Annotated in this window: 389 protein-coding genes, 1 tRNA gene, 11 pseudogenes, 2 CRISPR repeat arrays, 5 riboswitches and 3 other annotated features (2 of these 411 only partly in view); of the genes and pseudogenes, 285 read left to right on the top strand and 116 right to left on the bottom strand. The window is 35.6% G+C overall.

Annotated elements, in window-relative coordinates; all coding sequences use genetic code 11:
- The 3 genes from BN1066_RS10120 to BN1066_RS10125 all read right to left on the bottom strand — a co-directional run.
- Positions 1 to 1,976 carry the 5' portion of a glycoside hydrolase family 2 TIM barrel-domain containing protein gene (locus BN1066_RS10120; protein WP_245799760.1) on the bottom strand. 241 nt of this gene lie to the left of the window's left edge, so 1,976 of the gene's 2,217 nt are visible here — the first part of the coding sequence; its start codon is at positions 1,974 to 1,976; the stop codon falls past the left edge of the window.
- Positions 1,973 to 2,659, bottom strand: coding sequence for a sugar-binding domain-containing protein (locus BN1066_RS20785; protein WP_245799761.1), 687 nt, complete (start codon positions 2,657 to 2,659; stop codon positions 1,973 to 1,975). The genes BN1066_RS10120 and BN1066_RS20785 overlap by 4 nt, the downstream gene beginning before the upstream one ends.
- A 120-nt stretch (positions 2,660 to 2,779) precedes the next feature.
- Positions 2,780 to 4,252 (bottom strand): amino acid permease, encoded by a 1,473-nt coding sequence (locus BN1066_RS10125; RefSeq protein WP_077319323.1) that lies wholly within the window; start codon positions 4,250 to 4,252, stop codon positions 2,780 to 2,782.
- A 179-nt stretch (positions 4,253 to 4,431) separates the two neighbouring features.
- Here BN1066_RS10125 and BN1066_RS10130 point away from each other — a divergent pair, with 179 nt between their 5' ends.
- From BN1066_RS10130 to argF (BN1066_RS10155), 6 genes are all read left to right on the top strand, one after another.
- Positions 4,432 to 5,319 carry a helix-turn-helix domain-containing protein gene (locus tag BN1066_RS10130; protein WP_245799762.1) on the top strand — a complete coding sequence of 296 codons (888 nt, stop codon included), beginning with the start codon at positions 4,432 to 4,434 and terminating at the stop codon, positions 5,317 to 5,319.
- A gap of 322 nt (positions 5,320 to 5,641) precedes the next feature.
- Positions 5,642 to 6,061, top strand: coding sequence for a DUF5082 family protein (locus tag BN1066_RS10135; RefSeq protein ID WP_083953822.1), 420 nt, complete (start codon positions 5,642 to 5,644; stop codon positions 6,059 to 6,061).
- Positions 6,061 to 6,345: a YwqI/YxiC family protein gene (locus tag BN1066_RS10140; RefSeq protein ID WP_077319325.1), complete on the top strand. Its 285-nt coding sequence runs from the start codon at positions 6,061 to 6,063 to the stop codon at positions 6,343 to 6,345. The genes BN1066_RS10135 and BN1066_RS10140 overlap by 1 nt, the downstream gene beginning before the upstream one ends.
- A gap of 43 nt (positions 6,346 to 6,388) precedes the next feature.
- Positions 6,389 to 7,072 carry an LXG domain-containing protein gene (locus BN1066_RS10145; protein ID WP_077319326.1) on the top strand — a complete coding sequence of 228 codons (684 nt, stop codon included), beginning with the start codon at positions 6,389 to 6,391 and terminating at the stop codon, positions 7,070 to 7,072.
- Positions 7,073 to 7,523: 451 nt separating this feature from the next.
- Positions 7,524 to 8,726: a class I SAM-dependent rRNA methyltransferase gene (locus BN1066_RS10150; protein ID WP_077319327.1), complete on the top strand. Its 1,203-nt coding sequence runs from the start codon at positions 7,524 to 7,526 to the stop codon at positions 8,724 to 8,726.
- Between the two features lie 903 nt (positions 8,727 to 9,629).
- Positions 9,630 to 10,601, top strand: a complete 972-nt coding sequence (gene argF, locus BN1066_RS10155) for an ornithine carbamoyltransferase (RefSeq protein ID WP_245799763.1) — start codon at positions 9,630 to 9,632, stop codon at positions 10,599 to 10,601.
- A gap of 334 nt (positions 10,602 to 10,935) precedes the next feature.
- Here the strand turns inward: argF (BN1066_RS10155) and thrB are convergent, their stop codons facing one another.
- From thrB to BN1066_RS10170, 3 genes are read right to left on the bottom strand one after another with little or no spacing between them, the layout of a single operon-like run.
- Complete coding sequence (thrB, locus tag BN1066_RS10160; RefSeq protein WP_077319329.1) at positions 10,936 to 11,829, bottom strand: homoserine kinase; 894 nt, start codon at positions 11,827 to 11,829, stop codon at positions 10,936 to 10,938.
- A complete protein-coding gene (thrC, locus tag BN1066_RS10165; protein WP_077319330.1) occupies positions 11,826 to 12,887 on the bottom strand; it encodes a threonine synthase in 1,062 nt (353 codons plus the stop codon). Before thrC ends, thrB begins: the two co-directional genes overlap by 4 nt.
- Positions 12,853 to 14,184 carry a homoserine dehydrogenase gene (locus tag BN1066_RS10170; protein ID WP_077319331.1) on the bottom strand — a complete coding sequence of 444 codons (1,332 nt, stop codon included), beginning with the start codon at positions 14,182 to 14,184 and terminating at the stop codon, positions 12,853 to 12,855. Before BN1066_RS10170 ends, thrC begins: the two co-directional genes overlap by 35 nt.
- Before the next feature lie 602 nt (positions 14,185 to 14,786).
- Between BN1066_RS10170 and BN1066_RS20225 the strand changes: the two genes are divergently transcribed.
- The 8 genes from BN1066_RS20225 (at position 14,787) to BN1066_RS10205 (ending at position 24,436) form a co-directional block, all read left to right on the top strand.
- Positions 14,787 to 14,936 (top strand): hypothetical protein, encoded by a 150-nt coding sequence (locus BN1066_RS20225; RefSeq protein ID WP_179104352.1) that lies wholly within the window; start codon positions 14,787 to 14,789, stop codon positions 14,934 to 14,936.
- 500 nt (positions 14,937 to 15,436) lie between these two features.
- Positions 15,437 to 16,258: a squalene/phytoene synthase family protein gene (locus tag BN1066_RS10175; protein WP_077319332.1), complete on the top strand. Its 822-nt coding sequence runs from the start codon at positions 15,437 to 15,439 to the stop codon at positions 16,256 to 16,258.
- 731 nt (positions 16,259 to 16,989) lie between these two features.
- A complete protein-coding gene (locus BN1066_RS10180; protein WP_245799764.1) occupies positions 16,990 to 18,570 on the top strand; it encodes a BCCT family transporter in 1,581 nt (526 codons plus the stop codon).
- Between the two features lie 359 nt (positions 18,571 to 18,929).
- Positions 18,930 to 20,507, top strand: coding sequence for an L-lactate permease (locus BN1066_RS10185; RefSeq protein WP_077319334.1), 1,578 nt, complete (start codon positions 18,930 to 18,932; stop codon positions 20,505 to 20,507).
- Between the two features lie 183 nt (positions 20,508 to 20,690).
- Positions 20,691 to 21,404, top strand: coding sequence for a FadR/GntR family transcriptional regulator (locus BN1066_RS10190; protein WP_077319335.1), 714 nt, complete (start codon positions 20,691 to 20,693; stop codon positions 21,402 to 21,404).
- 172 nt (positions 21,405 to 21,576) lie between these two features.
- On the top strand, positions 21,577 to 22,314 hold the full coding sequence (locus BN1066_RS10195; protein ID WP_077319336.1) for a (Fe-S)-binding protein: 738 nt from the start codon (positions 21,577 to 21,579) through the stop codon (positions 22,312 to 22,314).
- Entirely contained in the window at positions 22,311 to 23,735 is a 1,425-nt protein-coding gene (locus BN1066_RS10200) for a LutB/LldF family L-lactate oxidation iron-sulfur protein (protein WP_077319337.1), read from the top strand. Before BN1066_RS10195 ends, BN1066_RS10200 begins: the two co-directional genes overlap by 4 nt.
- Entirely contained in the window at positions 23,735 to 24,436 is a 702-nt protein-coding gene (locus BN1066_RS10205; RefSeq protein ID WP_077319338.1) for a LutC/YkgG family protein, read from the top strand. The genes BN1066_RS10200 and BN1066_RS10205 overlap by 1 nt, the downstream gene beginning before the upstream one ends.
- Positions 24,437 to 24,512: 76 nt before the next feature.
- Here BN1066_RS10205 and BN1066_RS10210 read toward each other — a convergent pair whose 3' ends face one another.
- A complete protein-coding gene (locus BN1066_RS10210) occupies positions 24,513 to 24,920 on the bottom strand; it encodes a hypothetical protein (protein ID WP_077319339.1) in 408 nt (135 codons plus the stop codon).
- Between the two features lie 345 nt (positions 24,921 to 25,265).
- On the opposite strand from BN1066_RS10210, the gene BN1066_RS10215 reads away from it, so the two are divergent.
- The 3 genes from BN1066_RS10215 (at position 25,266) to BN1066_RS10225 (ending at position 29,467) form a co-directional block, all read left to right on the top strand.
- A complete protein-coding gene (locus BN1066_RS10215; RefSeq protein WP_077319340.1) occupies positions 25,266 to 26,738 on the top strand; it encodes an MDR family MFS transporter in 1,473 nt (490 codons plus the stop codon).
- 748 nt (positions 26,739 to 27,486) lie between these two features.
- Positions 27,487 to 27,897: an effector binding domain-containing protein gene (locus BN1066_RS10220; RefSeq protein ID WP_077319341.1), complete on the top strand. Its 411-nt coding sequence runs from the start codon at positions 27,487 to 27,489 to the stop codon at positions 27,895 to 27,897.
- An 823-nt stretch (positions 27,898 to 28,720) separates the two neighbouring features.
- A complete protein-coding gene (locus BN1066_RS10225; protein WP_077319342.1) occupies positions 28,721 to 29,467 on the top strand; it encodes a MerR family transcriptional regulator in 747 nt (248 codons plus the stop codon).
- Between the two features lie 32 nt (positions 29,468 to 29,499).
- On the opposite strand, the gene thiE is transcribed toward BN1066_RS10225, so the two are convergent.
- From thiE to thiW, 5 genes are all read right to left on the bottom strand, one after another.
- Positions 29,500 to 30,126 carry a thiamine phosphate synthase gene (gene thiE / locus BN1066_RS10230; RefSeq protein ID WP_077319343.1) on the bottom strand — a complete coding sequence of 209 codons (627 nt, stop codon included), beginning with the start codon at positions 30,124 to 30,126 and terminating at the stop codon, positions 29,500 to 29,502.
- Between the two features lie 286 nt (positions 30,127 to 30,412).
- Positions 30,413 to 31,183, bottom strand: coding sequence for a hydroxyethylthiazole kinase (gene thiM, locus BN1066_RS10235; protein ID WP_077319344.1), 771 nt, complete (start codon positions 31,181 to 31,183; stop codon positions 30,413 to 30,415).
- Positions 31,180 to 31,986 (bottom strand): bifunctional hydroxymethylpyrimidine kinase/phosphomethylpyrimidine kinase, encoded by an 807-nt coding sequence (gene thiD, locus BN1066_RS10240; protein WP_077319345.1) that lies wholly within the window; start codon positions 31,984 to 31,986, stop codon positions 31,180 to 31,182. The genes thiM and thiD overlap by 4 nt, the downstream gene beginning before the upstream one ends.
- 139 nt (positions 31,987 to 32,125) lie before the next feature.
- On the bottom strand, positions 32,126 to 32,797 hold the full coding sequence (gene tenA / locus BN1066_RS10245; protein ID WP_077319346.1) for a thiaminase II: 672 nt from the start codon (positions 32,795 to 32,797) through the stop codon (positions 32,126 to 32,128).
- Positions 32,798 to 32,855: 58 nt separating this feature from the next.
- Positions 32,856 to 32,959: riboswitch (TPP riboswitch) on the bottom strand.
- Positions 32,948 to 33,445 carry an energy coupling factor transporter S component ThiW gene (thiW, locus tag BN1066_RS10250; RefSeq protein WP_077319347.1) on the bottom strand — a complete coding sequence of 166 codons (498 nt, stop codon included), beginning with the start codon at positions 33,443 to 33,445 and terminating at the stop codon, positions 32,948 to 32,950. Its footprint overlaps the riboswitch before it by 12 nt.
- 220 nt (positions 33,446 to 33,665) lie before the next feature.
- Positions 33,666 to 33,773: riboswitch (TPP riboswitch) on the bottom strand.
- Between the two features lie 2,566 nt (positions 33,774 to 36,339).
- Between thiW and BN1066_RS10260 the strand changes: the two genes are divergently transcribed.
- Together BN1066_RS10260 and BN1066_RS10265 are read left to right on the top strand one after the other, a co-directional pair.
- On the top strand, positions 36,340 to 36,969 hold the full coding sequence (locus BN1066_RS10260; protein ID WP_077319348.1) for an ATP-binding cassette domain-containing protein: 630 nt from the start codon (positions 36,340 to 36,342) through the stop codon (positions 36,967 to 36,969).
- A gap of 77 nt (positions 36,970 to 37,046) precedes the next feature.
- Positions 37,047 to 37,711, top strand: a pseudogene (locus BN1066_RS10265) (peptide ABC transporter permease).
- 24 nt (positions 37,712 to 37,735) lie between these two features.
- On the opposite strand, the gene BN1066_RS21245 reads toward BN1066_RS10265, so the two are convergent.
- Positions 37,736 to 37,975, bottom strand: a complete 240-nt coding sequence (locus tag BN1066_RS21245; protein WP_077319349.1) for a helix-turn-helix domain-containing protein — start codon at positions 37,973 to 37,975, stop codon at positions 37,736 to 37,738.
- 14 nt (positions 37,976 to 37,989) lie between these two features.
- Positions 37,990 to 38,433, bottom strand: coding sequence for a Crp/Fnr family transcriptional regulator (locus BN1066_RS10275; protein ID WP_077319350.1), 444 nt, complete (start codon positions 38,431 to 38,433; stop codon positions 37,990 to 37,992).
- Positions 38,434 to 38,890: 457 nt separating this feature from the next.
- Here BN1066_RS10275 and BN1066_RS10280 point away from each other — a divergent pair, with 457 nt between their 5' ends.
- From BN1066_RS10280 to BN1066_RS10295, 4 genes are all read left to right on the top strand, one after another.
- Positions 38,891 to 39,586, top strand: a complete 696-nt coding sequence (locus tag BN1066_RS10280) for a response regulator transcription factor (RefSeq protein WP_077319351.1) — start codon at positions 38,891 to 38,893, stop codon at positions 39,584 to 39,586.
- Positions 39,579 to 40,673: a sensor histidine kinase gene (locus BN1066_RS10285; protein ID WP_077319352.1), complete on the top strand. Its 1,095-nt coding sequence runs from the start codon at positions 39,579 to 39,581 to the stop codon at positions 40,671 to 40,673. The genes BN1066_RS10280 and BN1066_RS10285 overlap by 8 nt, the downstream gene beginning before the upstream one ends.
- 478 nt (positions 40,674 to 41,151) lie before the next feature.
- Positions 41,152 to 42,000 (top strand): M15 family metallopeptidase, encoded by an 849-nt coding sequence (locus tag BN1066_RS10290; protein WP_077319353.1) that lies wholly within the window; start codon positions 41,152 to 41,154, stop codon positions 41,998 to 42,000.
- Between the two features lie 246 nt (positions 42,001 to 42,246).
- Complete coding sequence (locus BN1066_RS10295) at positions 42,247 to 44,115, top strand: thermonuclease family protein (protein WP_077319354.1); 1,869 nt, start codon at positions 42,247 to 42,249, stop codon at positions 44,113 to 44,115.
- Positions 44,116 to 44,462: 347 nt separating this feature from the next.
- On the opposite strand, the gene nadA is transcribed toward BN1066_RS10295, so the two are convergent.
- The 3 genes from nadA to nadB form a co-directional block, all read right to left on the bottom strand.
- Positions 44,463 to 45,569 (bottom strand): quinolinate synthase NadA, encoded by a 1,107-nt coding sequence (gene nadA, locus BN1066_RS10300; RefSeq protein WP_077319355.1) that lies wholly within the window; start codon positions 45,567 to 45,569, stop codon positions 44,463 to 44,465.
- Positions 45,570 to 45,735: 166 nt separating this feature from the next.
- On the bottom strand, positions 45,736 to 46,569 hold the full coding sequence (nadC, locus tag BN1066_RS10305; protein WP_077321440.1) for a carboxylating nicotinate-nucleotide diphosphorylase: 834 nt from the start codon (positions 46,567 to 46,569) through the stop codon (positions 45,736 to 45,738).
- On the bottom strand, positions 46,538 to 48,124 hold the full coding sequence (gene nadB, locus BN1066_RS10310; protein WP_245799765.1) for an L-aspartate oxidase: 1,587 nt from the start codon (positions 48,122 to 48,124) through the stop codon (positions 46,538 to 46,540). The genes nadC and nadB overlap by 32 nt, the downstream gene beginning before the upstream one ends.
- 259 nt (positions 48,125 to 48,383) lie before the next feature.
- On the opposite strand from nadB, the gene BN1066_RS10315 reads away from it, so the two are divergent.
- Together BN1066_RS10315 and BN1066_RS10320 are read left to right on the top strand one after the other, a co-directional pair.
- Positions 48,384 to 49,517, top strand: a complete 1,134-nt coding sequence (locus tag BN1066_RS10315) for an IscS subfamily cysteine desulfurase (protein ID WP_077319356.1) — start codon at positions 48,384 to 48,386, stop codon at positions 49,515 to 49,517.
- Between the two features lie 6 nt (positions 49,518 to 49,523).
- On the top strand, positions 49,524 to 50,066 hold the full coding sequence (locus tag BN1066_RS10320) for a transcription repressor NadR (RefSeq protein ID WP_077319357.1): 543 nt from the start codon (positions 49,524 to 49,526) through the stop codon (positions 50,064 to 50,066).
- Between the two features lie 203 nt (positions 50,067 to 50,269).
- On the opposite strand, the gene BN1066_RS10325 is transcribed toward BN1066_RS10320, so the two are convergent.
- Positions 50,270 to 50,341 (bottom strand) — tRNA-Ala (locus BN1066_RS10325).
- Positions 50,342 to 50,877: 536 nt separating this feature from the next.
- Here BN1066_RS10325 and BN1066_RS10330 point away from each other — a divergent pair.
- From BN1066_RS10330 to panF, 3 genes are all read left to right on the top strand, one after another.
- Positions 50,878 to 52,371 carry a peptide MFS transporter gene (locus tag BN1066_RS10330; protein WP_077319358.1) on the top strand — a complete coding sequence of 498 codons (1,494 nt, stop codon included), beginning with the start codon at positions 50,878 to 50,880 and terminating at the stop codon, positions 52,369 to 52,371.
- A 545-nt stretch (positions 52,372 to 52,916) separates the two neighbouring features.
- Positions 52,917 to 53,180, top strand: a complete 264-nt coding sequence (locus BN1066_RS10335; protein WP_077319359.1) for a YhdT family protein — start codon at positions 52,917 to 52,919, stop codon at positions 53,178 to 53,180.
- Positions 53,177 to 54,616 (top strand): sodium/pantothenate symporter, encoded by a 1,440-nt coding sequence (gene panF, locus BN1066_RS10340; RefSeq protein WP_077319360.1) that lies wholly within the window; start codon positions 53,177 to 53,179, stop codon positions 54,614 to 54,616. Before BN1066_RS10335 ends, panF begins: the two co-directional genes overlap by 4 nt.
- A 152-nt stretch (positions 54,617 to 54,768) precedes the next feature.
- Here panF and BN1066_RS10345 read toward each other — a convergent pair whose 3' ends face one another.
- The 4 genes from BN1066_RS10345 to BN1066_RS10360 form a co-directional block, all read right to left on the bottom strand.
- Positions 54,769 to 56,751, bottom strand: coding sequence for an acetoacetate--CoA ligase (locus BN1066_RS10345; protein ID WP_077319361.1), 1,983 nt, complete (start codon positions 56,749 to 56,751; stop codon positions 54,769 to 54,771).
- A gap of 274 nt (positions 56,752 to 57,025) precedes the next feature.
- Positions 57,026 to 58,018 (bottom strand): adenosine deaminase, encoded by a 993-nt coding sequence (gene add, locus BN1066_RS10350; RefSeq protein WP_077319362.1) that lies wholly within the window; start codon positions 58,016 to 58,018, stop codon positions 57,026 to 57,028.
- Positions 58,019 to 58,085: 67 nt separating this feature from the next.
- Positions 58,086 to 58,183, bottom strand: a riboswitch (purine riboswitch).
- Between the two features lie 340 nt (positions 58,184 to 58,523).
- Positions 58,524 to 58,976: a YueI family protein gene (locus tag BN1066_RS10355; RefSeq protein ID WP_077319363.1), complete on the bottom strand. Its 453-nt coding sequence runs from the start codon at positions 58,974 to 58,976 to the stop codon at positions 58,524 to 58,526.
- Between the two features lie 800 nt (positions 58,977 to 59,776).
- A complete protein-coding gene (locus BN1066_RS10360) occupies positions 59,777 to 59,944 on the bottom strand; it encodes a YfhD family protein (RefSeq protein ID WP_077319364.1) in 168 nt (55 codons plus the stop codon).
- A 606-nt stretch (positions 59,945 to 60,550) separates the two neighbouring features.
- Here BN1066_RS10360 and BN1066_RS10365 point away from each other — a divergent pair.
- The 3 genes from BN1066_RS10365 (at position 60,551) to BN1066_RS10375 (ending at position 64,511) form a co-directional block, all read left to right on the top strand.
- The gene (locus tag BN1066_RS10365; protein ID WP_077319365.1) at positions 60,551 to 60,805 is read left to right on the top strand and encodes a hypothetical protein; all 255 of its coding nucleotides are present in this window, start codon (positions 60,551 to 60,553) and stop codon (positions 60,803 to 60,805) included.
- Positions 60,806 to 60,808: 3 nt separating this feature from the next.
- Positions 60,809 to 62,161 carry a tripartite tricarboxylate transporter permease gene (locus BN1066_RS10370; RefSeq protein ID WP_077319366.1) on the top strand — a complete coding sequence of 451 codons (1,353 nt, stop codon included), beginning with the start codon at positions 60,809 to 60,811 and terminating at the stop codon, positions 62,159 to 62,161.
- 1,051 nt (positions 62,162 to 63,212) lie between these two features.
- The gene (locus tag BN1066_RS10375) at positions 63,213 to 64,511 is read left to right on the top strand and encodes a helix-turn-helix domain-containing protein (protein WP_077319367.1); all 1,299 of its coding nucleotides are present in this window, start codon (positions 63,213 to 63,215) and stop codon (positions 64,509 to 64,511) included.
- A 712-nt stretch (positions 64,512 to 65,223) separates the two neighbouring features.
- Here BN1066_RS10375 and BN1066_RS20230 read toward each other — a convergent pair.
- A complete protein-coding gene (locus BN1066_RS20230; protein ID WP_179104354.1) occupies positions 65,224 to 65,379 on the bottom strand; it encodes a P-loop NTPase family protein in 156 nt (51 codons plus the stop codon).
- Positions 65,380 to 65,635: 256 nt separating this feature from the next.
- A complete protein-coding gene (locus tag BN1066_RS10385; RefSeq protein WP_077319369.1) occupies positions 65,636 to 66,385 on the bottom strand; it encodes an exodeoxyribonuclease III in 750 nt (249 codons plus the stop codon).
- A 326-nt stretch (positions 66,386 to 66,711) separates the two neighbouring features.
- Between BN1066_RS10385 and BN1066_RS10390 the strand changes: the two genes are divergently transcribed.
- From BN1066_RS10390 to BN1066_RS10405, 4 genes are read left to right on the top strand one after another with little or no spacing between them, the layout of a single operon-like run.
- On the top strand, positions 66,712 to 67,098 hold the full coding sequence (locus BN1066_RS10390) for a GntR family transcriptional regulator (protein WP_077319370.1): 387 nt from the start codon (positions 66,712 to 66,714) through the stop codon (positions 67,096 to 67,098).
- The gene (locus BN1066_RS10395) at positions 67,095 to 67,784 is read left to right on the top strand and encodes an ABC transporter ATP-binding protein (protein WP_077319371.1); all 690 of its coding nucleotides are present in this window, start codon (positions 67,095 to 67,097) and stop codon (positions 67,782 to 67,784) included. Before BN1066_RS10390 ends, BN1066_RS10395 begins: the two co-directional genes overlap by 4 nt.
- Complete coding sequence (locus tag BN1066_RS10400) at positions 67,781 to 68,614, top strand: hypothetical protein (RefSeq protein ID WP_077319372.1); 834 nt, start codon at positions 67,781 to 67,783, stop codon at positions 68,612 to 68,614. The genes BN1066_RS10395 and BN1066_RS10400 overlap by 4 nt, the downstream gene beginning before the upstream one ends.
- A gap of 11 nt (positions 68,615 to 68,625) precedes the next feature.
- Positions 68,626 to 69,876 (top strand): hypothetical protein, encoded by a 1,251-nt coding sequence (locus BN1066_RS10405; RefSeq protein ID WP_077319373.1) that lies wholly within the window; start codon positions 68,626 to 68,628, stop codon positions 69,874 to 69,876.
- 22 nt (positions 69,877 to 69,898) lie between these two features.
- Here the strand turns inward: BN1066_RS10405 and BN1066_RS10410 are convergent, their stop codons facing one another.
- Positions 69,899 to 70,246 (bottom strand): thioredoxin family protein, encoded by a 348-nt coding sequence (locus tag BN1066_RS10410; protein ID WP_077319374.1) that lies wholly within the window; start codon positions 70,244 to 70,246, stop codon positions 69,899 to 69,901.
- Between the two features lie 603 nt (positions 70,247 to 70,849).
- Between BN1066_RS10410 and BN1066_RS10415 the strand changes: the two genes are divergently transcribed.
- From BN1066_RS10415 to BN1066_RS10440, 6 genes are all read left to right on the top strand, one after another.
- Positions 70,850 to 71,179, top strand: coding sequence for a hypothetical protein (locus BN1066_RS10415; protein WP_077319375.1), 330 nt, complete (start codon positions 70,850 to 70,852; stop codon positions 71,177 to 71,179).
- A 109-nt stretch (positions 71,180 to 71,288) separates the two neighbouring features.
- On the top strand, positions 71,289 to 71,513 hold the full coding sequence (locus BN1066_RS10420) for a hypothetical protein (protein ID WP_077319376.1): 225 nt from the start codon (positions 71,289 to 71,291) through the stop codon (positions 71,511 to 71,513).
- A gap of 488 nt (positions 71,514 to 72,001) precedes the next feature.
- On the top strand, positions 72,002 to 72,337 hold the full coding sequence (locus BN1066_RS10425) for a hypothetical protein (protein WP_077319377.1): 336 nt from the start codon (positions 72,002 to 72,004) through the stop codon (positions 72,335 to 72,337).
- A gap of 139 nt (positions 72,338 to 72,476) precedes the next feature.
- Complete coding sequence (locus BN1066_RS10430; protein WP_077319378.1) at positions 72,477 to 72,785, top strand: hypothetical protein; 309 nt, start codon at positions 72,477 to 72,479, stop codon at positions 72,783 to 72,785.
- Positions 72,786 to 73,266: 481 nt separating this feature from the next.
- Positions 73,267 to 73,602, top strand: coding sequence for a hypothetical protein (locus tag BN1066_RS10435; RefSeq protein ID WP_077319379.1), 336 nt, complete (start codon positions 73,267 to 73,269; stop codon positions 73,600 to 73,602).
- Between the two features lie 98 nt (positions 73,603 to 73,700).
- On the top strand, positions 73,701 to 74,012 hold the full coding sequence (locus BN1066_RS10440; RefSeq protein WP_077319380.1) for a hypothetical protein: 312 nt from the start codon (positions 73,701 to 73,703) through the stop codon (positions 74,010 to 74,012).
- Positions 74,013 to 74,729: 717 nt separating this feature from the next.
- On the opposite strand, the gene trpA is transcribed toward BN1066_RS10440, so the two are convergent.
- From trpA to trpE, 7 genes are all read right to left on the bottom strand, one after another.
- On the bottom strand, positions 74,730 to 75,503 hold the full coding sequence (gene trpA, locus BN1066_RS10445; RefSeq protein WP_077319381.1) for a tryptophan synthase subunit alpha: 774 nt from the start codon (positions 75,501 to 75,503) through the stop codon (positions 74,730 to 74,732).
- Entirely contained in the window at positions 75,481 to 76,701 is a 1,221-nt protein-coding gene (gene trpB, locus BN1066_RS10450) for a tryptophan synthase subunit beta (RefSeq protein WP_077319382.1), read from the bottom strand. The genes trpA and trpB overlap by 23 nt, the downstream gene beginning before the upstream one ends.
- Positions 76,679 to 77,320 carry a phosphoribosylanthranilate isomerase gene (locus BN1066_RS10455; RefSeq protein ID WP_077319383.1) on the bottom strand — a complete coding sequence of 214 codons (642 nt, stop codon included), beginning with the start codon at positions 77,318 to 77,320 and terminating at the stop codon, positions 76,679 to 76,681. Before BN1066_RS10455 ends, trpB begins: the two co-directional genes overlap by 23 nt.
- Complete coding sequence (gene trpC / locus BN1066_RS10460) at positions 77,310 to 78,104, bottom strand: indole-3-glycerol phosphate synthase TrpC (protein WP_077319384.1); 795 nt, start codon at positions 78,102 to 78,104, stop codon at positions 77,310 to 77,312. The genes BN1066_RS10455 and trpC overlap by 11 nt, the downstream gene beginning before the upstream one ends.
- Positions 78,105 to 79,130, bottom strand: a complete 1,026-nt coding sequence (trpD, locus tag BN1066_RS10465; RefSeq protein ID WP_077319385.1) for an anthranilate phosphoribosyltransferase — start codon at positions 79,128 to 79,130, stop codon at positions 78,105 to 78,107.
- Between the two features lie 71 nt (positions 79,131 to 79,201).
- Positions 79,202 to 79,810 carry an anthranilate synthase component II gene (locus BN1066_RS10470; protein ID WP_077319386.1) on the bottom strand — a complete coding sequence of 203 codons (609 nt, stop codon included), beginning with the start codon at positions 79,808 to 79,810 and terminating at the stop codon, positions 79,202 to 79,204.
- Positions 79,794 to 81,200: an anthranilate synthase component I gene (trpE, locus tag BN1066_RS10475; RefSeq protein WP_281250269.1), complete on the bottom strand. Its 1,407-nt coding sequence runs from the start codon at positions 81,198 to 81,200 to the stop codon at positions 79,794 to 79,796. The genes BN1066_RS10470 and trpE overlap by 17 nt, the downstream gene beginning before the upstream one ends.
- Positions 81,201 to 81,333: 133 nt before the next feature.
- Positions 81,334 to 81,612, bottom strand: a binding site (T-box leader).
- A 249-nt stretch (positions 81,613 to 81,861) separates the two neighbouring features.
- Positions 81,862 to 82,109 (bottom strand) — a binding site (T-box leader).
- A 444-nt stretch (positions 82,110 to 82,553) separates the two neighbouring features.
- Here trpE and BN1066_RS10485 point away from each other — a divergent pair.
- The gene (locus tag BN1066_RS10485) at positions 82,554 to 83,378 is read left to right on the top strand and encodes a methyl-accepting chemotaxis protein (RefSeq protein WP_077319388.1); all 825 of its coding nucleotides are present in this window, start codon (positions 82,554 to 82,556) and stop codon (positions 83,376 to 83,378) included.
- A 1,978-nt stretch (positions 83,379 to 85,356) separates the two neighbouring features.
- Here BN1066_RS10485 and BN1066_RS10490 read toward each other — a convergent pair.
- The 4 genes from BN1066_RS10490 to BN1066_RS10500 form a co-directional block, all read right to left on the bottom strand.
- Positions 85,357 to 86,079: a hypothetical protein gene (locus BN1066_RS10490; RefSeq protein WP_077319389.1), complete on the bottom strand. Its 723-nt coding sequence runs from the start codon at positions 86,077 to 86,079 to the stop codon at positions 85,357 to 85,359.
- 648 nt (positions 86,080 to 86,727) lie between these two features.
- Positions 86,728 to 86,871 carry a hypothetical protein gene (locus tag BN1066_RS20235; RefSeq protein WP_179104355.1) on the bottom strand — a complete coding sequence of 48 codons (144 nt, stop codon included), beginning with the start codon at positions 86,869 to 86,871 and terminating at the stop codon, positions 86,728 to 86,730.
- 58 nt (positions 86,872 to 86,929) lie between these two features.
- Entirely contained in the window at positions 86,930 to 87,346 is a 417-nt protein-coding gene (locus BN1066_RS10495; protein ID WP_077319390.1) for a M67 family metallopeptidase, read from the bottom strand.
- A 1-nt stretch (position 87,347) separates the two neighbouring features.
- Positions 87,348 to 88,364 carry a hypothetical protein gene (locus tag BN1066_RS10500; RefSeq protein ID WP_143695785.1) on the bottom strand — a complete coding sequence of 339 codons (1,017 nt, stop codon included), beginning with the start codon at positions 88,362 to 88,364 and terminating at the stop codon, positions 87,348 to 87,350.
- A gap of 297 nt (positions 88,365 to 88,661) precedes the next feature.
- Between BN1066_RS10500 and BN1066_RS10505 the strand changes: the two genes are divergently transcribed.
- The 5 genes from BN1066_RS10505 to ddlA all read left to right on the top strand — a co-directional run bounded on the left by BN1066_RS10505 (position 88,662) and on the right by ddlA (position 92,983).
- A complete protein-coding gene (locus BN1066_RS10505; protein WP_077319392.1) occupies positions 88,662 to 89,330 on the top strand; it encodes a BMQ_0737 family morphogenetic spore coat protein in 669 nt (222 codons plus the stop codon).
- A 70-nt stretch (positions 89,331 to 89,400) separates the two neighbouring features.
- On the top strand, positions 89,401 to 89,970 hold the full coding sequence (locus BN1066_RS10510; RefSeq protein ID WP_143695787.1) for a hypothetical protein: 570 nt from the start codon (positions 89,401 to 89,403) through the stop codon (positions 89,968 to 89,970).
- A complete protein-coding gene (locus BN1066_RS10515) occupies positions 89,960 to 90,256 on the top strand; it encodes a hypothetical protein (protein WP_077319394.1) in 297 nt (98 codons plus the stop codon). The genes BN1066_RS10510 and BN1066_RS10515 overlap by 11 nt, the downstream gene beginning before the upstream one ends.
- 177 nt (positions 90,257 to 90,433) lie before the next feature.
- Complete coding sequence (locus tag BN1066_RS10520; RefSeq protein ID WP_077319395.1) at positions 90,434 to 90,736, top strand: hypothetical protein; 303 nt, start codon at positions 90,434 to 90,436, stop codon at positions 90,734 to 90,736.
- Positions 90,737 to 91,882: 1,146 nt separating this feature from the next.
- Positions 91,883 to 92,983: a D-alanine--D-alanine ligase gene (gene ddlA / locus BN1066_RS10525; RefSeq protein ID WP_077319396.1), complete on the top strand. Its 1,101-nt coding sequence runs from the start codon at positions 91,883 to 91,885 to the stop codon at positions 92,981 to 92,983.
- Between the two features lie 753 nt (positions 92,984 to 93,736).
- On the opposite strand, the gene BN1066_RS10530 is transcribed toward ddlA, so the two are convergent.
- Positions 93,737 to 94,297: a nitroreductase family protein gene (locus BN1066_RS10530; protein WP_077319397.1), complete on the bottom strand. Its 561-nt coding sequence runs from the start codon at positions 94,295 to 94,297 to the stop codon at positions 93,737 to 93,739.
- Positions 94,298 to 94,876: 579 nt separating this feature from the next.
- Here BN1066_RS10530 and BN1066_RS10535 point away from each other — a divergent pair.
- The 3 genes from BN1066_RS10535 to BN1066_RS10545 all read left to right on the top strand — a co-directional run bounded on the left by BN1066_RS10535 (position 94,877) and on the right by BN1066_RS10545 (position 97,797).
- Positions 94,877 to 95,911 carry a PTS sugar transporter subunit IIC gene (locus tag BN1066_RS10535; protein WP_077319398.1) on the top strand — a complete coding sequence of 345 codons (1,035 nt, stop codon included), beginning with the start codon at positions 94,877 to 94,879 and terminating at the stop codon, positions 95,909 to 95,911.
- A 552-nt stretch (positions 95,912 to 96,463) separates the two neighbouring features.
- A complete protein-coding gene (locus BN1066_RS10540) occupies positions 96,464 to 97,330 on the top strand; it encodes a fructosamine kinase family protein (RefSeq protein WP_077319399.1) in 867 nt (288 codons plus the stop codon).
- A gap of 14 nt (positions 97,331 to 97,344) precedes the next feature.
- Positions 97,345 to 97,797 carry a DUF2269 family protein gene (locus BN1066_RS10545; RefSeq protein WP_077319400.1) on the top strand — a complete coding sequence of 151 codons (453 nt, stop codon included), beginning with the start codon at positions 97,345 to 97,347 and terminating at the stop codon, positions 97,795 to 97,797.
- A gap of 254 nt (positions 97,798 to 98,051) precedes the next feature.
- Here BN1066_RS10545 and BN1066_RS10550 read toward each other — a convergent pair whose 3' ends face one another.
- From BN1066_RS10550 to BN1066_RS10560, 3 genes are read right to left on the bottom strand one after another with little or no spacing between them, the layout of a single operon-like run.
- Entirely contained in the window at positions 98,052 to 99,941 is a 1,890-nt protein-coding gene (locus BN1066_RS10550) for a PTS fructose transporter subunit IIABC (protein ID WP_077319401.1), read from the bottom strand.
- 13 nt (positions 99,942 to 99,954) lie between these two features.
- A complete protein-coding gene (gene pfkB, locus BN1066_RS10555; protein WP_077319402.1) occupies positions 99,955 to 100,872 on the bottom strand; it encodes a 1-phosphofructokinase in 918 nt (305 codons plus the stop codon).
- Positions 100,869 to 101,621, bottom strand: a complete 753-nt coding sequence (locus BN1066_RS10560; protein ID WP_077319403.1) for a DeoR/GlpR family DNA-binding transcription regulator — start codon at positions 101,619 to 101,621, stop codon at positions 100,869 to 100,871. The genes pfkB and BN1066_RS10560 overlap by 4 nt, the downstream gene beginning before the upstream one ends.
- A 499-nt stretch (positions 101,622 to 102,120) precedes the next feature.
- On the opposite strand from BN1066_RS10560, the gene BN1066_RS10565 reads away from it, so the two are divergent.
- Positions 102,121 to 102,657 (top strand): HD domain-containing protein, encoded by a 537-nt coding sequence (locus BN1066_RS10565; protein WP_077319404.1) that lies wholly within the window; start codon positions 102,121 to 102,123, stop codon positions 102,655 to 102,657.
- Between the two features lie 994 nt (positions 102,658 to 103,651).
- Complete coding sequence (locus BN1066_RS10570; RefSeq protein WP_245799766.1) at positions 103,652 to 105,337, top strand: ABC transporter ATP-binding protein; 1,686 nt, start codon at positions 103,652 to 103,654, stop codon at positions 105,335 to 105,337.
- 91 nt (positions 105,338 to 105,428) lie between these two features.
- Here BN1066_RS10570 and pepT read toward each other — a convergent pair whose 3' ends face one another.
- Positions 105,429 to 106,661, bottom strand: a complete 1,233-nt coding sequence (gene pepT, locus BN1066_RS10575) for a peptidase T (RefSeq protein ID WP_077319406.1) — start codon at positions 106,659 to 106,661, stop codon at positions 105,429 to 105,431.
- 505 nt (positions 106,662 to 107,166) lie between these two features.
- Here pepT and BN1066_RS10580 point away from each other — a divergent pair.
- Both BN1066_RS10580 and BN1066_RS10585 read left to right on the top strand, forming a co-directional pair.
- Entirely contained in the window at positions 107,167 to 108,012 is an 846-nt protein-coding gene (locus BN1066_RS10580) for a sulfurtransferase (protein WP_077319407.1), read from the top strand.
- Positions 108,012 to 108,578 (top strand): DNA-3-methyladenine glycosylase I, encoded by a 567-nt coding sequence (locus BN1066_RS10585; RefSeq protein ID WP_077319408.1) that lies wholly within the window; start codon positions 108,012 to 108,014, stop codon positions 108,576 to 108,578. The genes BN1066_RS10580 and BN1066_RS10585 overlap by 1 nt, the downstream gene beginning before the upstream one ends.
- Before the next feature lie 312 nt (positions 108,579 to 108,890).
- On the opposite strand, the gene BN1066_RS10590 is transcribed toward BN1066_RS10585, so the two are convergent.
- Positions 108,891 to 110,660: a methyl-accepting chemotaxis protein gene (locus tag BN1066_RS10590; RefSeq protein WP_077319409.1), complete on the bottom strand. Its 1,770-nt coding sequence runs from the start codon at positions 110,658 to 110,660 to the stop codon at positions 108,891 to 108,893.
- 305 nt (positions 110,661 to 110,965) lie between these two features.
- On the opposite strand from BN1066_RS10590, the gene BN1066_RS10595 reads away from it, so the two are divergent.
- The 7 genes from BN1066_RS10595 (at position 110,966) to BN1066_RS10620 (ending at position 117,898) form a co-directional block, all read left to right on the top strand.
- Positions 110,966 to 111,481: a hypothetical protein gene (locus tag BN1066_RS10595; protein ID WP_077319410.1), complete on the top strand. Its 516-nt coding sequence runs from the start codon at positions 110,966 to 110,968 to the stop codon at positions 111,479 to 111,481.
- Positions 111,482 to 111,839: 358 nt separating this feature from the next.
- On the top strand, positions 111,840 to 112,472 hold the full coding sequence (locus tag BN1066_RS10600; protein WP_077321442.1) for a pentapeptide repeat-containing protein: 633 nt from the start codon (positions 111,840 to 111,842) through the stop codon (positions 112,470 to 112,472).
- Between the two features lie 542 nt (positions 112,473 to 113,014).
- Complete coding sequence (locus BN1066_RS10605; protein WP_077319411.1) at positions 113,015 to 113,587, top strand: TetR/AcrR family transcriptional regulator; 573 nt, start codon at positions 113,015 to 113,017, stop codon at positions 113,585 to 113,587.
- Positions 113,588 to 113,689: 102 nt separating this feature from the next.
- Positions 113,690 to 114,634, top strand: a complete 945-nt coding sequence (locus BN1066_RS10610) for an SDR family NAD(P)-dependent oxidoreductase (protein WP_077319412.1) — start codon at positions 113,690 to 113,692, stop codon at positions 114,632 to 114,634.
- A gap of 375 nt (positions 114,635 to 115,009) precedes the next feature.
- Positions 115,010 to 115,123 (top strand): RAxF-45 family protein, encoded by a 114-nt coding sequence (locus BN1066_RS21250; protein ID WP_425445276.1) that lies wholly within the window; start codon positions 115,010 to 115,012, stop codon positions 115,121 to 115,123.
- A gap of 245 nt (positions 115,124 to 115,368) precedes the next feature.
- Positions 115,369 to 116,994, top strand: coding sequence for a ribosomal protection-like ABC-F family protein (gene abc-f / locus BN1066_RS10615; RefSeq protein ID WP_077319413.1), 1,626 nt, complete (start codon positions 115,369 to 115,371; stop codon positions 116,992 to 116,994).
- Between the two features lie 79 nt (positions 116,995 to 117,073).
- A complete protein-coding gene (locus BN1066_RS10620) occupies positions 117,074 to 117,898 on the top strand; it encodes an aldo/keto reductase (RefSeq protein WP_077319414.1) in 825 nt (274 codons plus the stop codon).
- Positions 117,899 to 118,217: 319 nt separating this feature from the next.
- Here BN1066_RS10620 and BN1066_RS10625 read toward each other — a convergent pair whose 3' ends face one another.
- Complete coding sequence (locus tag BN1066_RS10625) at positions 118,218 to 118,766, bottom strand: HD domain-containing protein (protein WP_077319415.1); 549 nt, start codon at positions 118,764 to 118,766, stop codon at positions 118,218 to 118,220.
- Between the two features lie 366 nt (positions 118,767 to 119,132).
- Here BN1066_RS10625 and fni point away from each other — a divergent pair, with 366 nt between their 5' ends.
- From fni to BN1066_RS10685, 12 genes are all read left to right on the top strand, one after another.
- Positions 119,133 to 120,188, top strand: a complete 1,056-nt coding sequence (gene fni, locus BN1066_RS10630; RefSeq protein WP_077319416.1) for a type 2 isopentenyl-diphosphate Delta-isomerase — start codon at positions 119,133 to 119,135, stop codon at positions 120,186 to 120,188.
- A 394-nt stretch (positions 120,189 to 120,582) separates the two neighbouring features.
- Positions 120,583 to 121,047: a DUF2188 domain-containing protein gene (locus BN1066_RS10635; protein WP_077319417.1), complete on the top strand. Its 465-nt coding sequence runs from the start codon at positions 120,583 to 120,585 to the stop codon at positions 121,045 to 121,047.
- Positions 121,048 to 121,139: 92 nt separating this feature from the next.
- Positions 121,140 to 122,006, top strand: coding sequence for an MBL fold metallo-hydrolase (locus BN1066_RS10640; RefSeq protein ID WP_245799767.1), 867 nt, complete (start codon positions 121,140 to 121,142; stop codon positions 122,004 to 122,006).
- A 420-nt stretch (positions 122,007 to 122,426) separates the two neighbouring features.
- Positions 122,427 to 123,146 (top strand): DsbA family oxidoreductase, encoded by a 720-nt coding sequence (locus tag BN1066_RS10645; protein ID WP_077319418.1) that lies wholly within the window; start codon positions 122,427 to 122,429, stop codon positions 123,144 to 123,146.
- 536 nt (positions 123,147 to 123,682) lie between these two features.
- On the top strand, positions 123,683 to 125,746 hold the full coding sequence (locus BN1066_RS10650) for a BglG family transcription antiterminator (protein WP_077319419.1): 2,064 nt from the start codon (positions 123,683 to 123,685) through the stop codon (positions 125,744 to 125,746).
- On the top strand, positions 125,743 to 126,021 hold the full coding sequence (locus BN1066_RS10655; RefSeq protein ID WP_077319420.1) for a PTS sugar transporter subunit IIB: 279 nt from the start codon (positions 125,743 to 125,745) through the stop codon (positions 126,019 to 126,021). The genes BN1066_RS10650 and BN1066_RS10655 overlap by 4 nt, the downstream gene beginning before the upstream one ends.
- Before the next feature lie 28 nt (positions 126,022 to 126,049).
- Positions 126,050 to 127,324 (top strand): PTS ascorbate transporter subunit IIC, encoded by a 1,275-nt coding sequence (locus BN1066_RS10660; RefSeq protein ID WP_077319421.1) that lies wholly within the window; start codon positions 126,050 to 126,052, stop codon positions 127,322 to 127,324.
- A gap of 23 nt (positions 127,325 to 127,347) precedes the next feature.
- Positions 127,348 to 129,360 (top strand): transketolase, encoded by a 2,013-nt coding sequence (gene tkt, locus BN1066_RS10665; protein ID WP_077319422.1) that lies wholly within the window; start codon positions 127,348 to 127,350, stop codon positions 129,358 to 129,360.
- Positions 129,361 to 130,219: 859 nt separating this feature from the next.
- A complete protein-coding gene (locus BN1066_RS10670) occupies positions 130,220 to 131,173 on the top strand; it encodes an ABC transporter permease (RefSeq protein WP_077319423.1) in 954 nt (317 codons plus the stop codon).
- On the top strand, positions 131,163 to 132,113 hold the full coding sequence (locus BN1066_RS10675; protein WP_077319424.1) for an iron chelate uptake ABC transporter family permease subunit: 951 nt from the start codon (positions 131,163 to 131,165) through the stop codon (positions 132,111 to 132,113). The genes BN1066_RS10670 and BN1066_RS10675 overlap by 11 nt, the downstream gene beginning before the upstream one ends.
- Positions 132,107 to 132,862, top strand: a complete 756-nt coding sequence (locus BN1066_RS10680) for an iron ABC transporter ATP-binding protein (protein WP_077319425.1) — start codon at positions 132,107 to 132,109, stop codon at positions 132,860 to 132,862. Before BN1066_RS10675 ends, BN1066_RS10680 begins: the two co-directional genes overlap by 7 nt.
- Before the next feature lie 281 nt (positions 132,863 to 133,143).
- On the top strand, positions 133,144 to 134,103 hold the full coding sequence (locus tag BN1066_RS10685) for a siderophore ABC transporter substrate-binding protein (protein WP_077319426.1): 960 nt from the start codon (positions 133,144 to 133,146) through the stop codon (positions 134,101 to 134,103).
- A gap of 144 nt (positions 134,104 to 134,247) precedes the next feature.
- Here BN1066_RS10685 and BN1066_RS10690 read toward each other — a convergent pair whose 3' ends face one another.
- Complete coding sequence (locus tag BN1066_RS10690; protein ID WP_143695707.1) at positions 134,248 to 135,198, bottom strand: IS3 family transposase; 951 nt, start codon at positions 135,196 to 135,198, stop codon at positions 134,248 to 134,250.
- A complete protein-coding gene (locus BN1066_RS10695; protein WP_077318425.1) occupies positions 135,111 to 135,635 on the bottom strand; it encodes a helix-turn-helix domain-containing protein in 525 nt (174 codons plus the stop codon). The genes BN1066_RS10690 and BN1066_RS10695 overlap by 88 nt, the downstream gene beginning before the upstream one ends.
- A 548-nt stretch (positions 135,636 to 136,183) precedes the next feature.
- On the opposite strand from BN1066_RS10695, the gene BN1066_RS10700 reads away from it, so the two are divergent.
- Entirely contained in the window at positions 136,184 to 136,918 is a 735-nt protein-coding gene (locus BN1066_RS10700; protein ID WP_077319427.1) for a SurA N-terminal domain-containing protein, read from the top strand.
- Between the two features lie 178 nt (positions 136,919 to 137,096).
- On the opposite strand, the gene hisC is transcribed toward BN1066_RS10700, so the two are convergent.
- From hisC to hisZ, 10 genes are all read right to left on the bottom strand, one after another.
- Positions 137,097 to 138,155 (bottom strand): histidinol-phosphate transaminase, encoded by a 1,059-nt coding sequence (gene hisC, locus BN1066_RS10705; protein ID WP_077319428.1) that lies wholly within the window; start codon positions 138,153 to 138,155, stop codon positions 137,097 to 137,099.
- Complete coding sequence (gene hisIE, locus BN1066_RS10710; protein ID WP_077319429.1) at positions 138,136 to 138,780, bottom strand: bifunctional phosphoribosyl-AMP cyclohydrolase/phosphoribosyl-ATP diphosphatase HisIE; 645 nt, start codon at positions 138,778 to 138,780, stop codon at positions 138,136 to 138,138. Before hisIE ends, hisC begins: the two co-directional genes overlap by 20 nt.
- The gene (gene hisF / locus BN1066_RS10715; RefSeq protein ID WP_077319430.1) at positions 138,773 to 139,543 is read right to left on the bottom strand and encodes an imidazole glycerol phosphate synthase subunit HisF; all 771 of its coding nucleotides are present in this window, start codon (positions 139,541 to 139,543) and stop codon (positions 138,773 to 138,775) included. Before hisF ends, hisIE begins: the two co-directional genes overlap by 8 nt.
- Positions 139,533 to 140,255 (bottom strand): 1-(5-phosphoribosyl)-5-[(5-phosphoribosylamino)methylideneamino]imidazole-4-carboxamide isomerase, encoded by a 723-nt coding sequence (gene hisA / locus BN1066_RS10720; protein ID WP_077319431.1) that lies wholly within the window; start codon positions 140,253 to 140,255, stop codon positions 139,533 to 139,535. The genes hisF and hisA overlap by 11 nt, the downstream gene beginning before the upstream one ends.
- Positions 140,252 to 140,857, bottom strand: a complete 606-nt coding sequence (hisH, locus tag BN1066_RS10725) for an imidazole glycerol phosphate synthase subunit HisH (protein WP_077319432.1) — start codon at positions 140,855 to 140,857, stop codon at positions 140,252 to 140,254. The genes hisA and hisH overlap by 4 nt, the downstream gene beginning before the upstream one ends.
- 84 nt (positions 140,858 to 140,941) lie before the next feature.
- Positions 140,942 to 141,148, bottom strand: a complete 207-nt coding sequence (locus BN1066_RS10730; protein ID WP_077319433.1) for a hypothetical protein — start codon at positions 141,146 to 141,148, stop codon at positions 140,942 to 140,944.
- Positions 141,149 to 141,549: 401 nt separating this feature from the next.
- The gene (gene hisB, locus BN1066_RS10735; protein WP_077319434.1) at positions 141,550 to 142,134 is read right to left on the bottom strand and encodes an imidazoleglycerol-phosphate dehydratase HisB; all 585 of its coding nucleotides are present in this window, start codon (positions 142,132 to 142,134) and stop codon (positions 141,550 to 141,552) included.
- Positions 142,135 to 142,137: 3 nt separating this feature from the next.
- On the bottom strand, positions 142,138 to 143,415 hold the full coding sequence (hisD, locus tag BN1066_RS10740; protein WP_077319435.1) for a histidinol dehydrogenase: 1,278 nt from the start codon (positions 143,413 to 143,415) through the stop codon (positions 142,138 to 142,140).
- Positions 143,403 to 144,047, bottom strand: a complete 645-nt coding sequence (hisG, locus tag BN1066_RS10745) for an ATP phosphoribosyltransferase (RefSeq protein WP_077319436.1) — start codon at positions 144,045 to 144,047, stop codon at positions 143,403 to 143,405. The genes hisD and hisG overlap by 13 nt, the downstream gene beginning before the upstream one ends.
- 16 nt (positions 144,048 to 144,063) lie before the next feature.
- The gene (gene hisZ / locus BN1066_RS10750; protein ID WP_077319437.1) at positions 144,064 to 145,296 is read right to left on the bottom strand and encodes an ATP phosphoribosyltransferase regulatory subunit; all 1,233 of its coding nucleotides are present in this window, start codon (positions 145,294 to 145,296) and stop codon (positions 144,064 to 144,066) included.
- Positions 145,297 to 145,448: 152 nt separating this feature from the next.
- On the opposite strand from hisZ, the gene BN1066_RS10755 reads away from it, so the two are divergent.
- From BN1066_RS10755 to murB, 3 genes are all read left to right on the top strand, one after another.
- Positions 145,449 to 146,237 (top strand): histidinol-phosphatase HisJ family protein, encoded by a 789-nt coding sequence (locus tag BN1066_RS10755; RefSeq protein ID WP_077319438.1) that lies wholly within the window; start codon positions 145,449 to 145,451, stop codon positions 146,235 to 146,237.
- A 960-nt stretch (positions 146,238 to 147,197) separates the two neighbouring features.
- Positions 147,198 to 148,025 (top strand): alpha/beta fold hydrolase, encoded by an 828-nt coding sequence (locus BN1066_RS10760; RefSeq protein WP_143695788.1) that lies wholly within the window; start codon positions 147,198 to 147,200, stop codon positions 148,023 to 148,025.
- 183 nt (positions 148,026 to 148,208) lie between these two features.
- Positions 148,209 to 149,138, top strand: coding sequence for a UDP-N-acetylmuramate dehydrogenase (gene murB, locus BN1066_RS10765; protein ID WP_179104356.1), 930 nt, complete (start codon positions 148,209 to 148,211; stop codon positions 149,136 to 149,138).
- 386 nt (positions 149,139 to 149,524) lie between these two features.
- On the opposite strand, the gene ehuA is transcribed toward murB, so the two are convergent.
- The gene (gene ehuA / locus BN1066_RS10770) at positions 149,525 to 150,295 is read right to left on the bottom strand and encodes an ectoine/hydroxyectoine ABC transporter ATP-binding protein EhuA (RefSeq protein ID WP_077319441.1); all 771 of its coding nucleotides are present in this window, start codon (positions 150,293 to 150,295) and stop codon (positions 149,525 to 149,527) included.
- A 712-nt stretch (positions 150,296 to 151,007) separates the two neighbouring features.
- Between ehuA and BN1066_RS10775 the strand changes: the two genes are divergently transcribed.
- Together BN1066_RS10775 and BN1066_RS10780 are read left to right on the top strand one after the other, a co-directional pair.
- On the top strand, positions 151,008 to 151,283 hold the full coding sequence (locus BN1066_RS10775; RefSeq protein WP_077319442.1) for a phage holin: 276 nt from the start codon (positions 151,008 to 151,010) through the stop codon (positions 151,281 to 151,283).
- 1,176 nt (positions 151,284 to 152,459) lie between these two features.
- Positions 152,460 to 152,672, top strand: coding sequence for a hypothetical protein (locus BN1066_RS10780; RefSeq protein ID WP_077319443.1), 213 nt, complete (start codon positions 152,460 to 152,462; stop codon positions 152,670 to 152,672).
- A 449-nt stretch (positions 152,673 to 153,121) separates the two neighbouring features.
- Here the strand turns inward: BN1066_RS10780 and BN1066_RS10785 are convergent, their stop codons facing one another.
- Positions 153,122 to 153,910: a hypothetical protein gene (locus tag BN1066_RS10785; protein WP_077319444.1), complete on the bottom strand. Its 789-nt coding sequence runs from the start codon at positions 153,908 to 153,910 to the stop codon at positions 153,122 to 153,124.
- Positions 153,911 to 154,788: 878 nt separating this feature from the next.
- Here BN1066_RS10785 and BN1066_RS20240 point away from each other — a divergent pair.
- The 3 genes from BN1066_RS20240 to BN1066_RS10800 all read left to right on the top strand — a co-directional run bounded on the left by BN1066_RS20240 (position 154,789) and on the right by BN1066_RS10800 (position 157,659).
- Entirely contained in the window at positions 154,789 to 154,953 is a 165-nt protein-coding gene (locus BN1066_RS20240; RefSeq protein ID WP_179104357.1) for a hypothetical protein, read from the top strand.
- A gap of 505 nt (positions 154,954 to 155,458) precedes the next feature.
- Positions 155,459 to 157,171, top strand: coding sequence for a glycoside hydrolase domain-containing protein (locus BN1066_RS10795; protein ID WP_077319446.1), 1,713 nt, complete (start codon positions 155,459 to 155,461; stop codon positions 157,169 to 157,171).
- The gene (locus BN1066_RS10800; protein ID WP_342745622.1) at positions 157,144 to 157,659 is read left to right on the top strand and encodes a hypothetical protein; all 516 of its coding nucleotides are present in this window, start codon (positions 157,144 to 157,146) and stop codon (positions 157,657 to 157,659) included. Before BN1066_RS10795 ends, BN1066_RS10800 begins: the two co-directional genes overlap by 28 nt.
- Before the next feature lie 49 nt (positions 157,660 to 157,708).
- Here BN1066_RS10800 and BN1066_RS10805 read toward each other — a convergent pair whose 3' ends face one another.
- The 3 genes from BN1066_RS10805 to BN1066_RS10815 are packed head-to-tail and all read right to left on the bottom strand — an operon-like array spanning position 157,709 to position 159,827.
- Complete coding sequence (locus BN1066_RS10805) at positions 157,709 to 158,203, bottom strand: YcxB family protein (protein ID WP_077319448.1); 495 nt, start codon at positions 158,201 to 158,203, stop codon at positions 157,709 to 157,711.
- Positions 158,204 to 158,247: 44 nt separating this feature from the next.
- Positions 158,248 to 158,553, bottom strand: a complete 306-nt coding sequence (locus BN1066_RS10810; RefSeq protein WP_077319449.1) for a hypothetical protein — start codon at positions 158,551 to 158,553, stop codon at positions 158,248 to 158,250.
- A gap of 14 nt (positions 158,554 to 158,567) precedes the next feature.
- Entirely contained in the window at positions 158,568 to 159,827 is a 1,260-nt protein-coding gene (locus BN1066_RS10815) for a Tle-like phospholipase domain-containing protein (protein ID WP_179104358.1), read from the bottom strand.
- A gap of 100 nt (positions 159,828 to 159,927) precedes the next feature.
- Between BN1066_RS10815 and BN1066_RS10820 the strand changes: the two genes are divergently transcribed.
- Positions 159,928 to 160,209: a DUF1433 domain-containing protein gene (locus tag BN1066_RS10820; protein WP_179104359.1), complete on the top strand. Its 282-nt coding sequence runs from the start codon at positions 159,928 to 159,930 to the stop codon at positions 160,207 to 160,209.
- A 356-nt stretch (positions 160,210 to 160,565) separates the two neighbouring features.
- On the opposite strand, the gene BN1066_RS20245 is transcribed toward BN1066_RS10820, so the two are convergent.
- A complete protein-coding gene (locus BN1066_RS20245; RefSeq protein ID WP_179104360.1) occupies positions 160,566 to 160,733 on the bottom strand; it encodes a hypothetical protein in 168 nt (55 codons plus the stop codon).
- 1,783 nt (positions 160,734 to 162,516) lie between these two features.
- On the opposite strand from BN1066_RS20245, the gene BN1066_RS10835 reads away from it, so the two are divergent.
- The 3 genes from BN1066_RS10835 (at position 162,517) to BN1066_RS10845 (ending at position 164,691) form a co-directional block, all read left to right on the top strand.
- Entirely contained in the window at positions 162,517 to 163,458 is a 942-nt protein-coding gene (locus BN1066_RS10835) for a ketopantoate reductase family protein (protein ID WP_077319454.1), read from the top strand.
- A gap of 72 nt (positions 163,459 to 163,530) precedes the next feature.
- Positions 163,531 to 163,695, top strand: a complete 165-nt coding sequence (ytzI, locus tag BN1066_RS10840) for a YtzI protein (RefSeq protein ID WP_077319455.1) — start codon at positions 163,531 to 163,533, stop codon at positions 163,693 to 163,695.
- Between the two features lie 15 nt (positions 163,696 to 163,710).
- Complete coding sequence (locus BN1066_RS10845) at positions 163,711 to 164,691, top strand: Gfo/Idh/MocA family protein (RefSeq protein ID WP_077319456.1); 981 nt, start codon at positions 163,711 to 163,713, stop codon at positions 164,689 to 164,691.
- Between the two features lie 219 nt (positions 164,692 to 164,910).
- On the opposite strand, the gene BN1066_RS10850 is transcribed toward BN1066_RS10845, so the two are convergent.
- The gene (locus tag BN1066_RS10850) at positions 164,911 to 165,474 is read right to left on the bottom strand and encodes a M15 family metallopeptidase (protein WP_077319457.1); all 564 of its coding nucleotides are present in this window, start codon (positions 165,472 to 165,474) and stop codon (positions 164,911 to 164,913) included.
- Positions 165,475 to 166,042: 568 nt separating this feature from the next.
- Between BN1066_RS10850 and BN1066_RS21030 the strand changes: the two genes are divergently transcribed.
- From BN1066_RS21030 to BN1066_RS10895, 10 genes are all read left to right on the top strand, one after another.
- A complete protein-coding gene (locus tag BN1066_RS21030; RefSeq protein WP_281250270.1) occupies positions 166,043 to 166,279 on the top strand; it encodes a glycerol-3-phosphate acyltransferase in 237 nt (78 codons plus the stop codon).
- Positions 166,280 to 166,304: 25 nt separating this feature from the next.
- Positions 166,305 to 166,415 carry a hypothetical protein gene (locus tag BN1066_RS21035; RefSeq protein ID WP_281250271.1) on the top strand — a complete coding sequence of 37 codons (111 nt, stop codon included), beginning with the start codon at positions 166,305 to 166,307 and terminating at the stop codon, positions 166,413 to 166,415.
- A gap of 373 nt (positions 166,416 to 166,788) precedes the next feature.
- Complete coding sequence (locus BN1066_RS10860; RefSeq protein ID WP_077319458.1) at positions 166,789 to 167,274, top strand: DUF456 domain-containing protein; 486 nt, start codon at positions 166,789 to 166,791, stop codon at positions 167,272 to 167,274.
- 439 nt (positions 167,275 to 167,713) lie between these two features.
- Positions 167,714 to 168,259, top strand: a complete 546-nt coding sequence (locus tag BN1066_RS10865) for a cysteine hydrolase family protein (RefSeq protein WP_077319459.1) — start codon at positions 167,714 to 167,716, stop codon at positions 168,257 to 168,259.
- Position 168,260: 1 nt separating this feature from the next.
- Positions 168,261 to 168,725 (top strand): GNAT family N-acetyltransferase, encoded by a 465-nt coding sequence (locus BN1066_RS10870; RefSeq protein ID WP_077319460.1) that lies wholly within the window; start codon positions 168,261 to 168,263, stop codon positions 168,723 to 168,725.
- 174 nt (positions 168,726 to 168,899) lie between these two features.
- Positions 168,900 to 169,116, top strand: a binding site (T-box leader).
- 148 nt (positions 169,117 to 169,264) lie between these two features.
- Positions 169,265 to 170,704 (top strand): proline--tRNA ligase, encoded by a 1,440-nt coding sequence (gene proS, locus BN1066_RS10875; RefSeq protein ID WP_077319461.1) that lies wholly within the window; start codon positions 169,265 to 169,267, stop codon positions 170,702 to 170,704.
- Positions 170,705 to 171,702: 998 nt separating this feature from the next.
- Complete coding sequence (locus BN1066_RS10880; RefSeq protein WP_077319462.1) at positions 171,703 to 172,866, top strand: M20 family metallopeptidase; 1,164 nt, start codon at positions 171,703 to 171,705, stop codon at positions 172,864 to 172,866.
- A gap of 27 nt (positions 172,867 to 172,893) precedes the next feature.
- Positions 172,894 to 173,670, top strand: coding sequence for a transporter substrate-binding domain-containing protein (locus BN1066_RS10885; RefSeq protein WP_077319463.1), 777 nt, complete (start codon positions 172,894 to 172,896; stop codon positions 173,668 to 173,670).
- Between the two features lie 236 nt (positions 173,671 to 173,906).
- Positions 173,907 to 174,566, top strand: a complete 660-nt coding sequence (locus tag BN1066_RS10890) for an amino acid ABC transporter permease (RefSeq protein ID WP_077319464.1) — start codon at positions 173,907 to 173,909, stop codon at positions 174,564 to 174,566.
- Positions 174,559 to 175,281, top strand: coding sequence for an amino acid ABC transporter ATP-binding protein (locus BN1066_RS10895; RefSeq protein WP_077319465.1), 723 nt, complete (start codon positions 174,559 to 174,561; stop codon positions 175,279 to 175,281). The genes BN1066_RS10890 and BN1066_RS10895 overlap by 8 nt, the downstream gene beginning before the upstream one ends.
- A gap of 330 nt (positions 175,282 to 175,611) precedes the next feature.
- On the opposite strand, the gene BN1066_RS10900 is transcribed toward BN1066_RS10895, so the two are convergent.
- Positions 175,612 to 176,091: a glutathione peroxidase gene (locus BN1066_RS10900; RefSeq protein ID WP_077319466.1), complete on the bottom strand. Its 480-nt coding sequence runs from the start codon at positions 176,089 to 176,091 to the stop codon at positions 175,612 to 175,614.
- Between the two features lie 738 nt (positions 176,092 to 176,829).
- On the opposite strand from BN1066_RS10900, the gene BN1066_RS10905 reads away from it, so the two are divergent.
- Positions 176,830 to 178,524 carry a methyl-accepting chemotaxis protein gene (locus BN1066_RS10905; protein ID WP_077319467.1) on the top strand — a complete coding sequence of 565 codons (1,695 nt, stop codon included), beginning with the start codon at positions 176,830 to 176,832 and terminating at the stop codon, positions 178,522 to 178,524.
- Between the two features lie 153 nt (positions 178,525 to 178,677).
- Here the strand turns inward: BN1066_RS10905 and trhO are convergent, their stop codons facing one another.
- On the bottom strand, positions 178,678 to 179,649 hold the full coding sequence (gene trhO, locus BN1066_RS10910) for an oxygen-dependent tRNA uridine(34) hydroxylase TrhO (RefSeq protein ID WP_077319468.1): 972 nt from the start codon (positions 179,647 to 179,649) through the stop codon (positions 178,678 to 178,680).
- Between the two features lie 1,311 nt (positions 179,650 to 180,960).
- Here trhO and BN1066_RS20795 point away from each other — a divergent pair.
- From BN1066_RS20795 to BN1066_RS10965, 11 genes and pseudogenes are all read left to right on the top strand, one after another.
- Positions 180,961 to 181,566: pseudogene (locus tag BN1066_RS20795) on the top strand (ABC transporter ATP-binding protein).
- Between the two features lie 15 nt (positions 181,567 to 181,581).
- Positions 181,582 to 181,872, top strand: a complete 291-nt coding sequence (locus BN1066_RS20800; protein WP_245799768.1) for an ATP-binding protein DrrA1-3 family domain-containing protein — start codon at positions 181,582 to 181,584, stop codon at positions 181,870 to 181,872.
- A gap of 15 nt (positions 181,873 to 181,887) precedes the next feature.
- On the top strand, positions 181,888 to 183,138 hold the full coding sequence (locus BN1066_RS10920; RefSeq protein ID WP_077319469.1) for an ABC transporter permease: 1,251 nt from the start codon (positions 181,888 to 181,890) through the stop codon (positions 183,136 to 183,138).
- Positions 183,139 to 183,459: 321 nt separating this feature from the next.
- Positions 183,460 to 184,274, top strand: a pseudogene (locus tag BN1066_RS10930) (dTDP-glucose 4,6-dehydratase).
- A 293-nt stretch (positions 184,275 to 184,567) separates the two neighbouring features.
- Positions 184,568 to 184,669: riboswitch (TPP riboswitch) on the top strand.
- A 164-nt stretch (positions 184,670 to 184,833) separates the two neighbouring features.
- The gene (gene thiT / locus BN1066_RS10935) at positions 184,834 to 185,430 is read left to right on the top strand and encodes an energy-coupled thiamine transporter ThiT (RefSeq protein ID WP_077319470.1); all 597 of its coding nucleotides are present in this window, start codon (positions 184,834 to 184,836) and stop codon (positions 185,428 to 185,430) included.
- A gap of 992 nt (positions 185,431 to 186,422) precedes the next feature.
- Positions 186,423 to 186,737: an L-rhamnose mutarotase gene (gene rhaM / locus BN1066_RS10940; RefSeq protein ID WP_077319471.1), complete on the top strand. Its 315-nt coding sequence runs from the start codon at positions 186,423 to 186,425 to the stop codon at positions 186,735 to 186,737.
- Positions 186,738 to 186,766: 29 nt separating this feature from the next.
- Positions 186,767 to 188,083 carry an MFS transporter gene (locus BN1066_RS10945; protein ID WP_077319472.1) on the top strand — a complete coding sequence of 439 codons (1,317 nt, stop codon included), beginning with the start codon at positions 186,767 to 186,769 and terminating at the stop codon, positions 188,081 to 188,083.
- Between the two features lie 162 nt (positions 188,084 to 188,245).
- The gene (rhaB, locus tag BN1066_RS10950) at positions 188,246 to 189,661 is read left to right on the top strand and encodes a rhamnulokinase (protein WP_077319473.1); all 1,416 of its coding nucleotides are present in this window, start codon (positions 188,246 to 188,248) and stop codon (positions 189,659 to 189,661) included.
- Positions 189,661 to 190,917, top strand: coding sequence for an L-rhamnose isomerase (gene rhaA / locus BN1066_RS10955; RefSeq protein WP_077319474.1), 1,257 nt, complete (start codon positions 189,661 to 189,663; stop codon positions 190,915 to 190,917). Before rhaB ends, rhaA begins: the two co-directional genes overlap by 1 nt.
- A gap of 95 nt (positions 190,918 to 191,012) precedes the next feature.
- Positions 191,013 to 191,849: a rhamnulose-1-phosphate aldolase gene (gene rhaD, locus BN1066_RS10960; protein WP_077319475.1), complete on the top strand. Its 837-nt coding sequence runs from the start codon at positions 191,013 to 191,015 to the stop codon at positions 191,847 to 191,849.
- Between the two features lie 585 nt (positions 191,850 to 192,434).
- Positions 192,435 to 193,214: a DeoR/GlpR family DNA-binding transcription regulator gene (locus BN1066_RS10965; protein WP_077319476.1), complete on the top strand. Its 780-nt coding sequence runs from the start codon at positions 192,435 to 192,437 to the stop codon at positions 193,212 to 193,214.
- A gap of 247 nt (positions 193,215 to 193,461) precedes the next feature.
- Here the strand turns inward: BN1066_RS10965 and BN1066_RS10970 are convergent, their stop codons facing one another.
- Together BN1066_RS10970 and BN1066_RS10975 are read right to left on the bottom strand one after the other, a co-directional pair.
- Positions 193,462 to 194,184 carry a 3-ketoacyl-ACP reductase gene (locus BN1066_RS10970; protein ID WP_077319477.1) on the bottom strand — a complete coding sequence of 241 codons (723 nt, stop codon included), beginning with the start codon at positions 194,182 to 194,184 and terminating at the stop codon, positions 193,462 to 193,464.
- A gap of 423 nt (positions 194,185 to 194,607) precedes the next feature.
- On the bottom strand, positions 194,608 to 195,150 hold the full coding sequence (locus BN1066_RS10975; RefSeq protein ID WP_077319478.1) for a CueP family metal-binding protein: 543 nt from the start codon (positions 195,148 to 195,150) through the stop codon (positions 194,608 to 194,610).
- Between the two features lie 596 nt (positions 195,151 to 195,746).
- Between BN1066_RS10975 and BN1066_RS10980 the strand changes: the two genes are divergently transcribed.
- The 6 genes and pseudogenes from BN1066_RS10980 to BN1066_RS11005 all read left to right on the top strand — a co-directional run bounded on the left by BN1066_RS10980 (position 195,747) and on the right by BN1066_RS11005 (position 200,659).
- Complete coding sequence (locus tag BN1066_RS10980) at positions 195,747 to 196,316, top strand: biotin transporter BioY (RefSeq protein ID WP_077319479.1); 570 nt, start codon at positions 195,747 to 195,749, stop codon at positions 196,314 to 196,316.
- 329 nt (positions 196,317 to 196,645) lie between these two features.
- Positions 196,646 to 196,897 carry a hypothetical protein gene (locus BN1066_RS10985; protein ID WP_077319480.1) on the top strand — a complete coding sequence of 84 codons (252 nt, stop codon included), beginning with the start codon at positions 196,646 to 196,648 and terminating at the stop codon, positions 196,895 to 196,897.
- Between the two features lie 253 nt (positions 196,898 to 197,150).
- Entirely contained in the window at positions 197,151 to 197,453 is a 303-nt protein-coding gene (locus BN1066_RS10990) for a metal-sensing transcriptional repressor (RefSeq protein WP_077319481.1), read from the top strand.
- Between the two features lie 51 nt (positions 197,454 to 197,504).
- Positions 197,505 to 199,655 (top strand): annotated as a pseudogene (locus BN1066_RS10995) (heavy metal translocating P-type ATPase); the annotation flags it as partial.
- 111 nt (positions 199,656 to 199,766) lie between these two features.
- The gene (gene copZ / locus BN1066_RS11000) at positions 199,767 to 199,973 is read left to right on the top strand and encodes a copper chaperone CopZ (protein WP_077319483.1); all 207 of its coding nucleotides are present in this window, start codon (positions 199,767 to 199,769) and stop codon (positions 199,971 to 199,973) included.
- Positions 199,974 to 200,461: 488 nt separating this feature from the next.
- Positions 200,462 to 200,659 (top strand): cold shock domain-containing protein, encoded by a 198-nt coding sequence (locus BN1066_RS11005; protein ID WP_050351294.1) that lies wholly within the window; start codon positions 200,462 to 200,464, stop codon positions 200,657 to 200,659.
- A 376-nt stretch (positions 200,660 to 201,035) separates the two neighbouring features.
- Here the strand turns inward: BN1066_RS11005 and BN1066_RS11010 are convergent, their stop codons facing one another.
- Positions 201,036 to 201,818 carry a (S)-acetoin forming diacetyl reductase gene (locus BN1066_RS11010; protein ID WP_077319484.1) on the bottom strand — a complete coding sequence of 261 codons (783 nt, stop codon included), beginning with the start codon at positions 201,816 to 201,818 and terminating at the stop codon, positions 201,036 to 201,038.
- Between the two features lie 228 nt (positions 201,819 to 202,046).
- Here BN1066_RS11010 and BN1066_RS11015 point away from each other — a divergent pair, with 228 nt between their 5' ends.
- Entirely contained in the window at positions 202,047 to 202,247 is a 201-nt protein-coding gene (locus BN1066_RS11015) for an alpha/beta-type small acid-soluble spore protein (protein ID WP_077319485.1), read from the top strand.
- 430 nt (positions 202,248 to 202,677) lie between these two features.
- Positions 202,678 to 202,878: a transposase gene (locus tag BN1066_RS21255; protein WP_425445292.1), complete on the top strand. Its 201-nt coding sequence runs from the start codon at positions 202,678 to 202,680 to the stop codon at positions 202,876 to 202,878.
- Positions 202,879 to 203,093: 215 nt separating this feature from the next.
- On the opposite strand, the gene BN1066_RS11025 is transcribed toward BN1066_RS21255, so the two are convergent.
- Positions 203,094 to 203,510, bottom strand: coding sequence for a secondary thiamine-phosphate synthase enzyme YjbQ (locus BN1066_RS11025; protein ID WP_077319487.1), 417 nt, complete (start codon positions 203,508 to 203,510; stop codon positions 203,094 to 203,096).
- A 254-nt stretch (positions 203,511 to 203,764) separates the two neighbouring features.
- Here BN1066_RS11025 and BN1066_RS11030 point away from each other — a divergent pair, with 254 nt between their 5' ends.
- Entirely contained in the window at positions 203,765 to 203,998 is a 234-nt protein-coding gene (locus tag BN1066_RS11030; protein WP_077319488.1) for a hypothetical protein, read from the top strand.
- Between the two features lie 436 nt (positions 203,999 to 204,434).
- On the top strand, positions 204,435 to 205,277 hold the full coding sequence (locus BN1066_RS11035) for a sulfite exporter TauE/SafE family protein (protein ID WP_245799770.1): 843 nt from the start codon (positions 204,435 to 204,437) through the stop codon (positions 205,275 to 205,277).
- 658 nt (positions 205,278 to 205,935) lie between these two features.
- Here BN1066_RS11035 and BN1066_RS11040 read toward each other — a convergent pair.
- Entirely contained in the window at positions 205,936 to 207,183 is a 1,248-nt protein-coding gene (locus BN1066_RS11040; protein WP_245799771.1) for a C40 family peptidase, read from the bottom strand.
- Between the two features lie 1,026 nt (positions 207,184 to 208,209).
- Between BN1066_RS11040 and BN1066_RS11045 the strand changes: the two genes are divergently transcribed.
- The 19 genes and pseudogenes from BN1066_RS11045 to BN1066_RS11135 all read left to right on the top strand — a co-directional run bounded on the left by BN1066_RS11045 (position 208,210) and on the right by BN1066_RS11135 (position 233,515).
- Positions 208,210 to 208,968, top strand: coding sequence for a YveK family protein (locus tag BN1066_RS11045; protein ID WP_077319489.1), 759 nt, complete (start codon positions 208,210 to 208,212; stop codon positions 208,966 to 208,968).
- Positions 208,943 to 209,641: a CpsD/CapB family tyrosine-protein kinase gene (locus tag BN1066_RS11050; RefSeq protein ID WP_077319490.1), complete on the top strand. Its 699-nt coding sequence runs from the start codon at positions 208,943 to 208,945 to the stop codon at positions 209,639 to 209,641. The genes BN1066_RS11045 and BN1066_RS11050 overlap by 26 nt, the downstream gene beginning before the upstream one ends.
- 252 nt (positions 209,642 to 209,893) lie before the next feature.
- The gene (locus tag BN1066_RS11055; RefSeq protein WP_077319491.1) at positions 209,894 to 210,661 is read left to right on the top strand and encodes a tyrosine-protein phosphatase; all 768 of its coding nucleotides are present in this window, start codon (positions 209,894 to 209,896) and stop codon (positions 210,659 to 210,661) included.
- 324 nt (positions 210,662 to 210,985) lie between these two features.
- Entirely contained in the window at positions 210,986 to 211,657 is a 672-nt protein-coding gene (locus BN1066_RS11060; RefSeq protein WP_077319492.1) for a response regulator transcription factor, read from the top strand.
- Positions 211,658 to 212,166: 509 nt separating this feature from the next.
- Positions 212,167 to 213,996 carry a polysaccharide biosynthesis protein gene (locus tag BN1066_RS11065; protein ID WP_077319493.1) on the top strand — a complete coding sequence of 610 codons (1,830 nt, stop codon included), beginning with the start codon at positions 212,167 to 212,169 and terminating at the stop codon, positions 213,994 to 213,996.
- Between the two features lie 15 nt (positions 213,997 to 214,011).
- On the top strand, positions 214,012 to 214,890 hold the full coding sequence (gene galU / locus BN1066_RS11070) for a UTP--glucose-1-phosphate uridylyltransferase GalU (RefSeq protein WP_077319494.1): 879 nt from the start codon (positions 214,012 to 214,014) through the stop codon (positions 214,888 to 214,890).
- 42 nt (positions 214,891 to 214,932) lie between these two features.
- A complete protein-coding gene (locus BN1066_RS11075) occupies positions 214,933 to 216,156 on the top strand; it encodes a DegT/DnrJ/EryC1/StrS family aminotransferase (RefSeq protein ID WP_077319495.1) in 1,224 nt (407 codons plus the stop codon).
- Positions 216,157 to 216,162: 6 nt separating this feature from the next.
- Entirely contained in the window at positions 216,163 to 217,278 is a 1,116-nt protein-coding gene (locus tag BN1066_RS11080) for an ATP-grasp domain-containing protein (protein ID WP_077319496.1), read from the top strand.
- A gap of 38 nt (positions 217,279 to 217,316) precedes the next feature.
- Complete coding sequence (locus tag BN1066_RS11085) at positions 217,317 to 218,216, top strand: NAD-dependent epimerase/dehydratase family protein (protein ID WP_077319497.1); 900 nt, start codon at positions 217,317 to 217,319, stop codon at positions 218,214 to 218,216.
- The gene (locus BN1066_RS11090; protein ID WP_077319498.1) at positions 218,197 to 218,808 is read left to right on the top strand and encodes a sugar transferase; all 612 of its coding nucleotides are present in this window, start codon (positions 218,197 to 218,199) and stop codon (positions 218,806 to 218,808) included. The genes BN1066_RS11085 and BN1066_RS11090 overlap by 20 nt, the downstream gene beginning before the upstream one ends.
- Positions 218,808 to 220,064, top strand: coding sequence for a glycosyltransferase (locus tag BN1066_RS11095; RefSeq protein WP_077319499.1), 1,257 nt, complete (start codon positions 218,808 to 218,810; stop codon positions 220,062 to 220,064). Before BN1066_RS11090 ends, BN1066_RS11095 begins: the two co-directional genes overlap by 1 nt.
- 1,211 nt (positions 220,065 to 221,275) lie before the next feature.
- A complete protein-coding gene (locus tag BN1066_RS11100) occupies positions 221,276 to 222,238 on the top strand; it encodes a glycosyltransferase (protein WP_077319500.1) in 963 nt (320 codons plus the stop codon).
- 45 nt (positions 222,239 to 222,283) lie between these two features.
- Positions 222,284 to 223,705 carry a lipopolysaccharide biosynthesis protein gene (locus BN1066_RS11105; RefSeq protein WP_077319501.1) on the top strand — a complete coding sequence of 474 codons (1,422 nt, stop codon included), beginning with the start codon at positions 222,284 to 222,286 and terminating at the stop codon, positions 223,703 to 223,705.
- Positions 223,706 to 224,269: 564 nt separating this feature from the next.
- A complete protein-coding gene (locus BN1066_RS11110) occupies positions 224,270 to 225,739 on the top strand; it encodes an O-antigen polysaccharide polymerase Wzy family protein (RefSeq protein ID WP_077319502.1) in 1,470 nt (489 codons plus the stop codon).
- A gap of 554 nt (positions 225,740 to 226,293) precedes the next feature.
- A pseudogene (locus BN1066_RS11115) lies at positions 226,294 to 226,965 on the top strand (nucleotide sugar dehydrogenase); the annotation flags it as partial.
- 518 nt (positions 226,966 to 227,483) lie between these two features.
- Positions 227,484 to 228,401, top strand: a complete 918-nt coding sequence (locus tag BN1066_RS11120) for an LCP family glycopolymer transferase (protein WP_077319503.1) — start codon at positions 227,484 to 227,486, stop codon at positions 228,399 to 228,401.
- Positions 228,402 to 229,027: 626 nt separating this feature from the next.
- Positions 229,028 to 230,707 carry an ATP-binding protein gene (locus tag BN1066_RS11125; protein WP_077319504.1) on the top strand — a complete coding sequence of 560 codons (1,680 nt, stop codon included), beginning with the start codon at positions 229,028 to 229,030 and terminating at the stop codon, positions 230,705 to 230,707.
- Positions 230,676 to 231,407: a response regulator gene (locus BN1066_RS11130; RefSeq protein ID WP_077319505.1), complete on the top strand. Its 732-nt coding sequence runs from the start codon at positions 230,676 to 230,678 to the stop codon at positions 231,405 to 231,407. The genes BN1066_RS11125 and BN1066_RS11130 overlap by 32 nt, the downstream gene beginning before the upstream one ends.
- A gap of 770 nt (positions 231,408 to 232,177) precedes the next feature.
- Positions 232,178 to 233,515 (top strand): CitMHS family transporter, encoded by a 1,338-nt coding sequence (locus BN1066_RS11135; protein ID WP_077319506.1) that lies wholly within the window; start codon positions 232,178 to 232,180, stop codon positions 233,513 to 233,515.
- A gap of 534 nt (positions 233,516 to 234,049) precedes the next feature.
- Here BN1066_RS11135 and BN1066_RS11140 read toward each other — a convergent pair.
- Complete coding sequence (locus tag BN1066_RS11140) at positions 234,050 to 234,283, bottom strand: DUF3953 domain-containing protein (protein ID WP_245799772.1); 234 nt, start codon at positions 234,281 to 234,283, stop codon at positions 234,050 to 234,052.
- A gap of 319 nt (positions 234,284 to 234,602) precedes the next feature.
- Positions 234,603 to 235,035: a CRISPR direct-repeat array (repeat unit 32 nt; unit sequence ATTTCAATCCACGCACCTATATAAGGTGCGAC).
- 627 nt (positions 235,036 to 235,662) lie between these two features.
- Here BN1066_RS11140 and rpsN point away from each other — a divergent pair.
- Entirely contained in the window at positions 235,663 to 235,932 is a 270-nt protein-coding gene (gene rpsN, locus BN1066_RS11145; protein ID WP_077302463.1) for a 30S ribosomal protein S14, read from the top strand.
- Between the two features lie 121 nt (positions 235,933 to 236,053).
- Positions 236,054 to 237,232 (top strand): annotated as a pseudogene (locus BN1066_RS11150) (GTP-binding protein).
- A gap of 186 nt (positions 237,233 to 237,418) precedes the next feature.
- A CRISPR array of direct repeats spans positions 237,419 to 237,919; the repeat unit is 32 nt; unit sequence ATTTCAATCCACGCACCTATATAAGGTGCGAC.
- A 969-nt stretch (positions 237,920 to 238,888) separates the two neighbouring features.
- Here BN1066_RS11150 and BN1066_RS11155 read toward each other — a convergent pair.
- Entirely contained in the window at positions 238,889 to 240,589 is a 1,701-nt protein-coding gene (locus tag BN1066_RS11155; RefSeq protein ID WP_077319507.1) for a DUF2207 domain-containing protein, read from the bottom strand.
- Between the two features lie 543 nt (positions 240,590 to 241,132).
- Here BN1066_RS11155 and BN1066_RS11160 point away from each other — a divergent pair.
- The 11 genes from BN1066_RS11160 (at position 241,133) to BN1066_RS11215 (ending at position 255,766) form a co-directional block, all read left to right on the top strand.
- Positions 241,133 to 241,600: a nucleoside 2-deoxyribosyltransferase gene (locus BN1066_RS11160; protein ID WP_077319508.1), complete on the top strand. Its 468-nt coding sequence runs from the start codon at positions 241,133 to 241,135 to the stop codon at positions 241,598 to 241,600.
- Positions 241,601 to 242,593 (top strand): thymidylate synthase, encoded by a 993-nt coding sequence (locus BN1066_RS11165; protein ID WP_077319509.1) that lies wholly within the window; start codon positions 241,601 to 241,603, stop codon positions 242,591 to 242,593. It abuts the gene before it with no gap.
- Between the two features lie 29 nt (positions 242,594 to 242,622).
- Positions 242,623 to 243,387, top strand: coding sequence for a class I SAM-dependent methyltransferase (locus BN1066_RS11170; protein WP_077319510.1), 765 nt, complete (start codon positions 242,623 to 242,625; stop codon positions 243,385 to 243,387).
- 75 nt (positions 243,388 to 243,462) lie between these two features.
- Entirely contained in the window at positions 243,463 to 244,707 is a 1,245-nt protein-coding gene (locus BN1066_RS11175) for an HAD-IIA family hydrolase (RefSeq protein ID WP_077319511.1), read from the top strand.
- 861 nt (positions 244,708 to 245,568) lie between these two features.
- A complete protein-coding gene (locus BN1066_RS11180) occupies positions 245,569 to 246,660 on the top strand; it encodes an NAD/NADP octopine/nopaline dehydrogenase family protein (RefSeq protein ID WP_245799773.1) in 1,092 nt (363 codons plus the stop codon).
- 1,564 nt (positions 246,661 to 248,224) lie between these two features.
- Positions 248,225 to 249,892, top strand: a complete 1,668-nt coding sequence (gene argS / locus BN1066_RS11190; RefSeq protein ID WP_077319513.1) for an arginine--tRNA ligase — start codon at positions 248,225 to 248,227, stop codon at positions 249,890 to 249,892.
- Positions 249,893 to 250,292: 400 nt separating this feature from the next.
- Positions 250,293 to 251,534: an arginine deiminase gene (gene arcA / locus BN1066_RS11195; protein WP_077319514.1), complete on the top strand. Its 1,242-nt coding sequence runs from the start codon at positions 250,293 to 250,295 to the stop codon at positions 251,532 to 251,534.
- Positions 251,535 to 251,764: 230 nt separating this feature from the next.
- Positions 251,765 to 252,781 carry an ornithine carbamoyltransferase gene (gene argF, locus BN1066_RS11200; RefSeq protein ID WP_077319515.1) on the top strand — a complete coding sequence of 339 codons (1,017 nt, stop codon included), beginning with the start codon at positions 251,765 to 251,767 and terminating at the stop codon, positions 252,779 to 252,781.
- A gap of 36 nt (positions 252,782 to 252,817) precedes the next feature.
- A complete protein-coding gene (arcD, locus tag BN1066_RS11205; protein WP_077319516.1) occupies positions 252,818 to 254,245 on the top strand; it encodes an arginine-ornithine antiporter in 1,428 nt (475 codons plus the stop codon).
- Positions 254,246 to 254,264: 19 nt separating this feature from the next.
- Positions 254,265 to 255,209 carry a carbamate kinase gene (arcC, locus tag BN1066_RS11210; protein ID WP_077319517.1) on the top strand — a complete coding sequence of 315 codons (945 nt, stop codon included), beginning with the start codon at positions 254,265 to 254,267 and terminating at the stop codon, positions 255,207 to 255,209.
- Positions 255,210 to 255,292: 83 nt separating this feature from the next.
- Positions 255,293 to 255,766: an arginine repressor gene (locus BN1066_RS11215; RefSeq protein WP_077319518.1), complete on the top strand. Its 474-nt coding sequence runs from the start codon at positions 255,293 to 255,295 to the stop codon at positions 255,764 to 255,766.
- 751 nt (positions 255,767 to 256,517) lie between these two features.
- On the opposite strand, the gene BN1066_RS11220 is transcribed toward BN1066_RS11215, so the two are convergent.
- On the bottom strand, positions 256,518 to 256,907 hold the full coding sequence (locus BN1066_RS11220; protein WP_179104361.1) for a helix-turn-helix domain-containing protein: 390 nt from the start codon (positions 256,905 to 256,907) through the stop codon (positions 256,518 to 256,520).
- A 1,035-nt stretch (positions 256,908 to 257,942) separates the two neighbouring features.
- Between BN1066_RS11220 and BN1066_RS11225 the strand changes: the two genes are divergently transcribed.
- The 5 genes from BN1066_RS11225 (at position 257,943) to deoC (ending at position 262,106) form a co-directional block, all read left to right on the top strand.
- The gene (locus BN1066_RS11225) at positions 257,943 to 258,410 is read left to right on the top strand and encodes a PTS sugar transporter subunit IIA (RefSeq protein ID WP_077319520.1); all 468 of its coding nucleotides are present in this window, start codon (positions 257,943 to 257,945) and stop codon (positions 258,408 to 258,410) included.
- Between the two features lie 14 nt (positions 258,411 to 258,424).
- The gene (locus tag BN1066_RS11230; RefSeq protein ID WP_077319521.1) at positions 258,425 to 258,709 is read left to right on the top strand and encodes a PTS sugar transporter subunit IIB; all 285 of its coding nucleotides are present in this window, start codon (positions 258,425 to 258,427) and stop codon (positions 258,707 to 258,709) included.
- Positions 258,710 to 258,966: 257 nt separating this feature from the next.
- The gene (locus tag BN1066_RS11235; RefSeq protein WP_077319522.1) at positions 258,967 to 260,226 is read left to right on the top strand and encodes a galactitol-specific PTS transporter subunit IIC; all 1,260 of its coding nucleotides are present in this window, start codon (positions 258,967 to 258,969) and stop codon (positions 260,224 to 260,226) included.
- 165 nt (positions 260,227 to 260,391) lie between these two features.
- Positions 260,392 to 261,423 (top strand): zinc-binding dehydrogenase, encoded by a 1,032-nt coding sequence (locus BN1066_RS11240; protein WP_077319523.1) that lies wholly within the window; start codon positions 260,392 to 260,394, stop codon positions 261,421 to 261,423.
- Positions 261,424 to 261,446: 23 nt separating this feature from the next.
- Positions 261,447 to 262,106, top strand: coding sequence for a deoxyribose-phosphate aldolase (deoC, locus tag BN1066_RS11245; protein ID WP_077302356.1), 660 nt, complete (start codon positions 261,447 to 261,449; stop codon positions 262,104 to 262,106).
- 113 nt (positions 262,107 to 262,219) lie between these two features.
- Here deoC and BN1066_RS20250 read toward each other — a convergent pair whose 3' ends face one another.
- Positions 262,220 to 262,357: a hypothetical protein gene (locus BN1066_RS20250; RefSeq protein ID WP_156875359.1), complete on the bottom strand. Its 138-nt coding sequence runs from the start codon at positions 262,355 to 262,357 to the stop codon at positions 262,220 to 262,222.
- Between the two features lie 101 nt (positions 262,358 to 262,458).
- On the opposite strand from BN1066_RS20250, the gene BN1066_RS20255 reads away from it, so the two are divergent.
- The gene (locus tag BN1066_RS20255) at positions 262,459 to 262,620 is read left to right on the top strand and encodes a hypothetical protein (protein ID WP_179104362.1); all 162 of its coding nucleotides are present in this window, start codon (positions 262,459 to 262,461) and stop codon (positions 262,618 to 262,620) included.
- A gap of 35 nt (positions 262,621 to 262,655) precedes the next feature.
- Positions 262,656 to 263,750, top strand: coding sequence for a galactitol-1-phosphate 5-dehydrogenase (locus tag BN1066_RS11250; RefSeq protein WP_077319524.1), 1,095 nt, complete (start codon positions 262,656 to 262,658; stop codon positions 263,748 to 263,750).
- Between the two features lie 725 nt (positions 263,751 to 264,475).
- Here BN1066_RS11250 and srtB read toward each other — a convergent pair.
- The 7 genes and pseudogenes from srtB to BN1066_RS11285 form a co-directional block, all read right to left on the bottom strand.
- Positions 264,476 to 265,237 (bottom strand): annotated as a pseudogene (srtB, locus tag BN1066_RS11255) (class B sortase).
- 21 nt (positions 265,238 to 265,258) lie between these two features.
- On the bottom strand, positions 265,259 to 266,029 hold the full coding sequence (locus BN1066_RS11260) for an ABC transporter ATP-binding protein (RefSeq protein ID WP_077319526.1): 771 nt from the start codon (positions 266,027 to 266,029) through the stop codon (positions 265,259 to 265,261).
- Positions 266,019 to 267,002 carry a FecCD family ABC transporter permease gene (locus BN1066_RS11265; protein WP_077319528.1) on the bottom strand — a complete coding sequence of 328 codons (984 nt, stop codon included), beginning with the start codon at positions 267,000 to 267,002 and terminating at the stop codon, positions 266,019 to 266,021. Before BN1066_RS11265 ends, BN1066_RS11260 begins: the two co-directional genes overlap by 11 nt.
- Complete coding sequence (gene isdE / locus BN1066_RS11270) at positions 266,995 to 267,918, bottom strand: heme ABC transporter substrate-binding protein IsdE (protein WP_077319530.1); 924 nt, start codon at positions 267,916 to 267,918, stop codon at positions 266,995 to 266,997. Before isdE ends, BN1066_RS11265 begins: the two co-directional genes overlap by 8 nt.
- An 84-nt stretch (positions 267,919 to 268,002) precedes the next feature.
- Positions 268,003 to 269,682, bottom strand: coding sequence for an NEAT domain-containing protein (locus BN1066_RS11275; protein WP_077319532.1), 1,680 nt, complete (start codon positions 269,680 to 269,682; stop codon positions 268,003 to 268,005).
- 26 nt (positions 269,683 to 269,708) lie between these two features.
- A complete protein-coding gene (isdC, locus tag BN1066_RS11280; protein ID WP_077319533.1) occupies positions 269,709 to 270,344 on the bottom strand; it encodes a heme uptake protein IsdC in 636 nt (211 codons plus the stop codon).
- Positions 270,341 to 271,033: an NEAT domain-containing protein gene (locus BN1066_RS11285; RefSeq protein ID WP_179104363.1), complete on the bottom strand. Its 693-nt coding sequence runs from the start codon at positions 271,031 to 271,033 to the stop codon at positions 270,341 to 270,343. The genes isdC and BN1066_RS11285 overlap by 4 nt, the downstream gene beginning before the upstream one ends.
- A gap of 320 nt (positions 271,034 to 271,353) precedes the next feature.
- On the opposite strand from BN1066_RS11285, the gene BN1066_RS11290 reads away from it, so the two are divergent.
- Genes BN1066_RS11290 through isdG form a run of 4 tightly spaced genes read left to right on the top strand, consistent with a single transcriptional unit; the run spans position 271,354 to position 274,404 of the window.
- Positions 271,354 to 272,304 carry an ABC transporter substrate-binding protein gene (locus tag BN1066_RS11290; protein ID WP_077319537.1) on the top strand — a complete coding sequence of 317 codons (951 nt, stop codon included), beginning with the start codon at positions 271,354 to 271,356 and terminating at the stop codon, positions 272,302 to 272,304.
- 3 nt (positions 272,305 to 272,307) lie between these two features.
- Entirely contained in the window at positions 272,308 to 273,306 is a 999-nt protein-coding gene (locus BN1066_RS11295) for a FecCD family ABC transporter permease (RefSeq protein WP_077319539.1), read from the top strand.
- Positions 273,303 to 274,103: an ABC transporter ATP-binding protein gene (locus tag BN1066_RS11300; protein WP_077319541.1), complete on the top strand. Its 801-nt coding sequence runs from the start codon at positions 273,303 to 273,305 to the stop codon at positions 274,101 to 274,103. Before BN1066_RS11295 ends, BN1066_RS11300 begins: the two co-directional genes overlap by 4 nt.
- Positions 274,084 to 274,404: a heme oxygenase gene (gene isdG / locus BN1066_RS11305; RefSeq protein ID WP_077302306.1), complete on the top strand. Its 321-nt coding sequence runs from the start codon at positions 274,084 to 274,086 to the stop codon at positions 274,402 to 274,404. The genes BN1066_RS11300 and isdG overlap by 20 nt, the downstream gene beginning before the upstream one ends.
- A 768-nt stretch (positions 274,405 to 275,172) precedes the next feature.
- Here isdG and BN1066_RS11310 read toward each other — a convergent pair.
- Positions 275,173 to 275,556, bottom strand: a complete 384-nt coding sequence (locus BN1066_RS11310) for a helix-turn-helix domain-containing protein (protein ID WP_077319543.1) — start codon at positions 275,554 to 275,556, stop codon at positions 275,173 to 275,175.
- 1,975 nt (positions 275,557 to 277,531) lie between these two features.
- Between BN1066_RS11310 and BN1066_RS11315 the strand changes: the two genes are divergently transcribed.
- The 8 genes from BN1066_RS11315 (at position 277,532) to BN1066_RS11350 (ending at position 287,594) form a co-directional block, all read left to right on the top strand.
- Positions 277,532 to 278,527: a tripartite tricarboxylate transporter substrate binding protein gene (locus BN1066_RS11315; protein ID WP_077319545.1), complete on the top strand. Its 996-nt coding sequence runs from the start codon at positions 277,532 to 277,534 to the stop codon at positions 278,525 to 278,527.
- A 518-nt stretch (positions 278,528 to 279,045) separates the two neighbouring features.
- Positions 279,046 to 279,501, top strand: a complete 456-nt coding sequence (locus tag BN1066_RS11320; RefSeq protein ID WP_077319547.1) for a tripartite tricarboxylate transporter TctB family protein — start codon at positions 279,046 to 279,048, stop codon at positions 279,499 to 279,501.
- Between the two features lie 12 nt (positions 279,502 to 279,513).
- Positions 279,514 to 280,998 (top strand): tripartite tricarboxylate transporter permease, encoded by a 1,485-nt coding sequence (locus BN1066_RS11325; protein ID WP_077319549.1) that lies wholly within the window; start codon positions 279,514 to 279,516, stop codon positions 280,996 to 280,998.
- A gap of 14 nt (positions 280,999 to 281,012) precedes the next feature.
- Positions 281,013 to 282,002, top strand: a complete 990-nt coding sequence (locus BN1066_RS11330; protein ID WP_077319551.1) for an asparaginase — start codon at positions 281,013 to 281,015, stop codon at positions 282,000 to 282,002.
- A gap of 739 nt (positions 282,003 to 282,741) precedes the next feature.
- Positions 282,742 to 284,796 carry a BglG family transcription antiterminator gene (locus tag BN1066_RS20455; protein ID WP_281250287.1) on the top strand — a complete coding sequence of 685 codons (2,055 nt, stop codon included), beginning with the start codon at positions 282,742 to 282,744 and terminating at the stop codon, positions 284,794 to 284,796.
- A gap of 340 nt (positions 284,797 to 285,136) precedes the next feature.
- Positions 285,137 to 285,871, top strand: coding sequence for a sugar isomerase domain-containing protein (locus tag BN1066_RS11340; protein ID WP_077319555.1), 735 nt, complete (start codon positions 285,137 to 285,139; stop codon positions 285,869 to 285,871).
- A gap of 13 nt (positions 285,872 to 285,884) precedes the next feature.
- Entirely contained in the window at positions 285,885 to 286,163 is a 279-nt protein-coding gene (locus BN1066_RS11345) for a PTS sugar transporter subunit IIB (protein WP_077319557.1), read from the top strand.
- A 72-nt stretch (positions 286,164 to 286,235) separates the two neighbouring features.
- Complete coding sequence (locus tag BN1066_RS11350; protein ID WP_077319559.1) at positions 286,236 to 287,594, top strand: PTS ascorbate transporter subunit IIC; 1,359 nt, start codon at positions 286,236 to 286,238, stop codon at positions 287,592 to 287,594.
- 231 nt (positions 287,595 to 287,825) lie between these two features.
- Here BN1066_RS11350 and BN1066_RS11355 read toward each other — a convergent pair whose 3' ends face one another.
- Positions 287,826 to 288,776, bottom strand: a complete 951-nt coding sequence (locus tag BN1066_RS11355; protein ID WP_143695707.1) for an IS3 family transposase — start codon at positions 288,774 to 288,776, stop codon at positions 287,826 to 287,828.
- Complete coding sequence (locus tag BN1066_RS11360; RefSeq protein WP_077319561.1) at positions 288,689 to 289,213, bottom strand: helix-turn-helix domain-containing protein; 525 nt, start codon at positions 289,211 to 289,213, stop codon at positions 288,689 to 288,691. The genes BN1066_RS11355 and BN1066_RS11360 overlap by 88 nt, the downstream gene beginning before the upstream one ends.
- 163 nt (positions 289,214 to 289,376) lie before the next feature.
- On the opposite strand from BN1066_RS11360, the gene BN1066_RS11365 reads away from it, so the two are divergent.
- The 26 genes from BN1066_RS11365 (at position 289,377) to BN1066_RS11490 (ending at position 322,413) form a co-directional block, all read left to right on the top strand.
- Positions 289,377 to 291,290, top strand: a complete 1,914-nt coding sequence (locus tag BN1066_RS11365; protein WP_179104364.1) for a BglG family transcription antiterminator — start codon at positions 289,377 to 289,379, stop codon at positions 291,288 to 291,290.
- 244 nt (positions 291,291 to 291,534) lie between these two features.
- On the top strand, positions 291,535 to 292,842 hold the full coding sequence (locus tag BN1066_RS11370) for a 6-phospho-beta-glucosidase (protein ID WP_077319565.1): 1,308 nt from the start codon (positions 291,535 to 291,537) through the stop codon (positions 292,840 to 292,842).
- Between the two features lie 14 nt (positions 292,843 to 292,856).
- Positions 292,857 to 293,159: a PTS sugar transporter subunit IIB gene (locus BN1066_RS11375; RefSeq protein ID WP_077319568.1), complete on the top strand. Its 303-nt coding sequence runs from the start codon at positions 292,857 to 292,859 to the stop codon at positions 293,157 to 293,159.
- A complete protein-coding gene (gene celB, locus BN1066_RS11380) occupies positions 293,156 to 294,454 on the top strand; it encodes a PTS cellobiose transporter subunit IIC (protein WP_077319570.1) in 1,299 nt (432 codons plus the stop codon). The genes BN1066_RS11375 and celB overlap by 4 nt, the downstream gene beginning before the upstream one ends.
- A 379-nt stretch (positions 294,455 to 294,833) precedes the next feature.
- Positions 294,834 to 295,202, top strand: a complete 369-nt coding sequence (locus BN1066_RS11385; protein WP_077319572.1) for a PTS lactose/cellobiose transporter subunit IIA — start codon at positions 294,834 to 294,836, stop codon at positions 295,200 to 295,202.
- 31 nt (positions 295,203 to 295,233) lie between these two features.
- Complete coding sequence (locus tag BN1066_RS11390; protein ID WP_245799774.1) at positions 295,234 to 297,096, top strand: exo-beta-N-acetylmuramidase NamZ family protein; 1,863 nt, start codon at positions 295,234 to 295,236, stop codon at positions 297,094 to 297,096.
- Positions 297,097 to 297,555: 459 nt separating this feature from the next.
- Positions 297,556 to 298,059: a hypothetical protein gene (locus BN1066_RS11395; protein WP_077319574.1), complete on the top strand. Its 504-nt coding sequence runs from the start codon at positions 297,556 to 297,558 to the stop codon at positions 298,057 to 298,059.
- 931 nt (positions 298,060 to 298,990) lie between these two features.
- Complete coding sequence (locus tag BN1066_RS11400; RefSeq protein WP_077302479.1) at positions 298,991 to 299,740, top strand: GntR family transcriptional regulator; 750 nt, start codon at positions 298,991 to 298,993, stop codon at positions 299,738 to 299,740.
- A gap of 14 nt (positions 299,741 to 299,754) precedes the next feature.
- Positions 299,755 to 300,189, top strand: a complete 435-nt coding sequence (locus BN1066_RS11405; RefSeq protein ID WP_077319576.1) for a PTS sugar transporter subunit IIA — start codon at positions 299,755 to 299,757, stop codon at positions 300,187 to 300,189.
- Between the two features lie 27 nt (positions 300,190 to 300,216).
- Positions 300,217 to 300,501 carry a PTS sugar transporter subunit IIB gene (locus BN1066_RS11410; protein ID WP_077302475.1) on the top strand — a complete coding sequence of 95 codons (285 nt, stop codon included), beginning with the start codon at positions 300,217 to 300,219 and terminating at the stop codon, positions 300,499 to 300,501.
- 2 nt (positions 300,502 to 300,503) lie between these two features.
- Complete coding sequence (locus tag BN1066_RS11415; RefSeq protein WP_077319578.1) at positions 300,504 to 301,772, top strand: PTS ascorbate transporter subunit IIC; 1,269 nt, start codon at positions 300,504 to 300,506, stop codon at positions 301,770 to 301,772.
- A gap of 199 nt (positions 301,773 to 301,971) precedes the next feature.
- Positions 301,972 to 302,889: a phosphotriesterase family protein gene (locus BN1066_RS11420; RefSeq protein ID WP_077319581.1), complete on the top strand. Its 918-nt coding sequence runs from the start codon at positions 301,972 to 301,974 to the stop codon at positions 302,887 to 302,889.
- Between the two features lie 10 nt (positions 302,890 to 302,899).
- A complete protein-coding gene (locus tag BN1066_RS11425; protein WP_077319584.1) occupies positions 302,900 to 303,511 on the top strand; it encodes a bifunctional 4-hydroxy-2-oxoglutarate aldolase/2-dehydro-3-deoxy-phosphogluconate aldolase in 612 nt (203 codons plus the stop codon).
- Between the two features lie 5 nt (positions 303,512 to 303,516).
- Positions 303,517 to 304,251 carry a creatininase family protein gene (locus BN1066_RS11430; RefSeq protein ID WP_077319585.1) on the top strand — a complete coding sequence of 245 codons (735 nt, stop codon included), beginning with the start codon at positions 303,517 to 303,519 and terminating at the stop codon, positions 304,249 to 304,251.
- A 1,046-nt stretch (positions 304,252 to 305,297) separates the two neighbouring features.
- A complete protein-coding gene (locus BN1066_RS11435) occupies positions 305,298 to 307,064 on the top strand; it encodes a solute:sodium symporter family transporter (RefSeq protein ID WP_077319587.1) in 1,767 nt (588 codons plus the stop codon).
- A gap of 389 nt (positions 307,065 to 307,453) precedes the next feature.
- The gene (locus BN1066_RS11440) at positions 307,454 to 308,461 is read left to right on the top strand and encodes a LacI family DNA-binding transcriptional regulator (protein WP_077319589.1); all 1,008 of its coding nucleotides are present in this window, start codon (positions 307,454 to 307,456) and stop codon (positions 308,459 to 308,461) included.
- Between the two features lie 528 nt (positions 308,462 to 308,989).
- The gene (locus BN1066_RS11445) at positions 308,990 to 310,192 is read left to right on the top strand and encodes a diphosphate--fructose-6-phosphate 1-phosphotransferase (RefSeq protein WP_077319591.1); all 1,203 of its coding nucleotides are present in this window, start codon (positions 308,990 to 308,992) and stop codon (positions 310,190 to 310,192) included.
- A 63-nt stretch (positions 310,193 to 310,255) separates the two neighbouring features.
- Positions 310,256 to 311,263, top strand: a complete 1,008-nt coding sequence (iolG, locus tag BN1066_RS11450) for an inositol 2-dehydrogenase (RefSeq protein ID WP_077319593.1) — start codon at positions 310,256 to 310,258, stop codon at positions 311,261 to 311,263.
- A gap of 116 nt (positions 311,264 to 311,379) precedes the next feature.
- Positions 311,380 to 313,284, top strand: a complete 1,905-nt coding sequence (gene iolD / locus BN1066_RS11455; protein WP_077319594.1) for a 3D-(3,5/4)-trihydroxycyclohexane-1,2-dione acylhydrolase (decyclizing) — start codon at positions 311,380 to 311,382, stop codon at positions 313,282 to 313,284.
- Between the two features lie 29 nt (positions 313,285 to 313,313).
- A complete protein-coding gene (gene iolB / locus BN1066_RS11460) occupies positions 313,314 to 314,126 on the top strand; it encodes a 5-deoxy-glucuronate isomerase (RefSeq protein WP_077319595.1) in 813 nt (270 codons plus the stop codon).
- A 62-nt stretch (positions 314,127 to 314,188) separates the two neighbouring features.
- A complete protein-coding gene (iolE, locus tag BN1066_RS11465) occupies positions 314,189 to 315,130 on the top strand; it encodes a myo-inosose-2 dehydratase (RefSeq protein ID WP_077319597.1) in 942 nt (313 codons plus the stop codon).
- 403 nt (positions 315,131 to 315,533) lie between these two features.
- Entirely contained in the window at positions 315,534 to 316,577 is a 1,044-nt protein-coding gene (locus BN1066_RS11470; RefSeq protein ID WP_077319599.1) for a Gfo/Idh/MocA family oxidoreductase, read from the top strand.
- Positions 316,578 to 317,177: 600 nt separating this feature from the next.
- Positions 317,178 to 318,191, top strand: a complete 1,014-nt coding sequence (locus BN1066_RS11475; RefSeq protein ID WP_077319601.1) for a zinc-dependent alcohol dehydrogenase — start codon at positions 317,178 to 317,180, stop codon at positions 318,189 to 318,191.
- A gap of 958 nt (positions 318,192 to 319,149) precedes the next feature.
- The gene (locus tag BN1066_RS11480; RefSeq protein WP_077319603.1) at positions 319,150 to 320,010 is read left to right on the top strand and encodes a transketolase; all 861 of its coding nucleotides are present in this window, start codon (positions 319,150 to 319,152) and stop codon (positions 320,008 to 320,010) included.
- On the top strand, positions 320,007 to 320,957 hold the full coding sequence (locus BN1066_RS11485) for a transketolase family protein (RefSeq protein WP_077319605.1): 951 nt from the start codon (positions 320,007 to 320,009) through the stop codon (positions 320,955 to 320,957). Before BN1066_RS11480 ends, BN1066_RS11485 begins: the two co-directional genes overlap by 4 nt.
- Before the next feature lie 34 nt (positions 320,958 to 320,991).
- Complete coding sequence (locus BN1066_RS11490; protein WP_077319607.1) at positions 320,992 to 322,413, top strand: aldehyde dehydrogenase family protein; 1,422 nt, start codon at positions 320,992 to 320,994, stop codon at positions 322,411 to 322,413.
- 637 nt (positions 322,414 to 323,050) lie between these two features.
- Here the strand turns inward: BN1066_RS11490 and tenA (BN1066_RS11495) are convergent.
- Both tenA (BN1066_RS11495) and BN1066_RS11500 read right to left on the bottom strand, forming a co-directional pair.
- Positions 323,051 to 323,755 carry a thiaminase II gene (gene tenA, locus BN1066_RS11495; protein WP_077319608.1) on the bottom strand — a complete coding sequence of 235 codons (705 nt, stop codon included), beginning with the start codon at positions 323,753 to 323,755 and terminating at the stop codon, positions 323,051 to 323,053.
- A gap of 127 nt (positions 323,756 to 323,882) precedes the next feature.
- Positions 323,883 to 323,975: riboswitch (TPP riboswitch) on the bottom strand.
- A 429-nt stretch (positions 323,976 to 324,404) separates the two neighbouring features.
- Entirely contained in the window at positions 324,405 to 325,445 is a 1,041-nt protein-coding gene (locus tag BN1066_RS11500) for a zinc-dependent alcohol dehydrogenase family protein (RefSeq protein WP_077319609.1), read from the bottom strand.
- A gap of 259 nt (positions 325,446 to 325,704) precedes the next feature.
- Here BN1066_RS11500 and BN1066_RS11505 point away from each other — a divergent pair, with 259 nt between their 5' ends.
- From BN1066_RS11505 to BN1066_RS11515, 3 genes are all read left to right on the top strand, one after another.
- Complete coding sequence (locus BN1066_RS11505; protein WP_077319610.1) at positions 325,705 to 325,914, top strand: helix-turn-helix transcriptional regulator; 210 nt, start codon at positions 325,705 to 325,707, stop codon at positions 325,912 to 325,914.
- Positions 325,911 to 326,333, top strand: a complete 423-nt coding sequence (locus tag BN1066_RS11510) for a hypothetical protein (RefSeq protein ID WP_077319612.1) — start codon at positions 325,911 to 325,913, stop codon at positions 326,331 to 326,333. The genes BN1066_RS11505 and BN1066_RS11510 overlap by 4 nt, the downstream gene beginning before the upstream one ends.
- A 650-nt stretch (positions 326,334 to 326,983) precedes the next feature.
- Positions 326,984 to 327,304 (top strand): hypothetical protein, encoded by a 321-nt coding sequence (locus BN1066_RS11515; protein WP_077319614.1) that lies wholly within the window; start codon positions 326,984 to 326,986, stop codon positions 327,302 to 327,304.
- Positions 327,305 to 327,327: 23 nt separating this feature from the next.
- Here BN1066_RS11515 and BN1066_RS21260 read toward each other — a convergent pair whose 3' ends face one another.
- Positions 327,328 to 327,426: an HNH endonuclease gene (locus BN1066_RS21260; RefSeq protein ID WP_425445293.1), complete on the bottom strand. Its 99-nt coding sequence runs from the start codon at positions 327,424 to 327,426 to the stop codon at positions 327,328 to 327,330.
- On the opposite strand from BN1066_RS21260, the gene BN1066_RS21265 reads away from it, so the two are divergent.
- From BN1066_RS21265 to BN1066_RS11565, 10 genes are all read left to right on the top strand, one after another.
- Positions 327,420 to 327,494: a hypothetical protein gene (locus BN1066_RS21265; protein ID WP_425445294.1), complete on the top strand. Its 75-nt coding sequence runs from the start codon at positions 327,420 to 327,422 to the stop codon at positions 327,492 to 327,494. The genes BN1066_RS21260 and BN1066_RS21265 overlap by 7 nt on opposite strands.
- Positions 327,495 to 327,563: 69 nt before the next feature.
- A complete protein-coding gene (locus BN1066_RS21270; protein ID WP_425445295.1) occupies positions 327,564 to 327,746 on the top strand; it encodes an SMI1/KNR4 family protein in 183 nt (60 codons plus the stop codon).
- On the top strand, positions 327,734 to 328,036 hold the full coding sequence (locus tag BN1066_RS11530) for an SMI1/KNR4 family protein (protein ID WP_077319618.1): 303 nt from the start codon (positions 327,734 to 327,736) through the stop codon (positions 328,034 to 328,036). Before BN1066_RS21270 ends, BN1066_RS11530 begins: the two co-directional genes overlap by 13 nt.
- Before the next feature lie 395 nt (positions 328,037 to 328,431).
- Positions 328,432 to 328,989, top strand: coding sequence for a GNAT family N-acetyltransferase (locus BN1066_RS11535; protein WP_077319620.1), 558 nt, complete (start codon positions 328,432 to 328,434; stop codon positions 328,987 to 328,989).
- A gap of 949 nt (positions 328,990 to 329,938) precedes the next feature.
- Positions 329,939 to 330,328 (top strand): tautomerase family protein, encoded by a 390-nt coding sequence (locus BN1066_RS11540; protein WP_077319622.1) that lies wholly within the window; start codon positions 329,939 to 329,941, stop codon positions 330,326 to 330,328.
- A gap of 854 nt (positions 330,329 to 331,182) precedes the next feature.
- The gene (locus BN1066_RS11545; protein ID WP_077319624.1) at positions 331,183 to 332,337 is read left to right on the top strand and encodes an MFS transporter; all 1,155 of its coding nucleotides are present in this window, start codon (positions 331,183 to 331,185) and stop codon (positions 332,335 to 332,337) included.
- A gap of 1,092 nt (positions 332,338 to 333,429) precedes the next feature.
- Entirely contained in the window at positions 333,430 to 334,611 is a 1,182-nt protein-coding gene (locus BN1066_RS11550) for a glycerate kinase family protein (protein ID WP_077319626.1), read from the top strand.
- Positions 334,611 to 336,062 carry an SLC13 family permease gene (locus tag BN1066_RS11555; protein ID WP_077319627.1) on the top strand — a complete coding sequence of 484 codons (1,452 nt, stop codon included), beginning with the start codon at positions 334,611 to 334,613 and terminating at the stop codon, positions 336,060 to 336,062. The genes BN1066_RS11550 and BN1066_RS11555 overlap by 1 nt, the downstream gene beginning before the upstream one ends.
- Positions 336,063 to 336,765: 703 nt before the next feature.
- Positions 336,766 to 338,028 (top strand): MFS transporter, encoded by a 1,263-nt coding sequence (locus BN1066_RS11560; protein ID WP_077319628.1) that lies wholly within the window; start codon positions 336,766 to 336,768, stop codon positions 338,026 to 338,028.
- Between the two features lie 33 nt (positions 338,029 to 338,061).
- Positions 338,062 to 338,307 carry a hypothetical protein gene (locus tag BN1066_RS11565; protein WP_077319630.1) on the top strand — a complete coding sequence of 82 codons (246 nt, stop codon included), beginning with the start codon at positions 338,062 to 338,064 and terminating at the stop codon, positions 338,305 to 338,307.
- Between the two features lie 617 nt (positions 338,308 to 338,924).
- Here BN1066_RS11565 and BN1066_RS11570 read toward each other — a convergent pair.
- Positions 338,925 to 339,701 carry a DeoR/GlpR family DNA-binding transcription regulator gene (locus BN1066_RS11570; protein ID WP_077319632.1) on the bottom strand — a complete coding sequence of 259 codons (777 nt, stop codon included), beginning with the start codon at positions 339,699 to 339,701 and terminating at the stop codon, positions 338,925 to 338,927.
- Between the two features lie 216 nt (positions 339,702 to 339,917).
- On the opposite strand from BN1066_RS11570, the gene BN1066_RS11575 reads away from it, so the two are divergent.
- The 5 genes from BN1066_RS11575 (at position 339,918) to fba (ending at position 346,288) form a co-directional block, all read left to right on the top strand.
- Positions 339,918 to 341,378, top strand: a complete 1,461-nt coding sequence (locus BN1066_RS11575) for a CoA-acylating methylmalonate-semialdehyde dehydrogenase (protein ID WP_077319634.1) — start codon at positions 339,918 to 339,920, stop codon at positions 341,376 to 341,378.
- A gap of 230 nt (positions 341,379 to 341,608) precedes the next feature.
- Entirely contained in the window at positions 341,609 to 342,424 is an 816-nt protein-coding gene (iolB, locus tag BN1066_RS11580; RefSeq protein ID WP_077319636.1) for a 5-deoxy-glucuronate isomerase, read from the top strand.
- Positions 342,425 to 342,441: 17 nt separating this feature from the next.
- Positions 342,442 to 343,419, top strand: coding sequence for a 5-dehydro-2-deoxygluconokinase (iolC, locus tag BN1066_RS11585; protein ID WP_077319638.1), 978 nt, complete (start codon positions 342,442 to 342,444; stop codon positions 343,417 to 343,419).
- Between the two features lie 21 nt (positions 343,420 to 343,440).
- On the top strand, positions 343,441 to 345,357 hold the full coding sequence (iolD, locus tag BN1066_RS11590) for a 3D-(3,5/4)-trihydroxycyclohexane-1,2-dione acylhydrolase (decyclizing) (protein WP_077319639.1): 1,917 nt from the start codon (positions 343,441 to 343,443) through the stop codon (positions 345,355 to 345,357).
- A gap of 73 nt (positions 345,358 to 345,430) precedes the next feature.
- On the top strand, positions 345,431 to 346,288 hold the full coding sequence (fba, locus tag BN1066_RS11595) for a class II fructose-1,6-bisphosphate aldolase (RefSeq protein ID WP_077321450.1): 858 nt from the start codon (positions 345,431 to 345,433) through the stop codon (positions 346,286 to 346,288).
- Between the two features lie 527 nt (positions 346,289 to 346,815).
- On the opposite strand, the gene BN1066_RS11600 is transcribed toward fba, so the two are convergent.
- Both BN1066_RS11600 and BN1066_RS11605 read right to left on the bottom strand, forming a co-directional pair.
- Positions 346,816 to 347,055 carry a hypothetical protein gene (locus BN1066_RS11600; protein WP_077319640.1) on the bottom strand — a complete coding sequence of 80 codons (240 nt, stop codon included), beginning with the start codon at positions 347,053 to 347,055 and terminating at the stop codon, positions 346,816 to 346,818.
- 13 nt (positions 347,056 to 347,068) lie between these two features.
- The gene (locus BN1066_RS11605) at positions 347,069 to 347,503 is read right to left on the bottom strand and encodes a hypothetical protein (protein WP_143695794.1); all 435 of its coding nucleotides are present in this window, start codon (positions 347,501 to 347,503) and stop codon (positions 347,069 to 347,071) included.
- A gap of 14 nt (positions 347,504 to 347,517) precedes the next feature.
- Between BN1066_RS11605 and BN1066_RS11610 the strand changes: the two are divergent.
- The 7 genes and pseudogenes from BN1066_RS11610 to BN1066_RS11635 all read left to right on the top strand — a co-directional run.
- Positions 347,518 to 347,871, top strand: a pseudogene (locus tag BN1066_RS11610) (aldehyde dehydrogenase family protein); the annotation flags it as partial.
- Between the two features lie 713 nt (positions 347,872 to 348,584).
- Positions 348,585 to 349,481 carry a myo-inosose-2 dehydratase gene (iolE, locus tag BN1066_RS11615; protein WP_143695796.1) on the top strand — a complete coding sequence of 299 codons (897 nt, stop codon included), beginning with the start codon at positions 348,585 to 348,587 and terminating at the stop codon, positions 349,479 to 349,481.
- 23 nt (positions 349,482 to 349,504) lie between these two features.
- Entirely contained in the window at positions 349,505 to 350,527 is a 1,023-nt protein-coding gene (locus BN1066_RS11620) for a Gfo/Idh/MocA family protein (RefSeq protein ID WP_077319646.1), read from the top strand.
- A 657-nt stretch (positions 350,528 to 351,184) separates the two neighbouring features.
- Complete coding sequence (locus tag BN1066_RS11625; RefSeq protein ID WP_077319648.1) at positions 351,185 to 352,513, top strand: glycoside hydrolase family 30 protein; 1,329 nt, start codon at positions 351,185 to 351,187, stop codon at positions 352,511 to 352,513.
- Between the two features lie 15 nt (positions 352,514 to 352,528).
- A complete protein-coding gene (locus BN1066_RS20805; RefSeq protein ID WP_245799775.1) occupies positions 352,529 to 352,762 on the top strand; it encodes a sugar phosphate isomerase/epimerase in 234 nt (77 codons plus the stop codon).
- Between the two features lie 18 nt (positions 352,763 to 352,780).
- Complete coding sequence (locus tag BN1066_RS11630) at positions 352,781 to 353,353, top strand: sugar phosphate isomerase/epimerase family protein (RefSeq protein ID WP_281250288.1); 573 nt, start codon at positions 352,781 to 352,783, stop codon at positions 353,351 to 353,353.
- Between the two features lie 207 nt (positions 353,354 to 353,560).
- The gene (locus tag BN1066_RS11635; RefSeq protein ID WP_179104366.1) at positions 353,561 to 354,418 is read left to right on the top strand and encodes an AraC family transcriptional regulator; all 858 of its coding nucleotides are present in this window, start codon (positions 353,561 to 353,563) and stop codon (positions 354,416 to 354,418) included.
- A gap of 771 nt (positions 354,419 to 355,189) precedes the next feature.
- On the opposite strand, the gene BN1066_RS11645 is transcribed toward BN1066_RS11635, so the two are convergent.
- Together BN1066_RS11645 and BN1066_RS11650 are read right to left on the bottom strand one after the other, a co-directional pair.
- On the bottom strand, positions 355,190 to 355,783 hold the full coding sequence (locus BN1066_RS11645; RefSeq protein WP_077319654.1) for a hypothetical protein: 594 nt from the start codon (positions 355,781 to 355,783) through the stop codon (positions 355,190 to 355,192).
- A gap of 126 nt (positions 355,784 to 355,909) precedes the next feature.
- Entirely contained in the window at positions 355,910 to 356,506 is a 597-nt protein-coding gene (locus BN1066_RS11650) for a hypothetical protein (RefSeq protein ID WP_077319656.1), read from the bottom strand.
- A 546-nt stretch (positions 356,507 to 357,052) separates the two neighbouring features.
- Between BN1066_RS11650 and BN1066_RS11655 the strand changes: the two genes are divergently transcribed.
- The 18 genes from BN1066_RS11655 to BN1066_RS20265 all read left to right on the top strand — a co-directional run bounded on the left by BN1066_RS11655 (position 357,053) and on the right by BN1066_RS20265 (position 374,682).
- On the top strand, positions 357,053 to 358,048 hold the full coding sequence (locus BN1066_RS11655; RefSeq protein ID WP_077321451.1) for an NAD(P)/FAD-dependent oxidoreductase: 996 nt from the start codon (positions 357,053 to 357,055) through the stop codon (positions 358,046 to 358,048).
- 15 nt (positions 358,049 to 358,063) lie between these two features.
- Complete coding sequence (locus BN1066_RS11660; protein ID WP_077319658.1) at positions 358,064 to 358,282, top strand: ferredoxin family protein; 219 nt, start codon at positions 358,064 to 358,066, stop codon at positions 358,280 to 358,282.
- 177 nt (positions 358,283 to 358,459) lie between these two features.
- The gene (locus BN1066_RS11665; RefSeq protein WP_077319659.1) at positions 358,460 to 359,782 is read left to right on the top strand and encodes a phenylacetate--CoA ligase family protein; all 1,323 of its coding nucleotides are present in this window, start codon (positions 358,460 to 358,462) and stop codon (positions 359,780 to 359,782) included.
- 43 nt (positions 359,783 to 359,825) lie between these two features.
- Positions 359,826 to 360,803 carry a 1,2-phenylacetyl-CoA epoxidase subunit PaaA gene (paaA, locus tag BN1066_RS11670; protein ID WP_077319660.1) on the top strand — a complete coding sequence of 326 codons (978 nt, stop codon included), beginning with the start codon at positions 359,826 to 359,828 and terminating at the stop codon, positions 360,801 to 360,803.
- Between the two features lie 220 nt (positions 360,804 to 361,023).
- Positions 361,024 to 361,467: a 1,2-phenylacetyl-CoA epoxidase subunit PaaB gene (gene paaB / locus BN1066_RS11675; RefSeq protein WP_342745607.1), complete on the top strand. Its 444-nt coding sequence runs from the start codon at positions 361,024 to 361,026 to the stop codon at positions 361,465 to 361,467.
- A gap of 3 nt (positions 361,468 to 361,470) precedes the next feature.
- Positions 361,471 to 362,265: a 1,2-phenylacetyl-CoA epoxidase subunit PaaC gene (gene paaC, locus BN1066_RS11680; RefSeq protein ID WP_077319661.1), complete on the top strand. Its 795-nt coding sequence runs from the start codon at positions 361,471 to 361,473 to the stop codon at positions 362,263 to 362,265.
- A gap of 17 nt (positions 362,266 to 362,282) precedes the next feature.
- Complete coding sequence (paaD, locus tag BN1066_RS11685; RefSeq protein WP_077319662.1) at positions 362,283 to 362,807, top strand: 1,2-phenylacetyl-CoA epoxidase subunit PaaD; 525 nt, start codon at positions 362,283 to 362,285, stop codon at positions 362,805 to 362,807.
- A gap of 165 nt (positions 362,808 to 362,972) precedes the next feature.
- Positions 362,973 to 363,275, top strand: a complete 303-nt coding sequence (locus BN1066_RS11690) for an EthD family reductase (RefSeq protein ID WP_077321453.1) — start codon at positions 362,973 to 362,975, stop codon at positions 363,273 to 363,275.
- A complete protein-coding gene (locus BN1066_RS11695; protein ID WP_077319674.1) occupies positions 363,268 to 364,044 on the top strand; it encodes an enoyl-CoA hydratase/isomerase family protein in 777 nt (258 codons plus the stop codon). The genes BN1066_RS11690 and BN1066_RS11695 overlap by 8 nt, the downstream gene beginning before the upstream one ends.
- A gap of 13 nt (positions 364,045 to 364,057) precedes the next feature.
- Positions 364,058 to 364,831: an enoyl-CoA hydratase-related protein gene (locus tag BN1066_RS11700; protein ID WP_077319675.1), complete on the top strand. Its 774-nt coding sequence runs from the start codon at positions 364,058 to 364,060 to the stop codon at positions 364,829 to 364,831.
- A gap of 18 nt (positions 364,832 to 364,849) precedes the next feature.
- A complete protein-coding gene (locus tag BN1066_RS11705) occupies positions 364,850 to 366,367 on the top strand; it encodes an aldehyde dehydrogenase family protein (RefSeq protein WP_077319676.1) in 1,518 nt (505 codons plus the stop codon).
- A 466-nt stretch (positions 366,368 to 366,833) separates the two neighbouring features.
- Positions 366,834 to 367,697, top strand: a complete 864-nt coding sequence (locus BN1066_RS11710; RefSeq protein WP_077319677.1) for a 3-hydroxyacyl-CoA dehydrogenase — start codon at positions 366,834 to 366,836, stop codon at positions 367,695 to 367,697.
- Positions 367,694 to 368,890 carry a thiolase family protein gene (locus BN1066_RS11715; RefSeq protein ID WP_077319678.1) on the top strand — a complete coding sequence of 399 codons (1,197 nt, stop codon included), beginning with the start codon at positions 367,694 to 367,696 and terminating at the stop codon, positions 368,888 to 368,890. Before BN1066_RS11710 ends, BN1066_RS11715 begins: the two co-directional genes overlap by 4 nt.
- Before the next feature lie 18 nt (positions 368,891 to 368,908).
- Entirely contained in the window at positions 368,909 to 369,685 is a 777-nt protein-coding gene (locus tag BN1066_RS11720) for an enoyl-CoA hydratase-related protein (protein ID WP_077319679.1), read from the top strand.
- A gap of 564 nt (positions 369,686 to 370,249) precedes the next feature.
- Positions 370,250 to 371,161, top strand: a complete 912-nt coding sequence (gene paaX, locus BN1066_RS11725) for a phenylacetic acid degradation operon negative regulatory protein PaaX (protein WP_077319680.1) — start codon at positions 370,250 to 370,252, stop codon at positions 371,159 to 371,161.
- 6 nt (positions 371,162 to 371,167) lie between these two features.
- The gene (locus tag BN1066_RS11730) at positions 371,168 to 372,127 is read left to right on the top strand and encodes an NAD(P)H-dependent flavin oxidoreductase (RefSeq protein ID WP_077319681.1); all 960 of its coding nucleotides are present in this window, start codon (positions 371,168 to 371,170) and stop codon (positions 372,125 to 372,127) included.
- 1,122 nt (positions 372,128 to 373,249) lie between these two features.
- Positions 373,250 to 374,527: a helix-turn-helix domain-containing protein gene (locus BN1066_RS11735; RefSeq protein WP_179104367.1), complete on the top strand. Its 1,278-nt coding sequence runs from the start codon at positions 373,250 to 373,252 to the stop codon at positions 374,525 to 374,527.
- 14 nt (positions 374,528 to 374,541) lie between these two features.
- Positions 374,542 to 374,682, top strand: a complete 141-nt coding sequence (locus tag BN1066_RS20265; RefSeq protein ID WP_179104368.1) for a hypothetical protein — start codon at positions 374,542 to 374,544, stop codon at positions 374,680 to 374,682.
- Positions 374,683 to 375,154: 472 nt separating this feature from the next.
- On the opposite strand, the gene BN1066_RS11740 is transcribed toward BN1066_RS20265, so the two are convergent.
- From BN1066_RS11740 to BN1066_RS20810, 7 genes and pseudogenes are all read right to left on the bottom strand, one after another.
- Positions 375,155 to 375,670 (bottom strand): gamma carbonic anhydrase family protein, encoded by a 516-nt coding sequence (locus BN1066_RS11740; RefSeq protein WP_143695799.1) that lies wholly within the window; start codon positions 375,668 to 375,670, stop codon positions 375,155 to 375,157.
- A 298-nt stretch (positions 375,671 to 375,968) separates the two neighbouring features.
- Positions 375,969 to 377,228: an MFS transporter gene (locus BN1066_RS11745; RefSeq protein WP_077319684.1), complete on the bottom strand. Its 1,260-nt coding sequence runs from the start codon at positions 377,226 to 377,228 to the stop codon at positions 375,969 to 375,971.
- A gap of 247 nt (positions 377,229 to 377,475) precedes the next feature.
- Positions 377,476 to 378,366, bottom strand: coding sequence for an LpxL/LpxP family acyltransferase (locus tag BN1066_RS11750; protein ID WP_077319685.1), 891 nt, complete (start codon positions 378,364 to 378,366; stop codon positions 377,476 to 377,478).
- A 649-nt stretch (positions 378,367 to 379,015) separates the two neighbouring features.
- Positions 379,016 to 380,104, bottom strand: coding sequence for a ThiF family adenylyltransferase (locus BN1066_RS11755; protein ID WP_179104369.1), 1,089 nt, complete (start codon positions 380,102 to 380,104; stop codon positions 379,016 to 379,018).
- Positions 380,105 to 380,679: 575 nt separating this feature from the next.
- A complete protein-coding gene (locus tag BN1066_RS19860) occupies positions 380,680 to 380,886 on the bottom strand; it encodes a hypothetical protein (RefSeq protein ID WP_143695800.1) in 207 nt (68 codons plus the stop codon).
- A gap of 428 nt (positions 380,887 to 381,314) precedes the next feature.
- Positions 381,315 to 381,653 (bottom strand): YcxB family protein, encoded by a 339-nt coding sequence (locus tag BN1066_RS11760; RefSeq protein WP_077319687.1) that lies wholly within the window; start codon positions 381,651 to 381,653, stop codon positions 381,315 to 381,317.
- Positions 381,654 to 382,314: 661 nt separating this feature from the next.
- Positions 382,315 to 382,604, bottom strand: a pseudogene (locus BN1066_RS20810) (transposase); the annotation flags it as partial.
- Positions 382,605 to 383,278: 674 nt separating this feature from the next.
- Here BN1066_RS20810 and BN1066_RS11765 point away from each other — a divergent pair.
- The 7 genes from BN1066_RS11765 (at position 383,279) to BN1066_RS11800 (ending at position 390,451) form a co-directional block, all read left to right on the top strand.
- Complete coding sequence (locus BN1066_RS11765; protein WP_077319688.1) at positions 383,279 to 385,336, top strand: BglG family transcription antiterminator; 2,058 nt, start codon at positions 383,279 to 383,281, stop codon at positions 385,334 to 385,336.
- The gene (locus BN1066_RS11770) at positions 385,299 to 385,775 is read left to right on the top strand and encodes a PTS sugar transporter subunit IIA (RefSeq protein ID WP_077319689.1); all 477 of its coding nucleotides are present in this window, start codon (positions 385,299 to 385,301) and stop codon (positions 385,773 to 385,775) included. Before BN1066_RS11765 ends, BN1066_RS11770 begins: the two co-directional genes overlap by 38 nt.
- Positions 385,772 to 386,047, top strand: a complete 276-nt coding sequence (locus tag BN1066_RS11775; protein WP_077302264.1) for a PTS sugar transporter subunit IIB — start codon at positions 385,772 to 385,774, stop codon at positions 386,045 to 386,047. The genes BN1066_RS11770 and BN1066_RS11775 overlap by 4 nt, the downstream gene beginning before the upstream one ends.
- A gap of 101 nt (positions 386,048 to 386,148) precedes the next feature.
- Complete coding sequence (locus tag BN1066_RS11780; protein ID WP_077319690.1) at positions 386,149 to 387,495, top strand: PTS galactitol transporter subunit IIC; 1,347 nt, start codon at positions 386,149 to 386,151, stop codon at positions 387,493 to 387,495.
- 152 nt (positions 387,496 to 387,647) lie between these two features.
- Positions 387,648 to 388,586 carry a 1-phosphofructokinase family hexose kinase gene (locus BN1066_RS11785; protein ID WP_077319691.1) on the top strand — a complete coding sequence of 313 codons (939 nt, stop codon included), beginning with the start codon at positions 387,648 to 387,650 and terminating at the stop codon, positions 388,584 to 388,586.
- Positions 388,587 to 388,599: 13 nt separating this feature from the next.
- Positions 388,600 to 389,247 (top strand): class II aldolase/adducin family protein, encoded by a 648-nt coding sequence (locus tag BN1066_RS11790; RefSeq protein ID WP_050351987.1) that lies wholly within the window; start codon positions 388,600 to 388,602, stop codon positions 389,245 to 389,247.
- 544 nt (positions 389,248 to 389,791) lie between these two features.
- A complete protein-coding gene (locus tag BN1066_RS11800; RefSeq protein ID WP_077319693.1) occupies positions 389,792 to 390,451 on the top strand; it encodes an L-fuculose-phosphate aldolase in 660 nt (219 codons plus the stop codon).
- Positions 390,452 to 391,114: 663 nt separating this feature from the next.
- On the opposite strand, the gene BN1066_RS11810 is transcribed toward BN1066_RS11800, so the two are convergent.
- Positions 391,115 to 391,894, bottom strand: a complete 780-nt coding sequence (locus tag BN1066_RS11810; RefSeq protein ID WP_179104370.1) for a helix-turn-helix domain-containing protein — start codon at positions 391,892 to 391,894, stop codon at positions 391,115 to 391,117.
- A gap of 528 nt (positions 391,895 to 392,422) precedes the next feature.
- Between BN1066_RS11810 and BN1066_RS11815 the strand changes: the two genes are divergently transcribed.
- Positions 392,423 to 393,778 (top strand): acetaldehyde dehydrogenase (acetylating), encoded by a 1,356-nt coding sequence (locus tag BN1066_RS11815; RefSeq protein ID WP_077319696.1) that lies wholly within the window; start codon positions 392,423 to 392,425, stop codon positions 393,776 to 393,778.
- A 1,071-nt stretch (positions 393,779 to 394,849) separates the two neighbouring features.
- Here BN1066_RS11815 and BN1066_RS20815 read toward each other — a convergent pair.
- Positions 394,850 to 395,425: pseudogene (locus BN1066_RS20815) on the bottom strand (aldose epimerase family protein).
- A gap of 761 nt (positions 395,426 to 396,186) precedes the next feature.
- Here BN1066_RS20815 and BN1066_RS11830 point away from each other — a divergent pair.
- The 5 genes from BN1066_RS11830 to BN1066_RS11850 all read left to right on the top strand — a co-directional run bounded on the left by BN1066_RS11830 (position 396,187) and on the right by BN1066_RS11850 (position 404,612).
- Positions 396,187 to 397,323, top strand: a complete 1,137-nt coding sequence (locus BN1066_RS11830; RefSeq protein ID WP_179104371.1) for a response regulator — start codon at positions 396,187 to 396,189, stop codon at positions 397,321 to 397,323.
- Between the two features lie 774 nt (positions 397,324 to 398,097).
- Positions 398,098 to 400,797, top strand: a complete 2,700-nt coding sequence (locus BN1066_RS11835; RefSeq protein ID WP_077319700.1) for an adhesive domain-containing protein — start codon at positions 398,098 to 398,100, stop codon at positions 400,795 to 400,797.
- Between the two features lie 95 nt (positions 400,798 to 400,892).
- Complete coding sequence (locus tag BN1066_RS11840; protein ID WP_179104372.1) at positions 400,893 to 402,680, top strand: SpaH/EbpB family LPXTG-anchored major pilin; 1,788 nt, start codon at positions 400,893 to 400,895, stop codon at positions 402,678 to 402,680.
- Between the two features lie 400 nt (positions 402,681 to 403,080).
- Positions 403,081 to 403,908 carry a class C sortase gene (locus BN1066_RS11845; RefSeq protein WP_077319702.1) on the top strand — a complete coding sequence of 276 codons (828 nt, stop codon included), beginning with the start codon at positions 403,081 to 403,083 and terminating at the stop codon, positions 403,906 to 403,908.
- Positions 403,905 to 404,612, top strand: a complete 708-nt coding sequence (locus BN1066_RS11850) for a class C sortase (RefSeq protein ID WP_179104373.1) — start codon at positions 403,905 to 403,907, stop codon at positions 404,610 to 404,612. The genes BN1066_RS11845 and BN1066_RS11850 overlap by 4 nt, the downstream gene beginning before the upstream one ends.
- Before the next feature lie 200 nt (positions 404,613 to 404,812).
- Here BN1066_RS11850 and nheC read toward each other — a convergent pair whose 3' ends face one another.
- The 6 genes from nheC to BN1066_RS11880 all read right to left on the bottom strand — a co-directional run bounded on the left by nheC (position 404,813) and on the right by BN1066_RS11880 (position 411,171).
- The gene (gene nheC / locus BN1066_RS11855; RefSeq protein ID WP_179104374.1) at positions 404,813 to 405,889 is read right to left on the bottom strand and encodes a non-hemolytic enterotoxin subunit C; all 1,077 of its coding nucleotides are present in this window, start codon (positions 405,887 to 405,889) and stop codon (positions 404,813 to 404,815) included.
- 223 nt (positions 405,890 to 406,112) lie between these two features.
- Positions 406,113 to 407,300 (bottom strand): non-hemolytic enterotoxin subunit B, encoded by a 1,188-nt coding sequence (nheB, locus tag BN1066_RS11860; RefSeq protein ID WP_179104375.1) that lies wholly within the window; start codon positions 407,298 to 407,300, stop codon positions 406,113 to 406,115.
- A 31-nt stretch (positions 407,301 to 407,331) separates the two neighbouring features.
- The gene (gene nheA, locus BN1066_RS11865; RefSeq protein WP_077319705.1) at positions 407,332 to 408,453 is read right to left on the bottom strand and encodes a non-hemolytic enterotoxin subunit A; all 1,122 of its coding nucleotides are present in this window, start codon (positions 408,451 to 408,453) and stop codon (positions 407,332 to 407,334) included.
- Positions 408,454 to 409,525: 1,072 nt separating this feature from the next.
- The gene (locus tag BN1066_RS11870) at positions 409,526 to 410,035 is read right to left on the bottom strand and encodes a QueT transporter family protein (protein WP_077319706.1); all 510 of its coding nucleotides are present in this window, start codon (positions 410,033 to 410,035) and stop codon (positions 409,526 to 409,528) included.
- Between the two features lie 135 nt (positions 410,036 to 410,170).
- Positions 410,171 to 410,926: a 3-oxoacyl-ACP reductase gene (locus BN1066_RS11875; RefSeq protein WP_077319707.1), complete on the bottom strand. Its 756-nt coding sequence runs from the start codon at positions 410,924 to 410,926 to the stop codon at positions 410,171 to 410,173.
- Positions 410,927 to 410,949: 23 nt separating this feature from the next.
- Positions 410,950 to 411,171 carry a DUF2829 domain-containing protein gene (locus BN1066_RS11880; protein WP_077319708.1) on the bottom strand — a complete coding sequence of 74 codons (222 nt, stop codon included), beginning with the start codon at positions 411,169 to 411,171 and terminating at the stop codon, positions 410,950 to 410,952.
- 650 nt (positions 411,172 to 411,821) lie between these two features.
- Between BN1066_RS11880 and BN1066_RS11885 the strand changes: the two genes are divergently transcribed.
- From BN1066_RS11885 to BN1066_RS11900, 4 genes are all read left to right on the top strand, one after another.
- On the top strand, positions 411,822 to 412,430 hold the full coding sequence (locus BN1066_RS11885; RefSeq protein WP_077319709.1) for a hypothetical protein: 609 nt from the start codon (positions 411,822 to 411,824) through the stop codon (positions 412,428 to 412,430).
- A 142-nt stretch (positions 412,431 to 412,572) separates the two neighbouring features.
- Positions 412,573 to 414,282 (top strand): DUF6792 domain-containing protein, encoded by a 1,710-nt coding sequence (locus tag BN1066_RS11890; RefSeq protein ID WP_342745623.1) that lies wholly within the window; start codon positions 412,573 to 412,575, stop codon positions 414,280 to 414,282.
- 1 nt (position 414,283) lies between these two features.
- Complete coding sequence (locus BN1066_RS11895; RefSeq protein WP_077319710.1) at positions 414,284 to 414,619, top strand: hypothetical protein; 336 nt, start codon at positions 414,284 to 414,286, stop codon at positions 414,617 to 414,619.
- A gap of 612 nt (positions 414,620 to 415,231) precedes the next feature.
- Positions 415,232 to 416,257: an NAD-dependent formate dehydrogenase gene (locus BN1066_RS11900; RefSeq protein WP_077319711.1), complete on the top strand. Its 1,026-nt coding sequence runs from the start codon at positions 415,232 to 415,234 to the stop codon at positions 416,255 to 416,257.
- A 224-nt stretch (positions 416,258 to 416,481) separates the two neighbouring features.
- Here the strand turns inward: BN1066_RS11900 and BN1066_RS11905 are convergent, their stop codons facing one another.
- Positions 416,482 to 416,799 carry a TM2 domain-containing protein gene (locus BN1066_RS11905; protein ID WP_077319712.1) on the bottom strand — a complete coding sequence of 106 codons (318 nt, stop codon included), beginning with the start codon at positions 416,797 to 416,799 and terminating at the stop codon, positions 416,482 to 416,484.
- Between the two features lie 448 nt (positions 416,800 to 417,247).
- Between BN1066_RS11905 and BN1066_RS11910 the strand changes: the two genes are divergently transcribed.
- Positions 417,248 to 417,625: a winged helix-turn-helix transcriptional regulator gene (locus tag BN1066_RS11910; RefSeq protein WP_077319713.1), complete on the top strand. Its 378-nt coding sequence runs from the start codon at positions 417,248 to 417,250 to the stop codon at positions 417,623 to 417,625.
- A 122-nt stretch (positions 417,626 to 417,747) separates the two neighbouring features.
- Here the strand turns inward: BN1066_RS11910 and BN1066_RS11915 are convergent, their stop codons facing one another.
- Positions 417,748 to 418,266 carry a type 1 glutamine amidotransferase domain-containing protein gene (locus BN1066_RS11915; RefSeq protein WP_077319714.1) on the bottom strand — a complete coding sequence of 173 codons (519 nt, stop codon included), beginning with the start codon at positions 418,264 to 418,266 and terminating at the stop codon, positions 417,748 to 417,750.
- Between the two features lie 670 nt (positions 418,267 to 418,936).
- Between BN1066_RS11915 and BN1066_RS11920 the strand changes: the two genes are divergently transcribed.
- The 17 genes from BN1066_RS11920 to BN1066_RS12000 all read left to right on the top strand — a co-directional run bounded on the left by BN1066_RS11920 (position 418,937) and on the right by BN1066_RS12000 (position 440,799).
- A complete protein-coding gene (locus BN1066_RS11920; protein WP_077319715.1) occupies positions 418,937 to 419,689 on the top strand; it encodes an AraC family transcriptional regulator in 753 nt (250 codons plus the stop codon).
- A 299-nt stretch (positions 419,690 to 419,988) separates the two neighbouring features.
- A complete protein-coding gene (locus BN1066_RS11925; RefSeq protein WP_077319716.1) occupies positions 419,989 to 420,972 on the top strand; it encodes a LacI family DNA-binding transcriptional regulator in 984 nt (327 codons plus the stop codon).
- Positions 420,973 to 421,237: 265 nt separating this feature from the next.
- The gene (locus tag BN1066_RS11930) at positions 421,238 to 422,632 is read left to right on the top strand and encodes a sucrose-specific PTS transporter subunit IIBC (protein ID WP_077319717.1); all 1,395 of its coding nucleotides are present in this window, start codon (positions 421,238 to 421,240) and stop codon (positions 422,630 to 422,632) included.
- Positions 422,633 to 422,687: 55 nt separating this feature from the next.
- On the top strand, positions 422,688 to 424,145 hold the full coding sequence (locus BN1066_RS11935; RefSeq protein WP_077319718.1) for a glycoside hydrolase family 32 protein: 1,458 nt from the start codon (positions 422,688 to 422,690) through the stop codon (positions 424,143 to 424,145).
- A gap of 65 nt (positions 424,146 to 424,210) precedes the next feature.
- Positions 424,211 to 425,062, top strand: a complete 852-nt coding sequence (locus tag BN1066_RS11940; RefSeq protein WP_077319719.1) for an ROK family protein — start codon at positions 424,211 to 424,213, stop codon at positions 425,060 to 425,062.
- Positions 425,063 to 425,583: 521 nt separating this feature from the next.
- Positions 425,584 to 427,176: a PucR family transcriptional regulator gene (locus BN1066_RS11945; protein WP_077319720.1), complete on the top strand. Its 1,593-nt coding sequence runs from the start codon at positions 425,584 to 425,586 to the stop codon at positions 427,174 to 427,176.
- A gap of 784 nt (positions 427,177 to 427,960) precedes the next feature.
- On the top strand, positions 427,961 to 429,043 hold the full coding sequence (locus tag BN1066_RS11950; protein ID WP_143695805.1) for an S-methyl thiohydantoin desulfurase family protein: 1,083 nt from the start codon (positions 427,961 to 427,963) through the stop codon (positions 429,041 to 429,043).
- Between the two features lies 1 nt (position 429,044).
- Complete coding sequence (locus BN1066_RS11955; protein ID WP_077319721.1) at positions 429,045 to 430,604, top strand: hydantoinase/oxoprolinase N-terminal domain-containing protein; 1,560 nt, start codon at positions 429,045 to 429,047, stop codon at positions 430,602 to 430,604.
- 400 nt (positions 430,605 to 431,004) lie between these two features.
- Positions 431,005 to 432,246: a cytosine permease gene (locus tag BN1066_RS11960; protein ID WP_077319722.1), complete on the top strand. Its 1,242-nt coding sequence runs from the start codon at positions 431,005 to 431,007 to the stop codon at positions 432,244 to 432,246.
- Between the two features lie 23 nt (positions 432,247 to 432,269).
- Positions 432,270 to 433,088, top strand: coding sequence for a nitrilase-related carbon-nitrogen hydrolase (locus BN1066_RS11965; RefSeq protein WP_077319723.1), 819 nt, complete (start codon positions 432,270 to 432,272; stop codon positions 433,086 to 433,088).
- Positions 433,089 to 434,056: 968 nt separating this feature from the next.
- Complete coding sequence (locus BN1066_RS11970) at positions 434,057 to 434,704, top strand: aspartate/glutamate racemase family protein (RefSeq protein ID WP_077319724.1); 648 nt, start codon at positions 434,057 to 434,059, stop codon at positions 434,702 to 434,704.
- On the top strand, positions 434,701 to 436,269 hold the full coding sequence (locus tag BN1066_RS11975) for an OPT/YSL family transporter (protein ID WP_077319725.1): 1,569 nt from the start codon (positions 434,701 to 434,703) through the stop codon (positions 436,267 to 436,269). Before BN1066_RS11970 ends, BN1066_RS11975 begins: the two co-directional genes overlap by 4 nt.
- Positions 436,270 to 436,285: 16 nt before the next feature.
- Complete coding sequence (locus BN1066_RS11980) at positions 436,286 to 437,341, top strand: S-methyl thiohydantoin desulfurase domain-containing protein (RefSeq protein ID WP_077319726.1); 1,056 nt, start codon at positions 436,286 to 436,288, stop codon at positions 437,339 to 437,341.
- A gap of 15 nt (positions 437,342 to 437,356) precedes the next feature.
- The gene (locus tag BN1066_RS11985; RefSeq protein WP_077319727.1) at positions 437,357 to 438,292 is read left to right on the top strand and encodes a DUF1177 domain-containing protein; all 936 of its coding nucleotides are present in this window, start codon (positions 437,357 to 437,359) and stop codon (positions 438,290 to 438,292) included.
- Between the two features lie 2 nt (positions 438,293 to 438,294).
- On the top strand, positions 438,295 to 438,966 hold the full coding sequence (locus BN1066_RS11990; protein WP_077319728.1) for an AroM family protein: 672 nt from the start codon (positions 438,295 to 438,297) through the stop codon (positions 438,964 to 438,966).
- Positions 438,967 to 439,024: 58 nt separating this feature from the next.
- Entirely contained in the window at positions 439,025 to 439,885 is an 861-nt protein-coding gene (locus BN1066_RS11995) for a DMT family transporter (protein WP_077319729.1), read from the top strand.
- 2 nt (positions 439,886 to 439,887) lie between these two features.
- Positions 439,888 to 440,799, top strand: coding sequence for an aminopeptidase (locus tag BN1066_RS12000; protein WP_077319730.1), 912 nt, complete (start codon positions 439,888 to 439,890; stop codon positions 440,797 to 440,799).
- A 444-nt stretch (positions 440,800 to 441,243) separates the two neighbouring features.
- Here BN1066_RS12000 and BN1066_RS12005 read toward each other — a convergent pair whose 3' ends face one another.
- The 4 genes and pseudogenes from BN1066_RS12005 to BN1066_RS21040 all read right to left on the bottom strand — a co-directional run bounded on the left by BN1066_RS12005 (position 441,244) and on the right by BN1066_RS21040 (position 444,065).
- Entirely contained in the window at positions 441,244 to 442,071 is an 828-nt protein-coding gene (locus tag BN1066_RS12005; RefSeq protein ID WP_179104376.1) for a carbohydrate kinase family protein, read from the bottom strand.
- Positions 442,072 to 442,106: 35 nt separating this feature from the next.
- Positions 442,107 to 443,006: pseudogene (locus BN1066_RS12010) on the bottom strand (pseudouridine-5'-phosphate glycosidase).
- A 77-nt stretch (positions 443,007 to 443,083) separates the two neighbouring features.
- A complete protein-coding gene (locus BN1066_RS12015) occupies positions 443,084 to 443,704 on the bottom strand; it encodes a LacI family DNA-binding transcriptional regulator (protein WP_342745624.1) in 621 nt (206 codons plus the stop codon).
- A gap of 16 nt (positions 443,705 to 443,720) precedes the next feature.
- Positions 443,721 to 444,065 carry a LacI family DNA-binding transcriptional regulator gene (locus BN1066_RS21040; RefSeq protein ID WP_077319733.1) on the bottom strand — a complete coding sequence of 115 codons (345 nt, stop codon included), beginning with the start codon at positions 444,063 to 444,065 and terminating at the stop codon, positions 443,721 to 443,723.
- A 401-nt stretch (positions 444,066 to 444,466) separates the two neighbouring features.
- On the opposite strand from BN1066_RS21040, the gene BN1066_RS12025 reads away from it, so the two are divergent.
- Entirely contained in the window at positions 444,467 to 444,880 is a 414-nt protein-coding gene (locus BN1066_RS12025; RefSeq protein WP_077319734.1) for a hypothetical protein, read from the top strand.
- A gap of 463 nt (positions 444,881 to 445,343) precedes the next feature.
- Here the strand turns inward: BN1066_RS12025 and BN1066_RS12030 are convergent, their stop codons facing one another.
- The 3 genes from BN1066_RS12030 to BN1066_RS12040 all read right to left on the bottom strand — a co-directional run bounded on the left by BN1066_RS12030 (position 445,344) and on the right by BN1066_RS12040 (position 449,359).
- Positions 445,344 to 446,750 (bottom strand): PTS transporter subunit EIIC, encoded by a 1,407-nt coding sequence (locus BN1066_RS12030; RefSeq protein WP_077319735.1) that lies wholly within the window; start codon positions 446,748 to 446,750, stop codon positions 445,344 to 445,346.
- A gap of 3 nt (positions 446,751 to 446,753) precedes the next feature.
- Complete coding sequence (gene chbG, locus BN1066_RS12035; protein WP_077319736.1) at positions 446,754 to 447,497, bottom strand: chitin disaccharide deacetylase; 744 nt, start codon at positions 447,495 to 447,497, stop codon at positions 446,754 to 446,756.
- Positions 447,498 to 448,033: 536 nt separating this feature from the next.
- A complete protein-coding gene (locus BN1066_RS12040; protein ID WP_077319737.1) occupies positions 448,034 to 449,359 on the bottom strand; it encodes a 6-phospho-alpha-glucosidase in 1,326 nt (441 codons plus the stop codon).
- A 160-nt stretch (positions 449,360 to 449,519) separates the two neighbouring features.
- Between BN1066_RS12040 and BN1066_RS12045 the strand changes: the two genes are divergently transcribed.
- The 9 genes from BN1066_RS12045 to BN1066_RS12085 all read left to right on the top strand — a co-directional run bounded on the left by BN1066_RS12045 (position 449,520) and on the right by BN1066_RS12085 (position 457,526).
- Positions 449,520 to 450,236 carry a GntR family transcriptional regulator gene (locus BN1066_RS12045; RefSeq protein WP_077319738.1) on the top strand — a complete coding sequence of 239 codons (717 nt, stop codon included), beginning with the start codon at positions 449,520 to 449,522 and terminating at the stop codon, positions 450,234 to 450,236.
- Between the two features lie 390 nt (positions 450,237 to 450,626).
- The gene (codB, locus tag BN1066_RS12050) at positions 450,627 to 451,895 is read left to right on the top strand and encodes a cytosine permease (protein ID WP_077319739.1); all 1,269 of its coding nucleotides are present in this window, start codon (positions 450,627 to 450,629) and stop codon (positions 451,893 to 451,895) included.
- A complete protein-coding gene (locus BN1066_RS12055) occupies positions 451,895 to 453,163 on the top strand; it encodes a cytosine deaminase (protein WP_077319740.1) in 1,269 nt (422 codons plus the stop codon). The genes codB and BN1066_RS12055 overlap by 1 nt, the downstream gene beginning before the upstream one ends.
- Before the next feature lie 331 nt (positions 453,164 to 453,494).
- Positions 453,495 to 454,244, top strand: coding sequence for a DeoR/GlpR family DNA-binding transcription regulator (locus BN1066_RS12060; protein ID WP_245799777.1), 750 nt, complete (start codon positions 453,495 to 453,497; stop codon positions 454,242 to 454,244).
- Between the two features lie 19 nt (positions 454,245 to 454,263).
- Positions 454,264 to 454,692 carry a galactose-6-phosphate isomerase subunit LacA gene (gene lacA, locus BN1066_RS12065; protein ID WP_077319742.1) on the top strand — a complete coding sequence of 143 codons (429 nt, stop codon included), beginning with the start codon at positions 454,264 to 454,266 and terminating at the stop codon, positions 454,690 to 454,692.
- A gap of 15 nt (positions 454,693 to 454,707) precedes the next feature.
- Entirely contained in the window at positions 454,708 to 455,223 is a 516-nt protein-coding gene (lacB, locus tag BN1066_RS12070) for a galactose-6-phosphate isomerase subunit LacB (protein WP_077319743.1), read from the top strand.
- A gap of 38 nt (positions 455,224 to 455,261) precedes the next feature.
- A complete protein-coding gene (locus tag BN1066_RS12075; RefSeq protein ID WP_218668077.1) occupies positions 455,262 to 455,759 on the top strand; it encodes a PTS sugar transporter subunit IIA in 498 nt (165 codons plus the stop codon).
- Position 455,760: 1 nt separating this feature from the next.
- Entirely contained in the window at positions 455,761 to 456,063 is a 303-nt protein-coding gene (locus BN1066_RS12080) for a PTS sugar transporter subunit IIB (protein WP_077319745.1), read from the top strand.
- A 44-nt stretch (positions 456,064 to 456,107) separates the two neighbouring features.
- Positions 456,108 to 457,526, top strand: coding sequence for a PTS galactitol transporter subunit IIC (locus tag BN1066_RS12085; protein ID WP_077319746.1), 1,419 nt, complete (start codon positions 456,108 to 456,110; stop codon positions 457,524 to 457,526).
- A gap of 397 nt (positions 457,527 to 457,923) precedes the next feature.
- On the opposite strand, the gene BN1066_RS12090 is transcribed toward BN1066_RS12085, so the two are convergent.
- Positions 457,924 to 459,012, bottom strand: a complete 1,089-nt coding sequence (locus tag BN1066_RS12090; protein ID WP_179104377.1) for an acyl-CoA dehydrogenase family protein — start codon at positions 459,010 to 459,012, stop codon at positions 457,924 to 457,926.
- A 488-nt stretch (positions 459,013 to 459,500) separates the two neighbouring features.
- Here BN1066_RS12090 and zupT point away from each other — a divergent pair, with 488 nt between their 5' ends.
- Positions 459,501 to 460,310 (top strand): zinc transporter ZupT, encoded by an 810-nt coding sequence (gene zupT / locus BN1066_RS12095; protein ID WP_077319748.1) that lies wholly within the window; start codon positions 459,501 to 459,503, stop codon positions 460,308 to 460,310.
- An 866-nt stretch (positions 460,311 to 461,176) separates the two neighbouring features.
- On the top strand, positions 461,177 to 461,373 hold the 5' end (the start) of the coding sequence (locus BN1066_RS12100; protein WP_077319749.1) for a PucR family transcriptional regulator. The gene runs 1,444 nt beyond the window's last position; 197 of the gene's 1,641 nt are visible here — the first part of the coding sequence; its start codon is at positions 461,177 to 461,179; the stop codon falls past the right edge of the window.

Raw genomic sequence — 461,373 nt, forward strand, 5'->3', positions numbered from 1 at the left:
TTTAATGGATGGTTACCTTTAAATAATAGTGCATGGTTTTTATTAGAAAGCCCTATCCAATCACAATCCATGTGGTTGCCGTTTTCCTGTGGTTTCACATAATTTACAAACAGTTTATCGACGTTTGCGTGAAATACACCAGGATAAACGGATTGACAAGAGTCAACATAGTTTTCGTGAGGTCCTAACCCGCGCCAAGAGACAGACTGTAGTTGTTTATTCAAATGCATGGTTACCCCTATTCTTGGAAGCATTGGTGGAGCATTTTCTTTTCGTCCTGAAGCAATTCCGTTAACTTCAACACGCATTTTTCCAGCTGGAGAAATAACATATTTATAGGTCAAATCGTAGTACCATGAGCTGTTAGTAGTTCCATAGAAAGCGTGAACTGTCCAATCGAAACTTCCATTATTTATGTCATAGGTTATATCACGAATTATTTCATGGCCTAAGTGCATAAAGTATTTGTTTTTATAGTCTTTCAGATAGTACATATCATTGTCGATCGGAGCTCTCCACCATGTGAAGTTAGGACCCTTTTTAATGAATGTATGACCTTGGAATCTAGCCTCTATTAAATTACCTCTTACTTTATCGAATGTATAAGCAAAATTTTCACCCGATACAATTACTGTAAAGTCCTTCTCAGTAAAGCTTAAATCAAGACCCTCTGTAGAAGGAGCAACAATTTGCTTTGGTTCTTTATGGTAGATAAATACAGATTTAGTAACTTCGAAATTTGCTTTAGCCCAACTGGTATCTTCTTTAAGCCGATAAATCAAGTGTACTGTATATTGAGCTCCAGGCTTAAAATTATTCAGCTTTGGATATGCAATAGTGATTTGTTTAGAATCTCTTGTTGCTATTTCAGGCAATGTTTGTTCTTTTTCCTCGAGGAGTTGATCATCCTCGTAGAAACAGCAAATTAGTTTATAATCATTTAAACTCTTAAATTCTTGACGGTTTGTAAGTTGATATAAACCGGATTTGATATCAATAGGTTCTGTTTGAACAGGTTCGATTACTTTTTTATATTCCGTTAAAGCAGTTGAAGGTGTCCGATCTGGCATTAATAAACCATCTATACAGAAGTTGCCGTTAGTTGGTTCATCACCAAAATCCCCACCGTATCGGTAATATACTTTCCCGTCTTCTGTAACTGTTTCTATTCCATGATCAAACCATTCCCAAATAAAGCCACCTTGAAGATGATCATATTTGTAAAACAGATCTTGATATTCTTTCAGATTTCCCGGTCCATTACCCATAGCATGGGCATATTCACATAGGATATGTGGTTTTTGAGTAGTATGAATCACTTTATCCATTGTTAATTTTTCGTCGTGCTCCAGCCATGTGTACATCGTTGTGTATACATCACTGATTTCTGCTTCAAAATCTCCTTCATAATGTACAAGGCGAGTTGGATCTGTCTTTTTTACGTATTCGCTCATTTTTCTGAAATTATAGCCAAATGCTGATTCGTTTCCTAATGACCACATAATGATACATGGGTTATTTTTATCTCTCATTAGTGTTCGTTTTATTCGGTTAACGTAAGCTTCTTCCCATTCAGGATTATCAGAGATCCATTTATAGTCACCTGTTAATTCAAATCCATGACATTCTAAATCTGCTTCGGAAATAACATACATACCGTATCGGTTGCATAATTCATAGAAATAAGGAGAGTTTGGATAATGAGCAGTTCGAATAGCATTTATATTATGCTGCTTCATTAAAATAATATCTTGTTCCACACTCTCATAAGTTGTCACGCGTCCTTTAGTTGGACTATAATCATGGCGGTTGACTCCTTTTAATTTAATAGCTACCCCATTTACTAGAAATTGCTTGCCTCTTAATTCGATTTGAACAAATCCAACATCTTGTTGAACAACCTCAATTGCTTCATTGTCATTGTATACAGTCATGATCAGTTTATATAAATATGGGTTTTCCGCTGACCATTTCACGGCTTTTTAACTTTCTTCGTCAGGCTGTCTCTGCCATCTTGTTCGTGAGTGAAAATTGTTTCACCCCTGGCATTTAACAATTGATAGTGTGTTTTCTGATTTAATGGTTTATCAAATACAGGATTTACGATCAATGTAGCTTCTTGATAAGAAGAATCAAATATCGTTTTTATCGTGAAATCCCATAGACCTCGTGTTGGTCTGGCAAACAGTTCAACATCGCGGAATATTCCACTTAACCACCACATATCTTGGTCTTCCAAATATGTTCCGTCCGACCATTGAAATACACGAACAGTTAAATAGTTCGTACCCTCAATTAAAGAATTGGTTAAATCAAATTCACTTTGAATTCTGGCACCTTTACTATAACCGATAAATCGATTATTTAAATATACCTCATATGCTGAATCGACGCCTTGAAATCGGATTATATATTGATAGTTCTTATCGATGTTATCTATTTCAAATGTTCTTCGGTAAATACCAGTTGGATTTTCTGTCGGTACATATGGTGGAATGATTGGGAAATTGTACCAAAGATCAGCATAATGCATATTGCCAAACCCTTGAGTTTGCCAGTTTCCAGGTACTTCAATCTCAACCCATGTAGAATAATCGTAATCTGTTTTGTAAAAATCTTCTGGACTATATTCAGGTGCACTAAATATAAGAATGACCATTCACCATTTAAATTCTGGTAAAAATGTTGTTTGTTTTCTTCAATGGTTGATAGACTCGTAAAATGTGACCTTGCTTCCATTCTATTAATATCATCAACCTTGTGATTTTCCCATCTTTTTTTAACTACTACCATTTTCTTCACCTTTCTTCCTTTCTTTTTTCTCGTATCTTCTATAGCAAATACCTGCAAATCCAAGGAATATAATAATTCCCAGTACATTGTAAATAAGACTAAATAATGGATTCATAGAACCTTCAGCAACTACTCCAGTCTGTAAATATGCCATTAATGCAGCCGGTGAAGGGAAAGTGGAGACAAAGAAAGCGAATAAAAAGAATGTTAATAACATGATTCCCATCACAATACCAGTTTTTTGCTTCCCAACTTTAAATGATCTAGGCAAATGCTCTTTTTTAGCGCGAAACACGATATAAGCAATTAGCAAAAACAAGACAGGTATTAATGATGTTGCTGCTGTCATATTAATTAATGTTTTTAACAAAGAATTAACCGTGCCAATTCCTAATGCGGGAATTAGTAATAAAATGGTTACAATAATTGCTTGTAGTGTTAAGGCGTTAGTTGGATTTCCTTCATTATTCGTTTTTGCGACCCATTTACCAAATATGCCTTCAGGGATTTCTGAAAACAATATTTTAACTGGTGCAGCTGTCCATATTACTAATGAACCTATGGCACTTAACATCATGATTAAACCAACGAATCTGTTAATTCCATCGCCAATTCCAAAGTGACTTCCTAAAATAGCGAATGCTTCAAATAGGGCATCTGAATAGTTATCCTGCAGTGCTTCAGCTGGCATGATTAAACCAACTGCAACAGATCCTAGAGCATACATAATACCAATAGAAAAAGCAGCAATTATAATTGTTCTAATAAAGGTTTTATTCCCCCCATGAATATCTTTTACATATACTCCTATTGCTTCTGCTCCCCCTACTGCCTGTAAAATCCATGCTAGTGTGGCAAAGTAATTCCAGTTCATAGAAGGAGCAAGAGTTTCCCCAGTAAATTCTTGTGCTGTAGGTTTACCCAACATAAACACTACGGCCAAAGCAAAAACAATAAAACCAATTCCCATTAAAAGTCTCGCTACACCAGATACATCTGTAACTTTTGAAATCCAAGTCACTCTTTTTATAGAAACAAACGTTGCAAGCCAGAAAAGGAAGATAGATAAGAGTGACATAGAAACAGTTGCATTAGCCCCAAACCCATTTCTTCCTACGAAGGTGTAGGAAGCATAGATTAAAATTTGCGGTAATAGGGCTGTAAAGTAAACTAAGTTTACAAAAAAGTAAGACCATGAGCCTAAAAAGGCCCATTTTTCACCTAATGATGTACGGATCCAGCTGTAAACACCGGATTCTGACTCCAAGTTGGCTGACGAAAACTCGCCTATCATTAAGGCGAACGGGATGAAATAAAAAACAGTGGCAAATAAAAATGTAAAAACTGCAGATAAGCCGATACTGGCAGTTGCATTTATGATGTTATTAAATGCGAAAACTGCGGTAAAAGCCATTAACAAAAATGAAGTAGCGGTTATTTTTTTTCTGCTTTCCGTCATAATTTGAGCTCCTTTCTTGTTTGTGAGCTTCTTACAAAATGTACATGTACAAGGATTCTTGTTAATATAAATGTAATCAACTTGCTAATGACTGCGCTTTCATGGTAACGGAATTAGACATGTAAGTTAATACTTTATTGTTGTTTGTTCTTGACATTATGTTGCAAGGAGGAATTACTTTGTTTCATTCCATTGGCACGTTTCAGACAGATCAGAAGCTTAATAATGAATTTTACATTTATGAGTGTGGATATGAAGATGTGAAACCCAGAGATCCTTATCAGTATCAACCCATTGATTATTACTTGGTTCACTATATTTTAGAGGGAGAGGGGTTGTTTTTTATTGAAGATGAGGTACACCATCTAGGTGCCAAAGAAGGATTTATCATTCCACCGGGAACAAAAAATAATTATTATCCGCTTGCGGGGAATCCTTGGAGCTATCGATGGATTGGCTTTAAAGGCTCTTTATGTGAAGAACTGTTTATAAAGTGTGGACTATTAAATGATGTGCATCAAGGTATGAAAAATTATGTGTTCAGATTTAAAGATAAAAGTAAACTAAACCAATTATTTGCTAATGCATATTTTTATTCACAGAGAAGAAAGTCGTATGCAGCACTTGCAGAAGCGTACCATATTATAAATTTACTAATCGAGCAGTATGAGGAAGAAGTACGATGCAGTATTACCGAAGGGGAAAAATATGTACGAGAAGCAATTAAAATCATCGAAAACAAATATGATGATCAACTGTTTTCGGTTAAAGAGCTTGCACGAAAAGTGCAAATTGAGCGATCTTATTTATATCGGTTGTTTAAAAAATATTTAAATATTAATCCAAAACAGTATATTTTGCAGTATAGAATTAATAAATCTACGGAGTTACTGCAAAAAAGCAGTTATAGTATTGAGGAGATTGCTTATTTAGTAGGTTTTAATAGCCCATCCCATTTTTCTAGACAATTTTCAAACTGTAAAAGTTTATCTCCATCGAAATATCGTTCCAAATTTAAAGTTATTACTACTAATTATAATGGGAGTGAAAATAAACTGGAGAGATAATTTATAATATTATGTGAATATTTTCACTTTGATTAGATATACAACCGCATTTTTAGACAATGCGGTTTTTTCTGCAACCATCTTCATTTTGTCAAAATTTTAATAGTGTTCCAAGATCTATTATGATATTTTTTATGATCCAGTTTTTAGAGATTAAATGAAAGAAAATATCGAAAATAAAAACTGAAAAATCAAACGGATTGCTTGATTTATCGGTTTGTTACTTCTTACCTATTAAAACAAGTAATTCAATACTATATAATGGAAGTATAGATATTAATCACATGATGATGGAATGGTCAATTGCGTTGAGGTGAGAAAATTGGAATCGTTGCACTGGATTAACGGGCAAATTAGTCGAACGCAGAATTCGCTTTATGTGTTGAATGTACAGTTGGAAGAAAAACGTAGAGAATTAGAACGACTGGCTTTAGCATATTCAAATTTACATGATTTCCAAAATGAATTTAGACGAAATGAACAATGGTGTTTAGCACCAGAATTATCTGAAGATACGTGGACAGGAACATTGGCCAATCAGTTTCAACAATGGAAAGAAAATGAGATTCTCCAAAGTTATGTGGCTTTATATAACAAGCAATTAGCACTAACGATGGATCAATTAAATGATAAGTTAAGAGAAACGAAGCAATCAATTATCGATATTCGTATGGATGTAACCGCTCAAAACAATGCTTTGGATGATTTATATGACAGGCAGCGAAGGGAGTTAATGAATTAATGAGTGAGGAAGTAAAAATTAATTATACTCCAATTGAAAAAGCATTGGTCAATCTAAAAACGTCCGCCCAAGCAATGGATTATGATATAGTAGACGATTGTCAAGGTGACAATATGTTGGATATGATCACGAAAATAAATGAGATTAATCATTTATTAGAGGAAGTTTTGTCCACATATCAATCGCTACTTCTCGACCATGGTCAATCAACAGTCGAAGCGATTAATCAATTTGTTGAGTCAGAGCAAGCTATCGCTTCATCTATTCAATTTCTGGAAAAATAATAAGCTATCTTTTCATTGACATTCCTCAGCAGGAGGGTTATCCATGAAAGTTTTAGATAAAGAAGCCTTGTTTGATTACATAAATAAAGTTCAAAAGAAAATTCATTTATTGCAAACGCAGCTTATTGATATTCAGAAGGCTATTAAAGGAGTTGTTGAGCTGGATGATGTATTAAAAGGAAAAGCCGGAAGTGCGATTCGATCTTTTTACGCTGATGTGCATGAGCCAATTTTAGTATTGCTGAAAAATTTTCTTGCAACTTACTATCATATGTTAAATCAATTAAAAGAATCACTTCATTCCTTCGAGCCAGCTAACTATGGCTTTATTCGACAATCTTTTTTAGAACAAGATATAGAGCAGGGGTTAAAAAGACTGGAACAGATCACTCAAGGACTTACGGATGAAGTCAATCATGAGATTACTAAAATCCAAGATATTATTCAACTTTCACCCTTAGATGATAGTTATTTGCTTCATCGTATACAACAAGCGAAAGTGAAGAAAAATCATGTGTTAGAACAACTATACGTCTTAGATAGCTCAAAGGTAAAAATGTTAGAGCCAATGATGGAAGATTTGCTGACGATGAAAAACTATCTATCAGAAATGAGAAAAATTTTCTTTGTAGATAGTACTTTAATTACGCAATATAAGCACACTTCTTTAAAAGATAGCGATATTTATCAAGAGGTAATAGAAAAAAATGATATTCCATTAGATTAAGCATGGAATTCATATATGGTTGCCCTTACATAAGGGGTTTCCAGTGTATGTTATAATGATATTCCATAAAGCAATTCTAAATAAAAGGCTCTTTGTTCTTTTAGAGAGTTCTACTAATATAAATAACGTGTACTTATCGAGATAGTATAGACTTAATTAATATTTAAAATTCAGAATATAATTAATATTTGTGGTGAGAAAGCCTAATTCAAGAATTAAAGGAGCACGGAGAAGAAGAAGTGATAGAAAACGGCACCTAAATGCCCGATTCGTTTAAGGGCCTTTAGGTCATACCCTTGCGGTACTAACATTCCGTGTAAAAAGCGTTCTACGGAATGAAGTTTCACTTTATCCTGTTAGAGGTTCACCAGTTTATACGTTGATCAATGGTGCTTGCACTTTTGTTTATCAGCATGTAATAATAAAGAAAAATGTAGTTAGGAATGAAAAAATGAGGAAAGAAATAACGTTACAAGTGAACGATAATTATATCAAACAATTACGTCAAGGGTATCCGCTCATACATAAAGAAGCAGTAAAGCCGATACGTGCACTTCCCGAAGAGGGGGCTGTTGTTCGATTGGTTGACTCTAATAATCGCTTTCTAGCTAGAGGCTACTATGGTGAACAAAATAAAGGGATAGGATGGGTACTAACCTATCATGAGAGTGAACAGATTGACTCTAAGCTGTTTCAGACTAAAATATTTACAGCTATTAATAAGCGACAAGGCTTTTTTCAATCAGAAGATACGAATGCGTTTCGGGTTTTTAATGGAGAAGGAGATGGAGTAGGCGGGTTAACAATTGATTATTTCGCTGGTTATTACTTAATTAACTGGTATAGCCAAGGAATATACTCGTTTAAAAATGATGTTTTACAAGCTTTAGACGTATTAGGTAATTATCATGCGATCTATGAGAAAAAAAGATTTCATACGAAAGGAAAGTATCTGGAAGATGACGATTTTGTTAAAGGAGAGCGCGGCGAATTTCCGATTATTGTAAAAGAAAATGGAATACACTTCGCTGTTTACTTAAACGATGGTGCAATGACTGGTATTTTTCTGGACCAGCGAGATGTTAGAAAAGTAATTCGTGATACGTACGCTAAAGGAAAGGATGTGTTAAATACATTTTCCTATACAGGTGCATTTTCTGTAGCAGCCGCTTTGGGTGGAGCAGAGCAGACGACGAGTGTGGACTTAGCAAAACGGAGCAAGCCGAGAACAATCGAACAGTTTAGCGTGAATGGCATTGATTTTGATCAACATAAAATCGTCATTATGGATGTGTTTGATTACTTTAAATATGCAAGGAGAAAACAGTTGCAATATGATCTAGTGATAGTTGATCCTCCTAGTTTTGCGAGGTCTAAAAAACGAACGTTTAGCGCAGCAAAAGATTATCCTGCCTTGCTTACAGATGTAATTTCGATTACAAGAAATCATGGGATCATTGTTGCTTCAACAAATAATGCCAGCTTTGGGATGAAAAAGTTTAAAGGATTTATTAAGCAAGCTTGTCAAAAAATGCATGTGACTTATAAAATTTTGCAACAATTTCAGTTGCCGTCTGACTTTCAAACGAATGAACAGTTTATCCAAAGTGATTATCTTAAGGTGTGCATTATACAAATACAGCAAAATAAATAATGAACCAAAGCACTAAAAAATAAACATGTATATAGGAAATAATCTCGTGTGGTTATTAGGTGATACGGGGTTTTTTCCCCGCATCTAAAGTAGTGGAAGGGGAGTTCCACTTCAAAGGGATACGGAGTACCGAGAAGTCTAAATGGGACGTAATGGTACTTAAATGCCCGATTGTTGGGTATTCGAGTCGATGGACAGGGAAAGCTACGTCAGCGACACATCGCGGTTTTTCAAGGACAGAGAAGCTTCAGTAGGAGTAAAGCCTCACAAAATATTGGCTCGCAGGGATAACTAATGGCTGGAATGAGAGCACAAAATTCACCAAGAAGTATAGAGAGTGGTACTATAAGGATGGTTACAGCTTTATTATTCTCTTGGATATTTTGGAATTGGCGTCTATAAACTAAATACTCTTTCTAAGTTTTATCTCATAGAAATGAAAACATGGTAGTTTTCTATATAGTAGATAAATATTCGAGCGTCATTTAACCAGCCAAGCAGATTAGTTAAAACTAGCCTGCTTGGCTCCTTTTATTATCAAGGAAAACTATCTTCATTTTTATGTGTCCTTTTTTAAAAGTTAAGTGCTCGTATTTCTAGCAAACCTCGTCCTTCATCCTACGGTAAATTCAACTCGGATTCCACTGTCATTCATGTTTCTTTTATCTTCGAATGTAAGGAAGTTTATTTCTCATATTTTCAAGGAAAATAACACGCCAGGATGAAGTTTTCTTTTTTTCATCAGAGGTTTTTTCTTTGTATGTCACTAACCGAATATCTTCTAGCTTTTTTCCGCTGGTCTAATATTTAAAAATAAATTAATTTTTCAATAAATGGTATTGTATATTTATTCCTTTTGTTGCATAATAATTCGTATATAGTTTTGAAAAGGTGGAGATGGTGTTGGTAGTAGAATTAAAGCAGTCTGTATTTAAATTGAAGGAATTGGAAGGACGGGATTTTTTAACTCTGGCGGATTATACGTATAAAGAAATTACGTATTTGCTAGATCTAGCTAAACAGCTGAAAATACAACGTAAACGAGGAAAGACAGTTCATTTATTGAAAGGAAAGACACTGGGAATGATTTTTGAAAAGTCATCCACGAGAACACGAGTGTCATTTGAAGCAGGGATTTATCAGCTCGGCGGAAATGGAATTTTCCTTAGCTCAAAGGATATTCAGTTAGGGAGAGGGGAAACCATTGCTGATACAGCGAAAGTATTATCAGGCTATCTTGATGGAATTATGATTCGGACTTATTCTCAATCCGTCGTGGAAGAGTTAGCAGAAGAGGCACTCATTCCAGTTATCAATGGGCTTACCGACCGCTTTCATCCCTGTCAGGTGTTAGCTGACTTACTAACGATAAAAGAACGAAAGGGAGCTTTTCAAGGATTAAAATTAGCTTACATTGGTGATGGAAATAACATGGCTCATTCTTTAATGCTTGGCTCAGCAATTGTGGGAATGGATATAGCTGTTGCAGCACCAGAAGGTTATCAGCCGGAGGAAGAAGTCGTATTAAAGGCTAAGGCTATAGCAGCCAATTCAGGTGCGAACGTGCAAATTACTGAAGACCCAAAAGGCGCTGTTCAACAGGCAGATATTGTATATACGGATGTTTGGGCAAGTATGGGGCAGGAAGAAGAGCAAGCAAAAAGAGAACTAGATTTTGCTGGATTTCAGGTTAATGGAGCGCTTATGAATTTTGCGAAAGAGGATGCCAGCTTTTTGCATTGTTTGCCGGCGCATCGGGGGGAAGAGGTCACAACGGATGTAATTGACGGCAAAGCTTCCGTCGTTTTTCAACAGGCAGAAAATCGCTTGCATGCACAAAAAGCCTTAATGGTAGCCTTGATGGGCGTAGAATGAAAAAGTTGCAGGATAATACCTGCAACTTTTTCTACATGGTGAAAATCTTTTTTGAAAGCAGCTTGGTCCAGCTTCAGCGCTTGAGCTACTCGCAAACTTTGATTTCCTTCTCCGGTAAATCAAAAGTTTTTCCAGTTGTATATAATTAAATGAGCATTTACACATTTGTTCGTTATAAATGATCACAACCATCGAAAAAATTGGAAGCAATAGAAGGCAATCAACCGTCTGCCGAGTAACTGATTGCCTTCTACTAGTATCTAAAAAGGGGACTCAAGGATTTTAATTCTGTCTTCAAACGTAATCTCAGCATTATTTAGTGAGACCTGACTAACTATGAAGTGACTTCTAATCCTTTCATGTCAATCTTTCTGTTTTGAATCAAATAATCAGGGAATATAGCTTGTAATTTTGCAGCAATTGTTTTACCTTGTCCTTTTGGTGCAAAGGATAGCATTGTAGGACCTGCACCGCTAATTACAGTCCCGTATACCCCTAGTTCTTTTCCCTTCTGTTTAATGTCCGAATAGTTTGCGATTAGCTTGGCACGATATGGTTCATGGAACAAATCTTTTTCCATCATTTTTCCTGCTAAATCATAATCTTTGCTGATAAGTGCGGCGAGAAAGACATTCGCTATGCTACTAGCATTTGCTGCTTGGCTTCTCAAGTATTCTTCAGGAAGCGCTTTTCTGGATGCCTCCGTTTTTAATTCTTCGTTAGGAATAAAAATAATCATATCGGCATTTATATTATTAATTTTGTAATAATCAATTGTTTTGTTTTCAGTGTAAGCAGTAATTACAAGCCCACCTATAAGAGCGGCAGCAACATTGTCAGGATGTCCCTCTTTAATAGTAGCTAGTTGTAGCTTTTCAGCTGTAGTTAGATGAAGCTGACAACACTGATTCGCCAGTTCGATCCCAGCAATAATTGCGGAAGCGCTGCTACCAAGCCCGCGTGCCAATGGAATAGAACTGTCAACTGTGAGATGACAGCTAGGTAACTGACAACCATAACGATTCGCTGTTTCTTGAGCTATTTGATAGATAAAATGATCTTCGTAGCTGGTGAAGCTTGGGAGTAAATCAGACTGCTGTTCGATTTTCCAAGCTTCACTTGCTGTAACAGTCAATGTCAGGTATAAATCCAAGGCTAATCCTAATGAATCAAATCCTGGTCCGATATTAGCGGAGCTTGCAGGTACAGAAATAATAACTGAATTCATATTTGAACCTTTTTCGCTAAGTAATCGATAACCGCAGCTTCATCATTAGGTAAAGATACAGGATCAATTGTCAATTGATCGATTGCTGTTTGTGGATCCTTTAACCCATTTCCTGTTAAGATTGCAACGACCTTGCTGCCTTGTTTAATTGTACCTTTTTTCGTCTCGCGAATGACACCAGCTATCGAAGCACATGAGCCTGGTTCTGCGAATATCCCTTCATACCTAGCTAATTTTTTAAATGCGTGAAGGATTTCTTCATCCGTAACAGCTTTAATTACTCCACTTGATTCATCTCTTGCTTTTTCTGCTAATTCCCAACTAGCCGGGTTTCCGATTCGAATTGCTGTTGCTATTGTTTCTGGCTGGTGAATAACTTTGTTATAAACAATAGCTGCTGCTCCTTCTGCTTCAAAACCGAACATTTTAGGAAGACCTGTTTGTTTAAATGCATCATACTCCTTGAACCCTTTCCAATATGCGCTAATATTTCCGGCATTACCAACCGGGATAGCAAGAACATCGGGAGCAGAACCCAATTGATCGCAGACTTCAAAAGCAGCTGTCTTTTGACCTTCAAGTCGATAAGGGTTCACAGAATTCACTAATGTAATTGGAAAATTCTCACTTAAATGACGTACCATTGTTAATGCTTCATCGAAGTTTCCATCAATTTCAACAATTTCAGCACCATACATGATGGCTTGCGCTAATTTACCTAGCGCTACTTTTCCTTTGGGAATAACAATCATTGCTTTTATTCCAGCCTTTGCTGCATAGGCAGCAGCAGAGGCTGATGTGTTTCCGGTAGATGCGCAGATAATTGATGTGCTTCCTTCTTCTACAGCTTTTGCTACCGCCATTACCATTCCCCGGTCTTTAAATGAACCAGTTGGGTTAGCCCCTTCTACCTTTCCGTATAACTCAATACCGAGTTTATCAGAGAGATTGTTTAACGCGATAAGTGGCGTATTTCCCTCATGCAACGTAAGCGAAGGCGTTGCATTCGTTGTTGGTAGAAAACTATTGTAATGTTTTAGCAGTCCCGGCCAATTCATCTGCTGCATCTCCTTCCACTTTATAGTAGCTTTTTATTTCTAAAACGGCATCTAACTGCTTCAGCTGGTTTAATGCTTCTTGGAAAGTAACTAAAGATGTTTCGTGAGTTACTAGTATAATTTCAGCTACATCAAGCTTTTTAATTGGTGTTTGTAAAATTCGTTTAAAGCTGATTAATAAATCATTAAACACTGTAGATAATTCCGAGAATACACCAACTCGGTCTTTTGCATGAATCCGTAAATAATATTGTCCAGAACGATCTTCTATTCCGCGTAATTTTTTTTGAAATTTTGGTTTTGGAGAATGGTAGCCACTGATGCCAAGGCGCATATTTTTAATAACTGTAATTAAATCTGAAACGATCGCAGTTGCTGTAGGCAGACTTCCTGCACCTGGACCATAGAACATGGTCTCACCTACTGCTTCCCCATATACATAAACAGCATTGTATTCATTTTTTACATCTGCTAACGGATGATCTTTAGCAAGCAAAGTAGGTTGTACACTAATTTCTACCTGTTGATCTTCACATTCTGCTGTACCAATTAATTTCATGGTATAGCCAAATTTATCACCGTACTGCAAATCCTCAAGCTCTAAATCCGTAATTCCACTGACTTCTACGTCATCTAAAGCAATATCTGTAGAAAAGGCTAGTCTTCCTAAGATAGCCATTTTTCTAGCAGCATCCAGTCCCTCTACATCTGCTGTAGGATCTGCTTCAGCAAATCCCAGCTCTTGTGCTTCTTTTAAAGCAGCTTTGTAAGTCATGCCTTCATTGGACATCTTCGTTAAAATATAATTGGTTGTACCATTAACAATTCCCATGACCTTTTGAATGCGATCAGACGCTAAGCCATCCGTAATTCCACGTAAAATAGGAATTCCTCCAGCTACGCTTGCCTCATAAAAAAAATCACATTTATTTTGTCGAGCTGCTTCTTCTAAAGCAGTGCCATGTAAAGCAACTAAATCTTTATTGGCAGTTACAACATGTTTTTTGGCAGCAAATGCATCAAGTATATATTGGTATGTTTCTTCAATACCGCCCATTACTTCTACAATAATATCGATCTCTGGATCGTTTAATATGTCAGCAGGGTCTGTGGTGAGAAACGTTCGATCTACCTCAACATCACGTTCTTTATCTAAGTTGCGAACTAATACGCTTTTGACTTGAACCTCACAACCCAATTGATGAACGAGCTCTTCTTGATGATTTTCAATCAGTTTAATGACACCAGAACCGACTACTCCTAATCCTAATAGACCGATAGAAACTTTGTTTCCCACTTCATCACCTCATCGTTTTTGTTTAATAGCTATTTAATCATGAATACTGAAGTATAGCAATAGTGAATTTTTCGAAATAGTTAAAAAAGCGCTTTCAATTAGAGGTATTAATAAAATCGTTAGAAATACTAATATAAGAATGTAATAAATGAAGAGACGAATTCAATGGAGCAAAGCTTATCAATTAACCCTATTTCAATATTATCATATATCAAAGAGATAAGGGTGATCAGGTTACACATGCTTTAGTCCTGAAAAATACGTTTTACTTCGTTAATTGCCGATATGTTTTTATAGTGAAGTAATTTTGGATTTCTGTTAGTTCATGAATGATGAACATTCTGTAGATAATATTTAGTTTGTTTAACAAAAAATTAGTGCGGTAAAATTACTCTTTTCTTAGTTGAATATAAAAAGGAGTTCAATGTAGTATCTCGGCTTTATCGTTTATGGTAGTTATATGAATGAAGAAAGGAATATTTTTAAGGATCGTACATATTTGTTGTAACAAAAATGCCTACATGTTTTTGTGATTGCCCACGCACTTTTTAATAAAAATGAGAATAAACTAGGACTAAATAGAAGACAACGGAGGGAGCACCATGTCTGCAGTAAAATCTGGAGTGCTTTTTGCTTCTAGTCTATTCATCTGTACAGGTATAGGTTTTTTATTTGATGAAATCGAGATAGGCGGTACGATAGGATTTGGAATGGGTATCATTAGCATTATCGTTTATCGTAAAAACAATTAATTCACGGATTATTTCCACTTTCCTATCCTCAAGTAGAAAGACTTAAAGGAGATAGTGATTACTGACTTTTTCCATAAAATAGTTATCCTTCTACTTGATTCAGATAATAAGAAGATAAACGCTTTAAAATATGTTCAAACCCTTGATAAAGAAAGCTATGAAAAAGGTTCGTTAAAAGATTTTTTAGATGGTGAATAAGCAAAACGATAAGTAGAGTATGCAAAATCAGAGATTGCACCAACAAAGTTAGGAGATTTATTGTCGAGTCAGGTCATTGCGCTGACAGCCAATCCAAATTATCCATTGTTTCAAAAGGTACGAGGAGCGATTAATCCAGAGTCATGTCAGCTGCTATAGATCAGGTAGTTCAAATATATGTAGATCCAGGGCAGTCAGTTGAGGAGGCGCTTTGTTGATAGTTTTAGATGATGCTAAATGAAGTTTAACTTTATTTCTGATATACTTGAGTTACCTCATAAGATTATAAGGAGGAAACATTGTTGGGTATTAATGCAAAATTAGAAAAGGATGCGAGGCGCGTTTTAAAAGAGACGAGTCGAACTTTTTACATTCCGATTACATTATTAAAATCAGTGTTAAAAAACACAGTAGGCTCTGCATATTTATGTATGAGAGCGATTGACGAAATTGAAGATCATGAACAATTACCTTCCGAAACAAAACAGCATTTACTGAGAGCAACCAGCAAATTACTCAAAGAGCCTTCCTTTGATGAAGCTGCGTATCAGCAATTAATCAATCCATATATTTCCTTATTTCCAGAAGTAACACGAAGACTTGCAGATTGGTTAAAAATATGCCCAACAGATATTGTTGGCAAAATTAAACAGTCTACGAGCATTATGGCTGATGGAATGGCAAAATGGACTGAAAAAAATTGGCTTCTTAAAACGAAGGGAGACCTTGACGAGTACACGTACTATGTGGCTGGTTTAGTAGGAGTAATGCTATCTGATATATGGAAATGGTACGATAATACAAATACGGATTATGAATTAGCAATTGGCTATGGCAGAGGACTACAGGCAGTAAATATGCTAAGAAATGAAGAAGAAGATGCAGAACGTGGCGTACAATTTATCCCAGATGGTTGGACAAGAGATGACATGTTCACATATGCAAAACAAAATTTAAAGCAGGCCGAGATTTACATAGAAGATATTAAAACTCGAAATATCCTGTTGTTTTGTAAAATACCGTTAGCATTAGCAAAAAAGACACTGACGGCTTTAGAAAACGGTGAAGAAAAAATGACTCGAAATGAAGTCGAAGCTACAGTGGATAATATTTTAAAGCAATAGATTTGTCAAAGTAATCTATTGCTTTTGTTTTTGCTTAGAAAATTATAAAAATTTTTCATTCTGGATAAGAAAAGTAGTTTTGTCTAGCTTAAGCGATCGAGTAACCAGCAAACTTCGATCTCCTTCCTACGATAAGTCAATTAACATTTCTTGGGGAAAGCATTCCAAGAAATGAAGTTTCACTTTATCCCGCATGTAAGGTGCCGTAATCCTCCCGCTTCAAGAGCTTGAGTTGATTTAACAAGGTGTAAGTGGGAGAAACGGCACCTAAATGCCCGATTCGTTCAACGAACATTTCTTGGGGAAAGCATTCCAAGAAATGAAGTTTCACTTTATCCCGTCAGGAATTCTGCTGTTTGTACGTCGCTAACCGAGCATGTTTAGCTTTTGGTCAGATGTTGCGACTTTATCCGCTCCTGCCATTTTTGAACACGGATTACATTATCCGGGTAACTTGATATGATAATTGACAAAGAAATACTAACATCCTATAATCAAAAAATACGTTTAAAAATGGGCAAGCTGATGGGTTTTTGTCATGGTTATTTCATATTGGTTATGGTATCAGTATAGGTACGACGAAGGCCTGTGCTATGGGAGAGCTTATCTTCATCTAATATTTGGGTTATTTAAAGTAGCACGCTATAATCAGATCCATCCAATGGTCTTTAATGGCAAGTAGAAAGATAAAATATTATAGACACTTGCTCCTAAAAATTAGGAGGAAAAACGTGGACTTAAAAAAAGGCACGAAGTTGGATTGGCCAGTATTTATTGTTAGTGGAGGCATACTGATTCTATTTATTATACTGTCTCTCTGGAATAAAGCGGCAGTAGGAAATGCAGTAAATACGTTATTTACGTATTCAGCTGATCTCTTCGGTGCATATTGGCAACTTTTATTGCTAGGTAATTTTTTTATTGGTTTAGTGTTAGCTTTTTCAAAGTATGGAAAGGTAAAATTGGGCAATCAGGACCAGCCAAAATATAGTTACTTTAAATGGGTGGCTATGATTTTAGTAACACTTTTGGCAAGTGGAGGTGTATTTTGGGCTGCTTCAGAGCCGATGTATCATTATATGTCAAATCCACCGTTATTTGGTGGAGGTGAATTTCAAAACATACATGCTGCTTTTGCACAATCCTTTATGCATTGGGGATTTTTAGCATGGGCGATCTTGGGAACGCTGGCTGTCATTGTTATGATGTATGTTCATTACAACAAAGGATTACCTCTAAAACCTCGCGGACTTCTTTATCCATTATTCGGAGAAAAAATTTATTATAAAAGTGTAATTGGTACAACTGCTGATGTTTTCTCCATCTTTGCTACCGTGGCAGGTACGCTCGGCCCTTTAGGGTTTCTGGGGCTGCAAATAGCGTATGGAATGAGCCATTTATTTGGTACACCAGATACTATAACTATCAGTATTGTAGTAATAGTCGGCCTCGTACTTGTTGCAGCAATTTCTGCAGCTACGGGGGTAGATAGAGGAATTGTAACTTTAAGTCGCTATAATGTAATCTTTGCGATATTTTTAGCTGTAATTATTTTGATCATTGGTCCGACGGCATTTATTATGGATGCATTCGTTGGAGGAACTGGGATTCATTTGCAAAATTTCTTTACGATGGCGATGTTTCGTGGAGATGAAAGCTGGCTTGCATCGTGGACCATATTTTTCTGGGGTTGGTTCCTCGGCTATGCACCAATGCTTATCATTTTTATTAGCCGAATATCTCGTGGAAGAACGATTCGTGAATTAATTGTTGCTGTTTCCATCGTAGCACCCATTGTAAATAATTTTTGGTTTTCCATCGTTGGAGGAACGGGAGTTTTCTTTGAAAGCAAAAACCCTGGATCGATCTCTTCTTCACTTAATGAAGGGGGCATGCCTGCTGCTGTCATGGCAATTACAGATCAATTACCATTAAGTATATTTTTTGGAATTGGATTTTTAATTGTCTCCATTATATTTGTAGCTACGACAGCAGATACGATGTCGTACACGGTTGCAGCAACGATTACAGGAAATGATCATCCGAAGCGTTGGTTACGTGTATTTTGGGCTTTCATTTTTGGTGGAACTTCGATCGCAATTTTAACAATTGGGGAAGATAGTATTACTACGATTCAAAACTCCATTGTTATTACCGCAGTCCCTGTCTCCATTTTGCTGTTGCCAACATTATGGTGTGCACCTCAAATTGCTAGAGTAATGGCTGTAAAGCAAGGTTTAGTCTGGCAAGGAGAAAGAAGAAGAAAGCCAAAAACGACTAAGTTAGGTCAAGAACGTTTAAATCTAAAATAAGGTAAAACTTATTTATTAGGAGACGTGTTAGCTAGATCTTTAACTTAATAATGTATGATATTACAAAGATGAGTTCATTAACAAAATGAGCTCATCTTTTTTTGATTGGAAAGATTTGTTTGTACATTGTGAATATCCTTTTTCATTGTGCTCGCTTTTATTTATCTTGTAGGGGACGTTGACTTTATAAATATAAATCCTTTTCTATCAATCTTCATTAAAGAAAAAACTACTTAATAAATCTTATTATCTTGAATTAAATCTAAAAAATTAGTAAACTGAAAATAAGGTCATCAGATGACCTTATTTTCAGGGGAGATGGGTGAAAACGCTTTATTTCATAGAGAAAGAGGGGTTCCATGTATCTATTAGTTGCAATGAGTGCAATTATTGCACCATTTATTTTTCTTGTCGTTTTACGTTATCCCGCGACAAAAGGGATGACATGGAGTGCTTTAATTGTTATTGGGCTTGCGCTCACGGTGTGGGGAATGGAAGGAAAGCTCATTGTTTCCTCAGTCTTTCAGGGGATACATAAAACGTTAACGATTCTGTGGATTTTATTCGGAGCGCTTGTCTTATTAAACACATTGCGAAAGACAGGCGCAGTAGACAGAATTAATCAAGGATTTCAGAATATCTCAACAGATATGCGAGTACAAGTAATTATTGTCGCTTTCTTATTTGGCTCTTTAATTGAAGGGGCGGCGGGTTTTGGTACACCTGCAATGGTAACGGGTCCTTTAATGATTGCGCTTGGATTTCAGCCTTTAGCTGCTGCAACACTAGCATTAATTGCTGATAGTACAGCAGTTGCATTTGGTGCTGTAGGTACACCTGTAGCAGTAGGTTTAAGTAATATTTCAGTTACCGATTTGAATTTTTTTAAAGAAATTGGTGTGACGATCACCATGTTAGACTTATTTGCAGGTACCTTTATTCCTTTTATTTTGATTGTGATTATGACCGTGTTTTTTGGGAAAGGAAAAGGACTAAAAGATGCTTGGCCAATGTTGCCGTGGGCGCTTCTCATTGGAATTGTATATACTTCTTCTGCGCTGTTGTATGCTGTTATATTCGGTCAGGAATTTATTGCCATCTTGGCATCGTTGACTGCATTAGTAGTTGCAACATTTACTGCAAGACAGGGTTGGCTATTACCAAAGACGTCATGGCAAGAGGCATTAAAAGAAGGATTTCAATCGAATTCAAATCAGTCTGATATGGGAATAGTTTCGGCATGGATGCCCTATATAATTGTTGTCGCTTTGCTGTTAATGACACGAATTATCCCATCTTTAGCTGATTTTACAAAAACTGCGATTGACCTTTCATGGACGAACATTTTAGGAGCGGATGGAGTTACATCCAATTGGGAGTTTCTCTATTCTCCTGGAACAATATTAGCTCTAGCAGCAATTATATCTGTGTTTCTGCATCGCAAATCCATTACTGTCTTTCGTGATGCAGCAAAGCAATCATTAACAACAATGAAAACGACATCTATCTCGCTAATTTCTACATTAGCTATGGTTCATGTTTTTACAAATTCTGGTGTAAATGTGAATGAATTGGTAAGCATGCCGCAATTTATTGCGGAATCATTTGCCAGTTCACTTGGTTCCATTTGGTTTTTAGTCGCTCCTTTTGTTGGGCAATTAGGCGCGTTTATTACCGGAAGCGCGACTGTGTCAACCTTAACCTTTGCACCAATTCAATATAATGTTGCCATGCAGGTTGGTTTAGACGTAAAAACGGTACTTGCTTCACAAATTGTCGGTGCAGGAGCCGGAAATATGATTTGTGTTCATAATGTGGTTGCTGCCAGTGCAGTTGTTGGTTTATCCGGTAAAGAAGGAGATATTATTAGAAAAACATTACCACCTGCTATTCTTTATGGTTTATTAATTGGATTAGCTAGTTTTCTATTATTTTAAGCTGTATAGCAAGTTAGCATTAAGGTATTCACCCGCTCCTATATATTTCAACATGAAATAAAGGCATAAAACGAGAATAAGAATAGATAAGAAGGATATTCACCCGTTCGCTGTTCCATCCTTCAACTTTCCAAATGCAATCCTATCAAGTAAAATGGTTTCAAATGGTGAGGGGTGGAAAGTATGGAATACAAACGGATAAAACCAAAAAAAATCTATGAACAAGTGGCAGATTCGCTAATAGAAATGATAAAAGCCGGGCAGTTAAGGCCAGGAGATAAATTGGATTCGGTTGAACAATTAGCACAAAATTTTGATGTAGGCAGATCGGCTGTACGAGAGGCACTTAGTGGGTTACGTTCAATGGGATTAGTAGAAATGCGTCAAGGGGAAGGGACTTATATTAAAGAGTTTGATCCAAAGAGATTTACGCTTCCAGTAAGTACGGCATTTCTAATGAAACAAAACGACGTTAAAGAGCTTTATCAGGTTCGGAAAATATTAGAGGTTGGGACTGCAGGACTGGCAGCAAAGCATTATCAGGAGAATGATTTATTGGAGATGGAAAGAGCATTAGTAGTAATGGAGCATGCAAAAGGAAATGAGAAACTTGCAGAACGTGCAGATACAGAATTTCATTTAGCGATTGCCCAAGCTACACATATTGACCTGTTAATTAATTTAATGGGAAGTGTAGCAGAGCTTATGTCTGAGACCATTCGGGAAGCAAGGCAGATTCTATTGTATACCGAGTTTCGGGCAGATCTTCTACTGGAAGAGCATAAGCGTATTTTTGCAGCAATCAAAAGCAGACAGTCGGATAAAGCAAGGGCTGCTATGTACGACCATTTAGAAAAAGTAGAAAAACTGGTGTTTAAAAACTTAACATCACATTAATTTTGGACGTTATTAGTAGTCAGGGAAATACAGTATCATTCTTTTATTCTTGAAAGCTTGTAAGTACTATAACTACAGTCGTCCTGCTTGTTTAAAAGTGTCCCCTTTTCTGAACCTTTTTTAACTTCCATTTTGCACATACACTATAAAGCATAATTTTGGGGTGAAGTTGATGAAAGTTTCATTATTTATTACATGTGTGAGCGATATGATTTTTGCAAATGTAGGGAAAAACACGGTAGAAATACTTGAACGTTTGGGATGTGAAGTTGATTTTCCGACAGCGCAAACTTGTTGCGGACAGCCAGCGTATAACAGTGGTTATTTACAGGAAGCAAAACAAGCGATGAAACAAATAATGATGGCGTTCCAGGATTCTGAATATGTCGTAGGTCCATCGGGTTCTTGTGTAGGTATGTTAAAAGAGTACCCAGCCATTTTTAAAGGTGACCCTGAATGGGAACAAATGGCAGTTGAATTAGCAAATAAAAGCTATGAAATTACCCAATTTTTAGTTGAGGTTCTGGGTGTAATCGATGTTGGCTCGACGTTTAAAGGAAGAGTAACCTATCATCCGTCTTGCCATATGACTAGAATTCTTGGAGTAAAGGATGCACCGCAAATATTACTGAAGAATGTTAAAGGTGTCGAGTTAATTGAACTGCCTGTTAAGGAAGACTGCTGTGGTTTTGGGGGGACGTTTTCCGTCAAAAACTCGGAAATTTCTCAGGAAATGGTCAAAGAAAAATCACGTCATGTGTTAGAAACAAATGCAGACTACTTAGTTGGTGCAGATATGGGCTGTTTAATGAATATTGGCGGCAGAATGCGCAGAGAAGGAAAAAATGTAAAAGTTATTCACATCACCGAGATTTTAAATACACATGAACAAAGTGGGGATAAAGCATGAGTATAAAGCTTGGAGATATTTCGTATAAAGAGCGAATTGATCAGGGGATTAACAATGATTTTATGAGGCAAGCTGTTTCTTCAGCACAAGGGCGATTTCGAAAGGGACGGCTTACGCAAGCAGAGGAACTTGGAAATTGGGAAGACTGGCGCCAATTAGGCTCTGAAATACGAGCACACACATTGGAAAACCTTGATTATTACTTACAGCAGCTTAGCGAACAAGTATCTGCACGAGGAGGAAACGTATTTTTCGCTGCTACTGCTGAAGAAGCGAATGAATATATTGCATCTGTTATTAAAAAGAAACAGGCAAAAAAAGTTGTCAAATCAAAATCAATGGTGACGGAAGAAATTGGTTTAAATCAACAATTAGAAGAAATTGGGGCAGAAGTCGTAGAATCAGACTTAGGAGAGTGGATTCTACAGTTGGATGAAGACCCGCCATCACATATCGTCACTCCGGCATTGCATAAAAATAAGGAACAAATTCGTGAGACGTTTGCTGCAAAACGCGGCTATGATAAGTCGAGCTCGCCAGAAGAATTAGCTGCTTTTGCCCGCAAGCAGCTGCGGAGGGATTTTCTAGCTGCTGATGTTGGAATTACTGGCTGTAATTTTGCAGTAGCAGAATCTGGAGCCATCACATTAGTAACGAATGAAGGAAATGCCCGGATGGTTACTACGCTTCCAGATACACAAATTACAGTTATGGGTATGGAGCGAATTGTACCGACATGGGAGGAAATGGAAGTCCTAGTAAGCTTGCTGACACGTGCAGCTGTCGGTCAAAAACTAACAAGCTATGTTACTGCATATACAGGTACTAGATTAGAAGGAGAGATTGATGGGCCAGAAGAATATCATCTAGTCATCGTGGATAACGGTCGTTCCAAAATTTTAGGAACTGAATTTCAGTCTGCTCTTCATTGCATCCGCTGTGCAGCATGTATCAATGTATGTCCAGTTTATCGTCATGTGGGTGGGCATGCTTATAACTCGATTTATCCTGGGCCGATTGGTGCGGTTTTGACTCCATTGTTAGATGGCTATGAAGATCATAAGGAATTGCCATATGCTTCATCGCTTTGTGCAGCTTGTACAGAGGCATGTCCTGTGAAAATTCCGCTCCATGAACAACTGATTCGTCATCGGCAAATCATTGTAGAAAGGGAAAAAAAATCCCCTGTGACAGAAAAACTAATGATGAAAGGATTTGCTAAATGGGCCTCTAGTCCAGCAGCATATAAGTTAAGTACGAAGGTAGCGCGTTCGGCATTGAAGCCTTGGACAAAAGATGAATTTATTGATAATGGACCAGGTCCTTTAAAAGGTTGGACAGATGTGAGGGATTTTCCTGCTCCAGCAAAACAATCCTTTCGTGCTTGGTGGTCAAAACGGGATAAGGAAGGTGATCAGTAATGGCAATTCATAATCGTGATAATTTTTTAAGTAATATTGCGGCACATTTGGGCCGGCCGCGGCGAATGTCCGGAGTTGAACGTCCAAACTGGAGTGTTCGTCCACAGGATGATGTCTATCGTAATTATTCGCAGGATGAGCTGATTCAGGTATTAAAGAAGCAATGCAAGCTGATTCATACGGATTTTATCCATGTTAACCAAGCGCAGTTATCTAACGTATTGGAAGAAACTATTTACAGATATGATGGGAAAACAGTTATCGCTGCAAGTGATAAACGTAATAAAGTCTATGGTTTAGATAAAGTATACCAAACTTTAAATCAACATATAGATGTGCATGTTTGGGATTATAAGTTGAAAGATGAGAATCAAAAAATTGCTGAACGAGCAGATATAGGTATTTCGTTTAGTGATATAACATTAGCAGAATCTGCTACAGTTACATTACTTAACGATAAACATAGAGGTCGTTCTATTAGTTTATTGCCTAAAAGTTTTATTGCGATTATTCCTAAAGATACCATCGTTCCACGAATGACACAAGCTGCTAAGCAGTTACATGAAACTACTGAAAGTGGAAAGCTTGTACCGTCTTGTGTAAGCTTTGTATCAGGTCCAAGTAATAGTGCGGATATTGAGATGAATTTAATTGTAGGCGTGCATGGACCGGTGCAAGCTACATATATCGTTGTCGAGTAAGAATAGCTTATTAATATGTAAAACAGGGGACTTTCATTATAGCCCCTGTTTTTTATTTTCGGTAGCTCTTGTTTAATTAGAAGCACTGAAATGACACAATTCTATTTAGATCAATTCCAAAGAACACCCAGCGAAAACCAGTCCAGCGAAAACCAGCAATGGAATTTCTTCCAACAAACGTTGGGAAGAACCAGAAAGCATCCCTTCTCAACCAAATATACGTAAATCGAAATAAGCAGAAGCGAATTGCACCGGGATCAACTGCCAGAGTTTGCGCCGTTGGCTGAGCTGGTATAAAGGAAGGTGGTGGTCCACTTGGAGGCTGGTTCATACCGCCGCCACTAGGTATGTTAGGAAACCAAGGAATTTGTTCACCTGGGATGCCGGGAAATCCAGGTGGTAGACCAGGAATTTGACGGGATGGAAAAACGCTTTGCTCACTTATCGTTGGATCGAAATGATAATTATACTCATATGGATACATTAATTTTCCTCCTATAAAGAATTGTCTTCTTCTTTACTATATGGGACAGTAGTCTATGATGTTATTATTTTGAGCAATAATGGGCGCATCCCATATGTATTAAAAAAAATTAAAAATTTGCTGCTTGCTAATGAGAAACTGTCATGTTAGTATTATCTTACTCATAAAGCGCTAAGCTTGTCTGGCAGTGTTATTTTAAAATTTAATTTTCATTTTCACAGTAAGAAAGATGGAGAGAAGATCACTCTCTTTTTTTTGTTGATTGTAACGGTCTTCTATATGAAATAGGGCTTTGGGTTGTCAGCATTTTGTAAAAAACTAACAAGAAGGAAAGGACTTACATTTATGAGTAAAAATAACTCTAATTATGAATATTTAGCGGAAAATCCGGAATTTAAAGTAATGCCTATTATGCTGTCGTTAATTATCGGGGCATTTTTTGCTATTCTTAATGAAACATTGTTAAATATTGCTTTAACGACACTGATGAAAGAATTCCATATATCATTGACCACTGTTCAATGGATGGCGACGGGGTTTCTTTTAGTAATGGGGATTGTTATTCCAGCCTCTGCTGTCCTATTACAGTGGTTCACAACGAGGCAGTTATTTTTAGGTACCATGATCGTTTTTACGATGGGTACGACAATTGCTGCAATAGCTCCAACTTTTCCAGTGCTGCTTGTAGGTAGACTTATTCAGGCGGCAGGGACAGGTCTGTTAATGCCTGTAATTTTTAATGTGTTTCTTCTCGTGTTCCCACCGCATAGAAGAGGAAAAGTGATGGGACTTGTTGGTCTAGTTATTATGTTTGCCCCAGCTATTGGGCCAACCCTGTCTGGGATTATTGTTGAATATTTAGGTTGGCGTTTCTTATTTATTACAGTAATTCCATTTGCTGTCTTCTCTATTATATTCGCCTATAAATATTTAGTGAATGTTTCTGAGGTGACTAAACCAAAAGTAGACATCCTTTCTCTTGTTTTTTCAACAATCGGTTTTGGTTCACTTGTTTACGGGTTTAGCTCAGCAGGAGAAAAAGGGTTTCTTAGTGCGGATGTATATAGTTTCATTATTGTAGGAGTAATCGGTATTTCTATTTTCTCTATTAGACAATTCAAATTAGAAGAACCTGTTTTGGATCTTCGGGTTTTTAAATATCCAATGTTCACACATGGTATGCTGATGTTTTTAATTATTATCATGACAATGTTTGCGTCCGAAATTATTTTGCCAATTTTTATGCAAGGGGCTTTAGCCTACTCAGCGGCTAAAGCGGGGATGCTATTATTACCTGGCAGCATTATAAATGGATTAATGTCTCCGTTAATGGGGCATTTATTTGATAAATTTGGTCCAAGAGTAATGATGATTCCAGCAACGCTAATTTTAAGTAGTACGATGTATATGATGAGCAGACTAAATGCAAATACCGAGGCCTGGATGATCATTGTCGGATACATCATATTAATGCTGACTGTTTCTGCAATTATGATGCCAGCAGAAACAAATGGTTTAAATCAGTTGCCAAAAAGGCTATATCCACATGGTACTTCTGTCATGTCAACATTGCAGCCGGTAGCAGGTTCGATAGGTGTGTCTGTTTTCATTAGTATTTTAAATGCAAGACAAAGCCATTATCTTAGTCAATCACCTACGCCAAATGATCCTCAGGCGGTGAACGAGGCGATGATTTTGGGAGTAGAATTAGTTTATTTTATAGCATTTGCAATTTCCGTCATTGCAGTAATTTTAGCATTTTTAGTATACCGGGCAGTGCCGAGGGAGCAGCCTCAAGAAGTGAAACAACAACTATAATATAGCTCGACGAGGCAACGCTTTGAAGGATGTTTAGAACAACTTGGCTTGTCGCCAAGTCTTAGCGAAAGCTATAGTTTTTCTTATACTATAAAGCCTAAAGTTTTATACTTTCCTATAGTGTAAAATATCGTAAAATGACAAAGTGAACTTCAATGTATGTTAGAATAGGCAAAAGTTCTGCACTGAAGTCAAGACAGAACAGTGGAATTTATAATCCCGCATGTAAGTGCCGTAATCTCTATCACTTGAGTGCTTGAAATCCAAAAAAAGTAATGAGATAACGGCATCTAAATGACCGATTGTCCGGATCGACATGGCAAGGAAGTCTGATGCATCGTATGCAGAAAAAGTGTCCTTCTTTTAAGGGACAAGGAAAGCTACGACAGGAATACATTTCGATTTTTTCAGGGATAAGGCAAACGTCGAAGTGGTACACTGCGTTATCTAGGACGTTGCGATCATTAGCCAACCAGTTCTATTATCTTTCTTTAGAACACATTCTTATAGGATAAGATAATAGCAGCTAATTTTCTGAAAGCAAATAGTAGTTTGTTAAAAACAGCGGGGGACAAAGGAGACGGCAGACCTGTTTCGCATTATTTATACGTTAGGAAATTATGCTGACGCTAACATTTAAGCTGATACAGCAAAACGTTAATGTCCAACGTGTATAAGTCCAACTAAGCAGTAGCGACATGTTCCAGATTGTGAATTACGGTTTCTAAAAAGAGAGGGAGATGAAAAAATGAAGTTAAACTTACTCCAGAGTATTAGAACCAATAATTTTAATGATAATCAATTAATCAAAAAAATGGAACATATGTGGAAAGAAGCTTCTAGTAAACTGAAACATCATAAAGGTAATGTGTATGGTGTTTATTATGATTATGAGAGCAATTATAAAGGAGACTATTCTCTAGGTGTTGCCATTAATGACAGAGATTCAAATGTTGATAATCGAATGATTATGGAAATACCAGATGTAAAATATAAAATATTTGATGTAGACACAACCGATGAGCTAGGTATCATGAAAGCTTGGAGTAAGATTTGGGAATTAGAGGAGTCAGGTTCTTTAAAACGAGCGTACACGTATGATTATGAAAAGTATGACCCAAATGGAAATATTGAAATATATATTGCTGTAAGAAAATAGGTTAAACCGGTCGTTTGTGTTAGTAAATAGTTTTTTGATTTTCGTTATCTCTAACTGTTCACTATCATTGCTTTTTTAAAGAATTATTTGCCTCCGCTATGTGAGAAGATGTGTTGAGAATCACTGGAAAATTTACCTATTTACAAAGGATAATAAAATTATTCGAGATGAATTCTTGAATTTCCCTTAACATGTAGCTAGACAATCAGCGTTATTGTCTAGCTTTTTAGTGTATCACTAAATGTATATCTGCTTTCTGCATAGTGGATAAATTTTGTAGCGACGTCCAGTTCATGCGTTCAAGCTGTAGAAAATTTCGCTCTTTTTCTAAGAATAAGTCAACATTGGCTTGAATCTAAAGGAAAGCCGACTAAAAGCGGGATTGCCGCTCAGGCTCGGCATACCCTTTTTGCAGGGGGATGTTTCCTTTATCCTGAATGTAAGGAGTCGTATTTCCCTCATTAGAAAAATCCGCTTTTTACGTAAGATGTGCGAGAAATAGCTTCATAAATTCCCGATTCGTTTGGTTTGGCAGGACAACTACGACAGCGATACATCGTGATTTTTGCAAGGACAAAAGCCCACTTTGAATGAAGTATCAATTTACCCCTTCATCATTTCTGACGTTTGCATGTCACTAAACGAACGCTTGCGCTTTGGTGTCCTGCAATAGAAGGCAATGAGCGTGGGTACAGCTATCGTCATTCTGTGTAGGGTTTTTTAGAGAATAAGTTACACTTAGCAGAATGTAAAAAAATAAATTTAATCTTGACTATAACGTAACGTTATCGTTTATGATGGAACAGGTAGGGAGGTACTTAACATGAAAGTGAAAGAGGTAGCTGCTTTAGTTGGGATTAGCGTGCGCACACTTCATCATTATGATGCTATTGGATTGTTAAAACCTGGGCATAAGACGGAAACGGGTTATCGCATATATACAGATAAAGAGTTGGAACGGCTGCAGCAAATATTGTTTTTTAAAGAACTTGGTTTCTCGTTAAAGAAGATTAAAGAGATAATGGATAGTCCTTCCTATAATCAAATAGAAGCATTGAAAGTTCAACAAAAAATGCTGCTTGCCAAACAAAAGCAAATTAACACAATGCTTGAGACGATTGAAAAAACGATTAAACATTCGAAAGGAGAGATAGCGATGAGTAATCAAGAGCGTTTTAAAGGGTTTGATTTTCGCAGTAATCCTTATGAACAAGAAGCCCGTGAACGATGGGGGAATGAAGTGGAAGAAGCGAACAAAAAAATAAATAATCTGTCATCGTACGAACGAAAAGACCTTGAAAATTCGATGATAGAGATTTATTGTAATTTATCAACGATCCGTCATCAAGATCCTGCCTCCGAAGAAGCGCAACAGTGGATTGGGATGTGGTTTGATTTACTTAACCGCATAGGGACATATTCGTTAACAGCTTTTAAAGGATTGGGAAAAATGTATGTAGAGGATGAACGGTTTACGAAGAACATTGACAAATTTGGTGATGGCTTAGCTAAGTTTATGCAGGAAGCAATGGCGATTTATGCAGCAAAACATAGTGCAGGGCAAGAATAGATGTTTTCTGCCCTGCTTTGGTGCTAATCTAATTAAAGTTGGACTACTGCTTCTTGAATATCGTTTGCCCTGGTAATTGCGGAGATAACTGCGACTCCATCTGCTCCAGCCTCAATTACAGAGTTCGCATTTTGAGTAGAGATTCCACCGATCCCAACGATGGGCATATTTGGATAACGTTGCTTTACCTCACTGATCCAAGTTGTGCCAACTGGGGGTTTAGCGTCTTCTTTTGTCGTTGTTGCAAAAATTGGACCAACGCCTAGGTAGTCTACACAGTCTATTGGACTTGCTGATAATTCTTGATTATTTGATATGGAAAGTCCAATCCATTTATTTGGAAATTTCCTTCGCAGATCGGTTGGAGACAAATCATCTTGACCAACATGAATGCCGTCAGCTTCCAACACTTGAGCCAGTTCGACCTCATCATTCACAAAAAAGGGAACATGATAGTAACGACAAATATCGCGCAGTTGCTTGCCTAAGATATATTTTTGAAAGCCTGTTAAAGAGCCGGTGCCTTTTTCACGATATTGAAAAGCGGTAATACCAGCAGCAATAGCTTCTTTAAGGATTTGTTTGGGGTCACGATCACAGTTTTGACTGCCCATAATAAAGTATTTTCTTAATGATTTACGCAAATCTAATGGTGACATAGATAACCTCCTTTTCTGATAAAATTTAACTTTTATCCCGCATGTAAGGTGCCGTAAGACTTCCACTTCAAGAGCCTTTAGTTGATACAAAAGGTCTAAGTAGGAGAAAACGGCACCTAAATGCCCGATTCGTTCAAGGGCCTTTAGGTCATACCCCCTGAGGTACTAACATTCAGTAGGAGATGGAAGAAAACTCCTACTGAATGAAGTTTCACTTTATTACAGATAGGATTCTTAATGAAGATCGACATAGTTTTTTAAAAAAGACATAAATGAAACGTAAAAATTAGTTCATCCCTAATTGTTCTAAATCTAATGATAGTGCATCAATAAATGCTGGAAGGAAACTTCCCGGACCAGATATATGATTTTGTTTTACTGCATACTCTGCTGCTAAACCATAAAATTGAACCGCAGCATAAGCCTTTTCTTCCGCAGCCTCCTCCGCTGTTAAACAGGCTGTTAAGATAGAACCTAATAAGCAACCAGCACCAGTGATTTTTTCTAACCATGGATGACCTGATGTATTTTTTAGCACATTTCCATCCTTGCCAATAAAATCGATTTCTCCAGTAACGACGGCAGTAGTTCTGTAAGTTTCTGCTACTTTTACAGCAATTTCTTCCGCATTACCAGCGCCTACAGATTCAACACCTTTTACTTTCCATGGAATATCAACAAGTTGAGCCATTTCGCCGGCATTTCCTTTAATGGCTGTAAATTGGATCTCCTTTAATAACTCCTTTACAACATCCTTTCGAAAGGATGTTGCACCGACACCTACAGGATCAAGTACCACAGGTATTCCAGTTTTATTTGCTGCTCTTCCTGCGAGCTTCATGGCTGGCAGTTCCTGTAACGTAGTCGTTCCAATATTAATGAGCACACCATCTGAAATAGACGCCATTTGCTCGGCTTCTTCTTTTGCTTTTGCCATAATTGGTGAACCGCCAAAAGCTAATAAACCATTTGCGGTGAAGTTCATAACGACTTCGTTTGTAATATTGTGTATCAGAGGATTATTTACTCTGACGTGCTGAATAACAGATTCTCTCATTGTTCAACCCTTTCCTTGCGAATTCCCCAATGATTGGTCGGACCATTTCCAGCACCAAGCGGGAATGAATACTTAATAGCTGCTGTTACAAACTGTTTGGCTTGTTTAACGGCTTCATAAAGCGGCAGTCCTTTACTTAAATAGGCAGTAATGGCGGCTGAGTATGTGCATCCTGTGCCATGGGTATTTTTGGTATGAATCCGTTCTGAATGGAATGTATGAATAGTATTTCCATCATATAAATAGTCGATAGCATCTCCTTGCATATGTCCGCCTTTAACAAGTGCAGCTTGGGCTCCATGTTTTTCAACGATTTCTCTGGCAGCTTCTTTTAAATCATCAATGTCATGTATTTTCTGACCTGTAATAAATTCAGCTTCAGGGATATTTGGAGTAACTACCTTAGCTAAAGGTAAAAGCTGTTCCTTTAAAAAGTCACGCGCTTCTTCTGCAATTAAAGCATCGCCACTTGTAGCTACCATTACAGGATCCATTACATAACTGGCATTTGTTTTAGGCAGTTGTTCAGCAATAATTTTCATCATTGACTCATTGGCAATCATTCCTGTTTTGACACTGTGAACAGGCATATCTGAAAAAACAGACTCCAATTGATCTTTTAGCATTTCAATTGGTATATGATGAACATTTTGGACACCAGTAGTGTTTTGCGCTACTATAGATGTAATCACGGACATTCCATATACAGCTAATTCCTGGAATGTTTTCAAATCTGCTTGTATTCCTGCTCCACCACTCGGATCAGTTCCTGCTATTGTTAACGCACATGGGGGTTGTTTCATTGGAATCCCGCCTTTCTTTATTTAGGAAAGTAATTAATTTACCTCAAGTATGCAAAACTCACACGTAACAACGAGGTCTCCATAACGACACTTCAGCTTCGAATTGTAGCAAAAAGTGAGAATTCCTGCATAGGTTCCCTTATTTACCTGGCCATTCTTCACATCTATAAGCCATTTCCCAAAACTTGAATTCTAATTGGCAGCTTTTGCGAAATGCCTCGCTAATTTTATTTAGTTCCTCATTAGAGGCTTTTTCAGCCAGTTGATCCAGTCGATTTCGCATGTTAGCTGTCATTGTTTCAGATGATGGGCTTGCGTAAAACGTAATCCACTCATAAAATGGATGATTACTCGTAGGCTTATACTGCTTCATAAGCTCTTGTCCTATTTCAAAATAGGTCCATGGACAAGGAAGCAGCACACCGAGTAATTCACCAGAAGTCCCTAACTGAGCATGGTACAACATATGTTTTACATAATGATCAGCAGTAGGTGGAAGGGAATAGCCTTGCAAATCTACATATTTCAAACCAAGATAATTACAAAAGTTATGGTGAGGATGTGCTTCATCATTTAATATGAAGTAAATACGATTAAAAAAATAGCTGATATCCTCACGTCTTTTTGATTTAGCTATAGCAATCCCATAGATTCTCATAAATGCATTCAAGTATTCAAAGTCACCTTTAACATAATGAGCAAGTGATTGATGAGAAATTTCACCAATGCCAATGCCTTGAACAAATGGATGGTGAAAGATCATTTGAAAGATATCATCATTTTCTTCGCGTAACTTATTTGTAAACATGATTATATATAGCCCCCTTAATTAATTTGGAAGCTACTAAAGGGGTGATGGAATAGAGAAAAACTCATCTTCACTACTTTCCTTCGCTGGAATTACCCAGATCAGGTTCAAAGGGACAAAGGATACGACCTTATCTCAGCAACGATTGCGCCCCTAGTAGTTTCCTTGTAATCGAATCATGTTCTCTGGTTTGACGCGTAAAAGAACAAGCCAGCCAATAAAGGCACCGGTGACACTACTTACTAAAAACGACGGTATAAAGAATAGCGCGCCGGCACTACTATCCATAAACAGGTTGGCAAGTGGTACTGCGGTCAAAGCGCCGATTATTCCTGTACCAAAGCTTTCACCGACTATAGCCCATATTTTCTTCCCAAACCAGTGATACAGCATTCCTGCTAACCAAGCGCCAATCACAGCACCGGGAAATGCAAGAATCGTTCCCAGTCCAAGCATATTACGTAATAACCCAATCATAAAAGCTATTACTACAGCAGGTCCTGGGCCTAATGTAATTGCTGCCATTACATTAACGGCATGCTGAACAGGATATGCTTTTGCAATTCCAGCTGGAAACCAGAAAAACTGCGCTCCCAGTGTGCCAATTGCTACAAAAACAGCCATTAATGTTAGTAGGTAGATCTTTTTCATAGTAGCCTCCCTTCCGTCATAGATTTGGGTTAGAGGAAAGGTGGATGATTTGGAGGGTAAATTAAATGAAAGCTAACCTAAAAAATAGTTGTAGGTAATAGCTTGGCTAATCTTATACCTGCTAAAAAACCTCAAAATCAATCCTGTAGTAAAAATACTTCCTGAAGACAAAAAAGCCAGGTCTAGCAAGGACCTGACTTTGGATTTATGAAAATAGAAAGACGTATGTCTACTACTTCCCTCCGCTGGTGCTAACCAGATCAGGTCGATAAGAGTCAGAAGCTAGTTGCTTCTTCTCAGCCCCTATAGGGCCCCCCTAGTAGTTCTAAAAGCATGTTCAAAAAGTTCGGTAATAAGAACGCATTCAATTTCTTCGCACATTAGAACGTATAACATTTTAGCGTTGAAGTTCATTCAACGTAGTCAAAAATTTTTAAGTTCTAAGTTACGTGCAACTAGGCTATCGTCTACGCTCTCTTTATCGCTAGCCAAGTTTTCTTTATTAACTGTGCTCCTTGGAAAAGAAAACACTTTTCCTGCGCAGGAGTGACACTCGAGGAAGCATACTAGTAATCATGTATCTAATAAAAGATCTTCTACTAAAAGCGATCACGTCGATAACGTAGAAGTGTACTTCCTGTACAAGCTCCACTATCCAAACTACATCGCCTCGAACTTCGGCTAGATAGGATGTGCTAGTGTCAGCGTGCAACAAGGATGTTGCCAAATGAGCTAACCTTGATCCTACTTATCCTCCTTTTTAAACACGCACTAAAACAGCTATTCAATTGAAACTAGCATAAGCTAGTAATCTAAGGATAACAAAACCAGTCACATTTGTCATTTGAAATGATAGATATCGATAATTAGTAAACGATAACTGAGTGTCTAAAGAAGGGATTGTAAAATTCGAAGAGACCATGCTTAAGGTGCGTATAGATGCCGTTGAATCTAGATGAGCACAAGAAATGACCATTTGGAATTTTACGTAGTCGAATCCCTCCCTTTTGAACGTCACTGTAGATGAGAAAAATAAGTAAGGGGAAAGTAGATAATATAGTTATTCAAGCCTCATATTTTAAAAAACAAACGTAGGATTCGATTGTATTTCCAGCTTTTAATCTTGAAGTTAGATTTGAGACTGTAATAGCTATTTATTCGTCTTTGAGTAAGAAAAAGCTCTTAGCTATTTTAATGGGAGGTGCTTACCATCAAATAGAGAAGTAAAAACAAACAATGCAACTATATATGAGAATAAGAAATTATTTACATCTACCATATACAATTGATCAATCATTTAATTACAAATGATTCTAATCAATTCTTGTTCCAGTTCCGCAAAAATAACTTCCGATTTAATTTAATGATTAATAAACGATTCCTTATCTTTTCATCTCATCGAATCCTCCTTTTTTATTATTATTATCTTCATACCGCTCGCTTAAACGTAAAGTCAGCATATAAGGAGGTATTTAAATTAGTAAAACTTGGCTTGTCGCCAATTCTTTAGCAAAAGCGTAGTTTTTCTTATACTATAAACCCTAAAAATTTTATATTTTCCCATAGTATAAAAAAGTTAGTGTACAACTCAAGCAGCTAATGCTGTACCATAATTATGACTAATTTAACTCCATGCTTAAACTGCTATTCGTCTAGCTGCATGCTAGCAAACAGGAAAAGACAACGAATCCAATTTGAAGAATTGTTAGGGAATTTATCAATTTTTTTATGAACACATAAAGGAGAAAATTTTGGAGAATAATAAATCTTTGTACCATTTTTAATAGAAAATTTTACAAGAATATTATATTTCGTGACTAAAGTCACGGAAAAAACATATCCTATGACATAATATTTGTAATGTATGGAGAAAAATGAGGAAAAATACGGCTAAGGAAAACACAAATAGTGAGGGTACAAAAACTTAGAATTTAAGAGTTTAGTAGATGAATCTAAAGTTAATATCCTTGTATTTTTTGAAAATCAAAAGCAAATCGGATGATACTTAGAAGTGGTCATTAATCAAGAACATAAAGGAGAGTTTATCCCTCCTTTATCATTTTTTGGGCGAATATTCATAGTTAGATTCAAAGTGTAAAACATCCTGTAACCATTGCCGTTTTTCTAGCTCACTAACTTCTACAGTAAAAATGGAAAAAGATTATATAAGGGATTAAGTAATTGAATTTGCAGAAATAAGACCATCCAAGTTATTTCTTTTACGGGTGGAGAAATCTTTTAGATTATTATTTTTTAAAAGAACTAATGGAAATCATTAAACCGTATAAAAAACAAATAACGTTGATTTCAAATGGATTTGGGGGTTGTAGCAGGAAAAAGGTTGAAAAGTACTTTAGTGATTAGAACTCATTAGATGTGGTAGCATGAATTATAAGATGAATACCATTCATCCTTTGTTAAAATGTCCAGTATAAAAAGAATATTTGTACATAGTAGAAAGTGCCCAGATCTCGATCTCTTAATATGGCAGTTACGAAAGATAAAATGTCAAATCATATTTTGGAGGAATTAGGTGAATCAATCTTAGGAGTTAAGATTAAAAACTTCCCAATGATATCAGTTGGAGCATTAAAAAGTAGTATGAATCAGGAAAATATACATAAGTTAATCTATTTTGCAAAATAGAAAGAAAATTATAACGTAGATTAGCACCGGTCGTGTTTGTACCTATTTCTATTCTAGTAAAGGGTTCTGTTTTTCTAATAGGTTTATTTAAAGTAAGCAAAATGTCCAAAATTATTACTTGATACGTTCATTTCCTATAGTTTTGAATTGGTAAGGTAATAGGTGGCTCAGGAACGATAAGATTAGTGACTCGATTTTAAATCAGAGGTTTCATTTTCAAGGTATTATTTATTAGAAGGAGTATGCATATGAACATAGCCAAATATACTTTAAAAGTGAAAGGTAAAACGTTACTTCAGGACACGGACTTGCATTTTTCAAAAGGAAAAATCAGTCATATCATCGGAAAAAATGGGGTTGGGAAATCACAACTTGCCAAAGACTTTCTATTAAATAATAGTAAGCGAATCAGTAACGATATCAGTCAAAACGTTTCTTTAATATCCAGTTCGTCGAATATACCTAATGATGTTTCTAAAGATTTTTTATTATCCTTTTTAAGTAGAAAATTCGGTTCAAAAATGATAGATACGATTACCCCTTTACTTAATCTTGAGAATATTGACGGTAAAGTTCTGATCAAAAATTTAAGCAATGGGCAAAAACAAAAATTAAAATTGCTTAGCTTCTTACTCGCAGACAAAAATATCATTGTTTTAGATGAAATAACAAATGCATTAGACAAGAAAACGGTTATAGAAATACATCGCTTTCTAAACGAATATATTCATGAAAATTCAGAGAAGATAATCATAAACATTACCCACAACTTGTCTGATCTAAAGGCTGTCGCAGGGGATTATTATTTATTTCATAACCTAGGGATTCAAAAATATGATTTAGTGGAAAAATTAATTGAAGTGTATATAAATGAGTAAATGTAATAATGGAGGCATATGATGAAATTTGAGTTAAAAAAAGCGTTAGCAACAAAGTTTTAATTATAGTGGGAGCTATGTTCTTATTATTATTTTTACTTGGGTATTTTTTGCCGGTTGGAATAGATAAGGTCAGCGATGTGACATACGATATGTTTTTCTTTAGCTCCTATACCGTTGCTACAGAGTTTGGGTTCATGTTATTTTCATTTGTTGTAGCTTTCTTTATTAATAGAGAATATTCAAACAAAAACATTCTCTTTTACAAATTAATAGGGGAAAACATCTACTCCTTCTTTTATAAAAAGATAGCTGTTTTATTTATAGAATGTTTTGCATTTATAGCACTTGGTATATTGATTATATCATTGATTTATCATAATTTTTCTCATTTTACATTACTATTATTTTTATTTTCTGCGGTTATATTACAATATATTTTAATTATTGGGACGATTAGTATGTTATGTCCGAGTATATTGATTAGTATAGGTGTAAGTATCATTTATTGGATCACTTCTGTTATTTTAGTAGCTGTAAGCACGAAAGTATTTGGCTTTATAGCTCCTTTTGAAGCGGGTAACACCATGTACTCACGAATAGATAGAGTGCTGCAATCGGATATATGATACTTGACAGTAGTGATGTTTTATCTATTATTTTCTATTTAATCTCCATCATTATCATCAATGTAATCATTCTTAGCTTTTCTAAAAAGCGATGGATCAAAATGGCGATTTAAGCCTGCTTCTCGTTGAAGCAGCTTTTATGTAAGTTCACAAAAATGGAGAGGACAATGTTCGCAATGAATAAATTTTCTTAGAAAGGCTATATTTTTGACTATAATATATTGATCTGCTTTATCATATGAAATAACATTCTCTTTTTTTAACTGGTTTATACTTCGAGAAATAAACTCACGTGTTGTCCCACAAATTTGACTTAATTCTTCGTGAGAAAGTTTTATCAAAATTTTATAACCCATATCTACTTGACGACTATACATGTTTACTAAGCGAATTAATGTTGAATATAGTGCTCCTTTTTTTCCGAATAAAGTAAATCTCTTATGATTAGATTCTTTTTATTCACTTGGTTGTAAACATATGTCAGCCAATTGGCTTTTAAGTTCGTATTTTTATCTAATGCATTAGTGAAAACGCTTTCCCTAAGTTTCACTAACTGGCAATCTGTTTTAGCCAATGCATAGTATTGATAATTGATATATTCGTAATCGGATATATCTAGTAAAAAGAAATTACCGGGTTTTATGATTTTAATGATCAATTCCTTTCCGTTCAAGGCTGACTGTTTAACAAACATAAAGCCATCTATGACTGCATAGATGTAGGATTGTTTTTCCGTGTCCATATTGATTATCTGACCTTTTTTACAAGAACAAAAGCAGCCTTTCTTAGAAACAAAATTAAATATTTCGTCATTTGTAATTTTGCTTATGCCCATTTTATAAATCCCCCTATATAATAGTATATTATACTCTTTTTGGTAAAAAAGTCATTATATGGTATTTGGATCTATAGGTTTAATGGCATATACACCAAGTTAAATAAAAATTAAGTTTAGCCAATATAAGATTGATTTTTTTAAAACAAAACAGGCATTACTTTGAAACATTTCGATATTCAAAGCTTATTCGAGTTTGCCATTTTTATCTGCTATTGTACTACTTGTAGTAAATTTGCTTGCTAGATAAATGAGTTTAGTCTATTTTTAAGTATGCTTCAGTCTATGGTCTTTGAGCATTAGCCTGGAAAACTGCTTTTGTGCCGTCGACATTATGTCCAAATTCACCTACTTTTAGCAAGTGCGTTTAAAAACAAGTTGGATAAAGCATTGTAAACTTCAGGCTGACTATTGTATGATCATAAATAAGATAGCTAACTAATATGGAGTGGAAAAAATGAGAAAAATGACAATTTTAGTAACGGATGATGATCAAGAGATTGCCGATCTTATTTCGATTCATTTAGAAAAAGAAGGCTATGATGTATTTAAGGCAGCAGATGGAGAAGAAGCGTGGCAGCTCATTCAAACAAAACCAGTTCATTTGGTGATTTTAGATATTATGATGCCTAAGCTAGATGGTTATGAAGTAACAAAACGGATTAGAGAAAAGTATCAAATGCCGATTATCTTTTTAAGTGCGAAAACTTCGGATTTTGATAAGGTGAAAGGATTAGTAATCGGTGCAGATGATTATATGACAAAGCCATTTACGCCAATTGAATTAATTGCTCGTGTTAATGCACAATTGAGGCGGTTTATGGTGTTAAATGGAGCGAAAGAGGAACAAGAGCATGTTTTAGAATTTGGCGGACTTCGTATCCATCCAGAACAGCGCAGTGTAACATTGTATGAAGAACCAGTAGATTTAACACCGAAGGAATTCGACATATTGTATCTATTGGCTAGCAACCCAAAAAAGGTGTTTAATGTGGAGACAATTTTTCGCCACGTATGGGGTGATTTGTATTATGAAGGTGCAAATACAGTGATGGTACATATCCGGACGTTAAGAAAAAAATTAAAAGAGGATCAAAGAAAAGATAAGTGGATTAAAACGATATGGGGAGTGGGGTATAGCTTTTATGGATAAAATGATAAAAAGCTTTCGGTTTAAAATGGTCATGCTGTTTGGCTTAAGTATGTTGTATGCGGGTATGATTACGTATATTAGCTTTTTAGGTCTCCGCTTCTATTATCAAAACTATGTGAAATTTGATGATCCGCTTGCCTGGATTCGTGGCAGGATAGCCTCTATAGGTGATTTTAATTTTTTCATGCTTTTGTTCATCCCACTATCGATTCTTTTTTTCTTTCTATTAACGAAGCGTTACTCTGTGTACTTTAAGGAAATTTCCAATGGCATTCATCAACTAGCTAATGGGAATTTTAAACATTATGTACAAATTGATACAAAGGACGAATTCCATAGTATTGCAGAGGATATTAATATAGCCATGCAAAAACTACAAACAGCGATTCAACGTGGGGACTTTGCGGAGAGCAGTAAAGACCAGTTAGTCGTTAATTTAGCTCATGATTTAAGAACTCCGTTAACTTCGGTACTTGGTTATTTGGATTTGGTATTGAAAAATGATGATTTGACGGAGGAAGAGAAGCATCATTACTTGTCCATATCCTATAAGAAATCGGAGCGCTTAGAGTTATTAATTAATGAATTATTTGATATTACCAAAATGAATTATGGAATGCTCCAATTAAATAAAACTGAAATTAACCTTGGTGATTTACTTCAGCAATTAAATGAAGAATTTTACCCTGTTTTGAAAAAGAACCATCTACAAACTCGTTTGGATGTACAATCAGAATTAATTGTATATGCAGATGGGGAACAGCTCGCTCGAGTATTTGAGAACCTTTTTACCAATGCTATCCGTTATGGTTACGATGGTCAATTTATTGATATCAAGGCTTATGTTGATTCAAAAACGATTGTAGTGCAAATTGTAAATTATGGTGATTGTATACCGAAGGAAGTTATACCGCATATTTTTGATATGTTTTATAAAACCGATTCGTCAAGAAAATATCAAGCAGGAAGTACGGGTTTAGGCTTATTTATAGCCAAAAATATTGTTGAACAGCATGGAGGAACGATTACTGTTGATAGCACAGTGATACGTACCATATTTGAAGTACGGTTACCAAAAAATGAATAGAAGAGGATGCTCAAAGTGACACATTGAATGTCATTGTACGTTAGAATGGAAAAAATTCCAACACTGATGGTAAGACGATGTAGTGGAAATTTTCACCTCCCATGTAAGAGGCCTTATGATCTCTACTTTTCAACATCTTCTATTTTCTTGATGACGTTGCAAGAAGAAAAGGCTTCCAAATACCCGATTCGTTTGGGTAGACAGGGCTAGAGAAAAGACTGCTTGAATAGGCATCGCGGTTTTTCAAGGACAGACAAGCTACGGCAGCAATACAACGCGGTTTTTTAAGAGCGCCCAAGATTTTAGCGTTTGTTCTACTTCTATTAGTAGTGAATTAATTAAAACCTTTCACTAAATGAAGTTTCATTCTATCCGGTCTGGCTCTTTTGAATATGCAGTTTAAGAAAAATTTAAAGTTTAATCTAGCAAATTTTTAAGTTTTTTTCTTTATCATTATAGATGAAAGGAGAAAAACGATATGAAAATAAGTAGATTTATATGTTTAACAATAATTATTATAGTTATCGCAATCCTATGGTTTGATGAATCAAACGCACCAACTACTTTAAATCAAGAACAATGGGATAATGGTGAAGAAACTATTAAATTAACTATTCATCCAGAAGATGTACATAAAGGAAACTTAGTGTTAGTAAATCAAGAATACGGTATTAAAGAAAATAATGTAAAAAACGATTTAATTAATTTATTTGAAAATCAGGATTTAATAGCTGATTATGGATTATTAGATAAAAATATTCAGTTATCTAAGGAAGTGATGGTTCACTTTAATGCCATGGTAGAAGCTGCTAAGAAAGATGGAGCAACCGACTTTTTAATTAGCAGTGGGTATCGTGGTTTTAAGCAACAAAAAAAGCTATATCAAGAGATGGGAAAAGAATTTGCACTACCAGCAGGCTTTAGTGAACATCAATTAGGTATATCACTTGATGTAGGTTCATCAGAGGGGAAAATGGAAAAAACAGATGAAGGAAAATGGATTGCCGAAAATGCTTGGAACTACGGTTTTATCTTACGCTATCCAAAAGATAAAACAGCAATTACTGGTATTGAATACGAACCGTGGCATATTCGTTATGTAGGTAAACCGCATAGTAAGATTATGCATGATAAAGATTATGTATTAGAGGAGTATTTAGCATTTTTAAAAGATAAAAAGAATGTTGAGGTTCTAGTGGATGGAATAAAATATAACATAAGTTATTATCCGATTATGAAGCCAAAGTCAGTGATCGTACCTACTGATTATGGATATGAAATTTCCGGTGATAACTTTAATGGTGTAATCGTTACTATTCATAAGTAGATCTTATCTAATCCATCTGTATTTTTCTGAAAATTACAATAAAAATTAAGTGGTTATTCAGGAACATTATCAAGTCAACAAATAATCATGCAGCTTAACTCGACTTCATCTTTTTTATCATACAAACGAAGTAATAAAAGTTTACAATAATTTAATAAAGGATTTGTAGATAGATATCCTCTGATATGCCATAGTAATAGTATAGTAATTTCATTTGATTTAAATCATATGGGATGGAGGGTATTCATGCGGAAACATGTAAGGAGTAAAGTAGTTTTTATATGGTTCATTGTTGCTTTGATTTTTTTACATTTTACCATGGTACTAAATGAAACTGCTGCTAAAAACAAACAAAGAGACGAACTATTTATCTCGGAATATATTGAGGGAAGTTCCTTTAACAAGGCCATTGAAATATATAATGGTACGGGGGCAAGCGTTAACTTGGATAAGTACCAATTAGCACTATACAGTAACGGGAAACCAGAGCCCTCGCAATCAGAACGTCTTTCAGGTATTTTACATGATGGTGAAGTCCTTGTAATTAGTCACAGCCAGGCTAGTAATGCGATACAGCAAGTGGCAGACATTACTTCGAACATTGTAAATTTTAATGGGAATGATGCGATCGTTTTAGAAAAAGACGGACAAGTAATGGATGCAGTTGGCACTATTGGCGATGATAGTGATTTTACTAAGGATATCACACTCGTCAGGAATGCAAACATTATGGTGCCTTCTCAAAACTTTGAAATAACGGAATGGACAACGTATGGAAAGGATACGTTTATTTATTTAGGCAGCCATACGATAGGCGGAGAGGAACCGACTGACCCTGAGCCTAATCCAAAACTAGAAAGTTATTCTATTGGAGAAGCAAGGCAATTAAGTGATGGTAAAGAAGTTGTTGTTGAAGGAATAGTGACGGTAAATTCAGAAGCAATTAGTAATGGCAACCAGTTTTCTACATATATTCAGGATGAGACGGGCGGAATGAATCTGTTTCTGTTTGCCCAAGGTGAAATACCAGAGCTTGAAAAAGGCGATTATGTCAAGGTAACTGGTAAGCTAGCTTCTTATAAAGGATTAAAAAAGATGGTTCCGACATCCATTGATATTTTAGCTAAAGACAAATCAATGCCAGAAGTACAGCAAATTACTTTAAAGGATTTGCAAAATAAAGAGATCGCTGAATCGTATGAAGGAGAGCTGATAAGGGTAAACGGCTTCATTGCTTCGATTCCTGACTCACCTGTGGGTGGTGGTTACAATATTCCTTTTATGGATAAGGATTATCATTCAACTTTATTGCGCATTATGGAAAATTCGTTAACTATTACTCGGGTAAAAGAAAAGCAATGGTATGATGTAACCGCAATTGTTAGTCAATACGATGATTATCAGCTTATTCCTACTGAACAGGAAGATATACAAGTTGCCGAGGAGCAGCCGGAGCCTCCCTCCGCTGCAGGCGAATATAAAACAACGGTTAATAAAATCACAGATGGAGATACAATTCGTATTTCAGATCCAGTGCTTGGCAGTGATCGGGTTCGTTTTGTAAATATGGATACGCCAGAAACATACCCGGCAAAAAATAAAGATCTAAATCGAGAGGAAATCAACGGAAACCAGAAGTTACATGGTGATGCAGCTACAGATCATATTCAAACGCTCATCCAACCAGGAGATGAAGTAATTATAAAAGTTGGTGATCAACCAATGGACGATTATGGACGTTTACTTGCAGAGGTTATTACGACAGATGGAAAAAATGTTAATTTGGAAATGGTACGTGACGGCTATGCAGTTTCTTATTTTATTGCGCCCATAGATGAAGAAGCCTATCCAAAATATCAGCAAGCAGTGAAAGAAGCGAAAGATAAAGGACTTGGCATTTGGAATGCAGATAATCTATTAATGGAATTGCCCTTTGCTTTCCGGGCAAATGATGATCAAAAAGGCTTTTTACGATATGTTGGTAACTCCGATACAAAAGAATATGTGATTCCAGATAACTGGGCTGAAGTACCAGTGGAAAAGCGTGTGTTTTTCTCCAGTCCGAAAGAAGCAGAATCATATGGCTACACACCAGTGTGTGTGCAGGACGAGTGATATTGTTAAAACAGATGCGGAGGTCGTATTTGCAAAAGAAGCCAGTGTTACTTTATTAAGTATTGATGCGATACTCTCTATATTAGAAAAAATAGTACAAAATAAAAAGAGCTCCTTTTTATGAAGGAGCTCTTTTCTACAGCAAATGTCGTACTCGAAGTTGGGAGAGATTGCACCAAAGTCGAGACAGAGCGCCCTAAACTCGAGAGAGAATGGACCAAGGTCGAAATAGAACGACGCATGTTCGGGAGAGCATAAAACAGAACAGCATAAAGTGAGAAATTGAACCAAAGTTGTATCAGCTCAGGAAAAGTCCGAATAAGCTTATTCTATTGCTAAAAATAATTTCATGCCCTTTCTAGCATGCGATCAAGTGCAATACGAGCGTTAGCAGCAATGTCCTCCGGAACAATAATCTGATTATTCGGTGTTCCCTCCATAATGGATTCCAAAGACCAGAGGAGATGTGGCAAATCAATACGATTCATTGTTAAGCATGGGCACATATAGGGATTTAACGAGATAATTTCCTTATCCGGATGGTTGTTGATTAAACGTTGGACCAGATTCATTTCCGTTCCGATTGCCCAAGCTGTCCCCGGTTCTGTCTGTTCAATCGTTTCAATAATATATTTGGTACTACCATTATAATCTGAAGCATCAACGACTTCTTTTTTACATTCCGGATGCACAATAATTTTCATATTTGGATACTGTTTTCGAACATACTCAATATTGTTTAACGTAAAATTTTCATGTACGGAGCAATGACCTTTCCATAAAATTACTTTTATTTTATCCGGGTTACCGGAAAAAAGAAGTTCATCGTGAATCGGATCCCAAACAGCCATTTCCGTTAAATGAATGCCAATATCTGCTGCAGTATTTCTTCCTAAATGTTGATCAGGTAAAAATAGAATTCGTTCTTTTTGAGTAAATGCCCATTTAATCATGGTGTGTGCATTGGAAGATGTTACAGTTGCACCGCCATTTTTCCCGACAAATGACTTAATTGCAGCTGTAGAATTAACATACGTCAATGGTAAGATAGTATCGCCAAATTGCTGGGTTAGCTTTTCCCACGCTCGTTTCGTTTGATAAATATCTGCCATATCAGCCATCGAACAACCTGCTCTCATATCGGGCAATAAAACAATTTGTTCGTCGGTCGTTAAGATATCAGCAGTTTCTGCCATGAAATGGACACCACAAAAAACGATATAGGTTGCAGCTGAATTTTTTTCAGATACTTGTGCCAACTGAAGTGAATCTCCAACTGCATCAGCAAATTGAATAACCTCATCTTTTTGATAATGGTGACCGGGAATAAACAAGCTAGTTCCTAACTGATTTTTAATTTGCCTTATGTTATATTCCATTTCCTGTTTAGATAAATGAAGGTATTTTTTCGGAATAGTAGTAGAGCTTTGAGTCAACTGCTTTAGTAAATGCATTTTGATAGAACTCCTTTCTAATTTAGATCATGCCCAGCCCTTTTAACCTATGAAGAAGGTATAAAATTTTCGTTACGTATTTATAAGGGACAACAAGAGATGATTTAAGACAGAATAAAAATTTACTGTTCTTATCTGTCTTATGCAAAAAAACTCACAAGGAATACTATATGTGGACTGTTGCACTTATATCTAAAGACGGTGCCGAATGGGTTAAATAGCCTAATGAAATATAATCTACACCACTAGCAGCATAAGCTGGTATTTGACTTAGCTCAATTCCTCCTGATGCTTCCGTAATAATCGAGGAAGGTACTTGATTAATCCAAGACGTAATTGTTGTTGGTGAACAATTATCGAACATAATAATATCTACTTTATTCGCTATCGCCTCTCTTAATTGTTCTTCTGTTTCCACTTCTATTTCTATTTTAACGGTGTGTCCAAGTTGAGCTCTTAAAGTTTCTACGGCATTCGTTATCGATTTGGCAAACAAAATATGATTATCCTTTAACATTACTGTGTCATAAAGTCCATATCGATGATTGTAGCCGCCGCCACAGCGAACAGCGTGTTTTTCTAACATTCGTAAGCCTGGAGTAGTTTTTCGGGTATCGCAAATCTTAGTATTTGTACCTTGGACTAATTTCACTGCTTGAGAAGTTACTGTAGCGATCCCGCTCATTCGTTGAATTAGATTTAAAATAACTCTTTCTGCCTGTAGTAAATCCACCATAGGTCCAGTTATCACAGCGATTTCGTCACCTGTCACTAACCGATCTCCATTGTTATGTTGTATGTTTATTTGCATCATTGAGTTTAATAAAGTAAAACCATGTTGAATGATTTCTTCTCCGCAAAAAACTCCTGGGGCTTTAGCTGTTAGCTGCATGTTTCCTTGTTTGTTTCTAGCAAATAGATGTTGGGCGGTAATATCACCGTTTCCTATATCTTCTAAAAAGAATTGCTCAAGCAGGGCTCTTAGTTTTAGAGTATTGATCATAGGTAATCTCCATCCTATCATTTGTTTGAAAATGAATAATTCTTTTTTGCAGCCAGTGTTCATCTTTATCGAGAAAATCGGAACGAATATGGCCTCCTCTGCTTTCTGTACGTAATAAAGCAGATTCTGTTATCAAGCGTGCGACAATCCACATATAATAGGTTTGAATCAAAGGCTGATCACAGCTTTCTATTTGTCTAAAGGGGTCGATCCCCCAAGACTCTAACCATGATAATTGAGTAGCTAATTCGTTATGATTGCGAATAATCCCAACTGACCGCAACATAGATGTTTGTAGTTCTTGAATTGTAAAAGGAAGTTGAATAAGTGCTTGTCTCTTTGGGAGAACAGGGGTAAAGTCCATCCCGCTTCGGTTCATACCATTTACTAGCAGATAAGTTCCCAAGCGTTTACCATATACGAGTCCTTCCAGCAATGAATTACTCGCTAAACGATTTGCACCGTGAACTCCACTAGCAGCTACTTCGCCAATTGCATAAAGTCCTTGTACAGATGAAGCTCCCCATTTATCAATAACAATACCTCCCATCATAAAATGAGCTCCTGGTGAGACAGGGAGTTTTCCAGCATTTAAATCGATATAATGATCTAAACACATCGTGCTGATCGTTGGGAATCTAATTGTGAAATCTTTAACATTAGTAATATCTAAATACACTCTATTACCAGCTGTTAATTGGTTTAACAGTTCATATGCGACGATATGCCTTGGTGCTAAATCTTTTAATGGATGTACATGTTGCATAATTCTTTCATTATGTTCATTAACTAGTACCGCACCTGCACCTCTAACTGCTTCAGATACAAGACCAATTGCTTTTCCATTTATCGTTAGCAGAGTAGGGTGAAATTGAAAAAATTCTAAATCGGTAATTTTTGCACCTGCGCGGTAAGCTAAAGCTATCCCATCTCCTGCAATCGTTGAATCATTTGATGTGTTTGGATAGAGCCCACCAGCTCCACCTGTTGCTAACACAGTATGTGGTGCTAGATAAGTTATACAGTTACCAGCTTGGTTTTTTGTTTTTACTCCAATACAGCAGCCTGCTTTATTTAGCACAAGGTCGATAACCATCTCCTCTTGAATCCAAGTAATATTAGGGGATAACATTAATTTTTTCATGAAAAATTCAATCAAATATTTTCCTGTTTGATCCCCGCCGCAATGCAATATTCGGGCTTCACTATGGGCGCCTTCAAGGCCTAACGCCAGTTCTCCGTCTGCTTGAAAATCAAATGGTGCCCCAGCCTCGATTAGTTCCTTGATGACTTGTTTTCCTTCATTTACTAATTCAAGTACAGCTGATGCTTCACCATGCCCTTCACCAGCCATTATTGTATCGTGGAAATGGAGGTAAGGATCATCCTTTATGGATACAGCTGCTGCAATCCCTCCTTGTGCCCGATAAGAATTGCTATTCGTTATTCGGCTTTTTGTAATAATGAATACCTTTAATTGTTTGCTAAGTTCATAGGCTAACTGTAATCCGGCTATGCCACTGCCAACAATGATAACATCTACTTTATTCAATTTAATTCCTCCTGTTAAATTACAGGTGTCTTGACACATATCATTACATATTATTAAGATAAATACAAGTGTTAAATGACGTTTTATAAAGATGCTCAAAAATTTCATCATACGTTAAAAAGTGCAACATTTTAGCATAAAGATGCGAATGGAATTTTTAATGACCAATGTACAAGTACACTAGGCAAGCTTTGTTTTACTTCAAAGAAAAACGCACGGATGAAGTTCACTTTATAGAAAACGAAAGGGAGAGGTTGCGTTGAAATATTTTGATTATGCTGCGACGACGCCTATAGATCCAGAAGTATTGGAAGTTTATCAAACGGTAGCTTCCACTTATTGGGGAAACCCAAGCAGTTTGCATCATATCGGCAGTCAAGCTAAGGAATTGTTAGAAAATAGTCGTATGGCATTAGCTAAATTGTTACATGTTCCAGCTAGAGGAATTTATTTTACATCCGGAGGGACAGAAGCTAACCAGCTTGCGATTACATCACTTGCTTTTAGCCAATCTCACCGTGGGAAGCATATTATTACGTCAATGGCTGAACATTCTTCTGTGTTTTCTGCGTTAGGGTATTTAAAAGGATTTGGTTTTGAAATAACCCATATACCTTACCTAGCAAATGGGCAATTAGATTTTTTAGCATTAGAGAGGGCGATACGCAGTGATACCATCTTGGTTACAATTAGTCATGTTAATGGAGAAATTGGCTCTATTCAACCATTAGCGAAGATTAGTGCACGTCTTAAACAACGGCAAATCATGTTTCATACGGATTGTGTACAGTCATTTGGCAAAATTGATTTAAAGCCACTATTTTCGCTAGTGGATAGCTTTTCTATATCTGCTCATAAGATTTATGGACCAAAGGGAGTAGGGGCCATATTTATTAATCCGAATTACGCGGTTAAAGGAATATTTCCTTTCGAAACGCATGAACATGGATTAAGGGGTGGAACCGTTAATACTCCAGGTATTGCAGCTTTTGCAGGAGCAGCGTTAAAAAACACAGAAACTGACTGGGGTCATGTCAACGCTTTAAGGAAATTGTTTTTAGATAACTTAGAAAAAGAATTGAAAAGTAAATACAGAATATTGGAATCGCCACAACAGCAAATTCCACATATTATTGGTCTTGCGTTTCACGGATATGAGGGACAATTAATTATGCTAGAATGTAATAGAAAAGGGTTCTGTATTTCAACAGGAAGTGCTTGTGGTCAAGCATTGTCGATTTCAGGTAGAACGATGATAGCGATGGGGTATTCAGAAGATGAGCAAAAAGAATTTGTACGCATTTCTTTTGGGAAAGATACAAAGAAAGAAGATGTTATTCAACTTGTTCAAGTGTTAAAAAATAGTATACAGGATAGAAGTAATGGATGGTGAGCAGAATTGAGTGAAACGAGAAAGGTTCTTGGTGAGGAGCGAAGAACACTAATCTTAAACATGCTGAAAAAATCGGATAAACCTATAACAGGCAGTGAGCTTGCCGGAACAACAAATGTGAGTCGACAAGTTATTGTTAATGATGTAACGCTTTTAAAAGCACGAGGGGAATCCATCATTGCTACTAGTCAAGGCTATATGTATTTAGTAGAATCTGGTAATGGATCAATTGAAAGGACGATTGCCTGTCAACATAGCCCTGAACAAGTAGAGGAAGAATTAAATCTTCTGGTTGACCATGGTATCACAGTGAAAGATGTTAAAATAGAACATAGTGTTTATGGAGATTTAACTGCATCTATTATGGTATCTAACCGTAAAGAGGTAGAACAATTTGTTAACAAAATTATGACTACCGGAGCATCCTATCTTTCAGAACTTACTGGGGGTGTCCACTTACACACGCTTATTGCTAAAGATGAAGAGCAGATAGAAGAAGCTGAACAAGCTTTAAGCAAAGCGGGGTTTTTAATCGAAACAAATGATTAAGGCTGAAATGAATTATCTGATAGGCGTAATTTAAAAAGTCGTTTTTGTTAAACTGCTTTTCGTTATGCATTTCAAAACGACGTAATTTTTTGCTGTAGCTACTAATAAACAAGAAACCTTCTTAGGAAACGTATACGGTGTTTCCCAAAAAGGTTTCTTTGGCCCACATGGTGAGCGGTACTTGTGCAGATTGTTATTATGAGTGGAGGTGATGGGGATTGAACCCACGACCCCTTGCATGCCATGCAAGTGCTCTCCCGCTGAGCTACACCCCCATAACAGACTTACTAACGAAAAAATCCAAGCGTGAGTGATCTCTTTCGTTAGAGTGTGTTTTACACACAAATTGTATTATAAATAACTCTATAACTTTTTTCAAGTGTTTTGATAGAATAAAACAAAACTTTGTAAATTAAAGCAGAAAAATTATAAAAATATTTATTAATTGATCCCGGATGTAAGGCTCCGTATTTTTCTCATTTTAAAACTGTGCTAATGATTTTGCGAACAAGATGAGAAAAACGGTTCCTAAATCCCCGATTCGTTCAACTAACATTTCTTGGGAAAGGCATTTCAAGAAATGAAGTTTCACTTATGTAATAAATGGATTGGAAAGAATATGTATATTTTTATGAATGAAGCTTCAAAACTCTAGTATTTAATAACTTTAATGGTGTCTGATTTCTAATCTTGTCATATGAATGTAAAAAAAATCTATTTTATGACTCTTGACGTATGACCTCTGGAGGAGTAATATTAATTTGTCGAAAAATATAATTATCAGTAAATTCTGAAGGAGTTTTCACTCATTATGTCAAGTATTAGTAAAGAAGAAATCGTGCAAAGTGTCCCGCAAAAGGGCTTTGTGGGTCATCCTAAAGGACTCTTTACCTTATTCTTCACGGAATTTTGGGAACGTTTTTCGTATTATGGCATGCGTGCGATCTTACTTTATTACATGTATACGGAGTTGTCCAGCGGCGGTTTAGGTATCGCAGATAGTACTGCCAATTCAATTATGGCAATTTATGGATCACTAGTATATATGTCGGGAATTATTGGTGGTTGGATCGCTGACCGTTTACTAGGAACGCAAAAGACCGTTTTTTATGGCGGTTTGTTAATCATGGTCGGTCATATAGTTTTAGCATTACCAGCAGGTATATCTGGCTTATTTGTTTCCATGTTTTTAATTGTTATGGGTACAGGACTCTTGAAGCCAAATGTATCTAGTGTAGTCGGTGATCTATACAGACTATCTGATGCAAGACGTGACTCTGGTTTTAGTATTTTTTATATGGGGATTAATATGGGAGCGTTCATTGCGCCTTTCATTGTAGGTACCTTAGGGCAAAAATACAATTATCATTTAGGCTTTGGTGTCGCAGCAGTAGGGATGTTAGTAGGCTTGATTGTGTTTATGGTAACTAAAAAACAATATCTTGGACTTGCGGGTACTTATGTGCCAAATCCGCTCGGGAAAGAGGAAAAGAAAAAAGTTTTTGCACGAATTGTAATAGGTATTGTGGCTATTATTGTTCTAGGAGCTATAACTATTAATAACGGAATCTTAACAATTAATCGTTTTACTTATCTGGTAAGTATTTTGGGAATTCTAATACCAACCATTTATTTTATTGTCATGTACCGCAGTCCGAAAACGAATGCAGATGAAAAATCAAGACTTATAGCGTATATTCCCCTATTTATCGCAGCTATTATGTTTTGGGCTATACAAGAACAAGGCTCCATCATATTAGCGAGGTATGCAGATAAACGGACGGACCTTGATTTTCTTGGTATTGAATTGCAATCATCATGGTTTCAATCATTAAATCCAATCTTTATTGTGGCATTAGCCCCAGTTTTTGCAGGATTGTGGATAAAATTAGGTGAGAGACAACCATCCACGTCAAAGAAATTTTCTCTTGGATTATTTTTTGCAGGGCTATCCTTTCTTGTTATGATTTTTCCTGCTGTACTAAATGGAACAGAAAGTTTGGTAAGTCCGATCTGGCTAGTGCTCAGCTTTTTCCTAGTGGTAATTGGTGAACTTTGTTTATCTCCTGTTGGCTTATCGGCAACTACAAAGCTTGCTCCAACAGCATTTTCAGCTCAAACGATGAGTCTTTGGTTTTTAACAAATGCTTCTGCTCAAGCAATTAATGCACAAATTGTAAAGCTGTATAAACCTACCACCGAAATTATTTATTTTGGAGTTATTGGTAGCTTATCGATTCTTTTGGGAGTTATTTTATTTTTAGTCTCACCAAAGATCCAGCGATATATGAAGGGAATACGTTAGAATAACGATAAAAACCGACGATGCTTTTACAGGTTGTCGGTTTTTATTCTTATTTAGGAAATTATATCCGTTTTCACATGATGAATATCTTTTTTATAAGTAGCTTTGTCTAACTAAATGCGCGCTAGAATTCATTAGCAAACTTTGCTCTACTTCCTGCGATAAGTCAACATCGGTTCGAATCTAAAGGAAGGGCGATTATGCCGCTCAGCCGTCGGCATACCCCTGTTTCAGTGGTATGTTTCTTTTATCCCGATCTAAGGTGTTGTATTTTTCTCATTTCAAGTGTAATAACTTGATGATATTGTAAGAGAAACGGCTCCTAATGCCCGATTGGTTTAAAGCCTTTAGGTCATACCCTTGCGATACTAACATGCAAGGAAAAAACACACCTTCCAATGGACGCTCACTTTATCTCGTTAGAAGTTCTGCGGTTTGCAGGTAGCTAACTGATTGCTTCTAGCTTTTGTTCTTTTCAAATAGATTGAATTACGGTATAGTTTTGTTAAAACTTAAATAAATATTTACAAAAACGAGGTGAGTATGTGAAGCAGCAACATTTAAAAATTGCAAATCGTGAAGCGCTGATTGGTGTTGGCTTAGTCATTTTTAATTTTATCTGGTGGTTTGCATTTGCTTATGGTCTAGGAAGTAAAGATCCCGATGAATATACATATATTTTAGGCTTGCCCGATTGGTTTTTCTATAGCTGTGTGCTAGGGTTTATTGTTATGGCAGTGCTCGTTACTATAATTGTGAAAAAGTTTTTTGTCGCTATTCCATTTGATGAGGAGAAGAAAAAAGAATGAACTGGGAGTCACTAGTACCATTAATTATTATTCTAGTTATTATCTTTGGGGTCGGAATCTGGGCAGGTGGTTATTTAAGGACATCCACTGATTTTGTCGAGGATTATTTTTTAGGTGGCAGAAGCCTTGGGGGATTTGTACTGGCAATGACAATGACTGCTACGTATGGAAGTGCTAGTAGTTTTATTGGCGGACCTGGTACAGCATATAATGAAGGGCTTGGCTGGGTACTGCTTGCCATGTCGCAAGTTGCTACGGGCTATTTTGTATTAATGGTTCTAGGAAAGAAATTTGCCGTTGTTACACGAAAATATAAAGCTTTAACGATGGTTGATTTTTTAAAGGAACGGTATCAATCGAAATGGGTAGTCATTTTTTCAGCAGTAAGTATTATTATTTTTTTATTTTCTGCGATGGCAGCTCAATGGATTGGCGGCGCAAGATTAATTGAGTCATTAATGGGAATTAACTATACTTCTGCCTTATTTGTGTTCGCTATTTCTGTGTTAATTTATGTTACCGTCGGTGGTTTCCGTGCTGTAGCTTTAACCGATGCAATTCAAGGAAGTATTATGTTTATCGGCACACTCATTCTGTTAGTAGCGGTTATTATTGCTGGTGGTGGAGTGCCAACGATTATTGCGGATTTAAAAGCAATGAATCCCAATTTAATTACTCCCTATGGATCTAATGGTCAGTTAACCCCTGCTTATGTTTCTTCATTTTGGATACTGGTAGGTGTAGGAGTTGTAGCACTTCCGCAAATCGCTGTTAGAGCCATGTCTTATAAAAATTCACAATCCATGCATCGAGCCATTATTATCGGTACGATTGTCGTTGGATTTATTATGTTAAATATGCATTTAATTGGTGTTTTTGCAAAGCCAATTTTACCAGATATTGAGGTCGGTGATAGGGTAATGCCGCTTATCGCATTAGAAGTAATGCCAAATTGGCTGGCTGGAATTGTATTAGCCGCCCCAATGGCGGCAATTATGTCAACGGTAGATTCTCTATTACTATTGGTTAGTTCCACCATCGTCAAAGATGTATTTTTAAATTATGTGAAGCCTCATGCGTCGCATCAATTTATTAAACGATTAAGTTTTGGCATAACGGCATTATTAGGAGTTATTGTATTTCTTATGGCTCTAAACCCGCCAGATCTAATTATTTGGCTTAATTTGTTTGCTTTCGGTGGTTTGGAAGCGGCGTTTATTTGGCCGATTGTTCTGGGATTATATTGGAAAAAAGGGAATAAGTACGGAGCGCTTGCATCTATGTTTGTTGGAGTCGGATTATATATCCTATCAGATAGCTTTTTTCCACAACCATTTGGGCTTCATTCCGTTGTCCTGCCAGTAGTCGTTTCGTTTATTGTTTATGTATTCGTTAGCATAATTACCGATAAACAGGTTGCAAGGCTAGAAGGATAAAAATAGTATTGAAATGGAAAAACATGAAAAAAGCGATCCATAGAGGCATCGCTTTTTTCATGTTTTTCTATATAAAATAGTTATCGGATTGTTTATGTGGACATATTCCAAACAGTGCAACTCCGTCTCAATAATACGCATGTTTGTGAGCTTTAAACTTTCATTTTTTCTGCAAATTGGTAGAACGCATCTAACGCTTCAGCATTATGCAGTGATCCTTTATTTACGACTTGTTCCATCGGTTTTCCCATTAAAATTTTTTTTACAGGTATCTCTAATTTTTTCCCGTTTAATGTCTTTGGAAGATCAGGCACTTGATAAATGCCTGTAGGAACATGCCGTGGTGAGCAATGGTTACGGATTTTCTGTTTAATGTTCTGTTTAATAGCTTCTGTTAAATGGTATCCTTCCTTCATAACGACGAATAGTGGAACAAATGACTCACCGTCAGCCCTTGGAATATCAACAATTAAGCTGTCAGCAACTTCAGCCACATGGTCGACTGCGCGATAAATTTCACTTGTGCCAATCCGTATCCCTCCACGATTAATGGTTGCATCTGAACGCCCATAAATAACACATGTATTGCGTTTCGTAATTTTTAGGTAATCGCCATGACGCCATATTCCAGGGAACATATCAAAATAACTGTTGTTTAATTGAGAGCCATCTGGATCGTTCCAAAAATAAATCGGCATGGAAGGAAACGGCTCTGTCAATACAAGCTCGCCTACCTCATCAATGACGGAATCACCATCATCATTAAAGCTTTCAATTTTTGCTCCAAGACCACGACATTGTAATTCTCCCGCAAAAACGGGTAAAATAGGTACTCCAAGAATAAAAGCAGTACATACATCCGTACCGCCACTGGCTGAGGCGATCCATAAATCACGTTTGACGTTTTCATAGCACCATTGAAACCCCTCTGGAGGAAGCGGTGAACCTGTAGAGCTAATGTTTTTTAAATAATGAAGATCATATTGTTGATAAGGCTTTAAAGTATCTTTCATACAAGACGTGATATAACTTGCACTTGTGCCAAACAATGTCATCTTTGTTTTTTCAGCTAATTTCCATAGAATATCTTTCGTCGGATAGGCGGGATTTCCGTCATATAATATAATCGTACTGCCTGTTAATAATCCTCCTACAAGGAAATTCCACATCATCCATCCTGTTGTCGTATACCAAAAAAAGCGATCTCCCTCACCTAAATCAGCATGAAAGGTTAATGCTTTTAAATGTTCCAGTAAAATTCCGCCTTGGCTTTGTACGATTGGTTTCGGCTTTCCTGTAGTACCGGAAGAAAATAATACCCATAGTGGATCATTAAATAAAACGTATTCAACATTCAATGAGAGATTTCCCGATGCCTGAAGAGCTTGATCCCAAAAAATAACAGGTTGTAAGGATGAAAAGGTTGCTTTTTGGTTTAAATATGGAATGGCAATGGTTGCTTCTAATGTTGGCAGGCTTGACTGAATCTGTGCCGCTACTGTTGTGCGATCAAATTCCTTTCCACCATACAGATAGCCATCTATAGTAAAGAATAATTTAGGCTCAATTTGCTGAAAACGGTCTATGACACTTTGCGTTCCGAAATCAGGAGAAGCACTTGACCAAATTGCTCCTAGACTAGCTGTTGCTAAAAAGGCAACAACTGCTTCGTAAATATTAGGGAGATAGGCAACGACCCGATCTCCTTTTTGGATGCCAAGTTTCTTCATCGTCTGTTGCATCGCAGCTGTATCCTGATACAGTTTCTGCCAAGAGATTTCCGAAATAGGGCGGTTTTCTGAACTGTGAATAATTGCAGGTTCATTTGACGTTCTGTTACGAAAAACATGTTCCGTGTAGTTAATCGTTGCTTCTGAAAACCACTTTGCACCTGGCATCTTATGAGAGGATAAAATCGTTTTATAGTGGTTCATTGCTTGAATATCAAAATAATCCCATATACTTTCCCAAAATCCTTCAATATCTTGAACAGACCACTCCCATAGAGAATGATAATTCTGGAAATTCATCTGTCTATGTGCAGCTAACCATTTCATGTAATGATTAATTTTCGCGGCTTGTTTGCGTTTCTCACTAGGCTCCCATAGCAATGTGCCTTCTTTAACTTGCTTCATATTCCTCCCCCTTGTTCGTAGATTTCTTCCTCCATTATATGTAACCGCTTTCGTTATGTAAAGTAAGCTTTATACTTTATAAAGACAAGGCGTGTGCTATATCTATTGTTGAAACCTCTTGCATTCTTGGATCTAGCGGATAAAATGCAATCCTCGTATAAGTTGTGAAACACTTTTCTACTCTCATTTATTTCATCTTTTTCAAATATTAAAATAAAAAAAGACTAACTTCTAAGTAATGAAAAAACTTTGTTGCTAAAACTAATTTTTTCTTTTAGTATTGTGCCAAGCACCACTCTTTAGTTTTTTGGTCGGCAAAGGATGCTTTCACACTATTTGAATATATTTCTCGGTAATCCTCTTCGCTTAGATTAAATTCTTTGTTAATTAAATGAATTTCTTTTGACAAGGTAGTATCCGATACTGTTCTGTTATCCGTACTAATGGTCACTTTTATTCCATCTTTATAAAACTTATATATCGGATGTTCAGAATAATGCTGAACAGCTTTTGTTTGGACATTACTTGTTGGACACATTTCAAGCACAACTTGTCTTTCTTTCACTATCCTATAAGCCTCAGCACATTCTTTAATAAATACTCCGTGTCCAATTCTTTCAGCGCCCAATATTTCAACAGCTTCTAAGACGTTTTTACCTATACCCGTTTCACCTGCATGAATAGTGACTCTGTAGCCATATTCTTTGGCTAATCGGATTGGTTCTGCAAATCTTTCACAAAAACCTTCTTCTTCTGATGCACATAGGTCAATTGCTACTACACCTTTACCTAGAAATTTTTTTCCCATTTCAACCACCTCAAATGCACTTTCTACAGACATTGACCTCAAGCAAGAAAGGATAATATTACCCTTTATTTCGTAACAGTTTTCTGCTTCCCTCATCCCCTCTATAACGCTTTGAATAACTTCTTCAACATCTAGTCCTTTTAATGTGTGAAGTAACGGTCCAAATCTGACCTCCAAATATTTCACATTTTCCCTTGTTGCATCCTCAAAAAGCTCAAAAGTAATTCTTTTTAAGCTCTCCTTGGTCTGCATAACCAAATTTGGAAGAGAAAATTTTTTTAAATATTCCTCAAGGGAGTCACATTCCAAAGGAGCAATCAGCTCCTTTTGCAACTCTTCCTTCTCAAAAGAGGGTAGCTGTATTCCTTCCTTTTGAGCAATATCAATAATGGTTTGAATCCTAACGCTCCCATCCAAATGGCAGTGAAGTTCAATTTTTGGAAACATAAAAAAGTTCATTTTGACCTCCAAATAAAGTTTTGATTTTTAAATAAAGAATAAAAAATTCCTGATTACAAAGAAAATACAAAACTTGTACTTTCTTCGTAATCAGGAATTTCGGTTCCTAGTAGAGACCTCCAAACCATATTTTGGAGTTATACGAAGTTTTATTGAATTCATAATCGCTTTTTTTAAGGATAATAAAAAAAGTTTAGATTGTCAATATAGTTGCCTGACACCAAGAGTCATTTTATCTATTATTAAAGTATATTGCAATAAAAATTTTATGTACCTTTTTCGTTGGATTATTTTTATGATCTGTTCTGGCATTTGCTGTCATGGCGGTGTACTTTCTCAAGTTCACTGCCATGACAGCAAATCCTAATTCGTTTTCTACTCTTTCTTTGCCACTTACAGGACATACGAGTGAAACTGGATCGTTGTTGTAAAGTTTTTATGTTTTAAGATTAAGTGAACGACAGTAACTATATTTTCTTTACTATTCAATGGATGCCACGCTTCATTAATTGAACCATTTTTTTATTTTTGAAATAAATGATGGTTGCGACTTTTCTTCAACAGGTTCTTGCTTCGTTTGTTCAGGCTCTTCTTTTATGAAAATATCCTCTTTGTCAATTGCATAATCATACGTTAACACTGCTCCAATGTCGGTGTCTTTTGCATCTTCATCCGTAATTGTAGAATGGGGAATATTATATTTGTCAGCTATTTTCTTTTCTTCTGTTAAAAATCGATAAGATACATGTCCGTTAATAATAAGTTTGGCATCAGGGTTTTCTTTCATTGCTTTTTCTAATTGTTCTAGGCCCTTGTTTGACATGACTTGACCTTTTGTTAATGCAAGTACAATTCGTTCACGAAGCGTTCCTAAAAATTGTTTTCGCTCATGATCTTTGGGAAGTCTAGTCCCATACATTCCTTCTGTGAGATAATCGTCAACATTCTTCTTGCTCATGATTTATTTCCTCACTTTGTCTTATGATAATTCTATTGTACAAAGGACTGGCATAGGAAGCAAAGAAAGTTCATTGTTTAACAAATGGTTAGATTGTTCTAAAAATATCAATAATATATAGGTATATCATCCTATAGGTGTTTGTAGTGCTGTGTTTTATATTATTAAAAGTTTTACATGTGGTCTAACCTTGACGAGATAGCAAATTTTTGTAAAAAGCACTACTTACTATAAAAAGATGTTCAAAAAGCCTGGTGATATAACCATACGCTAGATTGAATGCAATTTCGCTGATGTAAAAACAATGCACGAGTTTTTTATCCACATGGAGGTGCTGTAACCTCTATCGCTTTAATTGCTTCAATTAGATGTGAAGTTAAAACACCTAACTTCCCAGTTCGTTCAGACTGGACAGAGAAGCTCCGTTAGCAATACATCGTGATTTTTCAAGGATAAGAAAAAACTTCGACAGGTTGTGAACTTAGCCTTTGATCTCTGCTTCAAAGAAGAGCAATCCTTGAATGAAATTGCTCTTTATCCCGCATGTAAGGTGCCGTAATACTACCACATTCAAAATTATGGAGAATAAGGAGAAGTCTCAGTGGTAGAAAACGACACCTAAAGCCCGATTGGTACAAGGGCCTTTAGGTCATACCCTTGTGGTACTAACATTCCGTGTAAAAAGCGTTCCACGGAATGAAGTTTCACTTTATCACTTTAGAAGATCTGACGTTTGGGCGTTGTTACCGAGCGCTTCCAGCTTTTGTTCTTTTTAAACACGTATCACAATCATAACGTTTTTATTGTTTTCGTTTTGTACGTTTATCTGCCTGTTGGCTGCGTTTTAATGCTTCTAAATCGTCATGATCAGCAGCTTCCATTGCAAATTCAACGTCTTTACCATCTGTTTTATTTGGTGTTTGGGAAAGGAAGTTATTCTTTTTCTTTCGATGCTCATCGCGTCCCATTAGTGAATCACCTCCTTCTAGGAAGTATAAGTTAGTATGCTTCAAATTGGGTATGATTATTTATAAGAAGTTGTTCAAAAATCATTCACGCATCGAAATTCATGCTTGGCTTGGCATACGTATTTCTAACTGTATACCCTACACTATTCAAAACGATACTCCTTCGAATTTGTGTAACTTTTTTAAATGTACATTATAAAAATGGGATTTATTTAAAAGAAAATACAGGTTAGGAGGGAGAGAGTGAAGAAAATACAGCGAGGATTTATATTTGTACTATAAACAAGCATTAGAAGCTATTTTCCCTATGTTTACATAACGTAATCATAAAACTTGCTATCGTATATTACTTTAAGGAATAGGTTTGTACATTGTATAATAAGATATTATACTCCATTATTTTCATGAATAGGCTGGTTCAAAAGTTAGATAAAAAACCATATGGATTTCTTTACCTGACCAAAGGATCTTCAGTTTGTCCGTCGCTACCCGAGCGCTTCTAGCTTGTTGTTAAAGCCAGCATGCATCTAAGCGCATACACATCAGCACATCAAATGGCTTTAAACCGTTTTTGAACTCTCACACGTAAAGGGGGAAGACAAGATTATGGATAATATAAATGATGAAAAACAGCAGGGAGAGTATATTGAGGTCTGGGAGGATCTTGTACATATTAAAGACTTAGTTTTATCTATCGTTATTTGTACGGTTATAACGATGGGGGCATATTTTATCGCTCCAAATGAACCGCCAAAACCACTAGTTTTTGGTTTAATCGGTGCTGTTATTGGATTTATTATCAGCAGCATCATTATTAAGCCGAAACGAAGATTTCGTTATGTTGATGATAAGGGGGAATAACCAATGGATGTTGGTTTGATTTTCGAAATGATTATAGCTTCTGTTGCTGCTGCTGTTCTTTATACAATTATAGGCATTGCACCGGGGACGGATGAAACAGCTGTGTTAGCACCAGTAACCCTTGTATTAGTATTATCAGGGTTTGAACCGATTGTTATATTAGCATTTTTTATTTCGGCGATTGTTGCTAAAAAGCTTACGGACTCTATTCCTGTTGCGATAGCAGGGATTCCAGGGGGAGTCATGTCTGCGCCAATGGTCGAGCATGCTATGGTTCTAAAAAAGCACGGTATGCCAGAGGTGAGCATTCGGAAAATGGCATCTGGTTCTGTAGTTGGTACGATAATTGCTGTCCCAATGAGTTTATTATTGGCACATATCATCGCCCCTTTATCAGATGAAATAACAAAATATGCAAGTCAAATCTTTTTAGGTGGAGCGATTTTTCTAGCATTGATGACGAAAAATCGTTGGGTTGCTCTCTTGTCTATCTTACCGTTTGCTTTTTTAATTCAAGGATTACGGATATTTTACTGGGAGACAGGAATTGTTCCTGAGGATAAAACGGTATTCACTTCTTTCTTTTTAGGAATTACGATTGGACCGGTTATCTTAAAGTTAGTCGAGTTGCTTAATAGTAAAGTAAGACGTCAATTGCCTCGATACGGCGAAAAAGAAATTATGATGAGAAAAGCTCCAAAAATGAAAGGATTTCCAAATCCATTTAAGATTTTAGATCGTAAAGAAATTGGTACGACATCGCTATCTTCCTTTTTAGGTGTGCTCACTTTCTTCATGAGCCCGGTAGGAATGACGATTTTCCTTGGTGAGACATTAACGAGCCGCATAAAGGATCCAATTAAAAAATCTGCTCGTGCAGTGTCTAGTATGGATGGATTAACTAACGCAGCTTATATTTCGGGTACGCTCATTCCGTTAATTGCTATTGGTCTGCCATTATCGCCAACTGCAATTGGGCCAGCTGGTGCATTATTTAACGCCCCACCTGTTTTTACTGAGAATAATAATTTACACCATATACTGTCGATACCAGACTTTATTATTGCAACGGTCATTGGTTCAATAGTAGCGATTAGTATTACCTTTTACATAACGATAAAATATGCACAGCAAATTTGTGCGTTTGTTTTTCGCTTTATTCCACACGAAGCTATGCTTGGCGTGTTCTTTGGTCTTGTGATGATGTTAGCTTATATGGACGCTGGAATTGTTAATATTGCCGGCGTCATTTTGGTAGCTGTTGTAGCAGGATTTCTGCATCGTAAGGGAGTCAATTACGGTGTGCAATTTATGACCTTGTATGCTGCACCATGGCTTGTATCGTTATTTTTATAACTATCTACTACCTTTTAGAAAATAGAAACGCATATAAATTGCTCTCTGCCAGTAAACAGTGGGAATAATAAAAAATAATTAAGCGGCTTAAGCTCTATATTTCATAGGGTGAGGCCGTTTAGTTGTTATTAAAAATAAATATATTTATTTTTAATATTAAAACCAGAGGTATTGGCGCAGAGGCTAACTGGGTGTTCCTAGGTAGTTACAATCTAATTAAAAAGTTTAGGCATTTATTAACAATTATCTTATATTTATTTTAGACTTTCCTGTATATTTTTTGCGAATCTATACTATATAAGATATTTATCATGGGTTCTTCAATCGATTTGGGATCGACTGCCTACTTGTTTCTGTTAGCACTTTTTGTAATTTTTCAACTTCTTGCTATTTAGTGTTGATCCATTAACGAAAAGGTAGGATCATAGTCGATTTAGCAGATTTGGCACGATCTGCGGGAGTGATACGCAAACAGGACCAAAAAGGATATAGTCTTCCATTTTAATGCTATCTTGGCAGCGACTCCGTTAAACTATCTTCTGTCCGATACCTAATAGCGGATGGGGACTTTTCTTACAGTTGATTATAATAACATTTTTTTGAAATATTATATTTAAGGAAATGTACAAATAAATATGACATACACTTTGTTTTTCATAAAAGTAGTTCCATATTTTAGGGGCTTTTAGTATAATAAAAATAAAATGTAGGTAAATTATACTAATTTAGTAAGAATCTAAAAACAACATAGATAAATAAGTTCAGTACAGTAGAGAGATTAAATGTTGAAATTGAATTCAGAATCATTATTGGGTAGCCGTGGCTATTAGTATTTGGTTAATTGTTTTATAGACTTTTGAGTTCTGTTTCTTGGAGATTGATTTAATCATCTCCTTATGGAATTTTTTTATCGGTTTTTTTATAGCATATACGCAATAAGAAAAAAAGTAAAAAGGTGAAAAAGCTTGAAATAGGGGGGAAACTGTGGTTGGTGATGGAATACAAAGCCTGTTCGAATGCGTCGATGCTTACAATTAAGGAAGGGTTATAAATGATACAACACATTGGGAATACAATAAAATATTATAGGCTAAAATTAAACATGACTCAATCTGAATTAGCCAAAGGTATTATTTCTGTATCCTACCTATCGAAAATAGAAAATGGTTATGTGGAACCTTCACGTGAAATCGTTGAACTTTTATGCAAAAAGTTAAATATAATTTGGTCCGACAAAGAGGACAAACAGATATTTGAATGGTGTAATAAGTGGTTTAAGGCATTGTTTCATAAAAATATTCAAGAGACTTGTACACATTTTAAACAAATTGAAGATAATATGAGTCTAATAGCAAATAATGGATTACTAAATCTTATCGAAATACATAAACTTAGATATCTCTTATTAAAAGACAAGAATAAAGCAAAGGAACAATATAATAAATTAAAGGAAATTTTGAATCTCTTTAATGAGAGAGAAATGTATTATTGGTTAAAATTTTCAGGTTATTACTATTTAACTAACTTTTTTTATCTCAAATCTCTAAATAACTTTCTAGCAGCTGAAAATTATCTTGAGCATAGCTTTTATATGGAGTTTGAAGAAAAATATCATTTACACTATATGATTGGATTGTCGGCAAGTTTTGCAAAAAAAAGCCATCTAGCCTTTGAATATACCCGTAAAGCATTAGATCATTACCAAAAAGATTATAAATTAAAAGAAGCAGCAAAATGCCATATTTTGTTAGGCTATACATTTTTGCAAATGAATGGGTTTAAACAAGCCCTTAAAAATTATCAAACCGCTAAGAAAATTGCTAACCATATAAATAATAAAAAGTTGCTTATGAAATCGGTTCAGCGTATTGGAGATTTATATTCTAAATTAAATAAACCACAAGAAGCTTTAGAATATTATCTTAAAAGCTATGAATTACAAGCTAGTAGTAATACAAAAACACTAGTTCCAATTTTGAGTCTAATAAAAGAGCATTATAAAAAACATGATATAGCAAAAGCAAAGAAATGGTTAGAAAAAGGAATAGAATTGTTAGCAGAAGCTCAGGTTGAAACCATTTATCTATATGAATTAAAAGTATACGAGCAATTAATTAAAGGGATTAAACTTTCATTTGATAAGTTAATACTTCATGAGATTATTCCATTTTTAGATGAAAGGAAACTTTACGATAAAAAAATAATTATGTTACAACTTTTGGCTGACTATTATTTTGATAATAGGAAGTACAAATTAGCTGCAAGTTATTATAATTATGCACTGCAAATAAAAAATAAATTAGAAATGGATAGAGATAATATTTATGAAATAGTTTCTCATATGGAATGATGCGTCTGAAAAAAGAATGAATTCTAATGCTAATATCAAGATACACAATAATTTTGAAATAAATTGAGATTAATTAGAAGTAATACCATTTTGTTTCAACTGGTTTTTGGAAACATTTTACTATCCGTATAGAGAGTTATAAAAATATTTAAAAGGATTACAGTTTCCTTCAGCAGGTTAGCAATAATGGTAAATATCCATTTGATCTGACAGCAATGGAAGATGAAAAAACTGTTTTTCCGCAGTAGGCTATGGATGAGCTAAAAAAAGAAGCAGGCGGAGAAACGTTTTAATATCATACAGATGTTGAAAATAAAATCCATACAGATAGAAAGATAGTTAACAAGAAATTAAAAATGCATCAAATAAGTTCAATCCGAAGTTGGTTTACGAGCTGTATTTTTGCCCGAAGGAATAAGCAGAGCTGTCCCAAATAGATAATAACTTGGGACAGTCTCTTTTTAAATTGCAATATTTAAACGTGGTAAGAAATCCATCCTAAGAAGAATCATTTTGTGGAATCTTACTTATTTTTACAAGAATATCTGGACAATTCACTCCTTTTGGTATAAAAGAGCAAACTTTTAAGCTTATACAGAGTCCAAGAGAGAATTCTGATCGGCGTTGTTTCAAATTTTTAGGTGGTTTTGGGATTCATTCCAAACAAGATAAACTAAACTGTATAGTTTATTTAGTAGTTCTCCACAAATTATTAACAGACAACATTCGTTTGAATTTCAATCCGATAATTAGCAAAATCAGCTACAATTTCATCATGAGTAGCAATAAAAATAGTCTTACCTGCTTCATTGAATTGTTGTAAATGTTGTAACACAAGATCTCTATTGTCGGAATCCAATGCACTCATAGGCTCATCCGCTAAGATGATGAAGCAGGGTTTTAACATTAATCTGGCTAAGGCTACTCTTTTTTGTCACCACTTCGTTGAGACACTTTAAAGTTTTTCAACTAGACCAACTTTGGATAATACTTCTTTTTTTAATTCTCGTTTGTTCTTTTCTGGAGTATTAAACTTTAAAGCGATTTCCAAGTTTTTATCTACACTTTCTCGATCAATTAAAGCATAGTTTTGGAATAAAAACCCAACTTTATATATCGTACTATTAAAGTTCCAGCCAAATTGGACAATGGTCACTGCCTAATGCGTGTGAGTCAATCCCAACATCCAATAAGTGTTCTTTTAACCGGTTGGAAACAAGAAAATAGTCAATCCGCCAACCGATATTTCGTTCGCGTACTGTTTTCATATATGACCACCATGTGTACATTCCTTCCGTATCAGGGTAGAAATAGCGTAGCGTATCTATAAATCCATTGTCTAACAATCTAGTCATTTTCTCTCGTTCTTCTATTGTAAATCCGGAATTACCATAGTTGGATTTATAGTTACGAATATCTATTTCCTGATGGGCAACATTTAAATCCCCACAGTAAATGATTGGCTTCTGTTCATCCAGCGCCATTAAATACGCATATAATTCATTTTCCCATTGTAATCGGTAATCAAGGCGCGAAAGGTCTCGCTTTGCATTGGGAGTATAAACATTAACAAGATAAAAGTCCTCATACTCTAATGTAATAATTCGCCCTTCTTCTTCCATATCTGATTCTCCAATACCATAGGAGACAGCTAATGGCTTATGCTTCGTGAAAACAGCTGTACCAGCATAACCTTTTTTCACTGCATAATTCCAATATTGGTAATAGCCTTCTAGTTCTAAGTCGAGTTGTCCTAGCTGTAATTTTATTTCCTGAATGCAAAAAATATCAGCGTTTACCTCGTGGAAATAATCAAGAAATCCCTTACGAATACAAGCGCGAAGGCCATTTACATTCCAAGATACGAGTTTCATCGATTTTATGTTCCCTTCTTATTTACATGCCTACTATTTTACCATATTTCAATAAAGGATTCTGTTTCAAGCTACATAAGTTTTACTAAAGTGTTGACTTCTAAGTGTATGAACTATATAATACACTCATAGGTGTATTAAGTGATTAATACATCTATTTTTTACACTATAGGAAAATATAAAGTTTTTAGGTTTATAGTATAAGAAAAACTACAGCTTTCGCTAAAGACTTGGCGATAAGCCAAGTTTTTCTAACAATTAGTGTACTAAGAGGTTAATACACAGTGTATAGATAAAATGGAACAAAATAGGGGCTGATACTAGCAATGGAGATAAAATTTAACAATCGAGATCCTGTTTATGTTCAAGTCGTCCGTCATTTTAAACAGCAAATTGCTACAAATATGCTTGAGCCAGGACAGGAAATGCCGTCACGTCGGGAAATGGCAAGAGAGCTTAAGATTAATCCAAATACTGTACAACGTGCTTATAAAGAAATGGAGGAACAGGGCTTGATTTATACAGAAGGAAATTTACCAAGTAAAGTAACGAAAAATGAGAAAATGCTGCAATCTGTACGAGAAGAGCTTATTTTGGAGGCAGTGGATAAGTTTATTACAGCCATTCATTCGATACAAGTTCCGTTTGATGAAGTTGTGAGCATCCTTCGCAGTAAATACAATCAGGTGACAGATAGGGAGGGGACACAATGATTGAGGTTAAAAATATTAACAAACACTTTGGACGTAAACAGGTGTTAAAAGATGTCAGTTTTACAGCGAATAAGGGAGAAATCACTTGTCTAATTGGCATAAATGGGGCGGGAAAAACAACCATTCTAAATATGATTATGGCTTTAACACCGATGAATAAAGGGCAGATTTTAATTGATGGAGAAACGTTAAAGAAGGAAACATTTAATAAAATCACCTTTATTCCAGATGCGATAACCGTACTACCGCAAATGACGATAGAGGAATCCATGCAGTTTATGAAAGATTATTATGCTACTTGGAATGAGGAACGGGCAAGGGAATTAATAACGTTTTTTAAGCTAAATCCGGAGGAAAAAATTGCTAGCCTTTCAAAAGGAAATACCGCTAAAGCAAACTTATTGCTTGGATTAGCCCTAGATGTAGATTATGTACTTATGGATGAACCCTTTTCCGGTATTGATATGTTTAGCAGAGAGCAGATCGCCGATGTGTTTGCGAGTCATTTAGTCGAAAATCGTGGGGTTATTATTACGACTCATGAAATACATGATATTGAGCATTTAATTGATAAAGCAGTGTTACTGGATAATGGAACTGTTATCAAAGAGTTTCAGACTGAAGAGATTCGTGAGACAGAAGGTAAATCAGTTGTCGACGTGATGAGAGAGGTGTATCAATCATGAAAAGCTATTTGAGATTAACCGAGTTTGAACTGGGCAGATTTTTCAAACTGTATCTTACGTTAATGGGGCTCACCATAATCAGCCAAATTATCGGTATTGTCGTTGTTGCTAACAACTATATGGGCGAGGCAAATAGATCGATATACGAAGAGTCTATGTCTAAGCAGGAATTCCTTGAAGAATTTGGGGATATCAGTTTATTGAATTTTGCTCAAACGATTTGGTTTTTAGCTCCAATTGCAATTTGTATTACTGCTTTATTATTTTATATATTTATGATTTGGTACCGGGATTGGTTTGGTAAGAATACGTTTATTTATCGATTATTAATGTTGCCAACTGCTAGAATTAACCTATTTTTTGCTAAAGCAACCGCGATTTTACTAATGGTATTTGGTCTAGTAGCATTGCAAATTATTTTGTTATATATAGAAGGAATTATTTTGGACTGGATCGTTCCGAATGAATTTTTGAAAGAGATGACCATTCATCAGATCAGTCATTCATTTCCAGAATTAGGAATATTGTATCCCCCTACGTTTACAGAATTTATCCTTTATTATGGTACTGGTTTAATGGCTGTATTTATTTTATTTACTGCCATCTTATTAGAACGGAGTTTTCGCTGGAAAGGGTTGTTATTGGGTATAGGTTATATAGGTTTGACCACTGCTTTCTTTTTGTTACCAGTAATTTTGACAGTAATGTTCGATAAGACCTACTTGTATCCAACGGAGTGGCTGATTATACAAAGTATCTTCGGGATCATTCTTATCGTTATTTCGATTGGCTTAAGTCGATATTTATTAAAGAAACGGATTACGGTTTAAGGAGGAGTACAATGCAACGATATTGGAAAATGATTTTTATTACCAGCCTGTTTATTGTTATTATTGGCACGTTTTACATACAAAGTGCGCTGGCGATTAACAAGCTTCCAGAATTTAATTGGGAAAAACAAGCTGGTGATGATAACGTATTAGAAGGAATAATCCTATCTGGAGGAATTACGGATGAGGATCATAGTGTAGACGAACCATTCACCATTAAGAATAATAGCACTATATATACTAGTGAATTATCCCTTGTTGACCGTTTGAATAATTACACATATGACCCTGAAATTAAAAAATTACAAAAAAAATATCGCAGTTTTATGCGCGGAAAATATGAGAGTATTTCCAATTATTATGAAGACGAAAAGGTACTTGTTTATGCTGATATTAACTCGAAATGGGATAGTAATCGATTTAAAGAATCCGATTTCCAATTAAATGTAGAGGTGCTTTATAAGGATAAAGATGAAAAAGCAGCATTCACAATTGATATACCAAATCAAGATAATTATCAGTATATGACGATAGAAGCTGTAAATGTAACTGATGGTAAGCTTCATATTATTACAAGTAACGATTTAATGGTACATGGATCGGATGAAGCAACAACAGAAGTGCGATTGTATCTTCTTAACCTTGCTGGAGGAAAACTGATCAATGAAGAGAGTATTTTTAGCCATTCTCAAGAGGGAGATTATACAGAGGTAGGTATACTTAACGATAATCGTGATCTGCAAAAAAATAATTATATTGTAATCGAAGGTACTGATTGGGAAAACATGGAGCGTTCAGAAGATGAAGGCGAAGATATATATGAGGAAGTTGTTAAAGACAGAAAGATAATTGTTTTAAATCTAAAAACAAAAGAGCAAATACCGTTAGAAGTACCAGAAGAACTGCTTAATCAGGAAATTATTCCAGCAACAAATGAAGGGAAAATTTATTTCTTTAAACAAAATAAGAAAGGACTGGAAATAATACCATATGATTTTGTTAAGCAGAAATTAGAAAAGCCGTTTGAAATCGAACTTTTTGAACAGAGAATACTGGATCCATCTGAGGAATTTAAGCAAATCAAAGATGGAAAATTATATTATGCAATGAATTTTCCTCCTATGGAGGGAGAAAAAAGGAATCCGATTATGTATATCATTGATTTAAACAGTCAAGAGCTGATTTATCATGGAACGTTAAAGTCGGATGCTATGTTGCCAGAAGACTATTATTTCTATATGTATGATTTTTTTATACAATAATTAATCATGTGGTTGGAGTTTGCTAGTTAGCTCCAACCACATTGTCATATATTTTTCTTAGCTTTTCTGAAAATAAATCCATATGAACTATCCTCGCCTCACGCAAATTTTCTTTTCCATCTATGAAAAGGAGCAGCACAGGAACGGTAAACACAGAAAAACGTCCAGCAATCGCTTCTACCTGCTCTGCTTTAATATGCGCCGTAGCAATTTTTGGGTAGTTTGCCATCAGAACTTCTACCTGTGGTAATAAACCATGGCAAACACTGCAACCTTCTCGGGAAATATATAGAAAAGCAAGCTGATTTGCTTCGATAAATGCATCAATGTCCTCTAAATTCGTCAATACTGCAAATTTATTTTTTTCCAATGATAATTCCCTCCTACGAGTAGCATATCACAGGAAAGAATAGACTTCCTGTTTTACGTCTAGCTAATAAACAAAGTCGGTTATAAAAGGGAGATTACATGAATAAATTATAGTATGTCGCTAACCGAGCGCTACTAGCTTTTGTTCCTTCCCGATTAATTTCAGATCGGCAAAAAAGAAAAGCGCTTGATCAGCCGGGGTGAAAGAATACTCCTACAAAGTAAGTTTCACTTTAGTAAAAATGTATGAATACCGTGAGTAAGATGCTGATGCTAATTAATTTTGCAAGCATACGATAATATAAATCAAACAAGCTTGTTATGATTTACCCATGAATTGTTCTCCTCAAAAAAAGGGCCGATACGTCGTCGGCTCTTTTTTATTTGTTAAAAATGTAGGTAAAGAAAATGAGATATGAAGTCGTTAGTGCGACAAGGGTGCTTGGATCAGAGGCTTTGTCGCTAGCTAAGTTTTTTATCTATGATGGTGATGAGACTACTTATTTAGTTACTTTATATCAATTTTGTTGCAAAAAGACAGATACCCTACCACAACTAATTATTATTCATATATTACAAGTGTAAACAGAAAGGAGTGTTAAACGTGAGTTACTATTCAAGGCATTGTGATTTTGATAAGAAACATGATTTTAGACGTATAGAGGTGATGCTAGAAGATATTCTAGTTCAACTTCAACAGCAAAAACAGCGTCAATATCAAAACCAAGCACAATCTCAAGCACAAAGTGATCGAACCAAATTTGAAAACAACGGAAATCCAGACATCACTATTAAAAATGAAGCAAATGCCATAGCCGTTGCAGCTATTGTTATTTTAGTAAGCTTGTTCAGTGATCATTCAGGCAAGAAGGTAAATAAAAAGTCCGTAGAAGAATTTGCTGAAATGTTTAAAGAACTTAACGTTTCTGAGTAATAATCGGTCGGGGGCTGAGTGCCCCTTATCCTATTATATACGGCAGATGCTGTATTGTGTTTGTTAAAAAAATTTAGGTAAACAAGAAAAAACAAAGAGGGTGTTTATTATGGGATACTATCACGATGATGTTCGTAGTATAGAAGTGAAGCTCAGAGATATTTTAGTTCAACTTCAGCAGGAAAAGCAGTGGCAATATCAAAATGAAGCACAGTCTCAGACACAAAGTGATCGAACTATATTTAAAAACAACGGAAATCCAGACATCACTATTAAAAACGAAGCAAATGCTATAGCTATTGCTGCTATTATTTTAGCTATATTCATTGGATAAATAGCCAATAATTTTTAGTTATATGAGTAAATATAAAATCTCAGCAAGGAAGATTCTTAAGAAGCTATCTATTTATTAGGGATAGCTTCTTTTTTTAATTTAATAAAGCGTAAAAATTTTAGTTAAGGCGAGGAAATGGACACGACGTCAAAAATTTTTAGATTTTAATATTAACATGCTTATGAAATACAGAATATTTGACATATTTGAATTTGATCATTGGCTTGTTTTTGCTCTGCTTCTATATCTAGATCCATTTGCCGAAACTACGTTATCTTGAACCTCTCAGTCTATTTCTCCTCTTTGATCGAGCTATTTTTAGTGTAAGCATAACCAGCAGATCCCTGCGCCAGAGACTCTGGTTTCCCAAATGAAAAGTTGACTTTCTTCTAGTTTCTTTTATCAATTTAGTTGTAAAAAGACAGATACCCTACCACAACTAATAATCATTCATATATTACAAGTGTAAACAGAAAGGAGTGTTAAAGATGACTCGCTATTCAAGGCATAAAGATTTCGATAAGAAACATGATTTTAGACGTATAGAGGTGATGCTAGAAGATATTTTAGTTCAACTTCAGCAGCAAAAACAGTGGCAATATGAAAACCAAGCACAATCTCAAGCACAAAGTGATCGAACTAAATTTGAAAACAATGGGAATCCAAACATTACCATTAAAAATGAAGCAAATGCTTTAGCTGTTGCAGTCATTGTTATTATAGTACGTTTGTTTAGTGGTCATTCCGGCAAATTAAAGGTAAATAAAAAATCTGTAGAAGAATTTGTTGACTTGTGTAAAGAAATCAGCAGTTCTTTTGAGTAAGGTTGTTAATCAGGGGCTCTAGATCCCCCTGGCACTATTAATGGTTTACCGTATTATATACGGCAAATGCTGAATTGGTGCTTGTTTTTTTAAAAAAAGTTATGAACACAAGAAAAAAGACTGAAGGAGTGAAGTTATTATGGGATGCTATCATGATGATTTACGTAATTTAGAGGTGATGCTAGAAGATATTTTAGTTCAACTTCAGCAACAAAAACAGCGTCAATATCAAAACCAAGCACAATCTCAAGCACAAAGTGATCGAACTAAATTTGAAAACAATGGAAATCCAGACATCACCATTAAAAATGAAGCAAATGCTATAGCCGTTGCAGCTATTGTTATTTTAGTAAGCTTGTTCAGTGATCATTCAGGCAAGAAGGTAAATAAAAAGTCCGTAGAAGAATTTGCTGAAATGTTTAAAGAACTTAACAATTATGTTGAGTAAAGTTGCTTAATTGGGGGGCTAAAACGCCCCTATAGCAATTAACAATTTATCATATTAATACGAAAGATGCAGAATTTGTGCCAAAGTGACCGAATAAAAATTTGAAAACAAGTAAATTAGGAATTTTTATAGATAATGAAACAAATGCCTTATCTATTCCTTCTATTATTTTTACTTTGTCGGTTATAATAATCAAAAAAATGCGTTCATATTTTTAAGAGGGTATCTTTTCAGGTTGATAGCCTCTTTTTTTTTTGCACGTAAAAAAGTGACGTCATGCTTTTGTTCATAAGAATGTTACAAGAAACATTTGCTACACGAAAATATCCTTTTTCCACGAAAGCTTGTTTTTTATTTGTTAAGAGCGATATCTATTATCAATTTAGTTTTTTTTATCAATTTAGTTGTAAAAAGACAGATACCCTACCATAACTAATAATTATTCATATATTACAAGTATAAACAGAAAGGAGTGTTAAATATGAGTTATTGTTCAAGGCATTGCGATTGTGACAAGAGATGTGATTTTAAACATTTAGAGGTGATGCTAGAAGATATTCTAGTTCAACTTCAGCAACAGAAACAACGTCAATATCAAAACCAAACACAGGCACAAACTCAAAGCGATCGAACTAAATTTGAAAACAATGGAAATCCAAACATCACCATTAAAAATGAAGCAAATGCTTTATCCATTGCAGCTATTATTATCATAGTACGTTTGTTTGGTGGTCATGGCGGCAAATTAAAAGTAAATAAAAAGTCCGTAGAAGAATTTGTTGACTTGTGTAAAGAAATTAGCAGTTCTTTTGAGTAAAGTTGTTGATCAGGGGCTCTAGAGGCCCCTGTCACTATTAATGATTTACCATACTGTATGCGACAGGTGCTGAATCAACAATAAAGGGTGAACGTATGATGGGATGTTATCATGATGATTTACGTAGTATAGAAGTAAAGTTGAAAGATATTCTAGTTCAACTTCAGCAACAGAAACAGAACCAATATCAAAATCAAGCACAGGCACAAACTCAAAGCGATCGAACTAAATTTGAAAACAATGGAAATCCAAACATCACTATTAAAAATGAAGCAAATGCTTTATCCATTGCAGTCATTGTTATTATAATACGTTTGTTTAGTGGCCATTCCGGCAAATTAAAAGTAAATAAAAAGTCCGTAGAAGAATTTGTTGACTTGTGTAAAGAAATTAGCAGTTCTTTTGAGTAAGGTTGTTGATCAGGGGCTCTAGATGCCCCTATCATTAATAATGATTTACCATACTATATGCGACAGGTGCTGAATCTGTGCTTGCTTTTAGAAAATTTTATGAGTACAACATTAAAGAGTGAATGTATGGTGGGATGTAAGTCAACATCGGTTCGAATCTAAAGGAAGGTCGACTAAAAGCGGGCTTGCCGCTCAGGTGTTGGCATAATCCTGTTTTAGAGGCATATTTCTTTTATCTAATCAGAAGATCTCCGGTGTACGTCGCTAACCGAGCACTACTAGCTTTTATTCCAAATAGGAAAGCATTTGTAAAAAATGAAATTCAATAAAAAGTGCCTCTTTAAGATGGTATGAAATGTGCAACTACTATAATATAAAAGTCAATCACGACAAATGAAGTATTAAAAAATTGCAACTTTAAACCCGTGTATCTTAGGGTTTAGGAATTGCTAGTTTTCTTTATCGATTAGATGTGAGACTTCTTGCGCCTCATACGAAGTTGGGATGCCCAAGAGATTGGTCAGCTTTTGGTACGAGCATTTTACATAGGGACAGATGTAGGACATTGTTAGCTAAGCTTGGCATACTAGCATTAACCAACTCTAACGCTAAATCGGTGCTTGCACTTAATCGACAAACTGATGCGACCTTATTGAAGCAAGTATTCTACAATTTTTTGCTTTGAGAGCTAAACTTCTTAGCAAGTGTTCAATCTTATTACAAACTTTCCAAAATAAATTGTTTTATCTCCGCTGTTTTTTCTTCGTGGAATAGATCCACCATTTTACTTCCAACAACAACGCCATCACAGCAGGAGGCTAACGCTTGTGCCTGTTCACTTGTGGAGACGCCAAAGCCAGCTAGTACAGGGATATCACTTTGCTGTTTTAGCTTTTGTAAATAGGTGTTTACCTCGTTTTCATAAGATGTTCTTGTGCCTGTTGTTCCTTTGACGGTAACTGCATACAGAAAGCCTTCCGATCTACTAATCAATGCATCGACTCTTTCTTTAGGGCTGGTTAAGGCAACTAGACGAATACATGCAATATCATATTTTGTTAGCATATCTGTCAGTAAATCTTCTTCTTCTAGAGGTAAATCGGGAACAATTACCCCATCAACACCAGCTTGAGAACAAGTTCTGGCAAATTGCTCCATGCCACAGGCGTAAATAGGGTTTAAGTAAGTCATTACTATAATTGGTACTTGCCGCTCATCCTTAAATGAACCAAGTGTGTCTAAAACAGCAGCCAATGTTGTATTTCGTTTAAGTGAGCGTTTTCCTGCATTTTGAATCGTTGGCCCGTCAGCCACTGGATCGGAAAATGGAATGCCAACTTCGATTGCGGCAACTCCACAATCCTGTAAAAAGAGAATACGTTCCTTTAGTTTATCCAGTCCACCATCACCAGCCATGATATAGGGGACAAATAAATTTTTATCCTTTGCTTGTAGTTGCTGTAAATAATCAGTGAGTTTTGCTTTTCCCATTTGCTTTCTCCTCCAGTATTTGCTTGATTTGTTCAACATCTTTATCACCGCGACCAGATAGACAGACAACGATGGATTGATGTTTATCCATTTCTCGCGCCAGCTTTTTCACATAGGCTATTGCATGCGCACTTTCAAGCGCTGGAATAATCCCTTCTGTTTGTGATAATTGCTGAAAAGCATGGATTGCTTCTATATCCGTTACAGCCGTATAATTTACGCGCTTGGTAGCATGTAAATGACTGTGCTCAGGTCCCACGCCGGGATAATCTAAACCGGCAGAAATAGAATATGCTTCTTGGATTTGTCCATGCTCATCTTGGAGCAGGTTTGTTAATGTCCCATGTAAAACACCAGGTTTCGGCTGATGAAATACAGATGCGTGCTGATTTGTATTTAATCCAGCACCACCCGCTTCAATGCCATAAAGTTTTACTTGGGCTTCCTCAATAAAAGGATAGAATATTCCCATGGCATTGCTGCCGCCCCCAACACAAGCAACTACAGCATCTGGTAAATATCCATATTGTTTCAGCATTTGTTGTTTCGTTTCATTACCAATGACAGCTTGAAAATCACGAACTATTTTTGGAAACGGATGTGGGCCTACAACAGAACCAAGGATGTAATGCGTATCCTCAACATGAGTAACCCAATATCTTAACGCTTCATTGACCGCATCCTTTAATGTTGCACTTCCATTCGATACGCTGCGAACTTCAGTTCCTAATAACTCCATGCGGAAGACGTTGAGCTTTTGTCTGCGTATATCTTCTGCACCCATAAAGACAACGCATTTTAAACCGAGCAGAGCACAAACGGTAGCTGTAGCTACACCATGCTGGCCAGCACCAGTTTCTGCTACAATTTTTCTTTTTCCCATTCTAAGTGCAAGTAATGCCTGCCCGATGGTATTGTTAATCTTATGGGCGCCTGTATGGTTTAAATCTTCACGTTTTAAATAAATTTTCGGCCCTCCGAAAGCTTGTGTTAAGTTTTTGGCAAAATAGAGCGGAGTTTCTCTGCCAACATAGTGATGTAAATAGCTGTTTATGTTTTTGATAAATTCAGGATCTTTGATCGCCTGCTCATAGGCAGTTTCTAATTCTAATAGAGCAGGCATTAATGTTTCTGGTACAAATCTTCCTCCGAAGTTTCCGAATTTTCCGTTATAATCAGGCATCGTATATGTTGTCATCGCTTTTATCCATTCCTTTCGCTTGTGTAATAAACTGGATTATTTTTTTCGGATCTTTTTCACCGTTTGTTTCCACACCGCTTGATACATCCACTCCGAAAGGCTTTAACGTTTCAATCGCCAGTTTTACATTTGTCGGTGTCAGCCCTCCGGCAATGATTAACTTTTCTTGAGGAAGGAGATTCGTTTTTAACCGGCTCCAATCAAAGGGAAGCCCACTTCCACCAGCATATTGTTTTGCCGGACTATCAATTAATACATAATCGCAAGGATATGCCTCAAGGCTTATTTGCTCCAGCTTTTCTAGTTTATCAATGGAGTAAGCCTTAATGATCGGAACATTTAATTGAAAAGCTACACTAGCTGGCTCTTCCCCATGTAATTGGATGTAATCAAGTGGTACTTGTGCTTTGACCGCATTCATTGTTTCTATTTTTTCATTTACAAATATGCCAACTACTTTTACAGAACTTGGAATTGTTTTAGCAATCAACGTCGCTTGTTCAGGGGTTACTGTCCGTTTGCTAGGTGCAAAGACAAAGCCAATTAGATCTGCTCCAGCTAACACAGCAGCTTTTGCGGCTTCTACAGACTGAATTCCACATATTTTAACGAACATGCAGTGGCCTCCTCTTTTGTTTGTTTACTTGTAATTGCTGGAATGTTTCGGAAATGTTTTTTGAACACATGAGCGTTTCTCCGACAAGTAAAGCCTCTGCCCCAGCGTTGCTCGCTATTATTGCATCCTCCATAGAGCGAATTCCGCTCTCGCTAATGATTAAAATATCTTTATTTTTCACATGTTTTGCGAGCTTTTCAGTTGTTTGCATCGTAACCGTAAACGTTTTTAAATTACGGTTATTGATCCCGATGATTTCCGGATTTAATTCAAGTGCTGCCTCAAGTTCATGCTGATTATGCACCTCACAAATAACTTCCAAATTATTTTCAATCGCATCATCATATAAATTCTGTAGCTGCTGCTTTGATAAAGCAGCTACAATTAATAGAATAATGGAAGCGCCAGCTGCTCTGGCTTGATCAATTTGAATTGGATGGATAATAAAGTCCTTACATAGCACAGGTAGATGTACCGCGTTTGCTACATCAGATAAATCTTGCATGGAACCTTTAAAGAAGGTCTTATCTGTGAGCACGGAAATAGCAGCAGCTCCGCAAGCTTCGTATTGTTTAGCTTGTTCTACAGGATTAACTTCTGTACAGATATCCCCTTTGGAAGGAGAAGCCCGTTTGATTTCTGCAATAATCTGCAGGTTTTTAGCTGCGGTTACACGTCTTTTAAAGGGAACTGGCTGATGAGTCGTAGTAAATGCCGGTTTTTCTTGTAAAAGAGATGCTACTTCCAGCTTCTTTTTAGCGATAATATTGGTTAATATTGTCATTTAAACAACCTCACTTGTATACTTTTTGCTCATTGAGATTAAACCGTTTAGCGTTGTTAATGCCTTTCCTGATAGAATACTTTCTCTTGCCATTTCAATTCCTGATTGAATCGTTGTAGCAGTACCGTGAGCATAAAGACCTATCCCCGCGTTTAACAGAACCGTATCCATATAAGCGCCAGGTTCTCCTTCGAGTACGGTTCGAGTAATCGAGGCATTTTCTTTGGCATTTCCCCCCTTAATGGCTTCCAGCGGATAAACAGGTAAGCCTACTTCTTCGGGGTGGATTGTAAATGGAGTTAATTTTTCATTCTCCAGTAAAATAAAATGATTTTCCCCTACAAGTGATGCTTCATCCATTCCGCCGGCTCCGGTAACAACAATTGCCCGTTGTCTTCCCATATTTTTTAAGGCTTGTGCGACGACTTCCAGTTTTTCTTTTTGATACACTCCAATAATTTGCGAGTCTAACTCCACAGGATTTGTTAAGGGACCGATAATATTAAAGATAGTTGGTAAGCCAAGATCTTTTCGCACCTTGACAAATGGTTTTAAGGCATGGTGTACATGTGGTGCAAATAGAAAAGCAATATTATTTTCAGCTAACGCTTCTTCGATTTGTTCTTTGGTAAAAAACAAAGAAATCCCTAAGCGTTCTAAAACATCGGCACTACCTGTTTTACTTGAAACACTGCGATTTCCAATTTTCGCAACTGCTACTCCGGAACCAGCGATAACAAAAGCGGATGTAGTACTAATATTAAAACTTCCTGACATATCGCCTCCAGTTCCACAGTTATCAAGAACGGATTTTTCTAGTTTGATTTGAAAGGATGATTGAGAACGGATCATTTCGGCAAATCCGCTGACTTCATTAGCAGTTTCCCCTTTTGCTTGTAAAGCAGTTAATAGTGCAGCAATTTGTGATTCCGTAACGGTTTTATTAAAGCAGGAAAGGGCAGCATTTTTCATTTCATCAGCAGTTAAATTTTTCCCTTGGATTAACTTCTTCAAATAAACTTTCATTGTTAATCTCCTCTCTTTTTGAAATGTAGCTTTTTATTTTAGGGGGCAATTCCCCGTCGTTTTGAGTGAAGCTAGCTTTCACTCCAGTTGGTAGGGACCATTTTCCTAGTAGTTACATCATCCACAAAATTACGGGTAATTTTCTTTCCAACGGTTGTACCTACCGATTCTGGATGAAATTGCACACCATACACCGGATAAATTTGGTGTTGAATAGCCATTATTTCATGATCATCCATAGATGTTGCCATAATCTCCAACTGTGGCGGGCAAGAGGCTGGTTCGATAGTGTAGGAGTGATAACGCATGACTTCAAGCGGTTGTGATAAATATTGAAAAATCCCAAGCCCTTTGTGAGTTACGAGCGATGTTTTACCATGCATGATTTGCTTTGCCTGTCGTAATTTTCCACCTAGTGCTGCACCAATAATTTGATGGCCCAAACAAATACCAAGGATGGGAAACGTTGTATAAAAGGTTTTAACGATATCAAGGCAAGCGCCGGATTGCTGTGGCAGCCCTGGTCCTGGAGAAATAATAATTGCTTCTGGACAGAGCTCGTTGACTTCGTTAACAGAAATGCGATTATTGCGGACTACATGTACATCGTAGCCAGTTTCAGCAACATATTGATAAATGTTAAAGGTAAAAGAATCGAAATTATCAATTAATAAAATCATTGGTTCGCACCTCCGTAAGTGACTTTGCTTTGAATAATGTTTCTTCATATTCCTTTTCCGGATCGGAATCAAAGACAACTCCAGCCCCTGTTTGTAAATATGCATGGTCTCCTTTAATGACGAGTGATCGAATCGCAAGGGCGATACTAATGTCATGATTATAATTTATAAAACCTATCCCTCCTCCATATACCCCCCGTTCAAAGTCTTCCAAATCATTAATAATTTGCATCGCTCTTATTTTGGGTGCCCCGGAAACCGTTCCTGCTGGAAGACATGAACGGAGTGCGTCAAATGGGGTTCTGTCATTTCTTAACCTGCCTTGCACTTCAGATACAATGTGCATAACATGTTCGTATTTTTCGATTGCCATGTATGTGGGGATAGTGATACTGCCAATTTCGCAAACTCGCCCAAGATCATTTCTGCTTAAGTCAACTAACATTCGATGTTCAGCAATTTCCTTTGGATCATTTAACAGCTCCTTCATCCTCTCTTCATCTTCATCTCTTGTTTTACCGCGTGGTCTAGTACCGGCAATGGGATTCGTTATAACCGACTTTCCGTTTGTCTGAATTAAGCTTTCTGGTGAAGTACCAAGTAAGCAATAATCGAAAAAATCGATATAAAACATATAAGGGGATGGATTTACTTTTCGCAATTGGCGATAAAACGAGAATGGATCGGTATTTAATTGTGCTTTCATCCGCTGTGAAAGAACGACTTGAAATATTTCTCCTTGTTCAATATATTTTTTCGCCAGCTTTACTTTTTCGATGAATCTATCTTTTTCTATTTCCGGTTGAAAGCGTAAATTCATTGCTGTTGATTCTTTCAAGGGACGTTGCTTTAATAATTGCTGTTTGAGATCGCTTAATTGCTTATCCAAATCGCTGTCTTGATTATCAGGCAAACGAATTGCTATAAGATAGACCGTCTCAGTAGCATGATCAAAAACAATGAGATTTTGGACTAACATAAAGTGAATGTCGGGCATAGCTAAATCATTCGGTAATCTGTCCCCGATGTATTCAATAGAACGAATAGCGTCATAGCTCATATAGCCGACCGCACCACCGTAAAAAGGAACCGGTAGACTTAGTTTGATTTGTGGCAGCTCTTGCTCCAGATAAGACAGTGCATGCTGCTTAATGGCGGTCGTTTTATTTGTTCGATAATTAAATACTTTTGTCTGTTCTCCAATGCCGATTACCTCCTCATAAGGGTCACAGCCAATAAAGGAATACTTTCCTTTCGTTTCATGTTCGAACGTGCTTTCCAATAAAAATTTCTTCTTTCCGGTTAAACGCATATAAATTTCAATTGGTGTTAACGTATCAGCGTTTAACTTTAATAGTCGATATGGAGCTTCTTTTAATAGGTGTTTCACTTTTTCCACTCCTTTTTTTGGGTTGGTGTAGAGTATTGAATAGGGTCTTATTTTAACGTTGGTTGATAACGTAACGTGGGTGGAACTAGCCCTAGACAAAAAAAAACCTCTATAAACACATAATTCAGTGTTAATAGAGGACGATAGATGACCGCGGTGCCACCTCTTTTAAAAAGCATATAGCTTTTTATCTTATTCAGATACGGGAATTTAGAAAAGTAACAAGAATTATATCACATGCTCATTCCGATATCCTATCCGTATAACGGCGGAACTCCGTGCTTCCCTACTATATAGTTCAGGAAGCCTCTTGTAAGTCCATTCAGCTTGATTCCACGTACTAGCATCCCACCATCACTAGTTCTCTAAAAACGCTTCATTCAAGCTTACTCCTCTTACGCATCGATTTTTTCTGATTCAAGTACAAAAAACTAGAAGTAACTGCTTTTTCAAAAAATGATCCACCATGTAAAAATCTATTCTAGAATAAAAACTAAAAGCGCCTTGATCATCCCCGGCAAGCACTCCCACAAGGAGGCTGATTGCTTGGCGGAAGGAGTGAATCGGCCTCAAGGGGTAAGGCGTGTAGCTGTATGGATAAATAAAAAAATGATTATCATATCCAACAGTTTCCTAGACAATTAAAAAAGTCCCTCGTCACAAAAAGGACGGGGGACCGTGGTACCACCTTTATTAACTGCAATGCAGTTCACTCTGGCAATAGCAAAGAAGTAAAATTTGCTATTTGTCTCAGGTAACGATGAGACGAATTCGCCAAAGCCTACTACATAAACGGTTCGGTTTGGAAGCTCGGAAGTCCATTCATCTAATGCTATCACACTGATTTTCACCTGCCATCAGCTCTCTAAAGTGTAACGCTAGATTACTACTCTTCGTCATTACTTAAATATTTTGATTTATTGAAAACAATGTTAAAAGAGATTTATGAAAAAGTCAACCCTTTTTTTCTTTTTTTTAATGCTGTCAACAATCTTCATCAAATTAATGGTCTAAGCATTAAAAAAGGGGAGCACCGGATGGCGTTTTTTACTAATCTTCATAATAGGCAGTGATTTATGTCGCTTTAGGGTGAAAAACCCACTGAACGAGTTTTACTTGAAAAATATCTATTTTAACATGCAATCATTTCAATAAATAAAGTCAAATAAAGATTATTTGTTTGTAAGTTCTTTTTTAGAAAGCGATTTATCTGTTTTATATTTAGAAGGTTTTTTTCATTTATCTATTATCTATTAAAATATACATAAACTTTATATTTTAGTATACTAGATCATTGTATAATAATTGAGTTAGTACTTGTTCTTTATTTTCAATCAAAAGGAGATTAGTATGATGAACATCTTAGAAGCTCTAGCCATAGCGACCCCTTATATTCACAGAGCATTTAAAGAAGAGGCGATCGTTACGGTTGTAGAAAAAGAAAACAAAACATTAGTCAGTTATATGCCTGGTAAACGTGTTCATACGGGAAATGTTGTAGGGGATGTTTATAATGCGGCTGACGAGAACATCACAGGCGCTTTACAAGGAAAAGAAACAAATGTTTATATACCAAAAGATGTGTACGGTGTCCCGCTCCGTGCTTTTGCTTTTCCCATTTATGAGAATCACCAAGTCGCTGGTGCACTAGCTTTTGGGTTGCCGGTTGATAATCAAGAGAAGCTTGAAGAATACATGGGAACTATCAATTCGATTACGAATAACTTGCAAGATAAAGTGCATACAATTGCATCTCATTCAGAAGAGTTGGCAGCTACTAGTGATGAGATCAATGAACAAACAGCTCATGCTTTAGAAGACTCTGATCGAACGAATATGATTACTGAGTTGATCAGAGACATTTCACGTCAAACAAACTTACTCGGTCTTAATGCTTCCATTGAAGCAGCGCGTGCAGCACAGCATGGTGCTGGTTTTAACATCGTTGCTCAGGAAGTACGCAAATTATCTATGGAAACGTCAAAGGCAACAGAAGAAATTGAAGGGTCTCTCCATAGTGTCAAAAATAACTTGGAAAGCTTAAAAGAAAGCATGCTACAGATTAAAGGTGCTTCCAATGAACAAGCAAATCTTGTGCAGGAGTTTAGTGAAATCATTGAACAATTGAACACCTTAGGGGGAGAAATGGAAACATTCATGAAAGCTGTATTACGTTAGTAGCTTCTGATATCTGTAAGTAGGGTGATGTAATTTTAAAACATCACCTCTATTTTGTATAATTGACTCCCCCATGTTACGCCACAAGAATGAACGCCGGCAGCTTTTGCCATTTGCAAATCAAAAAAGTCACAAAATTAGCCATTATTCTCGTTAATTCTTTTTCACCTGATGTCCAACATCACGTGAAAGAGCACTCACCAAGAATAAATTTTACTTATTTCTACATCGCCTATTCTTTTGGTGAAACTTGTTACGTGATAAATAATTTTTGAATGCAGAAATCTATCTGTTACTCTATTATTAAACGAAATTAATTGAATTCTATTCTTTGAGAATTAGTTATTTTCTAAGCTGCTTCAATTTCTTTAATTTACTCTTGTTTTATTTGTATAGTGCTAAAAGATCATTAAAATACTTTATCGAAAAACAGTCATTTATTGGTGTTTTATTTTTTCCAATTAAGCATATATGTATTTAATTAGCGTTTCTCTTTCTCGTTTACTGCTGACGAATAGAATATTATGTCCTTTATATTCTCATAAGTTCATTTTCTGATAGAATAGGGACATTTAATTCCTCTTTTAATTTGCCTAATACGACTAGCTCAAAAGGTTTTATCTAGTTGATTGAATTTATCAAATTCTTCTGTTAAATTTTCCAGTTCATTTAACTTAAAAAACAAATTCTCTTTAGATTATTGTTAATTGATGTGTACCTTATGCAATACAACCAAAATTTTGTAATTATTTAATGAGAAGTATTAATAGGAATAATCTAATATCATCTATTAAAAATAAATATATGTAAATATTTCAATTTTAAGTAAAAATAGGGAAAAAACAGGTGCTTTTACCTATCAATTAAGGATTCAGAATATCTTGGTTTTTAAATCATTATGTGTCGGCTTATTAGGTGGATTGAAAAGCTCGGTCCAGATTCTTATAATGGACGAGCTGGAAAAGGCTCTATGTACCTTGACTTAGAAGTGAATGGAGCAAGATTCAAGAAAAGTGTCGACTAACTAATGATGAAATGTTTGAATACTTTAATGTTCCAGCGTTGGATGAGGCAGTGAAGGACGGAAAAGAGATTAGATTTTCGAATGACCCTAGATTAACTCAATATGTGGGCTCATACTTGGCATCCGAACGGGTCCATTAAAAAACAACGACATGGATATAAAACTCTGAAAAAGATAGGAGATGTTTCGGTTGCAAAATAAAAACAGGATAACTTATCAGATGAGCTAATCGAATTTCTTGGGGTATTTAATAAGATACACCATATATAATATTTTCCATAAGGTTTAGAGCATATAATTATTTTAATGTACAGTTGATTATGATAGAGGGACTAGCCTGGAGCTGGTGTGTATAAATACCATACAAAAATGATTATCAATTATCCGATTTTTTAGACAATTAAAAGCCCCTCGTCCTTTTTGTGACGAAGGGACCGTATACCACCTTTATTAACTGCCATGTAGCTTACTCCGACAATAGCAAAGAATTAATTTTTCTATTCGTCTCAGGTAACGATGAGGACAAATTTTCCAAATTCTACTACATACATAGTTTGGTTTGGAAATTGCGGAAGCCCAATCTTCTAATGCTATCACACTGATTACCACGGCCATTAGATCTCTAAGGTGTAATATTAGATTACTATTCTTTCTCATTACTTAAATATTTTGGTTTGTTGTTGTGATAATAACAAAAAAGATAAATCAAAAAATCAAGCCTTTTCTGTAAATATTTTTTTGTAAACTTGCAGATGCTTTTTAAATGTTCGACTACTATAAGGATATATCTAGGAGAATAGAGAAGATCATCATACGGTTGAAATACTGCTTCTTCTTTTTAAAATAACGGAGCCAAATTGAACCTAATAAATGCAGGAGATAGCATATTCAGCTTCTGTAAAGGTTGAATCGGTACCACTTTTCGAAGTGGTACCGATTCGTTGAATTTTCGTATTATGGCGTACCTCCGTTACCATTAGGTGGTGCTGGAAAATTGAATGATGGTGGAGTGCCTAGCGTTTCACAGCGATTAGGATCTACATCACAAAAATGCCCTTCGGCATCCTTAATAACTGGACGAGTGACGGTAATAGTTGTACGTAATACAACTTTAACTAAAATACCTGCTAATGTTACTACGCCGCCAATCTCGATGCCCGGAACCTCCTGAGTGAAGATTCCCTCAACTTCAAGCGGTGATTCCTGTAGCAGATCTTGTGGACATGCTCCTGGAAAATCCGTATGCGCTTGGAAAGGGATACTGGTTGTTAACGTAATAGGAAGAGCTACCCCCACTACCGATATTGTAATGGTGGCCGGAACAAGTCCAATGTTTACGACTTTATCCTTAATGATTCTAGCATTTTGAGTAATTCCAGCTAGATTAGGTGTAACGGTTATAGAAATGATATCATCAAGGTCTGCTATACCTAAATCTGCAAGTTCAAAAAATCTTTCGGCCACCTTTTGAACGGATTTGGCACCTACCAAGGAATTAACTACAAAACAATCACTATTTAATTTAGTTTCTTTGAGTTCTTGCTTTTTAAAGTTGCATTTGCAAGTTCCGCGTTTACAGCAATCATCTTTACAGCAATCATGTTTTTTGCGGGGTCTGTGCTTTTTAACTTGCTTCCCAGTCATTACAACACTACTGAAACATTTTTTAGAGGACATTACATCCTCCCTCCTTTCGTAAACTCTTTTTTCGAAAATAAAATGTTATCTTCAAGATTATAGTATTAGCCAAAGCCACTTTGTGATTGGACTTTTTGATTATTAAGTCATTCCCCTATCTACATATAATTAGAAGTTTTAAATAAATAAGTAGCTGAATGATAGGCTTTATTTTCTAGTATGCTTGCAAGTTAAAACAAGGGCTGTCCAAAAGCCTTGTAGTTTAAAGTAATTGTAATTTGCTAAAAAGGAGGTTTGGAATAATTTTTGCAAAAAGAGGAGATATTTCACTTAATGTGGGAAGGAACCAACTTTATCAGCAGGCCATCTTATTGAACGGGGTGTTTTTGGGGGGATATATATAAGTAGGCATCTGTTATATGTCTTTATTTTTAAAAATGCAGTGCATGAAAATGAGGAAAAGTTATGAAATGATAAAGAAAGAGGCTATTTATTAGAAATTGGATTATCGCTTAATTGCGTATATAGATATAAATTATAAATAGCGATATCTATATTCTACAATTTGCTATAATTCTAAATTCCAATAAGATAACCTCTATGGAATAAGTTTATTTAAATAAGAGTAAGACCTTTATTCTAGACCGTTCATAGAACCTATTCGGAGGATGTAACTGGTCTTTTGTGTTATTTTACCTTACCACAACAGCCGCCTCTTCGGAACATTCCTCTTTTAATCGACGGTGATGAATCCAATACAATTGGCTTCAAGGACGTCTTTATCTTAGTATAGGTACCCTCTGCTTTCTTTATTTTTTTCGTCTTCAACATTCCTCAACTCCTTAGGTGTTATAATGTATTATAGTATTATTTTTCGGTAATGGTTGGGCTATCGTGAGGGATCTATCCAAAAAAGGCATTTTTCATAGTTTGCATCACGTATTCGGTACCATTTAACTAAGGGAGATCCCCCTTTAAAGGATATGATGACCATTTTCACGTTGTCAGCAGGGTGATTAGCAATGTCTAATGTGGAAGGTATTGGTGCTGTATAAGGGTGAGAATGATAGATAGCAAGAACATTCTGGTTTACTTGTTTAATTCTCTTCATCGTACGCTCAACTTCATGCTTACTTACATAAAAACGTCTATCAGACTTCCACTCGTTCTCTAAGTGCCAAATAGATTGTACATTCCCCTGATTTCCTGCTAATACACCACACGCTTCGTAGGGTAATGCTGAATTTCCATGCTCAACCATTTGATTGTGTATAGATAGTGGGATAATTATCTGCTCATGGTTCATCTTATCCTCTTTTAAATAGGGAAAGGAATGAAGTAAAGTCTGGTTTTTTATTTGATTCTTCTAAGTGCTCTGAGTTACTATTTGTTGCATCTAACTGGTTATCAATAGACTCGGTATTATTTTCTAACGTTTCTTCTATTTCAAGGTTTGGCGCTTTTTCTTCCTCTACATTATTTTCAAAGGATGAACTGTCATTTTCAGTAGGAGTATGATCTTCATAAGAAATTAAAGTGTTGTCTGTATCGAGGCTTTCCATTTTGCTTTCATCTTGTGATTTATTGTTGGGAGTTGCTGTACGAGTTATAATATTTTTATTTATTTCATATTGAGCATTTCGGAACGTCTTCTTTGCCTTACTCATGGAAATGGTTTCAGAATCCTGTGAATCATAATGGTGGACACAATAGGAGTTTTCATTGTTTGGCTTTGTAAAACTATATTTCTGTCTGTTTACTTGGTTATTTTTTTTTTTGTTTAATGATTGTTCAACATTGTTGGGAAATTGTAGGATGCTTTGTAATTGTTTATATTCTGACCTTTTAACGGAACGACTATTTTTGGCTGTAGTATCCTCTTCCTTCGTTTTCATTAATCTTTTTATTTGTGAGATTTCTTCTATTACATTTTTAAGCTCTTTTTTCTGCTCCTCAGATTTTGTATTTTGAGTATTTATTAATTGGTTTATCTTTTCAGAAAGATCATTAAATGGCAATTGTTCAAATTGATTTTTAATCATTTGAACTTTTTGATTTAATTGTTGTAAGGAACTCGTAATAGATGTAAGTTGTTTAGTGAGATATTGTTCTTCCATTTGATGATTATAAATCTTTTCTTGATAATTATTTTCCATAGCTTTCATTTCTCCTTTTAGTTTAAAAATTTCCATCTTTAAATCATAAAAGTCCTCTTTGGTCTTAAGATAATCTTTAATTAATTTTCCCTCTGTCACTGTTCTAACAGTTTGCTTGTAGGAATCGAGCTCTTTTTTTAACCTATCAATATCATCAACATTATACAACTCATATCGATACATTTTCATTCACCCTTTTACAGCACATTAATATACTATTTATGAAACAGCAATATGTGACAAAAGTGCATTTTAAAAAAATTCAGAACATGATTGCTTTGATATCCCCATTTTATGCACAGATTTCTTGATTTAAACGTTAAATTGTAAAGATGCTTATGATTATGACGATTACCTAATTCCAATGATTTTTATAACAATTCCGCTATATTACTATACCGTTTGCGGGCTTTATTCATAGGCTACCAATGAAAGAAATTAATCTTATTCGGAGGTGTTTGCTATATGCAGGCAAATAATTTATCTGGAGGTCAGGAACTCCTATGTATTAACACAGAGAAAGTATATGACTGGATTCTTAATGAATCAACTTTTGATTTAAACTTGATGGATTTGGAATTGCCATTAAATCCTAATACCGGTGAACAGTTAACATGTGAAGATATCGATATAGATACAGTTACATGTACAGTTACGCCTAGTGCTACGAATCCGATTGTTATTTTGGATCGAGTAGATCAGGATTTTATCATTGATGGTACGGAGGTAACGTTACAGCTGGTAAACATCCGTAAAAACTTTGTAGTAACAGTTTTTGTTGATTTATTACCAGAACTTGGGGGAGGAACAGTAGAGGTGTGTGAAGCAGATTTCACACGCTGTGAACAAGTGGTTCTTTGTGCGCCTGATGGAACAGAGATTGATGTATGTTACACAGATTTAGATTGTTTTGTATGTACCGCTGCTTGTGACGATACAATTGAGCCAAATCAACTTGATGTAACGCTTACTGTTCGTCTATGTCAAAGCATTCAATCAACATTTGAAGTAACTCTTGAAATTGTAGCAGAATTCTGTGAACCAAGAGATGTTCTGCCAATTACTCCGTGTCCTACGCCAACTATGCCACCGCAATGTCCAGTTATTTTCCCAACGAATGGTGATAATGGGTAAGCTGTCGGCATAAGTTATTAAGAGAGGAGCATATCCTCTCTTTTATTTTTTATTTAGGAGGGTTATGGAATTGGAAAAACTTAAAAACATACAAAAAAAGCTGCTGCACTTACAAAAAATAAATGATACGTATTTAAAGGACTTAAAATCATTAGCAAAGGAAATGCAGACAAAGCAATTAAAAATTATCAGTTATTTTACATATTCGCTTAATCTGAATCATGAACAAGAGGGCGAAAATTTTATTGTTGGTTCTTATCATATAAAAAATTTAGGTTGTAAGCCGCTGCATAATCCATTTATTTGTATAAAGTTAGGCTCTGAAGTTGTATTTGACTTCTCCGGTAAATATTTTTATCAAGATACCCAACAAAAGATGAAGCTCGCCAATGCATGGTTAAGAATAAATGATGCAGATAATCAAGAAGAATTTTGGTTAAAACCAAGCAATCAACAAATATTGAATCCGCAAGAAACATTAACCTTTCAAAACTTCCAATTAAAGTGGATTCCTACTATGTCCTATGTGGGCAATGTTACAGGGTTTACGTATGGAGATGAGATGGAGGAAGGAATGGCTGCACTAAATCAAATCAGTATTAGTGGAAATGTAAAGGAGGAAGATGACCATGAAGAATGAGGAAATGGAAACGTTATTTAAGCAATCTGTCCATTTATTTATAAAGAATCACTTGGAAACGATAAGTCAAGATTTGCAAGCTAACAATAGAAGTTTCGTCTATTTAGAAAATAATATGCTACAAATGATGATGACCTATTTGTTTATGAATATGGATAGTAAATATGATCATCGCATTGATCCATTAGATACAGATATACTAGAGCAAATAGAAGCTAACCTCGACTCCATGATCGATGAAAATAAGAATGAATTTGAAGAGATTTTTAATATGCTAGATAGATAATGCAGACATGAAGGTGTTCCGTTGTTTCTGAAAATCGTGATAAGGAAGGTAGAGAAGGATGAACACAAAAGGCAATGCTTACCTGTGAAAGTAAAAGTAAGAGATTTGGATGTAAAGTCGTTACTAGCATATATGCAGCAATAAAAGGTTAGACCATTGTAAATAGGCAAACATAAAATGGTCGAATTAGTTGCAAAACATTATCTACCAAGTGCTTTTTTCTCAAAAGGATATCCAAGGCATATTGGCAAGCAAGTGATTACAAACGCAAGAGAGAATAGATATAAAATAGTTGAATTAGATGAGGAATTATTCAAGATAACAAAACTATTTACAGGATCGAGCAAGAACAGAGATACAAACAAAGCTCGAACATATTTATTGTTGGGGAAGGTTTCAAAAGCAAATTGTTTGGCTCATCCCCCAACAGTAGCAAATAAATGCCATGTAACAGGAAATCAGCGGATGGAGCTGTTATAACTTAAGTACAGGCAACTATATAGTGGAAGATACACAACGTATAAGCGATCGATTTGCTCCATTTATTTTAGTAAATACAAGATTTTCCCAATATAACGCGGTCAGTGGAATCAAGGAAACGCATCCTCAACGTATGTACACCAAAAGCCAATATGAACATTTTGTAAAATGATTAAAGATGTGAGTAAGAAATTTCCTGAGGTGTATGTAGTAATTAAACCACATCCAGGGGGGATTTCGTTGTGTATAAACTGATTTTTTCATCGTATCCGAATGTGCATGTTATTCCGTTACTGGCTGCTGATGTGGTCATTCATAACGGCTGCACATCAAGTATTGAAGCATTTTTCCTAAAGAAGTAAATTATCTCTTCTATACCTATTACTTCCTTGGAATATGATTTACAATTGCCAAATCAATTAGGGGTAAGAGCAACTAGCAGTAGGGAAGTTGAGGAATTATTAATTAAAATGCTGCACAATCGGATAAATCATTGTCTATGAATAGCCCCGAACATCTAAAGAAGTTTTAGATCATTATTGTTCTAATTTAAGTGAACAATCTAGCTCGTTATCCTTCTACATTCAAGCCATTATAGTTAAAAGAAATATGTCAAATATTTTTCCCTTCATTAAGCAATGCAGAAATTCAAAACTTCTTTGCAAACCTAAATAATCTGGAGGGCAGGAATGTGTTTCAAATAAATGCTGGATAATGACAAAGCATAATTATACGATTCGTATTATAATAGTAACAGTCGACTAAAAAATAATTGTCGTCTGTTATTTTTTACTTTATTGCTTAAGCTGTTTTATGCTATTTTATAATCATGTAAAGAATTGATGTTAGTTGTTCAAACAGTCTGGGAAAATAACGGAATTAGAAATCGGTAGCCTTACGTATCCTCCAGCAGTGTAAGCTCATTAGCATAAGCAATAAAATGATTCTCCACATATTGTACTTTTAAGTTGCGGGAGGTTACAAATGTTAGTGGCTCTATACGTTTTTCATACATGGCAGTATGGATATGTTTTTTGATAGTGATTTATATTTACGTGTTTTGTTTTTTAATATAGTCACTAAACGTTGTGAAATTTAACCAGTCTGCCCTTTTTGAACAAGTATGATAAGGGAAGGACGAATACTATGAAAAAGAAAAAAGTCGGGATCATATTTGGGGGGAAATCTGCAGAACATGAAGTATCCCTTCAGTCTGCTAAGAATATTGTCGATGCAATTGATCGTGATAAATATGATGTTGTTTTAATCGGAATTGATAAAGAAGGAAAATGGCATTTGAATAATCCGTCTACTTATCTGCTTCATGCAGATAACCCAAAGCTCATTGAATTAAACAAGTCAAACGAAACGATTGCAATCGTTCCCGGTGAACAGGAAAAACAATTCATTCATGCTTCTAATGCCGGGCATTTAGATGAACTGGATGTAGTGTTTCCCATTGTTCATGGGACATTAGGAGAGGATGGCAGCCTGCAGGGAATGCTGCGTATTGCAAATGTTCCTTTTGTAGGACCAAATGTATTATCCTCATCTATCTGTATGGATAAGGATATTGCAAAACGTTTATTGCAAGCTGCAGGGATTAAAGTAGCAAAAGGAATCGTTTATCGAAAGAAGGAAAAGCAAAAAATTAATTACGAACAGGCGGCGGAAGAATTAGGAACACCGATGTTTATTAAGCCTGCCAATCAAGGTTCTTCTGTAGGAATAAGTAAAGTAACTACAGAGGAAGAATTCTACCAAGGTATCGAGGCAGCTTTCCATTACGATCATAAAATAGTCGTCGAAGAGTGTATTATCGGGAGAGAAATTGAATGCTCCGTACTCGGAAATGAGAATCCAAAAGCATCTTTGTTAGGCGAAATTTTGCCAAAAACAGAGTTTTACTCCTACGAATCAAAATATATTGATGAAAAGGGAGCAGAGCTTGCTATCCCTGCGGATGTTTCTGAAGAAGTAACCAAGCGTGTACAGGATATTGCTGTCAAAGCATTTGAAACCTTAGAATGCGAAGGTCTGGCAAGAGTGGACTTCTTTTTAACCGAGGATGAAGAAATATACTTAAATGAAGTGAATACATTACCGGGATTTACGAAGATAAGTATGTATCCAAAACTTTGGGACGTAAGTGGACTTTCTTATCAAGAATTAATTAGTACCTTAATTGAATTAGCGATTGAGCGTCATGAGCGAAATAATCAACTAAAAAGCTCACTCTGGGACTAAGAAAACGTATTCCATAAAAGTGAAACTTCTATCCGTGGGGATTTATCCCATACTGATAGAAATTGAACAAAGGCTAGAATCTTGGGCGTCCTTGAAAAAGAAGGACGCTTTTTCTGCGTGAGGTGCATTGCTGTTGTCAACTATGTCTTGAAAAACCAAGATGTATCGAAGTTTTTTCTCATTTTTGAAAAAGAAAAATTCTTTTTCGTCGTGCGATGCATCCTGCTACGTAGCTTTTCTTGTCATTGACGACTCAAGCGAATCGGATATTTAGCGGTGCCGTTTATCCCACTTAGACTTTGAAGCTAAGTCTTACGGCACCTTACATGCGGGATAAAGTGAAGCTTCATTTAAGGAATGCTTTTCTCCTTGAATGTTAGCCTAAAGAATCGGGCATTTAGGTGCCGTTTATCCCACTTAGATTTTGAAGCGAGGTCTTACGGCACCTTACATGCGGGATAAAGTGAAGCTTCATTCAAGGAATGCTTTTCTCCTTGAATGTTAGTCTGAACGAATCGGGCATTTAGGTGCCGTTTATCCCACTTAGACTTTGAAGCTAAGTCTTACGGCACCTTACATGCGGGATAAAGTGAAGCTTCATTTAAGGAATGCTTTTCTCCTTGAATGTTAGCCTGAAGAATCGGGCATTTAGGTGCCGTTTATCCCACTTAGATTTTGAAGCGAGGTCTTACGGCACCTTACATGCGGGATAAAAAGAGGCTTGATGTAGTAGCTGACATCAAGCCTTATCTGTTATCCTTCAAAAGTTGTAAATTTTTCTTTAACACCAATTCGTTCCTTAACAGGTGGTATGTCATCAAAATAGCCTAAGTGAAGAAAGCTGATAATTTTCTCTTTCGGTTTGACATTTAATATTTCTTTTACTTTTGGATCATAAATATGAGGATTTGTTTTCCAGACAACCCCGAGCTGTTTTTCCCATGCTAATAACCAAAAATTTTGAATCATACAAGCGACAGCACCATAATTTTCTTCCCATTGTTTCTGTTCTTCGGGTTCTTCCATAATAACTACTAAAATAGCATTAGGCTCGTTTAAATAGTCTTCTCGATTTTGTTGTCTTTCTTTCGGATACGTAGCTGCTACTTTTTTTGCGAATTGCGGTAATTTGTCAGCTCCGACAAAGATAAATCGCCATGGCTGACGCATGCCGTGTGTCGGAGCCCAAATAGCATCCTCCAGTAAAGATAATACGGTTTCTTTTGTTACCTCTTTATCTGTGTATCCTTTTTTTATAGCACGGCGTTCACGAATGATTTTAGCTAGTTGTGAGTTATTCTTTTTATTCTCCATTACTCCATCTCCCCTGTTTACAGTTACAATTGATAATTATTTTCAATTAAATTGTAGCTCAAGAAGACTAGAAAAGCAATTTTTCTTCCTTGAGTAAAAATGCACCTGTGTAAGTATATGCAGGAAACTGCTAGGTAAGAAGCTCAAATCGTTGATACATTACTAGACAAGCATAAACCACATCAAAAGTTAAAATGGCGCAATGAAAGTATTACATATTCAGCAAGTGGCAGCTTAAAAGTTTCATGCATATCTATTAGGATGCCTGCTTTAGAAATATGATGCTATTCTAATTTTCTAATGAAATAATAGGGGCACTATTTGAAATAAATGAAACTGCTTTTTGCTAAAAACTCCTCACAAATGGGAAAAAACTAAAAAATATGTTATCCTGTTGAGAATTAATCGATGTACTATGTTATAAAGATAGTTCCCTCCAACTCTCTTTGGTAAGTAATTGATCATTTGTTATGCTTGCAGTAAGAAGAGTTTAACGTAATAATGGAGATTGAATCTGCAATAATCGATCTATTTCATTTTAAATGTGACGTTCTTCACGAATAGTAAGGGGGAAAAAGGTTGCGTTTTTTGGAGCGAAAAGGGGTTCGTTTATCTGGGAGAACCTATTTTATTACTGCACTCAGTTATATGGCTTTAGGTTTATTCTCTTCATTAATTATTGGACTAATCATCAAAACATTTGGGGAACAAGTTATTGCTCTATTTTCTCCATCGTTAGCAAATGCCCTTGTAGAAATGGGCAGTTTTGCAATGGATACAAAAATCATGGGAGGAGCAATTGGTGTTGCAATCGCTTATGGATTAAAAGCTCCGCCGCTAGTCTTATTTTCGGCATTATTTGCAGGAGCATTTGGAGCCGAACTAGGTGGACCGGCAGGAAGCTATGTGACAGCAGTGTTTGCGACAGAATTTGGTAAATTAGTATATCAGGAAACGCGAGTTGATATTATTGTTACCCCATTAGTAACGATTATAGTTGGATTTATGACGGGTAAATTTATAGGTCCAGCGATTAATTCGATGATGCAGGGATTTGGACAATTAATCAATTGGTCTACGGAGCAGCAGCCCTTCATGATGGGGATTTTAGTTGCAATACTAATGGGTGTAGCATTGACTGCGCCGATTTCATCCGCTGCAATTGCTATTATGCTGTCCTTAGATGGGTTAGCTGCAGGTGCAGCAACAGTAGGCTGTTCTGCCCAAATGATTGGATTTGCCATTGCAAGTTTTCGAGATAATGGACTTGGTGGATTTATTGCCCAGGCAATAGGTACATCGATGCTGCAAGTTGCTAACATTATTAGAAATCCAGTTATTTTATTACCGCCAACTATAGCAGGAGCAATTATTGCACCATTCGCTACCGTATGGTTGAATTTAACGAATAATGCGTCTGGAGCTGGAATGGGAACAAGCGGGTTTGTTGGACAGATTATGACAATAGAGTCAATGGGATTTTCTCTACCTGTGCTATGGAGTATACTTGTTTTACATATCCTAGCACCAGCAATTATAAGTCTGATTCTTGCCGAATGGTTTCGAAGGGTAGGATGGATTAAAGCTGGTGATATGAAAATTACGTATGCTTAAAGCTGGTTTTTCGGCTAGAAGATTTTGTCTCTAAAAAAGGTATATGTTTGTTAAAATTTGTGTTTAAAAAAGAGGATAAAAAGGAATGAAGCGTTTATAGTGGTGCTGGTTATGAATTTATCCCGCATTATAAGGTGCTGTAAGGGTTCAACTACAAGAGGGGTAGAGAATGCATAGAAGTTAAGTGGGAGGTAGTAGTACCTAAATGTCCAATTCGTTCTGGACGACAGGACAAGAAAAGACCACGACAGCGATACTTCGCACGCGGAAAAGTGTTTTTCTTTTCAAGGACAGAGTTGCTACGGAAGCTACACACCGCACGTAGAAAAAGTGCTTTTCTTTTTCAAGGACAGAGCAGCTACAACAGTAATACATCATGGCTTTTCAAGGACGCTCGAGATGTTATCTGTGATTCTACTTCTTCAAGTAGTGGACGAGGGAAAACCCTACACTTACTGGTACAGAAACAAAAATGAAAATTTGCTTTCTATGTATTGATTTTTTAAAATGACTGCTTAGCATGATATTTTTTAGCAAAGGAGTAGCTTTATAATGAAGCAGCTTTTTCGGCACGCTTTACAACAAGCTGGCATCTCAAGTCGGTTATTAAATGTGAGACGAATATCAGGCGGGTCAATCAATGAAGCGTATGTTGCCCAGACAGAGCAGGGAAGCTATTTTATCAAGTATCATCGAAATGCACCTGAGCGTTTCTTTACACTTGAAGCAAAAGGACTGCAATTAATCAAATCGAAGAATACGATTGATGTTCCGGAAGTAATTAACTATTCAGATGAAAAAGGGAAAGCCTTTCTTGTACTGGAATGGATCAGTGGTAGCAAGCATTCACAAACAGATAAACGATTAGGTGAACGTTTGGCAGCACTGCATCAAACAAGGGGAAAAAAACATGGTTTTCATGAATCGACATTTATTGGAACATTACAGCAGCCAAATGGCTACTATACAAACTGGCTGGAATATTATCGAGATCGTCGCTTGAGCTCCCAATTAAGGCTAGGAATAGAAAACAATCATATCAACGGAAAACGGAGAAGCAAGCTGGAAAAATTACTTTCTGAATTAGAATGTTGGATACCCAATAATATTCCTCCGTCTTATCTGCACGGAGACTTATGGGGAGGCAATTGGATAGTTGGACAGAACGGAGTCCCCTTTCTGATTGATCCGTCATTTCTATATGGAGATAGACATTTTGATCTAGCATTTACCGAAGTATTTGGCGGTTTTTCAGAGGCCTTTTATCAAGCATATGAAGCATGCTATCCAACCGATCGCTATTATGAGGATTGTAAGCCACTTTATCAACTTTATTACTTACTTGTCCATTTAAATTTATTTGGTGAAATTTATGGATCGGACGTAGATAAAATAGTAAATTATTATATTGGGGATTGATGGGAGAAACGAGTATGTCTGTTTATGATGTTTTAGTATTTGTCCATATTTTTTCTGCCATAGTTGGCATGGGACCTGGATTTTTCATGGTTTTACCTGTTAAAAGAGCTCAAACGATGACCGAATTGCGATATGGATACGTTATCAGAGATAGACTTCATTGGTTTGTGATGATAGGAGGGACCTTGCTATTACTAACAGGGCTATTGATGGGTTTTCTGAGGACATATCTATTTTCGCAAGTGTGGTTTGTGTTGAGCTTGTTGTTATTTTTGGTTGCCTTAGCATTTGGCCCCCTTGTTTTATCGCCACGTTCAAAGCCAATTAAAAAAATGTTAAATGAGTATAAAAAAGAGGAGATACCGGATGAATACGATCAATTGGCAGCTAAATTATTTTTCTATGAACGTATCATCAATAGTTTATTTCTACTTATCATTGTCCTTATGATTACGAAACCTTTTTAAAGGTGGATTCAAAAAATTCTGGTTAAAACGGTAAAGCATATATCTTCTATTATCTGTACATATAAGGAGCGTAACTACTGTGTTAAGATATACAACTTCAGTAACTTATGCTTAAAGGCTTACATAGATTTAGCCCGGTTGGAGCATTTCTGATTTATGTAGAAGATGATGAAAACGGAACAGCTTAGCTGACACTGTTCCGTCTTGTTTCGTGGTGATTTTGATTATGAATTGTATTATCTGCTATCCAGTGTTTACACCAGCTTTTTCTTCCATACTCCAGCTAGAAGTGCAGTAACAAATGCTCCGACAATAATCGATGCTAAATAGAGAAAGATAGAGGTAATGCCGCCTTCAACTAGACCAATAACGAATAAACCGCCATGAGGAGCGCGCAGTCCAATATCAAATAACATACTTAGTCCGCCGGTAACTGCTGCACCAGCCATTACGGAAGGAATAACGCGGGTTGGGTCAGCTGCTGCAAATGGGATGACACCCTCTGTGATAAAACAAGCACCTAATACATAGGAAGTTTTTCCTGCTTCCCGTTCTGTTTTCGTAAACTTATTTTTAAAAAGAGTCGTTGCTAGTGCCATACCGAGTGGTGGTACCATTCCGGCTGCCATAATAGCCGCAATAAATGTGTAATTACCGGCATCGAGCATGGCGATACCAAACGTATAGGCCGCCTTATTAACTGGACCTCCGAGATCAAATGCCATCATGGCACCTAAAATTACTCCAACAAGTACTTGGTTCGTACCGCTCATACCTTCTAAGAAAGAAGAAATAGCTGTATAAATTTGCGTTAGCGGCGGATTGATGGTCATCATAATTAGACCAGTTACTCCGATACTGATTAATGGATAGAATAGTACAGGTTTTAGTCCGTTTAATGCTTCCGGCAGTCCTGTTAATAATTTTTTCACGAATAATGTAATATAACCAGCAAGAAAACCAGCAATTAATCCACCTAAAAACCCTGATCCGCCAGCTCCTTCTACACCGGAAACGGTAACAGCGATTAAACCACCAACCATACCAGGTGCAAATCCCGGACGATCAGCGATACTTGAAGCGATGAAACCTGCTAGTACAGGAACCATGAGGAAGAACGCTTTTCCTCCACCTATTTCGTTTAACATAGCAGCAAAGGCATTATATTGCTCACTATCTGGATTACTGGACTCAATTCCCCAGAAAAAGGATAGAGCAATTAAAATTCCCCCACCAACGACAAATGGTAACATATTGGAAACACCATTCATGAGGTGTTTATAAAAACCATTTTTTATTCCGCTATCTTTTGCAATGTCTTTTGTTTGTTCTGCACGGTAGAGTGGAGCATCCTTTTGAATAGCTCGTTGTAATAAATCCTTTGCTTCATGAATGGCTTTTCCCACAGGAACTTGGATAACTGGCTTTCCATTAAAGCGGTCCATCTCAACTTTTGTGTCAGCAGCAACAATAATTGTATCTGCCTTTTCGATTTCTTCTTTGGTTAATCGGTTTTTAACACCATCAGAGCCATTTGTTTCTACTTTAATAGAGATACCCATATCTTTTGCGGTTTCTGACAGTTTTTCTGCAGCCATATACGTATGGGCGATACCAGTTGGACATCCAGTTACAGCTAATATATTACTGGCTGCTTGTCTCGTTTTTTCACTGTTTCTTTTATCTAATTCTGCTTCCTTTTGATTCACAGCTTCCAGTATTTGCGCTACATTGCTGGCATTAACTAGTTTAGAACGAAACTGTTCATCCATAAGTAATGTAGATAGCCGTGATAATGCTTGTAAATGTTCATTATTGGCTCCTTCACTTGCTGCAATCATAAAAAACAAATAAGCAGGTTTCCCATCTAAGGAGTCATAGGCAATTCCTGAAGCTGATCGACCAAACGCAATACTTGGTGTTTTAACAGCGTGTGATTTCGCATGAGGGATAGCAATACCTTCGCCAATTCCTGTCGTGCTTTGTTCTTCTCGTTGTAAGATTGCTTCACGAAAGACTGCTTTATCCGTTAATCGTCCGGCTTGATCCAGCTGGTTAATTAATTCATCGATTACTTCCTGCTTAGAAGAAGCTTTTAGATCAAGTAAAATGGTTTCTTCTTTTAGTAATTCCGTTATTTTCATTCTGATTCACTTCCTAATTAGAATATGGACTAATTGTTACATGTTGAACTAATGATTCAACTAATGATTTTTCACATAAATCATTGCTGAAAGCTGTTGCACTACCAGCAGCCACCGCATAGCGAAAAGCGTCTATTTTATTTTTTTGTGACGAATCTGCGGCGATAAAACCAGCGACCATGGAATCGCCAGCTCCGACTGTATTAATAACCTCACCTTGTAATGGATCAGCAATTGCAATAATATCATTGGAAATGTAAATAGCCCCTTTACTTCCTAAAGAGATAATGACATGCTGAATGCCTTCTGATATTAATTTTTTACCATAATGGATAGCTTGTTCTGTTGTTGTGATTGTTGTATGGAACAATTCACCAAGTTCGTGTTCATTTGGTTTAATCAAATATGGTTTTAATTTAATCAGCTGTTGTAATGCCTTTCCCGAAGTATCGGCAACAAAACGGACTCCAGCTTGCTTGCATGTTCGAGCAATCACTTCTAAAAAATCAGGAGTGATGGAGTTAGGAATACTACCTGCTAAGACAAACCAATCATTTTCTTCAAAGCTATTTATTTTGGCTAGTAGCTCACGCTGTAGTTTTTTCGAAATAATTGGTGCTGGTCCGTTTAATTCTGTTGCTGACGATGCTTTGATTTTTACATTAATTCGTGTTGTTTCATTTGTTTGAATAAACTCCGTAAGAATCCCTTCTTCTTCGAGTTTTTGGGCAATATAGTCTCCGGTAAATCCTCCGATAAACCCAAGTGCAGTAGAGGTAATCCTGAAACGTTTAAGCACTCTGGATACATTTATTCCTTTTCCTCCAGGGTAATAGTTCACCTGATTTGCCCGATTAAGTGTCCCTGCTTGAAAGTAGGGAAGATAAGTTGTGTAATCAACGGATGGTGTCATTGTGCATGTGTAAATCATTTATCTGCCACCTTTAAGGTTGTTTGTTTTTCAAATTGTTCTATTTCTTCTAAAGAAAGCTTGTCGGTTAGTAAAGCCGCTTCCTGTAAGCTAATAATTTTGGCAAAACTGACTTTATTTTTCTTTGAATGGTCAGCTAGGACAAATGTTTGTAAGGCATGTCGGTGGGCGGTTTTTTTCACCATTGCCTCTTCAGGGTCAGGTGTCGTATATCCCAACTCTATATGAAAACCATTAACGCCTAAAAAGCATTTATCAAAGCGGTAATTGCTGATGGATTGGACGGTTTGTGCGCCAATTAATGCTCCTGTTTTTGCCTTTATATGTCCACCGGTAATGTAAGTGGGTATTCCATGTTTGATCAATGCTTCTACATGAGAAAGCCCATTTGTTACAACAACAATATCTTTATCTTTTAAGTAAGGAATTAGTTGGAGTGTTGTTGTTCCGGCATCAATAAACAAACAATCCCCTTCATCAACGAGACAGGCTGCCAGTTGTGCAATTTTTGTTTTTTCCTGAAGGTTTTTGGTTGATTTTTCTTTTAGGCTGAACTCCTGTAGTTTTCGTTCAGGTAAGATAGCGCCTCCGTGAATTCTCACTAGTTTTCCTTGAGCTTCCAGGTCTGTTAAATCCCGCCGAATCGTTGACTCAGAAGCTGCAGTTGCTTTAATAATATCTTGGATTTTAATAGAATGTTTCTCGTTTAATAATTGTATAATTATAGAATGTCTCTCTGCTGTTAACATAAAAAATATCACTCCAAGCTTGGTTTCGTCTTTATCATATACGAACCGCTTACATAAATCAATCAAAATCGTTAAAAAACATTCAAAAACAATCAATACTTAGATTGAATATGACGATTTTGTGAAAGTATGTAACGAGTGAAAGTTAGAAACCGATTTTTACGGAGAGTAGGAGGGAGAGCAAAAAGTCGCTAGAAACTAATTTACTTGGAAACCTATGCCACCTTTACGTTTTAAGGTGTTTCCTTGAAAAGCTTCTCTTGTTATTCCTAAATACCGTATGTATGGTTCCTGACAAAATGGGCTCTTTATTTATAGTTCACCTAGTAAATATTTAATTTTAACCATATGGAAAATTTCTATTGCAACTTATTTAGCATGTATGCTATAGTTTTATAAATTTATCTAAATATATACTACACATGTATGAACGATAACGAAGAAATGATCGAACGTTTTGATAACTAGATAAATATGGAAGGAAAGGAGAGAAGAAAAAATGAGAAAAGTAACCTTAGAAACAGTATTTTTACACCCAATTACACAGCGCTATTTAAAACGATCAGGCATGGCTCATGCTATTGCTGTTGCAGAGAATGCTTTCAAGTTGGCGAAAGAGTATAATGTGAACCCCGATCACGCTGCAAAAGCTGCACTATTACACGATGTCGGTCATTACACATGGTATCGGGACGGCAAATGGGATTATGACTTATACAAGAAAAATGATATACATGCGATTAAAGGAGCAAGTCGTGCGCACAAATTATTAATTCGGATGGGGGAGGATCCTGAGGCAGCTAAAGAAATAGCGATAGCGATATTGCTTCATACAGATTCCTATTTACCAAAAGGTGATCTGAAATTACTACCGTTGCAGCAGGTTGTTCATCTGGCAGATGAAACCGATGAGGAAGTTGGGGGTAAGCATCATTATAAGGTCATTCGTGATGATGAAGCTTTAGATCGGATTCGTTTCTTGGATCAGCAAATTGATGATTGGTTAAATAAAAATCAGACAAAGAAGATTGTCTGATTTTTTTGGTCTATTGGATAGGAAAAAGCTTCATATCTAGTTTATTGTATGTATGTACAATATATTGCTTTGGAACGCTTTAAGTTTTTGTTGGGGAATAGGAAGGTAAAACTTTTCCCCATTCATTATCCTTTTTATTCTTTGTTTTATTTTTGTAAAATACATACCTTTTTTAGCTTTAAATTTAATATAAACCAACTAACGAGGTATTATGAGCTTCAAATTTTTGGTTATTGATTGAATAAATAGCTTAATTTTTAATTTTTTATACAATTAAATAAAAGTGGCCAGTAGCCTTTTTGTTAAAGATTGAAGTCCCTTGACGCCTAGAGCGATATGGAATAGAGGCAAAAAACTCTTGCACTTTTTTCCCTAGTAATCTATGATTTTTTAGTAGCGACTCAACAAATCTATAGGCAAGGGGGAACATGAATTAAAAGTGACATACAACAGGAAAGGGATGACTATCATCCGTCTTTTCGTGAGCTGATTGCAGTAAATAAGAGTTAATTTGATAAACAAGAACAATACATAAATCGTGATCGCTGGTTAAGGTAACGTAATGGTTAATCCAGATAGTACTAAAGGGGCGTGCGAAAAGTTTGTCATAATAACCATAAAGAGGTCTCTAAAGTAGCGAATTATTGGGTTAAAGATAGTAAGTGTTTAATAAGTTAAACAGTGCTTGAGACATTCTATAAATTGCCAAAAGGGAAGCGGCTAATTATAGTTTAAAGAGTCTATGAAATTGTTAAAAGATGTGTGCTAGATACAAATAAAGCTGTTGTTTTAACAGAGTAAGTTTACGCATTAATCTATAATTCGGGCAAAGAAAAATACATAGAGCATAGGGACGAACGTAATCAATGGAGAGGTCTTCTGGAAAAAGCAGAAATACAAAATAATTTGTTTATTTAACTAAAGGGGGGGGGAGATTAGAATTAACAAAAAAAATAATTCATACTCGATTTTGTATGTTTGGCAAATTATAAATATGTCTAAAAGATCATTATTAATTCCTTTTATTATTACAGCGATAAGTAGTGTATTAAGTTTAATTATACCTTTGTTTGTAATGATAATCATGGATAACTTAGAAAAATATATTGATTATAGATTGATTACTATTGGGATTGTACTATTAACTGTTAGCACTATACTTTCTGCTGTTTCCACTTTTTTATTATCGCGGGTAGCTGAAAAAATAATTTTAAAACTACGGGAAAAAATATGGGACAAAATTCTTAAATTACCATTAAAATTTCATCAAAAAAATCGTTCTGGTGAATTAGTAAGCAGATTAACAAATGATACGATAGCAATAGTGGATGTTATGACTCATAGCTTAGTTGACTTATTTGAATCAATAATAACTCTTATTGTTTCTCTAATTATTTTATTTTATTTAGATAGCTATTTAACTTTAATCCTTGTTGTGCTTGTTCCGTTTTCAATATTTATCATTTATCCTTTAGGAGAAAAAATTTTTAGCATTTCATACAAGGAGCAGGAAAGGATAGCAGACTTAACATCATTTTCTTCTGGAATCTTAAAAGATATAAAAATGGTGAAGGCTTTTAACGCGGAGGATATTGAAAAGAATAAAGGTGAAAATAAATTCCAACATTTGTATAAACTAGGGATAAAGTCATCTATATTAAATTCAGTTATAACACCATTATTGGGTTTATTCTCCTTTACTGTATTGATTGTAATCGTGGGACTTGGAGCATGGAGAGTTAGCAATGGAACAATTTCTATGGGAGAATTAGTAGCTTTTATTATTTACTTGGTTCAAGTGGTAACCCCTTTTTTTGCGATGAATTTATTTATAACAGATTATCAGGAAGCTAAAGGTTCAATGAAGAGAATTTTAGAAGTTTTAAGAGAAAAAGATGAAATAGACAATCAAATAAATAAACACTCTTTATTACCTATTCATAGTGAACCTTCAAGATTAGATTTTAAAAATGTTTCTTTTGCTTATGATGAAAACCAAAAGATTTTACATAATATATCATTTTCACTAGAAACAGGGGAAATAGTGGCATTAGTAGGACCTAGTGGATCAGGAAAGTCAACGATTTTTAGTCTGATCGAGCGATTCTATCCTCCTTCACATGGAGATATGATGTTAAATAATAAGTCTTATCAAGATATTGATATAAGTTCTTGGCGAAAAGTATTTAGTTATGTGCCGCAAGATTTTCCTTTGTTTTACGGTACTATTAAAGATAATTTACTTTATGGATTGCAAGAGAAGGTATCGATGGAAGAGTTAATAGAAGCAACAAAGAAAGCAAATGCCCATGAATTTATTATGAAGTTTCCACATGGCTATAATACGCATGTAGGTGAATTTGGTAATTTTTTATCCGGTGGGCAAAAGCAAAGAATTGCAATTGCTAGAGCTTTATTACGTAAATCAAAATTTATTTTATTAGATGAAGTTACAGCAAATTTAGATAGTGAATCAGAATATCTGTTACAACATACATTGATTTCTCTAGCTCAAAATAAAATAGGCGTATTTATGATTGCGCATCGATTATCCACGGTAAAGCGTGCTGATAAGATATTAGTTTTGGAGAATGGAAATATAACAGGATATGGAACCCATGATTATTTGTATCGTACGAATCATCACTATAAAGATTCTGTAGATAAACAAAAAGCATAAATGTACAGATATTTTATGTGATTGATATGAGACTAACTATATAAATTCATTACAGCTATTTACTTTATACAGTTAGTCTCTTTATAAAATATTAACTTCGCTCGGCAAATAGCTTACAAATTTCGATGATTGTTCTTGTAGCTTTTTCCATATTATCTACAGAAACGTATTCATATTTTCCGTGGAAGTTTTCTCCGCCTGTAAAAATATTTGGAGTAGGAAGTCCCATGTACGACAGCTGTGAACCATCTGTACCTCCCCGTATTGGTTCAACAATCGGTTCGATATCAAGATTTTTCATCGCCTGATAAGCAATAGCTACAATCTCTTTTACAGGTTCAATTTTCTCCCGCATATTATAATATTGGTCTTTCATTTCAAGTTTAACTGCTTCATCACCGTATTTTTCTTTTAATTCGTTAACAAATTGTTTAACCGTGTCTTTTCTATTTTGAAAAGCAGTCTTATCAAAATCACGGATAATGTAGCTTACATTAGCATTTTCCACATCACCATTTACAGAAGTGAGATGATAAAATCCTTCATAGCCTTCTGTATGCTCTGGTGCTTCCTGCTCTGGAAATTTGCTGATAAATTCTGCTGCCATTTTCCCGGCGTTAACCATTTTATCTTTTGCTGTTCCAGGGTGTACACTATTTCCTGTAAATGTTACTTTAGCGGCGGCTGCATTAAAGCTTTCATATTGCAATTCTCCAAGCGGTCCACCATCAATGGTATATGCATAGCTAGCACCAAATCGTTTTACATCGAATTTATGTGGACCTCTACCAATTTCTTCATCTGGTGTAAAGCCGACTCGAATTTTTCCGTGCTTTATTTCCGGATGCTTGATCAGAAAGTCCATTGCTGTTACAATTTCAGCTACTCCAGCTTTATCATCAGCGCCAAGTAATGTAGTGCCATCGGTAGTAATCAATGTATGACCTTTGTATGTAGCAAGCTCTGGGAAATTTTTCGCAGACAATACAATATTTAGATCTTTATTCAAAACAATATCGTTACCATCAAAACTTTCGATGATTTTTGGATTGGCATTTTTTCCTGTAAAATCGGTAGCTGTATCGACATGAGCTAAAAAGCCAATTGTCGGAATATCTGCATTTGTATTTGCAGGAAGCGTTGCCATCACATAACCATAATCATCCATGGTAACATCCACCATACCAATTTCTCTAAGTTCTTTTACTAATAGATTTAACAGTTCAAGCTGTCCTGGTGTTGAAGGGGTAGCTTGATTGCTTTCATCAGATTGTGTATCGATTTTCACATAAGTTGTGAACCTTTCAATCAATGCTTCTTTCATTTTACTTTCATCTCCTAATCGTTTTAATTGATCGTATATTACAGGTGAAGCAGTTCTGTAATCGATTATCCCGCATGTAAGGTGCCGTAAGATACCCCCCTTCAAGATCCTGAGTTGGTACAAAAGGTTCTGAGTGATAGAAAACGGCACCTAAAAGCCCGATTGGGTCAAGGGCCTTTAGGTCATACTCTTGCCGTACTAACATTCCGTGTAAAAAGCATTCCACGGAATGAAGTCTCCCTTTATTATAACTTAATTTCAAACGTTTTCTAAGTGAACTTAAGTTTAAAATAAATCTGTTCCGAGTTCTGTAGTTTAGTTTCTACTTCGTACCATTCTGTTCCGACTTTATGAATTTTTGTTTTAAGTATGTACCGATATGTTCTGTTTACTTTCTTTTAAAGAAAGGGTGGGAATTAAGCTTTACTTCATTTAAAATAAATAATATACGTGTTCAAGAGAGTAGTGCAGTAGGTAATCAGTAAATTATATTGGAGGGAAACAATTGTCTTATATCATTTCAATTAATCGCTTAAAAAATTATTTGCATAATGAGCGAGGTAATACGGTCATTATGGATGTGCGTTTTGATTTAATGGATCCAGACGCAGGGAGAAAGGCTTATCAGCAAGATCATATTCCCGGTGCGATTTTTTTAGATATAGAGAAGGATTTGTCTGGAAAGAAAGAAATACATGGGGGGAACCATCCTTTACCAGATGTAAACGCGCTTTCATTAAAATTAGGAAGAATGGGAATTGATCATAACACAACAGTTGTTATTTATGATGAGAATAATGATATGTTTGCTGCAAGAGCATGGTGGTTACTTCATTATTTAGGTCATGATAAAGTCTATGTCTTAGACGGGGGATATGCTCGTTGGAAAGAGGAAGGGAATGAAACTACGGATTATATACCGGAGTTAAGTGCGAAAGAGTTTCACCCAAAGATTAGAAACAATCAAACAGTTAATATGGAAGAAGTGAAGCAGAAACTGAAAAATAAAACAGCGGTATTGGTTGATTCACGTGCCAAAGAACGTTATTTAGGAGAATCGGAGCCATTATATGCCCGAGCCGGTCATATACCAGGAGCAAAAAATTTCTTTTGGAAAGGTATACTGGGATCAGACGGGAGCTGGAAATCGGAAGAAGAGTTACAAAAGCATTTTGCTGACTTATCAAAAGATGATGAAATTATTGTTTCCTGTGGTTCAGGTATTTCAGCTTGTCCTAATATTTTAGCTTTAAAAATGCTTGGCTATAGAAATGTAAAACTTTATCCCGGAAGTTTTAGTGATTGGATTTCCTATGAGGATAATGAGGTTGCAGTTGGTGAAGAGGAATAATGAATAAAAAGAGATGTAAATGGGTAACGGATGATCCGATTTATATACAGTACCATGACTGTGAATGGGGAAGACCAGAGTATGATGATCAAAAACTGTTTGAAATGCTATGTTTAGAAGGAGCACAGGCAGGGTTAAGCTGGATAACCATCTTAAAACGAAGAGAAAACTATGTAAAGGCATTTGATCAATTTGATCCAACTATTATAAGCAAGTATAGTGAGAAAAAAATAACGGAGCTTATGCAAAATAAAGGAATTATTCGAAATCGCAGAAAGATAAATGCATTTGTTAAAAATGCTCAATCCTTTTTAGAAGTTCAAAAGGAATTTGGTAACTTTCATACGTATATTTGGTCGTTTGTTGGCGGAAAGCCGATGATTAACCATTGGGAAGCTCATGAAGATGTACCTGCATTCACAAAAGAATCGGAACAAATGAGTAAAAATTTAAAGCAACGTGGCTTTCAATTTGTTGGTCCGACTATTTGTTATGCATTTATGCAAGCTACAGGAATGGTCAATGACCATACAAAGGATTGTTTTTTATACGGTAAGAAGTTATAAATTTTTAACGTAGAAGTTGCTCACATTTAGAAAAACATATGGTGTTTTTCATGAAAGCCGATGTTCAAACGAAGAGAGAAATAACTGAGTTTTACTAAGATGGCAACGTCCTTGAAAAAAACGTGATACACCAGACTTAGAAAAAACGGTCTTTTTTCCAAGGACGTTCTGATTATAGCCTTTGTCCTTCTTCCAGTAGGAGATAAAGAAAAAGAGTTTCGCGGAATGAAGTTTTACTGAATCTCCGGTTTGTATGTCGGTAACCGGTGCTTGCACTTGTGTCCATTAGATATCAAAAAGGTAGATTTTTTGCTATAGTTTAAAGACATTTACTTGCTTGTTCAGTTTTTCTGCTAAATCCGCTAATTCATGTGTATTGTAGGAAACCTGCTCCATGGTGCTTGATGTTTGCTGAGTTGATGCAGCTACTTGCTCAACGCCTGCAGCAGATTCCTGAGATATGGAAGCAATTTCTTTAATTAGCTTGTCCATTACTGCACTGCTGTCTGTATTTTCTTTGAGCTTAATGGCAATTTCCTTCATTTTACTCGTCATATCCGTTATCGCTTTATTCATATTTTGGAAGTTATCACCAGTCTCTTCAATTTGCTCCTTCCCTGTTTTCACTTCATCATAGCCACGATGAAGTGAGGTAACCACTTCACTCGTCTCAGATTGAATCCGATCTACAATGGATGTTATTTCACCAACAGAATTAGCAACTTGTTCGGATAAACTTCTTACTTCATCAGCTACAACTGCAAAGCCTCTGCCATACTCACCTGCGCGGGCCGCTTCAATGGTAGCATTAAGTGATAATAAATTAGTTTGGTCTGATATATCTTTAATAACTTTTACTAGTTTAGAAATTTGTGCGGATTGTCTATCTAGTCCTTGTACTTGATTTACAGCATTTTCTACGATAATGTCAATCTGATTCATTTGCGTTACAGATCGCTCCATTAATCGTGTGCTTTCTGTTGTTAAATGTTGTACGTTATTAGCGTTTTTCATTACTTCTATCCCTTTACTTTCGGAGATCCGAATGTTTTCGACAAATTCATTCATATTCTCCGACAATTGATTGGCACTTGTTGCCTGTGATTCGATACCACCTGCTAGCTGCTCCATTGTTGCAGCTATTTGCACATTGCTTTCTTTTACTTCGTTAGCTGATTTATTTAATTGATCACTTTGTGATGCCACAGAGGTCGCTGCAATTTGGACGTTTTGAATAATCTCTCTGATTCGCTCCTTCATTTGCTGAACCGATTGAGCAAGCTGTCCAATTTCATCTTTTCCTTCTACTTCAATATCTGTTGTGTTTAAATTTCCGTCTGCTACGTCTGAGGTTAATTGAACAATCTGCTGCAGCCTAGACGTAATACCACGACTAATAAGAATCATAATGGGAATACCGATAGCTAAGGCTAATAAGTTTGTAATTGCTAATATGTATACACTAATATTTGAGCTCGTTTGTGCTTCACCTAGAGCGCTTGCCTGTTCTTCCTGCGTTTTTTCTAATAGTCTATTAACAAGATCTAGCGTATCATTTCGCAGTCTCGTTGAATAATGCCTTAAAGTATTTGCTAATTCCACATTACCTTCTTCAATGGATGGCACCATTCGATTTAAAAACGCCTCATCAATAGATTCATTTTTTACTTTAATTTCGTCAAAAATAAGGCGCTGATCCTTTGTCTTAATTGTTTTATCTAATTTAGCTGCTAATTCATCGAAGTCTTTTTGATATTCTTGAAAGGCGGTAAAATATTTCTCGTTTTTTGTTACTAAATAATCTGCAGATTGTACATCCTTTGCTTGAATAAGGATAGCTAATTGCGACATTTGGTTGGATTGATTGCTTAATTCATTAACGGTATTAATGTCCCGCTGACCATCTTTTAATTGTATATATACAATAAGGGCTGATGTAATTAGTAAAGCAATAGTAAAAAAGAATATAGATAAATACTTTTTATTAATCCGGACATTTCTCCATTTGAAAAGAATTTTCTGCAAATTAATTCTCGCCTCCTTTCTCTTAAAAACAAGCTTTTTTTCGTTTGTTTTATTCATGGTATCCCCCCAAAAATAGATAAATTTTCTATCTAAAGCAATCGCAAAAAGTAGGCTGTATTGCCTTTACCTAAAAACAGGGCTTTTTTTACATATCGGTCTAAATTACTAAAAGTTAAAGTGATTATTGCTAATTTTTTTACATTTGCAGCATATACCATCAATCATGTAGAATGGGAAACTGTGTGTTTAAGTATGTGTTCAAGGAGAAAAAAGTGTATTGGATGAGTCACATAGACAACGGGGAACGAGCTAACATAAGCATTTGAACAACCTTTTTAAAATAAAAATTGCAGGTGATAAATATGTATAAATCTGCTTTCATCGCAGAAAAGGATGGAGAGCCAGAACTGGAACAAAAACTCGATGCGTTAGAGATTCAATTGTATCGTATGCAGGAAAATGTAAAGGCTATAGCTAAAAAGTCCTCCATTATAAGTATTAATCAAACAAAAGATGAGAATTGGGTAATTGTGTATGCAAACTGGCAAGCTGATTCTTTTCAAATAATGCTTCATGAATGTACAAAACCCTATCGCGGAAAGTGGGACTCAGCAATTGAAGCAGAATATAAATCAGAGACGACCATTCATATTAACAATATCAAAGGAATAGAAAATAAGGGCTTCGGCTCCGTTTTAATGGAGCATTTAAAAGAAATAGCTCGTGATGAAAATAAACAGTATATTACTGGCGATATTGTCGAGCGCGATTTTGATCACGTCCGTCGATTAGAGTATTTCTATACCAAGCATTATTTTGATGTAAAAATAGATCATTGGGAGCAGTGTGGAGAAATTATTTGGCAACAAAGCCAATAGTTTACTAATGAGTGAGTATAGGTTGGTAGAGGCTATTCAGCAAACTACAAGGTAAACCAATCAAGAAAAGATTCAGTAAAAGCAATCTCCTACTATGTAACAAATTTAAAACAATTCATGGAATTTTATAGGGATTATTACTTTGATGGCGAAGAATAGAAAAAGGACATATAGGATCGACGACAATAGTGAATCTTCCGTCCGATAAGGTGAAAATCCTACTCAATATGAGTGTCTTGTCTCCATGTATCATAAAATGCATAAAAATCAAGTCTTGAAAGAGAACATAGGTTCCTTTATATTTGTATCTAGAGACTTTATAAATGAATTAAATTCTTTGAAAGTAGGTAGGTATACAGTGAGAATTGACACTCCCAAGATCCCTGAAAATCTAACAGAGAGGAAATTTACAGATATATATTATGAAGAAGATCCAGAATTTGAAGTGTGCCTTGTTACAGATTCCCAATTCAATAACGAATCCATAGATCGATTACGACTTTATCAAACAGTTATCAAAAACTGCAACTTTGTTAATACCGACTTTAGCCGAATTGATCTTACCGATGTGCGCTTTGAGAATTGTGATTTATCCAATGCTAATTTGGGTAATGCCTCCATGAATCGAGTTGAGTTTCTTAATTGTAAGTTGCTAGGCAGCAACCTAACAGAGTCTTATATCGGTAATACAAGATTTGGGGAATCAATTCTTAATATGGTTATGTTTGGTAACTCAAAACTTGAAAAGGTGATTTTTGATGAGGCTGCGTTAGAAAGCGCTGATCTTTTTGACTGTAAGCTCAAAAAAGTAGAATTTCTTTCATGTAATCTTAATGGCGCAAGCTTTGAAGAGACATCATTAAAAGGAATTGATATAAGCTCATGCGATTTTGATTCTTTAACTGTTTCCATAGAGAATTTAAAAGGATGTAAAGTATCAACGTCTCAAGCGATACAATTTGCTTCGTTATTAGGTCTAAAAATTAAGTAATCCGAAGTACGTAACATTTTCTGTTATAAGCTCTAAAGCGTGAAATACAGAGGATTCAAAAATAATCCTAACTTCGGGGAACACATCATCAAAACTGATAGTGAGGAATTTATAAGGTGACAAAGATTCGTAACGTAACCTGTAGGGAAAAAAAGTCATTGCAGTGGTAATAGGGGAATTATTAGTTTCCTATTACAAGATGAACAAATAAACAATGGAATAGTTAAGAATTTAGAAGATTTTTTCTCTATGGCTTCATCTTCAACCATACGAATGAAATTGTGTTCGATTAGTTTCCCTTGGTAAGCTGGCATGACAGAAAGCATACTATATAGTCCTTGAGGTGCCCATTTCTTCTTTTTTATCTTCTTTATATTTTACAAACATTTTCGCTATGGGTCCCATTAATGGAATCATATTCACCGGGATAAAAGGAAACCGCCGGCTACTATCGATAGATTTTACTTGTAAAAATTAATTGACAGTTATTAAAAAGCATTGTAATATTAATTGAACAATGGTTAATTAAATGGAGGTTTACTATGTCTGCTAGAAAAGCAGTGGCTAAAGAACTTACTCGTGAGATGATAATGGATGCGGCTAATGAGCTCTTCGTTGAGAAAGGATATAAACTTGTTACAATGAGGCAAATTGCAGCGAAATTAAATTATAGTCATGGCTCTTTGTATTACCACTTCAAAAATAAAGCTGAGCTTTTTTATGCATTAGTTGAAAAGCATTTCCAACTGCTTCAAGAGAGAATGTGTGCAATACAATATCTTGAGCTATCTCAAGAAGAAAAGCTTCGCATGCTGATGAAGGATTACATTAAGTTTGGATTGACTCATCAAAGTCACTATGAAATTATGTTTCTTATAAAAGATGACGAGGTACGAGCATTTTCAACTGAAGGGCCGATAAAAACCTATCAGAAATTTGCTAATTTAGTTGCCCAATGGAGTGAAAAAAGGTTATCGATTAATACAATATGGTCGATGTTTTTATCATTACATGGATTTGTAACACATTATTTAAGACATGTTAATGAGTATATAGATGTGGAAAAAATGGCAGCTCATCATGTCGAGCTGCTTTTACAGTGGATAAAACAATAACTATGATCGTTCTTAACTAATTAGGCTAACGCTTTTTGGATGCGGGCCTAAATTTTTTCAGGGATTTAATTGACCGTTGGTGAATAAAAAGGAGGTTATTTGATGAAAAATGCGTTAGTTCTTGGAGCTTCAGGAGGAATGGGTTTCGCCATAGTAATGGAGTTAATAAAAAGAGGAATAAAAGTAACAGCCTTTGCTAGATCTAACAGTAAACTAGAAAAACTGTTTGCTGCGTATCCAGAAGTTACAATTTATTCGGGAGATGTTTTTAATAAAAGGGATTTAGAAGAAGCAGTAAAACATAAGAATATTATTTTTCATGCTATTAATTTACCTTACCCAGAATGGGAGAGCAAATTAGTTCCGCTTACAGAAAACATCATTCGAGCTGCAAAGTTTGCTAAGGCTAAATTGGCTGTAGTAGATAATATCTACGCTTATGGTAAAAGTGAAAGTCTAGTAGTAGAAACCCAGGTAAAGCAACCACATACTAAAAAGGGTAAGCTGCGGTTGCAAGTAGAAAAATGTATTAAAAACTCTGGAGTTTCTTATGTTATTACGCATTTCCCTGATTTTTACGGACCTCATGCAGAAAATACCCAATTAAATTATACGCTACGTTCTGTCGTACAAAATAGGCGAGCTCAGTTTATAGGTAATCCGGCTATTGCTAGAGAGCATCTTTTTACCTTAGATGGAGCAAAGGCATTAGTAGAATTATCACTAAGAGATGATGCCTATGGTCAAAATTGGAATATACCAGCATCACACCCGATTTCAGGTAACGAACTGATAACCCAAATTCGTGAATTAACTGAGTTTAAGAAGAAGGTATCGATAGTAACTACAAATTTGCTAAGGTTTTTAGGAATATACGATAGACAGATGAGAGAATTTGTAGAAATGCAGTATTTAAATGAACAACCTGTTATTTTAAGTGGAGAAAAGTATACAAAATGGATTGGACCTTTACCAAAGACCCCTTATAAAGAAGGATTGAAGATTACGATAGAAGCCTATAAAAACCAATTTTATTCCGAGATGTAAGGTAACGTAAGAGTCCCGCTTCAAGAGTTGAAAGCAATACAAAAGAAATCTTAGTGGGAGATGAAGCATCTAAATTCACAATTTGTTCGGGGCAACAAGACAAGAAAAGATTCCAAAGCAATACACTGCGGTTTTTTTCAGGCGTCCAAGATCTAGCCTTTGTTCAACTTCATTCGGTAGGAGATGGAGGAAAACTCCTATTGAATGAAGCTTCACTTCAATGAATTGGGAGTGAGGATTATAAATTCTGTAAGATAGAGGATCATTATTTCATTTGCAGAACCTTTTTTGACTTCTAGATAAAACAGATCAGTTCTTGACGGTTGATCTGTTTTTGGTTAAACTGTTTATAATTATAAAAAGGAGGTGGGTTAGATGAATCAAACTGGTGGCATAACGAAGTTCGAAACATATCTTTGGATTTGTTATGCAATTTTTTCCGGAAAATTATTCCTAGGGATACGTATGCCCTTAGCGATTTCAAAATAATGGAAAAAATACCAGTAAGAGACATCTGCCTACAATCGGATAAGCATATAATATGTTATTGGTTCTTTAAAATGCTAATACTTTGTTATGCTAATTTGAAAGACGTAAGGGGAATCTCCTCTTACGTCTTTTTCTATGTACATTAGAAAAATATAAGATTTTAATGTTCTAAATTATAAGTGCAACTAGGCGGTTGCCTGAGCCAAAGGCATGCGAATGTCTCTTCTGATTTGGAGGAAGAGAAAATGATAGTTTCTAGTATACAACAGGTTACACAAATAATCGGAGCAAATAGTATATTTGAAAATATAACAATCGAAATAACTCAAGGTGAGCGAATTGGAGTTATCGGAAGAAACGGAGAAGGTAAGACGACATTATTGCAATTGCTTGCCAATAAAACAAAACCAGCTAAAGGAGTGATTACATGGAAAAAGAATTTAACGATCGGACTCTTGGAACAAACCCCCATTGTAGAGCCTGAAATAACGGTGGAGACATTATTATTACAAGCTTTTACTAAACTCAATCAATTAAAATCCGAGATAGAGCGATTGGAAAAAAGATTAGCAGAGGAAACAGATTCCCAAAAGCTGATGAAGTTGGTTGATACGTATGCCATTATTCAACAAGAATTTCAAGATCAAGGCGGTTATGAAATGGATGCACGTGTACGTCGGGTAATGGATGGTCTACAAATAAACAGCCTAAGAGCAAAAGTGTGGAAAAACCTCAGCGGCGGTGAAAGAACAAAGGTAGGGCTTGCTCAATTACTATTAACTGCTCCTGATCTGCTTTTATTAGATGAGCCTACCAATCACCTTGATTTTAGAGCAATTGAATGGCTAACAGATTTTATTCAACAATACAACGGTACAGTTGTAATTGTTTCGCATGACCGATATTTTCTCGATGATACAGTTTCTGCCATCTTGGAACTCGATCAAGGGAGTTTACAAAAATATAATACAAATTATACAAACTTTGTTCACGAACGAGAGGAATGTTTGCTTCAGGAATTCCAACAATACCAGGATCAACAGAAGAAAATAAAAAAGATGAAGGAAACCATTAAACGATTAAAAGAATGGGCCAATCAAGCCAATCCACCGAATGATGGGTTACATCGACGAGCGAAAAGTATGGAAAAAGCATTAGCTAGAATAACGGTATTAAAACGGCCAATTTTAGAAAGTAAGCGTATCGATGTTGATTTTCGAATCCATTCGCGTAGTGGAAAAGATGTCGTCAAGCTTGAGAATGTATCAAAAAGGATGCAAGATAAAATATTATTTGACAACATAAATTTGCATGTTCGCTTTCAAGAGCGAATTGCTATATTTGGAGAAAACGGTACTGGAAAGTCTACACTTCTAAAACTGATTTTAGGTACCCTCAAGCCGGATAAAGGAAGTATACAATTAGGAAGTAATTTGTCCATTGGCTTTCTAACACAGCATTTACAGGAAATGGATGGGAAACGAACAGTTTTAGCTGAGTTTCGTGAGCATGTCCAAGTTACAGAAGGAGAAGCAAGAGGAATACTTGCTAAATTTTTGTTTTTTGGTGTAAGTGTGTTTCGGAAGGTTGAACAATTAAGTGGTGGTGAAAAGATGCGCCTGCGATTAGCTGAATTAGTTTATCAAAATCACAACTTACTTATTTTAGATGAACCGACTAATCATCTCGATATTGAATCTAAGGAAGTACTTGAGGAAGCTCTAGAACAGTTTGCAGGAACAATCATTTGTGTATCTCATGACCGCTATTTTCTAGATCGATTATTTCCAGTAACGTATTTGCTTTATAATAAACAGCTGACGCGCTTTGAAGGGAACTATACGTATGCCAGACAGCAATGGGGTAAATGAGTAGCTATCTCATGTTTATTTTTTCAACCAGGAAGAGCTGTGATAATATAAAAGTATTCTGATGGAAAGGGGCTAAATGATGGATTATATTACACTGAATAATGGGTTAAAAATGCCGCAACTGGGTTTTGGGGTTTGGCAAGTGCCAAATGAAGAGGCTACAACAGCAGTAGAAAAAGCAATTGAAGTAGGCTATCGTTCAATTGATACAGCAAAAATTTATGAAAATGAGCAAGGTGTAGGTAAAGCAATTGCAAATAGTAATGTTCCACGAGAAGAGTTGTTCATTACAACAAAAGTGTGGAACACGGATCAAGGTTATGAGAATACGCTTCAAGCATATGAAGAAAGCTTAGAGAAGCTCGGATTGACATATGTAGATCTTTATCTTATCCACTGGCCAACTCCTGAATATGATCAATATGTAGAAACGTATCAAGCCTTGGAAAAGCTCTATAAGGATGGTCGGGTAAGAGCAATAGGCGTGTGCAATTTTAATGTTGAGCATCTAGAGCGGATTATTGCAGAATGTGAAATTGTTCCTGTAGTAAATCAAGTAGAGTGTCACCCGTATTTGCAGCAAAACGAGTTAAAAGATTTTTGTGATCAGCACCATATTTACTTGGAGGCTTGGAGTCCACTAATGCAAGGTGGCAAAGTACTTCAAGATCCAGTCATTACCAAAATTGCAGAAAAATATCAACGAACCCCAGCTCAAGTAGTGTTACGTTGGCATTTGCAATCAAATCATATCGTGATTCCAAAATCCGTTACTCCATCAAGAATGGAACAAAATTTTGCTGTGTTTGATTTTGAGCTAACTCCAGAGGATATGAAAGCAATTAAAGCGTTAGATCGCTATGAACGAACTGGTCCAGAGCCAAGTGAAATGAATATAAGATAATAGTATAAAAAGTCTGTCTCTAGTGTGGATAGCATATAGAGGCAGATTTTTTAATTGTCTTGGAAATACACTAGCGTTGTATAAACTTTTTAAGCAAAAGTTAACTAAAAACTATAAGAATACTATGAATAATGTGAAATTCAATTTATAAAAACGTATAAAAAAACTTATAATTAGGGGTATGGTAGTCCTTGCTCAAATCCCTAATTATAAGGAGAGTTTATGAGTAATAATACCATAAATACGTATAAGAAAATACATTTATTCATTGGGATGCAAAAGTTATTCAAAAAATGAATGAGCTTTTAGTACAGGCGTTTTAGTTAGTATTTCCAAAAACACGGGCTACTGCTTTTTCATACGTCTTAAAATACGCTGGGATTTGATTTGCTGGAAGACCATGATACATATTATCTGCAATAGAGTGGTAATACCATTTTTGTTTTTCATAGGGAGCACTGAAGTTACTCCATACCATGTCCCCATAGGTGTTTAAATCTTCTTCAATACTTAATAAGTTATCTAGCTTATCTGCAACAATTAATTGCTTTATTTCTTTATTAGCAGATTTCACAAGAGATATCGTATGTTGTTTACGTTCTTGCCACGTTAGCGATTTATCTTCGGTATGTGCTTGAACAATGGAAGCAATTTGTTCACCGAAATGGGCTTCTATATCCTTTATCGTATAGCAGGTATCTTCCACGACATCATGTAAATAGCCTGCACAAATTACTTCATCACTGCATCCCGCTTCTTCAAGTATTTTGGCAACACGTATCGGATGGGTAATATAGGGAAGGTTAGAAGTTTTTCGCCTCTGACCACGATGAGCAATCGTTGCAAATTCCTTCGCTTTTTGTAACATATAAAATCCCTCCTGATTTTGACGAGATCGTGTTAATTAGCTTTTTTCTAAATGAATGGTTATCAAAAAATCCTTATATCGTAACGTAAGTGGTGAGATATATGAAAAAATAAACAACGAAGCCTAAGCCGCAAACAATAAAATTAAAAACAGCACATCGATTAAAGAAAGTGATTTTTTCCAATACCTTATGGATTCTACTTCGTTTTCCCGTGATAAAAAAGCCCATTACATAAAGGTATACCAATTATTATACACATAAAACTAGCTGAAGCACATGCTGTTATTCAACTAAAATCGAATCAGTAAGAATTAAGAATAAGTTGTGTTATGATAAGACTTAAGATCTAAATGGGAGGTTAGAGCATGGAAGAGGGAATCAACCGTAGAAAAACGGAGCATATACAGCTTTGTTTAACTGAAAATGTAGAAGGTGTTAACAAATCAACAGGCTTAGAAGGCATTTCTTTTATACATAATGCACTTCCTGAATTAGATTTCAATGAGATTCAGATAAATACAAGCTTTTTAAATAAATCACTTCAAGCTCCGTTTTTAGTCAGCTCTATGACTGGTGGATCTGAGCTCGCCACGAAAATTAATCAGAATTTAGCACTTGCCGCTGAAGAAAAAGGGTGGGCTGTTGCATTAGGATCAACTCGGGCATTACTAGAGAGCGATGCGCATAAAGATTCTTTTTTAATTCGTAAGCAAGCTCCAACTGTGCCATTAATAGCAAACCTTGGAGCAGTACAATTAAATTATGGTTATGGTGTTGAAGAGGCTAAGCGTATCGTGGATATGACGGGAGCAGATTCGTTAGTCTTACACTTAAACAGCTTGCAAGAAGCAGTTCAAGACGGTGGAGATTTGAATTTTTCTGATCTGTTACCTAAAATTGAACAAATTTGCCGTGATTTAAGTGTTCCGGTTGGTGCAAAGGAGGTTGGCTTTGGGATTGATGGAGTTGTAGCGAAGCAGTTGTATGATGCAGGTGTTACTTATATCGATGTTGCAGGTGCCGGTGGAACTTCTTGGAGCCAAGTTGAAAAGCTGCGGTCACAAGACCCCCTTCGAAAAGCTGCTGCAGAAGCGTTTAATAATTGGGGATTGCCAACGAAGGATTGTATTGTATCTGTAAGAAATAAGCTGCCTCATGTTCCGCTTGTAGCAAGTGGGGGAATGAAAACCGGAGTGGATGCTGCAAAAGCTATAACCATTGGTGCAAATATAATTGGATTTGCCCGGCAGTTACTTCAGGCGGCTACCGAATCGGCTGAAGCCGTTATTCACAATATGGATCAAATAGAACTCGAACTGAAAATGGCGATGTTTGGAATCGGAGCAGCTTCATTAAAAGATTTGCAAAACACAAGACGTGTATCTATCATGGGACGTTCCTTATTAGAAGAAAACAGCTAGTGCTTTTACAGCATTAGCTGTTTTTTACTATTTTGGGTAACTATTACATGATGGATACGTTTTTGAAAGTGGCTTCGTTTAGCTCATGGGCTCAATGTGAGCAAACTTCGAACCCCTTTCTACGAGAAGTCAAGATTGATGAGAAGCTAAAGGAAGGCTGACTAAAAGCGGGCTTGCTGTCCAACGTTGGCATACCCCCTATTTTAGAGATGTGTTTTCTTTGTCCTGCATGTAAGGATCTGTATTTCTATCAGCCTAAAGTGCCATTAAAAAATAGTCTTTCACAAGACAATATCCAATTTTTTATCTTTTTACTATAAATTGTCTAAAAAGTGTGTTTGAAGATTAGTTGAACGGGTAACTACTAAACAAATCTACTTTTGGGAGGAATTGCATGATTTGGACATTACAGGATTATCCATCATCCATGAAAAATCTAAATGAAGAAACGAGAAAAAAAGCAATTGATATTGCTAATTCAATGGTTGATGAAGGTTATGCTGAAAGTAGAGCAATCCCAATTGCAATTGAGCAGGCCAAGGAATGGAGAAAAAATGCAAGTAATCAAGAAGTGAATGAATATAAGAAACATGGAAAACCAACCCAGCGTTCAAAGGAAGTAAAACAGTATGAAAATAATCCAGAGCGCCTAGAAGAAGGAGAGCATGTTATTTCCCATGAGGACGGATGGGCCGTACGCTCAAGTAAAGCCAAAAAGCCTAGTCATGTTTTTCAAGCAAAGGAAGAAGCAATTAAACGAGGACGTGAAATAGCAAAAAATAAAGGTACCTATTTAATCATTCATCGAGAAGACGGAACGATTCAAGACCAATACTTTTATAAAGAAGCTAATGAATAAGAGGTATTAAAAATTAGCCACTCTGTATAGAGAGTGGTTAATTTTTGGAACTCGGTAAATACTAAAATCAATATTATAAAGGAGGTTTTCTTGTGGAGCAGGATTTTCATCAAAAAGAGCATGATACATTTATTCCGATGACATCGATTACGAGTGGCGGCGGGGTAGAGGTTAAAGCAGATGTATATTATTATACTGATCAAATGGTGAATATCGGTTTTGTTGGCCACTCAGATGCGGGAGACTGGGTACTTATTGATGCAGGATTACCGAATGCAGCTCCTGAAATTAAGTCAGTAGTTGTTGACCGCTTTGGTAAAGGCAGTAAACCTGCTGCTATTTTATTAACACATGCACATTTTGATCATGTAGGCGGTTTAGCTGATTTACTAGCAGAGTGGGAAGTTCCAATCTATGCACATCCCGACGAGTTGCCCTATTTACGTGGTGAAAAAAGTTATCCAAAGCCAGATTCTGATGTAGAAGGGGGATTATTAGCGAAAATAGCAGGCATGTATCCAAATGAACCAATTAATTTAGGAGATGCTGTCCAGCCACTGCCAGAAGATCAGCAAGTTCCGTATTTAAACGGTTGGAAATGGATTCATACTCCCGGACATACCCCAGGTCATGTTTCATTTTACCGAGAAAGTGACCGTTTACTATTTTCAGGAGATGCATTTATCACAGTTCGTCAAGACTCTTTCTATCGTGTACTCATGCAAACAGCCGAGGTAAATGGACCACCAAGGTATTTTACTACTGATTGGGATGAAGCACGTAAATCCGTTGAAAAACTAGCTAAATTGAAACCAAAAATCGTTGTTCCTGGACATGGGATCTCGATGAAAGGGGAAAAGCTGGAAAAAGGATTGCAAAGACTAGTCGATCATTTTTCCGATTTTGCCGTACCAGACTATGGAAGATATGTCGATCAAGATAAGCCTTTCTACCACTAATCAAAAAGACGATAAACCGATCAAGGACGACTGATTGACGTCCTTGAAAAAACGCAGTGTAGTGATGTCGCATACTCTGTCCTTGAAAAAATGCGATGTATTGCTATGTAGCTTTCCCTTGATTCTGTTGCAACACTGAACCTACATATTTTATGTGCCGTTCACCAAGTATACAATACGAAACATGGACCTTGAGACAAGCTAATAAAGAAGAACTTGGCTGGTGGGAATATTCACTTAAACTTCGAACATTAACATTTTCACTGCGTCGCTAACTTCTAAGCCGAAATTTTGCCATTCAACGTACGATGAAGTTTGGTGTGGCGTTTTTACTAACTTTTTAAACCTCCTCTATAAGCACGTTACTTCTTAACACTTGATTAGCTATGCTAAAATAGGGTGAAGAAACGAGGTGTAGCAATGAAAATTGAAATATGGTCTGATTTTGTATGTCCGTTTTGTTACATTGGTAAAAGAAGACTAGAACAATCTTTGGAAACATTTAAACATCAAGATGAAGTAACTTTGGAATTTAAAAGCTATCAATTAGATCCGAATGCAGAAACAAAACCAAATCAAAATATGCAAGAATATCTTTCAAAAACCAAAGGAATGCCGATAGAACAAGTAAGACAAATGACTAAAAATATAGAAATGCAAGCAAAAGAAGTAGGACTAACCTATCACTTTGATTCGATGCAGCATACAAACACGTTTGCAGCACATCGTGTAGCCAAATATGCTGAACGACAAGGAAAAGGAAATGAAATGACTGAAAAGCTAATGCACGCCTTCTTTACCGACTCTCAATTGATAAGTGATTATGAAGTGTTGCAGGGATTAGCTGCTGAAGTAGGGCTTGATCAAGTTGAGGTTGCATCTATCTTAAAGAATGAGGCTTATGCAAAAGAGGTAAGAGATGATCAGGAACAAGCGCGACAACTTGGTATACAAGGTGTTCCTTTCTTTGTATTCAATGAAAAATATGCTCTTTCTGGAGCACAACCAACAGAAGTGTTTGTAGGTGCGCTTGAACAAGTATGGCAGGAAGAACAGCAAAATCATCAGTTGAAATCATTAAATCCAAAAGCTTCTAAAACAACTTATTGTACCGATGAAGGTTGTGAGATGGATAACTGAATAATCTATATATCATATAGTTACTAGATTCGGGGACTCTTGTTATAAAAAAGAGTCCCCGCTTTTTTTGTACTATAGGAAAGTAAAAAATTTAATCTTTATCCCGCATGTAAGGTGCCGTAAGACTCCTGCTTCAAGACCTGAGTTGATAGGGAGAAAACGGCACCTAAATGCCCGATTGGTTCAAGGGCCTTTAGGTCATACCCTTGTGGTACTAACATTCAGTAGGAGAGGGAAGCAAATTCCTACTGAATGAAGTTTCACTTTATCGTAAAAGAAAAACGATAGCTTTCGCTAAAGACTTGGCAACAAGCCGAGTTTTTCTAAAGCAGATAAACTGGCAGCGTAAAAGTCGGATTTTCAGCCGCTTTTTCCCCATATCCATCGCACAGGAAAGGTTCAAGATTTTTGCTTAAATATACCAGCTTATTACATCCATTCAGTTATTGTGTGGGCTAGTGACAAAAGTTATACTTAATTTACATTGAAGGGTGATAGCGCTTCATTTATATTAGAAATATAGGAGGGATAAGTCAATGCTCGAGCAAAGATCACTCACTATCTTGGAATTCATAATGGGTAATCCAAGTTGTACCATCAACGATTTACAATTAAAAACCTCCTTGTCGAGAAGACAAATCATGTATGATTTGGAAAAGATAAATTACTGGTTGAAGAAAAACAACTTTGAAGAAATTAAGTACTGTAGAAAAAGTGGATTGAAAATGACAGAAACCCCAAACAATGTTGTAAGTAAGTTAGCGCAAGAAAAAAGTATATCTAATTATAATGAAAAAGATAGACGTCTAATTCTATTTTTTTACTTGCTCATTAGTAAAGAAGAAGTTTCCTTATATCATTTAACCGACTTACTCCGTGTGAGCAGAGGCACCGTTCATGAGGATTTAAAAAAACTTGTAAAGGAGTTACAGTTATATGATTTACAAATAACGTATAAAAGAATACAAGGTTATTTTATAGACGGAAAAGAAGCCAATATTCGTTATGCTGCTATGTATTTAATTGGCAATATTATAATCCATCATAAGCAGCGTACCATTAGCTTAGATTATGTTTTAGAGCAGAGTGGTATTCCCTATAAGCAGATATTTCATGTTATAAGGAAACATTTTGACAGACAAGAGATTATTTGTTCTGATAACGGTCTATTAGAAGTAATGTATATCATCATCTTCTTTATGATAAGGGAACAAGACGTGGACAACAGAACGGATCATGTTAAACTAACGAGTATGCCAGAATATCAGGTTGCAAGATTAATTACGGAGGATTTATTAAACTTGGGTTACCCAATATCAAGCTGTTACGTTAATTTTATCGCTTCACTAATACTGTCTTACTCCTTTGGACAAGCTGACATGAAGAATGAAAGTTTCTATATGTTAAAGGAGTTTGTGTATAAAATCTTTTATAAATTAGAAGTAACTTATGGAATTGCTTTACCCAATAAGAAGGAAGCATTTCAACAGATATATACGCATTTTAAGCCTGCTTATTATCGGATTATTTTTAATTATCCAATAGTAAACCCGTTAAAAGATAAGATAAAAGCTAAGTATAATAGCTTATTTAAAATTCTAAAAGAAATATTTTATCCCATAAGTTTGCCGGGAGGATCTCGTTTTTCCGATAATGAAATTGCCTATCTAACGATCCACTTTGCTACATTAATTAAACATACAAATGTACAGTCAACCAGTAAAGTAAAAGCAGGGATTGTCTGTCCAAACGGGACTGGAATTTCACTGATTATTTATAAAGAGCTGACAGGTATTTTTCCAGAAGTAGAGTTTTTAAAACCGACATCGATTGATCAGCTCTCTATAAATGACGAAGTAGATGTTGTGTTCTCTACAAAACTGATACAAACCTCTAAGCCTTTGTTCATTGTAAGTCCAATGATGACTAATTTAGAGAAAGCCAATTTAATTAAAAGTTTTTATAAAAGGATAGGGAATTCTGTGTATACGCAGCCAAATTCCAATATTAGCGAAAAAGATTTACTTCATGTTGTGAATAAATACACAAATAATCAAAATGCAAAAAAATTAGTAAATGAATTAAAGAAAGTATTGGCCGAGGTTATTTATATTCATGGGGAAAGGAGGCAACCGATGTTAAGTGAAATAATAAACAAAGATTTAATTCAATTAAAAGTACAGGTTAAAGATTGGAAAGATGCTATTAAAAAAAGCAGTCGGCCATTAGTGGAGCAACATATAGTAACTACGAATTATGTTAATGCTATGGTAGCTAGTGCCGAAGAGAATGGACCTTATATTGTTATTACAAAACATGTCGCACTTCCACATGCAAGGCCAGAAGCAGGAGCTAATAAAATCGGGATCAGCTTAACTACTCTCAAAACACCTGTTAGCTTTGGTAATAAGGATAATGACCCCGTTAAATATGTATTTTGTTTAAGTGCGGTAGACAGTATAACACATTTGAAAGCGATTACTGAATTGGTAGAACTTCTCGAATCAAAAGATTTTTACGACTTACTGGAATCCTCTAGCAGCAAAGAAGAAATTATCGATTATATAAAAAAATCAGAAGTGGAGATGAGTAACGAATGAAGGTAGCATTAGTAGCTTGTCGTACAGGTATGGGGAGTAGTATGATGCTGAAAATTAGAGTCCAACAAGTAATAAGAGAAAATAACTTTCCAATTAAAGTGCAACATGACACATTAAGTGCAGTTAATCAATTTAATGGAGATTTGCTTATTACACTTGATGATTTAGTTCCTGATGTGAAAGACAAAGTGAAATATGCAATAGGAATAAAAAATTTAATGGATAAAAATGAAATTAAAACGAAGTTAAGCAAGTATTTGGAGGAAAATCTATAGGTTATTATTTTGTGAAGGAGGAACAAGAGTGGACTTAATAAAAGCGTTTGCAATTGACTTATTGGGATCCGCAGCTATTTTAGTTGGTTTAATGGCTTTGTTAGGGTTGCTTCTTCAAAAGAAAGCTTTTGATGAAGTTCTAACCGGTACGCTAAAAACAATTGTCGGTTTTCTCATCTTTACCGTTGGTTCCGGAGCAGCTGTTTTAGCTTTAAATAATTTTCAAGAATTGTTCAGTAAAGGGTTTGATTTAGATGGCGTATTGCCTCTTGCTGAAGCAGTAACAGCACTTGCGCAAGAAAAGTTTGGCACAGTTGTATCTTTAGTAATGCTGCTCGGATTTGTTTTTAACTTGTTATTTGCGCGAATTACACCTTTTAAATATATCTTCTTGACGGGTCAGCATAATTTGTACTTTGCAGCATTACTTACAGTTATGATGAAAGCATTAGATGTTGGAAACACGATGACAGTTATTGTAGGTGGAATTATTTTAGGTATATGTGCATGTATTTTCCCTGCCATTGCCCAACCGTTTATGCGCAAAGTAACAGGTGACGATGATATTGCACTTGGCCATTATGTGAGTGCTGGTTATGCATTTGCGGGTTGGATCGGTTCTAAGGTTGGAAAACCGGAAGACACCACGGAAAACTTAAACTTGCCAGGTTGGCTTTCTATGTTTAAAGACTATGTTGTAGGTGTTAGTTTGACAATTGTTATTTTCTTCTATATCGCTACATTTGCCGCTGGATCCTCTTTTGTTGAAGAAATATCAGACGGAATGCATTGGTTAGTCTTCCCGTTATTACAAGGGTTAACATTTGCTGCTTCCCTCTATGTAATTATTACAGGTGTCCGAATGCTATTAGGTGAAATCGTGAATGCTTTTGTAGGTATTTCAGAAAAACTAATACCAAATGCGAAACCAGCTTTAGACTGCCCGGTTGTATTTCCATATGCACCTACTGCTACAGTTATTGGTTTTCTTTCTGCATATGCTGGTGGATTACTCTGTATGTTCTTTTTCGGAATGATAGATGTTTCTGTCATTATTCCCGTTGCTGTCCCTTACTTTTTTATCGGTGCAACAGCAGGTGTATTCGGGAATGCTACAGGAGGTTGGAAAGGTGCCGTTGTTGGTAGCTTCAGTGTCGGTATCTTAATTGCAATCGGGCCAGCACTTATTTATCCGATAATGGATAACATCGGATTATCCGGGACGGCATTCCCAGAAACAGACTTTTCAATTATCGGTATATTAGTCTATTACATTGGAAAGTGGCTAATTGGAATTTTTTAAATTACATGTAAAGGATGTTAAACATGGAAAAATGGATTAAAAATAAGATGGACGATTTATCTGTTGCAACTATAAGAACATTAGCTTTAGATAGTGTAGAAAATGCTCAGCATGGTCATTTGGGCATGCCATTAGGATCTGCGCCTATGGCATATGCGTTATTTAGATATATTATGAAGCATAATCCAAAAAATTCAACATGGTATGATCGAGATCGATTTATCCTAACTTCGGGTCACGGGTCCATTTTATTGTATACACTTCTTCATTTAAGTGGATATGAAGTATCTGTAGAAGATTTAAAGAAATTTCGCAAGTTAGGGAGTATTACGCCAGGTCACCCAGAAGTCGGTGTTACTCCAGGTGTGGAGGCAACTACAGGACCATTAGGACAAGGAATTTCTACTTCTGTCGGTTTTGCAATTGCAGAAAGAAATTTAGCACAAACATATAACAAAGATGACTTGAATATTGTGGATCATTACACGTTTACAATATGTGGCGATGGAGATCTCATGGAAGGCGTCGCACAAGAAGCAATGTCCTTGGCAGGTCATTTAGGGTTAGGAAAACTAATTGTTTTATATGATTCTAATGATGTTTGCTCGGATGGTTTTGTTCAAGAAGCGAATAGTGAAGACGTCCAGAAAAAATATGCAGCTATGGGATGGCAGACATTGTATGTGGAAAATGGTAATGATATAGAATCAGTGTATAGAGCAATTCAGTCAGCGAAACAGAATACGGATCAACCTTCCTTAATTGAAGTAAAAAATATTATCGGATTTGGTTCACCAAATCTTCAGGGAACTGCTGCTATTCATAGTAATCCTGTTGGGGAAGATGAAGTTAGTTTAATTAAAAAAGCCTATCAATGGCCATATGATGAAAAGTTTTTTATTCCGACAGAAGTTCGGGAAAACTTTAACGAGATTGCTATAAAAGGAGATCAAGCGGAGAAGGATTGGAATAAACAGTTTGAAAAGTATAAAGAAACATATCCTGAATTGGCGGAACAGTTTGTAAAATGTATGGAAAATGACTTCATAATGGAAGATGTAGAGATTGAATTTACAGAAGAAAAAATAGCTACTAGAGCTGCTTCTGGTAAGGTGTTAAACGTTATTTCCAAAAGGTTTCCATCTTTTATAGGTGGGTCAGCAGATTTAGCTTCGTCAAATAAAACTACCATCATAGATCAGCCATTTATGGAGAAAGGAACGTATAATTGCTCAAATATTCACTTTGGAGTACGTGAATTTGCAATGGCTTCTATTATCAATGGGATATCATTACACGGCGGAATCAAAGGATATTCTGGAACTTTTCTAGTTTTCTCAGATTATATGAAAGCGGCAATTCGATTATCAGCAATTACGAATCAACCAGTAATCTATCTATTTACACATGATAGTTTCATGTTAGGTCAAGATGGTCCAACACACCAACCAATAGAGCAACTTGCTACTTTACGAGCAACTCCTAATTTGAATGTGATTAGACCTGCAGATGCTAATGAAACAAAAGCAGCTTGGTTAATAGCTGTAAACTCAAAAGATACTCCTACTGCAATTGTACTTGGAAGACATGATGTACCGGTACTAGAGAAAGCCAGCAAAGAAGGGGTAGAGCGCGGTGCGTATATTATATCAAAGGGAAGCAGTGATTCTTCGGACGGAATCCTTATTGCAACTGGTTCAGAAGTAGAACTGGCTTTAAAAGCACAAAAAATATTAGAGGATCAAGGAATTTCCGTCTCCGTAGTTAGTATGCCGAGCTGGGAACTTTTTAACAAACAAGATGCTCCATATAAAGAAAAAGTCCTTCCGAAAAGTGTATCTAATAAACTGGCAATTGAAATGGGGACTTCTCTTGGGTGGAGGGACTATGTTGGTGACAATGGCGACATGATAACGATTAACCATTATGGGGAATCAGGTAATGGAACTGATTTAGCCAAAAAATATGGATTTACCCCAGAACATATAGCAGAAAAATTTAACACAATGGTAGAACGAAACAATACTGCTCAATAAGGTGTCACTCAGAGAACGAAAACAAGTCTGTAATACTACAAAGTATTACAGACTTGTTTATTTATGTGTGAAGAAAGTAATAATTGATTTAGCGGAACGTTAATTATACTTTAGCTTTACATACAAATTGAACTGGCAGTGGCGTTTGCGCCAAAGGTTTAGCGTTAACGATAGAATTGAAAGATAATCGACAACTTCTTGTCTAAAAAATTTAATCAGCTATTTTTAAAAACTAGAAAGGGGGATCATTTTTCAATTTTTTACTATAGGAGAGTATATAATTTAGGCTTTACCCCGCATGTAAGGTGCCGTACTTTCCTAAATTCTAAAATCTATTATGGCATTGTGAACATAAAAGAAAAACGGCATCTAAATGCCCGATTGGTTCAAGGGCCTTTAGGTCATACCCTTGTGGTACTAACATTCCGTGTAAAAAGCATTCCACGGAATGAAGCTTCACTTTATCGTATAAGAAAAACGATAGCTTTCGTCATAAAGACTTGGTGATAAGCCAAGTCTTTCTAATCTATAGTTGTCAAAGGTTAACAGATTCGCAATGATAAATGAGTCTAAAGAATAGCAGAGGTATATAAAAGAAAAAACCAGCATCTAAGTCTGGTTTCACTTATATTGAAGGCGCTTTATTCTATCTTAATCAGAAACAGCTGATTATTTTTTAATTAATTGAAACGAATGTGTATATTAATAAATATTTTTATAAACTTTTTTATTGACGTTAGTAGTAAATCTGTTATACTGGTAGATGTAACTAATTGATAATGAATATCATTATTAATTATAACTATTAAAAGGTAATAATTATTATAATGTAGGGGAAGTTGAAAGTGAAGGTCAGTCTATGAAAATACGCTATTTAGTTTTCACAGTTATTATACTTTCCTTTATATCTATATTTGTAGGTGTATCAAACGTATCTCCTTTAGATCTATTTAAGTTAACAGAGGAGCAAACGCAGATACTGATGGTTTCAAGAGTTCCAAGACTTATCAGTATTTTAATTGCAGGTATGAGCATGAGTATTTGCGGATTGATTATGCAGCAACTAAGTAGAAATAAATTTGTTTCACCTACAACTGCTGGAACACTGGATTCAGCAAGGTTAGGCATTTTAGTTTCTATGGTACTATTCACTTCGGCAAGTCCGTTTCAAAAAATGCTTGTTTCTTTTGCATTTGCATTGTTAGGTACATTTGCATTTATGAAGATATTGGAAAAGATAAAATTTAAAGACGCGATATTCATTCCATTGATTGGACTGATGTTTGGGAATATTGTTAGCTCGATGTCCACTTTTATTGCGTACCGCTATGATTTGGTCCAAAATATTTCATCATGGATGCAAGGTGATTTTTCTATGATTATGAGTGGAAATTATGAGCTAATGTATGTAAGTATCCCAATTCTGTTACTTGCATTTTTTTATGCAAATAAATTTACCATCGCTGGAATGGGAGAGGACTTTTCCAAAAATCTTGGATTAAATTATCGGCAGGTTGTGAATTTAGGATTAGTTATTGTAGCACTTGTGACGGCATCTGTAGTCTTGGCAGTAGGTGTTATTCCCTTTTTAGGCTTAATCATTCCAAACATTGTTTCCATTTACCGTGGCGACCACTTGAAGAAAAGCCTATTACATACAGCATTGTTAGGAGCGGTTTTCGTTCTTGCATGTGACATTATCGGCAGAGTAATTATATATCCATATGAAATACCGATTAGTTTAACAGTTGGGGTCATAGGTAGTGGATTATTTATATATCTACTGTTTAGGAGAAAAAGATATGGGATATAAAAAGAAAACGCTTATTCTAGCCGTTATCGCAATTATATTAACAATGCTATATATCTTTTATGACCTGACAGGGAATATTGGCTATGTTTTACCGAGGCGAATAATTAAAGTTATTGCTATCTTGCTAACAGGTGGAGCAATTGCGTTTGCTACAACCATCTTTATGACGATTACAAATAATCGTATTTTAACTCCAAGTGTAATGGGACTAGACTCACTCTATTTACTCCTTCAAACAGTTATTATCTTTATTAGTGGAGCTAATTCATTAGTTATGATGAATAGCCAAATTAATTACCTAGTATCTATTGGAGGAATGGTCGTATTCTCGTTGCTACTTTACCAAGTATTATTTAAAAATGAGCAGAATAGTATTTATTTCCTCTTGCTTGTAGGAATGATATTAGGGACATTTTTTAGCAGTATAACTTCATTTATGCAGGTGCTTATTGATCCTAATGAATTTATGATTGCCCAAGATCGCATGTTTGCAAGTATTAATAATGTGAACACAGATCTTGTATATATATCCATTATTCTTTTTGTTCTTCTCCTTATCTATATGATAAGATACTACAAATATTTGGATGTACTCGGTTTAGGGAAGGATATGGCAATCAATTTAGGGGTACCTTATAACAGAGTCGTGAAACACTTGTTAATCATAGTTGCTGTCTTTATTTCGATGGCAACAGCATTAGTAGGTCCAATGACATTTCTAGGATTACTAGTTGTAAATCTGGCGTATGAATTTCTTAAAACGTTTCGTCATTCCTATATTTTAATCGGCTCGATGCTGATTAGTATTATTGCTATTATCGGCGGGCAGTTTATCGTTGAGAAAGTATTTACCTTCGAAACCACAATTAGTGTCATCATTAACTTTATCGGTGGTATTTACTTCATCTATCTTTTGTTAAAGGAGAATAAATCATGGTAGATATTAAAAATGTATTTAAGTCATTTAACCAGAAGAAAGTGATTGATGATGTGTCTTTGTCAATTGAAAAGGGTAAAATAACTTCATTCATTGGTCCGAATGGTGCTGGAAAGAGTACGTTAATCTCCATGGTTAGTCGCCTGATTGCAAAAGACGATGGGGATATAACGATTGATGGAAAAGATATTATGCATACAAAAAACAATGAACTTGCTAAAAAGATTTCGATTTTAAAGCAATCCAATTCCATCAATCTTAAATTAACGGTACGTGAACTAGTTTCCTTTGGTCGGTTCCCTTATTCGCAAGGTAAGCTAAACACGTATGATTGGGAAAAGGTAGATCAGGCAATCGACTATATGGAACTGCGCGAAATGCAACATAAATATTTAGATGAACTTAGTGGTGGACAACGTCAGCGAGCCCATATTGCAATGGTTATTGCTCAAGATACAGAATATATTTTGCTTGATGAACCGTTAAATAACTTAGACATGCGTCATTCTGTTCAGATCATGAAAACATTACGTAATTTAGTGGATGAATTGGGAAAAACAGTATTAATTGTTATCCATGATATCAACTTTGCTTCTTGTTATTCTGATAATATTGTTGCTTTAAAAGATGGAAAAGTGATTAAACAAGGCAGGGCTTGTGACGTTATTGATGAATGTGTGTTAAAAGATATTTATGATATGGATATCGATATTAAACATATTGATGACAAACGTATATGTGTTTATTTCTAATAACTAGCGAGGGCAGCTAGCTATTTATTCCAAATTTTTAAATCAAACAGGGGTTTTTTATCCAATAGAAACCCCCCATCATGATGTTGACCCCTAAGCCAATACATGATGAAGGGATGACTTACAGTTTAATTGTAACTGATGAAATTATAAAGGTAAATAAAAATGATTTAAATATATACTTAAGTGTTTTATAAATATTTTAATATAGTATGGGATAAATAGATGCTTGCATCGCTGGTTATTATAAAAATATAAACTTTAAAGAGGAGAATAGCATTATGAAGAAGATAGCATTATTATTATTTGCAGCTTTGCTTGTCATTACGTTAGCTGCTTGTGGCTCAAATAATGAAAAAAAGGATACTAGCAGTAGTGATAGTAAAGAGGACAAAGCTCCTGAAACCGTTGAAATTAAACAGGATTTAGGCGACACTGAAGTTCCAAAGAACCCAGAAAAAGTAGTTGTATTTGACTATGGAGTGCTGGATTCACTAGATAAATTAGGTGTCGAAGTTGCTGGTGTTGCAAAAGCAGGTAATATTCCTTCTTATTTAGAGAAATATGAAGGGGATGAATATGAAAATATTGGTAGCTTGAAAGAGCCTGATTTTGATAAAATATCGGAAATCAAACCAGATGTTATCTTTATCTCTGGTCGTCAGTCTCAAGTTTACGATCAATTAGCTGAAATAGCGCCAACGGTTTACTTAGGAGTTGATCCGGCCAACTATATGGAATCTTTTAAAGATAATATGAAAACGTTAGGAGAAATTTTTGATAAACAATCTGAAGTAGAGAAAGAACTGAAAAATATTGATTCATCAGTTGCAGCAGTTCAAGATAAAGCAAAAGAATTAGATAAAAAAGCGCTTATTATTTTAGCAAATGATGATAAGATTAGTGCATATGGAACTAACTCTCGTTTTGGGCTTATTCATGATGTCTTCGGTGTGCCGGCAGTAGATGAAAATATTGAAGCATCTACTCATGGGATGAACGTTTCATTTGAATATGTAAGAGAGCAAAATCCTGATTTGCTGTATGTGATTGATCGAAGCGCAGCTATTGGTGAAGAGTCAGCTGCAAAACAAATTGTTGAAAATGAATTAGTTAAAGCTACAAATGCATATAAAAACGATAATATTACGTACCTTGATCCTGAGTTCTGGTACTTGTCCGGAGGCGGACTTGTTTCTGTTCAGGAAATGATTAAAGAAATTGAAGCAAGCTTTAAATAAGAACAATAAAAAAGAGGCTGGGATAAAACGAAAACAGCTGATTAAAAAACGAACAAAAAATCGTCCTTGTGTATACGCAAGTTTTTCTAAACGCAAACAAACCGAACAATTATAATGTGATTACCCCCAAAAGTTAGAGTTTTATTATACAGTTGATTGGCTGGATTGCGTTCGATACTCGACTGGGCTCAGCCCGGCCAATTTTTCTTTTATTCGTTCATGATTATACCAATAGATATATTCTTCAATCCGACTTTTTAATTCTTCATAGCTTACTAATTTTTCTCCATAATACATTTCTTGTTTTAAAATGCCAAAAAAATTCTCCATGGAAGCATTATCCGCACAGGTTGCTTTTCTAGACATGCTTTGGAATACTTTATTCTCTTTTAATGTTCTCACCCATTGGTTGTGCTGGTAATGAAAGCCTTGGTCAGAATGGATGGTGGTGCGATAGGTTGCATGATTCTTTATTATCTCTATCGTTTCTTTTAAAGGTTCTATGACAAGATCTAACGTTGGACGTTCCTTGATTTTATACGCAATAATTTCTCCGTTATAAAGGTCAAGAATCGGATTTAAATATAACTTCTCTTCACTTAGACATTTGAATTCTGTAATATCGGTTACTAATTTTTGAAGAGGAATTGGCGTGTTAAAACGGCGAGACAATCGGTTTTTCGCCACTTTTCCAACGTTTCCCTTATAGGAATTGTATTTACGGGATTTTCGCATAAATTTCACACATTTCAATCCCAATTCGCACATAATGCGATATACTTTTTTATGGTTGATAACGTATCCTAATTTATTTAGTTCTCTAGTAATACGTTTATAGCCATAACGTTCATGGAACTTTTTAAATAAATCTATAATGATTTTTTTTAGTACTTTGTCTGAATCTTCTCTGCCAAAATTTTTCACATGATAGTGATAGGTTGCTTCAGGTATGCCCACAGCAAGGAGAATATCTTTTAATCGGAATCCTTCTTCTTTAAGTCCAAATGCTACCTTTGCCTGTGCTTTTCGTGGAAGGCATTTGGATTCTCCCGAAAAGCTCGTAGCTTTTTTAGGTACGCATTTTCTAGCCTTAATAGTTCATTCTCTCGTTCTAATATTTCTTCACGTGTTAACTTTTTTTCTTCCTTTTTCTTCCGTTTATTGGGTTTCTTAGACATAGAAGACTCCCCCTTTGGTTTCAGGCCTTCTACTCCTTGTTCCTTAAATTCTTTCATCCAGCGTCTAATTAAGGAAGGGTTGTTCAATTTAAATTGAACAGCAGTTTCTAAAAAAGTAGCACCTGTCTTTAACACAAATTGTATCGTATTTAATTTAAATTGAACAGGATAAAACTTCCTAGCTTTTTTTCTTTTTAACCCATCCATTCCCTGAGACTTATAGACTTTCACCCATTCAAATATTGGTGTTGCGCTACCCATATTATATTTTTTTGCTAATAATTTATATCCTAGGTTGCCATATAAATACTCGGTGACAAGATTTATTTTAAATTCTTCACTATATTTAGCCATAAAAACACCCCCGAAAATTAGATTTCTACTCTAACTTTGGGGGGTCGGTACCTAAATGAATTGTTCGGTTTTTGCTATTTAGTATTTGCTTATGTCCCAGCCCCTTTTTGTGCATTATTAAAAACATATAAAATGGTAACATAGAGGGCAGTTATGAATAAGTGGAACAAGCTTGGTACGAGCCATATATAGCTGATTGAACAAAGATATAGTTCGTAACACACTTGTAAAAAATAATCTAAATAAGCGTACATATTAGAACGGAATTTTTAGAATTTTGCCCCGTTAAAAGGAGGGAAATTTGAATCATCTAGAACAGGTAGTGTAAAATAAGAGATAGGCGAAATAGGTTGGTTTCAGTAAATCTTTGTCGATTGTGGCATAAATTAGGAAAATGTTTATTTTTTGTAGTAAAAATGTAAATAAAGTGCTTAACCTTTGTCATAATAGCCATTTTAAATAAATCAGGAGCTTGTTACTACTTGAAAGGTTTGTATAAAATATGTTTGAATGGAAGGACATTCAAATAAAAAGGGATGGTATAAAACATGAAAAAATGGATCGTACTCATAATGACATTGTTGTTAGCAACTGTTGTAGTGGCATGTGGAGATGACAACAATGCTGAAGGGAATAAAGACTCTAATCAAGAGGAGCAGCAGGAGCAAGGAAATACAGGTAAAGAAGGAGAAAAACCGAAAAAGGTAGAGATAACAGATAAGGAGAAAGTATCTGAGGATGAAGTGGTCGCCTCCGTAAATGGGGAAGAAATTAAAGGAGATCGTTACAATCCTACTTATTCTCAGTTAAAAATTACGATGGGACAGTATAACCAAGATGTCAGTGATCTGGATAAACTAAAGAAACAAACGATAGAGATGCTTATAACTCAGCACTTAATTAATACCGATGCGGCCAAGAAAGGCATAGAAGTGACCGAGAAGGAAGTACAAAAAGAGTTCGATAAAATAAAAAAAGAAAACGAAGATCGTTTAAAGACAGCATTAGAGCAGTTTCAAATGGATGAAGAACAGTTTAAGACGATGTTAAAAGATAACATCATTACAACAGAATATACCGATAAAGAATTTGACGTTAAAGTGAGCGACAAGGAAGTAAAAGAGTACTATAATAAAATTAAAGAACAAAGTGAAGAAGTAGCAAAGCTAGATGACTTAGAGGAACAAATTAAAACAAGATTAGAACAAGAAAAGGCTTCAGCGCAGCTGCAAAAACGTATCGACGACCTTAAGAAAGATGCAGAGATTAAAACACTATTGTAATAAAAAGGGAACTCATTTTTTTGCGAGATGAGTTCCTCTTTATTATCTTTGAAAAATTATAAGATAAATGTTTTTTATCAAAGCGACTTTGTCGCCTGGCTGAAGCGCTCGCACTACAGCAAACTTCGATATCTGCGTTAGTGGATAAAAGGAAAAACCCATCTCGCTTTATACAAAATTAACCAATGATTTCATCAACTTGCTGGAAAAACTTCTTCATCATATTATCTGTACCAATCGAAATCCTTACATACTGGTCAATAGTCGGCTTTTTAAAGTAGCGAATTAATATATTCTTTGCTTTTAATTGCTGATAAAGCATTTCAGCATCATAATCAGGGGAATGAGCAAAGATAAAGTTGGTTGCACTTGGCAAAACAAAAAAACCTCGCTTTTCCATTTCAGTAACTACCCAGTTTCTCGTTTGGATGATTTTAGCAGTAGTTTCCGCAAAATAGCTTGTATCTTCCATTGCAGCTTTGGCACCAACAATCGCTAAACGGTCAACCGTGTATGAATTAAAGGAATCTTTAATACGTATTAGTGCCTCCATGAGATGTTTATGACCAATCGCATAACCTACACGTAATCCAGCCAGTGAACGAGATTTAGATAATGTTTTTACTATTAGTAAATTGTCATACCTATTGATAAGAGACACCGCTGTACCTGGTGCAAAGTCAACATATGCCTCATCAATAATTACGACATGATCGGGATTATTTTTTATGATCGCTTCGATACATTCTAAACTAGTATAAATGCTTGTCGGTGCATTTGGGTTAGGCAAAATAACACCACCAACCGATCGGAAAAAATCATGTTCATTAATGGTAAAATCTCTTTTCAGCGGAATTTCTTCAAACGGGATTTGAAATAAATTGGCATACACTGGGTAGAAACTATACGTAATCGCAGGGAACCGAATCGCTTTATCTGGTGAAAAAAATGCCATAAATGCAAATGCTAATACTTCATCAGAACCATTCCCAACGAAAACATTCTCTTTTTGGACTTTTTCTTGTCTAGCAATTACTTTCCTTAAAGAATCCAAGGTAGACGATGGGTAACGATGTAATGAATTTTCCATCTCTTGTTGGATTGCTTCTTTCACTCTAGGTGAAGGGGGATACGGATTTTCATTCGTATTGAGTTTAATAATCGCTGGATCATTTATTTGTTCGCCGGGGATATACGGTGTACATCGTTTTGTGCGTTCACTCCAATACTTCATCATTTTCTTCACCCTTTTCTTTCATGATATGTCTCTTTTGTAGCTCATTATGAATATCGCTAATTGATACATTTAACAGTTCCATAAGAACTAGTGTATGATAGGTTAAATCAGCTATTTCCCATGTTACTTCAGCTTTATCATTATTTTTGGCACCAATAATAACCTCACTTGTTTCTTCACCAACCTTTTTTAAAATTTTATCCATGCCTTCGTTAAATAAATATGTTGTATATGCACCTTCTACAGGGTTCTTCCTGCGGTGCTTAATTTTTTTAATTAATTGGGGAAGCATCGTAAACGTAGCTTCATCATTTTGATAGATGGGGTTGTGAAAGCAAGTTTTTTTACCTTTATGGCATGCTGGACCGAGCGGTTTCACTTGAAGAAGTAGGGCGTCATGGTCGCAATCCATAGATACTTGCTGAACCATTTGTCTGTTCCCGGAAGTAGCCCCTTTATTCCAAAGTTCCTGTCTCTTTCTACTGAAAAACCACGCTTCCTTTGTGTCCAGGGTTTTTGCCAAAGCTTCTTGATTCATATAAGCAAGTGTTAATACTTCTCCTGTATCTGCATCTTGAACAATTGCGGGGATTAGCCCATCTTGATTAAATGAAATGTTATCCATTGATATCTCTCCTCACATGAATCCCATGCTCAACTAAGTAGTTTTTTAACTCAGAAATTGGAATTTCTTCATAATGAAAAACCGATGCGGCTAGTGCTGCGTCAGCATAACTTGCTTGTAAAACAGCTGCAAAATGCTGCATCTTCCCAGCGCCACCGCTAGCTATTATTGGTATATTTACACTATGAGCAATTGTTTTGACTAGATCTAAGTCATAGCCGTTTTTCTCACCATCGGTATGAATGGCGTTAAGGACCAGTTCTCCTGCCCCTAGTGATTCTCCTTGCAATGCCCAGTCAATGACATCAAGATTAGCTTGTTTTCTTCCACCGTTAATGTAAACATCCCATTGTTTTTTGCTTGTTTGTTTAGCATCAATGGATAAAACAATACATTGGGAGCCGAATTTTAATGCAGCATCTTTAATTAAATTAGGATTTTTTACAGCAGCACTATTAACGGAAACTTTATCAGCACCAGCGCGTAATACACGATGAATATCGTCAACTGTTCTAATCCCACCGCCCACTGTAAAGGGGATAGTAATTTCTTTTGCAACATTTTCAACAACATCGAGAAAGATATCACGCCCCTCATTAGAGGCCGTTATATCATAAAAGACAAGCTCATCAGCACCTGCCTCGTTATACTTTTTAGCTAGTTCTACAGGATGTGCAATGTCTTGAATATCTTTAAATCTTTTTCCTTTTACAACCCGACCTTTATCGACATCTAAACAAGGGATAATTCGTTTAGCCAGCATGTGTCACAGCCTCCAAGCATGCTTTTAATGTAAGAGAGCCATCATATAATGCTTTTCCGATAATTGCTCCATATACATTCATCTTTTTTAACGTAACTATATCGTCAATCGTAGTTACTCCACCAGAAGCGATGATATTGATTGAAGTAGCCAGTTGTATATGTGTAAGCTCTTTTATATTTGGACCTTTTAGCATGCCATCCTTTAAAATATCAGTATAAATGATGGTTTCTAAGCCTTTTTGTTCCATTTTTTTAACTAATTGGAAAGCAGTGATCGTACTCGTTTCTGTCCATCCATCTGTAGCGACTAACCCATTTCGCGCATCGATAGATACAGCTGTTTGGCTTGGATAATTCGCGATTGCAACGTGTAAGAAATCCGGATCTTTGATTGCTGCTGTTCCAAGAATGACTCTATCGATACCTGCATTTAAATAAGTTTCCATTGTTGTTAAACTGCGTATTCCACCGCCAACTTGAACAGGAATATTGGTTTTTTTGGCAATGTCTTTAATGATCGCTGCATTTTGGGATACACCTGATTTAGCCGCATCTAAATCAACAATATGCAAATAGTGAGCGCCTTGGTTTTCCCATTCTTTAGCCACTTTTACTGGTGAATCGCTATAAACGTTGACCTTATTATAATTTCCTTGGGTAAGTCGGACACATTTTCCGTCTTTAATATCAATTGCCGGAAAAATAATCATAACATCATCTCCTTGACGTTTTCTAACAGTTTTAAACCGATATCTCCGCTTTTTTCTGGATGAAATTGCATACCGATTATGTTCCCTCGCTGAACAATAGCAGGTATCGTTCCAGCATAATCACAAGTTGCGATTAACGTCTTTTTCGCATATTCCTTAACTGCATAAGAGTGGACAAAATAGACGAAGGAATGATCAGGAATTTGGTTTACTAAAGGGCTGCTTTGATGTTTAGAGAGTGTATTCCATCCCATATGTGGCACTTTTACTTTACCGGTAATTTTGCTAACGCGTCCCTTTAATAATCCAAGACCCTCAGATTCTCCATCTTCTTCGCTTATTTCATAGAACAGCTGCATCCCTAAACAAATCCCAAGTACTGGCTTTCCATTATCTGCTTCCCGTTTAATAATCTCAGTTAGGCCTTGATTGTTTAACGCCTGCATGGCATCTTGAAAGGCACCGACACCTGGTAAAATAATTGCATCACTCGTTGCAATGACCGTTTCATCTATCGTAATTTGTGCAGACAGTCCTACTTTCTCTAATGCAAATTGGAGGCTTTTTATATTACCGGCTCCATAATCGATAATTGCAATCATATGGTTTCTTCCCTTCATCTGTTCAGAATAGTGAAACATTATTTTGTCTGTTATATGGTAACTATTTGCTATCGCCAAACATTGTTATTGATCAGTATAATTAATAGGTTGCAAGTAAATTGCTACTCGTTTTGTTGTATAGGAAAAGATAGCCGTTTGTTCATGGCGAATAATTTGTTTAAACGTAGCTTCATCGTCTAGCTTAAGCGGTCGAGCGACTAGCAAACTTCGATCCGGGGAGCTAAATTGTAGAAAACGGGGTCCTAAATCTCCGATTCGTTCAACTAACATTCAAGGAGAAAAAGCACTCCTTGAATGAAGTTTCACTTTACCTCGGATGTAAGGATCCGTATTTTTCTCAATTCAAAACTGTGCTAATGATATTGCAAACATGATGAGAAAAACGGCTCCTAAATCCCCGATTCGTTCAACTAACATTCAAGGAGAAAAAGCACTCCTTGAATGAAGTTTCACTTTATCCCGGATGTAAGGATCCGTATTTTTCTCAATTCAAAACTGTGCTAATGATATTGCAAACATGATGAGAAAAACGGGTCCTAAATCCCCGATTCGTTCAACTAACATTCAAGGAGAAAAAGCACTCCTTGAATGAAGTTTCACTTTATCCCTTCGGAAGCTCCGGCGTTTGTACGTTACTAAGCGAGTGCATTTGTTTTTTCTGTAATGAAAGGCTAGAGGCTCCCTTTGGTTGAAGGGATGCCTTTAATTCGTTCACTTTTTTGTGTCGCAATGTCCAAAGCACGACCGAAACCTTTAAAAATTGATTCAATCATATGATGCGTGTTTTTGCCATACACATTGTGAATGTGCAATGTCACCTTTGCATTGCTGGCAAACGCTTGGAAAAACTCCTCCACCAACTCAGTGTCAAAATTCCCCACTTTTTCCTTTAAGTCCTTTGCTTGATAAACTAAATAGGCGCGTCCACTAATATCAAGAGAAACCGTAGAAAGTGCTTCATCCATTGGCGTTGTTATACTTGCAAAGCGGGTGATGCCGACTTTATTTCCCAAAGCTTGGCGAAAAGCTTCACCTAATGCGATTCCGACGTCTTCAACCGAATGATGCTGGTCTACTTCTAAATCTCCATTACAAACGACTTGTAAATCGAATAGTCCGTGCCTTGTTAAAAGAGTAAGCATATGATCAAAAAAACCTATCCCTGTTTGGATTGAACTTTCACCTGTTCCATCAATCGAGAGCTTCAACGATATATCCGTTTCTGTAGTCGTTCGATTTATTTTATAACTTCGCATCGGTTAATTTTCCTCCTTCCGAATTTGGACAGATTGAGCGTGAGCGGTTAGCTGCTCGATGTTGGCTAATTCGATAATGGGATCGGCTGTTTTTAGTAACGCTGCTTTGTCATAGTAAATGACACTTGATTTTTTCATGAAATCATATACACCAAGCGGAGAAGCGAAGGCAGCTGTCCCATTTGTCGGAAGCGTATGATTAGGTCCCGCGACATAATCGCCTAATGCCTCTGGAGCATAATGACCCAAGAAAATGGCACCAGCATTGTGAATATAGCCAAGGTGTTCCATTGGTTGATCAATCATCAGTTCCAGATGCTCTGGAGCTATATCATTTACAATGTCAAAGGCCGCTCTAAGTGAATCAACAACAATTATTTTTCCTTGATCGTTTAGGGATTGATTAATAATTTTCTTTCTGGTCAGTTTCTTGGATTGCCTAAGTAATTCCTGTTGAATACTATCTGCCTGCTGATTACTTGTCGTAATACAAATTGCTCTGGCTGCTTCATCATGCTCTGCCTGTGATAATAAGTCAGCAGCAACAAAATCGGCTCTCGCTGTTTCATCAGCTACGACGCAAATCTCGCTTGGTCCTGCAATCATATCAATTGCTACATCACCATAGACCCATTTTTTGGCATGAGCGACAAAGGCGTTACCAGGACCGGTAATCTTTTGTACCTTTTTTACAGTTTCCGTTCCGTAAGCAAGTGCAGCAATCGATTGTGCGCCGCCCATTTTATAAATTGTCTCTACTCCCGTTATTTCAGCTGCTACTAATACATATGGATTAATACGTCCATCGAGTTGAGGCGGAGTTGTTAAATAAATATGTTTTACTCCAGCTATTTTAGCGGGTATTACATTCATTAAGACGCTGGATGGATAGGCTGCTTTTCCCCCGGGAATATAAATACCTACCTTTTGTAAAGGCGTTATCTTTTGTCCGATGATTTTTCCAGGTTCACTTGTATCAAACCAAGATTTTTCTAACTGCTTTTCATGAAAGCTTGCAATATTTTTCGCAGCTTCTGTGAGTGCTGTAACAAATGAAGTAGAAACCGATTCTCGTGCTTCGGTAAATTCTTTACGCGTAACAGACAGCTGGTTTATTTTCACCCCATCGAATTGTTCGGTAAAGGATTGTACTGCTTGGTCTCCATGCTTTTTCACCTGATGAATAATAGATAAAACTGTTTGGTTAATTTTTTCATCAAATGGATTTAATGCTTCTGATGATTGGTTTTCCCAATATTCTGCAGCAGTTAAGTGTTGCATCTTGATTCCTCCACGTTCTTTTTCAGTTTTTTAATAAATGGCTGAATATGTTCTGCTTTCATTGCAAAGCTTGCTTTATTAACAATCAAGCGGGTGCTAATTGGTTCTACCTTTTCCAATATGACTAAACCATTCTCCCTTAATGTATTACCTGTTTCGACGATATCAACGATAACATCTGAAAGACCGATTAGTGGTGCCAACTCAACAGATCCATTCAGTTTTACCACATCGATCGCTTTTCCTTTACGAGCAAAATGTTTTTTGGCTACCATAGGATATTTTGTTGCGATTGTTAATGGTTGAACCGAATCAAGGCTTTGCCCTGGCTTTCCAGCAACGGCAAATTCACATTGCCCTATTTTTAAATCGAGTATTTCATAAATATCTGCTTTCGACTCTAAAATATTATCCTTACCAACAATTCCCATATCAGCAGCGCCCTTTTCCACGTAAGTAGGTACATCGACAGCTTTGACAAAAATCAGCTTTATTGATTTTTCGCTGTTGTAAAAAACAAGTTTTCTGCTAGAGGGTGTTAAATCGTTAAACGTAATTCCTACCTTTTTCAATAATGTGATCGTATGATCAGCTGTTCTCCCTTTCGCTACAGCTATTGTGAGAGCTACCATTTATCGCTTCTCCCCCCTATTTTTCGAGTATGGTTAATAATTCAGATGGATGGTTAAATTCATTCGTGTTAGCTTTATATTTCAACATTGACATGGTTGGTTTATAAATTACAACTCTCGTAGATTCAGAGATCCGCTCTGGAAAATCAGTTAATGGATTGCTAATTACGGCATAACCCTGATCCCGTAAATAAAATGCGGCTGTTAAAGCTTCCTTTTGCTGTGTAAGTTCATAATAGATATAAATGGTTGTATCGATGTTTGATGCTTGCAACAAATGATGTCGTTGAGCTGCTACTAATAATAGGCCAACATCAAAGGCAAAGCCGATTGCTGGAAGATGGGTACCGAAACGGTCTCCTAAATGATCGTATCTTCCTCCCATAACGACAGGCTTTCCTGCTTGATCAACAAATCCTTGAAAAATAATATTCGAATAGTAATTCATATCATTAATCAGTCCAAGGTTAAAGATAATATTATCTGTTAGTTGATAAGCTTGCAGAATATGATAGACATCCATTAAATAAGTTAATTCTGCTTGAACTTTACCATTTAGCCCATATTCCTTTACTTCGTTCATAACTGCTTCAGGCTTCCCATAGAGAAACGGGATGTATGCAATAGCATTTTTTACAGCAATGTCAATTGTTAAAGACTGTAAGTAGTTTGTCATTTCTGTTATATTTTTTGTTTTAATAAAACCTTGTATTTCAGTGATTTCTTTTTCCGATAATCCTGATTGTGCTATTAATGCTTTAAAAAAACCAGCATGACCGATTTCAACTTTGAATGTCGGAAAACCACAGTCTTTTAACGTATGAATGGCTAATGCGATAACTTCTGCATCAACTGCTGGTGTACGAGTGGCAAAACATTCGATTCCAGCCTGTGTCCGTTCTTTTTCGTCATCGTTTTGACTGTGCCGAAATACATCCATAATATAAAAAAAACGCTTGCTGGTTCGTGTCTGTGTTGGGCTTGCAGCCATTCGTTGTGTAATGGGAATGGTGGCATCCGGGCGGAGAACAAGAACTTTGCCTGCTGTATCAATAAATTTAATCATATCCTCTGTATTAACCATGACTGGTTTCGTTGCGTACAAATCATAGGGTTCAAAGGTAGTGGTTTGTATTTGACTATATCCATATGTTCTAAAGCGCTGCTTTAAAATGGCAAGCAGTTCTTCTCGCTGTTGAAAGTGCCCGACCTCGTTTCCCCGATAGAAGTGATTTATTAAAGGCTGCATTCGTCATACTACTCCTTCCACTATTACATTTTCTAACAAGCTATGATAAAATGAATTTATCGCTTTATCAATTTATCACTTTATCTAAGTAAAGTTATATAGTATTCTAATAATTATAGAAAGAAAAGTCAACCAAAGGGAGTGAATTTTTTATGTTTGACTATCATTTACACAGTAATTTTTCAGCTGACTGTGATACGCCAATGGAGAAAACGGTGGAAGCAGCAATTAAGCTGGGCTTAAATGAAATTTGTTTTACGGAGCATATCGATGAAGATTATCCAGATCCAACGATCGACTTTACGTTAGATTTACCTGCTTATGATAAAAAAATCAAGGCAATGCAAAGCAACTACAAGGATCGTATAAAAATTCGAAAAGGATTGGAAATCGGTGTTCAACCACATCTATTAAACGATTGTCAAGAAATTATTGATGCCGAGCCATTTGATTTTGTCATTTGTTCCATGCATACTACTGGAAAAAAAGCACTGCACGCAGGCGATTTTTTTGCAGAGCGAATCATTGATGAAGCCTATCTGCAATATTATGAAGAGCTTCTGTACTGCATTACTCATTTTAAGGGGTTTCAAGTGTTAGGACATCTTGATTTAGTAAGACGGTATACGAAAGGAAAGGAAGTTAAGAAAGATTTCCATGATGTAATAGAACAAATTTTTAAAACAATTATTCCAAATGAAAAGGGGATTGAAGTAAATACATCTGGCTATCGTTACGGGTTATCGAGTGCCATGCCAAGTGTTGATATTCTCAAATTATATAAGCAATGTGGTGGAGAGATCATTACGGTTGGTTCAGATTCGCATGTAGCCTCAACGGTTGGAAAAGGAATTCAAGAAACGATGGAGTTGCTGAATAGGATTGGATTTAAATATATAACCACATTTGAAAATAAACAGCCAATTTTCCATCGAATCTAATCATTTCATGTGTCTTAAGGAAGTCCAAAGTCTATACTATAGATAATGGACTTTTTTTATTGTTAAGGAAATTATATCCGTCGATAATTTTAAAAAAATAGCTTTGTTAACCTAAGCGCATAAGCTGTAGCAAATTTCGCGCTTCTTCCTATGATAAGACAACATCATCTCCAATTTAAAGGAAGAGCGACCAAAAGCAGGTTTACCGTAAAGCGTCGCCCCTGTTTTAGTGGCATGTATTCTTTTTTAAGGAGCCGTAAAACTTTCACACCGAACGTAATATGTATGAGAAGAGCAAAATATGTGAAGTAAAAACTTGATTTGTTGGAAGTCGATAGGACAAGGAAGACTTCTTGAACAGGCATCACACAAAGAAAAAGTGTACTTCTTTTTTTAAAGGATAAGGAAAACTACGACAGTGATACATTTGCATGCAGAAAAAGCGTTCTTCTTTTTCAAGAAGAAAACCCACCTTGAATAAAGTTTCACTTTATCTACAGAAGATCTCAGCTGTACGTCGCTGGTTTGCTTGAAGATGCATTGAAAAAATTTAAAGAAGTCTCTTTCCGTTTTTCTGAGTAATAACAAGGTGACGTGATTAAATGCTACATATGACGTTTTTTTGTTAACCGAGCGTTTTAAACTTTTGTTTCCGTGAATTTTCTAATAAAGTGACGATAGATAGCTAAAGTATGAGTTCAACTACAGGTTGCTTATGTGTAGAAACTCGTGCTGGCTAAGGTTTTCCTACTTTTTTATGAAATATAGTTTTTTTACAAACTTATTTTAGGGGGAAAATAAACTTCCTCCATGTTATAATAAAAAGGCGCCCGCTGTAACAGCTTTAAGTTATGGCAGGCAAACAAAATAAAACAACATCCTATCCCTCCCGAAGCCGGTCTTAGCATATATAACAGAGTACAAAAGGCAAATAGATGGGAAAGAATAAGGAAGATTATTTTGAGAAATAAAATCATCAGTATCACATCGTTTAGTCTAGTCATCATTGGGTTTATTTCAATTTTAGCTATACCAAACAGGGCAATCTCAGATTTTGATAAAATTCGTCCAACATTGTTTGTGCATGGATATAAAGGAACAGAAAACTCGTTTGGATTTATGCTGGAACGATTTGAGCATGAATATAAATGGGGAGACAAAGCGCTTGTTTATTATGTAACAAAGCAGGGGGTCGTACAAAAATATCATCCACGTTTAGGAAAAGAAAAGCCGATGTTTGTTCAGGTCATATTTGCGCAAAATCGTGCCAGTTTTGAGCTAACAGCTAGTTGGTTAGCTAATGTTTTACAGGATATGAAAAAAGTATATGGTGTGGATGATGTTAATATTGTTGGTCATTCTATGGGAGGAATTGTAGCTTTAAAATATATAAAGCAATTTCGCGGGGAGCAATTTCCTTCTGTGCATAAATTTGTCACTTTAGGAAGTCCATTTGATGGAATCTACAGCGAAGCATATTTCCAAATTCATCATGACCCTGCAGCAACCGACTTACGCCCTGATTCTCCTGCACTAAAGTTTTTACGAGAGCGGCCTTTTCCAAAGCATACGCAAGTACTAAGTATCAGTAGTACTGGAGACGCTATTGCAGTACCGGAGAGCGTTCGCTCATTAAGAGAGATCGTACCAAGTGGACAATTAACCGAGAAAGTGATAGAAAATAAACAGTTAGGTCATAGTGATCTACATGAAAGCAGAAGGGTAGACCAACTCATTTATGAATTTTTGTGGAAAAATCAAGTTAACATGGAATCGAAGGCGCCATAAATTCAGTTTAATAAAAGCGAAGAAGCAAAGGGAAAGCGTCTAAATGCCCGATTATTTGACTTGGGGAGCAAGAAAAGCCTTTGCCAGCAAGACATCGCAATTTTAGCCTTTGTTCTACTTCAGGTAGAAAAACGCGAAGTATTTGTTTTTGTTTGTATAGAAGCGTGAATAAAAGTTAAAGGAATGATACGTGTGGGCTTGAATCATCATATATACGATAAATTATTAAAAATTACATCCCAGAAAAATGTGATGGTGGATGAGAAATTAAAAAATCATACGTATACCCGATTAGGGGGAAAAGCTGATTTTTTAGTGACACCAGAGACTTATAAAGAAGTACAAGAAATTGTAAAACTAGCAAATAATGAAAACATTCCCTTTACATTGCTGGGAAATGGCTCCAACTTAATTGTAAAAGATGGTGGTATCCGCGGGATTGTTATGAATTTACAACGGCTGACTGATATTTCCACGACTGGTACAACTATCGTAGCTCAAAGTGGGGCGCGAATTATTGATGTCTCAAGAGAAGCATTGACACATCGTTTGTCCGGACTGGAGTTTGCTTGTGGCATCCCAGGATCAGTGGGTGGGGCTTTATTTATGAATGCCGGTGCTTATGGTGGTGAAATAAAAGATGTATTGGTTAGCACCAAAGTAGTTGATAAAAAAGGGAATATTCAGATTTTAACTGCTGACCAGCTAGATCTTGACTATCGTACCAGCAATATTCCTGAGAAGGGATATATTGTGTTAGAGGCTACTTTTTCGTTAAAAAAAGGCAATTATGAAGAAATAAAAGCAATTATGGATGATCTTACTTACAAGCGAGAATCAAAGCAGCCCCTGGAGTATCCATCTTGTGGTAGCGTGTTTAAGCGACCACCAGGATATTTTGCAGGGAAGTTGATTCAAGATAGTGATTTACAAGGAAAGCAGATTGGTGGCGCGCAAGTATCTTTAAAGCATGCAGGCTTTATCGTAAACATAGATAATGCTACAGCGAGTGAATACATTGCTCTTATTCATCACGTACAAGAAACGGTTATGAAAAAATTTGGAGTAAAATTGGAACGTGAAGTAAAGATTATTGGTGAAGATCCTCAATAACATTGGAAAAAACGGCAATCAGCAGCATAGTTGGTTGCCGATTTTACATATTAGAAACACATTTAGTTTAAGTATAGTGATTGATATGTCTTCGTAACGGAAAGATAAACCAACTCACAAGCGAAATTTTTTACTCAGCTTTATTCCATATCAGAAAGCATTATGAGCGTTTTTTTATTATTGATCGGTCGCTTGAATTTACGATTATTTTAGTTATGATGGTGGTATTCGCAAAAAAATTGATAGCGCTACATTACGATTTCAAGGATGTTGCGATCCTAGACGACCAAGGGATTTTTTCATATCTATTTTGAACATGCACACCAGCCATTTTCAAAGATATCAGTTATCGTAAATAGATGCGGAAAGATACAAATTTACCGTCATCATGCTCGAAAGCGGTGTAAGAATTTGCGCAGTCGTTCATTGTCGGAATGCTCAATAACTTCACTGGCTGTGCCTTGTTCAGCGATAACTCCTTCATCTAAAAAAAGAACTTTGTCGGCTATATCTAGTGCAAAGTCCATCTCATGTGTAACAAGAACCATTGCCATGTCATCGTTTTTTGCAATATCGCGAATAACACTCAGTACTTCTCCAACTAATTCCGGGTCCAGAGCTGAAGTCACCTCATCGAACAATATAATTTTTGGTCGCATTACAAGAGCTCGGGCCATTGCTACGCGCTGCCTTTGACCACCTGAAAGTTGACTTGGATAATTATTTACTTTATCCCCTAAGCCAACACGCTCTAACATTTCCAAAGATCGTTTTTTTGCTTCACCCTTTGCTTCTTTCTTTACATGAACTGGAGCAGTCATACAATTTTCTATAATTGTCATATGTGGAAACAGGTTAAAGTGTTGAAAGACCATGCCAATATCTCCACGGACTTTTCGTAAATGCTTTTCATTGGCAGGAACCAGTTTCCCTTTTTTCTTCATTTTCCATAAATTTGTCCCGTTTACGATAATATCACCTGCAGTAGGTTGTTCCAGTGTCATAAGCATTCTAATGATGGTTGTTTTTCCTGAACCGCTTGGCCCGATAATAGCAACTTTCTCTGCTGGTCTAATATCTAAGTCAATTCCTTTTAATACATTGACACCTCCAAATGATTTGTGGACGTTATTAAATGTAACTATTGGTTCTGTCATTATGCTGTCGCTCCTTTACTTCTAGTCAAGCTTCATTTTGATCGTTTAGCTTAAACGATTGAGCTGTAGCAAACTTCGAACTTTTTCCTACGATAAGTTAACATCGGTTCGAATCTAAAGGTAGGCCGACTAAAAGCGGCTTACCGCCAGGCGACTGCATACCCCTGTTTTAGAGGTATGTTTCCTCTATTCCGAATGTATGTATCGGTATTTCTCTCATTTGAAAAATCTGCTTATTATTTTACGAACATGGTGAGAGGAATGGCTCCTAAATTCCGATTTCTCAAGCTAACTTTCTAAGAGAAAAGCGCTCCGTAATGAAGTTTCCCTTTATCCCGCATGTAAGGTGCCGTAAAACTACACCTTAGAGAAAACGTAGAAGTTTAAATCGTAGAAACGGCACCTAAATGCCCGATTGGTTCATCTAACATTTCTTGGGAAAAGCATTCCAAGAAATGAAGATTCCCTTTATCCTATCTGAAGTTCTCCAGTTTGTTCGTCGCTAACTTGATCAATTATAGCTTTTATTCTCTTAGCGTCGGTTCAATCTTTTTTCTGTTTGTTTATAATTATAGCAGAAGGATAACTCATTCCGAACGAATAACTAGAGTAAAAGAAAACACGAAGCGGTTGATAATTTCGATATAGATAAAACGGCTAGTCCAATCGGGCAAGCCGTTTTTTAAATATTTTATATCAAGGGGGGATTAACATGAAAATCAATTGGAAAGTAAGAGTAAAAAAGAAATCATTTTGGTTGACCTTAGTTCCTGCAGTTGTATTGTTAGCGCAAACTATAGGTAATTGGTTTGGATATGACGTAGCAGCAGAATTAATCAAAGAAGAAGCTGTGAAATTTATTAATGCCGTTTTTGCTGTTCTAGTTATTTTGGGTATTGTTAATGATCCTACCACAAGTGGACTCAGTGACAGCGAACAAGCTTTAAATTATATAAAACCTAGAAAAGATAATAAAGATGCCAATTAAGGCGCTCATTCAATGGGCGCTTTTTATACTATAGGAAGGTATAAAACTTTATGGTTTATCGTATAAGAAAAACGATAGCTTTCGCCATAAAGACTTGGCGATAAGCCAAGTTTTTCTAATATAAAATATTTTAATGGGAGAGGTACGTAACGGACATATTATTAATACTTCACATTATCAGGGCGTTAACTAGTATTCATTATGATAAGTTGACAAAATAGGTCGAACGAATACAACTCTAAATTAATAGATCGACATTACAACCCACCATAGAAGTTTCAAAAGCGTGGAATTCCTATTGCAGCATCTGCTTGGGTACGTGGTGTTTTTAATCGGATATGGAGATTGGAGCAACAGACTTTTATAACGTACGAAGGTAGAAGAATAACCAATGGGGGTATATGTGTTTTAAAAAGCTTATGCCACAAAGCTCCGTAATTTAGGTGCAAATAGGTTGGTGTGTACATCGGACATCATTATATCAAGGGTTTAATATAGATTTTTAGTGATTTTGACGCTATTTGGATTCCTCATTACGAAGCTAATAACGGTAGACCAACAAGCAAATCAATATATGATTGCGACCTGCACCAATATACGGATTGTGGTCGCTTAGACGGTTACACAGAAAACGTAGATTTAAGTCGAATTAATAATAGCAAATTATTATCTTACTTTACCGACGACAATAATTAAAAAATTATCCAGTAAATCTAGTGGTGAAGTCGAGTCATTAAATGTATATTAGCAAAAATCTGGCGACGTTGACGTGTTAAGCGGTATTGCAAACGTTATGAAACAACAGTAGCAAAGTTAGCACCGATTAACGGGAGAACGAATCCGAATAAAGGCTAGAAAATCAAACTAACAGGTTCCACTGCCAAAAATCGACTAAAAAATACCACACGGTTAAATCTAGTTACACAATAAGTGAGCTGCAGGGTATATGGCAGCGCTTCACAGATAAAGCATTGGGATATCCAATCCAAATAAAAATTTCATTGGTCAGATATTGCTTGTTTAATAACATAATCCCCTCTTGATTGAGGGGATTCCAAGGGGGGAGGTTCATAAGTTTCCTCCCTTTTAGTTTGTCCTCAGAAATAAAAAATATGTATAAAAATAAACCGAGAAACTAACAATACAATGGAATCTAATATCGAAGGAGGGATACTTATGTCACAACAACAGATCCAACAAGCATTGCAACAGATCGCTCAAATTGCTCAACAATTAGAACAACAGGAGCATCAAAATGCACAGCAACTTCAACAAGGACAACAACAAGGTGCACAACAAACAATGGCGCAACATGAAATGAATGCCGTGCAACAATTACAGCAAATTCAACAACTAGTTCAACAATGCCAACAACAATTGAATCAATAGTACTGGATATGAGGTTCTTAGCCAATACATGTCATCTGATGGGGGAATAAAATATTTTACTATTTTCTACCCCCATCAACATTCTATGCATAGTTAAGTATCCATTTTTTTAGTTTTTACACTTAGTGTAAAAATAGTCCTATAAAAAGACTATTCGTCATATGGTTTGTTTTTTTCAGTTGCTATTAAAATTTATTTTTTGACACAATAACATAATCCCCTCTTGTTGAGGTCTATACATAGGAAAGAGAACAGAACTGGCTTGATAATCCAGTTCTGTTGTTTGTGTTTCTCTATAAAAATTAATTTTGAAAGCAGCTTTTTTTCATTCTTCTAATTTACTTCTTTTCTCACCTTCTTGCAGAACCGCATCGAGCAAGGGCATCACGAATAAGAACTTTTTTCATGTAATTTATTTCTGTCTTCTTAAAAGCAGCTATAGTAAAGAGTTACAGTTCATTATACGAATCAACGAGATGCTGTTCGTGACTGAGATACGTTTGATAGTCCTGTTGAATCGATTCTGACAATCCGCTCTTTAAGGCGTGTTTCATCACAATCGGATGCCAGTAGGGGACAACACCGATAAGTTCGTTTTTATCACAGTCTACGAATGCCCTAAATTCAGTCCGCAATGGCATGCCGTTATAAATTGTCGGATTATCTTCCACATCTTCAATGTATTCACGCACGACAAGATCCACTGTGTGACCAGCGCATACGGTCATAGCAAAGTTATTAATGACCTGGAAGTATTCGCCCATCTCACGGGGCTCGGAGCACTTGGCGTTAGCGAACTGGAATTTACTCGAAAACGTACCGGTTTTAATAAAGTAGGTCTTGCCGTCTTCAAGGTCGAACTGGTCAAAGATAAATTGATTAAACAGGTCTTTATCTGCTTGTGACGTTTCCGGATATTCTAGCCGAATAAACTGAGCCAATTCGATTGGCAGGCGCATGACTTTCGTGTCCGGCGTTTTCAACTCGGTGTCGCTTTCAGCAAGCGCCTTTTCAATTGCTGGGTACCAATTGTATAAACTATTTGGGTTTTCTGCAAAACGTTTGTACGTCTTTTCAGTCAAGTCACTCACGCTGAGTAGGCGGGAGAGTAAGCCTTCCTGTTCGGGATGGTTTTCTAAGTCCGCCACGATCTGATCTACATCGAAGCCATCAGTTCTTGCGATAAAGCCAGGACGAATTGCGCGGCGTGCCACCGGTGCCTGGAATCGTTTGGCCATCTCCGAGAGCATGTCCTTGGATGGGTAGTGGCTACCTTCGTTAAGTCGAGATGGTTTTTAATACGTTTGATATTGTTTAGATAAAGACTGATTTTCCATGAGAATCGCTCCTTTTGATTTCAGTCTTTGTTCAATTTATTGGTGCGACTCGGCGCACGGTTTTGATTTTTTGTGTATTGGGTATGTATATGTTGCGCGTATGGTGTGAGTGAGGGGATGAAGTGGGAGGTAAGGTGTCACATTTTGTATGTATCACGAATTGCGCATCATGCGCATACAATACTAAACGCTTGTTGTGTGCTATATATGCGTGATATGCACAAATGATGTACACTCACTGAAAAGAAAACCGGCACGGAGATCTCCGTGCCGGTTTTCAACAGTTAATATAATTTCCGAGATGCATACAAAACAACTATACCGATGCAACCTTTCACTAAAACCCATGTTTAAGTTTAACATTTTCATAGTTTTCCTTGTAAACCCGGCGATATCGTTTGCACTTACCAAAACAATCCACTAATCTAAATTTTTCAAGTCTCTTTTAAACTAAGGGCGAAGTGTGTCCAAAAATGATATTTCTTGAGTTCGTTCAAGCGAGAATCGTTAGATATAGCGGGTATACTTTTACAACAAAAAACGCTTCTGGTAAGTTTAAACTTACCTTTAAAAAAGGAGGGTTTGGTGTTAATACGCACACTTGGGCCTCGAGTCCATTAGACGTATCTGAATCTTATAATCTTCCATTGAGTGGGTCACCATATACACTTATTACAAAAAAGTATTTCTATTTTCTTGTAGATAATCCAAAGAAGGGACAAACATATAAGGTATCGGCAATCAAATAATTCTTAAGAAGTGTTAGAAAGGAGGTCCTTATGAAAAAACGTATTTTTATTATGCTAATTATGATAGCTAGCATAATTGGAACTTTTGCTTATTATTCAAATTCAAAAGAACCGATTGAGAAAACTATCGTAATTGATAAAAATGGGAAGGTAATAGAACCACTTAGTGGCGATAACGATAACTTGGGTCATTGATACAGGCTTAATTTTGGAATTAATAATAGTAACCGTTGTGGGATAAGAGGTTTAGTTTGATATTTTAGGGCTGCCACTAAGGCAGTCCTTTTAATACAACAATTGCTATGCGTAAGGTGCAAGACGGTGAAAAAACTACTACTATCCCTGTTATAGGTAATAACAGTTTAAGAAGATCGGAAACAAATGAGATCGGTGTACACTTTCCACAAGACATTTTAAAAGCACCCTTACGCTTTTTCAAATGTTTAATGCTCTCTAATTTTATTCATCGTTTCATGTGAAAGGCTAACTCTCAACAGTGTTAAATTCTTTCGGCTACAACACTGTTTCAAATTCTGCCACAGTTTGCTTTACAACAACTCACTAACCTCTTTCGTATGTCTTGATCGCCGATCTCTCTTAAATGCAGTAAATCATTATAATCACGTTCATTCATAATAGCCCACGAAAATGTTATAACAGCGATAGATCTAATGCAACCATCAAAAAGGAGGAGTTCGGTATGGATAAAATGGTATTAGAAGTGCAAAAGTGGCTAAACAAAACGTATAAGGGGAAAAGTGGGTATGAAACTATTCCAGAAAACGGGAAAACAGGTAATACAACAGTAGGAGCTCTTATCATTGGCTTACAAATAGAGCTTGGTATACCAAATCCGGTACCAACATTTGGTCCAGCAACTACTAAAAAATTTCCTGGTTTAGCAAGACAGAAAAGTGGTGCGAAACCAAATAATTTAATTAAAATTCTTCAAGGCGGATTTTGGTGTAAAGGTTATAACCCAGGTGGTTTTTCAGGTAATTTCTTTGGAGACACGGAGAATAAAGTTAAAGATTTTGAAAAGGATGTTGGGATTGAACCAACTGGGTTTGTTGATGCAAAACTTATGAAAGCAATACTAAATACAGATGGATTTGTATTAAGTCGTAGTTCCGGACGACCACATGTTAGGGAAATACAACAATCGCTCAATAGAGAATATAGTAAATATTTTGATTATATACCGAGGAATGGTATTTATGAAAGGAAGACAAACAAAGCTTTAATATACGCTTTGCAACATGAAGAAGGTATTGGTCATATAGCGAATGGAAATTTTGGTCCTGCAACTATCGAAAATTGTCCTACGTTAAGCTATGATAATGCACCAGTGAACTTTACAAGAATTTTGCAGTGGTCGCTTGCATGTAACGGCCCTTTATACGACCCATATCCTTATAATGGGGATTTCAGTCCCCAAGTAGAAACGGCTGTAAATTTGTTTAAGGAATTTATGACCTTACCTCCTAACGGGGTTGCTGATATGCCGACCATTAAGCAATTACTAACAAGCAATGGGTACACAGATCGCCCAGCAATTGCTTGTGATGCGTCTACAGTCATTGATTATAAAACCGTTAAAACGCTACGTGATTATAACTATCAGATTATCGGTCGTTATTTAACAGGTAATGTGGCAACTGATGCTGGTCTCCGCTCAAAAGCGATGACTCATGAGGAACTAAGCATTCTTGCAGTAAATGGTATACGCGTCTTTCCAATATACCAAGATGGAGGTTATTATCATGAATACTTTGTACCAGGAAAAGGCACGGAGGATGCATGGAAAGCCATTAGAGCGGCATACGAGCTCGGATTCCCATCTGGTGCAACGATTTATTTTGCTGTTGACTACGACGCTTATGATTTTCAAGTAAGGGGTAATATTATTCCTTATCTAGCAGAAGTGCGTTCTGTGCTCGATATCACTAAAGGAGGAGACTTACCAGAATACAAGCTAGGTGTTTATGGCTCTCGTAACACCTGTATACAAGCGCAATCAAATAGCAGTGTGTTAGCGGATTACAGTTTTGTGGGAAACATGTCTACAGGTTATAGTGGTAACTTAGGATTTCCCATGCCTACCAATTGGTCCTTTAATCAATTTCATGAAACAACAATTGGTTTAGGCGGTTCTGGTATGCTTGGTATTGACAAAAACGATTATTCAGGCAAAGACCCAGGTGTGTCAGCAGTAAATCCTCCTGATAATCCGGAAATTAGTAAAGAATACCGAGCAAAACACGATGCGTTTGTAGAAATGGGCAAAAACATACCGGGATTGCAAAAATTTGCCCCTGAATTATTGCAACGAATATTAATTTTAGTTCCACTCATAGAGTTGTTGATATCCCAAATATTGCATCTATTGATGTGGAATTCAGCGAACAGTTAAATCCTCCTACAGAAGGAGGAACGACAACGACACTTCAAGTCACGCCTGATGGGGTAAGCGGAAGCCTTGAGAGTTTACTTGGAGAAAACATCGCACAATTTACTCAAAATCGACTTGGTTTTTATGAAGATTTTATAGACAATATGGCGACTTCTATAGGTACTGGCGCCATTCAGATGACTTTAAAGGGAGCGGGTACTAGTGCAGAACTCCGAGTAACTGCTTTTAAAGAAGAAATCCCAGTAGAAGGTGGAGGGAATCTTCAACTTGCTGTCACAGTAATCTTTACAGTCGATATGGATCTGACTCCTGTAATAGATGCGTTTACTTCAAAGGAGGCTAAAGCTGCCGGGGTGTTATTAGGAATACTGTTTGTAGTCGGCTTAGCAGTGACTTATGGCATTCCTGTAATATCTGGGTTGGCTGCGGCTACTGTTGTCGCATTATTAATAGGAGATCGAGATGATATAGATGACGGTCCAGCCTGATTAAAACTCTATACAAAATAGCCCCGGCAGTTCGGTGGGGCTATTTTTTTTAATTAATAACTTTTCGTTTTATAAATTCTTGATACGTCTTCACTTCTTCTACGTTCATATTTTCAGGTTCTTTCTTAATTGTAATTGCTTGTAAGTCAGTAAGATATAAGAAATAACGTTCCCCATCTTCTTTAAGTTGTTTCAAATCATCCCATTGGATTTTTTCAGTTAAATTTCTCGATTCTTTAATGAACCCCTCTTCAGATAAATTTAATGTAAAAACACCTAGTTTGTTTTTGTTATGTTCAAGGATATCTTTAAACCGCTTAATATTAGCAACCTCATACCACTTCCATAGTATAGGAGATAGGATTAGAGAGAGAATAAACCCAAACATTGTTATTAAATCAGCAATTACTAATACAAACATGGATAATAAAAGGTATATCACTATTACCATTATTCTAGCTTTCCTATGAAATTTAGTGGTTTTTATAGCATTTTTTTGCTGAGCAATTAAATCTTTATCGGTTATATTGAATTTTGCAATCAAATACGCACCCTCCCTTTTTTGAAATTGCAACGAATTATTTATATTTATAATTTTAACATAACATTTTCATAGTTTTCCTTGTAAACCTGGTCCATTTCGTTTAGCTGAATTATATTTTCTATAAAGCGATTCGTCAAGGCATGACTTGCTTTTCCATCAAAATATTGATTAATTTTGCTTAAAATGTTCTGATGTTTTTGGGAAAGTGACCAAACAGCGTAACTATGCTCTAAGTATAACCTTGTAAACTCTACATTTTCTTCTAAATCCTGTTTGATTTGTTTCTTTAACAATTCTTTTTGTGCATTGGTTTCCAGGTAATCTTTCCACCAATCACTTATATTACTCATTACCGCACCATCCCTTATTGACGTATCTGTAACCATTGAGCAAGTATTTGATCCATGTGTTTAAAATCTTTACTCATTTTTTCCATATTGTAAGCTATTTCTCCCGTATCATTTTGGCTTTTTCGGAGTTTTTCTAGAAGATGTTCAAATTCATTTAAATCAATTAATAATGGTGTACCATCACTCTCAACATCAACTAGTTCACGAAAAATTTCATCTACATGAGCAGTGTTTAATTTATCATATTTTCCTGAACCGACCATATTTCTGTATGTATTTTTTAACTCTTTCATTGTAGCTATATGATCATCAAGTAATCGAGTTAGTGCCCTTCTAGTAGTTGCAACCAACTCTTCACTTTCCTGCATCTCCATAGCCAGTTGATGCATTAGCTCGGTTTGAATACGGACATGAAAGTCATGAACGCCACTATTTTTCAATTCTAGCGGAGAGGATAGCAACTGCCCCCGGATTTTTTCACCATATAACAGGTGAGGGAGTAAATATCCTTCTTCATTAAACATCCCCTCACTTAAATAGTTCTTGATACCGTGAGTCTTAAGTGTTTTTCCATTTTTGTCTGCCGGATTGCCGACATAGTATACGGAGCCAATGGATTGGTTATAGAAAGTACCAACGATGTCATTAGGGTAAGTGTAAGAAATAATATTATCTTTAAATTCTCCATTTAAAGCTCGTTTCTGATCTTCTTTGGATAAAAGATCAAACACGTCAGCTGCAGCAAACGTAACGGCGTTTGAGTCATGTTTGACAGCGAAATATTGGGCAAGTCCTCCACCTAGAGAATGTCCTGTAAAAACGATGTTGTTCGCTCCATGTTTCTTTACATATTTTTCAACAATGGGTGCAGCTTCTGTAAATTGATTTTTGTTGGTATACGTGAGGGTTTTATCTTTGGAGTTAAGTTTCGCTTTCCCGGTTGTTAAAGCTGCGTCTTGGGATGGAGTTCCTAAATAAGGTGTTTTTCCATATTCTTTTTTGGTATAATCGGAATCACCAAGAATAATTCCCTGAATATCTTCTTCAATATCTTTAGAAGACTCTGTTCCCCTGAAACTGATAACGATTGCATTTGTATCGGGATTTTGGAGCACGTAACCGTCTAATCCAGTATCTTTATCCTTAATGGTCTCGATGTTTTTCCAAGTAGAAATTTTCCCATTATCCAATATAACTTCAATTTTAGAACGGTTGTTTTTATAAGTTCTTTCTGAAATTCTACTTAATACTTTATCACTAAGATTATTGCTCAAAATTACCATTCCTTTCCTGTGAGAATAAGGAGGCCAGGATCTGATGAAGAAAATACTGTTGATGTCTTTTGGAATCATTATACTATTAGGGGGTTGTAATGTGAAATCAAACAATGAAACTTATGATCAGACAACGAAAGAAAGGGCTCAAGAAGCTGTTGAACAATATATTAAGAATAACTATGAGGGGATAAAGTCTGTCGAGATTGTGGACATCTATCAAAGTCCGATGGGGGGCTTGACTGTTGATGGAACTATTAATGGAGGGGAAGCTGATTTTTCAGCTGGTGTAGAAAGTAATTATAAAGTGGGCAGTGTAGGGTTGAGTGAAGGGTTTCCAGAAAGGAAAGAAGAATGTAAAGAAGAAGAATGCGATTATTAGTTAAAACGCTTTTTTCACGCCGTTTGGAGAACTTGAACGGGGTTAAACGCTGTGCTATAATGAGCATACAGTCGATAATACGTTTAAAGTGTTCGTATACGGTAGTCGCATTGACCTTTGGTGTAGGTTCGTCGCGTCATCCTTTTTCGTGAGAATATAGCCCCGTTCTTATTGGACGGGGCATTCTTGTCATTTTTGCGTGGTGAGTTGCGAAATAATAGGAAATCTAAAAACCAGACCCCTTTATTCATCGTTGATTTTAATTTTCGTTTTAATATCTCCCCAGAAATCAACTTCCACTATATATTGTTGGTTATCTAGGAAAACTTTTTTCACATTCATAGTCTTAGTATCCTCTATAATAAATCGTTTTCTTTTACGTTAAATGCCTCTCTGATGTCCTCATTTATATTTTCCTCTCTGTGGGATAAATAAATAACGCCTAAAATACTTAAAAGCATGATGAAGCCAAGCGTAATTCTAATTAAAATAGTTTCTTTTTCTATACGGCTAATATCAAACATTATTTCACCTCCAATCATTTTGAAATATCATATTTACTTTTATATCGCTATATACAAAAAGCAATACAACATCTGTTTATATCCGGATGCTTCGCAAGGCAACAGTCACGACCCCTTAAGAGTAGATCGGGGTGAAATACTGGCCGCTTTTCCGTTTTTGTCTACGACGCGGTAGATGAAGCGTCCTTCTGATTTGTATGCGTAAAGGCGTAGTTTCGCCGCACGCATGAACATAATAGCTTGTTTTACACTTATCTTATGTTTCTCAGTTAGTCGGTCATTTTGTTTTTTTGTTTCGTGTTGATCATAGGTGCTCACTCCTTTTTTATTTAGTGCTTTTTGTCCGGGCTTCACGCTTATTGGTATCGCTTTTCTTTGGTTCGGGGAGATTTATATGAATACGTCGTATTAGCGCTCCATTGTTCCCTGCTACGGTGTCGGTGAAAGCTTTCAAGTCTTTCATGATGCGTCTTGTCCTTTTATGATATAGATGTGTCTTATTTATAGGCTCCTCCGCATCAAGTAGTGCGGTGATTACAGCGTATGTCGCTTCGATAACAAAACGGCTATCTTTATCTATCAACGTGTCAGGTAGTTCCTCCGTCATGCGCTGCATTGATTTTAGAATATGTCGCTCATGATGATCCCTCCTTTTTTAAGTTTGGTTTATGTATAATTGGTACGTTCGCATACCCAAAAGTACGATATTGATTAATCAATATTTGTTTTTCTCTACCAGATACCCACACGGATTTTACTTATAGATAATTTCGTATTTAGCTACTTGGTAACTATTTTTTTACTTGGTTGTCAAAACGGAGCAAACAAGCTTTATTTTCATTGGCGATAGCTAAAACGCACCCGTTATCTTTGAGTGTGTTTTTCAGATCATTTTAAATGATTCAAGCGATTGGTCTTTCTGCGCTTTTAGTAGTGAGGCTTATTTTTATTTTTGTGTTTTTGGTATTTATTTATTAACGTGCCGATTATAATAAAAGTAAGCATGACAGCGGGAACCACAAAGAACATAATCACCCATTGATAATATGTAAACGGAAACTAAAAAAGAGTTGTTTGTTCAGTATTTGCCTGTTAAGCGAAGATCAAGTAGTAAAATGCCTTAAAATTCTTGATATGAAAGATTTTCTAAGCTTATTTGAAAGAAAAAGACCTACATTTGAAATAAACAATGTTAACGAGACTATCTTAGATAATTTCAAAAGAAGAGAATGGATAAAGGGTTATAAAAACGAAAGAGGTTTTTTCCGTGCAATCGGTCGTGATAGGTCAGATATTTTAAAAGTGTAGAGGGCTTCTAGTGATAACCAGGTATGTATTAGGAGCACAATAACATGTATTACCCGAAGTTGGTGTTGTTCCTAAAAGAGTCACACAGGAAAACTGTGTGGCTTTTTTTGTTCCTGCTTTGTTCCTTTTTAGCTTCAATATGTATTTTATATAGCCTGTGATCCAGACATGCCACCATTGAAAGAACTCGTTCAACCGGTCCAGAAGTTTTCTATCCAGGCGCAGCGAGCGTACATCTTTTTGTCCGAATCGGCGATGCGCGTTGTCTACATATAGTGGATAAGAAGACGGTACCATGAGCCGGAAAATGGATACGAAACAATCGAAAGTACGACGGTGTAGATATTGCAGCGGAAGAGGGTTCGCATTTGACTCTATTGTCGTGCCGGGATAACTGAACATATCTAATCATTTCGTAATGAATAATGGACGACAATGGATGGTTTACAGTATCATTCAAGTCAGGGGGGAAAATATGCATATTGTTGTGTTAGGGGCAGGTGCCCTGGGAAGTTATTTTGGACTGCGTTTACAAGAAGCTGGAGCAAATGTTACATTTTTAGTCAGAAAAACAAGAAGCGAACATTTAAAGCGATATGGTTTAGCAATTCATAGTACACAAGGAGACTTTCACGCTGAACAGCTGCATGTAGAAACAGATCCAGTTAATATTAAGTGTCCCGATATATTGTTAGTAAGTGTAAAAGGTTACCATTTAGCAGGGGCCATGGATCAAATACGAACAATTGCCGATAAAGGCGCCTATGTATTACCAGTGTTAAATGGGATCGAACATTTAGAGGTGTTGCAGAAGGAAATCGGCAAAAAAAAGGTGTTAGGCGGCTTGTCCTTTATTATCGCTACGTTAAATAAACAAGGTCATGTAGAACATACAAGTGACTTTCATAAGCTTATTTTTGGACCATTGCATCCAGAGCAAGCGGAAATCTGCTCCCGTTTAGAAAAGCTAACTAATAAAGCTAACGTAACAGGTAGAAATACGGATAATATCCTTTATGAGCTGTGGAAAAAGTATATGTTTATTACTGCTTTTTCCGGAATTACGACGGCGGTCAGGTTGCCAATTGGAAAAATTAGAGAGAGCGAAGAAACGTTTCACATTGCCAAAAGAATCTTGAAAGAGATGAAATTATTAGCTAACGTATATAATGTAAACATTACCGATAAGGATGTAGCAGAAGCAATCGAAAACATGCAACAGTTTAATGCAGGAGCTACTTCATCGATGCATCAAGACTTACGAAAGAGACTAACACTCGAATTGGAACATTTACACGGAGGAGCTATTCGACTAGGAAAGGCAAAACAGCTTGATTTAGTATATACGAAAATTATTTATGGCCTAATAAAACCATTTGAAAATTTAAATGAACGTGTTTGTTCAACACGACAATAGATTGACCTAAGAAATTCGATGCACATCATTTTTATTAAACTTTTGAACATCTAATTAAAGTGAGGTATAGTTATGTCAACATCGATGATTATAGTGATTATTTCCATCATCGTAGTGATACTGGTTCTTGCCCTATCATTAGTAACAATTGGAAAAGGGTATGCGCATGAACATAAGGTTGATCCATTGCCAGGAGAAAAGGCAGACAGCAGCAATGAAAATAATGCAGATATGTAAAGAGGAGAGTGCAAAGTGAAGTTCTCTACAATTGGTACAAGTTGGATTACAGAAGCTTTTATTGAAGCAGCAACATTATCTGAAGTAGCACAATTGGATTCCGTTTATTCACGGAGACAAGAAACGGCGCAAGACTTTGCCCAAAAGCACGGTGGGAAAACGGCATATACCGATATACAGCAAATGCTGGAAGAAGCTAATAGCGATTTTGTATATGTTGCTTCACCAAATATACTGCATCCCGAACATATAAAGTTGTGTATTCAAAACGGTAAACATGTTTTTTGCGAAAAGCCAATGGTCTATACCGAAAAGCAGTGGGAAGAAATAAGTCAACTGGCTCAAAAAAATCATGTGTTTGTTTTTGAGGGCTTTCGACACTTATTTTCACCTAATTATTATACGTTAAAAGAGCAAACAGCTAATATTGGGAAGATTCGAAGTGCGATGCTTCAATATGCAAAATATTCTTCCAGATATGATAAGTATAAAGAAGGTAAAGAACCGAATGTGTTTTCACCAAACTTTGCCGGCGGGGCGTTAATGGATCTTGGAGTATATCCATTAAGTATGGCGATTGACCTATTTGGGGCACCAAAAGAAAGCCGATATTTTCCAGTTCTATTATCAAACGGAATTGATGGAAGCGGAACGATCATACTTACATATGATGACTTTATGGTTACGATCCTATGTTCTAAAATAACGAGTGCGTTTTTACCATCGGAAATTCATGGGGAGGACGGCACTTTGATAATGGATGAAATTGCACCTATTTCTGAACTGCAATTATATAACAGAAAGACGGATAAGACGAGTCAGCTGGGTCAGAAGCAATTTGAAGCCGATATGGTCTATGAGATTAAAGCATTTGTTCAGATGGTACAGGAACAAAATTGGGATCAGCATGACGCCAATTTAGAACGAAGCAGGTTAGTTGTTAGGTTAACAGAAAAAATGAGAAAGGAAAACGGCCTCCGTTTTCCCGGAGAATAAAATAATAGTACAGTACGACATGTAAGGTAGTAAAATGATCCTCCCGATTACGAATTAAGTTATCGGGAGGATCATTTGGTGATTTAAACCGAAAGGAATACGTTAATTGAATTTGTAAAATGTTAGATCAACCAATCATCTTACTTATCTAAGTGAAGTCTAGTAATATACGTTTCTTTTAATTAGGATAAATATTTTTAGCATGCTTTACTCATCCTATTATTTTGCTTGAGCTTTATCAGGACGAGCCCCGCTTTTCAATTCATCAATACTTAAGCCAAAAGTCATTTGAAAGTGAGGGTAATCTTTAAAGCCATTCCAGTCTCCTCCCCATTCAAATCCTAATTCTTTAGCAATTTCTACTACTTCCAACCAGTCTGATTGATTATTCCCATTACCATCATAGCTCGTATCCCAGATAACTTGTCCCTGTTCATTCTCTAAGGCAAAATCGATAGCCAATCCATAATTATGAAAGGATTCTCCACCCTTTGCATTCGTAATAATCGCGCCATCATTTGCTCTTCCGCGTTTATATAATTTATTTTGTTCTTCAATCGTTCGCAGCGCCTCTGTAATGATGACTTGGATATTTTTTTCCGCTGCTAGTTGAATTAACTTATCCTTATTTTCTTCAACGACGGGATGCAGTTCGGTCGGCATCACCGCTTTTTTATGTTGTTTATTTGGATGTTCATTTCTATCATTATACAAAACAAATAAAATAATAAGTCCTATAAAAATAATCAACCAAGGAAGCATGGCTTTTTTTAAGTTTTTCATGTTGTGTATACACCTCGAGAATAAAGCATAGTTATTTTAAAAATAACAAACAAAGCTACCATTTATCTCACATCTTAGTGTCGCAAGATTTCTGATTTAAGTATTATAGAGAACACGTAGCACCTAAATAATTGTTTTATTCAGGTCGATAGGACAGAAAAAACTTCATAACAACACACCGCGATTTTTTCAAGAATAATGGTAAGTTGACAGCGATACATCACAATTTTTCAAAAATGTCTCGAATAGCTACCTATCAGTGAATATGAAGGAAGCTCCGCGGAATATAGTTTCACTTTATAATAATATCATGATGTTCATTTCATTTTTAAGTTATTAGAACAAAAGCTAGTAGCGCTAAGTTATTCACTCCTGATTTCTGATACTATAAATATACACATCGAATGACTTTCGCTGTTAACAATTAATCGATTCTTTACATGGAAAAATGGATTTGTATATTTTTTAATCATTTTTAACAGCTGCTAGAAACTCTCTGTATGATAGGAAGAATTTTCATTGATTAATGCACTTGTTTCTATTATCGGCTATTTAGCTGGATGCTTACATGGTTCTCAACTTGAAAGTATGTGTAGATATTAAAAATAGTGTTGTTAAAAATACAAGAGTTTCAAATACGGCAATTTTACTTCGCTGGATATATGGAATATTCGTTGCCTTGATTGATATATTTAAAGCGACTTTTGTTATTTTAATAGAGCTATATATTATAAATGAGTATGGAAATAGTGGTAAAGAGCAGACAATGCTCATCAATATTACTACCGTATTGTTTATATTTTAGGTCGGGTCATAATTATCCGATAACGATGAAATTTAGCGGAGGAAAAGGAACGGCATCTCTTGTTGGTGTTTTACCGCTGTTGATTGGAAAATTACTCTTATCAGTATTGGAATTCCTGCCTATTTTTTCCATTTAAACTGATTATTTAGTTATTGGTGTGTTATTTATGTATCCTTCATTCTTAGTGACAAGCTTTATCCCCATGTAACAGGCAGTAAGACCTACCATGCTCCGAGGTGAAATCTAGGAGGATGAGCGGAGGATCGAACTATTAATAAATGCTTAATTCAGTTTATTGTGGCAATTGGTTGTGGATAAAAGAAAATCCCTACTGATTGAAGATTCCCTTTATATTCTCTGGATCAGAGCCAACATCTATCGTTATTATTTTCTTATTCATTTTAAGAGTATAGCGAAACATAAAGAGAATTATAAACGTATAATAATGAAGCAGGAAACAAAACTATCAAGGATGTTCCGTAAAATTTAATTCATTGGAGGCAACAAACATGGTTGAAATACTTATTTGGGTTCTCATTATTGCTTTATTTGTTTTAAGCTTTGTCGGAATAATTTTCCCGATTATTCCTTCTGTTCTTGTGATTTGGGGTGGATTTCTTCTTTATCAATTTGCCATTAATGGTAATGAATTAACGATGACCTTCTGGATTGCCATGGGAATTTTTACGGTTATTCTGATTGGTGCAGATGTGATTGCTAACAGTTATTTTGTTAAGAGATACGGAGGGAGTAAGTGGGGAGAGCGGGGAGCTGCTATTGCCGTAATAGTTGGCTCGTTTATGGTACCGCCGTTTGGAATTATTATCATTCCGTTTTTAACGGTGTTTATTATTGAACTACTGCAAAAGCGAACGTCACAAGAAGCATTTCATGCATCCATTGGCTCGTTATTTGGCTTTCTTGGAGGAGCAGTGGCAAAAGTAGTCATCCAATTAATTATGATCGTTTGGTTCTTTATTACCATTCTGTTTTAATTTTTAGTAAATGGCTAAAGGTATGCCATTTCTTTCCTTTTAGAACAAGTCGGTTTATTCCTTTACTTATTAAAGGAATCCTTCAAATTTGATAGGACTTTTCTCGAGTTTATGGATCTGTTGTTCTCTTTGTATCTCTCCTTCTTTAGTTATTTTCCATGTATACGCGTGTTTCTTTCTAGTTGAGTGATAGGAGGAATGGTATAGAAAACAAAGTTTCTACGTTCGCAAATTAGACACCTATAAAGTAGTCCACAATTCGTTCTCGGATGCTTAGCCATCTTATTGTTGATAAAAAATCTAGCAACTTTTCCATTCCCTGATTTTCTTCTCTAGTTGATGTACAATTTGGAGATTAAGATGGCCTAATGGCAATAAATATGTAAGCACATTATAATGGATGTATAATCAAACAATGTAGAAAGGTGGCTGAAGTGGATTGCGTGCTTTATTAAATGTTGATTACACGATTGATTTTGTCGCTAAAGATGGAAAATTGACCTGCGGGATTCCTGGACAAGCTATTGAAGACAAAGTTGTTTCGCTTACAAAAGAATTCATTGAGAATGGCGACTTTGTCATATTTGCTATTGATGCTCATCAAGAAAACGATCAATACCATCCTGAAGCTAATTTATTTCCTCCGCATAATATCGTTGGCACAACAGGAAAGGATTTATACGGAAAATTGAAAGAAGTGTATGAGACTCACATGTCGGATGCAAATGTGTATTATTTCGATAAAACAAGGTATAGTGCATTTGCCGGTACGGACTTGGAAATTAAACTACGGGAACGAGGCATTACAGAGGTTCATATTATTGGTGTTTGTACAGATATTTGTGTTTTGCATACGGCTATTGATGCCTACAACAAAGGATTTGACATTGTTATTCATAAAGATGCTGTAGCGAGCTTTAATCAAGCTGGACATATTTGGGCTCTTGATCATTTTACCAATACCTTAGGAGCTAAAGTCATCTAAGATGGATGTTTTAATTCGAAAAGCAACATTGGCAGATAGAGAAGAAGTATTAACCATATTGAAAAACGCAGCCCAGTGGATTCAGAAACAAGGGATTAACCAGTGGGCTTATCTTTTATCTGGGAAAGAGGATGATGCCATTGAAACTGATATACGCACTGGCATAACCTATATGGTTGAATTAGATAAGGAAGCCGTTGCAACGTTTAGCCTTTCTTCTGAGCAAAATGAATGGGACAGGCGTTTATGGGGAAAGCTAGAAGATCATGCATTTTATTTGCATCGTTTAGCAGTACATCGCGACCATGGAGGCAAACAAATTGGTGAAAAAGTATTAAACTGTATTAGTAAACAAGCAGTAAAAATTGGAGCAGTCATACGATTAGATTGCGTCAGCGATAATCCTCGCTTGAATGACTTTTACCAAAAAAATGGTTTTACTTTTTTGCACTATAGGAAAGTATAAAACTTTATGGTTTATAGTATAAGAAAAACGATAGCTTTCACCATAAAGGTTTGGCGACAAGCCAAGTTTTTCTAACGAGTTGCGGGTGAGGGGGAAGATCGCTTTGCTTTGTATGAAAAGCCCTTACCAAGATCTTGACTTTCTGTATATCAAGCTATATAGTGAAATTACATCGTTGAAGCATGGATGGAGACTAGTATAATGAAGCCGTCTTTTCCAGAGAGGAAATGGTTGCTGCAAATTTCCAAAGACGATCATTAGAACCTACTCCGGAGTTCGCTATTAAAAGGCCCAACAGCTGTAAGATAGCGCGGATCATTCCGTTACCAATGAGAGAGTGTGCAATCATTGATTGCAAACAAGGGTGGTACCACCTACCTCGGTCCCTTATCGGATGGAGGATTTTTTTAATGGTTATGAAATTATATTTGACTCTGCGTGGTGGGGTATGAAAGTGTATCGTCCGGCTTAAGCGCTCAACGGTTAGTTAACAAAACAAATATAAAAGAATAATTTAATGAATAAAGAGGTGTGGCGTTTTGGGTAAGAAAAATAAGCAATTTGTAGAAAAGATTACTGCAATGGAAGATGATTTTGCACAGTGGTATACGGATGTTGTAAAGCAAGCTGAGTTGGTTGATTATGGCCAAGTTCGTGGCACAATGATCATTAGACCGTATGGATTTGCCATTTGGGAAAATATTCGTGATCTGCTGGATAAGAAATTTAAAGATACAGGCCATAAAAATGTTGCTTTTCCACTATTTATTCCTGAGAGTTTACTACAAAAGGAAAAGGACCATGTAGAAGGCTTTGCGCCAGAAGTAGCCTGGGTTACTCACGGTGGAGATGAAGAATTAGTCGAACGCCTTGCCATTCGTCCTACGTCAGAAGTATTGTTCTGTGATTACTATTCCAAAAACATTCATTCTTATCGTGATTTACCGAAGCTTTACAACCAATGGGCCAATGTAGTTCGCTGGGAAAAAACAACCCGACCATTTTTACGTTCATCCGAATTCCACTGGCAAGAAGGCCATACTGCCCATGCAACAGATGAGGAAGCTTCGCAAGAAACGGAGCGCATGCTGGAAGTTTATGCAGATGTCGTAGAAAAACATTTAGCAATTCCAGTACTTAAGGGAAGAAAAACAGATAAGGAAAAATTTGCTGGTGCGAAGTATACATTAACGATTGAAAGTCTCATGCATGATGGTAAAGCATTGCAATCCGCTACCTCTCATCATTTCGGATCTGGTTTTGCAGAAGCATTTGATATTACGTATTTAGATGAAAATGGGGATAGTCAGTATGTGCACCAGACTTCCTGGGGGCTTTCTACAAGAATCATGGGGGCTTTGATTATGGTGCATGGTGACAATCGTGGCCTAGTCATCCCGCCAAGGATTGCACCAACCCAAGCAATGATTGTTCCGATTGCTCAGCATAAAGAAGGCGTATTGGATCGAGCATATGAACTACGTGATCAGTTACAGCAACTTGTTCGTGTAGATATGGATGCTAGTGATAAAATGCCTGGCTGGAAGTTTAATGAATATGAAATGAAAGGTATCCCAGTACGAATTGAAATGGGACCTAAAGATATTGAAAAGGAACAAGTTGTCCTTGTTCGCCGTGACACTGGAGAGAAGGAATTTGTTGCTTTAGCAGAACTTGCTTCTCGCTTGCCGGCTTTATTAGAGGAAATCCAAGAAAATTTATATAATAAAGCGAAACAGCATCTGGAAGAAAAAACAAGTGTAGCAACAAATATGGAGGAATTTGCTTCTATCTTAGAAGAAAAAGCAGGATTTATTAAAGCAATGTGGTGTGGCGATGTAGCATGTGAAGAAAAAATTAAAGAAGAAACATTGGCAACATCTCGCTGTATACCATTTGAACAGGAAAAAGTAGCTGATACTTGTGTTTGCTGCGGTAAAGAAGCAAAGCAATTAGTATATTGGGCAAAAGCATATTAAAATGCAAAGACAAGATAAAATGAACCTTCATTCAGTAGGAGTTTTCTTCCATCTCCTACTGAATGTTAGTACCACAAGGGTATGATCTAAAGGCCCTTGAACGAATCGGGCATTTAGGTGCCGTTTTCTCCCACTTAGACCTTTTGTATCAACTCAAGCTTTTGAAGTGGGAGTCTTACGGCACCTTACATGCGGGATAAAAAAGAGGGGGCCCCCCTCTTTTTTTGTACCTTAAAAAAGCAATTTGTCGACTTCGTTCATGCAACTAGGCAAGTTCGTTACCTAGCTTAAATTAAATGTAAGATATAATGAATGAAAAAGATAATCCAGATAATTATAGACTTCCACTGGATAAACGTTGTGAATTTTACTTTTTATAAAATAAAAAGACTTTATATGGAAAGGTATCACGTAATTGGTTAAAATACTTTTTTATCCCGCAACTGACTGTAAGACCTCCCCTTCATGCCACGAGGTGAATCTAGGAGAAAAAGCATGAGACTCAACTGCAATTCAAATAACGATTCTGTCATTCTAACAATCAGTTGGCAATAAAAGAAAACCCTACTGATTGAAGATTCACTTTATCTTGTAGAAAGTGTCAAAAATGCTCTATCCGGAATTAAAGTGGACAAAAAACTTAACTGTTTCTAAAAAGACGATGTATTGAATTTCAGAAGGGCTTTGTTCTTTCAACTGGATACTACAAAACTTCCGTTGTTTTCTTTAATTTGCTTCCAATAAGTAGAATAAGATACTTCTATAATTCCTTTGTAGTTATACTTTCTTTATTCATTTTCGGTTGCATTCATAAATTAAAGATGCAGTTCATAAAATTCTACACTATCTCTACCCAAAGCTTCCAACCTTATAACTTCCGCAGCACTCTATTTCTTAAAAATAATTAATAAAAATCAATTTTTTATTGAATAATGATACAATTAGTGTTATAAATATACATACAGATTAATAAATAACCAGTTGGGAAGGCGAAGCAAATGGACAGTTTAAAAGAAGAATTGATTAAAATTCATAACAAATTATGTAAGATTAGCGATCATTTATATGAACATCCAGAATTAGGTGATCAAGAGTATCAATCCATGAAACTTTTAGCTGATTTTCTAATAGATCATCAATTTAATGTTACAACAGGTATTGCTGGAAGGGAAACAGCATTTAAAGCTACTTTTGAAAGTGGGAAACCTGGACCAGTAATTGCGTATTTAGCTGAATATGATGCATTACCGGGTGTTGGCCACGGTTGTGGACATAATTTAATCGGAACCATGAGTGTAGGTGCTGGCGTTATATTAAGTAAACAGTTAACTAAAATTGGTGGAAGTGTAGTGGTGTTAGGAACGCCAGCAGAAGAGACAAATGGTGCTAAAGTACCAATGAGTGAACAAGGGGTTTTTGATTCTATTGATCTAGCAATGATTGTGCATCCAGCAGATCAATCTTATGAAAGTGGCGAATCCTTGGCTATGGATGCCATTCAATTTGCTTACTTTGGAAAAACCGCCCATGCTGCCGCAGCACCTGAACAAGGAATTAATGCTTTAGATAGCGTTATTCAATTATTTAATGGTATCAACGCGTTACGCGAACATGTACCTTCAGATGTTCGAATTCACGGTGTCATCTCAGAAGGTGGAAAAGCTGCTAACGTTCTTCCTGATCGAGCAGTTGCACAATTTTATGTCCGAGCAAAAGAACGTAAAGTATTAGAGGATATTGTAGCTAAGGTGAAAAACATTGCAGAAGGTGCAGCCATGATGACAGGGGCAACATTGGAGATTTCCTATTATGAATTAAGCTATGACAATATGGTTACGAATCAAGCATTATCCAAAACATTTACGAAGCATTTGCAACAAATAACCAAAAAACCAGTACTGCCAGCTAGGCAAAGCTACGGATCGATTGATATGGGAAATGTGAGTCATGTTGTTCCGGCGATTCATCCATATATCGGGTTTGATCAACCAGGGTTAACTGCCCATACAAAGGAATTTGCAGATATGACCATTACCGAAACAGGACATCAAGTTATCGCAGATGGAGCGTTGGCACTAGCAGAGACAGGTTATGAAGTAGTTACAACTCCTGCTCTCTTCACAGCAGTTAAAGAAGAGTTTAAAAAGAACAACCTTGAATAAAACATGAAAACATTGGAGTGATAGATAATGAAGAAATTAATGGGTATGATCCTTATTCTTATCGTGATGGCAAGTGTTATTGCCGGGTGCGGAGAAAGTAAAGATAAAGCTTCAGGTTCGTCGGGTAAAGAAGATAAAAAAGTACTGAAAATGGCAACATCAGCTGATTTTCCGCCGTTTGAATCCCGAGATCCAGAAGGCAATTTTAAAGGATTTGACATTGAGTTGGGACAAATGATTGCGGATGAATTAGGTTATAAGTTAGAAATCGAGGACATGCAATTTGATGGTTTGATTGGGGCACTACAGGCAAAGCGAGTAGACATGGTTATGGCAGGAATGAGTGCAACAAAAGAACGCAAAAAGAATGCGGAATTTTCAACAGAATATCACCGTTCGGGAGAAAGTTTTTTAGTAGAAGCGGATTCTAATATTAACTCTATCGAAGACTTAAAAGGGAAAAAAGTTGGTGTGCAGCTAGGGACAATTCAAGAAGAAGGTGCAGAAAAACTTGCAAAGGAATATGACTTCGAAATAAAAAAGGTCGATAAGGCAGGTCTTCTCGTTCAAGAATTGAATTCAAATCGTATTGATGTTGGCTATATGGATAAAACAGTTGCAGATGGCTATGCCAAGGAACAAGATTTGAAAGTTTTTGCTGACCCAACTGAAAGCTCACCTGGAATGGGGATTGCCTTTCCAAAAGGGAGCGATTTAGTAGCTGATGTCAATAAAGTACTCGCTAAATTTGAAAAAGATGGAATATTAAAAGAATTAGAAGATAAATGGGTAAATAAAAAATAATAAGTCAGATTATGGTTTATTAAAAATGTGAAAACTGTAAGGCAACATTGATTTGGAAGCCGTTAGTAATTTGCGCTGTCGATGAGTTTGAACTTTTGATAAATGTTTTAGCAAACTTCATATGAGTTGCAGAATGAAGTGAGGTATTCGGTACGGTTCTTTTACTGCTTTGACTGTATGTTTAAGAAATTTTCAGCTTTAGAACGAATACAGAGAGAAAAGTGAGGTGTTAAGGCATGAATTTGGATTTCAGCCAAATCGTGCCTTATATTCCTTTTATTATAGAGGGAATAGGGGCTACTTTAAAATTTGTCATTGTTTCAATTGTAATTGGATTTATTTTAGGTACATTGTTATCCTTATGTAAAATTACGAAGCTGCCATTATTAAAATGGTTTGCAGATGCATATACATCCATATTTCGCGGAACGCCGCTGATTTTACAATTAATGATTATCTATTATGCTGTTCCACAGTTAACAGGCTATGATATATCTGCATTTTTATCTGCAGTTCTTGCTTTTGGACTAAATTCAGCAGCATATGTTTCTGAAATTATTCGTGGTGGAATTTTAGCCGTAGACAAAGGGCAAACCGAAGCCGCAGAAGCATTAGGTATTCCATATAAACCGATGATGCTTCATATTATTCTTCCACAAGCATTTAAAAATATATTACCGGCTATGATGAATGAGTTTATTACTTTAACTAAAGAATCAGCGCTAGTATCGACAATCGGTTATTTAGATTTAATGCGGAGGGCACAAGTAGTTGGTGCAGATTTATATCGAAATTTTGAACCATTATTAGTTGCCGGATTAATTTATTGGAGCATGGTTTATATTTTAACTCAAGCTGGCAGAGTACTAGAACGGAGGCTGCGTCAAAGTGATTAAAGCAGAAAATATAACGAAAATGTTCGGAAAAAATACCGTACTAAACAATATTTCTACAACGATCAATCAAGGAGAAGTTGTTGCGATTATTGGCCCATCTGGTTCTGGTAAGTCGACTTTCTTACGTTGTTTAAATTTATTAGAAACACCAACTAAAGGGAAGATTTGGTTAAAAGATCAAGAAATAACCAAACCAAAAATAAATAAGCTAGAAGTGCGAAAGAATATCGGAATGGTCTTTCAACATTTTCACTTATTTCCTCATATGACCGTAATCGATAATGTCTCCTATGCACCACAAAGAGTAAAAAGCATTGCCAAAGAGGAAGCACACCAACAGGCACGACAATTATTGGCAAAGGTTGGTTTAACAGATAAGGAAAACGCATATCCTAGCCGTCTATCAGGCGGGCAAAAGCAACGGGTCGCGATTGCCAGAGCATTAGCTATGGAGCCGGAAATAATGCTATTTGACGAACCGACTTCAGCATTAGACCCGGAAATGGTTAAAGAAGTACTGGACGTCATTCAAGATTTGGCTCATTCAGGGATAACCATGGTAATTGTCACCCATGAGATGAATTTTGCCAAGGAAGTAGCAGATCGTATTTTGTTTTTAGATGATGGAAAATTAATTGAAGAAGCAGAACCCCAAACATTTTTCAACGAACCGGCTACAGCGCGTGCCAAAGATTTTCTGGATAAAGTTTTATAGAGACAGCATAGTAAGAAAAATAATCCCGCATCATTTGAAAATAGGATCCGGGATTATTTATTTTGACTCTATTAAATTGTAATTCAGATAAATGAACGCAGAAATAGTTCCAAATTCGGAAGGGAACGCTCCAAAGTCGAAACAGAGCGTCATCAATTCAAGAGAGAACACTTCGAGGTTGAAACAAAACATCGCCAAGTCGAGAGAACACTTCAAAGTTAAACAGAACGTCATCAAGTCAAGAGAACGCTCCGAGGTTGAAACAAAACATCGCCAAGTCGAGAGAGAACGCTTCAAAGTTAAACAGAACGTCATCAGTCGAAACACAAACTATGCTTTTAGCACTGCTTCAATGTCCTTTTTTATTTGTTCAGGTTTTGTCTGGGGGGCGTAGCGATTAATTACTCTTCCTTGTTTATTAACTAAAAATTTTGTAAAATTCCATTTAATATGTTTCGTAAACATACCCTTTGCTTGTTCTGTAAGATACTTAAATAAGGGATGAGCATTTTCTCCTTTTACTTCCACCTTACTAAACATAGGAAATGTAACATCATAATTAATCTGGCAAAATTGTGTTATTTCTTTATCAGATCCTGGATCTTGATTGTTGAATTGATTACAAGGAAAACCAAGAACGTAAAGGCCCTTGTCTTTATACGTATCATATAATTGCTGTAATCCTTTAAATTGGGGAGTAAAACCACATTTACTTGCTGTATTTACAATTAGTAGAACCTTACCTTTGTAATCTGCTAATGATTTTTTGTTACCATCGATTGAAGTTACTTGAAAATCGTAAACAGACATGAGTGATCCCTCCTTTTTGAAAAGGATAGCAACCGGAGTAACAGCTGTCAAAAACCTTGTTTGAAAAAATGGTTGAAAAAAGTGGGGTATGAATAATGATTGATCGTTGTATGTAGGAAGGTATATAAAAACAGATAGAGTAATCGTTTACATCGTTTGCCTGAAAAATGAACCATAAATAAGGTGAACAAATATTATTAAATATGAATGAAACAAAACTAGCATAGAAAGACATATTAACTGAAACATAACTGGCTGGCTCGTTATCTCCTCCCCTAAAAAGAAAGTTTTATTATCCCTCCCCGTTCATAGTATAAATTTATCATATCAACTACGCCTACAGTTTTCATTGTAGAAAACAGACAAAAAACACATCGGATTTTGATCAAATTATAATAAGAGAGAACATTTTTGGGCCATTTATGAGGTAAATGTGACAAATTTCCTAAATAAGGAATGCTACTTGTCGATAAAATGTCGTCATTATTGTATATTTAGTATAGGTATTAGTTGAAAAAAGTAGGTAAAAAGACTATGATGTTGGTACTAACTGGCTGGTAATGCGATGAAAATTTAAAATAATAAGGTCAATAGTCCTGTTTTTCAGTTTCCTGTTTAATATTTAATTACTAGATTGGCTTGGTCATGATTCTTAAAATGTCCAAGTTTTTCCACCTGCAATAAAATTCATTCTAACTATTTGAGCAAAAAACTCCATAAAGAAAGGAACCAATAAACATGATTAAAAATTTGAAAATCGTAAAGAAACTTTCCCTACTCGTTATTTTAGCTGTTTTATTACTAGTTACCATATTTGCTTTCAGTTTTAAGTATTTACATGACATGGAAGAAAACTCAAAAATAATGTATGAAGATTACTTGATCTCAATTGATAAGCTTGGAAAGATGCAAAAAAATAATTTTAAGATTGATGCCTCTGCAATGGAAGCAATGAGGACGGATGACCAAGAAAAATATGATGCCTTGATAAAAAATATTGATAAATTAGTAAATGAAAACTTAAATCTGGAGTCAAAAGAACTTTTTCCAAAAGAAATCATCGATATGGATTCCTATTATGAACTTATCGATGTTTATATTAAAGGAAGAACAACTGCTCTTGAAATGGCAAAAAAAGATCAGAAAAAGGCATATGAATATTATTTAGAACATGTTACAAGTAAACGGGCTGAATTAGATAAAGTAATGACTGATATCCAACAATACTTTTCCGATAAAGCAAATGAAATCAACATTAAAAATAAGAATAATTTACAAAAAGCTACAGTTACCTTTTTTGGAATAGCTGCTGCCGGTATTGTTATTTTTGTTATTATTAGCCTATTAATCGTAAAAGCTATTGTAAAACCAATTAAACAGATCCAACGTCTCATGGCAGAAGTAGAACATGGTAAGTTAACAACAGGAGAATATCAAGCTGATGATGAACTAGGCCAATTATTTAAATCCTATAATAGTATGATTAAGGCAATTGAAGATATTATCTGGTCTACACAAGAAGCTTCTGAAAATGTTGTGTCTTCTTCCGAACAGTTAACTGCCAGTGCTCAGCAAAATACCCAAGCCTCTGAGCATATTGCTTCAACCATACAGGAACTAGCAGCAGGATCAATGAATCAATTGAATAATATTGAAGAAACAGCTAGCACGCTGAATACTATGATTACCAGCTTTGAAAAGATCGCAAATAATGCTACCGTTATCTCAGATAACGCTAAAGAATCTGCTAATATGTCGGTTCAAGGGAAAGAATCAATTGAAGAAGTTACCAAACAAATGAAAATAATTAATCATAATGTAATTGGGCTAGGTAAAACGATTAAAAACTTAAGCCAGAGTTTATCAGAAATAGGCACGATTAATAAAGCTATTACGGATATCGCTGGACAAACGAATTTGCTATCTCTAAATGCAGCAATAGAGGCAGCAAGAGCTGGAGTCCATGGTGAAGGTTTCTCCGTTGTCGCTGAAGAGGTAAGAAAGCTTGCAGAACAATCCAGTCAATCAGCTGAACAGATAACAAGGCTGATTGAGACGATACAAAGTGATACAAATGAAACGGTAGAGTCGATGGATTCCACGAAGCAAGTTGTTAATTTAGGTACATCGGTTGTCCATGATGCGGGGCAAATATTTGAAAAAATAGAATATGCCATATCTGATATCGTAAATCAATTTAGTCATATTAGCGAAGATATTAACAGCTTGTCTTCAGGTGTATCAAAAGTTCAGCAATCTGTAGAGGGTATTAAATCAGTAGCTGAGCAAGCATCTGATAGAACACAAAATGTATCGGCAGCAACCGAAGAACAGCTTGCATCCATGGAGGAAATTGAAACTTCTTCTGAAAATTTGGCAAAGATTTCAGAAGATCTTCAACAATTAGTGAATAAATTTGATTCAAAGGATTAATTTTGGAGTCTCTCACCATGTACCATGTATCACTTTACATCCACTTGGGAAAAGAGTTACCTTTAAAAGTAGGTTGAATTTGAAATGAATAGAAATGGGGCTTGTTTTTAAGTCGATAATGACTTAGAAAACAAACCCCATTTTATAAAAAAGTTATGCTTTCATTGTTAAACGTTCACCTATCGCTTCAAGTCGGGCCTCTACTTCTTCTTTTGTAAGTCCATGTTCTTTTACATAAAGGTTACGAGGGCTTACTCGACACTCATGTGTGCAGCCGCGTAAATATTTATGTTCATTCTCCTCGGAGCAGAGAATTTGTTTATTACATTCTGGGTTTGCACAGTTTACATAGCGCTCACATGGTTTACCATCAAAATAATCTACGCCAACAATTACATGTTCTTTTTGATTCACTGGTACTGAAATGCGTTCATCAAAAACATAGCATTTTCCATCCCATAATTCTCCTTGTACTTCCGGATCTTTACCATATGTGACAATACCACCGTGTAATTGATTAACGTCTTCAAAGCCTTCTTTGCGTAACCAACCGGAGAATTTTTCACAGCGGATACCACCTGTACAATAGGTTAAAATTTTCTTACCTTTAAATTCATCCTTATGCTCGCGAATCCAACTAGGAAGTTCACGAAACGCCCGAATATCAGGACGAACCGCACCACGAAAATGTCCTAAATCGTATTCATAATCATTACGTGCATCAATCACAACGGTATCCTCATCTTGCATAGCCTCATAAAATTCTTTTGGTGACAAGTAGTTACCTGTTGTTTTGTTTGGATTAATATCATTTTCTAAGCGCAATGTTACTAGCTCTTTGCGAGGGCGAACATGCATTTTTTTGAAAGCATGGCCATCATGTTCATCAATTTTGAAAACCATATCCGCAAATCGAGGATCTTGATGCATCGTATCCATGTAGGTTTTTGTTTGTTCTTTTGTGCCAGAAACTGTTCCATTGATACCCTCATGGGCTACTAGAATTCTTCCTTTTAACCCCAAGTCTTTACAAAATTTAAGATGTTCAGCTGCATATCCTTCCGGGTCTTTAATGTGAACATACTTATAATACAATAAAACCTCATAATTTTTATTGCTTTCCATGTTGTTTACCACCTATCATTTATATTTGCAAGATACAAATGTATGGTAGTCGTTATTCATTTTTTTCTATCTTGCAATTGTACATTGTAGCACTTTTTTTAGACAGATTCTAGTTTGTGAAATTTTGTACAAAAGGTTTATCATAGTCTGTTCGAGTGCTTAACGTGTGAGCAATCCATTAATTGCTCGAATTAAAAAAACTCAGTTATGTATTCCTGAGCGAACTTTATATGAATTTTAAAAATAAGAAAAGGTATAGATCGGGTGAACGCTTAAAGAACATGGAAATGAATAAATTCTGTCTGCAGAACTTGCGAATGGAGTTTGGATAAGCCAACTTATTTCGTAAAATATTGACATACTACTACAAGTAATATATATTATTAATTTTAAAGGTATTTTTTACTATAAATGGGTTATTGATATCTACTACGTAGTATTTATTTCCTATGTAATTATTAGCTAAAGGTTAAATTTTAATGATTTTATATAATTATCTATCTTTTCTTAAAATAGCTATCATTGATTAAAAAGTATATCAATTTTTCTTTGCTAATCCCATGCATTAATTCGCTAACAAAAAGTATAGACCTTAGCAACTAGGTAATAAGCTAGGCTTAGTTAGTAATATCCCCAAAATTAAACTACCAAGGAGGACTCAAAATGAACCTTTAGATTGATATTGCAAAGAAAAAGATGAGAGTGCGTCCATGATGATCGAGGCTTTGGGTTCGGAAAAACTGGTCTTTAAAATCCGATATGTGGCTTTCAACAATTTTTGAATTGGAATGACATATCCAATTTCTTCATTAGCTCTCCGTTCCTTGGAAAAGAAAACCCCTTTCCTTTGTGAGAAAGGTTTGAGAGGAAGCTATACTTATGCCCATGTATTTACTAAAGGACCTTCTACTAAAAGCGATCACGGCCCTAAAGTAACGTAGAAGTCAGTACTGAACAAGCGTGCTACTCGAAATTTCGTCGACTCGAACTTCTTGATCCTTTATACCTCCTTTGACCACTTCTCCTAAATCAAGGGTACATGTTTTGAAGTTTAAGTATATGCACAAATGCCTATTCAAGTTTTTTCGTTTAATCAATGCCGAACTTTAGTGTAATTTAAAAGAAATTTTCGGAAAAAAAGAAGTTGTAGAATTATTTGGTAATTATAAAGTAATTATTTAGGTTGGAGTATTTACAAAAATATTTATTAAGGGGGGAATACGTTTGGGAGAATTTGTAGAAAATATAAATGAGTATACGGAAAGAATTTCTAGTAGAGAATTATTGAAAAAAGTAATTTCTGTCAGTGAATTGTCAAAATCTTTTGGATCATATAAAGCTGTTAAAAATGTAAACTTAGATGTTTTTAAAGGTGAAGTATTAGGGTTACTTGGACCAAATGGTGCTGGTAAAACAACGCTGATTTCCATGCTTTCATGAGTTTTAAAACCTGACAGTGGTTCGGCTATTATTGCAGGATATGATGTGAAAAAAGATATGAAACATATAAAAGAGAAAGTGAGTTTAGTACCTCAAGATTTGGCATTATATATGGAGCTAACTGGTTATGATAACCTTTCTTTTTTGGCTAACCTTTACGGTTTAAAAGGGACAGTTAAGAAAGAACGGATTTATGAAGCAGTAGATATTGCACAACTCCATGATGTTGCAAAAAAGAAGGTAGGATCCTATTCAGGTGGTATGAAACGTCGGTTGAATTTGGCTGGAGGATTGTTAAATCAACCAGAAGTTATCTTCTTGGATGAGCCTACAGTAGGGGTAGACCCGCAGTCTCGTAATCATATCTTTAATTCTATAAAGCATTTGGTACATGAATTAAACATGAGTGTAATTTATACAACTCATTATATGGAAGAGGCTGAAGCCTTATGTAATAGGGTAGCAATTTATGATTAAGGTGAGATTTTAGATGTGGACTATACATCAGCTTTAATAAATAAACATGGCGAAAAACAACTGGAGATTCAAGTTAATACTATGGAACATATGGTTACTGAGAAAATTCAAAATGTTCCTAATGTAGATCTCGTTAATCTAGTCAATAGTACTATTTATATTCAATCTTCTAATATAGTAGAAGTTACAGAAAGAGTGTTAAGGATAATCAGGCAAGAAGGTATCAAAGTAGGTAAGTTTAATGTTAGGGAGTCAAATCTTGAAGATGTCTTTCTTAAGCTTACCGGTAAAAAGTTACGCGATTAGAAAGGAGGATTGAATATGAAAATATGGCATATAGCAGCTAAGGATTTACATATATTCTTGCGTGATATTCCTGGACTTGCATATTTAATTATGACACCAATAATTGTTATTGCAATTGCTAGTTTTGCGTTGTCAGGAATGTTTACGGAAGGTGAGGTTGAGCAATTTTCAGTTCCAATTGTAGTGAATGATGTGGGAGAGGCGACCAATGGTCTACTAGATGTTTTACAAGATACTCAGGCATTGAAATTAGTAAAGACCTATAAGAATTCCAAAGGTGAGAAACAACCTATGACTATAAAAAAGGCAAAGCGTATGTTAACTGAAACAAAAGCGGCAATTGTTATACCGGAGGGGTTCTCTAAAAAAGTGGAAGAAGGAGATTATGCTGAAGTTACTGTTATAGCTGATCCAGTTGATAAAGTTATTCCTGGTGTAGTAACAGATGTTGTCTCTCAATATACATCTAAATTATCCATGGGACAAGTGTCTAATAAAGTTGCAATTACAGTACTGCAAAGCTCAGTATTTAAAATTGAACAAATGCATAGGGTAAAAGTTGATCCATCCGAAGAGATCAATTTTATCAAAGAAAAAAGTGAGGAGTATGTCAACAACCCACCAATAACAGTTAATGTAGAAAATGCGGAATTGGATAAAGGAGTGCGAAAGGCTACACCTTTTGAATCCAACGTACCTGGATATGCGGTGATGTTTGTATTATTAGGGACCGCAACCGCTGCTACAAGTTTGTTAGATGAGCGTGATCGTGGAACATTACGAAAACTGCAAAGCCTTCCAATATCTAGATTATCCATCTTGAGTGGAAAAATGTTATCCAATTTCTTAACCGCATTATTTCAAATGTTTGTCTTATTCACTGTTGGCCATTTTGCGTTTGGAATGTGGTTAGGTAACTCAATTCTAGGATTAATTATCTTAATAGTTGCCACTGCGTTTGCAGCTACAGGGCTTGCAATGATCATTGCTTCATTATGTAAAACGCGTGCCCAAGCCAATGGAGTATCTTTATTAATCGTCTTATCAATGTCTGTGTTAGGAGGGTCATGGTGGCCTTTATACATTGTACCTGAATGGTTACAGAAAGTGGCTCATGTGACACTAACTGCCTGGCCAATGGGTGGTTTTAATAACTTGCTAATTTACGGAGAAGGGTTGAATTCAATACTTTTACCCGTTACGGTTTTATTTAGTATGGGAGTTGTATTCCTCTTATTGTCTGTTCGACTATTTAGGTTTAACTAAAGGGAACTGGTACCTTTGTGTCAGTAGGATTCTAAAGCAAGTTAATTTATCCAAGAAACAAGGAAGAGAGGGACTAGAGACTATATGAAGTGGGTTAAAAGTGATGAAATCCCAGTGCGTTATGTAGAATGTGATCCTATGGGTGTTGTTCATCACTCCAACTACCTTTCTTGGTTTGAAGTTTTCCTACTCAGCAATTAGACCGAAAAATTCACGATTGTCTAAAGCTAAATTAATCGAAAATGGTTTTACTACCTTACCAACTTGGCAAGAAGCTTTAGCCTATTACCTGAATGAATTAAATCAAGGGGTAAAATAAAAATGATAACGAAGAAAGTGCTAGTGACTGGTGGAGCTGGATTTATAGGTGGTAACTTCGTGCAATTTATGGTAGACAAGTATCCCTACCAGAAATTTCCATATGCACAAATGTATTAGGCACCCAAATCCTTCTAGATGCTGCAAAGGCTGTAGATGTTTCGAAGTTTGTCCATGTCTCTACAGATGAAGTATATGGGGAGTTAGATTTTGATTCAACAAAATTTTTCACAGAGGAAACATCTCTTCAGCCGAATAGTCCATACAGCGCAAGTAAAGCAGCCGCTGATCTATTAGTCCGTTCCTATCATGAAACCTATAAACTATCAATGAATATCACACGCTGTTCCAACAATTATGGACCATATCATTTCCCAGAGAAGTTGGTTCCTTTAACCATTTCGAAAGTACTTAACGATGAAAATGTTCCACTGTATGGCGATGGAAAAAATATTCGTGACTGGTTACATGTCCATGATCATTGCGCAGCCATTGACCTTGTATTACATCAGGGTGCCAATGGGGAGGTTTATAATATAGGTGGTCATAATGAACGAACTAATTTAGAAGTTGTTAGAACGATTATAAAAACTTTAGGTAAATCAGAAGAATTAATTGAGTTTGTAAAAGATCGCCTAGGTCATGATAAACGGTATGCAATTGATCCTTCTAAACTAGAAAAGTTAGGTTGGAAACCTACTTTTACTTTTGACACCGGAATTGTTCATACAGTTCAATGGTACATCGATAATCAGCAGTGGTGGAAACAAATTATAAGTGGGGAGTATCAAAATTATTTTGAGAAACAATACACATGATTGATTAAAGATTTGGTTGCACTAGTTTGTTTTTTTTATCACTGGTCTCTAAAGTAATGTTTCCAGGGTTTTTATGTTTTTTAAAACTAGGATTAGCTATTTGTGTTTATGCACGTTTGATAGTAGATAGCTACAAGTCGAGATTACTTATAAATACCAAGACTTAATCGTTGGCATTTATGTCTGAATTGTCCCTTCTTTTATCTACAAAAATATTTAATAACCTTAATAAAAAAACCTAAAACACTGTTCATAAAGAAGTTTATCTATTATAATGAAAATAAAATATATTTAGAAACCACAAGGGGAGCTTTTTTGCTGAGAGTGAACAACTCTGTTCTGACCCTTTGAACCTGTTAGTTAGTACTAGCGTAGGGATGTGGAAAACGACGATTATGTTTATCCCATAGGTACAGTCTACTTTTATTTTTAATACGTAAAAGTAAGTTGCTTTTGCCATACCATCATGGGATAAATAAAATCTTTCACACATACAACACTTAACGTGTATCACTACGCTCTCCTTGAGGTTTCATATCATGAAAGGGGAGTATTTTTGATGCAAAATTTACGACTATTGGTGATGATTGAGGTAGCTTTTTTTGCAGCATTTGCATTTATTTTAGACATATTGCCTTCTATTAAGATATCACCAGCAATTTCCATTTCTTTTGCAATGGTACCAATTTTTATTCTAGCATTTCGCAGAGGGGTAGTAGCCGGGCTGTTATCCGGTTTCTTATGGGGACTTTTACAAGTAGTATTTGGAGATGCGGTCTATGTAACACCAGTTCAGTTTATGATAGAATATTTTATTGCGTTTGCTTTTGTTGGATTTGGCGGGCTTTTTTACACTGTTATTCAAAAGTCCTTTCAAAATGGGCATAAAAAAGCGGCATTGGCATGGATTGTATTAGCAACTTTGGTAGGCAGTCTCGCTCGCTACTTTTGGCATTTTATAGCTGGTGTTGTTTTTTGGGGAAAGTATGCACCAGATGGTATGTCCCCAGTTATTTATTCCTTAGTAGCAAATGGAACGACCATGTTAGGTGCTTTTGTTTTATGTTCTGTTATACTGGTTGCTGTTTTAGCCAGTGCTCCCAGAATCATTATGGAGAATAGCAGTTCTAGGAATAAATCGGAAAAAGTTTCCTAAATGAAAATACTACTGTTGATTAGCTAAACGTCAAAAGCGAATAATGCGCTAAAATTGTAAAAAATGAAGGATAAGAAACAAACTTAACCTTGATTGACTCCTAGTCTCTCAAGGTTTTTAATTTTATTGTATATTAACTATTTATATTGTTGGATGACAGTGGAAAATACCAAAAGTACAATAATAAATTTTAGATGACAAAAGGAAATTATAGGAACAGTTCGATGCTATATCCGTTTCGCATGGTGAAACTTTTTTTGAAAGTAGTTCGCTTGCTGCTGTTTAGCTAAAGCGATCAAACTACCGTGCTCACCTTCCTACGATAAGCTAACATCGGTTGGAATCTAATGGAAAACCGACTAAAAGTGGGCTTGCCGCTCACAGGCGTCAACACCCCTCTGTTTTAGAAGCATGTTTTCTTTATCCCGAATGTAAGAATCCGTATTTTTCTCATTTCAAAGATTTGCTTATGATTTTTGAGTACTGATGAGAAAAACGGCTCCTAAGTCCCCGATTTGTTCGAGTCGACAGGACAGAGTTGCTACGTAGTGATACACCGCGATTTTTCAAGGAAGAGAAAGCCTCTTGAATAAGTGCCGTGATTTTTCAAGACAGGGAAAAAACTCTTTAAATGAAGTTCTCTTTATCTCGCCAGGTATTCAGTTTGTAAGCCGTTAACCGAGCGTTTTTAGCTTTTGTTTTCCTTCACGAAACGTTGTCGTGTGGATATTATTCGTTATGTCGAATGTGAGAAATTATTTTTATATGCAATGGATATACATAACCAAATAAAAAGGTGGTATAATTCTTGCCCCTCGTTAAAAACCAAAAACAATAAAATCAAACATAAAAACAAATAAACAAATATAAATAAAACTAATATGTGTTGACTTTTTGTTTGTTTAGCATTATGATTAACATGTAAGTAAAATGTAATCGTTCTCATGAGGCGTTCATTTTCTTTTTAAAATATCAAAAAAGGATGATGTTGAATGATTAGAAAAGCTTTTGTCATGACAGTTTATCCTGATAAGCACGAGGAATATATGAATCGTCATCAAGAAATTTGGCCGGAAATGATCCATGAACTTCGGAAACATGGCGCTAAAAATTATTCGATTTTTTTAGAGAAAGAAACGAATAAATTATTTGGTTATGTAGAAATTCAAGATGAAAAATTATGGACCAATATGGCAAAAACAAAAATAAATCAAAAATGGTGGGAATTTATGGCACCAATTATGAAAACGAATTCAGATGATAGTCCAGTAACTGTTCATTTAGAAGAAGTATTCCATATGGATTAGACCCATTTTTTATTTAGGAGGAAAGGCTAATGAGTAAAAGAAGGTTCGCAGCAAAGGAAGTAACAGGCTGGAAAGCTACCATTGCAATTTCCATGGCAAACTATATAGAAGCAGGTTCTATCATTGCCGCTGCTAGTAGTTTAACAATGTGGCAAGCCTATCTTCATATAGATAGTATTGGTGTTGGCTTATTGAGTGCATTAAGCGCGAATGCTTTAGGTGCAGCTTTAGGTGCGTTGATTGGTGGTCCTTTAACTGATAAATATGGAAGAAGACTAATTTTTAGCTATGATTTATTAGTCTATATGATTGGTGTTCTCTTAATTGCAGTTTCCGTAAATTTTCCAATGTTACTTCTCGGAACAATCATTACCGGAATTGCGGTAGGTGCTGGTGTTCCGGTTTCTTGGACATATATAGCTGAAGAATCACCAGAAAATAAGCGGGCTGCGCATGTTGGAACAGCTCAATTAGCATGGTCAATTGGTCCAATGATTACGTTTGCTTTAGCAGTAATATTAGCACCACTAGGATTATTAGGATCGAGAATTATTTTTTTACATCTATTTATAATTGCTGGAATTTCTTTATATATCAGGCGTGGACTACCTGAGTCAAAAATTTGGGAAGAACAGCAAGCTAAGGAGAAGAATGAGAGAGATAAAGGTATTAAGCGGAAAAGTTCTTTTAAAGAATTAATTTCTCTCAAGCCAAATAGACAAGCATTGTTTTTATTATTAGGTATTTACTTATTTTGGAATTTAACCGCTGGTGCAATGGGTTACTTTATGCCTTATATTTATGAAAATGTAGGCGGATTAAGTAACCAACAAGCTAATTTACTTCAAGCATTCTTATGGATGTTTACCGTAATTACTACCTACCTTATTTTTATGAAGTTAGGAGATAAATATAGTCGCAAAATAGTATTTGGTATTGGTGCTTTTATGGGAATTCTTGCATGGATAATCCTTACCTTTATGCCAATGACATGGCCAACCTTAATTTCATTTGTTGTCTTATGGGGATCAGCTGCTGGAATTGGGGCTCAAGCATTTTACGCATTATGGACAAGTGAATTATTTCCTACTAGATACCGTGCCACTGCCCAGGGGTATATGTATTTTATTGTTCGTACAGGTATTGCCTTATGGTCGTTTATATTACCAACAATTATGGCAACTCTTGGATTTAAAGTTGCAGGTATCGTAATGATTACGTTTCTTGTAATTCATATGGTAATTGGCATTATACTTGCGCCAAATACGAGAGGAAAATCATTACGTCAAATAGAGGAAGAACGTTATGGGAACTTAACAACATCAGAAGAACACTATACGGTGTAAAAATTTTTAGTGAAACAAAACAAAATAAAAAACATAAATATTTATTTGTGTTAATTTTTGTTTATTAATATCTGAATATCATTTATTATAGTTAAATAAGGTTGAATTCGTATAGCGACTACTATAATCTGATGTATTCTTGCAAAATTGGAAGGTGAGATCATGCATTCTTGCAGTTTGGCGGTAGATATAGGTGCATCAAGTGGCAGAGTAATTGCCGGATTTTTACAAGATAAGAAAATTATTTTAGATGAAGTTTATCGATTTGAGAATAGATTAATTCAAAAGAATGGATATTTTTGCTGGGATATAGAGAAGCTGTTTGCAGAAGTAAAAAAAGGAATTCACCTAACTAAAAAGAAAGGCTTAATACCAGTAAGTATTGGTGTCGATACATGGGCGGTTGATTTTGTTTTATTAGATGAAAATGACCACCTGCTAATGGATGCTGTTTCTTATCGTGACCCAAGAACAGACGGCATGATGGATGAGGTATTTTCAATAATTAGTAAAGAGCTTTTATATTTAGAGACTGGAATACAGTTTCAAAAATTTAATTCTATTTATCAGCTATATTATGTAAAGAAAAAATATCCAGAGCTATTAGAAAAAGCAAAAACGTTCTTAATGATTCCCGATTACTTCCATTATTTATTGACTGGAGTAAAAGTAAATGAATATACTAATGCAACTACAACACAGTTGATTAATGCTTTTACTAAGAAATGGGATAGAGATTTATTGAAAAAATTAGACATAAATGATCAAATGTTTCAACAGATTTTGCTCCCAAAGGAATCTATCGGTTGCTTAAGACCACAATTAGTTGAAGAATTTGGTTTTGATATGGAGGTAATACTTCCGGCTACACATGATACTGCATCAGCTGTACTCGCTGTTCCGGAAACGGATGAAACAATCTTTATTAGTTCAGGAACATGGTCACTGATGGGCGTTGAAAACCGCTTTCCAATATGTATTACAAAAGCCTTAGACTATAATTTTACGAATGAAGGTGGGTTTGATTATCGCTATCGTTTTTTAAAAAACATCATGGGGCTTTGGATGATACAAGAGGTGAAACGAAATTATAAAGATCAATATAGTTTCGCTGATTTTTCTGACATGGCAGCAAAAGAAAAGCATTTTTATGCCATTGTTGATGTAGATGATGACCGATTTTTAAAACCAAATAATATGATTAGGGAAATCCAATTGTATTGTAAGGAAACAGGGCAATCCGAACCAACAACACCGGGACAAGTTGCGAAGTGTGTATTTGATAGTTTAGCAATCAGTTATAAAAATACAATTGAACAGATTGAAGAAATTTACGAAAAGAATTTTAATCAAATAAATATTATTGGCGGAGGTTCTAAAAATAATCTTTTAAATCAATTAATTTCAGATATAACAGAAAAGGAAGTAATTGCAGGTCCGTCAGAGGCAACAGCAATTGGAAATATAATATCTCAACTAATTGCGTTAGAGCAAATTGAAGATATTCATGAAGCCCGAAACATCATAAAGAATTCCTTTGTATTAAAAACGTTTAGAAAGAGAGGCGGAGGAAAATAATGTCTACATTTGAAAACTATCAACTTGCAAAAGCACAGTATGAAAAATTAGGAATAGATGTTGAAGAAGCGCTAAATCATTTAAAACAAGTACCGATCTCTATTCATTGCTGGCAAGGGGATGACATTTCCGGGTTTGAGATAAACCAGCAAGAACTATCAGGGGGAATAGACGTAACCGGTAATTATCTAGGGAAAGCAAGGACGCCTGAAGAACTAAGGAGTGATTTGGAAAAGGCGCTTTCCTTAATACCAGGAAAGCATCGAGTTAACTTACATGCCATTTATGCGGAGACAAATGGTCAAGTTGTTGGAAGAGATAAATTGGAACCAAAACATTTTAAAAAATGGGTGGAGTGGGCAAAAAGACATGGCCTGGGATTGGATTTTAACCCAACTTTATTTTCACACCCAATGGCTGCAGATGGCTTAACACTATCTCATCCTAATAAAGAGATACGAGAATTCTGGATTCGTCACGTTATTGCTTGCCGTAAAATTGGTGAGTATTTCGGAAGAGAATTAGGTACTCCTGCATTAACAAATATTTGGATTCCTGATGGTTATAAAGATATCCCAAGTGATCGTTTAACACCAAGAAGAAGATTAAAAGAATCATTAGACAAGATTTTTTCTGTTCAAATGGATGAAAAATATAATGTTGATGCTGTAGAGAGCAAATTATTTGGAATTGGGTCAGAAGCATATGTCGCAGGATCACATGAATTCTATTTAGGTTATGCCTTGAAAAATAACAAATTATGCTTATTAGATACGGGACATTTCCATCCAACAGAAGTGGTTTCTAATAAAATCTCTGCAATGCTCTTATTTAGTGATCAATTAGCTTTACACGTTTCAAGGCCCGTACGTTGGGATAGTGACCATGTGATTATTTTAGATGATGAATTACGTGAAATTGGTTTAGAAATTGTCCGTAATGACGCGTTAAATAAAGTAAGGATTGGACTCGATTTCTTTGATGCCAGTATTAATCGTGTGGCAGCTTGGACAATAGGAACGAGAAATATGATTAAATCATTATTATATGCCTTACTTACCCCAAATCATTATTTAAGAGATTTACAAGAAAAGGGTAATTTCACAGAAAGGTTAGCCTTGATGGAAGAGCTTAAAACATATCCTTTTGGTACAATTTGGGATTATTATTGTGAAGAAATGAAAGTTCCTACAGGTATGGCATGGTTTGATGAAGTTAACAAATATGAAGCAGCTGTCCTTTCAAAAAGAGACTAACTTTAAAATATATATTATTCAATCTACTAAATTCAATGATCAACTTTAAGTAAATGATTATCGATATAGAAATTTTCAAAGGAAGGAACAGACACATGAAAGAAGTAAATGGAAACAAACAGGAAATTTTACATGCGCCATTCCTACGCGAGATGATACAGAATACTTATGATATGTGGCGTCTTGGCTGGGACGAGTTAAATGGTGGAAATATTAGTTATCTGTTAAACGAAAAGGAAGTCATACCTTATTTAAATAAGGATCAAGTAATTCGGCCCATACAACTAGACTATCCAGTTACTGAACTCGCTGGTAAATACTTTATAGTTACAGGATCGGGGAAATACTTTCGGTTTATTAAAGATGATCCAGAGGAATCTTTGGGTATATTGCGGATAAGTTCCGATGGAAAAGCGGCTGAACTATTATGGGGACTTGAAGGAAATAGTCAGCCTACCAGTGAACTTCCATCTCACTTTATGAGCCATATTTCCAGGTTGAAGCAAAATCCTGACCATCGAGTCATTATGCATACGCATACGACAAATCTTATAGCAATGACATTTACACATGAATTAGATGAAGTAAATTTCACAAGAACGCTGTGGAAAATGTGTACCGAATGTCTAGTTGTTTTTCCGGAAGGTGTAGGTATTTTACCTTGGATGGTACCTGGGACAGATATAATCGGGAAAAAAACCGCTGAAAAAATGAAAGAGTTTCGCTTAGTTATTTGGCCGCATCATGGAATTTTTGGAGCGGGTAATTCCCTAGCGGAGGCATTTGGATTAATTGAAACAGTGGAGAAGGCGGCGCAAATTTATATGTTAGTTAGTTCCCATCAAGGCGGGATTAAACAGGATATTACAGACGAACAATTAAGAGATTTAGCGAAGCGATTTGCTGTTACTCCACCTGAGAAGTATTTTTAAAAATAATTCTTTTTACATTAAAGTGCCGTAAAAACTCCCACTTTAAGAGCTATCGAGAATAATAAGTTTAAGTGGGAGATGACGGCACCTACATACCGGTTGTCCAGATTGACAGGACAAGGAAAGCAACGTGAGCGATACATCGGTTTTTCAAGATGAGGAAGCAACGGGAGCAACACATCGCGATTTTTCAAAGACAAGGAAAACTCCGATAGCGATACATCGCCAATTTTTCAAGGACATTGCGATCATAGTCAACCACGGTTCTTTGAACACGTACTTATTAGAAAAACTTGGCTTGTCGCCAAGTCCTTAGCGAAAGCCGTAGTTTTTCTAATACTATAAACCATAAAATTTTATACTTTCCTATAGTATAAAAAATGAGCAAAGGGACTTCCTTTGCTCATAAATTTTTTTGCTATAAAATAAAGGTAGAAGTATTTAATAAGCTAGCAGTTTCCAAACAATATATGATATCATTTTATAATAATGAAGGAGAAACTTTTTGGCCTTCCAACTTCAATAGACTTATTTTGAAATGTATAAAGGATTTTGTTTTATTTTTAGGTAGAAAGTAGGGTTATCATGCTTATAGCGGAAAGGCAGCAAAAAATTGTCAGGATTGTAAATGAACGCAAAAGTGTCCGTGTATCAGAATTAAGTGAAATGTTCTCTGTTACAGAGGAGACGATTCGTAGGGATTTAGAGAAACTTGAAAAAGAAAAAAAGTTATTAAGAAGTCATGGTGGAGCTATAAGTATGAATCCTAATGATTCGCTTGAAATTCCCTATAAAGAACGAGAGATAATAAATGTGGCTGAAAAGCAGGACATTGCTTTAGAAGCGGTTAAACTTGTAAAAGAAGGAGATAATATTATCCTTGATGCCAGTACAACAGCCTGGTATATGGCGAAAGCTCTGCCTGACTTACCAATGACCGTACTTACAAATTCTATAAAAGTTGCGATGGAATTAAGTAATAAAAAACAAATCACCGTAATTTCAACAGGGGGAACTTTGCTTGCAAAATCTTTATCCTTTGTTGGTCCACTTGCGGAGGCGTCATTAGATAAGTACTATGTAAATAAAGCATTTATATCATGTAAAGGTCTGCATATAAAAAGAGGAATTAGCGAATCGGATGAACAGCAGGCAAGAATTAAGAAAAAAATGATTGAAAGCGCCGCAAATGTTTATATGATGCTTGATTATAGCAAGTTAGGCAAACAGGCTTTTTCTTTAATAACTGGTATAGAAGATGTAAACTGTATTATTACCGACAGAAAAGCAGATGAGTCATCGGTACAACATTTAAAAGAAAAAGAGCTGAATGTAATTGTTGCTCCATGTTCTACAGATAGTTAAAAAATAATGCCACTTGTATACAGGCAAGGATTTTATGAGAAAATGAAGTGTAGAAGAAATGTGCATAAAGACACGAATGATATGGCATTTGGAAAAAAATATGTTATATAGATGTTCGAATTAACAAAAGCGAATCAGATAAAATGGTGAATTTTTCTCTGACTATATAAGGTGTACGTTATTATGTATTTTCAATAAAAAAGAGCTATCGCATTTGCTTAAAACTATTGCGATAGCTCAACTTATATTAAAACGGATTGGTAGCCCATTGTAAGGATTGTTTTATGAAAATACGCGGATGCAATTTTAAGAGGGATACCATATATTCTGCTAAATCTTCGGGTTGCATATACTTGTCGTCGTTTTTCTCTGCTAATTGATCCCCGAAAGCAAGCTCTGTAGCAACAAGACTTGGATTTAAGGTGAAAACACGAATGTTGTTTTTTCGTACTTCTTGCATAAGCGCTTCTGTCATACCTTGAATAGCAAATTTAGAAGCACTGTAGGAAGTTGAACCTGCTGTACCCTTTAGTCCGTTGCTGGAAGAGATCATAAGAATATCTCCTTGATTCTTCTTGATCATTTGTGGCAAGACTGCTCGAGTGACATGATATGTACCGAAAACGTTAACTTCGAGCGTGTGTTTCCATGTATCTGGGTCCATATCCAAGAAATTCCCGTAAGCACCAATGGCCGCATTATTAATTAAAATATCTGCAGGTCCAAGGTTGTTTTCCATACTTGTTATTGCTTGATTTACTTGTTCTGAATGAGCAATATCGGCAACTTTATAGTTTGCTTTCACTCCGTGTGATTCAGCTTCTCTTGCGACAGCCTCCAATTTATTTTTTGTTCGAGCGATTAAGCCAACATGTACGCCTTCTTGTGCTAAGGCCAGAGCGGTTGCGCGACCAATACCACTGCCAGCGCCTGTAATATAGGCTACTTTCCCTTTTATATCTTGCCCCATTAACGCATCGTCCTTTCTTTTCCCGCCATAAAATTTGGGAAGTGTAAATGATGACTAGATAGACTAAAAAGCATTGGGTACATTTGATTATTTAACAAAAATTGATTACAAAAAGCAAACATTTTTTGAACTTGTTTAGAAGTTAAAGTTTACTTACATTACTTGTTCTTTAGGAAACTGCATCTGCCTTTATATGAGATGAAATATGGTTAAAAATAGTCTTGCCTAAGCGCTCAAACTTCTCTCTTCTTTCTATGATAAGTCAATATCGGCTCGATTCTAAAGGAAGGCCGACTAAAAGCGGGCTTATCGCTCAGGCGTCCGGCAATTCCTTTTACAGAGGCATGTTTTCTTTCTCCTGTCAGAAGTTTTAGTTTGGCTAGCCGAGCGCTTGCGCTTTTGTCCCAACTAAACAACAAGCAGTTAAGTTAATTGCATATTTGTTAGACATGTTGGATCTTCTTCGAATGTAGAAAACTCAGATTTTACTTTTCTACCATCATGTGTAATAGTGATATTGTATTTTTTGTCTCTAGGTACCCATAAATCAATAAAACCATTGGCTTGTGATTTTAGTTTTTTATCTACGACTACATTTCCTTTTTCATCTTTAATATGCACATCAAATTCTTTTTCTACCATTTCACCTTGGCAACCGGTTAAACTGTGAAACGTACAAGGATGTGTTTCATTCACAAAAGGTGCAATAGATACGAAAAACTCGTCTTTCGGTAATTTATATGTTTTCTCTTTTCCCTCTGAACTGCTAACAATCAGTTCTTGTCCTGTAATGGAAGCTGAACTTGCTTCTTTTTTACCAGTGCTATAATCTTGTACTAATTCTTTAATATCCGTCGTTTCATCTTTTGTCTGTGACGTTTCTTTTTCTGTATCATCGTTACCACATGCAGCCAGAACAACTATCAGAAACAACATCATCACGGTGATAGATTTTTTTAACTTCATTGTTTCTTCCTCCGTTTTTAACAAAGTATATCAGAATACTAAGTTATGAATCAATCGGGATGTTAATACTTTAAGAATTTGTCATCTTTTTGGAGAATCTTAACACTTCGTATCTTTGTCAAAACCGTCTATAGTATTTGAATCAGCTGACATGAAGCAAACGGCTGATTGGATTAGTTGTCATGTCGTTCGTCTTTATAAACGTAGTCCCATGCTTAAGCAAACTTGTTATGAAAAACATAGTAAATACTATTACGACTTTATCGGTATGACCACTTAATACTTCTTAAGAAAAGTCAAAACTGATCAACAATGTATCGTGAAGTCTTCATAGGAGAGTTAGAGAAACAATTCAAATGATAAAAAATACTAGCCCCTTCAGACCATAAATTAGGAATATTGTTCATATGAATCCGTCTGTATTATTTTACGTAAAAAAGTTTAAAAATTATTTGCTTCATATTAATAGAGTATCAACGAAAAGGTATGTTTACCTTGAAAAGTATAAGTTGACAATGTCCTTTTTTCAAAGTACAATTCAATCATAAAATACTGAAAATTAAAATAAATAATTCGAAAAAGGAGTCGTAAAGGAAATGGCTTATCAAAGCAAACAACTTCATCTTATTCTTAATTGTGCCATCTTTGCAGCAATAACAGCAATTTTAGCGCAAGTAGAAATACCGTTACCGCTAATTCCGATAAGTGGACAAACTTTAGCAGTTGGAATTACTGCTACCATTCTAGGTAGCAGGCAAGGAGCCTTAGCTATGGTCTGCTATGCTCTAATTGGGGCGGCTGGAATCCCGGTTTTCACTGGTTTTAGTGGTGGTGCGCATGTTTTAGTTGGACCAACTGGAGGATACATTTTTGGATTTATTGTCACTGCTTATGTAACCGGGCTAATTTTAGAGAAGACAAGCTTTCATTTAGTAAATGCCTTAATCGCAAATATTGTAGGCATGGTAATCACTCTAGCATTTGGAACCGTACAATTAAAATTTGTTTTAGATTTCACATGGACTGCTGCCTTAGCAGCTGGCGTTTATCCATTTATTGTAGTTGGAATAATTAAAGCGGTATTAGCGAGCTGGATCGGTATTACTGTACGAAGACGTTTAGTCCATGCCAATCTCATTTTAGAAAAACAGCAAAAGCCAGCATAAATCTCAAACGGTTAAATAAGTTGGGAAGCAATCGAACCGGTTAAGCTTGAGTGCTTTAAAGTCCAAGTTGGGAGAGAACGCTCCGAAGTTGAAACATATTCTCACTAAGTCAGAAGAAGTCTCTAAATGTAGAACAGTAATGTAGAGAGCAGCATGATATTGTACATTGAGTCTAAAATTTAAAAATCATGAAAGTTACAAACCTCTCTACGAACGAGAATTTTTTAGGAAATGTTAACTTTTATTAACAATTTGAGTAAAATAATTGCAAAACTGAGTTAGTCATGTAATGGTTAATGTTAAGAAATGTTTAGAAGGGGGGGGAAGTGATGAGTGTAGAATTAATTGTATTTCTAGTGATTCTATTTATTTTTACGCTTATTGCGACATTACGAATATTTAAGCAGGAAGAAAATAAGTTGAAACAATATGAACAACTAGGGGATACAGTTGAAAATGAGATGAATCGCTCAAAAGAGTATGAAACACAGTCGTTAAAGTCCAATTTACCAATCTTAAGTTGGATATATGGGGTTACGATTATATTAGGATTAGCAGCGTTATTTATTTATATGTTTTAGCTTTTTTTAAAAAAGTTGGTAAACACGACACATTGACTACTTTTGTGCTGTTATTTATCTAACACATTTACTTTATTTGGCAAAAATATATTGCTACGACCTTCTCTATTCTTCTTTGTACAGGAGGAACTTAAAATGAATTTCTGGATATTTGTGTTCCAAAAGTTTTTCTTTTTTGTTGCAAAAAATACTGAAGGGGGGTATAGTATAAGTGTGGGTTAGTTAAAACAGAAAAAGTGAGGAGGGTAAATAGTTGACAGTTCAAAAGCATGAGCACCCTGTCACTCCTAGAACAAAAGATGAAATTACAGCAATTACGAACCGGTTAAAGCGAATTGAAGGCCAAGTTCGAGGAATACAGAAAATGGTTGCAGATGATCGTTACTGCATTGATATTTTAATCCAAATTAGTGCAGTTAATGCAGCTTTGAAAAAAGTTGGTTTTTCTATTGCTGAACGGCATACGAAGCATTGTGTTTCTTCTGGAATTCAGTCGGGAGAAGGTGATGCAGCAATTGAAGAACTTATGGAAGTGTTAAAACAGCTTTCTAAATAAAGAGGTGATAACATGCAAGAGCAACAAAAAGAGCATATTACAGTTGGCATAACAGGAATGACTTGTGCGACTTGTTCTAATCGAATTGAAAAGGCACTTTCCAACCAAAAAGGTGTCAATCAGGCTACAGTTAATCTTGCTAATGAAACCGCGGTTATTGAATATCAGCCAGCTTTGGTAGACGAAGAAACATTTGTAAGGCTGGTTGAAAAATTAGGTTATCAAGCAAAACCAAAGGCTGGAAAAGAAGAAAGACAGACGCATAAGGAAAAACAGTTACAAAAAATGAAGAAAAAGCTGATCATTTCTGCTATTCTTTCCGTCCCTTTATTAGTCACGATGCTTGACCATTTATTTGGTTTACGTTTACCGGCAATTTTTATGAATCCATGGTTCCAATTTGTGTTGGCAACTCCAGTACAATTTATTATTGGTTGGCAGTTTTATGAAGGAGCATATAAAAATCTACGTAATAAATCCGCCAACATGGATGTTTTAGTCGCTTTAGGAACAAGTGCAGCTTATTTTTACAGTTTGTATGAAGCAATAAAAACGATTGGAAACCCTGGCTATATGCCGCATCTTTACTTTGAGACAAGTGCTATTTTAATTACACTTATTCTTTTTGGTAAATATTTAGAAACCAAAGCAAAAAGTAAAACGACAATGGCTATTTCAAAGCTATTGAACTTACAGGCAAAGCAAGCTAGGGTAATTCGAGACGGTGCTGAAGTGATGATTCCGGTAGAAGACGTGGTACGTGGTGACCGATTAATTGTTAAGCCTGGTGAAAAAATTCCAGTTGATGGCGTTATAGTAAAAGGGCGGACGTCAGTGGATGAGTCCATGCTTACAGGAGAATCCTTACCAGTAGAAAAAGCTACTGAGGATACTGTAATCGGAGCAACGATGAACAAAAATGGTACGATTGAAATGGAAGCAACAAATGTAGGAAAAGATACAGCGCTAGCTTCTATTATTAAAGTTGTAGAAGATGCTCAAGGATCAAAAGCGCCGATTCAGCGGTTAGCAGATATTATATCCGGCTATTTTGTGCCGATTGTAGTTGCAATCGCGATCTTAACTTTTATTATTTGGATTTCCTTTGTGACGCCTGGTGAGATTGAGCCTGCTTTAATGTCTGCAATTGCTGTATTGGTTATTGCCTGCCCATGTGCGCTTGGCTTGGCTACACCTACTTCTATTATGGTTGGAACGGGAAAAGCAGCGGAACAAGGTATTTTGTTTAAAGGTGGCGAGCACTTAGAGCGTACACATCAGCTTGAAGCGATAGTTTTTGATAAAACAGGGACCATCACGAAAGGAAAACCGGAAGTTACTGATTTTACCAGCAATGATGGAGTATTACAACTAGTAGCCAGTGCCGAAAAAAGTTCAGAACACCCTCTGGCAGAAGCAATTGTAGCTTATGCCGTTGAAAAGGATTTGGAACTGTATGATCTGGAAGATTTCCAAGCAATACCTGGCCATGGTATTTCCGCTAGAGTAAATGGCAAAGATATTCTTGTGGGTACCAGACTGTTAATGAAGAAGTATAATATTGATTATCTGCATGCCGAAAGTGATATTCAAGGATTAGAAGAAGATGGGAAAACAGCCATGTTAATTGCTGTAAATAATGAATTCCAAGGAATTATTGCAGTGGCGGATACTGTGAAAGAGACTGCCAAAGAGGCGATTCATCAGTTGCAAAGTCAAGGTTTGGAAGTTATTATGCTAACTGGAGATAATGAACGAACCGCTAAAGCAATAGCAAGACAAGTAGGTATTGATCATGTCATTGCACAAGTTTTACCAGAAGAAAAAGCAGATAAAGTAAAAATGATTCAAAAAGAAGGAAAGCATGTCGCTATGGTTGGTGATGGAATTAATGACGCACCAGCATTAGCAGTAGCTGATATCGGAATTGCTATTGGAACGGGTACCGAGGTAGCGATTGAAGCAGCCGATGTAACCATTTTAGGTGGAGAATTACTGCTTATTCCAAAAGCTATAAAAGCTAGTCAGGCTACCATTAAAAATATCCGCCAAAACCTATTTTGGGCTTTTGCTTACAACACAGCTGGCATTCCGATTGCAGCAGTCGGTCTATTAGCTCCATGGATAGCGGGAGCTGCCATGGCATTTAGTTCTGTAAGTGTCGTTTCAAACTCACTACGGTTAAAACGAGTTAAGCTATAGCGGTTTAAGTCACAGAGAGTCTGATTTTTGGAATAAACGCTACTAGCTTGAGCTATATAAAGGGTTTAATGTATCACAAATATGTAAAAAATATCGAAAGGGGATTTTTATATGCAAACAACATTAGATGTAAGAGGTATGAGTTGTGGTCATTGTGAAAAATCGGTAAAAGGAGCACTCGAAGCTTTACCAGGTGTTTCTGGTGTTGAGGTACACTTAAACACTGGTAAAGTTGATGTAACTTATGATGAAGCTAAAACCGATATAGAGGCAATTCGTGAAGCAATTGAAGAACAAGGATACGATGTTGTCAGATAAACTTCTCGATCTCAAGAAACAGAAGAGATAGTTCCGTTTAGTGGAAGCTAATAAAAGATATGTACTAACCCTACCATTTTTGGTGGATAGTACGTATCTTTTTATCTCGTCAGAAGTTCTCCCGTTGGCACATCACTGCTTGAGCGTTTCTAGCTTTTGTTCTTGTATTGGGGACGGTTTTTACGCTTGATTTGCTTGGAAAATGGAAAAACAAATAATTATCTTAAAGAATACTTTATAAAATTAATGGTAAAATAAGTAAAGATGTTACGAAAAAATGATTAAAAAATGTGAATTTAGTTACAAAGATAAAAATATTGTAAAATATCGATGTATTCACTTGCATTTTCCTTAAGAAAAGGGTAAAGTTAAAAGTGCAAAAGGAAATTGAAGTTTGAATAATACTTTACGATCTCTTTATCAAAGTGGTGTAAAAGTATTTATGATTCAATTACTTTGCACGATATTTGAATAAGGAGGTCATTTTAATGACTGGTAAAGTTAAATGGTTTAATGCTGAAAAAGGCTTTGGTTTTATCGAGCGTGAAGACGGAGATGACGTATTCGTTCATTTCTCAGCTATTCAAGCAGATGGTTTCAAAACACTTGAAGAAGGTCAAGATGTTGAATTTGAAATTGTAGAAGGCAACCGCGGACCACAAGCAGCTAACGTTACTCGTTTATAATAAATAGACAGAGGAGAGCTTATCTCATTATTGAGATAAGCTCTTTTTATGTTATCATCTAGGACAATATTTAATATAAACTTGGATTAAATTTTGTTCATGGTGGATATCTTTTTTGGTTCTACATATGTTGGGATTTAAGAAAATTCAATAAAAAAACACGCAAGCTCCTATTTTTGTTACACTTTGTTTAGACAGACAAAAAACAAAAAGGAGTTACGTGTAAATGCATTCTAACATATTACTGCCAGGTTTAGAAACGATGATAAGGCAACGTCGCCGTCAAAGTTTGAACCAGTAAAGTACAAAGTTAGAAGAGAACACTAAGTAATGAGAGACTCTACCAACCAACAGTCCAACAGTTTATATTAGATACTTAGTTAAATACCATTCCGCCATCGATGATGAGAGCTTGTCCAGTCATATAATCTGAATCAGGTCCTGCAAGGTAGGAAACACATGCTGCTACATCTTCTGGCTCGGATAGCCTTTTTAATGTAATATTTTTAGCAAACTGTTCCATTCCCCATTCAAATGGTTTGCCTGCTTCATCAGCAGTTTGCTGTGCAATGTCCATCATCATAGGAGTTTTTACGATACCAGGACAATAGGCATTAACAGTAATACCTAATTCAGCTAAATCCCTTGCTGCAGTTTGGGTAATACCTCGAATAGCAAACTTTGTTCCACCGTAAACTGCTAAGCCTGGGTTTCCGACTTGACCGGCTTGAGAAGAAGCATTAATTATTTTTCCACCGTGCCCAAGTTCTTTGAAGGCTTTTACAGCTGCTTGTATTCCCCAATAAGTACCGCCAACGTTAACATCATAAACTTTACGATATTCTTCATAAGTAATACTTTCAATAGGGGTAGTTGGTCCAAGACCTGCATTATTTATAACCACATCAAGTCCACCAAGATTTTTTACTGTATCATCCACAGCCTTAAATACATCATCACGATCAGCAACATTTACTTTAATCGCAATTGCTTTACCATGAGAATGGTTAATTTCTTCAGCAACTTTTTTTGCTGTTTCTTCATTATAATCAGCAACTGCAACAGCGAATCCGTCTTCTGCTAGTCGTTTACAGATTGCTTTACCAATTCCTTGACCTCCGCCGGTAACAAAGGCGATCTTTCCAGATACTTTACTCATATAAACATCTTCTTTCTATAATGTAATTGGTATATATTTAATATACCATTGTTAATATTATTTGTGAAATTAATCACTTTTAATCGTAATTTATCGAATTTAATTTTTTGTCATAAATATCGTTAAAAACTCCTTATATTGTCATGTGTATTTTCTAAAAGAACACAGATAATAAAGCTGAACAGTTTATTGCTGTTCTACTACTTTCCCATTAGGAGTGTTTTTCAAATGGCCAAAAATAATCGGAATCAATTAGAAGTGCCAGGTGCAAGAAACGCTGTCGACTCTTTAAAGTATGAGATCGCGAACGAATTTAATGTAGATCTCGGAGCTGACACAACTGCACGGGAGAATGGATCCGTGGGAGGCGAGATGGTAAAGCGAATGATTAAAATTGCAGAACAAGATCTCGCAAATCGAACAAAGTAGTACTAATGGGCGTGCTAATAGTGCGCCCATTAAATTAATCTTTCTAAACCAGAGGCTTTACCTCTGTGTAAACGAATCTTGTAGAGTTGTAACAGAAAAAATTTCAAACGTTATATAAGGTGGCCGTCAAACCAACCTTCAAATAACGTAAGGAATCTTTCCATGTCAAAGGACAATAGTATTACGAACAAGGTGGATGTAAGTATCGTATTGTATTCATTCCGAAATATAAAAGGAAAAATTGGAAACGGAAAATGAAACGAGATATTGGATCGATCATCAACACGTTTTCCTTCCAGATCTTCAATCGTTTTAATGTCGGTTCCTATATTACAATCTGTACAACATTTTGATACATACCTGCCATTGCTTGAATTTCTTCTGGATTCCCTTCAAATTGACCAATTTCTTTTAGCGCATTATACCCTTCATATTAAGAAGAAGGCTATGTGAAATGAAAGATATGGAAAACGTTGAAGCCCATGCAATGCCAGATCACATTCATATGCTGTTAAAATTCCCCCAACATGTCTGTATCCTTACTTTATGGAAAAAGTTCTTAATAATATACGATAGACATGTCAATATGACCATGAGAATCATATATTTTGTGCAAAAGGCTATGATGTAAGTGCAATAGGATTGAACGAAAAGACAATAGCCAATACATTCAAGAATAAGAAGCAGAAGATCGTTTACGGGACAATATGAGCAAGCATGGATATAACCCGTTTAAAAATAGAAAGGAGATAAACGGTTGACGGTTTAGCTAATATGTTTTCGGCAGTTTGCTTTCGTTTAGTTACTATGTCTGCGTATCTAAAGCTTTCTTATCATTTTATTGTATTATCTATTCTTGTGTTGGGCAGGAAGAACGATAGCATGAAATTTTCGCTGACGTGGTCCATCAAACTCACAAAAGTAAACGCCTTGCCATGTCCCAAGAACAAGTTTGCCAGCCTGAATAATCAATGTTTGAGCATGGCCAACGGTACTTGTCTTTAAGTGGGCTGCTGTATTTCCTTCAACGTGTCTGTCTTCCTTATGGTTCCATGGATAAACTTCATCTAATCGCATCAACATATCGCTTTTTACATCAGGATCAGCATTCTCATTCACCGTAATTCCGGCAGTAGTATGTAACGATGAAACAACGATGATGCCTTCTTTTATATTTTCTTCACGAATCCACTGCTCAAGCTGTACGGTAATATTAATCATATCGGAATGGTTGTCTGTTTTTAATGTAAACGTCTTTTGCATGGCTATCATCCTTTCTTTTACTTGTTAATAGGATTGTTGTTCAAAAGATGCATTTTCAACGTTCGAATAAAATAGAAAGGTTTTCTTGGAGAAGCGGGCGTGATACGCTCGTTCCCGAATTTAAGGTGCTGAGTTATAGAGAATACTAAAAGTCTAAGTGAAGATAACAGATCACTAAATGAAGTTTTATTTTCTTCCGGATGAACTGGCAGTAAGACCTACCCTTCCATGCTATGAGAGTTCTAGGAGTATAAGTGGAATACTACAAGTCAAATGCCGATTCTGTTCAATCTTATAAACCTGATTTGGCTAATGCTCGACGTAATTTCATTGTCTTCTATTCTGGATCTTTTGAACAAGCACGTTACATAAATTATATCAGAGGATTTAAGCGGAAGGAAATCATTATGAAAGATGACTGTAAAGGTTTGGTTAACTTTTTTATTAATATGGTTGCTTTTCGCGTAGTTACAGTGGTTCCCGAATAGTGACTGTTGTTTCAGAGAAAAATATTAAACATAATTTGTGGGATTTTTCGTAACGTGTGCTAAAATTATAGATGTTATTGTAGTTAATCCTACCTATATGGAGTTGTCTTCATCCATATTTTACAACAAAAAAGGCTAGGAAGGTTTGCATAAATTTAGATACCACTCTTGTATCTTTGTTTTAATTTCTAAAGAATAAAGAAGGAGAGGCTATCTGCTTTTTAATACCCCTATATGTATTTTTGAGTTGGACTAAAAATTGTTGCGAGTCTAGAGTCAAGAAAGGGATCGATAGCAACATGGAACGAAGGAAAGTGCTCTTCTTTTTCAATGATAAGGAAACTTCCAAAGCTGCACACCGTATGAAAAAAATTTTTCCTTTTTCAAGGATGCTGCGATTCTTATCAGAAGGGAGATGAAGGAATAATCCCATGGAGTGAAGTTTTCTTATCTTTATTATCATATTATCTCAAGTTCAGAAAGAGAGATGGTCGTTATTTCTTTAATATACTTTTTAATTGGTTTACTTGCTTGTACAGTTGGAGCAATGGCAGGATTGGGTGGTGGCATCATTATCAAACCACTGTTAGATGCGCTTGGTCATTATGACTTATCGACAATTGGTGTATTATCGGCTGCCACTGTTTTTTCTATGGCAACTGTTTCATTAATTAAACTAAGAAATTCCGATTTAAATGTAGATCGGTTAAATAGCTTTTTAATTGCGATTGGTTCCATTCTAGGCGGTTTTATTGGAAAGGGCCTATTTAATTATTTTGTGATCAATATGGGGTCTTCAAAAATTGTCGGAATCGTCCAGTCCAGTTTACTCTCGATTTTGCTTATTATCATATTTATTTTTATGAAACATAACAACCATATTAAAACATATCATATTAAAAATCGTCTGGTTATATTAAGTGTAGGCCTTGTACTCGGTTTGTTATCTGCTTTTTTAGGGATTGGCGGAGGCCCGCTGAATGTAGCTGCTTTAGTATTTATCTTTTCCATGAATACAAAAGATGCGAGTGTTAATTCGATCTTTATTATCTTTTTTTCCCAGCTGTCTTCTTTGCTTTTAGTTGCAGGTTCAACAGGGTTTGACGACTATAATTTATCCATGCTGTGGGTGATGGTAGCTGGCGGCATAATCGGCGGTATCGTTGGAAGCAATTTTGTCAGCAAACTCTCCAATCGAATAATAGAACGTACATTTAACGTGACATTATTAAACATTATTTTGCTCAATTTTTATAATATCATCATGCAAATAGGATGAGAGCACAACATGATCAGATGTTGAGAAATGAACATCGTATCGAATGATGGAATACAAAAATCTTTCAAGGGCTGTGAGCATGATTTTAGAAGTAAAAAATTTCGAAGGCATCATTACTTTTAATACTAAAAAAACTTAGGCAAACTTTACAACATTCATTGAAAGAGCTCCGCAAAGACGAGAGAGCACATTGCAAAGTTGAGAGAGAGTCCCAAAGACGAGAGAGCACGTAAAGTAGGAGCAGCCCGAAGAGAACGCGTAAAGTTAAACTGTCTATGCCAATCAGAATATTCGAAACGGGTTTCACCTATCAAAAAACAGCCTCTGTTGATAGAGACTGTTACAATTTTTTTATACATATAACCAAATTTTATCCTGCATGTAAGATACCGTAAGACTTCCACTTTAAGACCTGAGTTGATACAAAAAGGGTCTAAGTGGGAGAAAACGGCACCTAAATTCTCGTTCAAGGGCCTTTAGGCTATACCCTTGCGGTACTAACATTCAGTAGGAGATTGGAAGAAAATCCTACTGAATGAAGTTTTGCTTTATAAAGCCATCCGGATAAGTACATGATCCCTAATTACTTTACTATTGGCTTTTTCTCTATACTTAAGAGTCTGCCTTTCTCTTATTCTTTCTACATATCATACGTTTTTTAATAGAATCGCTTAAAGCTATCAAAATGACTTTTCCAATAAGAGTTACTTAGATTGCTAATTTCTACGCCGTTTGAGCCAGCGTGAATGAAGTTACCATTTCCTAGATAAACACCTAAATGAGAAATTCCTGGGCGATAAGTCCCTGAGAAGAAGACAAGGTCACCTACTTTTGGATTATTAATATGATAGGAGCGGTTATAATAACCAGTGCTTGAAGTACGGCTCATACTCTTACCGCCTTTATTGTAGACGTAATGAATAAAACCACTACAGTCAAATCCTGAAGGTGTTGATCCACCCCAAACATATGGTACACCTTGAAAACTCTTTGCGGTCTGCACAACGGTGTTTACGTTGTAACCAGCGTTCGTATTTCCTGATGAACCATTACCAGAACTTCCACTTGCCCCACCATTTGAGCCGGAGCTAGCTTTTTTGCCAATGCTGAGTTTCTGACCAACTAGGATTACGTCTGAGCGCAAGTTGTTCCAGCTTTTCAAGTTAGCGACGCTGACATTATATTTTGCAGCAATGCCAGAAAGAGTATCTCCTGATTTGACAACATATGTCGAATTTCCACTTGATCCGGTGCTTGAACTCCCACTTGAGCCGGAGCTAGCTTTTTTGCCAACGTTAAGCTTTTGACCGACTAAAATTAAGTCTGAGCGCAAATTGTTCCAGCTTTTCAAGTTAGCAACGCTGACATTATATTTTGCAGCAATGCCAGAAAGAGTATCCCCTGATTTAACAATGTAGCTCTGCGAACTATTCGAACTCCCTGAATTTCCAGAGTTGCTTGATCCACTGTTGTTGGAGCCATTCTTACTAACAACAAGGACATTTCCTGGATAGATTAAAGTGGAGTTAAGGTTGTTCCATTTCATTAGGTTGCTTAAAGAGACATTATGTTTTATAGCAATGCCACTTAACGTATCACCAAGTTTTACGGTGTATGTAGTTGCACCACTGTTTGATCTGTTGTTCGATTTAGAATTAGAAGTTTTATTAGAACTACTTCCATGATTAGGAGTTTTAATAATTTGATTCGGAAAGATTACATTACTAGTTAGATTATTAATTGATTTAAGCTGCGATACCGTAGTATTGTACTTTTGAGCGATTGTCCATAATGAATCTCCACTTTTTACTTTATAAGATGCTGCTTCTGCTTCTTCGGTAACAAAGAAAGCGGATGCTATTGCTGCCGATGCAGTAACGGACATCATTAACTTTTTGTTACTCACGTTAACAATCCTCCTCTATTTATTGGTGAAATGGAACTAGTTTAAAAGTACTGCTATTATATAGTATCGGATGGTTTTACCTATTTATAAAGATGGTTATATAAAAAAATAGTAAAAAAATATCAGGATATAAGTTTTGTTGTTAGGTATAAAAATCATTTAATACCATTTATTCAAAAAAAAGGTATTAAAATAGATGAGAAATGGTATATTTACCCATTTAATAAGATCCTTAGTCATAGAAAAATATAGTTGGAAATTTGTATTTTTTAAATAAATACTGCTTAAACTAGTGGAATGAAAACTGTGATTGGGAGTATAAATACTTCAATAATGCGGGAACTTAGTTATAGTTAAAAGTCAAACCAATACTTGCATCATGGTTTAGAGTTTTTGACTTTAAAAGATCACTGCGAAGTTAGTAGAATGAAAACTAGAAAAGAAGTATAATTCCTTTCAACGATGAGAGAAGTTAGTCAAGTATCAATGACAGGTTATTCGTTGCATGTTTAAGATTAAATATTGCTGCTAAAGTTAGTAGAATAGTTAAATAATTAGAAGTGAATTTTGTAGTGCTTAGTTATGGTATAAAGGCAATGCTATCATCAATTGCTACTGTTAGAATCAATAGTAATGCTAACAAGTTAATAAATATAAAACTAAGGTATAGGGCAAATGTTTTAATCTAACTTAGATGGTATTTAAGATGCAACTAATAGTATCTATTCGTAGATATTAATGTATTTTGATCTTTAAATATATTTACCAAATATCTCCTCATTTCTAAATTTTTGTTTTTATTTGTTAATTATTAACATTATAGCCTTTTTGACAAAATATTGAAAGATTTTGAAGGGATTTGTAATTGAATTTTAATACAAACGAGAACTTTCTGTAAGATTTGTTTCTCGTCCATATAATTTGATTAATTTCTAAATATTACATAGAAACTTGTTTTTTTATGTTATAATTCAATACTAGATTGCCGATAAGAATGAAAGATAAAGAAAAATTGGAGGTAACCTGATGGAAGAAACTATTTCCTTAAAGGAGATATTTGCTGTCTTAAAAAAACGTTTCTTGCTCATTATGGCTTGTATAATTGGTGCAGGAGTAATTGCTGCCATTGTCAGCTATTTTATTTTAACACCAGCATATGAAGCAAATTCTTCTTTTATCGTAAATCAAAGTCAACAAGACGCAGATAAACAGTATAATATTAGTGATATACAAACGAATGTGGAGCTGATCAATACATATAATGTAATTATAAAAAGCCCGCGAATTCTTGATGCAGTTATTGAAAAGCTAAACCTAGATATGACTAACGATCATTTAGCAGAAAAAATCCAAGTTTCTAGTGAGGAGCAATCTCAAGTTGTAACCGTAACCGCAACCGATGAGAGTCCAGAACAAGCTGTAGAAATGGCAAATACAACAGTTACAACATTTCAAGATGAAATTCCCGATTTAATGAATGTGGATAATGTCAAAATTTTATCAGAAGCTTATTTAGGAGCAAATCCAACACCTGTATCACCGAAACCAATGTTAAATCTTGCCATTGCAATTGTGCTTGGTGCAATGATCGGTGTCGGGATTGCGTTCTTATTAGAGTATCTGGATAACACCATTACAACAGAAGAAGATGTAGAAAAACATCTACATACGCCAGTAATAGGAACGATATCTACCGTTCAAGATTCCGATATTAATAATTTTATGAACGCACAATCTAAACGGGAAAGGGGGAGCTACCATGCTACACAAAAAAAATCAGTCTAGATCTGGAACGAAGATGCGGCATTTAATTACAAAACTAAATCCAAAATCCCCCATTTCCGAGCAGTATCGGACAATTCGTACCAATATTGATTTTGCATCTGTCGATCAAAAAATTCATTCTTTGCTAGTGACATCTTCTGGACCCGGGGAAGGGAAGTCAATGACAGCTGCTAATTTAGCTGTTGTTTATGCGCAACAAGGAAAAAAAGTGCTGTTGATCGATGCAGATCTTCGCAAGCCAACCGTACATTATACGTTTCGGTTAGATAATTTACGAGGGCTAAGCAATATTCTCGTTGGAGAAAATACCTTTAATGATGTTATTCATAACAGTGATGTCGATCATTTAGATATTATGTCATGTGGACCGATTCCACCAAACCCATCTGAATTATTAGCATCCAAAAAGATGGTAAAATTGCTGGAAGAGTTAAAAGCAAGCTATGATTTAATTATTTTTGATACGCCTCCTGTGTTAGCTGTTACGGATGCGCAAGTTCTAGCAAATATTGTTGATGGTACCTTGCTTGTCGTTAGAAGCAAACATACGGAAATAGAGGGAGCGCAAAAAGCAGTAGAGTCGCTGAGACCTGCAAAGGCAAAACTACTGGGCACAGTTTTAAATGATCGTATAAAAAAGCAATCCAATTATTATTACTATTATGGAAAATAAGTTTCGAAACCCTTATCCTCTTGGATGGGGGATTTTTTCGTAACAATCATCATCTCCATTATCAAATACTGAATTATACCCACAAAATAAAACTTTAGCTATTATGATGACTAACGTGTTCCATTAGTAAATAAGTACCGTCAATTCTTTAAAAAACGTAAAATATCATTTTGAAAGTGTGCAGGAGATAAATTATTTGTTATAATCTATCTAATTAAGAAACTAATTTATAATACATAGGATGTGGGTACGTTGATTGATATTCATAGTCATATATTACCCGGTGTTGATGATGGTGCAAAAAACGAACAAGAAAGCTTAAATATGGCTAGAGCAGCAATTGAACAAGGAATTCAAACGATTGTAGCAACACCGCATCATCAAAATGGTGCGTTTAATAATTTTCGCTTGGAAATTAAAAGTAGTGTAGAAATTTTAAATGAATTCTTCAAACGAGAAGGTGTGCCGCTTACTGTTTTACCTGGACAGGAAACACGCATTTACGGGGAAATGGTAGAAGGGCTTCGTCAGCAAGAATTACTCCCTATAAACCATAGCAAATACCTACTTGTTGAATTCCCTGCTAGTGAAGTTCCTCGTTACACGACACAATTACTGTTTGATATCCAATTGGAAGGATACACCCCAGTCATCGTACATCCTGAGCGCAATCGTCAGCTCTTGGAGCATCCAAATTTGTTATATGAATTTGTCTCCAAAGGTGCGTTAACACAGGTAACAGCTGGTAGTGTTATCGGTAAATTTGGTAAGGATATTCAAAAGTTTACCAACCAAATTATTGAAGCCAATTTGACACATTTTATCGCTTCCGATGCACATAATACAACATCGAGAAAATTTTGGCTCCAAGAAGCTTATGAAGAAGTGAAGAAGAATTATGGAAGTGACTATTTCTATATGTTTCTGGAAAATAGTAATCTATTGATAGATAATGATAATGTGAACCAATTAGAACCAATGCGGGTCAAAAAGAAGAAAAAATTTCTTGGACTATTTTAATGGAGCATGAAAGGGGCGTACATAATATCATTCTTCGCCCCTTTTTTTTCAAAAAATGGGGAAACGTTTGCGCGACAAACAAATAAGACCATGTTGTACTCTATCATAATTGACGCACGAAAAAAGTAGCATTTTCTTCATAAACGATTCATTGGTTACTTTCAACGTCACCGTTTATGGAGAAAAATAACTTTGTGCTAATAAATATTCAAACACTACATGCAGTGTTACTTCTTAAATTGGCATAAGCTACCAACTTGTTATGAGGTGTTAAATAACAGTGACTTATGTGGCGTGGTAGTTTTTTAAAGGAGTGGTGGGAGAATGACACGAATTATGCTGATAGATGACCAACAATTATTTATAGACGGTATGAAAGCGTTGTTGTTGAAAGAAAAGGATATGGAGGTAATTGCCAAAGCAACAACTGGAAGAACCGGACTGCAGCAATTTATGGAACATCTTCCAGAACTTGTGCTAATCGATATTCATATGCCACATACGGATGCAATTAAGCTGATTTTACATATGAAAGAAGTTAAGCCTAATGTTAAGGTTCTTGTACTGACATCTTTTACGGATGAAGATTTAATCATTTCCGCCATTTATGCTGGTGCCGATGGTTTTCTACTGAAAAACTTAAATGGTGACCGCTTAAAAGACAGTATCCGAAAAGTGATGAATGATGAGGTTATTTTCTCTGGAGAGGTTGCGCAAATCCTGGCCAAGCGAGTTTTAGAAAGGCGGCTGGATAAACGTGAGTTGCTTGATGAAGCGTTTCAGCAAAAAGGGATTCACTTATCTAATCGCGAGCTGGACGTCGCCTATTTAATGGCAAAAGGGATTTCCAATAAGCATATCGCTGAACGATTGTTTCTTAGTGAAGGAACAGTAAAAAATTATATCAGCAACATTTATCAAACCTTTCAAATAAATAATCGAAAAGAGTTAATTGCATATTTCCGACAATTACTGGATAAAAAAGTACTAACTTAAATAGCAAGATTCTCGTTTTTTTAAAAGACATTTCGACAAAATCTGTTAAAATCATACAAAAACTTATGACTTTTTTCTACAAAAGTCACTAAAAATATGACTAGGTATTTAGTAATATATCTATACGAGTGGTAAATTTTGTGATTTCATCTAATTCATTTTAAGTGAAAAGTTATAGCTTTTAAGCTTATTTACTAAGAAATTCATCATTGTGGAGTAACTGATTGAGTCTGGAAAGCAATCATATGCATTGTTACCTTTTTATGCATATTTACTGGTAAATTTTTCCGTTAAATTTTATCAGGTCATTCTCCCGAAGACATTGGTATTTATCATCTCAAAAAAATTGCTAGCTTGCTATCACTAAAACGACATAAATTTTTACTAATTATATTAATTTTTAGTAACAATCATAAAAGTTTGGAAGCAACTACTGGAAAACAATGCTAATATAATAGCAGGAAAGCTTTCCTATATAGCAGCAAATGCACCTAGGAGGGGAGACATAGATGGGGTACAAAGTAAGGCTGGGTCTATTAATCTTGTTAGACTCGCTCATTGTCGCGACAGCAATATTTGCTGCTTCGTGGATCGTATACCCTTATACAGAAGTTGTCAGTATGGACGCTATTGTTATAAGTGCTATTGCCTTAGTACTATTTCATCATATTTTTGCGTCGATTTTTAAGCTGTACAATAAAGTATGGGCTTATGCCAGTATTGGAGAATTAAAAGCAATTGTTTTGGCTATCACATTATCGATTATTGGAACGGCCATTGTGCAATTTATTGTAAATGATTTTTCGATTTATAAACGAGCACTTATTGTCACATGGATGATTCATATTATTTTAATTGGTGGATCACGTTTTATTTGGCGAATGTTACGTGATAGATACATAAATAATGGAAAAGAACTTAAGCGAACGTTAATTGTTGGAGCAGGATCAGCTGGAGCGATGATTGCCCGACAATTACGTGATCAAAGTCATGAGGCAGAACTACAACCAGTTGCCTTTGTCGATGATGATATGACAAAGCAACGGATGCAACTATATAGCTTGCCTGTTGTTGGTAAAGTGAGAGATATTCCGCGGGTTGTCGAGGAAATGGAGATCGAACATATTGTGATCGCTATTCCTTCGCTTCGTAATGGACAATTGAAGAAAATTGTCGACTTTTGTAATCAAACAAATGCAAAAGTGCAAATGATCCCGAAAATTGAAGATTTAATGACAGGGAAAGTATCTGTCAGCCATTTAAAAAACGTCGAGGTGGAAGATTTACTAGGAAGAGTACCTGTACAGCTCGATATTCGTTCGATTTCCAAATATGTCACAAAAAATACAGTAATGGTCACTGGCGCAGGAGGCTCCATTGGTTCTGAGATTTGTCGGCAAATCATGAAATTTTCACCAAGCAAAATTGTCTTATTTGGTCATGGTGAATTCAGCATTTATACGATTGATATGGAATTAGGTGAAAAATATCGTGATGTCGGCATTGAAATCATTCCGGTCATTGGAGATGTGCAGGATCGCAACCGTATTTTTGAAGTGATAGGGACATATAAGCCGCAAATTATCTATCATGCAGCTGCCCATAAGCATGTACCATTAATGGAGAAAAATCCACATGAAGCGGTAAAAAATAACATAATTGGTACAAAGAACGTCGCAGAAGCTGCAGATACATTTGGTGTCGATACATTCGTTTTAGTATCTACCGACAAGGCAGTGAATCCGACGAATGTGATGGGAGCAACGAAACGGATTGCAGAGATGATTATTCAGGATTTAGCTATTCGCAGCAAAACCAAGTTTACAGCAGTACGGTTTGGAAATGTGCTTGGTAGCAGGGGAAGCGTAATTCCGTTATTTAAAAAGCAGATTGAAAGAGGCGGCCCCGTCACCGTAACGGATCCAGAAATGACGCGTTACTTTATGACGATCCCAGAAGCATCTCGCCTCGTTATTCAAGCAGGAACCTTGGCTAAAGGCGGGGAAATTTTTGTGCTTGATATGGGTGAACCGGTAAAAATTGTTGATTTAGCGAAAAACTTGATAAAACTATCCGGCTATACGGAAGAAGAAGTTCCAATTACTTATACAGGTATTCGACCTGGTGAAAAAATGTATGAAGAATTACTTAGTAAAGATGAAATTCACTCTAATGCTGTCTATGAGAAAATTTATGTCGGAAAAACTTCCGAAGTGGATCGTCAAATTGTTCGTAGACTTATTGAGAACTTCGAAGATTATACAAGAAAAGATTTAAAGGATACACTGATGAAAATTGTTTATATGGAGCATGCGTATGTAAATGTAAAGGGATCATAATGAGGGGGATCATCCATGAAAACTATTAAAAAAGCAATTATTCCAGCAGCTGGATTAGGGACAAGATTCCTACCGGCAACCAAAGCGATGCCGAAAGAAATGTTGCCAATTGTAGATAAACCGACGATTCAGTATATCATTGAAGAAGCAGTACAATCGGGCATTGAAGATATCATTATTGTTACGGGGAAAACGAAACGAGCGATCGAAGACCATTTTGATAACAACTATGAATTAGAAGACAATCTGATGAAAAAGGAAAAATTTGACCTACTGGAAAAAGTAAAGCAACCGTCAAAGGTGGATATTCATTATATTCGTCAAAAAGAACCTAAAGGCTTAGGCCACGCGGTTTGGTGTGCACGTAAATTTATTGGTAATGAACCATTTGCTGTTTTACTTGGTGATGATATTGTCCAAGCCGAAACACCTGGATTACGCCAACTGATCGATCAATTTGAAGAAACCCAATGCTCTGTAGTAGGTGTACAGCAAGTTCCAATGGAGGAAACACACCGCTATGGAATTGTTGATCCAAACACGATTGAAGGTAGACGCTATCAAGTTAATCATTTTGTAGAAAAGCCTAAGCAAGGTACAGCACCGTCTAATTTAGCGATTATGGGTCGTTATGTGCTAACACCAGAAATCTTCACATTTCTTGATAGACAGGAAATTGGTGCCGGTGGAGAAATTCAATTAACAGACGCCATTCAAAAATTAAATGAAGTGCAGACTGTTTATGCGTATGATTTCGAAGGTAAACGCTATGATGTTGGTGAAAAGCTTGGCTTTGTAAAAACGACCATTGATTTGGCGCTGAAGAATGAAGAAATTCGTAAAGAACTGTTGAAGTATTTAGTGGAGAAGGTGAAAGCTACCTCGATCCATTAAAATACTAGCTAATATTATGTAGCACGGAAAGGGTAATTTAAAATGACAATGAATAAAATGCATATACCATTTTCACCTCCTGATATTACTAATAAGGAAATAGAAAAAGTGGTAAATACATTACAATCAGGGTGGTTAACAACAGGGCCTAGAACAAAAGAATTAGAACATAAAATATCTGAATATATCGGTGTAGAACGGGCAGTTTGTTTGAATTCAGCTACAGCTGCAATGGAATTAACATTGCAGCTTCTAGGTGTTGGACCGGGTGATGAAGTTGTAACAACAGCTTATACATATACTGCAACAGCCTCTGTTATTCATCATGTTGGGGCTAAAATAGTTTTAGTAGATACCACCCCTGGCTCTTATGAAATGGATTATTCTAAATTAGCAGAAGCTATTACAGAAAAAACTAAAGTAGTGATCCCGGTTGATATTGCTGGTAAAATGTGTGATTATGAAAAGATTTTTAACGTAGTTGAAAGCAGAAAAGATTTGTTTAAACCCAAGAACGATATTCAGGCTGCATATAATAGAGTCATTGTAATGGCAGATGCAGCTCATTCCTTTGGAGCTATGCAAAACGGAAATATTTCTGGCCAAATTGCTGACTTTACATGTTTCTCATTCCATGCTGTTAAGAATTTGACAACTGGTGAAGGTGGAGCAGTTGTATGGCATAACAATAATGAGCTTGACAATGAATGGATCTATAAGCAATACATGCTATTAAGCCTTCACGGACAATCCAAAGACGCTCTTGCTAAAACTAAAAAAGGCGCATGGGAATACGATATAATTTATCCTGCTTACAAATGTAATATGACAGATATCATGGCAAGTATCGGTTTGGTTCAAATAGAGAGATACAAAGACCTTTTAAAGCGCCGTAGAGAGATCATAGAAATGTATGATAATGAATTTAAACCTTTAGGCCTTCAGTCTATTGAACATTATGGTGATACATTCGCTTCTTCTGGACACCTTTATTTACTTAGGTTACCAGAACTTGATGAAAAACAACGTAATGACATTATTGTAAAAATGGCTGATAAAGGTATAGTTTGTAATGTACATTATAAACCTTTACCTATGTTAACTGCATACAAAAATTTAGGTTTTAATATAAGTGATTATCCGAATGCATTTAGACAATATGCTAATGAAATAACACTTCCTTTACATACTTTAATTAATGATAAAGAGGTTGAATATATTTCTTATAATTTAAAAAAGTATTATAAAGTTGTTCAGAAGGGGTAGTTTAGAATGAAGAAAAAAATATTAATTCTAGGTGTAGCCTCGGTTCAAATGGATGCGATAAATGAGTTGAAAGAATTGGGGTATGAGACTCATGCTATTGCTATGGCAAAAGATGGCCCGGGTGCTGATTTGGCCGATTATTTTGAAGAGATAAACATATTGGATGAAAATTCTATAATAAATTATATTAAAGAGAATAAAATTTCTGCGGTGTATTCTATCGGATCTGATTTAGCTATACCTGTAGCAAGTAGTATAAGTGAAAAATTAGATTTGCCACTTTTTGTTACTGAAGATACAGCTAGATTTTGTAATAATAAGAATCTTATGAGGGGAAAATTAGGAAATGATTTCTTTGGAAATGTAAAATTTCAAATAGTTGAGAACATAGAAGATGATATTAAAATAAATTACCCTTTTATTTTAAAACCAACTGATTCCCAAGGTCAACGCGGGGTATTTTTAATTAATTCTTTTGAAGACTACGTAAATAATTATAATAAAGCTAAAGAATATTCGCGATCTGGATTAGTTATTTTAGAACAATATATTTCAGGTCCTGAGTTGTCCGTGAATGGGTATATTGTAAATGGCGAATTGGTCTTTCTAATTCCTTCCGATAGACAAACTTGGCCGGAGTATACTGGTTTAATTCATAAACATATTGTTCCTTCGGTAAACCTAGCTGGTGATATAAGTGACAAGATGAAACTAATTATCGAGAAAGCGTGCAGTAAACTAGGAATTAACAATGGACCAGTGTATACACAAATGAAATTAGAACAAGGGATACCATATATAATTGAAATAACACCACGTTTAGATGGTTGCCATATGTGGAAAATTTTAACTTATTATACGGGTGTAAATTTGATTAAACTAACCTTTCAACACTTACTTGAAAATGATGTGTCAGAGTTAAATAAACAATACGATAATTATAGAGATAGTTATGTGTTAGAGTTTATTTGTCAAAAACCTAAAACAGCTGCTAGCTATACCGACTTTGAGAATGAAATCAGAAATGCACTATATAGTTTTAATTACTATAATCCTGGTGATATTATTAGACCAGTAAATGGTAGATTTGAAAAAATTGGATACTTTATTAATAAAGTTTAAAGTAATTACAAAAGTGCGATAGAAATGGGAGCGATAATATGAAAGTAGCTGTTACTGGCGGAATGGGATTTTTGGGTCAATATGTAGTAGAAAGTATAAAAAAACAAAATTATATTCCACTAATATTATCTAGAAAACCAGACTCTAGTTCAAACGTTGAATTACGTCCAACAGATTATTCTAAAGACGATTTAGTAAAGAATTTATTTGATGTAGATGCAATAGTACATTTAGCTGCTAAAAGAGGCAGTCAGGGAAAAATATCGGAATTTCATGATAATGAGATTTTAACGCAAAATTTATATGAGGCATGTTTTGAACTGGGCATACACAATATTGTCTATGCTTCAACTATTTCCGTGTATTCAAATGATAATAAAATCCCTTGGACTGAAGAAAATATTCCATCACCAACACTAATGTATGGAATAAGTAAGTTAACCAATGAATACATAGGAAATATTTATTCAAATAAAAAAGGGTTGCGGGTTAAGAATTTAAGATTAGCTCACTTATATGGCTTTAATGAAAAAAATAATTATATGATTAATAGATTTTTTAGACAGGCGTTTCACCAAGAAAAGCTAACATTACACGCTAAAAGTGTTGCAAAAAGAGAGTTTCTTTATGCAAAAGATGCAGCTAAAGCAATTATTTGTGCGTTAAACAGGAGTAATACTTTTGGAACCTTTAATATTGGTAGCGGTGAAGCATTGACGAATTATGAAGTAGCAGTAGAAATTAATAAAGCATTTAAAAATGTAAATAACTTAGTAGTTAAAGATTCTAATGCTGACGAAGGAATATATTCATCATTAATGGATAGTAGTTTAGCAAGAGAAGTTTTTAGTTTTTCTCCTGATTACACTTTTTCTAAAGCTGTTTCTGAAATTTATACATTTATGCGGGGGTTGGATGATGTACCGTTATGGTATTAAAAGATTACTTGATATAGTAGTAGCTTTGTTAGCACTACCGATTTTATTTCTTATAACACCTGTAGTGGCTGTGTTAATTAAGTTAGAAGATAGAGGACCAGTGTTTTATAATGCACCTAGATTAGGCAGGAATATGGTTGAGTTTAAAATGTACAAGTTCCGTTCTATGAAAGTAAATGCTCCTGACATACGTAATAAAGATGGAAGTACTTTTAATTGTGAAGATGATACAAGAGTAACAAAAACAGGAAAAATTTTAAGAAAAACAAGTATAGATGAACTTCCACAATTGATTAATGTAATAAAAGGGGATATGAGTTTTGTAGGACCTAGACCAAGCCCCTTGGGAAATAAAGAACTTTATCCTAAAGATTATTTTAAAAAATTTGATATTAGACCAGGTATTACGGGCTATAATCAGGCAGTGCTAAGGAATAAATCAACAATGGATCAACGTATTAAAAATGATTTATTTTATGTAGAGAATGAGTCACTACTTTTAGATATTAAGATTCTTTTATTAACATTTAAGTCTATTATGAAATTTGAAAATATAAATCGTAATGATAAGAAAGAAAAGGTGGACCTGTAGTGGAAAAATGCTTAATCCTTTTAACAAACTATTATCCGTTCCACAAAGGTGAAGAATACCTGGAATCTGAGATAAATTATTTATCGAAAAAATTTTATAAAATACTTATCATATCTACAATGGTGAATAAGAATATGAGTCAGACTAGAAATGTGCCAGAAAATGTAGATGTACTTCCTATTGGGGTTGATCACTCCGTGTTTGGTAAGGTAAACATGGTTCGAAGTCAATATAAAAAAATATATCGCAATAAAGAAAAAATGAAAATGATAAAACAAGATACAAATGGTAATATATTGCATAAATTATATTGTTATTACTTCGAATGTCGTGCAATGTACATTTATAGTGAGTTGAAAGATAAGTTAAGAAAATATAATTTTAATAACTATGATTCAATTATTATCTACAGTTATTGGTTATATATAACCGCAAGAGTAGCCTTAGAATTAAAAGATGACTATTTTAGAGAGAGAAGTGTACATACTATATCTAGAGCACACAGATATGATTTATATGAAGATGTTGCACCTTTAAATTATTTGCCTGAAAGAGAATTTTTATTAAATGGACTTGATGCTATTTATCCATGTTCAAATGATGGAGTATACGAAATAAATAAAAAATATCCAAATTTTAAAGGTAAGATAAAAGTAGGAAGACTAGGTACGGTGTCTCCAGGTGTAATGAGCCGTACTAAAGATGATAAATTGTATATTGTAAGTTGTTCTGTAGTGCGTAAAGTGAAAAGATTAGATTTATTAATAGAATCTTTAACAAAATTAGAAAGTAAAAATATTCCTTACTTATGGACGCACATTGGGGGAGGACCGGAATTTAAAAAGATTAAAAAGTTAGCTCAAAAAAAACTTAGTAGAAAAAATGTTGATTTTAAAGGGTTCTTAAAGAATCAAGACGTATTAAATTGGTATAAAAATAATTATGCCACTGTATTTGTAAATATTTCTTCTTCTGAAGGAGTTCCAGTAGCTATAATGGAAGCAATTTCGATGGGGCTTCCTGTAATTGCAACTGATGTTGGAGGAACTAGAGAAATAGTAGAAAATACAAAAAACGGGTATTTACTAAGTAAGAATTGTAATGCAGATGATATCGCTAATTGTTTATTAACGTTTCATAGTATTGATAAAGGAAGTTATATCCAGATGTGTGAAGACGCTATTAATATTTGGCGTGAAAGGTGTGACGCTGATTATCTATACGATAAATTTTCCTCTTTTTTAATTACAAAGTAATGAAAAAAACTGAATGTTTGGTTGTACGAAAAGTTCTATGAAAACTAACCTGAAACAAAACACCTTCTATCTTTTATATTGAAGAGCTCGCTCGAGACAAAGTGACAATAATTTCTACGTAATATCTTTTAAGAGTAGAGGGAACAAAAGAAGGTGAAAATAGGCCTTTTATTTTTCCTATTTTAAACTAATAATTTGTTTTGTGGCCTATGCTTCTTCTAAAACAGGATCATCACTAGTTAAGCCAATCACTTTGTAGGGTACCATGCTGTGTAAAATAACGCTTAACTATATGTATATGGGTTGCCAGCTACAACAAAAATTAAGTTCTCTGGGAATGTCTATAACCTTTTGAAGTATTCACCAAATCCCTTTAGCTCATAGTGTATCTCGGTTCGGTGAAACAGGCAAGATAGAATAATTTTCTTAGCCGTATTAAAGAAGAAAAATAGATAATGTCAACCCCCTTTTACTCGAATGTAGATTTCATCCTCACAAAAGCTATTTGATAGACTATAAGAGTAATAATAAACATATAGTTTTGTAATAAAGCTATACTATTTTAGGACGTTTAGTGAAAATTTTTTTAAATTGTAAACATTGTACATCAAAGTTGCTGTTTTGCGAGATGAAAACATGATAGATCGATATTAGTCCTATGTATGCGACGAACTCATTTTAGGGTTTATAGGATACTTTCTTGATAAAGGCTTTGAAATCAAAAGTGAACTTCCTAAAGATATATCAATCCTAAAACGCTTGCGAATCATTTTTAAACCGTTGTTTTTCATCGGTAAACATTTTGTTTAGTTTTTTGTAGCAGGTATAATTTTTACACTTATAAACGTAAAAAAAGTTCCTTTATTCTTATTAATGTCTTCAAAAAATAAGGGGCATTTCATCTACTTGGTACTTGCGATAAGGCTTATTTACAGGTTTTTCATAGAATGCTTTATCAACTGATTTAACGATATTAAAGTAACAACAAATATTTTTAATGTTTTATAAAAGTTAATAAATAGGTTATTATTTGAGGAGGAAAACTTGTCATCTCCATTTTAGGATGTTGTCTGGCTGTGGTAATCTTGAGTATCCATAGAATTTAGAGAGGGTGGCAAGTTATTTGCTAAAAACTGGATGAAATCAGTAAAAACGTTATTTTTTATTGAGGATTTTTTTGACATTATGTGGATGATTTAAGAGGGAGAAAAATGTTAATATCTATAATTGTACCGATTTATAATGCAGAGGATTTTTTACCTAAATGTTTAGAAAGTGTTAAAAATCAGACTTATAAAGATTTAGAAATAATTCTCGTAAATGATGGATCAACTGACCAAAGCAGATTAATATGTGATGAGTATTCAATAACAGATGATAGATTTATGATACTTCATAAAGAAAACGGAGGTGTGTCCTCGGCAAGGAATGCAGGACTAAGGGTTGCAAAAGGGAAATATGTTATCTTTTTGGATGCAGATGATTGGATCGAACCTATAATGATTGAAAATCTGTTTAAACAAATAACAACTTTTAAAGCAGATACTTCAATATGTGGTTATTTTAAAGAGGAAGCTGATGGTACAATTTTAAATAAAACCATAGATTCTCGTATAATTAGTTATAATCAACTGCAAGTACTTCATTCATTACTAGACTCGGAGGGGTTTAAAGGGTACTTGTGGAATAAACTTTTATCTATGGATATAATTAAAAATAACAAGATCTTTTTCGATGAAGACATCTACTTTTGTGAGGATTTATTATTTATCACTAAGTATATGTTACATTCAGAAAAAATTATATATGATACTACACCATATTATCACTATGTAATTCATGAAAATAATGCATCTCAATCACAGTTTGGTAGAAAAAAGCTAACTTCTTTAGATGCATTAGATAATACAATAAAAACTCTAAAGAGTGTTGAAGGTTTAGAACTAGGAAAGTATAAGAATTTTTATATTCACATGAATATAAGTTTATTAATGAATGGGATTAAAGAAAAAAAAATAAATAGAGAAATAAAAATGCAATTAAAAAGGAACTTATTTAGATATAAATTGAGTTCACTACCGAATAGATTCGTCAAATTATCCTGTATGATTGGGAGAATTAATGTATGTTTACTATATTTTATTTGGAAAAATATAAAAATCAAATCTTCTTAAAAAATATAAAAGATTAATTTTAAATAGAAGTTAAAGAGGCAATATATGAATAGTTTTATAAAAAAGTTTTTTAAAAATTTATCTTTCGCCTTTATTGCAAATTTGTTATCAATAGTTATTTCAACCGTTTTAATACTTATCGTTCCGAAATTTGTAAGCATTTTGGATTATGGATATTGGCAATTATATATCTTTTATTGTTCTTTTATATCTTATATGTCTTTTGGGCTAACAGATGGAGCTTATTTACGTTATGGCGGGTACCGTTATAAAGATTTACATAAACCAGTTTTTGTATCTCAATATTGGTTTTTGGTTTTATTGAATGTGTTTATCAATTTTTCATTAGCCACTTTTTATGCATTGAATTTCACAGATCCTAATAAATCAATAGTAGTATTCTTAACATGTCTTTCTGGTGTATTAGTTGTACCTAGATCTTTAATAGTCTTTATGCTTCAGAGTACCAATAGAATTAAGGAATATTCTATTACAATAATATTAGAACGTGTAATCTATTTTATATTGGTGATTTTATTTTTATTGTTTGGTATCGATGAATTTCAATTTCTTATTATATCTGATGTTATAGGAAAATTATGTTCTGTTATTTATGCGTGTTTGATTAGTAAAGAATTGGTATTTGGAAAATTTGAATCAATAAAAAAATCCATTAATGAAATATGGATTAATATATCTGTAGGAAGTAAGTTATTAATTGCCAACTTTGCGAGCTTGCTTATTATTGGTATTGTTCGTTTTTTTATAGAAAGCCAGTGGAGCATCGAAACGTTCGGAAAAGTCTCGCTCGCTCTAAGTATTTCCAATATGTTTATGCTTTTTATAAATTCGATAGGACTGATTTTGTTTCCAACATTACGGCGAACTTCTAATGATAAATTGCCAGTCATTTATGAAACAATGAGAACAATGATCATGGTGTCACTACTTGGATTACTAATTTTATATTTTCCAGCTAATATAATTTTTTCATCTTGGTTACCTCAATATGCAGAAAGTTTTATTTATATGGTATTATTGTTTCCAATGTGTATTTTTGAAAGTAAGACCCAAATGTTGACTAATACGTATTTAAAAACTTTGCGAAAAGAAAAATTAATGCTACTAATTAATTTGCTAACGGTGGTTTTAAGCTTGGGTTTAACTTTTATAAATGTATTTTTAATTAAGAACTTAAATCTAACTGTTTTATCTATTACAATACTATTGGCGTTTCGCAGTATAATAGCAGAATTATATATAGAAAAAACTTTAAAAATAAAAGTTAAAGTAGATATAATTCTAGAAGTGTTGATGACAGTTGTATTTATTTCAATATCGTGGTATTTCCCAAATTATGTAGCTTCATTTGTTTATATGATCGCTTATTTAGTTTATCTTTTTGTAAAGAAAAATGATTTAAGTTTTCTTTTAAAAAGTATTAAGGCTGTTCTTAACTCTAAATAATATGTAGAGACTGGTTGATGCTAGTATAGTTTCATTGACAAAAATAAGTTAAGTTTATAGTAGTTCTTTGAAGTTACTTATACTCAAGTCTGACACATTACAATGATAAAGCCTGAAATGATAGTACTTTCAAGTTTAATAGTTGTTACGTACCACTATAATTTGTTAATGGCATGGTTTTTTAATAGTGTCGGCTGCTACCAATAGCTTCAAACGTTTATTGCTGAAAACATACAGAACGGAAACGTTAAATTTAGGTGATATTAAGAGTGAGGTTCATTAAAAGTGCTCAACAAGTTTCAGTAAACTTACTAGGGGAAAAAGATGAATCTCTAAATGGTATTTTACCAAATTATTTGGGGCGGGGATGTTATATTATTCCGTGCAATAGTACCCTCCAATAGAAATTTGCATTATTCAACAGATGTTTATTTAAAGTTTAGTAATTTCTATCTTTCGAATACAACAAACTATATTATGTAAGTCATTAGCGTGGGTAGGTCATTAAACACCTCCTTTGTAAAATAGTGCTTAAGCATATTCTAATTAGAAGAGGGGTTAAAAATGCATAAAATAACTAGGTATATATTTTTATCGGGGTCATTGTTGTTTTTTTTAATAGGTCTTTCTTTTGAAAACCCGAGGGTTTTATTAATTTCTACATTGATTATTTTTTCTCATAATATAATTTATTCATTTAAAAATTTTTATGATAAAGCTATCTTTTTTAGTTTTAATGTAACGTTTTTTATTTTTCTTTTGGGAAGAATGGTTGTTAATGAATTTTTCGGATACAAAAGTGGTTTGTTAGGTATATTTGGGTTAGCGTTTAACGATGTCAGACTTGTAAACCTAACTATTATATGTTTGTTTTTAAGTTTATGGGCTATTTTTATGGGTTATACATTAATACAAAAAGTAAATCTTAGTTTTCTAAAGAAAAAAAAAGAATTAAATCCGGGTTTTGTTTATTCACTCAGAGCATTTAGTTTATTATTTTTCTATTTTTGTATGATATTTCGACTGTATTATGTTTATGAAATGCAACAAACAGCAATGACAGAAGGTTACTACGAAAGTTTTATGACTTTTGCATCTTCTATGCCGTCTTTACTAGTAACAATTAGCAATATGTACGATGTAGCTTTTCTAGCTTATTTAGCTACAAATCCTACTAAAAGAAAAAGCTTATTTCCGATATTATTGTATATAGGTGAAGGTCTTTTTGCTGCTTTAGCAGGTAGACGTTCAATTTTTATGTTAAACCTTTTGATCGTTTTTATTTATTATTGTGTAAGGACTGCAAGAGCGACAAAACGACAAGATGAGAAAAAATGGTTAGATAAATCAGAGTTGTCATTTGGTGTGATTGCACTTCCTGTATTGATGGGATTTCTTACTTTCATCGGTAAACTAAGATCAAGTTTTAAAGGATCAAATGTAAGTCTAAACAATCCTATATTAGAGTTTTTTTATTCCCAAGGGATAAGCGCTAACTTAATTGGTTATACAAAGGTATACGAAGACCTTTTACCTAAAGGAATATTATATACTTTTGGGCCTATAATGGAATTTGTAAATAACAAAATAATTAGACCTTTGAATGGACTTCCTGAATATTTTGGTCAAAATATAGAAAGAGCAGTTAACGGACATCTATTTTCACACGCACTTCCATATTTAATCATGCCTAGCGCTTATTTGATGGGGCATGGATATGGATCATCGTATATAGCTGAAATGTTTCACGATTTCTCATTCTTAGGAGTGTTTATTGGAAGCATTGTTTATGGGGCGATTATATATGTGTTTTATTACATGCTTCAAAATTCAAATTATATAATAGTTATTTTCACATTAATGATGACCAGATCAATTTTGTTTGCTCCAAGGGGTGCTGCACTATCTTTTATAGTTTCAGCATTTTCAATGTCAAAAATAGCAGCAGTTATTTTTATTGTTGTTGGCTCGACTATATTATATTCAATAATTGGACAAAAAAGCTTTTTTAGACCTAGACTAACTTTAAGATAATGATTTAAAATTAGGTAAAAAATTCGACATAACTGGTCACCCTAAAGGGGGGGTTTTAGCAAGAAAGCAATAACTTGATACTTAATACAATCGGAAAACTATAACCATCTTAGAAAAAGTATATGGTATTGGATATGAAAACAGTCAAATGCAATTTGACAAACTTTTTTTCTTTGCCTATTAGTGATCCAATAGTATCTAAGTAAGCATAATATAAAACAAATATAATAATCCATATGTATTTATGTGATAATCTTCTTAGAAATTAATTCGGTAGGTTATCCGTTGCCCTGAAAGACAAGAGAATAGAGTGGAAAATGCGGTACGATGCTTGGAAGTAAAGTAGACAAAGCATAGCGGAATCGAGAAATCGCAACTCATCGGATGTATTATTCGGAGCAACGATTCCATGAACATGCTATGCTTAACAAGAAGGGAAATACTTCAATGGAGGTACAATTGCTATTGTTCAAGTGAATGATTCTTAAACTGTCACTTCCAACGGTTAGTGTCAGTCTTCATTCATGGTTTAGTTATTTATTTAGAGTATGATCAGAAGCAAAGTATTCGCTGATTTATTAGTACAAGGTGCAAAAAAGGAAAATATTCCTGTTTTATTTACTCGCCCAACAGAGGCCGAGGCAATAAAACTATTTGCTAATACATATCTTGCCATGCGTGTAGCATTTTTTAATGAGCTTGATTCCTATGCGGAAATACGTGGGTTGGATACCCAACAAATCATAGAAGGGGTATCGCTTGACCCTCGTATCGGTGGGCATTATAATAACCCTTCATTTGGCTATGGTGGTTATTGCTTACCAAAAGATACGAAGCAGCTGCTAGCAAACTATGAAGATGTTCCGAATAATATTATAGCTGCTATTGTTGATGCAAATCGAACTAGAAAAGATCATGTCGCAAATATGATCTTACAACGAAATCCTAAAGTAGTTGGCATTTATCGACTTACGATGAAGACAGATTCAGATAACTTCCGGCAATCTGCCATTCAAGGGGTTATGAAGCGTATTAAAGCAAAAGGAATTGAGGTTATTGTTTATGAACCAGTTTTAAAAGAAGATTCGTTCTATAATTCTCGGGTTGTAAATGATTTAGAAGCATTTAAAGAAGAAGCAGATGTCATTATCGCTAATCGTTTAGATGACAATATCAGAGATGTAACGAATAAAGTATATACAAGAGATATTTTTAGTAGAGACTAATTTTGAATGTTATAGATTGTAGATGGCAGCTTGAAAAATAGCTGCCATCTGCAGTTAATAGTTCCTTTTGTACTCTGCAATGAAGGCTTGAAGATTGCAATTACAAATATAGAATATCGCAAACTTGTCACGGCTCTTAGGCGAGCATGACAATTTAGCCATAAACCAGCTATAGTCAATACTTGACTAAATAGATTAGGTTATCATGCTCACTTCGTAAAAAGCTGCAACGGCTTACGTCATCGTAGAACTCTCGACTATTACCTTGCAACATAAACCTTTTGTATGTTATCGGAAATTAGGTGCTAACAATAGATTCCTCAAACATAGTTAAGCAGAGAGCTTCACATTTAAATATTTACCTTTAAATTTTCGTATAACACGAAAAAAATTTTTGGTATGGCTACTCAATATATAGTATAATGTCAAAAGGTGTAGAAAAATAGTTCGCTTTATCTATTTTTCTACGAGCTTTTTAGTAAAGCTAGCTAATAAAATAGGTGAAAAGGTGAACTTATATGAAACGAAAAAACAATAAAAAATCAAAGAAAATTTGGCTGAAAATTCCGCTTTTAATCATTTTCCTTGCAGCTCTTGGTATGGGTGGGTATGCTTATTCCATTTACCATAACGCCAAGTCCACCGTGAACAAAAAAATTAATGAACCGGTAGACACGATTGATACAGCTTCTACGAAGAAAAAGATGAAGGCAACCGAACCTTTGAATATTCTCTTACTTGGTGTAGATCAGAGAGGGAATGATAAAGGCCGTTCAGATGCATTAGTATTACTTTCTTTAGATCCAAAAAAGGATTCCATGCAATTGATCAGCATCCCGCGTGATACAAGAGCGATGATTGCTGGTAAGGGTATAGAAGACAAGATAAATCACGCTTATGCATATGGTGGAGCGGATATGGCAGTAGCAACGGTAGAAAGCTTTTTAGATATTGATTTGGATTATTATGTACGTATGAACATGGAAGGGCTTGAAGAACTTGTAGATCAGCTCGGTACCATTGAGGTAGACAACGAGGTAGAATGGAATGATGGAAAATACAATTTTACAAAAGGTCCTGTTGCACTTGATGGGGACAAAACCATGCACTATGTACGAATGCGTAAGCAAGATCCAGCTGGAGATTTTGGGCGTACGGAACGGCAACGAAAAGTCATTGAAGGCATCATTGATCAAGGAGCATCTGTAGGATCGGTAAATAAAATCAATGGCATGATCGATGTATTAGGGAATAACATGGCAACGAATATGGACTTTAATGATATGAAAGACCTGTTATTCGGTTATAAAAATGTTCGAAAAAATGTTGTCAGTTATATGATGGAAGGTAGCGGTACAAATATTGATGGTATATATTACTATCTGGTTCCAGAAGAAGAAGTTTCAAAAGTGCAAGGGATGATTGCAGGGGCTTAGGGGTGACAATGATTTGAAAAGCTTGATCTCTGAAGTGCATAGGCTTTAGAAAAGGATCATTAATTTATTTGTCAATCCAATATGAATATATTAGTTATTAAATGGAAAATGGTAGAACAGAAGTTTGTTCTCTTTTTGCGGTTTTTCATCACTTGTTTTTGAATGGAGGGTCAACTGAAAAAGCTGATTCTCCATTTCTCTATTTAAAGACAGAAAAAGGATAAAAATATGGTGCGTTTCAGTGATGTGCAATGAAATCATACACAACATTACAAAGATCGAGTACATAGTTGGTATTTTGTTATTTTACACAGAGCCCCTACGAGCATGATTTATGAGCTCAGATATCACCAAAAGATCTGCTCCATTGCAAGAGGTTATCATGCTCGCTTCTCCGTGTAAAATAGTGGAAGGTTTTGTTATGTTTTTTTTGCAAATTTGTACCTATTCAATTGCTTAAGATATGGATTTTTATTTTACACTTTACAAAATATGATGAAAAGGGCCTACATCTGTTAAATCGTATTTTAATTTAGAGAGGTGGAGATGTTGATGAGAGCATTCTCTGTAAAAAGATATTTCTCAATTCATAGTTTTTTTATAGTTTATAAACAAGGGGTATTGTGATGTTCGCTTTACAAAAAGGTAGGAGAAAGGTTGGAAGAACTTCTAAACGGAGCTTCAGTTTAAAGGTAAAAATGATTATTCTGATCAGCTTTCTGATTGTTGGGATTTTTATTATCTTTGGTTTGTTTCTTCACTCATTTATTTCAACAACAATAGAAGATCAAATTGCCAAACGTGCGTTAAGTGTGTCACAGAGTATTGCAAATATGCCAAGTATAAGAGAGGCTTTTGAGTTGGAAAACCCTGAGAATGTTATTCAGGATATCGTTCAACCAATTCAGAAGAGCATTGGTGCAGAATTTATTGTTGTCGGAAATAAGAAAGGGATTCGTTATTCGCATCCACACCCGGAAAGAATAGGAAAGCAAATGGTCGGCGGTGATAACGTTCGTGCCTTAAAAAAAGGAGAATCCTATATATCGAAACGGGAGGGGTCGTTAGGATTATCTATTCGGGGTAAAACGCCAATTAGAAATCAAGATGAAGCAATCATTGGGGTAGTATCAGTTGGCTTTTTAAATGAAGAAGTTCAGAATATTATTCAACAGCAAATTAGATCCGTGTGGCTAACATTATTTGGTATTATTTTAGTAGGGATTTTTGGAGCAATTGCTATAGCCATCTATCTAAAAAAACTATTATCCAATATGGAACCAGAGGAAATCTCACAAATATTATTGCAAAGGGAGGCGATTTTGCAGTCTACGCATGAGGGGATCATCGCTGTCGATAAACAAGGCAAGATCATGATGATGAATGTTGCTGCACAAAACGTCTTATTTAATCAGGAATTGGAAAGTAGTCAGTATATTGGACGATCTGCAAGCGAATTTTTACCGCATACGGATTTGCTACATGTGCTAGAAACTGGTGAGAGGCATTTTAATAAAGAGATGGTACTTGGTGATGCAATTGTATTAACGAATCGAACCCCAATCTTTCACCAACAATCCATTATTGGAGCTGTCTTTACGTTTCGAAAAAAAACAGAACTTGAAAACATTACAAAAGAATTATCACAAATAAAGCAGTATTCCAATGCTCAGCGTGCACAGACACATGAATTTTCGAATAAACTTTATACCATTCTTGGATTATTACAGCTTGGTAAACGGGAAGAAGCTATAACGTATATTAAACAAGAAAACAAAACGCAGCTGGAGTTTTCACGATTTTTACTGAAAAATGTTGCTGATCCAATGTTTCAAGGGTTATTACAAGGAAAACTTAATCAGTCAAATGAGCTTGGAATTAAGATGACGATTCATCCGGATAGTCAACTCAATACTATCTTTACCGGAGAAAAACAGAAGGCATTTTTAACGACTGCTGGTAATTTGATCGAAAATGCCATTGAATCCGTCAAGCATGAAGCAAAGTCAAAGCGTAAAGTTGCTATCTTGTTTACGGATATTGGAGAGGATGTCATTGTTGAGGTAGATGATTCGGGTTCTGGTGTTGCACCTGACGACATCAACTATATTTTTGAACAAGGATATACAACAAAAGACGGAGAAAATCGCGGAATTGGTCTAGCTTTGAGTAAACATGTTTTAAATCGTGTCGGAGGCAATATTCTAGTAGAAGAAGGAGAACTAGGAGGGGCTTGTTTTATAATGATTATGCCAAAGGATGGAGGGAAAAGTTATGGGCAGGAAGATACATGTTCTTATTATTGAAGATGATTTTCGTGTTGCAGCTATAAATAAGCAATTCGTAGAACAAATAGGTGGATATCAAGTTGTAAATAGTGTCAAAACAGCTCAGGAGGCTTATCAATATCTCCAAATGCCAGGAGTGGAAGTAGATTTAGTGTTATTAGATATATATATTCCTGATGTAGAAGGTTTGGAACTATTCTGGCGGTTACGTACACAATATCGAGCAATAGATATTGTTATTGTTTCCGCTGCTGCAGAAGCAGACGTCATTGAGGAAGTACTTCGTGGAGGGGTTTTTGATTATATTATTAAGCCAGTAGATGCCGATCGTTTTAATCAGATGCTCAAGCAATATGAACAAAGGCGTCATTTCCTATCATCGAAGGAGTTCTTAGAGCAACATGAAGTCGATATTCTAATCCAAAGGAAGATCAATCGTTTTCCTAATAAAACAAATAAAGAATTACCAAAAGGGATTGATCCGATCACTTTGGAGGAAGTTACGAATTTATTAAAATATAAGAAGATGAAAGGGATTACTGCGGTCGAGTTAAGTGAGCAAATTGGTACAAGTCGATCCACAGCCAGAAGATATTTGGAGTATCTCGTTACTCTAAAGAAGATTCGGACAACCCTTCTTTATGGAAATGTCGGTAGACCAGAACGCTTTTACGTCCCCTATGAAACTTATGAACAAAATGCTACAAATAAGAATTAATATATTTATTTACACAATATTTGAATCGCTTACATTCCATGGTATTTTTATAATTAACAATAATATTAGACTTTTCGTTAATCTTTTATAGCGAGAAGGATTCGTTTCTCTAACTAAATTTCTATTGGAATATGTTCAAAAGAGTGTAGAAATATTGACCCATCTAGGTTGAAGTTTTTAAAAACAGTGGTTTTTACTTAGTGAGATGTTGTTACGGTTAAAGCTTTTTTTGTGTGACGTATTGCTGCCGACGTTTTTCTTATTGTCCAGCAAATGTATGTATATTTTTGGAAAATAGCATCGTTTAGCTTAATGTGCCAAAGCTGAAACAAACTTTGGTCTTCTTCCTACGATTCGTTAACATCGTTTTCTCCTGTTGCCGTGTTCGTTATCGTCAGAAGATATCAGTTTGGGTCACTAACAAATCGTTAATCTTTTTTTATATTTTTGCTACATCGATACTAGCATGTTCCGTACGTCAAGCTTGAGGCAGTGTTTTGAACAAGAGAATGTATATTAGATACATAGGTAATCTATAGTTTTGCAATAAAGAAATACAATGCTTTATTTTTTATACTATAGGATAGTATAAAACTTTAGGCTTTATCGTATAAGAAAAACGATAGCTTCCGCCATAAAGACTTGGCGACAAGCCAAGTCTTTCTAACATTACTTTTGAACATCCAATATCAGTAGAGAATACGAAATATTGATAGCGTTTGCATGATTTGATGTAGCAAGCCACTTGGCTCATGCAGAAGGGGGATATCATGGGAGTTCTAAGTATCATTGGATTTTTGACGATCATTATTATTGTACTATTATTAATAAGTGGGCGAGTTACACCAATTATAGCGTTAGTATTAACACCTATTAGTGGAGCGTTTATTGCTGGATTTGGACTAGAGGAAATTGGAGCATTTTTTGATGAGGGGATTACTGATGTAGTACATGTTGCGATTATGTTTATTTTTGCTATTCTATTCTTTGGAATAATGCAAGACGTTGGCTTGTTTGATCCGTTGATTCGTGGCATGATTTCTATATCACAGGGAAACGTCATTGCAATTTGCATCGGGAGTGTTGTGATTGCTGCAATCGCACAGTTGGATGGGTCCGGTGCCTCAACATTCCTGATTACTATACCAGCGTTGCTTCCGTTATATAAGAAGCTAAAAATGAATCCATATTTACTACTGCTACTCATAGGTGGAAGCGCAAGTATTATGAATATGCTACCATGGGCTGGACCGTTGGGTAGATCAGCATCTGTATTAAATATGGATGTAACAGAATTATGGAGACCGTTAATACCTATTCAAGCGATTGGGCTCGTACTGATGATTGTTTTAGCAATTGTTCTTGGTTATCGAGAAAAAAAGCGAATTACGAAAGAATATGGATCTATTGCAGCAGCTGCGGCTATTGAACCTGATTTGCAAATTGGAAAAGAAACTTCAGAAAGTATAAAGACAGAGCCGGCACCTCCTCAATCCAAGAAATTATGGATAAACGTTATTTTAACAATTGCGGTTATAGGTACATTAGTTTGGGGAGTCATACCAGCAGGGCTTGTATTTATGATTGGGGTAAGTTTAGCGTTACCAATTAATTATCCGAAAATGCAAGATCAAATGGATCGTATTCGCTATCATGCTCCAAATGCATTAATGATGGCAACGATTATACTTGCAGCCGGAACGTTTTTAGGAGTTCTTACTGGTACAGGGATGTTGAATGCTATTGCAGAAGATATTGTCACCGTAATCCCAGCATTCATCGCTCCGTATGTACATTTAATAATCGGATTTTTCGGTGTTCCATTTGATTTGTTATTAAGCACAGATGCGTATTACTTTGCATTAATGCCAGTAGTCGAACAAATTGCAACCGGTTTTGGTATTGATTCTTTATCTACCACTTACGCCATGATTGTTGGCAACATCGTTGGAACGTTTATCAGCCCATTTTCACCAGCAGTTTGGTTGGCTTTAGGACTAGCGGGCTTGGAAATGGGACGGCATATCCGCTATTCGTTGTTTTGGTTATGGGGGCTTAGCTTAGTCCTATTGGTTTTTTCCATAATAATCGGATTGATTGTTGTATAATGAAGGCTGCACGTTATGTGCGGCCTCTTGGGGTTTATGGACATAATTAGCATTAAGAAAAAAGAGCTGGATGTTAGCTCTAATGTGCTCGAAGTTGTTAGCCATTAAAATACTCGAAATAACATGTTGAGCTTTCAATCTCTAGAACATAATTGATTACTACAGTAGGTTTAAAGCTTGTATATAATAATTTGTCAAATAACCGGCACTAGTGGAGACAATTTTACTACTTCCATTTTTACTAATCTTGAACTGGAGAAAAGTATGGTGTTAATACTGCGGAAACACAAGCTTAAGTAATCATGGCAATTTATGTAGTGAGGCGTGGTATGAAATGGACTATTAAAAAATATGACGAAACAGCTGTGAATATAAAGATCAATAAAAGGGTTTGAAGGTTTAAAAAAGCACCTTCTGCCGAGCACGATTATAGAAGTTTTTTTGTAGATTGCAGTTTAAGAATTTGGAAAGACCAAAAACCATATTTTTACCGAGGAATAAGGTGTATGATCTTCAACAATAGCACTCGATTGCTCAAGGTAAAAGAAGTTCTATTGAGGTGATCAAAGCTAATACGGAAGCAGCAATGCTTAAAAAGCCCCCAAAATCTTTTTTATCTTTTTGAAGTACACCAATTCCATTAACTAACATTAATGCTCCTAAAAACAACATCATAAATGGAAACAATACAAGATTATTAGTTATTGAACTATAACCTGATAAAACGAGGACTATTATTGCTAAAGCAACTCTAATTACAGTTAACAAAATATCTCCCCCTTGCCACCTATTACAATTCCCATCCATATATCTTTTTTGCCGAGAATACCACGGAATTATCTTCATATTCTTACAAGAATTATAACTTCTGTATAAGTTAACGTTAGCATTGCATAAATAAAATATAGATTCAATGGGGGATGTGTCAATGTTGGTGTTTTTTTGGTTGGCTATCTTCTGTTTTTCTTCATGTATCATGACAAAAAACAAAACCAATGCAAGAAGAATTTCCGTATGAAATCACACTTTAATTTTAAACCAAGGTGCGACAACTAAGCGTTATACTGATCACAAGGTGTCAAAAGAAATTTCAATCCATGCACCTATATAAGGTGCGACAAAAACCTGGGATAAAGTTTGGGGTAAAATCAAAATTTCAATCCACGCACCTATATAAGGTGCGACAACCAGGGACAGCCGAAAAAGATTCAACAGAAAAGATTTCAATCCACGCACCTATATAAGGTGCGACACAAGGCAAAGTTTCAATTTGACGAGATTTATAACATTTCAATCCACGCACCTATATAAGGTGCGACATAAATTAGGTTTAGCAAGTACGGCTAATCAAAGAATTTCAATCCACGCACCTATATAAGGTGCGACATTTCTTCAGACTGTTGCAATAATTCGTCAGTGAGATTTCAATCCACGCACCTATATAAGGTGCGACGTTTTTGAGTATATTTTTTGTAATAAAGCAGGAACATTTCAATCCACGCACCTATATAAGGTGCGACTGCGATTTCAGCATAAATTTTTACAAATATAACAAAAAACTGCCTATTTTAGAGAAGAAAAGGAAAAAAATGAACCATTTCTCTTCACCTTTTTCAATTATTTACCAAAAACAAAATAAATAATGGTGCGAATCCCCTAGGGTTTTTATGTGCACTTCAGGTTCGCACCAAGTTTAATACCCTAGCTTTCATACAATTATTATATGATAGTGCAGAGGGTTTGTCATTTATTAACGAAAATAACCGTACAAGTGGAAGAATCTTAAAATATGTGCAAATAAAATCAAAGAATGATGTTTTCCTCTTTGTAGATTAAATTATTTCGACAATTAGTAGCAAAATGCATAATTGGTGTTTTAATTTCATTCACAGGGTGATCTGTAAATTGAAAGTAAAATTAAATTACTACAGCATAGTATAAACGACAAATTTAAGCAAAATACTGTTATATTTATCGAAAAAAAATGATTAAGTTCAAAGTGGATAAATTAAGGAATTAAAATCATAAATCGCAATCATTACTATTTACAATTTAGTAAAGATGTTTTATAATAACTTATAAAACGTAATCATTACGATTTAAGGTGATTTTGAGATAGAGTATAAATATTGATAGGAGTTGATCAAATGGCAAAAAAGTCTAAAATTGCAAAAGAGAAAAAACGCCAGAAGATGGTTGAACAATATGCTGCCTTGAGAAAAGAGTTAAAAGCAAAAGGTGATTATGAAGCAATTCGTAAATTACCACGAGATTCTTCTCCAACTCGCTTGAAAAATCGCTGTGAAGTTACAGGCAGACCACGTGGCTACATGCGAAAGTTCAATATGTCACGCATTGCCTTTAGAGAATATGCTCATAAAGGGCAAATACCAGGTGTGAAAAAAGCTAGTTGGTAGGGGCCAGCGTTTTGGAGAACTAAAATAAGTTAACAGGGGCATCTTAAAGTGTTGTCCCTGTATTATTTTTTATACAAAATAATAATTAATTCTTTGTACATAGAAGAGGAGGGGAAGGTCAATGAGTAAAAAAATACCAGTGAACGTTTTAAGTGGTTTTCTAGGAGCAGGTAAAACATCTCTACTCAATCATCTTCTTGAAAATCAGAAAGGGTTAAAAATAGCCATTATTGTTAACGACATGAGTGAAATTAATGTTGACGCAAAGCTTGTGAAGGAAGGCGGCTTTGTTAGAGCGAAAGAAAATATGGTTGAAATGACCAATGGTTGTATTTGCTGTACATTACGAGAAGATTTAGTAGTGGAATTAGAGAAATTAGCTAAGTTGGATATTGATTATGTGTTAATTGAGTCAAGCGGTGTATCTGAACCGATCCCAGTAGCTCAGAGTTTCGTATATCATGATTAAGAATTGGGGATAGATTTAAACACCTTATTCCAGCTTGATACAATGGTAACGGTTGTCAATGGGCAGCAGTTTTGGGAGGAGTATCGATCAGAGGATTTATTAATCGACCGGCAATTACATGCTTCTGATGATGATGAAAGAGCTATTGTTGATTTACTGATTGATCAAATTGAATTTGCAAATGTCATCGTTTTAAATAAAATAGATAAGATTTCTAACGAAAATATAGAGTTAAAGAATTTGCTTTATAAGTTAAATCCAGAAGCGAAGATTATCCCAACAAGCTTTGGACAAATAGCTCCATTACAGGTGCTTCATACTAATCAATTTAACTTTGAAAAGGTAAGTCAAGGTGCTGGTTGGATCAAAGAATTAAATGAAGAGCATACACCATAAACGGAAGAGTATGGTATTAGTTCATTTGTTTATAGAAGCAGAAAGCCATTCCATCCAAAATGATTTGAGCAATGGTTAGAGAACTGGCCAAAGGAAATTATTCGTGCAAAAGGTTTCTTCTGGTTAATAACGAGAAACGATGTAGCAGGTCTCTTGTCACAGGCTGGATCTATGATTACATTAGAAGCAGCTGGTAAGTGGCTAGCAAGCTATTCTCAGGAGGAACAAGAAGAATTAAAGGCACAAGATCCAGCTTTGTTTGAAAAATGGGATGAACAGACAGGAGACAGAATGACAGAGCTAGTTTTTATTGGGAGAGACATGGATAAGGAGCAGGTTATGGCTTCATTAAATCAATGTTTAGTAACAGAAAAAGAAGAAGAAAAACCAATTTCTTCTTTCGCAGATTCGTTACCCCCATTCTTAATAAGGTAAATGTTTTTCGGGATAACCTTGCCACTTAAACAACTGTCTAGTTAAATAATGGTATAACCGGGTGGTATTTCAGAAATTTAAGACGAATATATTACAGGTTCAGTTTATTGATTTTTTCAGCACCTCTTTTTAAAAAGGGGTGCTTACTACGTTGTGCAAGACCACATCTTAAGGCCTTTACAACCTATTTTAACTCACGCACTAATATAAGGTGCGACTTAACCCAGATGATTGGATGGTGCATGTATTAACCAATTTCAATCCACGCACCAATATAAGGTGCGACGGAAACTATAATCGACGATGCTTACTCTTTTATAATTTCAATCCACGCACCTATATAAGGTGCGACTCTACATAGTTCAAGCGTCTTTTGTTTACAGATATTTCAATCCACGCACCTATATAAGGTGCGACGAGTCAGACGACTCCACAAACACACCAGAATTAATCATTTCAATCCACGCACCTATATAAGGTGCGACCATGAGGCAATTATCGCTGCACAGCAAGAGGAAATATTTCAATCCACGCACCTATATAAGGTGCGACGCCACCCACTACAACAGCACCGTATTTAGCAGCTATATTTCAATCCACGCACCTATATAAGGTGCGACTATATTTCTATCTCCGAAAATGAGTTATGCATCTGATTTCAATCCACGCACCTATATAAGGTGCGACTGCGATTTTAACATAAAATTTTACAAATATGACAAAAAACCGCCTATTTTAGAGAGGAAAAGTAAAAAAATGAACGTTTTTTCTTCGTTTTTTTCCAATTATTTACCAAAAAATAAAATAAATAGTGGTGCGAATCCCCTAGGGTTTTTATGTGCACTTCAGGTTCGCACCAGATGGAATAAAAATTTTGGAGAAATCTTTCTCGTACTATTATAGGCTAATTTTAGCTTATTAGCATCTGTTAAGATACATTACCTAATAAAAAAATTGAAGTTTAAAGAAATCTACAATTATACCAAAGCTTGATATATTCTAACGATTATAGGCTAATTTCCATTATTGTGCTTAAGTACTGAATAGAAGCTTTTCATTGGGTTTCCGATTTCGAATTAGTCTATTCCAGTTTTACGTCTCAACTTTTAAGCATCCTCTCTAACTTCATATGGAAATGTTTCAACTTTAGTGTGTCCACTCTCAATTTTATGAACTTATGTATCAACTTCGAGGCATTCACTCCCAATTATTGAGGAGATGTCGTGGCTTCAATCATACTTTCTCAGCTTTGATCCGCCTTCGTTCTCTCCTGACTTTGACCTACATTTATTCTTCAAATTCTTCTACTTTAGTCCAATATCAAGGATAATACGAACCAATTATGGTGTGAAATGACCTGGGGTTATTATCCCGCATGTAACTGGCAGCAAGATCTGCCCTTCCATGCCACGAGGTGAAACATTGTGAAAACTCTAGCAATAAGTAGACAAGGGTGAAATAGTGATGGGATATAAAGATGTTGAAGAATTTGTAGTACGGAAGAAATTACGGTAATAGCAAAAATGGGTCTATCTGTTTTCTATATTTTGGAAGTGAAACAACCAAAAAAGGAAGGATTAATAAAAGAAGCATCAAAAAATTGACGAAAGCACGTACCGCTCTCGTCATTTCACTTTCTTTAAAACCAAACGACGATTAGAAGGCTCCGGAACCTCCTCCACCGCCCCCAACCCCAGCTCCGCCTCCGCTACTACTGATTGTAGTGTCAGTTGTCGCTGCTGTTACAGTAGAATTAACCTCATCAAATTGCTCGTTAAGAGCTGCTGCAACAAGCACGAACATCATTAAATCTGTATCGGAATCGTAAGTTAATGATGTGGTATTTTCAAATAGCTGTTTATTTTTTTGCGTTATTGGGGCATGATTGATACCAAATCCATATATAAAGGCCCGTTTTTGTTCATCGCTGACAAGTGTTTCCCATTCAGCGTCTGGTAGATTAGAGTATTTTTCCTCAAATTCCTTCCACTGTTTATAAATACGTGCTCCTTTTAATGTTCGTGGACGGTAAGTGATGGCGAATAAGATCAGTACAACAAAGTAGAGCAAGGAAATAGACATGTTACCATAGAGTTCATGGATCGCAAAAATGATGATGAACGGAAGGATGATCAAGCTTAATAGACCTGCTGCCGCTCGAATACCAAATGGTTTATCTATCAGTTTATGGTCAGCCATTTCCTTTTTCACGCTATATTGATAAGAATCCATCTTTCTTTGATAAATATCTTGATTGGTTGTTGTTTTCGTAAATTCCTGTAAATCATTTGTGCAAAAGACACCTTTTTGTCCAACGGTATAGAATAGCCAATTAATAAGAATTGCTTCATGCTCATGGTCGGTTTGCTCATGGACTACAATAAATGTATTTTTGTCCTTTTCATCACGTTTAACGTATCCTTTTCGCTCCAAATCAAGTAAAGCTGCAGTCATCGTCTCAGGACCAATTTGACCTCGATTCATATAAGCAATTGTTGCAGGCAGACTCATTTCTTGTTTTGGTAAAAAATAAGCAGATTCAGATGTACGCTCTAATTCTAGTTTTTGTACATGCATTCGTCTCCAAGCGAAAAATAACAAAATCAAACTCAAAATTGTAAATGCACCTAAGACATAGGGTGAAATATCTTCTAACATGGTTTTCCTCTGAATAAATGCCTTTTCCTTATCCATTAACTCTTGCTTTGTAGCAAGTAATTGCTCAAGCATGAGTTTATCTTCGGTAATGGAAACACTAGGGAAAAGAGATTTATCATAAGCAACAGTGATGTCACCATTTTCACCGCTCTCAACATATCCCATCGCATAATGAATCACACCGCCTGCTTCCTGCTTCTCTGTTGCAAAAGCAGCGTCTTCTCCGTATGCAACGACATCCTCTGTTTTCTTCGGAGGGTGGATAAAGATATCGAGTTGCTCATAAGCAGTCTCATTGCTGCTATCAAAAAAAGGCCACGCAAATACAACAACATCTTTATACGCTTTTAGACTATCTTCAATGATATAGGATAATTGAATGGTGACCGTTTCATCTTCACCACGTCGATAAATTTTATAGGTATCATCTTCCTGCTTTACCTTTAACGCTTTTCCTTTTTCGGTAGCCGTTACGTCATGAATAGAGGATCCTTCTTTTGGAATTAACGTGCGAGTCATTCCATTAAATTTTCCTTCGAACTGATAGGTATGTTCTTCGACTACCTCAATTTCTTCATCTTCCTGTAAAAAAGCCTCTATTTTACTTTGATCAATAGAAAAATCTACCGCAAAAACAGTGCTGGGTATAAGACATAGAGTTATTATGATTCCAAATAATAGACCGATTTTTTTAACCATCGTTTTCCTCCTTATAGTTTGTATTACGAAAAACGCATGTAAAAGTTTCAATGGAAGCGAGCGTGCTTGTAATTAAGGTTTCGCCAAAAAAGCAAATGAGTTGCTAAATTACCTCAACTAGCATCATTTTTTTAATGATTTGTTCTACTACAAAGAAAGCTAACATAACAATTTATAGACTGTTTTTTTACAAATATATGGAAGATGTATCATTATTTCAATGATTTCACATTAAATGAAATCATTGTTTTTGGAGAGGAGGAAGCAGTAATTATTTAACAAAGATAGGAGCTTAATTTTATATTCCAAGGAATAAAAGAGTTTATATTCATTTAAAAAACAACATTCATATGATTATAGAGTTTTTATAAAAAATACTCAGAGGGCACTTTTGTGGAAAGCTGAGAAAAGACTAAGGTCTTTAATTCTTTCAACCGGAGACTATATATGCCAGTGTAGGAAAAGTGAAATGTAACGCAATCAATGCTTTTATTTTAAAACTGCTTTCGCGTGAAGTGTTTATTTATTTCAAGGGGTGAAAAAATGAGTCAACGTAAAAAAGTATTTCTTGCAGGTCCATTTAAAAGTCTTGTTAATCCAAAAACGGGGGTAATGGATCATTATGAAAAGCAAAAGCTGGTAAAGCTCATCACTTTTTTTGAGGAGAAAGGATTTGCTGTTCATAATGCCCATAAGCGTGAGGAATGGGGAAAAGACTTTATGACGCCTGATGAATGTACAGCAATTGATTTTGAAGAAATTCGTACCTGTGATCTTTTTGTCGCCTTTCCAGGAACTCCGCCTTCTCCGGGTACCCATATTGAAATTGGCTGGGCATCCGTTCTACAGAAACCGATCATTTTGCTATTAGAAGAAGGAGAAGACTATGCTTTTTTGATCCAAGGCCTTGGAACTGTGGCTAATGTAACTTTTATCTATTTTCAAAAAGAAAAAGATTATTTAGATAAACTTGAACAATTGCACTTGCAATTTAAATGGGGGATGAAATAAATGCGATTTAACAACTTCCATGAGGCGTATATAGAAACGCTTGATGATGTATATCACAAGCCACAATTTTACAATGCGCCACGTGGAAATAAAAGTCGTGAGAAACTAAATTACCACTTAACTATTCAAAATCCGATAGAACGAGTTTGCTATTTACCTAGCCGAAAAACAAATATTGTTTTTAACTTTGCTGAAGTTTTATGGTATTTATCAGGTGACAACAGCCTTGATTTTATTGGCTATTATAATAAGAAAATGCACGAGTATTCCATGAATGGAAAAACATTAACAGGTACAGCATATGGACCGAAAATTTTTAAGTTTGGTAATGCCAAAATAAATCAATGGAGCCAAATGAAAGAGTTGTTGACAAATAAAGATCCCGATTCCAAAAGAGCGTTTATACAGATTTTTGATGCAACAGAGCTTGTAATAGAAAATAACATGGATATTTCTTGTACATTAGGTTTGCAGTTTTTTGTAAGAGAAGGCAAATTGTATCTGACATCATATATGCGTGCAAATGATGCGTTTCGTGGAATAGTAAGTGACATTTTTTCCTTTACATTTATTCAAGAATTAATGGCAAGAGAACTCGATTTAGAAATAGGAGAATTTTTTCACAATGTTGGTTCTATCCACATTTATCAGCCAGATGACAATTGGACTGAGAAAGTGCTTCAAGAAGCTAATTCTATATCAAAGCATAAGAAGGCAATGTATGAGTTTCCTAAAATGCCATTTGTAAATAACTGGTCTTCCATAGAGCATGTATTAAAATATGAAGCCTTGTTAAGAAAAGACCAAATAAGTATGACTAGCAGTGAAATCGAACAGCTGGACCTACCCGAATATTGGAAACAGGTTTTATTACTTTTTAGCTTGTACCAATATATAGCCTATAAAAGACCAATCGATTTTTCTCTATACCATCATTTGTGGCCAGTTTACCAGCATTTAGTAGATAACAAGTGGCCCAAAGTAAGTAAATAAATCAATTATAATGATAGCGAGGTATGAGTATGAAGACTTCTTTTAAAAAAGAAACAATTGCTAATAAATTTGAGGCTTATAATGATATACTTGAACAAACATTAGGGTTTCGGTTTGTTTTTCAAACATTTCTATCAAACCCAAAGATAACAAGTGTACTTGACTATGGGTGTGGTCCAGGAAAAGTCTCGTATAGATTGGCTAAAAAAACGGGTGTCCATGTTTTGGCTGTGGACGAGTCTAAAGAAATGATTAACATTGCATCTAAAAAGCGAAACCATCCAAATATTAAATATCATCTAATAAAAAATGACAATCTTTCCTTTCTAGAAGATAATTCAGTAGATGGGGCTATGGCCTGTTACGTATTTATTAATACCGAAAAAAAAGAACAAATTTTAAGGATTATGAAGGAGATTTACCGGGTTTTAACACCCCATTCTCTCTTTGTTATATTAGATACAAACCCTGACTCTACAGGAATCGAGTTTTCAACGTTTCGAAATGGTATAAAAGGAAAAAAATACATGAGTGGTGAATCACGGCAAGAATGGTTACATATAAAACACCAAGAGGATCTTATATTACATGATTTCCATTGGCCGAAGACAGTGTACGAGAAGCTTTTGAATGAAGCGGGCTTTCAAAAAATAGAACAATTAGAACCGACGTTGAAAGATATCCCTGAAGAAGAATTAAAAATGATTCAAGAAAAGCATCATGATCATCATTGGAAAAATGAATGGGAACTTCCTCCCTTTATTATATATAAATCTATTAAACCAATGGAGTAGTAGTGAAATTATTTACTTTTTCTATTAGAATGGTTAATAACTAAATTCTACTAACTGTTCTAAGGAGGGGGAATAATGGCGGTAGCTGATGAGTTTGATGTATTTTTATTTGATTTGGATGGGGTTATTTATATAGGTTCTGAGCCACTTTATGGCGCAATGGAATCGCTTAAGCAGCTTCGAAAAGCAAAGAAGGGAATTCGATTCTTGACTAATGATCCATGTACGACAAGAGAAAAAACGGTAAGGAAATTAACTAGTCTGGGGATAGAAGCAAGCGAAAAGGAAGTAATCACATCTTCCTGGTTAACAGCACAATATTTAGAAAGTGAAAACATAAAATCTGCACTTGTTTTGGGTGATGAAAATTTAAAGTGGGAATGCAAACAGGTTGACATTTATACAGAAACTCAAACAGATGTGGAAGCAGTTGTGATCGGATGGAATAATGATCTTTCTTTTTATGATATTCAAAAAGCTGCAGGACTTATTCATAGAGGTGCAAAATTTGTTGCAACCAATCCAGATAGAACATTCCCTACGCCGAATGGACCTTTGCCAGCGGTCGGAGCTATTGTAGAAGCAATTCGGGTGTCGACAGATAAAAGACCATTTATTGTTGGAAAACCATACCCATATATGTTTAAAAAAGCGCTTGAGGATTTTGATGTTTCGTTAAAAGCTGTTATGGTCGGCGATAATCCTTATACGGATATTTTAGGTGCGCATCAGGCAGGGATACCAGCTATTTTAGTATCAAATCAACATGTTAAAGCATTTCCATCAGCAAAAGATTTTCGTAATCCAGATGCTACGATATCTAATTTAAAAGATCTTTTTGATTCAAGCATCGCTATGAAAAATTGGGCCTCTCCAACCTTTGCTTGGCCTGAGACGATTAAAGCTGGTGTAGCAGGAATAATATTTGATAGCGACCAGCGTGTGTTATTGATGAAACGAGCAGACAATGGGCTATGGGGAATTCCGTGTGGACATGTCGAACCAGGAGAAACGGTGGAAGAAGCGATCATCAGAGAGGTTCGTGAAGAAACAGGGTTAATAGTTAAAGTAAGTCGACTAATAGGTGTTTATTCTGATCCCGAGTTGCAAGTTTTTTCATATCCTAATGGAAAAGTGAGTCAATTTATTACGAATTGCTTTGAATGTGAAGTAATTGGAGGGAATTTAGTTAGGGAAAATGAAGAAACTTTAGATGTCAGTTACTTTGATATAAACCATTTACCAGACGACCTCCTTCATATGCATCCAAAGTGGATTAAAGATGCCATCATAAAACAAAATGTTTCATATATTCGATAGTTTACCTTGTGAAAATATAAAATGAAACGGAATATTTTAATCATAGTAAAAAAACTCATACAAATATATGACGTTCATTCTAATAGAATACCTTTAACACGTGCTCTATTATTTTTTGGGGGCTTTCACTTGAAGGCTGTGCCGTTTGGCTATTGTTGCCAAGCGGTTTTATTATGTCTTTCTATTATAGTTCCTCTCGCTAGCTCGCATTTATAATATCTTTGAATTCAAAAAACCAAGAAGGTGCAATAATCAACTGTTTACAAAACAAAAAAATCTATATTTACAGGTGCTCATCTGTTCAATTTCAAAGTAAAGGAATAAACTAGAACAAACGTTCATTAGTAATGGAACACTTACTAGAACTATACAAAGAAGTTAACGAAAAGGCTTATATTAAACGTATTTGAGAAAAAGTATTAACAGTCAATGTTTTAACCACCTTTGATAACTAGTAGCTGACCTCTGGAAATACTCCCAAAGCTTCTTTGCTATTTCTTCATTTTGTTCAGTTCTGAATAAGAGATAAAATCCACACTGATCCCAACACTAGAAACTGGAATAAGTGGTGTTCTATATCAGGTGAACTTCAAAGGAAACAGTTTAATGGTATAATAGAAAGTGGCGTCAAGTAATATTCCTTGAAACAGGGGGTGCATGAACAGTGTAATTCAGAAAATTCATTAGAAAAACTTGGCTTGTGTCAAGACTTTTTGGCGAAAGCTATCGTTTTTCTTATACGATGAACCATAAGTTTTATATTTTCCTATAGTATAAAAAGCGACGGCGACTATTTTATTTTTTTAACATCCAAAACTAAATAGAAAGAGGTTATCAATTAACAAAAAAGGTGGAAGATTAATGATGAAAATAGCAATTTTAGGTGCAGGCCATGCAGGATGTGCAGTAGCGGGAGATTTATCGATCAAAGGTCATGATATTACACTAATTAAAACTTCTAACTCTATGCATAATGAAAATTTTAACTACCTATTGGAAAACAATGGGAAAATTGCATTAAGGGAAAATGGAGAAACAAAAACGACAAGGATAAATAAGGTAACAAAAGACTTATCAGAACTAGCAAAAGCAGATATTATCATTGTTTATATTCAGACGTCTTATCATGAAGATTTAATACTCAAAATATGGAACCATATTCAAGATGACCAGATTATTCTTTTTAATCCTGGATACTTTTCTACAGCTTATATGCTTAAACATGGCATTAACCATAATATAACGATTGTAGAAGCTCAAAGCTCATTTATTGACTGTCGTATTATCGAACCTGGGGTTATCAAAGTGGGTTTTAGAAATGTGAGAAATCCTCTAGGTGTATATCCAAATAAGAATTTATCCACTGCACGAAAGAAACTGGATAAATTGGGATATCCGTTTGAATATTTATCATCTGTTGTTGAGGCAGCTTTGCATAACCCTAATTTAATTGTCCATACAGTAGGCGCAATAATGAGTATCCCACGTATTGAAAAAACAAAAGGGGATTATGTAATGTATTATGAAGTCTTTACCCCTAGTATTTGGAATATTCTAGAAAAATTAGATGAGGAAAAAATGAATGTATTAGAAAAGCTTGGATTTGATAGAATTTCATATGTTGAGGCATGTAAGTATCGTAATACATTAGATGCTACCTTAGATGCGAAGGAAGTATTTTTTAAGTATGCAACAATGCCAAAAAGGGCGAAAGGGCCAGTTTCTGTAAGATCTAGATATATCACAGAGGATGTTCCTCAAGGTCTGGTAATGCTCGAATCCATAGCGAAACAGTTGAATATAAAAACCCCGGTTTGTACTGCGTTAATAGAAGTAGCTTCTGGAGCTTTAGACATGGATATGCGTAAAGGTGGCAGAACTCCTGAATGTTTAGGAAGGGAAAATATAAGAAAAATATTAGAAGATAGAAAGCAGAAAGTAGCCAATAAATAGACGCGTTATTTTTGATGATCGATTAAATTCTCGCAAAATATTCAAGAGTAAAATGCCAAGGTAGAATAGAATCACAGTTGCAGCTACAGGATTTGTCGGATTGTCAAATGCTGTTTTTATTTGCATCATAGTATATAATTGCCTATACCTTCAAGAAAAAAGATATGATCAACTATCAAAAACTTCTATTGTCTGTCTATCTGGATTTGGAAGGGGTAGTAAAAATTTATGAGCTGTAGTAAAAAGTGAAGAAATTTACAAAGTTTAAATGGAAACGATACTCCAAAGTTACGAAGCTACGTATTATATTATAGTAAGAGAGTGACTTGGAATATAAATATAAAATCAGTATATATGAGATTCAGTTTAGCAATTAAATTTATCATTTCATTGTTAAATACAGTGTAACCATTTTGCCACATTTATTTTTTGGAAGAATATGAAAATAACCATCTTTTAAGAAGCTTTGCTAACTAGCCCCAGAAATAGATACTCCGATTCCTATGTTGATCATATCGTTTCCCCCCCTTTTTTTCTATATTTTCGATATCCCAAGTTACCAAAAAAGACAAGTGCTTTAAATTAATTTATTCTTTAACTTTATACGTAACAAGTTTACTATCTGAATAATTGCCTTTCCATAGGCTCATTCCTCGTACTCTGGAAAAGGTTACAGGAGGTAGTTCTAAAAAACTAAACAAGAATATGTTTGAACAGATTGGACTATCTAAACCTACAAAAGGAACTCTATATCAAGCTCAACTTATAATTTCTAAAGAATTTAGCAGTCATTTTTATCTTTGCCAACGCTGCTTTAGCCAGCCCAACTTATCTTGACCAAAAGATACTATGATGAGAAGATTGATTGAATTTAATACATAATTTTAGGGATGAAGGTAAAGTGCGCCAAATTAGATGAAGAAGTGTTGGAAATAGACAGATTGGGCTCACAGAAAATGTTGGCTCACCTTGGTCTGTCCAAATTGATTATGTGGTAGTGCTTAAGTACAAGCCGATGATGGGGGTAGGATATTGTGAAGGTGCTGATACAATCAGTTGGAAAAAATGGGTGTGATATTAAAAGGATGGAACAGTCACTTTACAGTATCCATAAGAAAGACCCAAATGATTTTTTGGTCATAGCTTAAATTCCTAATCAATGACCTGAAAATAGCACGCAAACTAGCAAAAAGTAAACCAATTCATAATGCTGTATCGTATTTCTTTGTTGTCCTGCTTCTCCAACTCTTATGTAAAATTCTTAAAATTAACCGCGTAGAAAAATGTACTTGGTATACTTATTGCAGCTCAACACGTTGCCATTTCAAGCTTTACCGTAAAGGATTATTAAAACAATTCGTACGGTGAGTAAAAGTACGTATAATATTTATTCTAAAAATGGTGAAAATGGTTATGTAACGCTTATACATTATAAAAGCAAACAGAAGACTTCATGTAGGGAATTACATAGTGAAACTATTCCATTTTTTGCTTCTTGTTATTGTTTCATTATGAATTAATATAGTTTACAAGGCAGTTAAAATTCACAAGGAGGACAACACCAATGAATATCATACAAAAGACAGAAGCTGCGATAAAAAATGCGGTAGGTCAATCTATTTTAAGAGCCAAATTAGTGGTTCAAGAGTCCGATACTCCGCCAATTCTGTTGGAAAAACCGAGTAATGAACAGCATGGGGATTACGCTACAAATATCGCTATGCAGTTAACTAAAGTAGCTAAACAGCCCCCAAGAGAAATAGCTCAGGCTATTATCGATCATTTGGATTTGCAAGGTACACATATTCGTAAAATGGAAATTGCCGGGCCTGGATTTATCAATATCTTTATGGACAGTGATTATTTAATACCATTGCTCCCTCATGTTTTGCAAACGCGAGAAGATTATGGTAAGCATCCAAAAAAAGGTATGCGAATTCAAGTAGAATTCGTTTCTGCCAATCCGACTGGAGATCTTCATTTAGGACATGCGCGCGGTGCAAGTTATGGGGATGCACTCTGTAACGTATTAGAAGCAGCTGGATATGAGGTAGAGCGTGAGTATTATATTAATGATGCCGGAAATCAAATTCATAATTTAGCTCTGTCTGTAGAAGCACGTTATATGCAAGCATTAGGACTAGAAGCAGAGATGCCGGAAGATGGCTATTACGGACAGGATATTATTCAGATAGGGGAAGAATTGGCTACTGAAGAAGGCGATACGTGGCTCCATCAATCGAAGGAAGAACGTTTAGCGTATTTTCGCCAATATGGATTAGAGTATGAATTGAAAAAGATTGAAAACGATTTGCAACGATTTCGGGTCAAATTTGATAACTGGTTTTCGGAAATATCTTTATATAAGGAAGGAAAAGTAAATCAGGCTTTGGATAAAATGCGCAAATCCGGTGAAATATACGAAAAAGACGGCGCAACCTGGTTTCGGACAACAAAATATGGGGACGATAAAGACAGAGTGGTCATTAAATCAGATGGCAGTTATACGTACTTAGCTTCGGATATCGCATATCATAACGATAAGCTGGAGCGGGGTTTTGATAAGCTGATTAATGTTTGGGGAGCCGATCACCATGGGTATGTTCCGCGGATGGAGGCAGCGATTCAAGCGTTAGGGTATCCAAAAGATACATTAGAAACAGCCATTATTCAGATGGTGAACCTATTTGAAGATGGAGAAAGAGTGAAAATGAGTAAGCGATCCGGGAAGGCGTTAACGCTTCGTCAATTAATGGAAGAGGTTGGAGTAGATGCGATGCGCTATATGATGAATACACGTTCCTGTGACACGCATTTAGATTTTGACATTAACCTTGCACGTTCACAATCAAACGAAAACCCTGTTTACTATGTACAGTACGCACATGCACGGATTTGTACACTATTAAATAAAGCAAAAGTAGCGGGGTATTCTTATACGGAGTACGATGCTTCCCTGTTACAGTATTCTAGTGAGAAGGAATTATTAAAGATGCTGGGGGAATTTCCACAGCTTGTGTTAGATGCAGCAGAGAAACGAATACCGCACAAAATAACGCAATATGCTTTTGACTTAGCTTCCGCATTACACAGTTTCTATAACGCAGAAAAAGTGTTGGATGAAACACAATTAGCCTTAACAAAGGCTCGTTTGGCATTGTTGGAAGCTGTTAAAATAACGATTGACAATGCGCTCCGTCTAATTGGTGTGCATGCTCCAGAACAAATGTAAAACGTAAAGATTAAAAACCGCCTTAGTTGTGAAAAGTTCACCAACTAAGACGGTTTTTTTGTGTCTAAATTTAGATAACAAAATAGCCTCTATAATGTAAAAGAAAAAGAAAGTTATTGAATTAAGGTAGATGGTAAAAAAATACACCATTTTTTCGAAAGGGTATTTTTTATTCTATTTACCCTAATTACCATTTGTTATAAATAAAAGCAAGAAAATAATCGTGTATGATTTAACAAATCCCTTTATAAACAATGAATAACTGTTTGTGATCTGTTTATACTAACACCAAGACAAACCATGTATTTAAGTCGTACAGGAGTGCATGAGATTTAATTGTTGACAAGTTTAGATTTTAATGATGAAAATTAGTTTTTTTATGATATGAGGAGGTATTTAAATGAAGCAACCATTACAAGTTACGTCGGAAATTGGTGAGCTGAAATCCGTATTGTTACATCGTCCAGGTAAAGAAATTGAAAATTTAACCCCTGATTATTTAGAGCATTTGTTATTCGATGATATCCCACATTTACCAATGATGCAAAAAGAGCATGATTATTTTGCAGCGACGTTACAAAATAGAGGAATTGAAGTGTTATATTTATCGAATTTAATGACGGAAGCGCTTCATACAGAAGAGTTAAAAAAGCAATTTGTTATGGATGTATTGAAGGAATCTAATATCCATGGCGGTGGTTCTCAAAAAGTAGCTGATTATTTATTGTCCTTTGATACAGAAGAGATGGTAAAAAAAGTGATGGCAGGTGTACGAAAATCAGAAATACCGTTGGAGAATAGAAAGCATCTATATGAATTGTTAGATAATCATTATCCATTTTATTTAGATCCAATGCCTAATCTTTATTTCACCCGAGATCCAGCAGCAACGATAGGAAATGGTTTAACCATTAATACAATGAGGGAAGTTGCCAGGAGACGAGAATCTCTGTTTATGAGTTATATCATCCGTCATCATCCAAGATATGCGGAGTCTGATATACCTATTTGGTTGGATCGAGATTACCCTTGTCCGATAGAAGGCGGTGATGAGCTAGTTTTAAGTAAAGATACAATTGCAGTTGGAATAAGTGCAAGAACAGCAGCAAAGGCAATAGAACAACTAGCGATTAATATTTTTAAACGACAAACAGATATAAAACGCGTCGTTGCTGTGGAGATCCCAAAATCAAGAGCGTTTATGCATTTAGATACGGTATTTACGATGGTTGATTTCGATAAATTTACCATTCATCCTGAAATACAGAATAAAGATGGAGAAATGGACATTTATATTCTGGAAAAAGGAGAAGAAGAAGATACTGTAAAAATAACGCATAAAACGAATTTGTTGGAAACATTAAAAGAAGTATTAGGGCTAAAGGATGTGACTTTAATTCCATGTGGTGGCGGAGATGTCATTGCTGCACCGAGAGAACAATGGAATGATGGTTCCAACACATTGGCCATTGCTCCTGGTGTAGTTGTCACATATGACCGCAACTATGTGTCTAATAAATTGCTTCGCGAACATGGTATTGAAGTAATTGAAGTAATTAGCTCCGAATTATCCAGAGGTCGTGGCGGCCCCCGTTGCATGAGTATGCCTTTATCAAGAAAAGATATAGGAACGGATAGTTAAAAATAATGTGTTAAGTGCTTTCATAGCCGTGTATATCCTCATAAGCTGGACCATTCAAGAAATCACTGCTAGTGAACATTCAGATCCTTGGCATACTAGTGAAGATTACAACAAGGATGTATACGTAGATAATCTTTTTTATGGAATATAAAAACTATAGGTGAATGGCTACTTAACCAACAAGTAATTACCATTATTTAGAATAAAATAAAAAAATTAGGAGGATGGAAATGGGAACAAAATTAACGGATCAATTAACAGGCAGACATTTTTTGACTTTAAAAGATTTTACAGAAGACGAAATAAATTATTTGCTTGATTTAGCAGCCGACTTAAAAGAAAAGAAAAAAGCAGGCATTCCGCATCACTATATGAAGGGGCAAAATATTGCCTTATTATTTGAAAAGCCATCAACTAGAACGCGATGTGCTTTTACAGTTGCTTGTATTGATTTAGGGGCTCATCCAGAGTATCTCGGAAAAAACGATATTCAATTTGGTAAGAAAGAGTCGGTTCGTGATACGGCGATTGTATTGGGAAGAATGTTTGACGGCATAGAATTCCGTGGATTTGATCAGGAAACCGTAAATGGTTTAGCAGAACATTCAGGTGTACCAGTTTGGAATGGTTTGACAAATGAATTTCATCCAACACAAATTCTTGCTGATTTATTAACCATTAAAGAACATCTTGGACATTTAAAAGGAGTTAAGTTCGTTTACGTTGGTGATGGCAGAAATAATATGGGTAACAGCTTATTAATAGGTGGAGCAAAAGTTGGGATGGACGTTCGGATCTGTTCTCCAGAAGTGTTATTTCCTGACCAAGATATAGTCACTTACGCGGAGGAAGTGGCTAAAGATTCTGGAGCAAAAATTACGATTACTTCTGATATTGATGAAGCTGTTTCTGGAGCAGAAGTCATCTATACAGATGTTTGGGTATCCATGGGGGAGGAGGATAAATTCAAGGAACGAATTGATTTACTTTATCCTTATCAAGTAAATAAAGAAATGCTTGAAAAAACAGGTAATAAAGATGTGATGTTTCTCCATTGTTTACCAAGCTTTCATGATTTAAATACAGAGGTTGGACGAGATATATATGAAAAATTTGGTCTTAAAGAAATGGAAGTAACAGATGAAGTTTTTCAAAGTAAAAACTCATTTGTTTTTGACGAAGCAGAAAACAGGTTGCATACGATTAAAGCTGTGATGGCTGCAACCAATGGGACTGTAAACAGCTGAAGAAAGGAGGATTTACGAGAAGAGGAGGTGTAGAGAATGAGTGAAGACGAAAAAAAGCTGGGTCTAGTTGCGTTAATCGCACTTGTTGTCGGTTCCATGGTTGGCGGAGGAGCGTTTAACTTAGCAGGAGATATTGCGCTCGGATCGAATGCCGGATCTGCCATTATCGGCTGGATCATTACGGGAATCGGGATAGTTTCGCTTGCCTTTGTCTTTCAAAATTTAACGATCAGAAAACCAGAGCTGGATAGTGGTATTTATAGCTATGCCAAAGCAGGTTTTGGGACATTCTTAGGATTTAATAGCGCTTGGGGGTATTGGTTATCTGCGTTTTTAGGGAATGTTGCTTATGCTACATTGGTATTTTCATCCATTGGCTACTTCTTCCCTGTGTTTGAAGGAGGGCAAAATGTTGCTAGTATTATTGGAGCTTCCGTCGTTCTATGGTTAGTACATTATCTTGTCTTGCGTGGCGTCAGTTCCGCGGCACTAATTAACACAGTAGCAACGATTGCAAAAGTCATTCCAATTTTCTTGTTTATTATTATCGCGATCATTGCGTTCAAATGGAATACCTTTACATTTGATTTTTGGGGAAAGGGAGGTTTTACGTGGGAATCTGTCGGTGAACAAGTTAGAAGCATGATGCTAGTTACATTATGGGTATTTATTGGTATTGAAGGTGCGGTGGTTATGTCGGGAAGAGCAAGAAACCATTCTGATGTCGGGAAAGCTACTGTTATAGGCTTAATTAGTGTGCTTCTGATTTACATTTTAATCTCTTTATTATCTTTAGGGATTATGCCGAGAGAGGAACTAGCTAATTTGCCGAATCCTGCGATGGCATATGTATTAGAAGAAATTGTTGGACAGTGGGGAGCTGTTGTTATTAACCTTGGTCTTATCATCTCGGTTATGGGAGCATGGCTTGGGTGGACGATGTTTGCAGCAGAGCTACCTTATGTCACTGCCAAAGACAAGGTGTTTCCAAAGTGGTTAGCAAAAGAAAATAAGAATCATGCTCCAGTGAACTCTTTATGGCTAACTAATGGGCTCATCCAGTTATTTCTAATTACATTATTATTTTCAGAGGCTGCATATAACTTTATGTTTTCTTTAGCAACCTCAGCAATTCTAATTCCCTATATGCTATCTGCATTTTATCAAGTAAAACTGACAATGACAGGTGAAACATATCAATCAGGAGAGAAACGTACAAAGGAAAGAATAATCGGTTTTATTGCAAGCATTTATGCAATATGGCTTGTATATGCAGCCGGAATTAATTATTTACTCTTAACCATGCTGTTATATGCACCAGGGATCATCCTTTATAAATGGGCATTAAAAGAAAATGATATTCAAAAAAAGGATACGACGATAGAAAAAGCATTAATGATTTTGTTTGTTGTCTTAGCAGTAATTGCAATAGGTGGACTAATTACTGGAAGGATAACCATTTAACAAGAAAGGAAGCGAAAGAATGGGAAATGAACGAATTGTTATTGCTCTGGGTGGAAATGCGATCCAGTCTGGTAGTGCAACAGCTGAGGCACAACAGCAAGCATTAAACCATACTGCAGAACAATTGATTAAGATTATTAAACAAGGTTATCAAGTGGCTATTACACATGGGAATGGGCCTCAAGTTGGAAATATTTTATTACAACAAATTCAATCCCATAGTGAACAAACACCTGCTATGCCTTTAGATACATGTGGCGCTATGAGTCAAGGAATGATTGGTTATTGGTTGGAAAACGCCATAAATGATCAACTGCATGTAGCAGGCTTGGATAAACGAGTAGCTTCGATCATAACAAGGGTGGAGGTTAACCCTGATGATGAGGCTTTCAATAATCCAACAAAGCCAATTGGCCCGTTTTATTCAGAAAGGGAAGCAAAAGAACAGATGGAAAAAAACGGCGTTACATTCAAGGAAGACGCTGGAAGAGGTTGGAGAAGAGTTGTCCCTTCCCCACAGCCAGTAAAAATCCTGGAACATGAAGTAATTAAATCGTTAGTGGATAATGGAACGGTTGTGATCAGTACTGGAGGTGGTGGAATTCCAGTCTATCGAAAGGATAATAAGATTTTTGGCGTAGAGGCTGTCATTGATAAAGATTTTGCTTCAGAGAAACTAGGAGAGCTTATTCAAGCAGACACGCTTGTTATTTTAACTGAGGTGGAACATGTATATGTTAATTATCAAGCGGCTAATCAAACAACATTAGAACAGGTGACAACAGAAGAATTAAGAAAATACGCAGCTGAAGGTCAATTCGCTGCTGGTAGTATGCTGCCAAAAGTGGAGGCTGCAATTGCGTTTGTTGAATCGAATCCTGGTAGAAAATGTATTATCACTTCCTTGAACAAAGCAATGGAGGCTGTTAAAGAAAAAGCAGGAACGGTTATAAAAAATCAATAACAAATATGTGCTTTCATAAACGAGGGAGGGATTACATTTTGTAATTGTATTCCTCTTTTGTTTGGATACTGGAGGAAAGTCTTATGAATAAAAAAGAACGCCAGGAAAAAATTCGTGAACTTATACGGACAAACGAAGTCCATACCCAAAAAGAATTATGGCGGTTATTAAAGGAACATGGATATAACGTTACACCAACAACTATTTCAAGAGATATCCAAGAGATGCAAATAAGTAAAGAATGTTCACCAGATGGAGTAGAAAGGTACAGTTTATTCAATAATATAAAGGAAAATTCCGATCCCACAATCCAAAAGTTACAACAGTTTTTCTCTGAGACTATTCTATCAATTGAAGCAACAGGGATCTTTGTTATTATCAAGACAGATCCTGGGAACGCAGGAGCAATCGGTTATTTGATGGAATCTTTAGATTGGAAATCGGTAGTAGGTGTCATTAGTGGCGATGATAACTGCTTATTGCTATGTCGAACTAAACTCGAAGCAGAAGAAGTAAAAAAGAAGTGTATGACAATATGGAATAAAGACACCTCTTAAACGCATACTTGAAAAATCCGGCCATTAATGCTACAGGTTTTTTACATACGATTGGAGTCCAAGACTAGAAGCAACACCATATTAGTGAACAATTTTGCCTGTTCTTGTTCATTTCTTTATCTATCAATAGACTCACTTCGCCATTTTTTCTGTTCTTTATCATAAACTAAGGAGTATTTTCCTAAGCGTTTGATAGAAAACGTCCTCAAATGTCTTATTTCTTTGATTTCACTGTAGGAAACTTTCGCCATAAGGACTTGGCGACAAGCCAAGTTATTCTAATCATTTCCTCATTATTATATCAACGATCGCCTTCTATATTGGCAGTTTTTTGTCCATCAAAATAAGTTATATCTATTGTGTCTTTATGGTCAATAAGCCTCTTTCCTAATTTTATCGTTATCCAATAAAGCGAAATATCTTTCCAACCACTTGCATCTGTACGAGTATAGTAAATGAAGCCCTGCTCAAAACTATTTGGTCAGCTGTTTCTTTTAGGTTCCTTTCGATTAAATAGGATTAAATATAATGTAATAGTTGAGACAAAAATTCAATAGAGTTCCTGTATAAAAGAAGCGCTAAATAAAACCTTGAGATGCTTGCTCAGCAAAAGTTTCTAAGTAAACGATGATGAAAATAGAATGGGCTTATTGCAAGGTGTTTGAAAATGAAGAAGATATAGGTTGGATGTCTTATGATCTAATAAAATATAGTTTCATGGTGAAGGAAGACGTTGCATATTTAAGCTAGATTAGCCTTTCTCTTGTGTTTCCTTGTTCATAAACTCCCAAAATCGGACTAACTTTTCAACGTTTTTAACTGGGTTGTTACTTAACTCACTTAACAGCTGTTTTTCTTTCAATTCCTTTACTGTTAATAATTCGGCATCTGTTAATGTGAGGTCATCTGTAATTTTATACTTGATAGGATGTTTTGGCTCATGAATCAATCCTAATAAATAGTCTGCTGATACGTTCAGTTTCTTGGCTAATAGTCTTACTGTTTCCAAGGGTGGTTCATTTCTTCCTTGTTCATAGTAACCATACGCACTAGTAGTAATATTTAGTTCTTTAGCAAGATCCTTTTGGCTATAGCCAGCTTCAACTCGTACATCAGTTAATCGTTTACTAAAACTGTACACAGACTTTCTCCCCTTTTCTACTATTCTTAGCAAAATTATACAATTGTAAATTGTAAATAATAGTAAAAACAACAAAAAATTATATATTGGTTTACAAACAACAAAATGTTGTGTATAATGAGAAAAAATAATGGGAGTGATCATCTGTGTAATACTTTTACAGTGCAGTATTTACAAGAAGTAAATGAGGCTGAATTTTTGATGGGAATAGAAAGACTAATAGGGGATCACATGATGCAGAGGTACTAGTTTCAGGGGGGGAATCGAAACTTGTTATCTATAAGCTTTGAGATGGAAGTACATCTCTTAATCGTTCGCAATTTTCTTGTTCATGTCGATTTAAGAGATATGCATTCGGCATTTAACCGATGTGTGTAGTGATGAAGTGAAATGCATAAACCAGGATATTTTTTATAGTTATTATTCCGTCCTAATTTGTGCAACAAACTTTAGATAGCTACCATAATCACTTGATTGATCACACCATTTAGTTGATGCAATTCATTCATATGGTAGTGCTGAGTATATTTTAAAATTAAAAAGATAGAACCGAGTTATGTCGATTTGTTTGAATATGGAGGAACGAATTCTTATATCGTCAATGCGTCCTAATGTATCTCTCCATGTATCCCCATGAAGATGCTGGCAAAGAGGGGAGATGAGTAGTATACGAATGGAATATAAAATTCTTTGGTATTATCCCGCATGTAAGGTGCCGTAAGATTCCCACTTCAAGAACTAAGTTGATACAAAAGGGTCTAAGTGGGAAAAAACGGCACCTAAATGCCCGATTCGTTCAGGAGACCTTTAGGTCATACCCTTGAGGTGCTACCATTCAAGGAGAAAAGCATTCCTTGAATGAAGCTTCACTTTATCAATCTCTAGTAGACAAACCATAAGACATTCATGTGCAGCTATTGAATGTAGTAGGTTTAGGTTCTAATAAAAAAGAAACCGAATACTAACGCCGAATCTGTTGACGAAATGATTCGATTCTAAGAATTAATCTTGTCCTTTATGAAATGAGGTGAAGGAATGAGTGATTGCTTTTTAGACGAATCCGTTATTTTGACGGATATTGAAGCCAAGACGAAAGAGCAAGCATTAGAAATAGTTGCCCAAAATCTTGTCGATCAAAACCTAGTTAAAAGAAGTTTTATTCCTGCAATTGTTCAAAGGGAAGCAGAGTATCCAACCGGTCTCCCCACAAATGGCGTGTCAGTAGCTATACCCCATACAGATATCAAACATGTCAAAACGAAAACAATAAGTCTTGCTATTTTAAAGCATCCAGTTGATTTCTTTATTATGGGGGATGGAAATAACACAACGCCAGTTCAATTAATTTTTATGTTAGCAATGAATGAACCCAATTCTCAATTAACTTTATTACAAAAATTAATGCAAATTTTTCAAGATGAAAAAACATTAACGTATATCGTAAGTCAAAAAAATAAAACGGATATAAAAAATCTGTTAAAAAAGAAGCTAGGTATTACTTAAAAGAGGTGATTGTCATGGCAAAAAAGACGGTGCTAGTAGCATGTGGAGCGGGGATTGCAACTTCTACAGTGGTAAATGGTGCAATTGAGGAAATTGCTAGGAAAAATAATATAGATGTCAACCTGATTCAAATTAAAATTGCAGAAGTTGAATCGTACTTAGATACAGCAGATCTGTTGGTAACAACCGCAATGACGAAAAAAGAGTATCCGTTTCCAGTAATTAATGCACGCTCATTTTTAACTGGTATAGGTACAGAGGAGACGAAAAAACAAATAGTAGACGAACTTGAAAAATAATACTACGAATGGAGTTCTCGGTTTTCGATAGAGCCGAGAAATCCTTTATCCCGCATGTAAGGTGACGTAAGACTCCCACATTAAGATCCTGAGTTGGTACACAAAAGGGTCTAAGTGGTAGCAAACGGCACCTAAATGCCCGATTCGTTCAAGGGCCTTTAGGTCATACCATTAAGGTACTAACATTCCGTGTAAAAAGCGTTCCACGGAATGAAGTTTCACTTTATATCTTATCTGAGTTGGAGGAGGTTAAATAATTGCAATCATTTGTTGAATTTATTCAAAGCTTTCTAGGGTTAGGTGCAACAGTAATTTTACCTGTAGCCATTTTTATATTAGGAGTATTTTTCGGTCAGAAGGTGGGTAAAGCATTTCGTTCGGCTGTAACAATTGGTGTAGCATTTGTAGGAATATTTTTAGTTATTGATTTGTTGACGCTTAATCTTGGGCCAGCTGCACAAGGAATGGTGAATCGATTAAACGTAGAATTAAATGTAATTGATGTAGGTTGGCCAGCTACTTCTTCCATAGCATGGGCATCAGTTGTAGCAGCATTTATTATTCCCCTAGGACTGATTGTCAATGCCATCATGTTATTAACGAAAACAACGAAAGTAATGAATGTGGATGTTTGGAATTTTTGGCATTATACGTTTGCGGCCGCCGTAGTGTATACAATATCTGGAAGCATTATCCAAGGTCTAATTGCTGCTGTTATATTTCAAATCGTTTGTTTAAAGGTTGCTGACTGGACAACACCAATGGTGAGAGACTTTTATGAAATGCCAGGAGTATCGGTTGCTACTGGTAGTACTATTTCATATGCACCATTTATCTTTTTAGTAAAATGGATCCAGAAAATTCCTGGATTAAAGAATTTACATGCAGATCCAGATTCTATTCAAAAGCGTTTTGGGGTTTTTGGAGATTCCATGGTTGTTGGTTTATTTCTTGGTATAATAATCGGTTTACTTGCTGGTTATCGTGTTGGGGAAGTTATTGAAGTCGGTATGTCTATGGCTGCAGTTATGATTTTGATGCCACGAATGGTAAAAATTTTAATGGAGGGTCTAATGCCTGTTTCAGAATCAGCTCGTACATGGTTAAATAATCGATTTGGAGAAAGTGATATTACGATTGGTTTAGATGCAGCTGTATTATTGGGGCATCCATCTGTAATTGCTACAGCTCTTATTTTAACACCTGTTACGGTATTAATTGCTGTAATGTTACCTGGTAACCATGTACTTCCATTCGGTGACTTGGCAACTATTCCATTTATCGTTGCTTTTATTGTAGGTGCTGCTAGAGGTAATATTATCCACTCTATTATTGTAGGAACAGTTATGATTGCGCTATCCCTTTATATGGCTACAGATATCGCACCGGTATTTACCGATATGGCGATGAGTGCAGAAATTAAGCTTCCAGAAGGATCTGCAAAGGTTTCTAGTATTGACCAAGGAGGCAATCTATTCAATTGGTTGATTTGGAAATTTTTCGAGTTATTTCATTAAAGTTAGGCCTCAAAAATATATCTAAAAGTAAGAAATCCCGATACCATTGGGCGTAATGGTATATATAGATTCCATGGGTTGTTAAAAAACTTCATAGGTGTTTGAGAAATCTAAGAAAACAGGGGTAATGGAAGATATTTAAAGCGAACAGAGGAGGATAAACCAATGAAATCCTTAGTTAAAACAGAATTAGGATTCGGCAATCTCGAAATTCAGGATAAGAAGGAGCCAATTCCCGGAAAAGATCAAGTGAAAATTAAAATTAAATATGCTGGTATTTGTGGATCTGATATTCATACGTATGAAGGACATTATAAAGTTCAAGCACCAGTTACTTTAGGTCATGAATTTTCCGGTGAAGTTGTAGAAGTTGGTGATAATGTAACTGAATTTAAAGTGGGTGACCGAGTAACTTCTGAAACTACTTTTTATATCTGTGGTGAATGTAGATATTGTGGGTCAGGGGATTATAATCTTTGTGATCACCGAAAAGGCTTAGGAACTCATCAAGATGGTGGATTTGCTAAATATTTAATTGCTAGAAAAGAAAGTGTCCACGTTCTTCCAGAGAACGTAGACTATAAATCAGCTGCCATGACTGAACCACTAGCATGTACGTATCATGCTGTCTCAAAAACAAAAATCAATGAGGGGGATGTTGTTGTTGTCATCGGGCCCGGTCCAATTGGTTTACTGACAGCACAAGTAGCAAAGAGCTTTGGAGCCAAGGTAATTATTACTGGACTAACCAATGATAAAATTCGTCTGGATAAAGCAAAAGAACTTGGGGTTGATATCGCGTTAGATTCACAAAAAAGCGATGTTCAAAAAGTTGTTAATAAAATAACAAGTGGATATGGAGCAGATGCGGTGTTTGAATGTTCAGGAACAGTGCCTGCTGCCAAACAAGGTTTAGATGTATTACGAAAAAAAGGTAATTATGTGCAAGTAGGAATATTTTCTCAACCAGCCGTACCGTTTGATTTAGAAAAAGTCATTCAACATGAGATACATGTAGTGGGGAGCAGAAGTCAACATTCAGCTGATTGGGAGCCGGCGTTAGCATTGATGAATGAAGGAAAAGTAAATGCGAAAGCTCTAGTAACTCATGAATTTGATATTACACAATGGGATGAAGCATACCAGGTAATAAAGAGTGGAGATGCTATTAAAGTATTGTTAGTTCCGGCAGAATAATAGAATCAAAAGGATGTGTTTAAATGACTAAACAGGATTTGATTTCTCTAATTGATTATACGCTATTGAATCCAATCGCAACGAGAAAATGTATTAAAATATTTTGCGAAGAAGCTATTGAATATGGTTTTAAAACTGTTTTTGTTAATCCTTACTATGTTTCATATGCGCATCGTCTTTTATCCCCACACCATATTAAGGTTGGAATCCCAATCGGGTTTTCGTTAGGAGGAGCAGTAACTCATGTCAAAGTAGAAGAAGCAAAACAAGGGATTAAAAATGGTGCTGAAGAAATGGATATGCTCATTAATATTGGAGCCCTCAAATCTGGCGAATTTGATGTTGTGAAAAACGATATTGAAGAAGTGGTTAAAGTTGCTAACGGGTTGACGACTAAAGTAATTATTGAAACAGGGTTGCTAACAGAGAAAGAAAAAATCATAGCAACGGAATTAATCATGGAAGCCGGGGCAGACTTTGTGAAAACGTCTACGGGATTTAATGGTAGTGGTGCAACCATTGAAGATGTGCAGTTACTTCGCTCCATTGCAAAAGACAAAATAGGTGTCAAAGCTGCTGGAGGAGTAAAAACATATCAAGAAGCTGTTCAAATGGTGAAAGCTGGTGCAAATCGTATTGGCTCTAGCAGTGCAATCGTAATGATTAATCATGATGCTTATTAATGGGTGGCTCCCGCATGGAAGGTGCCGTAATTCTCCCCCTTTAGGAGTGAAAGGAATACGGCGAAGTCTGAATTGGAGAAAACGGCACCTAAATGTCCGATTGGTTCCACTAACTAGCGTTCCAAGAAATGAAGTTTCATTTTATCCCGGATGTAAGGATCCGTATTTTTCTCCTTTCCAACATGTGCTAATGATGTTGCAAACATGATGAGAAAAACGGCTCCTAAATCCCCGATTCGTTTAACTAACATTCAAGGAGAAAAGCACTCCTTGAATGAAGTTTCACTTTATTACACAAATCAATATTGTTTATAGGTTAAATTTTAGCTGCTATCGATAGGGGAGGACAATCATGATAGATATTTTTTTAGATGTTATGTTAGGGCCTTTTAGAGTAATTAGCCAATTTTATTTTAAAAATCAACTATTTTTTAACACGATTTTGATCGGTCTTGCAGCATATAACCTGTTCTTTAATAGAAGCAGAAATATACAAAGTGACTCAAAAAGCTAAATAATAGCGAATAGCTAAAGAAGGGGACGGTCATCGTGAGAGCTTTGAATTTATATGGAGAAAAAGATATTCGTTTTGAAGAAAACACCCCTAAGCCAACTATTAAGAATAGAGAGGATGTTATTATTAAGGTGAAATCAGTAGGGATTTGTGGATCTGATCTATCTAGATTCATCAAATTAGGTCCCTATATAAAAGGAATGACATTTGGTCATGAGTTTGCTGGAGAAGTTGTAGAAGTTGGTGAAGATGTCAAACAAGTAAAAGTAGGAGATCGAGTTGCGGGTTGTCCTGCGTTTGTGTGTAAGAAATGTGATAGTTGTCTTAGGGGAGAACCTGCGCGTTGTGAAAAGTTAGTTGTTATTGGTGCATTTCATCCGGGAGCCTATGCTGAATATACGAAACTACCAGAAAGTCATGTTTTGAAATTGCCAGATAATGTAGACTATGATACAGCAGCAATGGTAGAGCCATCTGCTGTTGTTGCACACGGATTTTACCAAACTAGCATTCAGGCTGGGGCTGAAATAGCTATTATGGGGGTTGGCAGTATTGGATTATTAGCTGTACAATGGGCGAAGATTTTTGGCGCAAAAAAAATATATGCTATTGATATAGACCAGAAGAAATTAGCTATTGCCAAAAAGCTTGGTGCCGATGTGATTATTAATTCCAGAGAAAAACCTGCATATAAACAAATAATGGAACATACGAATGGGAGAGGAGTAGATTTAGCCGTAGAGTCTGCAGGATCACCTATTACTTCTGAACAGGTTCTCGCATTACCATGTAAAGGCGGAGAAGTAGTATTTATGGGGATACCGTATGCAAATATCAATATAGAACGTTTTTATTTTGAAAAAATTGTTCGCAATGAATTGACTATTTATGGTTCATGGAATGCGGTATCTTCCCCGTTTCCAGGTAAAGAATGGAGTGCAACCATCGATTATATGAGTAAGGGTCTAATTAGATCGGAATCCATGATATCACATATCTTTTCATTAGCTGAGGGACCAGATGTATTTCAAAAAATAGTAAATAATCAAATCGATTCCGTTAAAGTGTTATTTCATCCCGAAATAATCGAAAAAACAGGAGGAATAGCCAGAGAGACAATAACCATATAAATATATCAAAATGGTACGACAGCAGTTTTTAGTAATTTTATGTCATTTTAAAGTGGCAAAAGGCGCACAGGCTCATTCAAATAATGTCTGAGCCTGCTTTTTTATTGCTTCAGAAATTATAATTTATTTTTTCATGGTGGATCATTTTTTGAAAAATAGCTTTATCTAGCTTATGTGCTCAACGCCTATCAAACTTTGAACTTCTTCCTACAATAAGTCAACATCGGCTCCTCTTGTCGCCGTATTTTCTTTATCTCATCAGAAAGTTCTGCCGTTTGTACGTTGCTAACGAATTGCTATTATTCTACTATAGGGAAAGTATAAAACTTTAGGCTTTATCCCGCATGTAAGGTGCCGTAAGTTTCCCACTTCAAGTCCTGAATTCGTGCAAAGGGTCAAAGTGGGAGAAAACGGCACCTAAATGCCCGATTGGTTCAAGGGCCTTTAGGTCATACCCTTGTGGTACTAACATTCCGTGTAAAAAGCATTTCACGGAATGAAGTTTCACTTTATCCCGCATGTAAGGTGCCGTAAGACTCCCACTTCAAAATCTTGAGTTAATACAAAAGGATCTAAGTGGAAGAGAACGGCACCTAAATGCCCGATTCGTTCAACTAACATTTCTTGGGAAAAGCATTCCAAGAAATGAAGTTTCACTTTATCGTATAAGAAAAACTACAGCTTTCGCTTAAGGCTTGGCGACAAGCCAAGTTTTTCTAAAAAACTTACTCTTGTTTAGAGATTTTTGCATGAACAACAAAACGCCCTTCATCGGGATCCAGTGTATAATCACAAGTGGACAGTGTAATTATCGTATCATTCTCATTCACTTTTACATCTGATTTGAAGATTGATTTATCTTGAATTTCCTCAACTAATTGTTTGTACTCATTCTGGGTAGCAAAATCAGTTTGAATATAATCAAAGTCGGTTGTAGTATGATAGACAGAAAATACTTCTGCATCATAGCTGTCATACATCGTATCAAAAAATACGTTACGGTGATTTGTAAAAAATTCTTTGTCCGTATACTTTCTTAAAGTATGAAACATTGTTCCATCCTTCATGTTATGTCCTTATAAAATAATATTACGATTATATGAAGCTACATTATTACGATAATCCATAAAAATACTGCCGGCTCTTGAGTTTTCCTCTTTATAATTTCGATATAAATAATGCTCATTATTGTCAGCTTGCAAAATAGGGTAATTGATTTTTGTTTTATCTATCGTAAGCCAACCGACAATATCCGAATTAATTTTGTGTAATTCCTTAAATTGCTTTCGTATCTCACCTTTCTTAGCTGATGTCTCAGAACGATTTGTATGTGTCGCATATATATCCTGCACATCAGCGAGTACTTGCCGATTATGATAGTAATCCAATCCTAGGGATCCTAATTCATACGCTGAATATATAAACACCCCAATACAAATAGTTATCACCACATTAGAAAGCCATTTCCGGATTTTCTTACCACTCATTTTATCACCCCAAGTTGAACCTTAAATCCCAATTGGAATTGTATAAAGCCCTGTATCTTCATCTTCTTTTACAAGAACGTTTACCCCGTAGACTTTTTTCATAAGCTCATTTGTAATTACTCGTTTTGGAGTACCTTTTCTTACTATTTGACCATCCTTCATAGCAATGATAATGTCACTATATCGAATAGCCTGATTGATGTCATGGAGTACCATTACAATAGTTATGCCTAATTCTGTATTCAATTCTTTAATCAGTTCTAATAACTCATATTGATAATAGATATCCAAATAAGTTGTCGGTTCATCTAAAAATAGAAAAGGTGTATGTTGGGCTAAGGTTAAGGCAATCCAAACTCGTTGTTGCTCTCCACCAGATAAGGTATGGAGCTGATGGTTTCTTTTTGCTAATAAGTTAGTCTTGTTAAGAGCCCATTCAATTGCTTTAGCATCTGCTTTTTTATTTTGAGAAAAAATTAACCGATAAGGTAACCTGCCATAACTAATTAATTTTTCTACTGTCATATCAGCTGGAGCGCTGTTTTTTTGATGAACAACCGCTACTTTTTTAGCGAATTCCTTTGGCTTAAAATCAACTAATCGTTTACCGTCTAATCGCACGCTTCCTTTGTAAGGTGTATAGTGTTTGGACAATACTCCAAGTAGTGTTGACTTTCCGCTGCCATTCGGACCAATGATCGTAGTTATTTTACCAAGATCAATTTCTCCGCTTATATTGATTAGATGATTGTTTTTATGGTCGTATGAAAATGTAATATCTTTAAGTTCCATAAACTCGATCACTCTTCCTTAGTAAAAGTATGAGAAATGGCCCACCGATTAATGCCATAATAATTGAGGCAGGAATTTCATTTGGTGCAATGATGATTCTTCCTAACGTATCAGATAATAAAATTAACAAAGCCCCTAGGATTGCTGAAAAGGGGATAAGAACTTTATGGTCCGTCCCTACTAAAATGCGCCCAATATGAGGTACAAGTAAGCCGACAAATAAGAACAAGCCAGCTGTTACCGTTGCAATGCCAGCTAACAAAACAGCAATTGATGAAATAACAAAACGAGCAACATTTACATTTAACCCTAAGCTTTTAGCGGTTTTATCTTCTAATGCTAAATAATTACACCAAGCAAATACCAAAAACGCCAAGATTAACCCGATCGTACCGTAAACAACGATGATTTCAACATCTGCCCATTTCTTCATAGATAATGTGGAGGTTGTTACTTCTTGCACCATGGAAGAGGTATAGCTCCCGCGATAGTTAAAGGTTTGGCTTAAACTTGTAAAAATAGCATGAATAGCTACCCCGATTAAAATCATGCGCAATGGATTCAATCCCGACTTCCAAGAAAATGAATAAACTAGGAAAAAGGCTATCGAGCCACCTAAAAAGGCAAATAACGGGGTATAAAAGAATAATGTTGGAAAAATACTTACCATCAACATACTCATGAATTCTGCACCAGATGATACACCAATAATCCCAGGTTCAGCTAACGGATTTTTCATAACTGCCTGTATAAGTACACCAGAAACGGATAGTGCTGCTCCGGCAAATATAGCAATAATTATTCTTGGTAAACGCAGATCTTTAATGACCTCGACATTGTCATTTGTTCCAGATATCAACCCTTGAATAAGCTCCACCAAGGATACGTGAATACTTCCTGAAGTTGCAGATAATACGATTACGAGGCTTAATAATAAAATAATTGTCATAAAACTAATGATTCGCTTATTCACCATGGACACCCTTTTCTATCTCGTTACTTTCATTTTCTTCAGGATACAACATGCCAAACAATGCATCTAATGCTTGGGGAGCAGCCAGATTAGCGGTTGTACCGAAAAGAAGTTCCTCTAAGTCATACACCCGGTCATTTTTTACCGCGTTAAAATGCTTCCAAATATCATTTTCCTTAAATTCTTTATCAAACATCTTAACTACTTCATCAGGCATACCGTGTGCTGCTCGTAATATAATATCCGGGTTTGCCCGTTGTAAATATTCTGTATTGGAAGCTAGGTATTCGACCTTTTCTCCTGAAAACACGTTGGTTCCACCGGATATTTCTACCAAATTTCCGATATAAGAGCGATCAGTTGCTACTAAATAACTACCTGGTACTCCCATTAAAATAAGGACACGTGGAGGTTTCTTTCCTTGAATTTTTTTATTAATTTCAGCTACCTTCTCTTCAAAAGTTTGTACGATTTTTTCTGCCTCTGCTTCGCGATCATACTCTTTACCAAGATCGATTATCTCTTTATGCATATGTTCTATACTTTGTAAATTGACATATCGGGTATGAATGCCTGCATCATCAAATACAGATTCTAAATCGTATTTTAGTGTTGTTACAGACATTACTTCTTTGGGATTTAACGACATAATTCGTTCCATATCAGGACTCATCGGATTCCCTACTTCTGTTACGCCGTTATATCTCTTTGGTAAATCTTTATGGCTTGTTGGGATTCCAATTAAGTCCAGTTTAAGTGCATCCAATATTTCTGTAACGGCAACTGTAGTAGCAACGATACGATTATTTTCAGGGTCACTAGCTTCTCTAACAGTAGTTTTTCCATTTCCTTCTCCTGAGCAACCACCTAATCCAATGATTACTGTAATCAAAAGAAATATGAATTGCTTTTTCATGAGCATCATGGCTCCCTTATCGTAAAAATTGTAAAGTGGGAGTCTTGTTTCGTGTGCAACAAGACTCCAATAATAGTTGTTACATCATTGAACGTATTTTTTACGTAATTTAATTACTAGAGGGATTAAAGAACCTAATAATAAACTAGTAAATAAAACAAGTTTAGCTGTATCGCTTGTACTTGGATTGTTGATTTGTTTTCCCTTTTCTTTAGTAGTGGCTAGACTCTGTTTATCACCGCGATCTTCATTACGATCAAATATTGGCCTTTGTTCTTCTTTATTCTCTTGTTTTTTCAAAGGCAGTTTAGTCACATCTATATTTTTTTGCTGCGGGTAGGATTCTTCTTCCTTAAGGAATTGGATGGAGTTAGGATCAAAATGAAATTGAATATCATATTCATGGTGATAATTTAATTCTGGAATATCAACCTTTACCCAGCCATCTAATTTGGTAAATAAATCTTCTACTGCAAATTCCACGACACGAGTATCTGCCTTAGAATCATGACTTAATACTTTTGGATCAATTAGCTTTCCTTTGTGATATACTTTAAAATCTGTAATCCACGAGCTGTTTTTTAAGGTAATAGCAATCTTTTTTTCTCCATTTTTTACTTTTAAATGACCTGGGCTGACGACATAATCATTCATAACAGATACTTGATTCGTATTATTTTTTAATACGCTATAAGCAATCGAATACTCTCCCTCTTTCAAGTTTTTTGGATCGATCTTTTTATTCGATTCGGTTGGCTGTTTAGTCTGTTTTTTCGGTTCTTTATTTGAATTTTCCGACTTATCAGTGGGAACTTCTGGCTTTTTATTTAGATCTGTCTGATCTTTATCGGGTTGTTTAACTTCTACTTCTTTTAAACTATTTTGATTGAACGATAGTCTAAGTGGTTGATCTCCTTTGTGCGATCCGACCTTGTATTGTACGTTTGCATTCAGGATAGTTGCTAGCTGATTCAACTCATACGTAACTTTTCTCCAATTTTCGGCTTCATTTATATTTTCTTCTACCGGTTCCTTTCCATCTATTTGGAATGCCGTAATTGTTCGATGATCATTTAAGGTGAGGGTAAGGTGAGTTTTTCCATCTTTTACAGATAAGGAAGCCGTCTTATCAATATATCTTGACATGCCGGATGGCTTGTCCTCTTTAGCATGTAATGCAGCAACTTCGATCGTATAATTGCCGTCATCTACTTCTATAATAGCTGGAGTATTCTCGTCCTTACTAGGCTCTTCTGGTATTGGTTTTTCCGGATCAATCGGTTTTTCTACTAACGGAATATGGGATTGATCGAATTTAAAGCGAATATTATACTTGTTATCATATTCAAAGCCGGGGATTCCCGTAACGATGATATGGACTTTAGCAATTACCATTTCTTCAAGGTTAGGAACATCGAATTGGACAACGCGAGTATCTTCTTCTTTATTTTCACTAATCACTGACACATCCATAAATTTTCCGTTATTTTCTACTTTAAAATATTGCCACCAAGAACTGTTTTTCAATGTTGTCTGAACCGTATATTTCCCATCTTGAATAATTAACTTAGCTGGTTTTTGTAAATAATCATTGGCTACAGAAGTGTTATCTTCCTTTTCCTGCCAGACAACAAACGGTAATTCATACTCGCCATCTGCGAATACTTTTTCATTTGTCTCGGCAGCTGCAACTGGTGATAAGACCGGTATAACAGTCATAAGCATTAAGAATGTCAATAAAAGTATAGAGCCTAACTTTTTCATTTCCTTCTCCTCTTTCTGTTCCCAATTTATTTAACTGCGATTTTTCTTATCATGATGAACCCGGAAGCGATTAAAGCTACTACTAGTAAAACGATTGGTGTTTCGTCAGACGTTTTTGGGTTTTTTTCGGCTTTTTGTTTTGTTCCAACATTCTGGTTAGCATCCGACTTTTCTTTTTTTGCCGACACGTTATCGACTTTATCTTCGTTTGTACTTGTTTCTTGGTTCGGACTAGCTACTAAGCCGGATGTGTCAAATTGGAAACGTACTTTATACTTATTGTCATAATCAATATCGGGTACAATAACATGTATGGTTGCGTTAACAAGTTGATCTAAATCTGGAACTTCAAATTGTACAACTCTTGTATCGTTATCTTCACTTACTACAGTTACTGGTTTGGATTGAACATGGAATGATTGCCACCAAGAACTATTCTTTAAAGTAACCTGGACTAAATTTTTACCGTTTTTAACAATGAGTTTGGCAGGGGAAACGAGATAATCATTTGTCATGGATCTTTCATCCGTATCTCCTTTTAAAACTGTAAAAGGTAGGCTGTGTTCCCCTTCAACATACGTTGCCGCTGCATTTACATGATTAACATGAAATGAGAAAAATGTTATGAGTATAATAAAAAATGGAATATTAATTTTTTTCAACTTAAATTCTCCTTCTTTTTCTTATTTGTTTTTCGAATCATGTATATCATCACAAGAGCAAGAACTATGATACAAACCATGAGGATGATGACTAGATTACTGATTTTTGTGTCACTTTCTTCGTGCTCTTTAGTGATCTTCTGTTCTTTCGTTGTTTTGAAGTGTTCTTCTTTTATTTCCAAATTAACTACGGATTGTTCATCTAGTTTTTCCAAACTATCTAAATCAAAATTAAAACGTACTGTATAGTGGTGGTCATAAACTGGTTCCATCGATTCAATTAATACATGCATTTTAAACTCAATGGGTTCCGTTAAATCTCGATCCACCTTAAACTGAACAACTCTTGTATTTTCTTTTTTATCTTCACGGATTACTTTCACATCGACAAATGAATCTCCTATAGGTGCCTGTAATTCTTTCGTCCATGCACTATGATTTAACGTAAACCGTATATAGTGCTCACCATTATGTACAATGTATGTTGCAGGTTTTTCAAAATAATCATTAGCAATTGATACGGAGTCTGTTTCTGCATGTAATATTACGTAATCCAGTGAATATACTCCTTCTTCCACATTTGGTAACTTAGCTTTTGCATCGCTACTTTTAAATGGATACCAAACATAGGTGAAAGCATAAAGGAATAGTAAAGTAATAACTGAGATTTTATGGCGATGTTTCTCCATTACTAACCTCCAATCGTCAAAGATATTGATTCTCATTATCAATTAGGTATAAAATAAAAAGAAGTTTCAATAACTTCTTAACTCTAAAATAGATACTTTAAATGTGTATTTTCTTTTCCCACCCCCTTGTTAATAATGAGAATCATTTTCATTTAATTATCATCTAATACCATAGCAAATTTTAATAGAATGTCAACTATAATTTTATTTATTTATTTTATTTTTAAAATTTTTTATTTTTTGTTGACAATGAGAATCATTATCACCTATAATAAGCGTTAATTGAGAATTCATATCATTTAAACACTAGGAGTGTATGTATGCGGCAAGATAAATTCCTTATTTTATTCATCTTACTACTTATTCTCGTTGGCTGTAGTAATCAGGATGGGGTAACAGCAAAGAATAAAAAAGCGCCAAAGGAAAATGCCTTTTCTATTACTGATTTTGCTGATCGAACCATTGATTTCGAAACAACTCCCGAAAAAATTGTAGCACTCAGTCGTGGAGACGTAGATATTATCTATGCATTAGGAAACGAAGTGGTCGGTCGCCCATCGGGAGAAACGTCTGTCGAAGAAGCAAAAAAAGCTCTTGAAGTTGGTTCTACTCACAGTATGGATGTAGAAAAGATTACCTCGCTCGAACCTGACGTCGTATTGGGTAATCATCCAATGAATACGAAGGATGTACAGGTAATAGAAAATATGGGAGCAGACATGGTACTAAGTCATGCTAACTCTGTTAAAGATATTCAAGAGCAAATTGCACTTTTTGGTCAGTTACTCCATAAGGAAAACGAGGCACAGCAACTTATAAATATGATTGATGATAAATTAACAGCGATACAGCAATCAAAGGTAGAAAAGAAACCAAGAGTACTATTAGTTTATGGTGCACCTGGAACTAATATGGTAGCATTACCAAATTCACTAGGCGGGAATATTTTAGAATTGGCAGGGGGATTAAATATTGCTAGCGATTATCCAAGCTTGGAAATGTATCCACAATATGCCCAATTAAACGCTGAAAGAATTATTAAAGCCAATCCACAAGTGATTTTAATAATGACTCATGGTGATCCTGAAAAAGTGAAAAATAGTTTAGTTAAAGATATGTCACAAACAGCTGGTTGGCATGAACTGGAGGCAGTTAAAAATAATCGCGTACTAATTCTACCTTCCGATCTGTTTGGAACAAATCCCGGGACAAAAGTGATCGATGCATTAGATTATCTTCATGAATTAATCAAAGACGTGAAGAAGGAATAAAGGATGTCAGTAAAAAGAAGAAGTCTACGCAGAAAATATGTATCTATTCTTTCTCCGATACTTTTATTGCTTGTGATCTTTTATGGTATAACATATGGACCTGTTCCAATCACTTTGTCTGAAACATGGACTGCATTATTTTCAGATGGAAACACATTTCAGAAAAAAATAATTGTGGACATACGCTTACCTAGAGTACTGTTAGGGTTGTTAGTAGGTGGATGTTTGGCAGCATCAGGCGCTTTATTACAAGGCGTTATGAAAAATCCGTTAGCTGATCCTGGAATTATTGGTGTCTCATCAGGAGCTGGACTGGCAGCAATTATTACAATGGTACTTTTACCGGAGTTTGGCTATTTATTACCATTGATGGCATTTACAGGTGCTTTGTTCACATCACTAGTTATTTATTTACTAGCATGGGATCAAGGAGCATCACCTGTCAAAATTATTTTAGCGGGAGTGGCTATTAATGCCTTGTTAGGAGCAATCATGAATGGAATTATGGTTGTTTACAGTGATCGTGTTCAATCTGTATTGCCTTGGCTTTCTGGTGGATTAACAGGGAAGGGATGGTATCATTTAGAATTTATGGCACCATATGCCACTATCAGTCTATTAGCCTCATTTTTGGCAATCAGACCTGCTAATCTTTTATTATTGGGTGACTATTCAGCTAAACTTTTGGGGCAACGTGTGGAGATTCAACGTTTTTCACTCATTTTATTAGCTTCATTATTGGCAGGAGCAGCGGTTAGTGTTGCAGGTTTAGTTGGTTTTGTTGGGTTAGTAGTCCCACATATTATCCGGTTATTAATTGGCGATGATTACGCTTTTTTACTACCATTTAGTATTGTTTATGGTGGGATTCTTGTTGTACTTGCTGATACGATTGCAAGATCTTGGTTTGATCCAATTGAATTGCCGGTTGGAATATTACTTGCATGTTTAGGAGCACCATTCTTTTTATTTTTACTTAAGAAACGGAGAATATTGTCATGAATGCTATCCGTATGAATGAAATTAGATTAAATGTAAGCGACTTTCAATTAGCTAATATTTCTTTATCCATTCCAAACCAGAAAATCAGTACGATTGTGGGTCCCAATGGGTCCGGTAAGTCAACACTATTAAAAGTTATTAGCAAACTGCTAGTGGCAGACAATGGATCTGTATATATATACGAAAAAAATAGTCAGTCCTATAAAACTAGAGAATTCGCAAAGAAAATCACCATGCTACCACAAGCCAAAGATCATCTGCCTAATTTAACAGTTAAAGAATTAATCTCATTTGGCAGATCTCCATATAAACGTTTTTTTATTAATCGATTATCGAAAGAAGACGAGGAAATCATTTATGAATCAATGAACATAACGAATACAGCCATCTATGAAAATCGTATGTTTTCTAGTTTATCAGGAGGGGAACAACAGAAGGTTCGTATTGCAATGGCTTTAGCACAACAAACAGACATTTTATTATTAGATGAGCCGACTACTTATTTAGATATTGCCCATCAATTTGAAGTTATGGAGTTGCTGCAATTTATTAACGAAAGTTATAAGATGACAATTATTATGGTTTTACATGATCTGCAACAAGCTGCTATGTATAGTGATTATATGATTGCACTTAAAAACGGGAAGATTGTAGATAAAGGGAAACCAAAAGAAATGCTAACAGAGGACTTTTTAGCAAATGTTTATGAGATACATGCACGGATTATCTATGAAGATAGTTATCCATTGATAATACCTAAATTAAGGAGGAAACACCATGTATATCGTTACAAATAGAACAAAAATAAAAAAAGATAAAGGTTATCAGTTAGTCAATCGTTTTAATAAAGTTGGTAAAATTGAGACAATGGAAGGTTTTTTAGGTTTGGAAGTATTAGTGACAGATAAGCTAAAGGATTATGATGAAGTGACTATTATGACGCGTTGGGATACAGAGGATTCCTTTAAAAAATGGTTAAAAAGTGATGCATTTAGGGAAGCACATACCCATCGTGGTGGGAAACCGGATTATATTATTACCAATGAAATATCTTATTATGATGTAAAGATAGTTCGTAAGCCGATTGTTCCTGCATAACTAGTTTGCAGTCAAGAGGTGTACTTCAATCATATTAGGATTCATGAAAGGTTTAGATGCACATTGTTGATTACCTATATTCACAAGCAACCCCCCGTCTTGTGAATATGGTAAACATATATTTATTGATAGAGATAAATAATTAGTACCCCCTCTCACTCTTTTCTTTAACAGATAATGGATGTTCTGTATGGTATACACTTTGAAATGTGTATGCCTCTTTCTTTACGCTAGAATCAGGTTATTCCATAGGCAAAGTCATACCCAAAATAATAGTAATCGGACTTACTTACTTTTTTTCTAAAGTCACATGACAAAGAAGGTTAATAATAGTGGTACTAACCCAGGAATCAACGAGGGCATTCCAATTACACAACTCTATGGATTCTTGAAAAAGAAATCTAAGGTAGATAGGAGTGATAGCGGGGGAAGGGTGATGATCTTAAATGAACCACTTATTTAAAAAAGGAGGTGGTTCTTTTTTTGAATTATAAAATTGAAAAAATTGTCTGGATAAACGGAGATAATTTTAATCATGAAGTTCAAATCTAAGTAAGAAAACACGAATTAAATTAAAGGATGGTTGAACTGAGATTTTGTATTTATTACTGAGGTTACATGATGAATAGAGTATAGAATGGATACGGCAGGTGCATTTCAAAATGATAAAAGATACAGGATGGATGTCTTTTGGATCGTATATTATATCGGTTAATGGCGATGGCAAAATTTCTATTTTTAAGCACAGAGAAGCCTCTAAGCTAATTTTTACTTTTGTGTTTCCTTATTCATAAACTGCCAAAACCTTACTAACTTATCCACGTTTTCAATTGGATTCTTGCTTAATTCACTTAAAAGTTGTTTTTCTTTCATTTGCTTTACAGTGAATAATTCGGCATCGGTTAGAATAAAGCCGTCTGTGATTTCATACTTAACAGGATGTTTTGGCTCATCAATAATACCTAATAAATAATCTGTTGAAACATCTAGTTTCTTAGCTAGTAATCTAACTGTTTCCAGGGATGGCTCATTTCTTCCTTGTTCATAGTAACCATACGCACTAGTAGTAATATTTAGCTCCTTAGCAAGATCCTTTTGACTATATCCAGCTTCAACTCGTACATCAGTTAATCGCTCACTAAATCTGTACATGTAATTTTTCCTCCTTTCTATTATTCTTAGCAAAATTATACAATTAGAAATTGTAAAAGAGAGATAATACAACGAAAATTTTATTTTTTAGTTATAAACAACAAAAAGTTGTTCGTTTTAAAGAATGGTAATAGACAAACTGTGTTTAAAAAGGTGCCTGGTAGCTAGCACTGTTTCCTAGGAAAATAGAATAATTGAACGATAATGATACATAAAATGGTAGGGTTTTAGATCAGAAAATTCAAAAATATAAGTAGAAAGAAATTTTGAAGGCTTCAGTAAAGAGAGGTAGAGGATTCAATAACATAGGTCTGGAAGATATTGAATTACCTAAAAGGCAATGAGTTGAAAATAAAAGCCTATTTATTTGTGGAACTGATATTCTTGTTTAATAGATAAGTAGCGTGGTGGTTATTCTGATATTTTAGACATAAATATTCTGATAATCGAAGAGACTGGAAAACATGTAAAGGGATTGAAAAGGGTGACAAAGAAGTTTCACATAAGGCAGTAATTACTTTAGTTCGTGTCATTATTGTAAGCAAAGATTGATAGTGCAGTGTATTGAATGGAAGTCATCTGGTTCAGGTAAAAAGGAAGTATTTACAGAATATGTTTTTTAAGTCCAAGTTACCTCGGCTATATAATTCCACAAACAATTCGTTTAGATGAAGGTACATTAATAGAGCCTTTCCCTTGTATTGTAAGAAGCGTAATTGAAAGAGGTTGGGTAAAAGCAGGTGATGACGTCTTGGATGCAGAACCAGGAATAATCGGACTAGCACTTTAAGTTATTCGGGCAAGTGGTGATAACTTGAAGTAATAGGGGAGAGGCTAATGACATTGCTAGATTAAAACTTGCTAACGAACTAGGTGCAACAGAAATTTTAGTAATAGACCAACAAGCTACAGAAAACATAAATTCTTTTAAAGACTGTTACAGTGCAGCATTTGAATGTACCGAATCAGAGGCAGATAATTGTTTACATTTCTAAAGAAAACAGCACTTTTTGTTCAAGTAGGATGGTATGGAGGGAAGATTCACTTTGATCATGATGTGATTTTACAATTTCAATCCACGCACCCTATGTAGGATGCGACTGACATAATCGCAGGTCTACGCGATGGTATGGACAATTTCAATCCACGCACCCTATATAGGATGCGACAGCGAATATCGCCTAAATGTTTACAAAAAATTAGCGATTTTTCTTTTTTGATACCAAAAAATTAACATTTAAGCTATTATCTATCTATTTTATTCTATTTTCAGGTGTAATACAAACAAATTTTTGGTGCGAATCCCCCGGGTTTTCATGTGCACTTAGGGTTCGCACTAAATAGGAGTATATCATTATTTGTTCTTACCAGACTGTAAATGGAAAAATTAAAGATGTTTGATAATTACAGATAGCTATTAAATGATGGATTTTGTTTTGGCGCAAAAGATAGTTTTATTTTGACCATGAACTATTGTACAAGTATCTTGTTAGGGAACAAGTTTTCTAAGCTTATAAAATATATATCCTTAGTTGAATTTATTTAAGGATAGTAAGGGCTTTAAGGTAAAACATTTTTTATAACAAGATAATTTGTATAGAAACAAAAAACCATATATGTAAAAAATTTTATATTCAATTTACACAATTTAAAATTGTTTATATTGATTAAAACAACTAAATGTTGTATAATCTATTCAAATTAATAAATGACTAGATTCATAAAGTGTAAGGGGGGAATTCAATTTGTATGTTCGGATAATTCCTAATAATTTTAAATATAGAACAAATAATAACTAAATTCGCATAGTATTAGCCATATTTCCCATACTATCCGCACTGAATTAAGAACAAGTGGGTAAAGTTTTATATCAATATTAAGCAAGTATGGTGGAGAAAAATTATATAAAACCAAGTCTATTATACAAACTATGAAATCGTTAACATTAATTGTTAAATGAAAGGATAGATAATAAATGAAAAAAATATTATTTCTGTTCAGTTTCTCCATTGTCTCCATATTGGCAGCATGTTCAACTAGCAAATCAGATTCTGATGAAAACTGGACACCGGAAAAGCCGATTGAATTTGTTGCACCCGGCGGGGCAGGTGGCGGATGGGATACAACAGCCAGGATGTCAGCAAAAGTTTTTAAAGAAGAAGGCATAATAAAAAAAGATATTGGCGTTATTAACAAAACCGGTGGCGGAGGAGCTGTAGGTTGGGCATATATTGCGGAAAAAGCTGGAAATCCGCACCACTTATTTATAGCTTCTCCTCCGTTAATTGACGTGCCATTAAATGGGCAATCTCAATATGATCATACTGATTTCACACCGATAGCAAATGTAATTGCTGATTATGGAGCATTTGTTGTTAGGTCAGATGCAAAATGGAAAAATTTAAATGATCTATTTACAGATATGAAAAAGGACCCTGCAAAGATTACGGTTATTGGATCATCTTCACCAGGAAGCATGGATCATATTCAGTTTGTAAAAATTGCAAAAGAGGCCGGTGTCGATATTACGAAGATTAAATATATTTCTGAACAGGATGGTGGAGAACTTACAGCTTTATTAAATGGTAGCGCCGATGTCTTTTCTACAGGGGTTGCAGAAACGATCGAACAGGTCAAAGCAGGAAAAATTAAAGTTCTGGCAGTAACGTCTGAAGAAAGACTTAAAGGAGATGTTATTTCTGAATATCCTACGGTAAAGGAACAGGGGATTGATTCCAGTTTTGTCAATTGGAGAGGTTTCTTTGGCCCGTCTAACTTGGATGAACGTGCTGTTGAATATTATGTCTCCAAGTTTAAAGAATTAAATCAATCTGAGGCATGGAAAGAAATACGTAATAAATATGGCTGGGATGAATTATTTATGTCCGGAGAGGAATACAAAGCATTTTTAGATGAACAAAGAGAAGAAGCTAAAGATTTATTGGACGAACTAGGGTTAGCGAAAAAATAAAAATTGTGCATTCTTTTTTTGCGTATAATAAGTTTTGAAGATTTTCATGGCTTTAGTTTAGCTAATAGAAGGAGCGTTTATCCCGCATGTAAGGTGCTGTAAGACTCCCACTTCAAAATCTTGAGTTGATACAAAAGGTCTAAGTGGGAGAAGACGGCACCTAAATGCCCGATTCGTTCAACTAACATTCCATGTAAAAAGCATTCACGGAATGAAGTTTCACTTTATCCCGCATGTAAGTTGCCGTAAGACTCCCACTTCAAAATCTTGAGTTGATACAAAAGGTCTAAGTGGGAGAAAACGGCACCTAAATGCCCGATTCGTTTAAGGGCCTTTAGGTCATACCCCCTGAGGTACTAACATTCAGTAGGAGATGGAAGAAAACTTCTACTGAATGAAGTTTCACTTTATTAAAGCTACGAGAAGTGCTCAACACAAACAATTAGAAAGATATTTTAATCAGTCTATTTTAATATGAAATGGATTTTCCTATTTACAAGTAAAAGGTGGTTCGATCTATGTTAAAGTCATTAAATAGAAAAATAGCCATATTATTGTGGATTATCGCTTTCGTTTATCTTATCTTCTCTTTCAACTTACCTGCTTATCCTTATGTACCAGTAGATTCGGATGTTTTACCAATTATTTTAGGAATACTACTTTTTTTACTAGCTGCAATTCTTTTCTTTATGAAGGATGAAGTCGTGGATAAGAAAAAAGTCAACATTACTCAAAGTGATCTATTTAGACTATTGAGTGTCCTTTTGTTAATTGTTATCTACGTAATCCTTTTAGAAATAGTAGGTTTTCTTATTATTACTATTTTGTTTATCTTTTTTTGCTCGTATCTATTAGGTTATCAAAAACATATTATTAATTTATTAACCTCTGTTTTAGTGCCATTAACATTTTATCTATTGTTTACAAAATTATTACAAATAAAATTACCGCAGGGAATCTTGTCTTTTTTCTAGGAGGGGTTTTAGTTGGGAGGTTTTGAAGGGATATTATCTGGGTTCCAAGTTGCATTTAGCTTGGAAGGAATTGTGTTTGTTTTTATTGGTGTTTTGGCAGGGACTTTTATTGGGATGCTACCCGGATTAGGACCTATTTCTGCTATTGCTGTTATGATTCCGATATCTTATGGGTTTGACCCTACCATTGCACTGGTTATGATGGCAGGAGTTTACTATGGAGCTGTGTTTGGAGGCTCGACTTCATCAATTTTATTAAATGCTCCAGGTATTTCTGGTACGGTAGCAACTGCTTTTGACGGTCACCCAATGGCAAGACAGGGGAAAGCTGGAAAAGCTCTTGCAATTGCAGCCATTTCTTCATTTATAGGAGGAACGGTTGGGGTTGTTTTATTAATGCTGTTTGCTCCTATGCTTGCTTCTGTAGCAATTGCATTTGGTCCACCGGAATACTTTGCTTTAATGTTTTTAGCGTTAACTGCTATTGCAAGTTTATCAGAAGGCTCACTTGTGAAAGCACTTATTTCAGGTGTACTTGGATTTATGTTTGCTACAGTAGGAATTGATTCACAAACTGGAACTCCTCGTTTTATATTTGGAAATGCCAATTTACTAAGCGGAATTGAATTCCTTGTCATCGCATTAGGGTTGTTTGCTTTAGCAGAAGTCTGTTTTCTAATTATTAATTCAAAAAAAGAAAATAAAGAAATACAGCAAAATATAGGGAGTTTAAAACTATCAAGATCGGATTTTAAAGAGATGAAAGGACCTGCTACAAGACAGTCATTACTAGGCTTTATTATAGGTGTTTTACCTGGAGCCGGAGCTACCATTGCTTCTTTTATTGGGTACATATTTGAAAAAAAACTATCCAAGAACCCTCAGAGCTTTGGTAACGGCTCTATAAAAGGTTTGACAGCTCCCGAAACGGCTAATAATGCAGCTACTAGCGGTGCTTTTGTTCCATTATTAAGTCTCGGTATTCCTGGTTCAGGTACAACTGCTGTTTTATTAGGTGCTCTCCTTGTGCTGGGTGTGCAGCCGGGGCCTCTTTTGTTTGAGGAGCACCCAACGTTGTTTTGGGGTGTCATTGCAAGTATGTATATTGGCAATGTATTTTTATTAATTTTAAACTTACCACTTATTCCATACATTGCAAAGATATTACTCATTCCTCGACCATTACTTATATCATTAGTTATTACATTTTGTATGATAGGTGTTTATGCAATTAGTTTTAACACGTTTGACTTGTATTTACTATTATTGTTTGGCGTAATCGGCTTCTTTATGCGATTGGTTCATTTTCCAGCGCCTCCTTTTATATTAAGTTTTATTTTAGGGGGTATGATTGAACAATCTTTGAGACAAACGTTAACGATTTCAAATGGTAGTTTAGGTATATTCATAGAAAGACCAATAGCAATAATATTCCTGATCTTAGCTATTTTAACGATTGTTATTCCTTTTTTCAGTAAAAAACCAATAGAACCGTGAAGGTGGAGGTTATCATGAAAAAAATAAAATTAATAGCGACTGGTGGAACAATTTCCGCACAAGGAAAAGATAGGCTTGATATGAAAGACTATCAAACGGGTGTTTATTCAGGAGAAGATCTTTTACAAAAAGTTCCTGAGATAAATGAAATAGCAGAAGTTGCTATCGTTCAATTGGCTAATTTTAGTAGTACCTGTATGAAAAGTTCACATTGGTTAGAATTACAAGCTATGGTTAATCGTGCACTTAATGAAGATAGCTATGATGGCGTTGTCGTAACACATGGAACGAATACTTTAGAAGAGACTGCTTATTTTTTACATTTAACAATGAATAGTAATAAACCTGTCGTTTGTGTAGGAGCACAGCGCCCTTCTACAGCTATTGGTTCTGATGCAATTAGTAATCTTTTTAATGCGATTAGGGTTGCAGTAGATGAAAAATCTACTGGTAAAGGAGTGCTTGTTGTTTCTAACAATGATATTAACTGTGCTCGTGAAGTTGCAAAAATAAGTACGTACCGTTTGGAGACTTTTCAATCAGGTGAATTGGGATTTTTAGGTTATATTGACCCGGATGATACCATTCACTATTATCGAAGTCCTGTTAGAAAGCATACGGTTCAATCCATCTTTGCGAAAACTTCAGCTATAAAATTACCCCATGTCGCCATTGTTTATTCTTATGCAGGTGTTGATGGCGATCTGATTCGTTTTATTTCAAACAGTAAAAAATACTCCGGTATCGTTATAGCTGGAACTGGGGCAGGTCGATGTTCACCAGAAGAAAGTGCCGCACTTAAAGAAGCAGTAGAAAGTGGAATGGTAGTGGTCAGAAGTCGACGAGTTCATGAAGGACGTGTTGTTCCAATTGATAGCTTTAATGAATTTGCATGTGTTACTGCGGATAACTTATCACCACAAAAATCCAGAATATTACTTATGCTCGCTCTCACTTTAACTGATAGTTTATCAGATATACAAGAGATATTTAATGAATATTAAGTTCAATTAAAGAATGAAAATGTCTGGTACCCCTGCATATCAGGGGTTACCAGACATTTTTAGTTTGGGTCTAATCAATTGTAGCTCGAAATGATTTAACGCGGCCCAATATAGGATGCGACTTATACAGCAATGTTATTCCTCATCCTTTTCTAATTTCAATCCACCCTCAAAAAAACTATGTTTTCCTTCATAAACCGGTCACTACTTAGTATTAAAAAAGAATAAGGTTGTTATGAAAGTAAACGATATTGTTCATTTTTTGAATATGGGCATTTGGAACTTTTATATTTCCATTTGTTGCTTATTTTTTCACTCGCTTTTGACGTAGGTATATTCGATTAATGTAAAAAATTGCTCTTCTATGTCTTCAAAGTTGTCATTCATTTGAATTCGCTTAGTGTCATAAAGAAATGCTCTATAATAAAAACGGTGGGGCATAACCTCGTTTATTTTACATTACTTCATTCCAGACATATTTTGCAAAATATGTTGAATGACCTGTATCCATATAGTTTAAATCATCAAAACATGTTAAAAATTTACCATTTTTATTTCATGGCTCTACAATCAAAAATCTTAAGCTTTTTGCAAGTGATTAAATTGTGATTTAAACTATCTAGCTCAGTAATGAAAGCGTTTCAAAAATATTGAAGTTATTTGATCTTTTATAGACGAATGATAACACATATACTAGGGTTAAGGGAGGTGATTACTTATAAATAGGAGAGCAAGAGAGATACTGCGTCGTTTCTTAAGTAACAATGCTTCTTTTTCCATCTCGGAGCTTGCAAAAGAGTACGGGGTAAGTGAAAGAACAATACGTTATGATTTGGAAGAAATTGATGATTTTTTAAATGAAAACGAATTCAGTCCGTTAGAACGAGTTATTAAAATGGAGATTCTTTTACCTAGTAACAAAGCAGATAAAAATAAACTATTTAAATTATTAAGCAAGGATAATGAGAAAAACTACATTTATACTTCTGAAGAGCGTATAGATATTATGACTCTCATTTTAGGATTAAGTAAGGATTATGTTACTCTAAATAAACTCTCACATGTTTTGGATGTAAGTAGAGGGACCATTAAAAATGATCTTAAAAAATTAAAAAGAGAATTATCCTTTTTAAATTTATCCATTGAATCTATGCCTCATTATGGGATAAAAATCGTAGGAAATGAATTAAATATTCGAAAGAGAATAGTTTATCTTCTCTTTCACCGCTTTAAGTTACTTTCAACTTCGAAAGTATTGAAAGAGAATGCTGTTCCTCTAGGAGATAATATTTATGAAGAAATTTTAGCAAACTTAGGAAATATTCATTTAAACTATCTAAAAAAATTGGTTGGGGTAGTGGAAATAGAATTAGATAAAAAGATTTCTTATGATTCCTTTAGCTTGTTATTTTATTATCTTCTTTCAATGGTTATTCGTTTAAAAAATGGCTTTACTTTAAATAAAGATAGTTCGAATTATAAAAGCTTATTAGGATCGATTGAGTATAGAGCTGCTTCTACGATAAAGCGATTAATCAAATACAAAGACGATTCATTCATCATTTCTCAAGAAGAGACTGGTATCATTGCAGAATTAATTTCCGGGTCCCAAATCATGCATACTGATGACTTTTATTTAGAAAAAGATGTGAAATTAAGAATAATTGTTAAACACTTAATAAGTGATGTTAGTAAAAAAATAAATATCGATTTAACTAGAGATTCTCATTTATTCTATTCACTGCTAGAGCATTTGCGACCAGCTCTCCAAAGATTCGATAATCAAGCTTTCATAAGTAACAATATAGTACAGGAGATACGAACGGATTATAAAGAGTTATTTATAATTGTCTCGGAAAGCCTTGCACTTTTAGAGTTGGGGACAGAGGAAATAGCTTATCTGACCATCCATTTTTTATCCAGTATTGAACGGTTACTGCCGAAGAAGCAAAAAAAGCCGAAAGTACTACTTGTTTGTAATAGTGGGATTGGGACTGTAAATTTGATAGAAGCCCGTGTGAAGAAAAATCTAGAAGTCTATATAGTCGATGCGATCCCCCTACATGATCTAGAAAGAACTTTACAAATGGATAAAGTAGATTTGATTATCTCAACGATACGAATATTTGTAATGGATATACCTTGTATTTTTGTAAATCCGTTTATAACGGAAGAAGATTTGGATAACATCCAACAAAATTTGTTCAGTATTAAACAAAGAAATAGGTCTATGAATAATAGATTAAAAGATTATTTCAGTAATTGCCCTTATTCAAAAACAGATAAAAAAAGGGGAAATTGTGCTAATGCAAAAGAAAAAGATGTACAGATTGGGGTTGTTTATGAACCAATGCTTAAAGATGTGTTAACGGTTGAGACAACAAGATTAAATGTTAAGGTGGACGACTGGGAAGAAGCTGTAAAGAAAGGTGGTGAACTACTTCTTCAAAACGGGTATATTGAACAGCCTTATATTGATGCCATGATTCAAAGTGTTAGAGACAATGGGCCGTACATTGTGATCGCTTCCGGGATTGCTATGCCACATGCTAGACCAGGCGAATTTGTAAATAAGATCGGGTTCAGCTTAATAACATTACAAAATCCTGTGAATTTTGGACATAAAAAGAACGATCCTGTTTCTACAGTTATATCTTTGTGCGGAGTTGATCATTCTACCCATTTGCGTGCTCTTCAAGGTTTGATGAAGTATTTAAATGACAGACAATTTTTAGAGTTACTGAAGAATGAAACGGAAGAGCAAAAAATCATAGATTATATAAATAAGAAGTAAGGGCATATGACAGATTTTTCATTGTATAGAAAAGAGTACCTTCAAATAATTTAGAAAATTTTAAAGAATAGTTTACTTCATCTAAGTACTTCATAGAATAAAGTTCAGGTAGCAGGAAATGTGTGTCACTAATGATCAGCATAACATAGGTGATATTGCAGAAAAAATGATGGTATTTACCGCATAATCTGTCGCAATTACTTACGCAGATAATGATGATAACCTATGATGTTATTTTTGTTTGGCAAGCTGAAGAAAAGGATAGCAAGGTTATTCTATTAGAAATGCAAGTAATGTTGAGCACTAACAAAATAGTTAAAATTAAATTGGAGGAATAACGATGTTGTACAAAAATTTTTTTACAAACATTGAAAACATGTTACATCAGGTGATTGAAAAAGAGGGAGAGAAGATCGTTCAAGCGGCGGTTGTAATAGGAGAATCAATGAAGAAGAACGGTGTGCTTCATGTGTTTGGTTGTGGACACTCGCAAATGTATGCAATGGAATTGTTCTATCGAGCTGGAGGACTTGTACCAGTGAATGCAATACTTTCTCCTCCACTATCTTTAGAACCCTCCGCTCCATTAAGTACTTTTTCCGAGAGGCAGGAAGGACTGGCGAAAGTAATATTGGATCGAGAAAATGTCCAGCCACAGGATGTAATGTTAATCATTTCTACATCCGGCAGGAATGCTGTGCCAATTGAAATGGCTATTGAAGCAAAAAAGAAAGATTTACAGGTTATTGCACTTACCTCTTTATTTTTTTCTACAGAAGTAGAATCAAGATATAAAAATGGGAAAAAACTATATCAATTGGCCGATGTAGTCCTTGATAATCATGGAGAGCCCGGAGATGCAATTATGGAAATATCAGGTTTAAAGTCCAAATTCGGATCTACTTCTTCAATTATTGGGTTTACGATTTTACAGTCTATTATTGTCCAGGTGATTGAGAATTTAGTAAAAGACGGTGTAGAGCCGCCAATATATGTCAGTTCGAACCTTGATAAAGGGGATCAAATTAATCAACGTTTTATAAAAAAATATCGCAATCGAATAACTTGTTTATAAATGGAGGGATACTATGGAAATTATTACTGTATGTGGAATGGGGTTTGGAACCAGCTTGATGTTGAAAATGACGGTGGATGAAATATTGGAACAAGTAGGAATTAAAGCGGAAGTTAGTGCATTGGATGCAGGTTCAGCTAAAGGAAGAAATGCGGATTTAATTATTACTTCGGCAGATTTAGAGTCTGCGTTAGAAGGGGTGGAAGCAAATAAAATATTTATTGATAATCTCACAGATGCAGATGAAGTAAAGCAAAAACTGCTTCATTATTTGAATAAAGTAAGTAAATAGACAATTTGTACGGGCATTTGGAAACTCAAATGCAGCAAATCTAGCAAATTATTTAAAAGGGAGGGTTTACGAATGTTAAAAGCTATTGCAGAAATTCTTACTGTACCGGCAGTCACGTTGGGTTTAGTTGCATTGTTAGGTCTTTTGCTGCAAAGAAAAGAATTTACGGAGGTCATCAAGGGAACGATTAAGACAATATTGGGGATATTGATCCTAGGTGCTGGTGCCTCTTTAATTGTAACCAACTTAACCCCCTTTGCCACCATGTTCGAGGAAGCATTTCAGCTAAAGGGAGTAGTTCCGGTAGATGAGGCAGTTATTGCTGCCTTGGTTGATTCTGTAGCTGCCATTGGTAGAATGACTTCTTTTATATTGCTCTTTGGTTTTTTAACGAATATAGTATTAGCCCGAATAACGCCATTTAAATATATATTCTTAACGGGTCACATGATGTGGATACTCGCTGGGGCACTTGCATGGGCTTTTCATGACTTAGGTGTATCGGAAACATATGGTATCATTTTCGGTTCATTGATTAACGGAATGGTCTTGGTTTTATTACCGGCTTTAGCTCAACCTATTGTGCGAAAAATAACGGGACATGATAACGTTGCCTATGGGCATTTAACTACTGCAGGTGTAGTTGCTTCTGCATGGGTAGGTAAAATGTTTGGAAATCAAGAACAGGACAGTGAAAAGATTAAAATGCCTGAGAAGTTAAGCTTCTTTAAAGATACAGCTATATCGGTTTCATTAATTATGCTTATAATATACCTTATTACCGCACTTTTTGCTGGACCTGAAGTGGTGAATCCATTATCTAATGGACAAAATTATATCGTTTTTAGCATATTAAATTCCTTTGGATTCGCAGCAGGAGTGCTTGTCTTACTTCAAGGAGTAAGGATGTTTCTTGGGGAAATTATACCAGCGTTTCGTGGTATAGCATTAAAGGTTGTTCCAGGTGCAAAACCCGCTTTGGATGTACCAATATTTTTCCCGTATGCGCCTAATGCGCTTATGCTTGGTTTTATATTCTCCATTATCGGTATGGTCGTAGGAATGCTTGTCTCTACATTGTTTGGTACCATCGTTCCGTTACCGTCCATTATCGGCGGATTCTTTACAGGAGGTATTGCTGGGATATTCGGGAATACGTTGGGTGGAAGACGTGGAGCAATGATTTCGGGATTAATTTATGGAATTATATTAACCGTTCCAGTAGCTCTGTTCTATCCTTTATTTGGTTTAGAAGTATATGGTGTAGAAGGGCTTGCTTTCTTGGTACCAGATGGGATTATCGTTTTGGCTTTAATTAAGCTCTTCTTTGTTTTGGAAATTCCGATTATCGGTTTAATCGTTACGCTAGCTGCTTTCATCCTGTTAAGTGTGTTTTATAGAAAGAAGATCAATAAAGCAAACCTAGAATAATTGATAGCGACTTGGTAATATTAAAATCTTTTAAAGAAAGAAGTTGAATGAAAGAGAAAATAATTATTATTTACAACGTAGTGTTCGTGGGTACAAACATTAGTATGCACATTTTTATAATTCGTTTTTAATGAATAAGAAAAGCTCATTAATATTCATGGAGCTGGGACATAAAAATAGCACAAACCGAACAATTCATTTATGTGATTACCCCCAAAAGTTAGAGTTTTATTATACAGTTGATTGGCTGGATTGCGTTCGATACTCGACTGGGCTCAGCCCGGCCAATTTTTCTTTTATTCGTTCATGATTATACCAATAGATATATTCTTCAATCCGACTTTTTAATTCTTCATAGCTTACTAATTTTTCTCCATAATACATTTCTTGTTTTAAAATGCCAAAAAAATTCTCCATGGAAGCATTATCCGCACAGGTTGCTTTTCTAGACATGCTTTGGAATACTTTATTCTCTTTTAATGTTCTCACCCATTGGTTGTGCTGGTAATGAAAGCCTTGGTCAGAATGGATGGTGGTGCGATAGGTTGCATGATTCTTTATTATCTCTATCGTTTCTTTTAAAGGTTCTATGACAAGATCTAACGTTGGACGTTCCTTGATTTTATACGCAATAATTTCTCCGTTATAAAGGTCAAGAATCGGATTTAAATATAACTTCTCTTCACTTAGACATTTGAATTCTGTAATATCGGTTACTAATTTTTGAAGAGGAATTGGCGTGTTAAAACGGCGAGACAATCGGTTTTTCGCCACTTTTCCAACGTTTCCCTTATAGGAATTGTATTTACGGGATTTTCGCATAAATTTCACACATTTCAATCCCAATTCGCACATAATGCGATATACTTTTTTATGGTTGATAACGTATCCTAATTTATTTAGTTCTCTAGTAATACGTTTATAGCCATAACGTTCATGGAACTTTTTAAATAAATCTATAATGATTTTTTTTAGTACTTTGTCTGAATCTTCTCTGCCAAAATTTTTCACATGATAGTGATAGGTTGCTTCAGGTATGCCCACAGCAAGGAGAATATCTTTTAATCGGAATCCTTCTTCTTTAAGTCCAAATGCTACCTTTGCCTGTGCTTTTCGTGGAAGGCATTTGGATTCTCCCGAAAAGCTCGTAGCTTTTTTAGGTACGCATTTTCTAGCCTTAATAGTTCATTCTCTCGTTCTAATATTTCTTCACGTGTTAACTTTTTTTCTTCCTTTTTCTTCCGTTTATTGGGTTTCTTAGACATAGAAGACTCCCCCTTTGGTTTCAGGCCTTCTACTCCTTGTTCCTTAAATTCTTTCATCCAGCGTCTAATTAAGGAAGGGTTGTTCAATTTAAATTGAACAGCAGTTTCTAAAAAAGTAGCACCTGTCTTTAACACAAATTGTATCGTATTTAATTTAAATCGAACAGGATAAAACTTCCTAGCTTTTTTTCTTTTTAACCCATCCATTCCCTGAGACTTATAGACTTTCACCCATTCAAATATTGGTGTTGCGCTACCCATATTATATTTTTTTGCTAATAATTTATATCCTAGGTTGCCATATAAATACTCGGTGACAAGATTTATTTTAAATTCTTCACTATATTTAGCCATAAAAACACCCCCGAAAATTAGATTTCTACTCTAACTTTGGGGGGTCGGTACCCACCATCATTTAAAATTAAATTGGAGTAATATGTCGTTATCTACTATACTGATTGTAACAATCTATTGATACGTGTTTTTTAAAAAATACTGTTCGAATCGGGGTGGGATGATGAACTCTCGACAGTATGCAATCATTCAATTGCTTGATTATGCTGAAAGCGAACCACTAACCAGTGCTCAACTATCTGCTGAGATCAATGTGAGTCCGAAAACAATCAGAAATGATATCAAAGAATTGAATTCCATGTTAACAAGCTATGATATACACATTCAATCGAAGCGAGGGAAAGGCTATCTGTTAAGGGCAAAAAATAGAGATCATTTGGAGCGTTTTTTTCTTCATTATGCAAAAAAAGCTTCTACTATGATTCCGGTTGAATCTGAAGCGCGAGTTCACTTTTTAATGAAAAGATTGCTTTTTCATTCAGACTATATCAAAATAGAAGATTTACTTGCTGAATTATTTGTAAGTCGGTCCACTTTACAAAGTGATTTAAAAACAGTGCGAAACATTTTGCAATATTATAGCTTATCGATTGAGCATAAACCTAACTACGGCATGAAAGTTATAGGGAAAGAAGCGTCGATTCGTTTTTGTATTTCAGAATACATTTTTAACCAACAGCCAATATGGTTGGAAGGTCAATGGTTAAACATATTGTCAAGCGAAGAACTAGATATAATAAGAGAAGCAATTCTAAAAAATATTAGGAAACATCAGATCACTATTTCAGATATTAGTTTACAAAATTTAATGGTTCACCTTGCTATTGCCTATAAACGAATAAAAGAGAATAATCCTGTTCAAATTTTAAAAAAAGTTTTTTATGACTTAAAAGACAAAAAGGAATATAGGGTAGCTCAAGAAATATTAAAAGAGATTGAATGCAATTTAGACGTCCATTTTCCGAAAACGGAAATAGTTTATTTATCCATCCACTTAAAAGGGACAAAGTTGACATTCTTTACAAATGAAGCAATAGATTTGGAAATGGATACAAAGATATATCATGTAGTCCAAGAAGCAATACAGCATATTGACAAAACATATGGCTTACAACTATCCAGAGATAAAGAACTTCTAAATAATTTAACACTCCATCTAAAACCTGCTATCAGTCGTTACCAATACCAGATGAATATACGTAATCCAATGTTAGAAGAAATAAAGATGAAATGTCCTCTCTCATTTGAAGCGGCATTAACAGGCGCAAAGATAATTTATAAGAAACTAAAGATTCGGGTTAACGAAGATGAAATTGGTTATATAGCTCTCCATATTGAAGCTGCGCTTGAAAAGGCAAAGCGTTCTTCTGTTGGACGCAAACAATGTTTAATTGTCTGTGCATCCGGGCTGGGGAGTTCACAGCTGCTTTTACATAAACTAACCAATCTATTTGGGCAAAAACTTGAGGTTGTTGGCATCACGGAATATTATAATTTAACTCAGCACAGTCTGGAGGATATAGATTTTATCGTGAGTACCATACCTATTAGGGAGAAATTAGCTATTCCGGTTATCCATGTAAGTACAATCCTTGGAGATATGGATGTTTTGGAAATTGAACGGGTTTTGGAGAATTCAGTTGCAAATATAGGAGATTATATATTACCTGAATATACTTTCTTTAACTATGATTTTAAAACGGTCCATTCGATTATTCAATTTTTAACAAGTACGTTAATAAACGATGGGAGAGCTGATAAGAATTATACATTATCTGTTTTGGAACGGGAAAGGAAAGCTCCTACAAGCTTTGGTAATCTGGTGGCTGTACCACATCCCCTTGAACCGGGAACAAATGCTACGTTTTTATCTGTTCTTACTTTAAAGAAAGCCATAACATGGGGAGACAAGCAAGTTCAATTGGTTATACTGCTCAATGTTAACAAGACTAATAAAGAAGAATTACAACCAATGTTCCAATCACTTGTGAGATTAATTGATAATAAACAGACCGTTTTTAAACTGTTAGCATGTAAGACATATGCCCAAATGAAAAATATTATAAGAACCGTTTAAAAAGTATAGCAAAAGACCGCTACTGCTGGGTGCTTTTGCTTTTTACATTTTAGTAGAAAACGAACCGTTGAAATAATTCTCGGTAAAGACTGTTAAAATGTTCAATTAGGGTCGAGCATTTGCATACTTTTTTGATATCATTATTTTTTTGCCATTGGCAGCGGTAAAAAGGTGTCTTATAATGAATGCGCTTTCACGATAGAATGAAGGTAAGAAATGAAAACAGGAGAGAGGATGGTCATCGATGAAAGGATTAAAAATAGCTGTGATAGGGGGAGGATCTTCATATACACCGGAATTATTAGAAGGTTTGATTAAAAATCAAAAAGTTTTGCATGTAGCAGAAGTTTGGTTAGCAGATGTAGTTGCAGGACAAAAGAAGTTAGCCATTATAGAAGGCTTAGCAAAACGTATGATTCAAAAGTCTGAATGTCCAATTAAAATTATTGCAACTTTTGATAGACAAGAAGCAATAAAAAATGCCGATTACATTATTACACAAATTAGAGTTGGACAACTTGCCATGCGACGTTATGATGAATATATCTCCATTAAGCATGGGGTGATAGGTCAAGAAACAACTGGAGCCGGGGGATTTATGAAAGCTTTACGAACGATACCAGTGATTCTTGATATTTGTAAAGATATCGAAAAACTTGCTCCGAATGCTTGGTTGTTGAATTTTACAAATCCTGCAGGTGTTGTTACAGAAGCAGTTTTGAAACATAGTAATGTAAAAGTTATTGGCCTATGTAATAATCCGATTAATTATTATAAAAAATTCTCCGAAACTTATAACGTTTCTGTTGATGATGTTAGTATCAGTTTCACAGGCATCAATCATTTGATTTGGATAACGGATTTATATATTAAAGGTGAGTCAAGAATAGAGGATATTTTCAATGGTTGGTCGGATAGTTACGAGGCAAAGAATATTCCTGCGTTTGGCTGGGACTTGGAGTTTTTGAAATCATTGGGTGCTATTCCTTGCGGCTATCATAAATATTATTATCAGTCGGATCGTATTTTGCAAGAACAACTTGAACAGTTTAAGCGAAATGAAACCCGTGCTGATCAAGTACAAAAAATTGAAAAAGAACTTTTTACTATTTATCAGAACCTTGAACTAAACGAGAAACCAAAAGCTTTGGAACAGAGGGGAGGAGCTTATTATTCAGAGGCAGCTGTTAATTTGATTACATCTATTCAATTGAATAAAAAAAATGTGCATACACTAAATGTTCGCAATAACGGATCCATTGCATGTTTACCTAATGACGTCTGCATAGAAGTAAATTGTGTAGTGGAGCGACATCAAATTACACCACTACAAGTAGGGGCAGTACCTCCACAGATCAGGGGGCTTTTGCAAAATGTTAAAGCATACGAAGAATTAACTGTGGACGCAGCTGTATATGGAGACAAAGATCTTGCTCAGCAAGCATTAACATTACATCCACTTATCCCATCTGCTGAACGAGCAAAAGCTATTTTAAAAGAAATGTTTATCGTAAACAAAGAGTTTTTACCACAATTTACTTCATTACTATAAGGGGGAAAACTACGTTGAAAATTACATTACTTTGCGCACTCGGAATGAGTACAAGCCTTCTGGTAGAAAGAATGAAGAAAGCGGCTGATAGTAGAGGGATTGATGTGCAAATTGAAGCACATTCGGTAGATGATATGGACAAGCAGCTTAAACGTGCTGATGTCATACTTTTAGGTCCACAAATTCGCTATAAGAAGAATGAACTGTTTAAAAAAGCGGAAGCAAGGGGTGTGCCAATCGCCATTATTGATATGCGAGCATATGGAGCGACTGATGGTGAAAAAGTGTTGGAGCAAGCACTTAAGTTAAATACATGAAAATAGGAGGATGGGTTGTGAATCGTTTTAATGCGTTTATGGAACGTTACTTTATGCCGGTTGCAGGGAAAATGGCTGAACAACGCCATTTGAAGGCGATTAGGGATGGGATTGTCGCAACAATGCCATTATTAATCATTGGAAGTATTTTTCTCATTATATCATCCCCACCTATAGAATCTTGGGCAGAATTTATGAAGCCTTACACATCAGCACTGAATATCCCTGTAAAAGCTACCTTTGGATTGTTAGGCTTAGTCGCAGTATTTTCAATCGCATATAGTCTTGCAAAAAGTTATGGAATGGATGAATTGTCGGCCGGGGTGCTTAGTCTCGCTGCATTTTTTGTTGCTACTCCACTTACGGAAGATGGGAATATTCCTTTGAACTTAATGGGAAGTGAAGGTTTATTTATTGCAATTGTGTTAGCCATTTTCACGGTGGAAGTATATCGTTTTTTTGAAGAGAGAGATATTGTTATTCGTATGCCTGAAGGGGTTCCTCCTTCCGTATGGCGTGCATTTACTGCTCTTATTCCCGGAGCAGCCATTATTTTCGTTGTATGGGGCATGGATCTGTTATTGCGTAATGCTTTTAACTTGTCATTACACGGAGTTGTTGGTGCTATATTAAGACAACCTTTAGAGGCAATGGGCGCAAGTTTATGGGGAGCAATTATTGCAATTATCCTTATCCATTTACTATGGTCCTTTGGGATTCACGGAATTTCTGTTGTGGCAAGTGTAATGGCACCAATCTGGTATAGTCTGACCGAACAGAACGTAGCGGCACAGCAAGCTGGAGAAGAACTTCCATATATTATTGGTCAGCCATTTATGGCGATTTGGGTGACAGTCGGTGGTTCGGGTATGGCACTGGCGTTAACCATATTACTTGTCTCAAGAGCTCGTTCGCGTCAACTGAAAGGACTGGGTCGAGGATCTATTTGGGCAAGTTTCTTTAATATAAGTGAACCTATTGTATTTGGCGCACCAATTGTCCTGAACCCATTATTATTTTTACCTTTTATACTTGCACCATTAGCAGTTGGTCTGATCACTTATTTTTCCATGTCACTCGGTTTTGTAGGAAAGCCATATGTAATTGTTCCTTGGACTACCCCCCCGCCATTTTCGGGGATATTGACAACAGGTGATTGGCGTGGTGGTGTATTAATGATTATTAATATCATCGTAGCCATGTTTATTTATTATCCGTTTTTCCGTTTGTATGATAAAAAACTCTTAGAAGAAGAACAAGCCAATGAGGCGGCAGCTGCCACGAAGGAAAATTAAGGAGTATTTTTTGGGATAATATTACAAGAAAAGTCATTATTCATGCAAATGATTTTAGTCTGGCACCTGGTGTAACATATGGAATCCTTTATGCTCATCATTATGGGGGAGTATCAGTACGACAGCAGGTTAATCTGCTGTTTTCGAAGAATAGTTTAGAAGAGACAAAAGAATACCCTCATTTGCGAATCGGTTTACATCTGGTATTTGATGCAGGCCGCCTTGTTTTTCATCGGACAGCAGTTTAACGGGCCGCACGGATTTTTTTGAAAGGGAAGGCATGAATCGAATCAAAAGGAAGGATTTGAAACATGAGCTGGGCTCAGCTTGATTTACTTTATAAACGCTATCAAGCTGATTCATTATGGAGGTGTAGCATATGGATATTGAAAATATTTCAATGAGCATCATTTTACAAGCAGGTAATGCAAAAAAATATTTATATGAGGCATTAAAACATGCTCGAAATGCAGAGTTTGAACAAATTGAAACAAAAATGAGGCTAGTTTCTAAAGAATTATTAAAAGCTCATAAATTGCAAACCAAACTTATTCAGGAAGACACAAAGGGGGAATTGGAAAATTTGCCAATTTTACTAGTCCATGCACAGGATCATTTAATGTCAGTTATGTCAGAAAGAAGTTTGGTAGAAGAGATGATAGCAATGTACAGTAGTCAGAATAAACTTCGTAAAAAAGTAAACTGTTTAGTGGAAGGGATGAATGTTGGAAAAAAAGTAGATAGTTGAACCTGAAAAAATGAAATAAGGAGTGTTTTATGTGAGGACATTAAAAAAATCAATGACGATTATAATGATGATACTTTTTGTTCTTGCTATTACATCTTCAGATACGACGTTGAGTGCGGAGAGCAATAAGGGGAAGAGGAAAAATAAGGTTAGTAAAAAAGTGACACCAGGTATTGAGGTTTTCTTAACTGATCATTTAGAGTGGGTTCAGGATAAACGAGTTGGGTTGATTACGAATCATACTGGGGTTACAAGTAGTTTAGAGAGTAGCATTGATTTATTGTACAATCATCCTGAAGTGAATTTAACAGCATTATATGGTCCGGAACACGGCATACGCGGGGATCGTGAAGCAGGAGAATATGTGGAGTCGTATATCGATAAAAAAACGGGTTTACCTGTATATAGCTTGTATGGATCTACCTGGAAACCTACGGAAGAGATGCTCGAGGATGTAAATGTTTTATTATTTGATATTCAGGATATAGGTTCCAATGTTTATACTTATATTTACACGCTGGGTTTTGCCATGGAGGCAGCAGCAGAACATGATAAACAACTGATCGTGCTAGACAGACCAAATCCTATTGGTGGTACAAGGGTCGAGGGGCCGGTACGTTCGAAAGATGCTGTTAGTTTTATGGGCAGATTTTTGCTTCCTGTCAGACATGGCATGACAGTTGGTGAATTGGCTGTAATGTGGAACCATGAATATAGTATGGGAGTAGATCTAAAAATAGCTAAATTAAAGGGTTGGAAAAGAAATATGTATTTTTCCGATACTGGACTTCCATGGGTGATGTCATCTCCGAATATACCGACTGAAAAGACAGCTTATTTATATACGGGAACAGAATTATTAGATGACACGTCATTGTCTACAGGACTTGGCACCACTAGACCGTTCGAATTAGTAGGTGCTCCATGGATTGATAGTGAAGCTTTAGTAGAAGAAATGAGAAACCGTGGTATTGCCGGCGTGAAATTTAGATCGGCATATTTTACACCCATGTTTGGAAAATATGAAGGTGAGCTGGTAGCTGGTGTACAAGTCCATTTGAATGATCCCGAAAAAGTTGATCTTGTTGCTTTAGGATTAAATTTAGTTGATGCGATGAGAGACCAGAACCCTGATAAGTTTGAGATGACGGAAAGTTACACCAATTTAATCGGGGATACAGACGTCCCTGAGATGATCATGAAGAACATGCCGGTTGATAGAATTATTGCTTCATGGCAAGAAGTATTGTATGAGTGGATAAAGGACGTTCGAAATAAGTATTTAATGTATCCGCCATTTCCAGCTGGATCTAAACCATACAGACCAAAAGGAGTATTGGGAATTTTACCATTAGATTTGGCAGTTTCCCCAGGTCAAAATATTGCATTAGCTGTAAAAGGATATAATAAACACGGCAAAAAATTAGAGATGGATCCTGATTTAATTGATTGGACTGTTTCCAACGATATTGGATATGTGGAAAATGGTACATTTTATGCTGTAAAAGAGGGAAAAGCGCAATTAATCGCAACCTATCGTGATTACAAAGCAAAGAGAGAAGTCGTGGTTTCCTCAAGAAATGTAAATAATATAAGATATGGTGTACATTCTAATTATACAAGAGTTGTATTTGACTTAAACAAAACAGTCGATGATTATGACATTATTAAAGATAATAATATGTTAAAAGTTCGGATACCGTATGGTAAAATTTCTGGAGAACTAAAACAGGAGGGAGGGACAATGGAAGTAACTAATAACCCTGTATTATCATCTATTGAATATTTGAAAGAAGGCGATACATTTGTTGCAGTCTTCTATTTAAAAAAGGAAAACGTTGATTATGCAACACCGAAGTATTTGTCACGATTAGTTGTAGATATAAAACATTAAAAAATACAAGGTGTAATACGCAACGTAGAATTCCTAGCAGGAGAGTTTTCAGTTGTCGCAGTATCCTAGTTTAGAAGAAGACCTTTTCCAAACTACAGTTGGTAACATGGATACAGATTTGCGGATCAGAGTCGAACCACATTTTTATTTGGGGTGTAGTTCGATTATTTTTATTTAAACCTTCTAACGTGAAAAATAACCGAACATATGTTAGTATATTATATAATTACTTGTTAAAAATCTTACTATTAGTCATTGTTTATGGAGGGTAAATTCTTTTTTCGCTTTTATTCTCTACAAAAAGTAATTTATACACTAATAAATATTAGAAAATTCTTTCATCTAAGAGCACCTAAAAATATTGGAAGGAGGATAGAAAATCTAGCAGTACCCTTTACGTAAAAGTAGAGGAAAGTTATGAAAATAGCAGGGGATAGATTATGATGGGAGGAAAATAAAATGAAAGCAAATTTAATTATGGAGAGTAATGTTGTTAACTATGAATCACTTAAGCGAAAAGAACATCAAAAAATGAATGATAGTTGGTATGTAGCTTCATTTCTGCAGGAGGATCACAAAGAATATAAAGCCAATTACGAAGAAAATTATCATTCAATTAGACAAATTTTAGAAAAAGCTTTTACAAATATTATCTTTTTTGAGCGAATTCATCGAGTTGCCTATCATAAAAGTCTAGAAAATCCTGAATTTAAACGTGCTGAAAAACATGCAGAGAAGTTGCTTTCACAATTAGAGGGGCTGTTAACAACGACTGAACAAAAGGAGTTACTTTTGGATTTAGAATCAGCGTGGAATAATATGTATGGATTCTTTCTAGAGTACAGCTATTGCCAAGGGATAGAGGATAGCCCAGAAATCCATCAGGAACTTGAAAAATATGGTGTTTCTGTTGTGAAAGAAGGTACGCAACAGGATAAGGAAAGTTTATTGCAGGTGAATTAAACAGTATTGTCTGTTTTGGTTCACCAATTATTAGGATAGTGAACAAATTAAAGCCAAATGATTGTAATTGTATTAAAAATCTAATGTGAATTAGGAATGTTACAAATGATAGAAAAGATGTTTAAAAATTAGTAAGAGATTCGCTACCACAAGTTATAAGAGAGACCAATAAAAAGCCGTTAGTTTATGCAGTTACCGGTGAAAAAGTTAAAGCGGTTATTATGAGATAGACTAATAATAGAAGAAGTAAAATAATTTTGGAATACACCGACGAAGAAGAATGAACGGATATATTAGAGGTAATTAACGATATAATTCATGCTTATAACTTTGACATGGGAGAGATAATAGGAATTAAATCTGATAAATTAAAGGAACGTGGCGGCTTTAAAGAACGAATAGTATTAGAAAAGTTACTGATCAGCCTCATATGCTATTTAGCACGTATATTGAGCAGTAGTTTACTGCAAAATATACGTTTTTTTGTGGGCTTAAATAGCTAACAGAAATCCTGAAACAAGTCTCCTCCGTGTTGTTTGTCATTCGCTCAACCTATGTGGGATTCGACACAATGATGATTTACGTATGATACAGGAATGTAATTTTAATCGACGGTTCTGTATAGGATGCGACTAATGCACATCGCACAAAGAAAAAGCACTTTTCGAATTTTGACAGCGGCACATTGCGTTTTTTCAGGGGGCGTTGTGATTATAGACTTTGTTCTGCTTCTTTTCAGTAGGGATGAAGGAAAAGACCCCATTGAATGATAGTTTCACTTTATTTTTAACCTTATACCATGTTTAGTTCCAGTAGTTAAATAAATTAAAAAATGGTTATAATGTATTTACAAATAAAATAAAACATATTATAATCATTATGATGAATAAACTAAAATAATATTAAAGATTATAATGTCTAGGAGGTTAGAATGAGTAATATAAAAAGAAATTCAAGAGTTCCACTGTATAAGCAGGTCAAAAACCAGTTATTACAAGAAATTAATAAAAACATGAAGGAAGGGGATTTATTACAACCTGAATCAGAAATGGAAAAACAGTATGGAGTAAGTAGGATAACAGTTAGAAAGGCAATAGATGAATTAGTAGCAGAAGGGGTTATTTTTAAAGCTCAAGGTAGAGGGACTTTTGTAAGATCAACGAAAATTGTACAAAACGCAGGGACAATCACAAGTTGGACGGAAGAAATGCATTTAAAGGGAAAGTCTCCGTCAACACAAAATCTCATGATCTCAGAAGTTAAACCATCCAGAAAGATGATAGACAAATTGCATTTACAACCTAATGAAAAACTAATTCGGATTGAACGTCTGAGGTTAGCAGATGGTGAACCAATAGCGTTAATGTTTAACTACTTAAGAGAAAAGTATGTTCCGGGACTTTTAAACAAAGGGCTTACAAGGGAATCATTATATGAGGAATTAGAGGAAAATTATAATATTGTTCTAATAGAAGCGCAAGAGCAAATTAAAGCAAGGTTGGCAACAGATTTGGAAGCGTCTGCATTGAAAATTCCTCCTGGTGAGGCGGTGCTTCATATTAATCGTACCTCTTTTTTAAAAAGCGGTATTCCGTTTGAAATGGTGGAAATGATTAATAGAGCTGATAGGTATGAATATTATATTAAAGTTTCTGGAAGAGAAAAATTAAAATCATTATAAAGGAATGATGAAAGATGTTTTTGTTGAGCAAGGATTCCATTCAGTTGGATGTTCAAGTAAACGATCCAATCGAGGCAATTAGAATCAGCGGTGAATTGCTAGTAAAGGGGGGATATGCCAAAGAAGAATATATCGAGGCGATGGTTAAAGGATATAAAGAAGTAGGATCTTATATTGTCATTGCCCCGGGAATTGCAATTCCACATGCAAGACCTGAACGAGGAGCCCTGGATACAGGATTTTCATTAGTAAGATTGAAAGTACCTGTCGAATTTGGACATAAGAAGAATGATCCGGTTAAAATTGTATCCGCTTTCTCCGGTGTGGGTAATGATGGGCATATAGAGATGCTGCAAAAGATTTCAAGCATATTTGGAGACAAGACAAAATATAACCAAATTATCAAAGCAGCTACTGTTGAAGAAATTTTTCGAATAATTAATCATTAAAGTGATTATATAAAGGGAGGAATAACAATGTATATATTAAGTGTTTGCGGGATGGGGTTTGGAACAAGTTTGATGCTTTTAATGGATATTCAAGCTATGGCAAAAGAAAGCGGTTACGAAGTTAAAGGTGAGGCTACTGACCTTGGCAGTGCGAAAGGGAAAAGCTGTGACTTTATGGTTGCTTCCAGTGAAATAGCTGCTGAATTATCAGGGGAAGGGGTGCCGATCGTTGCGATAGATAACTTACTGGATAAGGAAGAAATTAAAGCCAAAGTTCTACCCATGATTAAAAAAATGGATAAGGAGAGATAAATATGGTAGATTTTTTAGTTTCCATTTTAAGTAATCCTGCTATCATCATTGCATTAATTGCTGCAATAGGATTAATTGCACTGCGTAAGTCCGCATCAGATGTGATGAAAGGGACTTTAAAAACTCTATTTGGTTTTTTAATTCTTCAGCAAGGTGCAAATATAATTGTTACTTCCTTAATGCCGTTTAGTACAATGTTTACAGAAGCATTTGGTTTAACTGGTATTGTAGCCGAGGATAATGCAATAGCGGCTGCTGTACAAACTGTGCTAGGTAAAGAAACAGCATTTATACTAATCTTTTCTTTTTTGATTAATGTTTTAATTGCTCGATTTACAAGATTTAAATATATTTTTTTAACAGGGCATATGATGTTTTCTTTTGCTGCTACAATGGCTATTGTTCTGAGTCAAATGGGTGTTTCAAGTACAATGACAATCATAATAGGTTCTGCTATTCAAGGTATTTCTATGGTTGTTTTTCCAGCTATATCGCAACCATTTGTTAGGAAAGTCACAGGGAGTGACAACGTAGCTTTTGGATTCTGGGGAAGTTCTTGGATTTCTTTATCCGGTTGGGTCGGTGGCAAATTTGGAAATAAGTCCCAATCATCTGAAGACATCAAAGTTCCAAAATCACTAGATTTTTTAAAAGATATGAGTATTTTAATGGCTATTATTATGGTTTCTGTGTATGTTATTACAGCCACATTTGTCGATTCTTCGGTTATGTCAGAACTATCAGGCGGTTTAAATCGATATCAGTTTGCTATTTTTGAAGCTTTAGGATTTGTAGTAGGAATTTTAATTTTGTTAATGGGAGTAAGAATGTTCTTAGCTGAGATTGTTCCTTCTTTTAAAGGGATTGCAGAAAAAATTGTTCCAGGTGCAAAGCCGGCGTTGGATGTTCCTATATTTTATTCCTATGCACCGGTTGCTGTAACCATCGGTTTTCTGGCCGCTTTAATAGGTGGATTAATTGTTACGTTTATGTCCAGCTTTTTACCAGTAGCTGTTTTGCCTTCTGTAATCGGGCTATTCTTTATGGGAGGTGCTGCAGGGGTATTTGGTAACGCAACGGGTGGATTAAAGGGAGCTATTGTAGGTGGATTTTTCTTAGGCTTTACATTTTCTCTATTGATAGCGGTTGCATATCCTCTCGTTGATTTAACACAATATAGCATTAATGGATTGTGGTTTGCTTCACCTGATGCCGTTATTGTTGTAATATTCATAAAATTAATTGGTTTGTTATTTGGAGTTCCGCTGTAGAACATTTATCCCGGATATAAGGTGCTGTAAGACTCACACTTCAAGAATTGGAAGATGTGAGCTGAACAAGTCTAAGTGGGAGATAACAGCACCTAAATCCCCGATTCGTTCATCTAAACAATCCGTGTGGGATAAAAGAAAACCCCTACTGATTGAAGATTCACTTTATATAAACAGTATTTAAAAAGGAGACGATACTATGATGAAAGTCCGTACAGTATTAGGAGATATAGAACCAACTTTATTAGGGACAACTTATAGCCATGAACACCTGTGGACGAATCCACCTGCTACTCAAAAAGATCGAGATTTGGAATTAACAGATTATGAAGCAAGTGTTAGTGAATTATGGAGATTTAAAAGAGCGGGTGGAGATGCTCTTGTGGATGCAACAACGCTTGATTATGGAAGAGATGCTAGTAAATTAGTGCAAATGTCTTTAGAGACTGATGTACACGTTATAGCAACTTCGGGCTTCAACAAACATATTTATTTTCCTAAATGGGTTGAAGCGCTTAGCATTGAAGAAATTGCAGAAAAATTAATTCGTGATGTCACTATTGGTATGGATGGAACGAAGGCAAAAGCAGGATTTTTAAAAGCTGGTTCTTGGAATCAAATGATCCACCCATTAGAAGAAAAAGTAACTCGCTCAGTTGCTAGGGCACAACTTGAAACAGGTGCTCCAATTTGGTTACACACAGAAGCTGGTACGATGGGGATGGAAATGTTAGATATTCTAGAAGATGAAGGGGTTGACTTGACTAAAGTTGTAGTAGGGCATAGTGATAGAAATGCAGATCCGTATTATCATTTGCAGCTAGTAAGAAGAGGAGCTTATGTTCAATTTGATGGTAGCAGTAAAATTAAGTACTACCCAGATAGTATACGCGTATCTTTAATAAAAAATTTACTAGAAAATGGTTTCATTAATCATTTATTAATTTCAGGTGATATGGGTCGAAAAACTTATTTACATGCATACGGTGGTGGACCCGGATTTGAGTATATACTCAAAAAGTTGATTCCTCGGTTGTTAGATGAGGGATTAACGCAAAAAGAAATTGATACAATCTTTATAGATAATCCATCTCGATGGCTAGCTCAATTTGAATAGGAGTGGAATCATGGAAAAAAATACAATTATTTCGATTATTCGGGGAGTAAATCCTGATCATATAATAGAAATTATGAAAGGATTATTAGAAAACGGTATTAGTTGGGCGGAAGTATCATTAAGTGAGGAGCAAAAAGGATTAGAATGTATAAGACGAATATCAAAATCCTTTTCCAATCAAGTTAGCCTTGGCGTTGGGACTGTCATTAATAAAAGACAGGTTGATGCTGCAATAGATGCAGGGGCTAAGTACATCATTACTCCTGGTTGGGATAGGAATTTAGTTGAATATGTAATTTCTAAAGATGTTGAAATCTTTCCTGGTGTGTTTTCTCCGGGTGAAGTTATGCAGGCAAAAGCATTGGGTATAAAAACCGTTAAAGTATTTCCGGTTAATAGTTTGCCAATGGATTATGTGAAAAACTTAAAAGGTCCTTTTCCATCCATCAACTATATGGCTGTTGGTGGAGTAACAAAAAATAATATTATTAGTTTGAAAAAGGCTGGATACTCATCTTTTGCTATTGGAAGTGAATTAGTTCCAAGAGGAGCGACTAAAGAAAATATAGAAAGGATAATTGAAGATACTAGAGAATTTAAAAAATTGATTGATTTGGAGTGAATTACATGGGCGCCAAAGAAATACTCTACATGAATAGAGACGAAGTAGCTGAATCCGTAAAAGAATTTCCAGTCGCAATTTTGCCATTAGGTGCTACTGAGCAGCATGGTCATCATCTGCCCTTAGGAACAGATATAATCTTGGCAAAAGGCATTTCTAAAAAAATTGCTGAACAGACTGGAGCACTTTTACTTCCAACTATGCCTTTTGGTTATTCTTGGGTTTGGAGAGACATACCAGGAACTATATCATTACAACAAAATCATGTAGAAGCAGTAATCAAAGATGTTGCGTATAGTGTAAGCCGTTATGGAATAAAATTACTAGTCCTAGTAAATGGACATGATGCAAATAACGCAAGCATGAAATATGCAACTAGAGAATTAATGGATGAGTTAGATATGCCAATTATTTATCTCTTTTATCCGAATATGGAAGAGGTAATGAAGGAGTATTGTGAATCTCCTACATGGAACGGAATGATTCATGCTTGTGAATTTGAAACTTCATTAATGCTCGCTTTAAATTCAAAGCTAGTTGATATGAGTAAAACTGTTTCAGAGTATCCTTCCACTCCAAAATTATATGGAAAATCTACAATATCACTTGGAAATCTGAGTGAAAGTGGCGTTTATGGTGATGCAACACTTGCAAGTAAAGAAAAGGGAAATAAAATGTTAAACATTTTCGTAACCGAAATGGTGAATTTATTATTAGAAGCATTCCATAATATTAAATAACGGATTTTTCAAAATAATGATAGCTGAGCTGTCAATAAAGTAGCATAGGTGGTGCAGAAAAGTCCTTTATAAAAATTGTGCATGAGATGACTCACACTCTGCCTATGAATCAAGCTAACAGGCAGTAGAAACTGTACTTGAATCTATTTTTTAGTTGTTAGTTGTAGCAGAAACGTTTAAAATTCGGAAGTGGAATAAGAGTAGGAGAGAACGTTTTTCGGGATGAAGGAGTTCTCACTATATGTTTACTGGTGCGGTGAAGGAAAGTGAAATGTAAAAGAAGGATCGGCTTATGCAATTTAAGAACTGGTAGTTGTAAATCTAGAATAGGGATAAATTTGTTATTTTGCTTGTATTAAGCGTAAATGTTTAAGGGAAGGATAATGAAAATCTCATGCTTTTCAATTTAGAATACTTGATGTACCAGTGCTGACAATAGAAGAAGTAAGATGAATTTAATGTTAGTGAGATACACCTGTGATACCTTGGTTAATTCTATAGGGTCACAGGTGTTTTAATTGTGCTTAATATGTATTTAACTCCTTTACGTTTCGCCCAAAACGGATACTATTAATTTTAAAATTCAATAGTAGATATAATAATTCAATTTATGTTAACAATGTTAGAACCTTTATGTCTAATTAGTTAGAAAATTCATTTGACTTTAAAAGAAAATTATTTTATACTACTAGTCAATTAAGCGCTTAATTCATTAGTAATTATGATTAATCCATTATTAATAATGGATTACAGGAAGTTCAATAGATTTTATTATCATAAAAATCAAAGCGCTTAACCAAAAAGGTAAGCGCTTACTACGAGTCGGTTATGTTAATAAAGGTGGGAGAGAATATTGGATAAGATAGGAACATAATTTCGCAACGGATTACATAGGGCTTATATTTCTATTCCTGTTATCAGGAATAGTTCGGAACAGACTCTAAAAAAGAATTGCGATCAAAAAATTCATAATATTCATTAAATATATTTTTGAATTTCTAATTTAAAGATGTAATCAAATGCTTTTTAATAGGGGGAGAAGGGCAATGATTTGGGTGATTTTTTTATCGTTTCTAATTTACACTGTTTTTGTTATGTGGTTTTCATGGTATAAAACAAAAGGACATCGTATGGATAGCACAGACAGTTATTTTCTTGGTGGCAGAAGCTTAGCGGGAATAGTTATTGCGAGCTCGTTATTATTAACAAATTTATCGACAGAACAAATAGTTGGGTTAAATGGGCAAGCTTATGGAGAGTCAATGGTAGTGATGGCGTGGGAGGTTACTGCTCCATTAGCGTTAATTTTTATGGCTCTTGTATTTTTACCACGATACTTAGCAACAGGCATTTCTACTATACCTGATTTCTTAGAGCAGCGATTTGATTTGAGAACAAGACAAATGGTTTCGTTATTATTTTTATTAGGTTATGCAACTGTATTTTTGCCTACTGTTTTGTATTCAGGTGCGCTGGTGATTGATGGAATTTTTGGTTTGTCAACTAGAACAGGATTAAGTACGTTTCAAATTGTGTTTTTTATATCTGCTGCTATTGGATTGATTAGCTGTGGATATGTAATCCTTGGCGGTCTTCGTGCAACTGCATATAGTGATACGATTAATGGAATTGGCTTAATTATCGGTGGGCTACTTATTCCTATACTAGCATTATTTGTTTTAGGAAAGGGAAATTTTATCAATGGGGTAGGAGAACTTTTACATACAAATCCATCTAAGCTTAATGCTGTCGGGAATCATGAATCGTCAGTTCCTTGGACCGTTTTAGCCACTGGTTTGTTTTTCAATAATTTATTTTATTGGTGTACGAATCAGTCGATTATTCAAAGGTCGCTGGCTGCCAAGAATTTAGCAGAAGGTCAAAAAGGGGTACTGTTTGCTGGAATTTTTAAAATTTTTGGTCTGACATTTCTAGCTTTACCTGGAATTATTGCCTATTTATTGTATGGTAATTCTATTGCCAATGCTGATCAGGCTTATCCTACATTGATTATAAATGTTATGCCTGTAGTGTTATCTGGTTTTTTAGGCGCTGTTTTATTTGGTGCTATTTTAAGTTCGTTTAATAATGTGATTACAAGCTCAATCACGTTATTTACACTGGATATTTTTAAGCCAATTTTTAAACCAACTGCAGAAGAAAAGGATTTAGTAAAAACAGGACGTATTTTCGCTGCCTTCCTAGCTATATTTTCGGTAGTTATTGCACCATTTATTATATTTGCACCAAATGGATTGTATTACTTTTTACAGGAAATGAATGGATTCTATAGTTTGCCAATTCTAGCAATGGTTGTTGTCGGTTTTTTTACGAAACGGGTTCCAGCCTTAGCAGCTAAGACAGTAGTTATTACACATGTACTTCTTTATGGATTAACAAGATTCATCATTCCAGATATTAACTTTCTTTATGTGTTATCTATTTTATTTCCAATTGATGTTCTTACCATGTTAGTGATTGGTAGATGGAAACCAAAAGAGACTCCATATGTAATGACAACAAAAGATGTGGTTGATTTACAACCTTGGAAGCATGTGAAGAAGGTATCTGTAATCATTTTTTTCTTTATGGTTACTGTATATGGTCTATTTTCACCAATTGGCATCGCGGCAGTACCTGAAAACTATTATTCTCCAGCTTCATTTTTGTTTTTTGCGATAGCAATGCTATTCATTGGATTTGTCGTTTGGTACTGGCGAAAAATGACGAATAAATTAGATGTACACTTAGAAAAACAGCATAGCTTACAGAATTCAACTTATCTTGCAAGTAGCAAGCATGATTTATTTTAGCAAGACAGGCAATCAAACAATCGTGTAAAGTTTGAGTTTATATCAATCTAAGTATTAGTATAATTAGGTACCTATATAATTAACCGAACGCTAGGAAGTTTTCTTTCGTTTCCATATTTAGCAAAATGAAATTCTGGAAAAATAGTAATTGTTATACCAAAGATTCTTAACGAACTGGATTGTTAGTTTGCTGTTAGTAAAAAAACACTCCTTGTTTTACAGCATGTTTTTACGTTAGACCATATTCTTTATCATGATTAGTACTAACAAAATTCATTTATAAAATAGTTTTATTGTTGTATACTGATTAAAGATAAGACGCTTCTAGAACAGGCGTTAGCCTCATCATCTAAGTTTTTTGGACGAAAGAATGGTAAGGAGAGAGCATAGTGAGTGTAACGATTTACGATGTAGCAAAGGCGGCAAACGTCTCCATTGCTACGGTTTCTCAAGTTATTAATAACAAGGGGCGAATTAGTGAAAAGACCAAAAAAAAGGTGCATAGGGTAATGGAAGAATTAAATTACCAGCCTAATATTTTGGCTTCTGCGCTGATGGGAAAGCAAACGAAAACAATTGGTTTGCTCATCCCTGATTTGGCAAATCCGTTTTTTTCTGAATTAGCCAGAAGTATTGAAGATAGCGGGCATGAATTTGGATACAATATTGTCATTTGCAGCACGGATTATAAGATGGAAAAAGAAGCAAAGTATATAGCGCTTTTAAAGCAAAAGAGAGTAGATGGATTTATTTTTGCTTCTGGTTTTGAAAAGCTCGAGCAAGTAGAAGCATTGATGAATGAGAATATTCCGGTTGTGATTGTAGCACGTGATTTTCCAATGCTTCCTTTAAATACAGTAGCCATTGATGATTATATGGGGGGCTATCAAGCCGCTTCCTATTTATTAAAGCTAGGTCATACGAATATGGGAATAATTGCTCTGGATGTTTGGAGTAATCGGGAACGAATTCGCGGGTTTAATGATGCACTTAAGGAACAAAACCTAGAAATGAGAAATGACTTTGAATATATCACACAAGGAAATGAAAACTTAATTGATGCTGGTAAAGCAGTGGCTCATAAATATGTAACAACTTCAAATCCACCAACAGCTATTTTTTCTTGTAATGACATGTTAGCCATCGGCGCTATTCAAGCAGCTAAAGAAAATGGATTTCATGTACCAAGTGATCTATCCATTGTTGGCTTTGATAATACTGCGATTGCAACCATTGTAGATCCACCTTTAACCACGATCTCTCAACCAATTGAAAAGATGGGAAAAGAAGTAATGGATTTAATGATTTCTATTGTGAAAGGAGAGAGGAAAGAACAATTACGGCTCACATTAATGCCAACACTTGTTGAAAGAAAATCTACCGCAAAGTTGATTTAAATTAGTTATACAGGATGTTCAAAAATCCCAGTAAAAATGTCGCTTCGAATATGACTAGGAATTAAATTTTAGAGCTTGCTTTCATTCGACGTCATAAATCTTTTTTAGTTTTAAGTATTCGTACAACTAGGCATTCACCTACGTCTCGTTAGGCTGACGCTAACAAATTAGGCTTTTTTCTATAGGCTCTGTGAGCTAGCTCATGCCGCTACTAGCAAAAAACAGCCATTTCGAACCTCAACAACAAAGGGCATGGATGGGATAGCCCCAAGTTGCAGTAGGTAAGAAAGCTTCGGAGGAAATACATCGCACGAAGAAAAAGTATTTTTCTTTTTGAAGGGCAAGGAAAACGTCGCTAGCTATATATCACGGTTGTTTCAAGGAATAGTACGATTTTAAACGATCACAGTCCCTTTTAATTCTCTTTCAAACGCAAACTATAAGAAGATAAATTTTCTATTGACTTTTTAGAATACTTTTAATACTATTTAGTTAAGCGATTTATCAATTCAAGAACGGAGGGTGAGGATGACTGGCAATTGTATGATTGTACAATCAGGCGGCCCCACGGCTGTGATTAATAATTCCATGGTTGGCATTATTGACGGGATTTTGCAATCATCATTCGAAGGGAAGATTTATGGCGCAATAGGTGGTATTCATGGTCTTTTACATGATTCCTTCATTCGCTTAGATCAATTGTCGATTAGCGATCGATATCGGTTAAGATGGACGCCCGGGGCAGCGCTTGGGACATGGAGGCATAAACTAACATATCTTGACTTGGATAAGATTCTGAATGTTTTAAAAGCATATCACGTACGTTATTTCTTTTATATTGGTGGTAACGGGTCGATGAAAGCGCTAAAGCTGATTGACGATTTTTCCAAAAAGGCTAGCTATGAGCTGTGTGTTATAGGTGTACCAAAGTCTATCGATAATGATCTGCTTGGTACGGATCATTGTCCGGGCTATGGAAGTACTGCTAAGTTTTTGGCAACTTCTGTTCTTGATGTCAAGATGGATATGAGCAGCTATCCGGAAAGTAATGGAGTTACCATTATTGAAACAATGGGAAGACATACTGGCTGGGTTGCTGCAGCTTGTTCACTTGCTGAACGTGTGTTTGATGAGAAAAATGAGTTGCTCATTTATATACCAGAGGTTCCATTTGATTTAAGCAGCTGTTTAGCAAAAGTCGTAAACGCTAATGAAGAAAAAAGAAATATTATCTTAGTAATAGCAGAAGGGATTAAAACGATAAACGGTCAGTTTGTTAATGAAGATTTACAATATGATAGCTTAGGGAGGCCGAAGTTAGGTGGCGTTTCTGCTTATTTAAAGAAACAAATTGAAAGTAAAACTGGTATTAAAACACGCTACATTACCTCAAGTGTTTGGCAAAGAAGTAATATGATGTTAGCATCCAAGACGGATGTAGATGAATCTTATCTGTTAGGAAAAGAGGCTATTAATCAAGCACGAAGAGGTAATACCGGTGTAATGACTAGTATGAAAAGAGATGTAGCTCGAGAAGATTATTGTATTTCGTTTGCAACTGTAAGCCTTGAAAAAGTTGCTGGAAAAGAACGGTATATGCCAGAAGAATGGTATGATACAGAACGAAATAGGATGACCAGGGAATTTAAAACCTATGCATCTCCATTTATTCAAGGAGAGATGATTATTCCGATGGAAAATGGACTACCGGTTTATAAAAGAGTAATCTAGGTTTCTCATTTGATTAAGCGCTTAATCCAAGAGAGAGGTTTTTAAAATATAGGGGGAGATTTTTTGAAGAAAGAAATACGCTGTGCCATTTTTGGAGTAGGGAGGCTTGGAATGGTGCATGCCGAAAACATGATGAATCGCATCCCGGGATTGGAGGTTGTCACGGTTGTAACGACAAGGGAAGAAAGTGCTAAGCGGGCAGCAAATGAATTAGGGATAGCTAATTGGACTACTAATTCTCAAGAGGTATTTCAAGACCCGAGCATTGATGCTGTCATTATTGCCACTCCAACGAAAACACATGCTGAATTAATTATTCAAGCTGCAAACAGCCGAAAACATATCTTTGTTGATAAACCTTTAACGGAAACGTTGGAAGAAGCTGATCAAGTTATTAAAGCTGTGGAGGAGAACCAAGTTTACTGCCAGGTGGGGTTTATGAGGCGGTTTGATCCATCTTATTTAGCGGCCAAAAGACGAATTGTTCAAGGTGATATTGGAAAACCACTATATTTTAAAGGATTGAGCCGTGATCCTGGGTCACCACCCGAAGCGTTTATTAAGACAAGTGGTGGAATTTTCCTAGATTTATGTATTCACGAATATGATATAGCCAGATTTCTACTTGATGATGAAGTTGAGTCAGTTTGGGCTTTTGGCGATGTACTCGTTCATCCATTCATGAAAAAATACGGTGATGTTGACCAATCTATTACGTTCTTAACTTTTAAAAATGGTGCAACAGCTAGTATTGAAGGTAGTAGAAATTCTACCTTTGGTTATGATGTTCGTGGTGAAGTGGTGGGAACAGAAGGAGCTATTCAAATAGGGGCATTGCAACACCATAATAATATTATCTTAAAACAGAACAATAGTTATCATGATAACACCCCTGATTTTATATTAAAATTTGAAGCGGGTTTTTTGGCTGAAATGGTACATTTTGTTGACTGTATTCAAAATAATCGGAGGCCACTTGTCGATGAAGTTGATGGCAAGAAATCTTTAGCTGTAGCGGTAGCTGCAACAGAATCATTTCGAAAAAAAGAGAAAGTTACTCTTTGTACATGAATTTAGCTATAAGTTAATTCGATATTTTGAAAAATGTTACGTAATAAACAAAAGCTAAGCGGTTTCTGCGTTGCTAGCTTTTGAACCGCAATAAATAAGGGGAGGTAAACCGTATAATGGAATCCACGCAATTTTTAGCAGAACAGACGGAGGGAAAGAATGTAACGATCCGAATGACGATGGCACAAGCCTTGGTTAAATTTTTGGAAAATCAATACGTAGAGCTGGATGGAGAAGAAAGAAAATTTATCAGAGGTATTTTTGGTATATTTGGTCATGGCAATGCTACCGGTTTAGCAGAGGCATTAGAAATGGAAAATACGGCTTTAACATATATTCAAGGGAAAAATGAGCAGGGAATGGTTCATGTAGCTACGGCTTATGCAAAGCAAAAAAATAGACTAGAGACATATGCTTGTACAACTTCAATTGGTCCAGGGGCATTAAATATGGTAACAGCTGCAGGAACAGCGACTGTAAACCGTATTCCTGTACTATTATTGCCTAGTGATAATTTTGCTACGCGTCAACCTGACCCAGTACTCCAGCAAATCGAAGATCCGACCGATTATTCTATATCTGCAACAGATGCATTTAAACCGGTTAGTAAATATTGGGATCGGATCACTAGACCGGAACAATTAATGACGGCTGTCTTAAATGCAATGCGTGTACTTACCGACCCAGCTGATACTGGTGCAGTAACCCTAGCCCTTCCGCAAGATGTGCAGGCAGAAGCATATGACTATCCGGTTTCATTTTTTAAAAAGCGCGTACATTTAATTGAAAGAAGAACTCCAAGTGAAGAAGCACTGAAGCGAGCAGTAGATTTAATTCTTAGGAAGAAGAAACCTCTTATTATTGCAGGTGGAGGAGCTCATTATTCTTTCGCTACGGATATATTACGAAAATTTGCAGAAACATTTCAAATTCCGATTAGCGAAACACAGGCAGGAAAAAGTGCGATATCATGGAACCACCCATTGTCTATGGGGGGGATGGGAGCAAATGGTTCAAGGGCTTCCAATATTCTAGCAAGAGATGCAGATTTAATTATAGCGGTAGGAACAAGATTGACTGACTTTTCAACCTCATCGAAAGTAGCCTTTCAACATCCAAATGTAGAATTCTTAAATATTAATGTAAGCGCTTTTGATGCGATGAAAATGGATTCACAAATGCTCGTATCTGATGCGAAAACTGCATTAACGTTACTTTTAGAAGCATTATCTGAACATAATTATCTCACTTCTTATCGTAAAGAAATACTGCAATCGCTAAAGGAAGGTTGGGATAATGAAGTTAATCGCTTGTACGCTTTAGAAAGTGAAGACGGGCTAGAACAGTCACAGGTGATCGGTATCTTAAATCAATGGATGGATGAAAAAGATATTATTACCTGTGCAGCTGGAAGTTTACCTGGAGATTTACTTAAACTGTGGAGAAGTACGTATCCAAAAACGTATCATATGGAATATGGATTTTCAACAATGGGTTATGAGGTTCAGGGAGCGCTTGGAATTAAAATGGCAGAACCAGATCGCGAAGTTTATGCATTGGTTGGAGATGGTGGTTACTTAATGCTTCATTCTGAATTAGTAACTAGTATTCAGGAAAATAAGAAAATCAATATTATTTTATTCGATAATCATGGATTCCAATGTATACATGGATTGCAGTCAGGGCAAGGCAGTGGAGGGTTTGGAAATGAATTCCGTTATCGTGAAGAATCAACGAACCAGCTTAGTGGCGAGTATATGCAATTCGATTTTGCTCTACATGCAAGAAGTCTCGGCGCAAATGGTTATACAGTGAATACCGTGGAAGAACTAAAACAGGCGTTACAACAAGCAAAACAGAATCACACGTCAACACTCATTCATGTAAAGACACTCCCAAGCAAAGTACCTGGTTATGAATCGTGGTGGCGCTTAGGTGTTGCTGAAGTATCAAAAAGTGACAAAGTGAAAATAGCTTATCATTCCATGGAAAAAATGTTAAGTCAAGCAAGGAAATATTAATAAATCAACCATTTAGGGGAGGAGTAAACATGTCACATCTACTAGTTAAGTCAAAAAAAACACCAGAGCAAGATGGAAGTGTAATCAAGTTAACTCCAGAATCAGCCGGATGGAAATATGTTGGTTTCGAAGTATATCAGTTAAAGCCAGGTCAAACACTAGAGCAAGAAACAGGTGATAGAGAAGTAGCGGCAGTTCTCTTATCAGGACATGCAAATGCAAGTACTAGTTCACAGGCATGGGATAATATTGGCAAACGAATGAGCGTATTTGACTATTCACCAGCATATACGGTATATGTCTCAAGTGGTGACAAATTAAATCTGGAGGCGCTTACGGATTTAGAAGTTGCAATTTGTACGGCACCAGGAAAGGGAACATATAAAGCTAGGCTAATCACACCAGAGGATGTTGCTGTTGCTAGAAGGGGATATGGAAGCTTGGAAAGGGAGATTCATAATATTTTACCCGCTGATAAGCCAGCAGATAGTCTATTTATCTTTGAAGTATTCACACCAGAGGGAAATTGGTCAAGCTACCCTCCACATAAACATGATGAGGAAAATTTACCACATGAGAGTTATTTAGAAGAAACATACTATCATAGAATCGATCATCCTGAAAATGGTTTTGCCATTCAGCGTGTTTATACGAATGACAAATCATTAGATGAAACGATCGTCGTTAGGGATGGCGATTTAGTACTTGTTCCAAAAGGGTATCATCCGGTATCCAACCCTCCAGGATACAAGTTGTATTATTTAAACGTGATGGCAGGACCAGTCCGCGAATGGAGATTTACCAATGACAAGGATCATGCATGGTTATTGGCGGAAAATTAATGCTTGGGGATGTCCCAACATAGTTGCGGACATCTCCAACACTATTTTGGGGAGGAGATTCAATGGTTCTAGACCAAATACCATTCCATATAGGAATTCATCCAATCAATTGGGTGGGCGAGGATGTTCTGGAACATGGCGATTTTTACACATATGAGGATGTAATGGGGGAGATAGCTACACTAGGTTTTACAGGTACGGAGAATAGCCGAAAGTTTCCAAGTGATATAACAGAATTGAAAAAAGCATTAAATAAATATGGCTTACAACTTGTTACGCAGTGGAAATCGGTGTATTTTTCAGATCCGAAAAGGCATGAAAATGAATTAAAGGCGTATCGCAAGCATGTGGCGTTTTTAAAAGAATTTGGTTGTAAGGTAATTAGTACAGCTGAAATTGGTGGTTCTATGTTAAATCAAGACCCGACACGCGGTCAAGATGAAACATATGTGGAGCGCCTAAATGAGGAAGGATGGAAGTATTTGGTTGAAGGCTTACATAAAGCAGGCGAAATTGCTCGTGAAAATGGCATGCAATTAGTTTACCATCCTCATGCTGGGACAGTGGTGGAGCAGCCACACGAGATTGACCGTCTGATGGAATCGACAGACAAGGATTATGTTTCACTTCTTTTTGATTCTGGTCACGCCTATTATGGTGGAAATGACCCTGTAAATTTATTAACCAAATATTATGATCGGATCCAGTATATTCATTTAAAGGATGTTCGACAGCATATTTTAAATAAGGCAAGAGTGGAAAATTACAGCATTCGAAAATCGATCCGCAGTGGAATCTTCACGGTCCCTGGAGAAGGGTGCATTGATTTTGTTCCTATTTTTAAAACATTAATGGAGAAAAAATACACTGGTTGGGCGTTGATTGAAGGAGAACAGGACCCTATTGAACATCCTCCATATGAGTATGCACAACGATCCAAAGCATATATTGAAAAAATTATCAGACTTGAGATGCGAGGTAGTCATCATTTACCACACATGTAACTGGAAGTGAGTTCCACTTTCATACTACAAGGTAAACCCCCAGAAAAAGCGTGAGATCCAATTGCAGGTTAAATGTCTGATTCCGTTCATTTAAACATTGGTAAGGAATAAAAGAAATTACCGACTATTAAGATTCGCTATACGAACAAAAATTTAAGAAAATTCGATAAAAATTTTCTTAGTTTTAAATACGAAGCTGGAACCGCTAAATATTATAGCAAACATGATAACTATATAGTTTATTTGCTTCACAGATATCATAAATGAAAGCCTTTACTTTTTGTTAGAAATTAAAAATGGCAGATAAAAACAAGAGAAAATGTACCTAAAATTAATTGCATATCTTTTGGGGTGAAAAAGTTAATAAAAGTTTGACAGCATGACTATGATAAGGAGGATGACGATGAGAGAAACAATTCGTTGCGCCGTATTAGGATTAGGGAGATTAGGTTATTGGCACGCAGAAAATTTGATGCATAAAATAAAAGGTGCGGAGCTTGTATATGTCATTGATCCCATAGAAGGCAGGGCAGAACAAGTGGCAAGGAAGCTGGGTGTAGAGAAATGGTCACAACATCCAGACGATACCTTTCATGATGAAAGCATCGATGCAGTTATTATTGTTACACCTACAAGTACACATGCAGATATGATAACCCGTGCTGCAAAAGCTGGTAAACAAATATTTGTTGAAAAGCCAATTACACAAACATTAGAAGAAGCTGATAAAGTCATTCGTGTTATTCAAGAGCAACAAGTTGTGTGTCAAGTCGGTTTTATGCGGAGATTTGATCCAGCATATGCCGAAGCAAGACGGAGAATTATTGCTGGGGATATTGGTAGACCCATTTACTTTAAAGGAACAAGCAGAGACGGCAATGTTCCGCATGAAGTATTTATTAAAAACAGCGGTGGTCTTTTTCTTGATGTTGCTATTCATGATTATGATATAGCCCGTTTTTTAATGGATCAAGAAGTTCAAACCATAACTGCGTCAGGGGAAATTTTATTAGAGGAAAATCAGTTTATGGCAAAGTACAATGACATCGATCAAGGATTTTCTTATTTAACATTTGCAAAAGGAGCAACCGGTGATATTGAAACAATGCGAATCGCACCGTACGGTTATGATATTCGCGGAGAAGTAGTAGGAACGGAAGGGGCTATCCAAATCGGTTCCATGCGTTTAACGGATGTTAAGCTGTTAAGTAGTAATGGCAGTACACATGATCTAATCCAGGGTTTTTCTAGTAGGTTTAGAGATGCATATTTGCTAGAAATGGAGCATTTTATTGAAGTCTTACAAATGGGAAAAAAGCCTACCTGTACAGAGATGGATGGAAGAGCAGCATTAGCAATTGCTTTAGCAGCTTCTGAATCATTTATAACTGGTAAAACCATTACCTTGGACGAAAAAATAACAAAAGTAAAAGAAATTAATCTGTAACAATCAAAGGTTTTATTTGTACTTGATGCTTAGGAAATAAATATTTTTTCATTGTAGACAACTTTTTTAAAGTACTTTCATCTAGATTAAGTGCTTAAGTTGTAGCAAACTTTGATCTTCTTCCTACGATAAGTTAACATCAGCTCGAATCTAAAGGAATGCCAACTAAAAGGTTTGTTGCTCAGGCGTCGGCATATCCCTGTTGCAGGGGTATGTTTCCTTTAGAGCGGACAAGAAGCCATATTTTTATCATTTCAAAAATGTGCTTTTTGTTGCTGTGAGCGTCATGGGAAAAGCGACTTCTAAACCCGATTCGTTCGGGTCGACAGGAGAAGTAAGACTTCTTGAATAAGCATCGCGATTTTTCAAGGACAGAGTTGCTATGACAGCAATACATCGCAGGTAGAAAAAGCGTTTTTCCTTTTTAAGGACAAGAAAAACCACGACAGATACAGCGCGGTTTTTCCAGGAGTAAAGCCACTTTTAAATGAAGTGATACTTTGTTCGTTAGAAAGTCTTTAGTTTTTTACGCCTAACCGAATGCTTGTACGTTTGTCTTGGGAGAGGTATTGATTTGTTAGACATCGAAGGGGGAATTAGATGTTAGCAGCAGTGTTTGATAAGATTGGGAGTTTATATTTACAACAACGAGATGATCCGAAAATTACTTCCAGTACAGATGTAAAGATAAAAGTAGGAGCAGCGAGTATTTGTGGAACAGATGTTCATATTTTATCAGACCCGCCTGGGCACCCAGCAACAACTGGAATTATTCAAGGACATGAGTTTATGGGAGAAGTAGTGGAGGTTGGCAGTGATGTCAATAATGTTACGAAAGGTGATAGGGTAGTGGTCGACCCGACAACGCTATGCGGAGAATGCTTTTTTTGTAAAAGCGGAATGGTAAATATGTGTAAAGACAGTTCAACGATTGGCATATTTAAGGATGGAGGATGGGCAACTTATTGTGTTTTACCTTCACAAAATGTACATGTGATTTCAAAACAAGTACCCCCAGAAGTGGCTGTTTTAGCTGAACCTTTATCCTGTGTGATGAATGGAATTAAAAAGTTAAATATTCAACCAGGAGATAGAGTCGTTATTTTAGGGGCTGGTCCCATGGGGCAATTATTTATTCAACTGGTGAAGGCTGCAGGAGCCAATAAAATCATTTGCTCCGATTTGTCCGAATACCGGTTGGAATATGCAAAACGATCCGGGGCTACGCGCATTATTAACCCTAAACATGAAGATGTATTACAGGTGATTTTAGAAGAAACAGATATCGGTGCAGATGTCGTGATTGATTGTGTCGGTGCTCTATTTAACCAAGCGATTCCTCTTATTCGTAAAGGCGGACAGATTCTGCTTGTCGGTATGAATGAGCATGCTCTACCAGCTATTAGTCAATACGAGATAACAAGAAATGAAATTACAGTAAAGGGAACGTATATTCAAAACTATGATTTTCCGAAAATAGTCAAAATCTTAGAAGGAAAGCAATTAAATCTAGATATTCTACTAACACATACCATTCGGTTAGATCAAATTCATAAGGGAATAGAAATCATGAGAAAAGGAGAAGCAATTAAAATTGTTGTCTATCCAAGTTAAAGTTAATGGTGAAGATGTTAAGTTTCAGCTAAGACATGAAACCAGTTTTGGGGAAACACTTTAAATGAAAAAGAAAATGTATTATACTATGAATAAAGGATTAGATTAAGCGCTTTATTTAAGGTGAGGTGTTACGGTCAGATTAGTCTCTTTGATACGTAAAAATTTAAATCGTAATACCTCCTATTTAAGACGATTAGCAAAGATCAAAGATTACTTCTATAAACTTTATTTATTATTTAGGAAACGATAAAATGAACCTTCATTCAGTAGGAGTTTTCTTCCATCTCCTACTGAATGTTAGTTGAACGAATCGGGCACCTTACATGCGGGATAAATTTGTTTATTGTGGATAATTTTTTTAAAAAAGTAGCTTTGTCCAGCTTAAGCGCTCGTGCTGTTAGCAAACTTTGATCTTCTTCCTACGATAAGTTAGCATTAGCTCGAATCTAAAGGAAGGCCGATTAAAAGGCTTGTCGCATACCCTGTTGCAGTGGAATGTTGGATATAAGTAGCCATATTTTTAGCGTTTCAAAAATGTGCCTTATGTTGCTGCGAACACCATGAGAAAAGGGACTTCTAAATCCGATTCGTTCGGGTCGACAGGAGAAGTAAGACTTCTTGAATAAGCATCGCGGTTTTTCAAGGACAAGAAAAAAACACGACAGCGATACACCGCGACTTTCAAGGACAGAGTTGCTGAGGCAGTAATACATCACGGTTTTCCAAGAAGAAAAAGCAATCCTTGAATGAAGTTTAACTTTATCCCGTCAGAAGATCCCCTAACCGATCGCTTCTAGCTTTTGTTAAATTGCAATTGAGGTGGAGGTAGTAAGATGATTGACGTTAACTTATTTTTCTCTTTTGGTTAAGCGCTTAATCCGTTTTTATCTGGTTGTATGTTATAAATGCTGCAAAAATGAAGTTCCAAATAATTAACTAAAAGGAGGAAGTTATTTTGAGTCTATCTGTTACAAAAGACAAAATTATCGACTTAAAGAAAAAATCAAACGAAGTGAGGAAGCTGATAGTAGAAACTGTTTACCACGCTGGAGCAGGTCATATGGGAGGTCCGATGTCAGCAGTAGATTTATTAGTCAATCTCTATTTTAACGAGATGAATATTAATCCTGAAGATCCCTTAGCTTCTGATCGAGACCGATTTGTTCTTTCAAAGGGGCATTCGGCAGTAGCACTTTATGCTGTACTTGCGCGAAGAGGTTATTTTCCAATGGAGGAACTAAACACATTTGATGCCATTAACTCAAGATTACAAGCACACCCTGATATGAATGCTTTACCAGGACTTGATATGTCTACAGGTTCGCTTGGTATGGGACTTTCAGCAGCAGTCGGTATTGCACTTGGAGCTAAATTGCAGAAAAATGATTTTCGCACTTATTGTATGGTTGGCGATGGGGAATCTCAAGAAGGACAAATTTGGGAAGCTGCTGATATAGCTTCTAAATATAAGGTAGATAATTTAGTTGCCATACTAGATTATAATAAGCTTCAGCAATTTGGCTGGGCGGGAGAAGAAGAAAGTAGAGAGAATCCAGTCGTTGATCCGGAAAAAAGGTGGGAAGCATTTGGCTGGAATGTAGTAAATATCGACGGACACGATCATGAACAAATAAGTGCTGCTCTCTATGGAGCTCGTGAAGTAACGGGAAAACCAACCATGATTATAGCCAGTACGATTAAAGGAAAAGGAGTAACTTTTATGGAGAATGCTTATCTATGGCATTCACGTGTCCCAACGGACGAGGAGTACAAGCAGGCCATTCAAGAACTTGAAGAACTGGGGGCAAAACAATGAAAACAACATTAACGGAAAAAGCAACGATGAGAGATGCATTTGGTAAAAAGCTGTTAGAGCTATCGTTAAAGGATGAACGTGTATATGTGCTTGATGGGGATTTAGCGAATTCTACAAAAGTCGATAAGATAGCTAACAATAACCCAAGGAAATTTTTACAAATGGGAATCGCAGAGCAGAATATGTTAAGTGTCGCCTCGGGACTTGCAACAACAGGCATACAGCCATGGGTTTCCACATTTGCTGCTTTTTTATCCAAACGTGCTATTGATCAGGTACAAGTACAAATAGCACAGCCACATTTAAATGTAAAGATGGTAGGTGGATATAGTGGTCTATTAACAGGGCTGACAGGAAAGACGCATCAATCGTTAGAAGACATAGCTATCTTTCGTTCATTGGCTAATATGGTAGTGTTAGCACCTGCGGATAGTACAGAGGTAGAGAAAATTATCGAATTTGCCCATCAATATAAAGGGCCAATATATATGCGAATAGCCAGAGATCCTTATCCAATCATATTTGATGATATGTATCAATTTCAACTAGGAAAAGCAGTAACGTTAACAGAAGGAAAAGATGTCACCATTATTTCTACCGGAACAGAAACAAGCCGTGCTTTAGAGGCAAGTAAACAACTTTTAACAGAAGATATTTCTGCTTCCGTTATGCATATGCCTTCTATTAAACCTCTTGACCAAGATGCAATTATTCAGGCCGCAAAATCTACCAAAGTCATTGTTACTGCAGAGGAACATAGTATATATGGTGGCTTAGGAAGTGCTGTAGCGGAAGTTCTGGTGGAAGAATATCCAGTACCAATGCTTCGTGTTGGAGTAAAAGATCGAAATGCAGAGTCTGGTCCAAATGAAGAAATGCTGCAAAAATATGAGATTTCAGCTAATCACATTGTTAAAGCAGTTAAAGAAGTTTTAAAGAAAAAGTAGAATTTGCTAAATAAGTAGACAATAGGAGGAAACAATGAGTACGGTTATAAGTGAAAAAATGTTGATCAATGGTGAATGGGTTGGATCTGAACATACGTATAAGGTGTACAATAAATTTACGGGGGAGCTGTTTTCAGAAATAGCAGTAGCGGATGAAAAGTTAGTAGATCAAGCAATTAAAGCCGCAGTAAATGCGCACGAACAAACTACATTTACTCCAGAGCATCGTTATCAAGTTTTAATGCGCATGGCAGATCTTTTACTTGAAAAACAGGAAGAATTGGCGACGATCATTACCAAAGAGGTTGGAAAACCAATTTCAGACGCTAATGTTGAAGTAAGGCGTTCCGTGTCTACACTACAATTATCGGCGGAGGAAGCCAAGAAGCTGGTAGGAGAGATTATTCCCAATTATAATGCACAAGGACGTTTTCTTTACACAGTAAAGAAGCCCATTGGTGTTGTTGCTGCTATCACGCCCTTTAATTTTCCGTTAAATTTAATTGTACACAAAGTTGGACCGGCCCTAGCAGCAGGAAATCCCGTTATCTTAAAACCTGCTTCCAATACTGCCACAGTAGCAATAAAATTATGTCAACTATTTGTAGAAGCAGGTGTGCCAAAAGGATATGTGCAATGTGTAATTGGAAGTGGAAGAACAGTAGGTGAACAGCTTTTACAGGATGAAAGGATTGCTCATTATACGTTTACTGGTTCACCAGAAGTCGGTAAGCATATTCAGGAAACCATTGGTCTAAGGAAAGCAACTTTGGAACTTGGGTCAAATTCGGCCACGATTGTTCACAGTGATGCCAATATAGATAAAGCCGCAACAAAGCTTTCCAAAATGGCATTTTCAAACGCCGGGCAAGTATGTATATCTGTCCAACGAATGTATGTTCATGAATCTGTATATGATGTGTTTCTCAAAAAGTTTTTAGATGAAGTATCACTTCTAAAGGTAGGGGATCCACTGTGTCCGGACACAGATATCGGTCCTATGATAAGTGAAAAAGAAGCAAAACGAGTTGAACAATGGGTACAGGAAGCGAAAGAAGCAGGTGCACAAATTTTAACAGGTGCAAAACGCGTTGGAAGTGTATTTTATCCTACTGTCATTACCAATGCAGAAACTGGTATGAAGATAGTAGATGAAGAAATTTTCGGTCCTGTTGTCACCATTATTCCATATCACAGATTAGAAGAAGCCATTGATTTAGTTAACCATTCCAAATACGGCTTGCAAGCTGGTATTTATACATCTGATTTAAATTTGTCTTATCAGATTCCATATTTACTCGATGTTGGAGGAGTTGTAATTAATGACACCTGTTGTTATCGTGCTGACCAGATGCCGTATGGTGGTGTGAAGGAAAGCGGAAATGGGAAAGAGGGTCCTGCGTATGCAATTCAAGAATTGGTTAAAACAGTAACTGTAGTTGTCAATCTGGAATAAGAATGAATTCGTTATTTTGCTTGTATTCAGTTTAAATGTTTAAGGGAAGGATGATTGAAATTCTCATGCTTTTAAATTTAGAATACATGATGTACCAGTGCTGACAATAGGGAAAGTTAAGATGAATTTAATATTAGTGAGATTACACTTGTGATACCTTGCTTAATTCTAGTAGAGGATCACAGGTGTTTTAATTGTGCTTTTTATAGAATATATATCAGTACTCAAACTGAGATGATGAGGATAGACTTATTATCCTTATCATAGAGACTTCTAAAATAGTATTTTAATTCAAACGAGAAAGCGGAAAAAGTAAATGTCGCAACAGAACTTATGGAAGTTGAGACAATAATGCATAAAAGTCAAGGGAGAATGAGTCAGTACAATCTACAAGCTTACGAATATTTCAATCCACGCACTGTAGCTTACTATGTAAAAATGGGATACAGCATGCAGAGGAAGTGTGGAGCTACCTATTTCCTATGAGAAAGGAAGGAAAAGTTTGCACGAGAAGGGCATTGGTGTTCAATTAATTGTAGAAGTTACGTATTTGGATATCGAGGAAATAATAAAATTAAAAGAACGTCCCAAGTGATTCGTTTTAGCTTGGGACGTCATAAGGACGCGCTTTTAGCTTTTATTCATTATGCCGTTGTACTATGCTATGATGCGATTGGCGATTAGAAAACCAATCTTCTTTGGTATACGCCATTTCCCAAAATGCAAGCTCATATTCCTTGGCGATAATAAATTGTTCCTTCATCTTAGCTTTTTCCTTTTCGCTAGAGTTAGCAGCGATTTGATTTAATAGATCAATTTGTTCTTTCGTAGACTTATGGAACCATTCACTAGAATAGGTATCAATCCAATTTTTATAAATTTTTTCAGAAGGATCAGCATCTTGATATGTTTTGCCAATATCTGCATATAGCCAGTAACACGGCAGAAGAGCGGCAATCGTTTGTCCAAGATTGCCGGAGAGTGAAGCTCGGTAAAGATGCGCTGTATAAGCATACGCTGTTGGAGCCGGTTTAAAATTTTCCATATCCTCATCAGTAATGTTCAATATTTCTGCATGCTGCTTATGAACAGTTAACTCTGCTTGTGCAGTACCCTTTGCTTTTTCTAGCAGCATAGCAGTTACTTGGAAATCCTCTGCTTGAGTGGCAGCTAACGCATGTACTTTTCCGAAATGTTTTAAATAGTAAATGTCTTGAAGAATATAATATTTAAAAATATCCAATGGTAAATCACCTTGTGCTATTCCTTTAACAAATGGATGATTTACACTTTGTTTCCAGCTGTCTGTAGTTGCTTCACGTAATGTGTCTGTAAATGGCATAAAAAATTCCTCCTCATTCATATGTTTTTGAACTTGATCGAGGAGGAAAGGGATAAGCTTAATAAGGCAATCAATCTGTGAACATAGATATAGAATTTATATGTAAACACATAGATAGATAGTATCCTTAAGCAGTTTTCCACTTCCCTCCGCTGGTGCTAACCAGATCAGGTTCTAAGGGTCTTTGTCTCAGCCACTGAAGGCTCCCCTAGCAGAAATATTGCTAACTACAATTGAAGCATAACATAATGATAACTAAAGTCAACCATATTATCCGAAAATTATTAATTTGAAGGAATAATTAAGTGGTTTAAAACTAGTGAATTACACTGTTCGGAAAATGTTTTTCTTGCTTGACGTGAAAAAAAACACTTAATAATAGTGGGTAAGAACTCGTATTTATTACAAAATAGACAGGCTTTTTAAGAAAAATCCCATGGAGTGTGAATTATCCATGGGGTATTCATTGACTTTGAATTTATATAGGATTCTTTTTTGTTTTGTCTAGATTTTTATTGTTATGCAGTATAAATGTGAAGTGCTTAACTTAATGTTCAATAAAAACGAAAAGAATAAAATTCATGCTTCATCCTAATATTTAGTTTTAAAATGAATCTTGAATTTTTAATAGCGTTTGTTATTTAACTAATTAATCTGCTTCAAGGATTACTTTTAATGCTTTTTCTTTAGCAGCATTTTCAAATACTTCATAAGCTTTCATAATTTCATTAAGTTTAAAACGGTGAGTCACTAATTTCTCAGGTTGAATCTTTCCGGATTTTACGGTTTTTAGTAACATCGGCGTGGAATTTGTATCTACAAGACCTGTTGTAAGGGTAATATTATGAATCCATAGCTTTTCAAGGCTTAAATCCACTTTCACTCCGTGTACACCCATGTTTGCAATATGGCCACCCGGTGCTACAATATGTTGACAGATATCAAATGTTACAGGGATACCTACTGCCTCCATCGCCACGTCTACTCCTACTTGATTCGTGTACTCCATTACTTTTTCAATTACGTTTCCATCTGAACTGTTAATCGTTTTTGTTGCACCAAACTCTTTAGCTACAGCTAAACGATTGTCATCAAGGTCAATCATAATTATTTCGGAAGGAGAATAAAATTGTGCTCCTAACAGTGCTGATAAACCAACTGGCCCTGCCCCAACAATTGCAATTGTATCACCAGGTTTTACTTTTCCTTTAAGAACGCCGATTTCAAATCCAGTTGGAACAATATCACTTAACATTACTAACGCTTCATCCTCAACACCCTCAGGCATATGGTATAAACTCGTATCACCATATGGAATGCGAACATATTCCGCTTGTGTACCATCAATTAAATGACCCAAAATCCAGCCGCCATTCTCACAATGTGAGTACATTTGCTTTTTACAATAGTCACAAGTACCGCATGATGTAATACAGGAAATAATAACTCGATCGCCAACGTTGAAGTTTTTAACAGAATCTCCTACTTCTTCGACAATCCCGACACCTTCATGACCAAGGGTACGACCATTTTCTACTGCTGGTACATCCCCTTTCAAAATGTGCAAATCGGTACCACAAATTGTTGTCTTGGTAATTTTTACGATGACATCGGTCGCTTCTTGAATAGCTGGTTTTTCCTTTTCTGTCCATTCCTTTTTCCCTGCTCCACGATAAATAAGCGCTTTCATGAAAGTCCTCCTTTAGTGATGTTTTTACAATCACCCTTATTATATCAATATTTATCGGATATATTCAAAAAATCACAAAAAATATACTAAATTGTCAAATAAGATAATAATATAGTTGCATGTGTTACATGGAGGTTAATTTTTTAGTTGGAAGCAGAAGTTTATTGTCAAAAAAGGACTGAAAAGATGTCTTTACAGTCTTTACTATTTTCGATATTATATGTGTAAAGATATCTTTACTTCCAAACGGAGGATCAATATGAAGGTAAGGAATTATATTAGAGATGTACGTTTAAAAAAGGGAATAACTCAAGTTAAAATGGCTGAAGATTTGCATGTTACAAGGCAGACAATCAACGCCATTGAAAAAAACAAATATAACCCCAGTCTTGAATTAGCATTAAAAATCATTGCTTATTTTGATATGCCCATTGAAGAAATATTTATCTTAGAGGAGGATGATGAATGAGTACAAAAGGCAGGAAAAAATGGGAGAGAATTTTAGAGAAATGGTCACCATTCTTTATAATTGCTTGTACGTTTATAGGTGGTGTTCTGGGTTCATTTCTTGCTTATTTTTTTCAAGGTGAATTTCCGTATGATGTACTCACAGGCAGTTTGGCAGCAACTATCATTTTAACGGTAATACAAGTGATTAAACGAAAACGAAAAAAAGATAATTTACCCGAAGCAGATGAACGAGTCATCCGCAATGTTTTCCGGTTTTTTGCATATGCATCACATATTACTTTAGCTATTTTATTTGTAGCTTTAACAGTTTTGACACTTTTAGGAAACGAGTCGATTTCAATTCTTTATCTATGGATTTTTTTCTTTGCATATATTTGGATTGTTGGAATTGGTGGTTTTTTTATTAAACGAAGGTAACAGGTTATTCTAGAAATTTTATTGGTTATCATATAGCTAATAGAATAAAAGCAGGAGTAATTTTTTGCTCTTTTTATGCTGACGGTTTATAAAATGTATTCTTTCAATAATATGAAAGGTTTGTTAAAAACCCAAGCGATTTTCTTATTACGGACGAACCTTCATAATTTTGATAGCTGTTTATAGATATTTTTTGAGAATACAGTAAAATAGGCAAATTTATAAGTATACTAATTCCAGAATCATCAACCCGTCTCTTACGTAAAGTCTTTCTATTTTATTATGTGCAATTCACATTTACACAAAATAGCTTATACTGCCGATTATACTTTTTTAACTTTGATTTTATGTATCTTTGTAGTACTTTTTTATATAGTTCTTGTAATGAACATCAATTATATTCTTGTTGCCTTTATTTCAACATATAAAGTATGGAAAGTGACGTTTGTATGTAGAGACAAGTGAAAGGAAGAAAATATATTCAACTTCGTGTTATATAATCAGACCAAGATGATTTTTTAAATAGTACATTTACAGTAATAAAACTTATTGATGAAGTTTATATTTGAAATGATGCTAACCGTATTGTATTGCATAATATTTCCAACCCCATCATAATAAAGCTATATATATTGATGGAGGGGAAAGAGTTGGTAAAACAAAAAGATCTTACGTTTACGGGGTTTATGGGAATAATATTCATAATTATTGGGATAATTGGTTTTATAGTAATACTTACATCATTTGATTATCAAACTTACAACGAGTTAAAAACTGATTCATACTTGCTAGAAGACGAAGAGATACAGTTCCAAATGCTAGAAGAGGGTTTGATGTCTACATGGGTGGTGGCAATAGGGATACTACTAATAAATGTTGCTATTGGTTCTGTATTGATGGCGTTAGGTAAGATAATTAGACTGTTAGAAGATATTAAAGGAGATAAACAAGGTAAGGATGGTGCAGACTAACTAATGGATTGAAAGGGAATACATCAAGTGAAAGTTCTTCCGTCTTTAACATGATGCCAAGTGTAACCTTTAGGAGTAGACTTAAACCCAAGTACCTTATTTGCAGCAGTAAAATGTGCCAACGGATTTACATCAAGCTGTAAGACATACTGGAGGAGCAGCTTTAATAAGAAAAGGTTTGGCACCATAAATATTAATTTTACCTAAGGGGGTGTAAAGGATAATTGAAATTAAACCAATCAATATTAATTTTGATGAAATAGAGTTTAATAAATTTCAAAAGAAATTAGGTGTTACTTTACCAAATGAATATATAGAATTTCTAAAAGAAAAAAATGGAGGTATTCCTGAACCAAACATTTTTGAACTGTCAAATGAAGAAATAGAGTCGTTTTCTGTAACAGATTTTTTTGGAATAAATCAGAAAAAATTAATGATATAAATTCGCAATACAAAATTTATAAAAATCGAATACCAGAAGACCATATACCTGTATCCAGGACTGAAGGTGGAAATATAGTATGTCTTAATATTAAGGATGGAAAAATAGGTTTATGGGATCATGATATAGAGCTTATGAATGAAGAGTTTAAACCTACTAGCTCTTTAATACCTGTTGCGAGAAACTTTAAAGATTTTTTAGAGCGTCTAAAGCCCTATAGTGATGTTGAAATTTTGGATGATTACGAAATCGAGGATGTTTGGATTGACGAAGATTTTTTAAAGGATTAGGAAAGAGATAATAGTTAATATTGTAACCTTGAGGGGTAACAGCCTTTCAAGGTTTTTAGTAATTACAACTTTTAGCTTAGGATAACGCCTGTCCACAGTAATTTTAAATACTCCCCCAAATGTTTCATTTAAAATGGGTTATTTTACAAGAGAGGAAATTATTAAAAATCCTATAAATCCTTATAAATCAACAGTTGTAGCCTTTGTAAATAAGTTGGTTTAATAAGCTAAAATTTTATAAAATATAATATGAACAACGGGTTATGATTTAGGATTGATGTAAAAAGGTTAAAGAGGTTTTTGTCGGTGTAGAATAGTAAAATTTTACCATGTCAGCAGCACTTATGGCAAGGTAGAACGTCAGTAATTAAATGGGTATAAAAGGGGGCTTAAACATGCAGATTACAACGGAACGACTACTTATTCGACCATTCAAGCAAGAAGATTTTCCCTTCGTTCATGCGTATGTCTCAGATGAGGAAACAATGCATTATTTACCAGAGGATACTTTCACTGAGGACGATACAAAAAAGTTTATTGAAAAACATAGTTGCGACAATCCCGAGGCTTTTCCTGTCGTCCTCCTAAAAACAAATGAAGTCATCGGTCATATTAGCTTCGAGAAATACTTTGGCAAACATACGTATGAAATTGGTTGGATTTTTAACAAAATGTTTCATGATAATGGTTATGCCACGGAAGCTGCAAGAGCAATGATTGCTTATGCATTTGAAACGTTAAACTTACACCGTGTGGTTGCTACTTGTCAACCTGAAAATATAGCTTCTTATCGGGTTATGGAGAAGATTGGTATGCGTCGTGAAGGATTTTATAAGCAATGTATTCCCTATAAAGATACGTGGTGGGATGAATACAGCTATGCGATTTTACAGTATGAATATATGCAAAATAAAAAAGACAATAAATGCTCGTGCAGGGGCAATCTAAATTAAATAGAGATAGCTAGCATATGAAGAAAGTGAAATTCTAATCAGTCTTTTCACATAGTAACATGTATACAATGATAATTAGAATAACTCCAAAATAATAAACTGATTTGCATTTGAAAACAGCGGTTATTCAAGGATACACTCCAATATACATATTTCTAATTATGAGAAGATGGTGAATTAAAGGGTAAGTATGGGGGAGAACCATAGAAATTCATGACGGATGAAAAAGATGAATTTCTATTGAAGTGGGCACAATTGAGAGATGCTAGTCTTTCTTTTTGACTAATCGGGAAAAATTGTCACATTGCCTTAAAAATCGTTCGCTATCCTTAAATCTGAGTCATGTATGAACAAGACTCAGACTTTTTAATTTTTATTTAGGAAACTTTAATTTTGTTCTTTGTGGATAATTTTTGGATGAAAATTTATCCACATTCAGCACCAGTGCCTAGCCTTTCAGGTCACTTCACTCCTTCTACGGTGTAGGCAGCTTCCACGTTAGAGTTCCATCGCTATCGGGCTGACCCTGACCAAAGCGATTGCGCTTTTGTTCTTTTAAGTTAGATTTTCCAAAAGGTTCTTTTTAAAAGAGTGAAATTCAAGGGAAACTCGACTGAACAAAGCGTCAATTTATTTTTTTCAACATCATTATAATAACTTTTTATTAAAAATACAAAAACATTTAACAAATCCCTATTTTCATGTTAATATATGATTATAATTTGATATTATTATGAGTATATTTTTGTTCAATTCTTGTAATAATATGATACTATTCGTATCAAGGGAAGCACTCATCGGTACTATTTGATGTTCAGATAAGTGTCTTATTTCGTAGCCATTTCATACCACCTATGATCATGGATGTTTTTCACCTTTACTCTTCAATCATGATGAGATGCTCCCTTGGTCTCTCTAAAAAGGGAATAATTAATTAGGGGGAATTTAGATGCCACTACTAACATTTGACTTAATAGAAGGAAGGAAGAAAGAGGAGTTAAAAGCGTTGTTGGATGCAACTCATTACGCTGTTGTTAAAGCGTTTGGAGTTCCAGAAAGAGATCGTTATCAAATTGTTCATCAGCACCCAAAACATGAAATGATTATTCAAGATACTGGCTTAGGATTTGAAAGAAGTGATAACATTGTAGTTCTTTCTATTCGTAGTACTCAAAGGAGTGATAAACAAAAGAAAGAGTTTTATCGACTTCTTGTTCAGGAGTTAGAGGAAAAATGTGGTATTGATCCCAAAGATGTTTTAGTTTCTATTGTAACTAACGGTGCTGGTGACTGGAGTTTTGGTTTTGGAGAAGCGCAGTTTCTAACTGGCGAGTTATAACTTGCCAGTATTTCTTATTGCTAGAAAACGAGACCGGTTCTTTTTGAAAGAAGTTTTTATTAAGCTTAAACGCCCAAGCTATAGCAAACTTCATCCTGTGTTAAATCGACAACGATCCTAAATCCCTAATTCGTTCAATAACATTCCAGGTAAAAGTACTTTTTGAATGAAATTTTCACTTTACCTCGTCAGAAGCTCTCCAGTTTGTACGTCGGTAACCGAGCGCTTCCAGCTTTTGTTCCACTATAGGAAAGTATAAAATTTTTATGGTTTATCCCGCATGTAAGGTGCCGTAAGATTCCCACTTCAAGAGCTTGAGTTGGTATAACAGGGTGTAAGGGAGAAAACGGCACCTAAATGCCCGATTGGTTCAACTAACATTCAGTAGGAGAGGGAAGAAAACTCCTACTGAATGAAGTTTCATTTTATAGTATAAGAAAAACTACAGCTTCCGCTAGAAAGATTTGGCGGTAAGTCAAGTTTTTCTAATGAGATAAGAAAGTATAAAATGAGGTGTTGGGGGATAACGAAATAACCGAATAGCCACGTCCGGCGCATGAACCCAGCAACTAGGCGACTTCACGAAATCGCCCTACGATAAGTCATCATCGGTTCGTCGCCTCACCGTGATTCCTTTATCTTTAGTTGATTCGTTCCATTCGCTACGTTGCTAAACGGGCGCTTGCGCCTTTGTTCTGAGTAGAATTGGAAATCGATTCTTTTTTTACAAGTTAGCGTAAAGCATATTTGGCATATTGTCTCTTCACATATTAACATTAGTCAGTTTTTGGAGGATTTAGCACTTATCCCCCTATATCAGTATTATTTAAATAAGAAGGTAAGAGAGTATATTTATGGAAAATTTAATTAGTAGTAAAAAATATTATTTTATGGTCGTTTCGTTTTTATTATGGTTTCCTCATTTTATATATGTGCCAATTCTGGCACCTTATATGGAATCTCTTCATATACCGTATACATTAATTGGAACCGTTTTAGGAAGTTATGGATTGATGCAGTTTATTTTCCGACTTCCTATAGGGATCAGCTCTGATTTATTAAAGTACAGGAAGCCTTTCATTATTACAGGCATGTTCATGAGTATGTGTAGTAACATATTGTTTTTAACAATGGATGGTTTTATATGGTTACTTTTAGCACGTTCTTTTGCTGGAGTAGCAGCCGCATCTTGGGTTGCTTTTACTGTATTATTTCCATCGTATTATAAAGAAAATAAGGTTCATGTAGCAATGAGCAGTATTTCGTTTGTTATTGTCGTTGCCCAGTTTTTGGGTATGAGTTTTAGTGGTTATATCGTTGATCAGTGGGGATGGCAAGCTCCGTTTTGGATAGGCGGAGTGTTCAGTGTAGTTGGTTTATTGTTATCATTCTTTATCTATGAACCTAAGAATAAGGTGGTTCGTGAACCAATCAAATTAAAAGAGTTAGCAGCTACTTTACGGGAATCGGCTTTATTAAAAGTATCATTCTTATCTATTGTGGCTCATATCGTCATCTTTTCGACTATGTTCGGTTTCACGCCAACATTGGCATTACAGATTGGCTTCAACACAGATGAAATTACTTATATTGTAATTGCCTTTATGATTCCCCACGCTTTTGCAACATTGTTTATGGGGAATGTTCTTGTCCCTCGGATGGGGGAATGGAATGCTTTAAAAATTGCTTTTTTTCTAGTAGCTATCTTTACTTTGTTAATACCTATTGCACAAACTAAAAGTATGTTCTTAATTGTACAAGGATTTAGCGGATTTGCATTAGGACTAACTTTTCCTTCGTTATTAGGAATGTCCATTAAATCTATTGAACCTAAGAAACGAGCTACCGCGATGGGAGCATACCAGTCATTATATGCTATTGGTATTTTTGCGGGGCCCTTTTTTACTGGAATTATAAATTCACTCTGGGGAATTAATGTAGGGTTCTATTTTTTAAGTGTAATTGCTTTTATAACTACGCTGTTGGTTATTATTTGGAGTAAAAAGTGATTCATCCTAAAGTTTTTTGATTACAGAACGAATAGACCAAGATTGCCTTAACTAGTGTCATCGATATCAGTTAAAAGATGATAGCAGTTAAGGTGTTTTTTTATAATGAGTGATGCTGATTTTACAAAGATAAACAAGTAAAAGTAAATTATTAGATAACCTCGCTAGCATTGCATAAATAAAGCAGGAATATTCTGTTAACTAATTTTGATGATTTTGAGCCAAAAAGACAAAACTAGAAAGGTGGCACGGACTATTTTGTAAAAATATACAATTAACCAACAGCTAATTTACGGACTGGATCTGCCTTTAAACTTTCTAGTTCAGACATAGAATGGGTTTCCAGAGCGCTCTTTTTAACCAGTGAGTATTCGTTAGTAGAGATTTTTTGCTTTTTTATCTCCAGTGGACGAGAATATGTAAGTAGTATTCAGTTGGTTTATGTTATGTTTTTCGCGTATATAAGTATTCATATTCGAAATTTTTTGGAGGAATTCTTTCGTGTTAAATTTTGTAAATTTCGCAAAAAAACCTCAAAGATATGGGAATAAATTGGGCTTTTTGAACACGCTCTTTAAGATTCTCTTGGATCATAGACTCTAAATTTTTTCCTTTTAAGCGGTTTCATATCAATCCTTCCTTTTATTGTACCGATTTTCTCTTGTTTTTAAATGCAAATAGAAAATAAAGTGTTAGGTGAATTTGAAAACGGTAAGCTAAAAATAAAGATCGTTCATAAATTTTCGAAGATTGTTAAAAATTTTGGGCATGACAGTTTGTACTGTTGAATGGATACACGGGCTGTGGATAACGTTTTATTAGATGAACGAGATAACCGCGTACAAGAGGTTGTTATAATTAGGGAAATTTGGCTCGCATTGCTGGGAAAGGTGCGATGTTTGAGGTTTTTTAAACAAAGATTAAGACAATTGACCTAAAAGATATGCTCACTAATTTTGAAGATTGATCGATTATGAGAAAAACTATTTCTGTTTCTCATTCATTTTTAATCATCCTCTTACAGTTCTCTCTTTTTCATGGAGTATTGTGAAAGTTAGAAAATAAAACGCGTTTTTTAGGAGGATATAAAAAATGAAAATCGTAATGGTACCGTCAGGATTTAAAGAATGCCTTGATGCTGAGCAAGTAGCGGAAGCAATGGAAGTAGGTGTACGTCGTTTAGATCCAAATGCAAATATTACTGTCGTACCGATGATGGATGGTGGAGAAGGATTCGCAAAAACAGTTGTGAACTTAAAAAACGGTAAGCTCTATTATAAAGTTGTAACCGGACCTGTCGGAAAAAAAATTAAATCTCATTTCGGTATCTATAAAGAAGGTGATCGGAAAACTGCTATTATTGAAATGGCTGCGGTTGCCGGATTAAAGCTTGTACCAGAAGAAAGTAGAAATCCGCTTTGGACGACGACTTATGGCGTCGGCGAACTAATAAAAGCTGCACTAGATTTTGACGTTGATCACATTATCATTGGCTGTGGCGATTCTGGGACATCCGATGGAGGAGCAGGGATGGCACAAGCAATAGGCGTACAGTTTTTAGACTATTATGGCAATCCTTTTTATGTCCGTGGTGGTGGGGACCTTTACAAGATTCATAGCATTGATTTATCAGAGGTAGATAAGCGTTTAAGTACAGTACAAATAGAAGTTGCCTGTAATTGGCATAACGTATTGTGCGGGGAAAATGGTGTTACACGTGTGTTCGGTCCTCAAAAAGGAGCGACAAAAAATGAGGTTGAGCAAATGTCACAAGCCTTCGATCATTATGCCTCCCTGATTAAAGAATATATCGGGCTTGATCTTCGTACTGCTCCGGGAAGCGGGGCATCAGGGGGGCTTGGCGCGGGTCTTAAAGCTTTTGCAGGAGCTCAATTACATCCCCGTTATCAAGTGATGATGAGATATATAAATATTGAAAAACACATGAAAGAAGCTGATGTTGTTTTTACAGCAGAAGGATGTTTGGATTTTCAAACACCTAAAGGAAAAATTCCTGCTGAGGTGGCTAGAGTAGCAAAGAAGAGGGAAATACCAGTTATCGCGATAACTGGTACGATAGGAAAGAACGCACAAATTAATTATGAAACTGGGATTGATGCATATTTAAGTATTATCCAAAAGCCAACATCGCTTGAAAAATCAATGACGAAAGCGTCATTATGGATTGCTGATAGTACGGAGGCAGCGATGAGACATGTTCGTATTGGTTATCAAATTGCGAAAAGAAGATTAAAGAGAGGGATTATTCAATAATGGAAAGCCGACTTGATAGAAGAAAGCCATCTCTTCAAATTCGGCTTTCAAAAAAGATTGTTTTCTTCTCGACAAAGACAAAGTTGTTTATTAGCGGGCTCATATTATTTGGTTTATTCATTGCTTTAAATCAAGATTTATCTTATTCTGCTAAAATATCGCTCTATCTTTTTATAATTGCGATGGTGCTGTGGGTTAGTACATCTCTTCCAGCTGGATTTGTTGCTTTAAGTGCTTTAATGACGATCGTACTTTTAAAAGGGGCGGACACCTCGTTATTGTATGAATCGTTTTCTGAAGAAGTTGTATGGCTTATGATCGGATCATTTATCATTGGAGAAGCAGTACGATCATCCGGTCTTGCTTCACGCTTTACTCATCTTATTTTAAAGAAAGCACATGAACCGTTAAAACTGTTAACATTTTTAACGATTGCTCTTCAACCGCTCGTTTTTTTCATCCCTTCAACGTCAGGGCGTGCAGCTCTTTCTTTACCGATCGTTAAGGAGCTAAACCGATTGTTTCAAACGGAACGCCAGCAAAAAACGATCGCTATGCTTGTTCCAATCATGATATTAATGGGATCATCGGCAACTTTAATCGGTGCAGGTTCTCATATTATCGGAATTGGGTTACTAAATACTTCAACGGGAGAAAGTATATCGTATTTTAACTGGTTTATTTGGGGGATGCCTTTTGTACTTGTCATCAGTGTTCTTACCCTTTTTATCATGCGCTATATGTTTTGGTCTTATGAGCCATTATTAAGCGACTCATTTTCAACTAATGTAGAAGAAAAAAGTGTTGTACTTCATGATACGGAAAAGAAAACATTGTGGATGATTGCTTTATTAATTGTGTTTTGGATGACCGAGAACGTGCATGGATATGATATTGGTTTTATTACAATGATTGGTGGGCTCCTTTTTATGGTACCTAAATATGGGGTCATTACGTGGAAGCAAGGGATAAAAAGTATTTCATGGAATCTCATTGTATTCGTTGCTGCTGCAACCGCACTTGGAAAAGGGTTAATTGAAACAGGGGTGGTAGATTGGCTACAAGGATATTTGTTCCGACATTTAGATTTTTTAACTGAAGCGCCTAGCTTTATTATTCTTCTAGTGATATTATTAGTTTCTGTTACGTCTCATTTATATATTACTTCACATACAACTAGAGCAGTTATGATGATTCCTGGTTTCATTGTATTAAGTGAAACGTTCGGACTAGATTCTTCTACTGTCGTATTTTTGAGTTTAGTAGGAATGAATTATTGTGTAACGTTCCCTGTCAGTTCAAAAGCGCTTTTACTATATTACGAAGATGACAGAGTTTCATATGATGCAAAGGATTTATTGAAGTTAAGTTGCGTTCTCATGCCACTGTACATTGTTGTAATGGTCATTTTTTATTATACGTATTGGCGTTGGACCGGATTGACATTATAATGAAGAATAAAGGCAAAAGTCTCTCGCAAAATCACACGTATTTTATTGTTTTTACAGAAGTTTGATCTTTTAAGAGAAATAAAGAACCAAAAGCTTTTTCTTTGATATACTCCCTTTAAGGTGACAGATTAAAAAAATCTGTTTTTCCTTAGGGAGATTTTTTATACCCAATAAGTTTTAGTCAAGTCAGTTTTAGTACGAAGTGTTATTGCATATAAAAAGGAAGACAATTCAATAAGAGAATTATGTATAAAATATTGTATTTTAAAAAGAAGTCTATATGAGTGGACTGAACAAATTATTAAGATAACATGTTCTGGAACTTCTGCTATTGTCTGATCAAAATCTTATTTTTTCCATTCTTTCTATAAGTTTATTGCACAAATTTTTACTATTAAGATGTATGAAAACAGTAAATAAATCAAAAAAATTTTTGAGGCTTAACCATTCTCATATGTATAGAATGGTTAAGCCCTTTACTTACCCATAAATCAATTGATTAATTGTCAATCATATTATCAATAGTTAATCAAATTTAACATTTTGTTCAATAATATATCCAATATAAACCCAAAATATGTTGACTTTTAGGTTTAAAAAAACTAAAATCACATTGAAAGCGTTAACTAGTATTTAAAATTTAATTTGACACGAAGAATGAATATCATTGTTTTGTAGTCTGGATGAGTTAAGGAGGAGGAAAATGAGTAGTAGTAAAAGTAACTTACTCTATAAATTAGGTATCCCATCGGCTTTAGTCTGGGGATATATTGGAGTAATACTATTCATGCTTGGATCATGTATTGAAAATAGTTGGTTGTCTTCCTATTTAGTAAATATAGGAATAAGCAAAACAGAAACAGGTACCATATTTTCTTTATACGGCATTTTTGTAGCAATTGTATCTTGGTTGTCGGGAATTTTTGTGCAAATTTTTGGTGTACGAAAAGTAATGCTTAGCGGTGTGATTATATTTTTAGTAAGTTCCATTCCGCTAGTACTCTGGGCCATTCCATCTGGTAATTTTATGGCTATCGCAATTACGTATATGCTAAGAGGGATGGCTTATCCACTGTTTGTGTATTCGTTCTTAGTATGGGTAACATATCGTTCAACGAATGAAATAATGGGTCGCGCTACTTCATGGTTTTGGGTTTGCTTTAACCTGGGTATTACCATTGTAGGTCCCAGCTTTGCCGCAACATTAATTCCTTCTATTGGAGAAATTAATGTAATTTGGGTAGGTATCGCAATTGCTTTAGCGGGAACATTTTGTTCGCTGGTTTTAAATCGAGATCAGCTTATTTTACCGAAAACCGGGAAATCGATTACAAATGAAATTTCTGAAGGCTTTTTGATTATGTTCAAACGCCCCCGGTTAGGTATGGGGATGCTGGTAAAAGCGATCAACAATATCGCTCAGTTTGGTTTTATTATCATCATGCCTATATTCCTAATTGATCAAGGTTTCACATTAACACAGTGGGCAAGTATCTGGGGGTTAACCTATATCATTAATTCCTTTGCCAATGTTCTTTTTGGTTATATTGGTGATAAATGTGGCTGGAGAAAAACGATCGTTTATATTGGCGGACCATTAACAGGGATTTCTTGTTTAATGCTTTACTACACCAGCACTTTATTTCCAGGGCAATATGGGCTATTATTACTATCATTTTCCGTGTATGCAATTGGTTTAGGTGCGTTTGGGCCGATTTCAGCTCTATTACCTGCCTTAGCCCCAGATAAGAAAGCAGTAGCAGTTTCTGTACTAAATTTAGGTTCTGGTTTAAGTAATTTTATCGGACCGGCTATTGTGTCTTTATTATTTGAGCCATTTGGAGTGAAGGTAGTGTTATATGTATTTGCTATTCTTTATTTCGTTGCTAGTTTTCTAGCGTTTTTCTTGAGGACTCCGGAAGAGTTAAATCATGCGCAATTGAAACATGAAAAAGCTGTCGTATAAGCAATTTTAGTTAAAAGGAAAGGGGTAGATCTAATGGGAAAAGAAATTAAATTGGATCCAAAAGAGTTTGCCAATCTAGTAATCAGTAATTATCAATCTTCTAGTAAAGAATTTGAGGCTATTGCAAAAGAGCATCTTACGCTTTACTTAACAGCTTACATGTTAATTGAACGATTTAATGAATTGGAAAAAGAGAATCTTTATGGGGTTAGCATGGAAGAGTTTAATCGTAGACTAGATAAATTAAAGTTTTCACCAGGTTCATTTTTTCAAAAGTAGCATAAGGGCAGAAAAGTTAACCCTTCACAGGTAGACAACAAGAAAAACTGCATGAAAAAAATGCCTCTTGACGCCTACCTGAAAGGGATTTTTATATAAAAAGGATCAAACTTCGAGGGATGCTCTCTCTCGACTTGATGATAAAATTAAGCATTGGCTCTCAGCCAAGCTTTTTATATGTTAAGGGGTAACCCTACGATTATTATACGAATCGATTGATGGTTAGACTTCTTAGAAATCTATTTACGATAGTTGATAAGTTGTTTTATTACTGTAAAATTTTCTTAATCCAATCAACCACCCTTCATAAAATGGGGAGTTTATTGCATAAACAAAAAAAGCCTATTCTATTTTAATAAGCTGGATTTTTGAACAGTTTGTACAGATGTAGATAAAGAAACACAATAAGGCGAGCAAGTGACTCTATACTCATAAAGGAAGATCTCATAAAAGCATGTATACAAAAATCTGTAAAGACACTATCTGCTCGCGATATCGCAAAATATCAATGAATTTATCAATTTATTTGCTATGAAAACTCATTGGTAGCAGGATGGATAGGAAGGTTCTAAAGCTTCCAACTGGAAGTGCAGTATTGGTGGAAGATAAAACTAGAATTATTTACCTACATTTAAATTTTCTGTAGCATACTTAATATTAATATTATTTTTTCTACAATATTCTTTGTAATTTTCCGGAACGGTATCCGATGTAATAATTTGATTAAAGTGTCCAATGGATGCATAAGTAATTAATGCTGCTTTATCAAACTTAGAGTGATCAATTAGTAAAATATTCTTGTCGGCCTTTTCCACAATCCGGCGTTTAATATCATATTCCATTAGATCAGAATTTGTGACGCCACGTTCAATCGAAATTCCAGTTGCTGCCATAAAGCTTTTTGTAATATTGATACGCTTAAAGTAGTCCCAAGACTCTACATTGACAAAGGATTGGGTAGTATGTTTGTACGTCATGCCAATTAAAATCAGTTCATAGTTGCTTAATTCAGCAGCTTTATTAATAATATTTAAATTATTAGTGATGATCGTTACATGTTTTTCCGGATCAAAAAAATCACCAATACAACTGGTCGTTGTGCCTGAATCGATATAAATTAAATCATGATCTTCAATTTCTTCTGCTGCAGCTTTGCCAATCGCCATTTTTTCTTTTGCATGACTAGTATGTCGATATTCATATGGTTGTAATTGATTCGAAAGGGAGGCAACTCCACCATACACTTTTTTAATTGTTCCCGATTCTAATATTTTGTTAATATCTCTTCGTATCGTATTTTTCGAAACATTAAATTTCTCGCATAATTCATTAATACTAGCACTTCCATTTGCATGGATATATGCTTCAATTTCCTGTATTCGCTTTAATTTCATTTTAAATTCCCCTTTAAAAATATTCATTTCTACCATAACATGCTCTATGCAGTTAATCAATAGTTAACCACAACTTAACAAAAAAATGGATTTTTTTATTTTCTTTCCTTGACTACTAAAACATATTGTTTTATGATTGACTTGTAATCAAGATATAACAAAATGTTCACCAAAACATTACAATTAAAATTCATAAATAAAAAAAGAGGTGTCCAAATGGGAAGTGTAAGAACATTAAAGAACTTTGTTGGTGGAAAGTGGGTAACTAGTACCACAGAAAAATATGAAGATGTTATAAATCCGGCTACTGGCGAAATGATGGCTAGCGTACCTTTATCTACAAGAGAAGAATTGGATGAAGCAGTAAAAGTTGCGAGTGAAGCATTTACATCATGGAGCAAGACGGCAGTTCCAAGAAGAGCACGAATTCTATTTAAATTTCAACAATTACTCATAGAAAATAAACAAGAACTCGCACGGTTAATTACCGTTGAAAATGGAAAGGCATTCAAGGAAGCGTTAGGTGAAGTACAGCGCGGAATTGAAAATGTTGAATTTGCAGCAGGTGCTCCAAGCCTTATGATGGCTGATTCATTATCATCCATCGCAACAGATGTAGAAGCAACGAACTACCGTTATCCAGTTGGTGTAATTGGTGGAATTTCACCGTTTAACTTTCCAATGATGGTTCCATGTTGGATGTTTCCAATGGCTATTGCTTGTGGGAATACATTCATTTTGAAACCTTCTGAACGTACACCATTATTAACAGAAAAGTTAGCAGAACTTCTTGCTGAAGCAGGACTTCCTGATGGTGTATTCAATATTGTGAATGGTGCGCATGATGTTGTAAATGGTATTTTAGAGCATCCTGAAGTTAAAGCAATTTCATTTGTCGGATCTAAACCAGTTGGTGAATATGTTTACAAAAAAGGTTCTGAACATCTAAAACGAGTGCAAGCTTTAACAGGAGCAAAAAACCACACCATTGTTTTAAATGATGCAGATTTAGATGAAACCATCCGCAATGTGATCTCAGCTGCTTATGGTTCTGCTGGTGAAAGATGTATGGCAGCTTCTGTAGTTGCAGTAGAAGAAGGCATTTATGATAAATTTATGGAAAAACTAGTTTCTGAGGCAAAACAAATAAAAATGGGTAATGGATTAGATGAAGATGTATTTTTAGGTCCTGTTATTCGTAAAGAAAATCAACAAAGAACGTTTGATTATATTCAAAAAGGTGTTGACGAAGGTGCAACATTAGTGTTGGATGGCCGTGAAGGTATTCCAAGTGAAGGATATTTTGTAGGACCAACCATATTTACAGAAGTTACGAAGGAAATGACAATTTGGAAAGAAGAAATATTTGCCCCAGTTCTATGTGTCGTGAAAGTGAAAGACTTAAAAGCTGGAGTCGAATTAACAAATGCTTCTGAATTTGCTAATGGTGCATGTTTATTTACAAATAGCGCAAGTGCTATTCGTTACTTCCGCGAAAATATTCATGCCGGAATGTTAGGAATTAACTTGGGCGTACCTGCTCCAATGGCATTCTTCCCATTCTCAGGTTGGAAGTCTTCATTCTATGGTACCTTACATGCTAACGGAAAAGATAGTGTTGATTTCTATACACGCAAAAAAGTAGTAACCGCTCGATATGCAACAAAAGATTTCTAAACGTGTGTGTTCAAAAAGGAAGATAAAAAGGATCCGTCGGCATTACTGACATCCTGTCAGCAATGCCGATACTAGCACGTCCTGTTGAGTCCAAAGTTTGAGGTTATGCGTTCCTGAACAACAGTGTATATGTAGTTAGATACATGAGTAGCGCAGAAACAAGTCAACAAAGAAATTTGATACGTCCTTATTACCAGACTTTTTAACAACTTCTAAAAAGGAGCATAACGATGAGTAAGTTGCAATATAAACCAAATAAAAATAGCAAAGCAGGAGTTACTCTCCTACAAGATATTCACGAAGGAAACTCTGATTTAACATATGTTTCATTTAAATTGATTCAAATGGATAGCGGAGCAACCTATTCAGAAATATTAAAGGATAAGGAAGTCTGCATTGTTGCCTTAACAGGAAATGCTTCTGTTCGTACTGGTGACCAGTGGTTTAAGGATTTAGGAACTCGTGAATCCGTATTTGAAAAAAAACCGACAGACAGTGTTTATATTTCAAATGATTCCGAATTTGAAATTAGTGCTGATCGTGCGTGTAAGCTAGCATTATGCTATGCACCGTCAACAGAGAAAAAACCAGCTCAAGTCATTAGAGCTGCTGATAATTCGGTTGAACATCGAGGGAAATATCAGAACAAACGAATGGTACACAATATTTTACCTGACAATGTTGATATCTCGAATAGTCTGTTAGTTGTGGAAGTATATACAGAGGGCGGCAATTTCTCAAGTTACCCTCCTCACAAACATGATCGCGATCATCTTCCGGAAGAATCATTTTTAGAGGAAACGTATTATCATGAAATAGATCCTGAACAGGGATTTGTGTTCCAGCGTGTGTATACGGATGATCGATCATTAGATGAAACAATGAGTGTTGAACACGGTGATGTGGTATCCGTTCCAAAAGGCTATCATCCAGTAGGAGTGCCAGATGGATACACTTCCTATTATTTGAATGTTATGGCTGGACCTAAGAAAATCTGGAAATTTCATAATGATCCAGACCATGAATGGATTTTAGCCAGAAAGTAGAAGTGGAGGACAAAAACATGAAGCTATTAAAAAAAGGAAGCAAGAAATTCGATATTATTGCCATCGGTAGAGCTTGTATTGACTTAAATGCTGTCGAATATAACCGGCCAATGGAAGAAACAATGACATTTAAAAAATATGTTGGAGGATCTCCTGCAAATATTGCAATTGGTACATCTAATTTAGGATTGAGCGTCGGGTTCATTGGAAAAGTTCCCGATGACCAACACGGTCGTTATATTACCGATTATCTTCATGATAAAGGTGTGGATACGACACAAGTTGTTAAAGATAAAGAAGGACGTAAAGTTGGTTTAGCTTTTACGGAAATTAAAAGCCCAAGCGAGTGCTCCATCTTAATGTACAGGGATAATGTAGCAGACCTTTACTTAACTCCGGAAGAGGTTGATGAAGCATATATTCGTGAAACAGAAGCACTGTTAATATCTGGTACAGCACTAGCACAAAGTCCTTCCCGTGAAGCAGTGTTAGCAGCTATTGAATATGCAAAAGCTCATCATGTAAAAGTTATCTTTGAACTGGATTATCGTCCATATACGTGGGCAACTCCAGAAGAAGTGTCTATTTACTATACATTAGTAGCACAAAAAGCGAATATCGTTATTGGTACACGTGATGAATTTGATATGCTTGAAGGAAAAGAAAATGGTGATAATCAGACTACAGTAAATGAACTTTTCAAATATGATCCGGATTTACTTGTAATTAAGCATGGGGTAGAAGGATCTTATGCTTATGTGAAGGACGGAAAGCAATACAAAGCGAATTCCTACAAAACAAAAGTATTAAAAACGTTTGGTGCTGGAGACGCTTATGCTTCTGCATTTCTTTACGCATTATTCAATGGGAAAGATGTGGAGACAGCGTTAAAATATGGTAGTGCATCAGCAGCCATTGTCGTTAGCAAACATAGTTCTTCAGAAGCAATGCCGTCCATTCAGGAAATTGAACAATTGATTGCTGAGCAATCTTGAAAAAACAGGGGGAATCACTCTATGGTAGAAACGATCCGTTTAACGACTGCGCAAGCGTTGATTAAATTTTTGAATCAGCAGTATTTACATGTAGACGGGGAAGAATTCCCTTATGTAGAAGGAATTTTTCATATTTATGGTCATGGAAATGTGGTTGGTATCGGTCAGGCTTTAGAAGAAGATCCGGGTCACCTAAAAACCTTTATAGGGAAAAATGAACAAGGGATGGCCCACGCTGCTGTGGCATTTTCAAAACAATCTTTAAGGAAAAAGATTTATGCTTTATCCACATCTGCAGGTCCCGGTGCAGCGAATATGATCGCAGCTGCCGGGACAGCTTTGGCCAATAATATACCGGTTCTCTTACTGCCGGCTGATACCTTTGCTACAAGGCAGCCAGATCCTGTACTTCAGCAAATCGAACAAGATACAAGCATGGCGGTAACGACGAATGACGCTTTTAAAGCAGTTTCTCGTTATTGGGACCGTATTCAAAGACCAGAACAACTGATGTCTGCTTTAATTCGAGCATTTGAAGTAATGACAAACCCAGCTACTGCTGGTCCTGCTACGGTTTGCCTGTCTCAAGATGTAGAAGGAGAAGCATTTGACTACCCAGTAGAGTTTTTCAAAAAGCGTGTTCATTACTTTAATCGTACGGTGCCAACAAAACGTGAAATCGAAGGTGCTGTAGAACGAATTAAAAACAGCAGCTATCCGGTAATTATTGTTGGTGGAGGTTGCAAGTACTCGAAAGCAAGACAAGAGCTAATAGCTATTTCTGAAAAACATCATATTCCTTTAGTAGAAACACATGCCGGAAAATCAACGGTGGAATGGCAATTTAAAAATAATTTAGGCGGTCTAGGAATTCTAGGTACTTCTGCTGCAAATAAAGCTGTGAAAAAAGCAGATCTAATTATTGGTATCGGAACGAGGTATACCGATTTTACAACGTCTTCTAAAACATTATTTAACTTTGAGAAAACAAAATTCTTAAACATTAATGTTAGTCGACCTCAATCCTATAAATTGGATGCTTTTCAGGTTGTTGGTGATGCCAAAGCAACACTTCAGGAACTGCTTCCACTGTTAGAAGGCTATACAACAGCATTTAACGATACACTGGAAGAACTAAAAAGCGAGTGGTTAAAGGAAAGAGATCGATTAGCGAATGTCCGATTTAAACGTGAAGGATTTGTTCCGGAAATAAAGGGACATTTTTCCCAAGAAACATTGAACGAATATGCGGATGCTTTGGATACAGAATTAACTCAAACAGAAGTGTTTATCGCTTTAAATGAAGCGGTTGATGAAGATGCAATCGTTGTTTCAGCTGCTGGTTCATTACCAGGAGATATGCAACGGCTATGGAATCCTTCCGTACCGAATACGTATCATTTAGAATATGGGTATTCTTGTATGGGATATGAAATTGCCGGTGCATTAGGAGCACGTTTAGCTGCACCGCATCAGGAAGTGTACTCATTAGTTGGTGATGGCAGCTTCTTAATGCTTCATACAGAATTGGTTACAGCTCTTCAATACAATAAAAAAATTAATATTGTTCTGTTTGACAACTCAGGATTTGGTTGCATCAATAATCTGCAAATGGATAATGGCAGCGCTAGTCAAGGTACAGAATTTAGAACTTGGGAAAATCAAATTATGAATGTTGATTATGCAAAAGTAGCTGAAGGTTATGGTGCGAAGACATATAAAATCAAAACACTGGATGAATTAAAACGAGCCATTGAAGATGCTAAAAAGCAACCTAATTCAACATTATTTGAAATTAAAGTGTTGCCAAAAACAATGACGGACGGGTATGAAGGGAGCTGGTGGAATGTCGGGTTATCCGAAGTTTCCACAAAAGAAAGTATCCGAAACGCATTTGCAAATAAGCAAAAAGGAATGAAACGAGCAAGAAAATATTAGTGAGATGGAAAAGCGCTGGAGTTGGCGTAAAACCATTGAAACAGATGTAAAACTAAAAGTAGGAGAAATGAGCATGGAGTTAGTTACATTAAATGACATACTACCCCAAGCCAAACGTGAAGGGTATGCCGTTGGACATTTTAATATAAATGGTTTAATTTGGGCGCAAGCAATTTTACAAGCCGCTCAAGAGGAAAAAGCTCCAGTCGTGATTGCATCATCGGATAGATTGGTAGATTACCTTGGCGGATTTAAACTCATTTTTGACATGGTCAAAAATCTGCTAACGCGTTTTGATATTCAAGTCCCGGTCGTCTTACATTTAGACCATGGACAAAGTGTAGAGCGATGCTTGGAAGCGATCGATGCAGGCTATAGCTCTGTCATGTACGATGGAAGCCACTTACCACTAGAAGAAAATATTAAAAATACAAAAAAAGTAGTAGATTATGCACATACAAATGGAGTATCCGTAGAAGCAGAAATTGGTACAGTTGGCGGTTATGAGGATGGAGTTATCGGTAATATTAATTATGCAGATTTACAGGAATGTGTAGAGTTGGTTAATGCAACAAATATTGATGCTTTAGCAGCAGCATTAGGTTCTGTCCATGGCAAATACAAAGGTGAACCCAAGCTAGGTTTTAAAGAAATGGCGGAAATATCAGCAGCTGTAGAAATTCCGCTTGTATTGCATGGTGCAAGTGGAATTCCACTTCCACAGCTTCATAAAGCGATCACTTTAGGACATGCTAAAATCAACATTAATACGGAGATGAATATTGCGTGGCGAGAGGCGTTACAGCATAGTTTAGTAGAAAATCCACATGTGTATGAGCCCAAAACTTTATTAGAATCTAGTAAGCGAACCATTAAACAAACGGTTAGTGAGAAAATAAAAGACTTTGGCTCGCATAACAAAGCCGAATAAAAATGAAGCTATCATATGAAAAATAACATAGAGTGTAGTAAAAACTCAAGGCTCTTTATATGGAGTTCTTGAGTTTTTGGTGCTTACTGAATGTAAAGTCATGGATCGGATTAATCCAATGTTCTCTTAATCTGGTTTTTTATTAAAATTACATTGATTTTCTTTTCCTTTTTGTCCCTTTTGGAATTTAACCTTTCCCTTCCATTTCATCAAGGGTAAGATTTTGTCTGAATATCGTTGCTCTTGATCCCACTCTAGGTGGGCAAAAGGATGGAAATGAAACGGACCTCTTTTCCGCATTTGTTTTACGTAAAAAGTAGATTACGAGACAGATATAAAAAATGTTATAAACACAAACATCTTACTTATTTGATTTCCTGTTTTAGCATGCAAGTACATATGTATACATGCATGCTTATATGCTAAATAATCATCATAAGAATTTTCATTAGGTAAATAAGTACGAGAGGTTCTGTAGTTGATAATGGTGCTTTATAAATTGATAGTAGATACTTAATTACAGCTTCTTACATTATATTTGTACCAAGTTCATTGACATAGTAGAAAGGACAACCAGCAAGTTCAGCGAGCTCCGTTAACGGGTACAACCCTCCAGCAATACAAACAAAATCACATGCGATTTTTTCTTCACTTCCGAATATTGGATTACCATCCTTGTCAATCGTACTTACGGTTACGCCTTCTACTTGGTTTGTACCATCTATTTCTATTACCGCTTTTCGAAGCTGAATCGGGACGCCCCACATAGTAACGCCATTTTTAGGTAAAAGGTGATCCCAAGCTTCTCATTAAATGATTGGTCATGAATTTACTCCCTATTTGTAAAAGCTTTGAAGGTGCCAAATATGATGAATGTAATAGAGCTTCCACTATTTCTTTGGGGCGAGCATGCTTGGTAGTTATCCGATGTAATGGAGGCAATGCCATAGCTGCAATATCAATTCCCGCCAAATGCAATTCCATTGCAATGGCAGCGGATAGTACGTTCACTCCGATAATAATCCCCCTATCACCCGGTTTTACTCGATGAACTTTCGTTATCACTTGTGCTGCACCAACAGACATGACCCCTAGTAATGTCCACCCTGGAATAGGTACGGGTGATTCGGCTGCTCCAGCAGCAAGTAATAATTGTTTGCTTGAAAAAACAACATCTTCGGTATAAATAAACCATGATGATTCATCACGTTCCATGTCATGGACAGCTGTTTTTTAAGCGGACGGTGTTTGTAGATGTTGAAGATGATATGCGGATTGCAAAAGAAGAAATATTTGGTCCTGTTGTTGCAGTCTTTTCATTTGATACGACAGAGGAAGCAATTAGAAGAGCCAACGATAGATATTAATATAGTTTAGCAGCTGCGGTATGGACTGAAAATATCCGAACTGGACACCGAGTAGCCAGAAGATTAAAGGCTGGGACAGTATGGATGAATGACTGTAATCATGAAAATCCCGCTGCTGCATTTGGAGGGTATAAACAGTTAGGTAGGTAGAAAAATAGGGAATATGCACTCGACAACTATACGGAGGTCAAAAGTGTTTGGGTGAATTTACAATAAGGATAAGAGGAAGACCTTAGATTTAGTTTAAGAGAGATATGTATAAACCCTACACCTTGGTGACATGTATGGTTCATTTTTTACCCTGCATGTAAGGTGCTGTAAGACTTCCCACTTCAAAGGGATACAGAGGAAGAACAAAAAGTTTTAAGTGGCAGATAACGGCACCTAAACGCCCGATTTGTTCGCATCAGGTAGGATGTTGACCTGAGGAGGCGTTTCAAGCGATACCTCACACAGAGAAAAAGTGTTCTTCTTTTTTAAACACGCATACGATCGTAGCCTTTGATCTACTATTTCAAAAGGATGAAAGAAAACCATTACGGATTGAAGCTTCACTTTAAGTAATTCAAACAAGTTTTATACATTTTCTTGCTCATATATTATCATAAGATTACATTTTGATTCACCTCTTCCTAATATTTAGAAGATAGTTGGTCTTTTTAAGGGTAATTACAAAATATTAAATAACCAAAACATAACAATATACTATTGTTTTGATCATGTATTGAAACATTAGCTCCATCATAAAACCAAATAATAGCAATATACTTAAGTTTTTATAAAAAACTAGCGATAAAACAACGTTATTTTGTGAGATATTGAACAAGATTTCAAAAGTAAAATGGCGGTTAGTAAGCTAAAATAATAATTAGTTAACGCTTTCAATACTAGTTTGTATCATATCCGAAAAAATAACGGAGGTAATGTCAATGGCTAAAGAAGCAAATATTATATTTGGGATTGCTCCTATCGGATGGAGAAATGATGACATCCCTGAGATAGGAAAAGAAAACACTTACAGACAAATTCTAAGTGAAGCGAAGCTGGCTGGTTTTGAAGGAACAGAGATCGGTGGTTGCTATCCAACTGATCCGGAAGAATTAAATAAAGAATTAAAGTTACGTGATATGAGACTAGTAGGTCAATGGTTCTCAGCTTATATTATCCGTGATGGCATTGAAGCAGCTTGCAAAGAGTTTGAAAAGCACTGTGCTTTTTTAGAAGCTGTTCATGCAGATATTGCAGTTGTTTCAGAACAAACATACAGCATTCAAGGTACAGATAAATGTGTCTATACAGAAAAGCCGTATTTTACAGATCAAGAATGGAAGCAACTTGCAGAAGGATTAAATAAATTTGGCGAAATTGCTTTATCACATAATTTAAAATGTTGTTACCATCATCATATGGGAACAGGGGTACAAACATTAGGAGAAGTGGATCGCTTAATGGAAATGACAGATCCTAGCAAAGTTTTCTTGCTTTATGATACTGGTCATATCTTTGTATCTGATGGTGATTCAATGGCTTTACTTAAAAAGTATTTTGATCGGATTGAGCATGTACATTTTAAAGATGTGCGAGTAGAAAAATTAAAAGAATGTCGGGAGCAAAATAAATCTTTCTTAGGATCCTTCCTACACGGAATGTTTACTGTTCCTGGCGATGGAGACATTGATTTTAAACCTGTTTTTGCTTACCTTGTTGAACATGGTTATAAAGGTTGGGTAGTAATTGAAGCTGAGCAAGATCCTAAGATTGCTAATCCATTAGAGTATGCCCAAAAAGGCCGTCAGTATATTGAACAAGAATTAGTTGTAAAATAAAAATTTATTTGGAGGAATTTATGATGACATTAAAAGCTGGAATTGTAGGAATTGGATTTATTGGATCAGATCATTTACGCCGTTTAGCTAATGTAATAGCTGGAGTAGAAGTGGTTGCAGTTTGTGATATTGTTCCTGGAAAAGCACAAGCAGCATTAGATAAATTCGGAATCGAAGCAAAAGATTATGCTGATTATCATGATTTAATTGCTGATCCTGAGGTGGAAGTAGTTGTTATTACTGCCTCTAACGAAGCACATGCTGATATAGCAGTAGCTGCTTTAGAAGCTAATAAGTATGTATTCTGTGAAAAACCATTAGCATTAAATGCAGATGATTGTTTACGAGTGATGGAAGCTGAACAAAAGACCGGTAAGAAAATGCTTCAAGTTGGGTTTATGCGCCGCTACGATGCTGGGTATGTTAAATTGAAAGAAATTGTATCTAGCGGAGAAATTGGTGAACCATTAATGCTTCATTGCAGACATTATAATGCAAGCTGTGTTCCTGAATATAAAACAGCACAAGCAATCTATGAAACATTGATTCACGAAATTGATGTACTACATTGGTTGTTAGATGATGATTATGAGGATGTAAAAGTATACTTCCCTCGTAAGTCTAAATATGCAACTAGCGATAATGGAAATTTAAAAGACCCACAAGTCATTGTAATGCAAACCTCTAAAGGTGTTAACATTGTAGTAGAAGTATTTGTTAATGCAAAATATGGATATGATATTCATTGTGATATAACTGGTGAACTTGGAATGGCTGAGCTTCCTAGTCCGGCAAGTGTAGCCGTTCGTAAGGATGCAAAATACAGTACAGATATTCTTGTCGATTGGAAAGAACGTTTTATCGAAGCTTATGATGTAGAGTTTCAAGACTTCTTTGATCGCCTGAATAAAGGGGAAGCGCCAGCAGGACCAACTTCATGGGATGGTTATCTTGCAGCAATTACATCCGATGCTTGTGTGAAATCTCAAGAATCTGGTAAAACAGAAAAAGTAGAAGGTGCAAAAAAACCTACATTCTATAATTAATTGGTTGGATAACAAAAGGTAATAGGTGCTTTTGTAACCTATTACCTTTTGCTAGTTAAAAGTGGGCAATCCACAGCATTGCTAAAATGGCAGACGGTTTATACCGCATATATACTGTGATACTGTGAAATTTTTATCTTCGTGTAGATGGCAGTCTCCCTCGTTCCAAAAAGAAAAGAAACCAAAGTGGAATAACCTGCATGAAATGCCTATTCGTTCCGTACCATTTTTTGAAGGGTGAGGAAAGCCTTTACAGACGATTGATTTTAATAATTTAAGAATAAGCACAGCAAAGTGGTTGCCTATGTCAAAGGCTTAGTATGAGTGTCGAGTTTTTAATTTCGTTCGGGCGACAGGACAAGGAAAGCTACGATAGCGATACTTCGCGGTTTTTCAAGGAGAAAAGCACTCCATGAAATGAAGTTTCATTTTATCCCGGATGTAAGGATTCGTACTTTTCTCCATTCAAAAATGAGTTAATGATGTTGGAAACAAGATGAGAAAAACGGCTCCTAAATCCCCTATTCGTTCAACTAACATTCAAGGAGAAAAGCACTCCATGAAATGAAGTTTCACTTTATCGCTTCAGAAGTTCTTCTGTTTGTATGTGGTTACCTGCACTTGTGCTTTTGTTATGACTAGAGAGGAAGTGATTTGGTGAAAGGAACAGCGTACTTTTCAGACGTAAACCAGCAATTTAAGAAAGTAACAGTAGATTTTAAACAAAGAGAGACAGATAATAACCAAGTATTAAAGGTCTTTTCAGATAAAACAAGACAAAAAGTTTATGGGTTTGGTAGCTCCTTTACGGAGGCTAGCGGTTCTGTATACAATAAAATGCCTGATTCCCTTAAACAAGCTTTCATAGAAAGTTGTTTTGGAGAAACAGGAAATAAATATAATTTAGTAAGAATGCCAATTCAAAGCTGTGATTTTTCACTAGGAAATTATGCATATTTAGAAAGTGAAGAAGATTTACAGCAAAGTAAAGTTAACTTTGACCGGGATAAAGAAAATATTATCCCTGTTGCAAGAGATGCGGTTGCGGCTAATCCGGAAACCATTTTTATGGCATCTCCTTGGAGTCCGCCTGCTTTTATGAAAACGAATAATAATATGAATGGAGGCGGGTATTTAAAAGAAGAATACTATGAAGACTGGGCTAAGTTAATCAAATTGTATCTTGATATATACAAAGAAAATGGCATTCATGTACAAAAGCTTTCTGTTCAAAATGAGCCTGTAGCAGTTAAACAGTGGGATTCTTGCCTTTATACAAATGAGCAAGAGGCCTATTTCGCTGTGAAAGTATTGAAGAAAATTCTTTCTGCATCAGGATATGATCATATAGAGCTTTATATTTGGGATCATGATAAAGATGGGTTAATTGAATGGGCCGATCAAACCTTCCGTAACTCCGAGTATCGTCACGCAATTGATGGGATAGCTTTTCATTGGTATACAGGCGATCATTTTGAACAAATTTCCTACTTGGCAAAAGCCTATCCGGAAAAGGATCTGTTGTTCACTGAAGGCTGTGTGCCACAAGAAGGATTTGATCATAACACACAAGAAAAACATGGGAAAGTATATATTCACGATCTAATTGGAAATTTTAAACATGGGATGAATGCTTTTATTGATTGGAATATTCTCCTCGATATGGATGGCGGACCAAATCATATGGGGAATACTTGCGAGGCACCGATTCAGTATGATGGCGATAATCAAAAACTTCATGTTAATCTTTCTTATTATTATATTGGGCATTTTAGCCGATTTGTTAAAAAAGGTGCCCATGTCGTATATTCGTCTGCGTATGATCATTCCATTGAGCAAGTAGCATTTATCAATCCTGAAGGTGGTAAAGTATTAGTAGCCTACAATGCCTCTGATGATTCTAAAGCATTTCGAGTGATAGATAAAGATGTAGAAACGTCTATCGAATTAGCGGCTAAACAAGTAGTAACATTAATATGGAAGTAGAGGGAGGGAGAGATAATGAAATTAGGCTTTAATCAAGCAACCTGCATGAATAATTCTAATTTGTATAATGATTTATTACTGGCGGAAAAATACGGTTATGATTTTATTGAGATTCGTATTGATATGTTAAGAGACTATCTGGAGGAATACTCTATAGCGGATTTGAAAAAATTCTTTTCCAAAAGTCATCTTCAACCGATAGGTTATAACTCCATTGAAAACATAAACTTTTGTGATAAGAACTCCTAGCAAGTAATCCATGATGATATTGCTTTTGCTTGTCAAGTAAGTCAAGAAATTGGTGGAGAATTTGTAGTTGTTGTACCTACAATAAAGGATGGAGTTTTGTGGAATAGCGAAGAAGTTTTTGAGGATAGTATAAAGGTATTAAACAAAGTCGCGGATCAAGTTGCGCCTTATGGGCTGAAGGTAGCTTTTGAGCCTATTGGAAGTCAAAATTGTTGTGTTCGAAGCTTAGATGAAGCATATGCCATTGTTGAGGCAGTAAACAGAAAAAACGTTGGTTTGGTCATTGATGCGTTTAATCTTTATTTGTATAATCAATGGAAAGATATAGATGTATTGGATAAAATACCTCTTGAAAAAATCTTTATTTATCATATTGATGATGCGGATGATCTACCAATAGAGATACTTGATCATTGCCATCGTTTATTTCCCGGTAATGGCGTGATTGACTTGGGGAAAATTAGTAAAGCCTTAAAAGATAGGGGATTTGCTGGCGTTTGTTCCTTGGAATTGTTTAATCCAGGTTATTGGATGCTTTCTCCTGAACACGTATTTCAGATCGGTGCAAAGAAGAGCAGAAAGTACCTTTAAAAGGTTGTTCAAAAAAGTCCGTTAAAAAGAGCACGTGAGTTTTTCGATGATTTGTTCGAGGAGCTCATGTTTCTAAATGCAATCCTTCCTCCCATAGAAACATGCCACTCGAACTTTTTAGACGCACTTTACACATAGTGTACGGGTGGTTCATTTTTTGTTAAAATGATAGTAAATGATAATGTACCCATAAAAGTGGTGAGGGAAATGAAAGTTTATTTCACGGATTTAACGAATGACATAATCAATAACGGTCCTTACCTGTTTTTTACCAGTAAAGTTAAGGCTTTAGATGGACATTATAAACGCTTTATGCACATTCACGAGGATTTAGTTGAAGTCATCCTGGTGACAAGTGGAGCTGGTGATTACCTTATTGATGGACGAGTTTATTCGGTAAAAAAAGGAGATTTAATTATATTTAACAGTTTCGTGGCACATGATGAGCATTTGTCTCAAGCTCATGTTGTTGAAACATATTGCTGTGCAATAAAAGGACTTCAAAAAAAAGACCTTCGAAAAAATGCATTAATACCTGATAATGCTTCCCCCGTTTTTTCTTTAGGTACTCATTTTGAAGATGTCAATCGATTTATGGGATTGATTCATTCACAGCTTGCTTCTAATTGTAAACATAAGGATATAACCGCACAAAAATTATTCATCATTTTTTTAGAATATTTAGAAACCAACATTTTGAATCATGTTGAAATTTATTCAAGCTACGATAATGAAATTATTTTATACCGAACAAAAGAGTATATAGAACATTATTACTATGAGCCAATAACACTTGAAGATCTGGCTAAAATGGTAAGAGTAAGCCCTTATTATTTAGCACATCAGTTTAAGAAACAATTCCATTGTTCGCCTGTTAAATATTTGATTAAACGCAGAATAGGTGAAGCTCAGACGCTGTTACAAAATACAAATATAAAAGTAACGGATATCGCTTATCAGGTTGGTTTTAATAGTCAAAGTCATTTCCATACAACATTTAAAAAGCATGTTGGTGTTACACCCAAGCAGTATAGAAATGAGTATAAAAGAAATAATGAAATATAGAAGAACAAGTGAGAAGTTCGTTTAGCGTTGTACAAACTGTCGGAGAATAGCTGTCATGAAAGCGAAGACATGCCTATAAAACAGGGGATGCTGACGCCTGAGCGGCAAGCCCGCTTTTAGTCAGCCTTTCTTTAGATTTGACCCAATGTTGACCCATTGAAGGAGAGGAACGGGGGTTACTACAGCTTGATTGCATCAGCTGGATGAAGCTATTTTTTAAAATATTCGCAATGTACAAGCTGATATAATTTCTTAGAATGAAAAAACCAGAAGGGAAATTCCTTCTGGTTATTAACAGTTGCTTGGCTGATTACACTCTCTAGTGAAAGTTTCAAATGTAGTAGTGATTTCTTAATGAAAGGGCTGTAGTAATACGGTTCTGAATGAAGCGCACGACTACCCCTCTGTCTGATAAACAAAAATTAGACAAAAAAATCCCTTTTATGGGTGTTTACATATGAGGAGTAAGACGGAGAAATATTCTCCTCTGGAAGGATACGAATTTTCAACTGATGACTTTGACGGTCAGGGACATTCCAGTTCCTCGGCGCCGAAGAACACCAATAAATTAGAGGTTACTATCAACATGCCGAATGGAAATTTTAACTGCCTTGTTAGAACAAAAGGGAAAAATACCTTCATAGATTATCCTGAGGTATTTTTACCCTTTTTTCCATCCTAGACGGTTAAATTATATTTTTACTAATCATGTATTAAAAAGAGTTGGAAATATTCAAAGAGAGGTAATTTAATTGCTTATCTTGGTGGTATTTACACTTTTATATCAAAGTTAGAACTAGCGGCCCTGTTGTAGTTTTGTGTCGGGTTTGTTTTCATCTCTGCTCTTGCGGCTTTGTAGGCTTCATAATAAATTGCCGTTGTTTCATTATAAAGCTGAGTTTCTGCTTTTGTCTGCCTCTCTGCCCATCCAGCATTAGTGCTATAAGATAGTACTTCTTCACCGTTTTTATCATAAATAAACATAGATGACCCAGTTGCACCAACACACATTTGCCCCGTAAAGGGTAATCCGGTAATCTTAAAAAATAATGGTAAACCATTTGTATATGTTGCATTCATTAACCTGGGTGTCATCAGTGATATAAGTCTTGAACGGTCAGGAGATACATGTTGTTTCTTATAAGAATTGATATAGGATATATAATCCTTCCCCATGTACACACCTTTCGCTGCACCATCCTGCGCCATTTCCTTAATTTTTCTTACAACGTTATCTGGCAAAGAGCTTGTATTTTTCTTTTCAAACATGCTTTTCTCTGTTTTTGGCGTTTCTGTTTTTGCTTTATAAGTGGTATGAGAATTTATACTTGAAAAACGTTCCAAACCAACAGAACGCATAATCATAATATCCCCCCTTTTTTATGAAATAGTTACAATTATATTATCGTCTGTTTTGGGAAAAAATAAATATCTAATGCAAAAAATAAGGTAGAACATTCTTTATCGTTACATCTTCTGTACTAGAACAAACTATTCCAAAATGTATGAAATGGTCATTTTAGCAGATTTATAAGAAATACTGCCAAAAAAGCGGATATCAAGAATTGGGTCTCCGGTAGGTCGGGAAATATTTGTTCCATAAATGCGCGCGGTCCAATTTCCGTTAGCTGGTTGTTGCAAAAAATGAGTGGTATCTTTCATTCCACTAGCTTTCCAACCAATATCAGCCATTTTTCCTAATGGGCTGGTTACTTCGATTTTAGAAATAAGAATTGTGCCCATCATATTTTTATTATTATTATTTATGATGCCTCTTCCAGGGTCAATCTCAATAGAACGAACTACTGCATTAGATGGAAGCGAATATCTAAAAGTTACAGGTACACTCCATCCACTTCGTCCGGGGTCTAGCGCTAGCCCTAAACTTTTATTTGCGGTTACTGTTTTACTGCTCTCGGAAGCATACGGCATTGCTTGAAGCTGCATATCAATTGTTTTTGTGTATACGCTTTCACCGGCAGTATTCACAGATACTTGCGGTTCTGCCGCAAATGCAGGAGTAGCAAATATAATACTACTCATTAACAGGGCAAGTAACATAACTCCTAAACGTGTTTGCGTTTTCATAATTCTTACCTCCATAAAATAATTTATTTTTGATACTATGTATCTTTATTAATACATATAACTTTAATTATGTCAAATATTTCTATTTAACTCAAAAATTGTAAAGTAAGATACCTATGTCAACATCCATTAGAGGAAATCTCAATTCTTCATTTCTTACAATAGATGATTCTTGGATTAATAAGTTAAAAGCTAAGAAAAATATAAAAATATGATATTTATGTAAAAAATTAGCTTTACGTAGGCGCTAATCGTAAATGCTAAGCGTTGCAGAGATTTGTATCAAAGAGGAGAACATCATAGGCGTAAAAAAGTTTCCGTTAGTAACTCTCCCAGCGTAAGCTTACCCATACATATCTAATTAAAACATTCAGAAATAATAAACAATAATATTAATTTTAAATATTGACAACTTAGGCGAGTGCTGATAATATGTTTTGTAACGAAAACATATATAACGTTTATAAAACGGTAGATAAAATATGGTTATATAAATATAGAATCATTGTTAACTAGGATGGAGGTGAAAAGGTGGAAGACGGAAATATGTACGATGTAACGATTATTGGCGGTGGACCTATTGGTTTATTTGCTGCTTTTTATGGGGGAATGCGGCAAATGAAAGTTAAAATCATTGAAAGTCTGCCACAATTAGGAGGGCAGTTGTCAGCTTTATATCCGGAAAAGTTTATCTATGATGTTGCTGCATACCCAAAAGTGAAAGCTCAGGATTTAATTGATCAACTTACCGAACAAGCGATGCAATTTAACCCGTTTGTTGTACTTAATCAAACCGTTGAAAATGTAGTTAAATTAAATAACGGGCACTTTCAGCTCATCACGGATAAGGAAGTGCATGATTCAAAAACCATTCTTATCACAGCAGGTATAGGTGCTTTTGAACCGCGCCGGATTAAATTGGCAAATGCTCAAGCTTATGAAGGAAAAAACCTACATTATTTTGTAAAAGATATCAATCGGTATAAAAATAAAGATGTTTGTATACTGGGAGGGGGAGATTCTGCTGTAGATTGGGCAATGATGCTAGAGCCAATTGCCAAAAGCGTAAAAGTTATCCACCGTAGAGAACAGTTTCGTGCGCATGAACATAGTGTAACGGAACTTCTTGCCTCTAGTGCTGAAGTTTTGACACCATATCAGTTGGAAGGAATTTTAGGAGATAAACAAGTTGAGGAAATCATTATTATACACAATCAAACTGCGAAAAGTTTGAAAATTCCGCTAGAGGAATTACTTGTAAACTATGGTTTTGTATCCTCCCTAGGCTCTATTAAGAATTGGGGAGTGGAATTTAAAAAGAATTCAATTATAGTAGACTCTGCAATGAATACCAATGTTCAAGGAATTTATGCTGCTGGGGATATTGTGATATTTAAAGGGAAAGTAAAATTAATTGCAACCGGCTTTAGTGATGCCGCTACTGCGATTAGCAGTGCTAAAACATTTATCGATCCTAAGGCAAGACTACAGCCACAACATAGTACATCACTTTTTGAAAAATGGGAAAAGATGAAGGTCTGACAAAGGGGAACAAGCATGGCATTTGTGATCACATCTCCTTGCTTACAAGAAAAGTCAGCAGAATGTGTAGAAGTCTGCCCGGTTGACGCCATTCATGCTGGAGAAGATATGTACTATATAGATCCTGATTTATGTATTGATTGTGCTGCATGTGAGGCTGCTTGTCCTGTTCAGGCAATATACGCAGAAGAAGATGTACCCAAGCATGAGGAGCAGTTTATTATCACACGTTAAAAAAGATAAAATTTTACTGCAAAAGTTAAAACAGCGTATTGAAAATTTTATGAGAAGTGCAACTAGTTCATCGCTGACGTAAAGGTTTGGTGCTTAACACCTTTTTCAACAGAGAGTTTTCTCAACATAGTTCTTCCATAACAGTCTTAACGAAAATAATAAATGGTAGGTGAGAAAATGATCTTTAATACTAAAATGGAAACGCTTCCTATAAAAGATATGGAAGAAATTCAATTAAATAGGTTGCAACAAACGGTACAGACTGTTTATGAAAAGACACCTTTCTATCGGAAGAAATTAGCTGAACATAAAGTAAAACCTGAAGATATCCGTTCATTAACAGATATTCAACGGTTACCGTTTACAGAAAAAAAGGATCTTCGTGATCATTATCCATTTGATTTATTTGCTCTACCTTTAAATAAACTAGTAAGAATTCATGCATCGAGTGGGACGAGCGGAAAACCCACAGTAGTTGGATATACAAGGAATGATTTAGAAAACTGGTCAGAAATTGTTGCCAGAGCAATTGTTGCTTGTGGAGGTATGCGAGATCAAGTGTTACAAAACACGTTTGGCTACGGTTTATTTACCGGAGGTCTGGGATTACATTATGGATCGGAGAAATTAGGGATGGCGACCGTACCCGTTTCCGGAGGTAATACAGAAAGACAAATACTATTAATTGAAGATTTTGAACCGACAGTTATAGTTGGAACACCGTCATACGTTTTAAACATTGCTGATAAAATGGAACAATTAGGAAAAGATCCTCGAGCAACTAATTTGCAATACGGTATTTTTGGTGCGGAACCGTGGTCAACAGAAATGCGGGAAGAACTGGAAAGAAGATTTGGCATTAAAGCAATGGATATCTACGGTTTGAGTGAAGTGATGGGACCAGGAATTTCTTGCGAGTGTAAAGAAGCGCAGCAAGGACTTCATGTGGCGGATGATCACTTTTATGTAGAGGTGATTCATCCTAAAACGTTAAAGCCGGTAGGTGAAGGAGAAGAAGGGGAGCTTGTATTTACGAGTTTAACGAAAGAAGCCTTTCCAATCATACGTTATCGTACCGGAGACATTGCTTCGATTACTTCAGAACCATGTATATGCGGGCGTACGACAAAACGAATGTCAAGGGTAAAAGGAAGAATTGATGATATGCTCATCATTCGTGGTGTAAATGTGTTTCCATCAGAGGTTGAAAGTGTCCTATTAGAGATAGAAGAACTCGTGCCGCATTATCAATTGTACCTTTCAAGACAAGGAGCGTTGGATAAAGTAACGTTAAAGGTTGAAATAAATGAACAGATTTATCGAAGCCTTGGGCAAGATTTACAACACGAGTATATTAACGTGCTTTGTAACAAGATTTCACATCAATTGAAAAACAAATGTCTCGTTAGTGTAGATATTCATATTGAACACCCAGGAGCGATTCCACGGTCAAATGGCAAAGCAATTCGTATCGTTCGGGACAAGATTGCCCAAGTTTAGTGTTCGGTTGATTATTAAATTACATGAAAGGAAATGAATCTACATGCAGATATCATTTAATCAATTGACAGAGAAAGAAAAATACGATCATTTTATGGAGCGTATTGAAAACGATGAGAAAATTGAAGCTAGTGATTGGATGCCAGAGGATTATAGAAAAGCATTAATTCGTTTAATCTCTATGCATGGTGTTAGTGAAATTATGGGAGCACTACCCGAAAAGGAATGGGTACCTAAGGCACCAACACTAAAAAGAAAATTAGCGATCATGGCAAAGGTTCAAGATGAAATGGGGCATGGACAACTGCTTTTACGGGTGGTAGAAGATTTAATTAAGCCATACGGCAAGAATCGAGAGCATATTTTGCATGATTTATTTAGCAAAAAATTAAAATTCCATAATGTATTTCATATGCCTGCACCTTCTTGGGGAGATGCTGCAATCATCGCTTGGCTCGTTGATGGTGCTGCAATTTTAACTCAGACGATGATGTTACATACATCCTATGGTCCGTATGGAAGAGCGTTAAAACGAATTTGTCAGGAAGAATCGTTTCATGCAAAGCATGGCGAAAGTCTCACACTTGCATTAGCAGCAGGAACCCCAAAGCAAAAAGAAATGTTGCAAGGGGCGCTTGATCGTTGGTGGGAATCACTACTAACATTCTTTGGTCCAAAGTCCAAAAAAGAGACAGGACACTCGAACGTCGATATTAACCTGAAGTATAAACTTAGAACGAAAACAAATGAGCAATTACGTCAAGAGTTTTTGTCAAAGTATGTACCAAAGATTGAGTTACTTGGGTTAACAATTCCGGATGAAAACCTGCACTTTGATGAAAACACCCAAGAGTGGCATTATACAGAACCTGATTGGCGAAATTTTAAAATAATTGTGTCGGGAAACGGACCGGAGTCGGATGCAAGAATAGCATTACGAAAAATTTCTTATCAAAACAGTCAATGGGTTCGTGATGCGCTGTGTGTTTATAAAGAAGATGTCAATGAATTTGTTAGTTAATTTATCCCGCATATAACTTGCAGTAAGGACCTCCCTTCCATGCTACGAGGAAAAACCTAGGAGGGTTAGGTGGGAGGATCTAACTGCAAGTAAATGCCCGATTGGTTCATCTAACATTTCTAGGGAAAAGCATTCCAAGGAATGAAGATTCACTTTATCTCGCATGTAAGGTGCCGTAAGCTTTCCCCATCAAGGGTTAAGAGAATATGGAGAAGAAGAAGTGGAAAAACGGCACCTAAATGCCCGATTCGTTCAAGGGCTTTTAGATCATACCCTTGTGGTACTAACATTCCGTGTAAAAAGCGTTCACGGAATGAAGTTTCACTTTATGAATGGAGGTACAGCAATGAGTGATGATGTATTTTATGAAGAATATGAGGTTTTTAGCAGAAAAAGAGATGGGTTAGCACTGGAACACCGGTTCAGTTTAACGGCACCCAATAAAGAGATGGCTTATCTCTTAGCTAAAGAGAATTTTTTTCGCCGGGAACCGATAAAAGAGCTATGGGTCGTTAAGCGGGAAGATATTAGAATGATGAATCAAAAAGAGCGAGAAGCATTTAAGCTCTTAGATAATAAAGCATATCGAGAAACAAGAGGCTACACAGATTTGCCAAAGAAGTGGAAGGAATTCAAAAAAGAACCGCAAATAGAGGAGGCATAGAATATGAGGCAGCAAGATGATTATTATTTACGTGAATTACTGTATCAATTAGCAGATGATAATTTTATTCTCGCCTATCGCGGATCGGAATGGCTTGGATTGGCACCGCATATTGAAGAAGATGTTGCCTTTTCTTCCATTAATCAAGATATGATGGGGCATGCGGTAATGTATTACAGCTTACTTGAAGAAATCGGGGCAGGAAATATGGATGATCTATCTCACTCCAGAAAACCACAAAATTTTCGCAATGCAATTTTACTTGAATTAAAAAATGGTTCAGGTCACTATTTGGAGAATCCTGATTATGATTGGGCTTTTACCGTCACTCGGAATTTTCTCTTTAGTGTTTTCAAACAAGTTCGTTTAGAAGCACTTACGCAATCAAGCTATGAACCACTAAAGCAAACTGCTGTGAAAATTTTATCCGAACACTATTATCATTTCATGCATTGGGAAACTTGGTTTATACAGTTAATGTCGAGTACCAAGGAAGCACGTGAACGGATGGAACAAGCGATTCTACGTTGTTGGAAAGAGCTTGTGGGAGTGATTTCATTAGGCATGTACAGTACGGAAATGAGTAAGCGTAAATTGATTTGCAGTGAAGCTGATTTACAAAAGGTATGGTTCGATAAAATTGAAAACGTATTTCAAAAGTTGAAGTTCAAGATAGAAGAACCCCAAGGAATGGAAAGTGGAAATGGACGTAATGGAGAGCATACGGATGATCTAACGGAGGCATTGAAAGTGTTAAATGAAGTATACGGAGGTGACAAAGAAGCAGTTTCCTGGTAACAAAGGTGAGATGAGGGATGATTAAGATGAAAAATTCACATCTAAAGGATAAAGTACGTCGCGTACTGCAGCAAGTGACAGATCCAGAAATGCCATTTATTAATATTGTTGAACTGGGGATGCTCGAGGATATAACTATTCAAAATGATGATTTTGTTCAAGTGACGCTATTGCCAACATTTAGCGGTTGTCCGGCATTAGACATGATTAAAGCCGATGTGAAAGAAAAGGCAAAAAAATTATTAAACGAATGGAATAATGACCTTATGATTGAAGTTATATTTAGCTTTCATCCTCCGTGGACAACGGATCGAATCAGCGAGGAGGGAAAAGAAAAGTTAAAACGGAATGGAATTTCTCCACCGCCAGCACAGTATACTGCGGGTGAATCTTGGAGAATTGCATGTCCTTATTGTAATTCCATGTACACAACAATGGAGAATATTTTTGGACCAACAGCATGCCGAAGCATTCTTTATTGTAATCAATGTAAAAATCCATTTGAAGCAATGAAGCCAATCGCTAATTTATCCCGCATATAACTTGCAGTAAGACCTCCACTTCCATGCTGCGAGGAAAAACCTAGGAGGTTAGGTAGGAGGATCTAACTGCAAGTAAATGCCCGATTGGTTCATCTAACCATCAGTGAGAGAAAAAAGCAAACCTTACTGATGAAAATTCAATTTATTCGAAAGGGTGGAAAAATAATGGTTAAGTTAATTGCACTTTATAAACAGCCGGAGGACAAAGCTGCTTTTGATGAGCACTATCAGAATGTTCATACGCCGATCACAAAGAAGATACCCGGGTTACGTAAGATGGAGGTTACAAAAATTGTTGGTTCGCCTACAGGAGAAAGTAAGTATTATCTGTTATGCGAAATGTATTACGACGATCATGAATCATTAAAAGCTGCGATGAAAACTAAAGAAGCAAAAGCCTCTGGAAAAGACCTGATGTCATTTGCAGGCGACTTGGTTACCATGATGATCGGTGAAGAAGTTGAATAACTATCAATTTATTAAGGCTTGTACTGACAATGGGATTGGAAAATTAGAGTTGCAACGCCCGGAAGTTTTAAACGCCATCAACCGATCCATGGTAGTAGAGATTTTAGCTGCTTTACGGGAATTTGATCAATTAGAACAAGTAAAAGTTATTGTTCTATCTGGCGCTGGCAGGTCATTTGCCGCTGGAGCAGACATTAACGAAATGGCGGAGGAAAATGCGATTTCCATGGAGATGAAAAATCAATTTGCTGACTGGGACAAAATAGCGTTAACTAAAAAGCCTATTATAGCAGCTGTTCATGGATTTGCCCTTGGTGGTGGATTTGAGCTCGCATTATGTGCCGATATAGTATTTGCTGCAGCAAGCAGTAAGTTTGGGTTTCCGGAAGTTCAGCTTGGCGTCATGCCAAGCGCTGGCGGAACTGTAAAATTAACTAAGCTGATGGGAAAAAGAAAGGCACTGGAATTTCTTTGGACTGGAAATCAACTTGAAGCAGAAGAAGCAAAGCATTGGGGTATCGTTAATCAGGTTGTTCCAGATGAACTTCTTTTGCAGGAGACAATTGCTTTTGCTGAAAACTTGGTAAAGCAGCCTGCTTTATCCCTACGGTTAATCAAAGACACGGTTGAAAAGGCAGAAGACTTGCCTATATATGAAGCAATGCAATATGAACGGAAAAATTTCTATTTACTTTTTGCTTCAGAGGATCAAAAAGAAGGTATGCAGGCTTTTATGGAAAAACGATCACCTCATTTCAAAGGGAAATAGGGGGATACGACAAATGTATGAAACGATTCGTTATGAAATAAAGGATAAGGTTGGCTGGCTGACATTGAATCGACCTGAAAAATTGAATGCGTTTACGAATACGATGAATCAGGAAATCATCAATGTGTTGAAAAAAGTAGAAAATAATAATCAAGTTCGTGTACTTGTTATTACCGGTGCAGGAAAAGCGTTCTGCTCCGGTGAAGATATAAGCAGTTTACAAGTAGATATGAACTTGGGAGAAATTATTAAATCTCGCTATAAGCCAATGATGGAGAAGCTTGCACAAGTAGAAAAGCCGGTTGTAGCCTCGGTAAACGGTGCTGCAGCAGGTGCTGGGTTTAGTCTGGCACTTGCATGTGATTTTCGAATCGCATCAGAAAAGGCTTCCTTTATGGAGGCATTTATCCATATTGGTTTGATTCCTGATTCCGGAAATTTATATTATCTGCCACGGATTGTCGGTCTAGCCAAGGCACTGGAGTTAGCCATTTTAGGAGAGAAGCTAAAGGCTGATGAAGCGAAAAGGCTTGGTATTGTGACAAAAGTTGTCAAGCCTAATGAATTGGAAAAAGAAACAGCTGCTTTTGCTGAACGGTTAGCTAATATGCCAACAAAAGCTATCGGCTTAATTAAACGCTACATGCAAAAAAGCTTTGAAACGAACTTAAGTAACATGCTGGATTATGAAGCTTACGGACAGGAGATTGCCGGGGAAACAGTAGACTATGTGGAAGGGGTTCAGGCATTTCTTGCAAAACGTTCCCCTGAATATAAAGGATATTAAATAAAAGGAGAGATGAATATGGTAAAAACACATGACAAACCAATATTTATAAAAGAGGTAAAACGTGATATGTACCAAATGGTCATTAACGGAAAGCCAGCTGATGCCAAATCAGGTGAGATGATGACTGTTTACAATCCTGCAACAGGTGAGCCAATTGCGGAAGTGCCAAAAGCTGATCGGGAGGATGTAGACATAGCTGTGGAAGCCGCTCGAACTGCTTTTGATCATGGAAAATGGAAGCGTTATCCAGTCGGTAAGCGCGCTCGTGTATTAAATAAAATTGCCTCTATCATGCGAGGACGATTTCGTGAATTAGTTGAGATGGAAGTTATCAATAGTGGTAAAACACTATCTGCAGCTCAAGGTCAGGTCATGCAGGCAATTGAGGATTTTGAATTCTATGCAGGCGCAATTGTAGGGCATCGCGGTGATGTAAATAATGTGCCGGGACAGTTTTTTAATTATACACAGAAGGAGCCTACTGGTGTAGCAGCACAGATTATACCTTGGAATTACCCGATGATGATGGCGGCATGGAAAGTAGCACCTGCGATTGCTGCAGGCTGTTCGGTTGTGCTAAAACCAGCTAGTTTAACACCAATTACGGCTATTTTGTTAGCAGAAATTTGTACAGAAGCGGGTGTACCGGACGGAGTCGTCAATGTGGTGACTGGACCGGGTACAACGATTGGTGCTTACTTAACAGAGCATGAGGCAATTGATAAGGTTGCCTTTACTGGAGAGACGAGTACGGGTAAAGATATTATGGCAAAAGCTTCGGAAACCTTAAAACGAGTAACGTTGGAATTAGGCGGAAAGTCTCCTAACATCGTGTTCCCGGATGCAGATATGGATGCTGCTGTTAACGGATCGATCTTTGGTATCTTCTATAATACGGGTCAATCCTGTGAAGCGAGATCGCGGTTATTTATCCATGACAGTATTTACGATGAATTTATGGAAAGCTTTCTTGCTAAGACCAGTCAATTAATTATCGAAGACCCATTGTCAGAGAAGTCTCATGTTGGAGCGATTATTAGTCAAACACAGCTGGAAAAAATTCATAGCTATGTAGAAGAAGCAAAAAAAGAAGGAGCAACCGTTGTAGCTGGTGGACATCCTTTAAAAGTAGAAGGATTTGAAGATGGTTATTGGTATGCACCAACGATTATTACAGGGGTAACAAACGATATGAAAATTGTTCAAGAGGAAGTATTTGGTCCCGTCGTAGTAGTCATGAAATTTACCGATGAAAAAGAAGTTATCCAGCTAGCTAATGATACGAGATATGGTCTTGCTGCTGCTATTTGGGCAAAAGATCAGGGACTAATTAAGCGCGTGTCAGATGGACTCCAAGCAGGCGTTGTCATGGTAAACTGTCCATTCTCTGCTTTTCCGGGAACTCCTTTTGGCGGATATAAAGAGTCCGGTTTTGGCCGTGAACTAGGTATTGAAACTCTTGATCTGTATACTGAAACAAAAAGTGTCCTTTCCTATGCGGGAAGAAAGCCACTTAATCCATTTAACTTATAAGAAGAACGGCTAACCTCAAATACGAAGACCATTGCACTCTTAGAGAGATATTGGTCAGATAAAAGCGAACGAATATCCACTTATGGAAAAAGTTCGCTTTTTACCCTTATCGAGCACCATTCCATAAGAGGGGGATTGGGGGTGGCTGGCTTACTTTTCATCTTATATCCATCCACTGTGATAATTGAAATTAAAACATTCGGACGAGTTAAAGTCAATCTTACAATAGCACAATAAAAAAGTCGAAAGTGATACCGCATCTTTTCAAGAAGTAGCACTCTTAACCGCCCCTAACATGTGTCTTAATTTAATGAAAGTATCTTACAGTTGAACGATGAAATGACTGTTCATTTCTACCCACTTTTTTAAAGTTCCTTTTACAGAAAAACATTTGGTCAGCTGATATTCGGTACGAGCAAAAAATGTTCATGAATGAGAAAGAATAGAGAAAGGAGAGATTTTTCAGATGAGTGATTGTTTAGTCGTCGTTGGAGCGGGAGTAATGGGGCGGGGAATTGCTTATGTCGCTTCATTAGGTGGTTATTTTGTGAAGCTTGTTGATATGAAACAGGAAATACTTGAGCAAGCAAAAGTAGAAATTAACAAGCTTTATGAGAAAGGAATCTCCCATGGGAAGGTAACGGAAGCTAAGGCAAATGAGGGAAAGGCTAATATTTGTTATGAAACAAAGTTGGAAACAGCAGTAAAAGATGCCACGATTGTTATTGAGGCAGTACCTGAAGTGAAAGAAATAAAAAGGAAAATATTTGAAAAAATTGATCGTGCTGCACCAAGGAACTGTGTGTTTGCTACAAATACATCGACTATGAGCCCAACGGAAATAGCTTCATATACAACCAAACCAGATTTAGTCATTGCTATGCATTTTTTTAATCCAGTTCATAAAATGCCACTGATTGAAATTATACGTGGCTTGGAAACAAGTGATGAGACAGCTGAATTCGCTGAAAGAGTTTCTCGGAAAATGGGGAAAGAAACAGTGACCATCCATGAATTTCCTGGATTTGTAACAAGCCGTATTAGCTGCTTAGTTGGGAATGAAGCATTTTATATGTTACAGGAAGGACTGGGAACTCCGGAGGAAATCGATAAAGCTATTAAACTGGGATTAAATTATCCGATGGGACCGTTTGAGTTAGGAGATTTAGTCGGCTTAGATACAAGACTTCATAATCTCCGCTATTTACATCAAACATTAGGTGATAAATATCGTCCCGCACCACTTCTAGAACAATATGTAAAAGCTGGAAGATTAGGACGTAAAACAGGGAAGGGCGTTTACGACTATGAAGGAGAGGGAGATGGATGAAAGAAGTTGTCATTGTTGATGCAGTAAGAACCCCAATCGGTCGATATAATGGTTCTTTAAAATTTGTACGTCCGGATGATTTAGCGCAAGCGGTAGTAAAAGGGATCATAGATAGACAGCCAAAACTACCGGTAGAAGCAATTGAAGAAGTCATTATTGGTAATGCTAATGGTGCAGGAGAAGAAAATAGAAATGTCGCTCGCATGGCTGCACTACTTGCTGGACTTCCTGTTCATGTAACCGGCACAACAGTGAATCGCCTTTGTGGCTCAGGTTTGGATGCAGTTAACATGGCAGCACGAGCGATTATGGTTGGGGATGGGGACATTTATATAGCTGGAGGAACAGAGAGCATGACAAGAGCTCCATTTGTTCTGTCCAAACCTGAATTGGGATTTTCACGAGGGAATAAGACGTTAATTGACACTACCATTGGCTGGCGTTTCATTAATCCAAAGCTGGAAGCAATGTATGGTACTGATTCCATGCCGCAAACTGCAGAAAATGTAGCAAAACGATTTAATATAACGAGAGAGGAACAAGATGATTTTGCCTATGATAGTCAAATGAAGGCGAAAAAGGCATTAGAAGCGGGAAGGTTTAACGATGAACTCATTCCGGTTACGTATACGTTCAAAGGGGAGGAAATTACGGTCGATAAAGATGAGCATCCACGTCCAACAACAACCCGTGAAAAATTAGCCAGCTTAAAGCCATTATTTACAGGAGGAACGGTTACAGCGGGTAATGCTTCAGGAATAAATGATGGAGCATCGGCATTGTTATTAATGAGTAAAGAAAAAGCGGAACAATTAGGTATCGAGCCTATGGTACGCTACATAGCGAGTGGAACTGCCGGACTTGAACCTGCCATCATGGGACTTGGACCTATTGAAGCAACTAAAAAAGCATTGCAACGAGCCAATTTAGAAGTAGCAGAGCTTGAATTAGTCGAATTAAATGAAGCATTTGCATCACAGGCACTTGCATGTATAACACAACTTGAGTTGAATCCCGATATCGTAAATGTAAATGGAGGAGCGATCGCATTTGGTCATCCACTAGGAGCAAGCGGATCGAGAATCCTCACGACATTAGTGCATGAAATGTGCCGCAAGGATGCTAAATATGGTCTTGCCACGATGTGTATCGGTGTAGGCCAAGGGATTGCAACTATTGTTGAAAAGATGTAAATGGAGAGGAGTGTAGGAATGAGTCATGTTTTTTTGGAAAAGAAGGAACGAATTGCCTATATTACAATGAATAGACCCGAAGTATTGAACTGTTTTAATTATTGTACATTGCTAGAGTTAGAGGAAGTAATAGAAGATTTGTCGATCGATCAGAATATACAAATTGTGGTCATTACAGGAAGCGGTGATAAAGCCTTTAGTGCAGGAGCTGATTTAAAAGAGCGCAGACATTTAGGAAAGAAAGAAGTAATCCGGAATGTAAAAAAGATTAGTTCTGTGTTTGAACAGGTTGCAAACTTACCTCAACCGACGATTGCATTAATAAATGGATATGCATTTGGTGGAGGTTTTGAACTTGCGCTTGCTTGTGACTTTCGTATATCCGTTTCTTATGCGACAATGGGACTAACGGAAACAAGTATGGGAATCATTCCTGGTGCTGGTGGTACGCAGCGACTCCCAAGGTTAATAGGACAGGCGAGAGCAATGGAGTTGATTTTAACTGCGAAACGAATATCTGCGGAGGAAGCTTTTGAATATGGTCTCGTTAACAAGGTGGTAGAGCCGCAAGAACTTTTAGAAAGCTGTGAATTATTTGCTGAATCGATTATGAACAATGCTCCAATTGCAGTTCAGCAAGCAAAATTTGCGATTCAAAATGGGATGAACACGGATCTAAAAACAGGGATGAAACTAGAAGAGAATGCATACCGACTGACGATTCCAACAAAAGATCGAATAGAAGCACTTGCAGCATTTAATGAAAAAAGACCTCCCCAATTCATTGGTGAATAATATCTATTGCTGCATCGAAAGCGATATCCGTTTTTACATTTTTTAAAGTAACTTCATCTAGTTATGTTCTAAAAACGTAGCTTCTTACGATAGGTTCAATCTAAAGGAAGGTCAACTAAAAGCGGGCTTGCCGCTCAGTCGTCGTTTTAGAGACATGTATCTTTTATCCCGAATGTAAGGAGCCGTACTTCCTCATTTCAAAATTGTGCTAATGATGTTGAGAACATGATGGGAAAAACGGGTCCTAAATCCCCGATCGTTTAAGGCCTTTAGGTCATACCCTTGCGGTACTAACATTCAAGGAGAAAAGCACTCCTTGAATGAAGTTTCCCTTTATCTCGTCTGAAGCTCTGCCGTTTGTATCCCACTAACCAGGCGATTCCAGTTTTGGTTCCACTATAGGAAAGTATAAAACTAAAGGCTTTATCGTATAAGAAAAACTACAGCTTTCGCAAAGGATTTGGCGACAAGCCTAGTTTTTCTAAGCTTCATGGAACGTGTTTATCCCTGATGAATGGTTACACAGCAAAAAAGTTGATTTAACAGATAAAAAGGATGATCAAAATGCAAAAGAAACTGAATACACGTTCGATGATTTTTACATTGTTTGGCGACTATATCCGCTACCATGGTAATGAAATATGGATGGGGAGTCTGATTAAACTATTGGAACCGTTTAATCATAATGAGCAAGCTGTACGATCAGCTATTTCCCGAATGAGTAAGCAAGGGTGGGTTGTCAGTCGTAAAGAGACCAACAAAAGCTATTATTCATTAACCGAGCGAGGAAAGAAAAGAATGGAAGAAGCGGCCGGTCGTATCTATAGAATTGAGGCGGAGAAGTGGGACGGAAAATGGCGTATGCTTCTATACAATATTCCTGAGGAAAAAAGGCAAATTAGAGACGAGTTGCGAAAAGAGTTGATTTGGAGTGGGTTTGGTTTACTATCCAATGGGGTTTGGATTACACCGAACAATTTGAAAAATCAAATTAACGATATTATTGATAAATACAATATAAGAGAATGTGTTCATTTTTTTACAGCTGACAATGAAGGTCCACAATCGAATAAACAGATAATAACGAACTGTTGGGATATTGACCATATCAATAAACAATATCAAATGTTTATTAAGTTTTATGAAGGGGAAATGGTTGAAAATCGTCAAAAATTAGAGGAAGGGAAAATGAGTAATCAAGATTGTTTTGTAGAACGTACGCTGTTAGTTCACCATTATCGTAAGTCACTTTTTATTGATCCTGGTATCCCGCAAGAGTTATTGCCCGAAAAATGGCTGGGTGAACAAGCAGCCAAGCTGTTTAGCAGTTATTACAACATTCTTGCAGAAAAGGCAAATGCATTTTTTGAGAAGGTTTATGCAGAAGGCTATACGAATCAAAAAAATATGAGTACTCCAACTATCTCCAACTTTTTTGAATTAGTAAATATACCTGACTCATCTGACGAAAGATAGGGAGTGGTGACCGTCGTAAATAAATTAACCCAATTATTGAATATAACGTATCCCATTATCCAGGGAGGGATGGGAAATATTAGCGATCCGTATCTCGCTGCAGCTATTTCCAATGCGGGAGGACTAGGGACAATTGGTGTTGGAGATTTGCCGGTAAATGAGGCAGTTTATAAAGTCACGGAAATGTTGAAGCAGACGTCAAACCCGTGTTGTGTAAATATACCGATCGCTGTTCACCCGAATGTTAGTCACATCGTTCAACAGATGATTAATCTAAACGTTCCAGTTGTTTCACTATCCGCAGGCAATCCTGCTCCGTTCATTTCTTTATTCCAACAGCATAAGATAATTGTCATATGTGTGATAGCTACTGTTCGACAGGCAAAGAAGGCAGAAAAAGCAGGAGCCGATATTATTGTATGTGAAGGCTATGAAGCAGCAGGGATTAATGCCAAAAATGAAAGTACAACGATGACATTAATCCCACAAGTTGTTCAACAGGTAAATATCCCGGTTGTGGCTGCTGGAGGAATTGCCGATGGAAAAGGACTTGCTGCAGCTTTGGCACTTGGCGCTTCCGGAGTACAAATGGGAACTCGTTTTATTGCCACAAAGGAAGCGCCTTACCATGAAATATATAAACAGGCAATTATCCAAGCTACGGATGAATCAACCGTTATTGTCGGACGTAGATTTAATCGCATTCGGAGGTTAATCAGAAGCGAATATACATCCAAACTGTTAGAGATAGAAAATAAATATGATGATTCAGCGTTATTTTCCGAGCAGACAACAGAAACCCATCATAAGATAGGAGCTCTCGATGGTGATATGAAGAATGGATTTATTAATGGAGGACAAATTGCTGGTCTTATTGAGGACTGTCCTTCCGTATATGATTTGCTTGAAACAATGACAGCTGACGCCAAACAAATATTAAAACAAAGCTTGGGGAAATTAGAGTAGCGTAGTTTCATGTTATAAAAAAGCGGTCTTTCTTAATGAGATTGCTTTTTTTAATGTTCTTGGAAATTATCATTTTTACATAGTTATAAAAGCAGCTTTTTTAGTTTTACGTGCGCAAGCTGTTGCAAAGTTGCTTGTTTGGTTCCAGTCGATATCCATCGTTTCATTATATTCTATATGGTTATATTAATTTTGTTTAAAGCGAGAAAAATACGTATTCTTACATGTGGGAGAAAAAATCCTTCCACATAAAATTTTTATACACGTTAATGTAAAATGAAATTTGCTGCATCATTTTTACTTTTTATTAAGGTCCATTCCACCATGAAAAACAGATAATGAAACTAATTTAATATTATAAGTTAGTATAAAATCTACTATTACCATGGTAACCCTAATCGTTTCTACTATTGCTACTAAAGCTACTAATACATCATACCGGCTTGTATAATCGTTTAGCAGTTTGTATAGCTAGGTTACTTTAAAACAAACTTTTTTATGTGTTTAGTTGCTCCTTTAGTAAAGAAAATGCCCATGCATTCTTCAATTAAACTAGCGATCTCATCTAGGCTTTCGTGTGTAGCTGGAACACTTATATGGTGTCAATGTATTTGTGTTATCATCGTGTACATGAAACTTAAGATTGCTCATCTATTAAATACCGTCGCAAAAAATTTTCTCGTAAATCATTAGGGGATAATTACACTTGTCTTTTCGTTATCTTTCTAACAGGATTATTCATAATTGGTTGAAAAACAACATTATGTTTTTCTTCATTATAAGAAGCAGATATATATCTCGAATGTAACGAACCGTAGTACTCAATCTGCTTTTTATTTTGCAAACTTAATGAGAGAAAGGCACCTAAATTCTCGATTCGTTCTACTAACATTTAGTAGGGGATAAAGAAAAATCTCTGCTGAATGAAGTTTAAGTTTAAAATAATTCGCATCTTTTAAAGCACTTTTTCCTATTTGAGGAAAATTCAAAAGTTTTTTGCCGATTTTCTGCCCAAAAACAGATGAAAAATCGGACTATTTTCTCAATAGGGTATTATTTGAATTTATGTTACAATATAACTATACATATAAAAGTACTAATTCTAGAATGGCAGGTGGGAGATTGATAGAAATTGGTTCTTTTATTAAATTAGAACGAACGAAGCGTAATATGACACAAGGGGAATTATCAGAGGGTATTGTTTCATTATCCTATTTATCAAAAATAGAAAACAAAAAGACAAAAGCAAGCCCGGAAATTATTCAATTACTTTGTGATCGATTAGGAATTGAGGTTATGGATGGAACGGATTTACAGATTGAGGAGAAGTGCAACGAATGGTATGACATGCTATTTGACCGATATGATAAGCAAGTTATGATAGCGAAGTACGAAGAATTACAACAGCTAATGAATCGAAGCATTAATAATCATACACTTATGTTTGAAATTCATCAAATTCGCTACTATTGTGTTTTACGTGATCTTGGAAAAGCGTTACAGAAAATGAATGAAATCCATAACATGGCTGATTCATTTAATTATGAAGAAAGTTATTACTGGCATAAATTTAAAGGAAACTATTATACATTTAAAGAAGAATATGATAAAGCGATCAGGAGTTACAAATTGGCAGAGGAACAGATTCGGTTAGCCAATATTGACGAACAGGAAATTGCTGATTTGAATTATGCTTTATCAATAGCCCACAATAATCTGTGGGAAGATCTAGAGGCTATTGATTACGCAAAGCTAGCAATGGAAGTGTTTCAGCGGAATTATAATTTTATCCGCTGTGCACAATGTCATATCTTATTAGGGATATCATATCAAAGAATTAAAAAGCCGGAAAGAGCTCTAAAACACTACAATTTGGCAATGCATTTGGGAGAATTAAATAAAAGTCAGGATATCATTTATCTAACGCATTATAATTTGGGGTATTTCCATTCAGTAGTAGGAAATTCCGAAGAAGCCATCAAACATTATTTAATAGCTATAGAAGAAAAAAATTTAGAGTATAAAACTAAATTAGAAACGTTTACTCGGTTAATCCAAGAGCTTTATACAATTGGGGATTATGAAAAAGCAAAAGCATGTTTGCAACAGGCTAAGGAAATACTGGAATTAGCTAAATGTAAATATGATAAATTCTATAACAATTTTTATGACTACATTATTCAAGTATATACGTATTTGCTAAATGGCGATGTAAGAAAGTTTAGATCAATATTAGCAGATGACTTTATACCTTATTTAACACAACAGGAAGATTATGGAAATTTAGTATTTTATGCAGAACTGTTAGCTGTTCAACTAGAGAAAATGGGTAAGTATAAGGAGTCTGTTCAATATTATAAAGTAGCAAACAGGAGTTATAACAAATTAATCAAATTATAGAGGAGGGATAGAAGATGAGAAAATTAGTAGTATCAGTAACATGTGGTGCACTGCTTATTGGAGGGTTTTTATTTACCAATAAACAATATGAAGACACAGCATCCCTAACGCCTACTCCTACGGCTAAATCAACCATTCCAACCAGCAATTTGTGATAAAAAACCCTAGAAAAATTGAGTCCCTTACTTTTTTCTATATTTTCGATACTTGAGTATAAGGCGCTCTTGTAAATCCCAGAAAAAATAAAGCGTGAGCTTGAGCTCATGCTTTATTTTTTCTTATATAGTTAGATATAAATTCACTAACAAAAAAACGATGAATCCCGCTATTAACAATAAAAGTGAATTTATCTTGATATCTTTATTAAATAATTCAAGAATACTATTAATGAATAAAATCCTGCCAATAAAAAAACGACCAGTATAAGGCTATATTAATACTTGTTTTATTTGGATTTTTACTTGGTTTAAAGAACAATAAATCATTCGGTATGGGTTTAAAAACAAAAGTGCAAATACATAGATCATCAGAAGTTTTATTAACAGATATACTTTTTGATAGGTAGTAGGGGGCTTACCATTCGCCCCCTACATTAAAAATTGATATATGGTATATAATTCATCTGTACTATTTTAAAATTTGTTTAAAATCTTTGCCTTTTGCTACATATGTATCAATGGATAATTGGATGAGTTCAAGGTCTTTTGCAGATACGTCACGAACTATTTTTCCTGGCGAGCCAACAACAAGCGAACGAGATGGTATTTTTTTCCCTGGTGGTATAAGGGTGTTTGCACCAATAATGCATTCCTCACCAATCTCAACATTATCTAATATCGTTGATCCCATTCCGATGATCGACCGCTTCCCTACCTTACATCCATGGAGGATAACATTATGCCCAACGGTAACTTCGTCCTCCACAACTACAGGACAACCTTCAAATAAATGAATGGTAGAATTGTCTTGAATACTACATTTTTCTCCTATCATTATTGAATCTTCGTCACCCCTTAACACCGCATTAAACCAAATAGTAGATTTTTTTCCGATGGTTATATCTCCGATCAAGTATGCTCCTGGCGCGACAAAAACGCTTTCATGAATGGATGGCTTGTGATGGTTGTATGGAATAATCAACATATCACCTCTCGAAATAGTTTGTATTTTAAGTTAATTATAACATTTTATAGTTAATTTGAGGAGCGGAATATAAGTTGAAATAGTTCTATATTACGAAACACTTAACCATAATTAGCTTGTCAGGCGATTTTGTATCTAATGGAATAAAGGCATTATGTTAAAGGAAACAGTTCGTACGCGATCTTCTACATGGTTGTAACTACAATACAAAGTCACACAGAGATAGAATATAATCTGTGTGACTTGCTTGATCAATACTCACTAATAAAGAGATCCATGTTTTAGAAAAGATAACATTCTAATTGATTGATTTTCTCAGTCCATATATTTCCGGATTGATATCTTTAACTCTTGGAATGCGACGTAAATCAGATACGATAAACCAAACGAATGAAATAGAAAGCATGCCAAGACCGCCAATAGCGAATACAAGTTGCCCGCCTAAAACCGATCCTAGTGTTCCCCCAATCAAAAACCCAATAGGCATGGCTGCAGAGGATACACTTGAAATAACAGAAAAAACTCTTGCTAATAGTGAATCTGGAATAATGCGTTGACCGGTTGCTGCTAGAAGTACCTGTGTAGCGCCAAGCGGTATAAGGGAGATGCCGTATAAAATTACAGCTGGTATATCCCATGGCAGAAATGCGGAACTAACCCAAAATGCGGCACTAATCATATATGTTACGATCATTGTCATTCCAAGTGGAAAAGTTCCGGCAAGCGAGCTTAACAATGCCCCAATCAAAAAGCCTGCGGAAAATGCTCCCATTAGAAATCCATATATAGCGGATCCTCCTCGAAAATCTGCATAGACAGGCATCACCGCCAGGGCGATACCGAAAGAAAAGTTGGCTATAATGGTAGCGATGAAAAACTTGCTAATAATCGATTGAAACACATACTGAAATCCTTCTCTTAAGTCTTTCCCATACTTTTTAAATACTTCTGTCAGTCTCTGCTTTTCTTGTTTCTCTTTTCCGTTTGCTTTTAAAGCAGGCATTGACCAAAACAGGAGTAAGGCGACAGTAAAGACAATAGAATCTAATAAATAGATAGTGATAGCACCAACCATGTTTATAAGTATGCCAGCAACGCCATTAAACGTCATATCGATGCCCTGATTGGCGAAAGAGAAAAGGGAGTTTCCTTTAATCAATTCGTCTTTTTTTAATAATTTTGGTAAGGCTACTGTTTGCGCTGGATAAGAAAACTGTTGAATACAAGATATAATCGGCATAATGATAAGTACAATCCAAACATGTAAATTTCCCGTATAGTGAGCAATTGGGATGATAAGTACTAAGATAATTTGGCATACCTGTGTTATCATTAATGTTTTTCGTAAGGACCACCGATCAATAAAGGGCCCAGCTAAAAATTGAAAAACATGAGGGATTCTTGTCAAAAATCCAGCTAAGCCAGTGTAGAATGCAGAATGACTTAACTCATACACTAACCACATTGCTGCAATAGCATACATACTGTCGCCAATATTGGAAGCAATTTTTCCTAAAAAAAGCTTTGTAAATTGTTTATTTTTTAATAGTATCCACATAGAGAAAAACCCGTTTCTTCTATATTATTTTATCCTATATCTAACGTGACCCAAGACCTGCCACTTCAAGAGTAGAGAATACGAAGAAGTTTAAATAAGAGATAACGACAATTACATATCCAACTCGTTTGAGACAACAGGACATGGAAAGTTTCGGCAGCAACACATCGCGATTTTTCAAGGACAAGAAAAACTTCGATAGCGATACTTCGCACAAAGAAAATGCCCAACTAAAAGAAGGTTCACTTTATTCAATTAAGTGATCCCAAAGCCATTGCTCTGGATATTTAGCAATCCATTCTTCTCCTTGTGCAAATAAATTCTGCAGGAAGGTAGACTGAGATAATGTGTTAGGATCAAGTGTATCTCCAATCATAAAACGAACTTTGTTCTCCTTTTCATTCCAAATAGAGCCAATCGGATATACTTTCGCTGATAGACGTTTAGCCAGTACATAAACACCAATTGGAGCTTTAAATGTTCCTCCTAAAAAACTTATTTCTTCTTCCTCTTGATTAATTCCATATGAAAACTCTGGAAAGATGATGCCGGTTGCTCCTCGCATAATAGATTTTGCGAATTTTAAAGGACTTGTGTGTGAAGGAACAGGAACCATATTTGTAGAGGTGCTGAATGTTGATTCAAGGTATGTATCCATCCAGTGAAGAATAATATCTATTTCATCACTATTTACGAGTATAGTGGTTTTATCAAAGTAACGTGTAATTAATGGCATGGACATGGTATGCATTCCCATATGAAAAGGAGCTAAAATAATCCGGTTTTTCGAATGGGGTGTTTCGATCATTTTTAACATGCGATCACTCTCTGGTTCGATTATTTGATCGTATTGTTTATGGTATAAAGCCAGTGATAAGTAGGTCCAAGCAGACTTTCTTTTTTCTGCAAATAAACTATAAGCATGACTGATTTCCTCTGCATGTGGCTTTAGAGCTGAAAATTTATTTATGATATTTACGTATTGCTGTTGATTTTTTTCTCTGTTTGAATCGAATTCCGTATCAACGATACTGTTAAAAAAATGGTTTGCTAGTTTTCGTTCTTCTTTTGTTTGAAAGGGGATGCTTTTCCAAATAGATTGGAAATGTAATAAATTATTAAAGCTTAAAATTGACATGTATAATCACCTTCTTTTTTATTGTTTAGCAAACGATATCTGTTTCTATATTATGGATCACTTTAAAAAATAAAGTCGTCTAGTTAAGTGCTCAAGCTTAGCAAACTTCGCTCTTTATCCTACGATCAGTCAACATCGGCTCGAATCTAAAGGAAGGACATAATAGCGAGATCGTCGCTCAGGTGTCGGCATACCCCTGTTTTAGAGGCATGTTTCCTTTATCTCGATTGTAAGGGGCTGTATTTCTATCATTAAAAAAATCTCTTATTATATCATGAACTTTATGAAAGAAATGGTTTTTAAATTCCCAATTCGTTTGGCGACAGAACAAGTAAAGCTTCTTGAATAAGCATCGCGATTTTTCAAGGACAGAGAAGCTTCGGCAGCGATACATTGCGGTTTTTCAAGGAAAGCATTCTTTAAATAAAGTTTCACGAGTATCTCATCACAAGTTCCGTTACACGTCGCTAGCCGAGCGCTTCTAGCTTTTGTTCTAAGTAAAGGAATTTAAAATAACAACGATTTATTTCATATTATCAAGATTTAAAAAGTTTAAAGTTTTATAGTTTCTTTTATTATTTGTGACGTTCCAATATATTCTGTTGTTAAAACGGGAGACCATTAATCTTGTTGAACGTGCTTTTTTAATCTATGATGTAAAACTAGCAAGATTCTTCCGTATATTAGCACACATCTCACAATTTGAATTACGTGAACCAGATCGCCAATTGAATTTTCCAGTTTCTAAATCAAAATCACCCATTCCATTTACAAGCAATGGTTTTGTTAGTTTTGTAATAACAGCAACTGTGTCTGAAATAATAAAGCTTACTAGAATTTGTATCAATGGGTTAAAGGAACCGGAAATACCACGAATATGTTGATGAACACTATGGATATCTTTACGGTCAACAAGCTGATCATAACATTTCCAACACCCGGTTACTCCAGGAATCACAGTAGTACCTGTACTAGTAGAATGACCGTGATAGCCACCACCAACAATATGTGGAATGTTGAGTTTTGTTAAATAGGGAGTGATCCAATCAGCCAGTGTATCTACGGAAGGTTCATCAGCACATAATATTACTACCGAGCAAGTTTTTAGTTTTTCTAAGATGTGTGGAGAGAGCTCCTGTGTAATAGGGGAAGCCAGCCCCTCTATCAACGTTCCGTATCTATTATGTAATATTTCTTTTAAAACGGTAACTTTTAGCTCGCCAACAGAACTTTTAGGATATAACGATTGATGAGTCAGGTTGTGAGTGCTCACGTGATCATGATCAATAAGAATAAGTGAAGGCACTCCCATTGCCGTTAATTCATGTGCAACTCTGCTTCCAACGCCGCCTACTCCAATAATTCCAACTCGGGTGGAATTCCATGCTTGTTCACTTTCATATAATTTATCAAGAGAAGATGTTTGTGCAGCGAGGTAACTCCATAAACGGCTATCTCCTGTTAAATTCCAAGGTTGATTACCAGATAACAAGATTTTATCTTCTGATAGAGTTTGTAACGTTTCTTCTAATATTTCCTTTGAAATTTCATGTTGTTCTCCCCATAACAGAAGTTCTTCAAAGGTACGAGGTTGTTGTAAGTAGTTTAAAAAATCAATAAATACACTCATACTTTCGTATACAATGCTTTCGGAACGATTTAACAATTTACAAATAATTTGTCCATGTTCCGTTTCTTCTACCTGAACATCTGGTTGCTTTAACCAATATGTAGGCAATATAATCTCCCCCCGGAAAAAGAAGCCAATCCTGTAAAGAATCGGCTTCCTTTTGATTAGCATTTTTTGTTATCGGATGTAATTCGGCTTACACATTTTACCATTTCTACCACCACCTTGGTTTATTTATAAAATAGTATAATATCATTCCAAAAAATAGTCAAATTTGAATTTTTTGTTAAAGGAAATTAATAGATTTTTTACAATTTTATTACATTATATCAGTATTTTGAAATTTTAATAGAGTAAGACAAAAGAGTTATCTTGTATTTAAGCTATGGGAGGAAGCATATCTGTTGACCATGTCCATTTATGTGTGAAAATACCACCCTAGATGAGTTTCAAATGCTTCGGTTTGGTATCAGTTTAAGCCTTAACTTGGAGGTATGATAATTCAGGTTAAATATTGGCTAAAAATAGTAAAAGGAACAAAAGCTGTAAAGGTGTGGCTTTAGAATAAAGTCGTACGGTTTATAAAAAGGGTAAACCGTTTTCAGAATTCTATGTTATAATTAATTTACTAATAAAGTTCCAAATTTTTAATTTAGGAGTGACATGTGATCAGAAAGAAAATGTTAGGTTATCTTAGGGGTATTATTTATTCCGTTCATACTTGGGAGTGCTCCAGTTTCTGCTGAAGAAACTAATTCAAGTATGGAGGAAATGCAACCAGCTGTAACTATATATGACAATCTAATATCACTTCTAGCTGCTACTGCACCAACAAAAGTTAAATATCTTAATAACTTAGCTAAAAAGGAGGGTTTGGTGTCAATACGCACACTCGGGCCTCGAGTCCATTAGACGTATCTGAATCTTATAATCTTCCATTGAGTGGGTCACCATATACACTTATTACAAAAAAGTATTTCTATTTTCTTGTAGATAATCCAAAGCAGGGACAAACATATAAGGTATCGGCAATCAAATAATTCTCAAGAAGTGTTAGAAAGGAGATCCTTATGAAAAAAAACGTATTTTTATTATGCTAATTATGATAGCTAGCATAATTGGAACTTTTGCTTATTATTCAAATTCAAAAGAACCGATTGAGAAAACTATCGTAATTGACAAAAATGGGAAGGTAATAGAACCACTTAGTGGCGATAACGATAACTTGGGTCATTAGAATTATATTCATGGGTGTATAAATCCGATGTGCAATAGGGTTAAAAACCCTACTTTTAGTGTACTGTATACAGTCTCTTTTTTATTTGTTAACTTTTCGTTTTATAAATTCTTGATACGCCTTCATTTCTTCTGTATTCATATTTTCAGGTTCTTTCTTAATTGTAATTGCATGTAAGTCAGTAAGATATAAGAAATAACGCTCCCCATCTTCTTTAAGCTGTTTCAACTCGTCCCATTGAATTTTTTCAGTTAAATTTCTCGATTCTTTAGTGAACCCCTCTTCGGATAAGTTTAATGTAAAATCACCTAACTTATTTTTGTGTTGTTTAAGAATACCTTTAGATCGACTAATTATAGCATACTCATAGGATTTCCATACTACAGGGGTAAGAATTAAACAGAGTGCTAACCCAAACATAAAATTATCTGTTGAGAGACTGCTAAATGCGAGTATATATACCACAAAGAGAAAAAAACCATTAGTTGTATTATTCTAGTTCTCCTATGGACTTAGTGGTCTTTATAGCATTTCTTTGCTGAGCAATTAAATCTTTATCGGTTATACTGAATTTTGCAATCAAATACGCATCCTCTCCCTTTTTTATAATTTTAACATAATATTTTTTACATAAATGAAAAAATAAATTTTTTATGAAAATTATACAATATGGAACATTGGTTCTATTTGATGTGGTATAAATTCTAATATAGAAATAAAATAGGAGGGTTATAGTGTTAAAAAAAGAAGTGAAAGAAAAAAAGTAAAATACAAGTTATTAGAAAACCATTTAAAAAATTAGCTGCTATGTTCATTTACGGTACTTTCCAGAGAAATCTGTTGTAGCTACTTCTATAGAATTGGGTTATAGTAAAAATATTTGTTCCAATTGAGAAAAAAAGTATTAGAAAAGCTTCTAATACCGCTGAATGGTTTGTTAATTATTAGTTCAATGAAAGATGTCCATTTCATATAGATGACACAAAAAAAAACTGGTGTGGAAATTCCACATCTTTTTTTTTTTTTGAACTGTGTGGTACCCCTGTGTTTATCAAGATTCATTGCGATACGATGTCTAAACTATACCATTGACAGTCGTTTCATACTTCTTAATAATTCTTGGTTCATAATCATCATTTCGGTCTCTCCGTATTTAGATCTGACCGTTTTTTCTATACCCGTTTCGGCTATTACCAGTGTTCATTACCAGCGGTCCTGTGTTTCTAATAACCCAATTCTTCCTCCAACTCTGCTTCAAATACCTGGTGAAGGGTGTCCTAAAATAAACGCTTCATCATTTCTTTAACATCTCTACAGTACGACATTTCTCTGCCAAATCTTTCATGGTTTTCTCATGAAAAAGTCTTGCATAAATGATTATCTCTATTATTAATTTCTATCTACACAAAACTGCTAGACGTTTACCTCAGGTATAATCTGGGCTATTTGGATATATATGGTTTAGATAAAGAACTAATTTTTTCATTATTTGAGATAATGATCTTCATAAGTAACTGAAGTTCGCTGTCTTATCATGTCTTCTACTTGCTCGTTAAATGTATTCCAGCTTTGTTTATTTATGACACAATTATTATTTAAGACCACTTTTTTTATCCAACAAAGGTGTAACACTTTTGTTCCACTATAGGAAAGTATAAAAACTTTAGGCTTTATCCCGCATGTAAGGTGCCGTAAGACTCCTGCTTCAAGTCCTGAGTTCGTGCAAAGGGTCAAAGTGGGAGAAAACGGCACCTAAATGCCCGATTGGTTCAAGGGCCTTTAGGTCATACCATTAAGGTACTAACATTCCGTGTAAAAAGCATTCCACGGAATGAAGTTTCACTTTATCGTATAAGAAAAACTAGCCTTCACCATAAAGACATGGTGACAAGCCAAGTTTTTCTAAAGAGCTTTTATCGTTTAATCAGCTAACCAAAAAAGTTCATCACAATCCAATTAAAGCGCTTTATTTATTTTGTGATAGATTGTTGAAAATAGTCGTATTTCCTATGGTACGATCTTAATGAAGGTAAGGAGGTGAAGTGATGGGAGGCGATAAAACAAGAATCATAAAACATCTGATACTAAAAGATAATGTCCAAATTCAAGAGTTAATGATTGAGTTTCAATTAACCAAGCTTGAGGTCAGAGAAACGATTAACAAGATTAACGATTCCTTTAGTAAGAATGTTATTATTTCGAGTGATCAAGCAGTTTACATGACGGAAGCGGCTAAGATGCTTTGCTATAAGAAAATTTTTCGAGAAAAAGGAAAATTATTTAGTCATCATGAATTTGAGACTCGATACAATTTAATCATTATTGTATTGGCTGTAGAGAAAAAATATTTATCCTTATTAGAATTAGCAGATATATGTTTAGTTAGTAAAAACACGATACTAAATGATATGAAATTAATTAAACAGGATTTAGAGCAGAAAGAGATTGATGTAGACTATTCTCGAAAACATGGATATGTTATGAAAGGTTCAGAGTTTGCCATACGGAATTTGCTGGTGACAGCAGTAAAAGATGTACTTCGTTCTTTAGCAGGAAGAATATTGTTAGAAGAGAAAAACCTGGTAGACAGTTCAAAAATATTCCGATTACGAAAAAGACTGGAACGAGTAGAAAGCAGGATCGGTATAACATTAACCGATGAACAATTAGATGAACTACCGTATATTATCCATTTTGTTATAAAGCGAGCGAAGAAGCTAGATACGAAGTGGTCTTTTAAAATAGAAAAATATGATATTAAAAATACGGTGGAGTTTCCTGAAATTCGGCAAATGTTTTGGGATTATGATTTTTTAACGCAAAGTGATTTGCTCTATTTATCCTTACAAGTTCTAGCTTCTAATATGGTAGAGTCAGCACTTGCTATTACAGACGGTGATGAAGTATCAGAAGCTACGGATAAATTTATTGATAATATTGAAGCAAATTTAGCGATGCATATGCATCGAAGAAATGAATTAAAGAATAAAGTGCTGCTTCATATGAGACCTGCCATCTACCGAAGTTTACTCGGTTTTCAAATCAATAATCCATTAACACGAGAATTTTTGGATCAATATCATGAAATTTACTGTGTGGTCAAAAAATCGGTTAAGCCTTTTCAGGATATTATTCACAGAGAGCTGTCTAAAGAAGAAATTGTTTATCTGTGTATGATCGTTTTAAGTTGGATTTATGAAGCAGAGGAAACGGAAACGATATTCAAAGCAGTAGTGCTATGCCAAAGTGGAACATCTATTTCTAAATTATTATTAGTTACATTGCAAGCTATGTTTCCAGAAATAGACTTTATTGGTGCATATTCAGTAAGGCAGTTTGAGCAAGATGGGGAAGAAGTTGATTTTATCTTCACAACAGTTCCAATCAACGATAAAAGAGCAACGTTTATTGTTCCGCCAATATTGGATAGCCAAACTCGGATAGATTTAAGAAATCGAGTTCAAGGTGAGATGAGAAACAACAGCGATCCGTTAGTACGATCACTTATGAAGGTCATTCAGCCATATATTCCAAGTCAATACATCGATGTTGTCTCAAGAAAAGTATGTTGTTTGTTAGCAAAGCAACATACTTCAAAAGTACAAACAGATAATGGATCAGACCAATTTAAATTTTCCATTGATAATATAAGTATCCTAAAAGAAAGCATCGATTGGGAAGAACTCGTTGATATCTCAATGTTTCCTCTTTTTAGAAGAAACAGTATTACACAACATTATATAAATAAAACAAAGAACGTTTTTTATAGCAATTATGATCGAATGTTGATTGCTGAAAATGTTTATTTGCCTCATGTGGCTGCTAAGTTTGGGGTAAAGAAAATGGATTTTCAAATCGTCGTTTTAAAAAAACCAGCTTTTACACCTAATGGGGAAGAAGTAAAGATTGTTGTAGCCTTAGCTCCTTCTGTTGAAAATGATCATGTACCAACTTTAATTAAACTAAATAATCTGTTTATGGATAAAAACGTCATGTGTCAAATGATGAAGGAAGAAAATATATTCACCATCCAGAGCATTCTTAACAGTCTAGGAGGAGCAGAAGATGAATTTTGCAAATTTGTTTCAGAAGGAATTAATTAAACTACATGCTGAATTTAATTCAACAGATGAAATGTTTGAAGTGCTTAGTAATGATTTAATAGAAAACGGTTACGCAGAGACTTCCTTTAAACAAGCGATTATTGAAAGAGAAAAAGAGTTTCCAACAGGCCTGTCTACGGAAACGGTACAATTGGCAATTCCGCATACAGATACAAAACATATTAAAAAGCCATTTATATACGTTGTTAAACTAAATCAGCCATTGCGATTTTTACAAATGGCGACGACAGATACATGGCTTGATATAAATATCATATTTATGCTTGGAATAAAAGAGCCGTCAAAACAAGTTGGGCTGCTTTCATTAATTATAGATAAGTTCAAGGATGAGCAATTCGTGAACACGTTTCATTCTATTACATCCGAAGAAGAATTGCTGGCAATACTACAAGAACAATTTAGGAGTGAAGATGAATGAAAAAAGTAATTGTAGCCTGTGGTTCAGGTGTAGCTACAAGTCAAACAGTAGCATCGAAAGTGAAATCAATACTTGAAGAAAAAGGTGTTCGTGCAAGTGTAGAAGCAGTTGATATTAAGTCATTAGATCAATATATAAAAACGAGTGATGTTTATATTTCAATCACAAAAAATACAAAAGAATATGATATTCCTACTCTAAATGGAATAGCTTTCTTGACCGGTATGGGAATGGAAGAAGAAACACAAAAACTACTCGATGCGCTAAAGTAAATTGTACTTCTTTGATACTGGGTAATCTATGTTACGAAACGTAATCTAAATTGCCCAGTCAAGCTATGATAACTATTTATCTATTATTAGGGGGTAAAATCATGGACCTGCTAAAAACAATATTTTCATATATTTTAGATTTAGGTGCTTCTGTATTTGTTCCTGCAGTTATGTTGTTAATTGGAATATTTGTAAAAATGAAATTTAAAAATGCTTTAAGTGCAGCAATTACTTTAGGAGTCGCCTTTTTAGGAATGAACCTTGTGATTGGCTTTATGCTTGATGCTTTAACACCAGCGGCTCAAGCTTTAGCAGAGCGAACAGGGATTGAATTAACAGCTGTTGATGGTGGTTGGACAACTGCTGCTTCATTATCCTGGGCTTGGCCATATGCTTTTCTACTGTTTCCTATTCAGCTTGTCATTAATGGAGTGATGCTTCTATTAAATAAAACAAAGACATTGAATGTCGACTTGTGGAATGTATGGGGAAAAATTTTCACAGCTGTACTTATTTATGGTGTAACCGGAAGCATGTATATCGCCCTCATTGGTTCAGCAATTGTAGTTGTACTTGAATTGGTATTTGCTGATTTGAATCAAAAACAGATCGAGACGTTAACAAATATTCCAGGTGTTACAAGTTCCCATAACTTTTTCTTAATTGGTACATTATTAATGCCGATTGATTGGCTCTTAAGAAAATTTAAAGTATTTAATAGAGATATGGATGCAAGTGCATTAAAAGATAAAATTGGTATTTTTGCTGAAAATCATGTAATGGGTTTTATTATCGGGTTTCTTTTGGGCTTGGCAGCAGGCTATTCAGTAGCTGATTCACTAATTTTGTCGATGCAAGCAGCTGCCGCATTAACGTTATTCCCAATGGTAGCTAAATTATTTATGCAAGCGCTATCCCCGTTATCAGAAGCCATTAATGATTATATGAAAAAACGCTTTAAAGATCGGGAAATATTTATTGGACTTGATTGGCCGATATTAGCTGGATCAAGTGAGGCATGGGTTGTGATGACGATTCTGGTTCCGATTACGTTATTCTTTGCCTTTATATTACCAGGAAATGCAGTACTTCCATTTGCGGGAATTCTAAATATTGGGCTTGCTGTACCGGCATTAATTGTAACCGGTGGTAATTTGTTACGAATGCTGGTGATCTGTACGATTACCACGCCGGTGTTCCTATATGCCGCAACGTATTTTGCCGATATTATGACAAACCTAGCACATTCAACAAAAGCGGTTGAATTAGAAGCAGGTCAGCAAATCACCTGGAGTACGGTTGAATACCCTGCATTTAGATATATTTTAACGGAGCTTGGGAGTTTCAGCATGGTAGGAATTGGATTGGCTGTTGTATGGGCGTTAGGATTTATCCTGTACCGGAAAGAAATGTTAAAACGGACGGAAGAACTAAAGGTAGAAAAATAGTCGGTGATGAAAGGCTTTATCCTGAATATAAGATGCCGTAAGTCTTCGTAGTGAAGAATAGGAAGAAGCTTAAGTGGGGGAATTCTCGAATCGTTCAAAGGCCTTCAGGTCATACCCTTGTGGTACTAACATTCAACAGGAGATGAAGAATCTTGAATGAAGTTTCACTTTATACAATAACATTAAATCCAGCTATTGATCGATTATTATACTTGAATGAAAAATTGGAAAGAAGAAAAAGCAATCGAATTACGGAAGTTTCTTATGATATTGGCGGAAAAGGAACCCATGCTTCTTACGTTATGTCGAAATTAGGAGTAAAAAACCTAGCTCTAGGATTGGCAGGGAGTCGGAATATAGATAAGTTTAAACAGATTTTAAGTGAAAAAAACATGGAACATGACTTCACGATTATAGATGGTAGAACCACCAGGGAATGCTATATCATGATAGAACCGGAGCAAGTCTCAGCCGGCTCTATCATGTTGACAGAAAAAGGATTTCATGTAGAAGAAGCTGATATAAAGCGACTTTTTGAAAGGATAAAAGCCAGAGTGAAAGCGGAAGATATGGTATTAATCGCCGGTTCATTACCAACTAATTTCACGATCGATAATTTAAGACAATTATTACGTATTTTAAAAGAAATTGGTTGTTTTATTGCTTGTGACTTATCTGGTGAGGCAATTAAATTAGCTGTCAAAATGAAGGTAGATTTTATTAAACCAAATGAATTTGAATTAAAGCAGCTAAAAGCTTCTCATGAAAGTTTATTCGATACAGTAAAAAGACTAAACCAAGACATTGATTATGTAGTTACTTCGTTAGGCGAAAAAGGCAGCTACTGTGGGTATGATAGAAAGATCTATCGTGTCATTCCACCTAAGGTAAAAGAAGTAAACGATACTGGTGCTGGGGATTGCTTTGTAGGTGCCTTTTTAGCTGGGCTGGCGAATCAGCTTTCGATAGAAGAAATAGTAAAGCTGGCTAGTGGTTGTGCTGCAAGTAAAGTGATGAACAAGGATAGTTCAACGTTTGATGTGAAGACGGCAATGGAGTTAAAGCAACAAGTAAAAATCACTCAACTATAAGGTGGCGATAACATTGTTATATCAAGAGGAAAGAGAACAGTTGGCTGAGATTGTGAAAAAAATGTTCTCTCGATATGAGACGAATACAGCTGGGGGAAATGTTAGTGTCAGGATAAATGATCAACATATTATTATGACACCAACCCATATGTCGCAAAAATACCATTGTGATATATCCCCGTACCAAGTTTTAGTGGTGGATATGGATGAAAATATAGTTGAAGGTGATGGCAGAATTACAAGAGAAATTAATATGCATATGGCATGCTATAAACATAATCGAGAGATTGGCTGTGTACTCCATGCACATGCACTTCAGTCAATGTTTTTTGCAACGATGGGGATAGATATGCCCAATTTAACAGAAGCTACGCAAAAATTTGGGAATATTCCATGTCTGGATTTTGCTCCTGCAACTTCGAAAGAATTAGCTGAAAAAGTGAAACATTATTTGGAGAATAAAGCCTTAGAATCTGTAATTAACGCCATTTTATTGAATAAGCATGGGGTGTTAATAACAGATACAAATTTAATAAAAGCTTATGATAATCTGGGGCGTCTGGAATACAACGCATACATTGCCGAAAAAGCGTTACTGTTTGATAAGTTAGGCATTTGTAAGATTGAAAATAAAGAGCTGAATTATAACGTAGATGAATAAGGAAAAGCTTTTTCTTCAATTATGTATTTTTCTTTCGGCATTATGTCTGCTCATTTCCGTATTCACGAAATGGATGATTCCTACTATGTTAGCTCTAATTTTGGCAATCATAGCTCAAAGTAAATACAGAAAATGGTATCCCTATAAGGCAAGATCGTATAAGGAATTAATTCAGAAAAAATACGAGAAGGAGCAATTTAGTAAGTCGGAAAATAAATAATAATTAATCAATATCGATATTCAAAAAGAGGACAATGGATATGAGATCAGCTAAGAATTAACGTACTAAATTTTCTCTCGTACGATAGGGTATCTGTTATCCGAACCAATGTTAGCTCAGGTATCTCAGCACTTCGCCTTTCAATTTCAACATCATTAAAGGAAGAGAAATTGCGGTGCTTTACTTGAGGGATTGAATTTTCTACTGTGCTCTTAACTTCAGTACTATATTTTATACATTCTAATGTATGAGGAAATTTGTTTAGGTCATTAACTACGACTTTTTGAACATTCACGAATAATAATTACAACGGAGGGTTTACCGATGAAATATTTAAAAGAAGAGAGAAAACAGATTGTTGAATATGGAAAGAAATTAATCGATTCTGGGCTAACCGTTGGCACCGGTGGAAATATTAGTATTTTTGATAAAGAGTCAGGGCTTATGGGAATTACACCAAGCGGGATTGAATATCATAATTTAACTGAGGAAGATGTCATCATTATGGATTTATATGGTAATGTGGTTGAGGGGGAGCTAAGACCATCCAGTGAACATCAAATGCATTCCATTGTCTATAAAAATAGATATGATGCAGTTGCTATGATTCATACGCATGCTTTGTATTCCACAACGATTTCTTGCTTGAATGTTGATTTACCGGCTATTGATTATCTTGTTGCTCATAGTGGAGGAAAAAATATCCGTTGTGCTAATTACGCAACATATGGCACAAACGAATTAGCTGAGAATGCGCTGGAAGCAATGAAAGATAGAAAAGCAGTATTATTAGCCAATCATGGAATCAATGTAGTCGGCAGTTCTCTTGCAGAAGCTTATGCAATTACAGAGCAGTTGGAATTTTGTGCCCGCTTGTACTGGCAAGCAAAAGCAATCGGGAATCCAGTCATCTTATCAGATGAAGAAATGACGATGATGGTGGAACGCTTTAAGGATTATGGACAACCGCAAACAAACGAATAGAAAATTAGTTACTTTCATGGCTAAAGGCCTGACTTCTTTCTCATTTTAACAGATCTTGAAAATAAATTTTCGTATGAGCTCTAGTTTTTGAACTAGGGCTTTTATTTTGTTCCTTATTTTTTCCATCATCTATTTTTCTTCAACTTGAATTCTCCCTAACTATGGACTAGTAAATTCATGAAGGGATGGATAATCTTTTTTGGAAGTAGCTTTGGCTTACCTATGCGCTTGGCTGTGGCAGACTCCACTCTCTTTCTATGAATACAGCATGGGCTCGAATATAAAGGAAGGCCGACTTAAAGTGGGCTTCTTGCTCAGGCGTCGGCATTCCCCTGTTTTAGAGGCATGTTTCCTTTATCCATATTTAGTGCCGCAATACTTCCAATGCAAGAGTTATAAAGAATACAAAAGACGTCTAAATGGGGGATATTGTTATCCAAATGTCCAATTCGTTTAAAGGTCTTTAGGACAACCCATGTAGTACTAATATTCAAGGAGAAAAAAACTCCTCGAATAAAGGTTCACTATATCCCGGAAGTTCTTCGATATATATAAATCGCTAATCGATCGCTCTTGTTTATCTACTATTTTTGTGCAACCTGACAAGGAAGGCAAAAATTATGCAAGCAGCTCTCAATAGATACGTTGTTTTTTCCGGTTTTTTTACTCTCCTTCGACAAAGGCAAAGTCAGCGGGGGTATGTTCTCCTTGAAATATTTGTTTAAATTCATTAGGCGTGTAGTTGGTTTCTTTTTTAAAAATACGGCTAAAATAGGTGAGATCCGGATAACCAACTTCCTCGGCAACTTCGGTGATGGTTAATTCAGATGTCCGCAATAGTTTTTTTGCTTGTTCTATTCGGTAATGACGTAAGTAACTACTAAACGTCATACCAACCGTTTCTTTAAAAAAACGGCTAACATAGCTTTTATTTAAATGCATGAAGCGTGCCAATGTTTCTAAATTAATTTCCTCATTAAAATATTCATGAACATACTGCATCATCTGATTGGCGCTTTCTTTGACTGTATCTGTAATTGATTTTCGCTCGTAATGAAGTAAAGAAACCTGATTTAATGCTAAAATGGCACGATGAATTGCCGACTTACACTCTTCTTCATCTAATGGCTTAACGATATAGTCAATGGCAGCACAGCGTATTGCAGTTTGAATATGTTTAAAATTCGCCTCTTTGTCAAGCAGGATTACTTTAATATTCGGATGTTGTTTTACAATATTTGTTTTATATTGAAATATTTCATCGCTTGATCCACTAATATCAAGGATTAACATATCAAGCTGATTATCTAATGAACGTTTGTATGCTTCTTCAGCCGATAAAGCGTCCTCAAGAAAAGTAACATTAAAAAAATGCTCAGCAAATATTTGTTTTAAAAAAGCACGATCTGTTTCTACAGGACTGGCTATTAAAACACGACACATGGATAAACACCTCATTTTAAAGTAAACTCATGTTTAATACTAATTCTAGTTATATTTAAGTAGCTCTATAATTAAATCTAACGTTCGTTTTGGATGACATTCTGTAAATATCCTAGTAGTAACTTCCTCTTCCTAAAAAGTCAGGCACCATTCAAAAGGTTAAGTTAGGGGACACAACGTTCAATAAAAGCTCGCTTGGTTTTTGCCTATAACCTGTGAAGAGCAGAGATCCTCTACTAATTTTTTACCCTATAGAAAAGTATAAAACTTTTGGCTTTATGGTATAAGAAAAACGATAGCTTTCACCATAAAGACTTGGCGACAAGCCAAGTTATTCTAATCTCCTATTCTAATTATACCATTTTTACATTATATTCCATGCAAATTGATTTTGTTGATCAATCATATTGTGAAATGTTGATCAAGTGTCAAAATAGTCCAAAAACAGCAAAAAATAATCCTAACGGTATTCTATGTAAACGCTTTATCATAGAGGTATAGAAAATTATTGAAAAGGGGATGGCAAACATGGCTATTAATTTAGCAAAAGAAAGCGTCAGAGAATATGAGGTTGAATCACTTATTCATAAAGCCAAGCAGGCTCAACAAATATATGCTAGTTTTACCCAAGAACAAGTAGATGAGATTGTCAAATCTGTTGCGACAGTATTAACCGAAGCAGCAGAAGATTTAGCAATAAAAGCACATACAGAAACAGGATTCGGTAATGTAAAAGATAAAACAACGAAAAATCTATTTGCTAGTCAACAAGTTTATGAAAGTATTAAAGATGAGCCGACGGTAGGGATTATTCATCGTGATGAAGTAAATAAAGTGATAGAAGTTGGAGTGCCAATGGGAGTAATTGCAGCACTTGTACCAGTAACCAATCCGACATCAACCGTTATTTTTAAAGCATTAATTGCATTAAAAACTAGAAATGCAATTGTTTTATCACCTCATCCAAATGCAGTGAATTGTATTGTGGAAGCAGCACGCTTAGTTGAAGAAACAGCGGTAAATGCAGGCGCGCCAAGAGGACTAGTACAAGTGATTGAGACACCAACGTTAGAAGGAACGCAAGCATTAATGAAGCATGAGGATACGGCACTAATTTTAGCTACTGGTGGCGGGCAGATGGTAAAAGCTGCTTATTCTTCGGGCAATCCGGCAATTGGAGTTGGACCTGGTAATGGACCAGCTTTCATTGAGGAATCAGCGGATATAGAAGCTGCTATTGATAAAATTATTACTAGTAAAACGTTTGACAATGGTACTATTTGTGCTTCAGAACAGTCTATTGTGGTGGAGAAAAGCATAAAGGATCAAGTTGTGAATGAACTTAGAAAGCGCCGTGCTTACTTTATGAATAAAGAAGAGTCAGAGCAGGTTGCGAAGTTTATTATGCGAGAAAATGGCACGATGAACCCGCAAATAGTTGGAAAACCGGTAACTGAAGTTGCAAAGCTATGTGGCATTATTGTTCCTGCTGACACCACAGTTTTGATCTCTGAACAGACAACTATCGGTCATGATAATCCATATTCTCGTGAAAAGCTTACACCAATTTTAGCAATGTATACAGTTAATGATTGGGATGAAGGAGTAACAACCTGTAATGCTATTTTAGAAAATGAGGGTGCAGGTCATACGGCTATTCTTCATACTAGTGATGATCAGCTAGTAGAAGATTTTGGATTGCGCACGAAAGCATCACGAATTTTAATAAATACCCCTGGAACATTTGGCGGAATCGGCTACTCAACTAACCTTGCTCCTTCACTAACGTTAGGTTGTGGAGCAATTGGAGGAAGTAGCATTACTGATAATGTAAGTGTACGTCAATTAATGAACATTAATCGCATTGCTTATGATAAAGAATAACAAACATTAGGTTTCTCTATTTGGAGGCTAGAACCGATTCATTATTATGCAATACGTGTTTTAAAACTTTTACTGTCCTGTATCTAAATCGTGTTATATTATCCATGGTTTAATAAAATCAACAAACTTTGTCTCTTTCTAATAGTAAACAAAAAGGATCTTTACGTCGAAGTGTAGAACCGTTTCTTTCAGAAGTTCGTAAAATAATAAGCAAGTTTTTCAAATAAAGGAAATAAGTCGACATATGAGCTGATGTTGACTGCTTTCCAAAAGAAGGACAGTTTATTTATCCCGCATCTAAGGTGCCGTAAGACTCCCACTTCAAGAGCCTTGAGTTGATACAAAAGGGTCTAAGTGGGAGAAAACGGCATCTAAATACCCGATTCGTTCAAGCTAACATTCAGTAGGAGATGGAAGAAAACTCCTACTGAATGAAGTTTCACTTTATTATCAGCCTGTTGGGCATGAGTTCAATATAGTAAGGACTCATGCCTTTTAGTAAATTAGACGTGTGTATTCTATAGGGAGAAAAATCTTGAACCACGAAAATAGCAGTTTTTAACAATAAGATAGACAAGGATTGGAAGCTAGAATCAGCAACAAGTACAGGTCTTCGAGGAACATGCACTTCGGATAGACTAGTGACTTAGATTAGACTTCCATACAAGTTAAGGTCAATACTGCCAAATGGTACATCAAGTGAATAAAGCAAAGATATGGAGGGGAAGAAAGTGTACTTACTCTGAATCATGCTAGAACACAGTATAACCAGGCATGTGAATGTATCTGAGCTAGAAATCAGCTGAAGCTATAGTACGAGCCACTTCTAGAAAAAGAAGATGCTACGTTAAAGGAAGAATCTAATGAGGCACAGGATTTGGGAATATCGTTATTTTATCACACCAGATGATCTTCCGTTTGTACACGTTTAACCGTGCGCTTCTAGCTTTTGACTACGATAAGAAAGTTATTCAAGGCCGTAAAAAATTTAGCATTTCAGTAAAGGAAACTAGCAAGTCGCCTCCAACCGGGGCTTGGTGCTGGCCAATTTTTTTCTAATGTATATAGGTATTATTTATATACACCAAACGAAAATGTTGTTTGTTTTTGATAAGGTTCATGCGCTTTTAATACGACACTTGGGAACAATGATAATGTAAGGAAAGCCGGATGAGCTTGAGTTTTAAAACAGACACCATATTGTTTTGACTCTCCTTCTACAAGCTTCCATCCTTTTTCTAAGGAGTTACCTGTACACATAACAACCCTAGGCTGATTAGTTTTAATAGTCATAACACGTCTGCTTTTCTCCTCTTTTACAATTATTTTTTCCAGACTATTTTTAATTAAAAATAAAATAATGATCAAAACCAGATCCTACGATTCTGTTCTTATTTGAATCGGGAAGCTATACCTTTATGTGTTTCTTTCCTTTCCTAAAGTCAAATGTAGTTCCTTCAACGCTAAGCAGTTTTCCAGTGGGCATTAGGTTTCATTGAGTTTCCCAAATCGGTTACTTTTAATAGTAACATGATGGTTTAAAATGGTGTCTTTTAAATTTCCGCTTAAATTGAAATAGGAATGGTTTGTTAAAGCTAAACCAGTAGTTTGATCAGAAGTCGCCTTTAAGGGAAAAGTGTGATTCATTCAATAATAGACCGAAACTTTGTATATCTCCAGTTTGTAACTTATTCAATGCCTTTAAGGTTCGCTCGTCTTCATATACTACGTGTTTAATATCTTTTTATCGGTAATATCCTTACTAAGATGCTTGTGTTTTTCAAAAGTTGCAGGTGATAATTCTTCAAGACTCTCACAATAGGAAGTACAGTTGCAAATATGCAAGCCCATTATATTTAGATCCTCAAGTGTACATTGCTTCTTCGTGTTAATAATAATGCATCTGATGCTGATCAAGTTTCAAAGGTGCATATTCATATATTAACCGATGACTATTAAGGAGGATAGCATGGTCTTTTTTCCCTTATCAATTGAAATTGACCCATGATTCCACTATTTACACCGATATAGTCATTTTCCACTTTTTGTCCATTCTTGATCATATCCATTCTATCGATAGATAAGGTCATATAACCCTTTCCATAAACTCTGGTCAACATTTCCATCGTGGCAGAAGAAAAAAGTCAAGATTTAGCAAATCTGGTCTTCAAGAGAGCAAATTTAGTTACATAGGTGATTTGTGAAATTTCGGTATAATCTCTAGTTATGTATCGTAAAAAGGGGAATATATTCAGTTATAATCGCAGAATTTTAATAGTCGAAATTGCCAAATACTAAATTTTTAGTGCTGTTATTAACAAAACGTTTTGTTTAGTTTGTGTTTAGAGTATATTGTTAAGCTTTTTAACATCATGGTTCTTTTGAACTATTTCAAGGGGGAGTATTTCATGAGAGCGATTCTTGTTGATGATGATCGGCTTACATTGGAGTATTTAGCACAACAAATTTTAAAAATTGGGGGCATTACCATTATAGGGAAATACACAAATCCTACAGAAGCAAAAGAAAAAATCATTCAACAAGACGTAGATGTTGTATTTTTAGATATTCAATTACCAAAAGTCAATGGATTAAGGTTAGCTGAAAAAATACTTAAGCAAAACCCGGAAGTCAATATTGTTTTTGTAACCGGGTATGACAAATATGCAGCGAAGGCATTTGAAATAAACGCTATAGATTATTTAGTAAAGCCAATCTCTATGAACCGACTAAAAGATACAGTACAACGAATAAAAAAATATGGTAATACAATATCAGCAACTAATGAGAAAACGCCTCCACTTTATATTAATGTATTAGGACCCTTTTCAATAGAGAAAGTAAAAGGAAAAGCTGAATTTATTTCTTGGAGAACTAAAAAAGCATTTGAGTTATTTTTATATTTACTTCGTTACAGAGACAAAATGGTGAGAAAATCATTTTTAATTGAACTATTATGGTCAGATATTGAGCTGGAACGGGCAAATGATCTATTGTATACCACTATCTATTATGTACGTAAAACATTAAGACCATTTTATAAAAACATACATATTCAAAATGCATTGGATGGATATGTACTAAGAACAAGAAATGTTATGGTTGATTTTGAAGAATGGAAAAATAACGTTCATTCATTACCTGAATTGACAGAGCAATCGATAGATAAATATTTGGACGTTATGTCTAAATATAAAGGTGCATATTTACAAGGTTTTGATTTTTGGTGGGCAGAAGCAGAGCGTCATAATTGGGAACAAGTTTGGTTATCAAAAGCATTGGAAATTGCAGAATTCTATTATTTTCATAATTATTTTATGGAAGCGAAAAAGTGGTACCGAAAGATATGCGAATTTTTACCTGAAACGGAAGAAGCTCATTTCGCATTAATGAAGATTTATGATGTTGAAGACAGTCCAAGTTTAGTTAAACAACAGTATCAAGCATTAAAATCATTTTTAGAGGAGGAAATAGGAGTTTCCCCTTGCAATAAGATATTAGAATGGTATAGATCTTGGGAAAACAAGATAGTACTTCATAAATGAGCTTATGAGTGGTATGGGTTAAAACAACGGAGATCGACTAAGATGCAATTCCCTTGAAAAATTGCGACATATCAAAGTCACTATTTTTATATCCATTTATATGTCAACACATATCCTATTCATCGAAATTCTAGGCGGGGAGATAAGTTATATACCATAATACGTTCAATTTTAAATTTACGGGACTGTATAAACATCCTCTTAGATAGATAAAGAAGCACTTTTTTCATGGGTTTCAATTGAAGTTTCATGAAGAAAGAAGTGCTTCTTTTATTATCTAAAAACGACACCTCGATTTATAGGATGGATATTTTGAAAGTAGCTTTAGCTCATACGCTAGAGCTACTAACTTCGCTCTCCTTCCTACGATAAGTTAATATTGGCTCCTCACATCACTATTGAACATGACAGATGCCGTAAAGTTCCTGCTTCAAAGAATTAAAGAGAACACGAAGATGTTTAAAGTAGAAAATAACGTCACTTAGTTCAGGCGATGGGACCTTAAGGAAAGCTGCGAAACGACCACACTGCACATAAAAATGCGGGGTTTTCTCTCGAAGGACAAGAGAATGGCACTCATAAAATTGGTTTCTTTTTACAAGATGTTGTGGAATTACCTTTGTTCACTTCCAAGAGAAAACACTCTACGAATAAAGTTTTATGTTGTTAAACAAGTGCTTGTTCTATGTTAGTAATGTTTAGCAGTTGTTTAGTTCAGATGTTTAATATATTAGATGTAATTTATTGTAAGGAAGAGGGGAGGGAGAAAGATTGATGACAAACAAGAGGTGGAAAACAACAGCATTACTTTTAATGATTCTTTTACTAATATTACAAGGGTTTACACCAACAGTGTTTGCAACTGAGTTAGATAACAAACCCAACTTAAATATTCAAACAAATTCGGATGCAACTACCGACAAAGTAGTTGTCCAGGTTCAATTAGAAGGGGATCAATTTGATTTTATTGAAATTAAACTTCCAAAAGGCACTTCTTATAATGAGGAAAAGACAAAGTCTGTACAGCAACAAGGAGTTATTTTGGACTACAATGCAAAAAAGCATGTAATAACGCTAAATTGGCAAGCACATGTCACGGACCAACAAGCTGCATTTGTATTAACGAATTTAAAACAATCCGATAACTCTTTAGCTATTACTGGAAAGACAGACGGGGATGTAGTGTTTGAGAAAGAATATTCATTTCAAGTAAAACAGATATCTGATCGCACAAATCAGCAAAAGGATTCTCCAAAAAACGAATTAGGAAAAGAAGAAAAAGATAAAAAACCTGACAAAAAAATCAAAAAAGAGGTTGCAAAAACAGCAACAATAACTCCATCAGTAAAGAATAAACCAACACCTAAGCCAAAAAAGTCTCAGGGACAGGAACATAACAATTCATTGCCTATTACATCTCCAAAGAACATTGCAAAAGTAAATACAAATTGGCCAAATCCGGGGTCATTAAAATTAACAAAAGAGGCTACTCCAACTGGCAAGTATGGGGAATGGGAGATAGAATTAACTGCTCAAGGAAAAAAATTAAAACAAAAGTCAGATGTTGTGCTAGTGTTTGATCGCTCCAATACGATGGAAGGAAGGAGACTTTATAAAGCAAAACAGGCTGCACAAAAATTTGTTGATCATTTATTAACGGAAGATTCAACAACAAGAATTGCATTAGTTCCGTTTGGCACTTATGCAGATAAACATACAGACTTTACAGACTATAGTGGTAAACGGAAACTAAAACGAGATATTCATTCAATTTATGTAACAGGTGAAGATGATGGAGCCACCAATATCCAAGCAGGACTTCATAAAGCTAAACAACTACTTAATAAAAGCGTTGCAGATTACAAAACAATTGTCTTATTAAGTGATGGAGACCCTACCTTTAGTTTTAGAGCTAAAAAAGCAACGCCATATATGTGGTCAGGGAGTAAGTATAATTTCATTCTTTCAGATTTTGATTATGCTGAGCCGATTGGTACTGGAGGCTCTTATTACTTAGAAGGGGATAGATATAGGGTCAACGGATTCAAAGTAAAGACAAACGGAATTGCGACAATGTCCGAAGCAGCTCATATTATAAATTCTGGTATCGATATTTATTCTATCGGATTAGATGTTGCCAGATACGAAGAAGCTATTTATGTATTAAAAAATAGTCAAAACAGAGGCTATTATGAGGGCAGTGGAGATGAATTAAAACAGATTTTTACTGAAATTGGTACAGGTCTGTTAAATCATGCGGCACATGATGCCATTGTTACAGATCCTCTGGGAGAAATGTTTAATCTTGTAGAAGATGGAAGCTATAACGGGCAACAATTTACGGTAAGTCATGGAAACATAAAATGGAATGATCGTACGGAAACATTTACATGGAATATTGGCAGTATCAAGGAAAACGAATGTTATACATTAAAATACAAGATAAATATGGATTGGGATAAACATCCAAAAGGAAATGAATTATACCCAACGAATGGTGAGACACCATTAAACTATAAAGATCCAAATGGTCATTCACAAACGAAATTATTCCCCATTCCTAAAGTAGGAATTGATAAAGGAAAAATTGTTAAAAAAGGATATCGTGTGAATTTAGACGGTAAGCCTGTGGATAAAAACGGTAATGTCGTTTCTGCTCCATCTCAAGCAGAGCAGTTTTATAAGACGTTTCATAAAGAAAAGAATCAAGAAGAATTGAAATTTTATGAGTCTTATGATGTTTTTGCGGAGGATGTTAAAGATTACACCTTATATGTAGGTAAAAATCCTACAAAGGTTAAGCTGAAACCAGATAAAGCAACAGAAACGGTATGGTTCGGTTATATCAAAACGTCTGATTTGATTGCTGGGAATGTGACAGCTATCTATGTGGATGAAGCTGGAAATGAGATAGCGGAAAGGGAAGTATTTACAGGGAAAGTTGGTGACACCTATATAACCAAGGAAAAGGATATTCCTGGTTATGAATTTGTCAAAGTAGATGAAAAAGGGGCATCAGCAACTGGAGAGTTCAAAAAAGAACCGCAGATTGTTCGTTATATTTACAAGAAAAAATTAGGTACATTAACAGTAATAAAAGTTGGTGAACAAAACAAACCGCTAAAAGGTGCAACATTTGTATTAAAAGATAAAGATGGAAATGTAGTTGAGACTGCTGAAACGGGCGATGATGGAAAAATCACTTTTGAAAACTTAGAGTGGGGTAACTATCAGCTTGAAGAAACAAAAGCCCCGGAAGACTATCGTTTATTAAAGAAGCCAATTGATGTGCAAATTAAAGCAGATCAGTTAAATGTAGAACGTAAAATTAAAAACAGTAAATCTGGCTGGAGCTTGCCAGATACTGGTGGAATAGGTACGATTCTCTTTTATTTATTAGGAGCTATGTTAATGATTGGAGCATGGTTACTTTTCATAAAGAAAAAGCAGTCCAATGCTTCAGCAGACAAATAAATAGTAATGTTCTTTTAAGGTGGTGATGGCCAAACAGGGGGAAAACATAGAATTCTAAGATGTTAAATAAAAAAATTAATGAGAGGAGAAAGAAGATGAACGTGTCAAAGAAAAAAACGTTAAATTTTGCTTTAATCGTTTCTTTAATATTATCCCTACTTCTTCCACAAATAGCTTTTGCTAAGGAAGTAAGGGGGAATGAAAGTAACCCGACATTAACAATTCATAAATTTGAACAGGAAACTGGTACTAAACCGGGAGAAGAAGGAACGGGTTTACCTGGACAAACTGCAAAAGGAAAACCGGTAGATGGAGTCATGTTTACTTTAAAACAAACTCATAAATATGATTCAAATGGTGGAGAAAATGGCGAAGGATCATGGGAACCAATTACTAACGGAAAGACAATCCATAAAGAAACTGTAAAAGGAAAAGTAGTCTTTACAAAAGCAGATGGATTGGAGTTAGGTCGTTATCAAGTTACAGAAACAGATGGACCAGCACATGTCATCTTAAATCCAGAACCATTTTATGTTGATGTTCCAATGACAAGTAAAGATGGTACTACTTTAAACTATGATGTTCATGTGTATCCAAAAAACGAAACGGTTCGCTCAGCTGTAGAGTTAGTGAAAAAGGATGAAGATGGAAACGCATTACCAGGAGCAGTATTTAAATTATTTAATGAAGATGGTACATCAGCGAAGGGGAAAAATGGTGAAATCGGTGAGCTAACTACTGGACAAGATGGAAAAATTAAAGTAGATGGACTAGGTCAAGGAAAGTATTACTTCCAAGAAATTAAAGCACCTGAAGGTTATGCTCTAAATACAACAAAAATCCCATTTGAAGTGAAAAAATCCGGGAAAAATCAACAAGATGTTGTTGTAGAGTGGACTCCAGTGAAGGGATTTGTCAACAAAAAAGGAGAGGTTATCAACTACATTACTCCTAAAATCGATAAGGATGCAGAAGGAAAAAAACATATTTATATGGACCGCGACAAGGAATATAAATATAACCTATCCATTCAAACACCAAAAGATATAAACACATATAAAAGGATTGGTGTAACAGATACACTTGATGAACGTCTAAGTTTTGTCAACGATGGCAGCATTGCTGACGGATGGACAGTTGAAGGAACAGATAAGTCTAATATTATCTTTAAACAAAATGGTCAAACCTTAAGTTGGGAAGTAAAAGACCTAAGTCAATTAAAACCGGGACAAGAGATTAAAATTACCTTTACTGCAAAAATTAAACCAGATGCTGAATTAAAAGATGGAGAAATTGGTATTGATAACACAGCAAAACTCCACTTTGATAATAACAAAGGTTCGTTCACTGTACCGGAAAAACCAGCTAAACCAGAAGAACCATCCGTTGTAACTCCAACTGAAGGTGGATTAAAGGTGATTAAAGTAGACGCTTCTGACAATGCAATGGAATTAGAAGGTGCTGAATTTAAGTTAACGGATATGAAAGGTCATGTCATCGATACAAGCAATTCTGGAAATGTTGTAAAGGTAAATGGAAAGGCTTTTAATGGCAAGCTAGAAAATTTAACAACAGATAAAAAAGGTAAATTCTCTATTACTGGGCTTACACCAGGAAAGTATCAATTACATGAAACAAAAGCACCTACGTATACCGATGATGGAGGTAATAAAAAATCATATCGTTTACTATCCAAACCTGTAGAAGTCAAGGTAGAAAACGACAAAGTTTTAGAATATAAAATCGAGAACTCCAAATCCGCTTGGGAACTACCGACAACAGGCGGAATCGGTACCATTCTATTTACACTTATTGGTCTAACGCTTATGGCAGTAGCAACAGCACTGTACTTTCGTCGTAAAAAGCAAGCTACAGTACAATAAACAGTAAATTACGGTAAGGAGAGAGAATTTTTTCTCTCCTTATTTCCATTATTTACCTCTTGTGCAAGAATCTATGAATTCGGAATAAGACAAGCCAGAAATGGATAGCTATAAACTCAGTCCTAGTTACGATAAAGCTGTAACAAAACTATTTAAAGTCGAACACAATACTGTAAAGGTAAACGATAGAATCGGAATAAGGAACTAGAGCGTTGAAGAGAGAGAACAACAAAAGAACCAGATTGTCGATAGTTGTTGAAACGAATCTTAAGCTTGAAAATGGGTTCATATCCAAACTGTGAATGAGAGGAATCAAAGTAGAACTGTAAGAGAAGTGAAGAACACTACATTTCAAAAGTTTGCTGTACATAAAATTTATTTACGATAGGAAGGGAAAACGATGAAACGAGCAATAGTTAGTATTCTATTTTTAGTTGGATTAGGTATCTTTTCCTATCCTATGATAAGTAATATTTTATCGACAAAAGTACATCAATCCGTTGTCAAAGAATACGAAGAAACGATTGACAAGATGGATAAGCAATCGATCAAAAAGGAAAAGGAAAAAGCAGATAAACATAATGAAAAATTAAGGGATTCTGAGATAGATTTTGTCGATCCTTTTTCAACAGGGGGAGCATCTAAGGAAACCACGGCAGGAAATAAAAGTTATTATGATGCTTTAAATGTCGGACCTGCAATTGGCAGTCTTGAGATTCCCAAAATTGATTTACTTCTTCCTATCTACCATGGAACAAGTGAAGAGGTTTTATCGCGAGGGGTTGGACATTTAGAGAACTCCTCGCTGCCAACTGGAAAACCAGGTACTCACAGTGTATTAACAGCTCATCGAGGCTTACCAAGTGCTGAGTTATTTCGCAATTTAGATGATTTAACGATAGGGGATCAATTTTACATAAACGTATTGAATGAAACGTTTGCGTATGAAGTATTTGATGTAGACATTGTCTTACCCCATCAAACGGAATGGTTAAAAATGAAGAATGATGAAGAAATTGTAACATTACTTACTTGTGAACCATATATGATAAATACACATCGCATGCTAGTAAAGGGCAAGCGTGTACCTTACGATCCATCCAAAGTAGAATCAGCAGAAGCAAATGATAATTTATGGATTGTAATTGGTTTAGGTATTTTCTTTCTACTATTGGTCATCTGGGGTATGAAACGGCGAAAACGGAGGAAGCAGGTGGAGGTAAGATGAAAGGGAAAAAAGCAATTACCTTGTTGTTTGTGATTGGTTTAGCTATTCTTGTATATCCTCATGTCGCTAAGCTGATTAACAGTTACCTACAAAAGCAACAGGTGGATGAATTCCAAGATAGTTTAGAGAATAAGACTGATCAAGAAATAGATGAATTGATGAAGCGAGCTTCCGCATGTAATGAAAAGATTTATTATAATCGCTCTGGAATTCGTGACCCGTTTGCCGATAATGAAAAAAAACTGCATGCATTGAAAGAATGCTTAGGACTTGATGATGATGAGGTGTTTGCCGCGATTGAAATTCCAAAGTTGGGGGAAATTATCCCTATTTTTTTAGGAGCTTCTGAGAAAACTTTAGCAAAAGGAATCGGACAAATAGAAGGGTCTTCTCTTCCTGTTGGTGGAAAGAGTAACCATACGGTATTAGCCGGTCACCGTGGTATGGGCACGAAGGCAATGTTTCGTCATGTTGATGAGTTAAAGGAAGGTGATCTTTTTTATATACATACGATGACGGGAACACTCACTTATCGTGTATTTGGTCAGAAAGTAATCAACCCACAAGAAACAGAAGCATTGGAAATTCAAGAAAATCGGGATTTGGCCACATTATTTACATGTCATCCTTACCCTACTGATTATCAACGACTATTGATACAAGCTGAGCGAGCAGATGAGGAGAAGGTAGTTAAGGGAAAATAAAGCTTGGCTGAAAAACTGCTATGCTATCAATATAGTAATGAGGAAACGAAATGTTATAAAATACGATGGAATTGAAAAATCAAAACTTGACAAGGATAAATATGGTACATACAGTAAAAATAAGCTCATGACAGAAATGCACGACCGTCATGAGCAGGATGTTATATTCTAAACTCTTAGCTCTGCTGCATTTCACATGGTTATCCAATAGTTTCGATCATATTTTCTTTTTTCAGTGCTTCAAACACCTTAGTGGCAAATTGTTCTAATTGTTCCCAGCTGGTTTTTGCTATATTTACATCTTCTTCTAACAACTCAAAATCTTGTGCATCAAAAACAGCAACGTTATTTACGAGATGACAGTATTTTGCAGCTATAACATGCCACTGATTTGAAATATTTTGAAGCGAGTCAATGGCTTTATCAATGGTATCTGCCAGAGTGGTAAGCTTATTTTCTATGTCTGTTATAATAACTACTTCTTTTTCTATACCTGATATTTGCGCTTGTAAACTAGCAATTTGGCTCTCTGCGTTGTCTTTTTCTTTAACAGCTTCAGCTATGATTGGTCCTCCGGCAATGCAAAAAATAATAAGTCCACATAATATTGCTCCACCGCCTATTTTCCACTTCGCATTTTCTATGATCCTGTGATAATGTTCAATTTGCTCTTTTAACATCGGGATGCTGGCATCTGATTGTGATAATACAACTTGCAATTGATTAGAATTTTCTTTAAAGTGCTTTACGTCTTCGCTAATGCTATCTCGATACGTCGTCAAATCCTTTATCATATCATCAACTTTTTCACTGTTTCTTAAAATTGTTTGATACAATTCCTCTATTTCTTTTTGTACGTGCTGTTCATTTTTTTGCTCAATTGCATTTAATAAATGATTATAATGATCTTGCCAGGTTTTATTAAAATCTACTACTGTTTTTATGGATAATCTAATATTTGGTTTTAATTGATCTAACCAATAAGTAGCATTTTCTTGAGCATCTGTAAAGTTAGTACGTATATTTACTTTTAAATGATTATCAACAGAGCTTATTCCATTTAATTGGGGTAATTGACTGTCGATAACGGAATGTGCATAAGAATCAATAACAAGAATGCTTGAAGCAGCAGTTTCTAATTTTTCTTGGAAATTATCCGGACCAAGTTCATTTCCCTGTTGTTGAGCAGTTACTATATTTGGTGGAAATACGTAAGTCATTGTAAAAATAATCGTGATCATTGCTACGATTATTTTTTTAATTTGACCCTTTTTCATCGTCATCACCCACTTTTGGATTTTATTTTCTAGGAGATTATAAAATTAGTACATAGTGGGATATCTTTTTCAAAAAATAGCATTGTCCAGTTTAAGCGCTTAAACCTTGAATGAAGTTTCACTTGATTTCATAAGAGGTTCTGCGGTTGTATGTTGCTAACCGAGCGGTTCTAGCTTTTGTTCATAGGGGAAGTATGTTTGTAAGTACTTCCCCCAACTATACTTATTGATGATCTACTATTTTAATTTCTTCTACATATAACTTTTCTGCAAAGTCTTTAATATTGCTCCAACTCGTTTTAGCAATTACTAAATCTTCTTTTAAAAGTTCAAAGTCTTCCGGGTCCATTATATCGATGTTACTAACTAAGCTTCTATATTTTGCTTCCATTGTACTCCATTGAGTAGATATATTTTGTAAGGAATCGATAGCAAGGTCAATTGTATCTGTTAAGAATTCCATTTGCTTTTTGATTGCAGTTATACTAGCCAACTGGATTTGCGCTTCTTGAATATTTCCGGTAAGAACTTTAATTTCTTCTTGCGCTTGATCTATTCCTTGTTTAGCTAATACAATTCCTGTTATTCCTCCTCCAGTTGCTCCTGCTCCTCCAGCAATTAAACCTATACCAAGAGGGGTTCCGGCACCTGTAACCAGTACAGCTACACCACCTACAATGGCAATTGGTCCTGCTGCAGTAGCTACTGAAGATGCTATCAAGATATTGTTATATTTACTTATCGATTCATAATATGCGTCAATTTGTTTTTGAAAAAGTGGGATACCTGTATCCTGGCTCGTTAAAATGGTCGATAATTGGTTAGTGTTTGCTTTTAATTTTTGTGTATCGGTTTGTAATTTTTCTCTAAACTGTTTTAAATCAACAATTAACTTATCGACTTCTCGTTTGTTTTCCAAAACGCTATTAGAAAGTCTTGTTAATCTTGCAGTTAAAGCTTGTGTATCTTTGTTTTCTGTAGCTTCTAATAACTTATTATAATACCCTTCAAATTTATTATCATAATTAATAATATTCTCGTTCGTTGCAATTAATTGCGGCTTTAATTGATCGAGCCATTCCTTTGCATTTTCTCTTGCGTTGTCCTGATCCATTAATATTTTTTTCTGTAAATTTGTTTCAATGGAATTTACGTATTTAAAGCTTATATTGGGCTGTTTAATGACTGTCAACGCATAAAGATCCATGACCAGTGCATTGGATCCGGTTGTTTTCATCGCTTCTCTAAGACCATCCGGACCTAATTCAAATTTATTGTATATGTCGGTTGGATCTGTTTGAGCTTGCTCTTGTGTTGTGTTTTTTGCATAGGCATAGGAAGGTACGACATTACTAAACACGATTGTTACTGCCATTATCGGAAGAAGAAAAGATTTATATATTTTGGACAATTTGATTCCTCCTAACAAGAGAGCTGAATTTTTACTTTATGTTTGTGGTAAAACCTTCAAATTGTTCTGTCTGTTTGTTGATCTGCAACATAATTTCTTTTAAGTACTTTAATTGGCTTTGCAGTTCAGAAGGATTTATTTCTCCAGAAAGCACATTATCTTTTAACTTGTCCATGATATTATTTAAAGTTGTAAATTCATTGACAATATAATCAAAAATAGCAACCTCCCGTTTCACCATTTCAGCAAAACCAATGATTTGATCTTCAACGATTGTAACTTCTGTTGCTTGTTGCTCAAATTTAGATAGTTTCTTCATTAGTGCGGTTACTTCCTGTTGTTTTTGCTGGATGGTTGTAGCTGATAGTTTTGTTTTAAAGCTAGTAGCATTCGCTATTTCTTTACTAATAGCTTCAATGGATGCAACATCAACTGTTTGAGTTTCGGCACTTGTTTTAACCGTATTATAAAGTAACTTACCAAATCTAAATGAAAAATCATATACTTCATCTGGATTAGTGATAATTTTAATAAGCTCATCTTGGATTTCTGCTAATAGACCCTTCACAGTTTCTCTTATTTGTATCGCTTCACTGTTATGTCCATTTAATAACTCAACTGCTTTCGTTGCTTTTTCAGAAAATGCCTTGCTATCAGAATCAAGAAGATCTTTGTAGGCATTTAGGTCTAAGGAGGTGCGTTTTAAATCTGCTTGCATATCCTCAACATTGCCTAGAAGCCGATTGAATCTATTTAAAAAGTCTATTTTTGCTTGTTCATTATTATCAATTTCTCCAGCTAATTCATATAAGCGAGTGTAGTATTGATCAACCCGTTGACTTAGACCATTCATGTTTTCATTTAAATAGATTAGTTGCGGACTATATTCATCCAACCACTCACGGACATTCTCTCTAGCAATTTGTTGATGGTTAGTTAAACTGCTCATGTTTTTTATATCAAGGGTTGGCTGTTTTAAAACAACAAGTCCGTATGATTGTAACAGCGGGTATTGTGATCCTAATGACCTTATCCAATTGGAGAATGTGATTGATCTAAGTTCTTTGTTTGTTTCGGCTAAAGCATTTTGGGGGATCATGGTGCTTAAAATGATAGCCAAAACCATAAAAAATGCTACTAATTTTTTCTTCATTGAAAAATCTCCTCCTTGGCTGACAATCCTGTAGTATTTTAGCTAATATGAATAGCTTTCTAGCAAGATTAACCAGTTTATTTTAACTTAATATATAAGAATATTAAAGTTATTAACTTAGTTAAGAAGTGATGTATAGCTGCAAATTTTTGGTACCGTATTCAAGAATTATGGAGAATACGAAAATATATCGAGATGATTATGGGCACTTAAATTCTTGATTTCATTCAAAGGCCTTTAGGTCATACCCTTTTAGGTACTAATATTAAGTAAGAGATGAGGTAAAATGTTTATCATATGAAACTTCACTTTATCTTTTTCGGAAACTAATTTTTCTAATGGAGGATTTTAAATTACCCTGTAACAATTGTTTGGGTTAATAGTAAAAACAAAGTAAGAACGAGATAACATAATGGTTCTATATATTTACTTTTCATTTTTTATACATAATAATCATCTGAATAATTAAATAATTTGCGTTTAAGTTCAATTAATTTATTCTATAATACTACATTTTTTGTTTATTATGGCAATAAAATTAAAAATTAATGAAATAACGGTTACAAAATTAACAAATATATTAAAAAAGTTTATCTCCCTTACCTTGATGCCTATTCAATGAACAAAAGGTGAGGGTTACGAATGTATATTTATCAAAAGAAATAGGGATATCATTCGCTTTTTAGTTGTTTTTTGGTCTGTTTTAGGAAGTTTATAGGTAGTATTTTCACTAATAGATTCCGGTTAGGGGGTAAGTATTAGAATGAAGTAAAGCCTATTTGCTTAGAGAAAAGGTGACTTATGTTTACTAGTTTGCAGCTTCTATTTTTAATCGGCATATCTCCACCAAAGCATCGAATCCTAACGCAGTTGTTAACAGTAAAATAAAATAATTAGACTAGTCGCTTCAATGATTATGTTGTCGCTCTTGGCAGAACCACGTGCAAGAGTAGGAGACCATACAATGACAAGATTGAATTACCTTGTCAACAAAAACCGGTTAATAACAAAAGCAAGCCTCTTATCTTTTATTAGAGGCTTGCTTATATATTAAAATCTGAATTGATTAAAATTATTTTGTGAAATCAATTTTCTTTGCCAACCAATAAATGATCACTCCACCAATGGTCATAGACAATAGTTCGCCAACACCAACGGTTAGCCATGTGTAAAAGAATGGTAAGTCAAACAGAATAGTTAGTTGTGCTGCAACAGTAAACATGGAAATAGCGAAAATGATAGCAGTTATACCTATTTTTATAATGTCATTTTGCAGTCGTTTGGTTACATATCTACATAAAATTAAAACAAGAAAAGTGGCAACACCACCAATGGGAACATCTAAAAACCATGTAGGAGACATGAAATTAGCAATGATAACTCCTAACGTTACTGCAATGACATAACGCTTGTGGTACAGTGCTAGAAAATTAAACATTTCGGAAAAACGAAATTGTATAGCAGCAAAACTAATTGGAGCTAACCATACTGTAATTATTACATAGAGCGCACAAATAAGAGAAATTTTAGTTAGCTCTGAGATCATCGAGGTTGAAGATGGATGGGAAACTGATTTATACATTTTATATTCTCCTTTGTAAAATAGCTTGACAGCTATTTTAGTAATAACTGCGACCAAAGAAGGAAGTGTCACAGTGCAACTTTTATAAGTTTGCCAAGCTATTATATCCAAAGAAGACTGGTTGTGCAATAGGAATTATTTATTTGTCCATCCTCCGTCAATAGGAATCACAACGCCATGAATATAGTCAGCAGCTTTACTTGCTAAAAACAGTGTTAGATCAGCTACTTCCGATGGATCTGCCCATCTTCCGGCGGGTGTTTCTTCAGCGACCCACTTTGCCATTTGACTATCTCCGAGAAAATCAGCTTTGTTCATTGGCGTTTTGATCGCACCTGGTGCAATAGCATTAGCGCGTACTCCATTTCTGCAATAATCATAATCAAGCTGTTTTGTATAACCAATAATGGCATGCTTGGAAGCAGTATATGCCGCACCGCCACCCCCGGCAACAATACCTGCAATAGATGCCATGTTGATGATGACTCCTCTTTCATTTTGGAGCATATGCGGAAGTACAGAATTAGTCACAAAATAGGTTCCTTTTACATTTGTATTCATAATTTTATCCCATAATAGCTCTTCTGTTTCTAATGTTTTAGCATAACCATCTAAAACCCCTGCTGTGTTTAATAAAATATCAATTTGTTTAAATTTCTTTATTGCTTGTCTCACAGCTTGCTGGACTGCATTTTTATTAGCGACGCTTCCAACTGTATAGGCAAAGTGATTCTCATATTGCTTGAATATTTCTTTCAAGTTTTCTTCGTCCCTATCTAAAACAAACACATTGGCACCGTTTTTTAGAAAAGCAATGGCTTGTGCTTTTCCAATACCTGAAGCACCACCAGTAATAAAAACAGTTTGTCCTCTAAATTCTTCAAATTTCATTTAAAACCTCCATGGATGTATTGTCATTCTATAATTTTCCAGTCATCAGCAAGAATGTCGCATACAGTAGGTGTAAACATCGTGTAACCTTCACCAGATACATTAATTAAAAAGTATGGATTGAGTTTTTCTCCATCATGCTGGCTCTCCCCAACAAGTTTCACATATAATTCAGCGCCACCCCACCCTTTACGAATGACCTTTTTCCCAGCTTTTAATTCAGGTAATATTTGTTCAAACGTCATATTTATCATCCTTTGTTCGATATTTTTAGTTAAAATAAGCTAGTTGTATGGTTCGGTAATTAATTTACCTAGCCACATTAAGCAACTGTAACTCAAGTATATGTTGGCATAAAGCTTGAAGCAAGTAAATAACGTATGACCCGGGGGAATATACTTTTTATCCCGCATGTAAGGTGCCGTAAGACTCCCACTTCAAGAGCCTTAAGTTGATACAAAAGGTCTAAGTGGGAGAAAACGGCACCTAAATGCCCGATACGTTCAACTAACATTCAGTAGGAGTTGGAAGAAAACTCCTACTGAATGAAGGTTCATTTTATACACAAGGAATTCATCTATAGACCTTTATAGGAACCCACTTAGTATAAACTTCTCGATTTTTTAAGTAATACTATCTCCACTAATTCACAAAACAATACTTTTGTATGGAAGTCTCCCACCATTAACCATCTTTCCTCATGAGTCTAAGAGCTTATTTTGGGAAATCTTTCAGTTACTGCTACACTTTGCTAATTTTCGAATATATACTATACATAACTGAAAAATGTGAATCATTTTGGAAAATCCCCATGCGTATTGGAGGCTGAAATGTGAAGGATAGAATTTACATTTTATTACTACTTTTAATAGTAGTTTTCTTAGGAGGTTGTCAAATGGAAAGTAAAGAAACAAGAAAACCTTCAGAAATGAATGTGGAAGACTTACCGGATGTAAGAGCTTTTCAAGATGAATTTACTCGAAACTTTTTGCAATCGACGGAAGAAACAAGATCTGGCTACTACCCATTTTTGTCTGGAACTGGAAAATATAAAATGGATTTTCCGGCTGGTGGAATTATTGGTGAAAAGTCATATGCACGAAAAGAAAAGGATTATGAAGAATACTCTGTTCATATTCAGAGTGACATTGTTGGTGAAGCAATGATTACGATATTTTATTTTTCTTATGATACGACAGATGAATTAGAATCTAATTTAGATAGTTTCAGTACTAGAATTGGTAAGAATATAAATTTCAAAAAGATAGATGGAGAAAATCAGTCATTTTATTATGGAAACTTTGAGCGGAATGAATTTCATACGTATACAAGTTATATACAAAATGAAAAAGATGATGGGGCACTTGAAGTTGTTTATCAAATCGATTGCAGGCAAGAAGAAAAAGCAAAATGTAATAAAAATAAAGAAAAGAATGAAAAACATGTTATAGACTGGATGAAGTCCATCCGCTTTATAAATGAAAGTAAGGAAGTGAATGGATAATGAGTGATATGATTATGCATTCGTCCGAAATGCGGTTAAGATTAACCCAGTTAGGATACGACGATAAGTTATCGAAGGAGGAAATTATAGAAAAGGTAAAGAGAATATATTTGGGGAAACCGGGAAGAAGCTGAAAGCAGATATTCAGGTATATACATCAAAAGAGGCAAGAGTTGGTGAAAAGTCTGGATATGACGGTATAGCAATTTATTTAGATTCTAAGGAAAATAAAAAAGATGAATTATACGTTATTTCACAGGGATCTAAGGATATTAAGGATTGGGATTATAATATAAAAGCAATGTTAGCAGGAAAAGATATTCGGCAAGCTAAAGCAACGAATAAATTTGTAAAAGCAACACAGGGTCATTTTAACCTCAATAAAAATGAAGATTCAACATCTATTATTGGTTTATCGCATTCACTAGCTCATAATAATAATACGACTGCTTATTTACTATATGATACTTTTGATGAAATATATAGTGTAAATGGCGCGCAAACAAATTATTATCAACTCTACAATGCTAATCTTGAATTTAGAGAGACTGTTCAAAGTAAATTTTCTATTTCTCCCATAGACCCAAATGCGGTCTATGATATAGACCCAAACAAACTCCGTCAATTTGCTGAAGCTTACTATAAAGACAAAGCAAAAAATATCCATCAAATTATCTCTGAGGATGATCCACTTTATGCTGTGAGTGTTGCACGCGGGTTTTTTACGCTTGGGAACGTAGAGATTATAGATACGAATCATGATTATCCAGGGCTTCGTTCTCTTATTGAAGATATTCCAGATGAAGTGATTAAGGATTTTCAGGAACTGGCAATTCAGTATACCACTGCTTCTAACCAAGGTGGTATTAAAACAGTTATGCACGATATTTTAGGTGTTAATATGGATGTCGTAAATAAGATGGATAATTGGTTCAACTCTCTTAAAGCCTATGCCACATATCAACCTGAAATTGATACTATGATTCGCCAGTTGGATAAAAAATTACCTGGTGTATTAAAGCGAGTGAAAACGATTACTAGTAATGCCGATTTAATGTTTGGAAGATTGGTAATGGCAGGGTATATATCGAATTCGCAAAAACAGGTCATTGTCAAAGAATTTACCAATATCGAAACAGAATTAGATGGTATTCGGGAAACGTTATCTCGATTGGTAGGCGTAAGGGAGACCGGAAACTTTTTTGTTCAAATTGGTGGGGATATAGCAGCAATAGTAAAAATAATGGGACACATCACGGCCATTCAAGATAGTTTGGAAGTGTTAAAACGAGAAGATCTTCTGTCCATTTTAGAAGAAATAAAGGCAAGTCATAGTATCACAGAGGTTTTAAGCAGTTTGTCCAGCGGTAAGAAGTCCTACCTGGGATCAGATATGGTTTTTTCTACTAAACATGGAAAAAAAGAAATAAAGGTAAATATTTCAGCTGCACTGCGCATGTATCAAAATGGAAAGGCAGTTTTAGAAGAAAAGTTATCTGAAATTGATCACTTTCAAGCAGCAATCCATAGAGAAATTTCCCAATGTTATGAAAACAATAAATCTCAAGTTATGCGTAAAATTGATGATATTGAGGCAAATCCAGGTTTATATAGCTATCTGCTTAGAAAGCATATTTATTTTTCACGGTTAAATAAAAAAGTAAAACGTATTCGTGTTTATGAAGTCTTTTTTCCATTGGAAACTGCAAATTTAAATGAAGAAATTCATGTTTTAAGAAAAAGTATAGAAAAAGGGTATATGTATGTTGAAAATTATCGAAAAGCAATTGAAGACTTATTTGCAGAAGAAAAAGAAATAGGGAACTTATTTGATTTAGTTGGAGGGGAATAGAGTGGGAGAAGAAACGATAACAGTAACAGAAAGAATTGTTGCAAGTGAGGATCTTACATATAAGAAACAAATTCTTCGTGGTTATACAGATACAATTTATGAATGTGATACCGCTTTTTTAAAATTAATGGATGACATTATTGTTAACGAAGAGCAAAAGGGTGAAATTGTTGAAGCTATGAAAGAAGAAACCAAGAAATTAATTACGTATAATCGTAGTTTACTAGAGCATGTGGATAAACGAATTAATAAAATGGTTGAAGGGTTAGATGAGCAAGTTGATGAGATGAAAAAGCAGAGCCTTACCATCACCTATGAAATAATTGCATCTCCTTAATTGCCTCCCAATGCAACTTGCACAAAGGAAAATTCCTATTTAGCTTTAAGGATAGGGGCTTTTTGTGATGAATTTTTAGACAGAACTTGCTACAGCAGTATGGACAGTTTTTAGGTGTATTGAGTGTATTTGCCTTTTCTATGCAAAGAAAGGAATCTGCACCTGTTAAGCAGTTTAATAACTGGCAAGAAAAGTGGATTTTGTTCGAGTTTACATATAAATGCTACTTTCCAGTAATTTATCTACATAACCTATTTTCCATCTATTTAAATAATGAGATTTGCATCAGGCTTGGTTACTACGCTTACACATTAATTCTTTTACAGGGTATGTTTCTCTGAAAGTGTGTCAGAAGGTAATTTAAAAAGCTTGATGTGGCGGAAAACAAGCTGGATGTCTGGTTAAAAAATATGAACCGAAAACTTGTCTTTCAAACTCATAGAAGAAGTTGAAAATGGATGTCTGTTCCATGTTTTCCATTTAACATCCTGTGTTTCCAAGTAAAAAACTTGGAATATATTGTGAATATGTTTAATACTGTAAAAATAAGGGGAATGGTTTTATAGGTCATTAAGGATCTAAGCTATAAAAATAACAAAAGGGGGACTAAACATGAAGATCCTTGCACTTTTTCCAGAAACAACAAGTGCTACACAATTATTATCTAAGGAAAAGTCACTAGGACTGAGAGACTTTTTAAAAAATACAGATCATGAATTAACAATCATTACAAATGATAAGGAAGTAGATGATCATATTGAGGGGGCTGATGTAGTTATTTCCTCTCCTTTCTTACCAGCTTATATTACCAAAGAAAGGGCAGATAAAGCGAAAAGTTTAAAATTAGCAATTACAGCTGGAATTGGGTCTGATCATGTAGATCTTGATGCAGCGATCGATAAAGGAATCACTGTAGCCGAAATACCTGGCAGTAATAATGTTAGTGTCGCTGAACAAAATGTAATGGAAACATTATTATTGCTAAGAAATTATGAGGAAGGACACAGACAAGCTGAGGAAGGGGAATGGGATTTACCTAAAGTAGGTGCAGAAGCACATGATATGATTGGCAAGACGGTCGGTATTTTCGGATTTGGTCGTATTGGTCAATTAACAGCTGCACGTTTGAAGCCGTTTGAAGTAAAATTACAATACCATGATCCATATCGAAAAAAAGAATTGGAAGATCAAATGGGAATTAAATATGTAGACTTTGATACATTGGTACAAACATCTGACATCATCATTATTCAGTCACCGTTAACCAAAGATACAAAAAATAGATTTGATAAGAATGTTATCAGTAAGATGAAAGACAATGCTGTCCTTGTCAATTGTGCAAGAGGTGGCATTGTGGAGCGAGATGCAATCACAGAAGCAGTTAAAAGTGGCAAGATTCGCTATGGTGGCGATGTTTGGTACCCACAACCAGCACCTAATGATCACCCTTGGCGCTCTCTCAAACAAACAGGGCTTACGGTGCATTATTCCGGCATGACTGTAGAGGCACAGAAGAGAATTCAAAAAGGTGTGCAAGAAATCCTAACAAGCTTTATAAATAAAAAGCCGATTAAAGAGTCCTATTTGATTGTGGATAATCATAAAGTTACAAATCAAAGTTATCTAACACAAAAATAACCATTTTAAATGGACAAGGTATTAAGTAACATCATAACAAACAGTCCGTACACTGTAAGTAACCTAAGAAATAATAAAAGTGTACGGACTGTTTTTGTTTACGAATTAATCAATCGGACAATGTTTTCTTTGTTAGCTTATTGTATAAAAGAGGTATAATTCCGTATAAAAATGAATGGTCCTAGATTTTTGCTACAAACAAGTCGAATTTTTACTTTTGTTAATTAACGTAAACTCTGAATAATTTCTTTTTCAATGATTTCATTTTCACGATTAACCATCCCAGGTATTAAAAATAAGTCAACAAATAACCAAATATAGACTATTGCAAGAGGTATAAATCCAATAATTATAAAAACAGTTATCCATCCGATAACGCTTAATAACAACTGTGCAATAGCAGATCCCTTTCTGTCGAGATAAAATCGGTGAATACCTAACGAACCTAAAAAGATAAGCAATACATATGCTAAAAGCAAGCTTTTTCCTTTTCGATTTAGTTCAGAATTCACCAGCACCCTTTCTTCATTCGTTAATTCCAAAATCAAAACTCCTTCCCTTTAATTTTATATGTACAGAGTTAATCATACCATAAAAGAGATTGCTTTTTTAATAATTAGTTATTTCTATTTCCAAAGTGATTACCTCATCTAAACTTCAACGTAAAATTTTAGCCATTTTAACATACGATGAAATTGGATGTATCATGTCGTCTGACTTTTTGAACATCCTCTATAATAAATTTACTAGGTGTATCATTTTTTATTCAACCGGAAATAAGTGTCTCTAAAAGTTTTTAAAAAGCTTTTTTGGTTTTCCTTAATTAGGGAGAACTATTCCAGTTTCTTTTTGTTTTATAGGTAACCAAATATTACTTGGACGGGCTTCCTATTTGAATTCAACTAAATAATCGGATAAACTACTTGAAATTCTTTCCGTTTCCCTTTATCTTATAAATCAAAACTTGCTGAATTGAGAAAGGAATTTTATATGCATCATACGTTGCGTGAAGAAATACAGCTGAAGTTGCAAAATGGGGAATATCATTGTGAAAAAGAACTAACTTTATCTATTATAAGTGGTAAATGGAAAGTAGTCATTTTATGGCATTTAGGTGTCGAAGGCCCACACCGTTTTAACAGTTTGCAACGTTTATTTGAAAATATTTCTCATAAGACACTCTCCAACCAGTTAAAAGAGCTAATAGAAGATGGGATTGTCAGCCGTAAAGTATATCCGGAGTCTCCGCCTAAAGTAGAATATTCTATGACAAAATTGGGCTATACTTTATTGCCTATTATTGAAATGATGTACGACTGGGGGAAAAAACGCATCCAACAATTAAAGGAAGAAGGGATCATTGATTAGAAAGGTTTTTCCAAAGGTCATTTTGAACATTTCTCCTACTTGTGAAATGATCCCATACCACTAAATATGATATGGGATTATTTGAAATACTTGGTTCCTTTAATGACCGCCTACTATTAATATTAAAGTTTATCGTTTAGAAGTTTCAATGCCTCCCGGTTAAAAGCTGGAAGATCATCAGGGGTACGACTGGTTACGATATTTTGATCAACCACTACTTCCTCATCTTTAAAATTAGCTCCAGCATTGATCAAGTCTTTTCGTATAGAAGTAAATCCAGTAACATTAACGCCTTTTAATAAATCTGTATCGATAAGGAATTGAGGTCCGTGACATATTGCAAAAACAGGTTTTTTAGCTTCGATAAATTTACGCGCAAATGCAGCATTTCGTTCATCAATTCGCAATAAGTCAGGGGAAAAGCCGCCTGGTACAAGGAGTGCATCGTAATCTTCCGTTTTTATTTCATCTATTCCTTTATCAATCGTAAATGTTCCGCCATTTTTACCAGTAATTTGTTTTCCTGCTTCTTGTTCAATTAGGTCTACGGAGTGATTCGCTTCTTTAAAATGTTTAACTGGATCAGTTAATTCGATTTCCTCAACCATGTTTGTAACAAGTACAGCAATTTTTTTACCCATAAAATTTTCATACTTTCTAAATTAATCAGCTTTTAAATCATATGTTCATTTTAGAATTGTTAGAAGTAGCTGTAAAGAATGCACTTTTTGGTGCGGAGGTTACCTATACGTTACTATTGCATGTAATTTTTATTTGTTGGACAGAATTCATTTTGCTTGTGGTTTATAAGTATAAAATAAGGAGGAGGGGTTGATTTGACATCGTAAAAAATTAAGCAATGGCTATTGAGACCATGCAATAGCACCTAATGTAAAGATTCCTAATAGTCCCCATACAATATTCATTGATAACAATCCTTATTAGTTATTTGAAAAAGAATTTACAAAAATTTTACCGGGTTAGAAAGTAGCGTTTTTGTAGAGGCTTTAATAATGGAAGTTAACTAGTGACTTTGTGCTATTGCTATATTAATTTATGTCACTATTAAAGCTTATCTAATCATAATCATACATATTAGTACTTTAAAAATGGTGTAAAAATCATCAATTGTAATCAATCTTATGCTTTGGTAAAGACAAAATTCATCTATCCAACTAGAAATATTTAACGCTTTCATTTCATTATTTGGCTATGTCGTGTTATTATATTAGCATAAAAAGTATTTAGATTTTATATATATTCGGTCATATTATTATATGATTCGGCTATATACTAACTGGGGTGAAATACATGGATTTATTGGATTTTCTATTTTTCTCCAAACGTGCAAAAAATCAATTTATTCCTAATCATATACATAATTGTTATGAGTTGGTTTATTATTATACAAGTGGGATAACAGAGATAGCTTCAGTTGAATATTCATTTCATGAGAATACATTTGCTCTCATTTCTCCAAACGTGGAGCATAATGAGATTCATTATTCAAATGCGGATGTATTATTTATTGGTTTTCATAGTGATAGTGAAGAAATTGTCAACTTAAATGGTGTATTTCAAGATAGCAGTGATTGGACAATAAAGCGTACTTTACAAAAAATGAAAGATGAGTTTATGCAGCGACAGGATCGTTTTCCTGAAATGCTTAATCTGTTAGTGGGAGAGCTTATCATTCATTTGCAACGATTAATTGGTCCTACTAAATCTCATAATCAAATAGAAGAGAGAATACTGTATGTACGTAATTATATGGATGAATATTTTCGACAAAAGCTATCCGTTGAAACTTTAGCAAGTATTGCTGGTTATAGTTATGATCGGTTTCGTCATTTATTTAAGGAAAAGTTTGGAATTGCTCCTCTACAGTATCTTTATTTAAAACGAATAAACTATGCAAAAGAATGTTTAATCAAGGATCCGTCCATGCTTGTTTCAGAAATTGCTTTAGAAGCAGGGTTTGTTAACGATTCGCAATTTTGCAATGTCTTCAAAAGGGAAACTGGTTTAACACCTACCTTATTTAGAAAAAATTATTTGAAATGATGTATTTTAACTTGTAAGGCGAGAAGTCATTTATTTCTATTGGCGGTGCGATAAATCGCATTTCTTTTCATTTATATTTGTCCTCAGAGGGATAATAAATTAACTTGGTTATTGGAAACAAAGGAGAAACCTGGTATATTTTATACGTTAGGATAGTATAAATTTAGTTGATAATTAAGGAAAACAGTGAAAGTTTTAATGTTCAACGTGTAAGTGCAACTAGGGAGTTGTTTATACTAAATGCTTGATCCGATTTTTTACATATAGATATAATTTGAAAATAAGGAGGGGACATAACTTTGGTGACGATAAAAGATATTGCTGAAATGGCAAGTGTTTCGAGATCCACTGTTTCCAGAGTTTTGAATAATTCTGGTTATGTAAGTGATGACGCGCGAAAGCGTGTTGAGGAAGTCATTGAAAAAACAGGTTATGTGCCGAGTAGATATGCAAAATCTTTAAGGACAAAAAAGACGAAAGTAATTGGAGTGATTCTCCCTACTATTCAGACAGAAACGCCTAGCAGGGTGGTTACAGGTTTAGGAAAAGAATTATCTAAACATGGGTACCAGATTCTACTTGCAAACACGAACCACAACAAAGAAAAGGAATTGGAGTACTTAGATTTGCTTATGCGCCAGGTGGATGGAATTGTATTGATTGCAACGAATACAAAACCAGAACTTATGCAAAAAATCAATGAGATCAGTCTGCCGATTGTCCTCATTGGTCAGGAAGCAGAAGGAGTTATGTGCGTTACGTATGATGATTATCATGTAGCTAGAGAATTAACCGCTTTCTTAATAGAAAAAGGACATAAACGGATCGGTTTTATTGGCGTTGACGAATCCGATCGGGCCGTTGGTTACTTGCGTAAAAAAGGATTTTTTGATGAAATGATGGCACATCATTTAGCAATTGAAGAAGCTTGGATTCAGAAAGCGGTCTTTGATATTGATTCAGGTTACACGGCGATGGAAAATATGATAAAATGTTGTTCCAAACGACCAACCGCTATTGTTGCTGTTACGGATAGATTGGCAATAGGCGCTATCAGCTATTTAAAGCAGCAAGGATTTAACGTACCAAAAGATATGGCGTTTATTGGAATTGGCGCTTCCGAATTATCCCAGTATGTTGATCCCTCGTTAACGACAGTTGACTACAAAAATGAAAAAGCAGGTGAAGAAGCAGCGAGGCAGATTTTAGCTCGGATTCGTTCAGAAAAATATCAAGAAAAAATTGTACTAGACTATAGACTTATTATTCGTGATAGTGTATGATATATGTGAAATCGATTTCACATATATTTTTTATTGCTTGTGGTATCGATTCCATAAAGAATAAAGCACTGATAGTTTGGGATAGTATCTAAATGAAAAGATATTTAATTCATGATGTGCGATGCTATTTTCTCCCATAAGATATATGTACCGGGAAGAAAGTAGCTGAAAAAGGTCCTTCGTTTAATGGATATACCATAACTTCCGCTATCATATTTTTATTTGTCTAATGTGGAATCGATACCATGATAAAAGGAGTGTAATAATGTCAGAAAACAGGAACATAGCTCAAGAACTGATTGAAGCGATTGGCGGATTAGAGAATATCGCTTCTGTAGCTCACTGTGCGACAAGGTTACGTTTGATCATTATTGATGAGAAAAAGATTGATAAAGAACGTGTAGAAAAGATTAATAAAGTAAAGGGAGCGTTCTTCCACTCAGGACAATTTCAAGTTATTTTTGGTACTGGTACAGTAAATCAAATCTATGAAGAAGTAGAGAAATTCGATGTAAACAGCATATCTAAACAAGAACAAGTAAAAGAAGCGGCGAAAAAGGGGAATAAATTCCAACGTGCTATCCGTACATTTGGGGATGTTTTTGTTCCGATTATTCCAGTGCTTGTAGCTACTGGTTTGTTTATGGGGCTTCGTGGATTAATCATGCAGGAGGAGTTGTTGGCATTTTTCGGTTTGTCGCCAGCTGATATTTCGGAAAACCTCATTCTATTTACGCAAATTCTGACGGATACAGCATTTATCTTTTTACCTGCATTGGTTGCTTGGTCTACGTTTCGTGTGTTTGGTGGCACACCGGTCATTGGAATAGTTCTCGGCCTAATGCTAGTTAGCCCATCTTTACCGAATGCATGGGGAGTTGCAACAGGTGCAGAACCATTGATGTTCTTTGGGTTTATTCCGGTTGTTGGCTATCAGGGATCTGTACTGCCGGCATTTATCGCTGGAATAATTGGTGCTAAATTGGAACGAGTAATTCGTAAACGAGTACCTGAGGCACTTGACTTAATTCTTACGCCTTTCTTAACTTTGTTAATTATGATTGCTGCATCATTATTTGTGATTGGACCTGTTTTTCATTTAATTGAAGGTTATATTTTGGATGGTACACTTTATATTTTGAGTTTACCATTTGGTTTAGCTGGATTATTCATTGGTTTCTTTAATCAAATCATTGTAATAACTGGTGTTCACCATATTTTTAATCTATTAGAAATAAAGCTGCTTGAAAGTATTGGCGGTAATCCTTTTAACGCTATTATTACCTCCTCTGTTGCGGCTCAGGGTGGAGCGGCACTTGCAGTTGGGCTAAAAACAAAATCAAAAAAGCTAAAGGCACTAGCTTTTCCTTCATCATTGTCAGCATTTTTAGGTATTACGGAACCGGCAATCTTTGGGATTAATTTACGTTATGTAAAACCATTTGTAATGGGATTAATTGGTGGTGGCGCTGGTGGATTCGTTGCTGCGTTAATAGGTTTAAAAGGGACGGGAATGGCTGTTACGGTGATTCCTGGTACGCTGCTATATTTAAACGGACAAGTTCTTTTATATCTATTCGTTAATTTAATTGCGATTGGTGTTGCCTTTGTGCTTACATGGCTCTTTGGCTTTTCAGATAAACAATTGAATCAGGATTAAAAAATAAGAGACAATTGAAGGATCGGCTCATCATTTATGTTTAGGAGTTTTATATATGAATAGTAGGATAGAAAAAGATATAGCATATAAACAAATAGAGGATAATAAACAAAAAGTAGCAAGTGATCCTTATCGACTGCATTATCATATTATGCCACCGGTAGGATTGTTAAATGACCCGAATGGGTTTGTGTTTTTTAAAGGACAGTATCATATTTTTTATCAGTGGAATCCTTTTGCAACGAATCATGGTCCGAAGTTTTGGGGACATTCTGTTTCTGAGGATCTCGTTCATTGGAGAGAAGCACCCATCGCACTTGCACCTGATAAGTGGTATGACAAAAATGGATGTTATTCCGGAAGCGCTATTGTTTTTGAGGATAAAATATACGTTTTTTATACAGGAAATGTAATCGATGATGAGGGGAATCGTAATTCTTATCAATGTATGGCCGTATCAATTGATGGGGTTCACTTTGAAAAAAAGGGTCCTGTCATTCATGTTCCTGATGGTTACACGGCGCATTTCCGTGATCCGAAGGTGTTTTTTAACAACGGAAAATGGTTTATGGTGCTTGGGGCGCAAACAGAAAAAGAAACAGGCGAGGCTGTCCTATACACTTCTTCTGATTTAAAAACATGGATTTTTAAAGGAACTTTATTAGGTGCCGAGTCTAATGGGGGAGAAGATTTTGGTTATATGTGGGAGTGTCCGGATATTTTTCGCTTAGGTGATAAGGATATTTTACTAGTTTGTCCTCAAGGAATTCCTGCTAGAGGATTTCAATACCAAAATATTTTTCAATCTGGTTATTTTGCCGGTCAAATTGACTATGATAATGTATCTTTTCTCCATGATTCCTTTGTTGAATTGGATAGAGGGTTTGATTTCTATGCACCACAAACGACAGTTGATAAAAAAGGAAGAAGATTATTGTTTGGCTGGTTAGGAAACGCAGAAGTAGGTGAATCAAAACATCCTACTGTCAAATACAACTGGATACACGCTTTAACGATCCCCCGCTATTTAGAATGGAAAGATGGGAAGTTATGGCAATGTCCGGTCGAAGAACTTGAAAAATTATATGAAGATGAAACTTACTATGATAATGTAGTGATAGACAATAAAAAGCCTATTACGTTACCTTATGTTTATGGGAATGTGTTTGCAATGAAGCTAGGGATAAAGAATTGGCAAGCAAGCAAGTTGATCGTACAAATTGGAGAATCTAATCTCATCTATGATCAAACATCCCAAGTGTTTACTTTTCAGAGAAAAACTTTTACTGCTCCACATGCATTAGAGAGCAGGCATTGTGTTTTGAAAAATTTAAAGGAGATGCTCATTTTTAAAGATACATCCTCCATGGAAATTTTTCTTAATGATGGGGAAGAAGTATTTTCTTCACGGATTTTTGATGATTTGGAAGCGAAGGATGTTATTTTTAAAGTTGAAGGTAGTGTTACGATTAATATAAAGAAATGGAATGTGAAAAAGATAACAAAATATTGAAAACAAAAAAATAAAGGAAGCAGTTAAGAAGATGGTTTCTTCTGCTTCCTAGGAGGTTTGTATATATGTTAATTGGGGCAATTGAAGCAGGCGGTACGAAGTTTGTATGTGCAGTTGGTGATAAAAACGGGAAGATAATCGATAAGATCAGCCTTCCGACAGTTGACCCAGATGATACATTAAAAGCAGTGAAAAACTATTTTGCCAACTATGCAATTGAAGCTCTTGGTGTAGGTATGTTTGGGCCGATTGATTTAGATAAAAAAAGTTCCACATATGGTTCAGTTTTACATACACCAAAAATAAATTGGCGTAACTATCCGTTGCTTGATAAGCTTCAACATGATTTTTCAGTACCCGTATACTTAGATACCGATGTAAACACGGCTTGTCTTGGGGAGTACAACTACGGTGCCGGTAAGCATGCGGATAGTTGTTTGTATATTACAGTAGGGACTGGAATCGGTGCAGGATTTGTCTTACGTGGGGATGTATTTCAAGGAAAGAATCATCCGGAAATGGGTCATATTTTACTTCGAAAACATCAGGATGATCCATTTACAGGTAGTTGTCCAAGTCATGGTTCGTGCTTAGAAGGCCTTGCTTCCGGTACGGCGATGGAGAAACGTTACGGTATGAAGGCAAATTTGCTGGTAGATAAAGAGCAAGTTTGGGAAATCGAAGCTTACTATTTAGCACAAGCAATCATGAATTATTATCTTATTTTGTCCCCGGAGAAAATTATCATTGGTGGGGGAGTAATGAAGCAGGTAAAACTTTATTCGATGATTCGCAAGTATTTTTTGGAGTTGCTGAATGGTTATTTAGAAGTGAAACAGGTGGATGATCTAATCGTTGCTCCAACATTGAACGATGAGCAAGGTGTAAAAGGGGCTATTGCATTAACGCTAAAGTAATATGAAAAGTATTTGATAGATTTGGATGTTTTTTTAACATGCATCCAGTTCGTTAAACTTAATATGGGTGAAATGTTACCATATAAATAATAGAATTCGTTGTCGGGGGAAAAAAGTTGCAACATACGAAATACTAACGTACTGGATGTAATGGTATAGGAAGAAAATGGATGTAGAGCCGGGTTTATTTACGAGCCTTTTTGTCAAGATGAACCATGTTCTTTTTTTATTTTGATTATACTGAATTTTTCGATTGGTACTCATGTACAAAAATATACAATTTTCTCTAAAATAGATTTGCTTGAAGCTTGGGGGGGAAGACCCTTCAAGGTGACTAGACTTTAATATCTCCTATTTCATATGATCCAACAATCTGAAAAAGCATGCTTTTCCACTGCTGAAAATTTCAAATTTTGTATAATAGGTTTCATTTAATGGCAAATTACACTATTATAATAAGTATACAAACTATGGACGACTAATATTTCAACTAAGAATTTGTTTAGAATGGGAGAATTCTTATGAAAATACAGGATGCATTGTTGATTGGTGGGTTAGCAAGAGGAAAAGTTATCGCTGGAGAAAAAGGTATATCTCGTGATATCACAGCTATTGAGGTGATGGAAGTACCTGAGGTAATGAGTTGGGTAACGCCTGGGGTTTTAGTTGTTACAACCTTTTATTCGATTAAAGATTTGCCAAACAGGCAAGTTGAGATTGTCCAAGCTTTAATTCACCAAAAAGCTGCTGGAATCGTCATCAAACTAGGACGCTTTATTACTTCTATCCCAATTGAAATCATTCATTTAGCAGATAAGCATAATTTTCCAATTGTAACCATTCCAAAGGATGTCACTTATATTAGTGTTTTAACACCCCTATATGAAAAACTTTATTTGGAAAAACAGCAAAAAACAGTAGAATTGCAGCATCCATTGTATGAAATTGAACAAACCAGTTTTTCCTCTTTACCAGAAGCATTGAATCGAATAGCTGAAATTGTTAATTCCCCTGTATATATTGAAGATTTAGACGGTCGTTTGTTATATGCGGCTGCTTTATTTCATGCTGATGGCTGGCGGAGATCCACTTCGCTGTTTTCGAAGCCCTACTATTCTGATTATATCAAAGAAGTTACTAGATGGGAAAATGACGTCTTAACGAATAAATATGCAGTATTCTATAAAACGGGGTTGCGCAGAAAGATTCTTCTACCTCTCATATGGAAAAATAGTTTGTTTGCTATTTTGCATATTTCCTATACGGACAAAGAATTGTTTCAAGGTGTTTCCCCAAATCATTTAAACAATGTGGCGAATAAATTAAGTCAGCTCTTTATCAGTGACCAACTATATTTACAAAAAAATCGACAGGATGATTTAGAGGCAATCGAACAATTTTTATTGCATCTGGACGATATCAATGCAACGAAGACGGCAATAATTGTTAATTTTTATGGGAATTGGTTGAAACTAACGAATTATCCAAAGCACCAAGTTATTGATTACTCTAGCTTAATTAGAAAAGAACTCTATGGGCTCGTCAATCAGCTAACAACTTGCGAAAACTTTATTTTTGAGAAGTATAATAAGTTTTATTTGTTCTTGTATTGTAAAGAAAAAACATATGGTCAAATTGTAGCTCAATGGAATGAAATTATTGAACGATTTAATGGAGAAGACAGCTGGAATTTTACTCGCGTTGCCATTAGCCCATCGATTAAAACTCCAACCAGCTTTGAGGAGCACGTGCATACAGTAACTAAAACAATGGAGATCGGTTTAAAAATAAAGCCGGAACATACGGTTTATACACATGATAAACTAGGCATTTACGAAATTCTTCTCCAACTGACTTCTGATCTGTTTGCTCGTAGATATACACAAAATGTTTTATTTCCATTGCTTCAAGAAGACAACGATTTGATGGAAACACTACAAATGTATTTGAATGAAAATGGTAATGTGTCAAAGGCTTCAGAAAAATTATTTATTCATCGCCGTACACTAAATTATCGAATACAAAAAATTGAGCAGTTATTAAATATGGATTTAAATGATGCCGACAATCGCTTTATTTTAAAATTTTGTCTAATGATTAAAGATCTGATATGATCAATTTTTATTCTAGAGACCGATATGTATGCTTTCTACGGTGGGTATCTTGTATCCGTTTAACTGAAGCGTTTCAGACCTAGCAAACTTCATTCTTCTTCCTATAATTAAGTTAACATCGGCTCGGAATCTAGGAAGGCCGACGAAAAGCGGGCTTGTCGCTTGGCGTCGGCATGCCCTTGTTTTAGAGGCAAGTTTCCCTTATCCAAATGTGAAGACGTATTTTTCTCCATTCAAAAAGTGGCTATGATTTTGCGTCTGATGAGATAACGACTCTTAAATGTCTGATTGGTTCATTACATTCTTTGGAAAAAGCGTTCCACAGAATGAAGTTCCAGCTTAATTGCTTCAGAAGATTTCCAGTTTGTACGTCTATTCTGAGCGCTTTTAGCTTTTGTTCTGCTTCTAATCAGTAGGAAAGTAGGGTAAATCCCCGCTGTATCGTTTTATTGTTGTGAAGAAAATGCTGTTATATAGTGAAAAACAAATGTTCTAAAAACTTTATAGTTCTTGCCTAGTTATGTAGAACAACACGGAAACTTTTTCTCATAAATAGTCCATGGCAAAAGTGGGAAAACGTAACCTGATTTTTTTTCCCCCTTATTCCATTCCTGGGAATTGTTAAAAAATTTATAATTATAAAAAGGGATGGACAGATATTATGATTTTTTAAAAAGAAAAGTCTGTGAAATTTTATTATTCATCATAGATAAAAGTTGCTCAGAAATTTTAATGTCAATATTCGAAATAATCAAAACAAATAGTTATTTAAGGAGACTTTGTAATGCGTTATTTGGATGAAAATGCAATAAAGAATATTGCGGTTGGAGCTGCGGTACTTGGTACGGGAGGCGGGGGTGATCCTTACATTGGAGAATTAATGGCATTACAAGCTATTAAAGAGCATGGTCCTGTAAAAATGCTTGAGGTTGATGAAGTACTAGACGATGCTCTTGTTGTACCGATTGGCATGATGGGAGCTCCAACTGTATTATTTGAAAAAGCGCCTGGAGAAAATGAAGCAAAAAATGCGTTTCAACTTATGGAAGAGCATTTAGGAAGAAAGATTTTTGCAACGATGCCGATTGAAATTGGTGGAGTAAATTCATTGCTTCCGGTAGCAATTGCTGCTCGCCTTGGTCTACCAATTATTAATGTTGATGGTATGGGAAGAGCTTTTCCAGAGCTACAAATGGTTACATTCTATCTAGACGGTATTTCAAATAGTCCTTTGGTCATTGCTGACGAACGAGGGAATACTTCCATTCTTCAGACAATAGATAATCATTGGTCAGAACGAATTGCTCGTAACATAACGGTTCAAATGGGTGGTTCTTCTACAGTTGCTCAATATTCCATGTCTGGAAAGCAAGTGAAGAATAGTGGTGTAGCTAAAAGTTTAACGTTTGCTGAAGGGATAGGAGAAATTATTAGAAAATCAAAACAAAATCCGATTCAGGAAGTATTATCTTTTACAAGTGGCTATTTATTATTTGAAGGAAAGGTAATAGACATAGATCGGAAAACATCGACAGGTTTTGCTAGAGGAATTGCAACAATAGAAGGAATAAATGAAGATAAGGGAAAAAAACTATCCCTACACTTTCAAAATGAATTTTTATTAGCTACAGAAAATGGCAAGCCTGTGTGCATTACTCCTGATTTAATTTGTCTACTTGATAATGAAACTGGACAGCCAATTACGACAGAAGGCCTAAGATATGGAGTGAGATGTACAGTAATCGGCATTGCATGCAACGAAAAATGGAGAACAGAAAAGGGAATCGAAACGGTTGGTCCAAGATATTTCGGCTATGATTTAGAATATATACCAATTGAAATAATAACCAGCGAGGAGGTGATATAAAATGAGCTCCTATCGGATTGGAATTGATGTAGGTGGGACAAACACAGATGCGGTTATTTTAAATGAAGCTATGGAGGTAATGTCAGCGACAAAAATAATTACACAAGACAATGTTAGTGAGTCGATTTTATTAGCTTTAAAAGAAGTTGTGCAACAAGCTGATATCCCAACACAACGAATTACGCATGCTATGCTTGGTACTACACATTGTACCAATGCCATCGTTGAGCGCAAACATTTAAATAAAGTTGGGATTATCCGTATTGGCGCTCCTGCTAGTATGGCTGTTAAACCACTTATCGGATTTCCAGAAGATTTACAGTCACGCTTAGGTAACGAGGTATATATTGTTCGCGGCGGACATGAATATGACGGGAGAGAAATTGTTCCATTAGATAAACAAGCAATTTATGATGCTGCTAGAAAGATGAAAGGAAAGGTAGATTCTGTAGCGATTACTTCGATTTTTTCGCCTGTAACTCAGGATCATGAAGAAATTGCTCAGGCAATTATAAAAGAAGTATTAGGTGATGATATTCCTATTTCTTTGTCGTTTGAAATCGGTAGTGTTGGACTTATTGAACGCGAAAATGCAACCATTTTAAATGCTTCTGTAGTTAATGTTGCAAAAGCGATGGCTAACGGATTTATCGCTGCTCTATATGAGGAAGGAATCGACTGTCAAGTTTATTTTGGACAAAATGATGGCACACTGATGTCAGTGGAATATGCTATGAAATACCCTATCTATACGATTGCTTGTGGGCCAACAAATAGTCTACGTGGTGCTTCTTATTTGTCAGATGTTGAAAATGGGATTGTTGTCGATGTCGGAGGTACTACGACAGATGTAGGTGTATTGGTAGACACTTTTCCGCGTGAATCAGCGTTAGCTGTTGAAATTGGTAAAGTTCGTACTAATTTCCGTATGCCTGATCTTGTTTCAATTGGTTTAGGAGGCGGCACCATCATACGTATTAAGGAAGATAACACATTTACAATTGGTCCAGATAGTGTTGGATATCGTCTGAAGGAGAAAGCAATGGTGTTTGGTGGTGATACGTTAACAGCTACGGATATTGCTGTTTTCTTAGGAAAGGCAAATATTGGAGACTACAATAATGTGGCACATTTAGATGTACTATTGCTGGAAAAAATTTATCAACAAATGATAGCGATGGTAGAGAATGCTATTGATCAAATGAAAACAAGTGGAGAACCTGAACCTGTCATTCTCGTTGGTGGTGGAAGTGTTTTATTTCCTGGGCAATTAAAGGGAGCTTCCCACGTTTATAAACCTGAAAATTTTGGTGTTGCTAATGCTATTGGGTCAGCGATAAGTCAGGTTAGTGGACAAGTAGAACGCATTTATTCATTAGATCAATTCGGACGTCTTGAAGCAATTGAAGAAGCGAAACACTTAGCGATTGAGGAAGCAATCACTGCTGGTGCAAATCCTGATACTTGCAAAATTGTTGAAATTGAAGATGTTCCACTAGCTTATTTACCTGGTAATGCAACACGTATAAGTGTAAAGGCAGCAGGTGAGCTATTGAAATAATCGAGATGATTCAACATGTACATTTTGTTGTTAGCCGGCTTATCTTATCCCGCATGCCTTTGCGGTACTAACTTCAGTAAGGGAAAGCCCTGCTGAGTGAAGTTTCATTATAACGAGGTAGTATTTATGAACTACGTTTCGTTGAATTCTTTTGGACATGCACTAATAAATTTTATTTTTAGATGATTTCTAAAGAAAGATTTTGATTGTTTAAGTAGTATTTTCGTTTCTACTTTGAAAATTGCCGTCTAGCTTAAGGGTTAAAGCTGGAGCAAATTTCGCTCCTCTTTCTACCCGTCGTTTGGTTGCTGTTTTGAACAGCATGCTTGTATAAATAAATTTTTCATACGCTTTTGATAAATGAAAAGATAAAAACGTAAACATAAAGGTGGAATATTATATGGAAGAAAGAGAAGATTTAATATTACAGCCTGTTCCACTAAGCGAACGAATTGGTTGGAAAGCACCATTATTTAACGTACTTGGGACAAACATTGCTATTTCTGCTTTAATGGTAGGAAGTACATTAATAACCGGTTTAACATTAAAGGATTTGATTTGGGTCTCCATTGTAGGGAATCTTATTCTTATGGCAATTCTCATTATTCAAGGAAATATCGGCAGCCGTGAAGGGGTAAATACGTACGTTATAGCTAAAGGGGCGTTTGGAGAAATTGGTGGAACTTGGATTATTTCATTAATCCTTGGAATTACCAGTTTTGGATGGTTTGGTATTCAAGCTGGAGTTGCTGGACTATCAATAAAGCAAATATTTCCTAATATCAACTTAACGTTAACCGTAATCATTATAGGAATTTTAATGGTAGTAGTTGCAGCATATGGGTTTAACACGATGGCATTGTTTAATTATATTGCGATTCCACCACTAATTGTGTTAATTGTTTGGGCACTTATTAAAGCGATTGATCAAGGTGGGGGGATGAGCCCAGTACTTGATTATACTCCGGAAAACCCAATGACAATGATTAAAGGCATTGATATTGTTGTAGGCTTAATTATTGTAGGTGCAGTTATTTCTCCTGATTATCTCCGCTATACACGCGGAATTAAAGATGTCGTTATTGTGGGATTTATCGCTGTAGCATTAGTGACATTTTTTCAACAAGTTGCAGCTGGAATAATGTCTGTTAATGCATTGACTACAGATATTACGGAAGTATTAAAATCATTAGGATTTAACTGGGTAGCTTTTGTCGTATTAATCCTTGCTGCTTGGTCTACGAATTTAGCTAACGCTTATTCAGGTGGACTAGCCTTAAAAAATATTTTCCCAAATGTAAAACGAATTTATTTAACGTTAATTGCAGGAAGTGTGGGTATCATTTTAGCGGCATTTAATATTATTAATGCCTTTCAAGGATTTTTAAGCTTTCTAAGTATGACTGTGTCAGCAATCGCCGGTGTGATTTGGGTAGAGTATTATATTATTCAGAAAAAGAAGCTTGTTATCCGAAAAGGAATCCATTGGCTGGCAATCTTTGCCTGGATTGGCGGGGTAGTTGCTGCCTACCTATCTTCAAAATGGGGATTTGGAATTGCACCAATTAATTCAATTATTGTAGCTGGCTTATTGTATCTCGCTTTAGAAAAAGCATTTGACAATAAAGTGTTATCTAACTGAAAAACAGAATGGAGTTGAGTTCGTTGACCAAAAAAGTGTCCATTGGCATTATTCAAATGGAGGCAAAGCTTGGTGATGTAGAGTTTAATTTACAAAAAGCTGCAAAATTTATTAAACAGGCAGCATCGCAAGGAAGTGATATCGTCTGTCTTCCAGAACTCTTTTCTACCGGCTATCATTTGGCTTATCTCAAGGAAAAAACAAATGAACTAGGTTTAAAATATTTTCAACAAAGTGTAGAAATATTGAGACAAGCAGCAAAAGAAAATAACGTATATGTCATTGCTCCGATTGTGGAACAAAGAGAGCTGGCAGGAGTGGCTTATAATTCTGCTTTTGTTTTTGACAGAGAAGGAAATATAGTTGGAAGTTTTGCAAAAGCCCATTTATGGGCATTAGAGCGATTTTACTTTAAAGAAGGATCGGAGTTTCCTGTATTTGATACAGACTTTGGAAAAATCGGCATTGCTATTTGTTATGACGCGGGCTTTCCAGAGGTATCTAGAAGTCTTTGTTTACAAGGAGCGAATATTATCTTTGTGCCTTCTGCATGGAGAATAGAAGATGAGGATATGTGGGATTTAAATCTGCCTCAGCGTGCTTTGGAAAATGTATTATTTACAGTTGGTGTAAATAGCGTTGGTGACCAACATGGACTGCATTTATTTGGTAAAAGTAAGGTATGTAATCCACGTGGGCAGATTATAAAAGAGTTGCCTAAAGATAAAGAAGCAGTCGAGGTAATAGAGATTGATCTTGAAGATATTCGCAAATACCGCACCGAAATTTCTTATTTACGTGATCGTAAACCGTTTATGTATCATTTGTTAACAGAAAAATAGATGATGAATTTCGTTTTTTACACTATAGGAAAGTATAAAACTTTATTGTTTATCGTATTTGAAAAACGATAGCTTTCACCCATAGAGACTTGGTGCTAAGTTTTTCTAAACAATACTAAAAGTGCGGCATTCTTATCATTTCGGATAAGAATGCCGCTATTTTGGCTTGAAAAATAAAATTCTACGACTGGTGAACCCCCTTTTTTGAAGCGTTCTTCATCAGCTTAAGCGCTCGTGTTGCTAGCAAACTTCGCTCTTCTTCCTACGGGTAAGTCAACTTTGGTTCGAATCTAAAGAAAGGTTGACTAAAAGCGGGCTTGCCGCTCGGGCGCCGGTATCCCCCTGTTTCAAGGTTTTTGCTTTAGAAGGTCTCCAATTGTATGCCGCTAACGGAACCTTCCTAGCTTTTGTTTAGAAACAACGACGTTTTATAAGCTTAGAATTTTGATTTTTAAGGAGGTTGAGTTGTTTCAAGTTAAGCTAGAGTTGTTTCATTTTTAAGGTAGTTCCACAAATAAAAAAGCGACCATTAAGGGGGAGATAAAAGGCATTTTCTTTTTAGTTTTTCGGAAATAGTTGGCCTTCTACTTTCTTACTATTTATCTCGCATATAAGGTGCTGTAAGCCTCCCGCTTCAAGAATTGGAGAATCCATACTGCATCAAGTCGAAGTGGTAGATAACAGCACCTAAAAGCCCGATTCGTTCATCTAACAATCAGTATGGGATGAAAGAACCCCTATTGATTGGAGATTCACTTTATTCCGTATCTAATGGTCCTAATCCCCTTCCCATGTTATAGAGAATACGAAGAGACGAACGACGGTATTTCCAATTTATCCATTTATTTTTCTGTTGAACACATACTATAAAAAAGAAAATATGGGAAAACTTTGGGTTTGATTTTTTCCCACTTATTCCATTCCTACGAATTGTTTAAAAATTTATAATCATACAAAGGGGTGAATGTATGCTAGGAATTATAAGAGTACTAACTACAAAAGACAATCAAGTCTTACAGGAGCATGGGAGTCGTTTAACCGAATTATACGGGATTGAGTCTAAGTCGAGCTGTATTGCTTCCCAGCCAAATGGCATTTATGACGATGAATCGGAAAAGGCCGCTATACCTAAAATTGTCGCTTTAGCACAAGAAATGGCTGAGGATGAGGAAATCGAGGCAATTACAATTAGTTGTGCCGCAGATCCCGGGCTAAAAGAGGCAAGGCAAGCTGTAGATATTCCAGTATTCGGCGCAGGGATATGTGGAGCACATGCAGCAAGCATGGTGGGAAGTAAAGTGGCGGTAGTTGGAATAACAGAGCAACCTCCACCGGCAATGAAAAAACAGTTAGGTGAAACATTTTATAACTATGCATTTTCGCCACGTTTGCGAAAAACGACAGACCTATTTCAACAGTATGCCAAGCCTGAATTGCTTCGGGTTATCAATAAGGCTATAGAAGCTGGTGCGGATGTCATTTTATTTGCTTGTACCGGTTTTTCTACAATTCGCCTTAAAGCGTATTTGCAAAAGCATCTAGAAGTTCCTGTGGTTGACTTAGTAGAAGCACAAGGAATTGCATATCAATTATTAAGAAAGGAACAACCGGAATGAAGAATAAAACATTTGATCTTACATTTATTATCCTTTCCATTATTGTAGCTCTATTTGGTGCAATTATTGGTATGCAATTGATCACATCTCTTGGGATAACTCCTAATACCTCCATTATAGGTGCTTTAATTGCTATGTTGATCGCCAGAATTCCAATGCAATTATTTTATAAGTATCGCTCATTAGAAAATCAGAACTTAGTGCAAACAACGATCTCTGCTGCCACGTTTGGGGCGGCTAACAGCCTACTTATTCCAGTGGGGATTCCTTATGTCATGGGCATGCCTGAGTTAATCGTACCGATGTTAGTTGGAGCAGGGGTAGCATTATTAATTGATACATTCATCCTTTATAAAGTGTTCGATACAAAACTTTTCAGTGCGGATGAAGTATGGCCACCAGGAGTAGCTACTGCAGAAGCACTAAAAGCTGGAGATGAAGGTGGAGCGAAAGCTAAATTTTTAGGACTAGGAATTATAGGTGGTATGATCGGCTCCCATTTCGGTATTTCTATGTCTGCTTTTGGTGTAGCGTTTATCGGAAATATCTGGGCTTTAACCATGTTTGGTTTAGGATTATTGCTTCGAGGATATTCCGTCCCATTATTTGGAGTGGATTTAAGTGCGTATTATATACCACATGGAATGATGATTGGTGCTGGAATGATAGCCTTATTACAATTCATTTTAGTGTTATTAAGATCTAAAAAACAAAATATAAAAAAAATCCTCCAAGATGAAAACCATGAGAATACGAGAAACGAAAAAGATATTCAAATGGGCTTTGGACTCGGGTATATCCTTTATGTTATCGGAGCTATTGTAGTAGCAATGATGGCAGGAATTATCGGTGATATGCCAATTTGGCAAGTAATCCTATTTGTCTTATTCGCAGCTTTTGCCGCCTTAGCAAGTGAGATTATTGTAGGAATTGCTGCGATGCACTCCGGATGGTTTCCAGCCTTTGCAGTAACGTTAATTTCTTTAATTATTGGCATGTTGCTAGGGTTTCCACCTGTCGCTCTTGCTCTATTAACAGGTTATACAGCAGCAACAGGGCCAGCATTTGCTGATCTAGGTTATGACTTTAAAACGGGGGTAATTATTCGTAAAGGCGCTTCTATTGAACAAGAGTTATTTGGAAGAAGACAACAATTAAAGAGTGCATTAATAGGATTTGGAGTAGCAATGGTTATGGTCAGTCTATTTGCAAATAACTTTTTTGCCAAGGATTTAGTGCCGCCTGTAGATAGAACATATGCCATTACAATAGAGTCCGGTCTAACTGGAAATGTAGGAATGCTTTTATTACTTTGGGCCATTCCTGGTGCAATCATTCAGTTAATCGGCGGGCCAAAACGACAAATGGGGATTCTCTTAGCAACTGGTCTTTTAATCATTAATCCAATTGCGGGGTGGGCTGTAATGGCAGGAATATTAATTCGTACGATTGTGCTGAAGGTTAAAGGTCCAGAGGCTGAAAATACGATGTATACAACAGCTGCCGGATTTATCGCTGGGGACGCTATTTATAGCTTCTTTTCATCCATATGGAAAGTAAAATAAGGGAGGATGTATCTAATTGACAAGAAAAGTACTAACACGAAATGATGCAAAAAATGCTGTGTATGGTGGTTGTATTTTAGGTGGGGGTGGAGGAGGCTGGATTCATGATGGTCTGGAGAAAGCGGAGTTAGCCTTCTTGGAAAACAATGGGCCGGAATTGATTACTGTTGATGAATTGAAAGATGACGACTATGTAGCGTGTGTTTCGTTAGTTGGCGCCCCTTCCGCCAAAGAGATGTATATTAATTCTAAGCAGTTAATTGAAACCGTAGAACGAATGCAAATGGAATGTAACAAACCGATTAAAGCGTTAATGACGAATGAGAATGGAGCAAGTACCACAATTAATGGATGGTTGCAAGCGGCAGCAACGGGCTTGCCAATTTTAGATGCACCTAGTAATGGTAGAGCTCATCCAACGGGTTCGATGGGCTCGATGAATCTGTCAGAAGTATCAGACTATGTTTCGATCCAGACCTTTGCAGGCGGGAAAGGAGCAAAAGAGGTAAAGGGAACAGTTATTGCCAGTCTTGATGTGGCAGCAAGTGCTGTCCGCTCTGTATCCGTTCAAGCAGGTGGTATGGTTGCGGTATGCAGAAATCCAGTTCAGATAAAATATGTTAAGGAACATGCTGCCATCGGTGGAATTAGCCAAGCGATGGAACTTGGAGAACTGTTTTTATCGGCGCCTAAAGGATTAAAACGAATTAAGCAAGTAACGAGCCATCTAAAAGGAAGAATAATTCATTCAGGTATCGTAACATACTTTTCCTTAAATAAAACAGGTGGTTTTGATATTGGGACGGTACATGTAGATCATGACCTTGAGTTAACGTTTTGGAATGAATACATGACAGTAGAAATATTAGGCTATCGAAGAAGTACTTTTCCAGATCTGATTATGACATTTAATACAAATACAGGTATGCCGTTGGTAAGTGCAGAAATTCAAGACGGGATGGAGATTACTGTTATTACCATACCAAAGAAAAATTTGAAGCTTAGTACTACTATGTTTAATGAAAAATTGCTAAAAGTTATTGAACCCTATATTCAAAAGAAGATTGTTTAAGGAGCTGTTTAGAAAATGTCTTTAAAATACACACTAGAAGCTTTGGAATTATTAGATAGTTCATATGTAAGCGGTAAGCTGGTAATAGATTTATTTGCCGATAAAGAGCATGTAGAAGCAGAGTATACGACAGTAACTGGTGAGTGTGGTTCTACTGATTTTGTTAAAATTATTATAAAAGGTACGGAAGGAAAGAGTAGTGGAGGTTCTGCTCCGACATTAGGTATTGTTGGCAGACTAGGAGGACTAGGTGCAAGACCAAGTCGAATTGGCCTCGTATCTGATGGTGACGGTGCAGTCGCTGCTGTAGCAACAGCATTAAAATTAGCAGCTATGGTGGAACAAGGTGATCGGCTGCCGGGGGACGTATACGTAACTACTCATATTTGCCCAAATGCACCAACTCAGCCACATGAACCAGTTGAATTTATGGGGTCTCCAGTTGATATTTTAACGATGAATCAATATGAAGTAGTTCCTGAAATGGATGCTATTATTTCGATTGATACAACGAAAGGCAACAAGGTGTTTAATCACCGAGGAATTGCTTTATCCCCAACTGTAAAATCTGGATATATTTTAAAGTTTAGCAATGATTTAATTCGTATTATGGAAATGACAACAGGTGATTTGCCAGTAACATTTGCTGTAACAACACAAGATATTACTCCATACGGGAATGATATCTATCATATCAATAGTATTTTACAACCATCCGTAGCAACAAGTGCACCTGTCGTTGGTTTAGCAATTACGACAAAAACTGCGGTCCCTGGATGTGGAACAGGTGCTAGTCATGAAGTCGACATTGCGCAAGCAGTTCGCTTTAGCATTGAAGTTGCTAAAGAGTATACACAGAGAAAATTTGAGTTTTATGATGTGGAGGAATTTGCCCGTTTAGAAGCTAAATACGGCTCCATGGAGCATTTACAAACATTAGGCAGGGAATAAAAATGAGTAAAGGGTTAATTGGTGTGTTAACCATTGGTCAGTCCCCAAGAACGGACGTAACGCCATCTTTCGAAAAGATACTCGGTGAGGAAATCAAGCTAATCGAGCGTGGAGCATTAGATAGGCTGAAAATGGAAGATATGCAGTTAATATCGCCAGATTTAACGGAGCAAACTTATCTATCAAGATTAAGGAATGGGAAAGCTGTAAAGATAGGAAAACAAAGGCTCCTTCCGCTTTTACAAAGAGAACTCACTGAATTAGAAATGAGCGTAGAAGTAGTTATGATGCTTTGTACAGGTGATTTCCCGACTTTAAATGCTACCAAGCCGATTATTTATCCAGATCAGATTCTAACTCATACAGTACAAGCTATTTCACCAACTGGGGTATTAGGGTTAATTATTCCATTAGAAGAACAGAAGGAGACTTTAATTGAAAAATGGGCAACTTGTAACTTAACGCTAATAACTGAAGTTGCCTCTCCCTATGAAAAAAGTGATGTGAAAGGAGCTGCTGAACGCTTGCAACAGCATGGGGCAGATCTTATTGTGCTCGATTGTATGGGGTATAATGAACATCATAAAAAAATGGCGATAGTTGGAAGCGGTTTGCCGGTTATCCTGCCGCGCACTTTAACTGCCCGTATCGCTCTAGAATACATAGAAAAATAGATTCGGGAATGCCGAGTCTATTTTCTACGTCCGGAGAACAAGGAAATGGGGATAAAAAATGCCTGTCATTGCTTTATTTGTTTTAAGCTTACTTTGGGGTTCTACTTTCTATTTTACAAAAATGGTATTGCCAGACTTTCATCCTGTTTCTATCGTATTTTATCGTTGTCTGTTGGGAGGTCTGACGTTACTACCTTTCTTTTTATGGAAGAGAAAAAAACAGGATTTTAAAAATGTCCTCCCGTTAATAGGGATTACTTTATTAAGTACAGGTATCCCTTGGGTATTTATGAGTTTTAGTCAAAAAGGGCTTGATACTACAATAAGTGCGGTTCTTAATGCGACTGGTCCAATTTGGGGCGTGATTTTCAGCTTCTTTATTTTAAAAATACCGCTTCGTAGAAAAGAAATATTTAGTGTGCTTATTGGCTTTAGTGGGATACTTGTAGCCTTCTTTTTAGGTACCTCTGACAAGATTAACTTTACTTTCAGCAGTGCGATTCTTTTATTGTTAGCAGTTAGTTTATATGCGTTATCGGCAATTTTCACATCCAAGTATTTAAGGAATGTAACGGTGTATACCATTTCGTTTGTTTCGTTGCTTACAGGAAGCGTCTATTCAGGATTATTTATGATATTCATCGAGCCATCCAGTTACCAAGCTTTCATGGACATTAAAAATGTTGGCGCATTGATGATGTTAGGGGTATTTAATTCAGGAATTGGCAATCTGCTGTATTTTTATCTTGTGCAGAAAGCTGGCCCTATTTTTGCTTTATTAATCACTTATTTTATGCCGATTACCACCATTTTATTAGGTGTTTTATTATTAAATGAAAATCTAGTAGCAGGAACCGTATTCGCATTAATTTTTGTTTTAATTAGTGTATACTTTTCTAGAGAGAGAAGGAGGAAATAAACATGGAAGCATTTCAGCAAACCGTAAATCGACTAATGAAGAATAATATCCAGATTGAAAAAACTGAAAAAATACTCGTTCTAACGGATCGAACGACAGAAAAATTAGCCAAAAAATTTAATGAAGCATTAAAAAAAGATGGGTGGACATCTACTTTCTATATGATGGAGGATCGTTCAAAATCAGGGGAAGAGCCACCAAAAGAAGCTGCTGAGCTTATGCTGCGATACAGGCTTGTATTTTGCCTTACAAAGCATTCTTTAACGCATACGGTAGCAAGAAAAGAAGCGAATGCTAAAGGAGTTAGTGTTATTACAATGCCTGGTATTACAGAGGATATGTTCTTGCAAGGTGCGATGAGTGCCGATTACAGTCGGGTAGAAGAAGAAACCATAGCGATGGCGGAAAAATTGACAGCTGCCAAATCTGTAACGATTTTGACGGGAGAGGCAAATAAGTTAGTAATTCCGATTAAAGGAAGGCGAGGGATAGCTAGTACTGGGGTATTTAGAGAAACAAGTGCATCGGGAAACCTTCCATCTGGTGAAGCCTATATTGCTCCAATGGAAGGAATGGCAGAGGGTTCAATTGAAATCAATGGTTCAATAGCTGGAATAGGCTTATTAAATGAAGCAATCACACTCACGATTGAACAAGGAAAACTTATACATGCCACAGGAGAAAAAGGAAAGAAATTACTCGCATTACTCGGTGAGGAACAAGGAAGAATGCTTGCAGAACTCGGGATTGGTACGAATTATAAAGCGAGATTGACTGGAAATATTTTAGAAGACGAAAAGGCATATCATACCGTACATGTTGCGTTTGGTTCTAATCATACATTTGGTGGTACGATTCATGCAGATGTGCATATCGACTGTGTTACAAAAGATCCAAAATTAGAGTGGGAGTAGTTAATCTTAAGTATTCAAATGGATACATCTAAGGACAGGTTCGTATTTTCTTCCCATATGTCACTGACAGCAAGACGTCCCTTCTTATGCTACGAGGTGAAACCTAGGAGAATAAGGTGGAGGACTCAACTACCAATAAATGCCCGATTGGTCTAAGGGCTTTAGGTCATCCCCTTGCGGTACTAACCTTCCGTGTAAAAAGCGTTCCACGGAATAAAGTTTCACTTTATCCCGCATGTAAGGTGCCGTAAGTCTCCCCTTTTTAAGATGGTAGAGAAAACGGAGAAGTCGAAGTGTGAGAAAACGGCACCTAAATGCTCGATTCGTTCAACTAACCTTCCGTGTAAAAAGCGTTCCACGGAATAAAGTTTCACTTATCTCGTCAGAAGGTTTCCAGTTTATATATTGCTATCGGATCATCTCCAACATATTAATAAAGCGCTTTCAAAAAGAGTGAGCACCAATACATGTAACAAGGGTTGATGAAAGTTCTATAGCATGTTTTATGGATTGATTTATATCTTGCTTTTTTTGGTAAGCTGCTAAAAATCCAGCTACAAAAGAATCTCCCGCACCTGTAGTGTCGATAGCTTCGACTTTTAGAGCAGGTATATGTTTAATTGATTTTCCATCCCAGTATATACATCCTAGATCACCCAATGTTAAAATCGGGTATTTAACAATCGATTTTAGCTTTTTAATGATTGCAAATGGTTCAGATTGAGAGGTTAATAGAGCACCTTCCTCATAATTTGGAAAGAAAAAAGTAATTCCTCTTATGAAAGATAGAAATTCTTTCTTGTGCTCTTTTAGAAAAAAAATAGAGCTAGGATCTAAAGCTATCATTTTTTTCATCATTTGTGCCTGATGTTTTGCTTTAAATGCAGCGGTTCTCGTATTTTCGTCAAAAAAGCTGTATCCAGATAAATAAATGAGTTCAGCTTCTAAATCATTAGGGATATCTTTATGATTTAAAGTTAAATTGGCTCCTCTATCTGAAACCATTGACCTTTCACCATTATTTTCGTTGATCATAACAATTATAGATCCGGTTTTATCTTGATCTACTTTAGAGATCTTGGGTTGAACTCCACTTTTTATACTTTTTTGGATTAAAAATTCCCCAAACGGGTCGTTTCCAACTTTACCAATCAACATGCATTCTATTCCTTCTCTGCTGATATAAGCTGCAACATTATTGGCTTGTCCACCAGGTTTAAAATGAATCATCCCTTTTGTGTCAGTTGCATAATTCGTATTTTCTTTCTTCACTATAATATCCACTACTAAATCACCAATTACAGTTATCATTTTGCATACTCCTTTGCGATAGCAGCTGCAATTTTGGCATTATTTAACATTGAGGAAAAATTGGCAGCGATACTTTTTCCATTTGTCAATTTACGAATTCTATCTAAAAGGAAGGGAGTTAGCTTTTTTCCTGTTACGTTTTTTTCTTTTGCTTCATTCCATGCATCTTGGATAATTTTGCTTATTAAGGCTGGATTAAGTTCATCTTTCTTTGGAATGGGAACAACCAGGGAAGTAGCGTAGTTCAAGTTCATGTTATCTTGTGTTTTCAGAAGTTTAACAAGAGATGCTTGATCTATTTTTTCTACTGTTAACCCGCTATCTTGTGTGTAGAAGTTAGGATACTTATCCGTTTCATAACCATAGATCGGTACACCTAGTGTCTCAAGATATTCAATGGTTTTTGACACATCTAAAATAGACTTTACGCCAGCACTAACTACACATACTTTACACTTTGCCAACGTTGGCAAATCGGCCGAAATATCAAACGTTTTATTTACACCGTAATGAACTCCCCCCAATCCTCCTGTAGCAAAAAAACGAATCCCTGAAAGTTCAGCTACATACATAGTTGCTGCAACTGTAGTCGCACCTATCTTTTTACTTGATAGTATCCTAGGAATATCATGAATACTTGTTTTAAAAGCAGTTGTTGATTGACCGAGTAAATTCTATTTCGGTATCGTTAAGACCTACACAGATATTACCTTTAATTAAAGCGATGGTTGCAGGCACAACTCCTTGTTGACGTATAATTGATTCTACTTTTTGTGCAAGTTCAACATTTTGCGGGTAGGGAAAACCGTGAGAAATAATCGTTGATTCCAGTGCAACTATTGGCTTTCCAGATTTTATTCGGATTTCACTTCACTACTGTATTTCATATAGTTCATTTTAAGTTCCTCTAATTAGTAATAATTTTGATGGAAATAAAGTCAACTATACTATGAGGTTACCAATTTAACTAAAACTAATAAGAAGCCCTTTTTACAAGTGTTGGTTTTAGTTCAGGATGATGTATGCTGTTCTTATTAGAATTCATTTGTCGAATTAGTAGATCTACAGCTGCTCGTGCAATTTCATACTTTGGTTGGGATATAGTAGATAAAATTGGATAAAAATATTTATTCATTTTAATGTTATCGATACCCAAGACGCCGATATCTTTTCCAATTGTTAAGCCGAACTCCTTAATCGCTTGGTAGACCGCAAGTGCTCTTTCATCTCCGGATATGAAAATGGCATCAATAAGCTTAGTACGTAAAATATCTGTAGTGGTTTTATATGCACTTTCTAAACTATACACATGATGATAAACAGTTTCTTTTAAGCCATGTTCTTTGCAAAAATTTCTATACCCTGTCGCGCGCTTCATATTAATAATTGATTTTGTATTTCCTAGTAAAAGCGCGATGGATCTGTATCCTTCTGTATACAATGCTTGGGTTCCTGAGTATCCCACTTGTACATTGTCTATACCAACATATGGAACTTCAAAATCATGCTCACTATCCCCAATCAATAGAAAAGGTATCTTATTCGTTTTTAAATACATTATCCTCTGGTCGTCTTTTACAGGATCAAAGATAATTGCGCCATCACATAGATTATGCTTTTACGAGGTGAAAGCCATCATTTTCATTACTATGAAAGCTATCTGGAGAAGAAGGGGATAAAACTAATCGATATTCACTTTGTTTTGTTATACGGTGTATTTCATGAAATACTTCATTATGGTAGGCTCCCCAATAGTCACCAGAACGTTGATCAACAAAGATAACAATTTGATTGGTTTTTCTTTCCTTCAGTCCCTTGGCTAAAAAATTAGTCTTAGAATCTAGTTCTTCAATAATATTTTTGACCCTTTTTCGTGTGGATTCTTTTACATTAGGATGTTCATTTAATACCCTAGATACTGTCCGAACAGAGGTATTACTTAATCTAGCAAACATCTTTGATAGTAGGTTTCTTCATTTCCATCAATCCTTTCCACTTTTGCCATCGTTAGCAAAAGTCAAATATAATAATGAATCAATTATAATGTTAACGCTTTCTATTTGTTTTTTACACCTGAAATTCCAGAATGGAGAGTAAGCTTGGCTGCTTTTATGGACACCTCAAAAGTTATATTCAGCCGCCCATTCATGCTGTTCTATTTATGGTTTCTGTATTTATAAAAATACTATCCTTAGTTGAAAAGGAAATAATAAGTACATGTGCAAAGCCAAGCCTTCTAACATATTATAAGTATAATGTATTCGTACGGTTGAAGAATGAATAACGGATAGTCAAAATGAATCGAACGAGAATAGATTATTACATGAGGAGTGGATTGAGGGTTGGTGATAGGAAAATGAAAAGCCATAATAAGAACAAGAAAATTACAAGTGATGAAAAAAAAGAAAAAGATGACTTGAAAAAAAATATTGAGAAGCAGATAGAGGCAGCCGTCTGGTTACAAACTTTTGGTCTGATTGCGGAGACAATTCTCACCTCCAAATTGTTAGCACTAGATGAGGAAGACGTGGATGGAGAACAAGATGTCTTTACTGGAATTCTAGTTCAAACGATTGGACAATTAGTCCAAAGTATAGGAGTTTCTCAGCAAATATCAGCTACAGATAAAGAACTATTTATAAATGGTCAAAAAATAGAAGTAACAGGTGATTTTATTCAGTTAATCGGAGTTGCGATGAAAGCATTCGGAGGGGAAAGAGAGTTACTTGAAGAATTGCAAAAAATATCTGAATTAGAATTTATCCCTTAACGTGGTGTGTTAGTATTCAGAGATGAAGAGCAGTAAAGGTAATTCTTAATATGATAATGGAAAAAATATTAGGGTTGATAATGATTAATCGATTAAATTTGATAAATAAATGTATAAAATAATTTTAGATTTATGGAGATGGAAAGTAATTTCTTTCCATTTTTTTATTGTCTATGAAATTAAATCTGTTTCTACATGGTGGATAACTTTTTTGAAAAGTAGTATTGTCGTCTAGTCAAGGATATTAAAGAAGTTATCGAGTCTAAGGAGGTTGAAGAAGTAATCAATAAAGAATTTAAATAATTTTTCGGGAAGCCTGAATGGATGGAAAAACATTACAAAAGAAGTTTGCGGCAATGATAGAAGTTGATGAAAAGTAGTAACTTCAATCATATACAATGCTGTACTTAGTGGGAAGAAAGCTGTAGAGAAGGGAGTAGTTTCGCTTCTCTACAGCAGCCATTTATTCTGCTTCTATATGCTTTTTAAATTCGTTTAGAACCGTCCCAGCTTCTGGTCCGATAATAATTTGCACATGTTCATTATCTATTTTTACAACGCCATGTGCACCCGTCTGTTTTATTTTAACTCCATCAACTAGTGAGGCATTTTTAACTACTAATCTTAAACGTGTCATACAATTTTCGTAGTCTACTACATTTTGTTTACCGCCAACATATTCAAGTATCTTTTTTGACATATAATCAAATTTATTGTGAGAGAGCTCCAATTCTTGCTCACTCTTTTTAGTTTCGATACCAAATTCCAGATTATCTTCTCTACCGACTACTTTTATATTCTTCTTTATAATAATCGTATAAAATGTAAAATAATAGAGTAGTCCAAATGCTAATCCAATAGGAATGATCATTAAACCGCTGTCAGAAAGACTTAAATTCAGACTATAATCAATGACACTTCCTCCCCAAGAAAATCCATGTCTAATACCGAATAAATATAAAGTAGCTCCTGCTAACCCTGTATATAAGGAATGAATAAAGTATAGTAATGGCGAAGTAAATATAAAGGTAAATTCAATCGGTTCAGTTATTCCCGCGATAATTGAGGTTAAACCTCCAGAATTCATTAACGCTTTTGTTTCCGCTTTCTTTTTCTTGTGAGCAGCTCGAGTTATAGCTAAAGCAACTCCTGGAACTCCAAAAATCATGACGATAAAAAAGCCGCCAAGGAAGTATCCAGCAGTTGGGTCCCCATTCAAAAATCTAGTAATTTCTCCAGTTACAATTTCTCCGGATGGAGTTTCATAGCTTCCTAAACCAAAATAGATATACGTATTTAAGACATGATGTAGTCCAAAAGGAAGTAGAAAGCGATTTAAAAATCCAAAAATAAATATTCCTACTGCTCCCAGACCAACTAGAGCTTGAGCAAATGAATCAATACTTTGTTGAGCATAAGGCCATATGAAAGAGAAAAGTCCAGCCACAGGTATCATTGTTAAAATAATCATTGTAATGGGGAACTTTTCACCACCAAAAAACGAAAACATACTTGGTAACTTAGTATCTTTAAATCGATTATAAATACCAGCTGCAATTAAACCAGCCATAACACCTCCAAAAACACTCATATCCAAGTCAGGATTCATAAGGTTTAAACCTTCATTTAAGACGGTTATTGCCAGAAACCCTGTAAGAGCAGGGACTCCACGATCCTTTGTTTTAGCTAGTCCCATTGCGATACCAATGGCGATGAGCATATCCATATTAGCAAAAATAACTCCAGCTGCTTGAAACAACTGCCAATCTAATAAATCTTCTGCACTTATTCTAAATAGAATACCAGCTATTGGCATCGCAACGATCGGAATAAGCATGGATTTACCAAGTTTTTGCATAAACTTTCTCATCTTTTAGGCCTCCTCTTTTTGTAACTCACGATACGTAATTAATTGAAAATGTCTTTGCAGCTTCCTCTTTATATCGGGATGTAGAAGCATTGCTAATTCTTCTATTCGAGGTGTCGCATAGGAAGAGCCTATCATTAACGATTTATCAAGATAAGCAGGATGACACATGACTTCTATTGTTTGTGCTTTTTTATACTCGTGTAAAACTGTTTTTATGCCTTCTAATAGTATTTCGGGATTGTATTCAAAATAATCTGTAGTAGTAATCGACCCAAATTCAGGCTTTATTTTAAAGTTGTGGCGTACCGGTAATTTATATTCCTTGGCGAGTTCTAGGAATACAGGCAGTATTGGTTCTAAATTGTTAATATGATGGTGACTGTCTAGATGGGTAGGTATTAAGCCTGTATTTAAAAATGATTCAATTTGCGCTTTCCATTCCGCATATAACTCATTTGCATCAATATGAAATAGTTTTTGGTAGTGGTAAAGCTTTTTAAAATTACCGTCAGAATCTACTAAGGTGCGGTGATTCTTTAAAATAGGTTTTCCGCATGTAAGTGTCAAATGGATGCCAATTCCTAATGATTTATGTTTTTCCCCTAGTTCATAGGCATGTTCTGCACCTGGCATATTTGTCATTAAAGTCGTGGACGTTAACACTCCTTCTGTATGGGCATCGACTATTCCATAGTTAACTGAGCGCGAGTATCCAAAATCATCAGCGTTAATAATTAGCTTTTTCACTTTTATCCCTTCCCTTATGATGGAAATTTTCCTCTGAAAAATTATAGTTTATCTATTCTTTCTTTTTTAAAAATAATATTGTCGTCTAGCTTATGCACTTGAACTTTCGATTTTTCTACGGATAAGTGAATATCACCTCCTCTTTATGTCGCTATTTTTTTTATCCCAATGTAAAGGTCCGTATTTTTCTTAAGTTAAAAAATGTTCTTATGATTTTTTGTACTGATAAGAAAAACGGCTCCTAAACCCCCGATTCATTTAGACGACAGGACAAGGAAAGCTTCTTGATTAGACATCGCACGCAGAAAAAGCGTTCTTCTTTTTCCAGGACAGAGTTGTTACGACAGCAATACATCGCACGCAGAAAAGTGCTTCCTTTTCCAGGACAGAGTTGCTTCGGCAGTGACGCATCGCATTAGAAAAAGTGTTCTTCTTTTTCAAGACCAGCTATAAAAAGTCAAGGTAAAAATGGAGTGAGAAAAGCCCTCCTTGAATGAAGTTTCGATTTATACGTTGCTAGCTAAGCAAGCCCTTCCTTATTTCAATTCTGGCCAATATCCTTTATTAGCTTTAATGAGATCATCCAGTATAGCTTTTGCTGTAGGAACATGAACAACTGTTCTATTTAAAGTTAATGCTTGCAAAGCTTTGGTATAACTGTTTTCAAAGTATGCATCTGCAACTAATTTTTCATAAGCTAATTGATTCTCAATTAACCCTTTATAAAATGTTGGGATTTTACCAACTGAGAAAGGCTTTGGGCCACTAGCTGTTAACAAGGCTGGAACTTCAACCATTGCATCATCTGGTATATTTGAGATAATTCCGTTATTTTCAACCATAACGATATATGTTTGTTTTAAGTTATAAACTAAAGAAGCTGCTGCTTTCACCATATAAACTCCATGAATATCAACATGTAGTTTGACATTTCTGGTGGATTTATCCTGAATGATTTGGTTACAAAGCTCGGTTATTCTTCTTTCTCTTCCATTTATTACTTGGCGTGCACGAGTATTTGTAGGTATTTCTTTTTTAGCTAAATCGTCTGGATAGAGATAATATTGTAAGTACGTATTTGGCAGAAACTCAGGGAAATCAATTAGCATTTTCCTTGCCTGTTCAAATGTCTGTTGCCATGACTGATCATTTGCAATTTCTTGATCCGTAGGTGAAAAGCCTTCATCCATAATGGTATCTTTAATGGTTTGTGTTAAATCATTCCCTTTACTATCCTCAATTTTTGTAAACCAACCAAAATGATTTAAGCCAAAGTACGATGGGGTTAAATCCCATATGTTTTTGTTCAGCATAGATGCGAAGCTATGCATGATTGCAATCGGCATATCACAAATATTTAATAGCCTATTATCTTTTGGAAATTCTCTTTTCAAAGCCTCTGCTACAATTGCTGCTGGATTTGTATAATTTAATATCCAAGCGTTTTTAGAGTGTTTTTTAATATCGTTAACAAGTTCTATCATATCTTTAATAGAGCGTAATCCATACGCCATTCCACCTGGCCCACATGTTTCTTGCCCGACTACACCATACTTTAATGGGATTTTTTCATCCAGCTCTCTCATCGGAAGTCCACCAGTTCTGATTTGTATAAAAGCAATATCAATTCCGGTAAAAGCTGTTTCTTTATCCGTCGTGTAGGTGAAGGATTTTAACTCCGGGTAATATTCATCTAAAATGATGGAGGTTGCTTTAGCAACTTTTTCCTGGCGTTTAGAATCATTATCATAAAACGTAATTGTGCTTAATGGGAAATTCTTCTTTTCTGCTATTAGGCTCATGATCATACCAATGGTATAGGTGCTTCCACCACCAACGATGACTAGATTCTGTTTCCTCATATGTGAAACCCCTTTCAGTTTTATTACTATGATTGTAACACAACAATAATACAACTACAATACAATTTTAATACAAATATCATTAAAAGTTCTATAGCTATGAAAATATGTATGCAAATGGTAAACTGAAAAGTAAAGTACTGGAGAGGTAGGGTCTTTTATGTGGAATAATTCTTTGCCGTTATATAGGCAAATTGCAAATAAAATTAGGGAAGATATCATGCTAGCCAAGCTATCTAAAGGAGATGCTATCCCTGCAGAAGCTAAGCTCGCAAAAACATATGGTGTTAGTCGTGTAACGATTAGACAAGCTTTAAAACTGTTAATAGAAGAAGGATTGCTTTATAGCGTTCAAGGAAGTGGAACTTATGTTAGCCACAACAAGATAGAACATAATATACTTAAATTACAAGGTTTTACTGAAGAAATGGAAAAATTACAAAATAACCCAACGAATGAAGTTTTGGAATTTAAGTTAACAGATCCTACAGACGAGGTTCAAAAAATATTGAATATTACAACGAAAGATAAAGTTTATTATATGAAAAGGTTGAGATTTGCGGATGAAGAACCTTATTTATTAGAAGAGTCATTCTTACCAGTAGAGCTATTTCCCGATTTATCAATTGACATAATAAAAAAATCGAAATATGATTATATTGAAAATAAGGGGTATGTCATCAATAGGAGATACGGCGAGTTAATACCGATGTTACCTAATGAGGAGTTAAAAACGATTTTACAATTAGATGGAGACGAACCATTATTGTTTTTAAAAGCTTTTACTGTATTTAAAGATGGACAGGTTTTCGAATATTCCAAAGTATACTACCATCCAAAAAAATACGCTTTTAAATTTGTTTCATTAAAAGAATAACATACAGGTTTATATAGAAAAAAAAGTTAATGATTTAAGGTGACTTTTGATCACGTATACTCGGGTTCATGATGGAAGGAAAAAGACAGGGGATGTATCCGTTGTTTGATGAAACAATGAAATTTTGATTATCATTAAGGTTAGTTAAATAACAACATTTTACTCTTGACTATCTGAATACGAAGTTGCATAATATAACTAATAAAATAAGGTACCTTTAATTCAGTCCTGTGAGGCTGACAAGGAAAGCGGATGTGGCGATAGATCTTTTTTATGTATACATAAAAATTTCTATCAGCAGGCTTCTTTGTCAAATATTATGACAGGAAGCCTGTTTTTTATGCGCGTATTCCGGGTCTCGGTGGTACCGAAAACCAGGAGGAATTATCAATGAAAAAACGAGATACAGAGTTTTCGTTAGAAGCAGTGCCTTCATCTCACCGCAAAGGTTTTTGGAATACACTTGTAGTAATGCTAGGCTTAACCTTTTTTTCAGCAAGTATGTGGTCTGGTGGCGAATTGGGCCAAGGATTGACCTTCATTCGGTTTATGGGTATTGTACTTGCGGGGAATTTAATCCTCGGCTTATATACCGGAGCTTTAGCATATATAGCAGCAAAGACAGGATTATCTACACACTTGCTTGCACGTTACGCATTTGGCAAAAAAGGCTCCTATTTATCATCCTTTTTGCTCGCCTTTACACAAATAGGTTGGTTTGGAGTTGGGACAGCGATGTTTGCTGTTCCGGTACAAAAAGTGACTGGAATAGATATTTATTGGTTAATTGCTATTGCTGGTTTACTGATGACATTTACCGCATTTTTCGGAATGAAGGCATTGGCAATTGTTAGTTTTATTGCAGTACCGTTAATCTCAACCTTGGGTGGGGTATCTGTTTTTAAAGCAACTGAAAGTCTCGGTGGTATGCAGGAACTATTAAATTATCAGCCCGTGGAAGCAATCAGCTTAGCTGCTGCACTTACAATCTGTATTGGATCGTTTATTAGCGCAGGAACGTTGACGCCGGATTTTACTAGATTTGCAAGAAAAAAACGCTCAGCAGTTATAGCTACAGGAATTGCATTTTTCATCGGCAACTCGCTAATGTTTTTGTTTGGTGCGATTGGCTCGATAGCAACTGGTCAGGCAGATATTTCCGAAGTTATGTTTATGCAAAATTTGATTTTACCAGCTATTATCGTGCTAGGATTGAATATTTGGACGACAAATGACAATGCACTTTATGCTTCTGGTTTAGGATTATCTAATATTACGAAGATACCGAAGCATAAAATGGTTATTGTTAATGGAGTCATTGGTACAATTGGCGCCATGTGGTTATATAATAACTTTGTTGGATTCTTAACGGTTCTTGGCTCGGCCTTACCGCCAATTGGAGCCATTATACTAGCAGACTTTTTTATTTTACATCGTGGCAACTATCCAATATTTAACGATATGAAATTTAAATCTTTTAATTGGGTAGCCATGCTTGCATGGGCGAGTGGAATTACAGCAGCAACCTTTGTGCCGGGAATTCCACCGATTAATGCTTTAATCAGCTCTGCAATGGTACATGTTGTAGTTACAAAAATGGTAACGAATAGGAATGATGAAAAAGTAATTCTATCAAATACAGAGAAGGTGGGTCATTAATGATTATTAAAAATGCCACTTTACGGGGGAAAAATGGCAAGTGGGATATTGCAGTTGAAAATGATAAAATCCTTTCTGTGTTACCGGCTGATAATAATCGGTATGAGGGAAAAGTATTAGATGTAAATGGTTCGCTCGTTTTGCCACCTTTTATTGAACCACATATTCATCTTGATACAACGCTGACAGCAGGCGAACCAGAATGGAATCAAAGCGGTACGTTGTTCGAAGGTATTCAACGCTGGTCCCAGAGAAAAGATATGTTAACGCACGAAGATGTGAAAACGAGAGCCGAGCAAGCACTAAAGTGGCAAATTGCTCAGGGTATTCAACATGTTCGTACCCATATTGATGTAACAGACCCTCAACTGACAGCACTGAAAGCGATGTTGGAAATGAAACAAGAAATGGAAGATTATGTAGATATCCAAATAGTTGCTTTTCCTCAAGAAGGCATTTTATCCTACCCAAAAGGAAAAGAATTGCTGGAAGAAGCGGTAAAAATGGGGGCAGATGTGGTTGGAGGGATTCCTCATTTTGAATTTACGAGAGAGTATGGAGTGGAGTCGCTGAAGATAGTATTTGATCTGGCAGAAAAATATGATCGACTAGTTGATATTCATTGCGATGAAATTGATGACGAGCAATCTCGGTTTGTAGAAGTAGTAGCACTAGAAGCCTATGAGCGGGGATTTGGAGAAAAAGCGACAGCAAGCCATACGACAGCTATGGGGTCTTATAACGATGCATATACGTATAAGCTGTTTCGTTTGTTAAAAATGTCTAAGATTAATTTTGTTGCTAATCCATTAGTAAATATTCACTTGCAAGGGCGATTTGACACTTACCCAAAACGCCGTGGTCTTACACGTGTCAAGGAATTATTGGAGGCAGGGTTGAATGTCAGTTTCGGGCATGATGATATTTTTGATCCGTGGTATCCCCTTGGAACTGGCAATATGCTTCAGGTGCTTCATATGGGAATTCATGCTTCTCAGTTAATGGGGTATGAACAAATCATCAATGCATTGGATCTTATCACCATAAACAGTGCGAAAACAATGCATATAAAAGATCAATACGGTATAGAAGCTGGAAAACCAGCAAACTTCATTGTTCTTGATGCCGTAAATGAATATGAAGCCATTCGCAAGCAGGCAACAGTAACTCATTCCATACGCCAAGGAAAAATCATTGCAGAAACCCAGCCTAGTCAAATGAAAATCTGGTTAGAAAATGAAGAAACAGTAGATTTTAAGAAAAATTAAAACGTATTTGCAAACCTGTTGGTAGTTTCCAGCAGGTTTTTTCTTTAACTTTAAATGATCAATCCAGCTTCAGCCTAGCACTGACCTGTTTTACCCTAATACCGTAAACTCTCATGTAGTCCCAGCACTTGTTGGGCTGACATCTATTAGAAAGGAAGGAAAAAATGTGACCTGTTTTAAATGATAATGATGATGTTTGTTTCTAAACATTAGAAACAATTTCAAACAAAATGTGAACCTATGTAAAAGTTATTGCATGGAAAGTGCTTTCATTGTATAATAACATTACAGAACAAAAACGAACATTTTAGAACATTGAGTGGTGATGTATGTGAAGGAAAGTAGACAGACAAAAATTATCAATTTAATAAAAGAAAATGGCTTTATAAAAGTTTCGGATACAGCGAAAAAACTAAATGTAACCGAGATGACAATAAGAAGAGATTTAGTAGATCTAGAAAAACAAGGGCAAATTGTTCGAATTCATGGTGGTGCAAAACTTAAACCTAAAAATAATTACATTGAGCTCTCTCACATGGAGAAAGAAACGTTAAATGTAGAAGAAAAAAAATACGTAGCTAAAAAAGCGGCTGAATTAATTGAAGATGAAGACATTGTATTTATTGGCCCTGGGACAACTACTGGTTTTATATACGATTATATTAACGTTAACTCAGCAACAATTATAACGAACTCCATTTCTATTTTTAATCGCTTTCAGAATGCGGAAAAATTTGAAGTTGTCTTGATTGGCGGGAGATTAAGGGAACGAACGAAAACATTTATCGGGTATTTGACTATGAATTGGATAAAAGATATTAAAGTGAATAAATCGTTTATAGGTACAAATGGAATTTTTAAAAATGCTATTACTACTGCAGATGAGGAAGAAGGTGCAATTCAGCGAACGGTTATAGGTAATTCAAAAGAAACATATATCGTAAGTGATAGTTCGAAGTTTGGAGTCGAGGCATTTCAGGTTATTTGTCCAGTCGAAGATATAACTGCAATTATTACCGACAAAAACCTGCCGATAGAATATACAACTTTCTATAAAAATAAATGCAACATAATAAACTAGCTCTTTAGGAGGTTTGAGAATGAAAATCGCCATTGCAAGTGATAAGGCTGGAATTGAACTAAAGGAAAAACTTAAAAAATATTTAGAAAATCATCCCTATGAAATCATCGATGTAACGAAAAGCAAAGACTACGATTTTGTTGAGGCTGCTTCCAAAGTAGCTAAAATGATAAATGAAGGTAAAGCTGACAGAGGAATTGTTGTTGATGAGTATGGTGTTGGTTCATCAATCACAGCAAATAAATATAAAGGTATTATTTGTGCCAATGTTTTTGACGAACACTCCGCCAGAATGACGGTTCGTCACAATAATACATCTATTATTACTATTGGTTCAGGAATCGTTGGAGAAAAATTGGCTAAGCGTATTTGTGCCAGGTTTCTCCAAGCAACATATGATGGAGGCCGACACCAGATTAGAGTAGATATGCTAAATAAAATGTGCTAGGGGAGGACCGTTAACATGAGAATTTCAATTGGATGTGATCATATAGTCACTGAAATTAAAAATCATGTAGCAGACTATTTAACAAAAAAAGGTCATGAGGTTATTGATAATGGAACCTATGATAAGGAACGTACGCATTATCCTATTTTTGGAAGAAAAACAGCAGAAAAAGTTGTTTTAGGTGAAGCGGATCTTGGGATCGTCATTTGTGGGACTGGAGTAGGTATTTCAATCAGTGCAAATAAAGTAAAAGGTATCCGAGCTGCATTAGTCAAGGATATTGAAACTGCGAGATATGCGAAACAAAATTTAAATGCCAATGTTTTAGCTATGGGAGGTCGTATTCTAGGGATTGGTGTGATAGAGGATGCAATTGATGTCTTTTTAGAAACAAACTATGAAACAACACCAGAAAACAAAGCGCTAATCAGTAAAATAGATTCCATTCCAATGAGTGAAGAAGCAATAGACGCTAATCACATGTTTGATGAATTTATCGAAAAGTGGGATAAAGGATTGTATCAAGATTAACAATATTTTGAATGTTGGAGATTAAAGGAGGTGATTCTTTGGAAGCGATTCAATCATTGTATGATAAGAATTTGATTTTTATTGAAAATGTGCAAGAAAAAAGCGAGATATTTACTCTTGTTGGAAAACGTTTACATGAAAGAGGGGTGGTAAAAGAGAAATTTACTAAATCTATTATTGAAAGAGAAAATAACTACCCTACTGGACTTGATTTGAGTCCCGTGGGCAAAGGTCTTCCAAATGTTGCTATACCTCATACGGAACCAGAATTTTGCCTTCGTAAATGTATCGTATTGGTGAAGTTGCTAAAGCCTATTTTATTTCAAAATATGATTGCACCTGACAAGGTAATTGATGTGAAATATTTGTTTTTTATTATTAACAATCAAAAAGGAAACCAAACAAATATCCTTTCTGAATTAATGAGTTTTTTTACTACAGTAGAAAACATGAAGAAATTAGAACAGTTAGATAGCAAAGAAGAGATTTATCAATTTTTAACCAATGAAAATATGGAAATAAAAGGAGTGCAATAAAATGATAAAAATACTTGCAGCTTGTGGTGCTGGGATTAATTCAAGTCATCAAATTAAAACGGCAATTGAGGAAGAAATGAAGAAGCGTGGTTATACCGTAAAAGTAGATGCAGTAGTAATAAAAGATATTACAGAAGAGATGATGAATCAATATGATATTTTTACACCAATTTCTAAAACGAAATTTGGCTTTGATATTAAGATTCCAGTTGTAGAGGCTGGACCAATTCTTTATCGTATACCTGCAATGGCAGCACCAGTTTTTAATGAATTAGAAAGCGCTATCAAAAAGGTCAATAAATAACGTTATCACTTAATCTTTAGTATAAAAAAGGATGTGTGAACAATATGGAGGGTATAATTAATTTTGCAAACAAAATATTTCAACCCTTAATTGATTTAGGTGCCGCTCCAATGATGTTTATTTTGTTATCATTAATAGCTATACTTATGAAGGTTAAGGTAAGTAAGGCGCTTGAGGGAGGACTTAAACTAGCGATTGCTTTAACCGGAATTGGTGCAGTAATAAACATTTTAACAGGAAACTTTGCTCCCGCACTGCAAGATTTTGTTAAATCTACGGGAATCGAATTAACGATAACGGATGTGGGATGGGCACCATTAGCAACGATAACTTGGGGATCTGCGTACACGCTGTTCTTTCTATTCATACTCGTAATTGTAAATCTGATTATGCTGGTGATAAATAAAACGGATACGTTAGATGTCGATATATTTAATTTTTGGCATTTATCCATTATTGGACTTCTTGTTATGTATTATTCAGATAATTTGTTTTTAGCAACAATCCTTGTAATTGTATTAGGAGTAATGAAATTTATTAATGCTGATATAATGAAGCCGACATTTAATGATTTATTGGATATGCCTGACACAAATCCAACCACAACGACGCATTTAAACTTTATGCTCAATCCATTAATTATGTTTTTTGATAAGTTGTTTGAAAAGTTTTTGCCATTCCTTGATAAATATGATTTCGATGCAGCTTGGCTAAATGAGAAGATCGGTTTTTGGGGAAGTAAGTTTGCAATTGGAATTTATTTAGGAGCTTTTGTTGGATTACTCGGTCAACAGTCCGTTACAACCATATTTACATTAGCATTTATTGGCGGAGTTTCTCTCGAACTCTTTTCTATAGTAGGAACATGGTTTATTTCAGCTATGGAACCTATATCTCAGGGAATAACAGATTTTATGAGTAACCGCCTACAAGGAAGAAAATTCAATATTGGAATCGATTGGCCTTTCGTGGCTGCGCGAGCTGAAATGTGGGCGGCTGCTAATATTCTCGCACCAATTATGCTGGGTATAGCATTAATCTTACCCGGTAATGGGATCCTTCCTTTAGGAGGAATTATTGCTATTGGTTTAACACCTGCATTGCTAGTGGTTTGCCGCGGAAAGATTATTAGAATGATATTAATAGGTACGATTATGATTCCTGTATTTTTATGGTCCGGAACCGTAATTGCTCCGTTTGTAACAGAGACAGCTGCATCAGTAGGTGCTGCCCCAGCTGGATTAGAAGAAGGTGCTTTAATTACCCACTCCACTTTAGAAGGTCCAGTGGAAAAGTTTATTGCTATTTTAATAGGTAAAGCCGGGGCAGACTTTAATTTTAAATCTATTCTGGCTGCTTTTGGAGCTCTAGGTGGTTATATTTTACTATTTATTTGGTATATAAAGCAAATGAAAAAACGCAACAAAGAATACGAGGCAAATAAACAAGAAGAAGCAGCGTAAAAATTTATATGTTAAAAAATAGTAAGCAACAAGGCTTGGATCAAATAATTATTTGCAGTTCATACAAAGTACAATGAGTACAATCAACCAAAAGATTTTCTAATCTACGTGTAATAAATGAAAGTTGTATTTAGCTTGATGACATATAAAGAAAAAAATAGGTGATTCTATTCAAAACAATATCCTGTATCACTCATTGAGAGGATACAGGATATTGTTTTGTGATTAGGATATAGATTAGTAAACATAATATTTAATATGACAGTTTTGACACGTGAAAAATGTAATGTTCAACGTATAAGGATAAATAGGGAATCATGCACGAAAGCTGGTACTACCAAGTTTTCTAAGCTATAGATTTTCTATACTATTTCCTGTATTTTTGTAATTACAACATTCAGGTTAAAGGTAAAATATCTTCTTTTGTTTGTGGTGTGAGAAATGCATGCTGAGCAGCTGTATGAAGATCCCGCCAAATTCGATTTATAAGTGATTCTTCTTTGACGGCTTGCATACCAATTAATCTAAATAAGGTATCTACACAAGTTAATACTGTAGAAACAGCTTTTCTACAGATAAAGCCAAAATACGCTTGTTCTTTTGCAGTTAGCCTTTTGTTCTGAAGGTGTTTTTTCCAACTGTCATGTACTTGATCATAAAATAAATTTCGAGCTTTACGCCAATGGTCTTTTTCACGTTGATAGACTTCATCTATCAACATATAACGATCATCACCCCACAATGATTTCTTTTCTTTTAAGAAATGTTGTACTGTTTCTAAAAAATGTTCTCCTATCCCAAGCACAATTGCTGTAAAGGAGGCTTCTGAAAACATTAAAAAAGGAAAATCATAGATGTTATCCAAGTAATTATTATTTTGTTTTTTAATAATAGAAAATGTGCGATAATCGGGTACAAATTGATTTGTAATAGAAATGGTATGGCTACTTGTTCCTTTTAAACCGATTGCATTCCAATCTTCCATAACTTTTACTTGCTCTGGTTCAAAGATAAAAGAAAGAAGCCGGGGGTGTTTTTCTGATCCAGATGATTCTACCTTACATGTAGCAGTAAAAATAGACGCATATTGTGAACCACTGCAATAAAGCCACTCTCCGTTTACAATATATCCTCCATCCACTTTTTTTGCTGTACCAGCTGGAAAACCGCTTCCTGCAATGACCGCTTGCTTGGGTGAGTAGTAAGCTTTCGCTGCTTCTACCGTAAAGTTAGGGACAAACATTCCTCCGCCTGAACCGATCGTTACTAACCAGCCAAACGTTCCATCAATTCGCGAAGTCTCTTGAAATGTACGAATGGCTTGCGGAAAATCTAGCATGAAGCCATTTACTTCTTCTGGAACGATTAATTTAAATAGTTTTTTCTCATAGATAAATGCTAACAGGTTATCCGTAATGTATTTTGTTTTGTCGCTGGCTGTTACTTCAGATCGTATCCATTTGATTTCTTGTTCTGTAAATATCAACATTTTCATCCTTTTTTATTTCAAGTATAGCATTAATAAAGTTAATAAGTCTGCCGAGAACGTTATCATCATTGCGGTGGTAGGAGGTATAAAGGTTCCTCTTTTGGAAATAAGTAAGATCAATGAAAGATAGTGTAAGGAGAGATAACATAAAAGAAAGAACCTCCAGAAAATTATTTATCATATCCATTGTTTTCATCGGTAATAAAAATAAATCGATAACCAATTGACTTAGGTAAGAAATAGTATTATGATAAAAAACGTGAATGATTTTCATTATCAATTAGATTTGTGTCATCAAATTTGAATTAATTAGCAATTAAAATAACATAAAACAAGAAAACGATCTGCATATCTTATTGTGGTCAAAGAAGATCCTGTAAAGAAGGATTACTTTCCTTCTATTTGCAATAAGACTTGTTAACAAATTATACCTATTCATGTGAAATTAATCACATATTATTTTTAAAGGAGACAATAGATATACTATGGAGCAAGAAGTAATCATTGCATTTTTATTAACATTATTCGCCGGTCTATCAACAGGCATAGGAAGTTTACTTGTTTTTTGCACTAAAACTTCTAATACAAAGTTTTTATCATTTTCATTAGGATTTTCAGCTGGGGTTATGATTTATGTTTCATTAGTCGATATTTTTCCAGTGGCTCAAGAGTCATTAGTTGCTGAACTTGGCTCAAAAATGGGAAGTTGGCTTACAGTTACTTCATTTTTTGCTGGAATGATTTTAATTATGTTTATTGATAAATGTATTTTAAAAGAAAATGACCCTCATCAATTAATAGATAGTAAGGTGAATCGGAACCAATCCAATAAAGCGCCACATGCTGAACTATTAAAGATGGGTACTTTTACAGCAATTGCAATGGCGATTCATAATTTTCCAGAGGGTATTGCTACATTAGTCTCAGCACTTCAGGATCCAGTCCTAGGTGTAGTTATTGCGGTTGCCATCGCCATTCATAATATACCCGAAGGAATTGCAGTTGCTGTTCCTATCTATTATGCAACAAATGATAAACGTAAAGCTTTTCGGATATCCTTGTTAACAGGTCTTACAGAACCGCTTGGTGCTATTACTGCATACTTACTATTGATGCCATTTCTAAATGATACGATGTTCGGGATTATTTTCGCTATGGTTGCTGGAATAATGGTATATATTTCCTTAGATGAGTTGTTACCTGCTGCGAAGAAATATGATGGAGCACAATTATCAATGTATGGTCTTATCTGTGGAATGGCAGTTATAGCAATAAGTATTTTGTTATTAATGTAACAAGCATGTAGAAAGGTTGTTTATTCAGAAAATTATATGTGAATTATTTCACTATATATTTTCATGATGTAATTAAATAACTGTTCGTTATCTACTGCTTCCAAGAAGGAAGTAGTAGAAATAGCTTTATGGCATATTTATAGACAAATAGTAACTTTTTTGTAGGAATTAATTGCTTTCTTCAAGATTGTATTAAATTAAATAAGGCTAGTGAGAATTATCGGCTTCATCTCCAACCTTATCGCTTTACTCGACGAGTGAGCTTAGATAGGAGCCCGAATGTCGGTTCGTAAGGCCTTATTTTCTTATTCGCACAATTCCTTTGGGAAAAGTGCTCTATGGGTGAAGCTTCACTTACAATAAGTTAGCCATTCGTAGAACCGAATCACCTTTAATAACCCCCAACAATTCCTTTTCCTTCCTTCATACCTTTCCAGATTGAATTATCTGTTTATTATGATGATTGCAGACATTCCCAGCGATTTTTAGCGCTTGTATAGATTGTAGTAATTACTTAGCAATACTACTACTACTACTACTTAACACAACAGTTTGTACTTTTAGAAAACCTTTGAATGACAGATTCCAGCATGATAATTCATAAAAATTTTCATCACATATTGGGTATCAAGAGAACGGTTTACGTTTTAAGTCTTGCCTTATCCATTTCTAAATTTTAGTAGTAATGCTTTTATCGAATGTTATTAAAGTAAAATAAAGACAGATTAGTTAATAGTGAATTATTCATTAGAACCTTGATTTTATGGAGATATTTAGCGTATTATGGCTTGAGTAAGCACACATATAATAACATATTATTTGTCTGGATAGTGATGCTCTTACAGACAATCATAAGGAGATTATCGATGTATATAACTGTTAAAGACGTATTAGAAATGGAAAGATTTAAACAGGTAGAGCTGATAGCGGGAAGTAAAGGTTTAGAGCGCATGGTGGAAAATGTTTACTTTATGGAAGTTCCAGATATAGATGCCTATATCGATGCAAATGGGTTGTTATTAACTACATTATATCCAATTGCTGATGACGAAACACAAATAAA

Origin of the sequence: Virgibacillus proomii (assembly GCF_900162615.1) — a bacterium.
Classification (GTDB): domain Bacteria; phylum Bacillota; class Bacilli; order Bacillales; family Amphibacillaceae; genus Virgibacillus; species Virgibacillus proomii.

Bases quoted from the DNA above. Each gene is read 5' to 3' on its own strand.
- nadA (WP_077319355.1), bottom strand. From the start codon at position 45,569: ATGCATTTACTAAAGCAGTTGACTCAAAGCTCTACTACTATTCCGAAA.
- BN1066_RS11065 (WP_077319493.1), top strand. From the start codon at position 212,167: ATGGGGTACAAAGTAAGGCTGGGTCTATTAATCTTGTTAGACTCGCTC.
- BN1066_RS20230 (WP_179104354.1), bottom strand. From the start codon at position 65,379: ATGAGTGCATTGGATTCCGACAATAGAGATCTTGTGTTACAACATTTA.
- BN1066_RS10620 (WP_077319414.1), top strand. From the start codon at position 117,074: ATGGATTATATTACACTGAATAATGGGTTAAAAATGCCGCAACTGGGT.
- BN1066_RS12055 (WP_077319740.1), top strand. From the start codon at position 451,895: ATGATTATTAAAAATGCCACTTTACGGGGGAAAAATGGCAAGTGGGAT.
- ytzI (WP_077319455.1), top strand. From the start codon at position 163,531: ATGTCAACATCGATGATTATAGTGATTATTTCCATCATCGTAGTGATA.
- BN1066_RS11405 (WP_077319576.1), top strand. From the start codon at position 299,755: ATGTTTTTGTTGAGCAAGGATTCCATTCAGTTGGATGTTCAAGTAAAC.
- BN1066_RS11650 (WP_077319656.1), bottom strand. From the start codon at position 356,506: ATGAAAACGCAAACACGTTTAGGAGTTATGTTACTTGCCCTGTTAATG.
- nheA (WP_077319705.1), bottom strand. From the start codon at position 408,453: ATGAAGAAAAAATTAGTAGCATTTTTTATGGTTTTGGCTATCATTTTA.
- BN1066_RS10365 (WP_077319365.1), top strand. From the start codon at position 60,551: ATGGATAATATAAATGATGAAAAACAGCAGGGAGAGTATATTGAGGTC.
- BN1066_RS11850 (WP_179104373.1), top strand. From the start codon at position 403,905: ATGAAAGGGAAAAAAGCAATTACCTTGTTGTTTGTGATTGGTTTAGCT.
- BN1066_RS12080 (WP_077319745.1), top strand. From the start codon at position 455,761: ATGATAAAAATACTTGCAGCTTGTGGTGCTGGGATTAATTCAAGTCAT.
- BN1066_RS11295 (WP_077319539.1), top strand. From the start codon at position 272,308: ATGTCAGTAAAAAGAAGAAGTCTACGCAGAAAATATGTATCTATTCTT.
- BN1066_RS10985 (WP_077319480.1), top strand. From the start codon at position 196,646: ATGAGTGTAGAATTAATTGTATTTCTAGTGATTCTATTTATTTTTACG.
- BN1066_RS11240 (WP_077319523.1), top strand. From the start codon at position 260,392: ATGAAATCCTTAGTTAAAACAGAATTAGGATTCGGCAATCTCGAAATT.
- BN1066_RS21030 (WP_281250270.1), top strand. From the start codon at position 166,043: ATGGTTCTCAACTTGAAAGTATGTGTAGATATTAAAAATAGTGTTGTT.
- BN1066_RS10625 (WP_077319415.1), bottom strand. From the start codon at position 118,766: ATGTTACAAAAAGCGAAGGAATTTGCAACGATTGCTCATCGTGGTCAG.
- trpA (WP_077319381.1), bottom strand. From the start codon at position 75,503: ATGGGAAAAGCAAAACTCACTGATTATTTACAGCAACTACAAGCAAAG.
- rhaD (WP_077319475.1), top strand. From the start codon at position 191,013: ATGAAAGAAGTAAATGGAAACAAACAGGAAATTTTACATGCGCCATTC.
- BN1066_RS10905 (WP_077319467.1), top strand. From the start codon at position 176,830: ATGATTAAAAATTTGAAAATCGTAAAGAAACTTTCCCTACTCGTTATT.
- BN1066_RS11885 (WP_077319709.1), top strand. From the start codon at position 411,822: ATGGAAAGTAAAGAAACAAGAAAACCTTCAGAAATGAATGTGGAAGAC.
- BN1066_RS10775 (WP_077319442.1), top strand. From the start codon at position 151,008: ATGAAAATCAATTGGAAAGTAAGAGTAAAAAAGAAATCATTTTGGTTG.
- BN1066_RS10495 (WP_077319390.1), bottom strand. From the start codon at position 87,346: ATGAACCATGAGCAGATAATTATCCCACTATCTATACACAATCAAATG.
- BN1066_RS10610 (WP_077319412.1), top strand. From the start codon at position 113,690: ATGAAAAATGCGTTAGTTCTTGGAGCTTCAGGAGGAATGGGTTTCGCC.
- fba (WP_077321450.1), top strand. From the start codon at position 345,431: ATGGAGTTAGTTACATTAAATGACATACTACCCCAAGCCAAACGTGAA.
- BN1066_RS10195 (WP_077319336.1), top strand. From the start codon at position 21,577: ATGAAAGTTTCATTATTTATTACATGTGTGAGCGATATGATTTTTGCA.
- galU (WP_077319494.1), top strand. From the start codon at position 214,012: ATGAAAACTATTAAAAAAGCAATTATTCCAGCAGCTGGATTAGGGACA.
- iolB (WP_077319595.1), top strand. From the start codon at position 313,314: ATGTCACATCTACTAGTTAAGTCAAAAAAAACACCAGAGCAAGATGGA.
- BN1066_RS11930 (WP_077319717.1), top strand. From the start codon at position 421,238: ATGTCAGAAAACAGGAACATAGCTCAAGAACTGATTGAAGCGATTGGC.
- BN1066_RS11045 (WP_077319489.1), top strand. From the start codon at position 208,210: ATGGAAGAAACTATTTCCTTAAAGGAGATATTTGCTGTCTTAAAAAAA.
- BN1066_RS10125 (WP_077319323.1), bottom strand. From the start codon at position 4,252: ATGACGGAAAGCAGAAAAAAAATAACCGCTACTTCATTTTTGTTAATG.
- arcC (WP_077319517.1), top strand. From the start codon at position 254,265: ATGGGAAATGAACGAATTGTTATTGCTCTGGGTGGAAATGCGATCCAG.
- BN1066_RS11760 (WP_077319687.1), bottom strand. From the start codon at position 381,653: ATGTTTGGGTTAGCACTCTGTTTAATTCTTACCCCTGTAGTATGGAAA.
- BN1066_RS11605 (WP_143695794.1), bottom strand. From the start codon at position 347,503: ATGGAACGTGATGAATCATCATGGTTTATTTATACCGAAGATGTTGTT.
- argS (WP_077319513.1), top strand. From the start codon at position 248,225: ATGAATATCATACAAAAGACAGAAGCTGCGATAAAAAATGCGGTAGGT.
- BN1066_RS10140 (WP_077319325.1), top strand. From the start codon at position 6,061: ATGAGTGAGGAAGTAAAAATTAATTATACTCCAATTGAAAAAGCATTG.
- BN1066_RS10650 (WP_077319419.1), top strand. From the start codon at position 123,683: ATGCTCGAGCAAAGATCACTCACTATCTTGGAATTCATAATGGGTAAT.
- BN1066_RS12085 (WP_077319746.1), top strand. From the start codon at position 456,108: ATGGAGGGTATAATTAATTTTGCAAACAAAATATTTCAACCCTTAATT.
- BN1066_RS11960 (WP_077319722.1), top strand. From the start codon at position 431,005: ATGGAAGAAAGAGAAGATTTAATATTACAGCCTGTTCCACTAAGCGAA.
- BN1066_RS11740 (WP_143695799.1), bottom strand. From the start codon at position 375,670: ATGTTGATTATTCCATACAACCATCACAAGCCATCCATTCATGAAAGC.
- BN1066_RS20225 (WP_179104352.1), top strand. From the start codon at position 14,787: ATGTCTGCAGTAAAATCTGGAGTGCTTTTTGCTTCTAGTCTATTCATC.
- rpsN (WP_077302463.1), top strand. From the start codon at position 235,663: ATGGCAAAAAAGTCTAAAATTGCAAAAGAGAAAAAACGCCAGAAGATG.
- BN1066_RS11015 (WP_077319485.1), top strand. From the start codon at position 202,047: ATGGCCAAAAATAATCGGAATCAATTAGAAGTGCCAGGTGCAAGAAAC.
- BN1066_RS10755 (WP_077319438.1), top strand. From the start codon at position 145,449: ATGTTTGACTATCATTTACACAGTAATTTTTCAGCTGACTGTGATACG.
- BN1066_RS10210 (WP_077319339.1), bottom strand. From the start codon at position 24,920: ATGTATCCATATGAGTATAATTATCATTTCGATCCAACGATAAGTGAG.
- thiT (WP_077319470.1), top strand. From the start codon at position 184,834: ATGCAAAATTTACGACTATTGGTGATGATTGAGGTAGCTTTTTTTGCA.
- BN1066_RS11340 (WP_077319555.1), top strand. From the start codon at position 285,137: ATGTTGTACAAAAATTTTTTTACAAACATTGAAAACATGTTACATCAG.
- arcA (WP_077319514.1), top strand. From the start codon at position 250,293: ATGAAGCAACCATTACAAGTTACGTCGGAAATTGGTGAGCTGAAATCC.
- BN1066_RS11110 (WP_077319502.1), top strand. From the start codon at position 224,270: ATGCATAAAATAACTAGGTATATATTTTTATCGGGGTCATTGTTGTTT.
- BN1066_RS11910 (WP_077319713.1), top strand. From the start codon at position 417,248: ATGCATCATACGTTGCGTGAAGAAATACAGCTGAAGTTGCAAAATGGG.
- BN1066_RS10280 (WP_077319351.1), top strand. From the start codon at position 38,891: ATGAGAAAAATGACAATTTTAGTAACGGATGATGATCAAGAGATTGCC.
- BN1066_RS11710 (WP_077319677.1), top strand. From the start codon at position 366,834: ATGAGTGATTGTTTAGTCGTCGTTGGAGCGGGAGTAATGGGGCGGGGA.
- fni (WP_077319416.1), top strand. From the start codon at position 119,133: ATGGAAGAGGGAATCAACCGTAGAAAAACGGAGCATATACAGCTTTGT.
- BN1066_RS11655 (WP_077321451.1), top strand. From the start codon at position 357,053: ATGTACGATGTAACGATTATTGGCGGTGGACCTATTGGTTTATTTGCT.
- BN1066_RS11565 (WP_077319630.1), top strand. From the start codon at position 338,062: ATGGGAAAAGAAATTAAATTGGATCCAAAAGAGTTTGCCAATCTAGTA.
- BN1066_RS11300 (WP_077319541.1), top strand. From the start codon at position 273,303: ATGAATGCTATCCGTATGAATGAAATTAGATTAAATGTAAGCGACTTT.
- hisIE (WP_077319429.1), bottom strand. From the start codon at position 138,780: ATGGATAACATTTCATTTAATCAAGATGGGCTAATCCCCGCAATTGTT.
- iolD (WP_077319639.1), top strand. From the start codon at position 343,441: ATGGTAGAAACGATCCGTTTAACGACTGCGCAAGCGTTGATTAAATTT.
- add (WP_077319362.1), bottom strand. From the start codon at position 58,018: ATGAACTTTTTTATGTTTCCAAAAATTGAACTTCACTGCCATTTGGAT.
- BN1066_RS11445 (WP_077319591.1), top strand. From the start codon at position 308,990: ATGACTGGCAATTGTATGATTGTACAATCAGGCGGCCCCACGGCTGTG.
- BN1066_RS11420 (WP_077319581.1), top strand. From the start codon at position 301,972: ATGATGAAAGTCCGTACAGTATTAGGAGATATAGAACCAACTTTATTA.
- BN1066_RS11005 (WP_050351294.1), top strand. From the start codon at position 200,462: ATGACTGGTAAAGTTAAATGGTTTAATGCTGAAAAAGGCTTTGGTTTT.
- BN1066_RS10595 (WP_077319410.1), top strand. From the start codon at position 110,966: ATGTATAAATCTGCTTTCATCGCAGAAAAGGATGGAGAGCCAGAACTG.
- BN1066_RS11880 (WP_077319708.1), bottom strand. From the start codon at position 411,171: ATGACGTTTGAACAAATATTACCTGAATTAAAAGCTGGGAAAAAGGTC.
- BN1066_RS10730 (WP_077319433.1), bottom strand. From the start codon at position 141,148: ATGTTAGTTGAACGAATCGGAGATTTAGGACCCCGTTTTCTACAATTT.
- BN1066_RS10635 (WP_077319417.1), top strand. From the start codon at position 120,583: ATGATTTGGACATTACAGGATTATCCATCATCCATGAAAAATCTAAAT.
- thrB (WP_077319329.1), bottom strand. From the start codon at position 11,829: ATGAATTCAGTTATTATTTCTGTACCTGCAAGCTCCGCTAATATCGGA.
- paaA (WP_077319660.1), top strand. From the start codon at position 359,826: ATGCAGATATCATTTAATCAATTGACAGAGAAAGAAAAATACGATCAT.
- BN1066_RS11120 (WP_077319503.1), top strand. From the start codon at position 227,484: ATGAAACGAAAAAACAATAAAAAATCAAAGAAAATTTGGCTGAAAATT.
- thrC (WP_077319330.1), bottom strand. From the start codon at position 12,887: ATGAATTGGCCGGGACTGCTAAAACATTACAATAGTTTTCTACCAACA.
- BN1066_RS11800 (WP_077319693.1), top strand. From the start codon at position 389,792: ATGAAATATTTAAAAGAAGAGAGAAAACAGATTGTTGAATATGGAAAG.
- BN1066_RS10375 (WP_077319367.1), top strand. From the start codon at position 63,213: ATGATACAACACATTGGGAATACAATAAAATATTATAGGCTAAAATTA.
- BN1066_RS11745 (WP_077319684.1), bottom strand. From the start codon at position 377,228: ATGTGGATACTATTAAAAAATAAACAATTTACAAAGCTTTTTTTAGGA.
- ddlA (WP_077319396.1), top strand. From the start codon at position 91,883: ATGAAAAAGAAAAAAGTCGGGATCATATTTGGGGGGAAATCTGCAGAA.
- hisB (WP_077319434.1), bottom strand. From the start codon at position 142,134: ATGCGAAGTTATAAAATAAATCGAACGACTACAGAAACGGATATATCG.
- BN1066_RS11345 (WP_077319557.1), top strand. From the start codon at position 285,885: ATGGAAATTATTACTGTATGTGGAATGGGGTTTGGAACCAGCTTGATG.
- BN1066_RS10780 (WP_077319443.1), top strand. From the start codon at position 152,460: ATGTCACAACAACAGATCCAACAAGCATTGCAACAGATCGCTCAAATT.
- BN1066_RS10675 (WP_077319424.1), top strand. From the start codon at position 131,163: ATGGGATATAAAAAGAAAACGCTTATTCTAGCCGTTATCGCAATTATA.
- BN1066_RS10545 (WP_077319400.1), top strand. From the start codon at position 97,345: ATGTCTGTTTATGATGTTTTAGTATTTGTCCATATTTTTTCTGCCATA.
- thiM (WP_077319344.1), bottom strand. From the start codon at position 31,183: ATGAGAGAATCTGTTATTCAGCACGTCAGAGTAAATAATCCTCTGATA.
- BN1066_RS10355 (WP_077319363.1), bottom strand. From the start codon at position 58,976: ATGAGCAAGAAGAATGTTGACGATTATCTCACAGAAGGAATGTATGGG.
- BN1066_RS11750 (WP_077319685.1), bottom strand. From the start codon at position 378,366: ATGTCAATTTTAAGCTTTAATAATTTATTACATTTCCAATCTATTTGG.
- BN1066_RS11400 (WP_077302479.1), top strand. From the start codon at position 298,991: ATGAGTAATATAAAAAGAAATTCAAGAGTTCCACTGTATAAGCAGGTC.
- BN1066_RS11175 (WP_077319511.1), top strand. From the start codon at position 243,463: ATGGCGGTAGCTGATGAGTTTGATGTATTTTTATTTGATTTGGATGGG.
- BN1066_RS11970 (WP_077319724.1), top strand. From the start codon at position 434,057: ATGCTAGGAATTATAAGAGTACTAACTACAAAAGACAATCAAGTCTTA.
- isdG (WP_077302306.1), top strand. From the start codon at position 274,084: ATGTATATCGTTACAAATAGAACAAAAATAAAAAAAGATAAAGGTTAT.
- BN1066_RS11845 (WP_077319702.1), top strand. From the start codon at position 403,081: ATGAAACGAGCAATAGTTAGTATTCTATTTTTAGTTGGATTAGGTATC.
- hisD (WP_077319435.1), bottom strand. From the start codon at position 143,415: ATGCAACACTTAACTGCTGCAGAATATTGGGAAAACCAATCATCAGAA.
- BN1066_RS10885 (WP_077319463.1), top strand. From the start codon at position 172,894: ATGAAGAAATTAATGGGTATGATCCTTATTCTTATCGTGATGGCAAGT.
- nheC (WP_179104374.1), bottom strand. From the start codon at position 405,889: ATGAAAAAGGGTCAAATTAAAAAAATAATCGTAGCAATGATCACGATT.
- BN1066_RS10890 (WP_077319464.1), top strand. From the start codon at position 173,907: ATGAATTTGGATTTCAGCCAAATCGTGCCTTATATTCCTTTTATTATA.
- BN1066_RS10505 (WP_077319392.1), top strand. From the start codon at position 88,662: ATGCAGGCAAATAATTTATCTGGAGGTCAGGAACTCCTATGTATTAAC.
- BN1066_RS10530 (WP_077319397.1), bottom strand. From the start codon at position 94,297: ATGGAGAATAAAAAGAATAACTCACAACTAGCTAAAATCATTCGTGAA.
- BN1066_RS11225 (WP_077319520.1), top strand. From the start codon at position 257,943: ATGAGTGATTGCTTTTTAGACGAATCCGTTATTTTGACGGATATTGAA.
- BN1066_RS10810 (WP_077319449.1), bottom strand. From the start codon at position 158,553: ATGAGTAATATAAGTGATTGGTGGAAAGATTACCTGGAAACCAATGCA.
- BN1066_RS11940 (WP_077319719.1), top strand. From the start codon at position 424,211: ATGTTAATTGGGGCAATTGAAGCAGGCGGTACGAAGTTTGTATGTGCA.
- BN1066_RS11700 (WP_077319675.1), top strand. From the start codon at position 364,058: ATGTATGAAACGATTCGTTATGAAATAAAGGATAAGGTTGGCTGGCTG.
- BN1066_RS11385 (WP_077319572.1), top strand. From the start codon at position 294,834: ATGGATATTGAAAATATTTCAATGAGCATCATTTTACAAGCAGGTAAT.
- BN1066_RS11920 (WP_077319715.1), top strand. From the start codon at position 418,937: ATGGATTTATTGGATTTTCTATTTTTCTCCAAACGTGCAAAAAATCAA.
- BN1066_RS11260 (WP_077319526.1), bottom strand. From the start codon at position 266,029: ATGGAACTTAAAGATATTACATTTTCATACGACCATAAAAACAATCAT.
- BN1066_RS10785 (WP_077319444.1), bottom strand. From the start codon at position 153,910: ATGGCCAAACGATTCCAGGCACCGGTGGCACGCCGCGCAATTCGTCCT.
- BN1066_RS10330 (WP_077319358.1), top strand. From the start codon at position 50,878: ATGTCAAGTATTAGTAAAGAAGAAATCGTGCAAAGTGTCCCGCAAAAG.
- BN1066_RS10425 (WP_077319377.1), top strand. From the start codon at position 72,002: ATGACTCGCTATTCAAGGCATAAAGATTTCGATAAGAAACATGATTTT.
- BN1066_RS11155 (WP_077319507.1), bottom strand. From the start codon at position 240,589: ATGGTTAAAAAAATCGGTCTATTATTTGGAATCATAATAACTCTATGT.
- BN1066_RS11430 (WP_077319585.1), top strand. From the start codon at position 303,517: ATGGGCGCCAAAGAAATACTCTACATGAATAGAGACGAAGTAGCTGAA.
- BN1066_RS11840 (WP_179104372.1), top strand. From the start codon at position 400,893: ATGAACGTGTCAAAGAAAAAAACGTTAAATTTTGCTTTAATCGTTTCT.
- BN1066_RS10370 (WP_077319366.1), top strand. From the start codon at position 60,809: ATGGATGTTGGTTTGATTTTCGAAATGATTATAGCTTCTGTTGCTGCT.
- hisA (WP_077319431.1), bottom strand. From the start codon at position 140,255: ATGATTATTTTTCCGGCAATTGATATTAAAGACGGAAAATGTGTCCGA.
- BN1066_RS10655 (WP_077319420.1), top strand. From the start codon at position 125,743: ATGAAGGTAGCATTAGTAGCTTGTCGTACAGGTATGGGGAGTAGTATG.
- BN1066_RS11010 (WP_077319484.1), bottom strand. From the start codon at position 201,818: ATGAGTAAAGTATCTGGAAAGATCGCCTTTGTTACCGGCGGAGGTCAA.
- iolD (WP_077319594.1), top strand. From the start codon at position 311,380: ATGGAATCCACGCAATTTTTAGCAGAACAGACGGAGGGAAAGAATGTA.
- hisZ (WP_077319437.1), bottom strand. From the start codon at position 145,296: ATGCAGCCTTTAATAAATCACTTCTATCGGGGAAACGAGGTCGGGCAC.
- BN1066_RS11485 (WP_077319605.1), top strand. From the start codon at position 320,007: ATGAAAACAACATTAACGGAAAAAGCAACGATGAGAGATGCATTTGGT.
- BN1066_RS12040 (WP_077319737.1), bottom strand. From the start codon at position 449,359: ATGAGGAAACAGAATCTAGTCATCGTTGGTGGTGGAAGCACCTATACC.
- BN1066_RS11770 (WP_077319689.1), top strand. From the start codon at position 385,299: ATGAATTTTGCAAATTTGTTTCAGAAGGAATTAATTAAACTACATGCT.
- BN1066_RS10225 (WP_077319342.1), top strand. From the start codon at position 28,721: ATGAAAGTGAAAGAGGTAGCTGCTTTAGTTGGGATTAGCGTGCGCACA.
- BN1066_RS11130 (WP_077319505.1), top strand. From the start codon at position 230,676: ATGGGCAGGAAGATACATGTTCTTATTATTGAAGATGATTTTCGTGTT.
- thiW (WP_077319347.1), bottom strand. From the start codon at position 33,445: ATGAAAAAGATCTACCTACTAACATTAATGGCTGTTTTTGTAGCAATT.
- BN1066_RS10945 (WP_077319472.1), top strand. From the start codon at position 186,767: ATGAGTAAAAGAAGGTTCGCAGCAAAGGAAGTAACAGGCTGGAAAGCT.
- BN1066_RS10515 (WP_077319394.1), top strand. From the start codon at position 89,960: ATGAAGAATGAGGAAATGGAAACGTTATTTAAGCAATCTGTCCATTTA.
- BN1066_RS11085 (WP_077319497.1), top strand. From the start codon at position 217,317: ATGAAAGTAGCTGTTACTGGCGGAATGGGATTTTTGGGTCAATATGTA.
- rhaM (WP_077319471.1), top strand. From the start codon at position 186,423: ATGATTAGAAAAGCTTTTGTCATGACAGTTTATCCTGATAAGCACGAG.
- BN1066_RS11705 (WP_077319676.1), top strand. From the start codon at position 364,850: ATGGTAAAAACACATGACAAACCAATATTTATAAAAGAGGTAAAACGT.
- BN1066_RS20240 (WP_179104357.1), top strand. From the start codon at position 154,789: ATGAAAAAACGTATTTTTATTATGCTAATTATGATAGCTAGCATAATT.
- BN1066_RS10605 (WP_077319411.1), top strand. From the start codon at position 113,015: ATGTCTGCTAGAAAAGCAGTGGCTAAAGAACTTACTCGTGAGATGATA.
- BN1066_RS11620 (WP_077319646.1), top strand. From the start codon at position 349,505: ATGACATTAAAAGCTGGAATTGTAGGAATTGGATTTATTGGATCAGAT.
- hisF (WP_077319430.1), bottom strand. From the start codon at position 139,543: ATGCTGGCTAAACGAATTATCCCTTGTTTAGATGTCGATAAAGGTCGG.
- lacA (WP_077319742.1), top strand. From the start codon at position 454,264: ATGAAAATCGCCATTGCAAGTGATAAGGCTGGAATTGAACTAAAGGAA.
- BN1066_RS10570 (WP_245799766.1), top strand. From the start codon at position 103,652: ATGTCTAAAAGATCATTATTAATTCCTTTTATTATTACAGCGATAAGT.
- BN1066_RS11815 (WP_077319696.1), top strand. From the start codon at position 392,423: ATGGCTATTAATTTAGCAAAAGAAAGCGTCAGAGAATATGAGGTTGAA.
- BN1066_RS11990 (WP_077319728.1), top strand. From the start codon at position 438,295: ATGAGTAAAGGGTTAATTGGTGTGTTAACCATTGGTCAGTCCCCAAGA.
- BN1066_RS10880 (WP_077319462.1), top strand. From the start codon at position 171,703: ATGGACAGTTTAAAAGAAGAATTGATTAAAATTCATAACAAATTATGT.
- BN1066_RS11370 (WP_077319565.1), top strand. From the start codon at position 291,535: ATGAAAGGATTAAAAATAGCTGTGATAGGGGGAGGATCTTCATATACA.
- BN1066_RS11810 (WP_179104370.1), bottom strand. From the start codon at position 391,894: ATGTGTCGTGTTTTAATAGCCAGTCCTGTAGAAACAGATCGTGCTTTT.
- BN1066_RS11090 (WP_077319498.1), top strand. From the start codon at position 218,197: ATGTACCGTTATGGTATTAAAAGATTACTTGATATAGTAGTAGCTTTG.
- BN1066_RS20235 (WP_179104355.1), bottom strand. From the start codon at position 86,871: ATGTTGAAGACGAAAAAAATAAAGAAAGCAGAGGGTACCTATACTAAG.
- BN1066_RS11915 (WP_077319714.1), bottom strand. From the start codon at position 418,266: ATGGGTAAAAAAATTGCTGTACTTGTTACAAACATGGTTGAGGAAATC.
- trpB (WP_077319382.1), bottom strand. From the start codon at position 76,701: ATGACAACATATACGATGCCTGATTATAACGGAAAATTCGGAAACTTC.
- trpC (WP_077319384.1), bottom strand. From the start codon at position 78,104: ATGACAATATTAACCAATATTATCGCTAAAAAGAAGCTGGAAGTAGCA.
- BN1066_RS10360 (WP_077319364.1), bottom strand. From the start codon at position 59,944: ATGGGACGCGATGAGCATCGAAAGAAAAAGAATAACTTCCTTTCCCAA.
- BN1066_RS20255 (WP_179104362.1), top strand. From the start codon at position 262,459: ATGATAGATATTTTTTTAGATGTTATGTTAGGGCCTTTTAGAGTAATT.
- paaC (WP_077319661.1), top strand. From the start codon at position 361,471: ATGAGGCAGCAAGATGATTATTATTTACGTGAATTACTGTATCAATTA.
- paaX (WP_077319680.1), top strand. From the start codon at position 370,250: ATGCAAAAGAAACTGAATACACGTTCGATGATTTTTACATTGTTTGGC.
- isdE (WP_077319530.1), bottom strand. From the start codon at position 267,918: ATGAAAAAGCAATTCATATTTCTTTTGATTACAGTAATCATTGGATTA.
- BN1066_RS21250 (WP_425445276.1), top strand. From the start codon at position 115,010: ATGAATCAAACTGGTGGCATAACGAAGTTCGAAACATATCTTTGGATT.
- BN1066_RS21040 (WP_077319733.1), bottom strand. From the start codon at position 444,065: ATGTTTGCTAGATTAAGTAATACCTCTGTTCGGACAGTATCTAGGGTA.
- BN1066_RS10395 (WP_077319371.1), top strand. From the start codon at position 67,095: ATGATTGAGGTTAAAAATATTAACAAACACTTTGGACGTAAACAGGTG.
- BN1066_RS11570 (WP_077319632.1), bottom strand. From the start codon at position 339,701: ATGAAATTAAAGCGAATACAGGAAATTGAAGCATATATCCATGCAAAT.
- BN1066_RS10470 (WP_077319386.1), bottom strand. From the start codon at position 79,810: ATGATTTTATTAATTGATAATTTCGATTCTTTTACCTTTAACATTTAT.
- BN1066_RS10795 (WP_077319446.1), top strand. From the start codon at position 155,459: ATGGATAAAATGGTATTAGAAGTGCAAAAGTGGCTAAACAAAACGTAT.
- BN1066_RS10565 (WP_077319404.1), top strand. From the start codon at position 102,121: ATGAGAAAAGTAACCTTAGAAACAGTATTTTTACACCCAATTACACAG.
- BN1066_RS10970 (WP_077319477.1), bottom strand. From the start codon at position 194,184: ATGGGGCAAGATATAAAAGGGAAAGTAGCCTATATTACAGGCGCTGGC.
- BN1066_RS10430 (WP_077319378.1), top strand. From the start codon at position 72,477: ATGGGATGCTATCATGATGATTTACGTAATTTAGAGGTGATGCTAGAA.
- BN1066_RS11075 (WP_077319495.1), top strand. From the start codon at position 214,933: ATGACAATGAATAAAATGCATATACCATTTTCACCTCCTGATATTACT.
- copZ (WP_077319483.1), top strand. From the start codon at position 199,767: ATGCAAACAACATTAGATGTAAGAGGTATGAGTTGTGGTCATTGTGAA.
- BN1066_RS11985 (WP_077319727.1), top strand. From the start codon at position 437,357: ATGTCTTTAAAATACACACTAGAAGCTTTGGAATTATTAGATAGTTCA.
- lacB (WP_077319743.1), top strand. From the start codon at position 454,708: ATGAGAATTTCAATTGGATGTGATCATATAGTCACTGAAATTAAAAAT.
- pfkB (WP_077319402.1), bottom strand. From the start codon at position 100,872: ATGATTTACACATGCACAATGACACCATCCGTTGATTACACAACTTAT.
- BN1066_RS11560 (WP_077319628.1), top strand. From the start codon at position 336,766: ATGAGTAGTAGTAAAAGTAACTTACTCTATAAATTAGGTATCCCATCG.
- BN1066_RS10455 (WP_077319383.1), bottom strand. From the start codon at position 77,320: ATGTTCGTTAAAATATGTGGAATTCAGTCTGTAGAAGCCGCAAAAGCT.
- BN1066_RS12045 (WP_077319738.1), top strand. From the start codon at position 449,520: ATGTGGAATAATTCTTTGCCGTTATATAGGCAAATTGCAAATAAAATT.
- BN1066_RS11955 (WP_077319721.1), top strand. From the start codon at position 429,045: ATGAGCTCCTATCGGATTGGAATTGATGTAGGTGGGACAAACACAGAT.
- BN1066_RS11505 (WP_077319610.1), top strand. From the start codon at position 325,705: ATGAAGGTAAGGAATTATATTAGAGATGTACGTTTAAAAAAGGGAATA.
- BN1066_RS11365 (WP_179104364.1), top strand. From the start codon at position 289,377: ATGAACTCTCGACAGTATGCAATCATTCAATTGCTTGATTATGCTGAA.
- BN1066_RS11950 (WP_143695805.1), top strand. From the start codon at position 427,961: ATGCGTTATTTGGATGAAAATGCAATAAAGAATATTGCGGTTGGAGCT.
- BN1066_RS20265 (WP_179104368.1), top strand. From the start codon at position 374,542: ATGAGAAAATTAGTAGTATCAGTAACATGTGGTGCACTGCTTATTGGA.
- BN1066_RS10185 (WP_077319334.1), top strand. From the start codon at position 18,930: ATGTATCTATTAGTTGCAATGAGTGCAATTATTGCACCATTTATTTTT.
- BN1066_RS11105 (WP_077319501.1), top strand. From the start codon at position 222,284: ATGAATAGTTTTATAAAAAAGTTTTTTAAAAATTTATCTTTCGCCTTT.
- BN1066_RS11545 (WP_077319624.1), top strand. From the start codon at position 331,183: ATGGAAAATTTAATTAGTAGTAAAAAATATTATTTTATGGTCGTTTCG.
- BN1066_RS11665 (WP_077319659.1), top strand. From the start codon at position 358,460: ATGATCTTTAATACTAAAATGGAAACGCTTCCTATAAAAGATATGGAA.
- BN1066_RS10200 (WP_077319337.1), top strand. From the start codon at position 22,311: ATGAGTATAAAGCTTGGAGATATTTCGTATAAAGAGCGAATTGATCAG.
- BN1066_RS10965 (WP_077319476.1), top strand. From the start codon at position 192,435: ATGCTTATAGCGGAAAGGCAGCAAAAAATTGTCAGGATTGTAAATGAA.
- BN1066_RS10975 (WP_077319478.1), bottom strand. From the start codon at position 195,150: ATGAAGTTAAAAAAATCTATCACCGTGATGATGTTGTTTCTGATAGTT.
- BN1066_RS11050 (WP_077319490.1), top strand. From the start codon at position 208,943: ATGCTACACAAAAAAAATCAGTCTAGATCTGGAACGAAGATGCGGCAT.
- BN1066_RS11945 (WP_077319720.1), top strand. From the start codon at position 425,584: ATGAAAATACAGGATGCATTGTTGATTGGTGGGTTAGCAAGAGGAAAA.
- BN1066_RS11360 (WP_077319561.1), bottom strand. From the start codon at position 289,213: ATGGCTAAATATAGTGAAGAATTTAAAATAAATCTTGTCACCGAGTAT.
- BN1066_RS11350 (WP_077319559.1), top strand. From the start codon at position 286,236: ATGTTAAAAGCTATTGCAGAAATTCTTACTGTACCGGCAGTCACGTTG.
- BN1066_RS10900 (WP_077319466.1), bottom strand. From the start codon at position 176,091: ATGTCTGTTTACGATTTTCAAGTAACTTCAATCGATGGTAACAAAAAA.
- deoC (WP_077302356.1), top strand. From the start codon at position 261,447: ATGACTAAACAGGATTTGATTTCTCTAATTGATTATACGCTATTGAAT.
- BN1066_RS11720 (WP_077319679.1), top strand. From the start codon at position 368,909: ATGAGTCATGTTTTTTTGGAAAAGAAGGAACGAATTGCCTATATTACA.
- BN1066_RS11490 (WP_077319607.1), top strand. From the start codon at position 320,992: ATGAGTACGGTTATAAGTGAAAAAATGTTGATCAATGGTGAATGGGTT.
- BN1066_RS11165 (WP_077319509.1), top strand. From the start codon at position 241,601: ATGCGATTTAACAACTTCCATGAGGCGTATATAGAAACGCTTGATGAT.
- thiE (WP_077319343.1), bottom strand. From the start codon at position 30,126: ATGTCACCATTAGATTTGCGTAAATCATTAAGAAAATACTTTATTATG.
- BN1066_RS10275 (WP_077319350.1), bottom strand. From the start codon at position 38,433: ATGGGCATAAGCAAAATTACAAATGACGAAATATTTAATTTTGTTTCT.
- BN1066_RS11060 (WP_077319492.1), top strand. From the start codon at position 210,986: ATGACACGAATTATGCTGATAGATGACCAACAATTATTTATAGACGGT.
- BN1066_RS11100 (WP_077319500.1), top strand. From the start codon at position 221,276: ATGTTAATATCTATAATTGTACCGATTTATAATGCAGAGGATTTTTTA.
- tenA (WP_077319608.1), bottom strand. From the start codon at position 323,755: ATGCCATTTACAGACACATTACGTGAAGCAACTACAGACAGCTGGAAA.
- BN1066_RS11475 (WP_077319601.1), top strand. From the start codon at position 317,178: ATGTTAGCAGCAGTGTTTGATAAGATTGGGAGTTTATATTTACAACAA.
- abc-f (WP_077319413.1), top strand. From the start codon at position 115,369: ATGATAGTTTCTAGTATACAACAGGTTACACAAATAATCGGAGCAAAT.
- hisH (WP_077319432.1), bottom strand. From the start codon at position 140,857: ATGATTGCAATTATCGATTATGGAGCCGGTAATATAAAAAGCCTCCAA.
- BN1066_RS11310 (WP_077319543.1), bottom strand. From the start codon at position 275,556: ATGTACAGATTTAGTGAGCGATTAACTGATGTACGAGTTGAAGCTGGA.
- BN1066_RS11600 (WP_077319640.1), bottom strand. From the start codon at position 347,055: ATGTGGGGCGTCCCGATTCAGCTTCGAAAAGCGGTAATAGAAATAGAT.
- BN1066_RS21035 (WP_281250271.1), top strand. From the start codon at position 166,305: ATGAAATTTAGCGGAGGAAAAGGAACGGCATCTCTTGTTGGTGTTTTA.
- BN1066_RS11975 (WP_077319725.1), top strand. From the start codon at position 434,701: ATGAAGAATAAAACATTTGATCTTACATTTATTATCCTTTCCATTATT.
- BN1066_RS11320 (WP_077319547.1), top strand. From the start codon at position 279,046: ATGTTAAAGTCATTAAATAGAAAAATAGCCATATTATTGTGGATTATC.
- trhO (WP_077319468.1), bottom strand. From the start codon at position 179,649: ATGGAAAGCAATAAAAATTATGAGGTTTTATTGTATTATAAGTATGTT.
- paaD (WP_077319662.1), top strand. From the start codon at position 362,283: ATGATTAAGATGAAAAATTCACATCTAAAGGATAAAGTACGTCGCGTA.
- BN1066_RS11780 (WP_077319690.1), top strand. From the start codon at position 386,149: ATGGACCTGCTAAAAACAATATTTTCATATATTTTAGATTTAGGTGCT.
- BN1066_RS10870 (WP_077319460.1), top strand. From the start codon at position 168,261: ATGGATGTTTTAATTCGAAAAGCAACATTGGCAGATAGAGAAGAAGTA.
- hisC (WP_077319428.1), bottom strand. From the start codon at position 138,155: ATGATGAAGTATTGGAGTGAACGCACAAAACGATGTACACCGTATATC.
- BN1066_RS11315 (WP_077319545.1), top strand. From the start codon at position 277,532: ATGAAAAAAATATTATTTCTGTTCAGTTTCTCCATTGTCTCCATATTG.
- BN1066_RS10190 (WP_077319335.1), top strand. From the start codon at position 20,691: ATGGAATACAAACGGATAAAACCAAAAAAAATCTATGAACAAGTGGCA.
- BN1066_RS11875 (WP_077319707.1), bottom strand. From the start codon at position 410,926: ATGAAATTTGAAGAATTTAGAGGACAAACTGTTTTTATTACTGGTGGT.
- BN1066_RS11135 (WP_077319506.1), top strand. From the start codon at position 232,178: ATGGGAGTTCTAAGTATCATTGGATTTTTGACGATCATTATTATTGTA.
- hisG (WP_077319436.1), bottom strand. From the start codon at position 144,047: ATGGTAGCTCTCACAATAGCTGTAGCGAAAGGGAGAACAGCTGATCAT.
- BN1066_RS11575 (WP_077319634.1), top strand. From the start codon at position 339,918: ATGGGAAGTGTAAGAACATTAAAGAACTTTGTTGGTGGAAAGTGGGTA.
- BN1066_RS11275 (WP_077319532.1), bottom strand. From the start codon at position 269,682: ATGAAAAAGTTAGGCTCTATACTTTTATTGACATTCTTAATGCTTATG.
- BN1066_RS11690 (WP_077321453.1), top strand. From the start codon at position 362,973: ATGGTTAAGTTAATTGCACTTTATAAACAGCCGGAGGACAAAGCTGCT.
- trpD (WP_077319385.1), bottom strand. From the start codon at position 79,130: ATGAAAGTTTATTTGAAGAAGTTAATCCAAGGGAAAAATTTAACTGCT.
- BN1066_RS11995 (WP_077319729.1), top strand. From the start codon at position 439,025: ATGCCTGTCATTGCTTTATTTGTTTTAAGCTTACTTTGGGGTTCTACT.
- BN1066_RS11290 (WP_077319537.1), top strand. From the start codon at position 271,354: ATGCGGCAAGATAAATTCCTTATTTTATTCATCTTACTACTTATTCTC.
- BN1066_RS10260 (WP_077319348.1), top strand. From the start codon at position 36,340: ATGAACATAGCCAAATATACTTTAAAAGTGAAAGGTAAAACGTTACTT.
- BN1066_RS10290 (WP_077319353.1), top strand. From the start codon at position 41,152: ATGAAAATAAGTAGATTTATATGTTTAACAATAATTATTATAGTTATC.
- BN1066_RS11170 (WP_077319510.1), top strand. From the start codon at position 242,623: ATGAAGACTTCTTTTAAAAAAGAAACAATTGCTAATAAATTTGAGGCT.
- BN1066_RS11835 (WP_077319700.1), top strand. From the start codon at position 398,098: ATGACAAACAAGAGGTGGAAAACAACAGCATTACTTTTAATGATTCTT.
- iolE (WP_143695796.1), top strand. From the start codon at position 348,585: ATGGCTAAAGAAGCAAATATTATATTTGGGATTGCTCCTATCGGATGG.
- BN1066_RS10440 (WP_077319380.1), top strand. From the start codon at position 73,701: ATGGGATGTTATCATGATGATTTACGTAGTATAGAAGTAAAGTTGAAA.
- BN1066_RS12000 (WP_077319730.1), top strand. From the start codon at position 439,888: ATGGAAGCATTTCAGCAAACCGTAAATCGACTAATGAAGAATAATATC.
- BN1066_RS11080 (WP_077319496.1), top strand. From the start codon at position 216,163: ATGAAGAAAAAAATATTAATTCTAGGTGTAGCCTCGGTTCAAATGGAT.
- thiD (WP_077319345.1), bottom strand. From the start codon at position 31,986: ATGAAACAACCCCCATGTGCGTTAACAATAGCAGGAACTGATCCGAGT.
- BN1066_RS10685 (WP_077319426.1), top strand. From the start codon at position 133,144: ATGAAGAAGATAGCATTATTATTATTTGCAGCTTTGCTTGTCATTACG.
- pepT (WP_077319406.1), bottom strand. From the start codon at position 106,661: ATGAAAGAAGCATTGATTGAAAGGTTCACAACTTATGTGAAAATCGAT.
- BN1066_RS11425 (WP_077319584.1), top strand. From the start codon at position 302,900: ATGGAAAAAAATACAATTATTTCGATTATTCGGGGAGTAAATCCTGAT.
- BN1066_RS11900 (WP_077319711.1), top strand. From the start codon at position 415,232: ATGAAGATCCTTGCACTTTTTCCAGAAACAACAAGTGCTACACAATTA.
- BN1066_RS10560 (WP_077319403.1), bottom strand. From the start codon at position 101,621: ATGTTAACAGCAGAGAGACATTCTATAATTATACAATTATTAAACGAG.
- BN1066_RS10645 (WP_077319418.1), top strand. From the start codon at position 122,427: ATGAAAATTGAAATATGGTCTGATTTTGTATGTCCGTTTTGTTACATT.
- argF (WP_077319515.1), top strand. From the start codon at position 251,765: ATGGGAACAAAATTAACGGATCAATTAACAGGCAGACATTTTTTGACT.
- BN1066_RS11935 (WP_077319718.1), top strand. From the start codon at position 422,688: ATGAATAGTAGGATAGAAAAAGATATAGCATATAAACAAATAGAGGAT.
- BN1066_RS12025 (WP_077319734.1), top strand. From the start codon at position 444,467: ATGAAAAGCCATAATAAGAACAAGAAAATTACAAGTGATGAAAAAAAA.
- BN1066_RS11125 (WP_077319504.1), top strand. From the start codon at position 229,028: ATGTTCGCTTTACAAAAAGGTAGGAGAAAGGTTGGAAGAACTTCTAAA.
- BN1066_RS11765 (WP_077319688.1), top strand. From the start codon at position 383,279: ATGGGAGGCGATAAAACAAGAATCATAAAACATCTGATACTAAAAGAT.
- BN1066_RS10390 (WP_077319370.1), top strand. From the start codon at position 66,712: ATGGAGATAAAATTTAACAATCGAGATCCTGTTTATGTTCAAGTCGTC.
- BN1066_RS11540 (WP_077319622.1), top strand. From the start codon at position 329,939: ATGCCACTACTAACATTTGACTTAATAGAAGGAAGGAAGAAAGAGGAG.
- BN1066_RS10405 (WP_077319373.1), top strand. From the start codon at position 68,626: ATGCAACGATATTGGAAAATGATTTTTATTACCAGCCTGTTTATTGTT.
- BN1066_RS10585 (WP_077319408.1), top strand. From the start codon at position 108,012: ATGAATAAAAAGAGATGTAAATGGGTAACGGATGATCCGATTTATATA.
- BN1066_RS20785 (WP_245799761.1), bottom strand. From the start codon at position 2,659: ATGGTCATTCTTATATTTAGTGCACCTGAATATAGTCCAGAAGATTTT.
- BN1066_RS11830 (WP_179104371.1), top strand. From the start codon at position 396,187: ATGAGAGCGATTCTTGTTGATGATGATCGGCTTACATTGGAGTATTTA.
- BN1066_RS20250 (WP_156875359.1), bottom strand. From the start codon at position 262,357: ATGTTAGTTAAACGAATCGGGGATTTAGGAGCCGTTTTTCTCATCATG.
- BN1066_RS11775 (WP_077302264.1), top strand. From the start codon at position 385,772: ATGAAAAAAGTAATTGTAGCCTGTGGTTCAGGTGTAGCTACAAGTCAA.
- BN1066_RS10850 (WP_077319457.1), bottom strand. From the start codon at position 165,474: ATGAAAAACTTAAAAAAAGCCATGCTTCCTTGGTTGATTATTTTTATA.
- BN1066_RS20245 (WP_179104360.1), bottom strand. From the start codon at position 160,733: ATGTTTGATATTAGCCGTATAGAAAAAGAAACTATTTTAATTAGAATT.
- BN1066_RS11635 (WP_179104366.1), top strand. From the start codon at position 353,561: ATGAAAGTTTATTTCACGGATTTAACGAATGACATAATCAATAACGGT.
- BN1066_RS10835 (WP_077319454.1), top strand. From the start codon at position 162,517: ATGCATATTGTTGTGTTAGGGGCAGGTGCCCTGGGAAGTTATTTTGGA.
- BN1066_RS11870 (WP_077319706.1), bottom strand. From the start codon at position 410,035: ATGTATAAATCAGTTTCCCATCCATCTTCAACCTCGATGATCTCAGAG.
- BN1066_RS10590 (WP_077319409.1), bottom strand. From the start codon at position 110,660: ATGAATAAAACAAACGAAAAAAAGCTTGTTTTTAAGAGAAAGGAGGCG.
- BN1066_RS10345 (WP_077319361.1), bottom strand. From the start codon at position 56,751: ATGAAGCAAGTTAAAGAAGGCACATTGCTATGGGAGCCTAGTGAGAAA.
- BN1066_RS10680 (WP_077319425.1), top strand. From the start codon at position 132,107: ATGGTAGATATTAAAAATGTATTTAAGTCATTTAACCAGAAGAAAGTG.
- BN1066_RS11160 (WP_077319508.1), top strand. From the start codon at position 241,133: ATGAGTCAACGTAAAAAAGTATTTCTTGCAGGTCCATTTAAAAGTCTT.
- BN1066_RS11285 (WP_179104363.1), bottom strand. From the start codon at position 271,033: ATGGAGAAACATCGCCATAAAATCTCAGTTATTACTTTACTATTCCTT.
- BN1066_RS11715 (WP_077319678.1), top strand. From the start codon at position 367,694: ATGAAAGAAGTTGTCATTGTTGATGCAGTAAGAACCCCAATCGGTCGA.
- BN1066_RS11660 (WP_077319658.1), top strand. From the start codon at position 358,064: ATGGCATTTGTGATCACATCTCCTTGCTTACAAGAAAAGTCAGCAGAA.
- BN1066_RS10285 (WP_077319352.1), top strand. From the start codon at position 39,579: ATGGATAAAATGATAAAAAGCTTTCGGTTTAAAATGGTCATGCTGTTT.
- codB (WP_077319739.1), top strand. From the start codon at position 450,627: ATGAAAAAACGAGATACAGAGTTTTCGTTAGAAGCAGTGCCTTCATCT.
- BN1066_RS11500 (WP_077319609.1), bottom strand. From the start codon at position 325,445: ATGAAAGCGCTTATTTATCGTGGAGCAGGGAAAAAGGAATGGACAGAA.
- BN1066_RS11215 (WP_077319518.1), top strand. From the start codon at position 255,293: ATGAATAAAAAAGAACGCCAGGAAAAAATTCGTGAACTTATACGGACA.
- iolE (WP_077319597.1), top strand. From the start codon at position 314,189: ATGGTTCTAGACCAAATACCATTCCATATAGGAATTCATCCAATCAAT.
- BN1066_RS10485 (WP_077319388.1), top strand. From the start codon at position 82,554: ATGAACATCTTAGAAGCTCTAGCCATAGCGACCCCTTATATTCACAGA.
- iolB (WP_077319636.1), top strand. From the start codon at position 341,609: ATGAGTAAGTTGCAATATAAACCAAATAAAAATAGCAAAGCAGGAGTT.
- BN1066_RS11435 (WP_077319587.1), top strand. From the start codon at position 305,298: ATGATTTGGGTGATTTTTTTATCGTTTCTAATTTACACTGTTTTTGTT.
- zupT (WP_077319748.1), top strand. From the start codon at position 459,501: ATGGAGCAAGAAGTAATCATTGCATTTTTATTAACATTATTCGCCGGT.
- BN1066_RS10420 (WP_077319376.1), top strand. From the start codon at position 71,289: ATGGGATACTATCACGATGATGTTCGTAGTATAGAAGTGAAGCTCAGA.
- BN1066_RS10220 (WP_077319341.1), top strand. From the start codon at position 27,487: ATGAAGTTAAACTTACTCCAGAGTATTAGAACCAATAATTTTAATGAT.
- BN1066_RS11410 (WP_077302475.1), top strand. From the start codon at position 300,217: ATGTATATATTAAGTGTTTGCGGGATGGGGTTTGGAACAAGTTTGATG.
- BN1066_RS10150 (WP_077319327.1), top strand. From the start codon at position 7,524: ATGAGGAAAGAAATAACGTTACAAGTGAACGATAATTATATCAAACAA.
- BN1066_RS11645 (WP_077319654.1), bottom strand. From the start codon at position 355,783: ATGATTATGCGTTCTGTTGGTTTGGAACGTTTTTCAAGTATAAATTCT.
- BN1066_RS10435 (WP_077319379.1), top strand. From the start codon at position 73,267: ATGAGTTATTGTTCAAGGCATTGCGATTGTGACAAGAGATGTGATTTT.
- BN1066_RS12030 (WP_077319735.1), bottom strand. From the start codon at position 446,750: ATGAGAAAGTTTATGCAAAAACTTGGTAAATCCATGCTTATTCCGATC.
- BN1066_RS11555 (WP_077319627.1), top strand. From the start codon at position 334,611: ATGGAAAGCCGACTTGATAGAAGAAAGCCATCTCTTCAAATTCGGCTT.
- BN1066_RS10695 (WP_077318425.1), bottom strand. From the start codon at position 135,635: ATGGCTAAATATAGTGAAGAATTTAAAATAAATCTTGTCACCGAGTAT.
- BN1066_RS11415 (WP_077319578.1), top strand. From the start codon at position 300,504: ATGGTAGATTTTTTAGTTTCCATTTTAAGTAATCCTGCTATCATCATT.
- BN1066_RS11230 (WP_077319521.1), top strand. From the start codon at position 258,425: ATGGCAAAAAAGACGGTGCTAGTAGCATGTGGAGCGGGGATTGCAACT.
- BN1066_RS11025 (WP_077319487.1), bottom strand. From the start codon at position 203,510: ATGCAAAAGACGTTTACATTAAAAACAGACAACCATTCCGATATGATT.
- rhaA (WP_077319474.1), top strand. From the start codon at position 189,661: ATGTCTACATTTGAAAACTATCAACTTGCAAAAGCACAGTATGAAAAA.
- celB (WP_077319570.1), top strand. From the start codon at position 293,156: ATGAAAATAGGAGGATGGGTTGTGAATCGTTTTAATGCGTTTATGGAA.
- BN1066_RS10385 (WP_077319369.1), bottom strand. From the start codon at position 66,385: ATGAAACTCGTATCTTGGAATGTAAATGGCCTTCGCGCTTGTATTCGT.
- BN1066_RS11395 (WP_077319574.1), top strand. From the start codon at position 297,556: ATGAAAGCAAATTTAATTATGGAGAGTAATGTTGTTAACTATGAATCA.
- BN1066_RS11535 (WP_077319620.1), top strand. From the start codon at position 328,432: ATGCAGATTACAACGGAACGACTACTTATTCGACCATTCAAGCAAGAA.
- BN1066_RS10550 (WP_077319401.1), bottom strand. From the start codon at position 99,941: ATGAAAATAACGGAATTACTAAAAGAAGAAACCATTTTACTTGATCTA.
- BN1066_RS11550 (WP_077319626.1), top strand. From the start codon at position 333,430: ATGAAAATCGTAATGGTACCGTCAGGATTTAAAGAATGCCTTGATGCT.
- BN1066_RS10670 (WP_077319423.1), top strand. From the start codon at position 130,220: ATGAAAATACGCTATTTAGTTTTCACAGTTATTATACTTTCCTTTATA.
- ehuA (WP_077319441.1), bottom strand. From the start codon at position 150,295: ATGACAGAACCAATAGTTACATTTAATAACGTCCACAAATCATTTGGA.
- BN1066_RS10490 (WP_077319389.1), bottom strand. From the start codon at position 86,079: ATGTCCTCTAAAAAATGTTTCAGTAGTGTTGTAATGACTGGGAAGCAA.
- murB (WP_179104356.1), top strand. From the start codon at position 148,209: ATGATACGTGTGGGCTTGAATCATCATATATACGATAAATTATTAAAA.
- BN1066_RS11510 (WP_077319612.1), top strand. From the start codon at position 325,911: ATGAGTACAAAAGGCAGGAAAAAATGGGAGAGAATTTTAGAGAAATGG.
- BN1066_RS10145 (WP_077319326.1), top strand. From the start codon at position 6,389: ATGAAAGTTTTAGATAAAGAAGCCTTGTTTGATTACATAAATAAAGTT.
- BN1066_RS11330 (WP_077319551.1), top strand. From the start codon at position 281,013: ATGAAAAAAATAAAATTAATAGCGACTGGTGGAACAATTTCCGCACAA.
- tkt (WP_077319422.1), top strand. From the start codon at position 127,348: ATGGAAAAATGGATTAAAAATAAGATGGACGATTTATCTGTTGCAACT.
- BN1066_RS10295 (WP_077319354.1), top strand. From the start codon at position 42,247: ATGCGGAAACATGTAAGGAGTAAAGTAGTTTTTATATGGTTCATTGTT.
- BN1066_RS10700 (WP_077319427.1), top strand. From the start codon at position 136,184: ATGAAAAAATGGATCGTACTCATAATGACATTGTTGTTAGCAACTGTT.
- BN1066_RS10215 (WP_077319340.1), top strand. From the start codon at position 25,266: ATGAGTAAAAATAACTCTAATTATGAATATTTAGCGGAAAATCCGGAA.
- BN1066_RS10980 (WP_077319479.1), top strand. From the start codon at position 195,747: ATGGCTTATCAAAGCAAACAACTTCATCTTATTCTTAATTGTGCCATC.
- panF (WP_077319360.1), top strand. From the start codon at position 53,177: ATGAACTGGGAGTCACTAGTACCATTAATTATTATTCTAGTTATTATC.
- rhaB (WP_077319473.1), top strand. From the start codon at position 188,246: ATGCATTCTTGCAGTTTGGCGGTAGATATAGGTGCATCAAGTGGCAGA.
- iolC (WP_077319638.1), top strand. From the start codon at position 342,442: ATGAAGCTATTAAAAAAAGGAAGCAAGAAATTCGATATTATTGCCATC.
- BN1066_RS11470 (WP_077319599.1), top strand. From the start codon at position 315,534: ATGAGAGAAACAATTCGTTGCGCCGTATTAGGATTAGGGAGATTAGGT.
- BN1066_RS10400 (WP_077319372.1), top strand. From the start codon at position 67,781: ATGAAAAGCTATTTGAGATTAACCGAGTTTGAACTGGGCAGATTTTTC.
- BN1066_RS20805 (WP_245799775.1), top strand. From the start codon at position 352,529: ATGAAATTAGGCTTTAATCAAGCAACCTGCATGAATAATTCTAATTTG.
- BN1066_RS10540 (WP_077319399.1), top strand. From the start codon at position 96,464: ATGAAGCAGCTTTTTCGGCACGCTTTACAACAAGCTGGCATCTCAAGT.
- BN1066_RS21245 (WP_077319349.1), bottom strand. From the start codon at position 37,975: ATGTATAGTCGTCAAGTAGATATGGGTTATAAAATTTTGATAAAACTT.
- BN1066_RS10920 (WP_077319469.1), top strand. From the start codon at position 181,888: ATGAAAATATGGCATATAGCAGCTAAGGATTTACATATATTCTTGCGT.
- BN1066_RS10520 (WP_077319395.1), top strand. From the start codon at position 90,434: ATGGTCGAATTAGTTGCAAAACATTATCTACCAAGTGCTTTTTTCTCA.
- BN1066_RS10860 (WP_077319458.1), top strand. From the start codon at position 166,789: ATGGTTGAAATACTTATTTGGGTTCTCATTATTGCTTTATTTGTTTTA.
- BN1066_RS11180 (WP_245799773.1), top strand. From the start codon at position 245,569: ATGATGAAAATAGCAATTTTAGGTGCAGGCCATGCAGGATGTGCAGTA.
- arcD (WP_077319516.1), top strand. From the start codon at position 252,818: ATGAGTGAAGACGAAAAAAAGCTGGGTCTAGTTGCGTTAATCGCACTT.
- BN1066_RS10205 (WP_077319338.1), top strand. From the start codon at position 23,735: ATGGCAATTCATAATCGTGATAATTTTTTAAGTAATATTGCGGCACAT.